Below are 461,373 nucleotides of genomic sequence, written 5' to 3'. Positions count from 1 at the left end.
ACAACTGGAAGATAATTTTTCAGATGATGTGCCTGCAACGTTAATCACATTACTAGATAGTGATTTATCAGATGACAATAGTTCATCAGAAATGACATCAGGTCTCTTACAATCTTCAAAAGATGCATTTATGCAGGCTGCTGCTTTCAATTGGGGGCAAGCCCGATTCAGGGTTAGAGGTTTAGACAGCGAAAACGGAGCGATGATGCTGAACGGTATGATCATGAACAAGATTTACGACGGACGACCACAATGGAGCAATTGGGGAGGTTTGAATGATGTGCTTAGAAATCAGGAATTTTCTGTTGGAGCAGCAGCTTCAAATTATACGTTTGGAGGAATATTGGGCACGCAACAAATTTCGACACGAGCTTCAACATACAGAAAAGGAGGGAGACTTTCGTTTTCGGGCAGTAACACCACTTACAATTGGCGCGCCATTGGTACCTATGCTTCCGGAATGAACTCCAAAGGCTGGGCGTATGTCGTTTCGGCAGGAAAACGTTTAGGTAATGAAGGTTATTTTGAAGGAACCAATTTTGATGCCGAGTCTTTTTTTATCAGTGTTGAAAAGAAATTAAGCAATAAACATTCGCTAAATTTTACCGGATTTTATACGCCAGGTTCCCGGGGGAAAAATTCAGCCAATACAGATGAAGTCATACAATTGACGAATGAAAAATACAATTCTTATTGGGGATATCAGAATGGAGAAAAGCGAAATGCAAGAGTAAAAAAAGTGGAAGAACCGTTATTGATGCTGAATCATTATTTTAAAATAAATGAAAAAGCAAACCTGAATTCGAGTGTAATGTATCAATTCGGGAAAGTGGGAAACAGTACCATTGATTATCAAAATGCAAACAGTCCGGATCCTGCTTATTATCGAAAATTGCCTAGTTACTACACTTCACTTTACGGAAAAGATATCGGAGAATTCTCGGGAGAATTTACACCTGATTATGCAAATGCAGCGCTAAATAAAAAGCTATTTCTGGAAAACCCACAAATCAATTGGGATCAAATGTATCAGGCGAATCAGAAACCAATATTAAATTCTGATGGAGTAATTACTGGCTATCAGCCGTCCCAAAGTCATTATGTTTTGTATGAAGACCGGACAGATGATAAAACATTTTCCGCCAATTCAAATTTAAATATTCAAATAACGGAGAACAGCACTTTTGATGGAGGAATCGTATTTCGGAATTTAAAATCACACCAATTTCAATATCTTCTAGATTTGCTGGGAGGTGAGTATTTTGAAGACATCGATGCCTTTTATAGCGGAGATCAGGCGCAATCAGATTTGCAAAATCCAAATCGTCAGGTAAGAAAAGGAGATACTTACGGTTACAATTATAATCTTTTGGCCACTACAATTGATGCTTTTACACAGTTTAAATTCAATTATAGAAAGATTGATTTTTATTTAGGACAATCGTATTCGGTTTCAAATTATCAACGGGAAGGTTTGTATCAAAACGGAATTTATCCAACATCTTCTCTTGGGAAAAGTCAAAAAGAGAATTTCGAAAATTTTGGTTTCAAAGGTGGATTTACCTATAAAATTTCAGGCAAACAGTGGTTATTTTTTAACGGAATGCATCTTGCAAGAGCACCTTCACTTCGTAATACTTTTGCAAATTCACGCTTGAATAATTCAGTTGTAGACGGAATCGAAAATGAAAATATCAGTAGTGCTGAAGGGAATTATGTTTTCCGTTCACCTAAGGTTAAAATCAGGACAACGGCTTATTGTACTTTGATCAAAAACACCACAAAAACTTCTTTTTTTTATGCTGAAGGAATTTTTGACAGAGGTGCAAGCTATAATAATACGGATGCTTTTGTCAGCCAGACTTTAACACATCTGGACAAGAAAAATATTGGGGCAGAGTTAAGTTTCGAATATCAGATTTCATCTACATTAAAAACGACTTTGTCTGCGGCGTATGGTAATTATACTTATAGTAGCAATCCAAATGTTTCGATTACAAATGATGCAAATGCTGCAAAAGGAGATACGCAAACTACTTTTGATTTTGGAAAATCCTACCTTAAAAACTACAAACAACCTGGTATGCCACAACAAGCCTATTCGGCTGGAGTAGAATATCGGGATCCTAAATATTGGTGGTTGGGAGCTACTATTAATTATATGACAGAAAGTTATATTGATGTTTCGCCTATTGCCAGAACAGCTCGCTTTTATAAGAATCCGATAAGCGGTTTAGTTTTTCCTGAAGCTTCGGAAGAGAGGGCGGCGACATTGCTGAAACAGGAAAAATTTGATCCAATTGCATTGCTCAATCTTTCGGGAGGTAAGTCCTGGCGATTGTCTGGTAAATATATAGGGCTTTTTGCCAGTGTAAATAATGTGTTGGGCGTGACGTATAAAACAGGTGGCTTTGAACAGGCACGAAATGCGAATTTTAGAGCACTTAACCAGGATGTTTCCAGCGGAACACCATCATTTGGTCCTAAATATTTTTACGGTTACGGAAGAACTTATTTTGTGAATCTAGCTATTGGCTTATAAATTTTTAAAAACATATTTGTAATGAAAAATAAATATTTAATTTCCCTTTTTGTATGGTCATTACTTCTTTTTTATAGTTGTAATAATGAAGTTGAGATTCCAAAGTTAGCGTGTACGCAACCTGATTTAACAGTAAATCAGACGGTTCAGAAAGTTAAAGATCTTTCAGGTTCAGTGCCAAAGCAATTTAATTATAATGATATCGTTGAAGCTTATGTTGTCTCAAGCGATGAAGGTGGTAATTTTTTCAAGACGATTTCTTTTCAAACCCTGGCAACAAATAAAACACCTGCGATAGGGTTTAGTATTCCTGTTGATGTTTCGAACACGTATATCGATTTTCGTTTGGGGAACAAAGTCTATATAAAACTTAAAAATCAGTTTATAGATTTATATTTTGGAGGTTTACGAATCGGGAGTTTGTATGTGAGTAATGCCGGTGATCCAACTATTGGGAGGGTTTCTCAAATTGATTATAAAGATGTACTGAATGCTTCGTGTACGGTTATTGATGAAAGCCAGTTGGTTACATCTGTCTCTATTGAAGAAGCATTAAATGACGAGAAGCTAAATACTTTGATAGAGTTGACCGATGTACAATTTACCGAAGAAGCAATTGGGCGTCACTATTTTGAAGAATCAAATAATGTAGGGGGTTCAACCAATTGGAATTTGCGAGATAAAACAGGTAATCAGATTATTTTTAGAACAAGCAGCTACGCTAGTTTTGCCGGTCATATTATACCTGAAGGAAGCGGAAAGGTGAGAGGGATATTGACAAAATTCGGATCCGATTATCAGATGATGATCAGGTCAGAAAAAGATCTTGTAATGAACGGAAAAAGAACAGTTCCGTTTTTTGCAGAAGATTTTCAGTCTGTGAAGAACAATGTAAATTTTACGCTTGCGGGCTGGAGCAATATTGTAGAAAAGGCTTCAAAAATATGGAAAAGTATGTTGTATGCCGGAAATGGCTATGCAGAGTTTAATACAACAAGTACAACAGCTGCCGAAAATATTGCGTGGTTAATTACGCCTAAAATTAACATGAACGGTTATAAAAATGCGGTCTTATCTTTTAGAAGTGCGCAACATGATCTTAAAGTCGATTCGCCCTTAAATTCTTTAGAAGTTTATATCTCTGCTAATTTTGACGGATCAAATGTTACGAAGGCAAAATGGACAAAACTAACGGCAAATTTACCCTCTTTGTCAACGCCCACCCGTCAGTTTATAAGCTCCGGCGGAATAGATTTGTCAGCTTATTCAGGAAACATTCATATTGCATTTAAATATATAGGATCCGGTAAAGACAAAACCCTAAATGGTGCTTTTATGGTTGATGATGTTAAAATTTTCGGTGAAAAGTAAAGGTTTAAATTTTTAAAAACGGAATTAAAGTGTTGATTTTTAGATGATAGTTTAATAGTGTGTTGTTTTTAAGATTTAAACTGTTAAATTTTAATTGAATTTTGTATTTTGGTCATCCCAAATCAATACAAATACCACATGAAAACCTACTTTATCGCCATCATGATGATGGTTTTTCCATGCTTATTGCACAGTCAGGATCAAAATGCTCCTGTGAGATTAAAGCAAATCAACATTGTAAAAACAAATTACCAGAACTCTAAAGATGGTGAAATCGTAAATAAAACGGTTGTTTTTAAAGACGGAAAAATACAAACCATTACCACTTCAGATGTTGTTCAGCATTTCTTTTACAACACAAAAGGATTACTAGATATGACTGTTAAAGATAAGGTCGGAAGTGACTGGAAGGAGGTCGTAAATTATACTTATGATGCTGATAATAATATTACAAAATTCGTTAAAAAATATCAGGAAGGTAATGACTATATTACCAAAGTTGTGACTTTTTTCTATGAAGGAGCGAGAGTTAAAGTAATTACAAAAAAGAGTACCAATCACCAGAATGTGGTTGATGATATTGAATATATTGTAGAAAATGGCATTATTGTCAGACGTACTACAAGAGATAGAAACAAAGCAATTATTGGTAAAATTGAATATGTTTATGTCAATGATAATGTTATAAAACATAAAGGTCTGGTTGGAGATAAAATATCTAAAACCTATACTTTTGATGATAAAAAATCAGTAGATGCTTTAATTGTTCAGAGTTTGTTTGGTGATAATTATAAAGTAATTGTACCTATGATTTCTTATCATGAGGATGAGTTTAGCTTTGAAGCCATATCCTATAATAACGAAATGAATTTTAGTCCATCATCGACAATATTAGTGGGTGTGAGCAGAAAATACAAATACAACAAACTGAACTTTCCAATCTCTTGTTCTCAGATTGAAGAAAACGGAATTGTAAAAACAGAAAAGACTTTTATTTACGAATAATACAATCTTTCTAAAAGCACCTGAAACCATTTAAAAATTAAGTTTTGTTAAGATTAAATTCTTAGTATTCGTAGTTTTTAAATGGTTTGATTGTTTATACAGGTATTAATTTTCCAAATGGAACTTAAAAACGAAATTCTATAAGTGTTAGTACCTTACAAATCATTAAATTTGCATCTTATTCAAAGCTATGTTAGAAAAAGAAATTATAAATTTTGAGCGAACAGTCATTGTTGGTATTGTAACTCAAAATCAAAGTGAGGAAAAACTTAACGAATATCTGGATGAATTGGAGTTTTTGACTTTTACCGCAGGAGGTGAAGTGATAAAGCGCTTTTCGCAAAAAATGGAACGCCCAAATCCTAAGACTTTTGTTGGAACAGGGAAAATTGAAGAAATCAATCTTTTTGTAAAAGAAAACGACATATCTACTTTGGTGTTTGACGATGAATTATCTCCATCTCAACAGAAAAATATATCTAAAATTATAGACTGTAAAATCTTAGACAGAACGCACCTTATTCTGGATATTTTTGCTCAGAGAGCAGAGACATCTTATGCAAGAACGCAAGTAGAGTTAGCGCAATGTCAGTATTTATTGCCTAGACTTTCTGGTATGTGGACGCACCTGGAGCGCCAAAAAGGAGGTATTGGAATGCGCGGACCCGGAGAAACTGAAATTGAAACAGACAGACGTATCGTTCGTGACAGAATTGCACTCTTAAAAGAGAAAATAAAAACGATTGACAAACAAATGGGGGTGCAACGCAGTAATCGTGGCGCAATGGTTCGTGTAGCCCTGGTAGGATATACGAACGTTGGGAAATCAACCTTGATGAATGCAGTAGGTAAAAGTGATGTTTTTGTTGAGAATAAATTATTTGCAACTCTTGATACAACTGTTAGAAAGGTGGTGATTAAAAATTTACCTTTCTTATTATCAGATACGGTAGGTTTTATTAGAAAATTACCAACTCAATTGGTAGATTCTTTTAAGAGTACCTTAGATGAGGTTCGTGAAGCCGATTTGCTATTGCATGTCGTAGATATTTCGCATCCTGATTTTGAAGATCATATTGAATCTGTAAATCAAACGTTGTTAGAAATCAAAAGTAATGATAAACCAACGATTATGGTTTTTAATAAAATTGATGCCTACAAGCATTTGACTATTGATGAAGATGATCTGATTACCGAAAAAACAAGAAGACATTACACGCTTGAGGAATGGAAACAAACCTGGATGAGTAATGTTGGGCAGAACAAAGCATTATTTATTTCGGCTACCCAAAAAGAAAATTTTGAGGAATTTAGAGAAATAGTCTACGAAGCTGTTCGTCAGATTCATATCACAAGATTCCCTTATAATAAGTTTTTATATCCGGATTATAAGGATGCAATCGAAAAAGATGAAGAACAAGATGAGGAATAAATAAAATTTAACCGCAAAGAGCGCAAAGATTTTTATATTAAGTATTCTCAGAAAAACACAAAGTTCGCAAAGCTGTATTATGATATGGCTTTGCGAACTTTGTGTTTTTAAACCTTCACGTATAAAAATTCTGGCGTTCTTTACGGTTAAATATAATTCTTTTCCAGTTGCAGAATTAGAATCCGAAATTAACTCCTAAACCAAAAACTTCTCTGGTTTGAAGTCCCTTATAGGCGTTATCGTCATAAATAGCCTGGAAGGATAAATTAGCAGATAAAAATTTGTTTACTTTCATGATAATATTCAAAGAGTAATTGATGTCAATATTTTGAGGATCTTCTAAATAATTAGAATATAAGTTCAAAGTGTTTTCAGCCGTTACGTTAGTCATGATCGCCAATTTGTAGTAAATTGAAGCATAGAAACCCAGTTCGTAACGCATGGTTTTGTTAGCGTCTACACCAAAATAATCCCCATCTACATACGGTAAACCGGTTTTCTGATCGATTCCTGAGGTATACGCACCATCTACAAAAGTAAATTTAGAGGTTAAAGGTGCAAAGTTTATTTTTAGATTGTCATCTTTTGTCCAGTAAATACCGGGACCGGTAGTAAGATAACCCGGAGACATAAATTTAGTACTTTCGGTTCTAATTTCTTTTCCGTTTGCGTCCTGGCCATAAATATAACCTGTTGTAAATTGAGTTCTGAAATTCAGAAAGTAAGAGTAATACCATTGGCCAAAAGCTTTTTTACCTACTATAGAATTAAATTCCAGACGGTCATCTGTCTTTTTTCCAAAATCAGAATTTTTGGTTTGCAAAAGTCCATAAGAAGCTAAAACTTTATTGTCCCAGGTAAGATCGTTTTTTTTGTAATTAAAATCGTAGTTGATTCCCAGAGTTCCTGAAAAGCTATCTTCACCTCCGGCAATCCAGTTGTTAAAACTTGATTGATTTAGTAAAAGAGAAACTGTTCCTTTTGCTTTCCAGCCTTCTCCCTCGATTGTATCATTTATCTTTTTTACCGCTTTTTCAGTATTCTGAATTAATTCTTTTTCTGAATTTTGGGCTTGAACAAAAGTTAAGTTCGTTAAAATAAAAAGTAATAACGTTAGCTTTCTCATGGTATGTAGTTTAAATGTGTAATAACAAATATACTAAAAACCGTTAAAAGGTTTGGGAATTATTGCCCCTAAAAGAAAGTTATTTCTTAGATTCTTTGTACAGTGGTACTGCTGAACAAGCCTCTCCGTACATAATACTTCTTGCAAAAGGCTGCAAATAAGTGGCAGATAAAATATAAGCACGCGTTGGAACAGGTTTTTTGGAACAGCCCTTTATAATAACCGGTTTGTTTTTATAGGCAGAATAATCGAGCTTGCTTAAGATCTCTTCGTATAAACTGGCATCTAAATCTTCAATAGTTCCATTGACTACTTTTTTGGCGTAAGGCGCCAGTTGAATCGCCACCAAAATAGACGACCATGCAGGAACTATAGCATCTGTGCTACAATTTACAGCTACATACTGATCTTGATATTGGGACCAGTCGTGATTTTTTAAGTGTTCTCTAAAGTCTTTTTCTTTTAATAAAAACCCCTCTAAAAGCCATTGTGAAATGTCAATTTGCACACGTGCTCCTTTTGGATAATAATCCTCAAGATCAAAAACTTCTAAGGCACTATTGGCAACTTTATTGATAATTTCTTCCATATGTAAAGTCCTAAAGTCGAATGTCGAAAGTCATAAAGTTTGTTTCATTAAGACTTTATGACTTTCGGCTTTATGACTAATTTATAGCATTCCTAATTCTAATTTTGCTTCTTCGCTCATTAAATCTTTACTCCATGGCGGATCAAAAGTAATTTCAACATCAACATCTTTTATGTTTTCGATTGTTTTTACTTTTTCTTCTACTTCTCTTGGTAAACTTTCCGCAACCGGACAGTTTGGAGATGTTAATGTCATCAGGATTTTTACTTCATAATCCGTATTTACCATTACGTCATAAATCAATCCTAATTCGTAAATATCTACAGGAATCTCCGGATCGTAAATACTTTTTAAAACTTTTACAATTGATTCTCCTAATTCGTTTGTGTCTATTTCTTGTTCCATTTTTTTGTTTTTGTTTTTTTATTTTTTTGCCACGAATTTCACAAATTAGCACCAATTTTTTATGCTAAATAAAGATTCTTAATTCGTGTTGATTTGTGAAATTCGTGGCAGAAAAATTAATTCTTATTTTTTGAATCAAAAGCCAAAGCATACATTTTGATGTTTTTGATCATCGAAACCAACCCGTTTGCACGAGTAGCAGATAAATGTTCTTTTAGACCTATTTCATCAATAAATTGCGTATCAGCATTTATAATGTCTTCTGCTTTTTGATTGGAGAAAGCACGAATTAAAATGGCAATAATTCCTTTGGTTAAGATTGCATCACTATCAGCGGTAAATACAATTTTATCGTCTTTTTGCTCGCCCTGCAACCAAACTTTTGATTGGCAGCCTTTGATTAAATTTTCGTCTGTTTTATATTCTTCTTTGATTAACGGAAGACTTTTCCCTAATTCGATGATGTACTCATAACGTTGCATCCAATCATCAAACATCGAAAATTCTTCTATTATTTCGTTTTGTATTTCTTTTATTGTCATAATTATTCTTTCGTAAAATCAACCAGTAAATTTACCAATTTTTCTATTTCCTTAGGAGGATAACCATTGTCGAAACCCGGAGTTTCATATGTTTTCTGGTTATGAATTATCTTTAAATTCCCAATTGCAGCACCATCATGGAAGCGTTTTTCTGTTGGCCCTTTTAAAGTTGGAATATGCTCTAAATTAATTTTTGTAAACTCTGCTACAATCTGCTTCCATTTTGCATCACTTATTTTGCTTTCTACCGGCGGGGTATTTCTGCCATTGGTAACTGAAACTGTTTTATTTTGAACTAATATCACTTTATAAAGGCCTCTTGAAACTGCAGAATATTCCATTTGGGTTGTTGTCATATCGTTTGCTTTTTGGCTTGAACAACTCGTGGCAATGAAAATTGTTAAGAATAATAAGGATAATGTTCTCATAAAAAGTTTTTTAGCTTAACATGGTTTTCGCTTTCTTCACCGCTTCTACCATGACATCAATTTCTTCTATGGTATTGTAAAAAGAAAATGAAGCACGAATAGTTCCGGGAATGCAGAAAAAGTTCATGATAGGTTGTGCACAATGATGTCCTGTTCGAACTGCAATCCCTAATTTATCGATAATTGAACCAATATCATAAGGATGAATTCCGTCAATATTAAACGAAACTACAGAAGCTTTATTTTTTCCGGTTCCGTAAATTTTCAAACCTTCTATTTCTAACAGGCGTTTTGTAGCGTGTTCTAATAGTTTTTGTTCTTGTTTTTGAATGTTATGAAAACCAATGTTGTTTAAATAATCAACAGCAGTACCCAAAACAATTCCGCCCGCAATATTTGGAGTTCCGGCTTCAAATTTATGCGGAAGATCAGCATAAGTTGTTTTCTCGAAAGTAACTTCTTTGATCATTTCTCCACCACCCTGATAAGGAGGAAGCCTGTTTAACCACTCTTCTTTTCCATATAAAATTCCGGTTCCGGTCGGGCCACACATTTTATGACCGGAGAAAGCATAAAAATCACAATCTAAGTCCTGGACATCTGGCTTTAGATGCGGAACAGCCTGTGCGCCATCGATTAAAACAGCAGCCCCAACAGCGTGTGCTTTTTCGATTATAGATTTGATAGGATTAATAATCCCTAATGCATTCGAAATATGATTTACCGTTACAACTTTGGTTTTTTCTGAAAGTAAAGCATCAAAAGACTCCATAATCAGTTCGCCTTCTTCGTTCATCGGAATAACTTTTAAAGTTGCTCCCGTTTTTTCGCATAACATTTGCCAGGGCACAATATTACTATGATGTTCTAACGAGGAAACTACAACTTCGTCACCAGGTTTTAGAATTGAAGCAAAACCATTAGTTACCAGATTGATTCCATGCGTAGTTCCTGAAGTAAAAAGTACTTCATGAGAAAACTTCGCATTAATATGGTGTTGGATTTTTACCCTTGATATTTCGTATGCGTCTGTTGCCAATTGGCTTAGCGTATGTACACCACGATGAATGTTGGCATTTATTTCCTGATAGTATTTTGCCTCAGCATCGATCACAATTTGTGGTTTTTGTGACGTTGCTCCGTTGTCGAAATATACCAATGGTTTTCCGTTTACTTTTTCCGAAAGTATCGGAAAATCAGCTCTTATTTTTTGGATGTCTAACATGTCTTATTTAGAAAAATTCTATCTACAAAAGTACTAAAACTAAATTGGTTTATCCATCAAAACTATAATTTCCTTTTATAGCAGTATCAATCGAAGGTTAGATTATTAATTCTATAACATTAATTTAAGATTTGTAAATGATCTGAAATTTAAAATTTGAATTCGGTACTAATAACATGATTGTAAATTATTTATATTGCAGTAAAAATAATTGTCAAATATCATGAGGAAAATCATCAAATTACTTGCGCTTGTTTTACTAATTGTAGTTTTTTATTTGGGATTTACCACCTATCCAAAGCTAGAATTGATCTCTGGCTTTTCAGCCAAAAGTATTGCTTCAGGACATTTTTTAGATCATCGATCGAAAGAATTAATTGAGAAAGGTGATAATGATATTCCGTTAATGAATTTAGCAACTAATACGATTGATGAAGCCGGGAAATTTGTAACCTCTTCGGTTTATGGTTTAAAAGAGAGAAAAGCAATTTATCGGGACGGTTTAGGCGCCACTTTAATTGATGATAATTATGATATCTCGAAACCGTATCTACTTCCAAAACGAACTAAACGAATAAATAACCTTCCTTTTCCTTATGGAAATAACGAGCCAACGGATACATTGTTTTCGAATGTTGAATATTCGAAATTAAAGAAAGCTGTTGACAATTCGTTTGATAAAAACGGCGGGAAAGCAAAACGTACACGAGCGGTTGTCGTTTTGTATAAAGATAAATTGATTGCTGAAAAATACGATACGGGATTTAATAAAGAGAGTAAAATTTTGGGATGGTCCATGACTAAAAGCATCCTAAATTCAGCTTTTGGAGTTTTGGCCAAACAAGGTAAAATTGATATTTACAAACCGGCACCAATTGCGGAATGGAAAAATGATGATCGTCAAATTATTACTATCAATGATTTGCTGCACATGAATTCCGGATTAGAATGGGAAGAGAATTACAGTAAAATTTGTGATGCGACAATAATGCTTTTTCAATCCGGAGACATGGCAAAAGTACAACGTGAAAAACCGGCTCAGTTTAAACCCAACACACATTGGAATTATTCATCTGGAACAACTAATTTATTATCCGGAATTTTAAAAAGTCAGTTTAAAACCCAACAGGAATATCTTGATTTTTGGTACAGCGCCGTAATCGATAAAATCGGAATGAATTCGATGATTGTCGAACAGGATATGGCGGGAACTTTTGTGGGTTCGTCTTATGCCTGGGCAACGGCTCGCGACTGGTCTAAATTTGGATTATTGTATCTCCATAAAGGAAACTGGAACGGAGAACAAATTCTGGATGAAAGCTGGGTAAAATATTCTGCAACGCCAACCAATACTTCTAAAGGAGCTTATGGAGCACAATTTTGGCTAAACGCCGGAGGGAAATTCCCGGATGTTCCTCGTGATATGTTTTATTGCAGCGGATATCAAGGTCAAATGGTAGCGATTATTCCGTCTCTGGATATGGTAATCGTAAGAATGGGATTAAAAGAAGAAGATCAGGGATTTGATTTTAATGGTTTTTTGAAGGGGATAATTGCTTCAATCAAAAAATAAATTTAACCGCAAAGAACGCAAGGTATAAAAGCGCAAAGTTCGCAAAGTTTAATAATAAACCTTTGCGAACTTTGCGAAACCTTTGTGTCTTTGCGGTAAAACTAAACTACAAATCAAATCCTAAATTCACGCCTAATTTTGTAGCAATGATTTTAGTAATACGTTGTTTCAATTCCGGTATTTTAATGCTTTCGATAACAGCATTCGAGAATGCGTACATCAATAAAGCTTTAGCTTCTTTTTTCGGGATTCCACGAGATTGCATGTAGAACATTGCAGTTTCGTCGAGTTGTCCTACGGTACAACCGTGAGAACATTTTACGTCATCAGCAAAAATTTCTAATTGAGGTTTAGCATTGATTGTCGCTTTGTCACTCAATAAAATATTGTTGCTTTTTTGGAAAGCATTTGTTTTTTGAGCTTCTTTTTCTACCAACACTTTTCCGTTGAAAACTCCTGTTGAGCGATCAGAGAAAATTCCTTTATAATCCTGGAAACTTTCGCAATTTGGCGTTGCATGGTTTACCAAAGTATAATGATCAACGTGTTGTTTTTCGCCAATAATAGTGATTCCGTTTAGCGTACTGGTTAATCTTTCACCAAAGTGGTAAAAGTTCAAATTGTTACGCGTTAGATTTCCTCCAAACGAAAAAGTATGCACGTAAACGTGACTTTCCTGTTGTTGAGAAACGTAAGTATTGTCGATTAAATTTGCCTCGATATTATCGTTTTGAATTTTGTAATGATCTACAATAGCGCGTTTTTGAGCAAAAATCTCTGTAACCGAATTGGTTAAAACTGGATTTTCATTCAAACTCTGGTGACGTTCGATGATCTGAACATGAGAATTCTCTCCAACAATAATCAAATTTCTAGGCTGAACCAATAAAGCAGCTTCGTTTCCTGTAGAGAAATACATGATTTCAATTGGTTTATCAGCGACTTTCTTTTGCGGAATATTGATAAAAGCTCCTTCACTTGCAAAAGCAGTATTCAACGAAGTCAAACTTTCGTCTTTGCTGGCAATCTGGTTGAAGTATTTATCGATAACCATTTTATATTTTGGTTTGGTCAATGCCGATGACATCAGGCAAACGTCGATTCCGTCATGTGTAGTAGAAGACAAATGTGAACTAAAAACACCATCGATAAACACTAATTTATAAGTGTCGATTTCGTGTAAAAAGTATTTTTTTACCTGATTAAATTCGATTGCATTTTCCTGCTTAGGAAAAACCGTAAAGTCATTTTTTAAGATGGCATTTAGCGATGTGTATTTCCAAGCTTCTTCTTTTTTGGTTGGGAAACCTTTATTTTCAAAGTTCTTTAAAGCATTTGTGCGTATGTCATGTAAATCTGAATGTACATCGACACGCTCTTCAAAAGCCATAAAAGACGATACTAATTTTTCTTTTAAATCCATTGTTCTTTTTAGTCTTAAAGTCGAAAGTCGAAAGTCGAAAGACTCAGGATTGTCGACTGTTTTGCCAAAGGTCAAAATTTAAAGCATAAAGTTTGCAACTTTATGACTTTCGACTTTATAACTTTGGGCTCAAATATTTAATAAAACCACTTAATAATTTCGATATTTCTGTTATCGATTCTAAAAGTGTTTCGAATTCTTCTTTAATAATGTATTCTAGATCAAATGCTAAATATAATTGAGAACGAACTTCTCCTGCTGATGCTTTTGCTACATATAAAAAGTAAATAAACTCTTTGTCTGTATTTCTCTCAAAGTCTTCTGCTATATTTGATGATATAGAAATTGATGCCCGTCTAATTTGTCTAACGAAATCGAAGTCTTTTTTAAAATTGGAATTTTCAGTAGCGAGATATATTTTCTTGTTGAAAATTCTAGATTTTTGCCAGGAATTTATTTCTTCAAAAGATTTAAATTTACTCATGCTCTACTTTTGACTTTATGACTTTAGACTTTCAGACTGTATTAATTCTCCGCTTTAATCCAGTCGTATCCTTTTTCTTCTAATTCGTAAGCCAATTCTTTTCCGCCTGATTTTACAATTCTTCCGTTGTAAAGAACGTGAACGAAATCCGGAACGATGTAATCTAACAAACGTTGGTAGTGCGTGATCACGATAATTGCGTTTTTCTCGCTTTTCAATTTGTTAACTCCATTAGCCACAATTCTTAAAGCGTCGATGTCAAGACCGGAATCGGTTTCGTCAAGGATGGCTAATTTTGGTTCTAACATTGCCATTTGGAAAATCTCATTTCTTTTTTTCTCTCCACCAGAAAAACCTTCGTTTAAAGAACGTGATAAAAATTTACGGTCGATTTCTAATAATTCAGATTTCTCACGAATTACTTTTAGCATTTCGTTCGCTGGCATTTCGGCCTGACCGTTTGCTTTACGAGTTTCGTTGATGGCCGTTTTCATGAAGTTTGTAACACTTACTCCAGGAATTTCTACAGGATATTGAAAAGAAAGGAAAACTCCTTTGTGTGCTCTTTCTTCAGGAGCAAGATCAGCAAGATCTTCTCCATCAAGGAAAACGGCTCCATCAGTAACTTCGTAGTTTTCGTTTCCGGCAATTACAGCCGAAAGTGTACTTTTTCCGGAACCATTAGGTCCCATGATAGCGTGTACTTCGCCAGCTTTAACTTCTATATTAATTCCTTTTAGGATTTCTTTATCACCAATTGAGGCGTGAAGGTTTTTTATTGATAACATTGTTTTTTTTATTTTATATAAATGTCAATTCTATTTTTGTTGTTTGGTTTAGGATGTTAGCATTAAAATGCGCGTGTCCTAAATATTCCATGCCTAAATAATCGGCTGATTTTTTGAACGGGATATAAAAACTTTCTTCAATTTCATTGTCGTGTGAATTTGATATCACGCCAATTTTCTTTCCTCTAAGTTTTCTTCCGGTTTCTTTTTCAATTCGGATTAAATCCGAAAAACGATCAAAGAAAACTTTCATGATTCCACTCATATTGTACCAATATATGGGCGTTGCAAAAATTAAAGTGTCGTACTTTTCGAGTATTCCTTTTATCAGGGGCAAAAAATCGTCTTCTCTGTTTTTGCTTTCGTAATCATAATGAGAAATATTATAATCACTTAAATTAATTATGTCTATTCCGGTTTCTTTAGAAATTTCATCTACAATTCTGGTTGTGTTTCCGTTTTTTCTGGCTGAACCTAAAATGATTACTTTCTTACCTTCCATTTCGCAATTAACCTACAGATCCTTCTAAAGAAATCTCTAATAATTTTTGAGCTTCAACAGCAAATTCCATTGGCAATTTGTTCAATACATCTTTGCTGAAACCATTTACAATTAAGGCAATCGCTTTTTCAGTTGGGATACCTCTTTGGTTGCAATAAAAAACCTGATCTTCTCCAATTTTACTTGTAGTGGCTTCGTGTTCTATTTTTGCTGATGGATTTTTACTTTCGATATAAGGGAAAGTATGCGCCCCGCAGTTATTACCCATTAAAAGAGAATCGCATTGCGAAAAGTTTCTTGCATTTTCAGCTCTAGGGCTAATTTGTACTAATCCACGGTAGCTGTTTTGTGATTTACCAGCCGAGATACCTTTAGAAATAATAGTCGATTTAGTGTTTTTACCTAAATGGATCATTTTCGTTCCTGTATCAGCTTGTTGGTAATTATTGGTAACGGCGATTGAATAAAATTCTCCTACCGAATTGTCTCCTTTAAGTACACAAGAAGGATATTTCCAGGTTACAGCAGAACCAGTTTCAACTTGTGTCCATGAAATTTTAGCGTTTGTTTCGCATAAACCTCTTTTGGTAACGAAGTTATAAACGCCACCTTTTCCTTCTTTGTTTCCAGGAAACCAGTTTTGAACTGTAGAATATTTAATTTCGGCATCATCCAAAGCAATTAGTTCAACTACAGCAGCGTGCAATTGATTTTCGTCACGACTTGGAGCGGTACAACCTTCAAGGTAGGATACGTAGCTTCCTTCATCAGCAATAACAAGAGTTCTTTCAAACTGTCCTGTTCCTGCCTGATTGATTCTGAAATAAGTTGAAAGTTCCATTGGGCAACGAACGCCTTTTGGAATATAACAGAAACTTCCGTCAGAGAAAACCGCTGAGTTTAATGCTGCATAGAAGTTGTCTTTTTGAGGTACAACGCTTCCTAAATATTTACGCACTAATTCAGGATGTTCTTTTATAGCTTCTGAAATCGGGCAGAAAATAATTCCTTTTTCTCCTAAAGTTTTTTTGAAAGTAGTAGCTACAGAAACAGAATCGACCACAATATCCATAGCGACATTGTTCATCATTTTTTGTTCATCAACAGAGATACCTAACTTTTTGTACATTTCAAGAAGTTCCGGATCTACATCATCCAAAGTTTTATTTGGATCTACTTGTTTTGGAGCTGAATAATAAGAAATTGCCTGAAAATCCGGCTTTACATAATGAACATTTGCCCATTCCGGTTCGATCATTTCTTTCCATGCGCGAAAAGCTTCGATACGCCAGTCGGTCATCCATTGAGGTTCTTCTTTTTTAAGAGAAATAGCTCTCACGATATCTTCGTTTAAGCCAATAGGGAATGTCTCCGATTCTATATCAGTATAAAATCCGTATTCGTATTCTTTGGTTTCGAGTTCGATTTTTAAATCGTCTTCAGTGTATTTTGACATTTTTTAGTTTTTTAAAACGCTTAAAAGTTAAGTTTTTAAGCGTTTAAATTTTTGCTTTTTAGACTTTACTTTATAGCGAAAAAGATTCCCCGCAACCACAAGTTCTGCTTGCATTTGGATTGTTGAACACAAAACCTTTTCCGTTTAATCCACCTGAGAACTCAAGAATTGTTCCGGCTAAATATAGAAATGATTTTTTTTCAACTGCAATCGTTATGTCGTTGTCTACAAATATTTTATCGTCGTCGCCTTTGGCTTTGTCAAATTTTAAATCATAAGACAAACCAGAGCATCCGCCACTTTTCACGCCTACTCTTACGTAGTCATGTGCAGCATCAAAACCATCATCTTTCATCAAGTCGATGATTTTCTTTTTGGCTGTATCAGAAACTTTTATCATTGTTTATGGTATTTGTTTTTGCATTCATTTGAATTTGCATTCAAAACAGTAATTAAATGATTATATTTTAAAGTGCTGTCTTTCAATGTTGAAATGAAATTATCTGCAAAGATACGACTTAAAAACCTTTTTCCATAACGCTTCACATTATTATAACAAATGTTAAAATAGATATTAGTTATATCAATAAAATATAAGACAACAATGTTCAACTTTTATATAAATAATAGGGGAGTTCAAAGTAATTTGATAATAGTTAAAGAAAAATTTATTTAATAATTTGATTTTTGATTTTGAGAACAATAAATAACATAATAATAGTGGGACGGTAGCTTTTAAAGTGAAATTTTTAGCATAAAGAAATTGTATTTCCTAGCTTTGTTACCATATTACAAATTTACTCTCATGAAATTATACCCAATAGAATCCGGAAATTTTAAGTTAGATGGCGGTGCTATGTTTGGTGTTGTGCCCAAAACAATCTGGAATAAAACGAATCCGGCCGATGCCAATAACTTAATCGATATTGCTGCACGTTGTTTGCTTATTGAAGATGGAAACCGACTGATTTTGATTGATACCGGAATGGGAAATAAACAATCTGAAAAATTCTTTGGTTATTACTCGCTTTGGGGATCACATTCTATTGATAAATCATTGGCGGAATATGGTTTTAGCCGGGATGATATTACAGATGTTTTTATGACACACTTGCATTTTGATCATTGTGGTGGAAGTGTACAATGGAATTCAGACAAAACTTTTTATGAGCCGGCTTTTAAAAATGCTAGGTTTTGGACAAACGAGAATCATTGGGAATGGGCTATAAAACCGAATGCTCGTGAGAAAGCGTCTTTTTTGTCTGAAAATATTTTACCAATGCAGGAAAGCGGACAATTGAATTTTATAAACCGTCCTGATGCTGATTTTGGTTTTTCTGAAGAAATGAATTTCGGAATTTATTATGTTGATGGCCATACCGAAAAGCAAATGATTCCGCATATTCAATATCAGGATAAAACCATTGTTTTTTGTGCCGATTTGTTAGCTACAGCTGGACATATTCCGTTACCGTATGTTATGGGTTATGATACAAGACCTTTATTGACAATGCCGGAGAAATCAAAATTTTTGAATGCAGCGGCAGATAATAACTATTATTTGTTTTTAGAGCACGATGCGCACAATCAGATTATAACGGTAGAACATACAGAAAAAGGTGTTCGATTGAAAGACGTTTTTACTTGCGAAGATATTCTTTAGAAGATGATTTAAAACATAAAAAAATCCCGTTTTCAAATATTTGTGAAAACGGGATTTTAGTTTAACTATATATGACTTATTCTACAATCACTTTTCTAGCCGAAGCAGCATCTTGATTGATTAAGTATACATAATAAATTCCTTTTGGAAGACCAGATAAATTAATTGTACTATCGGTATTACTTGAATTTAATCTAACTGATTTTACAAGTTGTCCTAATGCATTATAAACGTCTGCTTTTTCTAAGCTAACATTTTTAATGTTTAAAACACCTTTAGTCGGATTAGGGTAAACTACCGCTTTATCAAAAACAGAATCTTCAATTCCTAAAGTAGAACAATTTGAAGAAAAAACGGTTGTTGCGTCTTTTCTTTGTGTCCAATTTGTATTTGAATAATTTTCATCATCAACCTGTATGCATTTTAATAAAGAGTTTCCTTTAAAATCAAGAGTTATTGATCTATCGTTAATTGATTTATTGTTTCCGTTTTTTAAATTTAAAGTTACAAGATTGTTATTGTTACCATTGAAACCTACCAAAAGTATATTTTTAGAGAGATCTAAGTTTGCTAATTGGTTAGAAGACGAGTTTAAACTAGTTAAAGCCACATTTTTAGAAACATCTAAAGAGGTTAATTTATTTGCAGAACAGTTTAAATAAGCTAATGACAAGTTTTTAGATACATCAATGTTTTTTAATTGATTTGAAGAACAATCTAAGTCTGTCAAAGCTTTAAAATCCTGAATTCCTGTTAAATCGGTAATAAAGCTGGATCTTATGTATAAATATGGAACATTTATAATACTTGCAGTTGCTACTTTTCCATTTTTTCCATCTTTATCAATTTCCATAGAAATTAGTTTGTCCTCAAATTTAGAATCGGGAATTAAGGTATAAGGTGTACAGTCATTATTATAACTAGCAGTATTGTCTTTGTAAGTTGCCCATTTAGTTTTGGAATATTCCTGATCATCTACTTGTATACAAGTTAATGCAAGGTTAGAAGTGAAATCTCCTGTTACCAAAAGTGTGTTCTTACCATTTTTCAAATTCAGTTTTTCCAAATTATTGTTCTTACAATTAATGTTAGTCAAATTTAGATTTTTAGAAAAATCTAAATTTACTAATTGGTTTGAAGAACAGTTTAAGGTTTTCAAAGCTGTAAAATCTTGAATTCCTGTTAAATCGGCAATAGAACTAGAAGACACATCAAGAGAGGTAATAACTGAAATACTAGATGTTGCAACTATTCCATTTTTTCCGTCTTTATCAATTTTTAATACGATTAATTTGTCTTCAAAATTGCTATCAGGTATTGTAGTGTAAGTCGGGCAATCAGAAGTATATGAAAATCTCACCCCAGCATCAGCGTAAAAAGAGCTTTCATTATTTGAAGTATTTTTGTCTAACTGAACACAGGTTAGATTTGGATTTCTTCGCATATTCGCATAAGCAAATAATCCATAGATATTACCATTTTTTAGGTTAACACTTAAAAGTTGATTGTCATTGCAGTATAACGTTCTCATATCTGTATTTTTAGAAACATCCAAAACAGCTATTTGGTTATAATCACAATAAAAATAGCTGAGTTCTTTATTTTTGGAAACATCTAAAGCAGTCAATTTATTATTATTACAAAGAAACTCACCTAAATCTATGTTTTTAGAAACATCTAAAGAAGTCAAAGAATTATGCTCACAGATAAATTTTCTAAGCAAAGTATTCTTGGTTACATTTAAATTTGTCAATTGGTTGTAGGAACAATTAAGGTATGTTAAAGATATGAACTCTTCAATCCCAGTCAGGTCTTTAATTTTAAGGCCAGTAACATCTAAACTTGTCAAAGAACTAATTTTTGGAGTTACAATTATAGCTCCGTTTACTTCATCGTCGAGAGCAAGATTGACTAATTTTTGTTCAAAATTTGCATCAGGAATTAAAGTGTATTTTACTCCACAAAAAGGGACATAATTTGCGGTATCGTCTTTTTTTGTAGGCCAATTGGCATTAGAATAATACCAAACATCAACTACAATGCAATCTAAGTTAGGATTTATTGTGAAATCAATATAAGTTAACAAAGTATTATTTTTGTTATGCAAATTTAAATAAGATAAATTGTTATTATTACAGCTAAATTCCGTTAGTTTCGGGCATTTAGAAACATCTAAAGTCGTTATTTGATTATACGCGCAAGACAGAATTGTTAGTTTTGGACTGTTTAAATCTAAACTTGTTAATTGATTTCTCTCGCATTCTAATCGGGTTAGATTAACATTTTTAGAAACATTTAAAAGGGTTAATTTATTATATGCACAATTAACTATCGTTAAAGCAATATTTTTAGAAAGGTCTAAGCTGTTAATTTCGTTTTGTTTGCAAGATAAATTAGTAAGTGATGTACTTCTCGAAACATCTAGACTCTTTATTTGGTTTTCTTCACAAGATACAGAAGTTAAGGCTGTGTTTTTATCAAGATTTAAGGCTTTTAGTTGATTTCTTTTACAATCTAAAATAGTTAAAACGGTATTTTTAGAAAGATTTAAGTTGACTAATTGATTTGAGGAACAATTTAAAGTAATCAATCTTACAAAATCTTCAATTCCAGTTAAGTCTTTAATAGAGCTTGATGAAACATCCAGAGAAGTAAGTGAAGCAATTCTTGAAGTGAGAATCTGCCCGTCAGCCATTCCAGAATCTATTCCTAAACGAATTAATTTGTTTTCAAAATTAATATCAGGAATAGAAGTGTACTGCTGTGCATAAAGAGAAAAATTTGCCAATAATAGCAAGAAGAGTAGTTTTGTTTTCATAGACAATTGATTATGTGGTACAAGTATACGATTTGTGATCGACATTTTTTTACGGAAAGACGTAATGTGTTTAATTGACTTTTGAAATTAAAATAAGAAACATAAAAAAAATCCCTTTTTCAGTATATCGAAAATGGGATTTTTTGGTAACAAATTGTAATTATTAAAATTTTAGTTGGTTTTGAATTTCCAAACCTGACCAACAGTTTCTCCTCCTTTATTGTCTTTTACAACAACTTTCCAGAAATATTCTGTTGCTGGATCAAGTGTAACATCAAAAGAAATTGCACTTGTATTCTCACTTACTTTTGCTGTAGGCAGATTTGTTTTTCCAAAATAAACATCATAAGTCAAAATATCTGTCGCGTCAACATCTGTCGCTTTCCACTTTAAAGTTGCCGTTGTTGTATTCAATACAGAATTAATAGCAGGTTGTACTAATTCAGGAGAAAACGGCAAGTGATTTACCACAGTTTCGCCAGTTGTATAAAGCTTGTATGTAGGAGAATAAGCGCTCGAAAGACCTTTACTATCTGTAGCTTTTACTCTCCAGTAGTAGGCTGTATTCTTATCTAAACTTATTGAAGAATTATCAGCTGTAACCTCGTTTGTTTTTACAATCTGAGTAAAAGTATTGTCTTTTGCTACCTGAATTTGATAGGTAATAACGTCTTTATTGGCATCAGTAGAAAGTTTCCATTGAAACGAAACAGTATTGTCAACACATAGTTTGTTGTCTACGGGGGATACTAATGCAGGTGAGGTAGGAGCAATATTTGCCTCTGGAGCTGCAGAATCATCTCCACCGCCGCCACAAGCTGTAAATAGAAAACCAATGATGGATATGTATATAAAATTCTTCATCTTTATTTTTTTATAATTTTAATGTATTCCGGAGTGTTTAAATAAACTTTGGCAGCATAAATTCCTGAAGGTTGATTTTCAAGATTCAATTGTGCTTTTCCACTTTCGACAGGATAAGTTTTAGCCGAAACTAATTGACCGGAGAAATTGTATAATTCTATTGTAACCTCATTTTTAACGCCTGGAATTTCAATTTCAAAACTTGCTGAAGTAGGATTAGGATAAGCAGCTAAAAGTTGTGATTCAAAATCTGAAACAGAAACCTTTTTGGCAAAAATACCTTCGCAGGCTTTTGCTGTTGCAACTTCTACTAAAGCAGTTTTATTAACATCTACAGAAAATGCAATATCATTGGTTTGAAACTGTTCTGCTCCATCAACAAAAACAGTAAATGGTGCAGTTCCTGCTGTAATTTCTACGTCAACTGTTTTTGATGTTATGCTTGATTTTCCTGATACTGTTGTTGCTTTGGCAATTGACAAATTAAAAGTTTGTTCGTAAACTTCTCCCGGAATTGTTACAATAATTGTATAGGTTCCTGGCGCCAGATTAGCAGCTTTTAAATTATTGTTTGTAAATGTGGCAGATTTTCCGTTTATGCTTGCAACATAAGGAAATTGTGCAGTTGCTGTAATGGTGATTTCGCCGTTATTTTCGCCAACACAAGATTCGCCTTTTGATGCTACAGTAAAGTTTTTAGAAGATAAGCTAAAACTACATTCTGTATTATAACTTGCAGTTGCATCTTTGTATTTGGCCCATTTTTTATTAGCATAATCAACATCGTCAACAAGTATGCAAAGTAAATTTGGATTGTTTGAAAAAATGCTCTGATAAGTAGGGTCAAAATTTGTATTGCCACCATTTTTCAAATTTAATTTTGTCAAGTTGGTATTACTGCCGCAAAGAAGTTGTTTTAGTTTTGGGTTAGTAGATAGATCCAAAGTTGTTAATTTATTATTGCCGCAATAAAGAAATTCTAATGCTATATTTTTTGATACATCTAAATTTGTTAGCTGATTGTAATCACACATAAGTATTTTAAGTGCGGGTTTTTGAGATACATCCAGAACTGTTAATTGGTTATAAGAGCAATCTATTGATTCTAAAACTGGATATTTAGAAAGATCTATAGATGTTAATTGATTGTTTGGGCAAGAAATATTCTTTAAAAGTTTATTGGCAGAAAAATCAATAGTTTTTAATTTATTATAACCAACATTAATAGAGGTTAAATTCGTGTTTTTAGAAACATCTAAGCCAACAAGTTTTTCATTCAAACTGCAATCTAAAAATTCTAATGCTAAATTTTTAGAAAGATCTAAGCTTGTTAATAAGCCTTGTTGTATACTGTAAACGCCTTCTATATTAGATGCAGAACAAGAAAGATTAATAAGATTTACGTTTTTGCTAACATTTAAAGTTGGTAATCTATTATAAGAACAATCCAGTTTTGTTAACGCAAGATTTTGAGAGAGATCTAAAGCTGTTAATTTATTACCGTAGCAATTTAGCTCCGTAAGTGCCGTGTTTTTAGAAACATTTAAGCTTGTTATGCCAGATTGTCTGCAATCTAATTTCTTCAAAGATTGGTTTTGAGAAAAATCTAATGTTGGTATTGTAGCATTGTAGTTATTAGGGAATTGTAATTCTTCTAGTGCTGCAAAATCTTGAATTCCAGTTAAATCAGTAATCTTATAAGTATTATTTGTTTTACTTAAATCCAGAGTTTTGATGTTAGCAATTCTAGTAGTAGATACTTTACCATCTTCAACGCCATCAATTTTTAGATCTATTAAAGTTTTTTCAAAACCTGCATCAGGAATAAGAGTGTATTGCGGTGTAGAGCATACTGTGGCATTGAAATTTGCGTAAGGATCTTTTTTTGCCGACCAATTTGTGTTTGAGTAAGCTACATCATCTACCACGATACAATTTAAACTACCATTGTCAGTAAGGTATAAGTCGTTAATATTTATCTTAGTATTATTGCCATTTTTTAAGTTTATTTCTTCTAACAAACTATTATAATAACACCAAAAATAAGTTAACTTGGTGTTTTTAGAAGCGTCTAAGCTCTTTATTAGATTTTCAGAACAAACAAAATGGTCTAAATTTACATTATTAGAAATATCTAGAGATGTTAGTAGATTTTTCCTTATTTCTAGACTTTTTAGAGAAGTATTTGTAGAAATATCCAGAGTCGTTAATTTGTTATTTCCTATGCTTAAGTTAGTTAGGGTATTTCCGGTAGGGATTGTTAAGCTCGTTAATAAATTAAAGAAACAATTTATAGTTGATAATTTTGTGTTTTTAGAAAGATCTAATGTGGTTATTTCATTGCTACTACAGTCCAGAGAAGTTAAATTAATATTTTTAGAAACATCTAAACTTGTTAATTTATTTGCGTAACAGTTTAATTTTGTTAGAGCTAAATTGTTGGAAAGATTTAATGTCGCTATACTATTCCATCGACAATCTAGTTCTTTTAAAGCAGTATTTTTAGAGACGTCTACACTTGTTAGTTTATTCAAATATATGGTCAGCGAAGTCAAAGCCACAAAGTCCTGAATCCCGGTTAAGTCAGAAATATTGCTATTATTAATATTTAGAGTAGTTAATTTATTTACCTTATCAGTAGGCACTTTACCATCAATTGTACCAGAATCTATTCCTAAAGTAATTAATAGTTTCTCAAAATTTGCATCAGGAATCAAAGTATATTGTACCGGCACATCTGCAACATCTACAACAGACACGTTATCGATCAAAATTTCAGAATTAAGCGATCCGTTTGTCCAGATATCGACTTCGATATTTTCCGCAACTTTCGATGTATATTCAAACTCAATTTTTCTCCATTCTGTGGTAGAAAAAGTAACATCAGATTTTTTGATTATTTCTTCTTTAAAAGTGCCCGGTTTATGATATAAACTTAAATCTATAGAAGAAAAAGTTCCTTTTACCGCTCTGTGATACAAGGTTACACGATAAGTTTTGTTTGCTTGTACAGCAAAATATTCACTATTAATATAATTAAAAGTTCCCGTGGCAACCATCATATTTGTACTCGATTTGCCATTTTGGGCAGTTGTACTCTGCGACACATAACCGCTAAGAAAGCGATACCAATTGTCAGGCTGAGAAGAGGAAGACCAGGTTTCGAAATTACCATTAGGTACCAGATTGGTCTGGGCGGTAATGGTTAAAGAAAGTAATAGTAAAAATAAGAGTAGTTTTGTTTTCATAGACTCGATTTATGATTGTATCGCGCAAGAGTACAAATTACAATTGGGATTTCTTTACGGGAACACGTAAATGGGGACTTCTTTTTTAACATATTTTGAATGAAAATAATTCAGGTAAGAATTTTACTTTTAAATGGGCTGAGATTTTTGTTTTTGAAGTTTTTTGTAAAGTTGAAGGCTCCTTTAGACGAGACTGTAAAAATCATAACACAGTGTTAATCGTTAGTTTTATGTAACAAAAAATCATAATTTAGGCCCATAATTTAACTTATATTAAAAATAGCTACATGAGTTCTATAAAAATAAATACATTATCTGCATTTGCATTGCTTGTATTAGCAGGTTGTAGTGCTACTTTACAAGCACAGGTTGCTACTTCAAGAGAATTGATTACTGCTCCTTTAGCTGTTGTTAAAAAAGCACCACTTAGCGAAAATGAATTAAAAAGATGGAGTCATCTTGATTTAATAAAAGATTCGATTCCGGGAATGAGTGTTGACAGGGCTTATGCCGAATTGCTACAAGGAAAAAAAGGGGTAAAAGTAATTGTAGGTATTGTAGATTCCGGTGTAGATATTGAGCATCCGGATTTGCAGGGAATGATCTGGACAAATCCTAAAGAAATTCCGGGTAACGGAATCGATGACGATAAAAACGGTTTCATCGATGACGTACACGGGTGGAATTTTCTTGGAGATGCCGTTCATGAAAATCTTGAATTAACACGTGTTGTTAAAAAAGGAGATGATGGCTCTGCTGAATATAAAAACGCTTTAGCACAATATGAAGAAAAATCTAAAAAAGTTGTAGAAGACAAACAACAAGTAGACTTTTTGATAGATGTGCATAATACTATAAAAAAAGAGTTAAATAAAACGACTTATAAATTAGAAGACTTAAGCACCATTACATCAACGGATCCAAAAGTAGCGAGAGCTAAAATGGTGATGATCCAAATTTTGACTAATGCAGGACCAACTTTTGATCCCGAAACAGAATTGGAAGATTACAGAGAATCTGTTTACGATCAATTCAATTATAATCTGAATAAAGAATATAACGGAAGAAAAATAGTCGGAGATAATCCGGATGATATCAAAGATGCTCATTACGGAAATAATGTAGTTTTTGGACCAGATAAAGAAAAAGCACTTCACGGAACTCACGTAGCCGGAATTATTGCGCAAATTCGTGGTAATAATTTAGGAGGAGACGGAGTTACAAACAATGTCGAAATATTAACTGTTAGAGCAGTTCCTGATGGCGATGAGTATGATAAAGATATTGCTTTGGCCATTCGTTATGCGGTTGATAATGGTGCAAAAGTGATTAACGGAAGTTTTGGAAAAAGTTTCTCTCCACATAAAAAATGGGTTTACGAAGCGATAAAATACGCAGCCAAAAAAGATGTTTTAATTGTACATGCAGCCGGAAATGACGGATATGATATCGATAAAACAGAAAATATTAATTACCCAAATGATTCTGAAGATAACATCAAAGAATTTGTGGATAATGTGATTACAATTGGTGCAATAAACAAACAATATGGAGAAAATGTTGTAGCTCCATTTTCTAACTTTGGAAAAATAAATGTTGACGTTTTTGCTCCAGGGGAAGAAATTTATGCAACTGTTCCAAACAATAAATACAAATATTTGCAGGGAACTTCAATGGCATCTCCAAATACCGCAGGAGTTGCAGCATTGATTCGTTCTTATTATCCAAAACTAAAAGCATCACAAGTAAAGCATATCTTAATGGATTCCGGAGTGGCACTTCCTGCAACAGTAGTTTTAGGAGAAGATCATGTGCCAACACCAGCTTCTGAAACTTCTAGAACGGGAAAAATGGTCAATGCTTACAATGCTTTATTGATGGCAGAAAAGATGTCTAAGAAATAAAACAATATACAGTACTAATCCAATGGAAGAGTGGCAACTCTTCCATTTTTATTAAAACGATGATGCGAAAAATTTTACTACTTTCCTTTTTGAGTCTGGGTTTAAACTCAGCATTTGCACAAAACGCTCCATATTGGCAACAACACGTTGATTACAAAATGGAAGTTTCCATGGATGTAAAAAACTACCAATACAAAGGAAAACAAGAATTGGTGTATACTAACAATTCTCCCGATACTTTAAAAAAAGTATTTTATCATTTATTTCCAAATGCTTTTCAGCCGGGAAGTGAAATGGATGCGCGTTTGCATTCTATAAAAGATCCTGACGGAAGAATGGTAACCAAAATAAAAGGTGCCGATGGAAAAGAGGTAAAACAAAGCCGAATTGAAACGTTAAAGCCTAACGAAATAGGATTTTTAAAAATCAATAATCTAAAACAAGACGGTGTAACGGCTCAAACAAGAGTTTCAGGAACGATCCTGGAAGTAACTTTGGCAAAACCAATTTTACCAAATTCCAAAACTACTTTTACTTTAGATTTCGACGGACAAGTTCCGGTTCAGATTCGTCGTTCAGGACGCAATAATTCTGAAGGAGTAGAATTATCAATGTCACAATGGTATCCTAAATTAGCTGAATTTGATTTTGAAGGCTGGCACGCAGATCCTTATATCGCAAGAGAATTTCACGGCGTTTGGGGTAATTTTGATGTAAAAATCACAATCGATAAAGATTACACCATTGGTGGCTCAGGATATTTACAAGACAAAAACGAAATTGGTCACGGGTATGAAGATGCCGGCGTAACAGTGACTTATCCAAAGAAAGCAAAAACATTGACATGGCACTTTATCGCGCCAAATGTTCACGATTTTACCTGGGCTGCTGACAAAGAATATACGCACGATATTGTAAAAGGACCCAATGATGTTGATTTGCATTTCTTCTATAAAAACAATCCAAAGACCACTGAAAATTGGAAACAATTAGAGCCGTTAATGGTCAAAGTAATGGATTATTACAACAATAGAGTAGGAGCTTATCCATACAAGCAGTACTCCTTTATTCAGGGTGGAGACGGCGGAATGGAGTATGCAATGTGTACACTAATGTTAGGAAACGGAACCCTTCAGGGAATTCTTGGAACGGCAACGCATGAATTAGGACATTCGTGGTTTCAGCATATTTTAGCTTCAAATGAATCAAAACATCCCTGGATGGATGAAGGTTTCACAACCTATATCGAAGACAGCGCATTGAATGAATTAAAAGGAGATAAAAAAGAAGTAAATCCGTTTAAAGGAAATTATGCAGCTTATTATCAATTAGTCAATTCAGGAAAAGAGCAACCGCAAGGAACTCATGGTGACCGTTACGACGAAAACAGACCTTACAGTATTTCAGCTTATGTAAAAGGAAGTATCTTTTTGTCGCAGTTAGAATATGTAATTGGAAAAGAAAATGTAGATGCTACTCTAAAAAGATATTTTAACGATTTCAAATTCAAACATCCAACGCCAAACGATATCAAAAGAACAGCTGAAAGAGTTTCAGGAGCGGAGTTAGACTGGTATTTAATCGATTGGACAGAAACTACCAATACAATTGATTACGGCATTAAAGACGTAGCTGATAATGCAGGAAAAACTACTGTTAGTTTAGAAAGAATCGGCAGAATGCCAATGCCAATTGATTTAACGGTTGAATATACAGACGGGACTTCAGAGAGTTTCTATATTCCGTTAAGAATGATGAATTTCATAAAACCAAATCCAAACCCGAACGTAAAAAGAACAGTTCTGGAGGATTGGGCCTGGGCACAATCCAACTACAGTTTTACGATAGACAAAAATAAATCAGCGATCAAAAAAATTACCATAGATCCAAGCGGATTAATGGCAGATGTAAAAGCTGCAAATAATGTTTATGAAGTGAAATAATCTTCGCTTAAAAAAGCATAAAAAAAGCCTCGTTTATATTTAAACGAGGCTTTTTTTATTTCTTTATTTGATATTTAACTCAAATGCTCAATCATATCTTTTGTCATCGATTCAAGATCAAAAGTATGTTTCCAGTCCCAATCTTCTCTTGCCTGAGTATCATCAATACTGGCAGGCCAGCTGTCCGCAATTTTCTGACGGAAATCAGGTTCATAAGTAATGGTGAATTCAGGAATATGTTTTTTGATTTCATTGGCAATTTCAGTTGGCGTAAAGCTCATCGCTGCTAGATTGTATGAAGAATGTATTTTGATTTTTTCAGCCGGAGCTTTCATAATGTTGATGGTGGCATCAATTGCATCATCCATGTACATCATTGGCATTTTTGTTTCAGACGATAAAAAGCACTCATATTTTTTATCCGCAATAGCCTTATAGAAAATATCAACAGCATAGTCCGTAGTTCCGCCACCAGGAGGAGTAGACCAGCTTATTAAACCAGGATAACGGATGCTTCTAACATCAACACCATAAATATTGTGGTAGTATTCGCACCATCTTTCTCCGGCTTGTTTACTAATTCCGTAAACAGTCGAAGGTTCCATAACGGTATATTGTGGTGTATTTTCTTTTGGAGTTGTTGGTCCAAAAACAGCAATACTGGATGGCCAGAATATCTTTTTGATCTTTTTGGCTTTTGCTAAATTCAAAACGTGAAATAAAGAATTCATATTCAGATCCCAGGCAAATGCAGGGTTTTTTTCGGCTGTAGCCGATAAAAGTGCCGCCATTAAATAAATATCAGTAATTTGATGTACTTCAACAAGATGTTCAATTTGATTAAAATCTAAAGCATTGACCACTTCAAACGGACCTGAATTAACAACGTCAGTATTTAATTTTCGGATATCAGAAGCAATTACATTGTCTGTTCCGTATAGTTTACGCAGTTTTTGAGTCAGTTCTGTCCCAATCTGCCCGCAAGCGCCAATGATCAATATTTTTGGATTCATTTTTGATGTTTTTTAGAGATACAAATATAACGTTTTCGCAAATATTTTTACTTTTCATAATAACAAATTATAAATTTAACAATGATAAAGTTTGTTTTTTGGATTATTCTCTGTTGGGGCGTTTAATTATTTTAACCGCAAAGAGCACTAAGGTTTTTTTATTGGGCTGAAATAATTTCGCAAGGGCGTAAAGATTTTATCTTGCATTAAATTTAGAAAACATAAAGTTTGCAAAGCTGGTTCAACACAAAGCTTTGCAAACTTTGTGTTTTTATAAAACTTCTTAATTTAAAAATCTTAGTGCTCTTTGTGATTAAATTTTCCAGCCAAAAAAACAACCATGATTTATAGAATCTTTAGCAGAAAACAGCATTCGTAATTGTAAATTTACTTTGTAACTTTGTAGCTTAATGTTTTACCAAATGAAATATAAAATATCTCTTTTTCTGCTTTTTGTTTTTGTGTTGAATTCATGTCAAAATGAAGATGAAAAACGCCGTGCTGAAAATGAAAAAGAAGCTAAAAAGAAGGAAGTTATTTTTAATACGATCAATAAAGGCTGGGTATTTATCGACGAACCCATTAATGAAATTTCAGAACAAAAGATAAGCTCATGGAATGAATGGCGCGAATTCTTAAAAGAAATCTCAGATAAACCCAGGAAATCAATAGGAGCATTCCAAAAAAAGTCAACTGCAATTTCGAAAAAAGCAATGGCTTTAAACGACAATATTCCTGTAGAGTTTAACATCCCTGCAATAAAAAGCCGGATTTCTGTTTTGATCACTAAAGTCAAAATGATGGATTTGTTTATTCATTTAAATCAGATTCCAGCTGAAAAAGTAACATTTTTAGTGGGAGATATTAACAAAGAGTTAGTTTCTCTGGAAAGGCAAATGGATAATATTATTGTAAAAAGTAAGATTCCGAAAGAGCAGGGAGAAGAGGATTTCCTAAAAATGTTAGATACAACACGTGCAATTCCGAATTCAGGTTCAGTTCCAATTCAGGCACAAAATATAGATCAAAAAATACCAAAAGTTGAGTAAGAACGCCTTATATACTATGTATGATAATCTGCCAAAAAATCAGCAGATTGCCGGACAATTACTAGAGCAGAATCAAATAAAAATGCATCTTAACGGGTTGTTAGGATCTGCAGTTTCATTTGTTGTACGCGCTGTTTTCAAAAAAACCGAGTTACCTTTTCTGGTTGTTTTAGACAATAAAGAAGAAGCTGCGTATTATTTAAACGATCTCGAACAAATGATCGGGGAGCTGGATGTTTTGTTTTATCCGGCATCATTTCGACGTCCTTATCAGGTTGATGAAACCGATAATGCGAATGTTTTGCTTCGTGCTGAGGTGTTAAACCGAATCAATTCCAGAAAAAAACCGGCTATAATTGTTACGTATCCGGAAGCGCTTTTTGAGAAAGTGGTTACGCGACAACAATTAGACAAGAATACTTTAAAAGTTGCCCTGAACGATAAAATTTCGATCGATTTTATCAATGAAGTTTTGTTCGAGTACGAGTTCAAAAGAGTTGATTTTATTACAGAACCGGGAGAATTTTCGGTTCGTGGAGGAATTGTCGATGTGTTCTCTTTTTCAAACGATCATCCTTATAGAATCGAGTTTTTTGGTAACGAAGTAGACAGCATCAGAAGTTTTGATGTCGAGACACAATTATCTGTCGAAACACATAAAAAAATCACCATTATCCCAAATGTCGAAAATAAGATATTTCAGGAAAACCGCGAAAGTTTCTTAGATTATATTTCCGAGAAAACAGTCCTTTTTATTCAAAATACAGATGGACTTTTTAGTCAGTTAGACAAACAATTTGGCAGAGCCGAAGAAGCATTCGAAAAGCTTTCAAAAGAAATCAAACACGCAGAACCGGAACAATTATTTTTAAATCAGGCTTCGTTTATCAAACGCGCCTTAGATTTTTCGGTAGTCGAATTGGCGTCAAAGCCCATTTTTAAAACTACAAAAAATTTCGATTTTCATATTCAGCCACAACCTTCTTTCAACAAACAATTCGATTTGTTATTGAATAATCTGAGTGAGAATCATTTCAATGGCTATAAGAATTATTTGTTCTGCTCAAATGAAACGCAGGCCAAACGTTTTCATGATATTTTCGAAAGTTTAGATGAAGCCAATTCAGAAAATATCAGGAAACAATATCATACTATTGTATTGCCTTTGTACCAGGGATTTATTGACGAAGAAAATCAGATTACGGCCTATACAGATCACCAGATTTTTGAACGTTACCATAAATTCAACATTAAAAATGGCTATTCAAAAAAGCAGAATATTACGCTTAAAGAATTAACCGCACTTTCGGTTGGTGATTATGTAACGCACATCGATCACGGAATCGGGAAGTTTGGCGGATTGCAGAAAATTCAGGTCGAAGGCAAAACGCAGGAAGCCATAAAACTGGTTTATGCCGATAATGATATTGTATATGTAAGCATTCACTCGCTTCATAAAATCTCCAAATACAACGGAAAAGACGGAACACCGCCGAAAATCTATAAATTAGGATCGAACGCCTGGAAAATTTTAAAACAAAAAACCAAAGCGCGCGTCAAACATATTGCGTTCAACCTAATTCAGTTGTATGCAAAACGACGATTGGAAAAAGGATTTCAGTTTGCACCGGACAGTTATTTGCAAAACGAATTAGAAAGTTCATTTATATACGAAGACACTCCGGATCAAACCAAATCGACACAAGAAGTAAAAGCCGACATGGAAAGCGATCGCCCGATGGATCGTTTGGTTTGTGGAGACGTAGGTTTCGGAAAAACAGAAGTTGCCATTCGTGCTGCTTTCAAAGCCGTTGACAATAGCAAACAAGTCGCGATTTTGGTTCCAACAACTATTCTGGCGTACCAACATTACAGAACTTTTACAGAAAGATTAAAAGATATGCCGGTTTCTATTGGCTATTTAAACAGATTCAGAACTGCGAAACAAAAAGCGCAAACTTTAAAAGATTTAGCCGAAGGAAAACTTGATATTGTCATTGGAACGCATCAATTGGTTAACAAAAATGTAGTTTTTAAAGATTTGGGTTTATTGATTGTCGATGAGGAACAAAAGTTTGGAGTAAACGTAAAAGACAAACTAAAAACGATTGCTGCAAATGTCGATACGCTGACATTAACGGCAACGCCAATTCCGAGAACGCTTCAGTTTTCGTTAATGGCGGCGCGAGATTTATCGGTAATTACAACGCCTCCGCCAAACCGATATCCTATAGAAACAAATGTAGTTGGGTTTAATGAAGAGGTAATTCGTGATGCGATTTCGTATGAAATTCAGCGAAACGGACAAGTTTTCTTCATCAATAATAGAATCGAAAACATAAAAGAAGTGGCCGGAATGATTCAGCGTTTGGTTCCAAATGCCAGAGTCGGAATTGGTCACGGACAAATGGAAGGTGCCAAACTAGAAGAATTGATGTTAGGTTTTATGAACGGAGATTTTGATGTTTTGGTTGCTACAACGATCATCGAAAGCGGTTTGGATGTACCAAATGCCAATACGATTTTCATCAACAATGCCAATAATTTTGGATTATCAGATTTGCATCAAATGCGTGGGCGAGTTGGTCGAAGCAATAAAAAAGCATTCTGTTATTTTATTTGTCCGCCGTATTCTTCCATGACCGAAGACGCCAGAAAACGTATTCAGGCGTTGGAACAATTTAGCGAATTAGGAAGCGGTTTTAACATCGCGATGAAAGATCTTGAAATTCGTGGTGCAGGTGATTTATTGGGTGGAGAACAAAGCGGTTTCATCAACGAGATTGGTTTTGATACCTACCAAAAAATCATGAACGAAGCCATCGAGGAATTAAAAGAAAACGAATTCAAAGATTTATATCCGGCAGAAAACGATATTGAAACCAAAGAATACGTAAAAGATTTACAAATCGATACCGATTTTGAATTGCTGTTTTCTGATGAATATATCAATAATGTTACGGAACGTTTGAGTTTATATAATGAGTTGGGTGGCGTGAAAAATGAAGAAGAACTGGTTATTTTTCAAAACAAATTAATTGACCGTTTTGGGCCAATGCCTCCGCGTGCCAATGCGTTGATGAACAGTATTCGCATTAAATGGATTGCGACCAATATAGGTATTGAGAAACTGGTAATGAAAAAAGGCAAAATGATTGGTTATTTCGTTTCAGATCAACAATCAGATTATTATCAATCTTCTAAGTTTAGAAAAGTGTTGCAATTTGTGCAAAAATACAGCAATCTTTGTACAATGAAAGAAAAACAAACGCCAAACGGATTACGACTTTTACTGACTTTTGAGAATGTAAAATCGACCAAACGCGCTTTGGAATTGATGGAAATGTTAGGGGAATAAAAAACTTTGCCACGAATTTGCTTCGCCTGTTCGCTATCGCTCAGGTCACGAATTTTCACAAATTTTAATTCGTGCTCATTCGTGTAATTCATGGCGAAAAACATTAAGATAAAAGGTTTTATTTCCCTTTATATAATTTCTCTAAATATTCGGTTTTATCTTTTTCTGCCTGAACCAAACGTTCGTAAAGTTCTACTACTTTGTCAAGAGGATTGAAAGTACAATGATAATTTCCATCATGATTTCCTATAGTTCCCTGACTATTGTCATTAAAAGTATTAAAATAATTAAAAACACTTTCTTCTGAAAAATTCTTAATTGCTTCCACACTTATGCCAAGTGCTTTTGCAACTTGTTTCAGTTTTTCTTCATCTATAGTTTCACTATTTTCCATGGAAGATATTGCCTGTTGATTAGTTTCTAAAGCTTGAGCGAGTGCTTCCTGCTTCATGTCTTTCAGTTCACGAATACGACTGATATTTCTCCCTATATGATTTGGTTTTGTTGTTGTGCTCATAAGCCAAAGGTATTAAAATTGTCAAAATAAAAATTGATTTCAGTAAAAAACAGCTTGTTTTTTGTAAGATACATTGTACAATGTAGAAATGTTTTTAATTCCTTCCAAAAATTTATTGAACAAAAATACACTTTTCAAACGACTACTATTTAAATAAGGGAATTAGTTAAATATAATTCATGCTCATTTCTGACCCGAGCGATAGCGAACAGGCGAAACAAATTCGTGGCAAAAAATGAATCTAAATCTTAAGTTTTATTTATCTTTTAGTTAAGAAAATCCTTAGAACTAAAAAGTTTTCTTTGAAAGAAATTTTAAAGCAAACTTCCCTATGCAATATCAATTTATTCTTCTGTTTTTATTTTTTGGATTAACCTCAACGTTTGCGCAGGAAAAGAAGCAAATCGTTTTGAACGATACTTTGAAATCAGAAGAAATCGACCCTTTACGACCTGCAAAAGCAGCTTTTTATTCGGCTATTTTTCCTGGTTTAGGACAGATTTATAATAAAAAATATTGGAAACTTCCTTTGGTGTATGGTGCAATCGGAACAAGTACTTATTTTTATATCGACAGTCAGAAAAACTACAATATTTATAGAAACGAATATAAAAGCAGACTGGCAGGAAGCGCTAGTGGTTCTGATTATTTGGCGAACTTAAGCGAAAGTCAGTTAATTTCTGCGCAAAAACAGTTTCAAAGAAACAGAGATTTATCCGCTTTGTTTATTGTTGGTTTTTATGTTCTAAATATTATTGATGCTAATATTGATGCAGCTTTGTCACAATTTAACGTTAGTGAGAAATTAGCTTTTAAACCGTCTGTTAATTTCAGCAATGAAAATATGCAATCCGGTTTTGGATTTGCTTGTACATACTCTTTTTAACGTGTTTACTTTTGTAACTTTAGAACCAGTTTTAGCATTATTTCTAAAACAAAGCTACAATGAAGGAAATCAAAAAAATTGGTATAGTCGATATTACTGAAAAATTCGGTCTGGACTTAGAGTTTAAAGATTTCGTTTTTAAGCCCCAGGAAATTACGCCCCATCGTCATTTTGAACCCCATCGTTCTGAAATGTACAGCCTTGGACTTGTCTTAAAAGGAGAAGCTGAATTTATGGTTGGACTGGAGACGTATCAGCTCAAAGCTCCTTCTGTTGTTATGGTGGCGCCTGATGAAGTCCGAAATTGGATTCTTAATAATGGTGCAATTGAAACAAAGAGCCTTTTTTTTACAGAAGATTTTGTGGTTTCGGGATTGATTGACACTTTATTTTTAAAGAAATTTTCTTTCTACAAAAGAAACGGACAACACGCTATTGCTTTAAATACGGAAGATCTGACGATTATTCAAGCCTTATTATATCAAATAGAACAAAAGAAAAATTCTGATTTACCCAATAAATTAGAAAGCATTCAGGCTTTATTGAGAGCTTTACTTTTAGAAATTGAAGGATTATACGATATAAAGACCAAAAAAGATAATAATACCTATTCAAGGTCTTATTATCTTACAGAAAAATTTAAAGAGTTATTAGCTGAAAACTTTACCCAACATCGTGAAGTTCATTTCTATGCAGAAAAACTTTTTATTACTCCCAAACATCTTTCTCAAGTTGTAAAAGAAGAAACGGGAAAAACTGTAAGTGAGTTTATTAATGATATTGTTTGCCTTGAAGCTAAGGTTTTGCTTCAGACTAAATCTTTAAACATTTCAGAAATTTTACTATATTTAAACTTTGCCACAGCCTCATTTTTCGGTAAATTTTTTAAGCGCAATACCGGAATAAGTCCTTTGGAATATAGAAAGGGATTGTCTTAATAAAAAAACGACATTTAGAGCATTTTACCCGCTATTCAGACCTTCTTTCGCTGCTTTGTGAGCAATACCTTTGTTTTATTAAATTAATTTAAATCGAAGAATTATGAAAATGAGAAAATTAGGCAATTCAGGAATTGATATTTCACCTATTGCAATTGGTACAAGAGAAGTGGGCGAAAAAAGCAAACAACAAACTATAGAAACGCTTCAATATGCTATAGATTCTGGAATTAATTTCATCAATACGGCTGATTTTTACGGAATGGGAATGAACGAATTAATCATCGGAGAAGCCATCAAAAATCGTCGCGAAAAAGCTTTTATCAGTGTTAAAACCGGAGCATTGAGAAATCACCAAGGGCATTTCCTGGGATTTGACGGAAGACCAAATGCTATTAAAAATTTTTGTGCTTATTCCCTAACCCGACTTGGAGTTAACGAAATTGATCTTTATCAAATTGCAAGAGTCGATCCTAATGTTCCCATTGAAGAATCTGTTGGTGCTATAAAAGATTTAATTCAGGAAGGAAAAGTACGTTGTTTAGGCCTTTCAGAAGTCAATGCAGATCAGATTAGAAGAGCGAATGCCATTCATCCTGTCACTGCCGTAGAAATTGAATATTCATTGGCAACCCGTTTTATCGAAAAAGAAATATTGCCAGAAGTTCGCAAAATAGGAGCAAGTCTTATTCCGTATTCTGTTTTAAGTTATGGATTATTGACCGGTAATTTATCGGGTCCGCTTCCAAAAGAAGATTATAAAAATATGTTTCCCAGATTTCAGGGCGAAAACCTTGAATACAATCTTAAGTTAGTAGAAAAACTAAAAGATATAGCTTCTCAAAAAGGAGTTACAGCCGGAGAATTAGCACTTGCATGGGCATTACATCAAGGGGATGATATTATTCCGATTGTTGGAATGAGCAGCGCAAAACGGGTAGACGAAAATATAAATCTTGTAGAATCTATCCAGTTAACTTCTGAAGAAAACAAAATTTTAAATGACACTTTTAATAGTGGTGCTTTTAAAGGCGAACGTTATCCTGATGCTTTATTAAAAGTAGTTGCTTCATAATTTTTCACCACAAATGTAAACAACTAGAAAACTCCAAAAATAGATAAGGGTTTATTCCATAACAAGTGAAGTAAGAAAATGTATAAATATAGAATATGCCATGATAACTTTAATGTTGATCATCGCAACGCTAAAAAATTTCTAAATTTATAGTTCCAAAACAGCACAATATAACAACTAACAAACATCTTATGAATACAGCAAAAACAATAACTATAGGTTCAAATAGCAAAAATCCTCTTTTAGTAAACCGTTTAGGTTATGGCACTATGCGTTTAACCGGCGAAGGAATTTATGGCGAACCTAAAAACAGACCCGAAGCATTAGAAATTCTTAAACATGCAGTCGCATCAGGCGTTAATTTCTTTGATACTGCAGATTATTATGGTGAAGATGTTACGAACAGATTAATCTCTGAGGCATTATATCCATATCCGGATGATTTAGTGATTTGCACAAAAGTGGGTTGTACCCGTAAGCCAGACAAAAGCTGGATACCTTATAATACGCCGGAAAATTTACGTACCAGTATAGAAAATAACTTGCGTACCCTAAAAATTGAACAAGTAACTCTTGTACATTTCAGAGCAATGCATGGCCATATGAATTTTGAAGAAAGTATGGAAGCCATGTTTAAAATGCAGGAAGAAGGAAAAATATTGCACGTAGGTGTAAGTAATGTGAGTGTTGAAAATCTTGAAACTGCATTAAAAATGGGAAATATTGCCACAGTTGAAAACATGTACGGACATGCTCAGCGAACTTCTATGAAAAATGCCTTTGGAGATACTTATGGCGGCGGAGAAGTTTTAGAACTTTGTGAACAAAATAAGATTCCGTTAATTCCGTACTTTTCATTAGTGCATGCTATTGGTAAAAAAGACAATCGTATTGCCGAAATTGCCCAAAAATATAATGTCTCTGAAACCGAAGTGAACATTGCCTGGTTGTTGCACAAATCATCTTGGATTTTACCCATACCGGGAACTTCCTCTTTGGCACATTTTTCAGAAAATATAAAAGCAAAAAATCTTTCTCTGACTAAAGAAGATATGGAATTTCTGGAGTAATTATCATTCAAAAAAGGCTTTCAATTTTATAAAATGGGAAGCCTTTTTTTTAGCAATAAAGCATAGATTTTTCTTACTTTAGTGTTTTTATGAGAATAAATTTTACATTATATTTATAGGTCAGTTGATGGTTTCAATTACCAGCATTTTTAGTTGAATGCGTACATACAGATGATTTTTATGACAGATATATTTAAAGATTTTATTACGAAACTGGCAGAAGTTAACAAGCAGGATATGAATAGAATAATGTCATGCATTACTACTCATAAAGTAAAACGAAATACAATTATTTTATCTCAGGGAGAAGTTTGTACTCAGTTTTATTTTTTAGAAAAGGGTTGCATGCGGACTTATTACATCACAAAAGAAGGTCAGGAAAAAACAAGATTAATTTCTTTTGATAATTCTCCCGTAACAGCACTCACCAGCTTTATTACTCAAAAACCATCTGTTGAATATATTGATGCCTTAGAAGATTCTGAATTATTGTCTATCTCTCATGCAGATTTTGTTATTCTTTTGGATGAAATTCCGAGTTGGGCATTATTCTACAGAAAAATGTTAGAATTAGCATTTGCTTTTCAAAACAACAGAATCGAAGATTTAGTCACTTTATCAGCCAAAGAACGTTACGAAAAACTTTTAAAAGAACAGCCTCACTATATTCAACGCCTTTCTAATAGAGTAGTAGCTACTTATCTGGGAATTTCACAAGAAACATTGAGCAGACTTAAATCCAAATAACCCTTTTTGACTTTTGTCAATGCACAGGTTTTTCTATCAGCCTAATTTTGTTCTATAAATCATCAGAAATAAACTGATGCTATTAATTATAAAATTAAAAAGGTTTGATCATGAAAACACTATTAAGAAAACCATCCGGAAATACTTTAGAAAATGTAACTGATAAATTCAATATCAAAGAATTAATAGAATTTGAACGTTTTTGCAGGGACAATGCACAATGGGAGGAAATGAAGAAATGTTTTGCCGAAAACTCAACCGTAACAATTTCATGGTTTAAAGGATCAGGACACGGTTTTGTAGACGCTTCAAGCAAAATGGAAACCTATGCACCTCATAAATTATTTGATACTTTAATCTGGCTGAATAATGATAAAGCCGTTGCGATTACCATGGCAACGATCCAGATGAGAATGGAAATTCAGGGACATTTATTAGAATTAAGCTCTGATGTAAAGCTTTTATACAAAACTCAGAAAATAAAAGGTCTTTGGTCAATAATTTCTATGGAAGGAATTTATGAAAAAGATGCTTTAATACCTGTTTCTCCAGCTGATGGTATTGTAATTCCGAAAGAAGAAATTGCGAAATTCAGACCAAGTTATGCTAATATGTCTTATGCTTTAAGCAAAAGTGGTTATGCTATAGATGTCAATTTACCAGGAATTGATAAACCGGAAACCGTTTCAAAATTGTATCAGGAATCTGAAAATTGGTTGAATTCTTAAAAATTAGAAAAAATGAAAATTATAACAATAGAAGAACATTTTAGCTCACCAAAAATAAGTGAGAAAATGAAACAATTTCAGCCAAAAAGTAGTGACGCTGAAAAAAACAAGGATATGCAGGAATTGATAAAACATTTTTTGCCTACAAATGAAGATATTGAAGATGTTGGTGCTCGCAGAATTAAATTTATGGATGAAAGCGGTATCGATATGCAGGTCATTTCATACGGTGGCGGAAGCCCTCAGGGAGTTGCAGATCCTAAAATTGCAATTGAACTTTGTGCCGAAGCCAATGATGAATTAGCCCATTTGATAAAACAAAACCCAACCCGTTTTGCCGGTTTTGCTGCTTTGCCAGTTGCAGATCCTGTTGCTGCAACGGCTGAATTAGAACGTGCAGTAAAAAAACTGGGATTTAGAGGCGCTTTGTTGGCAGGAACTTTTCAGGGCAAATTCTTTGATGATCCTGAGTTTTTTCCAATTTTCGAAAAAGCGGCTGAACTAGATGTACCCGTTTATTTGCATCCGGGAATTATTGAAAAAGGAGTAGCAGATCATTATTTTAGAAATGAAAACTGGTCAAAATTAGTTAACGGAGTTTTTCCGGCTGCAGGTTTTGGCTGGCATATGGACAGCGGAATTCATGTTATAAGAATGATTCTTTCGGGGATTTTTGACAAGTTGCCTAATCTAAAACTAATTTCAGGACACTGGGGAGAATTTGTGCCTGCTTTTCTCGAAAGATTAGATGAAACACTGTACAAAGAAATAACGCATTTGAAACGAAATATCTCAGAATATTATAAAGAGCACGTTTATATCACGCCAAGCGGAATTTTCTCAGAAGTACAACTTCAATTTGCGATTGCACAAATGGGCGCAGACCACATTATTTACTCCGGAGATTATCCTTATTTGATAAAAAAAGAAACAGGGGATTTCCTTAAAAATGCTCCAATTTCTGAAGAAGATAAAGCCAAAATTGGCCATTTGAACGTAGAGAAATTATTGAAATTATAATCATTAAATATAAAAGAAATGGAAAACAGCAAACAACCCATTGAAGGTGTAACAACAGGTATACTTAATGTACAAGGAGCTGAATTATATTATGAAACTAAAGGAAATGGGCCGGTTTTGTTAATGATTCCCGGAGCAAACGGAGATCATTTTATCTTTACGCCTATTCGTGAAATATTGTCAAAAACCTTCACCGTAGTTACCTATGACCGTAGAGGATTCTCAGGATCTAAATTAGTAGGCGAACAAGATTATACACATCGTATCAATACCGATGCAAATGATGCGGCGAGTTTGATAAAACATCTTACAAGCGAACCAGCTTTTGTATTTGCAAGCAGTTCTGGAGCTTTGGTTTCGCTTCAATTGATGGTGCTTCATTCAGACATTATCAAGGCACTTGTTCCTCATGAACCAACGGCTTTAAAATATCTTCCGGACTTTGACAAATGGAAAACGCAAAATCAGGCAGTTTATGATCTTTATAAAAAAGAAGGCGAAGGTCCAGCCAAAGAAAAATTTGTAAATGAAATAATTCCCGGAACACAAGACGGAGAATTCATGAAAGCTGGAAAAGGACCGGAAACACCAAACACAACCTATTGGTTTGAAAACGAATTAAGACAATATCCTTCGACTGATTTTGATACCAATAAACTAGAAGAAAACAAAGATAAAATCCTTTTTTGCGTAGGAAGAGATTCTGTAAATACGATGCCGGCGTGGCCAGTTACAAATCTGGCAAAACAATTTGGAACCGAAGTTTTATATGTTCCCGGAGGACATTTAGGATATGCACTTCATGCGGCTGAGTTTGCAAAAGATTTACTTGAAGGTTTGCAAAAAAGAGGTAAGCTTTAAGTTTTTGCCACAGATTAAAAGGATTGAAATGATTTTATAATCTGTGGCTAACTTTTTAAAAACAAAAAGGCCGGATGAAATTTTTCATCCGGCCTTACTTTTAAGCAATATTAATTCGTGCTAATTCGTGCAATTTTTGGCGAAAAAACTATTTAACGATCAGTTTTTTATTCACATTCAAACCTTTAGAACTAATATTTACGATATAAATTCCTGATGCCAAATGATGATTAATTTGTCCTGAAGTTGAAATTTTTTGGGTTAAAGCAGTTTTTCCGTTTATATCTGAAACTGTAATTGAAGCCACATCTCCGGGTTCTAATTCAGGCAACGATACCTGAAATTGATTTTCTGTTGAAGGGTTTGGGTAAATAGTCACTACTTTTTCTTCGGTTAAAACTTCTTCGACATTCACAGCAGATTTAGCCGTTAAGCCTGAAACTGTTGTAGCTTCCAATTGCCATTGTGCACTAAACCAGCCATCCTGAGAATTTCCATATTGTGCAGAACCTGTTTGATTTTCAACATGAATAATATTTCCAGTTTGCCATCTGTTTCTTAATCTCACCCAGATTCCATCGATATAATCGGCAGACCATTGTGCGCTCCAAAAAGTGGTATCGGTTATATTAGCCTGAACATTTCCGGTTTGACTTTCGATATTCATTAGTTCACCAGTTGCTACATTTTTAAGAACAAAATAAGTAGCATCTATTGCAATTTTTTGCCATTTGTAATTATTGTTAGCAATGGTTGCTCCGTAGCCCACATTGGCTCCGGCATCTGATAAATAAGCGCCCGTCCATCTGTTTTTGATGGTATAATACGTTCCTCCTGATGAAGCTGTGGAAACCGTTACGGCACATGTACTTGTTTTGCTTCCGTCAACTGTTGTTACGGTAATAGTGGCTGTTCCGTTTGCTACAGCAGTAATCAAACCTGTGTTGTTTACGGTTGCTACAGCAGTATTACTGGAACTGTAATTAACAGATTTATTACTTGCATTAGCAGGAAGAACGGTTGGAGTAAGTTGTTGTGTACCACCTACATTTAATGCTGCAGAGGTTGGACTAAGACTTACACTTGTTACTGTAATTGATGTACCCGGATTTGTATCATACCAGGTATCGTTCATATACCAGCCTGTTTTGTTTCTGCTTAAGTTAGCTGTTTGACTTGTGCCATCATTAAAAATTAAATTTGTCGATGTTACATTCGTAAAAGTGTATGAGTACCAGCCATTTCCAGAGTTTGTCATGTTTACACCCGGCCATGTTGCATCAGCTAACACTCCCGCTGGTAAAGCACTCCAATAATAAATTTTTATTCCGGTTCCCCAGGCTGTAGGTTTGTAAAAGTTAACCGTGAAAGTTGTATTTGCTTTTACAGTAATTACTGCTACTGCAGTTTTAGTTCCGTCTTGTGTGGTTACGGTAATATTAGCTGTTCCTACAGAAACTGCTGTAACCAATCCAGATGAATTTACAGTGGCAACTCCTGTATTGCTAGAACTCCACGTTACTGTTTTGTTTGTTGCATTTGCCGGAGCAACTGTAGCAGAAAGCTGTTGTGTATTTCCGGAAAACAAACTTGCTGTAGTTGGCGAAACACTTACTGATGCAACCGGAATTGCTGCAACTGTTATGGCTGAAGTTGCTGTTTTGTTTCCGTCAACTGTTTTAACAGTAATCGTTGTTGTTCCTGCTGAAACCCCTGAAACTAATCCTGAAGCATTTACGGTTGCTACTGCTGTATTGCTTGAAGTCCAGGTTACGTTTTGATTGGTTGCATTTGCAGGAGCTAAAGTTGCACTTAATTGCTGAGTAGATCCTAAACCAACAGTAGCTGTTGCAGGGCTAACCGAAACTCCTGTAACGGCAACGGTTGCTACATTTGTATTGGTTAAAACAATATATTGAAAGGCATTAAAAGATTGTGTGGCGCCCGAAACCAATGTTACGTTAGCACCAGTATAAGCATCTTTGTAGGTTCCTGCTAATGCTGCCGGAATTACAAATGTTTTGCTGGCATTTCTAAGATTGGTCATTACAATAACTTTCTCTGTTCCTAATGTTTTTGTAAAGGCACAGATATCATCACTTGCATAAGGTGTCATTGTACCACGTCTGATGGCGGCACTACTATTTCTAAAATTAAGGATCTTGGCAAATTCTGGTGTAGCAGCGGTATTGCTCCAGTTGATTTTTACACTCGTATAAGGCCATGGAATTATCTGATTGAAAGCTACCTCTTGTCCGCTGGTTAAAAAAGGAACTCCTTTCATATAACCCGAAACTAAGAAATTTGCCACTACTCCGGCATTACTTTTAAATACGGTAAAAGGAGCGGTATCGCTGTTGTTTTCTGAGTCATGATTGGCAGTCCATCTCACTTCTTGCTGACTTCCGGTTGCATACGTATATTCCATGTCATTTGTGGTTTGGAATCTTGTAGAAACCGGACCTCCGCCTGCAACATTTTTCAAGGCGTCGTAAAACCATTTATCACCAAAATTCATATCAAATCCGGCTTGGAAATTTTGTAAACGATCTCCTTCGGCAAGCATTAATAAGTTATGAGAAGTGATTCCTCTTAAATTACTGATAATTTCTGTCCAGAAATCAATAGGAGGATTATTGGCAAAATCACAACGATACCCATCGATATTTGCTGCAAAAATCCAATAACGCATCGCATCTTTCATTGCAGCGCGAAGTGCCGTGTTGTTAAGATCCAATGCTGCAATATCAGAGAAGTTTGCCAATTGATTGATTGTGGTTCCCGTTCTTTGATAATATTCCGGATGAGATATGGTCCAGGGGTGATCCCATGAAGTACCGTTTACAGCAATATCCAGCATTACCGCCATGCCTTTGGCATGAGCTGCAGCTACCAGATTACGCATGTCTGTAAGCGTTCCGTATTCAGAACCTACAGATTTGTAATCTTTGATGCAATAAGGTGAGTTTGTACTTCTTGAATCAGTTCCGTAAGGATAAATAGGCATTAAATAAAGCACATTGATACCCAGTGATTTAATTCGGTCCAGATCAGAAGTAACTGCGGCTAAAGTTCCGGAAGCACTATGCGGCCGAATGTGAACCTGATAAATATTGGCGTCTCTTGGGTCCGGTACTCCTGTATATGGCGTGCCATACTGAGCCGGATCCTGCGCATAAACTGAACTTGCAAATAATAACAGAAAACAGACTATTGTTTTCGTGAAATGAAATACTCTAGTGGTAATTTTGTTTTTCATAATTTTTGTTTTTTGCATGCTTGTCAGCATCTCTAACTAAAATTCATTCTCACTCGCATTATTTTTAAATTTGACAAACATTTTTGTGGTTAATAGTTTTGTAGTAAAATTTTTAATTTTTGTCCATAAAAGGACATAGGTATTGCCACGAATTTTACGAATTAGTACAAATTTTAATCTGCAGCTTTAATTCGTGGAATTCGTAAAATTTGTGGCAAAACCCTGGTAATCTATAACTTTTTCAATCCCTTTAATTCTGTAACATTTCCTTCTTTGATGCTAATCGCAACGCCACCACCCGGAGCTAAATACTGTTTTAAATTTGTTTTTGAGGTTACAACAACTTTAGTCACGGTATATTTTTGCGGGTTTTTGTTCCAGTTGGCTTCTTTTGCATCAGCATAAATCGTAGCGATGAAGTTTTTTCCGGCAGGTAAGTAATCAAATGTAATGTTGGCAGTTCTTGCGTTTTCGTCGGTAATTCCTCCAATAAACCATTCGTTTTTTCCTTTTGCTTTACGGGCAATCGTGATATAATCTCCTGGTTCAGCTTCAAGTATATAACTGTTATCCCAATCTACAGCAACATCTTTGATGAACTGAAATGCATCCGGAAAACGCTCATAATTCCCCGGAATATCAGCAGCCATTTGCAACGGACTGTACATCGTAACATAATAAGCCAATTGTTTTACCAATGTTGTATTCACACGTTGTGTACTTCCTGTTCCGTAATACGAAAGGTCAGTTTGGAAAATTCCCGGAGTATAATCCATTGGGCCTCCCATTAAACGTGTAAAAGGTAAAATCGTGGTGTGATCCGGAGCTAATCCTCCCATAGATTCAAACTCAGTTCCGCGAGCAGATTCTTGTGCAATCCAGTTTGGGAACGTTCTGTTTAAACCTGTTGGTCGAACCGCTTCGTGACTATCAATCATGATTTTATAATCGGCAGCACGTTTGGCTACGTTGATGTAATGATTGACCATCCATTGTCCGTCATGGTGTTCGCCACGTGGAATAATTTTACCTACATAACCTGTTTTTACAGCATCATAACCGTTGTCATTCATAAACTGAAAGGCACGATCTAAACGACGCTCATAATTGGTTGCTGATCCTGAAGTTTCGTGGTGCATGATAATTTTCACTCCTTTTGAAGCCGCATATGCATGAACTGCTTTTACATCAAAATCCGGATACGCGGTTGTGTAATCAAAAACTTCCTCTTTCCAGTTGTTGATCCAGTCTTCCCAACCAATGTTCCAACCTTCGATCAGGATCGCATCGAAACCATTTTTTGAAGCAAAATCGATATATTCTTTTGCGCGTTCAGTTGTGGCTCCGTGTTTTCCGTTTGGCGTCAGTTTGGTAAAATCGTCTGTCAGTTTTACGTTGTTTTCTTTTCCGAAAGCCCAGGTACTTCTTCCTGCCACAAAATATTCCCACCAAATCCCGATGAATTTTACCGGTTTGATCCACGAAACATCTTTATAACTTGTTGGTTCGTTGAGGTTCAGGATTAATTTTGAGGCCAAAATATCTGTTGCTTTGTCGCTTACCACAATGGTTCTCCAGGGTGATTGTGCATCGGTCTGAATATATCCTTTTGCACCCACGGCATCAGGGGCTAAATGACTGCGCATTTTATAATTTACGGCATCAACCTCAAGATACATGGCCGGATAATTGATTAAACCTGCTTCGTGAATGTTGATGTATAAACCGTCATCAGATTTCATCATGGAGGGTGTTTGTACCGATAATTCTTTGATTGGCCATTGCGAATTGATTTCGATAGTGGCTTTTTTCATCAACGAAGGAACTTCAGAAATTTTCGAAGTCGTGTAGGCATATTCATTGGTATCATAATCTCCCGGAATCCAGAAAATTTTATGATTTCCAGCCAGATTAAATTCAGAACGTTCTTCTTTTATTACAAAATAATTCAAATCATTTTGCTTTGGAAATTCATATCTAAAACCTAATCCGTCATTGAATAAACGGAAACGAATGCGAATGTATCTGTTGTTGTTTTTCGCTTGCGCCAAAGTGACAACCAATTCGTTGTAATGGTTGCGAATTGTTTTTTCTTCACCTAAAACCGGATTCCAATTTTCATCAACTGAGGATTGTGCTGTATTTGTAACGGTAAAACCATCCAAAAACGAAGGCAAATTTTGAAGTTCTAAACCCAAAGAACTTGGTTTTATAACTACTTTTTGTTTATATGATAATTGGTAAGACGGAATTCCGCCTTCTTTTAGTTCAAATTTTAAAGAAAGATTTTTATCAGGTGAAGTTATTTCCTGTGCCTGAATCCATAAGGAATTGACACAAATAAAAAGAAACAACGCTACTTTTTTGCTACAAATATGAAGCAGTGATTTTTGGGATTGAAAATTCATGTTATTTAGTTTTTTGCAAATCTAATTTGATTTTAAAGTTGCGTAGGTATTAGTTTTTCAATATTAAATACTGAAAAGGAAGTAAGGTAATTTCGCTGCCAAGGATTACGGAAGTTCCGGTAAAAGCATCTTTCCATGTCGTTTTTAAAGCTGGCACCACAAGATATTTTACGGTACTATTCGTTAAATTAGAAAGCACGAGAACTTTTTCGGTATCTTTTACCATAGTAAAGGCACTTACAGCATCACTGCTATATCCGGTATAAGTTCCTCTTTTTACAGCATTGCTCGTATTTCTAAAAGCAATTATTTTTTTGTATTCGGCTAACATAGCATCATCAGCAACAGACCAGTCGATTGGGGTTTTTGCGAAATAATTGATTCTTTTATCGTACCCAACTTCTTGTCCGTTATAGATCATTGGAACCGATTTTAAATAAGCCGCTACAACAAAAGTAGCAACAGATCCTTTTTTACCGCCAAAAAGTTCTAATGGTGTTCCGTCTGAAAGGTTTACGTCGTGATTGCTGGTATATCTTACAATTCTGTTTTCTTCGTTATAATTGTTTGCATATTCGGTAGCATTAGAATCCTGAAGGGTAGTGGCAGGCTTACTTTCTTTAAAAACTTTTTCTAATGTGCTGAAAAAATTGAATCCAAAAGTATAGTCAAAACCAGCAGCGAAATGATTCACTCGAGATCCTTCGGCTAACATTAAAATAGTTTGATTTTTTTTGATACTTCTTAATTTCGTAATGGCTTCTGACCAAAAATTTTGGGGTACAAAATCGGCATAATCACATCTAAAACCATCAATGTTCGCATTATAAACCCAATATGACATGGCATCGATCATAGCCGCCTTCATTTCGGTATTATTGAAATCTAATTGCGCTACATCATTATAATTGGTTCCCGGGGGGATAATAATAGCTCCGGTTGCATCTTTTTGATACCAGTTTGAATGTTGTGTAATCCAGGTATTGTCCCAGGCAGTATGATTGGCAACCCAGTCCAGCACTACAGCCATGTTTTTTTTGTGTGCTTCTTCAACCAAAACCTGAAGATCTTGTAAAGTCCCGAAATCCGGATTTACAGCTTTGTAATCCTGTACAGCATAAGGAGACCCTAATTCTCCGGAAGCTTTTACTTTTCCAACAGGATAAATGGGCATTAAATAAATAACATTGGCACCCAGTTCCTGAATTTGGGTCAACCTGTCCTGAACACCTTTTAAGGTTCCTGCGGCACTAAAAGCACGAATATTGACCTGATAAATTATAGCGTCTTCTTTTTTAGGCATTTTTTCGAATGCGGTTCCGTATTGTGTATAAGGAGAGGCCGGAGTAGAATCGCTATCTGATGAACTACACGAAATAAATGCTACTGCAAGTATTAAAGTATAGACGATATTTATATTTGATTTCATAGTTTTTTGAATTTAATAGTGCCAAAGGCTTTTATTGAGTGTTATAGATAACCTGCCTTTCGCTCAAAAAAGGCAGGTATCACTCCAACTAATCTAAACTGTATTGTAGTTTTAGATTATTTTTTAACGATAGTACAAGTCGCAGTTGCAGGGTAACCTGAAGTTGCCGGATCTATTTCGTTTATAGTAAAGGTTATTTCGTAAGTTCCTGGTTCTCCAATGTCATAAGCACCACCATTATCTTTATTAATAGTGTTTGTTGAAGGATCTGCAGGACCGTAATTTACATCCCATTTATCATTTAATCTGAATTTTAAAGCTCCTGCTAATAAGTTGGCAGTAACTTTCCATGTTTTCGTTTCATGGTTGTATGACATCGGAATAGAGTGATTCCATCCGTAATCTTTATCTTCAGGTGTTGGTGCATGAGTTGATGAACCTACAATTCCCCAGGCATAAGGAGTAGCACTCCATTTTAAAGTGTTTAAATTTACTTTGATCTGATAAGAACCTTCTCCCGGCAGATGAAAATTAGGCTCACTCATATCTTTTAAATCATTGTTTGTTGCTCCGGCTCCGTAGTATTGATCCCAGTTTCTGGCTGTGTTTAATTTAAAATCAGTGCCATTGCCAGGAGTAAGGGTAACATAACCCTGATAAATACCTTTTGAAATAGCGGTTAAAGCTGCGGCAGTCCCAACATTAAATTCTCCCTGATAGAATCCCGGCATATAAATTTCGCCAAATACAACGCTTTTTTCATAAGGTGTAACCGTTAAAGTAATAGGCGCAGAATAGATTTTTCGATCCATAGCAGCCTCTACACGAACTACTAATTTTCCGGCAACACCAGGAAGAAGTCCTAAGTCTGTTGCAATTTTATTTAAATCGAGACCAATAAATGCTTTGCTTAAAACATCTTCGCCAACTACAATTCTTGTGGCTTTTTGCCAGGCATTAGCTCCGCTGGTGTCACCAATTAAATCAAATTGTACGGCATACGTAACCGGCGCATCAATAGGAAATGTTACTTCTGGCCAGGAAACAAGTAAAACATTGTCATCAGCAGAATCTTCGGTTAGTACCAATGTACTGGAAGAAACTTCAATTGCAGAAGGGAAATTTACGGTTTTTAAAGTCGTTAATTCGGCTTCACTGTCACAGGAAGCACTTAAAAAAAGCACGCTCCCTAAGAGGAATAATTTATGGATATATTTTGTCATGATAGTTTTGTTTTAATAACCCGGATTTTGTTTTAGTCCTTTGTTAGCATCTAAAGCAGAGGTTGGAATTGGGAACAACTTTCGGTAAGCAGGAGATACAGGTCTGAATTCGTTTGCCAATAAAAATTTATCAAAACGAATCATATCTTGTCTTCTGTGACCTTCCCAGTTGAGTTCGAATCCTCTTTCGTTATAAATATCATCAAGAGTTGGGTTAGCAGCCAATGCGTCTAAACCGGCACGTTGTCTGATTTGGTCTATGAAAGGTTTTGCAGCACCTGGATTTCCTAAACGGGCATTACACTCTGCTATCATTAAAATCACGTCAGCATATCTGAAAATTGGAAAGTCATTTGAAGCTCCTCCGCCACTTTTTGCTCCCGCCGGATAAAATTTAACATTACGAACTCCTGCTTGAGGAGCTGCTCCCGGATTGTCTAAAGAAGCAACATCCAGTGTATAATTAAAACCTCCTGATTGTTCGCCAAATAAAAACTGTTTTCTGCGAATATCATTTGTATCATATTTCAGGAAGAAATCTTTAGGCACAATTGTACCATTCCAACCCGCCATTCCAAATAAAGCGGTACCATGCGGACCGTATACGCTACGAACGGCATAAATATTACGGGAAACGATATCAAGAGTGGCATAAATAGGTAAAATGGTTTCATCATCAGGAAGTACATCTCCAAATAATTCATAATATTTATTTCCTAACGGACTGGAAGCATTTGCTGCTCCGGAATGTAGTGCAAAACCACCTTCGCTCACTTTGTTACAAGCTGCTAAACATTCGTTCCATTTCGCTTCTCCGGTATATACCTGAGCATTCAGATACACTTTTGCTAATAAGGTATAACCAGCCCACTTATTGAATCTTCCGTAATAATTTCCTCCTCTTGTTCCGGAAAGTAATTCTACGTTTTCAGTTAATTCTTTTACAATAAAACTGTATACTTCTTTACGGCTTGATTGCGGAATTTTATCTACTGTAATATTGTTATCAGTAAAAAATGGAACATCACCAAAATCATCAATCAATAAATAATAAAAGAAAGCACGTAATACTTTGGCTTCAGCAATTTTTGAAGCTTCGGCATTTGATTTTTCTAATAACTGAACAGCTAAATTCGCATTGAAAACGGATTTGTATAACCAGTTCCATGTATTATTAATGATAAAATCAGTTGGCAACCATTCGTGTTTGTGTAAACGGGCAAAATCTTGTTGCCAGTCTCCGGTATTTCTATGCGGAATCACTTGTTCGTCAGATGACATACAGTTCATGTCGTACCAACCATTATCAGCTCCGGCATAACCAACACCCGGTATATTGTTACGTTGAAAGTCACCAGGAATTTCGGCATAAACGCTTGCAAGGGCAATATTAGCTCCTTCAGGTGTACCATAAAATTCGTCGGCCGGATATTTGTCGTACACATTTTCGCTGATATCTGTACATCCAAAAAGGGCTAGGAAACAAACGCTTCCTGCTATTATTATATTTTTAATTTTCATCTCTTTTACTATTTAAATTTTACAGTCAGACCAAATGCAACACTTCTGGTACGGGGATAAATTCCTCTGTCACCACCAAAGTTGTCTTCAGTTTTACCACTTCCGCTAATATTCAATTCAGGATCAAGACCAGTGTAATCAGTAATCAGCAATAAATTGTTTCCTGTAAGAGAAAGTCGGATAGAGTCTACATATTTATCTGTAAAACGGAATGTATATCCTGCAGTAACATTTTCTAAACGAATAAATGAACCGTCTTCTAGCCAGAGATCAGATCCATAGGGAGAAGAGTGAATTCCTTTATCAACAGCACTTTCTAAAATGTTTGATTTACCAGTGTTTTCCAGCATACTTAAGTTTTGATTCAATGCGTTGTAGATTTTATTGCCTCCTGAACCTCTTACTAACATCGAAGCATCAAAATTTTTGTATCTGTAAGACGGATTGAAGGCAAAGGTGTAAGTAGGTAAAGCAGAACCTGCATAATAACGATCCGGACTTTTTACGCCCTGATCAATAATACCGTTTCCGTCACGATCTTTTACCGTTTCAACGCCATTGTCATTTACACCTGTATGTTCTAAAATGTAAAAGGCACCAACTGGTTTTCCTTGTACTAGATAGGAGTTTGCTGCTCCCCAACCAACATAATCAGTGTTTAATGGGATACCATTAATACTGCCGCTTAAATTAAGTACTTCATTTTTCATAAAAGACACATTTCCGGCTAGTGTAAGTGTGCTGTTATCCGTTTTAATAACATCATAGGCAAGAGCAATCTCTAAACCTTTGTTTGAAATACTTCCTACGTTGGCTTTTATTTGATTATAAGGATAAGGGGGTTGAGGTACTGTGTAATCAAATAATAAATTTTCGGTTTTAGAATCATAAACATCTACACTACCTCTTACTCTGTTGTCTAGAAGAGCAAAATCAAGACCAATATTGGTTTGTTTTTTGGTTTCCCATTTCAAATCAGCATTTGCATTTTGGGTAATGTTGAAATTGGTGATAGGCATTCCTCCAAAATAAGTAGTTCCTGCACTACCCACCAATGATAATGAGGTTTGTGGATAAAGACCTTGTTGATTACCGGTTTCTCCATATCCAACACGTAATTTTAGTTCATTAAACAAAGTCTGTGTGGCCATGAATGATTCTTTGTTAATTTGCCATGCAACAGAAGCTGACGGGAAATTTCCCCATTTGTTGTTGGCTCCAAATACAGATGAACCATCTCGTCTGATACTTGCTGTAAGTAAATAACGGTCTAACAAAGAGTAGTTTAATCTTCCTAAATACGAAACTAAAGTTCTGTCATTTTTATAAGAAGAAATATCGTTAGACTGTACCTTAGAGAAATCACCAAACTGAAGTGCATTATAAGTAGTATTATCGTTTATAAAACCTCTGGTCTGAGCATAATTACCCTGATAAGTCTGGCTCTGCCATTCGTACAATGCTAATGCATTAAAACTATGTATACCAAAGGTTTTTTTATAAGTAAGACTTATGTTAGTTAATTTCTCGTTTTGTCTTTCATTTTTGATATTAGCATAACCTTTCTGATCTACTGCAAGAGCATCTGTTGATGCTGCAGGCATAAAATAGCCAATAGTTTTATTGGTTTTTCTCCAGCTTCCAAACCAGTTTGCAGAAAAACCTTTACCCAGGTCTAAATCTGCTTTTAAACTTCCAAATAAATTATCATTTTGAGTTTCATTCGTTGCAGTCTCAGCTACCGCATAAGGATTTAAATATTGAAATACAGTTGGATCCGTATAATATTTTCCGTCGGTATTAAAAACAGGATCTGTTGGTCTTGCCAATAATGAATTGGTGATAAGGTTTGATTTATAAGAAACCGTTCCTACTTCTCCAATGCTGCTGGTTACATTATTTACTCCGGTATTTAAATTAAAAGTCAATTTTAATTTGTCATCAAGAGCCAATTGCGTGGCCTGAATGCGACCGATATATTTTTGATTGCTGGAATTAATTACAACTCCATCTTGCAAAATAGCGGTTATAGAAGCTCTGTAATTGAATTTATCAGTTCCTCCACCAAATGACAAGGTATGCGTTTGTGTGATTCCGGTTTGCGTCAAAAGACCATACCAATCTGTGTTTGAACCGTGATTTGCAGAAGCAGGAACACCAACACTTTGAGCGGTTGCCCACCATTGGTTAGCATCTAACATATCCAGTTTTTTTGGAATAAAATCGATAGAAGTAGACCCTATATATTCCATAGTAGATTTTCCGGCTTTGTTCTTTTTAGTCGTTACAATGATTACACCAGGCGCTCCTCTTGAACCATAAACAGCCGTAGCCGAAGCATCTTTAAGAACATCAATACTTTCAATTTCACTTGGCGGAACCTGATTTAATAAATCCATGTTTCCCTGAATTCCATCTACGACTACCAAAGGGTCATTTCCTCCAATTAAAGAAGAAATACCACGAATACGAACGCTTGGTCCTGAACCCGGTTCGCTACCAATTTGAGTAATGTTTACACCCGCAGCTTTTCCTGAAATCAATTGTAATGGGTTTACAATAGCGCCCTGGTTCATGTCTTTTGCAGCGATTGAAGAAACCGCTCCGGTAACATCTTTTCTGACAGTAGAACCATATCCTACAACCACTATTTCCTGTAAGTCTGTGGCATCAGGAACGAGCTGAATATTGATAACGCTTTGGCTGGCAACAACTTTTTTCTCTTTATATCCAACAAAGGATACAATAATTACAGAAGTACTACTTTCTACAGTAAGTTTGTATTTTCCGTCAAAATCAGTTACCATTCCGTTTCTTGTTCCTTCTTCAGTAACAGAAGCTCCCGGTAAAGGCAAGCCATTTTCATCAGTAATGATTCCGGATACGGTTTGTTTTTGATATTGAACATTTTGTGTTTTTAGTTCCGGCTTTTTTAGGATGATCTGGGTGTCCCGAATTTTAAATTCAGTTAAAGTTCCTTTAAAAAGCTTATCTAAAACAATATTAATGGCTTGGTCTTTTACCGAAATAGAAATTGTTCGATCTAAGTCGATGTCATTTAATTTATAAATAAACCTGAAATCCGTTTTTTGTTCTATGGTCTCAATAACCTTTTCGATTGTTGAATTGTTTAATTCAAGGGTTACTTTTGTTTTTTGAGCATAAGTATTCCCTCTAATATTAAACATGGCGACCAAAATAAGTAGTGTAGTTAATTTCAATTTTAGGTCATTTTGGAACACTCGGTATAAAAACCCAGTATTCTTTGATTTTTTTTTCATAATTTTGTTAATTGATTGTAGTTAATTCGTTATATTCAATCACTTAGTAAATCGGAAATTGTTCGCAGCTCTTTCCGATTTTTTTATTCCTGTAATTTTAGTTCTTCATAATGGGTCATGTTTTTAGTGGTTATTTAATTAGTATTTGATTGTTTTTTATGGTGTAATTAATGCCATGAATGTCATTAAAATAGCTCATCACATTTTCTATAGATTCTTCTTTAAAACTTGCATTGAATTTTTCGTTTGCCAGTTTTTCGTTTTTGTTTATAATAGTAACGTTATAGCGTCTTTCCAGTTTTGTAATAATATTTCTGAAAGTCATATTTCTAAAAGTCAATCCGCCATTGATCCACGAAGTGTAGATATCAGTAATAACAGGTTTAGTAGAAATCATCGCACTTTCTCTGTCAAAGCTTCCTTTGTAACCAGGTTTCAGAATTGTATTTTTATTGGCATCAAATTCTTCGTTTGAGCGATACATTCCAACAGATCCTTCGACTAAAACAACATCGGTTACAGCATCTTCAGGATAATTAGAAACATTAAAATGAGTCCCCAGAACACGTACATTCAAGGCATCAGCATTTACAATAAAAGGATGCTTTGCGTCTTTTGCAACATCAAAAAAAGCTTCACCATCCAGAAAAACCTGTCTGTTTTCTCCAGCTATAAATTTTACAGGATATTTTAAAGTCGTTCCTGAATTTAAGTGAACCAATGTTCCGTCTGATAATTCTAATCTGAATTTTTTGCCGTAAGGAATTTTGAGAGTATTATAAGTTACTTTCTCCAAATCAGAATTGTTGTCGTAAACGATTTTATCTCCGTCTTGATTCCCAACGATATTTCCATCAGCATCTCTTACTTCAACTTTATTATTCTCAGATATGATCTGAACTTTTCCATCTTCTAATTGCAAGACAATATCAGAGCTTTTAAAGTCAAATTTAGGTTCCGTTTTAGTTGAGAAGGCTCCTTTTTGATAAGCAAGACCAATTCCTAATAAAACAACAACAGAAGCAGCAATTGAAATGTATTTTCTGAAATTTGATTTTTGGGGTACAATTTCTATTACAGTTTCATTTTCTTGTGAAGTTGCCAAAATAGACGCAAAAATAGAGTTTGCGGTTTGCTGATCCATTTTTGGCATTTCGGTCAGAAGATTTTCAATGTCTTCTACCGAAGGGAAATCATCCGTAAGGTTATTTTTTTTATAATAGGCAATTACCTCGTTTGTTTCCTCGGGTGTACATTGGTTCAAAACAAACTTTTGTAAAAGACGTTGCATTTCAGAATTTGAATTCATCACGAATTGATTTAGGGCTGGGTTTTATATAATACAGTTGAAAACAAGTTGAGTACTACTCAAACGTTGTAAATTTTTTAATTTTAACATTTTGATAGAAAGAAAAAACTTGTGAAGTATTGATTTTGTTGAGGTGATTTAATTAAAAATATTTTTAATTTTTTAGAGAAATCAAACATAGAGAGTCACAAACTGTGTGATTTAACCGCAAGGTTCGCAAAGTTTTCAAAATTTGAAAGTTTTAAATGAGTATATTACTTTGCGAGCCTTGCGTAAATCCTGGCGATCTTTGTGGTTAAGCCAAAAAAAAATCACCCGGGAAGAGTGATTTTAATGGTTAATGTGGTTTTTTGGTTTAGATAATCTCGTCATGAACCTGAAAAAAGACCCGCATCGATTCTAATGCTTTGCTCATTTGATTCCGGACTGTATTGATAGAGATGCCGAGTTCCTGGCTGATTTCTTCATAACTCATACCCTTCTTTCGGGACATCTTAAAAATCTGTTTTCGTTTGGGGGGCAATTGGCTCATAGCCTCCTTTCGAAGTTTTTTGCAATCGGCTTCCCGAATCGAATAATCGCCATATTCATGAGATTTCTGACTTTCGTAAAAAATTTCCTCTTTCAGCAACGCATCATTGGCAGCCTTATTCAAAAAGTTAAATGCCTGATTTCGGGCAATGGTAAAAATATAAGCTTTAAAAGATTGTTCGAGATTTAAGTTTTCACGATGTTGCCAAACTTTCATAAAAACATCCTGAACATTTTCTTCTGCGGCTTCTTTTGATTTTAATAAACTGATGCTATAACCGTAGATGTTCTGGTAATATAAATCAAAAAGTGTACGAAATGCTTTTTCGTTGCCGTTTTTGAGTTCACTCACCAATAATTTTTCGCTATGGTTGTTTGCTTCTAACATTAATTTAATTAGTCTGTATTTAAATCTAATTATATTATGATACTATCAAAATTGGTACTCTGATTTCCTGACTGATTAGCAAATATATAAAAATATTATTCGCAACAAATATTATTAAAAAAAACTTAATTCTATGTTTTTTAATAAAATTTATGCAGGATAATACCATAGGCCTTGGTAAGTGGCTCTTTGTCAAGTCGGTGTTTTTTTAACTTATATTTTATAAATAAATCATTATGCTGTTGTTTTTTTGAGAATATTCTTATTTTGAATTGTGGCGAAGGATAATTTTATAATTGAAAATATAAAAAAACATCCTTTTACCTTTCTTTGCAGAAATGATAAAAGGATGTTATAATGAAGAATCGATAATTGATTCTTTGTAAGTTAAAATGAATTAGTTTTTCAAGTCTTTAATTACTTTAAAAGCAACATCAACCTGATCTTCTCCAACTAAAATAGTAAACTCATTTGAAGTAGAAATTACTTCATTTATGATAATTCCTTCCCAGGCCAAACGTTGAAAAATGAAGTAATAAATACCAGGAACTACTATGTTTTCTTTTGGCAATTTTACCGTAATTGAAGCCAGATTATCTAATTTCTGAATTAGTTTTTCACGCATAAAATGCTTTTCAACTAAATGATTTACACTGCTGCTAACCACGATGTTAGTTTCATTTACACCACGAGATGAGGTATAAAAAATATCAGATAAAGCATTAATATCAGAGATTAAGTCAGCTTGTTTGTTTAAAACAGTTTCTGAAGCTGCAAAAGTGTAATCTGTCAATTCAGATCGAACTGTGATTTCACCAATATTCTTGATTACTTTATTAATTTTGTGGTTCAGTTTAAAATCTAATTCTTCCGTGAGTCGCTTCAACGACATTACAACAGCGCCTTGTTTTACTTCTTTCCCAAATTCACTTTCCAGTTCGGTCATAATGTTCCGGGAGAGCGACGTCAGGTTGATGATGCCAAGCGATAACGCATTTAATAAAAAGGGTTTTGTTTTGATGTAATTTTCGACGATTGAAGAAACGGTTTTCATAGCTTTTTTTCTTTTTTTTGTAACTTGATTGTGTTGGTTTAGTTAATAGGGGATGTTATAAATTTTGGCAAATATAAATAAAAAAACAATTTGTTACAAATATAACAATGTAAAATTATGTTAAAAATGATAAAAAGCATCCGTAAGGTGTTCAATTGCAAATGATTCGCTATTTTTATGAATGGCAATGATGTCAAATCTTACATCAAAATCTATTTCCCTATCGTTTATGTAGGCATTTACTGCTTTTACAAGAAGCTGAATTTTTTTAGGTTTAACAAAATCTTGGGGAGAGCCAAAATCTAAACTCGATCTGGTCTTTACTTCAATGATGGCCAAAATAGATTCTTTTTGCGCAATAATATCAATTTCAGCCTTCTGAAAAGTCCAATTTCGTTCTAAAATGGTGTAACCGTCTTTCTGAAGAAATTCCACAGCAAGTTCTTCGCCTCTTTTTCCTAAATCATTATGTTCCGCCATTTTAAGTTATGAGTTATTAGTTATGATTTTTTTGTGCATGCAAAGACGCAAAGTCGTAAAGCCTGATTGAAATTGCTTTGCGACTTTGCGTCTTTGCGAGATTTTTTGTGGTATTTGAAATTCTCCCTATGCTTTAGGGCATTGTAATGTTATTTTTGAAAAGAAACCGTGCTTCCTGATGAATTGACATCAATAGAAATGGTATTTCCCATTATCAAAGCCCTGTTGTCCTGAATATGTCCTGCCGGAAAATTAAAGATTACCGGAATATTATATTTTTTAGTAACATCGTCTACGATCTCAACTGCGTTTTTCCCCCAGGGCACTTCGTTGTCTTTCATTTTGGTCATTCCGCCAACAATAATTCCTTTAAGGTTTTCAATACATCCATTACGTCTCAAATTCATCATCATTCGATCGATATGATATAAATATTCATCCAGATCTTCGATAAATAAAATTTTATCCTTGCAATCAATGGCCGATGGTGAACCTAGCAAACTGTATAGAATAGATAAATTTCCTCCAACCAATTCACCGGTCGCTTTACCAAAACGATTCATTTTGTCCGGAGCTACAGAATAGGATAACGGCTCACCAAACAAACTCGATTTCATTGAGCTGATTGCAGCCGGAGTAGCGCGCGGAATTGTTACCGGCATTACACCATGAATCGATTTATAGCCCATTGTGTTTAAATGATTGTGCAAAACGGTAACATCACTAAAGCCAATAACCCATTTTGGGTGTTGTTTGAATTTTGTAAAGTCTAATAGATCAATCATTCTTACCGTTCCGTATCCGCCACGAACACACCAGATTGCTTTAATATTTGGATTGTCTAATTGGTGCTGAAAATCTGCAGCGCGTTGCTCATCGGTTCCGGCAAGTTGGTTATAATCAAGTCCAATTGTGGTTCCAACAACAGCTTCCAGACCCCAGCTGTGCAATAAATCTATGGTAGGTTTAAGGTTATCGTCGATGTTTTTTCTGGCAGTTGCTACAATTGCGACCGTATCTCCTTTTTGTAAATAAGGTGGTGTTATCATATTTTGTTGTGATTGACAAGTGAATGAATGCAAAGCAAAAATAAGAAATATGAATTTACAACACGCAAAGTGTTTCTTTAAGTATTGGACCTGGCTCATGATCATGGTTTCTTTTTGCTTAAAATTATAAATTATTTTTAACTTGGGTTTTGGTTAAACGATTAACCGCCATATTTCTTTTCTAATTCTTCTAAAATTAAAATTAATCCTTTGTCAGCTTCTTCAGATTGTACATTGGCAAAAAGAATAAAAGCTTTATTGATGGATTTACAAAGATACACTTTGGTTAAAAAAGTTCCCGGATTTCCGTTATGAAATGAATATTTTAATTGATTACTTTCTTTGATTTCTGAATTCCATCCAAAAGAAAATTCAGGCAGTCCGTAATGCATTTTGTCAAAATCCTGAGCACTTAATATTTTCGATTTGCCTAATAAACCCTGCAATTGCATTTGTGTAAATTTACAATAATCAGGCAAACTCACATTTATATTTCCTGCAGACGAAAGCCAGTTTAGTTTGTAGTTTGATGCCGGGGCTTCCGGTTTTAAATTTTCATCATGTCCCCATGGCTGATTGACATCTTTGAAATTGGGTTGCCCAAAATCAAAATCAATTTTTAATTTAGCCCCTAATTCCTTTACTAAAGTTTCATAGCTTTTGCCTGTTGCTTTTTCGAGCATAAGTCCTGCTGCGACATAGGCGGGATTTGACCAATAAATTTCCTCTTTCTCTAAAACAGGCTTTTGTTGCAAAAACCAGGCAATAAACTCATAGCGTTGCTGTTGATTATTTCCTTTAATTTCTTCCTGAGTTGGGGTGTCATTTCCGTATGACCAGGTATTGATATTAGCACGAAAAGTCAAAAAATCCTGTAAAGTAAAATTGTAAGTAGCAGGATCACTTTTTGATTTTAGTTCAGGGAATAAATCAAAAAACTTAGTATCCCATTTTATTTTTCCTTCTTTAACTAAAACCGTAGCAATATAACTTGTTATCGTTTTGGTAATAGAACCTAAACGAAATCTGTCTGAAAGATTTGCCTTAAAATTAGTATTGATTCTTTGATTTCCCAAAGCCCGAATCTCAAGTATAGCATCAGATGAAACCACAGCGTAGGCAAGCTCGGGAATATGATGTTTTACCCTGACACTATCTACAAAAGCAGCGTTTTTTTGAGCATAAGAAGAACTGAAAATTGTAAATAAAATAAAGAATAAAAGATTTTTTTTCATTTTTTGAATAGGGAGATTAAGTCGGCAAGTTACAAGACAATTTGAAATAAAAAAAGGTAAAACCAAACAATATAATTGTAAAATTCTTACAAATAAAATTATTTGCTTAAATTGAACTTTTTAAAATATTCAGGTCGTGCGAGCTATTAAATTTCAGGTTTGTTTTATTGCTGTTTTTTCTCTTTCGATTGTGCAGGCACAGTCAAAGAAATATACAATTCATACCGTTACATTTTATAATTTCGAAAATCTTTTCGATACCATAAACGATCCCACAACACATGATGATGAGTGGACTCCGGATGGAGTGCAGCATTGGACAAAAGAAAAATACGAGCAGAAATTAAAAAATCTTTCCAGGGTTTTGTCTGAAATAGGAACTCCCGAAAATCCGAATGCACCAACTTTAATTGGAGGTTCTGAAATTGAAAACCGTGGCGTTTTGGAAGATTTAATCAAACAACCTAAACTTCTCAATCTTGATTATGGAATTATTCATTTTGATTCTCCTGACAAACGCGGAATCGATGTCGCGTTACTGTATCAAAAGAAATATTTTAGACCAACTTCTTACTCTAATATCCCTTTATACATTTATAAAAATAATGCAATTGCAAAAGAGGAAAAGAAGGAAGAAGTAGATGATGACGTCGAAATAAAAACAGAAAATAACAATCGTATTTTTACAAGAGATCAGCTTTTGATTACAGGTTTTCTCGAAGATGAAGAGATACACATTATTGTTAATCACTGGCCATCAAGATCTGGAGGAGAAAAAAAGAGTAGCCCATTTCGGGAATTGGCGGGAAATTTAAACAGAAGAATTATCGATTCATTGCAGCAAATCAATCCGAATGCAAAAGTAATTACGATGGGAGATTTAAACGATGGTCCGTTTAACCGAAGTGTAAAAGTAGCATTGGGAGCAAAGGCAAAAAAAAGTGAAGTTCCGGAATTCGGAGTTTTTAATCCATTTGAAGAAATGGCACATAAAGGCATGGGAACAATTGCGTTTCGTGATTCCTGGGATATTTTCGACCAGATTATAATAACGGAATCTCTTATAAAACCTGATTTCTCTACCTTTAAATTCTGGAAAGCCGGGATCTTCAACAGACCTTTTCTAATTACAACTTCGGGGCCATATAAAGGATATCCGTTACGGCACAGTTTAACCGAAGTTGGTTTTAGCGATCATTTTCCGGTTTATATTTATTTAATAAAAGAAAAGCAATTGTAGAGGCGAACATGTAGAGACGCACAGCAATGCGTCTGACCAGAGTTCATAAAAAGCAACTAAGACGCACTGCTGGCGCCTCTACAAGAAAACTTTTTACTAACTTAGCTTCATAGAAACCCAGTATCACAAACCATGTCAATAGCAAAACCTTTCAATCTTACTAAATGGATCGACGAAAACCGTCATTTACTAAAACCGCCAGTTGGAAATAAAAACCTTTATGTAGATTCCGGCGATTATATCGTCATGATTGTAGCGGGGCCAAACGCCCGAAAAGACTATCATTACAACGAAACAGAAGAGCTTTTCTATCAACTCGAAGGAAGTATAAAAGTGGTCATTCAAGAAGATGGTGAACGTAAAGAAATGGAACTTAATGCAGGTGATATGTATCTTCATCCGGCTAAAATTCCGCATTCTCCAGTTCGTTCAGAGGGTTCTATAGGTTTAGTAATCGAGCGCAAACGTGCAGGAAAAGGATATACTGACGGATTACTCTGGCACTGTGATAATTGTAATCACAAACTTTATGAAGTATTTTTTGAACTGCACAATATTGAGAAAGATTTCTTGCCACATTTCGAGCATTTCTATAATTCAGAAGAACTAAGGACCTGCGATAATTGTGGTACGGTAATGGAGTCTGATCCTAGATTTGTAGCGAAGAAGTAATAAATTGAATCAGCGTATCCTAATAGGTTTTTAAAACCTGTTAGGGATCCTATATTAGTAGTAGAAATAAAAATCTTTAAATTAGAGCTTTCTTGGGATTTAGTTTTTTAGGAGCTATTTCCCGCTATCCGTTTCAATCTTTTCCTGGCTAAAGAAGCCAGAAAAAGATTTTCGCTACTCCCGATAGCTATGGGTACGGGGGTAGAAGATTAGTTTTATAAGAAGTTTTATTGTGTAATTTAAGTCATCTTGTTATTTCGAGGAACGAGAAATCAAACTAGTTTACCGACAAAGATTGTCGACATTTTTTGTGGAGTTTCGAGTGGGATTTCTCCTGCGTAGAAATGACAAAAAAGGAGAAAAAATCCGTTTAAGCTGTAAATCCCGATAGCTTTCGGGAGTGGCTAGTTAACCAAACTTACAATTCAAATCTCTTCCCTTGTTCCGGATAGATAATCTTCAATCCAAGATCATTTTGCTTTTCCAATTGTTCTTTAAGTTTGACAATATTTTTAGTTGGCGGCTTCAAATGCGTGACGATAATATTAAAACCTTTCAAAGTTCCTTTTCCTGATAAGTCTTCTAAAGTGTGAAGTTCTTTTATTAAATAATTCGGAGTCAAATGCCCGAACAAAAATTGGTCCGGTTGCTCATTTGGGAAAGAAACTTCAATAAAAATCCCTTTCAGTTGTTTGTTTTTTACAAGAGGGGCAATTACTGTCCAGAGCGATTTTAGTTTATCGCTTTTTTCTACAGCATCAGGGCCTGTATCTCCCAAATAAAGCAAATAAGATTCTCCGTTTTTAATTAGGAAAGCAGTACTTTCAAACGGATTTACATGACTTAACGGATAGGCTTTTACCGTCATTGTAGTATTGGTAATTGGAGTTTCTTCACCAATATTTAAAGTCTGAAAATGGTATTTTTTTAATGGAGTTCCAGGGCCTTTATCACCAAAATTCGCCCAGGTTTCATCATTAAAATAATGATTTTCCATCATTTCCATACATTTTTCAGTGGCATAAACCGTTTTTGAAGAATCCGCAGGAGAATTGATAATCAAACCTGAAACATGATCCAGGTGTGCATGCGAAATAAAATAACCTTTAATATACTTACGTAAAACTTCACTGGTCGAAACTTTAAAAACTTTGTTTTCAATTGCCTTTTCGATTCCTGCATTTATTGTTCCCGCATCCAAAGAAATAAAATCGTTTGTATTTGTTGGAGCTACCAAATAAGCCGAAAGATTTTTTTCGTCAATTCCGCCCTTTATTCCCAACGGAACAACCTGAAAAGAAGTTTTTTGCTCTTTTTGAGAAAATGCATGAAATGAAATGAAAAGAAAACAAATCAAAAAGCGATTGAGTACAGACATATGTAAATAATTTTATTGCTGCAAAGTTCCTGAATTAAGGCGAATAAATTACGGGACATTGCTTTAATTCATTTTAATTAATCCTAAATTTACCTGATTTTAACAACTCGCTTCGATTGAAATTCAACTCGAAATGATATCTTTACATATAAATATAACAATTTTAACTAAAAAAGTTACAATGACAACAATAGCATCGCAATTTGGAATGAATGAGGCTCTGGAAAAATTGGGCATTAAATCAATCAATGAAGGTACATCAACCGGAATTCAGAATTTTTCTTCCGGAGAAATTCTGGATAGTTTTTCACCAGTTGACGGAAAACTAATTGCTTCGGTAAAAATGTCAACGCCTCAGGATTACGAACAAGTAATGCAATCAGCAACAGAAGCTTTTAAAATTTTTCGTTTGATTCCTGCGCCACAAAGGGGAGAAATTGTTCGTCAGTTTGGGCAAAAGTTACGTGAAAATAAAGAAGCTCTTGGTAAATTGGTTTCTTACGAAATGGGAAAATCGTTGCAGGAAGGATATGGCGAAGTACAGGAGATGATCGACATCTGTGATTTTGCAGTAGGTTTATCCCGCCAGCTTCACGGATTAACAATGCATTCTGAAAGACCCGGACACCGTATGTATGAGCAATATCATTCTTTGGGAGTTGTTGGAATTATTTCGGCATTCAACTTTCCGGTGGCAGTTTGGTCCTGGAATACTGCTTTAGCATGGATTTCAGGTGATGTTTGTGTTTGGAAACCTTCTGAAAAAACACCTCTTTGCGGAGTTGCCTGCCAAAATATCATCGCACAAGTTATTAAAGAAAACAATTTACCTGAAGGAATTTCATGTTTGATTAATGGGGATTATAAGATAGGAGAATTAATGACAGCTGATACTCGTATTCCGTTAGTTTCTGCTACAGGTTCAACCCGAATGGGAAAAATTGTAGCGCAAACAGTGGCGGGACGTTTAGGGAAATCATTATTAGAGCTTGGAGGAAATAATGCTATTATCGTTACTCCTGATGCTGATATTAAAATGACCGTAATTGGTGCTGTTTTTGGCGCAGTAGGAACAGCGGGACAACGTTGTACTTCTACACGACGTTTGATTATTCACGAGAGTATTTATGATAAAGTTAAAGATGCATTAGTAGCGGCTTACAAACAATTGCGAATAGGGAATCCGCTTGACGAAAACAATCACGTTGGACCGCTAATTGATACGCATGCCGTTGAGATGTATGCTGTTGCTTTGAACAAAGTTGTTGCTGAGGGCGGAAAAATTTTAGTGGAAGGCGGAGTGCTTTCGGGAGAAGGTTACGAAAGTGGATGTTATGTAAAGCCGGCAATTGCGGAAGCTCAAAATTCATACGCCATTGTTCAACATGAAACATTTGCTCCGGTTTTATACCTAATCAAATATTCCGGAGATGTCGATAATGCAATTGAAATTCAGAATGGAGTAGGGCAAGGATTGTCATCAGCAATTATGACCAATAATTTACGTGAGGCCGAAAGATTTTTATCTGTTGTAGGTTCAGATTGTGGAATTGCGAACGTTAACATCGGAACTTCAGGAGCTGAAATTGGCGGGGCTTTTGGTGGAGAAAAAGAAACAGGTGGCGGACGTGAATCAGGATCTGATGCCTGGAAAATCTACATGCGTCGTCAAACGAATACGATCAATTATACTACTAGTTTGCCTTTGGCACAAGGAATTAAATTTGATTTGTAACATTATTTTAGAATTTGATAATAAAAAAGGCTTCCAATTTTGGAAGCCTTTTGCTTTAGAATTAGGTTTATTTTTTTAAAATGGTTTGATTAAATGAACCATCCGTAGTGTAAACTTTTACTAAATAAGTTCCTGGAATCAGTTGGGCTAGATCGATACTTGCTGTATTTTTTCCTGCACTTTTAACTAATATCCCGGACATATTATAAACTAAAACCTTTTCTACTTTTTGATTTGAATTCGATAAGTATAAAGTATTGGTTACAGGATTTGGATAAAGAATTACTTTTTGAATTTCAGTCGTTTCTTCGCTTGAAGCTATTTGCTCAGGTTGAGCCATTCTTGCTGTACCGCCGCTGTATTTTGTACTTATATAAAATAAATTAGCAACAGATCCTTTGGTGATCGTGTGAGAACCAGAAGCAATTGAAGCCGTAACTATTCCGGCAGAAGCAGTGTAGGAGACATTGTCTACCTTAATTGTTCCTGTAAAATTAGAATCAAAAACTAAAGTCAAAGTTGATGTGTTTGTAGTTGTATAAGTGATTGATGTACTGGACTCAATTTTTAAACGTTCTGTCAAAGTTAATCCTGCATAAGTTACGGATCCAGGCGAAGAATTCATGTTTCCGGTAATAGTGTAAAATGAACTCGTTTTTCCTGAAGTTGTAAAATTATGAATTTGGTCCGTACCTGAGTTGCCTGTTGTCACTGTAATCGTTCCTGATCCTGTAGCAACCGTTCCGGTCCCGGTTGTTGTAATAGAATAAGAAACTGTAGCAGTTGGAGTTCCAGTTATTGTAATGGTTTTTGCTGTTGTATTTTTTACAAAACTAATTCCGGAAGCAGGTAATCCCGTTACTGTTGCATCTGTTGCACTACCTCCCCATGTAAAAACAATAGAGCCAATTGCTGTTCCGCTGGCTACTGTTTGGTTGTTGTTAGAAGGAGAAGTAAGTGTTTGAGCACCTGCACTTGTAACAGTAATTGTTCCAGATCCTGTTGCTACTGTTCCAGTTCCTGTAGTGGCGATAGAATAGGATAAAGTAGCTGTTGGAATTCCTGTAATAGTAATCGTTTTTGCTGTTGTGTTTTTTACAAAACTAATTCCCGATGCTGGTATTCCGGTTACAGTAGCATCTGTTGCGCTGCCTCCCCAAGTAAAAACTATTGAAGCAATTGCCGTTCCGCTGGCTACGGTTTGGTTGTTATTAGAAGTAGAAGTAAGTGTTTGAGAACTGGCAGGAGGATTTCCTTCACCCTGAACAGCTACTAATGTTCCGGTATAGTTGGTAAGTGCAGATTTTAAAGCTGTAATGACAAGTGATGATGTGTCGTCTACTGCATTGTTAAAAGTCCATTTTAAATCTCCTCCGGAAACGCGTCCTGCATATTGTGTTACTTTGGTTTTAGCTGCTGCAGGTTGATCAATTACTAAATTTTTTACATATAATGCGGCATTCGTGTCGAAGTTGTTATAGGTATTTGCCCCTGATTTAGATTTAACAGTGCTGCTTACAGTTTCCCCTCTTGTTGTCGCAACATAAGCATCAAAGTCGGTTGTAGAGCTAATTTTTCCTGAAATGTTGTATAAGGGATTTGGGTCATTATAGGCCACAAAACGCATATTGTTTGTTCCGTTTGAAGCATCAAAAGTATTGTTGAATGCCTTGATAGTTCCTCCTGCTTCACCAGAAAAAGTACCCATTGTTCCGGCATTGTTTACCTGATTGGCTTCATCCCAAATGTCAGTTCCTTGTAGAGAAGTCATCATCGGGTGCTTGCTGTTACGGAAATAATTTCCTTCTACAAAAAGTGAGGAACCCATAGTTGATCCGGCACCGTATTTTGCAACTCCATCATAATAATTGTTGTAAACATGTGCTGAATAATAGCGTACGCGAGGATGACGTGAATCTGAGTGGTCAAACCAGTTATGATGATAGGTAATGTATAGGCCGGTTGTTGTTCCTTCACTTAATCCTAAAAGACTTGCTTTCCCATTATCCCAAAAGTGATTGTAAGACAGCGTGATGTAAGTTGAGGATTTATTGTCCAGTGCACCGTCTCCTTTTATCTGGTCAGCATCACTACCTGCATTTCCGTAAAACAAATCACAGTTATGAACCCAGATATGGTCGTTGTCCTGCTGCATTCCAACATTGTCTCCGGCAGTACTGTTGCAATTCATAAATCCAAGGTTGCTTACCTCAATGTTAGAAGCAGATTTAAGACGTACACCCCAGCCATTGGCAACAGCATCATTTCCTACGCCTTCTATGGTCAAATAGCCGGAGGCATTATTGGCATTTTCTATCGTTACATCTCCACCTTCCATAACAGTCATGTCAGTAATATTTCCGATTAAGCGAATGATAAACGGACGTGTATCTTTTCCTTTTTTGATGGCGTATAGAATATTTTGTAAACCAACACATGGGTTCGCACTTGCGCCTGTAATGTCTATCGAGATCGTATTTTTGGTGTTTTGAGTAATGTAAAGAATTACCGCACCGGTTTTTGGTGTTCCATCAGCATTGTAACCGCCTGGAACGCGGCCTCCATCAAAAGCAAATCCATTACGATCTTGCGCTGCGACGGTTAAATTTCCTGTAACAGATCCTGATCCCTCGGTTCCCGAGATAACCGGTTTCACTTTGATCGTATAAGTTCCGGCTTTAAGACCGGGAACATCAGCCCTGTAGTATGAACCATAGCTTCTGATGAGTTGATCGTCAATTTTTTTGTCAACTAAACCATTTCCGGTATAATAAACATTATAGGATTGTGCATTGCTAACAGGCTGCCATTTTACAAAGGCAGATTCTAACCAGCCAGAAGCTTCGTTAATTGTCACTTGTTGTGCCCAAATTTGCGAGCAGACAAGTAAAAAAGTCCAAATAAGTAGGTTTTTTTTCATAATTGTGGTTTTTCTAGTTAATAAAGTTTTTTGTGGTTTTTTGTGTATCTAAATTACATGGTCAATTGTAATCGATTGCACAAAAATATATATTATTTTATAATTGTGTAATTTTTTACTAATAAAAATAAAATAACAATAAAAAATTAAGCTTTAAAATGAGTATTATGTAATAAATTACACTAAATGCAATTTATTACATAATGTAAGAAAACTGCATCAGGTCTGCTTTTGTTCTGTTTTTATGTTTGTATAAAGGCAACAATTTTGCAAAATTGACTTCAAAATGAGTCGGTTATAATTTTTTTCACAGCACCTTAATAAAGTAGGAAAAAATTTATTATTTGTACTGAAATGAGAAGCTGTTTTAAGTGAATTAGTCATCTAAATGAATTTTACAGTCCATTTATAAATCATAGAAGATGGTTTTATGATGTCTAAGATTTTATTTTTAAATGTATTCTGATGAAATAAAAATCTTATTTAATGAAATAATTTCAATAGTAGAAATAAAAAAGGCTTCCTGTCTGGAAGCCTTTAATGTGTTTTTTAGTAAATTATTTTTTTATAATTTTTTTAGTAATTGTACCCGAATCTGTAGTTATTTTAACAATGTAATTACCAGGAGTTAAGTGGCTTAAATCTATCGATTCGGTGTCTTTTGTTGCTGTTTTTACTAATGTGCCTAAAATGTTATACAGGTCTATTTTTTGGATATTATCAGCTGAAATAAACATTTGATTCGTAACTGGATTTGGATATAAGGTTAATTTGTTCGATTCAAAATTTTGATCTAAACCTAAAGTTCCACTATAGACTGTTTTAATATAAAATAAGTTTGCAGTATCTTTTTTTGCTATTGTATGATCTCCCGCTGGAATTGCTAACGAAAGAATTCCTCCTGTCGCTGTGTAGTTTTTGCCATCAATTTTCGCAGTTCCTGCTGCCTCAACAAAAACAAGTGTTAATGTACTTGGTTGAGTTGTTGTATAGGTTATTGAAGTTGCAGTTTCCAATTTTAAGCATTGAGTCAAAGTTAGACCATCATAAACTACAGTTCCTTTCGTTGTTGACAGACTTCCTTTAATGGTGTAAAATGTATTCACCAAGTCTGAAGCTGTAAAATTATGTATCTCGTCTCCATCCAATACAACTGGTGTTGATATTGCTATGGTTCCCGATTTTGTTGCCGGCGCGCCGGCGCTACCACTGGTAGTTACTGCATAGGATACATTGGCTGTAGGTGTGCCGGATATCGTAATCGTTTTATTTGTAGTATTTTTGACAAAACTAATTCCTGATGCTGGCAATTGCGGAATATCAGCATCAGTTGCATCGCCACCCCAGGTAAGAATGATAGGGTTAATGGCACTTCCCATGATTACAGTCTGATCTGTATTTGATGTCGCAATAAGAGTTTGACTGCTTATTACAACAGGTGCTTCGCCTTGTACCGTTATTAGGGTACTTGTATAATTAGAAAGTGCTGACTTTAATGCTGTAATTACAAGTGAAGATTTATCATCTACAGCGTTGTCAAATGTCCATTTTAAATCACCACCTGTAATACGTCCGGCATATTGTATTACTTTAGTTTTTGCAACTGAAGGCGCATCAATAAGTAAATCTTTTATGTATAAAGATGCATCAGTATCAAAGTTGTTGTACGTGTTAGCTCCTGCAAAGGATTTTACAGTCGCAGGAACCTGATCTCCACGATTGGTGACTACATAGGCATCAAAGTCCGTTGTTGAATTTATTTTTCCTGCAATATTGTATAAAGGGTTTGTGTCTCCGTAAGCTACAAATCGCATGCTGTTTGTCGCGATATCGGCATCGAAAATATTATTAAAGGCTTTAATTGTTCCTCCGGCTTCACCTGAAAAAGTACCTACGGTTGTTGCGTTGTTTTTCTGAGCAGCTGCATCCCATGCATCTGTACCTTGCATCGAAGTCATCATAGGGTTTTTGCTGTTGCGGAAATAATTTCCTTCCACAAATAAAGAAGACCCTAAAGTTGATCCGGCTCCGTATTTTGCGTTTCCATCATAATAATTGTTGTATATATGAGCTGAATAGTAACGAACACGAGGATGACGAGAATCCGAATGATCAAACCAGTTGTGATGATAAGTGATGTATAAACCCGTAGTTGTTTTTTCACTTAAACCCAGAAGGCTTGCCTTTCCATTGTCCCAAAAGTGATTATAAGCTAATGTAATGTAAGTAGAGTTTTTATTGTCTATAGCACCATCTCCTTTTATTTGGTCTGCATCACTTCCGGCATCTCCATAGAACAAGTCATTATTATGAACCCAGATATGATCATTATCCTGTTGCATCCCAATGTTGTCGCCTGCAGTACTATTGCAATTCATAAAGCCGAGATTACTTACTTCTATATTAGAAGCCGATTTAAGTCGGATACCCATTCCGTTTACAACGGCGTCATTACCAACTCCTTCTATTGTTAGGTAGCTATTGGCATTGTTGGCATTTTCTATCGTGATATCTCCACCTTCCATGACAACCATGTCGGTTATATTTCCAATTAAACGAATAATAAAAGGTCGGGTATCTTTTCCTTTTTTAATGCCATAGAGGATATTCTGTAAACCAACACAAGGATTTGTGGTGGCACCAGTGATATTCGCAGAAATGGTATTTTTTGTGTTCTGAGTAATATATAAAATTACAGCATTGTCTTTTGGTGTACCATCGCTTTTGTAACCTCCCGGAACACGGCCTCCCTGAAAAGCAAAACCTGCACGGTCTTGTGCGATTACAGTCAGGCCAGGTGTTGTGCTTCCGGATCCTTCTACAGTTGCAATAACGGGCTTGATTGTAATAGTATAGCTTCCGGCTGAAAGTCCTGGAATATCTGCACGAAAATAAGTTCCATAACTGCGAATAAGCTCGTTGTCAATTTTTTTGTTACTCTGGCCGCCACCTGTGTAGTAGACATTATAAGTATCTGCTCCGGGAAGGGGTGTCCATTTTACAAAAGCTGATTCCAGCCAGCCTGATGATTCGTTAATGGTTATTTGTTGTGACCATATTTGGCAGGAGGTCATCAAAAGCAATAGATAAATTAGTTTTTTTTTCATGGTTGGTGGTTTAAGTTAGTTAAAGCGTGGTTTTTTGTGGTTTGTTTTCGATAACCATTATAATTTAATTGTAATCGATTACACAAAAATAGCTAATATTTCTATATTATGATTATTTTTAATATTAAAAATATATAATGAAAAAAAATAATCGTTTTATTGTTTAATATGTAATAAATTGCACGGAATGTAATTTATTACATATCTTCCCTAAAGCGGCTTAAGAGCGTTTTTGAAAGTATTTTTTTATTTTTCTCAGGAAAACATTTTAGTTTAAATTCTTTTATGAAAATTTTTAAATTATAAGAAAAACAATATGTAATTTATCTATAGCTAAAAATTCAATTGAATTTTTAGCTATAGGAAGTGCTAGTTTTGAGGTAGTTTCATTCTGTTTGAATTGATATATAATTCATTTTAGAACATTTGATCTTAAGTTCGGAGAGAAGATTGAGAAAAGAATATAGAGTTATTGAAAAACCTTCTACAATAGGAGTAAAATCTTGGGAATGGGCATAAAAAAAGCCTCTTTGATTTTCAAAGAGGCTTTGTATATATTTTTAAAAAAGTAATTAGTTTTTACTTGATAATTTAGATAGTAAACGTAAAAATTCGATATACAACCAAACTAATGTAATCATTAGTCCCATTGCTCCGTACCATTCCATAAATTTTGGCATTTTTTGCTGTACTCCTTTTTCAATTTGATCAAAATCTAAAAACAGATTTAAAGCAGCGATGATAATTACAAAAACGCTGATTCCAATACTCATCATTCCATTTCCATAATGAACAGGGGTAAAGTTAAAAATCAGAGAAGCGACCCATGAAATTAAGTAATAAGTTGCAATTGCTAAAGTGGCAGCAATAACTACCGATTTGAATTGCTCAGTAACTTTTACGATTTTAAATTTGTATAAACCCAGACATACCAAAAACGTTACTAATGTTGCACTAACAGCATTAATTACAATTCCGGGATATCTCGCTTCGAAGATTGCAGAAATTCCACCAATAAATAAGCCTTCAAATAAGGCATAACCAGGGGCTAAATAAGGAGAGAGTTGTGGTTTAAATGCTGAGATTATGACTAAAACAAGTCCAACAATAGCACCTCCAATTGTTGGTAGCATTGCATTCATTCCGTTAAATGCCATCCACCATGTAACCATTGCAGATCCGCATAATATTAAAAACAAAATAGCTGTTTTATTAATAGTACCTGACAAAGTCATTTCCTGATTGTAATCAATAATTTGGGCCTGATGTACTTCTTCAGCTTTTGAAACAGCATTTGATGAAAAACGCTTGTTGCTTAAAAATGGATTTTTAGAATTCATAATGTAATTGGTTTTAAAAATCAAATATAATTGATATTTTTTGATGTGCCCTTAATAGTATGGAATTTTTAACAATTCAATGCTGTTTTCATTCTGATTGTTAGGTCAATTTCTAAAATTTAGATTTCACTTTCTTTTTGAGACTTAAGTTGAACGATATTAGTATAAAATCTAAATCTTGCAGATTTTCAATTTTAATATAATTATTAATAGTTTTCGCAGGAAGCTGAAAAGGACATAGAAAAAGACTCTGATTGATGTTTTTAATTTCTCCGAATGGTAATCATTCTTTTATATTATTTTCTGTAAGCATAAATAATAAATTTGATATAATGATTATAAATATAATCATTTATATAATACTATTCTTTCTTAAAAATTGCTTGTTATTTAAAATAAAAAAGCCGTCAATTATATTGACGGCTTTTTTATCAAATATAAAATTATTTTAATTCAATAAATCTAAAACTAAAGAAGGAAATAGACCTAAAGCAATATTTAAAACCATTGAAATTATTGCAACTGCATAAATAAGGAAAGGTTTTCCTGTACGTTCCTGATTCGGTTCTTTAGAATACATTGCTAAGATTAATTTGAAATAATACCCAACACTAATAATTGAGTTTATTACAGCAACGATTACGACAGCAATATATCCCGCCTGTATAGTCTGATTGAATAAGAATAGCTTCGCAAAGAATCCTGAAAAGATTGGAATACCCGCCATAGATAACAACGAACCTGTGAGAATAGCTGCTAACAACGGATTTGTTTTTCCTAAACCATGAAAATTAGTAATATCTTCGTTGTCCTGATTTTTGCAAACATATAATATAACACTAAAAGCTGCAATTCCTGCTAATGCATAAGCAGCAGTATAATATAATAATACACCCGCTGAAGTTGCAACAGTTAACAAAGTCATCAACATAAAACCTGCATGCGAAATTCCTGAGAATGCAAGCATACGTTTTACGTTTACCTGGCGCAAAGCCATTATATTTCCAACGGTCATAGAAGCGATTGAAATAATTACTACGATGTTTTCAAAAGTTCCTAAAAGGTCCTGATTGTCTAAAGAAGGAACGAAATTTAATGCTGATATCAGTTTATAAAGTGTCGCAATCGCTACTACTTTAGCCAAAGTACTCATTAATGCAGTAGTCAATGCAGGAGATCCTTCGTAAACATCCGGTGCCCAGAAATGAAATGGTACTGCTGCTACTTTAAATAACATTCCGATGATCATTAAAATCATTCCAATTGGAAACCAGATTGGCAATTCGGCAGATAAAGAGCTTTCGTGAATTTCTGCAACATCAAAACTTCCCATAGCTCCGTAAATCAAACAAACGCCAAATAAAATAATTCCAGATGCAAAAGATCCCATCAAAAAGTATTTCATACCAGCTTCGTTGCTTTTCAAATTTAGACGATCACTCGCCGCCAACACATAAAGTGCAATAGATAGTATTTCAATTCCTAGGAAAAACATAGCTAAGTTTCCAAAAGAAACCATTGCAACCGCTCCAGCTAATAAAAAAACTTTTATAGCTACAAAATCTGAAATCTTTGTTGGGTGATTTTCGTAAAAATTATGACTTAATGCTACTAAGAAAATAGTTAGAACAATAAACAATGATGAAAACGCAGTAGAGAATTTACTCACTGTGATCATGTTGTTATAGTAACTTGCTGTTGATCCAAATTCATAATAGTTAAGTGCCAAAACACCCAATAAACCAATAATGGTAATGGGAACAATGGCCTTTCTTAAATTAAGAATTTCAAACAATAGGCAGAAAATACCCAATCCTGTTATAGCTATTAATGTATTCATTTTTGTTTTTTTGATTTAGGAAATCTAAAACTAATGACGCCCTAATTTATTTTTATTTAAAATATTAATTTTTATTGATAACGTTCAGAATTGTTTCTAAACTTGGTGTGATCAAATCTGTAATTGGTTTTGGATAAAATCCGAAGAATATTAAAACTGCAATAATTGCTACCAATGAAATTCCTTCATTAACAGAAACATCTGCAAAAGTTTTAGAATTCGTTTCTCCTAACATTACATTTTGAAACATTTTAAGCATATAATAAGCTCCCAAAATAATAGTTGTTCCGCCTAAAACAGCAAACCAAACGTTTATTTGAGATAGACTATACAAAACAGTAAACTCTCCAACGAAATTAAAAGTACTTGGTAAAGCTACTGAAGCCAATACCAAAATTAAAAACATAGAGGTAAATTTTGGAGATTGGATACGGATTCCGCCCATTTCACCAATTTCTCTGGTTTCAAATCTTCTGAATATAATTTCAGCAGCAAAGAACAATCCAACCACAACAAAACCGTGAGCAATCATTTGTAGAACAGCTCCACGGAAACCATCAATAGTTAGTGTATAAGTTCCTGCAGCAATTAATCCAACGTGTGCTAACGAAGAATAAGCCAATAATTTCTTTAAATCTTTTTGTCTTAAAGCTACAATTGATCCGTAGATAACTCCTGCAATTCCTAGAGCAATGAATATATTCATGTATTCTTTTGCAGCCAATGGTGCAATTGGCAATTGCCAGCGAATAACACTGTATAATCCCATTTTTAGCATGATACCAGATAAAAGCATTGTTCCAACGGTTGGTGCTTTTTGGTACACATTTGCCTGCCATGTATGGAAAGGAATAATTGGAATTTTAATAGCATAAGCCAGGAAGAAAGCTAAGAATATCCAAAGTTGCTCAGCAGCTGACAGGTGTAGTTTGTATAAATCTTCAATTAAAAAGCTACCTGCTCTTTGATATAAATAGATAAAAGCTACTAACATAAATAAAGAACCTGCAAGTGTATAAATAAAGAATTTCACCACTGCTTTTCTGCGTTCTTCAGCATCACCGTTACCCCAAATAAGAGCGATAAAGTAAATAGGAATAAGAGCCAATTCCCAAAAGATATAATATAAAAGACCATCTGCTGCAAGGAAAGTTCCTGTCATAGCAAACGCCATAAATAAAATTAAAGCATAAAAACCTTTAGCATTTTTATATTCATTTCCAAAAGAAGAGAATATAATAATTGGCGTTAAGGCTACAGTTAGTAAAAGCATTGCAATTCCTAATCCATCGGCATTTAAAGCAAATGAAATTTTTGGCTGCGTAATCCAGGCACTGATGAAACTGATGTTTTCACCTGCGTAAAAATGATTTAGTAATACAATTGAACAACCTAAAGCCGCCAAACTAAAGAACAAAGCTACTTTTGATGCCAGTTTATCACCAGCAAAATAAGTGACAAATGCACCAATTAGAAGAATAATTAATATAAGAGAAACGTTCATAGTTGTAAAATTATTTAGCTAAAAATATGTAGGAAACAATGGCGCAAAGACCTAAAACAAAAGCAAAAAGGTATAATCCGATACTTCCGTTTTGTAATTTTTTACCCTGAAAAGCGATTTCATTGGTTACTTTTCCTAATCCAAAAACAAGAGCTGATAAACCAGTCTCAATATAGTCTCTGAAAAATCTTGATAATCCGTTAATAGAACGAACAAATAGAGCATCGTAAGCTTCGTCTACATAATATTTGTTATACAAAACTTTGGTTAGACCTGTAATGTTTTCATCTGTTTCCGGAACATTATCTTGTTTGAAATATTTAATATAAGCAATTAAAATACCTAATAATCCACCTAAAACAGCAACTCCCATCAAAGTATATTCTGTTGTTCCTAAATGATGTTCTTCGCCTGCCACTTTCGTGAAAAGTGGAGCTAAATATTCATTTAACCAACTATTTCCAGGTAAGCTAATGATTCCGCCAAAAGTAGCCAGAATTGCTAAAACGATCAAAGGGAAAGTAATCAATCCGTCACTTTCGTGTAAATGATGTTTTTGTTCTTCTGTACCTCTAAAATCTTTAAAGAAAGTAAGGAACATTAACCTGAACATATAAAATGCTGTCATGATAGATGCCACAGATCCAACAACATATAGAGGGATACTGTGCTCAAAAGCCGTTAATAAAATTTCATCTTTAGAGAAGAAACCTGAGAAAAACGGAACACCTGAAATAGCCAATGATGAAATCAGCATCGTCCAGAAAGTGATTGGCATTGCTTTACGCAAACCACCCATTTTACGCATATCCTGTTCACCGTGCAAACCGTGAATAACAGATCCTGATCCTAAGAACAAACAAGCTTTGAAGAAAGCGTGAGTGATTACGTGAAATACTGCTACTTCATAAGCACCAAATCCTAAAGCCAGGAACATTAATCCTAATTGTGAAACAGTAGAGTAGGCCAATACTTTTTTAATATCAGTCTGAACCAAACCAATTGTTGCAGCAACTAATGAAGTGATAGCTCCAATAACAGCAATAACAGTTTGAACATCCGGAGCTAAATCAAATACAAAGTTTAGTCTTGTTACCATAAAGATACCAGCTGTAACCATTGTTGCAGCGTGAATCAATGCAGAAACCGGAGTTGGTCCAGCCATCGCATCAGGTAACCAGGTGTATAATGGAATTTGTGCAGATTTACCACAAGCTCCGATAAATAAACATAAAGCAGCTAATGAAAGCAACGGTATATTTAAGTTGGTTGCTCCGGCAATTGCAGTTTTTAATGTTGCATAATCTAAAGTAGAGAACATTGAACCAATAATGAACATTCCGATTAATAAACCTAAATCTCCAATTCTGTTCATAATGAAAGCTTTTTTCGCAGCATCATTATAATCCTGGTTTTTGTACCAGAACCCGATTAATAAGTACGAACAAAGACCAACGCCTTCCCAGCCAATAAATAAAACTAATAAGTTACTTCCTATTACAAGCGTAATCATGAAGAAAATGAACAGATTCAAATACGCAAAAAACTTGTGCATATTTTCATCATCGTGCATATAGCTAATAGAGTATAAGTGAATCAATGATCCGATACCGGTTACAAAAAGTAACCAAAGTAAAGACAATTGATCTAATAAAAATCCAAGGTTAATATGTAAGTTACTGATTTGAATCCAGTCAAATAAGGTAATTTGAATGGCTTGTCTTGTCTGGCTGATTTGATTAAAAAAGAAAAGCGTAACAGCAAAAGAAACTACTACAGCAGCCGTCCCGATAATTCCGGAAACTGTTTTTCCTAAGCTTTTCCCAAAGAAAACATTGATTAAAAATCCTAAAAAAGGAGCTAATACTAAAACTAAAGCTAAATTGGTATCCATTTCCATTTATCCTTTTAAATTTTTTAAATTATCGATACTAATCGAACCTAAATTTCTAAAGATCGAAACTAAAATAGCTAATCCTACTGCAACTTCTGCAGCTGCAACTGCCATAGAGAAGAATACAAATACTTGTCCCTGAGCATCTTGATGATAAGTTGAAAAAGCAACAAATAAAAGGTTAACAGCATTCAACATGATTTCGATAGACATGAAAACGATAATAGCATTTCGTCTGTACAATACACCAAAAATACCAATACAGAAAAGCACAACACTTAAAAAGATGTAGTTTTCAATACCTATTTGATTTAATATATTACCCATTATTTATTTAATTTTTCTTTTTTAGACAATAGTACAGTTCCAATCATCGCTACCAAAAGCAAGATCGAAGCGAATTCAAAGGGAACCATATATTCGTTCAATAATATTTTACCCAATACCTGAATCGACTGAAAATCTTCGCCAGTTGAATCGTATTCACCCACAATTGGTTTAGAGTTGATAAAAATGGCAATCAATACAATACAAATTAAACAGAAAGAAACTATTGCTCCTAAACGTGTAATTCTAGGTCGGTGTACTTCTCGTTGTTCATTCAAATTCATTAACATGATCGTAAACAGGAACAAAATCATAATCGCTCCTGAGTAGACTATAATATGTACTACAGCCAGGAATTGAGCGTTTAATAATAAATAGTGGCCAGCAATCGAGAAAAAACAAATGACTAAGTAAATAGCACTGTGAATTGGGTTTCTGCTAAAGATGGTGAGGAAAGCGGTAATTACCGTAATAAACGCTAAGAAACAAAATATAATTTGTACAGTTGTTGCGTGTGCAAAATCAGGAATATGTATCATTTAGTTAGCATTATTAAGTTGAGCATTTTTGATCGCCACGTCAAGAGGCATCACTAATCTGTCTTTTCCAAAAATGAAATCTTCTCTTTCATAGCTAGAAGGAACCAAAACTTTCGAAGTCGTCAAATAAATGGCGTCTTTCGGACAGGCTTCTTCGCATAAACCACAAAAAATACAACGTAACATATTGATTTCGTATATCGAAGCATATTTTTCTTCTCTGTACAAATGTTTCTCATCCGCTTTACGTTCAGCAGCTTTCATTGTGATAGCTTCAGCAGGACATGATAAAGCACATAATCCACAAGCGGTACAGTTTTCACGACCTTGCTCATCACGTTTCAACTGGTGTTGTCCACGATAAACAGGACTCATCTCACGCACTTGCTCAGGATAGTGAATCGTCACCTTTTTTCTGAATAAGTGTTTAAGTGTGATTAGCAATCCTTTCACAATCGCCACAAGATACAATCGCTCCCAAAAAGTCATCTCTTTATTAGAGACCATCTTTTTTCTACCCGATAATGATATAGTTTCTATTGACATTTTTTAATGTATAATTTACGATTCACTATTTGTATTTAAACAAATCAAATCTGTTTTATTTTTATTTGAAGCTTTCCGATAGCTATCCGGACTGCTTATTTTTTACATTTTAATTTTTTTAAAGAAAAAAATTAAAGGATGTATCTTTTGTCAGGGCTAGGCTTTGCGGTTCTTAGAATCCTAAAGATGCTGCAATATCGTGTCTTAAAATAACAGCTCCGGTAATCATAATATTAATGATCGAAAGTGGAATTAAAATTCTCCATCCTAAATTCATTAATTGGTCATATCTAAATCTCGGAATGGTCCAACGTACCCACATATAGAAAAATATGAAGAAACATATTTTAACAAACAATACTGCGATTCCTAATAGATTAGCTGCATTTACACCTGCATGTTCTAGCATCCAGCTCATTCCGGGATAGTTATATCCTCCAAAAAATAATACAGAAATAATTGTAGCAGAGATAAACATACTTGCGTACTCAGCAAATAAATAGAATCCCATTTTCATGGAGGAATACTCTGTATGATAACCTCCAATTAATTCGCTTTCACATTCTGCTAAGTCAAAAGGAGTTCTGTTTGTTTCCGCAAATGAACAAATTAAGAAAATCAAGAAAGATAAAGGCTGATAAAAAACATTCCAGTTCATTCCGGCTTGTTGCTCAGAAATTTCTCTTAAGCTTAAAGTTCCGGTCATCATCAATAAAGCGATCATGGATAATCCCATGGCAATTTCGTATGAAACCATTTGTGAGGCAGCACGAATAGCTCCCATTAATGAAAACTTATTGTTAGAGGCCCATCCACCAATCATGATGCCGTAAACTCCTACTGAAAGTACTCCAAAAATGTATAGTATTCCAATGTTAATATCGGTTGCTTGTAAAAGAACGTCACGGCCAAAAACATGTAATCTGTCTCCCCAGGGAATTACTGCACTTGTCATTAAGGCTGTACTCATGGCGATTGCCGGTCCTACAACGAATAAAAATTTGTTAGGTGTATTTGGGAAAAATTCTTCTTTCGAGAATAATTTCATACCATCAGCAAGAGGTTGTAATAATCCACCCCATCCGGCACGGTTAGGTCCTACACGATCCTGAAGATAAGCTGCAACTTTACGTTCAGCCCAGGTAGAATACATTGCCATAATCATTGTTATGGCAAAAACCACTACAATTACAACACTTTTTTCTATAATAAATGTTCCATCTACCATGGCTAAGAATTTTGGTTGTTAGGGTTTAATGGAATTTCAGCCATACTAATTTTTTTACGGTCAATATCTCTCCCTAAAAGGATGTTTTTCTCTGTGTCGATTTCTACTTTCTCTAATTTTTGAGTGTAGTTATTTTGATTGATAACAGAATCTTTTTCAAATTCTCTAGGTCCTTCAATAACCCAGTCACTGACATTTTTGTGGTCAAAACGACAACTGTTGCAGATGAATTCTTCTACTTCATGATACTCATCTTTACGACCGGTAACACGTTGAATTTCTCCTCCAAACATCCAGACAGTTGTTTTTCCGCAACATCCAGGAGTAGTACATTCTCTGTGCGCATTGTAAGGTTTGTTGAACCAAACTCTCGATTTAAAACGGAAAGTTTTGTCTGTCAATGCTCCAACAGGACAAACGTCTATCATATTTCCCGAGAACTCATTGTCAATTGCTTTTGAGATACCTGTTGAAATATTAGCGTGATCACCACGATCTAATACTCCATGAACTCTGTTGTCTGTCAGTTGATCTGCAACTTGTACACATCTTTGACATAAAATACAACGGTTCATATGTAGTTGAATATGTGGACCAATATCTTCTGGTTCAAATGTTCTTTTTTCTTCAATAAAACGGGATTTAGGATTTCCGTGTTCAAAACTTAAGTTTTGTAAATCGCACTCACCAGCCTGATCACAAATTGGGCAGTCTAATGGGTGGTTGATTAATAGAAACTCAGTTACAGATTTACGGGCTTCGGTTACACGAGCCGACGATTTACTGTTCACTTCCATTCCGTCCATACATCCTGTTACACAAGATGCCATCAATTTTGGCATTGGTCTTGGGTCAGCTTCACTTCCTTTTGCAACTTCAACTAAGCAACAACGGCATTTTCCACCGCTACCTTTTAATTTTGAGTAATAGCACATGGCTGGCGGTACCAAATCTCCACCAATCATACGTGCAGCCTGCAGGATTGTTGTTCCTGGCTCTACGTCTATACTTTGACCGTCTATGGTTACTTTCATCTCTTTGTTTTGTTTTTTTAGTTTCAGGTTTAAAGTTTCAGGTTGTTGGACTTGAAACTAAAAAAACTTGAAACTTGAAACTATTTAAACTTTTGACTATACTATTACTTTACCGCCTACTAAGTGTTTCACTTGTGAAAAAGGCTCGGCAACAAAATGGTCTCTATTTTTTATTTTTTCCGGGAAACGAACATGATATTCAAACTCATCTCTAAAATGACGAATTGCTGCTGCTACTGGCCAGGCTGCTGCGTCACCAAGCGGGCAAATAGTATTACCCTCGATTTTACTTTGAATGCTCCATAATAACTCGATATCCTCTTCACGGCCTAAACCGTTTTCTATTCTATGCAATATTTTTTCTAACCAACCTGTTCCTTCACGACATGGTGTACATTGTCCGCAAGATTCGTGGTGATAGAAACGAGAAAAATTCCAGGTGTTTCTAACGATACAAGATGTATCATTGTAAACAATAAATCCTCCTGAACCTAACATCGATCCGGTGGCAAAACCACCATCACTTAAAGATTCATAAGACATTAATCTGTCTTCACCATTTGCTGTTTTAAAAATCAATTCAGCTGGTAAAATTGGTACTGAAGATCCTCCCGGAACAAATGCTTTCAAAGGTCTGCTGGAAGACATTCCTCCTAAGTATTCGTCTGAATTCATAAATTCATCAACGCTTAAACCTAATTCAATTTCGTAAACGCCAGGGTTTTTTATGTGTCCCGAAGCAGAAATTAATTTAGTTCCTGTTGAACGACCAATACCAATTTTAGCATAATCATCACCGGAGTTGTTGATGATCCATGGCACAGTGGCGATAGTTTCAACATTGTTTACTACGGTAGGATTTGCCCAAAGTCCAGAAACAGCCGGGAACGGTGGTTTGATACGAGGATTTCCTCTTTTGCCCTCTAATGACTCAATAAGGGCAGTTTCTTCTCCACAGATATAAGCTCCGGCTCCACAGTGAACATGTAACTCTAAATCGTAACCTGTACCTAATATATTTTTTCCTAACCAACCGGCAGCTTTAGCTTCGGCGATTGCTCTTTCTAATATTTTGAAAACCCACATATATTCTCCACGAATGTAGATATATGACAGATTAGCGCCTAAGGCAAAACTTGATGTAATCATTCCTTCGATCAATAAGTGAGGAATAAATTCCATCAAATAACGATCTTTGAAAGTTCCGGGTTCAGACTCATCGGCGTTGCAAACTAAGTGTCTTGGTTTTCCTGATTTTTTATCAATAAAACTCCATTTCATTCCTGCCGGGAAACCAGCACCACCACGACCACGAAGCCCCGATTTTTTTACTTCTTCAACAACTTCATCCGGTGTAAGTGTTTTTAAAGCTTTTTCTACCGATGCATAACCACCATTTTGGCGATATACTTCATAGGTTTTGATACCAGGAACATTGATTTTATCTAATAATATTTTCTGTGACATCTTATTTATCGTGTAATATTATTTTATCATCTCTACAATCAGCGATTAACTGATCGATTTTGTCTTCTGTTAATTTTTCTTTGTAGAAATCTCCCAACTGCATCATCGGAGCATATCCGCAAGCACCAAGACATTCTACACCGGCAATGGTAAACATTCCGTCCGGAGTTGTTTCTCCCATTTTAATACCTAATTTTTCAGAAGTATAATCCATTAAATTTTCGGCACCATTCAAACAACAACAAGAAGTCTGGCAGAATTCGAACATGTATTTTCCAATTGGTTTTTGGTTGTACATGGTATAAAAAGTAACCACTTCGTAAACCTCAATTGGTTTTATATGTAGGATTTCAGCAACTTTATCCTGCAGCTCGATACTTAACCAGTTATCATGAGCATCCTGCACTTCGTGCAAAACAGGCAGTAAAGCTGATTTTCTTTTGTCTTCAGGATAATGACTAATCAATTCATTGATGCGGTTCATCAATGCCTCAGTCATGTTTATTTCTTGTTTGTAATGTTTACGTTCCATTTTTATTTTGGATTTTAATCCCGATAGCTATCGGGATAGATTTTAGATTTTTCAATCTGCAACCTATAATCTACATTCTGCAATCTTTTTTTACTTTAGATTTCTGATTTTAGATCTTATATTTTTCAATCTAAACTCTAAAAGCTATACAATCTTTATGCGTCTAATTCTCCTGCAATAACATTTAAACTTGATAGAATTACAATTGCATCAGATAATAAAGAGCCTTTGATCATTTCAGGATATGCCTGGTAATAAATAAAACAAGGTCTTCTAAAATGCAATCTATATGGAGTTCTGCTTCCGTCAGTAACTAAATAAAATCCTAATTCTCCGTTTCCGCCTTCAACAGCATGATAAATTTCTGCAACCGGTACGGGAACTTCTCCCATGACAATCTTAAAATGATAAATTAAAGATTCCATTGATGTGTAAACATCTTCTTTTGGAGGAAGGTAATAATCAGGAACTTCTGCATGATATTCGTTTCCTGCAGGCATTTTTTCTAATGCTTGACGAATAATGCTTAAACTTTCCCAAACTTCAGCATTACGAACACAAAAACGATCGTAAGTATCACCTGATTTTCCAACAGGAACAATAAAATCAAAATCTTCGTAAGAAGAATAAGGGTGTGCAACACGAACATCGTAATCAACTCCTGCAGCACGCAGGTTGGGACCTGTAAATCCGTAAGCCATTGCTTGCTCTGCTGAGATCGCACCTACATCTACGGTTCTGTCAAGGAAAATTCTGTTTCTTTCGAATAGGTTTACAAATTCTTGCCAGGCAACAGGGAAATCTGTTAAAAACACATCAAGTTTGCGGAAAGCTTCTGGTGACCAATCTCTTTCGAAACCACCAATTCTTCCCATATTTGTTGTTAAACGAGCACCACAAATTTCTTCGTAAATCTCGTAAACTTTTTCTCTGAATTGAAACACATATAAGAAACCTGTATAGGCACCAGTATCAACACCTAAAATAGAGTTACAAATTAAGTGATCTGTAATACGAGCCAATTCCATTACGATAACTCTTAAATACTGGGCACGTTTAGGTACTTCAATATTTAATAATTTCTCTAAGGTCATCCACCATCCCATATTGTTGATAGGAGATGAGCAGTAGTTCATACGGTCTGTCAGTGGTGTAATTTGATAGAAAGGACGATTTTCGGCAATTTTCTCAAAAGCTCTATGGATGTAACCAATGGTTGGTTCAGCCTCAAGAATTCTTTCACCGTCCATTAACAGGATATTTTGAAAAATACCGTGAGTAGCGGGGTGTGTTGGACCTAAATTCAGTACTGAAAGCTCGCTTCCGTCTTCGTTTAGTTTATCCTTAACGATTTTAGCATAACGATGCTCTGGTGGTAATAATAGTTCTGACATTTTATAATGTTGAATTATTTATTTTTTAGCAATTTGTTGGTGTTCTTCCGAAGAATCTGTCATCTTTGTCAGTTCTTCCGCTGTCTTCCATTGGGAATTCTTTTCGCATCGGGAAGGATATCATTTCATCCATGTTCAAAATACGTTTCAACTGCGGGTGTCCAATGAAGTTAACTCCGAAGAAATCGTATGTTTCTCTTTCCATCCAGTTTGAACTTAAGAAAATATTCGAAATGGTTTTTATTTCCGGTTTTTCACCATTAAGAAAAACTTTTATTCTGATGCGTTTGTTTTCGTACCAGTTGTGCAAATGATACACTATCGCATATTGACGATCTATCTCGTTATCTGGATAGTGAACTCCGCATAAGTCTGTTAAGAAATGAAAACGTAAATCAGAATCGTTTTTCAAAAAAAGAATTAAAGCTGTGATTTTATCAGCAGTAGTTTCTATCGAAAAAACATCTCTTTCTTCTTGGAAGTTAAAAACACTTGTATTAAATGTTTCTGTAAGTTTATCTTGGATCAGGGTATTTTCTAAAGCCATCTTATGAAATGTTATATGAAGCTAGTAATTCTTGGTATTCTGGAGAACTTCTGCGTCTAACAGATTCGCTTCTTACCAATTCCTGAAGTTTCATTACTCCATCTACTATTTGTTCGGGTCTTGGTGGGCATCCTGGTACATAAACGTCAACAGGTATTACTTTGTCAATTCCTTGTAAAACGGAATAGGTATCGAAAATTCCACCTGATGAAGCACAAGCTCCAACGGCAATCACCCAGCGAGGTTCTGCCATTTGTTCGTAAACTTGTCTTAAAATAGGTGCCATTTTTTTAGAAATAGTTCCCATTACTAATAACATATCTGCCTGACGAGGAGAAAAACTCACACGTTCAGATCCAAAACGTGCTAAATCGTAGTGTGAAGCCATTGTTGCCATAAACTCGATTCCGCAACAAGAAGTTGCAAACGGTAATGGCCAAAGAGAATTCGCACGTGCCATACCTACAACATCATTTAGTTTTGTGGCGAAAAAACCTTCACCAACAACACCTTCAGGAGGGGCAACCATATTTACTTTTGAATCGCTCATTTTTATTTTAGATTTCTGATTTCTGATTTTAGATTTTTGCAAATCGTGAAAACCGAAATCAATTTAAAAAAATCAATATTATATTTTGAGAAATTTATTTTTCAAATCCAAAATTCTAAATCAATTCAATCTAAAATCTAAAAATTTGAAATCTAAAATTTCTTTATTCCCACTCTAATGCTTTTTTCTTGATGATGTAGAAAAAGCCAACTAAAAGAAGTAACATGAATACAATCATCTTTAGCATTCCTTCTATTCCCAATTCTTTGAAGTTTGCTGCCCAAGGATAAAGGAAAATTACCTCTACGTCAAACAATACAAACAAAATAGCAACTAAGAAATATTTTACTGAAAAAGGAACACGGGCATTACCAACAGATTCGATACCACACTCAAAGTTTTTATCTTTAACATCAGAGGTTCTTTTTGGCCCTAATTTTCCAGAAATAATAATTGTTCCTACTACAAAACCAATTGCTAAAATTGCTTGCATTAAAATAGGAATGTAACTGTATTGATCAGATTGCATAAACTTAGGTTTTTTACTTAAAGAATAAGTCACAAAGATAACTTTCAACTCTGTAAATCACAAACTAAAAAATGATTTAAGTATGGTGTTCAAGGGGGTTTACTGGTAATTTTTATCGATTATAAATAACAATGTCGTTTTTTAAGTTTTTTTTAAGATTTGAGCAAAAAAAAACGTCTCGAAATTAATCGAAACGTTTTTAAACCATTCAGAGGCAAAAAAAATAAATTGCTATATTTTTCTTAGATTACTGCTACTTTAGCAGCAACTTTCCCTTTTCTTCCTTCTTCTTCTTCGTAGCTTACACGGTCACCTTCGCGTAATTCTTCCGCGTTAATTCCTGAAGCGTGAACGAAGATATCTTTTCCTGTTTCTTCGTCTGTAATGAATCCATAACCTTTAGATTCATTGAAAAATTTTACTGTACCTGTACGCATTGTAATTGTAATAATAATTTATAATGAAGCAAATGTAATATATAAATTCATACAAAAGACAATAAGCTGTTAATTTTTTGTAAAAATTATTGATTCACAGTGTTTTCGCTATTTATATTGCATCAATTTTGATATGGAAGTATTTTATTTAAGAATCATTAATTGTAAAAATAAATGTTAAAAAAGTAGCTTATGGTTTACAAAAAAATTGTAAATTTAGCGAAACCGGTTTAAATAACATTCGGTTATGTGAGAGAATACTTGTATTTATTGGGCTGGCCTTTTTTATGGATATCATTTTTAGTTTAAAAAATAGTAAAATGTAAAAAAAAACTGCAACTAAATTTTAGTTGCAGTTTCTTATTTCAAAAAAATCAAAATTTAGATTGAATCAATTTTGATGTGCAATTCTTTCAGTTGAGCATCATCAATTGTAGCTGGTGCATCGATCATCACATCGCGTCCTGAATTGTTTTTTGGGAATGCGATAAAATCTCTGATGGTTTCCTGACCTCCTAAAATAGCTACTAATCTGTCAAGACCAAATGCTAATCCTCCGTGAGGTGGTGCTCCAAACTGAAAAGCATCCATTAAGAATCCAAATTGAGCTTTTGCTTCTTCTTCGGTAAAGCCTAAATACTTAAACATTAATTGTTGCGTTGCTTTATCGTGAATACGAATCGATCCTCCGCCAATTTCATTTCCGTTCAAAACCATATCATAAGCATTGGCACGAACTTTTCCAGGTTCAGTTTCCAATAAAGCCATGTCTTCCGGTTTTGGAGATGTAAACGGGTGGTGCATTGCATGATAACGACCACTTTCTTCATCTAGTTCTAATAATGGGAAATCAATTACCCATAACGGAGCAAATACGTCAGGATTACGCAGCCCTAAACGCGTTGCTAATTCCATACGAAGTGCTGAAAGTTGTGCACGTGTTTTGTTAGCCGGTCCGGAAAGCACAAAAATCATATCGCCAGGTTTTGCTCCTGTAATTTTTGCCCATTGTCCTAAATCGTCCTGATCGTAAAATTTATCTACAGATGATTTATAAGTTCCGTCGTCATTGCATTTTGCATACACCATTCCTGATGCTCCAACTTGCGGACGTTTTACCCAGTCAATCAATCCGTCAATTTCTTTACGGGTATAATTTCCTGCTCCCGGTACTGCAATTCCTACTACTAATTCGGCAGTATTGAATACAGGGAAATCTTTATGTTGTGCAAATTCGTTTAATTCGCCAAATTCCATTCCAAAACGAATGTCCGGTTTGTCATTTCCGTATGTTTTCATGGCATAGTCGTAGGTAATTCTAGGGAATTTCTCTACTTCGATACCTTTAATTTCTTTTAGTAAATGTCTGGTCAATCCTTCAAAAACATTCAAAATGTCTTCTTGTTCCACAAATGCCATTTCGCAATCGATTTGTGTAAACTCAGGCTGACGGTCTGCACGTAAATCCTCATCACGGAAACATTTTACGATCTGGAAATATTTATCCATTCCACCCACCATCAATAATTGTTTGAAAGTTTGTGGCGATTGTGGCAATGCATAAAACTGTCCTTCGTTCATACGGCTTGGTACAACGAAATCTCTCGCTCCTTCGGGAGTCGATTTGATTAAGTAAGGCGTTTCAACTTCACAAAAATCTAAATCTGATAAGTATTTACGAACTTCCATTGCTACTTTATGACGGAATAATAAGTTTTCCTTAACTGGATTTCTACGGATATCCAAGTAACGATACTTCATTCGTACATCTTCACCACCATCGGTTTTATCTTCAATAATGAATGGAGGCGTTAAGGATTCGTTAAGTATAGTTAGTTTTGTAACAAATATTTCGATGTCACCAGTTGGAATATTTGGGTTTTTAGACTCTCTTTCTATTACTTTTCCTTCAACCTGTATTACAAATTCACGTCCTAAGGTTTTAGCTTTTTCAAAAATTAACGTATCTGTTTTATCGTTGAAAAGCAGTTGTGTAATTCCGTAACGGTCGCGTAAATCAACCCAATTCATAAATCCTTTATCGCGTGATTTTTGAACCCAACCCGCTAGTGTAACTTCCGTATTAATATTTGAGGCGTTTAATTCACCACAATTATGACTTCTATACATGATCAAAATTTTAGACTGCAAAAGTAAACACAAAATTCAAATTAATGTAGTAAAGTGATCACTAGATGCTCATTAATTTGAAATAATTTGTTAATTCTTGAATTTAACAACTCGAATTTCTTTAGATTTGAATCACTAAAAATAAATTTTAATTTATATGAATAAACTTTTTGTAACTGGTCTGTTGGTTTTTAGCGCTTTGAATGTCATAGGTCAAGCCAAAAATCAAATAAAATTTACGGCAAAAATAGCGAACAGAAATAGCGATACTTTGGTGATTAAAGGAAGGGATAATTTTAAGCAAGTGATTCCCATTAATAAAAAGGAGCTTTTTGTAGCCAATTTTGATGCTCCAAAAGGATTTTATATGTTTTCTGATGGTACGGAATCTTCTAATTTATACCTAAAACCAAATTCGGATATAAATTTAACGATGAATGCCAAAGAATTTGATGAGACTATTGTCTATAAGGGTAAGGAAGTAAATGAAAGTAATTTTCTGGCTCAACAAGCTTTAAAAGATGAAAAGTTTCAGGAAGAGGCTTTTGTTAAAGAGGCTTTGGAGTTCGCTTCATTATTAGAAGCAAAGAAAAATGCGGATATAGCGAATTTAGAGAAAGGCGATTTTGATCCGGAGTTTAAAACAGCGATGAAAAATAGCTTTGAAAGCTTTAATCAATATGCGGTACAGCAATATGAGAGGGCGTCAAAAGCAAATAGATTGAAAGGAAAACCTTCTCCGGGGTTTGATTATGAAAATCATAAAGGTGGAAAAACAAAGCTTTCTGATCTAAAAGGAAAGTATGTTTATATTGATCTTTGGGCAACCTGGTGTGCACCATGCAGAGCTGAAATTCCGTATTTGCAAAAAATCGAGGAAAAGTATCATGGAAAAAATATTGAGTTCGTTAGTATTTCAATTGATAAAGTGAAGGATAATGAAAAATGGAAAAAGTTTGTCACAGATAAAAACTTAGGTGGTGTACAATTGTTTGCTGATAAAGATTGGGAATCTGAATTTGTAACCAATTACGGCGTAACGGGAATTCCAAGATTTATTATAGTAGATCCAAATGGAAATGTTTTGAGTTCAGATGCAGACAGACCTTCGTCTCCGGAACTTCAGAAGCAATTGGATGCATTATTGAAGTAATTTATTTATAAAACTCAAAACGACATAGTACTTTTTGCTTTTTAGAGAATACCAGTAAAACCAAGGCGTAAGCGTTGGTTTTTTTATATCCGGCTGATTTCCAATGTTAAGTTTTTATTCAATGTTATCAAATTGTTAAGTTAAAGTTTTTTTAATGTAAACAAATAAGTATATTTGATATAAGATTTGATAACATTAATACCTAAAGATATGAAAAAGTGTGTGATTTTAGTTGCAATATTGTTCTCTGGAATTCTGGTTGCACAAGAAGTAAATCCGGAATTAGAAGCTGTTGGAAACAAAGTAAAAGCTACTTATTATTATGAAAATGGTAATGTGCAACAACAAGGCTTTTTTAAAGACGGAAAATTAGATGGTGTTTGGGTATCCTATGATGAGAGAGGAAATAAAGTTGCCGCAGGCGAATACGCAGACGGATTGAAAACAGGTAAATGGGTTTTCTTTAATGAAAAAAATCTTTGTGAGGTTGCTTATGAAAACAGCAAAATTACTTCAGTTAAAAATTTACAGAAAAATGCATTAGCCAATAGAAATTAAGACATTTCAAATAAAACCTAAGAACCGCTTTAATTGGCGGTTTTTTTGTGTCAAGATATGGGTGTTGTGGAGAAATATAAATATTTTGTATTAGCTAATCATTTTAACCTCAAAGAAGGCAAGTTTTTTTAGTTATAAATTTATATAAACGCAAAGTTCGCAAAGCTATAATCGATAAAGCTTTGCGAACTTTGCGTTTGTGATCATAATAAGATAAAAACTTGCGTTCTTTGCGGTTAAAATTTTTTATGCCTTGATTTTTTAGAGGATTTATTTCTTCTTCCATACCAAATAACAAAACCGGTTACGGGTAAAGCAGCGGCAATCAGACTCACAATAAATGCAATAATTTTCCCCGGCAGATCTAAAATTTGTCCAGTATGTATTCCGTAATTCATTTCGACAACCTGTAGGCCTAAACTCTTTTTATCAAAAGTCTGACTTTGAATTAATTCTCCGTGGTAGGGGTGAAAATAATAATTGCTTTGATGATCGTATCTTAAAGTATGCGGATAGGCTCCTGTATTTATTACATCGCCCTTCTTTTGTGGTATCATTACATAAAACATTTCAGCTTCGGGATTTTTTTTCATGGTGTGATAAAGTGCCCGGTCTATCGCTGCAGAAGTGTTGTATTTAAACTTGGTTGTGTCTATTATGGGTACTTTAGTTTCTAGGGTTTTATCGCCACCAAAATTGAATGTTTTATAAATTCCGTTTCCCACCCATTCGTAGGTAAAGGTTAATCCGGTAATGGCAATAATAGCAACAAGGATTGAAATGTAAAATCCAGAGGTATTGTGCCAGTCGTAGTTTACACGTCTCCATTTTGCAGACCATTTTACGGAGAGGCTTCTCTTGAGATCTTTGTTTTTCTTTGGCCACCATTGAATAATTCCTGAAATCAGTAATAAAATAAAAATGATGGTTGCGCCTCCAATAATGTGTTTGCCTATATCATCCGGTAAAAGCAAATAAAGATGTATGTATTCTACAATGATGAAGAAATCTGTTTTCGGATTTTCGGTTTTTAGATATTTTCCTGTGTACGGATTAAAGTAGAGATAGCGGTTTTCTGTGCCGGAATAAGTATAAACAATTGCAGATCTGTTTTTTCCATAAAAAGAAACCATCGATTGTTTGTAATCCGGGAGAATTTTTTTTGCCTTTTCCTGTAAAACTGATGGGAACATGAAAGGCTTGTTTTGAGGTTCTACCAATCGCCATTCTTTTCGGGTGATGTCTTTTATTTCGTCATGAAAACAAAAGATGCAACCGGTGATACTTATAATAAAAACAATAAGCCCGGAAATTAATCCGAGCCATTTATGTAGAAAACGTACTTGTTTTTTTAACCCCATGTTTTGAATAAAGCGTAAAAGTAGATGCTTAATCCATAGAGGGCAAATTATTTAAGCTAATTTTTAGGAAACTGCTTTTTTTGATTTCAAGGTAAATGAAATATACAGTGTTATTGATGCCAAAATAATCCAGAAAACATCTATAAAGAAAACCTGAATGTGATTTTGTATAAACGAAGTCCAAAACCAATTTCCGGATACGATTCCGTTTGTAACTGGAATCAGAAATCCTAAAATACTTCCTGAAATCAGGCAGAACCTGTTGGTAAAAGCATCGTTCTTTTTAAGAATAAAGAAAACAGTAAGAATTAACCATGCTCCAAAATATATCAGGTAAAGATTATTCTGAGCCAAAGGATAAAATATTTTAGTGATTATAAATGCAAGTGCTGTAGTAGGATACATACTCAGGCAGATGGATAAATAAATTCGAACAACTGCAGCATTAAAACGTCTTTTCTTTTCCGGTAAATTATTTTTTTGTCTTGCCACTAACCAGATCATTACGCCTGAAATGATCACAAAACAAGTAATGATTCCTAAAACGAAACTCACAATTTTTAGGGCATAACCTCCATAATCGCCAAAATGTATTCGGTATAAAACATTCTTTACAACATCCAGGTAATTGTTTTGTGTCACAGGGTTTTTCTTTGCGATTTCTTTTCCATCAGCAACTCGGTAAACTACTTTTCCTATTCCTGTGAATTTTTTGTGAGCTAACATTTCTCCTTCGACCAAAACATGCATGTTTGTATCGCCATAATTTTGAATAAAAACACGGGTAATTTCAAAATCTTTCCAATTGCTTTTTGTTTTTGCAACTAACTGATCGATATTAAATGGAGTGGATAATTTTTTATTATCAAATTTATAATCAGGATCATTGTATTCTAATTCTTTGTATAATTTGCTCTGGTCACCTTTGTATAATGCCATTACAGCAGGTGCAACAATCAAAAGTTTGATCATAAAAAAGGCACCGGTTACCGCATATACAAACTGAAATGGAAGACCAATAAGTCCTAAAGCTGTATGAGCATCTGTCCACAACGTTTTTAATTTTTCTTTTGGGCGGAAAATATAAAAGTTAGAAACAATTTTTTTCCAATGTAGCAGGACTCCTGTTACAATAGCAAAGAGAAAGAATAATGCAGTAAATCCGGAAAGATAATATCCTACTGGATAAGGAATTTGTGCAAAGAAATGTAAGCGGTATAAAAATTCGCCTAATGAATATGATTGTTCGTAAGTAAAAGTCTTGAAGGTTTGAGTATCCAGATAAAAAAACGATCCTTCTTTTTGTTTGGCAGGAGCCAAAGTGTCTCTTGTGCCTTCCATGTAAACGGCAACTCTTCTTTCGTTACTGGGTTTAGAAATGGTAATATTCCTTCCATGCAGCACATATTCCTTGTCTAGCTTTTTTAAAGCTTTATTATAGTCTAGCTGAATTTCTTTAGTAATGGCAGTAGATTCATTTCTTTCCCAGTTGTTAATGTCGTCTCTGAAAAAAGAAAAAGAACCTGCGAAAAAAATCACAAAAAGTACTACGCTGATCACAATTCCGCTAACGGTATGGGTATGAAAGTAGATATTATAATTACGGTTATTCATAAGTTATTTTGCTATCGGATTGCAGGTCTGGCCCAAATAAATAAAAAGAGAAAAAACTAAAGTAAGGAGTATGTAGATGCCCCAAATCTTCCATCCGTTTTTTGCTAAAAAAGCAACTATCATTAGTGCTACCCAAAGGATGAATCCGCTAAATGCCATTGTCATGAGAACATTCGCACGGTTAAACCAGGATGCCAAAGCCAAATGAAAGCTGACTGAAACAAAATAGCCGCCAAGTATAGCAGCTGTGATTTTGGCAAATCGTTGCCATTTAGATTGTGTTAGGTATTTAGGATTTGCCGGCATATTTTGGTTAGAAATAGGTTAGTTGTAATAAAGTTCTAATAAAGAGACAATTACAAAAAGTGCAATAATAGCGATGGGACTAATTTTTTTTAATGGGGCTAAAATGACAATTAAGCTCCCAATGGTCATTAACTGAATAAAAAACATTAGTGTTCCGCAACATACAGATTGTGTAACAAGCCACAGAGAATAGGCTAGAAGAAGAAGACCTAAACCAATATACTTAGTTGGTTTGGGATTGACTTTCATCCATTTTTCAAAACCTAAATCATAAGATAAAGTGGCTCTTTTTGAGGTATAATAAAGGGTGTAAAAAGCTAAAAAAACGATAAGAGTTGCTATTGTTATCATAATTTATAGAATTTAAAAAACACCTTTCTGATTGAATAGAAAGGTGTTCTTATTATTTTTTATTAGAATCTGTAAGTGAAACTTGCCGCAAAACTTCTTGGGTCTTTAGGGTGAACCGTAGACCATCCGTCGTAAATCTCTTCGTTTGTAATGTTGTTCAATTTAAGATTGATTGAAAACTTTTCTACGCTATAAAATAAGGATGAATTCAACGCTACATATTCAGGAATAGTAAATGTTCCGGCAACAGCCCTGTTCATGATTCTGTTATCGCCAACATAATTTCCTCCAAAACCTACACCAAAACCTCTTAATGTACCTTGAGTAAATTTATAACTAGCCCAAAGGTTTGCCAGGTTTCGAGGTCCTGAACTTTCTGGTCTGCGGTTTACAAAATCAGGATCTCCTGCAGTTAATACTGCATCATTGTAGCTGTACCCAAGCGTAATATTTAAACCAGCAACCGGATTAGCAACAATTTCGGCTTCAAAACCTTTGTTGTGTTGTCCTCCATTTTGGTAAGATGTCTGATTGTTTGGTTGCGGAACCGTTGGGTTGGCAGGATCTACATAAGGAGTTTCGATAACATAAACCTGATCCGAAACTTTGATGTCGTAATAGCTAAAAGTAGCATAAACTTTGTCTTTGTATACATTTAATTTTGTACCCACTTCAAACTGATTAGCGTGCTCAGGATCAAAAGATTGAGGCGTAACAACATTAGCGTTACGGTTTTGACCCGGTGCAATGTTTGCGAAACCGTTCATGTAGTTGGCAAAAATAGAAACTTTATCTATAATAGGTTGGTAAACTAATCCAAATTTTGGAGAGAAAGCCGTTTGATTGTAATTATCGGCATCCGTAGAAGTGTCGCCGTCGTTGATGAAACGATCTGCACGCAAACTCACCATTGCAGATAAAGCAGGTGTAAAGTTGATCACATTCGAGAAATAAGCACTAAAAACTTGTTGTTTTGTTTCGTTGTTATTTCTAGGACTGTCACCTACAATAGCATCAGACGCTGCTTTTGTCAGCACTCCTGTATCGCCATTTGACGGGCCATAAATTGCATTAAAAGCGGCTAAATCATCACCAATGTATACGGCTCCATTTCCGAAGTAGTTTGAGCTATGATCTGTTGTTGTTCTGTTGAAATAATCAAAACCAACAACCAGTCTGTTTCTTAAGCTTCCTATTTTAAAATCTCCGGTAAAGTTTTGCTGAACATCAATTGTTGTATTTTTATTATCCTGATAATTAAAGAATCTATTCAGTACTATTCCTTCTTTAATTTCTGTGTATGCTGTTCCTTCATATAAATAAGCATAGTTACCTGTTGATCTTGCTGAACTTGAAGAGAAAACGGTTTGCGATTTCCACTGATCAGAAAGTTTATAGATCATTTGTGCCTGTAAATTGTAAGAAGGGGTTTTTATCGTAAGTTCGTTACTGGTGTAAGAGCGATTGTTGTCATACTTTAATTCATTAATATTATGAACTCTTAAAGGGCTACTTCTGTCTAAAAACAACATTGTAGGATTTGTTGTTTCGTTGCTCATGAATTCAGTATTTACCAGGAATGATAGTCTGTCGTTTACTTCATAAGATAAAGACGGAGCAATAAAAAAGGATTCTCTAAAACCAGCATCCTGAAAACTATCTTGTTTGTTATACGCTGAATTAACTCTGAAGTTTAGCGTTTTTTTGTCATTTAGCGAAGTGTTGATATCTGCTGTTACGCGATTTAAACCATAACTTCCACCCGTATAATTCACTTCGGCACCAAATCCTTTATATGGTCTTTTTGTAGTAGTGTTGATTAATCCTCCATAAGAGATTAAACTGCTTCCAAATAAAGTTCCTGATGGGCCTTTTATGATTTCAATTCGGTCAACATTTGCAGGATCTAAACTTCCGTTTGTTAAACCTGGCAAACCATTCACCATGGTTGGCTGAACAGCAAATCCTCTAAGAGAATAATATCCTGCACCATCTCCACCACGACCTGTAGCAGCCCAAAGTTGTGTAATTCCAGAGGCATTTTTTAAAGCGTCATCAAAATTAGTTACTACTTGCTCTTTTAATACTTCTCCTGTGATAGTAGTATAAACCTGTGGGTTTTCAAGATTTTTGAGAGGTAATCTAGATACTTGTTGATTTTCTTTGCGGGCAAAGTGATTTTTTCTTCCGTTTACAACAATTTCTGTTAATTCTTCTGAGTTTGAATTAAGGTTTAAATTTATAGTTAATTCTTCCCCTTCTTTAATCGTAATCTTCTTTTCTGTAGCAGAATATCCAACAGCAGAAATTTTTAGAGTATAACTTCCGGGCTTTACATTTTTTAATTTGTAATTACCTTCTTCATCTGTACTTGTTCCGAATCTTGTTCCTTTTAATGCAATAGAAATTCCTTCTGGAGATTCGTGATCGCTTAATGATATCTTACCTTTAATGGTTGCTTTTTCTTGTGCTGAAACACTTGTTAAGGCAAGTAGAAAAAAACAAAAACTCAAAAAAGAGATTATAAATTTATTGTTCATTTTATTTAGAATTGATTTTAATAGCGCAAATTTAAGGGTTGAGTATCAACTATACAAGCTATTCTTATTTATTCTAAATAAAATATTTTTTAAAAGGTAAAATTCACATTTCTTTAAAAAATTAACATCTTAAGCAAATCTTAAGTAAATTATATATAAAAAAGCCTGTTCAAATTAATGAACAGGCTTTTTAGTATTGTTGAAAATTATTACAATTACAATTCTAAAGCACGTTTAGCATCGCCATTCATTAATAATTCTACCGGATTTTCTAAAGCTTCCTTTACAGCAACTAAGAACCCAACAGACTCACGTCCGTCGATAATTCTGTGGTCATAAGAAAGTGCTACGTACATCATTGGGTGAATCTCCACTTTACCATTTACAGCAATTGGGCGCTCAATAATATTGTGCATTCCTAAAATTCCTGATTGAGGAGGGTTAATGATTGGAGTACTCAACATACTTCCAAAAACACCACCATTAGTAATTGTGAAAGTTCCTCCAGTCATATCATCAACGGTGATTTGACCGTCACGAGCTCTAAGTGCTAATCTTTTGATTTCAGCTTCAATTCCGCGGAAAGTTAATAATTCAGCATTACGAACAACAGGAACCATTAGACCTTTTGGTCCGGAAACCGCGATTGAGATATCAGCAAAATCGTAAGCAATTTTATAATCACCATCCATCATTGAGTTAACATCTGGATATAATTGTAAAGCTCTTGTAACTGCTTTTGTAAAGAATGACATGAAACCTAATCCTAAACCACCATGTTTTGCTTTGAAAGCATCTTTGTATTCGTTACGAATTTGGTTAATAGGAGTCATGTTAACTTCGTTGAAAGTAGTTAACATTGCAGTTTCGTTTTTAGCAGCAACTAATCTCTCTGCTACTTTACGACGTAACATTGATAATTTTGTGCGCTCAGATCCACGGCTTCCACCAGTTGGAGTTCCCATAGAAGGTACTGCATTTACAGCATCATCTTTAGTGATTCTTCCGCCTTTACCAGTTCCTGAAACAGTTGCTGGTGCTATGTTTTTTTCGTCTAATATTTTTCTTGCTGCCGGAGATGGAGTTCCTGCTGCATAACTTGTAGCTGCCGGAGCTTGTACTGGTGCAGCTTTTGGAGCTTCAGCTTTTACTTCAGCCTTTGGAGCTTCTGCTTTAGGTGCTTCAGCCGCTGGTGCAGCCGGAGCATCACCTGATGGTTTTACACCATCTGTATCAATTAAACAAACTACAGCTCCTACAGCAACTGCATCACCTTCTTCAGCTTTTAGCGTAATAATTCCGCTCATTTCAGCAGGTAATTCAAGAGTTGCTTTGTCTGAATCAACTTCAGCAATAGCTTGATCTTTTTCTACATAATCTCCGTCTTTTACTAACCAAGTTGCAATTTCAACTTCTTTTATTGATTCCCCTGGTGATGGGACTTTCATTTCTAAAATCATCTTATTTTTTGTTTAAGGTTTTTATGGTTTAAAGTTTCTTGTTTGAATTTGAAACTTTAAACTTGAAACATTTTCTTTTTATCTGAATAAATTTTTATCGAAAACCATTCTAATTGCATCTGCATGACGACGTTTTGCACGTGTGTAACTTCCTGATGCTGGTGCAGCATAAGCTTTTAATGAGGCTAATCTCCATTTTACAAGATCAAAGTTCATTAACATAAAGCTATAAGCTCCCATGTTTTTAGGTTCTTCTTGTGCCCAAACATAATCATCTGCATTAGGGTATTGTGCGATAATTGCTTTTAATTGCTCAACTGGTAAAGGGAATAATTGCTCGATACGAACAACTGCAACGTCATTTCTTCCGTTATTTTCTCTTTCAGCAACGATATCATAGTAGAATTTACCCGTAACAAAAACCAATGTTTTTACTGCTTTTTTATCTACTGCATTATCATCAATTGTTTCCTGGAAACTTCCTGTTGCTAATTCTTCTACTGTAGATACGCATCTTGGATCACGTAATAAACTTTTTGGAGAAAATACGACTAAAGGTTTACGGAAATTGGTTTTCATTTGTCTTCTCAACAAGTGGAAGAAGTTTGCTGGAGTTGTACAATCTGCAACGTACATGTTTTGTCTTGCGCAAAGTTGTAAATAACGCTCCATTCTTGCAGAAGAGTGTTCTGCACCTTGTCCTTCATATCCGTGAGGCAATAATAAAACGATACCATTCTGGTTGTTCCATTTGTCTTCACCACATGAAATATATTGGTCAATCATGATTTGTGCTCCATTAGAGAAATCTCCAAATTGTGCTTCCCAAATCGTCAATGCGTTTGGATTTGCTAATGCATATCCGTAATCAAAACCAAGAACTCCGTACTCAGATAAAAGAGAGTTGAATACTCCAAATTTCCCTTTTTTGTTCTCGATACTATTCAATAAGATTACTTCTTCTTCAGAATCTTCAACTTTTACAACAGCGTGACGGTGAGAGAAGGTACCACGTTCTACGTCCTGACCAGAAATACGAACATCAAATCCTTCTGTTAAAAGTGAACCGTAAGCTAATGCTTCTGCAGTTCCCCAGTCGATAGTGTTGTTGTCGTATCCGGTTTTTCTGTCTGTAACAATTTTAGTTATTTTGTTGATGAATTTCTTCTCTGCCGGTAACGTTGAAATTGTACTGATAATAGAATCCAATCCTTTTTTGTCAAAAGAAGTGTTTACTTTTTCAAGCATTTGCGTATCAGTTACCTGAACAAATCCGTCCCATTCGTTTTTCATGAATGGAGTTATAATAGTTAAATCTTTTTTACGGGAAGCTTCTAAATTCTCCTCCATTAAAGATTTATATTCTTTTTCTAAAGCATTTACATAAGAAGCATCGATTACGCCATCAGATAATAATTTTTCTGCATAAATATCTCTTGGATTTTTATGTTTTGCAATGATTTTATATAAAACCGGTTGAGTAAAACGAGGTTCATCACCTTCGTTATGACCGTATTTTCTATATCCTAAAAGATCGATAAATACGTCACGTCCAAATTGCATTCTGTAATCTAATGCAAAAGATACTGCGTGTACAACAGCTTCAGCATCATCAGCATTTACGTGCAATACTGGAGATAAAGTTACTTTAGCAACGTCTGTACAATAAGTAGACGAACGAGCATCTAAATAGTTAGTAGTAAAACCAACCTGGTTGTTGATTACAATATGGATTGTTCCTCCAGTTTTGTAACCGTCAAGTTGTGCCATTTGAATGATTTCGTACAAGATTCCCTGACCTGCGATTGCAGCATCTCCGTGAACGGCGATAGGTAATACTTTAGAAAAATCATCAGCATAATATTTATCTTGCTTTGCTCTTGTGATTCCTTCAATTACAGCTCCTACCGTTTCTAAGTGAGAAGGGTTTGGTGCTAAATTGATATTGATATTTTTTCCGGTTCTTGTTTTTTTGTCAGCAGTAAGACCTAAGTGGTATTTTACATCACCATCAAAGTATTCCTGATCGTAATCTTTACCGTCGAACTCACCAAAGATATCCTGAGTCGATTTTCCGAAGATGTTAGCCAAAACGTTTAGACGACCACGGTGAGCCATTCCCATTACGAATTGTTCAACTCCTTTTTCAGCAGCTTGTTCGATCAAAGCATCCAAAGCAGGAATAATAGATTCCCCACCTTCTAATGAAAATCTTTTTTGACCAACATATTTAGTGTGCAGGAAGTTCTCGAAAGAAACTGCCTGATTTAATTTATTTAAGATGGTTTTCTTTTCTTCAGAAGAAAAATTAGGCTGATTTACATTTACAGCTAATTTATCCTGAATCCATTTTACAACGCCAGGATTTCTGATATACATATATTCAATACCAATATGCTGGCAGTAAATAGATTTAAGACGTGTTACAATGTCTTGCAATGTAGATGGCCCTACACCAATAGTTTGAGCAGCATCAAAAACGGTAGAAAGATCAGCAGTTGTTAATCCGAAATTTTCGATATCTAAAGTAGGAGAAGACGTTCTACGGTCACGAACAGGGTTTGTTTTTGTAAACAAATGTCCACGAGTACGGTAGGCATCGATTAACTTTAGTACATTGAATTCTTTTTGTAGTTTGTCAGAAACAAGACTGTAATCTGTGCTTGGGCTAGTCACATACTCAACAATTTGTTGAACTGGATTTTCGTCATTATAAGTCGTTTGTCCAAAGTCGAAACCTTGAAAAAAACTTCTCCAGCTTGGCTCAACGCTATCTGGATTAACTAAATACTGATCATATAATTGTGCGAAAAACTCTGTATGCGCTGCATTTAAAAATGAAAACCTATCCATAATATGAGTGAATATACTTTTTGTTAAATAGAATGGCAAAAGTACAACAATGCATTTATTTAAATCTTTTTTTTTGTTTACTTTTACGTAAAAATTTGTTAAAAAGAGACTCAACTATGAATTATAATCAAGTTTCAAACGTTTTCAAACCGCTTTTTGTGATTTTGGCAGTCTTGTTTTCAAGTTTTGCTATTTCGCAACAAAAGTATGTTATAGACAACAGTAATCATTTTTGGGATAAAGTGCAATTTGGTGGCGGACTTGGTGTAGGAATTGGTTCCGGTTACACCGATATTTCTGTAATGCCAAGTGCGATTTATAATGTAAACGAAATTGTGGCAGTTGGTGTTGGTCTGCAATTTGGTTATTTGTCCTCTAAAAGTTATTACAATTCTTTTGTTTATGGAGGAAGTCTGGTGGGACTTGTAAACCCGATTCCGGAAATCCAATTGTCTGCAGAGTTAGAACAGGTACGCGTCAATACAGATTATAACTCGACTCCTTACAGACCTTCATATTCAGATAATTATTGGAATACCGCCTTGTATCTAGGAGCGGGTTACAGAACCGGAAATGTCACTATTGGAGCAAAATATGATGTCTTGTATAATGCACAAACAAGTCTTTACGGATCTGGGTTTATGCCTTTTGTGAGAGTTTATTTTTAAAAGGTTCAAAGTTACAGAGTGACAAAGGTTCAAGGGTTTTGAAATTAAGCTTGACTGCAAAAAATAGAAGCCTCTGTTGTTTTGCTTCGAACTTCTAAATTCTTCTTGTAATAATTACGAGGCTGAACCGTTGTTTCGAACGCATTGTGTTTCGATTTATCAGCAAAATTTCACATAGTAAAAAGCACTACAAAAAATAAAACTTAAAGAATGGGAGAATATCCAAAAGAGATAGATTTATTTCAAAAAACAATAGGAAGTTTAAAAGGAATAGAAAATGTTAGCAGTGGTATTGATAATTTAGAAGGGATAAAAGGTTCTGATTTGGGTGATGTATCACTTTCCCATCTGCCGCTTGCCACTTTATTAAGAACAGATGGAGGGTTAAAAGATGAAGTAATGTTGCAATTCGAATTTACAATAGATAAGTCTTCTGAAAGTTTAATTTCATTAGAATTTCTGTCCTGGTTTATTCGTGATCAGGCAAGAGGTGGTGAAATGCTTCAATTAAGATCGTTTGCACTTCCGCCAAAAGTACTTGATCATTTTCAGATAGGTGAAACATTAAAATTTCATATTGACTATTTTATTGAAAATGCCCCCGAATCTTTGCAGCCAATTTTAGATAAAATTTTAAACTTAAATAAGTCTTTGGAACTGTTTGTTAAGCTATATGAAATACCAACAAAGAATTTAAAATAAAACTTAGAACCTTAGCAACTCAGTATCTCAGCACCTTTTACTTAGAATAATGCTTCCTAAACCAAACTTTCTGCCATTCTCTTTTTAAAATTAAAAAAGAAACCTGTTCAGCAAGAACCACTAAATCAGAACCGTCTAGTTTTTTGATTTCACTTTCAGACACATCAATAATGTAAAGCAGATTGAGATATTCAGCAAATTTGTACTGAATCATTCTGTAGATTTTTTCGTGAAGCTGAATTTTTAATTCTTCGGGAGAAACACTTAACGGAAAATCAATTCCTTCATTGGCTAGATTAAAGTCTTTATTGATTTGCTCAATCAAACTTAAATATAGATTTCCACTTTCGGCATCAGCCAATAAAATATCGGTATTTTCAGGAATCGGAAACATTGATGCTTTTTAAGATTGGGACAAAGTTAAAACTAAAAAATCATTTAACTGTCGATTCACGCTCAATGATTCTGGTAGGAAGTTCAATAATTTGATGCGTTACCGGTCGGTGTTCTTTTATGTCGACAATTTCGTCAATTAAAAGCGAAACGGCCTGATGTCCCATTTCGAATCCGGGCTGATCTATTGTGGTTAATTTTGGAGAAATTACCGTACTCATAAACCAATTGCTAAAACCAAAAACGGCCACTTGTTCAGGGGTTTTTATTCCGGCTTCATTAAAGTATTTGATAATCCCTATGGCGACTAAATCTGTAATCGCAAAAATGGCATCGATATCCGGATTTTCGGTCATGATTTTTTGGGCGTTTTCGTAACCGTCTTCAAAATCAGTATTGTTATCGCAAACGTAAACCAATTTCGAATCGTACTCAATTCCGTGTGCTTCAAGCGCTCTTTTATATCCTAAAAAGCGATCGATAGAATTTTGCGGAACATAGGAACCTCTAAAATGTGCAATTCTTTTGTATCCTTTATTTATAAGGTACGAAACCGCATCAAAAGCCGCTTTTGCATCATTAATAACAACTTTGGAGCAGTCGACCCTTTTGGCAATTTTGTCAAATAAAACGACAGGAGTATTTTTTCGGATGGCTTCATTAATATGAGTAAAATCGTCTGTCTCGTTTGAGAGTGACATTAAAACGCCATCCACTCGCTTTTGAATTAATAAAGCAAGTTGCTTTTTCTCGAGTTCGTACTTTTCGTTAGATTGTAATATAATGACCAGATAACCTCTTTTTTCAGCTTCTTCGAGAATACCATTGAGTACACTCGAAAAAAAATGATGCACAGTAGCCGGAATAATAACGCCAATGGTTTTGGTTTCATTGGTTCGAAGATTTACCGCTACAGAATTGGGCATGTAATTCATTGTTTCGGCCATTTCGATAACTCTGGCGCGCGTAGACTTACTAATATCCGTATATCCTTTTAACGCTTTTGAAACCGTTGTAACTGAAATTCCTAATGCCGAGGCTATATCTATTAATTTTGTGTCATTCATGAAATAAAAGTACTAAAAATAAACTGTATTGATAAAATTTAAAGTTCCGAAAACGTTTTAGGTCTTTTCGAAAACGTTTTCGATTTTTAATTCGTAAATTCCTTTATGATTTGTAGTTAAGTTTGACAGTGATAACCACAATTACTAACTAACCAAACAAAAAAATGAAAAAGCTACACCAGTATTTAGGTACATTATTGTTAATGTTTTGCCTATTTTTTTTACCAAATAAAGGGTTTGCCCAAAATACCAATACAGTTTCCGGAAAAGTGCTTGACGATAGCGGAGTAACCGTTCCCGGAGCAAATGTATCAATTAAAGAAACGGGTAAAAGTACCGTTACCAATGAAAATGGAGAATATTCGTTCTCGAATATCGAAGCCGGAACATATACCGTTATTGCAACAAATGTGGGATATAAAACTTTCGAAAAAAAAATTGCCATAAAAGAAGGAGAATCTTTAGAGGTAAATTTACTTCTTGAAGGAGAATCACAAAGCTTAAAAGAAGTTGTGGTGACAGGATCGTCAACGCCAAGATCTAAACTAGAATCCAGTGTTGCCATTACGACAATGGGAGCAAAAGCGATTGAAGACAGAGCACCGTCAAGTACAGCAGCATTGCTTCAAACCATTCCCGGATTTGTAGTTGAAGCATCGGGAGGGGAAATTGGAAACAACCTGTTCGCAAGAGGAATCCCGTCTGCGGGAGCTTATGAATATGTACAAATTCAGGAAGACGGATTACCGGTTTTTGAAGATGGAGCTTTGCAATTTGCCAATGCCGATACTTTTTACAGACTTGACGAAACGGTAAGTAAAATGGAAGCTGTTCGTGGAGGTTCTGCCTCTATTTTTGCCAACAATGCACCGGGTGGAATCATCAATTTTATTTCGAAAACAGGTCAGAATGAATTTATGGGAAGAGCAAAATTCACGACTTCAGATTACGGAATGTTCAGAACAGATCTTAATTTATCAGGCGCTCTGATTAAAGATAAATTATTTTTTAATGTTGGAGGTTTTTACAGAGCTGATAATGGAGTTAGAAATACAGGTTTTACAGCCAATAAAGGAGGACAAATAAAAGGAAATATCACGTATAAATTTGATGATGACGATTATTTGAGGGTAAACTTCAAACACCTTGACGACCGAAATGCATTCTATTTGCCAATTCCGCTAAAAAGCAATAACGGAAAAGTAGAAGGAATCCCTGGATTTAACCCAAATTACGGAACATTAACGTCGGTAAACTTAAGTCACTTAAACGTACCTCAATATGGTGGCGGAACTTTTAGTGCTGATTTAGAAGATGGTTCCCATCCAATTATCAACTCAATTGGAGCTGAATTCAAAAAGAAAATTTCTGAAAAAGTAACATTCAAAAATGCTTTTAAAAACACAAATATCAATTTGAATTACAATGCCATTTTTCCAAATGGCGGTCCGTGGACACAAGATGCTTACGCGACAAGCGTTCAAAATACAACAGCAAGTAATCTAACCTATTCTTATGTAGATAACGGACAAAAATTAGATCCAAATGCATTAATCATGAGAGCAGATCTTTGGCATATCGAGAAAAAGATGAACAATTTTGCGAATAATTTCTCTTTCAATTTTGATTTAGATCCGGTAAAATTAACGGCTGGTTACTATTATTCGAACTGGAAATCGAATCAATACTGGAACTGGAATTCTTATTTAGTAGGTGTTTCAGACAACCCGAGATTATTAAATGTAAAAGACAATACAACCGGAGTTGATCATACCTGGAATGGTGTAGAAAGAATTACCTGGCTAGAAAGAGATGCTCAAACCAAAGGAGTTTTGAATGATATTTATGCTGATGCCGAAATTAAAGCGACAGATAATTTGACTTTTAACGCAGGTTTACGATACAACAAAGACAAATATTCCGGTTACAGAGACAACGCAAGATTTTTTGCTGAGAATTTAGGAATTTTAGACAACAATACCGCTGATGATGCTGTAACCACAGTAAAAGGAAATCCATATACCTATTGGAGATATGATGTAAGCGAATGGTCGTATACTGCGGCGGCAAATTATAAGTTTAATGATAAAATGGCATCTTATGCCCGCTACAGCCACGGTTTTAGATCTCCAATCGAAGAATCTTTTTATGACAATGCTGCTGATTTAAGCAAGCTTCAAAATACCGAAGTAAACCAGATTGAATTAGGGTATAAATATGCAAGTTCATTTTTCTCTGTAAATGCGAATTTATTTCACATGGGATTAAAAAATGTTGCCTTTACCGATATTTTATCTGACGGAAGTTCTGAAAACAAATTTGCTGACGTAAATAATATTGGTCTTGAAGTAGAAACTAATGCAAGATATAGTATTGTAAAACTGAATTTTACATTTACCGTTCAAAAACCGGAGTACGATAATTTTACAGGAACAAATGCTGATGGCTCGACTTTTAATTTTAACGGAAATACGGCAAGGAGAATTCCTAAATTTTTCTGTAACCTAAGACCGGAAGTAGATATTACAAAAGATCTTACGGCGTATGTTCAGTTTTCTTATTATGATAAAAAATTCACGAATCAGGATAACAAACAAGTTTTACCGGCTTATAAAGAAGTAGGAGCAGGTTTGAATTACAGGTATAATAATCTTCGTTTTGCAGTGGATGCTTCGAACTTATTCAACGAAATAGGTTTGACCGAAGGAGATCCAAGACAAACAACATCTGCGGCAAGTGATGTGTTTATGGCAAGACCTATTTTAGGGCGTGCGTTCAGATTTTCGGTAGCGATTAATTTCTAAATTTATACATACGGTATTGTAGAGGCGCACAGCAGTGCGTCTCCGCACCGTAAACGCAAACAAATCACAATCAAAAAAAATGAAAAACATAGGAATCAAAATCTCTCTTTACCTCAATTATTTTGTCTTTGCTATTTTATTAAATAGTGTGGGCATTGTGATTTTAAAATCGCAAAAAAATTACGGAGTAGATGAAGTTCAGGCCAGTATTCTTGAAGCTTTCAAAGACATGCCAATTGCTATTGTATCCTTTTTTATAGCCTCTTTTTTACCAAGAATAGGCTATAGAAAATCGATGTTAATAGGTTTGGCTTTAGTTACTCTGGCTTGCATTTCTATGTATTTTGGAAACTCGTTCGACAATGCTAAAATTCTTTTTGCAACCGTGGGTGTTTCATTTGCCCTGATAAAAGTTTCTGTTTATTCCTTGATTGGAACTGTGACCGAAACCAAAAAAGAGCACAACGCTTTAATGAGCAGTATTGAAGGTTTTTTTATGGTGGGGATAGCGTTGGCTTATTTTCTATTTCCCGCTTTTAATCACGAAGAAGATCCTGATTCATGGTTGAATGTATATTGGTTTTTGGCTGCATTATCGTTCCTGTCCTTTTTGTTTTTATTTTTTGTAAAATTCAAAGAACCGGAAGTTTCAGCAGGAGCAAATCTTAAAGATGACTTTTTGCAAATGTTCAAATTAATGGCAAAATTGCTTACTGTTATTTTTGTTATAAGTGTTTTTTTGTTTGTCATGATCGAACAGGGGATCCTTTCGTGGCTGCCTACATTCAATACAAAAGTGCTTCATTTGCCGGAGAATATTAGCATAATGATGGCGAGTATTTTAGCGATTTCATTAGCAATTGGTCGAATGATTGCGGGTATTGTAACCAAAAAAGTTAACTGGATTTGGGTTTTAACGGTGTGCATTTTTTCGGCGATGCTGATCGTGATTTTCGTACTTCCTAAAACAGTTGGTTTAGAAGTTAAAAGCATTAATACACTTTCAGATATACCCTTAATTGGTTTCGCATTTCCTTTAATAGGATTATTTATTGCGCCCATTTATCCCTTACTAAATTCTATTGTGCTAAGTGCTTTACCAAAGAATTTGCAAAGCTCAATGACTGGATTAATTGTAATATTTTCTGCTCTTGGCGGAACATTAGGTTCCAGAATAACAGGTTGGTTGTTTAAAAATGAAGGACCGGAAAAAGCCTTTTACTTTACTTTAATTCCAATGTCTTTATTATTAATATCCTTTTTTATTCTCAAAAAAATAACTGCAAAAGATGAAATTTAAAATCCATATAATTCAAACCATCGAAAAATTATTGGCTCAGGAAGATACTGACGGCGATAAAAAAATAACCATTGATGATAATGGTCCAAAAAAGTTTTTGTTAAATGACGAAAAGGGAAATTCTGCTTTGATCGAAGGAACTTATCAGCTTTCGAATTTATTGCAGGAATTGGCTTTGGCCAAAAAAAACAATACTGAATTTGCCGAAATCAATCTGGATGAAATCACCGAAGATCCAGTAAAAAGAATCTCGGGAAAAATAAAAAACCTGTATTGGAAGGGTCTTACCCGAACAATTGATGCTGATGGCGTAAAGAAAATCCTGGAAGATAATAAGATCGAAAATGAGCTGGCTTATTTGTATGTGCCTTTTGGCGACGAAATTGTTTTTGATTATTTTAAAAAACTAGAAGCAGTAACACCAAAATTAAAAGTGGTGCAAATGCCAAAAAACATTACGCCGGAATATGTTTTGTCTCTCAATAAAAAGCCGGGAATCTTAGCTTTGGCACTTCAAATAAAAAACAATGAAATCTCAGGAGTTCCGTTTGTAGTTCCGGGCGGAAGATTCAATGAAATGTACGGTTGGGACAGTTATTTTATTGCCAAAGGACTTTTGATCGATGATAAAATTGAGCTTGCTTTAGGCATTGCAGAGAATTTTAAATATCAGATTGATCATTACGGAAAAATTTTAAATGCCAACCGCAGTTATTATTTAACCCGTACACAGCCGCCACTTTATACCTCATTGATTAGAGATGTTTTAGAAAAGTCGAATCCTGATATTTTCTGGATCGAAAGACACCTGAAAACCGCCATAAAAGAATATAAAACCGTTTGGATGGAAGAAGGAAAGCGACTTACAGCAAATGGACTGAATCGTTATAAAGCTGAGGGAATCGGGCTTCCGTTTGAAGTAGAAGAAGGTCATTTTGATGATATTCTGGAACAATATGCACCAAAGTATAATTTGTCTACACGTGAATTTGAGAAAAAGTATCTTGAGAGAGCAGTTGTGGATGAAGAACTTGATAAGTACTTTATTCATGATCGCAGCATGCGTGAAAGTGGCCATGATACCACGAATAGATTAGTGGGTATTTGCGCCAATTTAAATACTGTTGCCATTAATAGTTTACTTTATAAATACGAAACTGATATTGCTTTTTTGATTAAAAAGTATTTTAAAAACGAATTTCAATATTTTGAGGATAAATCTTTTTCCAGTGAATATTGGCTGTCGATAGCGAGTTCACGAGAGGAAAAAATAAATGAATTATTGTGGAATCCTGAAAAAGGAATTTATTTCGACTATGATTTTGTAAATGAAGAGCAACATTTCTTTGAAGCAGCTCCAACATTTTATCCGCTTTGGGCAAAAATAAGTACGCCAGAACAAGCAGAAATTTTGGTAAAAAAGACATTGCCGAGGTTTAAAATGAAAGGAGGAATTGCAGGAAGCACCAAAGAATCGATTGCCGGTGTAGGCGAAAATGCACCAATACGTCAATGGGATTATCCGTTTGGCTGGGCACCGCATCAAATGCTTTTGTGGGAAGGTCTGCTTAATTATAATTTTAACGAAGAAGCACAGGAAATGGTGTATCGCTGGCTTTGGCTGATTACCAGAAATGCGGTTGATTATAACGGAACCATTCCGGAGAAGTTTGATTTATCGATAAGTTCACACAAAATCCTGGCAGAATACGGGAACGTAGGAACCGAATTTGATTATATAACGGAAGAAGGTTTTGGATGGATGAATGCTTCTTATCAATACGGATTGACAATTTTAGAAGATGATTTGAAGCAAAAATTATCAGATTTGGTCGATCCTGAGGAGCTTTTTAGTTAAGTAAGCCTTCGACTCCGCTCACGGTCACACTTAGTTTCATGATTATTATTGTCAGGCGGAGTCGAAGTCTTATTTAGTTTTCAAAAATGACAAACCCGACAGGTTTTTAAACCTGTCGGGCTTAATATGCACAAAAAAAAGCCACAGATTAAAGGATTTCAAGGATTAAATCAGTGGAAATCTTTTAATCTGTGGCTTAAATTTTATTTGTATTTAAGTTCTGTGCCAAACCTAACAGGTTTTTAAAACCTGTTAGGTTTCTTATCAGGCACTATACTTTTCTTCCCATTAAGTTCTCCCCAAACGTTCTAAGAATATTTTTCTTTTCAGCATTAATATCCATTTTTTCTAAGGTTTCAAAAGCTTTAAAAGTATACATTTCGATTGCGTCTTGCGTTGCTTTTGACGCGCCTGATTCATTAAAAATGGTTTTGGCGATTTCTATTTTTTCAGTATTATCATCTAATTGTAAACTGAACAATTTTTCTAATGCTGAGGCTTTTTCAGTTGATGAAAATTCGCGTGCCTTTAGGTATAAATAGGTTTTTTTATTGACCATAATATCACCGCCAACTTGTTTTCCAAAGGTTTCCGGATCTCCAAAAGCATCCAGGTAATCATCCTGAAGCTGGAAAGCCAATCCTAAATTCAAACCGAAATCATAAATTAAATTAGCTTCTTTTTCGGATGTTTTCGCTACAATTGCTCCCATTTTCATGGCTGCAGCAACTAAAACGGCTGTTTTATATTCGATCATTTTTAGATATTCGGGAATGGTAACATCGTTTCTTTTTTCGAAATCAACATCCCATTGTTGTCCTTCGCAAACTTCAAGAGCTGTTTTGCTAAACAACTTTGCTAAATCTCTGAAAACGGCTGGATCGTATTGTTCAAAATACTGATATGCCAAAATAAGCATGGTGTCTCCGGAAAGTATTCCGGTATTCAGATCCCATTTTTCATGTACGGTTGCTTGTCCTCTTCGCAAAGGTGCAGCATCCATAATATCATCGTGAACAAGGGAGAAATTATGAAAGACTTCGACAGCCATTGCTGCAGGAAGTGCTATTTTATAAGGGGTTTCAAAAACTTCTGAAGCCATTAAAGTAAGTACCGGACGCATACGCTTTCCGCCAAGACCTAAGATATATTCAATAGGTTCATAAAGGTTTTTCGGCTCTTTGCTAATGGCTTGGGTTTCTAAATAATTGATAAAAAAATCCTGGTATTGGCTGATATCGTGCATAAAATATAATCTGAATTGCGAGCCTCAAAGATACGATTCATTATGAATTATTTCTTTCTTAAAATTTTAAATGATAGTTTCCATCAAAAAAGCACACTGAATCGGTTAATTATTAAGATGTTAAAATTATTTCTAAAAAAACTTGGAAACTTATTTGGTGTTTAGAGTTTCCTGTTTATATTTGCACCGTTAATTGGAAACTTTGGAAACTAAAAAAGTTTCCGTTAAAGGTTTAAGTAATCAATAACCTTAATAAAATCAAATATTTATGAAAACAACATGGACCTTAGACTCTAGCCAATCAGATGTTTTAATTAAAATGAGACATTCGATAATTGCCTATATGGGAGGAACTACGAATAAATTTGATGGTTATGTAAACATCGAAGACAATGAGATTGAAGATGCTTCGGTTGAGTTTTCATTAGATATCAATAACAAAAAAGACAGTTTTCAACAAATAGATACGTATTTGCAACTTCAGGATTTTTTTGATGTAGACGAACATCCTATCATTAGTTTTAAATCGACTTCATTTCAAAAAGTAAACAATAATATCAATTTTTTTAAAGGAGATTTAACGATAAAAGATGTGACCAGAGTAGTAGAACTTGATGCTGAGTTTATTGGTGTTAACAACTACAATGGCGAGAAAAAAGTTGCTTTTGAAATCAAAGGAGATATCAAACGCCAGGATTTTGGTTTAGATTATAATTCATTCAATCATAACGGAGGATTAGCTTTAGGGAAAGATATTAAACTGATTGCTAATTTAGAATTCAGTATATAATCTTATACAATGAATAAATTAATGTAAAATTATTACAAATATCATGGAAACTATTTTTCTGATTTTAGTTTCCTAAGTATATTTGCAATGTAATTTGAAAATTAAAATGAAAGAGAAAATTATATCAAAAGCAAGTGAGCTATTTTTAAAACTAGGTTTTAAAAGTGTTACGATGGATGATATCGCAGGTGAAATGTGTATCTCGAAAAAAACGATTTACAAATATTTCTGTAATAAAGAAGTGCTGATCGAAGAGAGTACTTCAACTGTTCATAAGCAGGTACATGAAGTTATTGATTCTGTTGTGGCGAAGAATTTTAATGCCATTCACGAGAATTTTGAAATTAGAGAAATGTTTCGCGACATGTTTAAAAATGCGACAGACACTTCTCCTCTTTATCAGCTAAAAAAGCACTATCCTGAAATCTACCAAAATATAATGACGCATGAAATAGATCAATGTAATCATTATTTTAGGGATAATATTTTAAAAGGAATCCGTGAGAATCTATACAGACCGGAGTTGAATATAGATTTATATGTAAAATTTTATTATACGCTGATTTTTCATATTAATGCAACTACTGTATCAGAAAGAGAAGCACAAAAAATAGAATTAGAAGCGCTGGAATACCACACAAGAGCTATGGCAACTGAAAAAGGAATACTGGAATTAGAAAAACAACTTAAAAAAATTACCATTTAATCATCAATCTATGAAACGAATAATTCTTATATTTTTGTGTTCAATTGGCTTGTCTGCCAACGCACAAGTCAAAACACTAACTCTGAAAGATGCTCTTGTATACGCACTTGAAAACAAGTCCGATGCAAAAAAAGCAAGATTACAGGTTGAAAACAGTGAGTACAAAATTCAGGAAGTACGTTCCAGAGCTTTACCTCAAATTTCTGCAACGGGAAATTTAACGCACAATCCAATCATTCAGACAACAGTTATTGATGGAGCAGCATTTGGTGAACCGGGATCTACTATTCAGGCGGCATTTGGTCAAAAATGGACTTCAGGAGCGGGGATTTCATTGACTCAGACTATATTTGATCAATCTGTTTTTACCGGATTAAGAGCGGCAAGATCTACTCGTGAATTTTATCAAATAAACGATCAATTGACAGAAGAACAAGTGATTGAGAGAGTGGCTAATAACTATTATTCTGTTTATGTGCAACGCGAAAGATTGGTTTTATTAGATAGTAATTATGTGAATACGACTAAGGTTCGTGACATTGTAAAAGGACAGTTTGATAATGGTCTGGCTAAGAAAATTGATTTAGACCGTATTATTGTAAAAATGTCAAATATTGATACAGAACGTCAACAAGTTAAAAATCAAATTACTTTACAGGAAAATGCTCTGAAATTTTATATGGGAATGCCTATTGAAACTGTAATTGAGATTCCTAAAGAAGAATTTGAAGTAGTACCTGCTGCATTGACAGAAGTACCGAATACAGAAAACAGAACAGAATACCTGCTTTTGAAAAAACAAGAAGAACTTTTAGTATTCAATAAAAAAGCTGTTGAAGCAGGATACTATCCAACGCTTTCGTTAACCGCAGGTTATAATTACCTTGGACAAGGACCTAAAATGCCTTGGTTTGCAAAACCTTCAGATGGAGTATATTGGTCAGATTACTCTGCAATTGGATTAAATTTACACGTACCGATTTTTACAGGATTCGGGACCCGTGCTAAAGTAAGACAAGCTGATGTAGAAATCAGATCACTTCAGGAAGACATGAAAGACACCAAACTTTCTCTTGATTTAGATTACAGAAATGCCATGGCTGATATCGATAATAATCTTATAACGATTAAGAATCAAAAAGAAAACATGCAACTGGCAACTGAAATCTTAAGCAATACAAAAAACAATTATCTTCAGGGATTGGCATCATTAACAGATTTGTTAGATGCTGAAAATGCACAACTTGAAGCTCAAAATAACTTTACCAGAGCAGTATTGAATTACAAAATTGCCGAAGTAGCACTAATCAAATCAAAAGGCGAACTTAAAACTCTTATTAAATAACTAAAAAAAATGAAGAAAACTATTATAACAATCGTAATCATAATTGCAGCGCTGGGTGTGATTGGATATGTCTTAAATAATAATAAGAAAGAGAATAAAGAAAAAACAGATATCGTAGCAGAGAAAAATGCTGCAGTATCAGTAAAAGTAGCTCCGGTAAAAACAGAAGAAATTTCATTGGATTTTGTGGCTAACGGAAACTTTCAGCCTATTCAACAATTAACTTTCTCTGCTGAAAAATCAGGAAAAGTAATTAGTGTTTTGGCAAAAGAAGGTGATTACGTAAAAGTAGGTCAGACTTTATTGACAGTTAGAGGAGATGTAATTAATGTAAACGCTCAACAAGCACAGGCCGTTTATCAAAATGCAAAATCTGATTATGCGAGATACGAAAATGCTTTTAAAACTGGTGGCGTTACAAAACAACAATTAGATCAGGCAAAATTAGCGTTAACAAATGCTCAGTCTAGTTTAACACAAGCTAACATCAATGTTGGAGATACGAGAGTAAAAGCTCCAATTAGTGGATTTATCAATAAAAAATACATTGAGCCGGGATCTATCTTAACAGGAATGCCTGCAACTGCATTGTTTGATATCGTAAATGTTTCTAAATTAAAATTAGTAGTTACAGTAAACGAAAATCAGGTTGCGAGTTTAAAAGTAGGGGATCATGTAAATGTAACTGCAAGTGTTTATCCTGATAAAAATTTCTCAGGAAAAATTACTTTTATTGCTGCAAAAGCAGATGAGTCTTTGAATTTTCCGGTTGAAATTGAAATTACAAATAACATCAACAACGACCTTAAAGCGGGTATGTACGGAACTGCCAACTTTGGTTCTAAACAACAAAAACAAAACATGATGGTAGTGCCACGTAATGCTTTCGTAGGAAGTGTGAGCAGCAATGAAATTTTTGTAGTAGAAAAAGGTATTGCTAAATTAAGAAAAGTAACTGCTGGAAGAATTTTGGGAGATAAAGTAGAAATTATCAATGGATTATCTGACGGAGAAACTGTAGTTACTACAGGTCAAATTAACTTACAAGACGGTAATACAGTAGAAATTATTAAATAATTTAAAGCATTAAGCGATACGCCATAAGCATTACGCTTATTGCCTAAAGCCTAGAGCCTAAAGCAAAATATATGAAATTAGCCGAAATATCCATAAAACGTCCGTCGTTAGTAATTGTATTGTTTACAATTCTGACACTTGGTGGATTGTTTAGCTACAGCCAACTGGGCTATGAGCTGATCCCAAAATTTGAACAAAACGTTATTACCATTTCTACAGTTTATCCCGGAGCATCTCCAAGTGAGGTAGAAAATACCGTAACCAAGAAAATAGAGGATGCGATTGCATCCTTAGAGAATGTCAAGAAGATTGACTCAAAGTCGTATGAAAGTTTGTCTATCGTTTCAATCACACTAACATCAAATGCAAAAGTCGATTTCTCTTTGAATGATGCACAGCGTAAAATAAATGCTATTATTAGTGATTTGCCGGATGATGTTAAAACGCCTGCACTGACCAAGTTCTCGCTGAGTGATTTACCAATTATGACGCTTGGTGCTAACGGAAAAATGGATGAAGCAGCTTTTTATGACTTAATTGACAAAAAAATTGCGCCTATTTTATCCCGTGTACAAGGTGTGGCCCAGGTAAACATCATTGGTGGTTCAGAGCGTGAAATCCAGGTAAATCTTGATGCATTAAAAATGCAGGGTTACAATTTATCTGTTCCGCAGGTGCAACAAACTATTTTGACTTCGAATTTAGATTTCCCAACAGGAAACATTCAGACTCGTGATCAAAAAATATTAATTCGTTTAGCGGGTAAATATAAAAGTGTTGATGAATTAAGAAACTTAGTGGTTTCTTCTCAAAACGGAATTCAAATTCGTTTAAGTGATATTGCTGACGTTCAGGATACTCAAAAAATTGCTGAAAAAATATCACGTGTAGATCAAAAAAGTGCTATTGTTTTGCAAATCGTAAAACAATCTGATGCAAATGCAGTAGCGGTAAGTGAGCAATTATTAAAAACAATTGCAGTTCTTGAAAAAGATTATAAAGAAAATCAGTTAAAATTAGAAGTTGCAAAAGACAGTACTGTCTTTACACTTGAAGCAGCTGATTCTGTTGTACACGATTTATTAATTGCAGTTGTTCTGGTAGCTTTTGTAATGTTGTTTTTCTTGCACAGTATTAGAAACTCATTGATCGTAATGGTGTCTATTCCGGCATCGTTGATTGCTACCTTTATTGGTATTTATTTAATGGGATATACCCTGAACTTAATGAGTTTATTAGGATTATCTCTTGTTGTAGGTATTCTGGTCGATGATGCGATTGTGGTACTGGAGAATATTTACAGGCACATGGAAATGGGTAAAAGCCGAATTCGTGCTTCGTATGACGGAACTGCAGAAATTGGTGGAACGGTAACTTCGATTACATTAGTAATTGTGGTGGTATTCTTGCCTATCGCGATGAGTTCTGGATTGGTTTCTAATATTATTACACAATTTTGTGTTACGGTAATTATATCCACTTTATTGTCACTTTTAGCTTCATTTACAATTATCCCTTGGTTATCATCTCGTTATGGTAAGTTAGAGCATATTGAAGGAAAGAATTTATTTGGAAGAATCATTCTTGGTTTCGAAAGCTATTTAACACGTTTCACTAACTGGATTTCTGAATTGTTGACCTGGTGCCTGGATCATTACGTTAAAACTTTCTTAGTGGTAATTGTTTTGTTCCTTGCTTCAACAGTAGGGTTAATGGCCGGAGGTTTTATTGGAGGGGAGTTTTTTGCATCATCTGATAGTGGAGAGTTCTTAGTTCAAATCGAAATGCCAAAAGATGCTTCGTTAGAACAAACGAACTTTATGACTCAAAAAGCAGAAGCATTTTTGAAGAATGAAGAATATGTTCACAGTCAAATTACAACGGTCGGACAAACCAGTGAAGGTTTTGGAGCATCGCAAGCTACAGCTTACAAAGCAGAGATTGACGTAAAAATGATCGAGCAAAAAGATCGTAAAGATGATGCTTCTGTTTATGCGGCAAAAATCAAACGTAAACTGGAGAAAGTATTGGTTGGCGCAAAAGTAAAAACGGTTCCTGTAGGTATCTTAGGAACAGCAGAAGACGCTACATTAGGATTGATCGTAACAGGTCCGTCAACAGAAAGTGCTATGGCATTTGCTAAATTAGCTGAAGCTGAATTACGTACGATTCCCGGAACAACAGAGATCAAATTAACGGTTGAAGACGGAAACCCTGAAATCAACGTAAAAGTAGATCGTGATAAAATGGCTGCCTTAGGATTAACACTTCAAACAGTTGGTTCAACGATGCAAACCGCTTTTAGCGGAAATACAGATGGTAAATACAGAGCTGGTGAATACGAGTATGATATCAACATTAGATACAATGCTTTCGACAGAAAAAGTATTACTGATGTTAGTAATTTGATTTTCATTAATGCAGCAGGTCAACAAATAAAATTGTCTCAATTTGCAGATGTCACAGAAGGTTCAGGACCTAGCCAGTTAGAGCGTAGAGATAAATCAGCGTCTGTAACTGTAAAAGGACAAAACGTTGGTGTTCCATCCGGAACGATTGTTACGCAATGGCAGGCAAAATTAGATAAACTGAAAAAACCAGCCGGTGTAAACTACATCTGGGGAGGTGATCAGGAAAACCAAAGTGAAGGTTTTGGTACATTGGGTATCGCTTTATTAGCAGCTATTGTATTAGTTTATCTTGTTATGGTTGGACTTTATGACAGTTTTGCTCACCCGTTTGTAGTATTGTTTGCTGTACCGCTTTCGTTTATTGGTGCGATGTTGGCATTGGCTTTGACCAATAACTCATTGAATATCTTTACAATTTTGGGGATCATCATGTTGATTGGTCTGGTGTGTAAGAATGCGATCATGCTTGTCGATTATACGAACCAAAGAAGAGCTGCGGGAGAATCAATCAGAACGGCATTAATTCAGGCGAATCACGCTCGTTTACGTCCGATTTTGATGACTACAATTGCAATGGTATTTGGTATGTTCCCAATTGCATTAGCATCCGGAGCAGGAGCTGAATGGAAAAATGGACTGGCATGGGTAATTATCGGAGGATTAATTTCTTCGTTATTCTTAACCTTGATTGTAGTTCCGGTTATATATAATATTATGGAGAAATTAATTCATAAATTCTCTAAAGGAGAAAAAATCGATTACGAAGCTGAAATGGTTGCAGACTATACGCCGGCAGAAGTTAGTGAAGACGGTTTTAATCCTAAACATACCCATTAATTGATTTAATTTTAGACTGAAAAATCCCAAATTCCTTAACTGGAGTTTGGGATTTTTTATTGATTATAATATTAGAATTTGGAATTTAATTTTTGGAATCTATAAGTATTATCTCAAGTACAAATAATGATTATAATAATCGATAATAGCTTTGCCTTCTAATAAAACATCTGCTCCAATAATACCGTGAACAGGTTTTGCCTTATAGGCTTCTAAAGCTTCATTGACATGCGAAAGATCAAAAATAACCAGATTAAAATCAATGTTTTTCCAGCTACCAAGTTGTAGGTTATTGTTAGACGAAATTTGCGTCTTCATGCCAGTTCCTCCGGCTCCGGAAGCTTTGGTTTTTGATTTTTTGGCATTCAGTTCAAAACGTTCGATGCTTTCAAAACCCACACAAGAATTCGATGCTCCGGTATCTAAAATGAAATTTCCTGAAACACCATTAATTTTAGCTTTTATTAAAAGATGTTGTGTCTTGATGACTTTGAATTTTATTTTTTTGTAATTCTCTTTTTTGAGAACTGCGTGAAGATTTTCCATTTTCGATAAGGATTGAAAATCAAAAATAAACCAATTACAGTCAATAAACTAATGATGTAATAGATATAATTTGTTGAATTTTCTTCTGTAGAAATAGAACCGTAGTACACAAAAGAACTCCAGTAATAAGGCGATTTTTTAGCATTTGGGATTGATTTATCATTCAGAAAAGCAAGTTTTGCATTGGTACTGGCTTCAAAATAGGGAACATCATTTTTGATGTTTTTATAAAAATCAGCCATAAAAACCGATGTCGTATAATCGTTTACCTTCCATAAAGAGAATAGCAGATTTTGTGCTCCGGCAAACTGGAAACCTCTTGCCACACTCATCGCACCTTCGGCTTTGTAGAGTTTGCCAATTCCAGTTTCGCAGGCACTTAAAACCACTAAATCCGGATTAATATTTAAATTATACAATTCTGAATATAAGATTTCCTGATCATAAAACTTAATACTTGCCGGAGTTTCAATATCACCCGAAGAAGCGTGCGTACTTAAATGTAAAATAGAATATTGGTTGGCATTATTTTTAAAATTAGAAAAACTCGCCTCAGAATTTTCTAAATATTTCCCTTTAAAATTACTTTTGATAGATTCTAATTCTTTCTTTGAATAATTCAATTCAAATGCTGTTTTTTCGAAAACCGGAAAAACGCCTAAAACTGTTTTTTGAGAGTTGGAAACGGGTTTAGTATTCAGATAGATATTGGCTGAAGTATTATATCCAATCCTGAAATCATTTAGTAAATAATGCATTTTAGCAAAATTTGTCGTTGATGATTCTTTGATAATTAAAGCCTCAAAAGGCAGAAAATTTAAAATACCATCAGGAACAATAATGAGGTTTTTATATGTCGTGTTTCGGGGTATATTCAACATATCATAAACAGCTTTTCCGTGAGTATTATATCCGGAAATGTTATTTGTGATTGCACTAGCATTGCTAAAATAATCTATAAATTGTACAATTTTTGGAATTGCAGTGTCGGTAATAGTAATAAGGTTCAGACTGATTCTATTATTTTGTAATGTAAAATAAAACAGATTTTCAGAACCCATAAAATAATACACCATTAGAGCTTTGTCTTTTTCTAATTTTGAAAATAAGACTTTTAAGTCACAATTTTCAGGAATATAATTGGAGTTTTTATTTTGAATTTTCTTTAAAGAAAGCATCAATTCATTTTGATTTTTTATTGCTGAATTAATGCTGGAAATATTAGCAGAATTTCCTTTTTGCTGTTCTTTTAAAATGGAATTATTTAAATTTTGAAGTTCTTGCAAAAGCTGTTTTTCTTCTGTTGAAGCATTCTTTATATTCGAACGATAGCCTTTTAAAATTCCTGATTTTGTTCTTTCAGCTAATTGAAAAGCTTGCTCTAAATATTCAATTTTATTTTCCTTTTGATACAATCTATTATAAATCGAAAGGCATTTTTCAGTACGATTTCTTGCCCTGATTTGGGTTATGATTTTAGAGTTTTCATAAACTAAAACATTCATTACTAAGTCTTCAATATGAAAAGAAAGTGCGAATGCTTCAAGCGCTTTTTTTGGGTGTCTGAATTTTAAAATTTCTGCCTGTAAATCCAGAACATCAATTAAGACCGTTTCTGCATACAATTGATTTTGATTAGGAAGAATGTTTTTTGAATTATAATCCGGAATCAGGATTTTAAAAATATTTTGGATCTGCTTTGTGCTTTCATCATATTTATCTTCATCAAAAAGCAATAAAGCTTTTTCATAATATAGTTTTGCAAGTTTTCGTGATTGCTGATTCGGCAATTCCAAAAATAGCTTTTCTGCTTTTTCCATAAAAGAAGTAGAAACTTCAAATCTTTGCCATTGTCTGTTTAAAGAAGCCAGATTTCGGTATGAATTGGATAAAGTTTCAATTTGATATTTCTCATTTTTCAGATAATTGATTGCAGCTTTAAAAGCTTTTTCAGCATTGTCAGGAGAGTTTTTAAATGAAACTAATTCTTTTGAACTCAACAAATAACTATTCCCCAAATTGTTTAGTAAAATACCTTTTTGAACATTTGATAGTTTTTCTGATTTTAAAGTACTTTCTAATAATTCAATAGCCAAAGAAGTTTTACCGGAACTCTGATATACATTCGATAAATTTAGGATCGCAGCAAACTTTTGTTTTGGAGCGTCAGGATAATTTTTAGAGGTATTTACAATAAAAAAGTATTGTTTTATCGTGTTTTCGGCGCTGTCATAATCACCCAGAACGGTATATAGATTTCCCAGAGGTTTTAAGCAATATTCGATAATATCATAATTGCTGAGTTTGTTTTTCTGATAAATTTGCCAGGCTTTTTCGTAACTCGCAATTGCATTTTGAGTTTGCCCAAATTGATTTTCATAATAAGCTTTATTGCAATTTAAAACGACAATGGCGAGAAGTTCGTCCTTGGTTTTTGGTTTAGGATTTTTCCAAAAAGTGATTTCGAGATTGTTTAAATTTTGTATCGCTTTTGCCGAAGGATTCGCAACAAAAACATCAACCGCATTATATATTTTATCTTCCTGATTCTGCCCGAATAGCATCAGTGTAGAGAAGAATAAGATATAGCAATAGAATTTTGTCATATAAAGGATTAAAGTTTTTTCGTCACGAATTATCACAAATTTTTAGCGCAATCAAATTAAATAATTCGTGATGATTCGTGAAATTCGTGGCAACCTTTTCTTTTTCGTATCTCTGCGAAAAATCTTCAAGTAATAACTATTAAAACTTCCAGATCCCGTAAAACTGAAAATAGTTAAAATTCTGTTCGAAGTTCATGACATAACGTGCACCCAAACTCGGTCCGATTCTCGCGAAACCCAATGTTAAATCAAATAAAACACCTGTTTTTAAATTAGCAAATGAGTTTTTAACAGAGTTTGATTCTGTTCTCGTATCCATTAAAAACTGATCTGTTCCGCCTTCAAAAGTTTCAATTTTTTTGGTCTGATTTTGTTCGGATGAAACATCAAAATTAGCTTGTACGCCTGCACCAACGCCAATATAATTATTAATGTTGTATCGGATCAAAACGGGAACTTCCCAGTTTACATTCTTGTTTTCTGTGGTGGTTGTGGTGCGCTGGAATTGTTTTGTACCATTTGCGCCTACAACAGTCTGATCGACTATCGTTGTACCGCTTTCGTATTTGTTTAAGGCATTGAGCCATTCGGCCTGCCAGTAAAAGCGATACGATTTAAATGGCGAAATTGTCGCACCCACAAAATAACTGGTCGATTTCTCCAGATCAGGATATAGATTATAACCCGCTTTTGCACCAATCGAAATTCCGGGCAGGAACCGGGTAGTGGCATAATTGGTAATTATAGGTTCGTTTTTATCGAAAATAATAGCGGTTCTGCTTTTGGTTTTTACTTTATGAAAGTCTTCTGCAAACTTCATGGAGTATTTTACAAAACCTTTTGTACTGTCTTTTTCGTGTACATTTTTTTGTTCGCTTCCGGGTAAATAAATGTTTTTGAAGGTAAAAAAGATTTGATTCTTTTTGATAATCGTATCGAGACAACTTGTAGTTGGAACTTCGCCTTTTGGGCAAATGGGGCATTTAGGATACATGTCTTCGACCTGAAATGTTTTTTTGTCGAACATATCCGGAATATCAGTTTCCAAACGAATCATTCTTGCCGGGCCTTCGCCATTATTCTGGAAACGGGTTTTAAAATTTACTCGTTTAAAACGTACCAGTCTGTAATTCATAAAACTTCCGTTAGATCCCATTTTGTTTGGGTCGTGAGAGGTCACGATTTCCATTTCCAGATTTTTTACTTTATGGTTTTTATAACTTCGGTTAGGTACAAATATCCCACGCATAGTAACAGTTGCACTGGTGTCTTTGATCATTTCCGGAGTAGTTTTAAACGTATAAAAAACATTGTGGGTTTCTCCCGGATTGGCATCATCAAATTCTAAAACCGAAACACTATGATAGGTTTTATTAGCGTCTAATAGGGAGGCATCAAGATCTTCTTCGGTAGTTGTATTTCTATATTTTTTGATTTTGAAAGTGTTTTCGGCGGAAGCCAGATAAGTATTCGAATCATTGAGATCGTTTACAGAGGCGATAGCTTTTTCTTTTATTTCACGTTCGTTTGCATAGGTTCTAAAAGCGACCAATTCGAAATTATTGCTTTTAAATTGTTTCTCATTATAGAATAAATATAATTTTCCGCTGGAAACATAATTTTCCATATTTTGATAACCTACTACGACTACCATTTCCTGATCCGGAACAGGATCGCAGTTCTTGATAATCGCAAATCCGTTTTGGTCGGCGATTGAAGCAATATCTTTATAATTAGAATCAGTGATATCATTTACAGCCACTTTTTTAGGTCGGGTTGCCGGAGGTTTTCCGTTGTCGTAATTGTTGGTTACGGCAAGTCTTGCAGTATAGGTTCCTTTGTTTTTATAAACGTGTTTGGGTTCAGCTTCTTTACTATAATTTCCATCACCCAATTCCCATAAGTAGGAATAACTTGGTTTTGGTGCGCCCGCAATTGGTATCAAAGGCGGCGTTTCGGGTTTATAAGTAACGGCGTTTCCGTTTTGAATAAAAACGATATTGGCTCTTCGGGTTATGGTGTCTTTTACTTTGGTTTGTGAGAAAGAGAATATAGAAAAAAGAATAATGAGAATAGATGATAGTGGTTTCATAACTAGTGGTTTTTAGCCCTGATGGAAGCGACATCCTTTTTTGCCGGGGTTCGGCAGAAAAGATATAGCGGACAGCAGGATTAGCTTCTGAAAATCATCAGAATTAAATTTGAAAACTGGATTAAATATAAAAAAAAGTGATGAGCAAATCACCACTTTTTCTTAAAAGTATTTTGTAAGTTACTGAATAGCATTGATTGCCGCTACCAGTTGAGCTTCAGTGCCGACTGTTGTTTCGGCTAAAGTAAAGGTGTAAACATCGTTTGCTGCAACGGTTACGGCTTTGATTGCATAACGCCATTGACCATTAGATTCTGTTACAAAAATCACGTGACATTTTAAACCAATCGGGATTTGCCCGTAATGTTCGCTAAATAATCCTGCTGCTGTATAGGTGTCTAACTTGGCAAGTGCATTTGTTCCTTCTCCATCGTATGATAAGTAAACGGCGCTATTGTTGTTGTCATAACCATCAGGAGCATCAGCAAGAAGGGTTGTTTTAGGTCTTGGATCGCTGTAAAAACGGTCTACGTTTGCCCATCCAAAGTTGCCAAAAGTTACATAATAATTACTTCCTTCGCCTTGAACTCCGCCTTTTCCGCCGCCAGTTCCGTCAGCATTGGGTTTGTTTTCTCTCCAGGCCAATTCTCCGTTGTCATCAATTGTACCATTCCATAAAGTCATTGCATTGTCCAGTCCATCTGTTAAAGCGGTGGGTACAATTAAATTCATAGAACAGGAAGTTTTAAGTTCAACACCGCCCTGAGTAGCTTTGATAAAGAATTCTCCCCCTGAAATAAGCAGGTTTTTCTTTCCGTCAGCTGTGATGCCCATTGTTGGTTTGTTGGTCACCAACATGGTTCCTTTATCAAAAAGTTCGATGTATTCGATATCAACTGCTCCTGTTACCGCAACTCCGTTTTTAGTCAGACAATCTCCGTTGATGCTTAATTTTACTCCTTTGGCAGATGTTATGGTTTTTACACCATCTCCGGCCATGATGGTAAATCTTTGTTTAGTTGATGATACGCCTTTTTCTCTGATGCTTTTAAAAGCCGCTCCCGTTGGAGGAATAATTGTGTTGTTGTCATCTCCATCGCTATTGTCGCAACTGATGAAAGTGATAACTGATAAAAATAAAAGTCCGAATTTTTTAAAGTTTGTCTTCATGATTTCTAGTTTTTATAAAATCTGTCTTGAGGATTTCAAGTGGTTTTCAGATTCCGGTTAATTATAGTTTTATGTTTTTATATCAATTTGGGTTTGATATTGTTACCCTTGTTTATAAAGTTTCTTTTTTTTAACATGTTTTATAATGCTATATCAAATTGTTTTATAAATTGTTACACTTGTTTTTAATTTTATTTTAAAAGGCATTTATCTTCAAATAGATTTCCGTCTTCGTCTAAGGCAACCAAAATGTTTCTTTTCTTTGAAAGTATGATGCTTAAATAAAACCAGACAATTGACCAAAGCCCGAATGTGATGCAAGTAAGAAACAGGTGTAAAGGATGATTGATTTCTTTTTTAGTTTTGCACAAAACAGCATAAGGCAATTTTTCGTTATGCTCCACGATCACAAAACCATTTCTTGTTTTGGCTGAAAGCATCTTATTAAATCGATCCAGATTTTTCTCGTCTATAAATTGATAAGTTTCCATTTCTTTTAATTTTTATAATTTGTTTTAGAAAAGGTTTTTGCCACGAATGAGCACGAATTTTAAATTTAATGATCTGTTTAATCCCTCTAATCGGTGTGCTATATCCTATTGCATTTTATTAATGCTAAAAGGCTTTTGTTACGTTATATCAACTTGATTTGTTAATTGTTACCCTATAATGTGAAATTTATTTCCAATTGTTTTCTAAATTAGCTACAAAAAGTTTTTTTATGGGCAAAACGAGAATTCATCCTGATCAAATGTATATTGAAGGACTTGCTGCAAATGACTCAGCAATCATTCAGACGATTTACAAAAAGTTCGTTCCCAAAGTGGTAATGTTCATTATGAATAATTCAGGAGATAAGGAACATGCGCAGGATGTTGTTCAGGAGATTATGATTTTACTTTTTAATCAGGCCAAAGCCAATACACTACATTTGACTTGTCCTTTTGATGCTTACTTTTTTTTACTATGCAAAAGAAAATGGCTGAACGAACTCAAAAAAACATCTAATAAAGGGGTAACAATCAATGAAGATGTTTTATCTATGAATGAATCTGCGCTTAAATTGATTACCAACACAGAAGAGTTTGATGAAAAACAGCAGCTTTTTGATGCGATGTTTCTAAAATTAGGAGACAAATGTCAGGAGTTATTAAAACTGAGTTTCACCACTAAAACGATGGAAGAAGTGGCTGAGAAGCTTAACGTTACTTACGGCTACGTTCGCAAAAAGAAATCGTTATGTGTGGGACAATTGACGCAGTGGATTCAGGAAGCCAAAAATTTTAAATCGCTAAAAAATAATTAGTCATGAATGAAGAACGCTATATAGTATTCGATCAATATCTTCACGGAGAAATGACGGCTGAGGAAAAAGATAGTTTTGAAAAACAATTGTCTGAAGACCATGAATTGTCCTCGGAGTTTGAAACCTTCAAAGAAGTACAGTTACGCCTTACAACTAAATTTGAATTTGAAGCAGAAAGAGAAGCGTTTAAAACAAATCTAACGGCAATATCAGACAAGCATTTCAATACCAGTAAGCCAAAAGTCGTTTTAATGCGTCCGTGGTATTATGCAGCAGCAGCGTCTGTTATTATCTTATTCGGATTGTTCTTTTTTGATTATAATAATCCAACTTTTGCTGATTATGATAACCCTGAAACGGCTGCATTTGTAGAAAGAGGTGATACCAATGCAAATTTGAAAGAAGCGCAAGCAGCATTTAACGATGGGAGATACGCAGCAGCAATTCCGCTTTTTGAGGCAATTCTAAAAGAAAACAAAACACCCGAAATTCAATATTTTTATGGGGTTTCTTTGCTGGAAGAAAGCAAATATCCGAAAGCTGAAGCTGTTTTTAACGAATTGATATCAGGAACATCTGTTTATAAAGAAAAAGCAAAATGGAGTCTGGCTTTGTCTAAATTAAAACAGAAAAAATATACCGAATGTAAGGAAGTCTTGCAGACCATTTCGCAGGATTATGAAAACTATGACGATGTTGAGCATCTTCTGGATGAACTGGATTAAAAATAACATGTCACAAAAGACACAAAGATTCGCAAAGAGGTAAAATACTTTGCGGTTTTTTTTTGTCAATTTTTGTGGCAAACTTACATTTTAATTTGCTTATTTTTGTGGACTTGGACTTCGCTCGGCCTGATAAAACAAGAAAAAAATCCGTGCTAATCCGCGTTTTCACGAAGTGAATCCATGTCGTCCGTGTGCCATCACTTCGACTCCGCTCAGTCTGACAAATATGGCACATATAAAAAAATCCGTTTTGATCCGCGTTTTAACGGAGTGAATTGGTGTCATCCGTGTACCATTTACCGCCATTCCATTCAAATTGGAAAGTGTTTAATATTATCGTAATTTTGAACCTTTTAAAAATAATACGATTCAATTTTGACACCAATAATTACTGATACCCATACGCATTTATATTCTGAAGAGTTTGATCAGGATCGCGACGAGATGATGCAAAGAGCCATAAATGCCGGAGTAACACGCTTTTTTATTCCTGCTATCGATGCTGCCGCGACACAATCGATGTACGATTTAGAGCAAAATTATCCGGATTACGTATTCCTGATGATGGGTTTGCATCCCACTTACGTGAAAGATAATTACGAAGAAGAGCTGAAACATGTCGAAACCGAACTGGCAAAAAGAAAGTTTTATGCCGTTGGCGAAATCGGAATCGATTTGTATTGGGATAAAACGCATCTTAAAGAACAGCAAATTGCTTTTAAGAGACAAATTCAGTTAGCAAAACACTATAAATTACCAATCGTAATTCATTGTCGTGAAGCCTTTGACGAAATTTTTGAAATTCTCGAAGAAGAGAAGTCAGATGATTTGTTCGGAATTTTTCATTGTTTTTCCGGAACACATGAACAAGCACTTCAGGCGATTTCTTACAATATGAAGTTGGGAATTGGTGGGGTTGTGACTTTTAAAAACGGAAAAATAGATCAGTTTTTAAATCAGATAGCTCTAAAACATATCGTTTTAGAGACAGATTCGCCTTATTTAGCGCCAATTCCGTATCGTGGAAAACGTAATGAAAGCAGCTATTTGGTAAATGTTATTAGCAAATTGGCCGATATATATGACGTTTCTGAAGAAGAAATAGCGAATCGAACTACTCAGAATTCTAAAGACGTTTTTGGGATTTAATATATACCTTACAATAGTTTAATTTTTTTTTTGTTCTTTTGCCCACTTAAAACCAATATAGATAATGCAGAGATTTGATGCCATTCGACCGTTTTATGATTCTGAAATAAATGAAGCACTTCATGATGTTGCCAATCATCCGATGATGAAAACCATGATGAACTTTACTTTTCCGGAAGTAGAAGATGAGGTTTGGAAAGAGCAACTTAAAAAAACACATTCAATTCGTGATTTTCAATGCAACTTTATTTATAATACAATACAAAGAGTTCTGGAGAAAAGTTCTGAAGGACTTACCACTTCAGGATTTGAGAAGCTGGAAAAAAATACGTCTTACTTATTTATTTCTAATCATAGAGATATCCTGTTAGACACCACCTTATTAAATGTTTGTTTGTTCGAGCATGGTTTGGTCATGACAGCATCTGCTATTGGAGATAATCTGGTAAAAAAAGCATTTTTAAGCACGTTGGCAAAACTGAATAGAAACTTTTTGGTTTTAAGAGGTCTGACGCCAAGAGAAATGTTGCAGAGCTCAAAATTGTTAGCAGAATACATCGGGCAATTACTGCTTCGCGAAAACCGTTCGGTTTGGATCGCACAAAGGGAAGGACGTACCAAAGACGGAAATGATGAAACCAATCCCGGAGTTCTAAAAATGATCGGAATGGGGTCTGATGAACCTAATTTAATGGATTATTTTAAGAAATTAAAGGTTGTTCCGGTTTCTATTTCCTACGAATACGACCCTACTGATGTGTTGAAAATGCCACAATTAATGGCAGAAGCAAATAATGAGGTGTATGTTAAAGAAAAAAATGAAGATTTCATGACCATTTTAAGTGGTATCATGGGAACTAAGAAAAGAATACACATTTCTGTTGGAGATGTTCTGGATACTGAAATTGATCAGATTGTTGCTGAAAACGACAATGCCAACAAACAAATTCAGGCTTTGGCACAAGTTATTGACGATTCGATTTTAAAGAATTATCATTTATGGCCAACAAATTTTATTGCTTACGATATTTTAAACGGAACGGATAGATTTTCTCATTTGTATAAAGAGAGTGAGAAATCTTTGTTTGAGCGTCGTTTAGAAATGCGTATCGGGAATACGGATAATCCAGTAGCAAGACAAGGATTTTTGGCCATGTATGCGAATCCTGTAGTCAATAAATTAAAATACCAGGATGTCATCTAAAGCTAAAATATTGCTAATCTATACTGGTGGAACCATTGGTATGAGCAAAGATTTTGAGACAGGCGCACTCAAAGCCTTCAACTTTGGTAAATTATTGCAAAAAATACCTGAAATCAAACAATTAGATTGTGAGATTGAAACCGTTTCATTCGAAAACCCAATAGATTCATCGAACATGAATCCGGCAGAATGGACAAAAATTGCTGAAATCATCGAGGAAAATTACAATGCTTTTGATGGTTTTGTAGTTCTTCATGGTTCAGATACGATGTCTTATTCGGCTTCGGCATTGAGTTTTATGTTAGAGAATTTAGCAAAACCAGTTGTGTTTACAGGTTCTCAATTGCCAATTGGAGATCTTCGTACCGATGCTAAAGAAAACCTGATTACAGCGATTCAGATTGCGTCTTTGCAAGAAAACGGAAAACCGGTAATTACCGAAGTTTGTTTGTATTTTGAATATAAATTGTACCGAGGAAACCGAACTTCTAAAGTAAATGCCGAACACTTTAAAGCTTTTACAGCACCAAATTACCCTGAATTGGTAGAATCTGGTGTTCACTTAAAATTAAACCGACATTTATTTCTTCCTATAAAAGAAAATGCCAATCTAATTGTCCACAAGAATTTAGACAATCACGTTGCAATTATAAAAATGTTCCCGGGAATGAGCGAAGTTGTTTTGTCTTCGATCCTCGCTATTAAAGATCTAAAAGGAATTGTTCTCGAAACATACGGTTCCGGAAATGCCCCAACCGAAGATTGGTTTTTGAATTTGATTCAGAAAGCGATTCAGTCTGGTTTGCACATCGTAAATGTTACGCAATGTTCTGCCGGAAGTGTAAACATGGGACAATACGAAACCAGTACCGCCTTAAAATCTCTTGGCGTGATCTCCGGAAAAGACATTACTACAGAGGCCGCCATCACAAAACTAATGTATTTGTTGGGACATAATATTCCTCAAGCCGAATTTAAAACGATATTTGAAACAGCTTTACGCGGGGAAATTTCCTTGTAAATAGAAAAATCCTAATATTTTAAATTCCAAATTCAAAACTGATAACTCAAGATTGGAATTTTTTAATTTTTATAAGGAACCTCACAAGTTCCGAACTCTTCCTGAGAACTGCGGTTTTTGTAATACACATAAACAATTACAGAGAGAATACATATAATTCCCTGAATCGCAACCGTATTTCTTGTTCCAATGATGTGAGAAACATATCCAATAATCAAACTTCCCACAGGAATCATTCCCTGATAGGCCATTAAATAATAACTAATACTTCTGGATCTCATATTAACCGTACTTTGTGTCTGAATGTAAATGTTGATTGATGAGGTCTGTGCCATCATACCCACGCCGCTGAGAGCCATACAAATAAGCGCGACAGTTAAACTATTTGAATACGCCAGTATAATAATGCTAAAACCTAATAATAAGCTGGCAGCGATCATTATTTTACCCATATTATCTGCTTTTTTAAGATTGGCCAGATAAATTGCAGAAACAATAGACCCAATTCCGGCGGCACTTTCGAACCAACTAAAAGTCTGGGCATTTCCGTTGAAAATATCTTTGGCAAAAACAGGCATTAAGGTGTTGAAAGAAATTACGAACAAACTGCTGCACATTAACATTAGAAGCATTTTGGCCATCTCGGTTTCTTTTTTAACGTAATCCAAACCTTCAATAAAATCATCCAGCATTTTCATTTTATCGGTGGCTTTGATATGCGGTGTGATTTTCATCATCAATAAAGAAATCAAAACAGGAATATAGCTCAGGAAGTTCCCAATAAAACAGATGTCTTCACCATAATTGTGCAAAATGATTCCGGCCAGAGCAGGTCCGGCAATTCGGGCAAAATTATTTAAAGTGGAGTTTAAGGCAACAGCATTGGGTAAATCTTCTTTATTGTCTACGATCTCAATCATCATCGTTTGTCGACAAGTCATATCGAAGGAATTGATGATGCCCTGAATTAAACTCAGTGCCAATATAAAGTTGATGTTGTATATTTTTAAGTAAATCATTAAAGCCAAAGCACCAGCCTGAAGCATGGCTAAAGATTGCAATACAATCATGGCTTTATGTCTGTCGTAACGACCAATAATGCTTCCGGCCAAAGGTGCCAGAAACAGCGATGGAATCATGCTTAAAAAAGTAGCCAATCCTAATAAGAAAACAGAACCGGTAACGCTGTAAACCATCCAACTTACGGCTGTTTTTTGAAGCCAGGTTCCGATTACTGAAACAAATTGTCCGTAAAAGAATAACTTGAAGTTTTTTGATTTTAACGCTTTAAACATGATGCCTGATATTTTTTTACAAAGTTCGGAATTAGTATTTCATTAGAAAAATTAATAATTTTACTGATAATAAGTATTAAAACTTATCGATATGGAAATCTACCAATTACAATATTTTATTAAAACAGCTGAAGTACTGCATTTTACGAAAGCTGCCGAGTTGTGTTTCGTCACACAATCCGGCTTGTCGCAACAGATAAAAAAATTAGAAGAGGAACTCGGAATGCCTTTGTTTGTAAGGATTGGTAAAAAAGTTCAGCTTACCGAAGCGGGATCAGTTTTTCTGATTCACGCCAAACAAGTTATCGAAAATGTGCAAAGCGGTAAGCAGGCTATCGATGATTTGAACGAAATGATTGGCGGCGAATTACGAATTGGCGTAACCTATATTTTTGGACTTTTGGTTTTGCCAATCGTCAACTTGTTTGCCAAAACATATCCTAATTTAAAAATTGTGGTTGAATATGGCTCAACTGAACCTCTGGAAACTAAGTTACTGAATAACGAGTTAGATTTGGTTTTGGTCATTTCATCCAAAGAAATAAAAGAAACCATTCAGAAAATCCCATTATTTACTTCAAATCTGGTAATGGCAGTTGCAAAAACACATCCGCTGGCATCTTTGGATAAAATCTCCTTTAGAAAAATAGGCGAATACCCCCTTGTTTTGCCCGTAAGAGGATTCAGTTCAAGAGAATTTCTGGATGAATTGTTTTTAAAGAATAATATGAAACCCAAAGTTTCGATAGAATTAAATGCGGTTCATGCCCTTTTGCAATTGGTAGAAGAAAGTGACTGGGTAACAATTGTAACTGAAAAAGCCCTAAAAGGCTGGGATAATTTAAAAGCAATAGCCATTACAGGAGTACCTACTCAAAGAGATTCGTTTATGTTAACGATCGAAGGCGCATATCAAAAAAAGGCCGTAAAACTCTTTATGGAAGAATTTAGAAAAAGTATGTAAAATAATGTAAATTCACACCACAAAAAAAAGTTTGCCACGAATTTCACGAATTACCCGAATGCTAAACTGTCTATTAGTTTTGGACTTATAAAAATTAGTGCAAATTCGTGAAATTCGTGGCGAAAAATAAAATTAAAAGTTCTTATAAAACTAATCTTGATTTTGTTTTTCTAAGTCAGATTTTTTTATGTTATTTGCAGACCAATTTAGAGAGGTGTCCGAGTGGTTGAAGGAGCTAGCCTGGAAAGCTAGTATATGGGTAACTGTATCGTGGGTTCGAATCCCATCCTCTCTGCAATTTTTTTTTAAGTTAAATAATACCAAACCCCGAAATCTGTATTTCGGGGTTTTTTTATTAACTTTCTCCAATTAGCAGATCTATTGTTTCTGTTGTAATGATCCCAATGAAAAACTTCTTTTTAAGATGGAAAAACAAGAATTTATTTTTTACAATACTGTTGATGGAAAGTCTAATGTAGTTCTTCTCGCTAGAGATGGAGATGTATGGATGAACCAAAATCAACTGGCAGAACTTTTTGACACCTCTAAGCAAAATATAAGTCTATATATTATAAATGTCTTTAAAGAGAAGGAGTTAGATGAAGATTCAGTTGTAAAGGATTACTTGACAACTGCTTCTGATGTATTACTAAAAATTAAAACTAATTCTCTGCATTAAAAAAAAATGTAAATATCTTAGTTTTTAGATTGTTACGGATTTTGAATTTTTAAATATGTATTATGGAATTATCAAAATCTTTGTTTTAAATTTTTTATTTAATATCTATTTATTGCTGTTAACTTACCGTCTTCAAAGTGATAATATGAATTCCCATAAATATAAGTCCAATAAACAGTATATTGTGTTTCAGAAGATATAGTATCATCTGCGTTGCCTAAAATACTGACGAGGTCAGAAATACTCATTCCTATTTTAATTGTTTTTTTAGGTAGTTTTACATAGAATTTAGATTCCACTTTATAAATATTACAATCGATTTCTACTTCTGCGTAATCATCATATTTTTTAATAAGATCTAAAGAAGCTCCGTGTCCGTAAAACTTAAAAAGTTTACCATTATTATCGTAAATTTCTGTATCATTATTAACAGTTAATTTTTCCTGTGCATTTAGTAAAAATGAAATAAAAAATAACCAACTAAATATAAATATTTTCATCATTTTCAAATTTTTATTTTCCAAATCTAACACATTAAAATAAAATTTTATTACGGTTTTCCTTAATTAATCTTAAGTATATTGTAAAAGTCTTATTTTTTACTATTGTAATACTTCTTTAATGTTATGTTTTATTTACACCACCGGAATATAAATATCAAATTTAGCCCCGTGATGGCGTTTACCGGTTGCGGTAATAACTCCGCTATGATTTTCTACAATTTTTTTAGCAATAGCAAGACCAATTCCGGTTCCTTTATAATCACTTTTGTTATTTAGTTGCTGGAACATCTCGAAAACCCGGTTTTCAAACTGAGGATCAAAGCCAATACCGTTATCCGTTATAATGATATGGCAATAATCTGCCGATGATTTATTTTTTTTTGTTTTGGGTTTTGTATAAAGAGTTTCAATCGTAATATGAGGTGATTTTTCTTTTGTTGAGAATTTTAGAGAATTACTTACCAAATTGCATATTAATTGATCAAATTGTGTTGGAATTATAAAAGCACTACAATTTCCGGATATTTCGATAATTGCTTTTTTGGCCGTTATTTCTTTCTTTAAATCTTCAAGAACTTTATTTATAATATCATTAAGATTGACGTTTTCGAATTTTTTTTCCGTTACACTTGTTCGTGAGTACGTTAGCAAATCGTTTATAAGTGCTTGCATATGAAAAGCAGAAACTTCGATACGGTCAAAATAAAACTTTCCTTTCTCGGTTAAATTTTGATGTTCATCAGTCGTAATTCTGTTCGCAAAAACCTGTATTTTTCGCAAAGGTTCCTGCAGGTGATGACTTGATATATAGGTAAATGCCTGAAGTTCGTTATTGGCAAGAATTAATTCTGAAGCACGTTTTTCTTTTTCATTGTTCTGAAAAGTAAGTTCTTCATTGGCGATAAGAAGTTCGGCAGCGCGATTTTCTTTTTCCTGATTCTGATAGGCGAGTTCAGCATTGGCAATCACAAGTTCGGCAGCACGTTTTTCTTTTTCTTTATTCTGAAAGGTCAGCTCTTTGTTGGCAATCACCAATTCAGAGGCACGATCTTCTTTTTCCTTATTTTGATACGCGAGTTCTGTATTGGCTATAACAAGTTCCGCCGCACGTTTTTCTTTTTCATTATTTTGAAAAGTAAGTTCGGCATTGGCAATAAGAAGTTCTGCTGCACGTTTCCCTTTTTCCTTGTTTTGGTATGCAAGTTCTATATTCGCTAAAACAAGTTCAGCAGCCCGTTTTTCTTTTTCATTATTCTGGAATGTGAGCTCTTTATTCGCAATAACAAGTTCTGCGGCACGATCTTCTTTTTCTTGGTTTTGATACGCCAGTTCTGCATTCGCAATAATCAATTCTGCGGCACGTTTTTCTTTTTCTTTATTTTGAAAAAGAAGCTCAGAGTTGGCAATACTCAATTCATCTGCCCGTTTTTGTTTCTCTTTATTCTGATAAGCGAGTTCTGTATTGGCAATAACAAGTTCCGCAGCACGATCTTCTTTTTCCTGATTTTGATATGCTAATTCAGCATTTGCTATAACCAATTCAGCAGCGCGTTTTTCTTTTTCCTTATTTTGAAAGGCAAGTTCAGTATTGGCAATAATTAACTCTGCTGCACGTTTTTTTCGTTCTTCTATTTGTTGGGCTAGCCTGTTATTAACAAGCAATAATTCATCGTTATGATTTGTTTTATTCTTGTCAGGAAACGTAGTGGTATCAGGCGGAATAATCTTTTTTTCAGTCATGTTTTCGCGCGCATTTGTTCAAATATAACCTAACTGAATTGAATGTCTTTGGTTTAAATACAATAAGTGAATTTATAATGGGAAAATAGCGATACCACTCAAAACATATAATTTATTATTGTAGGTTTTTTCTTTTTTTTAATTAATTCGGTTAAGATTTGAGTTTTTTTTCAGGAATAGAAAATCCTTTTTAAATGCGGTTTTTACTGGATGTGTATGGTTTTTGGGTGATTTAAATCGAAAAATAATTTCAAAGACATGAAACATTTTAATAGTGCGCTCGTCTTGATTGAAAACCCTGGAAATTTCTGATTTACAAAAGGACCCAATCAGTAAAATGAAATGACAGGTAATCATCAATCAAATTAATCAAATCAATCAATCATGAAATTTTTTTCCCCGAAATCGCTAGTAATTTTATTTGTACTTAGTTTAGTAAGTATTTCTGCCCATTCGCAAAACCAAATGGCAACAGATAGTATCGATCTTTTTCTAAAAGATAAAATGGAACAACTTCATATTCCAGGTCTTCAAATTGCCGTTGTTCAACATGGGAAAATAGTAAAACAAACCCATTATGGAGTTGCCAATATCGAAAATTCGGTTACCGTAACAGATCAAAGTATGTTCTCTATTAATTCTTGTACAAAAGCATTTGTGGGAGTTGCCATTATGCAGCTTCAGGAGGAGGGAAAACTAAATATTAATGATCCTATTTCGAAATATATAGATGATTTGCCTGTTGCCTGGAAAGCAGTAACCATCAAACAATTGTTTGCTAATATATCCGGACTTGCAAATATTATCGATGAAAGAGAGAACTTATTGGCGGATACTGAAAATGGTTCCTGGGAAAAGGTTAAAACATTACCAATGGAATTTAATACAGGAGATCATTTTAGTTATAATCAAACTGGATATGTTATCATTGGCAAGATTATTAATAAAGTAAGTGGTATGCATTTTACCAAGTTTATTGAAGATCGTCAGTTTAAAGTAGCAGGAATGAAACAAACCCGTTTTGGCGATTCGAATGATATTATTCCGCATTCAGCTGGTGCTTACACCACTCAGGATGTCGTAAACGGACGATGGATTACGACTGATGAAATAAGAAGTAGTTATGCTAAATTCCCGGAGTTCTTTAGAACCTGTACCGGAATAATTTCTACGTCGGGCGAAATTGCACAGTGGATTATAGCGTTACAAAATGGTGTTTTATTAAAACAAAAAACCAGTTTAGATGTGCTTTGGCAACCTGCAATTTTAAATAACGGTCGTGTAGGCGGATTTAATAAGTTAGTAAATGGATATGCATTAGGCTGGCCAACAGTTACCAGAGAAGAACATCCAGCTTTTGGGCCTATTGGCGGTATGCGATCTGCATTTTTTGTTTATCCAAAAGACGATCTTTCTATTGTTGTCCTGACGAATCTTCAGGGCGCAAATCCGGAATGGTTTATAGATGAAATTGCAGGTTATTATATTCCGGCTATAAAAGAATCAAACGGATTTGGATTATCTCCTTCATTAAAAAAACTAAGAAAGGAATTAATGAAACAGCACTATAACAACGCATTAAAAATTGCAGAAAGTTTAAAAAAGTCTGATTCTGGATTTGTTCTTGGAGAAAATGAGCTGAATGATTTTGGATATAAATTATTAGGAGAAAAGAAGCAAATAGAAGCTTTAAAAATTTTCAAGCTAAATGTGGATCTGTATCCAAAAAGCGGAAATACTTATGATAGTTATGCTGAGACGCTGGCTGGTTTAGGCAATAAAAAAGAAGCCATAAAAAATTATAAAACAGCTTTTCAACTGAATCCGAAGAATACAAATGCCCAGCAACAAATAAAGAAATTGGAAAGTATGTAGAATAATATTTTTCGATTTAAATTAAAACCCCTTGCAAATAATTTACAAGGGGTTTTAATTTAGATTAAAAAAAAAGAATTTATTTTCCTTTTAATAATTTCTCCAAATATTCGTTTTTGTCTTTTTCAGACTGAAGCAAACGCTCATAAAGCTTTTCTTTTTCTTCGTAAACCTCAATTAACTTATCTAAAGGATTAAAAGTACAATCATTATAATGTTTGTTAAAAGCTCCATGATCGTAAATGTTATTAAAATAATTGATTACGGCTTCTTCCGAAAAATTTTTAATTGCTTCAACAGTCATTCCAAGTGCTTTTGCCACTTCTTTAAGTTTCTCTTCGTCTATATTTTCGCTATTTTCCATAGCCGAAATTGCTTGCTGATTTGTTCCCAAAGCCTGTGCAAGTGCTTCTTGTTTCATGTCTTTAAGTTCACGAATACGGCTTATTTTTCGCCCTATATGATATGGTTTTGTTGTTGCGCTCATAAATCAAAGGTATTTAAAATTTTTAATAAAAATATATTTTAGTAAAAAACAGGCTTATTTTTGTAAGATACCGCCTTCATTTTAAAATCTAAAACCTATAGCTTAATCTCAAACAAACTAAAAGAACCTTCTTTATAATGTTCCGGTAATTCGCTTGTCCATTCGATAGTGCTGATTCCTTTGTAATCGAAACCACAGCTGGTGTAGTATTTGTTTATTCTTTCGCTTCCGCTATGCGTGTCAAGCCTTATGTATTCTTTACCGTTTTCTTTGGCGTATGTTTTTACCCATTTTATAATTTTTTTGACATACGATTGTCCTCTGAATTTTGGGTTTGTTGCAATACGATGAAGATAAACAGCAGGATCTTGTGCCGCTTCTTTCCAGATGATTAAATCATTAAAAGTAAGCACAAATGTACAGGCAACTTCGTTTTCTTCTTTGATGATAAAATGACGATTTTCTGCAATTTCTTTTTCGATTAGAGACCTTTCAAAACCTCTCCAGCTTTTATTGTTAACTGTTTTTTGATAAGATGTAGCGGCATTATAAATATCGAAAACGGCATCGATATCAGCGTTTGTAGTTTTAAAAAATTCCATTATTAGGCTTTATTCTGTAGATTAATCAATTCCTCAAAGGTAAAATTTCATTGTCTTAAAGTCTGTAAAATTTTTCGTTTTAACTTTTTTTACCAGAATCCAGCCAAACAACATTTTGTTCAGATTCATGATCCTGACCGATAATATCGCGATACAATTCTGGTCTTCTTGCTTTTATATAACGGTTTCCTCCCGCCTGAATATTTTTTTCAGGAGTAATTATAGCTGTTGCAAAAGAGTCATCAAAAGAGCGACATTCGGCTAAAATATCTCCAAAAGGGTCAACAATCATCGAGCAGCCATTTTTTAATTGGTCATCGTCCATACCAATTGGGTTCGAAAATACCGCATAAATCGCATTATCATATGCTCTTGCAGGAAGCCATTTCATAAGCCAGTCGCGACCTTTCATTCCGTCAAACTCTAATCGTAAAGAAGTAGGATCGGCTTCCCGGTTTTGCCAAAGCTCAGGGGCAACAAAACCAGCACCAGGTCGGGTCGAAGGTGTACACATCGTAACGTGAGGCATGAAAATAATTTCAGCACCCAGAAGTTTTGTAGCTCTTACATTTTCAATAATATTATTATCGTAGCAAATTAGGATTCCGCATTTCCAGCCTTTAATTTCAAAAATGCAATAACGATCACCGGGAGTTAGATGGGGATTTATAAAGGGATGCAGTTTTCTGTATTTGGCAACCAGACCATTTTTATCGACACAAACATAAGCTTTGAAAAGATTGTCGTTTTCGTCTTTTTCAAAAAGTCCGGCCAGAATTACAATATCATTATTCTTGGCAATTTCGGTCAATTTTAAAATGCTTTCTCCAGTTGGGATAATTTCTGCCAAATCCAGCATTTGTTCTTTTGATAAATGTCTTGCAAATGTATATCCGGTTATCGAACATTCATGAAACGAAATGACGTCGCAACCTTCCTTAGCTGCTTTTTCAGAGAGTTCTTTTATTACAGATAAGTTATAGTTTTTATCACCGCTTTTATTCTCGAACTGCGCTGTGGCTATTTTTAGATTTTTCATATAGTACGCTTTTAATTGAAGCCAAAATTAGCGTTCAGAAAAATCTATAAATTGTATAAAACCGACATTTTAAAATGTAGCAGGAAGTGTTTTGATAAGATTGTTGGTTAATTTTCCAGGAGTAAGCAAATATTCTCTTGGGGATATTCCGGTATGTTTTTTAAAGTCTTTGATCAGATGAGACTGATCTGAGAATCCCGCATCATAACAAATTGTAGTCAGATTGGTGTCATCAGATTTGTTTTTTAGTAATTTCAGGAAATGATGTAGTCTTATAACGTTACCAAATTTCTTCGGGTTTAATCCAATACATTCTTTAAATTTTCTTTCCAAATGTCTTTCTGTATAACCCGTATAGTTCACCAGTTGCTTTACAGAAAACAGACCTTTGTTGGCAATGATAAAATCTAAAGAACTGTTTATTATCAGTGGACTGGAGAGTGATTTTTTATTTGCCAGTTTTCTGAAAAACTGATTTAAAAGTTCAATCTTTCCCTGATTATTATCTTCTGATAATTTTTCCTGAAGATCGAGGCCTTTTTGTCCCAATATAACATCAGTACCAATAATAGAATCCCGGAATTCATGGGCAGGAATTCCTAACATTTGATGTATTCCGTTGGGTTGAAAGACAACAATTATTAAAGTGATTTCAGGATCAGAATAAATGTCCTTAAAGCCATTGAGTTGCCCGTACAGAAATGATGTCGGGAGGTATTTTTTTATTTTAAGATCACTAATCTCAGAGATCAGTTTACTTTTTAAAGAGAAAACAATTCCGGTATTACCATCAGAAAAAAGTCTAAGTTTTTGAATAGCAGTTTCTTGATTGTCTAAAAAAAGATAATGTTTGATGTAAGGCGATAATTCTTTTGGTGGTGAAACTTGCATCAACGTATTGTTTAATCATTTCTGGAATACAGGTGCAAATTTAAAAAATAATATCTCAGGAATGTCTTAATTGTTTTTTAATAAATTGAGATAGCAGAATCTTTTATGCTGTTAAAATTATCCAAAAATTATTATATATTTGAAGCGTATATAAATTTTTTAATGGATTTACCCCCTTATTCGCCAGGCTTGCATAAACTGGTTACTTTACATGTCGATCAAACTCAAAAACTAACGGATAGTAAGGGTTTTGTTGCGGTTACTCATTTGATTTTAGAGAAATATGATCTTGAAAAGGTAGGTGTTATTGTTCATGATTTTGATAATAACAGCTTTACCATTTCGTTTTGCCTGAAAGAATCACATATTTGTATACATACCTGGCCAGAATACAATCAGCTTACTTTAGATGTTTATTTGTGCAATTATCAGCAGGATAATTCGCAAAAAGTACGCGATGTTATGGCAAATTATATTGCTTATTTTGAAGGAACAATTATAAAAGATTTTGAAATTAACCGTTAGTTTATGAAAGTTCCTTGTTACAATTGTGATACCGTTACTGAATTAGAAGTTGGTTTTAAAGTCGTAAATTTTGTTTGCCCCAATTGTCATAGTTTATATGAAGCTGATAGTGAAGGGCAACTCCGTTTAAGATCTAAGTTTAATTCTCAGATAAACAATTTTGCCCTTAAAATTGGGGATAAAGGAAGCTTAAAAGGAAAAGAATATATTCTTACAGGTGCTTTGGTCAAAAAAGTAACTCAAAATTATCTTTGGACAGAATATGTTTTAAAAAATGAAAAAGGAGAATTTGTTTATCTTTCTGAGTCAGATGGGAATTGGATCTTTTTAACCGAAATTGAGGAAAAATTCAATATAAAAAAACAACATCCTAAAAAAGTAGTTTACGACGGAAATCCCTATGAACTTTATGAATATTGTGATGCTGCAATAGAAAATGCCCAAGGCTATTTTGATTTTTCGCTGCCGACTAAAAAAGTTCATATGACAGAGTACATTCAGCCGCCTTTTATGATTTCTGTTGAAAGAATAGACGATGTCGAAACTGTTTTTCTTGGAGAATACATCTCGAACAGCCAAATTAGAAAAGGCTTTCCTGGAGTTCATCTGCCTTACCAAACAGGTGTAAATATTACGAAACCGTATTATTTCGATGTAAACAATACAGCTATTATATTTTGCATTTTTCTTTTAATGATCATTTCTGCAAATTGGTATATTTATAAAGATCAGATCCAACAAGTTGTATTTGAGAAAACGGTAACCTTTACTGATTTTAATGACAAAGAAATTACAAGTGATTCGTTTGTTTTAAGTGGAGGCTCGGCTCCAATGACCATTAAGGTATCGACAGATGTAGACAATTCCTGGGCAAACGTAGATGTTGCGTTGGTTGACGAAAAAACAAATGATGAAATTCATGCCAATAAAGACATTGAATATTATTCCGGCTATACTGATGGTGAAAGCTGGACAGAGGGAAGCCCGTCAGAAAAGTTTAATATTTGTGGTGTCAAGGCAGGAAAATACCATCTTTTGATTACACCCATCAAAGCACCGGAAGACTTAAGAAACAATGTGATAACCATCAGGGCAATCTGGAACGAACCTTCTAATCGAAATGTATGGCTGATTGTTATGTTTATGATCGTTGTTTATATCTTGATACGATATCTTAAAATAAATTTTGAAAAAAAGAGATGGGAATTTAGCGATTATTCACCTTACAGCGAATAACAATTATGAAAAGTATTTTGAATTTTTTTAAAAATAATATAGCCGCACTAGCAATAGGATTATTTTGCTTTGTAGCCTATTTGTATTTTGCTTATTCCGGAAACCGAATCTGCGATTGCGAAACCACACAAAAATACAGTACGTCACGAAGTCGTAGTTCAGTTAACCATTTTTATCATAAATAAATTTCTAAAGTATGGATTTAGTACATTATCAGCCCATTGTCAATTCGATCATTTATTCAGTTTTAGGATTCGTTATCTTAATAGCAGCTTATTTTATTATTGAAAAAATGACTCCCGAAAACACCTGGAAAGAGGTTGTGGAGAAAAATAATATTGCTGTTGCTATTGTGTTGGCAGCATTCATCATTGGAATTTCAATGATTATTAGTGCCGCAATTCATGGGTAAAAAGTTTATTAGATTTGAATTTTTATTGCTGTTTGCTGTATTTATTATTGCAACCTGCGGTCTTATTTACGAGCTTGTTGCGGGTACTTTGGCCAGCTATTTATTAGGTGATTCAGTAAAACAATTTTCGTTTATTATTGGGGTTTACCTGTTTTCAATGGGTATTGGCTCATTTTTTTCTAAGTTTTTTCATAAAAATTTACTGAATACTTTTGTCGAAATCGAAATCTTAGTTGGTTTAATTGGCGGCCTGAGTTCAGTAGTTTTATTTTTATTGTTCGAAAGTGTCGAGTACTTTCAGTTCATTTTGTATTTACTGGTTTTTATAACCGGTTTTTTAGTGGGTTTAGAAATTCCGCTTTTAATGAATATCCTGAAAGATAAAGTCGAGTTCAGGGATTTGGTTTCTAATGTATTTACGTTCGATTATATTGGGGCTTTATTGGCTTCGATATTGTTTCCGTTGATTCTGGTTCCCAAATTAGGAATTATGGGAACTTCACTATTCTTCGGGATGATCAATGTAAGTATTGCCATAGCTTTGTGCTTCCTTTTAAAAAGAGAACTAAAGAATAGTTATTTTTTAAAAGCAAAAGCCATTTTTTCGTTTGTGATTTTATTAGGCGTTTTTATTTTCTCAGATTCAATCCTGTCTTATTCAGAAGGAAAGCTTTACGGGGAAAATATCATTTATACGAACTCAACTCCTTATCAGAGAATCGTTTTAACACACAATAAGAGCGATTACAGGCTTTATTTAAACAACAACCTGCAATTTAGTTCTGCTGATGAATATCGTTATCACGAAGCCCTGGTTCATCCCGTAATGTCAATTGCCAAAAATGTAAAGCATGTTTTGGTTTTGGGAGGCGGAGATGGTTTGGCAGTTCGTGAAATTTTAAAATACAAGGACGTCGAAAAAGTCACTTTAGTCGATCTCGATCAGGGAATGACGAAATTGTTTAAAACCAATAAAGTCTTAACAAATTTCAATAAAGGTTCGCTTAACAACCCCAAAGTTACCGTTATCAATACCGATGCTTATATTTGGGCAAAAAGCTGCAAAGAAAAATTTGATGTTGCGATTATCGATTTCCCGGATCCATCCAATTATAGTTTAGGAAAGTTGTATTCGCTGAATTTTTATCAAACCATAAAAACGATTCTGCAACCCGATGCAGCAGTTGTTATTCAGACGACCTCGCCTTATTTTGCGCCAAAATCATTCTGGTGTATCAATAAAACCGTTATGCAGGTTTTTCCTCAGGTCGATGCCTATCATGCTTATGTTCCTTCGTTTGGAGAATGGGGTTATACCATCGCCATTAATGGTTTTGGAACCACTTTTAATACCGTAAACAGAAAAGCTTCCGGATTAAAATTCTACAATTATCAATTCGACAGGTTTAATTATTTTACCAATGATATGATCTCAAATGAAATTGAAATCAATCGATTAGACAACCAAATTTTAGTACGTTATTTTGATGAAGAATGGGGAAAATTACAGTAAGTCAAGGCGCAGTTTTGTAAAAGGAATTGGAGCTTCTTTACTGTTGATTCCTTTCTTGCAATTTTGTTCTGATAAAATTATTCATTTGTTGCTTCGTTTGTCCGGAACCAATCATCTTTTGGGACATCGGCTTTGGATAAAAGATTTTCCGAAGCCCACATCTCAAATTCATATTCCGTACCTGATTGTTGGTGGCGGAATTTCCGGTTTAAGCGCAGCTCGACAATTTCATAAAAAAGGAATTTCGGATTTTCTAATGGTTGAATTAGAAGGACATTTGGGAGGGAATTCATCAAATGGTGAAAACCAATATTCGAAGTTTCCACTTGGCGCACATTATTTGCCGTTGCCTAATTTTAAGGATAAAGAATTATTACAGTTTTTGGAAGAAGAAAAAATCATATTGAGTTACGATTCAAAAGGACTTCCTGTTTTTGATGAATTACAATTATCATTTGCTCCAGATGAACGCTTGTTTTATAAAAATAACTGGCAGGAAGGAGTGGTTCCAAAAGAAGGAAATACTAAAGAACAGGATTTAGAATTTCAGCGCTTTTTTAAATTAATGGATGCTTTTCGTGAAGGAAAAGGAAACGACGGAAAGTATTTATTCGATATTCCGCTTCGTCTTTCTTCAAAAGATAATACAACTAGAAATTTAGATAAAATCACCATGAAAGAATGGTTTGAAACTAATAATTTCAAAACCGAACCATTGTTCAATTATATCGATTATTGTTGCAAAGACGATTTTGGACTAGGAATAGACTATGTTTCGGCCTGGGCTGGAATTCATTATTTTGCAGGAAGAAAACAAGACACAACTTCTGATAAAAAAGAAAGTGTTTTAACCTGGCCGGAAGGAAACGCCAGATTAGCTTCTCATCTAAAAAAATATACCGACCAGAAAACAATGAAAAACCATCTGGTTTATGAGGTAAAAGTCGAAAATAATAAAGTCATTGTCAAAGCCTTTGATGATGTCAAAAAAGTTTCGGTAGAAATTGTTGCTGATAAAGTAATCATGGCAACGCCGCAGTTTGTGAATCAGTATTTGATAAAAGACCGAAAAGAATTTACGAAAGATTTTCATTATACACCCTGGCTTTTGGCAAGCTTAACAGTGAGTGATTTAGCAGATAATTTTAGTTTTCCGCTTTCCTGGGATAATGTTATTTATGATGCAAAAGGTTTGGGATATGTCTATGATCAGCATCAGTCGTTAAATCAAATTCAGACTAAAAAAGTGATTACGTATTATTATAGTTTCTCTTCTGATGATTTAAAAAAATCCCGAAAAGAACTCTATAAAAAAAGCAAACAATATTGGAAACAATTTGTTTTTGATGACCTGAAAATTGCACATCCGGATATTGAGGAATGTACCGAAGAAATGGAAGTTTTTCTATTGGGCCACGGAATGGTTAGTCCTGCACCCGGATTTATTTTTGGAGAAGCAAAAAAAGATGCTTCTAAAAGTATTCAGAATCGGATTTATTTTGCTCATACAGATTTATCCGGAATCTCTATTTTTGAAGAAGCTTTTCATCACGGTATTAATGTCGTAAACCAAATTTTAGATGAAACAGCCCTGGATTCATAAAGCCAAAACTGATTTTACTTTTATCATTGGTCCATCATTTTTTGTGTTGGGTATTATATTTTTGTTTCAGGATTATATAACTGAAATTGAAAATAAGTATTCGTTTTATACCTGGCTTTTTTTGATTGTTTTTATTGATGTGGCACATGTTTACGCGACTTTATTCAAAACCTATTTTGTCGCTGATGAATTTAAAAAAGATAAAAAGAGATTATTGCTTTTGCCAACAATTTGTTTCGCGATCGGGATTATTTTGTTTTCTTTTGGGAGTTTGGTTTTTTGGTCTTTTCTGGCTTATGTTGCTGTTTTTCATTTTATAAGGCAACAATATGGCTTTATGCGATTATATGCAAGAAATGAAGAAAAAGCTAAATGTTCTGTTGCCATAGACAATTTAGCTATTTATGCTTCAACAGGTTATCCAATGCTGTATTGGTTTTTTTCTTCTGAAAGAAAATTTAATTGGTTTGTAGAGAATGAGTTTATTCGTTTTCAGAACACATTCTTGTTAGAAACGTTGTTTTGGCTTTACATTTTAATTTTATTGATTTATATAGGCTACACAATTTATAAAAGCTTAAAAGACAAGTTCTTCAACATCCCAAAAAATGCTATTGTTTTAGGAACGGCACTTTCCTGGTATTTCGGAATTGTGTATTTTAATGATGATCTTATTTTTACTTTATTGAATGTAGTCTCGCACGGAATTCCGTATATGGCATTGGTTTATTTCAGAGAAATTGAAAATAAACCAAATATAAATTCAGGAGTTTTCAGGATGTTAAAAAGTTATAATACAATTTTTATTTATATCCTGATTTTGTTGGTAATTGCTTTTACAGAGGAATTTTTATGGGAAGTTTTAGTTTGGAATGAAAATTTTTCAATAGCAACATTTGATTTCTCTTCGTGGCAAATTCTAATAGTTCCTTTATTAAGCGTGCCGCAATTTACCCATTACTTACTTGATGGATTTATCTGGAAGTCGCACAAAAGCCCAATTAAAAGTTCTTGAAAAGAACAGAATACCTGGTTTAGCCCCGATAGAAACGATATCCTTTTATGGCGGGGTTTGCCATAAAAGATATAGTGTATAGCGGGACAATTGGTCTTTTGAAAACTGATTTTATGCTTCTGAAAATTAATCCTGCAAAGTCATTTTTACTTTTGGCAAAATGCGATCAACAAACAGTTTATAGGCACTTTGGGACGGATGTAAACCATCAGAGGCAACCAGGTTAGTATTGTTAAGGCCTTGGCGTGTAATATCTGTAATCGAAATAAAAGAGACTCCGCTACTGATGCAGATACCCTCAGCAAAAGTATTGTATGTATCTATCTCTTTTGAAGTTTTCATTTTGTAAGTGTCACCGTAATTTGACGCAAATGGGGTATAAGCATAATCCGGAATCGAAAGTACAAGTACTTTTTTTGGATTGCCTTTAGCTAATGCTATGGCTTTATTCAGTAATATTGGAAATTCTTTTTGATAAACCGAGAAATCCATATGCTGATATTGGTTGTTTACACCAATTAAAAGAGTAACCAAATCATAATTAGAATCAGGGTTTTCACTATTTATGGCGGAGATTAAATTAGCGGTAGTCCACCCCGTTCTGGCAATTACTTTTAATGAAAAATCAGTTTGCGGATATAGCATTTTTAAACTTGCTTTTAATTGTTCCGGATAGCGGCAAGTTTCGCAAACACTTTGGCCAATAGTATAGCTATCACCTAAAGCCAAATACTTTACAGTATTAGAAATTGAGGTAGTAGGAATTTGTGTTACAGGAGGAATAACAGGGTTTGGAGTAACAGCACTTTGTGGTTTTGTTTCTTCGGAATTACAACTCAAAAGAAATATAGAAAGAATAACGATAACTACTTGTTTAAACTGTGGTTTCATAATTTGTTAAGATTAGATAATGATCATTCTAAACAAATAGTTACGTTAAATAAGATGTTTCGGTTTTTATACCATTTCGGTTTTCATCAGAATTTCTTCTTCAATAGCATTCCAAAGTCCGATTCTTTTTTCTAATGCCAAAATCGAAATTTCTTCCACTTCTTTCCATTTTTGAGCATCATCTTCACACAAATCAGCAATCATTTGCATTGCCATTGGTCCGTGTTCATCAGCATCTAGCTCGATATGTCTTTCAAAGTAGTAAAGCAGTTTACTTAAATCAGTATCAGGAAGGTTTTTTTGAAAGTTTTTCAGGATCGCAGTAAACATACTCGGAATCAGATCTTCTCTTCCGAAGGTAAACGCAGCAGCAATTTGATGTGGTTTTCCTTCTTCGATCACTCTAAAGGTAAAATCTAAAAATGCTTTTACGTTAGGGTGTAATGAACTTTGTTTTATGGCAACAAAGATATTATGAAGCGAATTTACTTCAGACAAAAAGGTATTGATCCCGTTTGTGTTGGCGCCACAATCTTCCATGGCTTCAAGATACATTTCGTAGTGACTTTGTCTTCTTCCGTCGATACTTAAATCTGTTTCTTCGGCCAAAACAATTTCGTTGATTAAATATCTTGTTTCAGGATTTTTTGTAGCGAACCAAGGTGTTGTTGTGCAAGTAAGTTTAGCCTGTAAAGCTTTTAATAATGACATAAAATCCCAAACAGCAAAGACATGGTTCTCTAAGAAACTATGTAAGTCATCAATGTTTTGAATCTTATTGTATAAAGAATGTTGTAAAAGTTGGTCTTTTTGAGGTTGAATGCTATTGTTGATAGTTTCAATATTCATTTTAGTAAATTTTTTGCAAATATAAAAAGCTTCTTCGTTAGAAGAAGCTTTTTATATTGTTTTTGTATATATTTTAATAGTTGTTTACTATTTAAAAGCTGGAATTCCAGTTACATCCATTCCTGTTATCAATAAATGAATGTCATGAGTTCCTTCATAAGTTATAACACTTTCGAGGTTCATCATGTGACGCATAATCGAATATTCACCTGTGATCCCCATTCCGCCTAACATCTGTCTGGCCTCGCGTGCGATATGAATTGCCATATCAACATTGTTGCGTTTTGCCATAGAAATTTGAGCCGTTGTCGCTTTTCCTTCATTTCTCAAAACACCCAAACGCCAGGTTAATAATTGTGCTTTTGTGATTTCGGTAATCATTTCGGCTAATTTTTTTTGTTGTAGCTGAGTTCCTGCAATTGGTTTTCCAAACTGGATTCTTTCTTTAGCATAACGCAAAGCGGTATCGTAACAATCCATCGCAGCACCAATTGCTCCCCATGCGATTCCGTATCGGGCTGAATCTAAACAACCAAGCGGTGCTCCTAAACCGGATTTGTTAGGTAAAAGATTTTCTTTAGGCACTTTTACATTATCAAATATCAATTCACCGGTTGATGATGCGCGAAGCGACCACTTATTATGTGTTTCAGGAGTTGTAAAACCTTTCATGCCGCGTTCTACAATTAATCCGTGAATTCTTCCGGTTTCATCTTTTGCCCAAACTATAGCGATATCCGCAAAAGGTGCATTCGAGATCCACATTTTGGCACCATTTAAAAGATAATGATCACCCATATCTTTAAAATTGGTAATCATGCTTCCGGGATCAGAACCATGATCAGGTTCTGTTAGGCCAAAACAGCCCATGAATTCCCCTGTTGCGAGTTTTGGTAGATATTTCATACGTTGCTCTTCGTTTCCGTATTTCCAAATAGGATACATTACTAACGAAGACTGAACAGACGAAGTAGATCTAACGCCCGAATCGCCACGTTCTATTTCCTGCATAATCAAACCATATGAGATCTGGTCTAATCCCGCACCACCATATTCAACTGGAATGTAGGGGCCGAAACCTCCAATTTCTCCAAGTCCTTTTATTATTTGTTTAGGAAATTCTGCTTTTTGAGCATATTCTTCTATAATAGGAGAAACTTCTCTTTTTACCCATGCACGTGCTGATTCGCGAACTAATTTATGTTCGTCTGTCAACAAGTCGTCTAGGTTGTAATAATCTGGGGCTTGAAATAAGTCTGGTTTCATTTTTTTGATAGTTTTACAAAAACAAATTTACGTAATAAAAATATAACAAAACAATGTTAAAATGTTATAATTTTTTAAACACAAAAGAAGAAAAATAATATAAACCCTAATTAATTTTAGTTTATTGAAAATATATGCGCTATTTTTGAGATTCAAAAAACAAATTGAATGAGGCTGATCATCTCTTTTTTATTCTTTTTTGTTCTGAATAACGCAATTTCGCAACAGAAAGAGGCTTTAACAGAACAGGAGTATGTAGTATTGCAAGATAAAATTCGACTAAATATTAATGTAAATGTCGATAGTGCTGTTGTATATGCTAATAGAATGGCAAAATCCAACAATAATAAGCACTTGGCTTTTGCAAATGGAGCATTGTCTTATTTGATTCAGCTAGAAGGAAATACGAACAAGTCGAAAGAAAAATATAAGTTAGCGTTACAATATTTAGATAAAATGCCTGAGTCGCGAGATAAAGTGCAAGTCAAAACATATTTGTATAATTATGCTGGACTAGCCGAGTGGAAAAGAGGCAATTTTAGTAAGGCCCTTGAAAATTATCAAGAGGGAATAAAGCTTTCTACACAAATTCGTGACATTGCGCAAATCGTAAAGTTTAAGAATAATATTGCTTCCATTAATGATGCAGTAGGTAATTACCGCTTAGCGATTAAAGATCTAAGACAACTTAATGATTTTGTTGACAAGAATGAAAGCGTTTATAATAGAGAACAATTTTTAAATAATAAAAGTAATATCAATCTGACCCTGGCAGGCTCATATGAAAATTATTATATGAAAAATGTAAAGCAAACGGTTTTGCTTGATTCAGCTAAATATTTTTATAAAAAGACAATTAGTTATTCTCAAAATTTTCCAGATAATAAAATTGTAGCAAAATTAAGTTTAGGTAATATTTATAGTTGGGAGAAAGATTATGCAAATGCTGAGAAAACATATTATGATATTATTTTTTTAGCGGATCAAAATAATATGCCTGATATGTTGTGTTCTGCTAATTATAATTTAGGCGATCTGTATTACACGACAAAGAAATATGATAAGGCATTGGTTTTCTTTAAAAAGACAGACTCTATTGCAGCTCAGACAAAAAGTAATGAAATAGATTATTTAAAATCTAATTACTATCAGGCAAAAATTTACAATATATTTAAGGAACCAGAACTGGCTTATAAGCATTCGAAAATTTATTTGGATAATTACGAAAAATCAGAATCAAAATTAAATGAAGAGGTTTTAGAAGTAAATTATAAACTAGGTGTAGGAGATCTGACCAATGAGATGGTTACGATTCAGGAAAAATACAAATATGATGTTTTTTTGAATAAAGCTTTAAAAGTTTTTTATGTCGTTTTGTTCGTTGCTATTGTATTTTTGTTGATTAAAAACATTAGGGATAAAAACAAAGCGCACAAAAAGATGAATGCTTTAATTGAAGAATTCAAGGCCAATCTTGAGAAGAAAAATCTGCCTGAAAATGAAGAACCAACTGTTTTTGAGCCTGAAGAGGTTCACCTTAAGAAAGAAAATGTCAATTTAAGTATAGATGAAGCAAAAGAAAATAAGATAGTCGAAAAATTGCTGGCACTTGAAAGCAAACACGAATATTTAAATGCTGATTTTACTTTGCCTTATGTAGCTAAAAAAATAAAAACCAATACAACTTATTTATCCTATGTGGTAAATAAAAGGTTTGGTAAATCTTTTGGAGAATATTCAAATGAACTTAAGATTAATTATGTTATTAATGAAATGATTACGAATCATATGTATCGCAAATATTCTACTCAGGCTATTGCCGAAAGTGTCGGATTTAAAAATGCAGTGTCGTTTGCAAAATCATTTCGCAAAAGAACTGGAGTATCTCCAGCTCAATTTGCGAATAATATTTAAACTTAGTTCTTTGAAACGATCTGTTAGTTCTTGATCGTTTTAGTTTTTTTTCTATGTACTTACTTTCAATTATTTTATTAGTTTTTTGAAAATTCGTGCATAATTGTTTCGAGTGCTTTAACCGCTGTATTTTTAGAAAATGTTAATACTTTTCCATTTTCTCTTCCCGGATATACAGATTCTCCGCCTCCGTGAATTATTTTTTGTTGGTTTTTAGATGATTTTTCAATTATAAATCTCGAATGTTATTTTTAGTTGTCATAATTTATTGTTTTAGTATTGACCATTTCCTTTTCCGGTTCCCTTACTTGGATCGATTTCTTCGTTATCATCACCACCTTGAACTGTTTTTTGATGGCTTTTAGATAATTTTTCAATTTGAAAATCATCGAGTGTTATTTTCTTAGTTGTCATAATTTATTGTTTTGAATATTAACCGTTACCTTTTCCTGTTCCCTTACTTGGATCTATTGAATCATTATTATCACCACCTTGAACTGTTTTTTGATGGCTTTTAGATAATTTTTCAATTTGAAAATCTTCGAATGTTATTTTTTTAGTTGTCATAATTTATTGTTTTGAATATTAACCGTTACCTTTTCCAGTTCCTTTACTTGGATCTATTGGTTCGTTATCGCCACCTCCGTGAACTGTTTTTTGTTGATTTTTAGATAATTTTTCGATTTCAAAATCTTCGAATGTTACTTTAGTATTTCTCATAAATGGATGTTTTAGGGTAGTAGATTTTTAATTTGTGTGTTTTTCTACTATGTATTTTTAAATGTTTTAAAATTTTAATTTCGAGTTAAAACTGTTTCGGATTTTGGTATTAACCGTTTCCTTTTCCAGTTCCTTTACTTGGATCGATCGGTTCGTTTTCTCCTCCACCATGTATAGTTTTTTGTTCATTTTTTGACAATTTTTTTGCTTCAAATTCTTCGAATGTTACTTTACGATTTTTCATAATTGTATGTTTTAGTATTATTGATTTAGGTATTAAATATTTATTCAATTGCATTTCCTTTTCCGGTACCTTTTACCGGATCTGTATCACCTCCGTGAACTGTTTTTTGTTGATTTTTAGATAGTTTTTCGTTCTCAAAATCTTCGAATTTTAATACTCGATTTATCATGTTTTTGTTTATTAGGGTTATTGATTTATCAAAACTAGACAAAAAGCAAAACGCTTAGTCGAGAATAGGGTTTTGAGGGTTTTTGTTCAAATTAAATCGGTGTAAATACTTGTTTTTAAATGCTTTGTGTATTTTATTCAGACTGATATAATTTATAAATTGTATGTAGTATAATTGATAAAATGTGTGCTGTTGGCGTTTTTTTCTCAGTAAAAACAACAATATTTGCAGTGTAATTATGATTTTAAAGATTCGAAAAGATGTTAAAACTTGTCCAAAAATTTCTACAAATAAATAGATACTCGGAAATTAAAAATGAGTTTAAAGATCTGTTTCTTTCTCATCCAAATTATCCTAGTTTATTTGCAATAACAGACTCTTTGGATTTGTTGTCTGTAGAGAATGCGGCAGTAAGAGTTTCGAAAGAACAAATAGTGGATTTGCCATCGAATTTTTTAGCTTATTTTAAAGAGGAACTTATATTAGTCGAAAAGGCAAAAAACTTTGTACGTATTAATACGATTAAAAAAGGAGCTCTAAAAATGTCATATGAAAAATTCCTTTTAGATTGGAATGGAGTTGTAGTTGCAATAGAACCAAATAATGTTATCGAAAGAGAAAACTTAAAAATTGAGTTCAGTTGGTTAAAGTATACTTTGCCTCTTTTACTTTTAGTTGGATTGTCTTTTTTTTATAACACCTATAATTTGTTTAGCCTTGTTTTTTTGACAACAACAATTTTAGGATTTATTGTTAGTGTTTTTATTGTTCAGGAAAAATTGGGTTTTAAAAATAGTATTATTTCAAAATTTTGTAATCTAAGTTCTAATTCATCTTGTAATTCAGTGATCAATGCTAAAGACGGATATGAAAATAAATGGATGAATTTTTCAGATTTACCACTTATTTTCTTTGGTTCAAGTTTGATAGCTATTTTAGTGCAGCCTTTACAATCTGCAATTTTCATTGGTTTTTTAAGCTTATTGGCTATTCCGGTAATTGTATCTTCAATTTGGATTCAGAAGTTTGAAATTCAAAAATGGTGTGTAATGTGTTTAGTCGTTTCGGCTTTAATATTTATACAAAGTGCTATATGGTTTGCATCAGATTTGTTTACGTTGAGTTTTAGCTTTGAGAATATTTTTCCTTTTTTATTCTCAGTTGTTCTTCTCATTCCTATTTGGTTTGTTTTAAAAACAATAATAAAAAACATACTTGATAGCGAAAGTGCTCTTAAAGAGATGAAAAAGTTTAAAAGAAATTATTCGTTATTGAATTTTTTATCAAAAAAAGTTCCTTACACAAATGGATTTGAAGATTTAAGAGGTTTGAATTTTGGGAATAGAAACGCAGCAGTTAAGCTTTCTATCATAATAAGTCCGAGTTGTGAACATTGTCACAAAACGTTTCAGGAAGCATTTGATCTGGTTTTAAGATTTCCGGAGAAAATTTTTCTAAATGTTTTATTCAATATCAATCCTGAAAATGCGGAAAACCCTTATAAGGCAATTGTAGAACGATTGTTGACAATAAATAGAGTGACTCCGGGGAAAACTGTTGAAGCGATTTCGGATTGGCATATTAAAAAAATGGGAATTAAAAAATGGTTGAAAAAATGGCATGTTGATTCAGTTAGCATCATGATCAATCAGGAAATACAAAAACAATACGAATGGTGTTCTAAAAATAATTTTAATTACACTCCTGTTAAGATTGTAAACGAAAGAGTATTTCCTGTCGAATATGAGCTTAACGAGTTAAAATATTTTTTAAACGATTTTGTTGAAGAAATTGAAGTTCTTGAAAAGAAAATAGCTTAATAGAATCTATTTAAATGTTTGTCCAGGTATAAGCAAACGATAATATAGATTCGATTAAAAAAAGAAGAAGCAAAGAAGAGTATGAAAATTTGCCTCTACTGAATGATTAAAAAGTTAAAGAAGTAATTACTTGTTTTCATTTTGAATAAAATTAAGAATTCTAAAATAACTTAAAATAAGATATCATGCTAAAAAACATATTAAACTTACAAGGAGTTGAAGAATTAAGTGTAGGTGAGCAAAAGAATATTAAGGGAGGAAATATTCCGCCAGATGGAGGATGTGGAGAGTACGTTGTGTTCAATGCTACAGAAGCAAGATGTTTAGCGTATCCCGCTAATTTAAGGCCAGTATATATAGGATCAAATCAATGCTCAATATTAATGGCTCCGTGTTAATTCATAGAATCGTTACAATAAAAGTACAATTTGACTCTGAATAATAATTTTATGATGTTAAAGAAAATTTTGAATTTAGAAAATGCACAACATATAAGCAAGAATGAGCAAAAAACAATAAAAGGAGGAATTCCTGAATGTTGGGTTGATGCCATCGAAGCAGGTTGTGTTTTAATACCCGTAGGCGGAACTTGTCCTGTAAATACATTATCAGGCATTTGTGATTCAAGTCGCCTTTGTTGCTAATTTTTAACCGTTTTAAGAGAAATACAATACAGCCTTTTTTAGAATTTAGTCATGTTTTTTTTAATTTGTAGGTGCTCGATCGTGGAACATTGAGCAATTTCCCCACATTGATGATTGGTGTTGGGATTCTTAGGAAATTGGTCACTGAGTTGATTTTAATTGGTTAGGGTTAACCAGTGCCATGTCCTACAGAAATTGTATTTCTAATAAATATGTTTTTAAATACCTGACAGAGAAGATGTTAATCTTCTCTGTTTTTTTATGCAAACTTATTTCTCATTGATAGTTTTAAAAACTTGAGGATAGCGATCATTGGGATGATGTTTTTAAGAATATACAAAATTGACTGCTAAAAAAATGAACGAAAAATAATTTTAAAATCTTTACTGTTTTAAAAAAATGGTAAGTGTGTAGAATTAGATAATTTTAGTTGATATTTGAATGATTTTTGTAAATTTAATTTTGATAGATATTCAATTGATAAAAATGAAAATAACTAATTTCGGATTTCAACTGGCTAAATGTTATATTTTTGTATAAACAGAAGTTAGTAAGGCCACCTGCTTAATGATTTAATTTTAAATTTACTTGAAAAAATTCACCCATTACAGACAAGCTGATTATAAAGATTGCGGTCCCACATGTTTAAAAATAATTGCCAAACATTACGGAAAAACAATCAACATTCAGGAGTTGAGAGACATTAGCGAAACAACTCGTGAAGGAAGTAATTTGCTTTTTTTAAGCGATGCCGCAGAAAAAATAGGTTTTAGGACTTTAGGTGTAAAATTAAATCTTGAAAGATTAGAGGAGGCGCCATTGCCTTGTATACTACATTGGAATAAAAACCATTATGTAGTGCTTTATAAAATCAAAAGAGGAACCTATTATGTGTCAGATCCGGCTTTTGGTTTAATCGAATACAATAAACAGGATTTCATTAAATTCTGGATAGGAAACAATGCGGATGAATCAACTCAGGAGGGAATTGCCTTATTGATAGAAGCTTCGCCAAAATTTTTTCAGTCTGAGTTTGATAAAGAAGAAAATAGCGGACTGGGGTTTAAATTGTTGTCGCAATATGTATTGCGATACAAATCATTTTTAACTCAACTCAGCATAGGTTTATTGGCGAGTAGCTTAATACAGCTGATTTTTCCGTTTTTAACTCAAAGTATTGTCGATGTTGGTATTCAAAACCAGAATATCCATTTTATTTATCTCATTCTTTTCGCGCAATTATTTCTTTTTGCCGGAAGAACAGGTTTAGAGCTTATCAGGAGCTGGATATTGCTTCATCTTTCGACCCGAATCAATATTTCGCTTATTTCTGATTTCTTTATTAAATTAATGAACTTACCCATTTCCTTTTTTGATGTAAGGATGACCGGGGATATTATGCAACGGATCAATGATCATCGCAGGATCGAAAAAATCCTAACCACATCTTCCTTAAATGTTTTGTTTTCTGTAATCAATATGTTTGTGATGGGAGGCGTTCTGGCTTATTTTAATCTGCAGATCTTCTTTGTGTTCTTTGCCGGAAGTATACTTTATTTTGGATGGATCACCTTATTCTTAAAGCGAAGAGAAGTTCTGGACTACAAACGTTTTGCCGAAGTTTCAAATGAACAAAACAAAGTCATGGAACTTATTAACGGAATGCAGGAAATTAAACTTCACAATGCCGAAAAACAAAAGCGCTGGGGTTGGGAGTATATTCAGGCGCGACTTTTCAGGGTTTCTATAAAGGGATTGGTTTTAGAGCAAACCCAAACCATAGGCTCCTCTGTTATTAATGAGCTCAAAAATATTTTCATCATCTTTCTTTCTGCAAAATTGGTAATTGATGGTTCTATAACGTTGGGGATGATGTTGGCGATAAGTTCAATAGTAGGAAGTTTAAACGGGCCAATCACGCAGCTGATAGAGTTTGTCAGAGAACTTCAGGATGCCAAAATTTCATTGGCCAGATTGTCCGAAATTCATGAAAAAGAAGACGAAACCCAGCAGGAGGTCCATCAGACAAGCGATGTTCCGTTTGATTGTGATATTGAGATAAAGAATCTTTCGTATCGTTATCTGGGATCTGACATTCCTGTCTTAGATGATTTAACGCTAAAAATTCCGGCCAATAAAGTAACTGCGATAGTAGGGGTGAGCGGAAGCGGAAAAACGACTTTAATGAAATTGCTTCTTAAGTTTTATGAGCCTGAAAAAGGAGAGGTTACTATTGGAAATGCCCAACTGAAAAATATTTCTCAAAAAGCCTGGCGATCCAATATTGGAGCGGTCATGCAGGAAGGTTTTATTTTTAGCGATACCATTGCCAATAATATTGCCATTGGGGTTGATAAAGTGGATAAAGAAAGATTGGTATATGCTGCAGATGTTGCCAATATAAAAGAATATATTAGTGGTTTGCCGCTTGGCTATAATACTAAAATCGGAGCCGAAGGAACAGGAATGAGTACAGGACAAAAACAACGTTTATTAATTGCAAGGGCGGTGTATAAAAATCCGGAAATATTGTTTTTTGATGAAGCAACGTCCGCTTTAGATGCTAATAACGAAAAAGAAATTATGCAAAAACTCGATATCTTCTTTAAAGAGAAAACAGTTGTAGTTATTGCACACCGATTAAGTACCGTTATGAATGCCGATCAGATTGTGGTTTTAGATAAAGGAAAAATTATTGAGATTGGAAATCATTCGGCTCTGGTGCAGCAAAAAGGAAATTATTTCGAACTGGTTAAGAATCAATTACAATTAGGGAATTAAATCATGGCTGAAGATACTACATTCGAATTAAGAAGTGAAGAAGTTCAGGATATTCTAACCAAAGTACCCCATTGGATGATCCGTTGGGGAACAGTTTTGATTTTTGTTATTATTTTTATGCTATTTTTTGTATCCTGGTTTATTAAATATCCGGATGTTGTAAATACTGAAATTATAATTACGACCAATATTCCGCCAGAGAAAATTGTTTCGAAATCTTCAGGTCGTATTGAAGCTATTTTGGTTAAAGACAAGTCAATAGTTTCAAAAAACAGTACACTGGCCATTATCGAAAATACAGCCAATTACAAAGATGTTTTTTTATTAAAGAAGATAGTTGAACAATATAATATCAACAATCCCCAAAAAGCTTTTCCTTTTGCTTTGCTGAAAAATGCACAATTAGGCGAAATAGAAAGTGCCTTTGCTGTTTTTCAAAAAGATTACCAGGCCGAGCAACTCAATAATGACTTACGTCCTTTTGAAGTTGAAAACAGGGCACAGGTTTCTGAAAAGGTTCAGATTAAGGAAAGACTGGAAATTTTGCAACAGCAAAAAGTCATCAATGAAAGTGAATTGCAGCTTCAGAAAAATGAAATTGCCCGTTTTGAAACCCTGTACAATAAAGGAATTATTTCAGCTCAGGAAATGGAAGCTAAAAAGTTAAGTTATCTTCAGGCCCAAAAGAATTACAGAAGCCTTCTCTCGTCTATTTCTCAGTTAAGGTCCTCTTTGATTGATAATTCTAAATTAAGCCAGAATTCGCAAATAAGTGGGACTAAAGAAGAAGTTAATCTGGGGAGAAACATGGCGCAATCCTTTTATCAACTCAAAAAGGTGATAAAAGATTGGGAATTGGCTTATACGCTGAAATCCTCGGTGAGCGGAGTGGTTACATTTTTGCAGGTTTGGACAGAGAATCAAACCATCAATATTGGCGATAATGTGTTTTCTATAATTCCGGACACTAAAAACGGTTTTGTCGGAAAAGTAAAAGCACCGGCTTTAAATTCGGGAAAAATAAAAGTAGGTCAGACTGTAAATATCAGGCTGGCCAATTTTCCTGATAGGGAATTTGGTGTGCTAAAAGGTAAGATTAGGAATATTTCTTTGATTCCGGATAAAGACGGGAATTTGCTTTTAGATGTAGCACTCCCAAATGGACTGGAAACTTCATATAAAAAACAAATTGTTTTTCAACAGGAAATGAAAGGAAGTGCTGAAATTGTAACGGAAGATTTGCGACTTATCGAGAGGATATTATATCAGTTCAAGAGTATTTTTGAACAGGTTTAAAATTTTAAATAAAAATCTTTCGTTAGTTCAATATATTCAGAAGTATAAACGTGCCTGTCAATTTCGATAGTCAATTCGTCTATTTCTATTTCCGGATTTTCATTTCGGCTAAAGGCTAATAAACTTCGTTTTATTGCTGAAGTAGAATTTCCTTTTACGTGTGTAATTTTTTTGGGATATAATTCTGATTCTTTTGCTAAAGCGATAAAATTTTCTTCTTCTTTGAAAGGAAGGATTACGGCAAATATTCCATTTTCAGAAAGTAATAAATCAGCGGCTTCTATTAGTTCCTCAAAAGGCATTGCATCTTGAAATCGGGCTAAATCACGTTGTTCATTTTCTGTTTTGTAATCTTCAGAATAAAAAGGAGGGTTTGAAACAATCAAATCGTATTCATCTTCCGGTTCTTCAATAAATTCATCTAAACCTGCATGGAAACAAAATAAACGATCTCCCCAAGGAGAGTTTTCGAAATTGTCAACTGCTTGTTCATAAGCGTCTTCGTCAATTTCAAGTGCATCAATTTGTTCTGCATGAGTTCGTTGAGCAAGCATCAAAGCAATAATTCCGGTTCCTGCACCAATATCCAATACACTAAACGGATTATGGTTTACCGGAGCCCAGGAGCCCAATAAAACGCCATCTGTGCCGACTTTCATGGCGGTTTTGTCTTGTTTTACAGAAAATTGTTTAAATGTAAACATATAGAGAAATTCCAATTTTTTTAAATTCCAAATTCCAAACTGAAAAAAGAAATTCCAATAAAGAAATCCCAAATTCCAATTGTAAAAAGGAATAAAATATTTTGTTTGAATTGCAAAAATAAGATTAATATCTCAATTAATTATTTTGATGTTTTGAGGATTATTGCCGATAGAATTTTTCTTAATTCTTCTATTTCGAATAATAAAGAATCTGACATGGTTCTCTGGTCAGGATTTAATTCGTGTAGTAATCTCAACCAATATTTAGATTCTTTGGCTTCTTTACGGGAGATTTTAAGTCTAAATATTAAATCCTTTTCACCCAATTTTTCATTTGCCTCAATATAATTTGCACCAACAGAACCAGATGATCGAATTAGTTGTTTTCCATCTTCAATATTTGATGTTATTTTTGAAAGCATTCTAATCTAATTTCGACACTCTTTTGCAAACAAAAATGTTCGTTCTTCTAAATCGTATGGTTTAGCCATATTTAAATTCCAATTTTTTTAAAAATTCCAAATGTCAATTGGTAGAATTAAAAGTAATAAAATAATTCAAATATAAGTTTTTTCTTTCAAAAATAAATAAATATACACAAGTAAGAACGATATATTCTTGAGATTTGGAGTTTTAAAAAAAATAGAATTTAACCTTTTCAGGTTGGAATTTGGAATTTAAAAAAATTGGAATTTCTAAATTTAAAGATACATCTCTACCAATCCTTCCGGAAGGTTCATGATGACTTTTTTATTTTCGCGATCAATTTTTACAAGAAAATGATCGATCATTGGGATCAGCATTTCAACTTCACCATTGAGGACTTCAAAAAGTGGTTGTGCGGTAGAATCGTTTACCGCAGCAATTTTTCCAAAAACGCCTAAACGTTGGTCTTCGATTTCAAAACCGATAACCTCATGAAAGTAAAATTTGTTACCACTAAGTTTAGGTAACATGTTTAAAGGGAGATAAATGGCATTGCCCATAATGGCGTCTGCATCTTCTTCGGTGTTCATGTCTTCAAAACGAATTCTTAGAAAATCGTTTTTGTGCAAGGAACTTTTTTCAATAAAAAAAGGAACCAGGTGTTTGTTGCATTCAACAAACACTGATTCCAGATTTTCGTATAACTCAGGTTCGTCTGTGTCTAAATAAGCCAGGACTTCGCCTTTGAAACTAAATTTTTTAGCGATTTTACCTAAATAAAAACAATCTTCTTTACGCATTCTCGCTAAATATAATTATGCTTCAGTTGTTTCGTTATTTTCTTCAGCAGCAGGAGCTTCTTCAGCTTCAGCAACTTCTTCTTCAGCTGCAGGAGTTGCAGCAGCGATAGCATCAGCTTCAGCTTTAGCTGCAGCAGCTAAACGTTTAGCGTTAACTTCTTGTTCTGCTTTAAAAGCTTTAGATTTTGCATCAGCTTGCGCTTTTGTTAAACCGTCTTTTTTAGCATCAACTTTTCCAGCTTTAGCATCTAACCAAGCAGATAATTTAGCATCAGCTTGTTCTTGAGTTAAAGCACCTTTACGAATACCTCCATCAAGGTGGTGTTTCAATAAAGCACCTTTGTAAGAAAGAATTGCTCTGGCTGTATCAGTAGGTTGTGCACCATTGTGCAACCATTTTACAGCACTATCAATGTTTAATTCGATAGTTGCAGGGTTTGTGTTTGGATTGTAAGTACCGATTTTCTCTAAGTATTTACCATCTCTTTTTGAGCGTGCATCTGCAGCTACAACCCAGTAAAAAGGTTTTTGTTTTTTACCGTGTCTTTGTAATCTAATTTTTACTGACATAATCGTATGATTAAATTTTGAGGTACTCGACCTCTGTTAATTAAGGGCGCAAAGATATAATTTTTTTGTGAATTATGTGTTGCAAACTTTATTAAATATATTTGAGGCTGATTTTTGTTGTTTTTAAGCTGTTTTAAAGTTTAAATTTTCGTTGTTGAGTTCAAATAGGTATTTTTGCCTCAAATTCATTACTTTATGAAAAAGTATTACCATTTATTAATCGCTGTCTTTTTACTTGTATCCTGTACAGAAGATTTAAGATTCAATACACCGGCCTTTCAGGGGTTAAAAGACAATGTTTTTTGGAGGGCTCAAAGTTATAAAGCTCGTATGGAAACAAGTGGAATCTTTGTTGTTGAAGGTTCATTAGGATACGAAAAAGTAACTTTTAGACTGCCTTCGTCAGCTGAAAAAACATATGTTTTAGGTGTTAACAATACAACAACTGCATCTTATTCTAATACGCTTCCGGGACAACTGTTAGAATTTACAACTGGAACAAGTAAGGGAGATGGGCAGGTTGTAATTACAGAATATAATATTGAAAACCAGACTATTTCGGGGACATTTAAGTTCAAGGCATTCAACATCGATGAAAAAAATCTTGAAAAACCTGAAATAAATTTTACAGAAGGAGTTTTTTATAAAATTCCGGTTTCTCCTAATTTAGAGTACTAATTATTTAAGTTTTTCATTTGCAATTGTTTGGTTTTATTGATTTTTATTTTTTTAAATCAAAATAAAAACATAAATAAACTAATATATAGTAGATTACAGAAAAATAAGACTACATTTGCTACATTATTATAAATAAGTACATATGAACATTTTTGTTGGAAGCCTTCCATTCAGTATTGAGGAAGCAGATTTAAGAGAGTCTTTCGAGGCTTACGGAGCAGTAGATTCAGTTAAAATCATTACTGATAAATTTACAGGAAGAAGCAAAGGTTTTGGTTTCGTAGAGATGCCAAACGATGCTGAAGCTCAAAAAGCAATTGATGAATTGAACGGAGCTACTGTTCAAGGTCGTGCAATTGTGGTTAATAAATCTGAACCGAAACCAGAAGGCGAAAGAAGAAGCTTTAACAATAACAGTCGTGGTGGAGATTCACGCGGTGGTTATGGTGGAGGAAACAGCCGTGGTGGAAATGACCGTGGTGGTAACAGAGGAGGATATTAATATTTTTTTCTAAATATATAAAAGGGATCAACTTACGTTGATCCCTTTTTTTTATGGCTTTTTGTTTCAGGTTTCAAGTTTATTTTGTTTCACGTTCCAACAACTTGAAACCTGAAACAAAATAAACCTGAAACAAAAAAACTATAGATTCGCTACAAGCCAGTCTCCAATTTCGCTTGTTTTGTATGTTTTTGATCCTTTTGCAGCTAAATCCTCGGTAACAACTCCTTGTTCTAGTGATTTGTTTACAACTGCTCTAATCGCTTCGGCTTCGTCTTTTAATCCAAAAGCATCTTCAAACATCATTGCTGCAGATAAAATAGTCGCTAACGGATTAGCAATATTCAATCCGGTTGCCTGTGGGTATGATCCGTGGATTGGTTCGTATAATGAAGTATGTTCTCCAACAGAAGCAGAAGGCATTAATCCCATTGAGCCTGAAATTACAGAAGCTTCATCAGTTAAGATATCTCCAAATAAATTTTCTGTGATTAATACATCATAAGAGTTTGGCCATTGAACCAAACGCATCGCTACAGCATCAACAAATTCGTATGAAACAGTAACTTCCGGATAATCTTTTTCCATTGCCTGAACCGTTTCTCTCCATAAACGTGAAGTTTCCAAAACGTTTGCTTTATCAACGCAACATAATTTTTTACTACGCGTCATCGCTAATTCGAAACCTTTTTTAGCCAAACGCTGCACTTCTGCTCTTGTGTAAACACAATTGTCAAATGCGGTTTCCCCGTCGTCTCTTCTGCCTTTTTCTCCAAAATAAATTCCTCCGGTTAATTCTCTTAAGAAAACCAAGTCAGTTCCTTCGATTCTTTCTCTTTTTAAAGGAGAATTATCAATTAAAGATGGAAATGTAAAAGTTGGACGTACGTTGGCAAACAACCCTAATTTTTTACGCATTAATAATAATCCCTGCTCCGGACGAACTGGCGCACTTGGATCGTTATCGTATTTTGGATGACCAATTGCGCCGAACAAAACAGCATCGGCTTTCATACAAACTTCATGCGTTTCATCAGGATAAGGAACTCCAACGGCATCAATTGCACAAGCTCCTGTAAGAGCAGGTGTCCATGTTATTTCGTGATTGAATTTTTTTGCAATGGCATCAGATACTTTTACGGCTTCATTAATTACCTCAGGACCAATTCCGTCTCCTGCTAAAAGGGCTATGTTAAATTTCATTTTTTTTAAGTTTCTAAGTTTCTAAGTTACTAAGATGCTAAGTTTTTTTTCTTAGTAAGTCAGAATTTTAATTTATAATTTTTTAAAGGTTCTAAGGTTCTGAGTTTCTAAGATTCTAAGTTTTTTCTTAGTAGGCTTAGTAACTTGATGTTTTTTTAAAGATTCTGAGTTTTAAAGATTATAAGTTCAAAGAAAAAATCTTAGTAGCTTAGAATCTAAGCAACTTAGCATCTTAGGTAACTACATTCAGCATTTTTTGAGTAGCGATAATTGCAGCAACTGTTTGATCGGAATCTAATCCTCTTGTTTTAAATTCTTTTCCACTATCATTGATCCAGGTGATAATAGTTTCGCATAAAGCATCTGAACTACTTCCTGGAGGAATTCGAACAGCATAATCTATTAGCTTTGGCAAAGTCTTTTTCTTGCTTTTGTAGATCTTTGTTAGTGCATTCATGAAAGCGTCAAATTGTCCATCGCCTTGAGCATGTTCTTCTATGATTTCTCCGTCAAGGTTTAAACTCAATGTTGTTGATGGGCGTGTTCCTTTAGAATGAATTAATATATAAGATTCGATTGTAATTTTGTCTTGATAGGTATGACTGTCCAAAACATCCGAAATAATGTAAGGAAGATCTTCTTTAGTAACAGTTTCTTTTTTATCGCCTAGTTCGATGATTCTTTGGGTAACCAATTTCAAATCTTCCTGATTTAATTTCAGACCTAATTCCTGAAGGTTTTTTTCGATATTGGCTTTTCCGGAAGTTTTTCCTAAGGCATATTTTCGTTTTCTCCCAAAACGTTCCGGAAGCAAATCATTAAAATATAAATTGTTTTTATTGTCTCCGTCAGCATGAATTCCGGCAGTTTGAGTAAAAACATTATCACCAACAATAGGTTTGTTTGCCGGGATTCTGTATCCGGTAAAAGTTTCAACTAATTTACTTACCGTGTATAAAGAAGTTTCTTTGATGTTGATGCTAACTTCTGGCAGATAATCGTTTATTACGGCAACAGTACTTTCAAGCGGAGCATTTCCTGCGCGTTCTCCCATTCCGTTTACGGTTACGTGAAGTCCGTTTATGCCTGCTTTTATGGCTTCCATAACATTGGCAACGCTTAAATCATAGTCATTATGCGCATGAAAATCAAAATGAATCTGTGGATATTTAGCTCTGATTTTTGAAAGGAATTCGAAAGTCAATGACGGAATTAAAACCCCTAAAGTATCCGGTAATAAAATTCTTTTAACTGGCTGAGTGGCTAAAAAATCCAGAAATTGAAACACATATTCTTGTGAATTTCTCATTCCGTTGCTCCAATCTTCTAAGTAAACATTGGTTTCAATATTGTTTTCTTTCGCTAAAGCGATGATTTCTGCAATTTCAGAAAAGTGTTGTTCCGGTGTTTTTTTTAATTGATGTGTCAGGTGATTCATGGAACCTTTGGTCAACAAATTTTGCACTTTTGCACCCGCTTTTTTCATCCATTCTATAGAGACGCCTCCGTCTACAAACGAAAGGACTTCAATTCGGTTAATATATCCTCGTTCTTCAGCCCAGGATGTAATGCCTTTTACAGCCTGAAATTCTCCTTCGCTTACACGAGCTGAGGCAATTTCGATTCTATCAATATTTAATTCCTCCAATAACAATTGCGCAATGGTTAGTTTTTCTGCAGCAGAAAATGATACTCCGGAGGTTTGTTCACCATCACGAAGTGTCGTATCCATTATTTCAATTTTTCTTTTTTCCATATTGATATTCTAATTTCTAATGGGGTGGATTGGATATAATTGGCTCATATTTAATTTTTGACGCTGATTTTACGGATTCGCTATCGCGAAGACGCTGATAAAAACGGATTTTTAGTATTCAGTAAAATGAGAATCCGCGTTAATTCGTGCTTTTGCGATAGCAAATCTGTTTTATACCCGTTCTATGGTTTCTAATTTAATTTAGAAAAACCCGACAAGTTTCAAAAACCTGTCGGGTCTAATAGATTGAACAAGATTTTTCTTAGTAGGGAAGTTTATCGGCGAAAGCCACAATATCTTCTTTAATATTTTGTAAATAATCAATGTCATCAAAGCCATTAATCATATTGTTCTTTTTGTATCCGTTAATAGCAAAAGATTCTTGTTGACCTGTGGCCAATAACGTAATCGTTTGGTTTGGTAAGTTGATTTCTAGTTCCGTTTTAGGATCAGCTTCGATTGCCTTGAAGATGGTATCAGCAAATTCAGGGCTAACCTGAACCGGTAAAACGCCAATATTCAAACAGTTTCCTTTGAAGATATCTGCAAAGAAACTTGAAACTACAGCTCTAAAACCATAATCGTAAACTGCCCATGCAGCATGTTCTCTTGAAGATCCTGAACCGAAGTTTTTTCCTCCAACAAGTATTTTTCCGCTGTAAGTTGAATCGTTTAAAACGAAATCAGCTTTTGGAGTATCGTCTCCGTTATATCTCCAGTCTCTAAAAAGATTGTCTCCAAAACCTTCACGTTTTGTAGCTTTAAGGAAACGAGCGGGAATGATTTGATCTGTATCTACGTTCTCAATTGGTAGTGGTACAGCACTACTGGTAAGTATGTTAAATTTATCGTATGCCATTTTGATTTTTGATTTTTGATTAACGATTTCCGATTTTAGATTTATTCGAAAGAAAATAGTAATCGTTAATATTTTTTGTAAAATGTAAATTGAATTTTAAAAGAATTTTTTAATTGGATTAACGAAATCTGAAATCAAAAATCGTTACTCTGCATTCATAAATCTTTTAAAAAAGCTCTCTCGGATCTGTTAGTTTTCCGGTAACAGCAGCAGCAGCAGCCATAATCGGGCTTGCTAATAATGTTCTTGAACCAGGACCCTGACGGCCTTCAAAGTTTCTGTTTGATGTACTAACAGCATATTTTCCGGCTGGAACTTTATCATCATTCATCGCTAAACATGCTGAGCAACCAGGCTGACGTAATACAAAACCAGCTTCAGTTAGGATATCTAATAAGCCTTCTTCTTTAATCTGAGCTTCAACAACGTGAGAACCCGGAACTAACCAAGCGGTAACATTATCTGCTTTTTTTCTTCCTTTTACGATTTCTGTAAAAGCTCTGAAATCTTCAATACGTCCGTTTGTACAACTTCCTAAGAAAACATAATCAATAGGTTTTCCAATCATGACATCGTCTTCCTCAAATCCCATATAGGCAAGAGATTTTTTATACGTTTCCTCGCCGCCTTCAACCTGATTGGCACTCGGAATATGTTTTGAGATACCAATTCCCATTCCAGGGTTAGTACCATAAGTAATCATTGGTTCGATATCTGACGCTTTGATGTTTAATTCTGCATCAAAAACGGCATCAGCATCAGTTTTTAAAGTTTTCCAGTATTCAACTGCTTTTTCCCAGGCTTCGCCTTTTGGAGCAAATAATCTGCCTTCAAGGAAATCAAACGTTTTTTGGTCGGGAGCAATCATTCCGCCACGGGCGCCCATTTCGATACTTAGGTTACAAACGGTCATACGACCTTCCATAGTCATATTTTCGAAAACATCTCCGGCGTATTCAACAAAATAACCCGTTCCTCCCGAAGTAGTCAATTGAGCAATAATATAAAGCGCAACGTCTTTTGGTCCAACACCTTTGCTTAGTTCACCATTGACGTTAATACGCATTTTCTTTGGCTTTGGTTGCATAATACATTGCGTAGAAAGCACCATTTCAACCTCAGAAGTTCCAATGCCAAAAGCAATAGCTCCAAATGCACCGTGAGTAGACGTGTGAGAATCTCCACAAACAATAGTAGCACCTGGCAAAGTAATTCCGTTTTCAGGACCCACTACGTGTACAATTCCATTTTTAATGTGACCTAATCCCCAGTGCGAAATTCCGTATTCGGCAGCATTATCTTCAAGCGCTTTAAGCTGATTGGCAGATAAGGCATCTTCAACTAGTAAATGTTGGTTTATGGTTGGTGTATTGTGATCTGCAGTTGCAAAAGTACGTTCCGGGTATAAAACCTTTACGCCTCTGGCTTTTAATCCTAAAAAAGCAACAGGACTTGTAACCTCATGAATGAAATGACGGTCAATAAAAAACACATCTGGTCCATCTTCAATTTTACGCACTACATGTGAATCCCATACTTTGTCAAATAATGTCTTACTCATTTTTTATTTTTTTTAATTGTAATTTCTAACCACAGCAATTTCCTGCTCATTATAATAGAAAAACAAAATTAGAAAAAGATATAAGGTCGTCAATTTCAATATTTCATTATATACGATACCCAAACCAAAATACAAATTGCGATTGGCTTTTTTGTAATCAGATTTGGTTGTAGAATGGATATAAATTGATTTTACTTTTCTTTTTTAGCTCAATTTTGATTGGATTGCTTTAATTTTGATAGTTGGCAAATTTATTTCAAAATAACTGCTAAATATAGGTTTTTATTAAAAAAAATGTAACAAAATTAGTAAAAATAGTAATAATTGTTGATTTGGGTTTGTTTTTGAATTGATGTTTTTTCGGGTTTTAATCAGCTGTTAAATACCAATTTTTGAAGATGTTGAATGTTTTAAAATTTACTAAAATACTACGACATCCAAGAAGTGTAATTTTATAATATTTTATACTTTTTAAAATAAAACTGATTTGTTGCTAACGATAATTTGAAGAACTAATTCAGAGAATTCTTAAATTCTAGTGGAGTCAGGCTGGTTTTCTTTTTGAATAATTTACTAAACGACTGAGGATATTCAAAACCTAATTGATACGCTATTTCTGCTACCGAAAGATTGGTGCTGATCAGGAAGTCTTTTGATTTTTCAATTAACTTGGAGTGAATGTGCTGTTGCGCATTTTGTCCGGTTAAATTTCTAAGCATATCACTCAGGTAATGGGTAGAAACGTTAATTTGAGAGGCAAGAAAATCTACTGTAGGTAATCCTCTTTTTAGGGTTTCGGCGTTATTCAGATAATCATCCAGCGTTTCTTCTACTTTTAGTAACAGATCGTGGCTGATTGTTTTTCGGGTAATAAATTGACGTTTATAAAAACGATTGCTGTAATTAAGCAAAACGTCAATATAAGAAACGATTACATCCTGACTCATTTCGTCTATTGCAGTATGAAGTTCCTTATCAATGCTTGTTAATAATCCTGTAATCGTTGTTTTTTCGCTATCAGAAAGGTGCAGCGCTTCATTAGTATCATAGGAGAAGAAACCGTATTTTTTGATGTTTTTCCCTAAAGGATAATTTCTGATAAAGTCCGGATGAAAAAGCAGCGTATAACCAAAATATTCAATTCCTTCCTGATTATCGGTAAAAATTAGTTGATTAGGGGAAGCAAACATCAGTCCGCCTTCATTAAAATCATAATACCCCTGGCCATAGCCCATTTTTCCGTTGGTAGAAAATTTATAAGATATTTTATAGAAATCGAGCAAAAAAGAAGTATTTGTTAAATCAGCATTTATAACAAGCTGCGTGTTATCAACTAAACTGATCATAGGATGAAGAGGTTTTGGTAACTTTAATAAACTATGAAATTGTGATATAGAGGAAATTTTTGCAGGATTGTTGTTTTTCTTTTCCATGATATAAATGTATAAAAAAATTAAAACCCATACCGCACAGATTATCAAAACCTGATCGGTATGAGTTTGAAATAAATTATTCTCCAAAAAATTGTTTTCCAAATGAAGCACGAAAAACTTCGTCTCCTTGTTCCAGTCTTTGTTTGTAAAGTGCTTTTGCATCTTCTCCTGCAACATATCTCAGTTGGGTTTTTCCGTCTGTAGCGGCTTCATGAACTACATTGGCAATTTGTTCCGGAGTTGAAGCCATTTCAAACATGGTGTCAACACTTGCAAACAAGCTCTTTGTCATGTCTTCATATTCAGGTTTAGTTCCTGAATCAAGAGAGCCGTGCAGGAATTCTGTTTTGATACCGCCCGGAGAAACGGTTTTAATGTGTACTCCAAACGGATTTAACTCATAAGCCATGCTTTCGCTCCAGCCTTCCAGTCCCCATTTCGTAGCGTGATATACAGATCCTAAAGGAAAAGCGATCAATCCCCCAATAGAAGTAGTAGAGATGAACAATCCGCTCTTTCTTTCTCTGAAATACGGAATAAAAGCATTAGTAACACGAATTACACCCAACAAATTAGTATTAAGCTGTTTGGTAATCTGGTCATCATTAAAACTTTCCAAAGGACCTATCAAACCATAACCGGCATTGTTAAAAACAATATCAATATCGGTTAATTCCAGCGCTTTTTGAACTGTGCTTTGTATTTGGTCATAATTGGTGACGTCTAATGGTAAAAGGGTTACATTATTTAAGTTAGAAAGTTCTGTTTCCTTTTCAGGATTCCTCATGGTTGCGATTACATTCCATCCTTTTTCCTGAAATAATTTTGCTGTAGCTTTTCCTAGTCCAGAAGAAGCACCTGTAATAAAAATAGTTTTCATAGTAATTGTTTTAAATTGATACCGCAAAGTTCAGGATAGCGTACAGTTTAAAAGTGCCCATTTCGGTGCAATGAGTATCCAAAATGAATAATCAAAGTTTTCAGGATCAAATAATCGAAATTTTATCATTTTTATTGCTTTTTAACAGTTTTTAATAATGATTTTGATTAATGCTTTTTGTTGATAATTCGCCTTTCATTAGCTTAAAAAAAAGCGTAAATTTGAACTTCTTCCATTTTATATTTTAAGTTTTTTTACAGCTCATTAAATCAGGTATTTATGAGGCGTAAGGCTTTGGAATTTGGAATTTTTTAATTTGTCTTTTTACAAAACTTATGTATTTAATATTCGATACCGAAACAACCGGATTACCAAAACGTTGGGATGCTCCGATAACCGATTCTGATAACTGGCCTCGCTGTATTCAGATTGCATGGCAGCTGCATGACGAAATGGGAACGCTGATCGAGCATCAGGATTACTTGGTTAAACCTGATGGATTCAACATTCCGTATGATGCCGAACGTATTCACGGAATTTCGACTGAGTTGGCTGAAGCCGATGGAATTACTTTGGCCGAAGTTTTAGAGAAATTCAATATTGCTTTAAGCAAAACCAAGTTTATTGTTGGTCAGAATTTAGGTTTCGACGTTAATATTATGGGAGCAGAATTCCATAGAATGGGCGTAGATTCTCCAATGAGCACGATGCCGGTTTTGGATACTTGTACCGAGGTTACCGCTTCATTATTAAAACTTCCGGGAGGTCGTGGAGGAAAGTTTAAACTTCCAACCTTAACAGAATTACACGAATATCTTTTTAATAAACCTTTCGCGGAAGCGCACAACGCAACTGCCGACGTTGAGGCAACTACGCGTTGTTTCCTTGAGTTAATCAGAAGAGAAGTTTTTACCAAAGAAGAACTGGATGTCCCAAAGGATTATTTTAAGGAATTTCAGGATAGAAATCCACAGGAGTTTCCGTTAATTGGTCTAAAACACATCAATTTAAAAGCGGCTTCTGATAAAATCAGAGAGCAGCTAAAAGCTTTAGAATCGGTTGGTAAAGAACCTGCAGTTTCACATTCAGACAGAGAAGATTTTAAATCCGCAAAATACGCGCATTTACACAATCATACACAGTTCTCGGTTTTACAATCGACTATAGGAATTGGTAATATTGTTGCGGCCACAGCCAAAAATGGTATGCCGGCTGTTGCGATGACAGATACCGGAAACATGATGGGGGCTTTTCACTTTGTGAGCGCTGTCATGAATCACAACAAAGCGGCATCTGCAAAAAATAAAGCTTTGGTTGAAGCTGGTGAGGAACCAACAGAAACCGAAATGAAACCCATTGTGGGTTGCGAATTTAATGTTTGCGACAACCATTTGGATAAAAGCAAAAAAGACAACGGAAATCAGATTGTATTATTAGCCAAAAACAAAAATGGGTATCACAATCTGGCAAAGATGTCTTCAATCGCTTTTACGAACGGATTTTATTATGTTCCCAGAATTGACCGTGCTATTGTTGAAAAGTACAAGGAAGATATCATGGTTTTGTCCGGGAATCTATACGGAGAGATCCAGAGTAAAATTCTGAATGTTGGTGAAAATCAGGCCGAAGAAGCTTTGATTTGGTGGAAAGAACAATTTGGAGATGACTTTTATCTTGAAGTCATGCGCCACAATCAGGAAGATGAAAATCGTGTCAACAAAACCCTGATTGAATTTGCTCAAAAACACAGCATTAAATTAATTGCAACAAACAATACCTATTATTTAAATAAAGAAGATGCCAATGCACACGATATTTTGTTGTGTGTAAAAGATGGTGAAAAACAAGCGACGCCAATTGGTCGTGGTCGCGGTTATCGTTACGGATTACCCAATCAGGAGTACTATTATAAGTCACAAGAAGAGATGAAAAAACTCTTTGCTGATTTACCGGAAGCGATTATCAACATTCAGGAAATTGTCGATAAGGTGGAGATCTATTCGCTTTATCGTGATGTATTGCTTCCTAAGTTTGATATTCCTGCAGAATTTGTAGTTGTCGAAGACGAAGCTGATGGCGGAGTTCGTGGTGAGAATAAATATTTGCGACACCTTACGATGGTAGGGGCGAAAAAGAGGTATGGAGAAATTACAGAATCGATTCAGGAACGTTTAGACTTTGAATTATTAACGATTTCGAATTCCGGATATCCGGGATATTTCCTGATTGTTCAGGATTTCATCGCCGAAGCCCGAAAAATGGATGTATCTGTAGGGCCCGGTCGTGGATCTGCAGCGGGATCTGCAGTTGCTTATTGTCTGGGGATTACCAATATTGACCCTATTAAGTACGATTTGCTTTTTGAGCGTTTCCTGAATCCGGATCGTGTATCTATGCCCGATATTGATATCGATTTTGATGATGAGGGGCGTGGTCGTGTTATGGATTATGTAATCAATAAATACGGTCAGAATCAGGTGGCACAAATTATTACCTATGGTAAAATGGCGACCAAATCTGCGATTCGTGATACAGCGCGTGTATTGGATTTACCATTATTTGAAGCGGATAGAATCGCAAAACTGATTCCGGCAATGATGCCGTCTAAATGGAATTTGGCGCGTTTTATTTCTGAAAGTGAAGATGAGGTTAAAAAAGCCCTTCGTTCTGACGAATTCGATAATGTAAAAGAATTGATCGCCATTGCCAATGAAGATGATTTGGCCGGAGAAACCATTCAACAGGCAAAAATTCTTGAAGGATCGATGCGAAATACCGGAATTCATGCCTGTGGGGTAATTATTACGCCATCTGATATTACGAATTTCGTTCCGGTTACCACAGCAAAAGATTCTGATTTATATGTAACACAGTTTGATAACTCGGTTGCAGAAAGTGCCGGATTGCTGAAAATGGACTTCCTGGGTCTGAAGACCCTTACATTGATAAAAGATACCGTTAAACTGGTGAAATATAGAAACGGAATTGATCTGGATCCGGATACATTCCCAATTGATGATGTTGAGACTTATGCACTTTTCCAAAGAGGAGAAACAGTTGGAATCTTCCAATATGAGTCACCCGGAATGCAGAAATACATGAAGGATCTGAAGCCAACGGTTTTTGGAGATTTAATTGCGATGAATGCTTTGTATCGTCCGGGACCTTTAGAGTATATTCCGTCTTTCGTTCGAAGAAAAAATGGAGAAGAGGAAATCAAATACGATTTAGATGCTTGTGAAGAATATTTAGGAGAAACCTACGGAATTACCGTTTATCAGGAGCAGGTAATGCTTTTGTCGCAATCGCTGGCTGACTTTACAAAAGGTGAGGCCGACGTTTTGCGTAAAGCGATGGGTAAGAAACAAAAGGACGTACTGGATAAAATGAAGCCTAAATTTGTGGAGCAAGCTGCAAAAAAAGGACATGATGCAAAAGTTTTAGAGAAGATCTGGAAAGACTGGGAGGCTTTTGCGAGTTATGCCTTCAACAAATCTCACTCGACTTGTTATGCCTGGATTGCGTATCAAACGGCATATTTAAAGGCCCACTATCCGGCAGAATATATGGCGGCGGTTCTTTCGAATAACATGAATGATATCAAGCAGGTTTCGTTTTTTATGGAAGAATGCAAACGAATGGGATTACAGGTTCTAGGACCGGATGTAAATGAATCGTTTTATAAGTTCACTGTAAATGATGAATATGCAGTACGTTTTGGGATGGGAGCGATTAAAGGAGTCGGTTCCGGAGCTGTGGCAACCATTGTAGAAAGTAGAAAAGATGGCAGGTACAAATCGATTTTTGATTTGGCAAAACGTATTGATTTACGTGCAGCTAATAAAAAAGCAATCGAAAACCTGGCATTGGCCGGTGGTTTTGATTCGTTTGAAGGAACTACAAGAGCACAATATTTTCATGATGATGGAGATGGAATTACTTTTTATGAAAAAGCGATTCGTTACGGATCTAAGTTTCAGGAAAATGAAAATTCATCTCAGGTAAGTTTATTTGGAGAAACAAGTGAAGTGCAAATTGACGAACCGGTTGTGCCTCCTTGTGAAGACTGGAGCACAATGGAAAAATTAGCAAAAGAAAAAGAAGTTGTCGGAATTTATATTTCCGGACATCCTCTTGATGATTTTAGATTTGAGATGAAATACTTCTGTAATTCCCGATTAGAATCCCTGAAAAGTATGAATGAATATGTGGGTAAAAATCTAAACTTTGCCGGAATCATTAATAATGTGCAGCACCGTGTGGCTAAAAACGGAAAAGGCTGGGCGGTATTTAATTTAGAAGGATATGATGAAAGTTATGAATTCAAGATTTTTGGTGAAGAGTACCTGAAATTCCGCCATTTCCTGATTCAGAATAATTTTGCTTTTCTGAAAATTCTAATAAAAGATGGCTGGGTAAATCATGATACGGGTAAAAAATCAGATCCGAGAATGCAGTTTGTGGAGATAAGGCAATTGCAGGATATTCTGGAAGCTTTTGCTAAAAAATTGATTTTGTTATTGAATATAAAAGATCTTCAAACAGAGTTTATACATCAATTGAGCCATTTATTCAATGAGAATAAAGGAGATAATGCTGTGACTTTTGAGATTATGGAGTTAGAAAAGATAAAGCGTTTGGTTGAGGTGGAAACAACTGCTGATTTTGAAGAAACAGATGATGCTGTTTTTGCAGATGAGAATGAAGATGCTACTATTGAAGAAACTAAGATTCAGGAAGTAAATGAGGTGGAGGAAATAAAAGTAGTAACCAAATTGACGATGCCAAGTCGCAGGTTAAAAGTGAAGATTTCAACAGAGTTATTGATAGAATTAGAGAAAATGCAGGTAAATTTTAAGTTAAACTAAATTTTAACAGTTAAAATTTGATGTTATGCATTTTTTTTTAGTTAAAAATATGCATGCATAGTAGTTTTTTAGTAATTTAGATTAAAATTACAACGTTTTCGTTACATGTCTAATTATGCAAACTGTAAGAATATGTTAAAATAATCTAAGTTTGTATTAAAACAATTAAAAAACAGAATTATGAAAAAGAACCTATTTTTACTCGGATTATTAGTTTGCTCTATGGCGACAATGGCGCAAACAGAAAAAGCAGATAAGCCAGAAACATGGTATTTTAAATTGGGTGGATCTTATTTTATTCAAACTGCAGCTACTGAATTTCCAACTGTAGGAGGAAATCTTCCTTTGGACAGAACTTATGTAGGAGGAAAATTAGTTTCTGAAGAAAGTGTTACAGGTTCTTTTGGTGAAGGTTTCAGAACTGGATTAACAGCTGGATATAGATTTAATGCTCGTTTAGGGTTTGAGTTGGGAGTTAATTATTATACTAGTAAAGATAAGACAATGGCACAAACCAGATCAGATGTGCCTATTACGCCAGCTGGTGTATATGCTTTTAAATCAGTAGGTGAAATTACTGCTTTTGATCTTGCTCCGGCATTGGTTTTATTTTTAGGAGAGCACAAAGGTTTTGAGCCGTATACTAAAGTTGGTATTTTAGTCCCTGTTCATGGAGATCTAGAAATCACTTCTGATGCCTATGCTCCAATTGCTTTTAACCCAACAACAGGAGCTCCGGTTGCTTTTGGAAATGTTCATAGTGTTGATAAAGTAAAACCAAATCCAACTGTTGGATTTGTTGCTGCTTTAGGAACATCATATAAGTTAGGGAAAAACATTTCAGTTTTTGGTGAATTGGAATATCGTAACTTTACTGTACACGGAAAAACTAAAGAAACTACAGAATTCACGGTTAATGGAAATGATGCTTTAGCGACAAGAACTACAGCACAAATTCATACAAATTATAGAGATAGATTAGACGTTAATTCTAATAATTCTTTAACAAATCCAAATGGAGTTAATAAGGACAGACCAACGGATGAGTTAAGTTCTTATGTTGGAATTTCTGGTCTGGGTTTGACATTAGGTCTTAAATACAGCTTATAATTCTTAGAAAATTATACTTACTAAAAAAGAGGATATTCATTTAGAATATCCTCTTTTTTTTGCGCAATCTTGTCATTTCGAGCAATGAGACATCACATCAGAAACTCAACAAAAAATAGCACCAATCTTTGTCGATCGACTAATGTGATTTACTACGTCTATTCGCTATCGCTCGAGTCTCATTCTTCGAAATGACAAATTATGTGATATTCTGTACATCGAAATGAAGAACATTATTTCGAATTCCTAAACTCCTTCAAAACTTCATCAATAACCCAGGTTGTTCTGGCTGCCGATGCCCCTCTTGATGGATTGATTCCTTCATTACCCAGAATTTCTGCAACGACAGTTTCAATAAGAGGTTGTTGGATATGAATTGGATTTTCGATTGTAATACTCTCTTTTTCGCCATTTGCATATTGAATGTGTATGGGGTCATTGCCAAAAGTAGAAAAAGATATTTTTCCTTTATCACCTACAATATCGGTATTGTCGTAACGTTCAAAGCTGGCGAAATTCCATAAGCCGGTGCCGTGAATTCCGTTTTCGAATAAAAAGGACATCGAAACAGAATCTTCAGCCGGATAGGCCTTAAGCTGCGAACTGGCATGTCCGCGAACAGATTTTATGGGGCCAAAAACAAAATCAAGAAAATCTAAAGTGTGACAAGCTAAATCAACAAATATTCCACCACCTGAAATGTGGGGTAAAACCGTCCATGGTAAATTAATTTCGTCGTCGTATCGGTCTTCAAACGGATGGTATAAAACGCAATTTACATGTCTTACAGTACCAATTTTATTTTGATCAATTAGTTCTTTTATTTTTAAAAATCTTGGTAAACTTCTTCTATAATATGCCACAAATAAGGGTACATTATGTTCTTTGCAAACGCTGATCATTTCGTTGCATTCTTCAAAAGTTAGTGCCATAGGTTTTTCAACATAAACCGGTTTTCCGGCTTTGGCGCACAAAATAGTATATTCTTTATGAGAGGATGGGGGTGTAGCAATGTAAACAGCGTCAACTTCCGGATCGTTGATTAAATCAACTGCGTTAGAATACCATTTAGGAACATTATGGCGTTTGGCATAGTCTTCAGCAAGTGCAGCATCTCTGCGCATTACAGCTACTAAAGCTGAGTTAGGTGCTTTCTGAAATGCCGGACCGCTTTTTACTTCGGTTACATTTCCACAGCCAATAATTCCCCATTTTACAATTTTCATTTTTTTGGTTTTTTAGTTCATTCAAATTTAAAAAAGGTTTGCCACGAATTGCATTAATTTTTGCGAATTATTTTTCACGGAGATTTTATTTTACCGCAAAGCACGCAAAGTTTTTGTATCAGTGTGGTTTTGTAAAAACACAAAGTTCGCAAAGCTGGTTCAATACAAAGCTTTGCGAACTTTGCATCTTCTAAAGATACTTTTGTATAAAAACTTTGCGGTAAAATCAAATTAGTCCTTGGCAAAATAAACGCACAGATTATAAAATCATTTTAATGATTTAAATCTGTGGCAAAAAAATGCTACAAAAAATTAGCCACGAACTCACAAAAATAATTCGTGAATGCGTGGCTAATAAAGATTAAAAGACTAAAGTTTATTTTTTAGGCAAAGCTTTAAATCCCATATTATAAAGGGTGAACGCCTGAATGTCTACGTTTTCCTGAATGCTGGCTGCAACAGATTTTCCTGCTCCGTGACCTGCTTTTACATCAATACGAATTAAAACCGGATTGTTGCCAGTTTGTTTTTCCTGCAATTCGGCAGCAAATTTAAAACTATGTGCGGGAACAACACGGTCATCGTGATCTCCTGTTGTTACCATAGTAGCTGGATACTGAACCCCTTTTTTTACGTTTTGTACAGGAGAATATCCTTTAAGGTATTCGAACATTTCTTTGTTATCCTGAGATGTACCGTAGTCGTAAGCCCAACCTGCACCTGCAGTAAAAGTATGATAACGTAGCATATCCATTACACCAACAGCCGGCAGCGCCACTTTCATTAAATCTGGACGTTGTGTCATAGTTGCCCCAACTAATAAACCTCCGTTAGAACCTCCGCGAATGGCTAAGAAATCCGATGAGGTATATTTTTGAGCGATTAAATACTCGCCTGCAGCAATAAAATCATCAAATACGTTTTGCTTTTGCAATTTAGTTCCGGCGTCATGCCATTTTTTACCGTATTCACCACCACCTCTTAAATTGGCAACAGCATAAACGCCTCCGTTTTCTAACCAAACTGCATTGGCAATACTGAAACTTGGTGTTAAACTAATGTTGAATCCGCCATAACCATAAAGAATTGTTGGATTTTTACCGTCTAATTTTGTTCCTTTTTTATAGGTGATAATCATTGGGATTTTTGTTCCGTCTTTTGAAGTATAGAATACTTGTTTTGATTCGTAATCTTCACTTTTAAAATCAACTTTAGGTTTTTGGTATACTTCAGACTTACCTGATTTTGGCTCCAATGAATAAATTGTTCCCGGAGTCGTGTAATTGGTAAAGCTATAATATAATATTTTTTCGTGTTTTTTTCCTCCAAATCCACCTGCAGTTCCTATAGCAGGAAGCTTGATTTCTCGCACTAATTTTCCGTTATAATCATATTGCTGTACAAAAGAAACGGCATCTTTAGTATAATTAGCAAAAAAGTATCCGCCTCCAGTTGAAGGAGATAAAATGTTTTGAGTTTCTTTGATAAAGTCTTTCCAGTTTTCCGGTTTCGGATTGCTCATATCAACGCTAACGACGCGTGTATTTGGTGCGTTTAAATCCGTTTCGATAAACAATTTAGTGCCTTCATTCTCAATAATCTGATTGTTGCTGTTAAAATTGTCTACAATCGTAACAATCGGACTATTCGCTTTCGTTAGATCTTTAATGTATAATTCATTTCCGTAAGTAGAATTGGCTGCTGAGATTACCAGATATTTGTCATCTTCAGTAACATAACCACCAATATACCTGCGTTTTTGATCTGCACCAAAAATAACTTTATCTTCTTTTTGAGAAGTTCCTAATTTATGGAAATACAACTTGTGCTGATCTGTTTTTGCGGATAATTCGCTTCCTTTTGGTTTTTCATAACTCGAGTAATAAAAGCCTTCGTTTCCATGCCATGCAATACCGCTAAATTTTACATCCACTAAAGTGTCTTCCAGTACTTTTTTAGACAAAGCATCAATAATAACCACTTTTCTCCAGTCACTTCCACCTTCAGAAATAGCGTAAGCTGCTTTGCTTCCGTCTTTAGAAAAATCTAAACCACCAAGCGAAGATGTTCCGTCTTTAGAGAAAGTATTAGGATCCAGGAAAACTTCCTCTTTACCATCTTGCCCTTTTCTATAATATACAGATTGATTCTGAAGTCCGTTGTTCTTGGAATAATAAGTAAATTTTCCTTCTGTAAACGGAGCACTGATTTTCTCGTAGTTCCATAATTTTTCCATGCGTTTTTTAAGTTCATCACGGAACGGGATTTTATCTAAATAAGCGTAAGTAACTTCGTTTTGAGCCTTTACCCAGGCACCAGTTTCGGCAGATTTGTCGTCTTCAAGCCAACGATAAGGATCACTTACTTTAGTATCAAAATAGACGTCAACTGTTTTGCCTTTTTTGGTTTGGGGATATTGAATTTTATTCTGCCCAAATGAAATTCCTGCAGTTGTAATGGCCATTATTAGAAATGTTTTTTTCATGATTTATGTTTAACAGTTGTAACAAAAATAGTTTTTTTTGTTGTGAAATAATAACGATAAAAAGTAAAACCATATAAGACATATAAGCTCATTTTAGTTTTAACTAATATTTTCTATATGTCGTATATGGTTTTAAAATGTTACAAATTAAAATTAACTCCCAGAACAATATTTCTTCCGATATTCGGGATTCCGTCAGTTTTTAATCTTGAAAGGTGGGCAATGTATTTTTTATCAAATAAATTGTTTCCGTTCAGGTTCACATCAAAAGCATGTTTACCCAGTTTTACTGTCCCTCCAAAGCCAAGATTTACTAAAGTATATCCGTTTGAAGCCGTTTCAAAACCACTTACATTATTTTGATTGAAAGTAGATGAAACATTTAAAGATGCATATCCTTCCTCAAACCAATTTTTGATTTTAAATTCGGTTCTTAATGTATTATTCCAGTTGTTTGCCGGAATTAAAGGCAAATAATCCCCGTTTTGTTTTTTACCGGTTACCGTTTCAAAACTGGTTTCAAAATGCAACCAATCCAAGGGATGCGGATGAAAGTGTAAGCCAATTTCGCCTCCATATAATTTGGCATTATTCTGCACATATTCAAAAACATCATTATCATCACGAATTTCTCCAGTTGGTGATGTATAGATATAATTGTTGATGTGATTGTAAAATCCGTTTATAAAAAACTCAAAATGAGTGTTTTTATATTCCAGATTTAGATCCGTCTGAACGTTTTGTTCTGTTTTTAAATCAGCATTTCCAATCTCATATCGGTTGGTTCCTTCGTGAACCCCGTTTGAGGTTAGTTCTGCTAAATTTGGCGCTCTAAACCCGGAAGCTACATTTAATCGAAGTGTTAGTGGTTCTGCTAATTGCGTTTTATAACCTAAAGAAGCATTAAAACTATCAAACGATCGGTCTAAAGCCTGAAAGTAACCTTCTTCGCCTTCAATTCCGTGTGCTTCTGAGGTAATGTTTCTGTTGTCAAAACGTAATCCTGCTTGTACAACATTATTTTTCCATTCATAATTGGCTGTTCCAAATACACCAATATCATTTGTGGTGGCATCCGGAATCAAATATTCTTCTCCAAAATTAGCATTTGTCTGATGCATTCCCTGTACACCCAAAATAGTTTCAATTTTTCCTAATTTCGGGAAGTGATATTTGGCGTTGTAATTAAAAGTGTTCAGTTTCATATGAAGAGATGCGTCGTTACTGTCTTCAAACTCACTTCTGTCATTGGCGATATACCCTAAATCAACATCTAATTTTGAATTCTCAAAAAAGATAACATTGTTCAGGCTCAATAAATGATTGAAAATGCCCTGACGTGGAAACATGGTGTTTTTGCTGGAAGATTGCGCTGCAATTCCGTCATCCGGCATTCCGAGATCCAATTTGTTGTAGTTGTATCTCAAAACACTTGAAAAACTAGAATTGCTATATCCGATTCCGGTTTTAAAATCAGTTTCGTTATAACGGGTATTGGTCACACGGTCACCATCTGGAATTTTATAATCAGAATGAGTATTGAAACTTCCTCTAACCAAAAATTTCCAATTATCAGTAGATGTTTTTAATCCAATAGATGAATTGCTTCCTTGTGTATTCGTAAAGTATTTTTGACTGAAGTTAGCTTTAAAGGTATTTGCATCAGCAAATTTTTCAGGATTAAAATATAAAACCCCACCAAGGGCATCAGAACCATATAATAAAGAAGCCGGACCTTTTATTACCTCGACACTTTCGATTCCGGCATCATTTAAACCTAAACCATGTTCGTCTCCAAATTGTTGATTTTCGATACGAACCCCTTGAGAATATACTAAAACACGATTCCCGCTCAATCCGCGAATTACGGGTTTCCCGATAGAAGTTCCGGTAGAAATCTGAGAAACTCCCGGAATAGTGGCAAGACCTTCAATTAAGGTTGAAGTTCCTTTCTGTTGTAATGTTTTGATGCTTTCGTGTTCCACCTTCATTACGTTTTGCGATTGTAATTTGTTGAAAGGTGTTGAAACTACGACTTCATCCATTTCGAAAACAGATTCGGTAAGCGTTATGTCTATTGTGTTTTGTTTTAATAGCTTAGAGATGGTTTTACTTTGAGTAGTAAATCCAACAAAAGCAAAAGTAAGTCGGAAGCTTCCGTTTGGAAGATTTTTGAATTCATATTTCCCGTTTTCATCCGTTGTCGTTCCTTTATGCAATTCAGCGGCATAAACAGAAACGCCGGACAATGGTTTGTTTTCAAGATTAATTACGGTTCCTGAAACAGAATTTTGAGCTGAAAGAAAGCTCGTAAACCCTACAATTAGGGTTAGTATTAGTTTTTTCATTTGAAAATGATGCTATAGTTAATTGTTTTTTGGTTCTTTAAAATAAAAACTAAAAAGAATAGTAAAATTTGCCAGTCCTGAGAGTTTCAGGATGGGGAAATCGACTAATTTTTTTGAATTAGATTAAAGAAATTCTAAATGTATTTCGGTTATGCGAAATTTAAGTAACTATAGTTTTAGGAGGACCCCGTAGTAAATAAGCGCTTTCTGAAAAGGAAAATATTTTTTCTGAAAGTGTAAAGAAATAAGGAATTTCGTTGCTGAAAATATGAAATTGAAAAGCAAATTGTTCCGGTATAATATAACTTCCAAAAGCAAAATGACAAACAAAACATACATCATAGTCATGGTGCTGATGCGTTATTTCGCCGTTAGGATCATTATAATCATGATGACATTGTTTTTCTGAAAGTTGCTTTACAATATGCTCATAACTGTGTATCGACTGAAACAATATTGAGAACAATACTGTTAGAGCCAAAGAAACACTTAATATGAGTTGTTTTCTTTTCATTCCCGACAAAGGTATAAAAGATCAAACTAAAATGGATTCATTTTTTAGATTCTATTGCTTATTTGTTGAAAAAAGTGCAACAAATGATTTTATTCGTCATCAAAAAGAGAATAATTACGTTCTAATGGCATCCTGAACTAGCATTATATTATATTTGTAGGTAAAATAAATCTACCCTAAAAAACGTTTACTTGAAAAACTCTTTAAAACCAAAATACGATATGCGATTCATTTTTAGTTGTTTGTTTTTAGTATCGTTTTTCAATTCATTTGCGCAAGACGTTAAGCCGGAGATAAAACCTATTGTTAAAATCGATTCTTTGTATCGTGAGGATCAGTTTTATTTTTCGGTTACCTATAATCTTTTAGTTCAGGGCCCGTCAGGTCTAAAACAAAATAAATTCTCTACAGGGCTTTCAGGAGGTTTTTTGCGTGATATGCCAATTAATAAAACAAGGACTGTGGCTATTGCAGCCGGTTTAGGATTGAGTTATCAAAATTTTTATCAAAACCTGACGATTTCAGAAGATCAGAATGGCGAACATGTTTATAGTGTAAATAATAGTAGCGAATTTGCTTCAAACAGATACAAACAGTATTCAGTTGATGTTCCAATTGAGTTTAGATGGAGAAATTCTACTTACGAAAGTTATAAGTTTTGGAGGATTTACAGTGGTGTAAAACTAAGTTATATTTTCTCTGATAAATCAATTTTAAAAAAAGGAGATACAACCTATAAAATCTCCAACAATAAGGATATTAATCAATTTCAATACGGAGTTTATATTTCAGCAGGTTATAATACCTGGAACGTTTACTGTTATTATGGACTGAATGGTTTGTTTGATAAATCGGTTAAAACAGTTTCAGGTGATAGTATCGGAGTGAATGCGATGAATATTGGTTTGATTTTTTACATTTTATAACCAAAGATACAAAAACAGCAATTGCGGAAATATTCCGATAAATGTCCCAATTAACAATTCATTTGGCGAATGTGCTTCCATTTCCAGTCGTGATGAAGCTACAACGCCAGTCATTAGAATCAAAAAAGCGGCCCAATAAGGATTTTGCATTTGAAGATGCATATTTAATCCGATGGCAAAAATCGTAAATCCACTGATTGCCATCATGTGCAAACTTGCTTTTATTTTAAATAAAGAACAAACTAAAGCTAAAATCGTACTGAATAAAGCACCCAGAAAAAAGAAATGCAACTCTGGATAGCGAGTGATAACAATGCTTCTTTTGACTAATAAAATGTATAAAAAGCACTGTAAAATAAGCGGAATTTTACGCTGAGAAGTTTCATGAACCATTACTGATTTTACATGGCCCGTTGAACGGAGCAATAAGAAAAATAATACCGGAACTAAGATCGTAATGATCAGAATCTGAAATAAAACATAATATTTTTCCTGATTCGTAAAAGCTTCATTTTTGCAAAAAAGATAAAATAAAGTGGCATACATCGAGATAAAAATCGGATGTAATATATAGGAGAATAGAGGAAGGATTCTTTTCAAAACGGTGTATTTAGTGGCGTTTAACAAATATAAAGAAATAATGTTTTTTGCAATGAATTTCACAAATTTTTAAGGTTTTTAATTTGCCGTAATTTTTTGCCACAGATTAAAAAGATTTCTAATCAAGGTGTATTTTTTCTCTAAAAATTCTACGGATTTAATTAACGAAAATTAGTAAAATTCAGGGCAATTTTTTTCTAATCTGTGATAATCTTTTAATCTGTTGCAAAAAGAATAATTAGTGAAAATTTGTGAAATTGGTGGCAAACCTTTTTTTAAATTTGACAAAAAGAATTTTTAAATGAGCATAAACTTAAAAAGCCTAATCCCGGTTCTTAATGCCGAATGGACGGGCTCAGACACTGATATTTTTATTGATCATATCTTGATCGATAGCCGTTCTTTACAAAACGGACCTGAAACTTTGTTTATTGCCTTGTCAGGTGTTAATAATGATGCTCATTTGTATATTGCAGAGTTGATCGGGAAAGGTGTTCAAAATTTTGTAGTGCAGCATATTCCTGAAAATGCTGTAGGGAAGGCCAATTTTTTGGTAGTCAAAAATTCGCTCAATGCATTGCAGGAACTCGCAGCATATTATCGTAATCTATTCCATTTCCCTATTATCGGATTAACGGGAAGCAATGGCAAAACGATAGTAAAAGAATGGCTTAATTTCTTACTGAGTCCGGATTATAATATTATCCGTAGTCCAAAAAGTTATAACTCTCAGGTTGGAGTTCCATTATCTGTCATTGCCATAAATGAGAAACATAATCTGGGTATTTTTGAAGCCGGAATTTCAACAGTAAATGAAATGATTAAGCTCGAAAAAATCATTAAACCCAGCATTGGTGTTTTAACCAACATTGGTTCAGCGCATGATGAGGGTTTTAAAAATCTGGAAGAAAAAATTAATGAGAAGTTGTTATTGTTTAAAGAAGCAACTGTAATAATTTATCAAAAGAATCTGTTGGTAGATCAAAGCCTGAATTTGTTTTGTGCTGAATATCCATTACAAGAAAGAAAACTTTTTTCGTGGAGTTTTAGTGATACTTCTGCGGATGTTTTTATGCTGAAAAAAGAAAACAAGAGTGATTCAACAAGTATTAAATATCAATATAAAGAAGAAGTTTTTAATTTAGAAATTCCGTTTAGCGATTCAGCTTCTGTAGAAAATGTGATTTCTTGTTTGCTGGTTTTACTTTATTTTAAATACGATTCAGAAACCATTCAAAATAGGGTTCAAAATTTGTATCCGGTACAAATGCGTCTGGAAGTCAAAAACGGAATCAACAATTGCAGTATTATTGATGACAGTTACAGTTCTGATTTTGAATCGCTGAAAATTGCTTTGGATTTTTTAGAAAGCCAAAAGAAAAAGAATGCATCAAAAACAATTATTTTATCTGATATTGTTCAAAGCGGATATTCTAATGAAGATTTGTATTCTAAAGTTGCGCAATTAATTAAGGATAATAAAATAAACCGTATAATAGCAATTGGAGCTACGATTTCTTCTTTTGCAGATCAATTTTCTAATTGTATTACTTTTCAAAATACTCCTGAATTTATTGCTCAAATAGAAAGTTTAGATTTCGAAAATGAAACGATATTAATAAAAGGAGCAAGGTCATTTCAGTTCGAAGAAATTGTTTCTTTACTAGAGGAGAAAACGCATGAAACGATTCTTGAGATCAATCTGAATTCAATTAGTCATAATCTGAATTATTATAAATCAAAATTAGCGAATAACGTGAAATTGATGGTTATGGTAAAGGCATTTGGATATGGAAACGGAGGTCTGGAAATCGCCAAATTGCTCGAGCATCATAAAGTAGACTATTTGGGTGTGGCTTTCGCCGATGAAGGAATTTCCTTGAAAAATGGCGGAATAAAATTGCCCATTATGGTTTTGAATCCGGAATCGACCAGTTTTCCTTCGATCATTCAATACAACTTAGAACCTGAAATTTATAGTGTAAAAGGTTTGAAAGCTTTTCTGAAAATTGCACGAGAAAAGAATTTAAAAGACTTTCCGATCCATATTAAATTAGATACAGGAATGCATCGTCTGGGGTTTGAAGAAAATACACTCGATGAATTGATTCAAACCCTAAAAGGAAACTCTACAGTAAAAGTAAAAAGTGTTTTATCGCATTTGGCAACAAGTGATGAATTACAGCATTATGATTTTGTCATTTCGCAAATTAATTTATTCGAAAAACTTTCATCTCAATTAATTTCAGAATTAAATATTAACCCCATTCGACATATTCTCAATACATCCGGAATTAGCAATTTTCCGGATGCCCAATATAATATGGTGCGTTTAGGAATTGGTTTATATGGCGTTTCAAATGATCCGGCAGAACAAAAATACCTTGAAAATGTGGGGACTTTAAAATCAATCATTTCTCAGGTTCGTACCATTCCCGGGGGTGATAGTGTTGGTTATGGCCGTCGTTTTATGGCATGTAAAGAAACTAAAATTGCAACAATCCCAATTGGCTACGCTGACGGAATTTCACGATTATGGGGCAATGAGGTGGGTTATGTACTGATTAAAAATCAAAAAGCCCCAATTGTGGGTAATGTCTGTATGGATATGCTAATGGTTAATGTAAGTCATATTGATTGCAAAGAGGGCGATTCGGTAATTATTTTTGGAGAAAATCCAACTGTTATGGAGATGGCAGCAGCCTTAAAAACAATTCCGTATGAGATAATGACCAGCATTTCGCAACGGGTAAAAAGGGTGTTTTTTAGATAGAATGATGAAATTATGCAGAAAATTACGTATTTTCGATATCAATTAATTATAAACTAAAAATAAACAATCATGGGGATGTTTTCAGAATTTAAGGAATTTGCAATGAAAGGCAACGTAGTCGATTTGGCTGTCGGTGTAATCATTGGAGCTGCTTTTGGTAAAATTGTAAGCTCATTAATTGAAAATGTAATTACACCATTAATATTGAAACCGGCATTAGACGCTGCACATCTATCGACTATCGAAGAGCTGACGGCTTTTGGAGGTGTTAAATACGGTTTGTTTCTTTCGGCAGTAATTAACTTTCTAATTGTTGCTTTTGTTTTATTCTTAATTATTAAGGGAATAAATCATGCGAAAAAGAAAGAAGTTGCTCCACCACCACCAGCCGGACCAACTCAGGAAGAATTACTTATTCAGATTAGAGATCTGTTAAAAAACAAATAATATACCGCTACACTATGTCTAACTTAACCGTTCCTTAATTGGGACGGTTTTTTTGTTTTGTTTAATTTGTAACATTTTGTTATTTTTTGTGAAGCACCTTGTTTTGATTTTTATTATGTATACTTTTGTGCTGTAAAATTAGATTAATTCATACTAAAAATATAAAAATGAGAATAGCCGTTGTAGGTGCCACTGGTATGGTTGGCGAAATAATGCTTAAGGTTTTAGCAGAAAGAAATTTCCCTGTTACTGAGTTAATTCCTGTTGCTTCTGAAAAATCAGTAGGAAAAGAAATTGAATATAAAGGTCAAAAATATAAAGTTGTAGGATTGCAAACGGCTGTTGATTTAAAAGCAGATATTGCTCTATTTTCTGCAGGAGGAGATACTTCATTAGAATGGGCTCCAAAATTTGCTGCTGCCGGAACAACTGTTATTGATAATTCTTCGGCATGGAGAATGGATCCTACTAAAAAATTAATCGTTCCTGAAATCAATGCAGATACTTTAACAAAAGAAGATAAAATTATTGCAAACCCAAACTGTTCAACAATCCAGATGGTGTTGACTTTGGCACCATTGCACAGAAAATACAACATCAAGAGAATCATTGTTTCTACATACCAATCAATCACCGGAACGGGTGTAAAAGCGGTTAGACAGTTAGAAAATGAATACGCAGGAGTTCAGGGTGAAATGGCTTATAAATATCCTATTCACAGAAATGCGATTCCTCATTGCGATAGTTTCGAAGAAAACGGATACACCAAAGAAGAAATGAAATTAGTTCGTGAAACTCAAAAAATTCTTGGTGATAACACCATTAGAGTTACGGCTACTGCAGTTCGTGTGCCTGTTGTTGGCGGACATAGCGAAGCTGTAAATGTTGAGTTTACAAACGATTTTGATGTAAACGAAGTTCGTGAAATTTTACACCATACTGATGGAGTAGTGGTTCAGGATAATCTGGATACTTTTACCTACCCGATGCCATTATATGCAGAAGGTAAAAATGATGTTTTTGTTGGAAGAATCCGTCGTGATGAAAGCCAGGAAAATACTCTAAACATGTGGATTGTTGCTGATAACTTAAGAAAAGGAGCTGCGACAAATACGATTCAAATTGCTGAATATTTAATTGCAGCAGGTTTGGTATAAATCAGAGATTAAAGAAAATTGTTATAAAGGAAAAGCCGTAATTGCAGTAATGTGATTGCGGTTTTTTTGATTTGAGAAGTTTCAATGACCTTAATTAAAAATGGATACTTTCATTTTAATTATAAATTTGCTAAATGATAAAAACAGAGATTAGCCATTTTTGGTTTGGAGAATTTAAATCAGAAGAAGACTATTTTGATTTTTTAGGTGAAAATGAAACGTATTACGAAGACGATGATGTAGAAGAAAAATACATATCTGAGTTTGCAAAATCCCAGAAAGAGAATTTTCTGGATCATGATTTTCTGGAAAGCGGATTTGAAAATCAGGATGTTTCGTTTGAAGAAAAATTTGTAAATTATTCTTATTATGATCAATGGATTGTTGATGTGAAAAACAAATTGTATGACCTGAATCAAAATCTGGACAAGATTAATACAGTTGTATTTATTTCGAAAGATCAAATTGAAAAGCCTGTTTCTGTAACCAATTCAAAATTTGATTTGTTTTATATTGGGGAAATTGAATATGAAATTTGATATCAAGGCTTAAAAAGAATAACGGAAACCGTATCTTAGCGATTATAAAAAGAAATAAAATGAATTTCGAGAACTATAAAATAATCCCAAATTACAAAACCAATACAACAGATTTATTCCTTGCTGAAAATGAAGAAATCCTGGCCTGCGAAAAAACCTTAAATATTGTTTTTGATGAAGATTATAAAGAATATGTTTCAACTTACGGCAGTGGTATTCTTGGCGGAACATACGTGCGTATATTTCTTCCTGAAACTATAATATTAACGTTAGAAGATTGGAAAAACCGAATAACGGAATATTGGTTTTGGGATGAAGGAAAAGAGGTATTGACAAAAGAAGAAGCTTTAAATTCTGTTAGAATTGGAGATACTTTTGATGGTGATGAAATTATTCTTTACAAAGGAGAATATTTTATTTTGCCAAGACATAGCGAAACAATTTATAAAGCAGGAAATACGCTTGAGGAAACTATAACCTGGTTGTGCTCGTCAGGAATTTTAACCGAAGCATTTTCGGAAAGAGAATTTGAGCCTTTTGATCCCAGTCAGTGATTTAGAAAACAATTAAAAAAAAATCCAAATTCCAATAAGCAATTGCTATTATTGGAATTTGGAATTTTAAAATATTGTAATTTATTATTTAATATTCAGGTGCTAATTCTAATTCTAATCCTTCTAACTCAGTAGTGATAGGAATCTGACAGCCTAAACGACTATTTGATTTAACATAAAATGCTTCCGACAGCATGGCTTCTTCTTCATCTCCCATTTCTGGTAATGCAACATCATTAAGAACATAGCATTGGCAAGAAGCGCACATGGCCATTCCGCCACAGGTTCCTTCAACAGGTAATTCGTATGCTTTGCACAACTCCATTATGTTCATTGCCATATCAGTTGGAGCCTGTAACTCGTGTATAACTCCTTCTCGATCTTTAATCTTTATTAATACATCCATTTTAATTTTTGGAATTTTACTGGTGAGGACTTTATAACGTGAAAAAATCCTTACTTATGTTAACTATTTTTAATACTAAATGCGTATTCTTTTTTATTGCCTTCTTTAAGGTGCATTTTTAAGCCAAGAGTATTTCCATTCTTCTCTAATATGGTTACAAAAGCAATTACAGAATAATAATCTTTATCAGATTGAAAGATTAGAGTTCCTTCGTAAGTAGAGTTCATTACGCCTTGTTTGTCTGTTGTTACAGATACTTTTCTAGGATGGGTAAACTGGGCAGTACTATACGTTGCTTTATTAGCAAATTTAGCTTTTCCATCGCAGAAATCGTACAAGAAATCATAATTACCAATTCTTAAACTACCTTCTTCTTCATTTGAATTGGTTGAAAATACAATTTGACCTGCATATTGAAAAGTAGACCATTCTTCCGCTTCGTTTAACCAGGCTTTATCAACAACGAGAGTTTGAGTTGTTTGTTGGGCATAGTTTACAGAAACACAAAAAAACAGTAAAAATAGAGCGTAATAATTCTTCATAAACTTAAAGATTTAGTGGTTATGCAACAAATTTAAGTAAATATGTAACAATTTCTTAACTAAAACTCTTAAATCTTTACGTTGTTTTTTGCTAAATCCGCAATAAGCAACTTTATTTCTATTGTTTTATTAAACATTTAGAAATTAAACTACCAAAGAACTATTATTCTTGTTAATTGGCTAAATTTAATAAGTAGAAAAAATACCGTTTTTTTTGTTACATGATATTGACTACAGTTTCAATCTGTGGAGCATATTTTTTTATCGTAGTTTCAACTCCTGCTTTTAGGGTCATTTGATTTACACTGCAGCTAATGCATGCTCCTTCAAGACGAACTTTAACATGTTTGTCATCGTCTATAGAAATTAGCGTAATGTCTCCTCCGTCAGAATTTAAAAAAGGTCTGATTTCGTCTAGAGCCAATAATACGTTGTTTGTTAATTCTTCTGTTGTCATAATTTTATCAATTAGAAAATTAGTCAATTAGAAAATTAGAAAATTCACTTTGAAGTAAAATTATCTAATTTTCTAATTTTCCAATTATCTCATTAGTTTTATCTCAATTCTGTACTTATTTCTTTACTGCTGAACAACCTGCCATAGTTGTAATTTTAATGGCTTCTGTAGCAGGCAAAGTATCGTTTCTGTTTACTACTTCTTGTACAACATTTCTGGTAATTTCTTCAAAAACAGTTTCGATTACAGATGCTGTCTGCATTGCTGCCGGGCGACCATAGTCTCCGGCTTCACGAATAGATTGTACGATTGGCACTTCTCCTAAAAACGGAACATCTAAATCTGCAGCAAGGTTTTTTGCTCCTTCCTGACCAAAGATATAATATTTATTATCAGGTAATTCTTCCGGCGTAAAGTAGGCCATATTTTCGATAATTCCCAAAACAGGAACATTGATGTTGTCTTGCATAAACATAGCAACTCCTTTTTTAGCATCGGCAAGAGCCACAGCCTGAGGGGTACTTACTACAACAGCTCCGGTAATTGGTAATGATTGCATGATCGAAAGATGAATGTCTCCGGTTCCCGGAGGTAAATCAATTAACATAAAATCCAGTTCTCCCCAATCAGCATCAAAAATCATTTGGTTTAAAGCTTTTGCGGCCATTGGACCTCTCCAGATTACAGCCTGACTTGGAGCTGTAAAAAATCCGATAGAAAGTATTTTGATATCATAACTTTCAACAGGTTTCATTTTTGATTTTCCGTCAACAGTAATCGAAATTGGTTTTTCGTTTTCAACATCAAACATAATTGGCATCGAAGGACCATAAATATCAGCATCAAGAATTCCAACGTTAAAACCCATTTTAGCAAGTGTCACAGCAAGATTTGCAGTAACAGTTGATTTTCCAACTCCACCTTTGCCGGAAGCAACGGCGATAATATTTTTGATGCCAGGAATAGCCTTTCCTTTTATTTCGTTTGGATTTTCCTTGGCCTCAACTTTAATATTTACCTTGATTTTTGCTTCAGGAGATATCAATTCAAGAATTGTTTTTTTGATATCGTCTTCAGCTCTTTTTTTAATGTGCATTGCAGGTGTATGCAAAAGTAAATCTACCACAACTTCATCACCAAAAGTGATAACATTGGTAACAGCTCCACTTTCAACCATATTTTTTCCTTCTCCAGCTATAGTGATTGTCTCTAGAGCTTTAAGAATTTCTTTTCTATCTAATTTCATTTTAATCTACTGTTTTCTATTGAAAGAAATCATTTTGTGTATTGTGTTTATTTAAACTGATTTCAGACTACAAAGATAACAGATTATGTTCGGATTCAAACCCTTTTAAATTGTATTTGTTGATATTGAGATCACTCAAAATGATTTTGATTGTTTGTAATCTCTTTCTTATTGAATAAATACAGGCAATATTTTACCCTGCATTACGTTATCCGGATACTTTTGGACTTAAAACAGAGGAATTTTACGATAAATTTTCAGAACGGGATGCGTAAAATACCAATAATCTTCGCTATATTTGAGTACCCAAATTGATGATTTCTATTGTTTTGAAGAGTATATGAAAGCTTGTTTTGAGTAAATTATGGGTTTTCGGTATTTTTTGAATAAAATTTATTTTCTAAAATTTAAAACTAAAAAGTATGCGAAATTTTACTTCTTTACCTGTAATTATTGCCGTCAGTTTTTTAATGTTTTCTTTTAAATCATCTCCTAAAGAGATCAATCTGAAAGATAAAACGACGAAGTTGGAAAGTACTTTTATAACTGAAAAATATTTTTCTAAAGTTATTATTGATGTTGAATCTATTAATCAGTTTTATAAAAAATATCCCAAATTAAAAAAATACCAAAACGATGTCTTAGATCTTTATAAAAAGAAAGATTACAAGCCGATTTGGCATGATGATAAAAGTGTTAGCGAATTTGGATCCTTATTGTATCATAAAGTGCGTTTGCTAAGTGAACAGGGTGTTAAGGCTAATATGCCGTATATGGATTTAGTAGATGATGTTTTTAACGAAAATGTATCTGATAAACTCCCTCAGATTGACACGGAACTTTTATTATCTAATATGTATGTTTTTTATGCAAGCAATGTTTATTCAGGTGTTGATGCTGCAACCTTAAAGAAGATTGGTTGGTTTTTGCCTGCAAAAAACATTTCGTATGCTAAAATATTAGACTCTCTTATGGTGGATCCAGGTAGGTTGAATAAAGACGAAACACTTTTATTTGCGCAATATTATAAGCTTCAGGACGCCCTAAAAAAATACCGAACTATAGAAAAAAATAATCTGTGGAAAAAAATAGATATTGATAGTGCAACTTATAAAGACCTGAAACCTTTCGATAGTGGCGTTGCTGTAAAACAAATCAGAGAACGTTTGTTTGTTGTTGGAGATTTGGCACAAGATTCTAAAAGGGATGTGTACGACGAAGAAATGATGGCGGGAGTTTTAAAATATAAAAAAAGATACGGACTAAAATTAAATTATACACTTACCCGAGAACATATCGACCAGATGAATGAACCCATTGGCAATCGTATCAAAACGATAATGCTAAATATGGAGAGATGCAGATGGATACCAACAAAACTAGCACAGGCAAGTGAATATGTAATGGTTAATATACCTTCATTTGTATTGGTTTATGTAAAAAATGGTAAATATGAGTTAATCTCGGATGTTTTTGTAGGGACCAGAATGACAGAAACTGTTATTTTTAGTGGTAATATAGACAGAATCGTATTTAGTCCGTATTGGTACGTTCCGCAGAGCATCATCAAAAATGAATTAAAACTGAAAATGGCAGAAGATAAAAACTATCTGGCAGATCATAACATGGAGTGGAATGGTGGGAATGTTCGACAAAAGCCCGGGCCTAAGAATTCTCTGGGATTGGTTAAATTTATGTTTCCAAATCCAAATGATATTTATTTGCACGATACGCCGGCGAAAAGCTTGTTTGATTTTGAGAAACGTATCTTTAGTCACGGATGCATTAATGTAAAAGAAGCGAAACAATTGGCCCTGGACATTTTAGAAGATAATCCGGATTGGCCAGTAGATAAAATAAATCAGGCAATGAGCGGTGAAAAAGAAACCACTTGTATGTTGAAAAATAAAATTCCAATCTACATTGGCTATTTTACGGCCTGGGTGAATGATGCCGGAGAAATTGGTTTTTATCCGGATGTGTATGACAGAGATCAACGTTTAGATAAATTACTTTACTCCGATTCTGTTGTTATGCAATAAGAGAGAATATACATAATGTTGTTTGCAAAAAACAAAAAAGAAACCCGCCAGATTAATAGAATCTGGCGGGTTTCTTAAAAAAAAATGGTCTACAAGCTTATTCGTATTTTAAATATTTGAGAATGTCTATTTTAGTTACCTGATAGGCTTTTGCTAAAACGATTATTAAAGTCAGAGCCAATAAAGAAACTAATGCAATGCTAAACGGTACTACAGAGACATTGATTCTAAAGGCAAAATCTTCCAGCCATTTTTGCAATAAAATGTAAGCAGGTACAATGCCAATTACAAACCCAATCATGCAAAAAACAACATATTGTTTTGAAAGTTCTTTTAACAGAGTATCAGTTTCAGCACCTAATGTTTTTCTGATCGCGATTTCTTTCAATCGTCGTTCCATCGAAAAAGAAGCCAAAGCAAATAAGCCAAAAACGGCAATAATAATCACTACAAGATTCAGGATAAAAAATAAATCTTTCTGTTTTACCTGTTCCTGATAAGTTTTGGCAAATCCTTTGTTTACAAATTCATATTCAAAAGGATAATCCTGATTGATGTTTTTCTCCCAGTAGGTTTTTAATTTTGCTAAAGTTTCGGTTAAGTTGTTTGGAGAAATTTTTACATATATATTATCAAAATTATTCCATTTTAAAGTTTTAATACTGATAAAAACCATTGGTGGAACTTTATTTTGAAATCCTGTAATATGAAAGTCTTTAACAACTCCTACAACTTTAAATTTTAAGTTTCCTTTTTCATTTCCCCAGCCTGAACTTATTACGGTGTTTATAGGGTTTTTAAGTCCTAGTGTTTTGGCAAGAGTTTCATTTATCAGCCAATTGCTAATAGTGTCTGAAGCGTATTTTGGAGATAAATCGCGTCCTTTAACAATCTTAATTTTCATCATTTCGAGAAAACCAAAATCCATATCAACATTTCGGGGCTGCACAAAAACGCCATTGTATTTAAATCCGGAACTTGAATTGGTGCTGCTGCCAAAAGAACCTGCAAAGGTAGATACTTCCTGAACACCTGAAAGTTTGACGAGCTCTTGCTTTATAGTCAGATAATTTTCTATTTTTTTATTGCGATCCACAGATTTTAACGGAATTTTGATTACCTGATTACCATTAAAGCCAAGATCTTTATTCATCATATAACTTACTTGTGAATTTACAATCAAAGCGCCAATAATAAAAAAAGCAGCAATTCCAAATTGAAAAATCAACATCGAGTTTCGAATCCAGATGCCGCTTTTGCTTCTGGAGAAGTTTCCTTTTAAAACTTTTAAAGTTTCAAAATTTGAAATATAAATAGCAGGGAATATACCCGCAAGAACGATTACTAATCCAAAGATAAAAATAAGTTGCAGGTAAAATTCACTGCCATTCATTGTTAAAGATTTCTTGAGGAAGTTGTTGTAGTATGGTAAAGAAAGTTCTACTATTGCCAGGGCAAAAAGAATAGCTAAAATTACCATAATAGCTGTTTCAAATATAAATTGAGTGATGATTTGCATTTTGCTTGCACCTACAATTTTACGCACACCAACTTCTTTAGCGCGTTTAATAGCAGAAGCAGTTGCCAAATTAATATAATTTACAAGTGATAAGATCAAAATCAATATAGATAAGCCTACCATGATATAAAGTAGTTGTAAATTTCCTTTACCTTCAGGAAAATTAACCGTGGCAGCAGATCTTGTACCATGCAATCGCGCCTTGTCTAATTGGTCGAGGATAACCTTAACTTCTCCATTTTCTTTGATATATTGTTCAGGTGTCTGACCATTTGCTTTAGCATCTTTCAAGGTTCGATTAACAAAATTTACATTTTGCATCTTCTTTAAAAGTGCTTCTTTGTTAGTCCCTTTTTTGGTTTTAATCATTAAAGTATAATTAAAATTCCCCCAGCCGTTAAAGTCGCCATCCTCTAATAAGCCTCCAAAGACATAATTGGGTTCAACAGAGGAGGGGCTCATAATTTTATAAACTGATTTTATGACATAAGGCTTGTTGTCGTTGATAAGAATTTTGCCAATAGGATCTTCATTTTTAAAGATTTTTTTTGCTTCATCTTCGGAAATGGCAACACTGTTTTTTTCTTTAAGAATATCCTTTTTGGCTCCTTTAACAATTGGAAACGGAAAAGCGTCAAAAAAGTCATAATCAGCAACTATTATTTTTTTGCCTATCCATTTTTGATTTTGATATTTGATTGCTTCCTCATAATACCAGCCATCAAAAAAACAAATAGATTCGATTTCGGGAATTGTTGCTTTGCAGGTCACCCCAAATGGAATTGTACTTGATGCCCAGACGTCCCCAGTTGCCCCAATTTTATTCAGAACTTGATAAACGTTTTCTTTTTCAGGGTTCCATTGATCGTATGCGTTTTCATTGTTCCAATATAAAATGGAGAAAATGACTCCAGCTATCCCAATGCTTAATCCCAGAATATTCAAAAACGAAAACAATTTGTTTTGTTTTAAATGATAGATGAATATTTTAAACCAGTTAAAAACCATGCTTTTATTTTTTTATAATTGTTATAGTTGCTTTTTCAAACCTGTTAGGCTTTATATCATTGCCAATACTTTGCAAACAAATCCAATTAGGATTAAAATTGCGGTTACAATAAATTTTATCATTTTAAAATTATTTAGCGTCCATAAAAACATCAACATTTCTCTGATTTAGTTTTTCAGAAAATATAACACCATCTTTCATATGAATTGTTCTTTGTGAAAATGAAGCATCATAATCAGAATGTGTAACCATCAAAATAGTGGCTCCTTTAGCGTGTAGATCCGTTAAAAGTTCCATTACTTCATTCCCGTTTTTACTATCTAAATTACCGGTTGGCTCATCGGCCAGAATAATTTTGGGATCGTTTACTAAAGCTCTTGCAACAGCAACCCTTTGTTGTTGCCCTCCTGAAAGTTGTTGCGGAAAATGTTTTAATCGGTGTGAGATATTCAGTTTCTCAGCAATTGCTTCGATTTTTTGTTTTCTGTCGGATGCTTTTACATTATTATAAAGCAAAGGCAATTCGATATTATCATAAACTGAAAGCTCATCGATTAAGTTGAAATTCTGGAATATGAAACCAATATTTTCTTTACGAACAACAGCTCTTCCTTTTTCTTTCAAACCCACCATTTCCTGATCTAATAGTTTATAACTTCCTCCATTGGCACTATCCAAAAGTCCTATGATATTTAGTAAAGTAGATTTTCCGCAACCCGATGGTCCCATAATAGTCAGGAAATCTCCTTTTTTAATTTCTAAAGTAATGCCGCTTAAAGCAGCCGTTTCTACTTCTTCTGTTCTAAAAACTTTGGTTAAATTTTGAATTGTTATCATAGTTTTAAAATGTTTAGGTGTTATTGATTGTTTTTTGATTGATGATTGAAACTTTGCTAATTGTAAAATGTAAAATGTGAATTGTAAAATGTGAATTTTGAACTGTGAGTGCGACTGAAAACTAATTACTGCGAATTATTTATTAATAACTCCTCGATATCTTTATAGTCAGAATAAGATGAGGTAATCACAGATTCGCCTTCTTTTAAGCCTTGCAACACTTCATAATACGAAGGGTTTTCTCTTCCTAATTTTATATTTCTTTTTTCGGCTTTATTTCCTTTTACAACAAAGATCCATTTTCCTGCAGTTTCCTGGTTAAAACTTCCTTTTTGAACCACAAGAGTTTTATTTTTTTCTGATAAAATTAGTTTTACACCAAAACTAAGTCCGTCTTGCAAAACGATATTTTCTTTAGACGTAAAAGCCAATTCTACTATAAAATGTCCGCCTTTTACTTCCGGGATTACTTTAGTTACTAAAACTTCAAGGTTTTTACCTTTAAATTCTACCTGACCTTTCAAACCTTCGCGTATTTTTTCAAGATAAAATTCATCGACATCAGCGGTAAGTTTATACCCTTGTTTAGAATCTATTTTTCCGATGCTTTCGCCAGCCTGAAATGTTTTTCCTAATACGGGTTGAAACGAAGTTAGTCGACCGGATTCAGGAGCGATAATCAGGAAATTCTTTTTATTGTTTCTTAAAATATCCAAACTTTTCTCCATCGTCTGAATAGAGTTGTTTATTTGCGAAATCTGAATTTGATTCGTTTGTTTTTCTTTTTGAATACTTTGCTGAATCGTTCTTTTTCGTTCTTCCTGAAAACGAAGACTTTCCTTAAAAGTATTCCAGTCATTTTTAGAAATCACCTCTTTTTCATATAATCGGGCATTCATGTCGTATAATCTTTTGGCATCATTATAATCATGTTCAATTAAAACCAAATCCTTGTTCAAATTTAATTCCTGATTTCTAATGTTTAGTTTTCCGGTATTTAAATTATTGATTTGTTCAATAATGGCCGTTTCCTGAGTCAGGTAATTCAGTTCAGTATTTGGGTTGTACAAACGGGCCAGCGATTGACCTTTGGTAACCATGGCGCCATTCTCAACAAAAATCTCTTTTACAGATCCTCCTTCGGTAACATTGACAAGCATGACATTCAAAGGTTCTACTTTGGCCTGAAAAACAACAAAATCTTCAAAAAAGGCTTTTTCGACTTTCTGAATAGTGAGTTCTTCTGCTTTTACATTTAAACTTCTTTTCGTGTTAAACGAAAAAAACACGATTGCTGCCAAAACTAAAAAAACTCCAATTGCTATTGTGAGATATCTAAATTTTCTATTTTTACGAGGAATTACTTTGTCCATTTCTTTAATAATTTACTGATAGTCAATAGGTAAATATTGTGCCATAAAATTTATTATTTGTAAAGTGTTGATTTTAAAGAAGCTTTAAAAACTATTCAAAAAAGAAGTGTTCGATAATGAACAGTTGACCGTTCGTTATCGAACAAAAAAAGACATCATGCGAAGAAAACAAGCCCAAATATTAATCGTCGACGACCAGGAAGAAATTCTTTTTTCGGCAAAAATGATTCTCAAAAAACATTTTGAAACCATTTTTACAGAAAATAGTCCAAAAAAAATCATCTCTATTTTAAGTGAAAATGAAATAAATGTGGTTTTGTTAGATATGAATTATAGAATTGGTTTCGAAGATGGGCGAGAAGGTATTCACTGGCTCAAAGAAATAAAAACACTTTCGCCACAAACCGTTGTGATTTTAATGACGGCTTTTGGTAAAATCGATACAGCAGTTGAGGGAATAAAGATTGGTGCTTTTGATTATGTTTTGAAGCCCTGGAATAACGAAAAATTACTTGAAATAATTGATAAGGCTGTTGCCGAAAGCAGAAGAAACAGCAAAAAAGTGGTAGAAGAAAAACCAGCAAAAAACTATTTTGTTGGAAATTCGCTTAAAATAAAACAAGCCTATTCTATTGCCGAAAGAGTAGCCAGAACAGATGTTAATGTTTTGATTCTGGGCGAAAACGGAACCGGTAAATATGTTTTTGCCGAATTTATTCATCTAAATTCTGAACGAAAAGAACAGCCATTTGTACATGTTGATTTGGGTTCTTTGAGTGATAATTTATTCGAAAGTGAGCTTTTTGGTTATGCAAAAGGTGCTTTTACAGATGCCAAAACAGATACAGCCGGAAGATTTGAAACGGCGCAAAACGGCACGATTTTTCTGGATGAAATAGGCAATATTCCGTTGCATTTACAATCGAAACTATTACACGTTTTGCAAACCAAAACCGTTACCCGTTTAGGAGAAAGTAAGTCAAGGCCTTTAAATGTTCGCGTAATTGCGGCCACCAATAGTGATATAAAAGCTGAGGTTAAAAACAAAACGTTCCGCGAAGATTTGCTGTATCGCATCAATACAATGGAAATTCATTTGCCTTCGTTACGCGAACGAAAAGATGATATTGTACCAATGGCACATTTTATCCTGGATAAGATTGCCGAAAAATACAATCATGGTCCCGAAGCTTCGGGATGGCATTTTGAAGAGAATGTGGCACCCTATTTAGAAAAATATCCGTGGAAAGGAAACATTCGTGAACTGGAAAATAAAATAGAACGCGCTTTGATTTTGGCTGATAATAATACCATTTCTGTAACGAATCTCGATATTTTAGATTTCGAAGAAATTCAGGAAAACGATGAAAATCCGTTATCTGAAATGGAGAAAAGTGCGATCGAAAAAACGCTCTTCAAATACAACGGAAACATCAGTAAAACGGCTGAAGAATTGGGTTTGTCAAGAGCAGCATTGTACAGAAGAATTGAGAAATATGACTTGAAAAATTAATTTTACCGCAAAGCACGCAAGGTATTTTTTAGGTTTATTTGTAATTGGTTTTATTAAGTTCGCAAAGCTGTTTCTAGCTAACTTTGCGTACACCTTTGCGAACCTTGCGGTTAAATCTTCAGCTACATATACCAATAAAAAATTAAAATAATGAAAAACTGGAAGTTCTATAATGCTTTGTTTATAAGGGTTCTCTTTATTATGATTCCCTTTTTCTTTTGCGTTTTTTTGATTTATAAAACGCTTTATTACAATGCGCTTTTAGTTGGGTTTTTTATTTTTCTATTATTGTTTGAGATGTACTTTTATATTAAAAATCATTCACTGTTTTATGATAAAATATTGCTTTCGATCTTGCAAAATGATTTTTCAACCAATTTCCCGGAAGACTATAAAGAGAAGAAATTTAACAACTTATATCTTTTATATAATACGTTAAAATACCAGCAACAAGATCAAACCTCAAAAGAATTAATTTATAAATCGATATTAAATAATATAGATACCGCGACTTTAATTCTCGAGAAAGAAGGTGAAGACTGGAATATTTTTTTGATGAACGATTGCTTTTCCAGTTTATTTAAAGTGCCAAAAGTGAGCCACTGGACATACCTGAAAAATTATTTGCCATCACTTTGCGATGAAATTGAAAAGATGGAATTTAGGGAATTAAAATCGGCAATTTCGATCAAAATAGAAGAAGAAGATTTGCAGACTTTTGTTTTACAAACATCCATTACCAAAACGTATAACAAAGAATATTTTATTATTTTATTAGATAGTATTCAGCGTGTAATTGAGAAAAAAGAAAAAGAAGCCTGGATTAATTTAATGAAAATCATCTCGCATGAATTGATGAATTCCTTAACGCCAATTCGGGCACTTTCGCAGAATTTACTTCAGATTGTCGATCAGGAAAAACTCGAAGAAGATGATTTCGACGATATCAAAAGCAGTATTTCGACGATTATCAATCGAAGTGATCACCTGCAGGTATTTGTAGAAAATTACCGAAAACTAGCCATGCTTCCGACTCCAACAAAACAAATGACGCCAATAAATTTACTTTTAGCCGATTGTATGCGCATCATGAGCCCGATTCTAAAAGCGGAGAATATCGAATTGGTAAACGAAATTAATAGTTCGCGTTCTATTTTGATTGATAAAAGCCAGATAGAACAAGTGATTATAAATCTAATTACCAATAGCGTTTATGCTCTAAAAGAAAAGGCAGAAAAGAAAATGTTCTTGTCCAGTTATACTGAGAATAATCGCTTTTTTATCACCATTTCAGACAACGGAAAAGGAATCGATCAGGAGATCCGTGAAAAAGTATTTCTGCCATTCTTCACCACTAGAAAAGATGGCGCCGGCATAGGCTTAACGCTTTCTAAAAACATCATCGAAGCGCACGGCGGTTACCTAAGCTACCAAACCGATGAAAATAAAACGAGTTTTGTGATTTGTTTGATTTAATTTTTTTTTTGAATCCTATAAGTTGTATAAGTTCATATTAAATATTGCGTATAATCTCTCGCAAAGTTCTCGAGGCTATTTTTATTAATTGTGTAAAGTCGCAGAGCCGCAAAGAAAAACTTAAAAAATAAAACTTAGCGGCTTTGCGACTTTGCGCGATTAAATGACAAAGTAAATCAAGACAATACTTTTAAATGAACTTATATCACTTATATGTTAGAAATCTCAGGCGTCCAAAAGTGCTTTTCGAAATCTATAATTTGATTATTTACGACTTCAATGCCTTCGCTTTCCAGCAATTGCTGCATTAAATTGGTTCCGTCAAAATGGTGTTTTCCGGTCAAAAGGCCTTTTCTGTTTACAACTCTGTGTGCCGGGACATCTTCCATATTATGACAGGCATTCATTGCCCAGCCTACCATTCGGGCAGAACGGGCTGTTCCTAGAGCTCTCGCAATAGCGCCATAAGAAGTTACTTTCCCGTACGGAATTTGTCTGGCGATCGCATAAACCCTCTCAAAAAAATTATCTTCAGCCATACGTTTAAGTTATTTTTACCATAAAGATATTAAGGTTCATGAAGTCAAAGCTTAACTTTTATTGAAAAATGATTAAGAAAGTGAAGTTTTACAAGTAGTGCTTAATTTTTCTTAATTACTTAATGGTTCGATTTTATAAAACCTAAATTTTTAATTTTAATCTTTGAAAATACTTTTACCCGAAATAGTAACTTAAAATATTAAAAAGCGTTGCAATAGCAATTAATCCCGTGATACTACCAATAATAGTATTCATATTTCGCATCAGGTAATCGGTTTTCTTTTCGATTCTTCCAAAGAAACCAATGTAGCTGTACAAAGCAGCAAATGAACCCAAAACAGATCCGAATACAAAAGTAAAAATAATGTTGTGTTCGAATGCAAAAAGATGATATGAAGCCAAAGTAACGCTCACCACCACATAATATGGAATTGGAAAGAAGTTCAAACCAGATAAAAGCATTCCTAAAAAGAAACGGCTTTTTTTGCTGCTCTTTTTAATCTTCGATTTTTTTGCTTTTGGTTCTTTAGCGATAAACAAAAAGTAAATCGTTAGTATCGAAAAAATTGCAAATCCAACCTCACGTAAAAGCGTTACCACATCAGGGCGATTATCAATTACCTGTGCAAATAAAACGGCCAAAGAAACCTGAAAAAAGATGACTAAAATCGCACCGGCAACAAACCAAAGAGCGTTCTTTTTTCCCTCTTTCATGTTCACCTTAGCTGCTGTCATATTGATTAGACCGGGCGGAATAATCCCAATGAAAGCGGCAATAAAACCTGAAAGTAATGGGGTAAGTAATGCCATTCAGTTATTTTGATGGGGTTGAAAGTTCGTTTTTAAAATTAAATTAGTCTTTAATTTTAAAGCGAATATACGTAATTGCCTTATTAATTTCTAAATATTGTTTCTCGTAAAAAGTCTGAAAAGCAGTAACTTCCTCAGGACTTCCTTCGTTTGTATATACGTTATGATTCGCATATAAAACCTCATGTCCTTCACCGTGAAGCAATCCAAGAGTATAACCGTGCATGAATTCGCTGTCGGTTTTAAGGTTTACAACACCGTCTTTCTTAAGGATTTTTTTATACAATTTCAAAAACTCAGAGTTTGTCATTCTGTGTTTGGTTCTTTTGTATTTGATTTGCGGATCCGGAAAAGTAATCCAGATTTCATCCACTTCATTTTCATTAAAAATATGGTCGATCAATTCGATTTGAGTACGAATAAAAGCAACGTTATGAAGTCCGGTTTCTACAGCGGTTTTAGCACCTCTCCAGAAACGAGCACCTTTAATATCTATTCCGATAAAATTTTTGTCAGGGTATCTTTCTGCTAATCCAACAGAATATTCACCTTTTCCACATCCTAATTCTAAAACTAATGGATTATCATTTTTAAAGAAATCAGAGTTCCATTTCCCTTTTAGAGGCATTAAATCGCCTACAACTTCTTCTCTGGTTGGTTGAAAAACGTTTTGAAACGTTTCGTTTTCTCTGAATCTTTTTAGTTTATTTTTACTTCCCACTTTTACAAAAATTTTCAGCAAAATTAAGGAATATAAACGAATGAAAATAGCGCAACGGTGTTTAAAGTTTTTTGCTGCGAATTTTGATTAGGAATATTGTTTTTTGGCCACGAATTACACAAATTGGCACTAATTTTTTGGCCACAGATTATAGAGATTAAAAAGATTTTTAAAATAATTAATTTTTGATCGGGTAGGTATTGTCCCTACGGGACAAAGTTTTGCGTTTAGCAATCTTTTACCGATATATAATCTCTACGAGATATACTCCGTTAGGAGTTAAATATCGGTAGAAAATTAGATTAGTGCTTTCAATAAAAATGTCCTGTAAGGACTACACCGGTTAAGTTTTCCGCCACGACCCGAGCGATAGCGAACAGGCGAAGCAATTTCACCAATTTTCACCAATTAAGTTAAACCTTATAATCGAAAAAAAAATTAGTAAAAATTAGTGTAATTCGTGGCAAACTATTTTTTACCTCCGGTAAGAAAAATCATTTTAATCTTTATAATCTGTGGCAAAAAAATTACCCGTAATGCGCCTCAGTAATAGGTTTTAATTTAGGATCAAGCGTTTCATCGTGTTGCGATAAATCAAGACCAATATGTTCGTTTTCTTCAGAAACACGTAATGGAATTATAAAGTTGGTTACTTTGAATAAGAAATAAGCGCCGAAGAACGTAAAGATAGAAACCAGCACCAAAGCCATCATATGATGACCAAAAACGTTCCATCCGCCGTGTAATAAACTCGCATCTTCGCCATGAGCAAAAATCGCGGTTAAAATCATTCCCATAATTCCACCCACACCGTGACAGGCAAAAACGTCAAGTGTATCATCAAATCTTTTCGAGAAACGACAGTTTACCACTGAATTCGAAACCAAAGCCGTAAGAAACCCAAAAAACATACTTTCAGGAACCGATACAAATCCTGCAGCCGGTGTTATGGCAACTAAGCCCACAACAGCTCCAATACAAGCTCCTAAAGCCGAAACTTTTCTTCCGTTCATTCTGTCAAAGAAAACCCAGGTTAACATCGCAGCGGCAGATGAAGTTGTGGTTGTAGCGAAAGCCATTGCAGCAGTTCCGTTGGCAGCAAGAGCTGAACCCGCGTTGAATCCGAACCATCCAAACCATAACATTCCTGTTCCTAATAATACAAACGGAATATTGGTAGGTATATGATCGCTATTTTTTCTTTTTCCTAAAACCAGAACCCCTGCCAAAGCAGCAAATCCTGAACTCATATGTACTACAGTTCCTCCGGCGAAATCTTTTACACCAAAATAACTTCCTAAAACACCCGTAGGATACCAAACTGAATGGCACAAAGGCGCATAAATAAAAATGGTAAACAAACTGATGAAAAGTAAATATGATATAAAACGCACACGTTCTGCGAACGAACCCGTAATAATTGCCGGAGCAATAATCGCAAATTTCATTTGAAACAACGCAAACAACATAAACGGAATCGTGCTTGCTAATTTTTTATGCGGCAAAACACCCACATAATCCATAAAGGCAAAAGTAGTTGGATTACCAAAGAAACTATAAAAATGTTCTCCTGAACCAAAACCTACAGGATCGCCAAAAGCCAGGCTAAAACCCACTACAACCCATAAAAGTGTTACAACGCCCAAACAAATAAAACTTTGCAACATGGTCGAAATCACATTTTTTCGGCCTACCATTCCTCCGTAGAAAAAAGATAATCCCGGCGTCATGATCAAAACCAGGCAACAAGAGGTTAACATCCAGGCAACATCGGCAGTAACAATATGGTCGGTTGTGCCAAATTCAGATAATACATAACTATTTGTGGTAACAGTTGGCCAAAATGCACCGGTAATACAAACAATACTTATAATAATAAAGGAAATGATCCAGCGTCTTTCTATTTTCATTTTTCAAATACTTTATTGAACCCTATTTTTTTTGGGGTCAAAGTTAAAAAAAAATAAAGATTTTGATTTTTAGGGCTAATAAAATAGAGGTTGTGCTTTTATTTTAGTCAATTTTGTAAAATTCGATCCGTTTTTTTGAGACAATCTTATTTTGAACTTATAATTTATGGGTAAAATTGCCAATTGTATTATAATTAATTTGATATACGGCGCTGTAAAGCACTAGAAAAGTTAGGATTATAAAAACAAAGCTCAAAAATGTTTATTTTTTCTGAAGCTTCGCGATTAGGACGTCTTCGATAGGTGCTTTTATTTTGGTCACCGCATCCACTTCGTCATTAGGGATGGTCATCGATAACACATAATGTTGAATCTTCCATTCTTTCCCCACTTTAACCAAAACACCGGAACCGCGACAAATTTTCATCTGTGTATTGAGCAATTCATCAAACCACGCAATTTTTCGAGTTTTATCAAAAAAGATATGACGTTCAAGAGCGGTAAAATTCCAGGTTTTTCCTTTGTCAAAAAAAGGTTTTGCCCAAACTTTAAAGTCTTTTTTGCTCCAGTTTTCGGTAGCGTCAGTTCCTATGAAAATTCCGTCTTCGGCAATTAAATCAAAGTACGCGTCGAATTTTACATCGGCAGCTGCTTTGTGCCAGGTATCAAGAGTTTGATTGACTTTGTCTTTTTCAGAAGTTTGTGCAGTTGCAAAAGTGGCAACAAATAATAAAAGTAGAATTGATTTTTTCATGAGAGGTTTTATTTTGGATTTAAAGTTAGTAAAAAATTTTTCAGAGGAACAAAGGTGCAGAGGTTCAAAGGTGCAGAGTTTTTTTGTTGGGCTAATTTAATCGCGCAAAGACGCAGAGTCGCAAAGTTCTTTTACTTGTAAATTTTAAAACTTGGCGCCTTTGCGTCTTTGCGCGAAATTCTCAACACGATATTATATAACTTATATGATGAAATCTTAGTATATTTGAGTGCTTTAAAATCGATACATCATGAATCCAAAAATACTTATCACCTCAATATTTGTTACTTCTCTGGTTTTTACCTCTTGCAAGAAAGAACTGGAACCACAGGAAAACACCCCAACATCTGAATTGGTGAAACTAGGATTAGCAAAAGACACCACAAAAACACAGCAATCGGTAGTTCAAAATCCGACGACGAATCCTAACACCGTAATGGGGGCAACGCAAGGAATAAATCCCGCACACGGACAACCCGGGCATCGTTGCGATATTGCCGTTGGCGCACCTTTAAATTCGGCTCCAACGCAAGGACAAACGACTACAACTCAAACTGCACAGCCTGTACAAGTAAATGCAGGTCAGCAAAACGTAGTAACAACAACCGTAGCACCAGCAAAAGTAGCCAAAGGAATGAATCCGTCGCACGGACAGCCCGGCCACAGATGTGATATTCCGGTTGGAGCGCCTTTAAATTCTCCGGTAGCGAAACAACCAGTTGCAGCTACTACAGCACAAAGCGGAACTACTTCACAAAGCTTTACAGTAACCCCACCCGCAACTAATGCAGTTCCGGCTTTATTAAGTACAGAAGAAGCAGTAGCAGACGGAATGAATCCAGCGCACGGAAAACCCGGCCACAGATGCGATATCGCCGTTGGAGCTCCATTGCCAAAATCATAATATTAGTCAATAATAATCTGGGCGTGCCACCAATAAAAAAAGGGGCCAACTATGCAAATCGCTTAGTTGGCCCCTTTTTTTATTGCTGTCGGGCTTTCGCTGCTACTGCGGTAGCGTAGCTCTATCCCTCACGCAAAAACTAGATTGTGTTATAAAATGTGTGTAATCCCTATGGGCAATGTCACTAATTTAAGCTTTTAGAAAATAAAATTATTGCAAATCAAATCCGTTTTTATCCGCGTTTTTACGAAGTAAATCTGTTTTGTCCGCGTCAAAATTAGACGCTGATTTTACTGATTCGCTAAAGCGAAAACGCTGATAAAAACAGATTTTTATAATTACTTTCTTGATTAAACGGTTAAGTAATTTTATAGATTTTCCCTTAACTTAATGATATTGCCCGCAGGGACAACACAAAAACGTTTCCTGTTTATTCACATTTATAAACCGATAAACATTTATTCAATTTCAAAAATCGCCTGAATTTCTACAGCCGAATTGATCGGTAACGAAGCCGCTCCAATCGTTGCTCTCGCGTGTTTTCCTTTTTCACCAAAAACCAAAGCCGTCAAATTCGAAGCCGAATTCATAAGTCCGGCATGTTGCGTATATTCCGGAGTCGTATTAAAATATCCCGTTAGCTGTACACATTGTTTTACTTTGTTCAAATCGCCTCCGCAAGCCTCTTTCAAAACCGCAATGACATTCAGCATCGTTTGGTACGTTGCTTCTTTTGCCTGATCTTCAGTAACCGTTGCGCCAACTTTACCCGGATTTAAAATCTTTCCGTCTTTCAAAGCTACCTGATTAATGTATACTTTATGATCTGAGATCGTAAACGGAACATAATTTCCAACCGGTTTAGGCGCTTCAGGAAGCACAATATTATTGTCTTTTAAAGTTTTGTTGATGTCGCTTTTAGTTTCAGCCGAAGTGGTTTTTACAGACTTTATATTCTCCGTATTTTTCAATCCCGAAGCCACTCTTGCCAAAGCTTTTCCTTGTTCCTTAGCCAAATTCAATTCGCTTTGTGAAGGGCGAGTTCCAGTAGATCCTGTCAATGCCGTTGCGCCAAACGGAGTATTTCCTTGCGGAACAGTTTTATCTAAAGTTGCCGTTCCCATAATTCCTGTTGGTACAATGACCATTCCGTGCGAGGCAAGGATATTCCAGAAAGACAAAATCGCAGCTTCTTTTCCTGCCCCGGATCCAGCCGACATGAATACAGTTGCCGGTTTTCCTTCTAAAGTTCTCGAAGTCCAAAGCGGAATACTCTGACTAAAAAAGTAATTCATATCAGCACTAATATTCGCAAAATGAACCGGACTTCCAAAAGCGATTCCGTCATAATTGGCCAATTCTTCGATCGTAGCAACAGGTAATTTCTCTACTTCAGCATTTAGTTTTTCTTTTGTGTTTATAGAAGGAACACGTTTTAAAGTCGCTTTTGTATTTGGATATTCCTGAATTCCTTCGGCAATTGCTTTTGCCATTTTGTACGTTCCGCCGTTTTGAGAATAAATTAAAACCAGCACATTGGTTTCAGATGATTTTGTTTGTGCATTGGCACCAAAACCTATAAATAGGGCTATTAATAATACAAGTAATTGCTTTTTCATGAGGGTAATTTTAAATAATTTGTAATGGATAATCTCAAAAAAGAAGTCTGTTTTATTTCAAAAATCAGTTCCTTTTTTGGGACTGCAAAATTACTTCTTACAATACCAAAAAGCGTTATTATTATGTTAATCGTGTTTTTCTTTGCATTGTTTATTGTTGATTTGTTAGAAGATTATGAGTGTTTGAAACTTTTAAAATGGGCTGAAAGCCCTAAAAGCAGCGTAGTGCAACGCACTACAAATTAAATCAAAGCGAAAAATTGCCAATGAACAAAATAGACTTAAATACAAATCAAGATTTGGAACATAGCTATGTTTGTTTAAACAAATGAAGTGCCTTTTTTTAAAGTTTACAAATCTATGTTCCTATGTGTTTAAAAAACTCAATATAAAAAGTTAACCATTAATTTTCTAACTTCGAGGAAACAAATCGCCTTATGATGAAAAAAGCAATTGTATACGGAGCAAGCGGATTAGTAGGATCTTATATTCTCGAAACGTTGTTGAATAATGTTAATTACGAACAAGTAATAATCGTAGTCAGGAAAGATCAAAACATTCAGCATCCAAAACTAAAAACGATAATAGGAGATTTCAATTCCTTACCCGAAGTGGTAAAAGACATTGAAGCCGATGAGGTTTTTGTAGCCCTTGGAACCACGCAAAAGAAAACACCCGATAAAAAACTATACTATCAAATCGATCATGATTATCCGGTATTAGCTGCAAAATTGGCGAAAGAAAACGGAGCAAAAGCCGTATTTCTGGTTTCGGCCATTGGAGCAAATGCAAAGTCGTCGATATTTTATACGAAGATGAAAGGCGAAACCGAACAGGATATCATCAATCTGAATTTAGATCACACCTATATCTTTCGTCCTTCGATGATTTTAGGAGATAGAAAAGAAAGCCGACCGTTGGAAAAAGTATTCATCGGGATATTCAAATTGATCAATCCTTTGTTTATGGGAGGAATGAATAAGTATAAAGGAATAGAAGCAGCCGATATCGCCAAAGCAATGGTCAATAGTGCGGGACAACTTAATGAGAAAGTCAAAATATTGCAGTGGGAAGAAATGACCAGTTTGCTGAAATAAAAAATGGCATTATCCTGATTAGAGATAATGCCATTTGCATTTGATATATATAAATTAAAACGATTTCTGTTTTTCGAAAGTCGTAGTAAGTGATTTTTTTGCTTTGGCAAGAGCACCGCTAAACGCTTTTTCAAGTGTATCGGAGTGATCTGTTACGGTTAAGGGTTGTAAATTGGCTACACGAACTTCAATCACGCATTTTTTATCGTTTAAGCTGAATTTTTCTCCGTTTTCATCTCCAAAATGTACTTCAATGCGGGTTATTTTTTCTTCAAAACGGGCTAAACCTTTTTCTAATTCTTCAGAAAAATAAGTTGCTAATCTTTCGTGTCCTTCGATGTTTTTGTCGGTATTGATTTGAATTTTCATATCGGTTTATATTTAATGATTATTCTCAAAGCTATCTTTTTTAGAATGAAAAGCCAAGTGAGTTAATAAAACATTATGAAAAAATGTTGAAAAAATTACGGGCTTTTTTTGTCAGACCTGGCGATTTCTGAAATGTTATTATCGAACGCGGATTTAACGGATTCACTTCGTGAAAACGCGGATAAAAACAGATTTTTTATTGTGTTTTGTCAGACTGAGCGTCCCGATCCCGAAACTTCGGGACGGGAGAAGCGCCTCCGCACCAACAACCCAACTAAATTCAAAAATCTTTTAGACCAATAAAGAAAAACCATACGAATCTCAAACGTTTTTTGGTATCTTCGCAGTCCTAAAACTTTCAGATTATGAACTTGACTAAACTTTTGCCCGTGCGGTATGCTGGCGGTATTGGAAACAACTGCAACGCTCTGAAAGGCGTAGGACAGCTAACCCGTGCGGGTTTTATATTCCTTAAACTTTCAGATTATGAGTGTAAACACCCTTTCAAAAGAAACAGAATTGCGGTTAACCAATTTCTTCAGCAATTCGATTGATCCTGAACTAATGGCAAAAACCATCAGGAAACTAAATTATATCCTCGCCTTAAGCATAATGCGGGATTGCGAAACCCTCGAAACCGAAAAAACAAACCTCGAACAAGGTTTTTATTGGTTGAATGAATTAGCAGAAATTCTAAATCCTTATCTGGATGTTGAATAAGTAAGAATGAGAAAAGCCACTTTAAGTGGCTTTTTTTATTTTATGAGATTATCTGTTTGTTGAAAACTGTGTCTAAATGATATTCGAGAAATTCTTTTCTAGGTAGATATTTTTGAGGAGCAATTATTTTTTGATTCTCAAGTGAATAAAAGTATTTATTATAAAATTCAGCTTCTTTTTTCCTCTTGATTGAATCAGAAAATATTATTTCATGGTTTGTATTAATTCCAATTAATCCCTTGTCAAAAGCTTTATCATAAAGTGCAGAAAAGCAAATTCCGTTTTCAGGATTTAATCGATGTTCTTCATTTTTAGACCAAGGTATTATATGACTGGCTAATAAAAGTTCAGGGATATCAATTCCTGTAATTGCACATTTATTATTATAATTTGATAAAACCATTTGTCTAAAAACGGATTGATTTACTCTTGTCTTTACTGCTCTTCTAACATCTTCTCCTTTTAAGTCTTTTGTGTCAAAAAGGATATCTTCAAATTTCTTTTCAATCGAAATATGTTCTTTTTGTGCAAGGATTTCTTCGCTTAAGAAAATTAATTCTTCTTGATTTTCGTAAAATTCATTCCAAATAGGTTGAACAATCTTTTTACCTCCATCCATTCCTTTTATTCCTCTTGCTTTTAATACAGGATCAACGCTTGCAAAGTTTGCTAGGCGTAATGCAATTGACCCAGGAGTTCTATCAATTAAATTTGCTAAGTGAATAATATCTTTATTAGTACTGTGTGTTTTTCCAAAGGGAATTTTCAAGTATAAATTAAAGGCAAGAATTAATTCTTCTTTTGTCCAAAGTCTTAGTGGTGGCATTTATTCGTTTTTGGTATCTTCAAATATAAATATTTAGAAAATAGTAAGAGGAAAGAATTAAATGAATTTAAAAATGCTCTTATGAAACCAAAATCCCTAGCCCTGATGGGAACGGCATCCTTTTGTGCCGGTGTTCGGCACAAAAGATAAAGTGGACAGCAGGAAATAGCTCCTTAAAAATTAAATTACAATATTTTTAAATTACAAATTCTAGGTGGCAAAAGCTCTTTGACTTCGCTCAGAGTGACAAATTTTTGGCGAGTTTCTTTTGTGATTGCTTTCGCCGCGGCGAACAGGTCTTTCCTCGCAATGACTATTTATCCTTCTTCCCCCACTTAATTTTCATTTTTCCTTCATCGTCCAGCGCAATTAAATGCAGGACAATTCCGCGGTCGCGGACGGCGTCGCGTTCGGCTTTGGTGGCGAGTTTGATGTCGTTTTTGGAGTTTCGGAGTGGGATGGTGAGGGCGAGATTGGTGCCTCGGCCAAAGGAATAAATACCTTCGGCATCGAGGTTTAAGACGCTGGAACTAATTGTGAAATTATTGACATCGATTTGCTCTCCGCGCAATTTAAGTTTGCCGGATAAATCGCTAAACGTGATATTCTCGACATCACGAAACGGAAAGGCAAACTTGCCAATTTTTACGATAGGCTCAAAGTTGAGCAAAGCGCCCTGATTGACATTGAAAGTCAGATTACCGTGCATAGAATTGGTGATCAGCTCGCCATTGCTGTTGATAAATCCGGTAACATTGGCCTGACTGCTGAGTTTTCCTTTGATATTATTAGGACTAAAAGAGGTAACGCCAAAGTTGTTGAACGACTTTAAGAAACTCGCAATATCAACCTTGTTTACCTGCGCGTTGGAGCTAAAGGCAAAGTTTTTTCCGCTTGGTTTTAGTTCGCTGTTAAACGTGATGCTTCCGCCGGAAGTTTGCAGCGATCCGTTTTTAATAACCAATCTGGAATCGATCATCTGGACGGTTGCGGTGGTATTGGTTGCCGTTAATTTGTTGTAATTGATTTTGTCGGCTTTGATGTCGATTACTACAGAGCATTTGTCGATTACGGTTCTTAAATGATTTGAAATCGTGGGTCTTTTGGTGGTTTTGGCAACGGCTTTTGTTTTCTGGGAAGTCGCCAAAACGCCCAGGAATTGTTTGATGTCAATATTGGGGCAATAGATTTTCCAGTTTACGATCATTTTTTCGGGTGCATCGTAATAAAGGTTCAGGAAATTGTCAATTTTTCCTTCGATGAAAATCGTATTCTTATTATGTTTATAGGTAATTTGTTTGATTAATAAGGCTTTCTCGGTAAAATCAAGATGTATGTTGGTTTTTACGGCGTGCACATTCTTTGGGATATAATGAAACGAGGCATCATCGACATCGACTTTACCAATAAAACGAGGTTTGGTGATGTACAAATCGACAATATCAAACTGAAATTTCAGATTGGCTTTTGCGTGTCCGGCTGAAAACTGAATCCATTTGTCGTTGCTGATTTGGTTGAGTCTTTCGACATCAAAATCTGAACTTACGTTTCCGGTTGCAACTGGTTTTTCGAGATTATTAATGGCCAATTGCGGAATGGTAAGCGGAATATTCTCGTATTCGCCCGCAAATCTCGTCAGGATAATAGCCGAGTTGGCGTCGTTGTAACCGTCTTTTGGTTTGAAATTGTTGGTAAATATTCCTTTGAAATTACATTTTTTGATTAATCCGTCAGGAATACTCAATTCGTTGTCTTTTATAATGGCCTGAACGACAATTTTGGGATCTCCTTCGGCATTAAAATCTCCTTTGATATCGCAATTGACATCGATGGATTTACTTAGATTAAAGCGATTAAGTTTCGAACTAATATTTCCGGACAATAAATTCGAAGCATTTTGCCATAAAATTGTAGTCCCAATATTGATTCCGAAAAGGGCATTTCCTTTGGCCAGATTAAAAAAAGCGATAATATCAAAAGAGTCTGTTCCTATTTTTAGATTTCGGGTTACGACATCAATTTTTTCCTTTTTAGCAGAATACGAAACATTAAAAGTTCCTTTGAGTTCTTTTTCTTTGGCGAAACTGCCATGTACGGTATTAAAAGCTAAACTCTTTATTTGCGTATCCAGAAAAACATCGGTTTGCCAGTCGCTGCCGTCGTAATCTACTTTGGTTTTTAAACTCGAAACATCAAAATCAAATAATTTATGCCCAAGGCGATTGTCCAGAATAAAATGAACATTGTTGAGGTCGATTTGGTCAACGGTAGTTTCCCGATCTGATTTATTTTCGGGCGATTTTTTCTTTTTGGGTTTAAAGATATCGGCGTTCGAATAGCCGTCTTCGGCTTTATACACATAAATATTGGCGTCGTTGATGAGAATTTTATGAATGTTGATTTCGTTTTGCAGTAAACTCCACACATTCAAACGTGCTTCGACTTCAGTAGCTTTTAGTAAAGTATGTTTGTGTGTCGCCCATTGATTGTCTTTGAGCTCGACATCTTTTAAAGCTAAAGTAAAATTGGGAAAACCGGTTAGAAACTTATAATGAAAATCGCCAATGTGAAACTGTCCGTTAATATTTTCGTTAATTTTGGTATTGATCCTGGCAATGATTTCGGTTTTATTTTGATTAAAATAAATCGACAATCCGCCAGACGCAATCAATAGTAATGCAATGAGTCCTAATACGAAAAAGCCAAAACGTTTGGCATATTTTTTAAATCGAACCGATTGAAGGAAGTTTTTTATATGAAGTAAAATTGCTGACATCTCGAAGAATTTTCTGGATTATTAAAGATAAGCTAAAAAACTGAGGTTATTTTAAAAAGATGGCTTTCAATATATGTAAGTTATAACTTATTTTTCAAAAGCATGGGAATCATATAATAAATGACAATGCATTTATAATTAAAACTAATTTAAGAATGGTGTTTCATTAGTATTTAATTTTTAAATTTGTACTCTAGTTTGAAACGAAACAATTCAGACAATAATTTTAAAAGAAAAGAAATTATGGCATTAGCAATAACAGATGCTACTTTTGATGAAGTAGTTTTGAAATCAGATAAACCAGTAATGGTAGATTTTTGGGCAGCATGGTGCGGTCCTTGTAGAATGGTTGGTCCAATCATTGACCAAATCAGCGAAGAATACGCAGGTAAAGTAGTTGTTGGTAAAGTCGATGTAGATGCAAACCAGGAATTCGCTGCAAAATATGGTGTGCGTAACATACCTACCGTTTTGGTTTTTCATAACGGTGAAGTAGTAGGAAAACAAGTAGGAGTTGCTCCGAAACAAACCTACGCAGATAGTTTAGACGCTTTGTTGTAATCGTAAGATTATGATTTATATAAAAAAGGTTTGGCGAAAGTCAAGCCTTTTTTATTGGCTTGATTTTAAAGGTTTTTTGTCACAAATTTCACGAATTAGCACTAATTACTTTGAGCTTAAGATGCAATTTCACAAATTAAAAATGTGGTTTGTTTTTACCACAAATTTCCGCAAATTATTTATTTTGATATTGCTCAAAAAAGTTGGCCACAGATTAAAAGATTTTTACAGATTATAAAAATCACTTTAATATCTATGGCCAAAAAATAGAGTAAATTTTAATTCGTGCTAATTCGTGAAATTAGTGGCAAACTTTTATCGTAAAGGTAGTGCCTGAATCTTGCTGAGAATTGACTTCGATTTTGCAATTTATAGCTGTGGCGAGATCTCTTATTAGATGCAATCCTAAACCGGATTTGATGCCTATAACTTCTGAATCATCGTATAACGCTTTGAATTGTTCCTGAGTTCCGCCGGGGCCGTTATCTGAAATGGAGATATATTGAACTTCGTTTTCCTGCCAGGCTTTCCAGATTATTTTTCCGTTTGGGGTTTTATCGAGTGCTTTTATGGCGTTTCCGGTAAGGTTTCGGATGATGGTTTTGAGGTAATTTTCATCGGTGTTTAAGATGATATTTTCAGGATCTTCAAATAAAATTTGGATATTCTCGATACCTGAAAAATGCTTTTGGGTTTCTTCGAATAAAACCGTTATCGGAATTTCTTTAAAATGAGGTTTGAAGTTTTCCATTTGGCCTTTGCTCCATAATAGAATGTCTTCCATTGAGGATAATAGATTCTCGGCTCCGGTAATGACTTTGCTTTGCATTCGTGCGGCCATTTCTTCATCAATCAATTCCGGGTTTTCTTTTTGAAGATGTAGAAAGTGAATTAAATTCGAAACCGGACTTCTTAAATCATGATTCAAAATACTAAAGAAGCGTGCTTTTATTTTATTGGCTTCGTCTAATTGCTGATTTAAAAGTTGTAATTTTTCATTGGTTTTTTTACGGTTTTGGTTTTGTCTGAACAATAATAACCCAATGATGCCCACGAGAATTAATCCTGAAATTAAAAAGATACGTTGTTTTTTAGCTTCCTGAATCTGAATGTTTTTGATGGTATTTTGAGTCGAAAGGTTTTTGATTTCCTGTCCTTTGGTTTTGTTTTGATAACGTGCTTCGGCATTGGCGATATTTTGTTTCGCCGATTCCTGCATCATTTCGTCATTGTATTTGCTGTAGATTTCGTTGTAATAAAATGCTTCTTTCCAAAGCCCTAATGCCGCATAACTTTGGGATAGTTTTTTATTGATGCTTACAAAGGATTCTTTGTCGTAGGTTAGAGCATTTTTTGATGCTTTTTTTAAGGTTTCAATAGCTTTTTTGTATTCTCCTTTTTCATACAAAACTCTTCCTAATACAGTATTAGCTTCCATCAAAATTTCTTCATCGTTTGATTTTTGTCCAAACAAAACCGCTTTTTTAGCATAATTGTAGGCCGTATTTGTTTTTCTTTCGTTTATATAATGGTCAGACATACTGCGGTTAGCAAAACTCAAATTGAGAAACAATGAATCTTTAGCGGTTGGATAAGTGTATATTAAGTTGTAGTATTTTTGAATACTATCTGGTTTTTTTAATGCGACAAAGCTCTGTAGGTAATAATTGCATAAAAAAGCATTTACATAAGGGGAATTTTTAACATAAGGTTTTGCTTCGTTTAAATATTCAATTGCCTTGCTGTATTGTTTCATTCTTGTATATGAACTCCCAATTTGTAAATAGGAAATTCCAATATTCTCTAAATTTATTTTGTCTTTTTTAAGGAGTTTTTTATATGTTATGGCCTTTAATTGATATCCAATAAAAGCCTCATACTTAGAATTATTTTGGTAATATTCAGCTAAACTTCCATTTAACACAGCTTTTGAATAATTACTTTTGGTTGTGTCAAGAATTTGCTTAATGTAATTAATTAAGGCTTTTCCCTTCACAGTATCCTGAATAGAATAATAAATGTAATTAAGGCGCATTAAAGCCGATGTTTCATTTTTTAAATGATGGGATTTTTGAGCATATTTCAATGATTTCTCATAATTAATCAATGCTTTTTCATATTGATTATTACTGAATTCATAAGCTGTTCCAGTGTAAAGATAAAACCGGCTAAGATAAGCAGGATTGTTTTTAGAAAGTGAAACTCCCTTTTGAGCAGCAGATATAAGTTTCAAATAATCTTCTTTTTCTAAAAGAGTGTCAGTATATTTTAACCAGACTTTTAGTTTTTCATCCGGGCTTTGATATCGTGCCAAATTAGGTTCTTGCTGTGCCAAAACAGTTAAGCTGATGAAAAACAAAAACAAGAACCCTATTTTTTTCATGAGAATAGGTTTAGGTTTTCTTTGTAACTTCTTCCAACCGGAATGGTAATGTTATTGTTTAAAATAATTTCGGTTGAATTGATCTTTTGAATAAACTGTTTCTGAACCGCAAAACTTCTATGAATCCTGATGAAAGACCGAAAATGATCTTCTTTTAAAAGATTACCGATACTCGATAAAACACAATGTCTTTTTTTATCGGTTATAATTAAGGTGTAATCTTTTAAGGCTTCGAGGTATAAAATCTCATGCAATTTGACTTTTGTCTGATCGTGGCCTTCTTTGATATAAATAGTATCGCCGCCAATACTGGCTTCAAAAAGAGATGCTTTGAGTTTGATCTCCATAAATTCTTCGATTCGACTTACGGTTTGTGCAAAGCGATCCAATTTTAATGGCTTTACGATAAAATCTAATGTTTCGATTTCAAAACTTTCTACGGCATGTTCAGGATGTGCGGTTATAAAAATACAAACCGGAATTTCCAAGGCTTTTTTTCTAAACTCGATTCCGTTTAAACCCGGCATATCGATATCGAGGAATAAGATGTCGACTTTTTCTTTTTCGATAAACGGAAGCGTCTCTTCTGCCGATTCAAATACACCCAAAATATCCAGAACAGGAAATTTTTTGGCAAACGATAACACCGTAAGTCTGTCTATTTCGTCATCGTCGATGATAATACACGTGTATTTTTTGGTCATTTGATTCGGTTTTATGTCGTCTGTCTATTTAAAATGTCGTCTGTCTATTAGTGGTTTTTCGCCCCGTTTTAATCCTGCAAATTTGTCTCGTAATTAAGTCTCAGATAAAAAGAAACGTTCTTTTACTATCAGTTGACCTTTGCAAAAATAATGTTATTGAATTAAATAAGAATCATTTAGCCCAATTTAAAACCAAAATTATTATGAAAACTTTAAAAATCATTTTTACCATTTTATTAGTTGCTATTTCTACCATTTCCTGCAGCAGTGACGATGGAAAAGACGGAATCGATGGAATCAACGGTACTAACGGTACTAACGGAACAAACGGAACAAACGGAACAAACGGAGCAACAGGAACAGCAAATGTTATTTACAGCGCCTGGATAACTGCTCCAACAGCAGTTGCAGAAACAATAGACGGAACTTCAGGAATGTCTACTTCTATTAATGCACCTGAACTATCAGAAGATATTTTAGCAAAAGGAACCATATTAGTTTATGTGTCTTTTGGATCAGGTACTTATACATTGCCTTATACATCAACAGCAGGTGGGTTTGTGAATACTATTACAGCTATTTCTACCGCGAAAAAAATCAAGCTATTCAGGTTTAGACATGATGCAGGAGGAACAGTAAATCTGCCAACAACACTTAGCTGGCGCTATATTTTGATTCCGGGAGGAGTTGCCGCTGCAACATCAAAAACAGCAAAACTGGATTACTCTAAAATGAGCTATGAAGAAGTTTGTGCGCGTTTTAACATTCAGCCATAATTCTTAAAAGGAAACTAAATAAAAGGAATTCAATCTATTAAACGAAAGAAGAACCAAATAATTAAATTATCATGAAAACTTTAAAAACCATTTTTACGATTTTATCAGTTGCATTATTAACTATTTCATGCAGCAGCGACGACGACAAAGATTCTGTTAAATATAGTGAAGAAAATCCTCTGGATGCTTATTTGGTAGGTTCAGGATTTAGCCAAAAGGCAGTCGATGTAAAAAACTCAGGAATTTACGAATATGGCTTTAGCTTTAAACCAACGGTAACCGGAAAAATAAATTCTTTAATTGTAAAGATTCCGGATGTAAATAGTGCTTTAAGAATCACTTTATGGGATGCAGCGACTAAAACAGTTATAAAATCTGAAACTATAAATGTTGCAACAGCAAATGTTACGGTCGAAAAAGCGATAACACCAATTGCACTTACAAAAGACAAAGAATACTTTTTTACCGTAAACAGTGATGACTGGATTAACAGAACAAAAACTGACGGATCAGCAGCAACTTATCCAATTGTAGCCGGAAACATTACTATTACAGGTTATGCGTATATCTCAAGCACAGCTACAGAAACAATTTTTCCAACAAATGCGCGTAACACCTATTATGCGGGAGATATGACGTTTAAATTTCAGCAAACACAATAATTTTATTTTTGGATAGTTAGAATTAGTATGTTTGAAAAGGTCTGGCGCTAGTCAGGCCTTTTTTATGTCTTTTTTTTGCCACGAATTTGCACGAATTATTTATTTTAATGTTGTTTAAAAAGTTTGCCACTTTCGATAGCTATCGGGAGTGGCTAAAAGAATTTTAATTCACGCTAATTCGTGAAATTCGTGGCTAACTTTTTTTTATTTTTACAAACCTAACATTCCCTTAAAAATGAAAATTTTCTACAGCCTTCTTTGTGTTTTTGCAATTGCTATATCTGGTTTTTCTCAATCGAAACAAAAAGAAGTACTTGTTTTAGAAAACGGTGTTTCAGAACAACTGGCTATTTTTCGTAAACATCAAATCTCAAATGTAACTTACGGGCTTTCGTTTGAAATTCCGCAGCAAAAACAGCAGGAAATCAATTCGAATCTGACTTTAAACCTGACAATATCAGATCTGAGTCAGCCTTTGTATTTAGATTTTAAAGAGAAAACTCAAAATATAAAATCTATCGAAGTAAACGGAAAAAGTACTGGTATTGTTCACGAAAAAGGACATATTGTTATTGTTCCTGAAAGTTTAGTTTTAGGAAAAAATACAGTTACTATTTTGTTTATAGCAGGAAATCTATCTTTAAACCGCAACGATGATTTCCTGTATACTTTATTAGTTCCGGATCGTGCGAGTACTTTATTTCCTTGTTTTGATCAGCCGGATATTAAAGCGACTTATAAGTTGAGTTTAACGGTTCCTAAAGATTGGACGGTTCTGGCTGGAGCCGATGTAAAAGAGAAAGCAGAGAAAGGCGATTTTACAGCTTATACTTTTGGGGAATCGGATAAAATGAGCACGTATTTGTTTTCATTTGTTGCCGGAAAATTCAAAAGTGTAACGCAGCGACCAGGAAACCGTGAAATGACGATGTTGTATCGTGAAAACAATGCTGAAAAAATACGAGTAAGTGTCGATACGATTTTTAGTTTACACCAGCAATCAGTAGACTTTTTAGAAAAATATACCAATTATAAGTTTCCATTTCAAAAGCTGGATTTTGCTTCAATTCCGGTTTTTCAATATGGTGGAATGGAACATGTTGGCGCGATTCAGTATAGAGAATCGACTTTGTTTTTGGATAACAGTTCAACCGACAGCGAAAAATTAGATCGTGCCAAACTGATTGCGCATGAAACCTCGCACATGTGGTTTGGGGATTTGGTTACCATGAAATGGTTTGATGATGTCTGGATGAAAGAGGTATTTGCCAATTTTATGGCAGACAAAATCATGAACCCGATTTTTCCGAAAGTCAATCATAATCTACAGTTTTTAACAGCGCATTATCCTAACGCTTACGCGGAAGATCGTTCGTTAGGCACGCATCCAATAAAACAGCATTTAGCGAATCTAAAAGATGCAGGTTCGCTTTACGGAGCCATTATTTACAACAAAGCACCAATAATGATGCGCCAGTTAGAAGCTTCGATGGGAAAGGAAGCTTTCCAGAATGGAATCGAAAAATACATTAAAAAATACGCCAACGACAATGCCGACTGGAATAATCTGGTCGAAATTCTGGATGCCGAAACGCCGCTCGACATGCAAAAATGGAGCGAAGTTTGGGTAAATAAATCCGGAAGAGCCATTTTTACCAATAAAATAGAATATAACGCCAAAAAACGAATTACAGCCTTTGAAATAAGCCAGCAATCCGAGGATAAATCAGAAAATGTATGGCCTCAGATTTTTGATGTTGGTTTAGTATATCCGGATCAGGTAAAAGTGATTAATGTTACTATAAAAGATAAAAATCTGTTGTTGAAGGAAGCAATCGGACTTGAAAAACCGCTTAGCATCATTTATAATTATAATGGTTTTGGTTATGGTATTTTTCCGCTTGACGGGAATATAACATCTGTTTTGAGTTTGAAAGATGAGGTAGCGAGAGCTTCAACTTATATTAATATCTATGAAAATACCTTAACGGGAAATGTTGCGCCAAATAAAGCTTTTGATTGTTTTATAAAAGGAATCCAGCAAGAAGAAAATGAATTGGTTTTAAAGATAATTACCAATCAAACAAGTACTATTTTTTGGAAATTTTTAACCCAAAAGCAACAAACCAAAGCACAAAAACAATTGGAGGATGTTTTGTACAAACGTTTACAAGCCAATTTGTCAAGCAATATCAAGAAGACTTTGTTTAATTTATTCAGTTCAATTGCCTATTCAGATTCGGCGAAAGCCAAATTGTATTCGTTATGGAATAAAGAAAAGGTGATTCAAAGCTTGAAATTAAACGAAGACGATTATACCAATATGGCCATGAATCTGGCTATATTTAAACATGCTAAAGCCGATGAAATCCTGAATAAAACCAGAACAACAATCACAAATCCGGACAAACAAAAGCGATTTGAGTTTTTGCTTCCTTCTTTGTCGAAAGATGAATCGGTTCGTGATGCTTTCGTAAAATCATTAAAAGACGATGAAAACAGGGAGAAAGAATCCTGGGTTGGGGTAGGTTTGGCAAATATCAATCATCCGTTGCGTCAGGAAAGTGCACAAAAGTATATTAGGTTTACATTAGATTTGGTCGAGGAAATCCAGCGCACGGGAGATATTTTCTTTCCAAAAGACTGGCTGAATAATACGATTGGAAAATATTCATCGAAATATGCTTTTGATGAAGTACAGCGATTCTTAAAAGAAAACCCTAATTTTAGTCCGATATTAAAACGAAAATTGTTGCAGGCGACAGACGGTTTGTACCGCGCACAAAATATTAAAAAAGAAACGGAATGAAAATCGAATCGGAAATAGAGAAAGTATCCAGTTTTCAGCACCTCGAAATGCTGGCGAATCAGGTTGTAGAAGGTTTTATATCCGGAATGCACAAGAGTCCGTTTCATGGATTTTCGGCTGAATTTGCGGAACATAAAGTCTATAATGCCGGAGAAAGCACCAAACATATCGACTGGAAATTGTTTGCCAAAACAGATCGTTTGTACACCAAACGTTATGAAGAGGAAACCAATTTGCGTTGCCATCTTATTGTCGATAATTCCTCGTCTATGCATTATCCGGAACTAAAATCAGGTCAGCCCTTTTATGAAAAGAAGATTGGTTTTGCGGTTTTGGCATCAGCAGTTTTAATGAATATCTTAAAGAAACAGCGAGATGCAGTTGGTTTAAGCGTTTTCTCAGACAGTTATGAATATTATGCCCCGGAAAAAGGAAGTGATCGCCATCATAGAATGCTTTTGAATAAACTCGAAGAATTATTACAACAGCCAAAAGTCAAAAAAACTACCGATACGATTACCTACTTGCATCAGATTGCAGAGAAAATGCACCGTCGTTCGATGATTATTATATTTACGGATATGTTTCAGTCAGAAGATGATGAGAAGCTGTTTAATGCCTTGCAGCATCTTAAGCACAACAAACATAAAGTGGTTTTGTTTCATGTCGTAGATAATGAAACAGAGCTGCAATTCGACTTTGATAACACACCACGAAAGTTTATTGACTTAGAATCTGGTGAAGAAGTGTCGATTTTTGCCGATAACGTAAAAGCAGAGTATGAAAAAAGGGCAGGGGAGTATTTTAAAAAATTGGCTTTGACGTGTGCAAAGAACCAAATTAAGTACGTTCCGGTGAATGTGGGAGATAATTTTGAAAAAATTCTGACTACATATTTAGTTGAAAAACAAAACTTTGGCTAAGGATTTAAAAATATATTTATTTTTTTTTATCAAAACGCTTGCAGAAATGAAATTCTGTACTATCTTTGCAACCGCAATAACGCAGAGGTTTGGTAGTTCAGTTGGTTAGAATACATGCCTGTCACGCATGGGGTCGCGGGTTCGAGTCCCGTCCAGACCGCAATATTGGGAAAAGCCTTTCTTAACAGAAAGGCTTTTTTGCCCAAATACGGTATCTAAGATTAGTTGTGTTGTTTTGCTACGACTTTGTAACTCGTAGCTGGTTTAGTAGTTAGACCAATGAAAAGCTTTCCACTTTTGTGGATGGCTTTTTTGATTTACGACACTTTTGATTTAACCGCAAAGAGCGCTATCGGAATACGCAAAGTCCGCAAAGTTTAATTTTAAGCTTTGCGGATTTTTTGATTTTACTGATGTTTTTTAACCGCAAAGTGCGCAAAGATTTTACTTTATACTACGTTGAGAAAACACAAGTTCGCAAACTTGATTCAAGACAAAGCTTTGCAAACTTTGCGTTTTTATAGATCAATTATGATAAAAGCTTTGCGCACTTTGCGGTTAAATTCGACTTTTTAGCTTTTTAGACATGGAATTTTAAATTTTAAATGTTTGGAATTTATTTAAAATCAGTTCATTAAAAATATTTTAATTTTTATTCCTAAAAACCCTTGTATAATCCAAGTTCTATTGTATTTTTGCACTCACAATAACGCAGTTGGTTTGGTAGTTCAGTTGGTTAGAATACATGCCTGTCACGCATGGGGTCGCGGGTTCGAGTCCCGTCCAGACCGCAAATATTGGGAGAAGCCTTTCTTAACGGAAAGGCTTTTTTAATTTTAGAAGCTTTCTAAAATAAATTCCAATCTTTTAAAATTCCAAATTCCAATTGAATACCGATATCAATTGGAATTTGGAATTTTTTATTTGGAATTTTATTTTCCCTACATTTATATATCGAAAGATATTCAATTACTTCAATGGAACATTCCGGCCAGAAACTAGATAAATACTATATCAAAAAAGTAGATGCCGATAAAAAAAGCATTTACTGCCACCATGATTTGATGGGCGAATTGTTTGTGCCCACCCATAAACACGAGAAAGCGCAATTGTTATATGCCGAAGGCGATGTAGTTTTTGTAACCACAGAAACCAAAACCTACTTTTTACCGGCAAGACATTTTATCTGGATTCCGAGTGGGGTTGCGCACAGTATTGAACCCAAATCTGAAAGTGTGACAATGCGTAACTTGTATTTTCCGGTTGAAAAAGACGAAGATGTATTTTATAAAAGTGAAGGCATTTATCCGGTGAATAATTTACTGCTTCAAATGATGCTTTTTACAAATAGATGGAATGGTGATCTTGAAAAAGGAAGTCCGAATTTTACGATTGCCAAAGCCATTAAAGCAATACTGCCTCAAATTTGCCTGACCAATTTACCTTTAGAATTGCCACAGCCCAAAGATCCGCGTTTGAGTAAGATTCTGAGATATATCGAGAATAATTTAGGAGAAACGATTCTGTTTGCTGAGGTTGCACATCAATTTGGGTACAGCGAACGCTCTTTGTATCGCTTGTTTCAAAAAGACCTTAATATGTCATTCATTCAATATTATACTATTAGAAGAATCTTGAAAGCTATAGAATTGCTGCTTGACAGAAAACTTTCAGTCAAAGAAGTTGCCCTGGAAGTAGGGTATAGCAGTGTACCGACATTCAGTAATACTTTCTTTAAATTCCTTGGACAAAGACCTTCTGATTACCTGAATGGGGAAGATATCCTGAGGATAAAATAAAACATATTTGCCCACGGATTTTACTGATATGCACAGATTTATTTTTAATACTATCTGTAAAATCAGCTTTAATTTTTTAAATCTGCGTAAAACCATAATTCACATTAATTTTTATAACATATTGTTTTTCAATATTTTAATATAACGTTTTCGGAAAATAAAATTTTAACATTTGTCCGAAATGAATATGTTATTGACTTTTTAGAATTATCAGTCACCAAAAAAATGCAGGAACTTTGCAGTATTAAAATATTTATATATTCATGTTCCTTAAAACAACAAATTCTACAGAAGATTGTTTTCTCAAAAACCTGTTGATATTCTTAATTGTATTGACATTTAATAGTTTGCAAGCTCAGGAAATTCACTCGGTTTCGTTAAGCGAAGCGGTGAAACTGGCCAAAGAAAACAATAAAAAAATCCTTAGATCTCAATTAGAGACGACGCTCTCAGAGCAAAACATCAAAGAAAGAAAAGAACTCCGTTTGCCGGATATCGAATTAAACGGTGAATATTCCAGAATTACCAATATTACGGAATTCAAAGGCAGTGGTTTCTTAAACGGTAAAGAGGTAACGAAGGCGATTCCTGAAATTTATCAGGTGAATTCCACTTTCAAAATGCCAATTTATGCCGGTAACAAGATTAATAATGCCATCAAAATTGCGAATCAGGAAAACGAAATTGCCAAAATAAAAACTGAAAAGACCGAAAATGATATAGAGCTCGAAGTGGTGGCCAATTATCTGGCGATTTATAAAATGATGGAGCTTCAGAAGATTTTTGAAGAAAACATCAAAGAAGAAAAAAGCCGATTGAAAGAAGTGCAGTCCCTGCAAAAACACGGAACCGTTACAAAAAACGAAGTTCTGAGAGCTGAATTGCAGCTTTCTGATCGTGAACTGAACTCCTTGACGAATTCTAAGAATATAAAAATCGCACTGCACGATTTAAAAACTTTGATTCAGCTTCCGGAAAATGAAGAAATGGCGATCGATACTACGGCCAATATGGATAAAATGAATGGTTTGGATCCGTATGATTTTTATTTGGAAAAAGCTTTTCAGAATGAAGAAATGCGAATCGCCAGCCAGGAATTAAGTATCAAAAAAACGGAATTGAAGTTGGCGAAAGCAAATTATCTGCCAACGGTAAACTTCTTTGGGAATTATGGTTTTTATTATCCAAACTATAAATTTTTCCCGCCAAATCCGTATTTGTACACTTTAGGGCAAATTGGTATCGAAGCACATTTTGATATTTCGGCTTTGTATAAAAACAAAACCAAAGTACAGCAAGCTACAACACAAATCGAGTGGCAGAAAATGCAGTCTGAAATTATAAAAGATGAGATTCAGGATAAGCTGTTTAAAGAGCATACGCAATATCAGGAAATCCTCGAGAAGTTTGTGGTAGTAGACAAAGCGTTGGATTTGGCCAATGAAAATTACCGAATCGTAAAACTAAAATACCTCAATCAGTTGGTTTTAATAACCGAAATGGTAGATGCTGATAATGCTTTACTACAGGCCAAATACAACAAGATTTCTACCAGACTTGATGCCGTTCTAAAACATTACGAATTGCTTCACACTGCCGGAATACTTCCGCAGAGTTAGAAGTGAAGTGTGAAATGTTAGAAGTTAAGAGGTAAGAAAATAGAATATAGATAATAGAAAAGATATAGAGTTTATGGTTAAGATAAAAAATGAAACTAAGAGAAACAGAACGTTTCATATATTAATAACAATTATAGCTTGCGTTTTGGTGGCAAGCGGAATCATTTTAGGAATTTGGTTTTATGTATTCAACAGAAACCACGAAGAAACCAATGACGCTCAGGTCGAGCAATACGTAACGCCAATTATGTCGAGAATTACAGGTTATGTTCAAGAAGTTCGTTTTGATGAAAATCAGTTTGTGCATAAAGGTGATACTCTGGTTATTATTGATAACAGAGAATATAAATCGAAATTGAATGTCGCGCTGGCTGATGTTCAAAGTGCGAAACAAAGCAGCGTTGTAGCCGAGAAAAATGTGGCTACAACAGCAAGTTCAACCGCAATTGGAGAATCGCAATTGGCTGCAGCCAAAACGAATCTTTGGAAAACAAAATTAGAATACGAACGTTACCAGGCTTTGGTAAAAGACGAAGCGGCAACTTCGCAACAATTAGAAAAAGTAAAAGCAGATTACGAATCGGCGCAAGCTCATTTTCAGGAAATGCGAGACAGAATTCAGTCTTCTAATTTAAGTACATCTCAGGCGCAGGCCAATGTTCCTACGATGCAGACCAATATTGCGTCTAAACAAGCTATGGCAGATAATGCAGCATTGTTTCTTTCGTACACTATAATTACCGCGCCTTATGATGGCTGGGTAGGTAAAAGAACGTTACAACCGGGACAAATGGTTAAGGAAGGACAATCGTTACTTTCTATAGTAAGTAAAGAAAAATGGATTACAGCCAATTTTAAAGAAACGCAATTGCAATATTTAAACGTGGGTCAGGAAGTTCGAATTCAGGCTGATGCTTTAAGCGACAAAGAATTTACAGGAATCATCACTTCATTATCTCCTGCAAGTGGCGCAAGATTCTCGCTATTGCCTCCGGACAATGCAACAGGAAACTTCGTAAAAATTGAACAAAGAATTCCGGTTCGTATTCAGTTGAAAGAAACCGATAAACACGCCGAATTTTTAAGAGCCGGAATGAACATCACTGTTATCGCCGAACACCAATAAAATGGAAGATAAAAGTATATTTAAATCCTGGGTTCCCAAATGGGCAATCATTATTATTTTGTTTGTCTGTTTGCTGCATTCTATGATTTTATTGGGAGTTTATACTTCAAACGTAACCTACGCGGCAAGTTTTCTGGACATTGAGCCCGAAGATTTGCAGTTTGCGATGTGTGTTACCTACGGAACTTTGCTGGCCACGATTTTGATCGAAAGTAGGTTTTCGAGTTTTTTCCCGGCAAAAAATTATCTGATGGCGGTGTATTCCTTAATCGGGATTACGATTATTTCATCGGCCTATATTACTAATTTTTATTTGTTTTTATTGCTGAGAGTAGCCGAGGGAATCTTAATGGCGCTTCCGGTAATCACGATCAGACAATTATTGATCGAGCAGTTTCATTCTAAAAATGCCATTATAATAGGTTTCTCCTTTTATTACGGTTCGTTGTTATTGTCAACGCCTTTTATTATGAATATTGCCGTTTGGTTTCTGGATCATTACGATTGGAAATACATGCTGTACGTTTCAGGGGGACTTCAGGTTTTGAATGTCTTTTTGATCTTGGTTACTTTTCGCGGTCACAGAATCACCAAGAAAATCCCGTTGTATCAAATCGACTGGATCAGTTATATTTTGGTTCTAACGGCGATTCTCTGTGGTGCTTACTTTTTTGTTTATGCCGAAAAAAAATACTGGTTTGAGTCTTCGCATATGGTTCTAATGCTTATGATCGCCTTGATTACAGGAGGATTATTCATATTTAAAGAGCTTTTGGTAAAAAGACCCACTTTTGATTTCGAAGTTTTTAAATATGCCAATCTGCGAATTGGGTTTTTATTGTTCTTCCTGTTTTACATCAGCAGAGCAACTTTGAGTCTTTGTCATTCGGCGATGTTTTCGATCTGGAACTGGGATCCGTCCCGAGTTGCCGGAGTACAATACATAAACGGACTAGGAAATGTAATTGGACTGGTTTTAGCCGCTTTTTTCCTGATGAAATCCGTATCGACCAAGCTTATTTTTATAATAGGATTTTCGCTTATTGCGTTGTTTCATTTTTGGTTTACGTTTCTTTTTGTGCCCGATGTGGCGTTATCAGATATTATCATTCCGTATATTCTACAAGGTATCGGGGTTGGGTTTTTATTTGTACCCTTAATATTATTTACCACATCATCTGTTCCGGCAAAAATGGCGGTTTCTTCGGGAATTGTTGGAGTTTCAGGACGTTTTTGGGGAAGCACAATTGGGTTTTGTGTCATGCAAAATGCAATGGTATTTCTAAACAAAAAACACTTTCTTAAACTAAGCCAATTTGTAACCGGAGACAATCCGCAAGCTCAGGAAACCATAACCAAAACAGCCCAGAGTTTCGCCGCAAAAGGATATTCGCTTGACGAGTCGAATGCGCTCGCCTTGAAAAAAGTCTTCGGAACCATCACCAAACAATCGACTTTATTGGCCGATATGGAAATTTATACCATTGTAGGTTATGGTCTTGTGGTTTTGATTATTCTTATTGCGAGTAATCAGCATTTAAGACAAACAATGACTTTGGTGAAGAGTAAGGTTTGGATTGGGTAGTTTTTTTGTTTCAGGTTTCAAGTTTCAGGTTAAAGGTTAATCGCGCAAAGGCGCAGTCCCGAAGCTTCGGGAGCAAAGTTTTTTAAGTGATTATTAAATGTACAGTTTGTCAATCCTGACGCAGGAAGGATCACACAAGAAACTCCACAAAGTAAATCGCTAATCTTTGTCGAGTTTCTTGTGTGATTTCTCCTCCATCGAAATGACATAAAATGAGAAAAAAACTTTGCTCCCGAAGCTTCGGGACTGCGACTTTGCGCGATTAAAAAAAATGAATCTCTGCGAGAAACCTCTGTGAATCTCTGTGAAATAACCCTTTATTACCTTATCTTGCAATCGTTAAAACAAAACATACAATGAAGCAGCAATGTGTAATTTTTGATATGGATGGCGTGATTTCTCACACCAATCCGCATCATGCAAAGGCTTTCGAAGCGTTTTTCGATAAATATCAGGTTCCTTATACCAACGAAGAATTTGAAGAACATATGTACGGAAAACACAATAGTTATATCATGTCGCATTTCTTCAAACGTCCGATTACCGGAGAAGAACTTATAAAGCTCGAAGACGAAAAAGAAGGAATGTTTCGGGAGATTTATAAAGACAAAGTCGATACAATCCCGCATTATTTGGAGTTTTTAAGCGAGTTGAAATCCCGAGGTTTTTAAAACTGCTGTTGCAACATCGGCGCCACGCGCCAATCTGGATTTGATTATAAATGCATTAAAAATCGCTGATAAAATGGATTCTATGATGTCAAGCGAAGATGTAACGTTTCATAAACCAAATCCCGAAGTTTATCTGGAATCTGCAAAACGCGTTGGCGTTGCTCCGTCTGATTGTATTGTTTTTGAAGATTCATTCTCGGGCGTTACAGCGGGGATAAATGCAGGAATGAAAGTCGTTGGTGTTTTGAGTGCACATACAAAAGAACAACTTCCGCCATGTAGTTTTTATATCAATGATTATAGTGAAGTGAATGTGGATAAGATTCTAGAGATTTTGGATGAAAAGTAATTTGTAAAAAGTGAATTGTGAAGATTTAAACTATATAAGGGATAGGTATAAGTTCATTTAAATAAAATGAGCATAATTTGAATAGCCTTCAGTTTTAACTGGAGGTTTTTTTATGTTTGAAAGGAAAGGCTTTAGCCGAAATTTACGCAATCAAAAACATTGCAGCCAGATATAAAAAGACGGATAAGCTTAATAAAAACCATAAAAGCTTTGGAATTGGTTTTATTTTTAAATCCCGAAGAATTAAAATAGAGTTGGTTAAGGAAAAAACGACAAGAAAACAACTTAAAAATAAAGTTATAGTACTGCCATATGCATATAACCAATGAAAATCATCAGAAATTCTAAATCTTTCAACAAGTTTATGTATTGCGCCACTTAACAGAAATAAAACAGGAATTGCAATTGCAAACTTTTGGTTTTCATCAAGATTCTTGTATTTCAATATAATGTTTTGCATTATTTTATAGAGAAATCAAGCAATTCTTTAGGTTCAATATCTAAAGCATTTGCAATTTTCACAAGAGTTCTTATACCGGTATTTATTTCTGCCCTTTCTATTCTTGCTACTTGGGACTTGGGAATCTCGGAGTCATTAGCTAAGTCTTGTTGAGACATATTTTTCTTTTCACGTAATTGTCTTATGTGAATCCCAAGATTTGCAATAAAAGTTTCTTCTGAAATATCCATATTTCAAAAGTCACAAGATTTATTTTTCATTCGGGCTCAAATATGAGCTCAAAAGTATTATATTTGACGCATCTAAAAAATAAGATAATGACTACAAGAAGCCTTTCAGAAGAATTTGAAGCCAGACTAACGGATTTTTTTATTACTGTTGTTGATCCTAAAGATCTGGCAAAGACAATACGGGAAATAAATTATGTTCTTTCTTTATGTGTAATGAGAGGATGCGAAACAGTAGAATCTGAAGTAAATAATATTGAAGATAATTTTTATTGGCTCAATAAATTGGCAGAAGTTCTTGATCCTTATTTGGATGTTGAGTGAAGTGAGGTTTTTTGCGTGTAGTTTGTCATTTCGACCGAAGGAGAAATCACATAAAGTATTCGACAAAGATTGTCGAAATTCTGTACGGAGTTTCTGTTGCGATTGTTCGTTTCTATTGAAGCTTTGTTTTTTAATTAAGAAATGTTTTACTATAATATAAAATATTTCTTAATTAAAAAACCTATTTTTGTAGGTAATTACTTTAAAATATATAATTATGAATCAAAACATTTTTACACCAAAAACAGATTTAAATCCTTCAGAATATAAGAATTTATTTGGAGATCCTTTTTGGAATGAACAAGGGAGTTCAAAAGCAAGAAGTTTCTATCTTCAACTGAACGATAGAGAAAAAGCTTTGATGTTAAAAAAGAATTATCTTGCAATGATTGAAAAATCAAGGCAAAGAAATTTTAATATGGCGGCAGATTGTTTACAATGGTGGTTAGATGGTACGGGATTTACAAAAAATATTGATTTTAATTGGCTTAGAGGCAATAATGAAGTTATTGTTGCTGAAAATGTAAATATTGAACGTTTTGAAGAAGACCCTGATTTTATAATTTTTCTTAAAAAGTTAGCAGATGGGAATAGTGATACTTATGTCACCCATTTTGATCGTCAATTTACAGGAGGTATTTTTCGGGAACTCTATTATGTGTGTGGCACCAGTACAATAACTTCAACATGCTATTTTACAGTCACCAAGAAAAAAGAAAACTTCGTTTTATCGGGTAAAATTATTCATAAATGGTGGGATAGATATGATTGGCACAAAGGAGCAGATGCTTATATTAATGGTTTTGGTAATGTTAAAGACTCAGATGCTTTGTTGGTAGAGAAATATTGCGGAGCAAAACCGTATGAGATGAGAGGTCAATGGCAGCAAAATTTTAATAAAACCTTTCAATTCGAATTTTTTGGAGGTATAAATCTTAAATTAAAATAAAAAGATGAAAAAAAAGATTTACATATTTTCGTTGATACTAATTATTTTATGCTCAGTTTATTATTATTGGCAAAATAGATATGTTAAACTTCTTCCTGTACTTGTAAATGAGGATTTACGTGGACCGGTATTGTTTTCGGAAACGTTTCATAATCAATTGTTTAAGTTTGCGAAACCAAATGAAATTTCTCCAAATTATTACAAAAATATAAAGTATGTCTTAGATCGTTCTCGTCAAGAATATATTATAAAAAACGGGGAAATTTATATTAAATACAAATATATGCACGATATGGAACTTATTTGGAATTACACTACCAGAACAACCAATCCTACTTGGTTTAAATTAAAACGAGAAATGGATAGTATGAATGGAGATAATAAAGAAAAAGAAAAACTAGACAGCATTATTAAGGAGCTTCAACCGTAATTGTTTTTTATTAATAATATTGACTCAATAAATTAGCTGAAGTTCTTGATCTTTATTTGCATGTTTGATAAACTTTTCGTTTAAATGGATTTTACTCTATCTTCTGCAATTATAATCGACCTTTTTTGTCATTCTGAGGAACGAAGAATCTCCGCAAGAAACTCGACAACTGTGCGTGCTCAGCGAGTGGAGATTCTTCGTTCCTCGGAATGACAAATATTGGGGTTATTTTGGGTTTCAAGGGATTGATCCCGACGCTTCGGGACCTTGTTACAAAATAAATCATTCCTCCGAAATTTTATAAAGAGTTCCAGAGGAACGAAACATATTGTAGGGATGTTCCGAAGCGTCGAGAGTAATCCGTCCATCGCAAGAAATTCGACAAAGATTGGCGACATTATTTACTAAACTCAAAACCATTTGTAAAACAAAAAAGCTTCTGATTTCTCAGAAGCTTTTTTTCAGTGCGGATAATAGGACTCGAACCTACACGCCTTGCGGCACCAGATCCTAAGTCTGGCATGTCTACCAATTTCACCATATCCGCTCAATTGTGGGTGCAAAGATAAACATAACTTCTAGATTTCAAAACATTTTTTCAAAAAAAATATTAATTCTCTTTTTCGTATTTTTGAAATTCTATAAAAATTATTTCAATGGAAAATATTAAGTCCTACGTTCAACAACATAAAGATCGCTTTATCAATGAGTTGATCGAATTATTAAAAATTCCGTCGGTAAGTGCCGACACTGCATATTCGCAAGATGTTATCGATACTGCCGAGGCGGTAAAGGAAAGTTTATCAAAAGCAGGCTGCGATTTAGTCGAAATTTGCGATACTCCGGGCTATCCAATCATTTATGGAGAGAAAATAATCGACCCAAATTTACCAACAGTTCTTGTTTACGGACATTATGATGTTCAACCACCAGATCCAATCGAATTATGGACATCGCCACCATTCGAGCCCGTGATTAAAAAAACCGAAATTCATCCCGAAGGCGCAATCTTCGCTCGTGGCGCCTGCGACGATAAGGGACAAATGTACATGCACGTAAAAGCCCTTGAGCTTATGGTGCAAACCAATACTTTGCCATGTAACGTAAAATTCATGATCGAAGGCGAAGAAGAAGTAGGTTCAGCTAGTTTGGCCTGGTTCGTAGAACGCAATCAGGAGAAACTGAAAAACGACGTAATTCTTATTTCAGATACCGGAATGATCTCAAACCAACAACCGTCGATCACGACAGGTTTACGTGGTTTAAGTTATGTAGAGGTAGAAGTTACAGGCCCAAATCGCGATTTACATTCAGGTTTATACGGTGGGGCAGTAGCCAACCCAATCAATGTTTTGGCCAAAATGATCGCTTCTTTGCATGACGAAGACAATCATATTACCATTCCTGGTTTCTACGATAAAGTTCAGGAATTATCTCTTGAAGAAAGAGCCGAAATGGCAAAAGCGCCTTTTAGCTTAGAAAAATATAAAAAAGCCTTAGATTTAAACGATGTTTACGGCGAAAAAGGATATGTAACCAACGAACGCAACTCAATCCGTCCAACATTAGACGTAAACGGAATCTGGGGCGGATACCAAGGCGAAGGAGCAAAAACCGTTATTGCGAGCAAAGCTTTCGCTAAAATCTCGATGCGTTTGGTTCCAAATCAGGATTGGCATGAAATCACAGAATTGTTTACCAAACATTTCCTAAGCATTGCACCGGCTGGAGTTACCGTAAAAGTGTCGCCACATCATGGTGGACAAGGTTATGTAACACCAATTGATAGTATTGGATATAAGGCAGCAAACAAAGCCTATACCGAAACGTTTGGAGTTCCTGCAATTCCGGTTCGTTCCGGAGGAAGTATCCCAATTGTGGCATTGTTTGAAAAAGAACTAAAAAGCAAAACCATCCTTATGGGCTTCGGTTTAGACAGCGATGCGATTCACTCACCAAACGAGCACTTCGGGATCTTCAATTTCTTAAAAGGAATCGAGACTATTCCGTTGTTTTACAAATATTTTGTAGAGCTTTCTAAGTAAATTCTATTATTCTAGCAGGTTTTCAAAACCTGTTAGGTATAAAAATACAATCCGTTTATTCTTTTTAGAGTAAGCGGATTTTTTTTGGAATTTGGAGTTTAATTATTAGAATATTAAAACTTTGGAATTTAATATGTTTTTGGGCGTTCCCTTCGGTCGGGCTTTCGGCTATATCTTTTATTCCGTTTCACTTCATAAAAGGATACCGCCTCTATCCCTAACGCTTAAAAAAGGTGCAAAGGTTTCTTGTAGACGCAAATAGTGCGTTTAAAGGTTCAAAGTGACAAAGGTTTTTCGCATCAGAATTGAATAGCCTCCAGCTTCAGCTGGAGTTTTTTATGAAGATGGTAATTGGCTTTAGCCGAATTCTTTAATTTTTTATAAATGTATTTATTTGGCTAAAGCCATTTCCTAAACATTTATTCTAAACCCCAGATAAAGCTGGGGCCTATTCAAAAAAAACAATGTCATTTTGCTAAGCCTCTGTTCCTTTGAGCCTTTGTTGCTTTGAACCTTAAAAACAAAACTTTTTTTTAAATTCTTTTGGTCATTTAAAATTAATCTCTACATTTGTAGAGTAGCATCTATAATTGTAGAGTTAATTTGGGAAATATGAAAAACCTTCTATTACTATTTTTTTGCGGAATCATGCTTTTAAGTTGTAAAAGCAAACTCATCAATCAAAAGATTGATAAAAAGAAAGAAGGTCTTTGGATTGATAATTACCAACAAGATAGCATTACATATAAATCGTTAGAATATTACAAAAGCGATCAACCCGTAAAAAAGTGGAAATCCTATATTAACGGAAAAATCTACAAAACTGAAAAATACAAAAACGGAATCTGCATCGTAAAATATTATTATGAAAACGGAAAACTACAATCAAAAGGAAAAACAAAAATCGAAGTCGATACTGTAGAAACGCATTGGTTTTATTTCGGAGTCTGGAAATTTTACTCTGATAAAGGAAAACTAACCGAAGTCAAAAATTATAATAATGGCAATTTAATTTCAGAGCAAGAAATAAAATAGCCCACGGGTTTAGCGGATTAAACGGATTGTCGCGGATTTTTTTTTAAAGAATATAGAATATAGAATATAGAATATAGAATATAGAATATAGAATATAGATTGTTCTTAATCATCAAAAAACTCAGCAACTTAGAATCTCAGAACCTTAGCACCTTAAAAATAAAAAAATGCAACTATCAAACTCAGAAGAACAATTAATGGAACATTTATGGAAGCTTGAAAAAGCCTTCATGAAAGATTTACTCGAAGCGTATCCGGAGCCAAAGCCCGCCACAACAACCGTTGCAACGCTTTTGAAACGAATGATCGACAAGAAATTTGTCGCGTATAATGAATTTGGAAATTCACGAGAATATTATCCTTTGGTCGAAAAGACCGTTTACTTCTCGAAACACGTCAACGGATTAATCAGCAGTTTTTTTAATAATTCTGCATCACAATTTGCTTCCTTTTTTACGACCGAAACTAATTTAACGACTTCGGAACTGGAAGAACTTAGAAAAATAATCGATTCAGAAATTCAAAAAAAGAAAAAATGATAGCCTTTTTTATAAAATCAGCGATTGCATTAAGTGTTTTTCTTGTTTTTTATTATTTGATATTAGAACGAGAAAAAATGCATCAGTTCAATAGATTCTATTTGCTTTTTTCGATTGTAATTTCTTTTGTAATACCGTTTGTTTCATTCGAAATTATCAAAGAAATTCCAGTGAATTTTTCAAATCAAATCAGCATTGGTCAAGCAGGAATCATGCATCAGGTTGCAGAAAAAACCGATTATAAATTGATCTTTTTATGGAGTTTATATGGTTTCGTAACGCTAATATTAGCAATACGATTTGGAAGAAACGTTTGGAGCATAATTTCAAAATCGAAGATTAATCCAATCGTAAATTTCAAAAAATCAAAATTGGTTTTGGTTGATGAAAAGATTCTGCCACATACATTCTTGAATTATATTTTCATTAATGCAGATGATTACAAAAACCGAAATATTGAAGAAGAATTATACACGCATGAATTAGTTCATGTAACTCAAAAACACACTTTTGATATTTTGTTTGTGGAGTTTTTAAAAACCATTTTTTGGTTCAATCCCATCTTTTTATGGTATAAAAAAGCAATTCAGCTCAATCATGAATTTCTTGCTGATCAGGAAATAGTGCAGACCTATAATAATGTTCCGTTTTACCAAAATTTACTTTTAAGAACAGGAAGCGGACATCAAACGATTTACTTGGCCAGTAATTTAAATTATTTAGTAACAAAAAAAAGATTAATTATGATGACAAAGAGAACATCAAAAAACATAGCGTTTCTAAAGAAAATTGCTATCGTACCTGTTGTATTGGTTTTAACCGCTTTTTTATGTGTTAAAACTATTGCCCAGAGCAGTAAGGTTGAAATGAAAACCGATACTATTAAAAAACTTTCTTCTAAAACGGATGTCGTTTTTAAAGACGAAAAAAAGAATATTATTCTGAAAAAAGATTACGCTGAATTAACGGACGAACAAAAAAGAAGAATTCCTCCACCACCACCTCCGCCGTCTGCTTTAAAAAGTACTTCTGCTTTAACTGAACAGGAAGGTCTTAAAGTTAGTTATGATACAACTGGTGTCAAAGAACCGCAATTTCCGGGTGGAATTACAGAATTCTATAAATTCATTGGTAAGAACTACAAAATGCCTGCAGAAGTTTCAAAAAATAAAATAGAAGGCAAGGTATTTATGGAATTTATGGTTGAAAAAGATGGAAGTTTGTCTGAACTTAAAATTGTAAAAGATTTAGGATACGGATTAGGCGATGAAGCCATTCGTGTTTTAAAACTTTCTCCAAAATGGATTCCGGCTTCTAAAGATGGAGAACCAGTTCGTGTATCCTATAGTTTACCAATATCAATTAAAAGCGATAAATAGGTTTTTTGAGGAAGATTCAAAGTTGCAAAGGTTTGACTTTAGTATGTATAGATGAAACTATCTAATTAAAAAACCTTTGTCCCTTAAAAGAAAAAAAATCCGCTTCTTGTAAAAGAAGCGGATAAATAAAAAACTAAAAAAAAAATTCTAAAAAACTAACAAATCCAGCTTAAAACAAGTCTGGATTATATCCAAAATAGGGCATATTTTGTTCATTAAAAATAACCCCGTATTCTTCTAACTCTTTTAAAATAGGCAAATACACTTCTTTTTTTATCGGAAGCTGTACGCCTGATGTGGTAATTTTTCCGTTCAAAATTAATAATGTCGCCATAGCAACCGGTAATCCCACCGTTTTTGCCATTGCAGTATAAGTTTGATCGTCGCCAATGCAAACCATTTTTGAATCGATTTGCTGTTTTTTGCCATTGAGTTCGTATCCAAATTTGTGATACATGACAATCATATCTTTATCGTTGGGTTCCAGAGTCCAGCTGTCTGAAAGTATTTTTTCTAATATTTGGGCAGGAGTAGCGTTGGGTAAATTTACCTTCTTGTCGGGATTAAATAAATCCAGTTCCAGGAGTTTATCCCACATGATATCGTCCTGATCGATTTTTAAAATCAATCTGGTTTTAATCTCTACAGAATCTGTCGGGTGATACGGTAAAAATGAATTTACGAATTCGCGGTAACTCATGTTTTCTGAACCTTCCATGATGTAACTATCATCGGTCATGCCCAATTGCACAAACATATTCCATGCTTTCGAATAACCAACCCTTCTAATGGTTCCGCGATATAAGGTCAAAATATCATCTAAGCCATAAATCGATCTGTATTTAAGAGAATCACGGTTAGAATACGCTTCAAATTTTCCGTAACCTTCCACTTCCAGAAATTCGGTTCTGCGAAAAACCGTTCCGTACGGGATGTATTTATAAGTACCTTCCTGAATAAATTTTGCGGCACCGCCTTGTCCGGCCAGAACTACATTTCTGGGTGCCCATGTAAATTTGTAATTCCATAAATTGTTATCACATTCCGGAGCTACTAATCCGCCGCAGAATGATTCAAAAAGCAGCATATTACCTCCTTTTGCCCTGATTTCATCAATAACCTTCATGGCGCTCATATGGTCGATTCCCGGATCAAGGCCAATCTCGTTCATGAAAATCAGATTGTTTTTTTTAGCTTCTTCATCCAGTGCCTGCATTGCATCACTTATATAAGATGCTGTAACGAGGTGTTTTTTGAATTCAATACAATCTTTGGCAATTTCGATATGCAAATGAGCAGGCAGCATCGAGATTACAATTGTTGCTTTTTCTATTGCTGCTTTTCTTTCTTCGGTTTCAAAAATATTCAAAGCAATTGGAGTGGCATTAGGGTGATTTTGTGTCTTTTTTTCGGCCAAAGCCAAAGACAAGTCCGCTACAACAAGATGTAGGTTTTCGCTTTCTGATTTTGATAATAAATAACGAATCAGCGACGATGCAGATCTACCGGCTCCAAAGATTAAAATGCTTCTCATGTTTTAAATATATAACACAAATATATTAAATTGTTAAATATGTAACAATTTTAATTTTCCAAAAATGCATTATTTTTTATTTTGAAGCCAAATCATAGTAGATTTCTTTTTCCTGAAAAGATTTTTGAAAACTAAAATGCTTTTTAAAATGTATTGAAGTATTTTTACCTGAGAATAAAAAGACTAGAAAATATGAAAAGAAGAATTGTTTTAGCAGCAGCTTTTATGGGAATGTTATCCATTATTTTAGGGGCATTTGGTGCGCATTTACTGAAAAAATATTTATCTGTAGAAGAACTAAATACTTTTGAGGTTGGTGTTCGTTACCAAATGTATCATGCTTTATTTTTACTTTTTCTTTCGACCAGAAAAGATATCGCTGAAAAAACCTTAAAAACAATTTATAATTTAGTTGTTGCAGGAGTGCTTCTTTTTAGCGGTTCTATCTATTTATTAGCGACAAAAAGTCTTACAGTCTTCGATTTTAAAATTATCGTATTCGCAACACCTTTGGGAGGTTTTCTATTAATTATTGCCTGGGCGGTATTATTTGTTACGATTTTGAGGAGAAAATCATAAAATCCCGAATAAAAAATTCTATCTAAAAATTAATCTTTAATTTTGTCTCATAAATAACATATAATCTTATTTATGTGAATTTTTATTGTTTTTTACTTTAATACGTAAATAATATAACAAATTCATTTTGTGGATTATAAGAAAACAAATTAGAGGCAGTTATTTTTTTATTTTATTGATTTTTAAGATCAAATTTTACCTTATTGATATAAATAAAAGTAAAATTTAAATATTTTTAAAGGATTAATAATAAATCTATAATTTTGCTTTTTATTAAATATCACACACAACTAAAAATTTATGGACAGTCACACCGTTTTCTCGCAATCGATTTCGCTAAAAGAGTTAGGAATTGAAAATGCAAAAGTTCGCTACCAATTATCTGCTGATGAATTGCATGCGATCACTTTGCAGTCAGGCCAAGGTGTTGAGAACTCTACAGGCGCATTGGCAATTAATACAGGTGAATTTACAGGACGTTCTCCTCAGGATCGTTTTATTGTAAAAGATAGTATAACTGAAGATAAAGTTTGGTGGGGAAATGTAAATATTCCTTTTGAACCAGCTGCTTTTGAGAAACTATATAATAAGGTAACTCAGTTTTTATCAGACAAAGAAGTTTTTGTTCGCGATTCTTATGTTTGTTCTGATCCTAATTACAGACTAAATGTTCGCGTTGTTACAGAAACTGCGTGGTCTAATTTGTTTTGCTACAATATGTTCTTAAGACCGGAAGATTCTGAGTTAGCCAACTTTACTCCGGAATGGACTGTTATTTGTGCGCCAAGTTTTATGGCAGATCCTGCTATAGACGGAACGCGTCAGTCTAATTTTGCTATTCTGGATTTTACTAAAAAAATAGCTCTTATTGGCGGAACAGGTTATACAGGAGAAATGAAAAAAGGGATTTTCTCTGCTTTAAACTTCATCTTGCCGGTTTTCAAAAATACATTACCAATGCACTGTAGTGCCAATGTTGGTGAAGCCGGAGATACAGCAATTTTCTTTGGATTATCAGGAACCGGAAAAACAACTTTATCAGCAGATCCTGCACGTAAATTAATTGGAGACGATGAACATGGGTGGACTGCAGAAAATACGGTTTTTAACTTCGAAGGAGGTTGTTACGCAAAAGTAATTAATCTGACAGAAGAACACGAACCGGACATTTTTAGAGCGATCAAAAAAGGAGCGTTGTTAGAAAATGTAGTTTTCAAACCTGGAACAAACGAAGTTGATTATGATGATGTTTCAATCACTCAAAACACACGTGTAAGTTACCCAATAACACATATTGATAATATTCAACCGGGATCTATAGGACATAATCCTAAAAATATATTTTTCTTAACGGCAGATTCTTTCGGAATCTTGCCTCCAATTTCAAAACTAACTCCAGGTCAGGCTGCTTACCATTTTATCTCGGGATATACAGCAAAAGTTGCAGGAACAGAAGCAGGAGTTACAGAACCACAACCTAATTTCTCTGCTTGTTTTGGAGCGCCATTTATGCCATTACACCCAACACGTTATGCTGAAATGCTAACTAAAAAAATGAAAGACGCAGACGTAAAAGTTTGGTTGATCAACACAGGTTGGACTGGTGGAGCTTACGGAACTGGAACGCGTATGAAACTAAAATATACCCGCGCCATGATTACCGCTGCATTAAACGGAGAATTGGATAATGTAGAATATAAAAATCATGCAGTATTCGGGATTGCAAAACCACAATCTTGCCCAAATGTTCCAACTGAAATTTTAAATCCTAGAAATACCTGGGAAGATCCTGAGTTATACGATAAAAAAGCAGTGGAATTAGCACAGAAATTCAAAGCTAATTTTGCCAAATTTGAAGAGTTTGCCAACGCTGAAATTTTAGCCGGCGCACCGATTACAGAATAAGGAAGATTACTAATTCAAACTAAAAAAAGCTGTTCGTTATGAACAGCTTTTTTGTTTTTGTTTCACGCTTAAGGTTTTAAGTTTCACGTTTCACGTTTCACGTTTTGGTTTGAACCTGAAACTTTAAACTTAAAACAAAAAAAGAACTATTTCTTACTTTCGTCGATACGTTTCTGGATCAAATCCCAGGCATAATAATGAAACGTCATTCCGTTGCTCATGGCTACGAAAAGGCCATTTTTGAAATTCCCGCCTAAATTTATATTCGTAGCATCGGCACCGTCACATTCAATAGTCGATGTTGGAATTTCTGCTAACAAAGGATAATTGTTCGGGTTTCCTTTTGCACCTTCCCTTGGATACACCATAAAAGTATTGGCCTGCTGATTGGATATTAAAATATATCCCGTAGAATCGGTTTTTTTGTAGATCGCGATTCCTTCATTATCGGCTTTGAAACCTGTTTTTCCAAAAAGTGCTATCTCTTTATTGTCATTCAAAGCAGGATCGGCTTTGTATTTTCTGATTCCGAATTGTTCGTCGCAATACAAAACAGTTCCTAATTCGTTATCCACTGCAATGGCTTCAATTTCTTTCTTTCCGCTGTAAGCACCAAATTTGCGAATCACTTTTGCTGTAGCGAATTTTCCTTTTCCTGAAAGTTCATATTGCCATAAATAACTTCCTGATGGTCCTGATTTTCTGCCTACAATAGCAAATATTTTCCCATCGCTTTTTCGGGTATACAAGGCAATTCCCATTGGATCACGCAATGCTGAACCTTCAAAAACAGGGATTCCGCCGTTGTCAACTGCTTTTAAATCAGGTAAACTAAAAACCCTTATTTTGTTCGATTCGCGTTCCGTGGTTACGGCAATGTCAACTTTTTTTCCGTCGATTACTAAACCGTAAGCGATATCAACATTGTTAGGGCGTTTTAATACTTCAGATTTTGCAATTATTTTTCCTTTTAAATCAAAGGCATACAAAGCTCCATCGGTATCTTTATCTGTTCCTACAATAATACTTTTTGAGGCATCAGTTGGGTGAATCCAGATTGATGGATCATCTGTATCGTGAGGTAAAGCTTGTGTAACAACAGTTGGTTTTACAGCATTTGCAGCAACGGGTGCTAATTTATCATCTTTACAAGCTATAAATAAAGTACTTAAAAGTAAAAAAGCTATTATAGATTTATTTCTCATTATGAATTTCATTTGAATAAATTAGACAGAACGGTTAAGTCCTGCCCAATTTAAGAATTTTATAAATTGATTATTACAAGTCAAGTTTCAACCCAAAATTATATCGGGCCTGATAGTACTCTGCTTGTTTGGTATGCGCCTCAACTCCCTGGTAGTAACGTAAAGGCTGGTTAGTTAAGTTGTTGGCTTCGGCAAAAAGACGAAGTTTTGGAGTAATCTTGAAAGAAGCATTTGCGTCTAAGAAAAACTGTTTGTCGTAATAACTGTCTTTGTAGGATTCTGAACCCAATTCATCTAAATAATCTGAAGTAAAGTTGGTCGAAACTCTGGCAGAAAAACGTTTGTTTTCCCAAGATAATGATCCGTTGAACATATGTGGCGTTGTTCCCGGAAGACTAATGTTATTTCTTTCGTTTCCGTCTTCGTCAGCGATTCCTTTTGCTTTCGATTTGGTGTAGGTATAGTTCAAATAAATACCAAATCCTTTGAGGAATTTACCCGGAAGAAAATCTAACTGACGTTGAAAAGCGACTTCAAAACCATAAACATCGACAGTATCTCCGTTTCTTGATTGTAAAAACGACCAGTTTTCACCAGCAGGGATTGGGTTTGTCTGATTTGGGAAATCAGCAGCAAATTTTGCGGCAGTATATTGATTGTCGCTATAGTTGTAAATGAAATTATCTAATCTCTTATAGAAAACACCTCCCGAAATTAATCCAACAGATTTAAAATAATTCTCTGCCATGAAATCATAATTGTATGAATATGTCGCGTCAAGATCTGGATTTCCGGCTGAAATTTCTTTATCAGCCGCAATATTGTTTACATAAGGAGCCAATGCATAATAGTTTGGTCTTGCTAAAGCCGTTGTAACTGCAGCTCTTAAAACTAAATCTTTGGTAGCATTATACTGCAAAGAGATACTTGGTAATAAATTAGTATACGAATTTGTAGTATTGATTTTACTTTCTAATTCTTCTTCGTCCAAAACACGATTTCCGGTATAATCAATATGGGTATTCTCTACGCGGAAACCTAAAACCATAGAAAGCTTGTCATTAAAATCCTGATCCCATCTTACATAAGCCGCATAAATGCTTTCTTTAGCATTATAGTTTACCGCTAAAAATTCTGCCGGATCTGCTGATTTATCAAATAATGTTGAATTATTCAAATCAAGGCTTCCTAAGAAATTTGCTGACGCAAAACTTCCCGGAACATATTTGCTTCCCGGATTAAAGTTTGTACCGTCATAATAAGTGTTTTGAACTTGTGATAACAAAGCCATATCATTATTGATTGGTTCGTAAGCGTAGAAATTATTATTTCTTTCTTTTTCTTTTAATCGAAGTCTAAGTCCGGTTCTCAATCTTCCTTTTTCAGAAGGAATAATAGTAAAAGGGAAACGGATATTTATTTTTGCTCCAAATTCACTTTCGCTCGTTTCATCTGTATTTTCAGTAACCGTTTGAAATTTAAATTTATCCAGCGCTTCTCCGGTTGTTGTGATGAGAGGAAATCTAATATCTGATAAATCCTGTGTCATATCCAATCCTTTCTGACGGTATTCGATATAACGTTCTCCCGGACGGTATTCCCTTGCTTTTGCATAGTTGGCAGACCAGTCTAAATCTAGTTTTGAGTTGATTAGATGTTCTCCGCGAATCGAATAATTCTGAACTCTTTGATCCTCTAATCGTCTGTTTTTATCACGATCATTATCAATTCCACCTTTTGTCTGGCGTTTGACGCGACCTTCAAAACCTGTAATTTGTTCGCCATTATAAATAGGTTCGATGTCATCATAAGTCGTTCTGAAACGATTTTCCCTGTCATCTCTCCAGTTATAAATGGCATTGGCAAAAATGGTATTGTTCTCATCAAATTTATAGTCTAATGCCACAGATCCGCTGCGGCGAATACGCTGTACATCATATTTTCTGATTTCTGATGCCTGAAGATATTCATTCCCGAATTCATCTTTTACCCATTCGTTTTCGATATTATCAGATCCGTAATTTACATTATTATAAGATCCGCTAAAAACAGCTCCTAATTTATTATCTAAAAAACGATTTCCGTATACTAATCCTGCTGTATAAGTGGCGTGTTCGCGAATTGGCATATAACCACCTGCAAGAGTTGCCGAGATTCTTTCGCCGTTTGGAGTTGCTCTCGTTACTAAATTTACAGAACCTCCAATTGCATCAGCATCCATGTCTGAAGTCAGTGTTTTATTTACTTCGATCGTCGAAATCATATCCGATGGAATCAAATCCATTTGTACGTTTCTATTGTCTCCTTCTGCAGACGGAATTCGGTCACCATTTAAAGTTACCGAGTTCAATGATGGAGCCAGACCTCTGATAATAATGTTACGCGCTTCACCCTGATCGTTTTGCATCGTGATACCCGGAACACGTTTTAATGCATCTCCAACATTGGCATCCGGAAAACGCCCCATTTGATCAGATGAAATGATGTTTCCGATGTTTTTACTATTTTTTTGTTGATTTAAAGCTTTCGCCTGACCTTTTAAAATGTCTCCAACTACTACTTCATTCAACTCTGTTCCCGAAGTTTTAAGCGCAAAATCGATAACATTATTTTTACCTTGTTCTACAGTGATTTCCTGAGTTATGGCGGTATATCCTATATATTTTACTTCTACTTTGTAAGTTCCAACATTGATGTTTAGTAATTCAAAACGACCATTGTAATCTGAAACCGTATATTTGTTTTCTCCTACAATTTGAATCATCGCTCCCGGTAACGGAAGTTTGTCGTCAATGTCTAATACTTTTCCTGAGATTATGGCTTTTTGAGCATAACCGGAAAAGGCGAATAGCATGAATGTTACTATTAAATAAATTTTTTTCATTGTGTTTTAGTTTGTTTTGTTGCGAAACTAGAACCTTAATGTTATTAAAGACGTTGAAAAAAATTAACATAGTGTTACGATTCCTTTCTAACATTAGAAATAGATTAATGTTAAAGTAACATTTAATAAAAAAGGAATTTTTATAGGCGCAACTTAAAACAAATCAAGTATTTACATCAGAATTAAAATTTTGGCGTTAAATTTGCCGTATCAATCACAATCAAAAATCATCAATCATGTTAAAACAATTTTTTATCCTTTGTTCTGGAGCCGACAGAGATCTTCTCGAAGGCTGTTCAGAAGGCGAACAAACCAAATATGTTGGTATTGGCGCTACCGTTTTTTTTACCGCAGTTATGGCTTTCCTTGCCAGTGCTTATGCGCTTTTTACTATTTTTGATTCCATTTACCCGGCTTTAATTTTTGGTTTTGTTTGGAGTTTACTGATCTTCAATTTAGATCGATTTATTGTTTCGACTATTAAAAAAAGAGATCGTTTTATGGATGAATTCCTGCAAGCGACCCCGCGAATTATGCTGGCGATTATTATTGCGATCGTAATTTCTAAACCTTTGGAAATTAAAATTTTCGAAAAAGAAATCAATACCGTTTTATTGAAAGAAAAGAATGAAATGGAATTAGCCAATAAAAAACAAGTTGGCAATTATTTCAAATCAGATTTAGACAAAAATAAAGCAGAGATTGCAGCTTTAAAAGCAGATATTCTGAAGAAAGAAAAAGAAGTAAACGCTTTATACTCCACTTATATTACAGAAGCCGAAGGAACTGCCGGAACAAAAAAACTCGGAAAAGGTCCGGTTTATAAAGAGAAACGTGAAAAACACGACGCATCTTTAAAAGAATTTGCAACGCTAAAAGCAGCAAACGAAGCTAAAATTGCCGAAAAAGAAAAAGCAGGAACACAACTACAGGCTGATTTAGATAAAAAAGTATCCCAAACGCAACCCATTATCGAAGGTTTTGACGGTTTAATGGCGAGAATTAACGCTTTGAATAAACTGCCGTGGCTACCTTCATTTTTTATAATGCTGTTGTTCCTGGCAATTGAAACTTCACCAATTATAGCAAAATTATTAGCTCCAAAAGGCGAATTCGATTTTAAACAGGAAGAGGCCGAAACCGCAATGAAAGCGACTTTGGCACAAAATAAATACCAACGCGATTTATTAGTAAAAACCAGTGCTGAAATGCACGACAGAGTTTATGCAGATATTGCTGAAGATAAAAATCTTTACGATCTGCAACGCAAAAAAGCAACCGAATTATTAGAATTACAAGCGCATAATTTTGTAGAAAAACAGAAAGCGACGCTTTAATTATTTAATTTAATATTAAAATGGAAATTTATCTTAAATTAAACTTTTTATATATTTCAAAATATTAAATTTGATTTTTAAATTAAATTTGAGATGGAAAAAATAAAATTTATTGATCTTTTTTGTGGTATAGGTGGTTTCAGAACGGCAATGGATCAAGCATGTTTGGAAAATGGAATAATACCTGAATGTGTATTTTCATCAGATATTGATTCTTTTTGTCAAGATAGCTATGAAGCAAATTTTGGAGATAGACCATTTGGGGATATTACTAAAATACATGAAAATGATATTCCAGATCATGATATCTTATTTGCCGGATTTCCTTGTCAATCTTTTAGTATAATAGGCAAAATGCAAGGGTTTAATGACGTTAGAGGTACATTGTTTTTCGATATAGCAAGAATTCTCAAGCATAAAAAACCAAAATCATTTATTTTAGAAAATGTTAAACAGCTTGTAGGTCACGATGGAGGAAATACACTAAAAACTATAATTAATGTTCTTGAAAAAGATTTAGGTTATAGTGTTAGATTTGCTGTTTTAAATGCTCTTGATTTTGGACTTCCACAAAAAAGAGAAAGAATTATTATTGTTGGACATAAAGATCCAATATTATTTAATTTCCCCTCTCCAATTAGACCATTTAAACCGCTATCGGAAATTATTGAGAAGAAAGTTGATCCAAAACATTATGCCTCAGATTATATAGTAGAAAAAAGAAAAAGCAAACATAAATCAGCATATAATCTTTCTATATGGCATGAAAATAAATCTGGTAATATTTGCTCTTATCCATATTCTTGTGCTTTACGCTCTGGAGCTTCTTATAATTACTTACTTGTAAATGGAGAAAGAAGATTGACACCAAGAGAAATGTTTCGTTTACAAGGTTTTCCTGATAAATATAAGATTGTTGTTTCTGATGGTCAAGCAAAAAGACAAGCAGGAAATGCTGTACCAGTTAATTTAGTAAAGGCAGTTATTTTAAAACTCTTGCCATATGTAGCTGAATCTATGGATCCAACGCTAATTCTAAAAGATTATGAAATTTAATTATGGATAACAATAGATCCCCTAGATTAAGAACTGTTAATAAATCAATTTCAGCTTTTCCTCTAAATGAATTTCCCAAACAATTTCCATTTTTGTTGGGTAGAGAGATAATTTATTTACTTGCATCTAAAGGTAAGCCAGAATTAGAAGGTTCTGACTGGGAATGTATATTTGCTAATTGTATTGGTGCAGATTGGAAACCATCAAATGTTGGACTAGATGATGTTGTAATGGGGAATACAGCTTGGGGAGCTAAGACAGTAAAAGCAAAATCACCTTCTAGGCAAAAGAAAGTTAGATTAATTTCTGGTAGGAATTCACCTAATTACTCATTTGGAGAAAGAAGTGATCAAAAGGCAGATCCTAAATTAATTGGAGAACTAGTTTTAGAAATCTGGAATGAAAGGGTATCTTCAATAAGAGAAAAATATAAACACTTGAGAACTGTTGTGCTTTTAAAGTCAGATGATTTGTCTGAAGTTGTTGTATTTGAATTTGACACAATAAGATATGATCATCAATTATATACTTGGGAGTGGAATAAAAATAATAATTTAACAGGTAAAAATATAAAAACAGGAGAACACTGTTTTACTTGGCAACCACATGGTTCTCAATTTACAATTATTGAAGACGTTCCTGAAAAATGTACAATAATCAAAATTAAACAACCAGAAAAGTTAGATAAAAACTTGATTTTAGAAGCCTTAGGTTTTGATAATTCATGGGTAACTGTTTCTCAGAGAGAATAAATAACTTCATAAACAAAAGCCAGAATAGAATTTTTTCTATTTCTGGCTTTTTTTGCTTTAAAAACTTTATGACTTTAGACTTTCAGAGTAAATTACATGTAACTTAAGATCTCTTTTTTGAACGCATCATATTCACCTTGCATGATTAAACCGTTATCAAGCAGTTTTTTATAATTCTGTAGTTTATCGAAAAGTTCTTCTTTAGATAAATCACTTAATTTGCGTTCTCCTGTTGAAGGTTGGGTTGGCTGAATTGGCTCATAAGTTTCGTAAGGAGTTGTTGCAGGTAAAATTTCCGCATAATTCGTTACTTCTTCCGTTTCAACTTCTTCTACTTCGTCAAGATCATCTTCTTCTTCTTCGATAACTTGCGCCGTTTCTACGATTGGAGTTTCGGCAACAATTGGGTTTTTTATTAAATCTAATTGTTCTTTTGCATAGGTATATATTTTTCTTGCCTGGATTTTAGGAATGTAATCAATCGAAATTGATAAATCAGTATTGGTATTAAATGAAAATTCTGAACCTAAAATATTTTCTTTTACAAAAGCACCCGCAACATTGTCCCAGGTATAATCTGTAAAATCCATTGAAAGGCCTAAATTTTTAGGTTGACAAATAATGATTCGTTTGTTTGTTAATACAATACTATCAGGAAAAACAGTAATTGCCGGTTTTTTTTGAACGGCAATATATCCAACTTCTTCACCTTTCATCAATAAATCATGGAGTTTCGAAGTGATTTTTTCAATTGCTTTTGGATCTTGTTCTTCGTTCAGAAATTTTTTAAATTGTTCTTTCATAGTTGTATAAAGTTGCTGAGTTACTAAGTAACTGAGTTGCTAAGTTTTTTGACTGACATTGCAAATGTAATGCCTAATTTTCTAATTCAATAATTTCATTCTGAATTTTCTTTGTCAAACTTTTGAAAACCAATTCATACGAATGATCGATTAATTCTTTTACAAAAGCAGTTGATAAATTTCCGTTTAAGGAAATTGTATTCCAGTGCACTTTGCTCATATGGAAGCCCGGTTTTATCTCATCATACTCCGCTCTTAGTTCCTGAGCACGTTCCGGGTCGCACTTTAAATTGACCGATGGTTCGTTTTTCTCCCATTGTAATAAGGAGGATAAGGCAAACATTTTTCCGCCGACTTTAAAAACCAAAGTATCTTCATCAAAAGGGAAATGCTCGCTAACGCCTTTTTTCGAAAGACAATATTCGTAATACGTTTCCAGATTCATAATTATTTCTTATTTACCAATTTCACCTAAATGAGTGTATTTAAAACCCTTTTCATATTTTAACCCGTAACCAAAAATCCGATCCATTGCGGAATGTGAAAATAAAATAATTCCGGCTAATTGAATAATTTCAATACTTAAATAACATCCTAAAGCATAAATTAAAAGCGAGATTCCTTTATGATGAAATATGTTGTAAAAAAAGGCTCCGCTTTTGTTTCCAAAAAGATAGCCCAACATAGACAAATCCGGCGCTAAAATTAAAACCAAAAACCACCACCAATCAAAATTTAGGCGATTAAATAAAAAGATTCCGAGTATAAATAAAGCCGCTTCTTCGAGTTTGATAATTGTTTTCATAATTTCTTTTCCATCATTTTTTCCGGATATTCCAGAGCAGTAAAACCAAATTTTTTATATAAAGAATGAGCATCAGTTGTAGCCAATCTCCATATTTTAATGTCTTTAAGAATCGGTTCATTTATCATAGTTTCAATTAAGACAGATGAATATCCTTTGCCTCGATGTTCTTCGGTAATAAAAACATCCATTACATATCCAAAAACGACATAATCAGTAATTACTCTGGCAAAGCCAATTTGTTTGTCATTCAGGTAAATTCCAAAACAAACCGAAGCATCAATTGTAGTCTGAACTTCTTCGATGGTTCTTCCCGCAGCCCAATATATGTCTTTTAAAAAGTTTTGAATGAACGGAACGTCTAGTTTTGTTTTATCTGTAGATACTGTAATCATGTATGTTAGTTTTTTTTGCCACGAATTGCACGAATTTACACGAATTTTTTATATGCTTGCAGAAAAAAATGATTCATGAAAATTAGTGAAATTGCTTCACCTGTTCGCTATCGCTCGGGTCGTAGCAGACTTTAAATCTTATATAAAATAGGTTTTGACGGGCTCGCGTCATTTTCAAACGATGCGATTTGAAGATTTAGTATATAATTTCCATCTTCGATTTCGTTAGAAACATAAATCATTTCTGTAATTGTTGCATTCAATCGTGCATCAGGATTCAATTGTAAAGTGTTTTGTACATTCCAGAATGCTTTGTGTGCTAATAATTTGCCTTCGTCATGTTCTTTGTCAACGCTTGGTAAGTCGATTAGTAAATGCTGAACTTCGCTTTCGCGGATGAAAATCGCTGCTTCTTCAGACAAATAAGGCGGATTTGTATTGGAGTATTTTCTTGATTTTTTTTCTTTTTGATTTGGAATTGTTCGAATAATAATTGCTTCCAGTTTTGTCACACTGAGCGAAGTCGAAGTGCTTATTGCTTTTTCAACTTGGCCCTTCGTAATCACCCAATCATCCCCAACTTTTTCAGGCTCAACCGTAATCAGTTTCGCAAAAAAGAAAAACTGTTTCAAAGATTGATTGATACTATAAAAAGCATTGGTAATATGTCCCAAACATTCCGTGTGCGTTCCATGCCCATGCGGATTGAAGAAAATATTATTGAAATTCGTCGATGATTTTCCTTCAGAAACTTTACCAATCCAATCGCCAAAAACTACTGGTTCAATAGTTGGTTTTTCGATATACCAGGCAATCGGGTTTTCGTCTGTATTCGTTAACGGAATCGAAATATCAATGGGTTTTGATAAATCGATTTCGAAGTTGTTGATTTTTGCTAACATATTATTTAACCGCAAGGTTCGCTAAGGTTTACGCAAAGGGCGCAAAGTTTTTTAAAGATTGTTTACAATTCTTCTAATGCCGTTTTTTATTAAAGCTACATTGAAATTTATTAATAAGCCTAATTTACAATTTGTTAATTTTAAATAAGTCAATAATTGAGCAAAATGGACTTCATTTAAAACATCAACAGATTTTATTTCCAAAATTAATTTATTTTCAACTATAATGTCTAGTCGATAACCAATATCTAGTTTTACTTCTTCGTAAATTAAAGGTAAAGGTTTTTGTTTTTCAATTTCTAAACCTAACTTTTTTAATTCATAAAAAAGACATTCTTCATAAGCACTTTCTAAAAGTCCAGGCCCTAAAGTTTGATGAACTTTTAAAGCACAATTAAATACAATTCGTGATAATTCATTTTCTGACATGAGTATTAATTATAAAATATTAAAACTCAAATGTAGTATTTAAAAATATTTCATATAAATTTATTCTTACAAAATAAAAATTGCGTTCATTGCGTAAACCTTAGCGAACCTTGCGGTTAAGCCCTCATTCCAAATTTAGATAAAATAAATCTGAAGCAATTCCATCCGTTAAAAATTTTCCTTTTGCGGTTGGTTTTAGAATATTATTTTCAATTGAAAGCAATTCGTCGTCCAGGAATTTCTGACTTTGTTTTTTGAGATAATTAAGATATTCTACGCCAAATTCAGTTTCAATTCTTTCTAATGAAACACCCCAAATAGTTCTTAATCCTGTCATAATATATTCATTATAACGATCAGAAATGGTTAGGGTTTCAGTTTCAATTGGAAGCTCATCGTTCTGAATCGATTTTAGGTAAAGCGAATTATTGGCAATATTCCAGCCTCTTTTTTCGCCATCATAACTATGCGCCGAAGGACCAATTCCGATATATTTTTTACCTAACCAATACGCCGAATTATTTTTAGAGAAATAACCTTCTTTCCCGAAATTCGATAATTCGTAATGAATAAAACCATTTTTCTGAAGCATTTCAACCAAAATAATAAAATGGTTTGAAGCGACTTCGTCTTGTGGTTCGGCGATTTTTCCAGTATCAATCAGTTTTCTTAAAGCTGTTTTAGGTTCAACCGTCAAAGCATAACTCGATATATGTGGAATGCCAAATGACAATGCCGTTTCGATATTTTTTCTCCACATTTCATCAGTCAATCCCGGGATTCCGTAAATTAAATCGAGTGAAATATTATCAAAATATTTTGTCGCTTCTGTCAAACAATTTATGGCTTCCGCCGAATTATGAGCACGATTCATCATTTTCAGATCTTCTTCATAAAAAGACTGAATTCCAATGCTTAAACGGTTGATTGGGCTTTTTGATAACTCCAGAATACGTTCTGTAGATAAATCATCCGGATTGGCTTCGAGTGTAATTTCGGGATTTTCGACAACACTATAATTTTTATAAACTTCTGAAATTAAAAAGTTTATTTCGTCATTTGTCAAAACAGAAGGCGTTCCTCCACCAAAGTATATTGTTTCTACAACATCATCTTTAAACTCATTTTTGCGCATGGTAATTTCTTTGGCTAAAGCCAAAACCATCTCATCTTTCTTTTTCATCGAAGTCGAAAAATGAAAGTCGCAATAGTGGCAAGCCTGCTTGCAAAAAGGAATATGAATGTAGATACCGCTCATTTTTTAGTATTCAGATTTTATAGTATTCAGTGTTCAGTTTTTTAGTAATCAGATTTTTATAGTGTTCAGCTTTTACTATTCAGATCATACTGACCACTAAAAAACTGATTACTGATCACTTTTCTTAACTCCAAACTTTTTTGGATTTAAAAGCATATAGTTTAATAATTTACCTATTTCAATACTTTCGGATAAAAGTTCATTATAGGATTCGTTTGAAATATATTTACAAGCAAGAGCGAATTCGAGCCAAGCTTGTGTTTCAGAATTTTCACCATCAGAATCAGTTAATTTACTGTAAAAATGTTTTGGATAAACACGTTTTCTGTAGGCTTCAGCAATTGTAACTGTAACACTTCTGGATGAACGTTTTATCTGATCTGTTAATGAATAAGTTTCTTCTTTTGGAAACTGTTTTGTAATATTAAATATCTTCATTGCTAAACAAAAAGACTTTTTATAAGCTATTAAATCTTGAAATCTCATTTTGTTTTTTTACTTATAACGAAAATTTAGTAAGAAAATTTCTCAAAAAAATAATTTATTTACATAATAACTGAATACTAAAAAATGGGATAACTGAGTAGGTCAATAATTAACTGATCACTAAAAATCTGATCACTGACCACTATTTTCTAACTTTATCTTCGTTTTGTTTTACAAATGCGTCCCAACCTGTATAGCTTTTTCCGGCAACTATTTTGCCTGAGTTAAAGAAATGACAAACTGCTGCCGCTAAACCGTCTGTTGAATCCAGGTTTTTAGGTAATTCTTTTAAGCCTAAAAGTTGTTGCAGCATTTTGGCCACTTGTTCCTTACTGGCATTTCCGTTTCCGGTAATCGCCATTTTTATCTTTTTAGGTTCATATTCAGTAATTGGGATATCTCTCGAAAGTCCCGCTGCCATTGCAACACCTTGTGCACGACCCAACTTTAACATCGATTGTACGTTTTTGCCAAAGAAAGGCGCTTCAATCGCAATCTCATCAGGATTGTGCGTTTCGATTAGTTCAATGGTACGTTCAAAAATGATCTTTAGTTTTTGGTAATGATTGTCGTATTTGGAAAGCTGCAATTCGTTTAATTGCAAAAACTCCATTTTTTTATTGATGACTTTTATCAATCCAAAACCCATGATGGTGGTTCCGGGGTCAATACCTAATATGATGCGTTCTTTTGTCATTTTTTATTTTGGTTACACAAAGTTTCGCCAAGTAGTCACAGAGATTCACAAAGTTTTTTTAAATTTTCTTTGTGTGTCTTTGCGAATGCTTTGTGAATCTTTGTGAAATAGCTTTTTCGCAATAGTTTTCTTTACTTTGCGGCATGATTTCAATTCCTCACAAAGCTAAACAATTCCTAGTTCTTCTGGCCAAACTTTTGATTGTAGGTGGTGCATTTTATTTTATTTATAATCAGTTAGCGCACAACGACAAACTCGATTGGCAAAAGTTTATTACGTTGTTTCGCAAAAATCAATCGGTTTTAGGAATTGGGTTTATATTGCTTTTAAGTGTTTTAAACCGCTATTTTGAGATTTTGAAATGGCAGAATTTGGCCAAAGTAATTCATGAGATTTCATTAGGAGAAGCGACAAAACAAGTTTTAGCGGCACTTACAGCCGGAATCTTCACACCAAACGGAGTAGGAGAGTATGCCGGAAAAGCGTTGTTTTATCCGAAATCTGAAGCTAAACAAGTGGTTTTTCTGAACTTGATTTGTAACGGAATCCAAATGATCTTAACGGTGATTTTTGGTCTTTTTGGTTTGTTGTATTTTAATGCTAAATACGAGGTAATTACGACTCAAACGGTTGCTATTTTGTTTGGAGGCTTTGTATTGCTTTTTATTGTTTTGTTTTCTTTGAAAAAAATAAAAATAAAGGGATATTCGATTGAAAAATTGGTGCATAAAATTAATGAAATTCCAAAACCAATTCATCGCAAAAATATCCTTTTGGGTGTTTTGCGTTATCTGGTTTTCTCGCATCAATACTATGTTTTGTTTTTGGCTTTTGATGTCGATTTGCCCTATTTTATACTAATTGCTACAATTGCTGTGGTTTACTTTTTAGCATCGTCATTGCCCACTTTTCAGTTTTTAGATTTTGCGGTAAAAGGAAGCGTTGCTATTTATTTCTTCGGAATTTTGGGTGTAAACGAATGGATTGTGGTTTTTATCAGCACTTTGATGTGGTTTCTAAATGTAGTTTTACCCGTGATTATTGGAGCTTATTATGTACTGAATTTTAAAACTTCGCCTAAGATTTAAGTATTAGTTTTTAATGATTAAGTAATATTGTATAGTTTCTGTGGGACAAGATATTCTGGGCGGAGCAATTTTGTTAGCAATATATAATCTCTACGAGATATACTCCGTTAGGAGTTAAATGTTGGTAGAAATAATAGAAACAACATCGGCAAAATGTCCCGTAGGGACTACATTTATTCATGAAAAATGATTTAAAACCAAAGTTATGATTGCCATTATTCTTAGTGTAATTTTAGTTACTTATTTTTTGAGCATTGGCTTACTTATTTATGGTTTTACCAAAGTAAAAAAGTATCACAATACTAATCTAAAACCTCAAACGAGTTTTACCATTATAGTTCCGTTTAGGAATGAGGAAGAGAATTTGCCAAACCTTTTACTGAGTTTTTCAAACTTAAATTATCCAAATGATCTATTCGAAGTAATTTTAGTTGATGATAATTCTCTTGAAAAGTTTCAAGTTTCAGGTTTCAAGTTTCAGGTTTCCGTGATCGACAACATTCGGGTTTCCAATTCTCCTAAAAAAGACGCTATTGCTGCAGCGATGCAACACGTAAAAACCAATTGGGTAATTACCACAGATGCTGATTGTTTGGTTCCTGAAAACTGGCTTTTAACGTTCGATAATTATATCCAGCAAAATAATGTTTCGATGTTGGCGGGCGCTGTAACTTATGAATGTGAAAATTCATTTCTGGATCATTTTCAGCAATTAGATTTAACGAGTTTACAAGGTGCAACGATAGGAAGTTTTGGACTTAAAAAAGCTTTTATGTGTAACGGAGCGAATTTTGCCTACACAAAATCCTTATTCGAAAAACTAAACGGATTTGATGGAAATGATAAGATTGCCAGTGGAGATGATGTTTTTTTATTGCAAAAAGCAGTCGGTTTATTCCCTGATGGGGTTCATTATTTAAAAGCTACAGAAGCCATTGTTGTTACAAAACCAACTGAGAACTGGAAATCTTTGTTTTATCAGAGAGTACGTTGGGCGGCAAAAACTAGTTCGTATCAAAGTCGTTTCGGAAAGATTTTAGGATTGATTGTTTTCTTCGGAAATCTGAGTTTTGTGCTTTTGTTTTTCTTTTCTGTTTTGGGTATTTTGCCTTATCCATTTTTTGTTTTGTTTGCCTTTTTTAAGTTTGTAATCGACTTTGTATTGCTTTACATTACAAATCAGTTTTTATCAAAAACGAGAATAAAGAGTTTGGTTTTAAGTTGTCTATTGTATCCTTTTTTTAGTACAACTGTGGCTTTGTATAGTTTGTTTGGAACGTATGAGTGGAAGGGAAGAAGATTTAAAAATTAAATTCTAATTTATAAATTTCAATGCAGGACACATCTTTGGTCATGTTGTATTGATAAAAATGGTACACGGATGAAACGGATTCGCTTTGCGAAAACGCGGATTTGAGCGGATTTTTTTATCGGGTCATTTTATTTTTAATATTCTAACTCCAATCTTTTTCGAGTTACGCTTGCAATCCTTCGTTTGTACCAATGACGTTTTTAATTTTTCACAATTCCTTAGCGATCTCAAAGCAAAGTGGAATAAACACAAATCTTTGCGAACTTAGCGTAAACCTTCGCACACTTTGCGGTAAATTTCATATATATTGTTTTTTTAGAATAAAAATTATACATCAGTATGACAAAAAAGCAAAAAGAAATCTGTGCAAATCTGTTTAAACCCGTAAAATCTGTGGGCCATAAATTCCAATTGAAAAAAAATTATTCTTTAGCTTTAAGAATAACAGGTAAAATAAATTGGGTTTTTACCGGAAGTCCACGTTTTAGTGCAGGATTTATTTTTGGAAAATCGACCAGGCGTGCATGTAGGATACTATCAATTTTGATGGTGTCATATGCAACTGAGTCTTTAGGAAATTGTGGTTCAAATTTCATAGTTGAGTTTGGGAAAACTGTTACTTTCACCTGAATCGTGTCGAGTTCGGGATACAGTATAGAAAGTGTGTCAATATCTAGCTTTTCCTGAATAAGTTGCGCCATGAACTGAAAAAAGCATTGCTGACGTTGTTTTTTATCAGCTATTTTTTCACAATTTGCTACAGATGGATATTCGTCGACTTCTTTCCAGTTGATTGATTTTAATTCTTTTTGAAGCAACTCTTTTTCAGACGGAATCTGCTTCTCAAAATATTGACAAGAATGGAAAGATAAGAGAATTAAAAAAAGGAAAAACTGCTTCAAGATTTAGATGTTGAATTGATTGACTAATTAGGGTATAAAAATACGATTATTTTTTTTGAGAAGCTTTGTATTGAAGATAATCTTCATAGTTTTCTGAAAGCCATTGTTTCTTATTTTGCGCTGCAACTTCTTTTTGATCAGGATATAAGGAAGATAGTCGATCTGAGAAAGTTGCTATCTGAACGGTGTAATTGTAAAATTCTTTTCTTGTTAAAACAACATTTGAATCATTTTTACGATTGAAGTATTCAAAGAAAAGTGTATCGAAATCTTTCATAGAAAAATTTAAAACTTTTTTCTTATTACTTTTATAGATACTATCCTGAATCAATTGATCGTTATTTGACAGCTTTTTTGATTGCGCATAAGTAAAATTATTGATCAGACTAATCAAAAAAGTAAATAATACTATTTGCGAAAATCTGCGCATTGACTGGATTTACTGAGGGTGGTTGAAGTACAAAATTATAAAAAAATATATGGATTTACTATTGTTATTACTTGGTTTTATATGCATGATTGTGGGGGTTTTGGGGAGCGTTTTACCAGTTCTTCCAGGTTTGTCAAGTTGTTGGGTAGGGTTGTTATTATTGTATATGACGAAAGCGGTCGAGAATAATTACTGGGTTCTGGGGGGAACACTTTTGATAACGATAATTATTACAGTTCTTGATTATGTAATTCCGGCAAAAGGAACCAAGAAATTTGGAGGAAGTTCGTACGGAATTTGGGGTACCAATATTGGACTAATTGTTGGAATTCTGGCTCCAATACCTTTTGGTGTGATTATTGGTCCTTTCTTGGGGGCTTTTGTAGGGGAATTAATTTATGATTCTAAAAATCATAAGAGAGCTCTAAAAGCGGCAACCGGATCATTACTTGGATTTCTGGCGTCAAGTTTTATCAACTTTATGTTTTGTATTATTTTTCTAGGCATATTTTTACGGCTGACATGGGAATATCGAACATTATTATTTTAATTATGTAACGTACATTAAGCTTTTTTCTTATTTTTTGAAGTTTTAAGAAAAAAAGTTTCTACTTTGTTTTGATTACGAAAGGGTTATGTTTACTGGTTCTAATCGATTTTTTTGTTAAACAGATGTTAATCGATTAAGTGAATTTGTAACTTATTTTTTGGAAATGTTAAAATATTTTATATTTTTATCCTGATAAACGATAAAAAGCCTCACTTTATCGGTTATTTTTAATGGATTTAAATAATTTTTAAACACTTTAAGTATGACTCCAAACCTACAAATTGAACTTAGACGTTTTATTTCTTCTAATGTTGTTTCAAAGTTGAACAAGTTTTATTTTGAAAATGATGCACTTTTAATCAAGGGAATTGATGTTTCGATAGGTACAGTTTTAATGGGTTTGTATAATAGGACTGAAGAATCTGATTTTTGTAAAGGAATAGTTTCACAAATACAGGAAGATTCGACCTTTTATCAGGAAGTCGATTTTACATCCGGCCGAATATTATCAGTAGATGATTGTTACCGTTTAGAAGGAAACGCTTTACTGAAAGAAATTTTCACTAATAAAAAAGGTAGAATTTCTGAAATGATCTCCAACGAAGTCGGAATCAAAAGTGAAACGGCAAGAGAGATCCTTAACTTTTCAGCCTTACTAGTTGCTTCTTATCTAAAAAATAATATCCAGTTATTAGAGAGTTTAAAATTACTTCTGGAGGATCAAAAAAGAGATATCTTAAACAGTATTCCACCCGGAATCAAAATTATCCTCGGATTTTCATGTTACGAATCAGTCGAAGAAAAAAACCAATCCATCGGAAGATCCATTTTTACACTTTTCGGTCATAACTTTTTCAGTTTTTAGTAATAAAAAAATCCCATCTTACTAAGTAAAACAGGATTTATATTTAAAATCAATTTTAAAGCGTTTTTAAACGTTTTTCAAATTGATAACTTCTTGATCAGTCAAAAAACGCCAGTTACCTCTAGGTAAATTCTTTTTGGTTAAGCCAGCAAACGATACGCGGTCAATACGTAAAACATCATAATCAAAGTGTTCAAAAATTGCACGAACTACTTTTACATTTGATGAACGTAATTTAATACCTACTTCGCTTTTTGCTTCTTTTTCAATATAGCTTACTTCTTCAACAAACACACGGTGTCCGTCAAGAACAAGACCTTTGCTTATTTTTTCTAAATCCTCAAATTTCAAGTTTTTGTCTAATGAAACCTGATAGATCTTAGACGATTTCTGACTTGGTAAAGTAAATTTACGAATCATGTCCGTATCGTTGGTAAACAACAATAAACCAGTTGTGTTCTTGTCCATTCTTCCAATGGGAGCAATTTTAGCCGTTGTAGAACCACGAACAAGTTCCAGAACGTTACGAAATTCCTGACCTTCGTCAAGCGCTGTCGTAAAGTTTTTAGGTTTGTTCAACAAGATGTATTCTTTCTTTTCAGGAGTTAAAACAACACCGTCAAAATTAATAACATCATTCAATTTTACTAAATAACCCATTTCAGTAACGGGTACACCATTTACTTTGACGTTTCCGGACTGAATGTATATATCAGCATCACGACGCGAACAAACACCAGAATTAGAGATGTATTTGTTCAAACGAATTTCGTCTGCAGCTTTTTGTCTTTTTGGAGCCTGATTCTGTTTTTTAAGTTTTTGCGCCGCTTCTTCTTCCGCAGCCTTAACAGCAGGTTTCACTTTTTTCGGCCCTTGAGCACGCTTTTGCATGGCAGGTTTTGGCTTGTTAGAGTTTGGTCTAGAGCTATTTGGTCTAGAACCGCCGCCTTTATTGTTGCCTTCCTTATTGTTCATAAATTCTGTAATTTGTGCAAAGATAGTTTATTCTTGCTAAATAATCCTAAGTTCATTGTTCTTAGATTGATAGCTATTATTTTTTGGAGTTGCAGGAGCAGTACAATTGGCTTTTTTTCAGGCATATTGTCCCGCTTTTCGCTTCAATCTTTTATTTTTTTAAAGGAAAAAAATAAAAGGATTTCCACTGCAATCGGGGCTAGTTTCAGGCAATTGGCTTTTTTTAGACATTTAGAGAAAGTTTTTATGGAGATTCACTGAGTTTTTTTAAGCTTTGCGAAACCTTTGTATAACTCCGTGGTATAATTCTTTTATAAAAAATACAAGTTGGCTGTGGACTATCGCTCTAAGGATTTAAAAGCAGGTTTTTCCCGTGCCACAAAACACTTGGGTTAATCAAAACAATGCAGCAAACCCCTGAAACAATCAAAAATTTAAGTACGTTATGAAGTAATAAATATTGTTCTTTAGAATTCGACTTCCATAAATAAAACAGGAAAAAAAGTAAGACGGCAAAACACACATAGAAATAAATATCCATATAGCCCACGTCGTAAATGTTGATTAAGACATAAACCGGAACCACTGTCAATATCGTCAAAGCTGTAATGATTTGCTTTGAAACTCTTTCGTTATAAATTATTGGTATTGTTCTGTAATTATTAGCCAAATCACCTTTAAGGTTTTCAAGATCTTTAATCATTTCCCGAATCAGTAGCAACAAAAATAAGAAAACAGCATGCGCTGATATTACCATAAAATGACTCATGTGATCCTCGATCTCTTCAAAAGAAATCTTATTGTAGAAATACAACAGAATTGCGAAAAAAGGTAAAACAGCCAAAAAAGCAGCTGTTAGATTCCCGACTATAGGATATTTTTTTATTTTGTGCGAGTAAAACCAAATGAGAAAAATATAAGCCGAAAAGAATAAAAAAGCACGCCAGGAAACAATCAGGGCCATTAGAGCGGCAATAAAATTCAGCGTAAAATACACTGAAAGTTTTGTTTTTTGACTCACCAATCTGTCCAGCATTGATTTGTTGGGTCTGTTGATTAAATCTTTCTGACTGTCGTAAAAATTATTAATAATATATCCGGAAGCAATAGTAATCGCAGAAGCAAAAACAATCAAGAATAAGTTGAGATCGAGTAAAATGTCAAGCGCTCTTTTTTCCGGGGCCAATATGAAAATAGCAGATAAATATTGTGCCAAAACAATAATCGGAATGTTGTAGCCTCTCACTACTGAGAACAAACTGACAATTTTCATTACTAAAAGTTTGTGTTGTCTGCTTAACATTTTTTTGAAGTTAGTTTGGGGTTTTAATTAAAAGCGAATGGTTTAAGAAGTAAATTTATGCGTCTGTTAAAGTTTGTCTTTCAGCAATGCTTTAGCACCAAAACCTAATTTCCGAATGCAAGCTAAGGCTTCTTTTTGAGAAATTCCAATTTCTGTAAGGTCTTTTTTTTCTACAAAACAAACAGAGCCGCTCCATGGGTTTGGTGCAGCAGGAACAAATACTGCAAAGTTGTTTTCATTGATTTGCTCTATCAGGAAGGCAAATTGCAGACCTGCATCGGTAGGAACTAAAACGACTTTTAAATCTTCATTAGATTCCAGGCCCATGATGTTTTCATTCGTTTTCTTCATGAATGAATAACCGGGAACAAAGCTTAAAATTCCGTTTTCCAGCCTTTGAATCAGTCGTTTTGCATAAGGTGTTCTTGCCACTAGGCCAGCGGTTATGCAGATAATAAAGATGATTATTATGGCTACAATTTCCTCAATTGCAAATCCTAAGATTTTTACTTTAGGAAAATGGCTTATAATTGGAAGTGTGACTTTTTGGATAATATGATATCCTTTTTCAAGAATCACCAATAATAAAACCAAGGGTGCTAAAAACAGAATTCCGCCTAAAAAAGTTGCTTTGATGATCTTTAAAATACTCTTCATTTAAATAACTTTTAGGATGATGATTTCTAAGAAAGCATATTCAATAGGCTTGGTTTTTTAAAGAAGTTTAAATTTAGAACTGATAAACTACTTCTAACTTGTAATCTTTTAAAGATACTTTAGCACGTTCTAAATCCTCGGTAAATCCAAGAATGTAACCACCTCCGCCAGAGCCACAAAGTTTTAAATAATAATCATTTGTGTCAATTCCGTTTTGCCAGATTCCGTGAAACTGCTCCGGAATCATGGGTTTAAAGTTGTTTAAAACGACTTTTGATAGCTTTTTAGTATTTGTAAATAACGATTTCATGTCACCATGTAAAAAGTTTTCTACGCAAGCATCCGTATATTTTACAAATTGGTTCTTAAGCATTGCACGGAAACCTTTGTCTTTAAGGTTTTCCATAAAAATGTTCACCATTGGTGCCGTTTCGCCTACAATCCCTGAATCTAATAAAAATACAGCACCTTTTCCGTCAAAACTTTGTGTAGGAATACCGGTTGCTTCAATATTATCTTTAGAATTAATTAAAATGGGAATGCTTAAGTAACTGTTTAAAGGGTCTAAACCAGAACTTTTTCCGTGGAAAAAACTCTCCATTTGAGCAAATATATTTTTTAGTTGTAACAGTTTTTCACGAGTTAAATTCTCCAAAACTGTAATTTTATGTGTAGCATATTTGTCGTAAATAGCCGCTACAAGAGCACCACTACTACCAACTCCGTACCCTTGCGGAATACTTGAATCAAAATACATTCCGGTTTCGACATCATTTTTTAAAGTCAACAAATCGAAGTTAACCAAGTCAGGTTGTTCATTTTGTAAAGCTTCTAAATAAGTAGTGTAACGTCTTAAACTTGCGTTTGATGCGATTGCTTCTGCCGAAGGATCTTCGGATTTTTTCAATGCACCATTGTAAAAATTATAAGGAATAGAAAGTCCTTTAGAGTCGCGGATGATTCCGTATTCTCCAAAGAGTAATATTTTTGAGTAAAATAATGGTCCTTTCATGTTTATTTAATGTCTTTCTTTATTTTATTTGGGTCTTGTCTGGTGTCGAAAATGGTATGAATTCTAACTTCATTTGAACCAAAACTATACAAGAGACTTGATTGTTTTGTTATAACACATTTTCGATATTTTTTATTTATTGATGATTTAGGAAAAATTTCCGGATTCATACTTATAATTGAAATTGCTTTTTCAAATTTTACCAAATATATTTTTTTCGATTTTTTCGACCATCTGGCTTCAATAAAACTTAAAACAGTATCTAAATCTTTTTCAGCTGTTTTTGAAAAATTTACTTTTAGATTCACTATCTGTACTTTTTCATGACATCTTCAAAGCTTGTAAATTCTCCTCTTTCAAATTCTAATTCACTTTGAGCAACATTTTCTTTTTGCTCATCAGTTAAATCATCCCACCAATCTTTTTTCTTTTTGGTCAACAATTTTATGACAGCTTCAATGATTGAAGGATCGTTTGTTTCTTCAATCATATTTATTGCTTCGCGTTTTCCTAATTGAATGTCCATAATCAAAATTTTAATTAAAGATACGGAAAATTATAATGCAATTGCACCGTCTCCAATTTGGTCGCAAATGTACTGACGATTCTGACAAAATACAACTAATTCGTCCTGAATAAATTGAAGTACTTTGTCGCTAACGTTTTCGGGATATAAAACATGAACATTTGCTCCGGCATCAAGGGTAAAACAAACCGGAATTTGTGTTTCATTTCTGAATTTCCAAATCGCATTTATAATTTGTAAAGTGTTTGGTTTCATTAAAATAAAATACGGCATTGATGTCATCATCATGGCGTGCAATGTCAAAGCTTCGCTTTCGACCACTTTAATAAATTCATCCAGGTTTCCGTTTTCAAAAATTGCAATTAGCAGATCGAGATTTTCATGCGCCTGGGCAAAACGTCTTTCGGCGTAAGGATGATTGTGCATTAAATCATGTCCAACAGTACTTGAAACTTGTTTTTCGCCTTTATCAACCAATAAAATGGTATCTTGATAGTTCTTGAAATTCTCATGAATAGTGTATGGAAATTCAACTCCGTATAAGTCAGAGCTTCCTTCAATATTTGCCTGATTTCCCCATGCTACAATATTTCCTTTTACGCTTCTACAAGCGCTTCCAGAACCTAAACGAGCCAAAAAAGATGCTTTTTGGTAGAAATATTCATCTGTCATTTCTGAATTTAATACTTTTTCTAAACTCATAAAATTCATCGCTAAAGCAGCCATTCCTGAAGCCGAAGAGGCAATTCCGGAACTGTGTGGAAACGTATTTTGTGTGTCAATTGTAAAATGATAGTCTTTCAGAAAAGGCAAAAAAACTTCAATTCGTTCTAAAAACTTTTGGATTTTGGGTTTAAAATCTTCTTTTGGCTGTCCTTCAAAAAGTAAATCAAAAGAAAAAACATCTTTTGTCTCACTCAGAGGAGCCGAAGTGTAACGCTTCGAAAAACCTAACTTTGTAATCGTTTTACAATTATTAAGTGTAAAACTAACCGATGGATTTGCCGGGATTTGATTGTCTTTTTTTCCCCAATATTTCACTAGGGCAATATTGCTTGGAGCACTCCATTCAAAATTTCCATTTTCGATGGTCGAAGTATATTTTTTAGGAATAAAATCAGTTGCTGTAAACATGAATTATAAAATTTTGGCAAAGATAGTTTTTAAATGGAAAATGTAAACGAAACGTTTACAAAACATAAATGAACTTATATTACTTATATGGTTTAAACTTTCTTTTTGACTATTTTTGGATAAAAATTGAATAGAATGAACAAGATCACCAAAATCGTAATAGCGCTAATAGTTTGTTTAATGGTAGGGTATTCTGCGAGTACAGTAACAAGACCGAGTGTTGAAACCTGGTATCCAACGATTATAAAACCAGGTTTTAATCCGCCCAATTGGATTTTTATGCCGGTTTGGACAATGCTTTATATTTTAATGGCGGTAGCAGCCGGATTGGTTTGGGATAAAATAAAGGAACAAAACCAGGAAGTAAAAGTTGCATTAGGATTCTTTTTGATTCAATTGACATTAAATGCGATCTGGTCGTATCTGTTTTTCGGATTGAAAAACCCAATGTTGGCTTTAATCGAAATTGTACTTTTAGGATTGATGATTTATGAGACCTATTTAAAGTTTGTGAAAATCAATAAAACTGCAGGTTATTTATTGATTCCGTATTTGGCCTGGGTTGCTTTTGCCGGAATTTTGAATGCCAGTATTTGGTGGCTGAATCGATAGCATTTAGTTTGCTTTGCCAATTCAGCTAAAGCAGCGTGTCAGTTTTTAATTTTTAGATTCAACTTTCATTTTTTTAAACATTTCGTTTTTAGCATACAAAAAATCCATTGTGGTTAATACATTATTGTTTTCTAAAAGGTTTTTAGACCGTGGATCAGCATCACAAAAATCCAGAAACAGTCCGACTTCTTCGGGAGCTAATTTTAAATCTTTGGTAAAAAAAGTGGAAGGAATGGATGCTGCTACGAGTTTTCTGAAGACAGTTTCTTCAGTTTTCTTTTTAAGTTCTTCTTTCTTGTCATTTTTAAATAGATTAAAAACTCCTTTTCCCATTCGGCCGAAGTCCATACCATTTGGAATAGTTCCGTCATAAACACCGGTATATTTTTGCAAAGAACGTGTATCTTTTGTGAGTTTTATGTCATCTATATCTTGTTGGGAAATTTTTAAAGGGATCAAGTTTCATCGTTGTTATCACTACTTCGTTTAATTCTTCGGCTCTGATGGCCATATTAACAGTAATATTGTTTTTGTCAATATTTTCCCTGGATATTTTTAATCTTGTAAAAAAGTAATCTTTAGCAAAAAACAGCAAACTATCTTTTTCTTTGACCATAATAGAAAACTCTCCCAGATAATCTGTTGTTGTGCTGGTTTTCGCTGTTTTATTGATAACCTCTACTTTTTTAAGCGGATAGTTGTTAGACAAGACTTTTCCGTGAATTAGCTTTTCTGTTTGGGAAATCGAAAGTTGATACGTTAAAAAAGAAATTGTTGTAAGGAGTTTTACTTTCATCTAGTAGTATTTTGTTAAGAGTAAAATTATTAGAATTGTCTTAACTAAAACTTAGTGAATCTGTAAATTCTTGTTAATTCGATTTTGTGCTTTTCATTCTCGATCACATTTTTTAAGGGATCAAATTGTGACTGATATTTTTTATACTATTTCAATTAATTCCGAAGCTTTGTTTACAACCAATTTTGCACCACTTGTTTTTAGTTCCTCTTCGGTTCTGTACCCCCATGAAACCCCAACTGGAAACATATTAGCATTTTTAGCAGTTTGCATATCGATATCAGAATCTCCTACAAAGAGTATCTCTTCGGTCTTTAAGTTCCAGCTTTTACTGATTTCTAAAGCTTCAAACGGATTAGGTTTTTTAAGGTCTTCGGTACTCAGACCAATTGCAGCGTCAAAATAATCAGGGAATATTTCTGCCGCTATTTTTTTGGTAAGCTCATCGGCTTTGTTGGAGAAGACGGCTAATTTGATGTTTCGCGAAACCAAATTATCTAATAATTCGATAATGCCTTCGTACGGTTTTGTTTTTAAAGTACAAATTTCACGATATTCTGTAATCATGCAATCAAAACAGGTTTCAATTTGTTCCTCAGTATTGTTTGATGCAGGTAAAGCTTTGCTGACCAAATTTCGCAAACCACTCCCAATAAAGTACTGATAAGTATCGTAAGTATGAGTAGGGTGGTTTAGACTTGTAAGTACGGTATTCATCGCGTCTGAAATGTCTTCTAATGAGTTTACCAGCGTTCCGTCTAAATCAAAAATAATTCCTTTAAATTTCATTGTATTATATAGTATTGGCTAAAATAAACCCGCTTGTCCAGGCATTCTGAAAGTTAAAACCTCCGGTAATGGCATCGATATTAACGATTTCTCCAGCAAAATAAAGATTTTGATGCAGTTTGCTTTCCATGGTTTTAAAGTTGATTTCTTTTAAATCGATTCCACCGGCGGTTACAAATTCTTCTTTAAAAGTACTTTTTCCGTTTACTTTAAATTCGGCTTTGGTAAGTTGAGAAGCTAAGTTTTGTAATTGTGTTTTAGACAAATCAGCCCATTTCGTTTCGGCTTCAATTCCTGACGCTAAAACCAGACTTTCCCACAAACGATTCGGGAAATCGAAAGGGGATTTTTTAGAAACGGCTTTTTTAGCGTGTTCCTGTTTTAACGCTTTCAGAATTTTCTCGGCATCTTCTGTATCGACATCATTTAACCAATTGACATAAATCGTAAACTGATAGTTTTTATCGAATAAAGTACGGGCACCCCAAGCTGAAAGTTTTAAAATAGCCGGACCGCTCATTCCCCAATGTGTGATCAACAAAGGTCCCGTCGATTCGAGTTTGGTGTCTTTTACGTTTACGGTAACTTGTGCCGCAACTCCGGGTAATTCTTTGATGCGGGAATCTTTGATGTTGAATGTAAATAGGGAAGGAACAGGACTTACAATAGCATGACCTTGTGTTTGCAGCATTTCCCAGATTTTAGGATTACTTCCGGTTGCGAGAACTAATTTTTCTGTAGCGTAATTTTCATCCTGCGTATCAATTTTCCAATGATTTTCTGCTTTGAAAATAGATTGTACACTTTGTCCCGTTAGCACTTTAATGCCTAATTTTCCTGTTGCTTCTAAGAAACAATCGATTATGGTTTGAGAGGAATTCGAAACCGGAAACATTCTCCCGTCGTCTTCGATTTTAAGTTCTACACCATGTTTTTCGAACCATTCTATTGTATCTCCGGAACAAAACTGATGAAAAGGCCCGCGAAGTTCTTTCTCGCCACGCGGATAAAATTTTACTAATTCGTTGGGTTCAAAACAAGCGTGGGTTACATTGCATCTTCCGCCACCGGAAACGCGAACTTTAGAAAGCACTTCTTTCCCTCTTTCTAAAATGGCAATTTTTAGTTTCGGATTTTTCTCTGCAATATTAATCGCGGTAAAAAAACCTGCAGCGCCTCCGCCAACAATGATTATGTCGAAATTTTTGATCATATTTTATTTTTTGCCACTAATTGCACGAATTGGCACTAATTTTTTTATTTGCCACAGATTAAATGATTCACATAGATTTTAAAAATCTTTTTAGTCCTTTTAATCTGTGGCTACTTTTACTTTATAGTCTATCCGGAAAATCACTGATAATTCCGTCTACTTGGTAGCTTTTTATTTTTTGAATGTCTTCTGGATTATTTACTGTCCAGGGTAAAACCAGAAATCCTTTTTTCTGCATTTTCTGAACATTCTCCAGATTCAATAATTGATAATCAGGATGAATGGCTTCAGCTTCTATTAATTCGGCGAAAGCCAAAGCTTTGTTCAGCTCTTCTTCTGTTAAAACTCCAATTGCAATATTTGAATTTAGATTTGACGTTTCTTGCAGTAAATCCCAATTAAAACTAGAAACGATAAAATGCCCGTAATTCCAGTTTTTATCAACGATATATTCTTCGATCAAAGCGGCAACTTTACCTGCAGTTCCTAAACCTTTTAGTTCGATATTGATCAGGCATTTTTTGTTTACCAAATCAAACACCTCTTTTAAAGTTGGAATCTCGTATTGATCATCAATCAAAAACGTTTTTAATTCAGCTAAAGTAAAAGTATTTACAAAGCCTTTTCCGTTGGTGGTTCTGTCGATTGTCTCGTCATGAATTACGATTAAATGCCCGTCAGAAGTAAGATGAACATCTAGTTCAATTCCGTCAGCATTTAAGTCTAATGCTTTCTGAAAGGACTTTAGCGTATTCTCAGGTTCGTATCCTCTGGCGCCGCGATGAGCTATTTTTAGCATGTATGGAGAGTTTAACCGTTTAACCGCAAAGGTCGCAAAGTTTTACGCAAAGGTCGCAAGGATTAGAAAAAAAGTTAGCCACAGATTAAAAAAATTAGTACAGATTTAAAAATCCTTTTAATCTGTGGGAAAAAAACTTTACGGTTAAATTCTATATTTTTTCCAATAAAACAAGTCCGAATTCAGAATGCACAAATGCTTTTCCGTCTTCAACTTCTGTTTCTTCACCGGAAAAAGCATCTTTTAGTTTTGTACCATCCTGAAAAATAGATGCTACGGGAAGTTCTTTTAAACCAACGCCAAGATCTAAACCAATGATGACTTTGTCTGTATAATTTTCATTCGTATAACTTCTGGAAAAAATATACGGTTTTTGCGAGATCATATTGTGTATTCCTGCTCCAATTGCCGGATGATTTCTACGGAATTGTCCTAGTTTTTGCCAATGCCAGAGTATTTTTTGTGTTTCGGGATTGTTTTGAATATCATCCCAATTCATGAAAGACCGTAAAGTAGCATCGCCTTGTGTGCCTTCAATGACCAGAGAACGACCGGATTCATCCCCATAATACACCTGAGAGATTCCAGGTGAAAGCAATAATTTGGTTCCGGATTCGAAAGTCCTGTTTCTATGTGCATCAAAAGGATCAGGATCATCGTGCGAGGATACATAATTAAGAATGCTGTACCCTTTTAATTCATTTTGAAGTTTGGCAGAATATTTCGAAAATATAACTTCATAATCGTTTTGAGCATCCAGTTTAAACTCAAAATTGATCATGCAGTTAAAACCATTTTCGAAATAATTTACTTTTCGATCTCCAAAATCATAATAAAGTCCACCATTTATGCCATAACCGTAAACTTCGGCAATGGTATAAAATGGGTTTTCATCTAGTATTTCTGCCGGATGGTTTTTCTTCCAGGTTTCGAAAGCATAATCGCATTCTTTTTTGAAATCTCCCCAAACGTTTTCCTCAGTATGTTTTACGGTATCAGCCCTGTAACCGTCAATTCCGAATTCTAGGATATAATCCGTTAACCATTTTATGATGTAGTATTTTGGAGTTCGAGGATAATTTGTTCTTTTGAAGAATTCGTCTAATGAAGTGATTTCTTTATCATAACGTCCTTCATTTTTCCACTTTTCTATTAAAAAAGAGGGTAATTTTACTTCCTTATTGCTTTCGGTTCTTATGTCCGGAAGATTATCTACTAAAGTACACATCGTAGTATTTTCGAATGATTTGTAATCACAGACAACTCCGGTTCTTACCCAGTCTTCCGGCCACATAGGATCTTCGGTAGTTACGGGACCAGTATGATTGATAACACCGTCGAGTAAAATTCGAATGCCTTTTGCGTGAGCTTTCTTAACCAAATTGGCTAAATCTTCTTTAGTACCGAAATTTGGATCCAACGCCGTCCAGTCTCTTGCCCAATACCCGTGAAATCCGTAGCTAAGTCCGGTTCCTTCGTCAACACCATCGTGAATTTGTTCTACAATCGGCGTAAGCCAAATAGCATTTATACCCAATTGATCAAAATAACCTTCGTCGATTTTTTTGATAATTCCGATGATATCTCCACCTTCAAAACCACGCAGTTTTCCGGGAGTTTTGGTTCGGTTGAAGTTTAAATCATTAGAAGTATCTCCGTTGTAAAAGCGATCGGTAAGTAAAAAGTAAACATTTGCTCCTTCCCAAACGAAAGGTGTTTTCGAAGTATTGTCGTTATCCATTGAAATGATTATGAATCTTAAAGATAAAGAAAGAAAATCGTATAAAAAAAAAACGCCACGAATTCACGAATTTTTATTCTCAAAGATTGTCAAAAATAATTCGTGAATTCGTGGCGGAAAAAAATTAAACGGATTTTGTTTTTATTCTAATTCTAAAACAATTGCTGATTTTGGCTCTAGAGTAATTTCAGTAGCTAAATCGAATGTTTTTCCGGTTAGAACATCTTTTCCTGATTTAAAGTTTTTGATATTTTCTTTGAAACGATTTGTTTTGATTGTTTGTGCTGTAGCATTGTTATTGAAAACCACCATTACTGTTTTAGCATCTGTATATCTGAAATAAACATACGTATTGTTTTCCGGAATGTAATGTGTCATTTTTCCGAAGTGAACCGCTTCATTTGATTTTCTCCAAGTGAATAATTTCGACGTAAAATCAAAATATTTGGCTTGTTCGGCAGTTCTTCCTGCTGCGGTAAGAGCATTGTTTTTATCACCAGCCCATCCACCAGGGAAATCCTGACGAATATCTGCGTCACCTTTGCTTTTGTCGCCGCCCATTCCAATTTCTGAACCATAATACAATTGTGGAATTCCGCGAACTGTGGCTAATAAAGTCATGGCCAGTTTGTATTTTGGAAAATCGTATTTGAACTTATCATTCATACGATCTGTGTCATGATTTTCTGCAAAAACTAAAATGTTATTCGTGTTTGGATATAAATAATCCATTGCAAAATTATTGTAGAATTTAATCAATCCGTTGTCCCAGCTTGGTTCATTTTCATTAAAAGCAGAAGTAACCTGACTTTGAAGCGTAAAATCCATTACACTCGGTAAATTCGAATTGTAATTTTCTATAGCTCCAATTTTACTGTCTTTTTGCCAATAAGCTAAATTTGCCTGATTGTGCATCCAGATTTCTCCAACGATATTAAAATTCGGATATTCGTTTGTAATTGATTTTGCCCAATTTGCCATAGCCGTTGGATCAGAATAATTATAAGTATCTACTCTAAATCCGTCAAGGTCTGCATATTCAATCCACCAGATGGCATTTTGAGTTAAGTATTTAGCCACCAAAGGATTTCTAAGGTTTAAGTCTGGCATAGAAGGAACAAACCATCCATCGATACAAACTTCCTGATCTAATTTTGAGGCATGAATATCTGTAATTACTTCACGACGGTGATGTGTTTGTGTAAAAGTTTCGAATTGATTAAACCAGGTTTTAGTTGGCATGTCGTTAATCATCCAGTGTGTAATTCCCCAGTGATTGGTCACGTAATCCATTACCAGTTTCATGTTCTTTTTGTGCATTTCTGCAGCAAGGCGAACATAATCTTCATTGGTTCCGTAACGAGGATCTATTTTGTAAACATCGGATTGCCCGTAAGTGTGATACGAATGTTGTTTGTCATTGTCTTCTAATAAAGGCGTATTCCAGATTGTGGTTGCACCAAGAGAGGAGATATAATCTAAGTTTTTGATAATTCCTTCGATATCACCACCATGACGACCACTTGGATCTTGTCGGTTTCCTTTTTCTGTTAAAGCTGTGTTACTATCGTTTTTAGGATTCCCGTTAGCAAAACGATCCGGCATAATTAAGTACATCATATCCGATGCATCATAACTTTTTCTGTTTGCCGAATTTGCTCTTCTTTCTTTAAGAGAATATTTTTGGGTAAAAACTACTTTGTTTTTGGTTTTGAAAGAGAAAACCAATTCTGAAGCTTTTAGGTTTTGTGTATCAATTGTAACAAAAAGGTAATTTGGATTTTCTGTTTTTTCTACATTTTTAATCACCACATTGTTTGAAACCGAAGCTTCATATTGTGCAATGTTTTTTCCGTAGAACATAATCTGTAGTTCCGGATTTTTCATTCCTGCGTACCAAAATGGCGGTTCTACTTTCTGGATTTGCGCTTTCGCAGAAGCAGAAAATAATAAAACAAATAGTATTATTTTATAGAGAGTATGGGTTGTTTGGATTCTTGTTTTTTGGATGTTCATAATCTAATGTGTATTAAATACCTAACAGGTTTGAAAAACCTGTTAGGATATTGTGAGGTTTCCTAGCAGGTCTCCAAGACCTGTTAGGTATTATTTTAAATCTTAAAAAAAAGACAAGTAATCTTGGGGAAAATCACTTGTCTTTAAAAAATTATTTAGTTTCGATAATGCTTATGGCATAACCTCCACCTGGAACGGATAATTGTGATAATTTTGATTTGTTTGTTACAGCAATTTTCTTGATAGTGTAAGCTTGCGGATTTGTTTTGTAATGCGCATCTTTTGCATCAGCATAAATGGTTGCCGTGTATTTTTTACCTTTTTCAAGGAAACTGAAATCAATATTTGATGTACGGCCAGTTTCTCCGTTTACATTTCCAACAAACCAGTTGTTTGATCCTTTTGCTTTACGGGCAACCGTGATAAAATCTCCTGGCTCAGCCTCGATATATTTACTTTCTGACCAGTCTACAGCCACATCTTTAATAAATTGGAATGCATCTGGGAAACGGTTGTAGTTCTCTGGAGTATCAGCAGCCATTTGTAGCGGGCTGTACATGGTAACATATAATGCCAATTGATTTGCAATGGTACTGTTTACATGAGATTTGTTGTCAGGATTCATTTTGCTAATATCCATTTCGAAGATTCCAGGAGTATAATCCATTGGTCCACCAATTAAACGTGTAAATGGTAAAACGGTAACGTGATTAGGTTTTGAACCTCCAAAAGCTTGATATTCTGTTCCTCTTGCAGACTCGTTTCCAATTAAGTTAGGATATGTTCTCGCAATTCCTGTTGGACGAACTGCTTCGTGAGCATTTACCATAATTTTATAATCAGCTGCTTTTTCGATTGCATATTGATAATGGTTTACAATCCATTGGTCGTAATGGTTTTCACCGCGAGGTAAAATATCTCCAACATAACCGCTTTTTACAGCATCATATCCGTTGTCTTTCATGAATTGGTACGCTTTATCCATATGGCGCTCGTAGTTACGAACAGAACCAGACGTTTCATGGTGCATGATAATTTTTACACCTTTAGATTTTGCATAGGCATGTAAACCTTTTACATCAAAATCCGGATAAGGCGTTACGAAATCAAAAACATAATCTTTTGAGTGACCAAACCAGTCTTCCCAACCTTCGTTCCAACCTTCGACTAAAACAGCGTCGAAACCATTTGCAGCAGCAAAATCAATGTATTTTTTTACGTTAGCATTGTTGGCTCCGTGAGTTCCGTTTGGTTTTGCTTTTGCGTAATCAGAAACACCCAATTGTACTGTTGGGAAATCGTTAGTGTATGACCAGGAACTTTTTCCTGTAATCATTTCCCACCAAACACCAATGTATTTTACGGGTTTAATCCAGGAAGTATTATCAATTTTTGATGGATCATTTAAGTTGTAAGTCATTTTTGAAGCCAAGATTTCTCTCGCGTCATCGCTTACCATAATCGTTCTCCAAGGCGAGTGACTTGGTGCTTGCATATAACCTTTATCTCCTTTTGCATCGGGAGTCAACCAGGATTCGAAAATCATGTTTTTGTCATCAAGGTTCAGGTGCATACAAGAATAGTTGATCAAAGCTGCTTCGTGTAAGTTGATGTATAAACCATCATTTGTTTTCATCATAAGAGCCGTTTGAACTCCTGTTGGAGAAAAGTTTTTTTGCGAAACATTTGCGGTATATGCTTTTTCAGATAAACCTCTGATTTCTGATAATTTAGATTTTGTATAATCGTATTCCTGAGTATCGTAATCTCCCGGAATCCAAAAAGCCGTGTGGTCGCCCGCCATTGCAAATTGAGATCTCTCTTCTTTGATTACGAAATAGGTAAGATTTTTTTGAGTTGGAAATTCATATCTAAATCCAAGTCCGTCATCAAATAAACGGAAACGAATTACGATTTGTCTTTCAGTTCCTTTTTGATTTAAAGTAACTGCCAATTCATTATAATGATTTCTGATTTTATCTACTTCGCCCCAAACTGGTTTCCAGGTTTCATCAAAAGTCGAAGTTTTAGAATCAACAACTGTAAAGTCATTCAATAAAGATTTTTTATCATCTTTAAGTTCAAGACCTAATTTACTGGTTTTAATAACCTCTTTGTTTTTGTATTTCAGATTGTAAGTTGGAGTTCCGTCGTTTTGAAGAGAAAATTCCATTACGAACTTGCCTTCGGGTGATTTTAATTGTTGTGCTTCAGCAATTGAGCTAAAAGCAAACAAGATTAAACTTGCGAAAAATAAGTTTTTCATGTTTTTTAGTTTTTAGAGTATTGTAATTTAATTAATTTGTACAAACTTACTTGCGATAATAGGATTTGCGTTCACTATAATTGTTAAATCCTGATCACCATCTACTGTAAAATTGGTTTCATGATGATTGACATCAACTTTTAGTATTTGATTTCTAAAGTTGATTTTAAAAGAATAACCTTTCCATTCTTTTGGAATTTTTGGAGCAAAATGCAATTGATCATTTTTTACTCTCATTCCGCCAAAACCTTCTACAATACTCATCCATGTTCCGGCCATTGACGTAATATGACAACCTTCTTCAACTTCTTTGTTATAATCATCAAGATCTAAACGAGAAGTTCTTAAATAGAAAGTATATGCCATATCCATTTTGTCTAAATGGGCAGCCTGAATCGAGTGTACACAAGGTGAAAGTGAACTTTCATGAACGGTAAAGGATTCGTAGAATTCGAAATTGCGTTTTAATTCTTCTTTAGAAAAATGATCTTCAAAGAAGTAGAAACACTGTAAAACGTCGGCTTGTTTGATGTAAGGTGAACGTAAAACACGATCCCAGGACCATTTCTGGTTGATTGGTCGTTGTGAACGATCTAAATCTTTTACCGGAACTAAATCTTTGTCTAAGAAACCATCTTGTTGTAAATAAACCCCTAATTCCTCAGATTTTGGGAAGTACATATTATTAGCCACCTTTTTCCATGCCTGAATTTCAGCTGCTGCAAGATTTACTTTTTCTAAGATACGTTTGTGATCTGCAGGATATTCTGCAGCTACTTTTTTAATTTGTTCTTCAGTATAATCAATACACCATTTTGCAATATAATTGGTGTAGAAATTATTGTTGATGTTGTTTTCGTATTCGTTTGGACCTGTAACGCCCAGAATAACGTATTGATTTTTAGCTGCAGAGAAAGAAGCTCTCTGGTGCCAGAAACGCGCAATACCAATTAAAACTTCTAATCCTTTTTCCGGAATATAAGAGTAATCTCCGGTGAAACGGTTATAGTTGAAAATCGCAAAAGCAATTGCGCCATTTCTATGGATTTCTTCATGCGTGATTTCCCATTCGTTATGACATTCTTCCCCATTCATAGTCACCATTGGGTACAATGCTGCTCCGTTTTTGAAACCTAAATTGTCTTTGGCATTTTCGATCGCTTTATCCAATTGATTGAAACGATAGGTCAATAAATTACGGGCAACTTGTTGATCTTTGGTCGCCATGTAAAACGGAATACAATATGCCTCAGTATCCCAATAAGTAGACCCGCCGTATTTTTCTCCGGTGAAACCTTTTGGGCCAATATTTAATCTACTGTCTTTTCCTAAATAAGTTTGATTTAATTGAAAGATATTGAAACGGATTCCTTGTTGTGCTTTTACATCGCCATCAATGGTAATATCTGACATTTCCCAAATTTTAGCCCAGGCATCAATTTGATTTTGAAGTAAAGTATCATATCCTAAATTAAGGGCATTTTTAATTACTTTTTCGGCTGCAGCCAAAGTATTATCATGGTTTAAAGAAACGGTATAACCACCAATTTTCTGGATAGATGAGGTTTGTCCTTTTGCGATAATAGTGCCGTAAGTAAACTGAACTTTATCAGCAGTTGAATCGATCGTAGAAGGCGAAATATTTACGTTTTCACCGTTAGCCAAAATCGTATTGTGCATGAAAGTCGTTACTTTAAAATGCGTTTTAAAAGTCTGTGCCGTTACAAAAGCTTCGTTTGTTCCTTTTTTTACTTCAAGAGGCTCCCAGAATTTTTCTTCCCAGTTGGCATCTTCATTGGTTACGCCCGCATCAATATAAGGTTTGTAAACAATTTTTGCGTCTTTGTTTAATGGCGTAATATCGTATTTAATGATTCCCGCTTCATCCAAATCCAAAGAAAGAAAACGACGAACGTTTACGGCAATTTCAGTTCCGTTTTTCAGCGTTGCTTCAAAAGAACGATTGTACCAGCCTTCTTTCATATTCAATTCTCTGCGGAAATTTCTAACCTCGGTACATGTATTTAAATCAAGATTTTCTTCGTTGATTTCAATATCAATTCCAATCCAGTTTGGAGCGTTAAGTACTTTTGCAAAATATTTTGGGTATCCGTTTTTCCACCATCCCACTTTGGTTTTGTCCGGATAATAAATTCCTGCAATATAACTTCCCTGAAAAGTTTCACCGGAATAGGTTTCTTCAAAATTGGCGCGTTGTCCCATAGCACCGTTTCCGATACTAAAAAGACTTTCAGACGACTTTACTCTTTCCACATCAAATCCTTCTTCAATGATGGACCAGTTGTCTGGTTTTATATAATCTTGATTCATTTTTTTTAAAATTAGAGAATTGGGCAATTAAAGCATTAGGTAATTAGAAAATGTGTCAATTAGATAATTATTTTTTTGACTTTTCTAATTTGATTTTATCTTTAATTGCTGATTGTTTACTGTTTTGTTGATTAGATGATTTTTTAATTTGATAATTATTCATTTTCCAATGATCAAATTGACACATTTTAAATTAGAGCGATAAGTAATTAGTCAATTAGATAATTCAAGTTTAGGAAATTATCACATTTTCTAATTAATTAACTTATCGATAAAGCTTTCGTCTATCAAAGTAAAATCTTTAAAAATATAATCGGCTTCATGTAGAATTGTGTCCTCACCAATTCCTACACTTACCATTCCGCCAATGTTTGCTGCTTGTATTCCGGCAACAGAATCTTCGAATACAATTGAATTTTTTGGATCAATATGTAGTAATTCAGCCGCTTTTAAGAAAACTTCCGGATCTGGTTTGGCATTGGTAACATCGTTTCCGTCAACAATAACATCGAAATACGAAATGATTCCTGTTTTCTCCAGAATTGGTCTGGCATTTTTACTCGCAGATCCCAAAGCAATTCCCTGATTTTTGTCTTTTAATAGTTGTAGTGTTTTAAAAACTCCCGGAAGAATCTCACTTTCGTCCATGTCAACTAAATAAGATAAGTAATCTTCATTTTTTTGAATCAGCCATTTGTCTTTGTCTTCCTGAGAAGCCTGAACATTGCCTAATTCAAGAATGATGTCTAACGAACGTACACGACTTACACCTTTAAGTAATTCGTTATTTTCGTGTGTGAAATTTATATTTAGTGCCTGAGCGATTTTTTGCCAGGCTAAAAAATGATATTTGGCAGTATCAACGATTACGCCATCAAGGTCGAATATGAATGCTTTTTTGTTCATTATATTAGAAATTGTTCTTTATGATTTTTGAATGGTGTCGTCTACATCTTTTACTTTGTAGACTAAAAGAGCAGCGATTAAAAAACTGACTCCACTTGTAATTAAGGCGTAAATAGCATCGCCATTATAAAGGTATTTTACAATTGGTCCTCCAATAAGGGCATTTACAATTTGCGGAATAACAACAAAAAAGTTGAAGATCCCCATGTAGACTCCCATTTTTTTAGGTGCAATTGATCCTGCAAGAATGGCATAAGGCATCGCCAGGATACTTGCCCACGCAACTCCAATTAAAATCATGGGTAATACAACCCAGTTTTCATTTGGCATAAAATAAATCGATATTAATCCGATTCCTCCAATGATTAATGAAACTGCATGAGTTGATTTTCGTCCGATTTTCTTAGCGATGTAAGGTAGGAAAAATAGCGCAATAATAGCGGAAACTAAATTGTAAACTCCAAATAGAATTCCAACCCAATCCCCTGCATCCTGATATTGCTGGCTTGAAGTATCACTTAAGGGTAATCCGTAAATGTGATGTGCAATGGCGGGAGTTGTAAAAACCCACATACCAAATAATCCGAACCAGGAGAAAAACTGTACCCAACTCAATTGACGCATTGTTGTAGGCATTTTTGCAAAGTCGGTAAAAATGTCTGAAAGTTTTGATTTTTCTTCAGAAGGAACATCGACTTCACTTTGAGGATCTTCAAAATTGGACAGTTCTTGTGGTGAATATTCTTTGGTTGTAAAAAGCGTTACCAGAATAGAACCGATTAAAACGGCAGCTCCAATGATGAAAGAAAGGGTCAAATTCAAAGGCACACTTCCTGGAACTGTGCTGTTTGAAACATGAAAATACTTGGTTAAAACATAGGGTAATGCTGAACCAATTACGGCTCCAAAACCAATTAATGAAGTTTGAATACTGAAACCTGCGGTACGCTGATCTGTTCTTAAATTGTCGCCCACCAAAGCGCGAAATGGCTCCATGGCAATATTGAAAGAAGCATCCATAATCATTAACATTCCGGCTCCAACCCATAAGGCCGGTAAAACGGATATGAAAATATTAGCTTGTGGCATTAAAATTAATCCTACCGAAGCTAAAATGGCACCTACAAGAAAAAACGGTTTTCGTCTTCCGAATCTTCCCCAGGTTTTATCACTATAATGACCAATAACGGGTTGCACTATTAATCCCATTAGGGGAGCAATAATCCAGAACCATGAAAGTTCGTGTACGTCGGCACCAAAAATTTGAAGAATTCTGCTGGCATTTGCATTCTGAAGTGCAAACCCCATTTGTATTCCCAGGAATCCGAAACTCATGTTCCAAATTTCCCAGAAACTTAATTTACGCTTTTCCATTATCGTAATTAAAAAATTAATTAGACGATAAGCGCTTTGCTTATCAAAACTTACTTATGGTTCGAAGTAAAAGTAAAAGCTTTGAGCAGGCGTAAAAGTATTAATTATTTTTTTAATTCAAATCATAAAAAAACCATAAATAACATTTATGGCTTTAGAATAGGTTGATTTTAAGAAAATTAGTCCGTAGATTCTCTTTCTATCAAATGTGTTTCTATTACTTCTGTCGTATAATTTTCGTTTTCCTCTTCGTCATCATGATTTTCTGCTTCAAGCCTTTCGATTAGCATTTTAGCGGCTTTATTCCCCATCTTTTCACCACTCTGACTTACAGTTGTAATGGTTGGCGTGGAGTACTTAGAGATAATTCCGTCAGTAAAAGCAATAACAGCAAGATCTTGCGGAACTTTAAGTCCCATTTTGTTGGCTGTTTTGATAATCGTTACTGCAAAAAGCTCGTTTACTGCAAAAACTGCATCAAAAGCTCTGTCGTGTAAAAGCTGACTGATGGTTATTTCGCAAGTATCGACATCTTCAATTTTTATGATTAAATCTTCGTTGAATGGTAATCCGTTATCCAGAAGTGCTTTTTCGTAACCGTCAGTTCTTAATTTTCCAACACTTACGTAATCAACAGTAGTTACAAGAGCGATTTTTTTTCGGCCATTATCAATTAAACTCTGAACTGCTTCATAAGCAGCTGCTTTGTCATCAATAATTACTTTATCACATAAAATATCATTGGTAACGCGGTCGAACATAACAACTGGCATTCCCTGATTGATAACTTCTGTAATATGGTGAAAATCACCCTTGTATTGGGTTTCCTTAGAAAGTGACATGATAAAACCATCGATGCTTCCGTTGGCTAACATTTCCATATTTAAGACTTCTTTGTCGAAAGAATCATCAGATAAACAAATGACAACACTGTACCCATTTTCGTTTGCCACTTGTTCAATTCCGTTGATTACAGTAGAGAAAAAATAATGTACAATTTCCGGAATAATAATACCAATACTTTTGGTTTTTCGGTTTTTTAAACTAAGGGCAATGTTGTTGGGTTTGTAGTTATAAAACTTTGCAAAAGCCTGCACTTTTATACGGGTTTCTTCTCCTATTTCCAGGCTGTTTCTAAGTGATTTTGAGACAGTTGAAATAGAAACATCAAGTTCCTTTGCAATCTGTTTTAAGGTTATTTTGCGTTTCATAGTAAATGTTGAAAAAAATCTAATTATTAATAAAGGTATCTTTTATTTTTTGATTTGATATTTTTTGACTGAAAAGATTACAAAATATAGAAAGTTTTCAACACTATCACGTTTTCGTAATGTAATATAAATTGTCGCTGGTTGGTCGTGTTAATAAATTCCTAATTTTGAAATTCGAAGTAAAATTAAAAACTTAACTAACAATCAAAAACTCAAACTAATTTAAACAAAAAGTATGAAAGCAATTTATAAAAAGTTGTTATTTTTATTCCTGTTGTTGCCGTTTAGTGTACTCGCTCAAAGTACTTTAACCGGAACAGTTTCCGATCAGGGAACGGGACAACCAATCCCGGGGGTAAATGTAAATGTACAGGGTGCTCCAGGCGGATCATCAACAGATTTTGACGGTAAATTTCAGTTATCTAATGTGAAAAATGGAGACAAAATTTTGGTTTCATTTATTGGATATAAAACGTCAACGATAGTCTTTAATGGCCAAAAAACTTTATCTGTTTCTTTAGAAGAAGATACGAACCAACTTAAAGAAGTTGTGGTGCAGGTAGGTTATGGTACTGTTAAGAAAAAAGACGCAACAGGATCTGTTTCTCAAATTTCGGCTAAAGAATTTAATAAAGGAATCAACGTAACTCCGGAAAGTTTAATTAGCGGTCGTATCGCTGGTGTTAACGTAACTGGCGGAGGAGCTCCTGGTGCTAAAGCTGATATTAGAATTCGTGGAGGATCTTCATTAAAAGCTTCAAACGAGCCTTTAATAATTTTAGATGGACTTCCATTAAGTAATGCGGTTCCTAGTGGAGCGACTAGTATTTTATCTACTATTGATCCTAATGATATTGAGTCTTTTACAGTTCTTAAAGATGCCTCTGCAGCAGCAATCTACGGGTCCAGAGCGGCAAATGGTGTAATTGTAATTACGACTAAAAAAGGAACTAAAGGTGCTGTGAAAGTTAATTTTAGCTCTCAAGTTGGTATTAATACAGTAGCAAATACAGTTGATGTGTTAAGTGCAGATGAGTTCCGCAATTTAGTAAATACAAAAGGTACTCCTGCTCAACAAGCGTTAATGGGTAAAGCAAATACAAACTGGCAGGATGAAATTTTTCATACAGCCTTGACTACCAATAATAATATCTCTGTTAGTGGTTCATTATTTAATAAATTACCGGTACGTTTATCTGTTGGGAATGTTAATAATCCTGGAATCCTAAGAAACACTTCTTTTGAAAGAACTACGACATCGATATCGTTAAATCCGGTTTTGTTTGATAATCACTTAAAAATTGATATTAGCGGAAATTTAGCATTTGGTAAAAATCAATTTCAGGACGAAGCTGCTATTATTGGTGGAGCTATTGGGTTTGATCCTACACAATCTGTGTACCAATCTGGATCTCGTTACGGAGGATATTTTGAATGGTTAGAGCCAAACGGAAATTTACCATTATTGCCTTCAAGAAATCCAGTTGCAAGATTGAATCTTGAGGATAAAAGAGCAACTTCTACCAGAAAATGGGGTAATATTAGAGTAGATTATAAATTTCATTTCTTCGAAGATTTAAGAATTATCGCTGAAGCAGGTATCGATAGATTTGATAGTAATGGATATAACAGACAAAGTACAGAAAGTGCTTTAGGATATCAGCCAAATGCTTTTAGTTCTGGAAATTGGGTAAATTTAGGAAACTACAATAGTTACACTAATAATCTTCAAAACAAAAACTTAAATACCTATTTTAATTATACAAAAGATTTAGGTAAACTTAAACTTGATGCAACTGCGGGTTATAACTATCAATTGTTTCAAAAACAGAAATACGAATCAGGAGAAACTACGCAGCCAACTCGTAATGAATTGACTACTATTGATCCGGATGTTAACTTACAGTCTTTCTTTGGTCGTTTGACATTAAACTACGATAGTCGTTATTTATTAACGCTGAATTACAGAAGAGATGGTACTTCACGTTTTTCTAAAGAAAACAGATGGGGTAATTTTGGAGGAGCAGCGTTTGCGTGGAATGTTGCTGAAGAATCTTTCTTAAAAGGTAACACCACACTTTCTAGCTTGAAATTAAGAGTTGGTTACGGTACAACAGGACAACAGGATATTGATGCTCAATATGATTATTTAAGAAGGGTTACACTTGGTACAATTAATTCTCAGTATATTTTTGGGAATACTGTTTATAAAACTGCAAGACCAGAAGGATACAATGAAAATATCAAATGGGAAGAATTAGCAGAGATGAACCTTGGAGTTGATTTTGGATTCCTGAATGACAGAATTACGGGTACGATAAATTATTTTGATAAAAAATCAAGTGATTTATTAGCAGATGTTGTTGTTCCTGATGGAGCAAATATTAGAAACACGGGAACTTATAATGTGGGTAGTTTAAGAACAAAAGGGGTTGAATTTAGTATTCAGTCAGATATCATTAAAGGTGATAATTTGAATTGGAATGTTGCTTTTAATACAACTTATATTGACCGAAAAATTACAGATTTGGGAGTTACTGTTCCGGGTTTTTCCGGATACTTAACCGGAGATAATATCGCTGGTGGTGGTGGAAATAAAATTGAAGTGAATTCTGTAGGATATGCACCAGAAGCATTTTTGGTATATGAGCAATTATACGATGCGAATAAAAAACCAATCGCTGGAGCTTATGTAGACAGAAACGGAGATGGTAAAATTGATGACGGAGATCGTTATAGATTTCATAAACCAGCAGCAGATTATAGCTTTGGATTATTCTCTACGTTAAACTACAAGAAGTTTGATTTTACGATGAACTGGAGAGCTAGTTTAGGAAATTACATTTTTGATAATGTGAGTTCTAATCTTGGATATTCTGATGCAGGTTTAAGAAGACAAACTGATTTATCTAATGTAAGTTCAGATTATCTTAATACAGGATTTAGATATGAAGATAATGGTACTTCTCGTTATTTGTCTGATTACTACATAAAAGATGCTTCTTTTATTAAGTTAGATAACGTTACTCTAGGGTATACGTTTGATAAAACGTTATTGAAATCAGCTAGTTTAAGATTTACTGCTGGTGTTCAGAATGTTTTTGTACTTACAAAATACGGTGGTTTAGATCCTGAAAAATTCAACGGAATCGATAATAATGTTTACCCAAGAGCCAGAACATTCTTGTTTGGGGTAAATGCAAGTTTCTAATCGAGCACTGAAAATCAATTTAAAAAGAAATAAAATGAAAAAATCATTTAAATATATATCTTATTTTATCCTATTTATTTTAGGGTTAAATATGACACTTACTTCGTGTACTGGCGACTTAGATGTGACGCCACGTGATAAAAACGAATTTTTATCTGAGACCTTTTTTCAGGATCCGTCTTCATACAAACAAGTATTAGCAAAATTATATGCAGGTTTGTATGTAGGAGGTAATGACGGAGATGGTAAACCGGATATCGCTGGGCTTGGTGGAGACTTTAGTAGTTATTTAAGATTGCTTTTTGTGGTACAGGAACTTCCTACTGACGAAGCAATTATTGGATGGGCTGATGGAACTTTACCAACTTTAAACACACAAAATTGGGCACCTGCGAATGAGTTTTTGGCTGGAACATATTCAAGAGCATTCTATGAAATTAGTGTTGCAAATGAATTTTTAAGACAAACTACAGACGAAAAGCTTAACGCAAGAGGTGTAGATGCTAACTTAAAAGCAGATATTGCAACTTTTAGAGCAGAAGCTCGTTTTTTAAGAGCATTTTCATACTATAATCTAATGGATTTGTTTGGAGGTGTGCCTATTACAACTGAAGCTGATCCTGTTGGATTATTTTATCCGGTACAAAGAACAAGAGCAGAAGTGTATACTTTTATTGAAGCTGAATTAAAAGACATGGATAACGGTTTGGCGGCTTCAAAAACAAACGAATATGGTAGAGTTGATAAAACTGCAGCTAAATTTTTATTGGCACAACTTTATTTAAATTCTAAAGTATATATAGGAGTAGAAAAAAATAATGAGGCAGCAACATTGTGCAACGAAATCATTACTTCTTCAGGATATACGTTTGCAAATGTTCCTTACCGATATTTATTCTCTGCAGATAATAATAGAAATGGAGCTCAAAGCGAATTTATTTTCCCAATCATTAGTGATGGTAATGCTATTAGAGCTGTAGGTGGCGGAATGAGTTTTATAATTCACGCTTCTATTGGTGGTAGTATGGACTCTGCTGATCAAGGTATGGATGGTGGATGGCAAGGTACCAGAACTCGTAAAGAGTTTGTGGCTCTTTTTCCTGACGCAACTGGTACAGGAGATAAAAGAGGAACGTTTTATACAGCTGGTCAATCATTAGATATTAATAATGTAGGAACTTTTACAGATGGTTATGCGGTAACGAAATTCATCAACGTTAACTCTGATGGATCAAAAGCACAAAGACCTGATGTTCCGGATACTGATTTCCCGATGTTTAGATTATCTGATGCTTATTTAATGTATGCTGAAGCTACAGTAAGAGGAGCTAGTACAGGAAATGTAGGTACGGCTGTAGGATATATTAATCAAATTAGAAATAGAGCAAAAACTACGCCTATCACTAATGGAGATTTAACTCTTGATTTCATTTTAGCAGAAAGAGGACGTGAATTATTTTGGGAATGTCACAGAAGAACAGATTTAATTCGTTTCGGGAAATTTACCGGAGGATCTAAAATTTGGCAATGGAAAGGTGGCGTTATGGCGGGTACATCGACTGAATCATTTAGAGATTTAATGCCAATTCCTGCAAGAAATATTCAGGCAAATCCAACATTGAAGCAAAATCCAGGATACTAACACCTTTATAAAACAGTAAAATGAAAAATATATATAAAATTTTAATCGCATTTATTGGTGTATTGGCGGTATCATGTAATGCTGATGCTGTAGATAACAGACCAATTGTTGATGGTGTTACAGCACCTGAAATAACTGCACCTGCAACAGGAAAAGAGTTTGTTTTGGATGTAGATCATGCTGCAGATGTAGCTGCTAAGTTTACTTGGTCAAAGGCAGTATATTCTGCTCCTGTCGTAGTAAACTATAAGTTGTTAATTGATAAAAAAGGAGGTGATTTTACAAAAGCAATCACTCTTGAAACAACTAACAATATTGCTGAAGTGTCAGTATTGGTTAAAGATTTAAATCAGGCAGCAATTGATCTTGGAGGACCAACAGACGTTGCGTCTCAGTTTGATGTAAAAGTTTCTTCTGATATTTCTGGAGGAGTTCCTCAAATATCTAAAGCTATTACAATAAGCGTAACTCCTTATGCAGGAAAATTGGCTTACAATTTTACAGATTGGTATTTAATTGGAGCTGCTGTAGATGGTGGTTGGGATAACAACGCTGACACGAAACATCAACCGATGTACAGAGACGGGAAAAATGCAGATTTGTATAAATTTACAGGTTTCTTTAAAGCCGGTAACTTTAAGTTGATTTCTGAAAAGGGAAGTTGGGCCTCTCAATTAGGTAAGGCGTCAAGTGATGCTATTGAAATAAACAGTAATGCAGGCGAATTTACAATTGCGGCTGATGGATATTATACTTTTCAATTTAACACAAAAGCATTGACTTATACATTAGTTACTTATGATGCTACTGCTGCAAAAACGAATGGAACAGTTGGAATTATCGGTGACAGTACCCCAAAAGGTTGGGATGCTTCTACACCTATGATAAAATCTACTTTTGATAAACATGCATGGAGCTTAGGAATCACTCCATTAAACGATGGAGGTCTTAAATTTAGAGCAAATGATAGTTGGGATGTTTCTTGGGGAGGAACCACTGCTTTTTCAGGGGGCGGTACCGGAGATAATGTTCCAGTAGAAAAATCTAAATATGTTATTTATTTCAATGATATAGACGGAAGCTATTTATTGATTCCAAATCAAGGATAGTTTTTTCTTGAAAATTAAAAGGGGCTATCTGTTAGGTAGCCCTTTTTTATACCAACTAACCAATCAACCAACCACATTATGAAAAAAACTTTACTATTATTTCTATTGCTGCTTTCTATTACAGTAAACGCACAACAAATAACAGTTTCGCCTGCTGTATTTCAGGTCGATGAACCTATTACAATTACCGCTTCGTTTGCATCAGCAACTTGTAATGAAATGGGAGCTAATCCTGCAAAAGTATATATGCACTCAGGAATCGGGTCAGAAGCAAATCCTTGGGCAACTGCAAAAGGAAATTGGGGCAACGATGACGGGATTGGATTAATGACGAATAACGGAAATGGTACCTGGAGTATTACGATTACGCCAAGTATTTATTTTGGACTTACTACTACACAACAAGCAGAAGCAACCAAAATGGGACTTGTGTTTAGAAACGCAAATGGTTCTCAGACATTAAAACAAGCACCATCTTGTTCCGATTTTTTTATAAAAGTGGGTTCCTTTCAGGTTAGCTTAACAGCGCCAATTGAAAACAGCGCCACAATTCTGGCTTCGGGTTCAAGTTTTACTATTACTGCAACAAATACAAACGGGGCAGCGAATTATTCTTTAAAATCAAACGGAAATATAATTAATGCGAATGCAGGAATTACAAGTTATTCGTTTTCTCATACTAATATTACAACCAATCAAACGTATGAATTAACGGTAACTCAGGGAGGAACAACAATTGTAAAAAAGTTTTCGGTTGTAGTAAATCCAAATACGGTTTCAGAAGCGATGCCAGAAGGTCTTGTTGACGGAATTAATTATAATCCAGCCGATTTTACAAAAGCAACTTTGGTTCTGGATGCTCCTTTAAAAGATTTTGTTTACGTTGCGGGAAGCTTTAATAATTGGCAGCCAACATCGGCGTATGCCATGAAAAAAGATCCTGTTTCCGGAAAATTTTGGTTAGAACTAAATGAATTAGTTTCGGGTGAGAATAATACCTATCAGTATTGGGTAGTTAAAAATAATCCAATTGCAAATTCACCTTCATTAGTAAAAACGGCAGATCCGTATTCGACATTGGTATTGTCTCCTTATGATGATCCTTCTATTCCATCGGCTTCTTATTCTAATATGCCCGTTTATCCGGTAGGACAAAATTTTGAAGTTACCGTTCTTAAAACCGGACAAGCGCCATACAATTGGCAAGTAACTAATTTTGCAAAACCAGAAAAAGAAAAGTTGGTTGTTTATGAAGTTTTGGTTCGCGATTTTGATGCGGCTAGAAACTTTCAAAGTTTAATCGATAAGATTGAATATTTTAAATCTCTAAAAATTAATGCAATCGAATTGATGCCGGTAATGGAGTTTGAAGGCAATGAAAGCTGGGGGTACAATACTTCATTTCACATGGCTTTGGATAAGTTTTACGGAACCTCTGATAAGTTAAAAGAACTTATTGATCTGTGCCACCAAAATGGAATTGCAGTTATTCTGGATGTAGCTTTAAATCACGCTTTCGGACGTAATCCGATGGTTAGAATGTGGATGAATGATCCTGATGGCGATGGTTTTGGTTCACCAACAGCTGAAAATCCGTATTTCAATACCGTTGCAAAACACAGTTATAGTGTTGGTGAAGATTTTAATCATCAATCATTAAAAACTCAATATTATGTAGATCGCGTTATCAAACAATGGATTGAAGAATATCATATTGATGGTTTCCGTTGGGATTTAACCAAAGGGTTTACACAGGCTTGTACTGCATCAGATGAAGCTTGTACGAATAAATACCAACAAGACAGGGTAGATATCTTAAAGAAATATGCTGATTATTCCTGGAGTCTTGATCCTGCTCATTATGCAATTTTTGAGCATTTAGGAAGTGATGCTGAAGAGAAAGAATGGGCAAATTACAGAGTTGCTGAAACGCCAAGTAAAGGAATTATGATGTGGGGTAAAATGACAGATCAATACAATCAATTGTCAATGGGATATGCTACAGATAGTGATATTTCAAGAATGGCGAGTTCTAGTCGTGGTTTTACAGCAAATCGTTTAATGGGTTATGCAGAAAGTCATGATGAAGAGCGTTTGATGTATAAAAATGTACAATACGGAGCTTCAAGTGGAACTTATAATGTAAAAACATTAAATACAGCTTTGTCAAGAATGTCTGCCATTGGAGCGGTTTCGCTATTGATTCCTGGACCAAAAATGATTTGGCATTTTGGAGAATTAGGATGGGAAAGTTCTATTTATACCTGTAGGGATGGTTCTGTAAATACAGATGGTGACGCTACTTCCGGAGATTGCAAATTAGATACAAAACCACAACCTCAATGGGTAAATAGTTGGTTAGGAGATTCAAATCGAAATAAAATTTATAGTGATTGGTCAAAAATGATTACACTAAAAATAAAAGAGCCTGTATTTTTAGGAACTTCTACTATTGCTAGTGCAAATTCATTGTCTGTAAACATAAAAATAAGTAATGATAATCTGGTATCGACACAATTAAAAGATGTCTTGATACTGGCCAATTTTGATGTTACCGCACAAAATGTAGCGACAGGTTTTAAGTATGCTGGGACTTGGTATAACTTAATGGATAATACCACTATAAATGTGACAGATGTAACTGCTGCTATAAATATTCCGGCTGGCGAATATAGAATCTATGGTAATAAACAAGCGAATTTGGCTATTGCAGATTTCGAGAAAGGAAATGCAGTTAACTTATACCCTAATCCGGTTTCGGATTATTTTACTCTAAATATAGCAACTGCTAAAGTTCAGGTTTATGCTATTTCCGGTCAGTTAGTAAAAAGTTTTAATGGCAATAAAAATTCAGATTTTCAATTTGGCGTAAGTGATTTAAAAACGGGGTTATATATAATTAAAACCACTGATGAAAATGGTAAAATTCAAGTAATGAAGTTTGTCAAAAAATAATTTAAAAAAATATACCTGATAAGGTAAAGATTTGGTTTTTGTTAGTAGTGCGAAAGGGTTGTCTGGAAACAGGCAGCCCTTTCCTTTTATAAAATAGTGCTACTTCTTTTTATTATATTCCCCGATCACAGCAAAATATCCAAAAGTTCCCAATCCTAAAACGATTAGAGGTGTAAGGATAAAAAGGATGATGATTCCAAATACCAGATCATCCTGTTTGTCTGATAAGAGTTTAGGTAAGCCAAATTCAAATACGCAAAAATAAGCCGCTGCAACCGCAAGTATAATCCATAAAACACCTAAAATTTGTTTGATCGCATTCATAAGTTAATAATATTAAAGGTGATTCGTTTTGTTTTTATTATCGATATAAATCATTCCAATTACAAAGCAGACTGAAGCAATGATAATAGGATACCAAAGTCCGTCGAGATAATAATCAGGTTTTCCGGCTTCTTTTGCATGTGTTACAAAGTAAGTAGAAATAGCAGGAAGTAAACCTCCAAAAATACCATTCCCGACATGATACGGTAATGACATCGAAGTATATCTGATTTTAGTTGGAAACATTTCTACTAAAAAAGCTGCGATTGGACCATAAACCGTTGTAACAAATAAAACCTGAATAAAAACTAAAAATATTAATGTCCATTCGTCGGCTGAATTGATATGGATCGAAATGCTGCTTTGAGATTCTTTTTTATTTGCAAAATCTGTCTTCTTTTCGATATACGAAGTTCCGTCAGTATAGGTTTTTGAAATTGAAGTTATTAGGTCATTGTTTTTATTTGTTACAACAGACTGATTTGTTTTTTCTACAATTTCAGTTTTGTAACTTACATCTGTAGTCGTATACATCATTTTATAGATTGGTCTGTAAAACAAAATAGCCAGTAACATTCCGCTCATCATAATATACTTTCTTCCGATTTTATCACTTAGCCATCCAAAAACAATAAAAAATGGAGTTCCTATTAATAATGCAATTCCCAATAATCCATCGACTTGCGAAGAATCAACATTCATTACGGTTTTCATAAAGCTCATGGCATAAAACTGCCCGGTGTACCAAACAACGCCTTGTCCCATTGTAGCACCAAATAAGGCCAGTAACACAAATTTCAGGTTATACCGGTTCCCAAAGCTTTCTTTTAACGGATTTTTGCTTGTAGTGCCTTCTTTTTTCGCTTTAGCAAATACAGGAGATTCATCCATGTTTTTACGAATTAGATATGAAACACCTACCATTACAATAGAAACCCAAAACGGGACGCGCCATCCCCAGGAATCAAAGTCTTCAGGAGAAAGTACGTTTTTTGTTGCTAAGATCACCATCAAAGAAATAAATAAACCAACCGTTGCCGTGGTTTGAATCCACGATGTCCAATATCCTTTTTGTCCTACAGGAGCATGTTCAGCCACATACGTAGCTGCTCCGCCATATTCTCCGCCCAGAGCAAGTCCTTGTAGTAAACGCAAAATTAAAACTAACAAAGGAGCTATGAAGCCAATAGTTTCGTAACTCGGAATACAGCCTATCAAAAAAGTTGATCCTCCCATTAATAATAAAGTAGCCATAAAAGTATATTTACGACCAATGATATCACCAAGCCTTCCGAAGAATAATGCACCAAAAGGACGTACTACAAATCCGGCTGCAAAAGTGGCTAAAGTTGATAAAAATGCCGCGGTTGGATTATCGCTAGGAAAGAATTTTGTTGAAATTACGACGGCTAAACTCCCGAAAATATAGAAATCATACCATTCAATCATGGTACCCATTGAGGAGGCTGAAATTACTTTCCAGATGCCTTTTGTAGAAGTTTTGCTCATAAAATAACTTTGTGTACTTGGGGGTAAAATAAAAGTATTAAATATTTTTTTACGAATATAAAAGATAATTTTTTATTTATTTGATACTTTTTTAACAAAATATATTTATTTGTTGATGTTGCAGGATTTAACTTAAAAGGAAGGAATGATAGGACAGGAAAAGTTTAGCCGCAGTTGTAAAGTAATAAACACACAAGTTCGCAAAATTTTGTTGACCTAGCTTTGCAAACTTGTATTTTCTAAATGGTCTATGAGGTGGAAATCTTAGCGAACTTTGCGGTTAAATTTTTTTAAAGTTAAAATTTTCAGAAAAATATTAAAAACAAAAAACCCGAATATTTCTATTCGGGTTTTAACGGTGGTGCCTCCAGGGATCGAACCAGGGACACATGGATTTTCAGTCCATTGCTCTACCATCTGAGCTAAGGCACCGTGCTGATTGCGGGTGCAAATATAGAATCATTTTTCGTTTATCCAAAACATTTTTTAAAAAAAATCAATTCGTATCTTTGCATTTATAAAAATGTAAAGATGATTCTAACTGTCGATGTTGGTAATACCCGAATTAAAGCTGCTGTCTTTGAGGGTACTACTGCTCTTGAAAATTTTGTTTTTGAGAAAAATGAGCTTGAAAAAGAAATTGCAAAAATTTTAAAAAAATTTCAAAATTGCTCTGATTTGGTTGTCGCTTCGGTTGGAAATATCGAAAAGCAATCTTTTTTGGCTTTCGAAAAGGAGTTAAATATTCATTTTTTAACTCATGAAGATGCTTTTCCTTTTGTAAATAAGTATGCAACTCCAAAAACTTTAGGAATAGACAGGATGGTTTTGGCTTCCGGGGCTACTTTACAATTTCCGAAACAGAATAGATTGGTGATCGATGCAGGAACTTGCATTACCTACGATTTCATCGACGAAAATGACAATTATTTGGGTGGAGCAATTTCTCCGGGCCTAAGATTACGTTATGAATCTTTGCATAACTATACGGCTAAGTTGCCTTTACTGACTTTCGAATTGCCGGAACTATATATAGGAAACTCAACAATGCAGGCCATTCATTCCGGAGTTGTAAACGGGTTCGTCTATGAGATTGATGGTTTTATCGATGAATATCGGGCAAACTTTTCAAATTTTATAATAATTTTAACGGGAGGAGATGCAGTTTTTTTGGCTAAACGATTAAAAAATACCATATTTGCCAATTCAAATTTCCTTTTAGAAAGTTTGAACCAAACATTTCAATATAAAATCGACAATGATTAAAAAAATTATAGTAAGCGCTTGTTTGCTTATCTCGTTCGTTTCATTTGCTCAACAGGGTACTGCTTCACCTTATTCTTTTTTCGGAATTGGTGATGTGAGATTTAAAGGAACTCTTGAAAATAGGTCTATGGCAGGAGTTTCGGTAGAGCAGGACAGTATCCATTTGAATATTGAAAATCCATCAAGTTATGCTAGTTTAAGACAAACTACTTTTACAGTTGGAGGAACTTTTGGAAGTTCAACACTAAAAACGACTGAAGAATCTGCAAAAGCACAAAGAGCTACTTATGATTATTTAGCAGTAGGAATTCCGATGGGGAAATTTGGAGCTGCATTTGGTTTGGTTCCGGTAACATCAGTTGGTTATAAAATACAAAACGATAATACAGGAACAGATGGTGCGACAAGTACGCAACTTCAGGGAACCGGTGGTGTTAATAAAGTGTTTTTAGGTGCAGGATATAAAATTACGCCTAAGTGGAATATTGGAGCTGATGCGCAGTATAACTTTGGTAAAATTACCACTACAAGTATAGAGCTTGTTACAGGAGTTCAAAATGCAACTAAAGAGACGAATGCTTCTGAATTATCCGGTGTTAGTTTTAATATCGGTACCATGTATCAAACGAAGATTAATAAAAAACTAAGTTTATTTACGAGTTTGAATTATACTTTCGCAAGTACACTGAATTCAAATAGTACAAGAGTTATTGCAGTAGATGGTGACCCCAATCCTTACGAAGTTCCTGCGCATGAAGATGATTTAAAATTGCCTAATAAAATTACATTTGGTGCAGGTATTGGTCAGCCAAGGAAATGGCTTGTAGGTAGTACAGTTGCTTTTCAGGGTAACGGACAACTTGCCAATTATTATAATGCAGCAGATAATGTTCGTTATGAAAAATATCAAAAATATGCAGTAGGTGGATATTATATTCCTAATTATGCTTCTTTTACCAGCTATTTAAGCAGGATCACATACAGAGCCGGATTGAAATATGAGAAACTTGGTCTGATTGTGAATAATGAATCAATCAACGACCTTGGAATGACTTTAGGTGCCGGAATTCCTTTAGGTAGTGGAACTTTTTCAAATGTAAACGTTGGTTTGGAGTTTGGAAAAAGAGGTACCACGTCTGCGAATTTAGTTCAGGAGAATTATTTCAACTTTAGTTTGAGTTTCTCTTTTAATGACAGATGGTTCGTGAAAAGTAAATTCAACTAAGCGCAAGCTTTTATGTTTTTCTAAGCTCATTACAATTTACTACATTTGGCAAATGAATTTACCAAAGAGATATATTATAGCCGTTGTCACAGTTTTTACTGTGACACTGTTTTTTGGATGCGAAAGTAATTTTAAAGAAGTTCAAAAAATTAACTTCTCAGAGTTTGTTCCGGGAAGTGATGCGGATACTGTTAATATCAAATACACCGATTCCGGAATGATTACTGCGGTTTTAAAAAGTCCTAAAATGTTAGATTATTCTAATTTGGATTTTCCTTTTACCGAATTCCCAAAGGGAATTGATGTTACGTTATACGATAAAAAACAAAAACGTACTTTTATAGTATCAAATTATGCGGTTTCATATAAACCAACCAGCATAATAGATTTGCAGGGAAAAGTTAAAATTACATCAGAAACGGGACAGATGCTTGAAACCGAACAGTTGTTTTTTGATCAGAAAAACGAATGGTTTTATACTGAAAGGAAGTTTAAGCTTACAGATGCAAAAGGAGTTTCCTATGGTCAGGGAATAGATTTTAGTAAAGATTTTAAAGTGATTAATTCACAGCGTGTAAGCGGTGAAATAGAATCAGACGAAAAAATATAATTATGGGCATTTTAAAATATACACAATATCTTTATTTATTAATTGCAGCTGCTTTCATTTTTGATGGATTTACCAAGCTAAATTCATCTGAAAATCCGTGGTTAAGCTTTATAATTGCAGGCGTAAGTGTTTTTATGTTTTTCTTCAGAAGAAAATACGCCAAGAAATTTGATGACCATTACAAAAAAAAGTAAAAAATGGAAATGAGTATTATAATACTATGTTTAGTACTATCAGCCTTTTTTTCAGGAATGGAGATAGCTTTTGTTTCCTCTAATAAAATTTATCTGGAGATCGAAAAGAAACAAGATAATTTTTTATCACAAATCCTTACCAAACTTACTGAGAATCCTTCGAAATTTATTGCTGCAATGCTTATTGGTAACAATGTAGCATTAGTTGTATATGGTTTTTTTATGGGGGATTTAATTCTAAAATGTATTGTCAATTTAGGATTCCATTTTTCTGACTTAACCAGTTTATTGGTGCAGACTGTAATTTCAACCTTTTTAGTTTTAATAACGGCAGAGTTTTTTCCCAAGGTTTTCTTTCAGATTTACGCCAATTCATTGATTAAGTTTTTTGCCATTCCGGCCTATTTGTTTTACAGATTGTTTTATTATATCTCTACCTTTTTTATCTGGATTTCTGATTTTATACTGCGAAAGTTTTTAAAAACAGAAGGAGATCAGGTGCAGTTGTATTTTAGTAAAATAGAGTTGGGGAATTACATTACAGAACAAATGAACTCTGTTGAAGACGATGAAGAAGTAGATTCGGAGATTCAGATTTTTCAGAATGCATTAGAATTTTCAGGCGTAAAAGCGCGTGATATTATGACACCTCGTACGGAAATAGTGGATATTGATTTGTTTGATAGTATTACAGATCTTAAAGAGTTGTTTATTGAGACAGGCTATTCGAAAATAATGGTAAGTCAAAACTCTGTCGATGACATTGTGGGTTATGTGCATTCATTTGATTTGTTTAAAAAACCAAAAACCATAAAATCAGTTTTAATGACTGTGGAGTTTGTTCCGCAAACCATTTTGATCAAAGATGCGTTGAATTTACTGATCAAGAAAAGAAAAAATGTAGCGGTTGTTTTAGATGAATACGGAGGGACTTCCGGAATAATTACAATAGAAGATATAGTAGAGGAGCTTTTTGGAGAGATCGAAGATGAGCATGATTCAGACGAAGAGTTAATTGAGCAGGAGTTAGGTGAAGGGAAATATTTGTTTTCTACCAGATTAGATGTCGAGTATTTAAATGAAACTTATAAGTTGGCAATTCCTGAAGAGGATTCTTACGGAACTTTAGGTGGTTTTATTGTGAATTCTACCAAAGAAATCCCTCAAAAAGGGGATGAAATAGTGATTGACAACTATTATTTCGTGATTGAAGCGGCTACAAATAAGAAGATCGAATTGGTTAAATTGACAATAAAAGAGTGATTTTTTAAATTAATAAAAAAAATTGTGTAAAATAAAACGCTAGTTGTATTGTTATTAACTAGATAATTGTATTTTCGCAAACTGAATATAAAATTAACGATAATAAAAATGGCAGTTTTAGCAAAAATTAGACAGCGTTCCGCTTTATTGATAGGAGTTATTGCACTTGCATTATTTGCATTTATAATACAAGACCTTTTCACTAGAGGAAGTTTCGGTCAAAGTTCGAAAGATGTAGGAAGCATCGACGGAAAAGATATTTCATTTGAAGACTTTAGAGTTAAAGTTAGTAATGTTGAAAAAAGTGGACAAGGAATTACTTCCACTGAAGCTGCAAACAGAGTTTGGGACCAAGAGGTTTCAATCGCATTATTATCAGCTCAATTTGATAAATTAGGATTAAGAGTTGGTGAAAAACACTTACTTGAAGTTTTAAAATCAGATCCGAATATTGGTAAAAATCCAATGTTTTTAAACGCAGCTGGTGGTTTTGATGTTGTAAAATTTAAAGAGTACTTTAAAGCAAATCCTGAAGCAGCACAATATATTGCTGAAAAAGAAAAAGATGCTGAATTAAATGCAAAATTTCAAATCTACAGTACATTAGTTAAAGCAGGTCTTTATACTACAGCTAGTGAAGGAAAATTGAAATATGAAATGGAAGCGAACAAAGTAAACTTTGCTTATGTTGCTGCACTATATTCTTCTATTAAAGATAGCGAAGTAAAAATTTCTGATTCAGAAATTGTAGATTATATGAAGAAAAACGAGAAGAAATTCAAAGCGGATGCAACTCGTGAAATTCAATATGTTTTAGTAGAAGACAAAGCTTCAAAAGAAGATGAAGCTGAAATCAAAGCTAAAATCACGGCTTTACTAAACGGTAGAGTAGAATATAACGCAAAAACAGGTAAAAATGATACTTTGCCAGGTTTTAGAAATGCAACTAACATTGCTGAATTTGTAAATGCAAATTCTGATGTTCCTTACGATTCTACTTATGTAGCTAAGAATGCTTTACCAGCTGTTGATGCTGATAAATTATTCAGTTTAGCACCGGGTCAAATTTATGGACCATATGTTTTTGGAAGATATTATGCTATTTCTAAATCTTTAGGATTTAAAGCAGGTGTTAATGCAAAAGCAAGTCATATTTTAATTGGTTATGAAGGATCTCAAACTCCAAACCAAAAAGAAAAAAGAACAAAAGAAGAGGCTAAAGCTAAAGCAGAAGAAATTCTTGCTCAGGTTCAGGCAAACCCGGATAGTTTCATGATGTTGGCATTTACAAGTTCTGATGATTCATCTGCACAACAAGGTGGTGATTTAGGGTATTTTGGTCCAAACCAAATGGTAAAACCATTCAATGATTTTGTATTCAGTAACGGAATTGGAAAAGTTGGTTTAGTTGAAACTCCTTTTGGATTTCACATTATCAAAATTACAGATAAACAAGACGGAATTCGTTTAGCTACAATTGCTCAGAAAATCGAGCCTTCTGAAGCTACTTCTGATAAAGTGTTTACATTGGCAACTAAATTTGAAATGGATGCTGCAGGTAAAGATTTTAATGCTACAGCAAAAGAGCTAGGTTTAAAAGTGGCTCCTCCTGTAACTGCAAAAGCAATGGATGAAGCGTTTGGTCCTCTAGGAAATCAACGTAACATCATCAGATGGGCTTATGATAAAGAAACGAGCGTTGGAGATGTAAAACGTTTTGAAATCGCTAATATTGGTCACGTAATTGCTCAGTACAAAAGCGAAAACAAATCAGGTTTAGTATCTGTAACAGTAGCAAGACCATATGTAGAGTCTATCTTGAAAAACAAGAAAAAAGCTGAAATCCTTAAAGCAAAAATGACAGGTTCTACTATCGAAGCTGTTGCTAAAAGTGCTGGTGTAGCAGTTCAGCAAGCAGCTGATGTTACTATGGATAACCCGGTTTTACCTGGTGGAGTTGGGCAAGAGCCAAAAGTTGTTGGTAATGCATTTGCATTAACTGCAAATAAAATTTCTGCTCCAATTGAAGGAAATACAGGAGTATATGTTGTAAAAAACATTAGTACTGTAAAAGCACCTGCAATTGCTAATCACGCTGAGTATGTTGCTAAAATAAAAGCACAAAGTGCATCTGATGCAAGTAGAATTTTGCCAGCTTTGAAAAGCAATGCTAAAATTGAAGATAACAGATTACAATTTAACTACTAGTTTTTAGTAGATAAAGGTTTAAATATAAAACCCGAAACGTTCTAATAGAATGTTTCGGGTTTTTTTATGGATTATTTTTGTGAGTTGATTTTCTCTTCAGGGTTTTGAAAATTTGAAAGACCTGCCTAAGTTAGTATCATTTCATTGTAAGGAAGAATGGTTTCGTATCCCTTTGAAGTGAAATAGCTTGTTGGGTTTTCTTTTGAAATTACCATTACAAAATCTCCTCCCCAGGCGCCAAGACTTTTAATTGTTCCATTAAAATCCTGGAAAGCAGTTTCTTTAATAGTTTTTGTTTTTAGGACATTGCTCAAGTGTATTTCATGCTTTTCCAGAGCACTGGTAAATTCTTTTAACGTTCTTGCATTTATAACTGCTTCGGTAATTTTATTATTGTCAATAATAGTATCCGCTAAATTTTGATTTTTGTTGTTGTAATAAGCGTTTATTGCCGCTTTGCTATTTTGCTTTTTATTAAGGTAAACGAAATAAATGTTTTGGATAAAATCCGGATTAAAGCTTATCGTTTCTACTACAGGTAAGTTCTCTTCTAAACGATATATAATAGGAGTGTTGTTTTGTGCACAGGCTATGTCGTATCCACTTCCTCCAAAGCTGTTTTTAAGAAGTGTAAAAGCATCAATTTTAGTCCATTGAGCGATATTGTTTAATAAAGTAGAGGAGGTACCCAGTCCCCAGTTTTTCGGGAATGTAAGTTGTGTACTGATTGTGTATCCTTCTGATTTATTAATAAAATCAGGGTTTAAAAGGTAAGCTTCGTGTAAAATCTGTACCAAAGTTGCTTTCACAGTTTCGGTTTTTGTAACTGTATTATGGATGATTTCGGTAAAAGAAAGTGTGTCTTCGTACCAAAGATGTGCATCAAAATCATAGCTCTTCCATTGAATTTCATGGTTGGAACCGTTTTCTACAATTAAGTTTTGTCCAAATTTTGTGGGTAATGCAAAAGCTCTGGCGCCATCTAAAACTAAATATTCGCCTGTAATTAGGAGCTTTCCGTTACTGTAAAAGGTTGTTTTCATGCTTCAATTTTAAAATAAATTCCAATATTTTAAATTCTAAATTCCAATTATCGTTGGGATTTGGGACTTTATTCTAAAACTAGAACGTTTGGAATTTATAAGTCAGGTTATTTTCTTAAATTCTCAATAAATTCAACTACAGCAGCGTGTGAAACAGCATTTTTCTTAAAGTAGGACTTAATTAAATGACGCTCATCTTCTGTGGCTTCAAATTGGTTAATAATATTGTTTAGATGCATTTTCATGTGTCCTTCCTGAATTCCGGTTGTGGTTAACGAACGCAATGCAGCAAAGTTTTGTGCTAAACCTGCAACTGCCACAATCTGCATGAGTTCTTGCGCACAAGGTTTTTCGAGTATTTCGAAACAAAGTCTGACTAATGGGTGCAAAGAGGTTAATCCTCCAACGGTTCCCAGGGCTAATGGAATTTCGAGCCAGAAAGTAAAAATCCCGTTCTCGATTTTAGCATGAGACAAACTTGAATATTGACCATTTTTTGCAGCATAGGCATGAACTCCGGCTTCGACTGCCCTAAAATCATTTCCGGTTGCCAGAATAACAGCGTCAACCCCATTCATAATTCCTTTATTGTGGGTTACGGCTCTAAAAGGTTCTACCTCGGCAATTTGAACAGCTTGTACAAAACGTTCCGCGAATTCTTGTGGATTTGGAATGTGTTTTTCGCTTAAATCTTCAATAGGGCAAGAAACTTCGGCTCTAACGATGCAGTTTGGTACATAGTTAGAAAGAATGCTCATGATGACTTTTAAAGTTTCATTCTCTGAAAATAAATCAGAATTTTGAAATTCATCTTTTAAAGTAGTAGCAAACTGTTCCAGACATGAATTAATAAAGTTGGCTCCCATGCTGTCTTTGGTTTCGAAAGTAGCATGAAGTTGAAAATAATTTTCAAGTAAACTTCTTTTGTCTTTTAGTTTTATGTCTAAAATTCCACCACCACGTTGTTGCATGTTTTTGGTAATACTTTGTGTGTCAGAGAAAAATTTAGGTTTTATCTGGTCAAAGAAAGATTGTAGTTTTTCTGTGTCTCCATTGTAGGTAAAGTGTACCTGGCCAATTTTTTGTGTATCGATTACGGTTGCTTTAAAACCTCCTCTTGTTGACCAGTATTTTGCTGATTTTGAGGCGGCTGCCACTACTGAACTCTCCTCAATTGCCATTGGAATGGTTTTATGCTGCCCGTTGATTAAAAAATTAGGGGCAACTCCAAGAGGGATATATAAATTTGTAATTGTATTTTCTATGAATTCGTCATGCAATTGTTGCAGCTTTTTGTCTGAATTCCAGTAATTTCTTATAATATTTAGCGCTTCTTCAGGCTTTGAAAAATAGGTATTGGCGATCCAGTTTATTTTTTCTTTTTTGGATAATTTAGAAAATCCGGCAACAGCGTTGTTCATTCTCAGTATTTTAAATAATATAGTTGAGGCAAAGATACCATTTTAAGAGTTTTGTTTACTATGTATTTGAAATTTGGAAAATACGCAAACGTTATTTTTTTTAACATTTAACACTTAAAATGTGTATTATGTTCATTTTTTTTACTAAAATTGGGCTCTTTTTTATATTTAAAATAATTCTAATGAATACAAGTAAAATTACTGTAATACTTTTATTTTTAGTTGCTACTGTTTTTGGTCAACAAAAGATTACTGTCGAGAATATTTATAGCGGAGCGTTTCGTGCAAAAGGTATGGATGAGTTGCAATCGCTTAAAAATACAGATCAATATACGGTTTTAAATGTAGATCAGGCGAGTAGAAGTATGCAGATTGATTTGTATGATTTTGCTACCTTAAAAAAAGTATCGAATCTAATTGATACTAAAAATCATGAAGCACTTGCTGATGGTATTGACAGTTATACTTTTGATGCTTCTGAAAAAAAGATTCTAATTGCTTGTAATTCAAATAAGATCTTCCGTCACTCTTTTACAGCAGATTATTTTCTGTATGATATAACGACTAAATCATTATCGAAACTTTTTAATTTTCAGATTCAGGAGCCTACGTTTTCTCCTGATGGAACTAAAATTGCGTATGCGAAAGAAAACAATTTGTATGTTTATGATTTAGCTTCTAAAAAAACAACTACTGTTACAACTGATGGAAAGAAAAATGCAATCATTAATGGTATTACAGATTGGGTTTATGAAGAAGAATTTGCTTTTGTCCGGGCTTTTGACTGGAGTAAGGACAGTAAAAAACTAGCTTATATTCGTTTTGATGAAAGTCAGGTTCCTGAGTTTTCAATGTCGATGTTTCATAAAGATCTGTATCCAACAATTGAAACGTTTAAGTATCCTAAAGCGGGAGAGAAAAACTCGGAAGTTTCATTGCATATATTTGATGTAACAAGTAATACTGCTAAAAAAGTTGATTTAGGAAATTATAAGGATTTTTATATTGCAAGATTACAATGGACAAATGATAACAATGTATTATCGGCTCAGGTTTTAAACCGCCACCAGGATAATCTTGATTTATTATTTGTTGACGGAACTACAGCTACTGCAAAAGTAGTTTTGAATGAAAAAGACAAAGCATATGTCGATGTTACAGACAATTTGACTTTCTTAAAAGATAATAGTTTTATCTGGACAAGCGAAAAAGACGGTTTTAACCATATTTATGTATATGATAAAACGGGAAAGCTCAAAAATCAGGTTACAAAAGGAAACTGGGAAGTAACTTTATACTACGGTTTCGACGAAAAAACAAAAACTGTTTTCTATCAATCTACAGAAAATGGTTCAATCAACAGAGATATCTATCGAATTGCTTTAGACGGAAAAAATAAAGTACGTTTAACTTCTAAAGTTGGGACTAGTGCGGCAACTTTTAGCCCTAATTTCCAATTCTTTATCAATACTTTTTCTAGTAATTTACAGCCTACGACTTATACTTTGAATGAGGCAAAAAACGGAAAAGAGATTAAGGTTATCGAAAATAATCAGGATCTTGCTAATAAATTAGCAGGCTACAATTTACCGGCAAAAGAATTTTTTGTTTTAAAAACAGCGAAAGGAAACGAATTGAATGCGTGGATTTTAAAACCAAAAGATTTTGATTCTTCTAAAAAATATCCCGTTTTCATGTACCAGTATTCCGGTCCGGGATCTCAACAGGTAAATAACGATTGGAACAATAGTGATGATTACTGGTTTTTGTCGCTTACACAACAAGGTTATATTGTAGCTTGTGTAGACGGTAGAGGAACAGGTTTTAAAGGTGCTGATTTCAAAAAAGTAACTCAAAAGGAATTAGGAAAATACGAAGTAGAAGATCAAATCGATGCTGCTAAAGTAATTGGTAATTATCCTTATGTTGATGCTTCGAGAATTGGAATTTTCGGGTGGAGTTTTGGTGGATTTATGGCTTCGAACTGTATTTTTCAGGGCAATGATGTTTTCAAAATGGCAATTGCGGTTGCTCCGGTAACCAACTGGCGTTTTTATGATAGCGTTTATACAGAAAGATACATGCAGACCCCTCAGGAAAATGCGAGCGGTTATGATCAGAACTCTCCAATCAATCATGTTGGTAAGCTGAAAGGTAAGTTTTTATTGATTCACGGTTCGGGCGATGACAATGTTCATGTGCAGAACTCTATGCAAATGATGGAAGCATTAATTCAGGCGAATAAACAATTTGATTCTCAGATATATCCCGATAAAAACCACGGTATTTATGGTGGTGCAACAAGAATTCAGCTTTATAATAAAATGACTAACTTTATCAAAGAAAATTTATAATCTAAAACTTTAAACCTTAAACAAATAATGAATAATATGGGAGAAACTCAAGTAAAAACTGCGCATCCAAAAGGACTTTGGGTATTGTTTGGAACCGAGATGTGGGAGCGATTCAATTTCTATGGAATGCGAGCTTTATTAACTTTATTTCTTGTGAATTCATTATTGATGAAGGAAGAAGAAGCGTCTTTGATTTATGGAGGTTTCCTTGGACTTTGTTACCTGACACCAATGTTGGGAGGTTTTGTAGCCGATCGTTTTTTAGGTAACAGAAATTGTATTCTTTTAGGAGGTTTATTAATGGCAATTGGACAATTGTTATTGTTTACCAGTGGAAGTGTTTTTGAGTCTAACTTAGGTTTGGCAAAAATCATCATGTATTCTGCATTAGGAGTTATTGTTTTTGGTAACGGATTCTTCAAGCCAAACATTTCGAGTATGGTAGGAAGTTTGTATCCTAAACAGGAAAAAACAAAATTAGATAGTGCTTTTACTATTTTCTATATGGGAATTAACATCGGAGCATTTTTAGGTCAATCTATTTGTCCTTTGTTAGGAGATGTTAAAGATGCTGGTGGAATTAGAGATATCCATGCTTTTAGATGGGGATTCATGGCGGCTTCAGCTGCGATGTTTTTAGGAACAATCCTTTTTTACTTTTTGAAAAATAAATATGTGGTTTCTCCTGAAGGAAAACCATTAGGAGGTTTGCCTTCTAAAAACGACGCTTCTGATTTTGAAGAAGGTGAAGCACAAAAAGCTAATTTTTCTGGTAAAGCTTTGACAATTGCAGGAATTGCATTTATCGCTTTAGGATTCTTTTTTCATTATGCCGTAGGTCAGAACTTGATTTATACATTGATTTACTCAAGTGGTTTGTCATTGGCCGGATTGATTATTTCAGATACTTCTTTGACTAAGATCGAAAGAGACAGGATTATAGTTATTTATATCGTTTCATTCTTTATTATTTTCTTTTGGGCAGCTTTTGAACAAGCCGGTTCCTCGTTAACTTTTATTGCAGACAATCAAACCGATAGGAATTTCTTTGGCTGGTTAATGCCTCCATCAATGGTTCAGATTTTTAACGGACTGTTTGTAGTGATATTAGCGGTACCTTTCAGTATACTTTGGGATACTTTAAGAGCTAAAGATAAAGAGCCTATTTCTCCGGTAAAATTAGCTGTTGGCTTAGTGGTAATTTCTCTTAGTTTCTTTATGATTGCTACTCAGGTTTCATATATCGGAACTTCAGGTTTACTGTTGGTAAAATGGCTTATCTTATTGTATTTCTTAAATACATGTGCAGAGTTGTGTTTATCGCCAATTGGTTTGTCATTGGTAGGTAAATTATCTCCAAAACGTTTTTCTTCTTTATTATATGGGGTATTCTTTTTGTCGAATGCATCAGGATATGCTTTAGGAGGAACTTTAGGTTCTATTCTGCCTGCAACTGGTGATAAATTTGCAAAGGCAAAAGAATTAGGAATTGATCTTCAGGCAGTTTTAGATAATAAAATTGTACCAACAGCTGAGCAGATAGCTTTATTAGATCAGCATCAGATTAGTGCTCATAATCACTTTTTTGCCGGATTTGAAATCCATAATTTATATGAATTCTTTATGGTATTTGTTGTTTTAACAGGTATTGCGGCATTGGTCTTATTTGCTTTGACTCCATTCTTGAAGAAAATGATGCATGGTGTTCGATAAATAATGATAAAGAGATATAAAAATTACCTACAGGTTTAGACTTGTAGGTAATTTTAATTTTAAAGAGTTTATAACTATGTGGAAAAAACACCCAAAAGCACTGCCTTATTTGTTTTTATCTGAAATGTGGGAGCGTTTTGGTTACTATTTGATGATCGGAATTTTTACTTTATATCTAAAAGATGTAAAGGAGGGTTTTGCTATGACTGAGAAAGAAGCTTCTGATCTTTACGGAACTTTTATTGCATTGGTCTTTTTAACTCCCTTTATTGGCGGTCTTATTGCTGATAGGTATTTGGGGTATAGAAAGTCTATCGTTTTTGGTGGGATTTTAATGGGAATTGGCTACTTCCTAATGGGGGTGCACAACATAACAATGCTTTATATTGCCATGACTTTGGTGATTATAGGCAATGGTTTTTTTAAACCCAATATTTCTACATTATTGGGAAGTTTTTATTCTAAAGAAGAATATAAAGATAAAAAGGATGAAGGTTACAATATTTTCTATATGGGAATTAATGTTGGGGCTTTTATTTGTAATTTCTTTGGCGCTGCATTACAGATCCTTTTAGGATGGCATTGGGCTTTTATGGCTGCAGGAGTCGGGATGTTCATAGGTGTTGTTGTGTTTTTATTAGGTACAAAACATTATGTGGGATACGATCAGAAAAAAGGGGTACAGGAAGGGGACATGCCTTTTTATAAAATTATCCTGTTCATTTTATTGCCGTCATTGATTTTTGGAGTCATTGGCTGGTTGATAAAAGGTGTTGCTTCAGAGACTAATTTAGATAGTTATATCTTTGGTTCAGATAGTACGGATGCTTTTATTTTTGCTTGTATTCCGATCGTTTTCTTTTATGGATCACTTTATTTTAAAGCTAAAGCAGAAGATAAACGACCAATTGGAGCTCTATTGGCTATTTTTGGTGTAGTTATTTTATTTTGGGCCGTGTTTAAACTTAATGGTTCAGCACTTACTACCTGGGCTGATCGTTATACAGACAGAGAAGTGACCGGAACAGCGGGCCAATTTGTTGGCAAACTAAAACTGGCAAAAGAAGTAGAATATAAAAAAGGCCCTACTGAACTTTATGATCAGCAGTTTCGTTTGCAAAAGGTAAACGGAGTTGTAGAGACAGAAGTGAATTATCCTTTGTATTTTAGAAATGTTGCTCCGGAAAAATTACCTGAAGAAGGGGCTAAAGTACATCTATGGGCTACCAATTTAAGTCAGTCTATTAATCCGGCCTGGGTGATTATAATAACGCCTCTGATTGTGGCATTTTTCTCTTTTTTGCGATCTAGAAAAAAAGAACCTTCAACACCCACGAAAATTGCTTTTGGTTTGCTAATTTCGGCGCTGTCTGTTTTGGTTATGATCGCTGCTGTACAAATTGGTAATGATGGAGCGGAGAAAGTTAGTGCCTGGTGGTTGGTAGCAAATTATGGTATTATAACAATTGGTGAATTGTTTTTAAGTCCTATGGGATTATCTGTCGTATCTAAGTTGAGTCCGGTTAATATTACTTCCTTAATGATGGGAGGCTGGTTTTTGGCCACTTCGATAGGGAATAAGTTAAGCGGAGTTTTGGCTAGTATGTGGGATACTTATGACAATAAAGCCAATTTTTTTTGGGTGAATTTTGCATTGTTAATGTTTGCAACTTTACTGATGTTTGGTTTAGTGAAGCAACTTAACAAAGTAATGAAAGAAAAAGGAATCAATTAATTATTTATAAATAAATGGAACAGAAGGTCACTTTAGAGGAAATTCAAAATTTTAAAGGTAATTACCCAAAACAATTGTGGTATTTGTTTTTTGTTGAAATGTGGGAGCGTTTTTGTTTTTACGGAATGCGTGGTGTTCTTGTTATTTTTATGGTAGATCAGCTTTTTTTAAAAGAAGATCATGCCAGTGAGCAATACGGTGCAATACAAGCTTTCGTATATGCTTTTACTTTTATTGGAGGTATTTTTGCCGATAAAGTTTTAGGATTTAAAAAATCACTGTTTTTTGGTGGAATCGTAATGATTTTGGGTAATCTTTTGATTGCTGTTGCGCCTCATGATTTGTTTTATTACGGAATTGCTTTCTCTATCATTGGGACAGGTTTTTTTAAGCCTAATGTTTCCTCAATGGTTGGGGAATTGTATCATGAAGATGATCCCAGAAGAGATGCGGGTTACGGAATGTTTTATGCCGGGATAAATGTTGGAGGACTTTTTGGTGGTGCTTTATGTGTTTATTTGGGAAAATATTATTCCTGGCAATTGTGCTTTTTGTCAGCAGCAATAGTAATGTTTTTGGGATTAGTTACATTTTTATTTACCAAAAAATATTTAGGTCCAATTGGAGATTCTCCATTATTGGATTTGGCGCCGGCTAAAAGAAGAATCCGTGAAATTGCAGTATATACAATATCAATATTGAGTTTGCCATTTATTTTTATAATGGTAAAAAATACACATTACACAGATTATTTTATGTATACAATTGGAATAGTGGCTGTCTTGTATTTTACTTACGAACTGATTAAGCTCGGAGATGTAAAATTACAGAAAAAGCTGTTTGCTGCTTTTTTGTTTGTATTCTTTTATTTGTTGTTTAATGCTATTTACGAGCAAAGCGGGGGCTCATTATCACTCTTTGCAAAAGACAATCTAAATGATAAGTTGTTGTTCTTTACTATTGATCCAAATGTGGTAAACAATAGTTCAAACACATTTTTTGTGGTAGTTTTAAGTCCGATTATCGGATTGTTGTGGATTTGGTTGGGAAAAAGGAGAATAGAGCCTAATACATTAATTAAATTCGGAATTGGATTTTTGTTTCTGGGAGCTTCATTTTATGTTTTTTACTTAACAAAGTTTTTTGCCAATTCTAAAGGAATTACGTCTTTAAATGTATTTACGTTTGCGTATTTAATTACTACTATTGGAGAATTATGCTTAGGGCCAATCGGAATGTCAATCATCACTAAGTTGTCTCCAAAAAGATTGTTTGGGATGATGATGGGGTTGTGGTTTCTGGCAAGTGCATTTGGACAATTGTTTGCAGGGAAATTAGGTGCTGAAATTTCCAGGTCAAATACGGGGGATACTTTGCTTTCTAAACTGCAATCCTATACAGAAGGTTACTATCAATTGGCTATTTATTCGCTTGTTGCCGGAGTTATTTTGATTGCAATTTCGCCATTAATCAGGAAATTAATGCAAGAAGTAAAATAGAGGACATTTTTGGATTCTTTTTTTGTTTAAATTTGTCAAAAATTCAAAAGACCATGAAAAAAATATTTTTAATAACCTTGTTTTTAGTTGGAGCGTTTGTGACACAAGCGCAAGAATTGAAATGGTATACTGATGTAAGAGAAGCAATCACGGTAAGTAATAAAGTACAAAAGCCAATGTTGATGTTCTTTACCGGAAGTGATTGGTGTGGATGGTGTATTCGCTTGCAAAATGAAGTGCTGAAAACACCCGAATTTAAAAAATGGGCTACTGATAATGTTATTTTAGTTGAACTGGATTATCCAAGAAGAACGCCTCAGACTCCTGAAATTAAAAATCAGAATAACGAATTGCAACAAGCTTTCGGGATTCAGGGATTTCCAACTGTTTACTTTACAAGTGCTGAATCAAAAGACGGGAAAGTAAATTTTAAAGGACTCGGGCAAACGGGCTATGTTGCCGGAGGTCCATCTGCCTGGCTAACAGTAGCGGAAGGAATTGTTCATCCTAAGAAATCTTAAAAAGAATAGATACCATACAATCATTTTATAGAAACTCCTTACTTATCGTAAGGAGTTTTTTTTGTTTAGTAAGAAAAGTTATTCACTGTTTTGTTTGATTTATCATTTTGATATTTTATTATGTTCAAAAAAACATATAATGTATTTTTTGTATTAATAAAAATTGTAAAATTAAAATAATATGTTAATTTCGTTAAACCTATACTAACCAAAAACCAATATTATTATGACCAAAAAATTACTTATCCTACTATTCTTTTTAGGTTCATTTTTTCTGCATTCGCAAAATTTAGTTTGGAGGACTAATATGACAGATGCAATTGCAATAAGTAATGAATTAAAAAAACCAATGTTAATTTTATTCACTGGTGAAGGTGCACCTGATAATCTTCAGAATGAAATCTTTAAAACCCCTGACTTCGCCGTTTGGTCGCGTGACAATGTAGTTCTTGTAAAGCTTGATTTGTCTGATGTTTCTGCGGATCAGAGTGATAAAGAACAAAATGTAAAGCTAAAGAATGCATTTGGCGTTCAGGATTTACCTGAAGTTTGCTTTGCTAGTGCCTCAGTGAGAAAGAATAAAACAACATTTAGTGCTTTAGGAAAGCTTGCTTATAAGCCAGGTGGTGCAAAAGCATGGATAGCCGAATCAAATGCAATTTTGCATCCTAGCGAATAATTAATTTAAATTAAGTTTCTTAGTTTAATTTGTAGATTCCCTTTTTGCTTCCGGGCAAAAAGGGATACTTTTTTTATGAACATCATTGATTGCTAATCAAAGCTTTTGTTATTTTTGACAGGTTATTTTGTTTAATATATTAAAATAGTGATGTTTTATTATTAAATTATTGTTTTTGTTGTTTTTCCTTTATTTTTTATTCCTATATCGCTTGTTTGATAAGGATATTATGTTAATTTAGGCCCATAAACCTACTTAAAACCAATTTAATATGACCCGAAAACTACTTATTTTATTCTTCTTTTTAGGCTCATTTTTTCTACATTCACAAAATTTAATTTGGAAGACTGATATGAATGATGCTATTGTGGCAAGTGATACACAAAAACGCCCTTTATTGATTTTTTTTACAGCAACTGGTACTCCACAGAAAATTCAGGGTGATATTTTTGCAACCCCCGATTTTGCAGTCTGGTCACGCGATAATGTTATTTTAGTAAAACTTGATTTGTCTGATACTTCTGTCTCTGATGTTGTAAAAGAACAAAATGTAAAACTAAAAAATGCTCTGGGTATTGATGAATTACCACAGGTATGTCTTTTAATGGCCTCTGTGAGAAAAGGTAAAACTACTTTTAACAATCTGGGTTTAGTTCCTTACAGACAAGCAGGCGCAAAAGCATGGATAGCAGATGCAAATTTAATTTTGAATCCTTAACGATCAGATTAATCTTTTTTTGATATAAAACCCTTTTTAACTTAGTGTGAAAAGGGTTTTGTTGGTTTAGGTTTCTATTGTTAATCAGTAGCTTATTGTTTTAAGTTTGTTTTTTTTCTTATTTAATGATAAAATTAATCTTTTATTGGTTAATTCGTATTTTTGTTAATATTTAAATTATTAAACGCTTATTTTGATTTGTTTTTTATTTAATTTGTGTTAAATTAATGAAATAAATATAACTTAAATTGAAGCTGATATGACAAAAAAACTACTTCTCCTGCTATTTTTTTTGAGTTCATTTTTTCTCCATGCGCAAAGTTTATTTTGGAAAACGAATATGAACGATGCAATCAAAGTGTGTGACGAACAAAGGAAGCCGTTATTGATTTTTTTTACTGCAACTGGCATTTCACAGGCAATTCAGAACGATGTTTTTGCAACTCCTGATTTTGCGGACTGGTCTGATAATAATATTGTTTTATTAAAACTTGATTTGTCAGATTCAGCACTCTCTGATGAGGATAAAGAGCAAAATAGAAAACTAAAAGAAGCTTTAGGTATTGATGAATTGCCTCAGGTTTGCCTTGCTACAGCCTCTATCAGAAGAAATAAACCTACGATTAATAAACTGGGCCTGCTGGACTATAAATTTGGAGGAGCAAAAAAATGGATATCAGATGCTAAGGCAATATTGAGTGGGGAATAATCTAGTTTTACTCTAATTTATAATATCCTTTTTCGCTCGTTGCGTGAAAAGGGGTGTTTTTTTTAAGACATGTTATTTTCCAGTTCTTTTGAATTGAATAAGAATTGGAAGCATCGGCAATTATTATTATTGGATGTAAATCTTGTAAAATACGGTCTAAATTTATTTTTGGAGACTGAGTTAAGATCAGTATATCTGGCTGAATTCTGTTTTCATAAATTCCTGAACTATCTATGATAAAGATTTTTTTTCCGTTAAAAAACAAAGTGTTTTTAATTGTATTCGTTGATTTTAGTTTTCCAAAATTCCCTACTATATATGAATTCAAAATGTTATTTTTCGAAAGTGTGTCATTTGTAAAAAGTGAAATGTTTTTGCCTTTTCTTACTGAAATTAGAGTGTTTCGCTTCGCATTGTAAACAATCAGTTCTTGTTTGTTTTCGATCTCTTTTTTGGTGTAGATGAAAGAAATTTGGACTAAGATTATTGTAATTAATAAAAATGATATTTTACTGAAACCAGGTTTTTTGCTCCAGATAATGAAAGCAATAATAAGTAAGTAGAAAGTGATTAAGAAATAAAAATTAAAGCTGATATCTCTTATAACAAACGATTCAAATGAAGCTATAAAATGGATGGTTTGATTTAAAAGATAAATGCTTTTTTCAAAAACTTCAATTAACAGTATTGGCGGAGAAATAAAAAGGGCGACAATCATTACTATAATACCGGCAATCATTATAAAAGACAATAGCGGAATAATGATAATGTTGGTAACAAAAAACAATCCGGGAAACTGATGAAAATAATACAGGCAAAGAGGTAAGGTGCCAATTTGTGCTGCAAACGAAACAGTTAATGCATTCCAGACAGTCGTTTGAATTTTATTTTTTGGTTTCCAGATATTTTTTAAGACAGGTTGCAGCCAAACTATAAAAAAAAGTGCCAGATAGCTCAACTGAAAACCAACATCAAATAGAAAATAAGGTTCGAACAGTAATATTAAAAGAATAGAAACTAATAGAGTATGATAAATGCTTCCATTTCTGCGTAAATGATTACCAATCGCTAAAAAAGAAAACATTACTACAGAACGTAAAACAGATGGGGACAATCCTGAAATGATAGCGAATGTAGCCAGGGATAGCAAAATCGAAAGGAGTTTTATAAGAGAGCCCTTTTTTGTATTCGGAATTGGTTTTAGAATAAAATTGATGAAAAGCATGATAAAACCCACATGCAGTCCTGAAACGGATAATATATGTGTAGCTCCTGAATATTGATAATCCTGAATAATATCAGAAGAAATTTCCTGTTGTTGGCCTAAAATGAGCGCCAGAGCGACATTCATTTCTTCATTGTTAAAATTAGCTTTTTCAAGATTACGAACGATTCGGGAATGTAACCTGCCACAATAATACCATATATCCTTTTTAAGTTTTTTGTTAAGGCTGATTTCACTTTTGTTGATATACACTTGTGCATAAATTTGCTTGTCAGCCAAATATTTACCGTAATCAAATTGGTTCGGATTTTTGTTTGAATTGCTGCGTTGTAAAGTAGTTGTAACTTTTATAACATTTCCTATAATTAGATTTTCAGTGCTGTCTTTGTGGATATTGACGATTATTTTTCCCGAATATGTTTTGTTGTCAATCGTGTTTATAATGGCAGTAAATCTGTCATTATAAGTATTGCTTTTGAGTTTTTCCCGTAAAGTAAATGTTATGGCTTTTGGATTTTCAAAAGCACTGTGGCTATGAATGTAATTTGATTTTTGAAGTGAACTGGTATGAAATAATAAAGTTAAAGCACCAATGAAAAAAGAAATAAAATAAGTGCTTAACCCAAAAAAGAGATAGCGTTTTTTATTTTTTTGAGTTAGAAAATAAGAGACTAAAAAAAGCACAATCCCAACAATGAAGAGCGCTCCGGCAACATCAAGTGAAGGTTCGCGATAATAGCAAAACAAAATGCCGATAATAAACAAAATGGTTATTTTGGCTAAAGGGAAATCTAATACTTTCATGTTTTAAAAGTATTAAATATTTTGTAAGAAAAAGAATATATTTTGCTTAAGCCGATTTATTCGATAACTCTATTAATTTGTACATAAGAATTTTGATAATAAGCTTCTTTTGTAGAAGAAATGATCACTCCTTTAGAAGTTGATGAGTGCACAAATTTTATTTCGTTCGAATTTACTTCAACAATTAATCCAACATGATTAATTTGTTTGCTTCTGTTGGTTTTAAAGAATATTAAATCGCCTTTTTGAGCATCGTTAAATTGTATTATTCTTCCAACCTTTGCTTGTTCGTAAGATGGTCTTGGCAATTTGATGTTTTCTGACTCAAATGAAGTGTAAACTAAACCAGAGCAATCATAGCCATTTCTTGTTGTGCCGCCGGCTTTATAGCGAACACCAATGTTGTCAGTTGCTTTTTCGATTACATGATTGACAATATATTTATTTTCCCGTTTCGATTCCTTTTTGCTCACAGCAGTTGAAGCCGATTTACAAGACGCAAAAAGGATTGATAAAAGGAGGAAAAGGTATATTTTTTTCAAACTATAAAATCTTTAAAATTGTTTTAAATCGGCAACAATAAGTTTTGCAGTTTTTTTACTGGCGCCAACTCCGCCTAATTTTTGCTCCAGAATATCATAATTCTTCAACAGCTTTTCGCGATAGTTTGGCTCTAATAATTTTTGTAATTCCTCTTTAATACGTTTTGTATTGCAATCACTCTGAATCAATTCTGTCACAACTTCCTGATCCATAATCAAATTGACAAGCGAAATGTATTTTAAAGTTATAATACGTTTTGCAATTTGATATGAAATAGCACTTCCTTTATAGCAAACCACTTCCGGAACCTTAAAAAGTGCCGTTTCTAGAGTAGCAGTTCCTGAAGTGACCAAAGCTGCGGTAGAAGAACGCAATAAGTCGTATGTCTTGTTCGAAATAAATTTAATGTTTTTATTGCTGATAAATTGTTGGTAAAACTCAAAATCCTGGCTTGGAGCACCTGCAATTACAAATTCATACTCTTGAAAATCATCTGCAACACTTAGCATAACACTTAGCATTTTGGTGATCTCCTGTTGGCGGCTTCCGGGTAAAACAGCAATAATAGGTTTGTCACCTAATTGATTTTCTTTCCTAAAGATAACTTCATCAAAAGGAGGCTGATTCTGAATGGCATCAATTAACGGATGTCCAACAAAATCTACCGGGAAATGATGTTTGTCTTCATAAAAGCTTTTTTCGAAAGGCAAGATCACAAACATTTTATCAATGTCATGTTTGATTGCTTTAATTCGGTTTTCTTTCCATGCCCAAATTTGAGGTGAAATATAATAGTGCGTTTTATAATGTAAAGCTTTAGCCCATTTTGCAATACGCATATTAAAGCCCGGGTAATCAATAAAAATCAAAACATCAGGCTGGAATTCTGTAATGTCTTTTTTGCAGATTTTGATATTGTTTAAAATAGTTTTCAGATTAAAAACCACTTCAATAAAACCCATAAAAGCCAATTCACGATAATGCTTTACTAATGTTCCTCCGGCTTTTTGCATTAAATCGCCTCCCCAAAATCTAATATCGGCTTGAGGATCTTCCTCATATAATGCTTTCATTAAATTTGAACCGTGTAGATCTCCGGAGGCTTCACCTGCTATTATGTAATATTTCATATGAATTTTCTTGAAAGTGTGTTTCAATTTTCAAACACAACATTTTTTTTGTAAAGCAAAGATAAGATTTAAATAAATAAAGTAGAAATAGCAAGAACAATCACTGCCAAGACAACGCCTCTGGCCATAAGTTCTTCGTCTCTTTTTAGCAGGATTCCAAAAACAGCAAGATCTAAAACCGTTCCTATAGTAATTACTTTTCCTAAATATCCATGCTGTTTTATAGTTTGAATTCCTGTTGAAAAATCAAATTTTGTAAAAAAAGTAACGAACAAATAACTCCCTAATAAAGCAGTAAAAATTCCAATCATAAAACCAATCAGTATATCCTTTTTATTCATTTAATTTCCAGGTATTAAGTTGTTGCATAGAATGATGTGCCGTTAAATCAAACTGAACGGGAACTATTGAAATATAGCCGTTTTCTAAAGCCCATTCGTCAGTATCTTCACCCTGGTCTTCGTTGGTAAATTTACCGGTTAGCCAGTAATAATCTTTCCCGTGTGGGGTTTGTCGTTTGTCAAACTTTTGTGCGTAGTAGGCTTTTGCCTGACGACAGATTTTGATTCCTTTAATTTCTTTTTCTTTTAGTTTCGGGAAATTAACGTTCAAAACAACACCCGGAGGCAGTTTGTTTTGAAGTGTTTCCAGGGTGATTTTTTTAACGAATGATTTTATTTGTTCAAAATCAGCGTTCCAGTCAAAATCTAATAATGAGAAGCCAATGGCCTGAATGCCTTCTATTCCCGCCTCAACAGCAGCGCTCATTGTTCCGGAATAAATTACATTTATAGAGGAATTTGTTCCGTGGTTAATTCCTGAAACACACAAATCCGGTTTTCTTTTTAAAATCTCATTTACGGCCAATTTCACGCAATCAACCGGAGTGCCTGAACAACTGTATTCGGTTATTGGATCTCCTTCTTTTGAAATTTTATCAAGAAATAAAGTATTATTTATGGTAATTGCATGCCCCATGGCACTTTGTGGTTTATCCGGAGCGACCACGATTACTTCGCCAATTGTTTCCATTACGCTTATTAAAGCCCTGATTCCCGGAGCCAAAATACCATCGTCATTGGTTACTAATATTAGTGGTTTTTCATTTTTCATGCTGCGATTTTTATTCTAATTTATCAAAATTAAAGCTTATAAAAACAAATGTAGTAACAGATTTTGGTAGAATACTAACAAATAAGTAAAAATTGTAAACTAAATTCAAGAAGACTTTTGGACATCAAACATTTTTATATCTTTAACAAAAAATTATAGTGAGCTTGGCTTTGTTGGCATAGTTTTTACCGTAACTTAGATTAAAAAATTGATGAATGCTATTATTAAATTTATGAAAAGAAATTATAAAATACTTATAGCCGTATTATGCTTGTCATTAACCTTGTTTGCTTTTAAGATAAATGCAGACAAGTCAGTAGATCCGGACCCAAATAGAGATAAAACACTTTTAGAATTACTCGCATTCGTTATCGAAAAAGGACATTACAGTCCTGCTGAAATAAATGATGAATTTTCTAAAGGAATTTTTAAAGATTATATTGAGGCATTAGATCCTTCAAAAAGATTCTTTTTGCAATCTGATATTGATGAATTCAAACAATATGAGTTGCAGTTAGACGATCAGTTTTTGAATAAGGATTTAACGTTTTTCAATCTTACCTATACAAGATTGATGAAACGTATGGAAGAAAGCAAAAAACGTTATAAGACTATTTTAGCGCAACCTTTCAACTATGATGTTGATGAAACTTTTAATGCTGATTATGATAAGTTGCCTTATGCAAAAAATGCAACAGAGATTAATGAAAGATGGAGAAAACAAATTAAATTGTCTACTCTTTCATCAATTGTAACGAAGCAAAAATTAGAAGAAGATAAAAAGAAAGCAGATCCTAATTATAAAGTGAAATCTTTTGAAACTTTAGAAAAAGAGACACGTGATAGTTCGTTAAAATCACTAGATGATAATTTTAGTCTTATTAAGGATCTGAATAAAGAAGATTGGTTTTCTGTTTATGTAAATTCAATAATGACCCGTTTTGATCCGCATACAAGTTATTTTGCTCCGGAAGAAAAAGATCGTTTTGACGTAAATATCAGTGGAAAATTAGAAGGTATTGGCGCAAGACTGACCAAGAAAAATGATTTTACCCAAATCGATGAGTTGATTTCAGGTGGTCCGGCATGGAAAGGAAAACAACTTGAAGCAGGAGATTTAATCCTGAAAGTTGCACAAGGAAACGACGAGCCTGTAGATGTTGTAGGAATGCGTTTAGACGATGTGGTGAAAAAAATTAAAGGACATAAAGGAACGGAAGTAAAACTTACGGTTAAAAAAGTAGATGGAACTATTAAGGTAATTTCGATTATCAGAGATGTCGTTGAAATTGAAGAAACTTATGCTAAATCTAGTATCGTAGAAAGAAACGGATTAAAATACGGAGTAATTTATCTGCCTAAATTTTATATCGATTTTGAAAATAAAGATGGCCGTGATGCCGGAAAAGATATTGCTCTTGAAGTGGAAAGACTGAAAAAAGAAGATATCAATGGTATTGTGCTTGATGTTCGTGATGATGGAGGAGGATCTTTATCTACAGTTGTTGATATTGCAGGTCTTTTTATTGAAGACGGACCAATTGTTCAGGTAAAATCAGCAGGTAAAAAGAAAGAAGTTTTATACGATAAGGATAAAAAAATCGAATGGGACGGGCCGTTAGTAATTATGGTAAATAGTTTCTCAGCTTCGGCATCAGAGATTTTGGCTGCCGCAATTCAGGATTACAAACGTGGTGTTATCATTGGTAGTAAACAAACTTATGGAAAAGGAACTGTGCAAAATGTTCTTGATTTAAATCAATTTGTTCGTAATGCAAACTATGGTGATTTAGGAGCTTTGAAAATAACAGGACAAAAGTTTTACAGAATCAACGGTGGCTCTACACAATTAGAAGGTGTTCATAGTGATGTTGTAATGCCAGATCGCTATGCTTATCTAAAAATGGGAGAACGCGATATTGACAACGCTATGCCATGGGATAAAATAGATCCTGCTGATTATAGTACATGGAAATCGAACGAAAATTTTACGAAGGCGATAGAAAACAGTAAAGCGAGAATTGCACAAAATGCTCAGTTCAAATTGATTGAAGACAATGCAAAATGGATTGACGTAAAAAATAAAGAGAACACCTATAGCCTAAATATTAAGAACTTTAAAGCTACTCAGGAACAAGTTGAAAATGAAGGTAAAAAATACAAACCAATTTCAGATTATAAAAACAATCTGGTTTTTAAATCTTTACCATACGAAGAACTGGAAATGAATAGTGACGCAACCTTAAAAGAAAAAAGAGAAGCGTGGCATCAGGCATTATCTAAAGATGTTTATGTTGAAGAGGCGTTGAATGTTTTAGATGATTTGCAAACTAAAGGTAGCATGGTAAAAGGATCCGTTTCTCCTAAAATGAAAAAAGATAAATTGGTAAAGTCTTAATTTTATAAAGAATTAATTTGTTATTAAAACGCTCCAAAAACGTAAACTTTTTGGAGCGTTTTTTTTGTAAGTTTATAAAATATGCCTGTAGTCAATATTTGTATTTGTTGTGTTGTTGAATATTGGAAGAAAAAATAGAGAGATGAAGAATTATATTGTTTTAAGTTTGATTGGTTTTACTTTGTTATCATGTAAAAATGAAATAAAAGAACAAAATCAAGTGATGCAACATCAGGAATCTACTTTTCTTGCCAATCAGAATAGTACGGATTCTACTTATACAGTCGCTTATTTGCCTACATCGACGACTAAACAAATCGTAAAACATAGGTACTATACGCTTTCTTATAATGAAAAGTTTGAACAAGCGGAATGGGTTGCTTATGAATTAAAGAAGGAGTATTTGAAAAATGCAAATTATAAGCGACCTTATTTTATTGATGACCCTAAAGTAACAACTGGTTCTGCAGACTGGAGAAATTATAAAAAGTCAGGATATGATAAGGGGCATCTTTGCCCTGCCGGAGATATGGAATTTGACCAGAATGCTTATAATGATACATTTTACACCTCTAATATTTCGCCTCAGGATCATGATTTTAATAGTGGAATCTGGAACAGGCTAGAACAAAAAACACGTTATTGGTCCAGTAAATACAATGATATTTATGTTGTAACTGGTGGGATTTTGAAAGACTCGGATAAAAAAATAGGGACAGAAAAAGTGGCTGTCCCTAAATATTTTTATAAAATTATTTTAGCTAAAACCGGTAAAGAACATAAGGCAATCGCTTTTTTGGTCCCAAATGAGAATAGCAATAAGTCGCTTTATGATTTTGTAGTTCCAATTGAAACCTTAGAACAAATGACCGGTATTGATTTCTTTCCGAATTTGAAGAACTTAAAAGCTACTAAGGATTTTTAAATAAAGTTGATAAAGGACCTTGTGTTTTTCTAGGGTTAAATAGTATGAAACTCATAAGAGCTAAAATCCAGACGCCAAAACCTCCGTAAAATAATATCATCTCAAAACCGTGGGCAAGAGCAGCATGTACAATTGATTCAGAGGAATCTAATGTAGCTAGTGCCGGAAAATCCTGATGGAGAGAGGTGAAGTCTCCTGCTGCTATTTTCTCTGAGACAGCATGAAGTTTTGCGTTACTCATAGATCCTGAAAAGGCAGTATTTAAATAAGAGAAAATTCCCTCTACCAAAATAAACCCCATTAGCGCAATATTAATAGATAAAGTAATTAATCGTGCACTCATATCTATTCCTGAAGCCATGCCGGAACGGTTTGAAGAAACCGAGCCTGTAGTGGTGTTCGTTACCGGAGTATTGGTTAATCCTAAGCCAATTCCTGCCAGTAAAGATCCCGGAAGCATGGTTAGCCAGCTGGCATTCTCTGCAATGCTGCCGTATCTCATGACAATAAAACCAAGTCCTATCACAAACAATCCTAGCGGAATAACAATTCCTGAACGATATCGAACGGAGAGATATTCGGCAAAAGGAGGGATGATTAATGTAGGCAGTGTATAGGCGAGTAAAGAAAGGCCAACTGCTACTACATCATAGCCCAAATAACTCTGGAAATAAATTGGTAAATAAATTATGAAGGGCCAAAAACTAAAATTCATACCAACAGAACCCAAAATAGCACCTGAAAAATTGCGGATTTTAAAAACAGAAAAATCAAACATAGGGTACTGATTTGTTTTTTCGATCCATATAAATAGAATGAAACTGACTATCGTCAAGAGTATAACAACCAAAGCAGTAAAACTGGTAAAACCAAGTTCCGGTCCTTGTATAATAAAAAACGTTAAGCCGAAGATTGAGGCAGATAAAGTAATCATACCCCAAATGTCCATTTTTTTTGCATTAGAATCTTTAGACTCGTCTACATAACCATACACAAGAATCACGGCAAGAACTGCAATTGGAACATGTATGAGAAAAACCCATTGCCACGACAGTATGGCTATGATAGACCCTCCTATTATGGGGCCAAATCCTAAACCAACGCCAAGAATAATCCCCCAAATACTAAAAGCCCTGCTGCGTTCTTTTCCTTCCTGAAATTGATGGGATAAAGTAGCTACCTGACAAATTAACATTGCACCACCACTTATTCCCTGAAAGAAACGACTTATTACCAGTAAAGTTACATTTTGTGCCAGACCGCAAATTAAAGAAGAGATTCCAAATAAAATTAAAGTAATTAAGAGAATGCGTTTTCTTCCATATCGATCAGCCAGAGTACCGGCTGCCATTAAAACAGTTGTACACCCAATAGTATAAATATTCATAATCCATTGCATATCCCTGAGGTTGGCGTGTAGAACTTTTTCGAGGGTGGGCAGTATAACCGGTACACTTGAAATCTCCAGAGAGAACATTAATGTGGCGAGACAGATAGCAATTAAAACGATCGTGTTTTTGCCGGAGTAATTTTTTTGCTTCATTGTATTTTACATATTTTTAGCAAAAATAAACTGAATAGTAATCTTTTTTCAGTACAATTAAAGGATAAAGAAGTACTTTTGCAAGATGAGAAAAGAAAATATGCATCAATCTGTAGAAGTAATGTATAAAAAAGTAGATGAATGTCCAATTGTAAATTCGCAGTTCAGCTTTTTTCAGATGGTTTATGTTATTTCAGGTAATGGATTTCTTAAGATCAATGGCAATTGTATCTCTTATCAAACCGGAAATCTAATGTTGCTGACGCCAAATGATTATCACAATTTTGATATTGTAAACACAACGGAGTTTTTGCTGGTCAGGCTTAATAGTGAGTATGTCAAAGATTATCGTTCAAAAAGTATTGATCATATCGAATGTTTATTGCATTATGCTTCACATTTATCGGGCTGTATCCTGAAACGGAAAGAAGATGAATTCCTGGTGAAATCAATAGCAGAATCACTAATGCATGCTATCGATAATGCCGATATTTATGATGAGGATTTAATTACACATTATGTAAATGCCCTAATTGTAATTGCTGCGAGAAACATTGCAAAAATAAAACCGGAAGGGATCAAAGTAAGTGCAGATAAAAGAATTTTGGAAATCATTAATTACATTCAGTCTAATATTTTTTTTCCTGACAAGTTAAAAGCTTCTTCGATTGCAGAGAAATTTGACCTGTCTGGCACTTATCTGGGAAGTTATTTTAAGCATCATTGTGGTGAAACGGTTCAGTCTTTTACTTCAAATTATAAAATACGATTAATAGAGCATCGATTGAGCTTTAGTGATAGGAGAATTAATGAAATTGTTGCTGAATTTGGTTTTTCTGACGAAAGTCATCTCAATAAATTTTTTAAGAAACATAAGAATATTAGTCTGACCGGATATAGAAAAGCTAAAATTTCATTGAACTAATTGCTTTTCAAAACTATAATTATACTTTTAGAATTAATATAAAAAAAGCCGAAGATTTGATCTTCGGCTTATAATTTTGATTTTTTTAAACTTAAAAAGTAGTCAAAGTTTTTAACCCTGCAATAGTTTGAGTTGGATTTTCTGCTTTAAAAACAAAACTTCCCGCAACCAGAACATCCGCTCCGGCTTCTACTAATTGTTTGGCGTTTTTACTGGTTACACCACCATCAATTTCAATAATTGTTGAAGCATTTTTACGAGTGATTAGAGCTTTTAGTTTTTTTACTTTATCATACGTGTTTTCAATAAAGGATTGTCCTCCAAAACCAGGATTCACACTCATAACACAAACTAAGTCGATGTCGTTTATAACGTCTTCCAGCAAGTCAATATTGGTATGAGGGTTAATAGCAACTCCAGCTTTCATTCCTTCGGCTTTAATAGCCTGTAGTGTTCTGTGTAAATGTGTACAAGTTTCATAATGTACCGTTAGGCCATTTGCGCCTAAATCAGCAAAAGTTTTAATGTATCGATCTGGATCAATGATCATTAAATGTACATCAATATATTTTTTAGCGTGTTTTGAAATTGCTTCTAAAACGGGCATCCCAAAAGAAATATTCGGAACAAAAACGCCGTCCATAATATCAATATGAAACCAGTCAGCCTGACTGTTATTGATCATTTCGATATCACGTTGTAAATTGGCAAAATCAGCTGCAAGAACAGAAGGAGCAATAAGTGTATTCTTCATTGTGTAGTTGTGTGTGTGTTGTTTTTTTGCAAAGATAGATTTTTTATGATTTACATTGAAATTTAACCGCAAAGTCCGCAAAGATTTACGCGGAGTTCGCAAAGGGTTTGCAAATGATTTTCAGTAAAATTAAAAGTTCGCAAAGCTTTGCGAACTACATCCTCAACGAAAAAAAAACTTTGTGGACTTTGCGAGAAAAAAGCATTAATTCAAGCCAATAAAAAACTCCGGTAATCAGCCGGAGTTTCAATCATCAATCAAAAAACGAACAGTCAATCAAACTGTTGTTTGCTTTAATAACCAATATACGTAATTTCACAATAAATTCCAAATCCCAATATTTGGAATTTGGAATTTTATATTGGTTTTTGGGGTGATTACCCAAGATAAGTTTTAAGAATTTTACTTCTTGAAGTATGTTTTAATCTACGGATTGCTTTTTCTTTAATCTGACGAACACGTTCACGGGTTAAGTCGAAAGTTTCTCCAATTTCTTCTAAAGTCATTGGATGTTGATCGCCAAGACCAAAATACAAACGAACAACATCAGCCTCTCTAGGAGTTAATGTTTCTAATGAACGCTCAATTTCAGTACGCAATGATTCGTGAATTAGTTCTCTGTCAGGATTTGGAGATTCTCCTGAACGTAAAACGTCGTAAAGATTAGAATCTTCTCCTTCAACAAGAGGGGCATCCATAGATAAGTGACGACCAGAGTTTTTCATAGACTCTTTTACATCATTTACAGTCATATCAAGTTCTTTTGCAATTTCTTCAGCAGAAGGCGGACGCTCGTTAGATTGCTCTAATAAAGCATACATCTTGTTGATTTTATTGATAGAACCAATTTTGTTTAATGGTAAACGAACAATACGGGATTGTTCAGCCAAAGCCTGAAGGATCGATTGACGAATCCACCATACAGCGTAAGAGATGAATTTGAAACCACGAGTTTCATCAAAACGTTGAGCCGCTTTAATTAAACCTAAGTTTCCTTCATTAATTAAATCCGGAAGAGTTAATCCTTGATTTTGATATTGTTTAGCAACCGATACAACGAAACGTAGGTTGGCTTTTGTTAATTTTTCTAAAGCTCTTTGATCACCAGCCTTTATTCTTTGTGCTAATTCTACCTCTTCATCAGCGGTAATTAGGTCAACTTTTCCAATTTCTTGTAGGTATTTGTCTAACGATGCAGTTTCACGATTGGTTACCTGCTTGGTGATTTTAAGTTGTCTCATGTTTTTGTCTCCTCAATTTTTAAGTGTACAAGTAGTTATACGTAAGAAGATAGGAAAAGGTTACATTTTATTAAAAAAAAATATTTTAATGTAAAATTAATTCTTTTATCGGAGCATTATAAAAGTTCTAATTCAGCCCTGAGTCTTGTATATCTATAATTTCCTTGATAAAAACGGGTTTTCCGCCAGCTGAAAATCCTTCTAATATTATTTCGAATTTACCAGATACATCGGATGTGTAAAATTTTATTTTTGAATCATAATTGCTTAAATCAACTTTGGGAAGCCATAATAGTTGATGTCTGTAATCAGGAATTCTGGCACTTTTAGTATTGGCATAATCCGGTTGAAAATATTCTTTCTTAGACTGAGGTCTTAATAGTTCTGGTCTTATGATAAAACTACCTTTCAGTTTCGTTTCGTAATCTCCGTTTTTGGTAGTAAATACAACCACACCGTTAAAAGATTTTGCTCCATAATAGTAAATGCCTTTTACGACGTTAATTTTATAGATGTTTTTAGAATTATAGGCAAAGAGCTCATTCAGGTCTTCTATGATTAATCCGTCAACAACAATTAGTGCAGGCAGTTCGGATTCATAGTTGGGATCGTAGTCGTAAACATGAATAGCATAATTATTTTTGTTTTTTGTAAAATAGGTGCCATATACAACCTCAGTAATGGTTTCTTCCACAGTTGGAAATCTGGTATAAGCATCCAGTTTATATTCTTTTGATAAGTTACCGTAAAAAGGAATGGTATCGTTAGAAGCTAATACGCTGTCTTTTTTGATATTATAATAGGCGTTTTCTATTTGACTGGCAATAACTCTTTCAGAAATGTTTTGCCTGAATGCTGAATTGAACTGAAGAGCAGGAAATGTCAGGGTTGAAAAATCGATTTCTTTTGGCTTGTCGATTTCAATCGTATAATCTTTCTTATTGTCCTCGATAATCTGAACTATTATATTGGAACCTGAATTGGATTTCTCGAGATTAAAAATGAATTTGCCCTCAGAATCGGTCTTAGCTAACTTTAAAATATAATTTTTGCCTACTATAGAGAGTGCAATCTTTTTGTTTTTAGTTTCTGCATTAGTCGAGGATATTTTTCCTGAAATTATTTCACCGCGTAATTCCGGTAGTATAAAATCGGTTTGATGTATTTCGGAATCAGAATTTTTATTGAGATTGTTTATTTGCAGTTCTTTGAAGCTTGTTTTGTTTTGAGATAAAAAACCATCTTCTTTTTTTACCGAAAGGCTGTAATTACCTTTAATAAAATCATCAGAATAGGTATTGATTTTGAATTCTATTAAATCTCTGTTTGCATATGTTTTGTTTTTTAAATCGAAAGCTATATTTTCATTTGTTATATTTTTTGAAAGATTTAATTCTTTCTGAGGAATTGTGTTTATTTTATTTTCTTTATATGGATTTACGATATAGAGGTCAACAGTGCAAAATTCTGCAACTTTTTTATTGAGCATCCAATTGGTATAGCCGATTAATTTGTAGTTTCCTGTTTCGACCGTTGTAGGAATAAAAAAATCACTATTAGCGGTGCCATCTTCAAGAAATAATTTATGGGTAAAAATGGTTTTTTTATTGCTGTCAATCAGTTGTAAATAGGCAACTTTGCTGTGTTTTGAAACTTTATTTGTCGATTTGTCAATACAAAAAACCTTGTAGAATAAAGTTTCCCCCGTTAAGTATGAATTGGCATTTGTACTGATATAAAGCGACTCGTTTAACGTTTTGTCTATTTCATTCAGTTCAATAACAGAATTGGTTTTCTGGGCAAACGAAATTTGCTGAAAACCAATTGCCAGCGCTATAAATAATATATGTTTTAATCTATCCAAAATGATGGTTTTATGTTTGATGAAAATGAAGTGCAATCTCCGCATTCTATAGGGTATAATATGTAATCTCCGCTCTCGTCCGGGAAATATACTTTTTTTCCTGTGCCGAGTAAATCCAGAATGAGATCTCCTTGACAAACAGGGGATGAGCCAAAACAATATTTAAACAAATAATTGCTGATTTCTGTTTCAGGAATTGGTGCTGGACAATCATACTGATAATCCGGAGCAAACTGTCCGGGTAAAACATCAGAGAAATTAAAAAACAATCTTTTTTCTGAATAAGAAGATACTTCAAAAAATCCGATCACTTTTTCTCCCGGATTGTCAACAGGTTTAATATTTCCGTAAAAGAAACCAGGCTGAGTTTGGGATAAAATACTTCCGTTATTGGATATTTCTTTTAATGTTTCGAAGAAAGTATGGGCTGCAAGAGTCTGGACATATTGTTTTACTAATATACTATACCTGTTTCTGATAATGGGATCTTTACTGCTGATAAATCTAACAGGAAAATCAGTCACTTTGTCTTCGCTCAGTTGGTTAGTATTTGTTAAGATTAATTCATTAGATGTCTGATTTAAATAACAAATTCTGGCTTCTGATGTTCTGTTTTCTAAAACGACTCTTCCTTTTGGATTTGAACCAGGAGCAAAAAGCACAGGAACTGCTTTTTGAGGATACCATTTTGGTGCAATAACTTTATAGGTTTCTTCGTATTCGTATCTGTAATATCTGGAATTATTGGTAGGATCTGCGCTGTTTACGGTAATTTCTACACCAAGTTGACCATTTTTTGTTACTGCTTTAGACTCTAAATTGTTAATCTGAGTTTGCTGCGGTAATTTTTCTGTGCTTGAAATATATGATCTTCCATTTTTGGTAAGTATATGCAATTGATAGCTATGATCCGGGCTAGCTTGAAATGGATTTAAAGAAGTATATAGTTCTCCGTTCTCCTGAAAATCATACTTATTGCCCATGTCATCTGTTATATACACTACAGCTTTACTCTCAAAGGTTGGCGTTTTTTCATCAAGTTTGTATGTTCTTGATAATTTTACTTCTTGATTTTTAAATTGGTTCGTAAGCGTTGCCTCAATTACAACAGCATCTTCAAACCCATTAGTTTGATATTGGTATGGAGTAGTGCACCCCAATACCGATGAGAGCATTAATGTTACCAGTAATCTATATAGAAAGACTTTTTTCATCACCTTTTAAAATTTGAAATTATAAGTAATAGTTGGTATTGGAACAGAAAATATAGAAGTTTGATAGGCTTTTACCTGTCCTTCTTTTGTTACAAAAAAGATAGAATAGGGATTATTGCGTCCTAACACATTATAAACAGAGATATTCCAGAAACTATGTGCCAGTTTTTTTATTTTATGGTTTCCTTCGATATTTATCCCAATGTCTAATCGGTAATAGTCTGGTATCCTGTATTTGTTTCTGTCACTATACATCGTGTATTCCGCTCCGTTATAAGTATATTTCCCGATGGGATATGTAATTGGTCGTCCTGTTTGATACACAAAATTCGAAGAGAAACTATAGCGATGCGTAAATTTATAGTTCATTACGATACTCAAATCATGAGGTTTATCAAAATTAGTTGGAAAAAATGCGCCATTATTTACTTTTTCATCATTAAACTGACTGTCCAGTTTTATAAATGTTCTTGAGTACGTATATCCAATCCATCCATTAAGCCTTCCAACTGATTTTTTTAGCAAAAATTCAACACCATACGCTTTGCCTTCACCTTGCAGTAATTCAGTCTCTAGATTTTGATTTAAAAGTAAGTTTGCACCCACCTTGTAATCTAATATGTTTTTAGATGTCTTATAATATCCTTCAAGACTTAATTCGATATCCTGATAATCCAGTTTTTTGAAAACACCCAGAGAATATTGTAACCCGCTTTCAGGTTTTACATTCAAATCAGATAATTTCCAAGTATCAGTAGGTGATTGCGTAGTGTTATTGGTTAATAAGTGAATGTATTGATAGTTTTTATCAAAACCGGCTTTAACGAATAGACTTTCATCAAAAATATAACGTAATCCTATTCTCGGTTCAAAACCTCCGGAAGAATTTATAACATCATTATTAGCGTATACTTTTTTTTCTGTTACAGTAGACGGCGTTTTTGGTACACCATCCTCATAAATATTTTGGGTAGAGGGACCAAGGGCTACATAATAAGAATATCGGGCTCCAATGTCTAATAATAATTTTTCGGTAATTTTAAATTTATCAGAAAAAAACAAGGCTGATTCCAATCCTTTTTCATCGTCAATTTTTATGGGGTTCACTAAAGAAGATGTTCCGTTTGGATTTATTTCTCCCGGATTAACTTTATATAATTTACTGGCTACTCCGTAAGTAAATTTGTGTGTGCTGTTCAATTCACTATTGAATTTCAAACTTGCCTGAGTTTCATTTATTTTATATTTAAAAATAAAAGATTCAGGATTAACAGATTCATAATCAATACTGAATTTATATTCACTGTTTGTCACATTCAGTTCACTGTTGTTTTTCTCATTAAAAGAATGCTTCCATTTCAATGAAATAAGACGATTGCTGTATTGGTACAAAGAATCGGGTGTTATGCTGTATTTATCTTTGCTGTAGTAGCCTGTACCTTCAACTGAATTGTTTTTGTTTATTTTATGACTGTACTTTGCAAATAAATCATAAAAAGAAGCCTGACTGTTTTTTAGGTTTTCATCATCTAACGATTTTAAAATCCAGTCAGAGTAAGTTGCTCTTCCGCCTACTAATAAACTCGCTTTTCCTTTTACTACGGGAATAGAAGCAGTAAGATTACTCGTTACGGGACCAATACCGCCCTCTCCTGAAAATTTTTCGGTGTTGCCGTTTTTAGAAGTTATATCAAAAACAGAGGATAATCGGCCTCCAAATTCTGATGGTATCCCACCTTTATAAATGTCGACTTTGTTTATCGTGTAAGGATTAAGAGAAGAGAAAAATCCAAACAGGTGCGCAGGATTGTAAATTGTTCCATTATCGAGTAACATTAAATTTTGATCTTCTTTTCCGCCTCTTACATTAAACCCCGAAGAACCTTCTCCGGCCGTTTTTATTCCCGGAATAGTTAAGGCAATTTTTAGCACATCTCTTTCTCCCAGAATTAACGGAACCGTTTTTAAGCCTTCAGCTTCTATTGTTGTAACACCTGTTATGGCGGTTCTGATGTTTTGGCTGTTTTTTCCTTTTACGACAACTTCTTTTAATTGATTTATTTTTTCGATGATAGAAAAGTCCAACGTACCGTTACTATAAATCATTATTTTTCGGGAAGTATTGTTGTAGAGTATCGACTCAATTTCGATTGTGGCTAAACCTACGGGAAGTTTTAAGCTGTAAAGACCTTCGCTATTGGTTAACGTTGAAATTGTCGTATTTTTTACCTTAACCTTTACATCCGCTAAAGGTTTGTTATCTTTTAGATCCGTTATGTGACCGGAAAGCGTATAGAAATCAATCTCAGAATCTATCGTTTCTTTACCGATTAATGCGATTGGAGCCGTTTTTTCGGTCTTGTTTTTTGTAACAGAATCGTATTGCTGAAAAAAGACCGGGACATTGCGATCCTTTGTCTTGTTGTTTTGAGGCTTATCGTAAATGATGCTGTTTTGGGTTAGGATGATCTTGTTTTTATCTATAAAGAAGTTAAGATCAGTGTCTTCAAAAACTTTAATCAAGACATCCTGTATGGTTTTGTTCGAAAAGTTTCCGGATACTAATATAGTAGTGTCGAACCAATTCTCCTGAAAATAAAACCTATAGTCAGTAGACGCTTCTATTTTTTTTAAAACTTCTATCCTGTTGATATTGCTATAACTAAGATTAAGATTATTTTTTTGATCTTGTGAATAGAGTAATGGATTAAAACCGAAAAATAATATAAAGATGATAAATATTCTCATTGGATAATTTCTACTGATTTTAATTATTGATGTATTTTAATAGATTCTTCATGAATAGCGGAGTGTTCTCCTTTTTTAAGTTTCTATACAGAAGGTAGAAATCATTTATTTTTCTTTTGCTATTTGGAAATACGGCGAGGATTTCTTTTTTATCATTAATCGGTTGAAATTTGTTTTCTTTTAATAGTATAAATTCATGTTTAGGTATGAATTCTATCAAATCAACTTCTTCTTTATTGTTTTTTTTCTTCTCTTTATAGTACTTTATATAGAGAATCATGTTGTTTCCTACCAAAACTTCTTCATAATACCCTTTTCTAAAAGGGCTTGAATTTAGGGTTTTAAGGTTAACAAAATTTTCAGTTCCTATTTTAAAAGAGCTGACATTGTTTTTAATAAGATTGATTTTTGTGGTGTTGGATTCGCCATAAGGTTTTACAACCAGTTCATCATTATAAGTATCATAGTTTAAGAGTAGATCAAAGTAATCCTGATCGTTATAACGAATGCTCCCTCTTTTAAAATCCTCAGAAATATAATAACGATTGTGATTGCTGATGGTTCTGTCAAAATTTAAATGAGCTGGTCCATTTTCAAAATCCAGTGCTTCTACACCCAGATTTTTATCAAACCAATTGTAGGCAGCGATTTCATTGCTGGTTTGGCAATAAGTAGTATAAGTATTCAATAATATTCCAAATAGAATAAGATAAAGGGACTTTTTTTGAATTTTTTTCAAAGGATTGGTTATTTTGAATGTTTTTGGTTATAGCTTTTCAAAAATATCAAAAAAATGTTAATAATTGCTTTATTGTTGTTAAAATTTGTTATTTTTTAGTTGAATGTGAATTTTTAATTAAATATGGTTTGATTTAAAAATGAAAAAACACCCAGACTTAAAAATAAGTTGAAGTGTTTTTATTGAAAAAAGGGCAAGTTTTTTTATTCAGATAAATCATCGTAGACATCCAGCATATTATCGAATATTTTTTTTAGCGATTTGATATAAAGGGGAAATGCAATCACTAATAAGATATATTCCTTTCTTGGAACAGTGACATCATCGAGAATTTCATATAAACTCGGAATAATTAACGTTAGAGAAACAGCAATACCAACCCAGGGATTATTTTTTATTTTTTTTAGAAGAGATAAAACTTTCATGTCTGGTGGTGTATTTAATACGATTCTCATTTATGGTTTTACATTTGGGGTTTCTGGGTATAAAAGTAAATTTGATTTTTTCGTTTGAAATAAAAAATGTCATGAAAGCCCTTTTTCATGTCATGAAATTTTCAAAAGCCCTGATGGCGGGCAATATTTCGTTGAAACAAAAAAATCCTCCCGGAATGGAGAGGATTTGTATGGGGATTATTTTTTGATTTTTAGTTTAAGACAAAATGTTCATTTTTTTGATAAAGTCTTTATAAGTATCACTTAGATTTATTTTATGATCGCCTTTTAGAATAATAAGGTTGTCTGCCAGAATAATTTCTTCAATTTTATCCGTATTTACGATTGTATTTCGATGTGTTTTTACGAACTTATTTTTATCTAATAAATCACTTATTTTGGTCAGTGAGATTTGAATTACGAATTTTTCCTGCTGAGTGATGATGTTGCAATAGCGTTCTTCGACTTCAATATAAAGAATGTCGTTGATGGCTACTTTTTTTAAGGAGTTTTTCTTCTTTATAAATAAATAATCATGGCTAATGACAGTGTCTTGTCCTTCGCTCATAAAGACATTGGCTTGAGCGTAGAATTTCTCGACGGCCATTTCGATGGCGTAAAGAATCTCCAGTTCATTAAAAGGTTTCATTAAAAAACTAAATGGCTTGGTGAGTTTTGCCCTTTCAAAAATTTGGCGATCCTGCGAACTGGTCAAAAACACAAAAGGTTTTGAGGCGTTTGGGATTATGTTGATAGATTCAGCAAAAGTAATTCCGTCTGGTTTTCCGTCCAGAAAAACATCGATAATAATTACATCTGTAGTCTTTTCGTAAAAAAGCTTTAAGGCATCTGTAAAGTTCTTAGCAACGCCTACAATATTGTAATTGTTGTCAAGTAAAACCTTGGCAAGCGCATCACTTTGTTCAAGAGTATCTTCTATGATTAAAACATTAATATTATCCATTTTTTCTTGTTTTTGGGGAGCAAGTATGTATGTGGTATTTTTTAATGAAGTAAAGTAAAGAATTATTATAGAAATAAGAATTGTTAAAAAAGTATTTTTTAAGAGTATTTATTTAAAATAAAGATGTAACTGTTAATTTTTTGATGAAAATCTAGAGGGGTTTATTTGTTTTATATAATATAGGAGAGGAAAATCCTAATCTTTTTTTTGTATAAAAGATTAGGATCTTGTAAGATTAAATTATCTTCTAGATTTAGAGGGAATAAAAATTAGTGAAGTGCTTGTTGATTAAGTTCCAACACTTGTTTTTGTACCTCTAGATGTTTTTGGATCTTCTCCTCCTGCAATAGTTTGTAATTGTTTTCTGGAAAGAGGAGTGAAGTTTTTTAGCGCTGAAGTGTTTGCTGTTTGTATTGCTTTGTTTTTCATGGTATTTTATTTTTTAGTTATAGAAATAAAAATAAAAATAAACAAAAAAAGAATACAAGTATAAAAATAATGTAGGATAATTTAGACTGAAATGAATCTATTGGTTTTATTAATAGCGTGTTGTATAAAAGAGGGGGATTTTTTTACTAAAAATTAATACAGATTTAATTTTATGAGAATACAGAGCTGTCACAACTTTTAAGACTGCCCCGTTCTTATAATTATTTAATGAAAACTGAACTTTTTACTTTTTATACCGGTTTGTCATTCCGTAGGAATGTTTCATCGGTAGAAAAACAGTAGTCAATCACGTTTACGTTCCGTAGGAACGTTTGATATGTTAGATTGTTTTAAAAAAAAATGATGTTGTAAAAGCAAACGTTCCTACGGAACGTAAAATAACGATAACAATGTAGTGTTCTGCCAATGAAATGTTCCTGTGGAACAAAAGAAAAAACAGAAGAGATTGTCTTTTTAAGCAACCTCTGTAATGGTGCTTAATTTAAAAAAAAAAGTTTTAAATCATTGCATGGATTTTTAAACAATCGTTTTCGGGAAACTTAAGATCATTTTAGTTCCTTTATTGATCTCACTTTCTATAGTTAATGTTCCGCTATTTTTTTTGATCATTTGTTTGCACAGTTGCAAACCTAAACCGGTTCCTATAATTTCAGAACCACTTTTTTTAGCTAAAAGTTCACCTTCTTGCAAGAGTTCTTTAATCGTGCTTTCGTTCATTCCTATTCCGTTATCCTCAATTATAAGATCACAGAAATCAGGGGTAGTTTCTTGCGTATAAAAACTTATTTTACCCTTTTCGTTAGAAAATTTAATAGCATTGTCTAATAAATTGCGAAGTACAATTTTTAGTGAATCGAGATCTGCATAAATAAAAATATTCTTCGAAACCGAATTCTCAAAAGTAATTGCTTTGTCCAGAAGTAAAGGTTTGTAATTGTATTCGATTTGTTGTACGATAGAATATAAATGAATAGATTCCTTATGAAAATACAGTTGTTTGGTTTGTAGCATTGCCCAATGCAGTAAATTGTCTAATAAGCTATACGCTCCGTTGGCAATCGTACTGTTCTGGATGATAAGTTGATGTAGCTCATCATAATTTTTGGTTTCGAGCGTTGCTGATAATTTAGCATTGCTTGTTTTTAAGGCATTTACAGAAGATCTTAAATCATGACTTACTATTGAGAATAGCTGATCTTTAGTAGCATTAAGTTCGTCAAGTTTATTTTTCTGTAGTAAAATAGTTTTCGCATTTTTTACTTTCTGACCGTAGAGATAAACTCCCCCGGTTAAAATTAATAATAATCCTATTGCGATAAAAAAGAAGCCATTGCGTTGAGTGTTTTTAAGCTCGTTCTCAACTTGAAGAACTTTAATTTGTTTTTGTTTTTGTGTAACCGCAAATTTTTTCTCAAAATCAGCGACAGCCCAAATTTTGTTTTGGTTGTTAAGAGAATCTGTCCATTGAGCGGATTCCTTTCTATAGACTAGAGCTTTTTTATAATTACCTCTATTCTCTTCTATCACTGCCATATTGAATGCTGTGTTTTCTTTAACCTTAAAATCTTTTATGTTTTTAGATAACGTGTACGCCTTTTTAAAATAGTATATAGCTTGTGTGTCTTTGTATTGTAAATAATAAAGATTTGCAATATTTATGTAAGATCGGATGACACTTTTTGTGACTTGCTTGGGGTTAGTAAGTTCATCTTTTTTAAAATAAGACTCTGCCTTAGTATATTGTTTTAAATATAAAAAGCAGATTCCAATGGATGTGTATATATCAGCTATTTCACTTTCATCATTATGATCTAATATTTGCTCCTCAGCCTTCAGAAAAAAAACAATTGCTTTTTCGAATTTTTTTTCAAAATAAAACAATATTCCAATATTATTATCTACTAGATAATAATATTGGAAAGATTTGTTTATTAGGCCAAATTCAATACGTGCTTGTTTGTAGAGTCCTTTCATCATTAATGAATAGCCTCTAAAATAATGACAATATTGTCTTGTTTCTATATCAGCATTAGAATTTAGTTGCTTCATAGAATACACTAATGTAGAGTCCCACTCTTTTTTAAAAAAAAATTCTTGAGCTTTATTAAAATTAATTTCGCTTTTTGATGAAGTTGCTTTTTTTTGAATTGCAATCTCAAAATAATTCATTTTTTTTTCTTTTTGTGAAAAAACCATTAGGGGTAAAAACAGAAACAGTAAGAGAAGATTTTGTATTTTTTGAATCATTATGATATTTTATAAAATCACTAAAAATGTGGTTGTATAAATGATTTATGATTGTTGATTTTAAAATGATTAAATATTTTCTATAAAATGATAATCATTTATTTAAAAAATCAGATATAAAATAATAGGAGTACTTAGGTACTTATTTTCTATTAAACCCCTATACTTGTCTTTGTGCCTCTTGATGTTGTAGGATCATCTCCATCTCCCCCGCCAACAACAGTTGTTGAAGGTGTATATTTTAAGTAAGTGATAACTTCTGTGATATCTCCAACAGTGTCTGAGGTATAGTCTGTTTCGATGTAATAGACGTTATAAGTCTCTGGAGAGATCTCGTCCCATTCGTAGTCGTAATAAATTGTTAGAATACCATCTTCCTCTGTTGTTCTTTGTACTGTAGGTTTTTCTGTTCCTTTAGAATTGATATATATCGTAGCACAGGTTTTTAAGATTTGTACTCCATTTTTGTAATAAAAGTTTGCCGAAGCCAGCGGAGGAATTGGAAAAGTTATATTTTGTTTGTCTTTAAATATAAAATCTTCGGAGTTGATTTTAGTAATCTGGATAACTTGATCGTCCATAATAGGGTTTTTAGGGTTAATATTTTTATTTTTGGTAGGCTAAAGGTATTTTTTTTCTTTGAATAAACGGTAAAAGTAATGTTGTTTTTTTTAACTTATTTTGATTATTTTTTGTTAAAGCAAGCAATTTGTTCGTTCTTTTTGTTAAAAGGATTGTATTGTTTGAAAAAAAAACGAAAAACCCCAATTCAACTAAATGAATTGGGGTTTTCTATGAATAAACCTTTAGTAAACTAAGATCTGATTACTCTTTTTTCTCCTCACGTGGAGGTCTTGGTAAAAGTGCTTTTCTTGACACCTTTTCTTTTCTTGTTTTAGGATCCAATCCTAAGTATTTCACCTTAAATACGTCGCCCATGTTAACTACGTCTGTAACGTTTTCAGTACGTTCCCAGGCTAACTCAGATACGTGCAATAAAACTTCGTTTCCAGGTGCAGCAGTATATTCTACTACAGCTCCAAAATCAAGCATTTTAATTACTTTAACTTCATAAGCTTCGCCCATTTGAGGTTTGAAAGTAATAGATTGGATTTTTGCCAATACTGCTTCAATTCCTGCAGGATCTGTACCTAAGATTTCGATAACACCTTCTTCGTTTACTTCGTTGATCACGATAGTGGTTCCGGTAGCTTTTTGTAATTCCTGAATTACTTTTCCACCAGGTCCAATCAATGCTCCAATAAAGTTTCCAGGAATAGTTCTGGTGATGATTTTTGGAGAATGCGCTTTAACGTCTGCATTTGGTTTCGCAAGAGTTTCAAGTAATTTTCCTAAAATATGCAAACGTCCATCACGAGCCTGAGCCAAAGCCTGCTCCATGATTTCGTATTTCAATCCGTCAATTTTGATGTCCATTTGACAAGCTGTAATACCTTCTGAAGTTCCGGTTACTTTAAAGTCCATATCTCCTAAGTGATCTTCATCACCTAAAATATCAGATAAAACTGCAAAACGATCACCATCAGTAATCAATCCCATAGCGATTCCAGAAACTGGACGAATCATTTGAATACCAGCATCCATCAAAGCTAATGTTCCGGCACATACTGTAGCCATAGAAGATGAACCATTTGATTCTAATACTTCAGAAACAACTCTGATCGTATAAGGATTTTCAGCAGGAATCATGTTTTTCAATGCTCTTTGTGCAAGATTTCCGTGACCAACTTCTCTTCTTGAAGTTCCTCTTAACGGACGAGCTTCTCCTGTAGAGAAAGGAGGGAAGTTATAATGCAAATAAAATTTTTCTTCTCCTTGTTCAGATGGTGAATCAATTTGGTTTGCTTCTCTTGATGTTCCTAAAGTTGCAGTTGTCAAAGCTTGAGTTTCTCCACGTGTAAACAATGCAGAACCGTGTACAGATGGTAAATAATCTACTTCACACCAGATAGGTCTGATTTCTGTAGTTTTTCTTCCGTCAAGACGAGTTCCTAAATCTAAAGTTACATTACGAACAGCTTCTTTATTGGTTTTGTAGAAGTATTTAGCAACTAAATCTCCATTTTCTGCCAATTCTTCTTCTGTAAATAAGGCTTTTACTTCTTCTTTTACAGCATCAAATGCAGCAGAACGTTCGTGTTTAGCTGAACCAACTTTTGCAATGTTGTAAATTTTATCATAAGCTGCTGCTTTTACTTTTGCGTAAATAGCATCGTCTGTTTTTTCAGTTTCGTAAGTACGTACTTCTTTTTTACCAAAAGCAATTGCTAATCTTTCCTGAGCAGCAATTTGTACTTTAATATGTTCGTGAGCAAATTTAATTGCTTCTAACATTTCAGCTTCTGAGATTTCTTTCATTTCTCCTTCTACCATTGCGATAGAATCAGTCGAAGCTCCAATCATCATATCAATATCTGATAATTCTAATTGTGCACGAGATGGATTGATGATAAATTTACCGTCAATTCTTCCAACTCTTGCTTCAGAAATTAAAGTTTCAAAAGGAATGTCAGACAAAGCAAGTGCTGCCGAAGCGGCTAATCCTGCTAATGCATCCGGCATCACTTCTTCGTCATGAGACATTAACTGAATCATAACCTGAACTTCTGCGTGATAATCACTTGGGAAAAGCGGACGTAAAACACGGTCTACTAATCTCATTGTTAATACTTCGCTATCGCTGGGGCGAGCTTCTCTTTTGAAGAAACCACCTGGAAAACGACCTGCTGCTGCAAATTTTTCGCGGTAATCTACCGTTAACGGTAAAAAGTCAATACCCGGACTTGCTTTTCTTGATGATACAACTGTTCCTAAAATAACAGTTTTACCAATTCTTACTACTACAGAACCATCAGCTTGTTTGGCCAAACGTCCTGTCTCGATTGTGATGCTTCTGCCATCACCTAAATCGATACTTTCTACAAATAATTGTGGAATCATAATTCTTTCTTATTGGTTATACAATGGGTTTTAGTTGTGTTGTAGTTGTTGTGTGTAGTTGTTGTTTATTCTAAAACCCAATGAAAAACCAAACTTTTTTTCTTTTTAAAAATGCTTGTAATATATATAATCTGTAAAAACAAAAAGAGGCACTTTCGCACCTCTTTTCTATATTGATTATTTTCTGATATTCAATACTTTGATAATCTCACGATATCTGTTGATCTCTTTCTTTTTCAAGTAATCAAGCAACGATCTCCTTTTACCTACTAATAGTACTAGAGAACGCTCAGTATTATAATCATGACGATTTTTTTTCAAGTGCTCTGTTAAGTGACTAATTCTGTAAGTAAACAATGCGATTTGAGCTTCTGCTTTTCCAGTGTTTGTTGCTTCACCGTGTTGTGCAAAAATCTCTTCTTTTTTCTCTTTAGTTAAATACATTCCAATATTATTTAATGATTTTTATGTATGTCGTACATCTTTTGTAAGACGGTGCAAAATTAGTACTTTTTTTTTGAAAAAATAAATTTATAGAATGAAAAAATTAAAGATTTAGCAATTTAGGCTAAAAAGATTCTTTATAGAGAGCTTTGAAGCTTTAATTTTTTAGAATAATTTGGCAACTTCCTGATTTACAAATTCTAAAAACCTTTCGTCTTCTTCTGTAAAAGGATCGATAACGTGACTGTCAATATCAATTTGACCAATATTTACGCCATTTACAAATAAAGGAACTACGATTTCAGACTTTACTGTAAAACTACAAGCGATATAGTTGTCCTGAGCGGCAACATCCGGCACCACAAAATTAGCATTACTTTCAGCTACCTGTCCGCAAATTCCTTTTCCAAACGGAATTACGGTATGATCCGTTTCAGCACCAACATACGGGCCTAAGTGTAAAGTTTTAGCCTCATGATTGGCGAAATAGAAACCCACCCAGTTGTAATAGTCAATTTCGGCATTTAAAAGTTGGCAAATCGATAATAATTTTTCGTCTCTAAGAGTATTAGTGTCAGCTACAATAGCGCTTATTTTTGGTTGTAATTCCTGAAATGTCATGATGTAAAAATTTTATACAAAAGTATTTAAAGCTAATCTCAAAAAATACATAAATTTGAAAAAAATTTCACTTGAAAAAATACCTCGCACAATTTAAACCTTTCCTTATTTTTATAAGCACTTTTTTTGCTGCATATATCCTGCTTACATTAGTGTATAAAATTTATTTAAACACTTTTGAAGCAAATGATGTTGATGGAATAACCAATGTCGTGGGTAAAAATGTAGCGCAATTAATGAATTTGTTTCATTGTGATATCAAAATTCATAAAAGTGTTACCGATTCCTGGTTAGAGGTTTGGTACAATAAAAAATACAGTGTCCGAATTGTTGAAGGATGTAATGCGGTAAGTGTTATTATTTTGTTTATTTCTTTTGTGCTCGCTTTTTCCGGAAAACTGAAAACAACACTCCTGTATATTTTATTTGGTATCTTGTTCGTTTATGTTCTCAATGTGGTTCGGATTGCCTTATTGATTGTTCTCTTGTTTTATTTCCCGGAGTACAATCATTTTTTACATGGTACTTTCTTTCCGTTGATTATTTACGGAGCCGTTTTTATTTTATGGATTATATGGGTTAATAAATTTTCGAAATATGCTAAATAAATTACTCGAACATAAATTTAAAGTTCTGATTGCAGTTCTTGTTGTATTTTGTTTTGGGGTTATACGATCTTTTGAGAGTAAAATATTTTATGATCCTTTTTTGATTTATTTTGATTCTGATTTTAAAGATTCACCTTTTCCTCCGGTAGATTCTTTTAAGCTTTTTTGCGGATTATTGCTGCGTTATTTGTTGAATGCCGTATTGTCGTTACTCCTTATTTATACCTTGTTTCAAAATATTGAAATATTGAAATTCAGTGTGTTTTTATACGGATTTTTTTTAATCCTGCTTTTGTCGATGTTTGCGATAATTATTAAGTATTTCCAGGATTGGGGATGGCTTCTTTTTTATGTGAGAAGATTTATTATTCAGCCCATATTTGTGTTGCTGTTTATTCCTGCATTTTATTACCAGCAGCAAAATCTTAAAAAATAATAGTCCATTAGATTTTTTAAAGTCTTTTTAGTTAATTTTGCACTATGAATTTAAAAAAGTGCACCGGACTATTTTTAGCGTTCCTATTGTTGGTTTCCAACATTGGGTTTGCTTTTTATGTGCATTATTGCGGAGGTGAAATTGCTTCTGTTTCATTAAATACTTCTGTTTCTGTATCACCGGAAAAAAAATGTTGTGGAGCATCTGAAAAGAAATCTTCTTGTTGTAAGGACAAATTAGTTCATTTTGAGAAAAAATCTGATGATGCAACGCTTAAGTTTTTCTTTTTTCAATTTGCTTTTCCGGCCGTAATTCAGGAATTCAGACCAATTGCTTTTTTGTCTGTTCCAAATTTCAAAAGCAATCAGATCATTTCGTATTATTCTGATGCGAATGCACCACCTTTATTTAAATTATACAGCCAGTATATTTTTTATTCCTGATTTTAATGTTTAGAGTCAAGCCATCTTTTGGTTTGTACCGTGTTGCTTCTTTTATTTCTTGTTTTAAGAAATTTTGATACAAGCAGCCTTTCTATTTAACATTAAAATCTTTTTTATGAAAAATAATATCATGCTTTTGGGTATGGTTTTGCTTTCTGTGTCTGCTTTTTCGCAAGAGAATTTAGAGGAAGTAAAAATCGCCAAAAAGCAAAAAGGAATTAAAAAATCCTATACGCTTACCGCCAATACAACTGTTATTACAAGCAAGGAATTGCTAAAAGCTGCTTGTTGCAATCTGGCTGAAAGTTTTGAAACCAATCCTTCTATCGATGTGAACTTTTCGGATGCTTTAACAGGAACAAAGCAAATAAAAATGCTCGGTTTAACAAGTCCTTATTTAATGATTACCGAAGAAAATATTCCTTCAGTCCGTGGAGCTTCTCAGGCTTATGGTTTGTCGTTTACACCCGGAACATGGATTGAGAGTGTTCAAATCACTAAAGGTGCAGGAAGTGTTGTCAATGGTTACGAAAGCATTTCAGGACAAATCAATACGGAACTTTTAAAACCATTAAGCGACATTCCGTTCTTTCTGAATGTTTATGGTTCTACCGATGCACGTTTTGAGGTAAATACGCACTTCAATAAAAAACTGTCCGATAAATGGGCAACCAGTTTGTTTGTTCACGGAAATGCCCGTGTTGCAAAAAATGATATGAATGACGACGGCTTTTTAGATAATCCGTTAGGAAAGCAGATCAATGTCCTGAACCGTTATCAGTATTACAACCCTGAAAGTGGTCTGGTGAGTTTTATCAATTTTAGGTACATGAATGATAAAAAACAAACCGGAGAAGTCGATTTTGACAAAGACAGAGATCGCGGAACAACAAATCATTGGGGATCAGAAATCCATACAGAGCGTTTTGATGTCTCTACAAAAATTGGCTACGTTTTTAAAGATATGCCTTATCAGAGTATTGGATTTCAGAATGCGTTTAATAGTCACAATCAAAACTCTTATTTTGGTTTGAATTTATATGATATTAAGCAGAATAGTTTTTATTCTAATTTAATATTCAATTCGATTATCAATAACACGAAACATAAATTTTCAACAGGTTTAAATTTTACATACGATCAATATCAGGAATTCGTGAATGTAAATGACTATAGTAGAATTGATAACTCTGTTGGGGCATTTTTTGAATATACGTATGATAATAATGATAACTTCAGTTTAATTTTAGGAGGGAGAGTTGACAATCATAATCGTTTGGGCTTTTTCGTAACGCCTCGTTTGCATATGAGGTATAATCCCTGGAAAGATGGAGTGCTTCGTTTTTCTGCCGGAAGAGGAAAGCGTTCAGCGAATATTTTTGCTGAGAATCAGCAGCTTTTTGCTAGTTCAAGAACGTTTGAGATCTTAGATACCAACGGAAAAATTTATGGACTGAATCCGGAAATTGCCTGGAATTATGGGGTGAGTTTTTCTCAGAAATTTAAACTTTTCAATAAAAATGCCGAAGTTGCATTTGATTTCTATCGTACCGATTTTCAGAATCAGGCTGTCGTAGATTTGATGCAGAGTCCGCAGGAAGTTTCGTTCTATAATTTAAGAGGAAGTTCTTTTGCGAATAGTTTTCAGTTTGAATTTAATTATGAGCTGATTCATAATTTCAATTTAAGAACAGCATACAAGTATTATAATATCCAAACGGATTATTTAACGGGTACTTTTCAACGTCCGTTGCAGGCCAAACATCGTTTTTTGGGAAATCTGGAATATGAAACCAGCCTGAATGATGGCAAACAATGGAAATTTGATTATACTTTTAACTGGTCCGGAAAACAACAATTGCCTTACACGGCATCGAATCCTGTCGACGATCAGTTTTCTGATTTTTCACCTTCTTATGCTGTAATGAATGTTCAGGTTACCAGAGTGATTTCACCGGTTTTAGAAGTATATGCTGGAGGAGAAAACATTGGGAATTACAAACAACAAAAAGCAATTTTAGGAGCTAATGACCCTTTTGGTCCTAACTTTGATGCTTCTATTGCGTATGCTCCAATTTTTGGACAAATGTATTATGCGGGTTTACGATTTAAAATAAAATAAAAAATTCAATATTAATTTCAATAACAATAAATAATAAAAAAATGAACAAGATAGTTTTAATCGCATTAGTAACTTTTTTAGGATTTTCAGCTCAGGCGCAAACTAAGAAAAATAAGAATTTAAAATACACCACTGAGGTAAATGGCAATTGTGAGCAATGCAAAAAGCGAATCGAAAAAGCAGCTTTTTCTGTTCCTGGAGTAAAATCGGCTTCCTGGGATATTAGCACACATCAGTTAGTGGTGATTTTAAACGAAGAGAAATCATCGACAGTAGATTTAAATAATGCTGTAGCTAAAGTAGGGCATGATACTAAGGATGTTAAAGCAACAGAAGCAGATTATGATAATTTACATTCTTGTTGTAAGTATGTAAGAGAATAATGATCTTGAGAGCCCAAGTTTATACTTGGGCTTTTTAATAGTTAATTTATCTTTAAAATCTAGCAATTTATTGGTGTTGAAGCAAATTATTGTTAATTTCACGAACTTATAAATATAACCAAACGCATTTATGAATAATTTTGATTGGACTCAATTAATCAACCCTGAATTTTATATCACATTAAGTCTTGGAGGGGTTCAAATTGGTTTATTTATTGTTTTGTTTATAGTTTTTGCTGAAACAGGACTTTTTGCAGGTTTCTTCCTTCCGGGAGACAGTTTGCTTTTTTTGGCAGGTATTTATAGCCGTGATTTAATGCTGAATGTGGTTGATATCCCGGCTGATTTTATAAATGTATTTGTACTTTCAACGCTGGTTGCAATAATGGGAGTTTTAGGTAATATGACCGGATATTGGTTTGGTGCCAAAAGCGGTTATTATTTATTTAAAAAAGAAGATTCTTTTTGGTTCAAGAAAAAATACTTGTTACAATCTAAAGATTTCTTCGAAAAATACGGAGGTAAAGCCATTATCTATGCTCGTTTTCTTCCAATTTTCAGAACATTTGCCCCAATCATTGCAGGTATAGTTTCTATGGATAAAAAGAAATTTATGTTCTATAATGTTGTGAGTTCTTTTTTATGGTCATTTATCCTGATTTTTGCAGGACATTATCTATATGGAGTATTCTTAAAACATGGAATTGATCTCAAGCACCATATTGAATATATCATCATTATAATTGTTATTATCTCTACATTCCCGGTTTTGGTAAAGCTTTTGAAAAAGAGACCAAGCGAAAAGATATAATTAAATATACAAATACAAAAAAGTCCGAAGTTTGAGCTTCGGACTTTTTTTATACTTGAAATTCTGTACGATTTTTAAATATTGAGAGCATTAAACATTCGACATGATTATTTTGTTAGGATCTGGTAACCCAAGGTTGAAACCTTCTGCTATGATTATATCTTGCTGGAATTGTCTTTTGAAATTTATTATTTAAGCGAAGTTGTTGTGCTTTTTAAGTGCAATAAAAGTATTAAACAGATAGAAACGATCATACTTCAAAATGCCTGAGATTTTGGTTTTAAAATCTCTCATTTAAGTTTGGAATTTGGAATTTTTAACCTTGGAATTTATTCCAAAAGATTACCATTCATTTACTTTATTAGCATCCATTTTTAAGAAGATAAACAATAAAATAGTGAATCCCCAAAGTCCGGAACCTCCATAAGAAAAGAACGGAAGCGGAACTCCGATAGTTGGAAAGATCCCAATAACCATTGCGATGTTTACGAAAAAATGCGTGAATAAAATTCCGGCAACACAATACCCGTAAACCCTGCTGAATTTTGTCTTTTGTCTTTCTGCCAAATAGATAACCCTTAAAAACAGGCCTACAAAAAGTGCAATAACAACTAAAGAACCTACAAATCCCCATTCTTCACCAACAGTTGTAAAAATATAATCTGTATGTTGTTCAGGGACAAATCCCCCTTTGGTTTGGGTTCCTTCTAAGAAGCCTTTTCCAATCCAGCCTCCGGATCCAATGGCGATCTCTGATTGGTTCGTGTTGTATCCGATACCTTTCATGTCGACAGTTTTGCCTAGTAATATATTAAAACGGTCGCGGTGGTGTTGTTTAAAGATATGATCAAAAACATAATCTACAGATAAGACAAAAGCTGAAATTACAGCTAGTAAAATACCGCTTAAAATAATATTTCGATCAACAGCCCTGCCTTTAAAATGTATAATGATTAATACTCCCAGGGCAATTAAAATAACTGCATAAGGCTCTAAAACAAGTGTTAAAACGAATAGTAATATAGTAATGAAACCAGTCCATACATACCAGGAAGGCAGTCCTTCTCTGTACAATACAATAATAAAAATACTGTAAATTAAGGCACTTCCGGGATCAGGTTGTGGTAAAATCAATAATACAGGCAGAAATACAATTGCTAAAGCCTGAACTTGCCTGTTTACATCTTTCAGGTTAATCTGTGTGTCGCTTAAATATTTTGCTAATGCTAATGAGGTAGCGGCTTTTGCAAATTCAGAAGGTTGTATGGTAAAGCTCCCTATGGCATACCAACATCTTTGTCCGGCAATGGTTTTTCCAAAAAGAAACAAACCGGCTAATGATAATAATGAAACCCCAAAAATAATGCTGGCATATTTTTCATAAAATTTCCCATCAACAAAAAGTACGATAAAGATCAAAGGGATCGTGCAACCAATGAAAATTAATTGCTTTTGATAGGTTCCGTCCGTAGATAATAATGATGAGGAATAGATGTTTAGCCACCCCAGTATCACCAACGCACTGTAGATAAAAACGCTTATCCAGTCAATGTTATTTTTTATACTTTGGTTTTTCATTTGAAATAATCTTGTTAGTTTTCTTGGGTGGTATCTAAGGGGACTTTTTTAACTTCTACTTGTGGCTGTTTTACAATTTTAGCTCTCATGAGGGAGTCTTTTGGAGTAGATTCGATAGCACTGGCTTCACTCATTCCTCCTAATTTGGCATATTCACTTGCAAGACTTTTATTTAAAACCCGAATTTCTAAATCGTTTCGGGTAATCTTTCTTTTTAAATATTTTTCAATCATCAAACTTGCAATTGGTCCGGCAACAGTCGCTCCAAATCCTCCGTTTTCGATCATAATAGCTATGGCAATTTTAGGATTGTCTTTTGGTGCAAAGGCTACAAATATAGAGTGATCCTTAAGCTGTGTTCTTTTCCCGTTTATTTTAGCAAAATTCTCTGCTGTACCCGTTTTTCCACAAATATCAATACCTTCGACTCTTAGTCCACGGGCAGTACCAAGGTTATAAACATCAAACAAGCCACTAATAACAGGTGGAAAGTATTTTTGATCAACCGTGGTAACATGTTTGGTAGTAAATTTAGCATCAATTTTTTTGCCTTCAATCTTTTTGATGATATGAGGCGTGTAATAATAGCCTTGATTGGCTACTGTCGCCATCATGTTGGCAAGTTGAATAGGGGTCATTAAAACCTCTCCCTGACCAATAGCGTTAGACACAATTGTTGTGCTTCTCCAGCCTCCATTAGGGTATATTTTTTTATACGTTTTAGAGGTTGGTATATTTCCCTTTTTACCGGTTGGCAAATCGTATCCCATAAATTGACCTAAACCAAAACTTTTTACGTGATCACTCCAGACATCTACGGCTTTACCGGGATTTGCATATTTGTTTATGGTTAGCATGTAAGCTTGTGCAAAGTAGGTGTTGCAGGAATTGTATATTCCATTGTGCAATTGGTGTGGACCAAAACCGTGACATTTCATAAAACGACCTCGCCCATAACTAAATCCATGGTGACACATAAAGGTAGTTTGCTCGTTGATAACGCCTTCTTGTAAAGCAACTAGGCCAGTTAAGATTTTAAATGGCGAACCAGGAGGGTATTCTGCCAGAAGTCCCCTGTCGTATAAAGGTTTTGCTATAGAATCGTGATATAAAAGCGTATAGTTTTTAGATCTCTGCCTTCCAACTAAGATACCGGGATCGTAAGAAGGTGCAGTAACTAATGCTAATATTTCTCCTGATTTAGGTTCGATAGCAACAATTCCACCTCTTTTATTAATCATTAATTCTTCTCCATACTTTTGAAGTTCAGAATCAATAGTCAGATTAATGTCTTCTCCAGCAACAGCGATAGTGTCGTATTTACCATCTTTATAAGAGCCAATTTCTCTGTTGTATTTGTCTTTCTGAATGTATTTTACACCTTTTATACCGCGTAAAATATCCTCATAGCTTTCTTCGACACCTTGACGCCCAATTAAATCCCCACTATTGTAATAAGGGTTTTTCGCTATTAATCGTTCGTTTACCTGAGTAATAAATCCAAAGATATTGGCCCCATAATCTACCTCGTAATCACGAAGGGAACGTTTTTGAAAGTAGAAGCCTTCATACTTTCTGATTTTTTCCTGAAAAGCGGCAAATTCATTTTTGTTTAATTGCGACAAAAATACAGAAGGTAATCTTGGACTGTATATTTTTGCTTTTGCAATTCTTTTTTCGTAATCTTCTTTTGTAATGTTTAATAAAGCACAGAATTCAGGAATATTCAGGTCTTCCTTAATTTCGCGGGGAATAACCATGATATCATAAGAAGCCTGATTAGCTACTAATAATTTGCCATTTCTATCATAAATATAACCCCTTTCAGGATAGTCATACTGTTTCTTTATTGCATTATTTTCTGATTTTAATTTGAAAGAATCATCTACAATTTGCAAATAGAATACCCTCATCACCAGCAAAGATGCTGCGATAATAATTAAAGAGGGCAGCAGGACTTTTCTCATCGTTTATTGGGCTTAATAAGGTAAATTATTATAATTGATATAATTATTGTAAATATAGAACTGAACAAGGTGCGGAGTAAAATGTCTCCAATAAATCTAAATTCAAAAGCTTCCAGTATAAATAACACAATATGATGCAATAAGACTGAAACTAAGATAAAAGAAAATCGTTCAGGGGTTAAGGAATCATTCAATTTTATGGTTTGATATTCATAACTCAGTCCAAATGAGAATTTAAAAATATAAGGTCTGTAGTATGCCAGAATAACGCACGCTGTAGCATGGATTCCTCCTGAATTACAAAACATGTCCATTGTTAATCCAAGTAAAAAACTAGAAGCTATCAGACTAGCTCTATTGCTGTTTACCGGATACAAAATAATGTACAGAATGTATGGAAAGGGACTTATGTACCCTAAAAAATTCATATTATTGAAAATAACAATCTGAATTGTTAGTAACATAATAAATCGAAAAATATTGACTAACAAAGCGCTATTCATCTTTTCCCTTTTTTTCTAAATTAATAAGCTCGTCTCTGTCCTTACTTTTGATAATATAAACGTGTCCTAAATTTGTCATATCGTTAAATAACTTAACGTCTATAACATAATAACTGGTGCCTGTTTTGATGTATATTTTGTCGACGGTACCAATATTGATTCCTTCAGGGAAAATTACAGATTGACCACCGGTAACAATTGTGTCGCCTTTTCTAATAGAAGCTAGTCTAGGGACATCTTCAAGCTGAACAATTCCTGTGCTTTTTCCGTTCCAGGTTAACGAACCAAAATGATTTGATTTTTTTAGTTTCGCATTAATATGTGATTTCATATTCAAGATACTGACTACTGTCGAGTATCTCGGCGAAGTGTTGTCAATTACCCCAATAATTCCTAAACTATTGATGACTCCCATATCTTGCTTGATTCCGTCGTTTGATCCGGAATTTAGCGTAATAAAGTTCTCATGTGTGTTATATGAGTTGTGAATTACTTTTGAAACAATAATATCTGCGGGTTTTATACCTTTTATGCTGTCCGGCGGAGGAAGCTTTGTGGTGTCTTCTTTATTGAATAAAAGACTTTTTAATCTTGCGTTTTCAAGTACAAGTTCGTCATTTTCGGTTCTTAAATTCAGATATTCGTTTACGCGATTTATTTTTTCATAAACACCTCCGCTTAAAAAATTGGCCGAACTGATTACTTTACTTCTATGGTAAGAATGCGATTGAATTGTGAGAGCCAACGAAATACCTAAAAGCAGCAAAAACAGCAATCGATTACTGTTTCTTATAATGAAATTAAAAATTTGCTGCATTTCTTGTTTGGTTATTTTGTTTCAGGATATGCTTTTGAGCTTCAAATTTCATAAGAGTCAAATTCATTTAATTTGACTCTTATGAGAATATATTTATGATTATAAATCTTATTTGATTAAGATACTTTTAAATTTGGCAATGTTTTTAAGTGCCATTCCGGTTCCACGAACTACAGCTCTTAACGGATCTTCAGCAATATAAACCGGTAGATCTGTTTTTAGCGAAATACGTTTGTCAAGACCTCTTAACATAGATCCACCACCAGCTAAATAAATACCTGTATTGTAGATATCCGCAGCTAATTCAGGAGGAGTTTGAGATAACGTTTCCATTACGGCATCTTCAATACGTTGAATCGATTTGTCTAATGCTTTTGCAATTTCACGGTAAGAAACGTCAACTTGTTTTGGTTTACCGGTAAGTAAATCTCTACCCTGAACTGACATATCTTCAGGAGGACCATCTAAATCTTCGATAGCAGCCCCAATTTGAATTTTAATTTTTTCAGCTGTACTTTCTCCCACAAAAAGGTTGTGTTGTGTACGCATGTAATAAACAATATCATTTGTGAAAACGTCACCTGCAATTTTTACAGATTTGTCACATACAATACCACCCAAAGCAATAACCGCAATTTCTGTAGTACCACCACCAATATCAACAATCATGTTTCCTTTAGGTTGCATAATATCGATACCAATACCAATTGCTGCTGCCATTGGTTCATGAATCAGGTAAACTTCTTTTCCGTTTACTCTTTCACATGATTCTTTTACAGCTCTCATCTCCACTTCGGTAATACCGGAAGGAATGCATACTACCATTCTTAAGGCTGGAGTAAACATTCTTTTTTTCAACGCCGGAATACTTTTGATGAACATGTTGATCATCTTTTCCGAAGCATCAAAATCGGCAATAACACCGTCCTTCAAAGGCCTTATGGTTTTGATATTTTCATGCGTTTTACCTTGCATCATATTGGCTTCTTTACCAACAGCAATGATTTTGCCTGATATTCTATCACGTGCAACGATTGACGGACTATCAATAACAACTTTATCATTATGTATGATTAAAGTGTTTGCGGTACCAAGGTCTATCGCAATATCCTCGGTCATGAAATCAAAAAATCCCATAAGTTTTTTAGGGGTTTAAAATGTTATAAATTATTTTGAACAAAGTTAAACAAATTAATGTTTAAAATGACGCGTTCCTGTAAATACCATTGCAAGATTATTTTCGTTGCAATAATTTATGCTTAATTCGTCTTTTATTGAGCCTCCCGGCTGAATTACAGCTGTTATTCCTGCTTTTTTAGCCAATTCTACACAATCCGGAAAAGGGAAAAATGCATCGCTTGCCATAGAAGCACCGGTTAAATCAAATCCGAAAGCTTTTGCCTTATCAACAGCTTGTATTAAAGCATCAACTCTTGAAGTCTGACCGGTTCCTGACGAAATTAATGTTCCGTTTTTAGCGAATACAATTGTATTAGATTTTGTGTTTTTACAAATTTTAGAAGCAAAAATTAAATCTTCTACTTCTTGTGCCGAAGGCTCTTTAGTAGTAACGGTTCTTAAATGCTCTTTAGTATCTGTAATGTTGTTTCTGTCCTGAATTAACAAACCATTAAGACATGTTCTCACTTGTCTTGAAGGCAATTCAACCTCATGCTGAACTAATATAATTCTGTTTTTCTTTTCTTGTAAAACGGCAATTGCGTCGTCATCATAACTTGGAGCGATTACGACTTCACAAAACAATTTGTTGATCTCCTGTGCAGTAGCTAAGTCAATTTTAGTATTTGCAATCAAAACTCCGCCAAAAGCAGATGTAGGGTCACAAGCCAAAGCTGCTAAATAAGCTTCGCTAATTGTTTTTCTTGAAGCTAAACCACAAGCATTGTTGTGTTTTAAAATGGCAAAAGTTGGTCCGTCAGTTTTAAACTCGTTAATTAAGTTTACTGCTGCATCAACGTCTAATAAATTATTATAGGACAATTCTTTTCCGTGAACTTTTTTGAACATCGCATCAAAATCTCCAAAAAAGAAACCTTTTTGATGCGGATTTTCTCCGTATCTTAAAACCTGACCGCCGTCGATACTTTCTTTATAGATTGTTTCGTCAGTATTGAAATAATTAAAAATAGCACCATCATAATGAGATGAAACGTGGAATGCTTTTGTAGCCAGCAATCTTCTGTTTTCAAGAGTTGTTGCTCCGTTTTGCTCTGTAATCAAATCCAACAGCAAACTATATTCATTTACAGAGGCTACAATTACAGTGTCTTTGAAATTTTTTGCACCGGCACGAATCAATGAAATTCCACCAATATCAATTTTTTCAATAATATCTTGTTCACTTGCACCGGAAGCAACCGTTTTTTCAAAAGGATACAAATCAACAATAACCAAATCAATCTGAGGAATATCAAATTCCTTCATTTGTTGCACATCACTTTCGTTATCCTGACGGTTTAAGATTCCTCCAAAAATTTTCGGGTGTAAAGTTTTTACCCTTCCACCAAGAATTTCAGGAAAAGAAGTTATATCCTCAACAGGAACTACCGGAATACCAAGGTTTTTTATAAAATCTTCTGTTCCTCCAGTCGAATAAAGTGTTACATTTTGTTCGTGTAATTTTCTAACGATTGGCTCCAGGCCATCTTTCGAAAAAACAGATATTAATGCTGATTGTATTGTTTTTGTTGTGCTCATTGTGTAGTTATGTTTTTCAGACTGCAAAAGTAGTTTTTTTAAATATTATTTTAAAGAAAATTAATGTAACATTATGCTAAATAAATCTACTGATGAGTAGGTTAACTTTTATTAGGTTTTTGATTTTAATTTATTGAATTTTACTTTAATGAAAAATACACATATATGCTTGTTTATCTAAGGTTATTAAAAGAAAGTTTTCGCTTTGCCATAAACGCTTTGCGAAATAATAAATTACGCACCTTATTGTCACTGTTGGGGGTTACGATTGGTATTTTTTCGATCATTGCTGTATTGGCTGCAGTAGATTCTTTAGATCGAAAAATTTCAAAAGACCTGAGTAGCTTAGATAAAAATACGATTTATTTGATGAAGTACTGTTTTGGGCCTTCTGAAATTCCACAATGGAAAAGAGAGCAGTTTCCGAATGTGAAATACGACGAATATATAAATTTAAAAAATTCTCTTAACAATACAGAGCAAGTCGCGTATCAGCTTTTTGTAAATCATGAAACTTTAAAATACGATTCAAAAACGGTTAGCGATGTCAATGTAGTTCCTTCTTCAAGCGAAATGGTGGATATCGAAGGGTTGAGTTTCGATAAAGGACGATTTTATAATGAATCTGAATCAAATTCCGGAAGCCCTGTTATCGTTTTGGGATATGATATTGCCGAAGGGCTTTTTGGGAGAAGTGATCCTATCGGAAAAAATATTCGTTTGTATGGGCAACGTTTCACGGTAATTGGAGTAATTGCCAAGCAAGGTGCCGGTTTTTTTGGAAATAGTAACGATACATCGGTTTATTTGCCAACTAATTTTTTACGCCGAATGTATGGCGATAGCGATTCGATGACTCCTGTAATTGTTTTAAAACCTGTAAAAGGAGTAGATATGGAGGCTTATAAAGCTGAAGTTGCTCAGAAACTGAGAGCAATTCGCGGAATGAAAGCCGGAGAAGCAGATAATTTCTTTATCAATGTGCTTTCAGGCTTTACTGATTTTATTGATGGTATTCTGGGAAGTTTAAGATTTGGAGGGATTTTTATCAGTTTCTTCTCTTTTTTGGTTGGAGGTTTTGGAGTCGCTAATATTATGTTTGTTTCAGTAAAAGAACGTACGAATTTAATTGGTATTCAGAAATCATTGGGAGCGAAAAACAGATTTATATTATTTCAGTTTTTATTTGAAGCGGTTATACTTTGCTTGATTGGCGGAATAATTGGGTTATTGATTGTTTGGCTAATGTCTGTTCTATTGACCAATTTATTAGATTTTGAATTTGTATTAAGTTTCTGGAATGTCATTATTGGTGCTGGATTATCCATTTTGGTTGGAGTTATTTCAGGAATCCTGCCTGCAATTTCGGCATCAAAATTAGATCCGGTTGAGGCTATTAGAACCGGAATGTAAGAACTAATTCAGAAAGTTTCATCTTTTTACAACCTCATATTTTGCATTATTGTTGAATTTTATTGTAATTTTAATAGCTTAAATTAAAAATACAATAATATGATACCAGTAAAAGCTTATGCAGCCTATGATGCTGAAAATCCGCTAAAACCTTATACGTTTGAAAGAAAAGAAGTTGGAGCTCATCAGGTTCAGATAGAAATTTTATATAGTGGTGTATGTCATTCTGATATTCACACTGCCAAAGGCGATTGGGGACCTGTGAATTATCCTTTAGTTCCGGGACATGAAATCGTGGGCCGAATCGTGGCTGTTGGTAGCGAAGTTTCTAAATTTAAAGTGGGAGAATTAGCCGGAGTAGGTTGTTTTGTTGATTCGTGCAGAGTTTGTCCGAGTTGTCAGTCAGGCGAGGAGCAGTTTTGCGACGAAGGAATGACAGGCACTTACAACAGTGTAGAAAGAGGAACTGATATTCCAACACGCGGAGGATATTCAACCAGTATTATTGTTGATGAAAGTTACACACTTCATGTTTCTGAGAAATTAGACATAAAAGGAGTAGCACCATTATTATGTGCAGGAATCACCACTTATTCTCCGTTACGTTACCTGAAAGTGGGTAAAGGTCATAAAGTGGGCGTTTTAGGACTTGGAGGTTTAGGCCACATGGCAGTAAAATTTGCGGTTTCTTTTGGTGCCGAAGTGACCATGTTAAGTCATTCGCCTTCTAAAGAAGCTGATGCTAAAAAATTAGGAGCTCATAAATTTGCTCTTACTTCAGATCCTGCTACAATGGAGTCTTTAGCTAATAGTTTCGATTTTATTCTAAATACGGTTTCTGCAAAGCATGATCATAATGCTTATTTGAATTTATTAACTACAAACGGAACGATGATTGTCGTTGGTGCTCCGCCGGCACCTGCAGAAATTCCTGTTTTTACTTTGATCATGAAAAGAAGAAGTATTATAGGAAGTTTGATTGGCGGAATCAAAGAAACTCAGGAAATGTTAGATTACTGCGCGGAACACAATATTACATCAGATGTTGAAATCATCGATATGTCGTATATAAATGAAGCGTACGATCGTATGAATAGAAGTGATGTGAAGTATCGTTTTGTAATTGATATGGCTTCTTTGAAGTAGGTTTTCTAAAGGTTCAAAGAGACAGGGTTGCAAAGGATCAAAGGTTTTTTATCTTGAGTTTAAAATTTTGCGTCTTAACGAGTTTTTTGCCCACAGATTAAACGGATTGAAACTGATTTCCGCAGAGTTAGTCTTTGCGAGGAACGAAGCAATCTCATTTGCTAAATCAATTTCCGTTGATGAAAAAAACTTTGCGTCTTCGCGATTTTGCGAGATTATAATTTCAGAATAAGACTAAACAAAAAATCCCAAGGAAAAATATTTCTTGGGATTTTTTTATTGGAATTAATATGTCTTTTTAGAATCTTATTTATCTTTTAATAATTTCTCCAAATATTCAACTTTGTCTTTTTCTGACTGAATCATACGCTCATAAAGTTCAATCACTTTATCTAATGGATTAAAGCTGCAATAATTCGCATGAAACATTCCATTTGCTCCATTACAGCTGTTGTCGTAAAAATTATTGAAATAACTAATCGTATTTTCTTCAGTAAAGTTTTTTATAGCTTCTGCACTTACTCCAAGAGCTTTTGCCACTTCTGCAAGTTTTGCATCGTCAATAGTTTCGCTGTTTTCCATTGCAGAAATAGCCTGCTGATTTGTGCCTAAAGCTTGCGCTAAAGCTTCTTGCTTCATGTCTTTAAGTTCACGAATACGGCTAATTTTTCGTCCTATATGGTTTGGTTTTGTGCTGTGCTCATAATTCAAAGATATTAATTACTGAATCAATATATGTTTTTAAAAACGTTATTTTTCTTTTAGTAATTTTTCTAAATATTCATTCTTTTCTTTTTCTACCTGAACCAAACGCTCAAAAAGTTCAACGACTTTATCAATTGGGTTGAATGAACAATGACTAGGACTAAATATTCCATTAACGCCATTGCTAACACTATTGTCATAAAAATTATTGAAATAACTTATCATATTTTCTTCAGTAAAGTTTTTTATAGCTTCAACACTTACTCCAAGTGCTTTCGCTACTTCTAAAAGTTTTTTATCATCAATAGTTTCGCTGTTCTCTATTGCAGATACAGTTTGTTGAGATAATCCTAATGCTTCAGCTAATGCTTCTTGCTTCATGTCTTTCAGTTCACGAATACGACTTATTTTTCGCCCTATATGATTTGGTTTTGTTGCTGTGCTCATAATTCAAAGATATTTATATTCCTTTAAAAAAAATAGGTTCTGGTAAAAAACAGTCCCATTTATGTGTGATACATTTTTTACTAGTTTGCTCGGGTACAAAACTATTATTTAGTGATATATAAAAAACAAAAATACAATTTTTCAGACAAGTATTAATTAGTTGAGATTAAAATCACACATCAAAAAAATTCCGTAGGAATGTAATATTGGTAGCAACGAAATTTATTCCGTTGAGATCGAAACCATGCACGTTCAAAAGTTCCGTAGGAACGACATATTTATAGAATAAAAAAATCCCATTTGCCGTAGCGAATGGGATTTTATATTTAAGAAGTTCGAAAACTATCTAATTGTATTGTTCTGAATCAAATCGATGTATAAGTTGATCTTATCTTTCAATTCTTTTCTTGGCGTGATAAAGTCAAGGAAACCATGCTCTAAAAGAAACTCAGCAGTCTGAAAACCTTCCGGTAAATCTTTTCCTGTTGTGTCACGAACAACACGAGGACCAGCAAAACCAATCAAAGCTCCAGGCTCAGAAATATTGATATCTCCTAACATGGCATATGATGCAGTTGTTCCTCCGGTTGTAGGGTCTGTACATAAAGAGATGTACGGTAATCCTGCTTCTGCAAGTTGTGCAAGTTTTACAGAGGTTTTAGCTAATTGCATCAATGAATAAGCTGCTTCCATCATACGGGCACCACCTGATTTAGAAATCATTAAAAATGGCAGTTTGTTTTTGATCGCGTGATCAATACCTCTGGCAATTTTTTCTCCAACAACAGCTCCCATAGAACCACCAATAAAGGCAAAATCCATACAACAGATGACAAGTTCTTTTCCTTTAGATTTTCCCACTCCGGTACGCACAGCGTCTTTAAGGTGAGTTTTCTCCATTACATCTTTCAATCTTTCTGCATATTTTTTTGTGTCTACAAAATGCAAAGGATCTTTTGATGTCATGTTTTTATCTAATTCAACAAACTCGTTATTGTCGAATAAAATTTCAAAATAGGTTGCGCTTCCAATTCGAACGTGAAAATCATCTTCCGGACTAACAAATAAGTTTCTGGCCAATTCGTCAGCGTCAATAATTTTTCCGGTAGGAGATTTATACCACAATCCTTTCGGAACGTCCATCTTATCTTCAGTCGCAGTTGTAATCCCTTTTTCCTGTCTTTTAAACCAAGCCATATTTATTGTTTTTTTTGTTTCAGGTTTAAAGTTTAAAGTTGTGAAACCTGAAACCTGAAACTTTAAACTTTTAGATTATAGTGTATTCACGTTATTCAAGTCAGCAAAAGCTTGTTCAAGTCTTGTGTTGAATGTTACTTCGCTTTCACGTACCCATCTTCTTGGGTCATAATATTTTTTGTTAGGAACATCAGCACCTTCAGGGTTACCAATTTGAGATTTCAAATAGTCAATGTTTTTAACCATATAATCACGGATTCCTTCAGTATATGCAAATTGTAAATCGGTATCAATATTCATTTTGATAACTCCGTAGCTAATTCCTTCTCTGATTTCTTCAAGTGTAGAACCTGAACCTCCGTGGAAAACGAAATCTACCGGGTTAGGACCAGTTTTGAATTTGTTTTGAACGAAATCCTGAGAGTTTTTTAAGATTTTTGGAGTCAATTTTACGTTTCCTGGTTTGTAAACACCGTGAACGTTTCCAAAAGCAGCTGCAATTGTAAATTTAGGGCTTATTTTAGATAATTCTTCGTAAGCATAAGCTACTTCTTCTGGTTGAGTGTATAATTTAGAGCTATCAACGTCAGAGTTGTCAACACCATCTTCTTCACCACCTGTAATACCAAGTTCGATTTCTAGTGTCATTCCCATTTTGCTCATTCTGGCAAGGTACTCTTTACAGATCTCGATGTTTTCTTCGATTGGCTCCTCAGACAAATCGATCATATGCGAACTGAATAATGGTTTTCCTGTTTCTGCAAAATGTTTTTCAGAAGCATCTAATAAGCCATCAATCCAAGGTAATAATTTTTTTGCACAGTGGTCAGTATGTAAAATTACGGTAGCACCGTAAGCTTCTGCCAAAGTATGAATGTGTTTTGCTCCGGCGATTCCACCAGCGATAGCTGATTTCTCGTTAGCGTTAGATAATCCTTTTCCAGCGTTAAATTGTGCTCCTCCGTTAGAAAATTGAATAATAACTGGCGCATTTAGTTTTGCTGCAGTCTCAAGAACTCCATTGATTGTGCTTGACCCGGTAACATTTACTGCTGGTAAAGCAAAACCTTTTTCTTTTGCATAATTAAAAATTTCCTGTACCTGATCTCCTGTAGCAACTCCGGGTTTAATATTGTGTGCCATTGTAATTTTTTTAGTTGTTTTTAGTTTTTAGGTTGCAAAAATAAGAATTAATTAGCATTAGAAAGGATAATTTATCCCAAAATTTAAAACCGAGTGTCCAAAATTGTATTCTTTGAACCAACGATCTCCCTTGTCATGCGCTGGATTATAGGTCTTAAAGCCTAAATCTAAGCGAATAACAAAAAAGCTTAAATCGTAACGCAAACCGAATCCTGTCCCTAAAGCAATTTCAGCTAAATCGTTTAAGTTGTTAAATCTTGCTTTGTCATCAATCACATTATCGAGCACATTCCAGATATTTCCGGCATCTGCAAATATTGCTCCTTTGACATCCCCAAAAACTTTAAATCGAAATTCTGCACTCATGGCAATTTTCATGTTTGCCTCATTAAAATCGTTTACCGCATTCGTGCTTCCCGGACCCAATGCATAAGGTTGCCATGCACGGTTGTCATTTGAACCTCCGGAATAATAACTTCGTGAAAACGGAATATAATTTGAATTTCCAAACGGGATTGCGATACCAAAAAAGCTTCGTACTGCTAATACTTGTTCTTTTCCAAAATCCCAGTGCTTGATATAATCAAATTCGGTTTTTATATATTCTGAATATTCTAAGTTGAAAATTTCATAGTTGCCATTTGCGTTTTTAGGCAATCCTGCAATACCTGAGATAGCGGTTAATAAACTTCCTGCAGATTCTATTTTGGTTTTAAACTGATAAAAAGTATTATCAGCAAGATCTTTTTTAGTGGTTTTGGTAAAGGTGTAGCTTGTGGCTAAAATAAAGTCGTTTTCAGTCAAACGAACTCTTCGTTCTTCTATACTTTGTACATCTTTATATTCCGGATCTCCGGGAACTAAAGCAGTTTGATTGGTTAATACTTCATTTGTAAAATTAGTTGTTCCTTTCGGTATGAGTAAGTTTTTATTTACATCAAGATTTTCGGAGTCTTCATTATAAGTATTAGCAATGCCGTTTAATTCGTTATAAGAAGAAGTGTAAACTTTGAAATAATTATCAGGATTTAAATTGCGTACAAATTGTGCGTTAAGCAATTCAAGTTTTGCTGTGTTATTTCGTTTAGGCGACCAGTTATAAGCGATTCCACCCGTGAAATTTTCTTTATCTAAACCGATATTCCGTTGTTTAGAGAAACCTGCAGCGATGCTGGTAGAAGGAATCATCCTCTTCGGGATAATTTTTTCAGTTCCAAAAGGCAATAAAATCCTTGGGAAATTCAGTTTTAAATCGATTCCGTATTCTGATACGTTAAAGAAATTATCATTGGGGTTGGCCATGTCTTTCGAAGAACCAAGATTCAAACGAGTAGAAATTTCAAGTGTTTCCGCTCTGTTGAAAACGTTTCTGATGGTTTCGGAAATACTCGCTCCAATACCAAAATCCTGAATATTAGAGTGCGTTACGTCAAAAGAAGCTCCAAAGCTATACTTCTTTCTGGGTGTCAGATAAACATTGGCAATCAGGGATTGTGCAGTTGAGTCGCGTTTATCGACCTGATATTGAATCGAAGGATAATTGAAAATTTTCAAATTATTTAAATACCTCGAAGAAAGAGTTGTTCTGGTGTCAGAAAAAGTGCTCCCTTTGGTAATGAAAACAGCATCCGTAATCGCGCGCGGTTTGTATTTTAGCTTTTTATAACTGTATAAATTAAAGTTCTTGTAGCTCGTACTGTCTGTGATTTTGTTTTTTGCATTTGCAGGAGAGTAGTCCGTATAAATGTTAACATCACTTATTTTATAAAGTTTAAAAGGTTCAGTTCTGCTTGAATCTCTTTCCTGAATATTGTTGTTGTTCACAATTAAAGTGACATCAGCTTTACTTTTTTTGCCAATCGTATCAATATCAAAAGTAACATAGGTGGGTTGAAAAAAGTAGGCGCCGTGATTTCTAAAGTAAGTAGTAAGGCGGTTTTTCTCTTCCTCAAAATCGGCAGTTTTGTATTGCTTGCCTGATTTTAAAAATGAAGGTTCATTATTATTTTTGTATAATGAATCCAGAGCCGGAGTCATAATATTGGTTTTAATAGTATCTAAAGTATATGCCGGACCAGTTGTAATGAGGTAATTAATTTTGGCTTTTTTTCTGGCCACACTATCAATACTGTAATCTGTTGCAACATTAAAATATCCATTATTAAAATAATAGAATTTTAAACGTAAAAGGGATTTTTTTGTTTTTGCAGTATCAATAACTACAGGCGGTTCTCCTGTGCTTTTCAGGAAATCATTTAGGCCTTTGTTTATAAATGACTGACCAAGACGGTCTACTTGTTTGGCAGATAATAATTTTGCCTGACGCTCATATAAACCTGGATGTTTTTTAAATTTTGCCTGATAAGTAGAGTCTGGATTTAAGTTGGCTAAATTGTATAAGTTTAGACGTAAACGATATCCTAATAATGTTCCGTTTGGTTTTTGGTACATTTGATTAGAAGCTATTTCATCATTCGTAGCCTTTCCGTTTACAAGAATAGTGTTTTTGACAAGAAGGTTTTTTCCATCGGGAACTCTTTTTACAGCATTACAACCGCAAATAAATATTGCTATTAGAATAAATGCTGTTATTTTTGTGGAATTCTTTTTCAAGTGTTCTTAAATATTTAATTCAAAAGTACATTATTTTATGGTTAGTAAAAACCAAATAAAACTTATCTCAGGTTTACATCAAAAAAAGCAACGTTTTGCAAATCAATTGTTTTTTGCAGAAGGAGTAAAAGTAATTCAAGAATTGTTGCTATCCAATTTTGAATTAGAGCATTTATACACCACTCTAAATGATTTTGAAGAGGTTCATTCTTCAAGATGCACGCTTATTAATGAGCAAGAACTAAAAAAAATTAGTGCTTTATCAACTCCAAATTCATGTTTGGCGGTTTTTAAAATTCCATTCGAAAATAAAATAACCAACTCTGGTTTGATTTTAGCTTTAGACGATATTCGCGATCCCGGAAACCTGGGCACGATTTTACGTCTTTGTGACTGGTTTGGTATCAAACAAATTATTTGTTCTAAAGAAACCGTCGATATTTATAATCCAAAAGTAGTTCAGGCAACAATGGGTTCTATTGCAAGAGTAAATGTGAATTATGTTGATTTGAAAGCTTTTATTGCAGAGACAACTCTCCCTGTTTTTGGAACTTTTATGGATGGCGAAAATATTTATCAATCTAATTTACCTCAAAGCGGAATCATTATTATGGGTAATGAAGCCAATGGTATTTCAGCAGAGATTGAAAAAATGGTTACAAGCCGACTCACAATTCCAAGGTTTGGAGTGCTGCAAAAAACCGAAAGTTTAAATGTAGCTACTGCAACAGCAATTATTCTTAGTGAATTTAAACGAAATAGTTAGGTTTTTGTTTTAATGAAAAGTGAAATTAATTAAAATGGCTCTTGATTTCATTGAATCTATATTGTCTGTCCATGGGCTTGGTCCGTTTGCCGGATTGTCACGAATTAATTCATCAGTAATTCCAAACATACCTCTGATAGAAGGGGAGAAAATAAAATATTCTGAAAAAATATCTATTCCAAAACCAAGTTCATAGGCTGAAGTCCATTGTTTTACCCTGAATTTGCCTTCAAAGTTGTCGTCTTTTGATTTTGCGTTACTGGATAAATTTAATGTCGTAGACATCCCTCCAACTAAATACGGACGGATGTTTCCTGTACGCAAAGCGGAGAATTTTAATAATAATGGGAAGTGAATATAGGTACTGTTTACTTCTCTTAAGTAATCTTTTTCTAAGGGTAAATTTGGATAAAACAAATCGCGTTTTGTGTAATACAAACCTGGTTCAAAACGCAAATTAATATATTCCTGCAGCCTTAAATCAGCTACAACACCAACATTAAAACCGGTAGTCTTCTTTACCTGAATGTCCGGACCTGGAGTTTTATAGTCAAATTTAAAATCGAAACTATTAAAACCTAAGTAATATCCAAAATACAGACGTTGTTTTTGCCAGTTTTCAAGATTTATGATAGGATCCTTGCTAAACATGCTTTTAGCAAATTGAGAGTATCCTTGTGTCGTTAAGACTAATAAAAGTAAGACTACAGTTTTTTTCATACTATTTTTTAGATGCAGAATAAATGGTTGCAACGCCAAATGTTTGAGGCATAGCTACAACATCTATAAACCCAATTTTTCTCAAAATATTGTTCAGAGCTTCTCCATAAGGAAAAACAGCAGCAGATTCAGACAAATAGCCATAAGCTGAATTGTCTTTAGAAAACAACTTTCCGATGATTGGAAGGATGTTTTTACTGTAAAATTTATATCCTTGTTTGTAAGGCGTTTTATCGGGTACTGAAGTTTCTAAAATTACAAATACACCGTTTGGTTTTAAAACTCTCAAAATTTCAGTAAATCCTTTTTCTAAATTCTCGAAATTACGAACACCAAAACCAACTGTAATAGCATCAAAGTAATTGTCTTCAAAAGGTATTTTTTCTGAATCTCCTAAAACTAAATCAATAATAGTAGATAATTTTTTTTCCTCAATTTTCTTTTTTCCCACTTCAAGCATTCCTGCAGAAATATCTAAACCAATTATTTTTTCAGCATTGGTTTGTGTCATCAGGATTGCTAAGTCGCCAGTTCCGGTTGCGATATCAAGAATGATTTTTGGTTTTTTATCCGATACTATTTTTAATACTTTTTTTCGCCACTTAATATCGATTCCAAATGAAATTACGCGGTTCAAATTATCGTAGTTTCCGGAAATGTTATCAAACATTTGGGCAACTTGCTCTTTTTTACCTAAAGAAGAGTCTTTATATGGGGTTATTTTTTCAGACATTTTTTTTATTTACGCAAATATAATACAATCTGTCTTAACTGTAATTGAGTTTTTTAATTTGTAAATTAAATGTTTTGGGTATTGGTATTTAATTCTTAATTGAGATGTAATTCTGGCTTATCACCGAAAGACGGTATTTTGAAAAAATCACTAAAAGTGGGTATTGCAGGATGTGGTTTTTATGGGCAACTTTGCTACAGTTAAAAGATAAAATTTTAATGATTGATAGAATATAATGACTTGAATCAAATGAATATTTTTTTGCACTGGTAGTTTCATTTGTTCTTGTAAGTAGTTTTGAAAGTATTGTTCTTGGGGCCAATACTCTTTATAAGTGCGAAATACGTTCTTAGGATTAAATTTGTTTTTGGAAATTTTAATTTTCTTGCCTTTAATATCTTAGTGGTATTTGTTATTAAAGGCTCTATTGAGATTCGTTCTCAGTTTTAACATTAAATGTTATTCAGTTATTCAAATGTTTATTTTGACATTTGTGATTTTTTTTTACCAAAACTATTTCTGGAATAAGTCAGATCAAAAAATCAATCGTTTTTAAAAAACATCCTTCACAAGAGGATGTTTTTTTATTTTCGGATGTATGTTTCGTACGTATAATCATAAAGATGTTTTTCATCTTTAAAGTTTTCTTCAGATTCTACCAGTTCCCATTTCTCTTTGTTTATTTTAGGAAAAAAAGCATCAGCCTCAAAAGTATGGTGTACTTTGGTTATTTCTATAATGTCTGTATAAGGTAGTGCTAAATTGTAAATTTCGCCTCCTCCAATAACATAAGAATCTTCATTTTCAGGGCATGCAGCAATTGCTTTTTCGATACTGTCAACTACAATACAGCCTTCCGGATGATAATCTTTTTGACGTGTTATTACCACATGTACTCTGTTTGGGAGTGGTTTAGGGAAGCTTTCAAAAGTTTTTCTTCCCATAATGATGTGATGATTCGTTGTAAGCGTTTTGAATCTTTTAAAATCATTTGGTAAATGCCAAACTAATTCATTGTTTTTTCCAAGTGCGTTATTTTCGGCAACAGCCGCTATCATTATAATCATGGTAATATAAAACTAAATTTTATTTTCAGTATCCTCATTTATTCGGGACTCTAACTGACTGATTCTTTTTTGCTGTAAAGCAACAAGGCGGTCAATTTGTTCTCTTTCCCATTTTTTATTCATGAACCGATCTGTGATGTACACTTTTATAAAATGTAAGATAAAGATAAAGAACCAGATTGTAATACCCCAAAGACACCAATTTTGTTCTGTGTTAGCGCCAAAACCAAAAAATCTATTGGCAATAAATAGAAACAAACTCCCTAGTAGAAAAAGTACAAAATGAAAGTAGAGAATCTTTTTTTGTCTAAGTCTTCTTCTGGCGTATTCGTATTGTTCGTGCACTTCTTTTTCCATAAGATATAAATGAGGTTATAAAGTTAAAATTTATTTTGTAATCACCCTATTTAGATTCTATAATATTTCGTCTAAAATGAGCTAAGAGTTTGAAATCCAAAATTTAAAAGCGATTTAATTATTGATATAGCTAAAAAAATATTCTGTTTTTGATATTATCACAAATCGCTTGTGAAGGTATCGAATGTTCATGTGAATTTATGTAATTTAGTGTATGAATCTAAAAACTAAATAGTTATGTCTTTGAAGAAACAATTTATTAAAACGAAGCCGGTTTGTAAAGTTACATTTTCTGTAGATGCTAAAGATGCAAGTTCGGCAGCGGTTGTGGGAGATTTTAACAACTGGAATATTGAAGAAGGAACTTTAAGTAAGTTAAAAAATGGCACTTTTAAAGCCACTTATGACTTGGTTAAAGATGCAATTTACGAGTTTAAGTATGTAATTGACGGAAGTTATGTTAATGATCCTGAGGCAGATTCTTATAAATGGAATGATTTTGCCGGAAGTGAAAATAGTGTTTTGGTGGTTTGAAAAATGAGTATAAAAAAATCCGCTTAAATTTTTAAGCGGATTTTTTTATATTTTATACGGCAACACTACCTTTTATGCCGGCATACGGTTCGTAGTCTAAAAGTGTAAAGTCATTATAATCAAAATCAAAAATGTTCTTAATCTCAGGATTCAGGATCATTTTTGGCAATGGTTTTGGCTCGCGTGTTAATTGTAGTTCTAATTGCTCAAAATGATTGTTGTAGATGTGTGCATCTCCAAAAGTGTGAATAAATTCTCCAGCTTCAAGATCACAAACCTGAGCAATCATCATGGTTAATAATGCATAAGAAGCAATGTTAAACGGAACTCCTAAAAAGATATCTGCGCTTCGTTGGTACAACTGGCAGGATAATTTTCCTTTTGTCTCGCCTTTTTCAGGATCAGGACTTGTTACGTAAAACTGAAAAAAAGCATGACAAGGAGGTAAAGCAGCTTTGTTGTTGGCTACATTTTCTTCAAATGATTTTTTAGTATCCGGCAAAACAGATGGGTTCCAGGCTGAAACCAGCATTCTGCGGCTGTTTGGGTTAGTTTTAAGTTCTGTAATTAATTCAGAGATCTGATCGATTTCTTCGCTGTTCCAATTGCGCCATTGGTGCCCGTAAACGGGACCTAGATCCCCATTCGAATCTGCCCAGGCATCCCAGATTTTTACACCGTTTTCCTGAAGGTATTTTATATTGGTATCGCCTTTTAAAAACCAAAGCAATTCGTAAATAATAGATTTTAAGTGTACTTTTTTGGTTGTAACCATTGGAAAACCTTCACTTAAATCAAAACGCATCTGGTAGCCAAAAACACTTTTGGTTCCTGTTCCTGTTCGGTCTCCTTTTTGGTTCCCGTTTTCTAAAACATGTTTTACTAAATCTAAGTATTGCTTCATAATTGGTTTATTCGGTTATTCGCTGATTTGTTTAATCGGTTAACCGAATAAACAAATCAGCGATTAAACATTGAATTTTATCTTTTCGAGATTTCGTCTCTGATTTTAGCTGCTTTTTCGTAATCTTCCTGAGAAACGGCCTGATCTAGAAGCTCGTTTAGTTCCTGTAAACTATGTTTGGCATAAACATCACCGGATTGATTGCTTTCTTCTTCTTGTCCAAAAGTTTCAGGATTAGAAAGTACATCATCAATTTCCTGAGATCCCTGATCTGTTTCCGCAGTATTTGATTTTAAATAAATTCCTGCTTTGTCTAAAATGTTTTTATAGGTAAAAATAGGAGCATTGAAACGCAAAGCCAATGCAATAGCGTCAGAAGTTCTGGCATCAATGATTTCTTCAATTTTGTCTCTTTCACAAATTAAACTGGAATAAAAAACACCATCTACAAGCTTATGGATAATCACTTGTTTTACAACGATATCAAATCTTTCTGCGAAGTTTTTAAACAAATCGTGTGTTAATGGGCGGGGAGGTTTAATCTCTTTTTCTAATGCAATAGCAATCGACTGGGCTTCAAAAGCGCCAATGACTATTGGTAATTTTCTTTCGCCATCAACTTCATTCAAAATTAAGGCATAAGCGCCATTTTGAGTTTGACTGTATGAAATTCCTTTTATGGATAATTTTACTAGACTCATATATGTGGGTAAAAAAGGGCAATTAATGCCTCATTTTAATACTTTTTTTGATTGAAAAATAAAGGTGCAATTTTAATCAAAAAATATGGAACAAAAAAGCCACCTAAAACAAAGATACGATTATCTTGTTTTTAGGCAGCTATATTTTTATAGAGAATTTTTAAATTAAGAATGTTGTGCTTTAAAAGCTTTCAATTTCTCAATTAATTCCGGAACAATTGTAAAGGCATCTCCAACTACACCATAATCGGCAACTTTAAAGAAAGGAGCTTCAGGATCGTTGTTGATTACCAATTTTACTTTTGATGAATTGATACCCGCAATATGCTGGATTGCGCCAGAAATTCCTATTGCAATATATAAGTTGGTTGCAACCGGTTTTCCTGTTTGACCAACGTGTTCGCTGTGAGGTCTCCAGCCTAAATCAGAAACGGGTTTAGAACATGCAGTTGCAGCACCTAATACGGCAGCTAAATCTTCGATTAACCCCCAGTTTTCCGGGCCTTTTAATCCACGTCCGCCAGAAACTACGATATCAGCATCAGCGATAGATACTTTTCCGCTTACTTTTTCTACAGATTCTACTTTTACACCAAAGTCATTGTCTCCAATAGATGGGTTAAAATCTTCTTCAGTTGCAGATCCTGCACTTTCGAAAATTCCGTAAGAGTTTTTAGCCAAGCCAAGAACTTTGACATCTGTATTGATTTCTGTGATATTGAAAGCTTTGTTTGAGAAAGCATTTCTTTTTACCTGAAAAGGAGAAGTGCTAACCGGTAATCCAACAACATTTGAGGCGAAACCAGCATTTAGAGCCACGGCAACTAATGATGAAAGATAAATACTGTCTGTAGTCGAAGAAAGTAAAACTACTTTTGTCCCTTCTTTTTCAGCAGCTTGTTTGATAACATCTGCGTAAGCCTTAGCTGTAAAACCTGCTAATTTATCATTGGTTACTTTTAATACTTTGTCAACTCCGTATTTAGCCAGTTCGCTAACATTACTGTTATTTACAGTTAAAGCTGTAACGGTTGTTCCAAGTGATTCTGCTACTTTTTTAGCGTAAGAAGCTAATTCAAAAGCAACTTTTTTAAATTTTCCTTCTGCAGATTCTGCATATATTAATATAGACATGATTTTTTGTTTAAAGGTTATTAGTTTCAGGTTTCGCGTTTCAGGTTCTAAACTGAAGTCTGAAAACTGAGACTGAAAACTGTTTACTAGATTACTTTTGCTTCGTTGTGTAATAAATTGATTAACTCATCTAAATTATCAGGAGAAACTAATTTTACTGCTGATTTTGGTGCTGGTTTTTCAAATTTTACTGCTTTTGTATTTACAGGAGCGTCAACCGGTTCAAGGATTGTAAGTGCTTTTGTTCTTGCAGTCATAATACCTCTCATGTTAGGAATACGGAGATCTTTTTCTTCAACCAGACCTTTTTGTCCACCAATGATCAATGGTAAAGTTGTACTTACGGTTTCTTTTCCGCCATCGATATCACGAACTGCTTTTACATTGCTGCCGTCAACAGTAATAGCTGTACAAGAGTTTAAGAAGTTAGAGCCTAAAATTCCTGCAATCATTCCGGGAACCATTCCGCCATTATAATCAAGAGATTCTTTTCCTGCAATTACTAAGTCGTAACCTCCGTTTTTGATTACTTCAGCCAATTGCTTTGCAACAAAAAAACCATCAGTTGGGTTTGCATTTACACGAATTGCTTCATTTGCACCAATTGCAAGTGCTTTACGTAAAGTTGGTTCAGTATCAGGTCCTCCAACGTTTACTACAGTTACAGTAGCGCCTTGCTGTTCCTGAAACCAAATAGCACGTGTCAAACCAAACTCGTCATTAGGATTAATTACATATTGTACACCATTGGTATCGAATTCTGAGTCACCATTGGAGAAGTTGATTTTTGAAGTAGTATCAGGCACGTGGCTGATGCAAACTAATATTTTCATAAGTATATATTTTATATTTATAATATGCTTCTACAAATTTAGAATTTAATTTGGAATAATTATACTATGCATGCATAATATTTTTGAAAACTATTACGATTTCGAAGAATGTAAGGTTTAAGAGCTGTTTTTGTATAGTCGAAAAGAAATCATATATTCATTTAGGCTGATTATTAAGGGTGTACAAAGGGGTGGATTTTTACATATGTTAAATTTTAGCTGATTTATACTACTTTTTGAATTGTTACGTTTTACAGAAACAATTCTGTAAATTTTAGAATTAAACAAAAAGAGTTGAATTTGTATGATAAGAGTTTTTATGTATGAAATAGATGTTATTATATCGATTTCGTAAATGTCACAATAATTTTTAAAAAGTTAAAAGCGTAAGTCCGAAGGAAGATCGTGTGATTTTAAATCTAATTTATGCTTTTAAGTTATTTAAAATATTTATTTTTGCTTTTCAGAAAATTCAACATACAATATAAATATGAGAACAATACAATTTAGAGAGGCCATTTGCGAAGCGATGAGCGAAGAAATGCGTCACGATGAATCCATATATTTAATGGGCGAAGAAGTTGCAGAATACAACGGAGCATACAAGGCTTCAAAAGGAATGCTTGCTGAGTTTGGCGAAAAAAGAGTAATCGATACTCCAATTGCTGAGCTTGGTTTTACAGGAATTGCAGTAGGATCAGCTATGAACGGTTGTCGTCCTATTGTCGAGTACATGACTTTCAACTTCTGTTTAGTAGGTATTGATCAAATTATAAATAACGCTGCTAAAATGCGTCAAATGACAGGTGGACAATTTAATGTGCCTATCGTTTTTCGTGGACCAACTGCTTCTGCAGGTCAATTAGGAGCTACTCACTCTCAAGCTTTAGAAAACTGGTTTGCAAACACTCCGGGTCTTAAAGTTGTTGTGCCTTCAACTCCTTATGATGCAAAAGGATTATTAAAATCAGCGATTCGTGATAACGATCCTGTAATTTTTATGGAATCTGAGCAAATGTACGGTGATAAAGGAGAAGTACCGGACGGAGAATATACAATTCCACTAGGAGTTGCTGATATCAAACGTGAAGGAACAGATGTTACTATCGTTTCTTTCGGAAAAATTATCAAAGAAGCTTTTATTGCTGCTGATGAATTAGCTAAAGAAGGTATTTCTTGTGAGATTATCGATCTAAGAACCGTTCGTCCAATGGACAAAGACGCAATCTTAAAATCGGTTAAAAAAACAAACCGTTTAGTAATTTTAGAAGAAGCATGGCCGTTTGCAAGTATTTCATCTGAGATCACTTATATCGTTCAGGAGCAGGCTTTCGATTTTCTTGATGCTCCAATTCAGCGTATTACAACAGCAGATACACCAGCACCTTACTCTCCTGTTTTACTAAAAGACTGGTTGCCAAATGCAGCTGATGTAGTAAAAGCAGTAAAGAAAGTAATGTACAAATAGTAAATTAAACAATACTTATAAAACTTCATCAGTCATATTAATTGATGAAGTTTTTTTTTGCCAGATTATGAAAAAGATAATTTTACTCAGCCTGTTTTTTGTATTTGCATTTGCAAGTATTGCTATTGCACAAACTAAAGTGAGTGGAATTGTTTTGGACAAATCGAATCAGCCTGTTCCGTTTGCCAATGTGGTTTTTAAAGGATCAAATACAGGAATAGTTTCTAATGAAGACGGTCGTTTCTATCTGGAATCGCCAATTACTTATACCGCATTATTGGTAAGTTCTGCAGGATTCTCGGATCGTGAGGTTCCTTTAGAAAAGGCTGTAAATTATGATTTTAAAATTGTTTTAAGCGAAGCTGAAGTATTAAACGAAGTGGTAATTTATACCGGAAAAACTTCTAAGAAAAATAATCCGGCCTTGGATATATTGAGAAAAATTTGGGAACGAAAGCGTAAAAACGGTCTCTACCAATTCAATCAATATCAAATGCAAAAGTACGAGAAAGTTGAGTTTGACATGAACACAATCGACAGTGCTTTTATGAAGAATAAACTCTTTAAAGGAATGGAGTTTATTTTTCAACATGTTGATACATCTGAGGTTACTGGTAAAACTTATTTGCCGATTTTTATAAACGAATCATTATATGATGTTTATGGGGATAATAAATTAAAGAAAACAAAAGAAAATATCACAGGAAGTAAAACATCCGGATTTAATGGGAATCAGCAAATCCTGGCTTTTGTAAAAGATTTGTATTCAGATTATAATATCTACGACAATCACCTTAAGTTTTTTGATAAAAGTTTTACGAGTCCGCTTTCAAGAACAGGAATTGATGTTTATAATTATGTCCTGAAAGACAGTGCTTATATTGATAAAAAATGGTGTTATAACATTGTTTTTTATCCAAGACGTAAAAACGAATTGACTTTTAAAGGAGATTTTTGGGTAAATGATACCACATTTGCGATCAAGAAAATCAATATGGGTGTTACTAAAAGCGCCAATATCAACTGGGTAAAAGATATTTATATCGAGCAGGAATTCGAAGTAGAGAATGACTCTGTTTTTCTATTGACGCGTGATTATATGATGTCTGATTTTGCTCTGAATAAAAAAGAAAAATCAAAAGGAGTTTACGGAAAAAGAACCACTTTGTTTAGAGGTCATAAATTCAATATTCAGAAACCGGAAAGTTTTTATAAGCAGGAAGTCAATTATATAGACAATGCTGTTTATGAACGGCCTGATGAATTTTGGGAAGAGAATCGTTTCGAAAAACTAAATAAAGACGAACAGGGTATCTATAAAATGCTGGATACTTTGCAAACAGTCAAAAGATTTAAACAGCTTTATAGTCTGGTTTCTATTTTAGGAAGTGGTTATGTCGAGTTCAAAAACTTTGATTTCGGGCCAATATTTTCAACATTCGGTTATAATGAAGTCGAAGGTTTGCGAATCCGTGCAGGAGGAAGAACGTATTTTGGACCAAATGATCCATGGCGTATTCAGGCTTATACCGCTTACGGTTTCGATGATAATAAATTCAAATACGGTGTTTCCGGAAAATGGATGGTTGATAAGAAAAATCGAGTGATCATCTCCGGAGGAAACAGGCGTGACATAGAACAAATTGGGGCTAGTTTAACCACCACAAATGATATTTTGGGACGAAGTTTTGCTTCTTCGGCCCTATTTACCACAGGAAGTAACGGAAAACTGACCAATATTAATCTAAGTAATGTTTCTGTAGAAATGGAACCCATAAAGAACTTCGTTGTTCAGGCTGGTATTTCCTATAGAACGTTAGAATCTGCTTCAACAACTTTTAGTTTAGATTATTACACTACTATGCCGACTGCAGCAAATCCTGCCGGTGTTGTTGCAAGTGCAGTAAAACAATCAGAAGCGAATATTCAGTTCGAATATATGCCCAATCGTAAAACAATTGGTTTTGGGGTAGAACGAGATCTCGTTGACAGTCCGTTTAGTCACTTCTTTGTAAATTTTAGTTATGGATTAAAAGGAGTTTTGGATAGTGATTTTGCTTACGAAAAAATACAATTATTCTACAAACAACCTATTATTATTGGACCATTAGGAAGATCAAATATTATACTTGAAACCGGAAAAACTTTTGGTACAATTCCGTTAGGATTAATGAGTGTAATTCCGGGTAACCAGACTTACTTTACTATTGAAAATACATTTAGTAACCTGAATTTTTACGAATTTATTACAGATCAGTATACCACTTTGCAATGGAATCATGATTTTGGAGGAAGATTATTTGCCAGAATTCCATTCATGAGAAAACTAAACTGGAGAGAATTTGTTGGGGTAAAAGGTGTTTACGGAACAATATCAAATGCGAATAGGGCTATCAACGCATCAGATCAACCCTACAACGCACCGGAAAATGTATATTGGGAATACAATGCCGGAATTGGGAATATCTTCAAAGTATTCCGTATCGATTTCTCCTGGAGAGGAAGTTACCTGAATACACCGGATGCCAATAAATTTGCAGTAAAAGGATCGTTTGGATTTTATTTCTAAAAATATTGAGGTTAAAAAAATAATCTCGCAAAGACGCCAAGTCGCTAAGTTTAAATTTGCTGCTTGGCGTTTACGTGATATAAAGTCCTAATATTGTCATTGCCTGTTCGCAAAACCTGTCGGGTTTACTATGCGTTAAGGCTGGGATGTGATTTTTCCTTTGTAATTACAAATTGAAGCGTTTCTATTTTTTTTATCATAAGAAAGATCAAAAAAAATCTGTTTAATCTGTAAAATCTGTGTGAGAAAAAAACTTTGCACCTTCGTGATATTTTTATTTAATTTTAGAAGCTATTCCCGCTATCCGTTCCAATCTTTTATTTTTTAAAGAAAAAAATAAAAGGATTTCCACTGCTTTCGGGGCTAAAAATCACGTCATGCAGGAAGCAATCGATTTTCTAACTAATAAAAATCCAATTTTTCAGGAAATAATTGATAAGTACGGATTGCCGCCTATCCCGAAACGTCCTCAGGGTTTTGAAACTTTGGTGCTGCTGATTCTGGAACAACAAGTTTCTATCGATTCGGCGAAAGCCACATTCTTAAAAATTAAAGCATTCACCAACTGCAGTCCCGAAAAAATGTATGTTTTATCTGATGAAGAGTTTCGTGCTTTGGGCGTAAGCCGTCAAAAAACAAAGTATATTAAAATTTTAGCCGGAGCTATTTTAGCTAAAGAACTGGATGTTGCAAGTTTAGCGACAAAGTCTGCGCAACAAGTCCGGGAAGAACTTATTCAATTAAAAGGAATTGGAAACTGGACCATAGATATCTACCTCATGTTTTGCCTTGAGGAACCGGATTTGATTCCGTTAGGAGATATTGCGGTCGTTAATACAATCAAAGAATTACTTGATATTCACGATAAATTAGAAATGGAAATCCATACCCGGCAGTGGAGTCCGTATCGATCTTATGCAACATATTTACTGTGGCATTATTATTTAAATAAACGAAATCGAAAGATTACATATTAACTGTCTGTTTTTTAAAAGAAAAGTAGGTAGATTAATGCAGTTTTTTATTGTAAAAAAGGATTCTTTAGTTACTTTTGCAATCGAAATTATAGAAATAATAAAAAACAAAAATGACCGCAGACAAACTAACAACTTTCGATGTATTAATCGAAATACCACGTGGAAGTAGAAATAAATACGAGTACGATTTTGAAATTAAAAGAATGCGTTTCGACAGAATGTTATTCTCTTCAATGATGTACCCTGCTGATTACGGATTTATTCCTGAAACTTTAGCGCTTGACGGAGATCCTCTTGATGTATTGGTTTTAGTAAACGAACCAACTTTTCCCGGATGTGTAATGGAAGTAAAACCAATTGGTGTTTTCCATATGGCTGATGATAAAGGACCAGACGAAAAAATTATCTGTGTACCGGTTTCTGATCCAATCTGGAATTCTTTAACGGATCTTTCGGATATGAACCCACACTTAGTAAAAGAAATCGAGCATTTCTTCCAGGTGTACAAAGATCTTGAAAACAAAAAAGTAGATGTAGAAGGTTGGGGAGACGTAAACGAAGCATTTGCAATTATTGCAGAGTGTACGAAACGTTTTAATGATATCGAAAACAAACCAGAGGGATTATTTAGTATTAAATAATTTTAACCCTATTCTATTATAAAAAAAGCAATATTCCCGTCAGGAGTATTGCTTTTTTGTTTAAATTCGTTTTAGTTACTTTATTGAATATTAACCAATAACCATTAAAATATTATGAACGAATTTATGATTTACTTGCCAATTGTCATGGCAATTATAGGATTACTTTTCATGGGAATAAAAAGGACCTGGGTTTTAAAACAGGATGCTGGCGATGGAAAGATGAAGGAGATCTCTGATCACATCTATGAAGGCGCATTAGCATTTTTAAAAGCCGAATACCGATTACTAACTTTTTTTGTAATTGGTGCAAGTTTAGTCTTAGCCGGAATTTCTTTTGTTGTTCCTACTACACATATATTAATAGTGGTGGCGTTTATTTTTGGAGCATTTTTCTCGGCTTTGGCTGGAAATATGGGAATGAAAATAGCGACTAAAACAAATGTCAGAACAACTCAGGCTGCCCGTACAAGTTTGCCGCAGGCCTTAAAGGTTTCTTTTGGCGGAGGAACTGTAATGGGACTTGGAGTTGCAGGTTTGGCAGTTTTAGGACTAACCGGATTTTTTATTGTTTTCTTTCAAATATTCATGCACGGTGTTTGGACTTCATCTGAAGATATGACTAAGGTTTTAGAAACGTTAGCCGGATTTTCATTAGGAGCTGAATCAATTGCCTTATTTGCCAGAGTGGGTGGCGGAATCTACACAAAAGCGGCCGATGTTGGTGCCGATTTAGTAGGGAAAGTTGAAGCCGGAATTCCGGAAGATGATCCACGTAATCCGGCTACAATTGCAGATAACGTAGGGGATAATGTTGGAGACGTTGCGGGCATGGGAGCCGATTTATTTGGTTCGTATGTAGCAACTGTTCTGGCAGCAATGGTTTTAGGAAATTACGTGATCAAAGATATGGGTGGAAACATTCAGGATATTTTTGGCGGTATTGGCCCAATTTTATTGCCAATGGCAATTGCCGGTTTTGGAATCTTATTCTCGATTATCGGAACTACTTTAGTAAAAATAACTGATGATAATGCCAAAGAAGCGCAAGTACAAAAAGCATTAAATATAGGAAATTGGGTTTCAATTGTTCTAACAGCAATTGCCTGTTTCTTTTTAGTACGCTATATGTTGCCGGAAACCATGCAAATGAGCTTTTTTGGAGAAGGTTCTAAAGATATTTCCTCAATGCGTGTTTTCTATGCTACATTGGTCGGATTAATAGTTGGTGGTGCTATTTCATCCGTTACAGAATATTATACAGGATTAGGAACAAAACCAGTAATGGCAATTGTACAAAAATCATCAACGGGAGCAGGAACAAATGTTATTGCCGGTTTGGCTACCGGAATGATTTCTACTTTTCCAACAGTATTATTGTTTGCTGCGGCAATCTGGATTTCATATGCTTTAGCGGGGTTTTACGGAGTGGCTTTAGCAGCTTCAGCCATGATGGCTACTACGGCAATGCAATTGGCCATTGATGCTTTTGGGCCAATATCTGATAATGCAGGTGGAATCGCTGAAATGAGCGAATTACCAAAAGAAGTTCGTACCAGAACAGATATTTTAGATTCAGTAGGGAATACAACTGCAGCAACCGGAAAAGGATTTGCAATTGCTTCAGCAGCGTTAACTTCTTTAGCTTTATTTGCTGCGTATGTAACTTTTACAGGAATTGACGGAATTAATATTTTTAAAGCGCCAGTTCTGGCCATGTTATTTGTGGGTGGAATGATTCCGGTAGTTTTCTCGGCTTTGGCGATGAATTCTGTTGGAAAAGCTGCCATGGATATGGTGTATGAAGTACGTCGTCAGTTTAAGGAGATTCCCGGAATTATGGAAGGAACCGGAAAACCGGAATACGGAAAATGCGTTGAAATTTCTACAAAAGCCGCTTTACGCGAAATGATGTTGCCTGGAATCTTAACGATTGGTTTCCCGATTGCAATTGTACTATTAGGAAAATTAGTTTACGCTGATAACAATCAGTTAATTGCTGAAATGTTAGGCGGATATATGGCTGGAGTTACGGTTTCTGGTGTACTTTGGGCAGTTTTCCAAAACAATGCCGGAGGCGCCTGGGACAATGCTAAAAAATCTTTTGAAGCAGGAGTTCTAATCAACGGAGAGATGACCTATAAAGGTTCTGATGCGCATAAAGCTGCCGTAACCGGAGATACAGTTGGAGATCCGTTTAAGGATACTTCAGGACCATCAATGAACATCTTAATTAAATTGACTTGTTTGATTGGTTTGGTCATTGCGCCTATTTTAGGTGAAGGGCATTCGACTTCTGCTATGGCTGGAATAGGTTCCTGTTGTGCCAAAACCGAAATGCATGCGGGTGGTATTTCTAAATGTGGAGACATGTCAGGAATGACTAAAGAGGAATGCATTAAAATGTGCAAAGAGAAAGGATGTACAGCAGAGGAAACTGCAAAATGTTTAGCACATTATGATGCAAACGGTAAATATGTTCACCAAAGAACAGATTGTTTTGATACTACTAAATACAGTAAAAACAGGCTTGAGGTAAATTTGGCTACTGTTAACGGTGTTACAACCGGAACTGTAACGAAAACAGTAAACGGTAAAACAACTACAGAAGTTTATGAAGGTACTGAAGCTGAAGTAAAAGCGAAAATTGAAGCAGCGAAATAATTAGCTATCCTAACAGGTTTTGAAAACCTGTTAGGATAATAAAAAATGCCCCTAAATATTTAGAGGCATTTTTTTATTCGTGTAAATTCGTGCAATCGGTGTTTCTAAAATAACCCATTCAATTCTGCATCAATTCTGTTAATGATGTTTCCTAAATCTTCCGGATTATCTACGAAATTGATATTGTCGACATCAATAATCAATAATTTTCCTTTCGTATAAGTCTGAACCCAGGCTTCGTATCTTTCGTTCAAACGACTTAAATAATCGATCGAAATAGAGTTTTCGTAATCACGTCCGCGTTTGTGAATCTGTCCCACTAAATTAGGAATAGAACTTCTTAAATAAATCAATAAATCAGGCGCTTTTACTAATGATTCCATTAATTCAAAAAGAGAAGTGTAATTTTCAAAATCACGACTTGTCATTAATCCCATCGAATACAGGTTGGGAGCAAAGATAAAGGCATCTTCATAAATTGTTCGATCCTGAATAATTTTCTTTCCGCTTTCGCGAATTTGTAATACCTGACGGAAACGGCTGTTCAGGAAATAAATTTGCAAATTAAATGACCAACGCTCCATTTGATGGTAAAAATCATCTAAATACGGATTATCAACTACATCTTCGTAATGGGGTTCCCATTTAAAATGTTTAGCTAATAATTTAGTTAAGGTTGTTTTTCCGGCTCCTATATTTCCTGCTATTGCTATGTGCATTACGGTGTTACGATTTTATAATTTGTTATTTCCTGATCTGTAAAAATAGATAAAATTTGGTCTTTGTAGCAGAATTTGTCAAACGATTTTTCTAAAATTTCAATTTCAGAAAAAGCACTTGAATTTGTACTGGTGATGTCTTTAAAATACAACAAATTAGCTTTGCTATAAAGATATTGATGATTGTTAATGATCTCGATGCAATCGAAATCAGCTATTTTTCCTAAAGAAGTTATTTTTCCAAAAATATCACAAGAAAACCAGTTGTTTTTTTTATCAATCCAATAGAAAGTATTAAAATCAGTTTGGTAGTATTTTATGGTTTCTATTAGAGGCGTAGAAACCGTTTTATATTCATTTTTCAGATAATCAAAAAGTCCAATTTGTTGGTTTAAGGCATTATAAATCCAAAGTTGGTTTTGTGTCGACATTCCGGTTAACGAAACCACGATAGGTATATTATTTAAGGAAAAATTAATTTCTGTGATTTTATTCAATTGATTGTCTAATAAAACTACGGTATTAAAATCTTCATAGAATAAAACGATTTTAAGCGGGTTTTGCAAATCGACCCTGGTAATTTTTCCCAATGAGACATTTTTGTACTCAAAGATCTCTTTGTCTCTGATCTTACGGAAAACATTGTTGTTGATTTGATACCGATATCCAAAAGAATCATATCCTAAAAAATTATCAACATCAATTGTAAAATGAGAAACTGAAGCAGCTTTTATTTTTTGATTTTGTGAAAAAACAACTGAAAAAGAGCAGGCAATAAAGAGAAGATATAAAAAAAAAGGTGCCGTTTTGCTCATGATACTAAGGTTTCGAGAAGCCAAATTACAAAAAACTACACTAGGAATTGTAAAATCACATCGATTTACTTTTTTATCCTTTTTAAATTGTAATGGTCTAACTAATAGGCGATTTTGTCTATATCTTGGAGGTGTTGATATATTTAACTTTCGGTATTTTAAAATAAATAATACATTTGAGTGTAAGTTTTATTGGATTTACTCAATTTTAAAGAAAGCACAATGAAAAAAATAATCTATTATATGTCCGTGATGCTTGTATTTACTCAGATGCAGGCTCAAAAAGATTTTCAGGGAATGGCAGTTTATGAATCCAAAACACAGGCCCCCAAATTTGAAGGAATGCGGGGCAATCGTGATATTACGCCTGAAATGCAAAAGACCATGGAGGACCGAATGAAAAAAATGCTGGAGAAAACCTTTATTCTGAATTTTGACAAATCGGCTTCTATTTATAAAGAAGAAGAAAAGTTAGAAGCTCCGGGACAACAAGGTGGCGGAATGCGTGTCATGATGAATTCGTTTATGGGCGGTGGAGGAACTTTCTATAAAGACGTAAAAACGAAATCCTATACAGTTGATAAGGAATTTATGGGAAAAGAATTTCTGGTGGTAGATTCTTTGCCAAAGCTAAACTGGAAAATGGAATCTGAAACCAAGCAAATTGGAGGCTATACCTGTTACAAAGCAACGGCAGTAAAAGAAGCCAGCAAAACCGATTTTAGAAACTTCAGGCCTAAAAATAATGAAGATAAAAAGCCTGAAGATAAAAAAGAAGAAACAAAGAAAACTTCGGGAGAAACGAAAACCAATTTCGAAGATAATTTTGAAATGCCAAAAGAAGTTACCGTAACCGCCTGGTACTCGCCAGAGATTCCGGTAAACCAAGGACCTGAAAATTATTGGGGATTACCGGGTTTGATTTTGGAGGTAAATGATGGAAGAACCACTATTTTATGTTCAAAGATTGTTTTGAATGCAAAAGACAAAGTAGAAATAAAGCCTTCTAAAAAAGGCAAAGTGATTTCTCAGAAAGAGTATGATGAAACCGTAATTAAAAAAATGGAAGAATTTAGAGAAATGAATCGTGGTCGTGCAGGAGGGCCACCTCCAATGATGGGAAGATAAAACTTCACCTCTAAATTTTTATATATTCTAATCATTTTTTTAATGAACAAGACTCTTTTTATCCTCGCCTTACTATTTACTTCTATATGCTTTTCTCAAAGTGTTCGTTTTGATGGCTTTATTCAGGATGAGCAAAAAAATCCGTTAGAAATGGCCAATATTATGGCGGTAAACATTACTACAAAAGCCATGGATTCGTACGGAATTACGAATGACAAAGGAAGGTTTCAACTGACATTGAAGCCCAATACTTCGTACTCGATTAAAGTAAGTTACCTCGGAATGAAATCGAAAGAAATTACTGTTTCGACACAAAGTGCAAACATCGTTCAGAACATTGTTATGGATGACACTGGAATCGAGCTCGAAGGAGTTGAAATTGTGCGTGAAATGCCCGTTTCCATAAAAGGGGATACGATTGTGTATAATGCAGATTCTTTTAAATCCGGAACAGAAAAAAAACTGGAAGATATTTTGAAGAAACTGCCGGGTGTTGAGGTAAATGCGGATGGCGAAATTGAAGTGGAAGGAAAAAAAGTAAGCAAATTAATGGTAGAAGGAAAGGATTTTTTTGACGGAGATACTAAACTTGGTGTTAAAAATATTCCGGCTGATGCCATTGATAAAATTCAGGTTCTAAGAAATTACAATGAAGTAAAGGCTTTAAAAGGATTAGAAAATGATCAGGATAATGTCGCAATGAATATTAAGCTGAAAGAAGGTAAAAAGAACTTTTGGTTTGGCGATGTGACGGCCGGAACCGGAGTAGGAGAACTTGATAGTCGTTATATTATTAATCCGAAATTGTTTTATTACAGTCCAAAATACAGCATTAACTTAATTACCAATTTTAATAATATTGGAGAATTGCCGCTAACGGCCCAGGATTATTTTAAGTTCACAGGCGGATTTAAAAACCTGATGAAGAAAGGGGGCAGTAATTTTAATGTTTCTTCAAACGACTTGGGGATTTCGATTTTAAGAAATAATCGCGCTAAGGAAATTGAAACAAAATTTGGAGCGACCAATTTTGCTTATTCCGTTACCAAAAAATGGAATATTAGTGGTTTCGGAATATTATCGACATCAAAAACAGATCTCGAAACCAAATCGCAAACGACCATTTTAGATTCCGGAGATGAGCAAAAGAGAGATGAAGAAACACATCAAAAAAATAATCTGGGTCTTTTTAAGTTGAGTTCCACTTATAAGCCAAATGATAAATTTCAGTTTGATTATGATATCTTAACAAAGATATCCAAACAAAATGAAGATACAGATCTGTTGCGCGAATCAGTAGTCAGTAATGTATCTGCTTTAGAAACTATTTTGACCAGTAAAAAGCAAGATCCCACCTCGATCAATCAAAATTTGAGTTTGTATTACACTCAAAGTGATAAAAATATTTTTGCTTTTGAAATGCAGCATTTGTATCAGGATGAAAATCCTTTTTACAATGCCAATCTAAAAACACAGCCTTTTGTTTTGTCCGGTTATACGCCGGATCAATCCAGAAACGATTTGAATCAGGATCGATTTGTGCAAACCAATAAAGTAGATGCCAAGTTAGATTATTACTACATGGTAACGCCAAAAAGCAATATCAATATTACGTTAGGAAATACCTATTCGTATCAGGATTTTAATTCTCATATTTTCCAAATGCTGGATAATGGAGACCGAAATGACTTAAATGACCCTGAAAACAATAATAAGGTCAAATATAATTTTAACGATGTGTTTCTGGGATTTCACTATAAAATTTTAGCAGGAAAATTTACATTGACGCCCGGTATCAGCGTACATTCGTACACGATGAAAAACACACAATTAGGAACTGATTATTCCCAAAACTTCATGAAAGTACTGCCTGATTTTTTTGCTTTGTATCAAATCAAAAAATCAGAAACACTGACTTATAATTTTTCTTTGTCTAATGATTTTACAGATATTAACCAATTGGCTGCAGGTTATGTTTTATCAGATTACAGCAGTTTGTTTCGAGGAAATCGTTTCTTGGAGAATGCGACTTCACAAGTACATTCGTTACGTTATTTCAAATATAATATGTTCAATTTTGAGAATATTTTTGCCAATGCGACCTATACCAAAAAAGTCGATGCCATTAAAACCAGTGCAGATTTTACCGGAATCAATCAGTCATCATCACCCTATAACTCTAATTTGGCCGATGAAACTTTTACCGGAATGGGAAATTACGGGCGTTCTTTTTTAAAGAATTATAAAGCATCTGTGAACGCAACATTCAATTGGTCAAAATTCAACAATATTCAGAATGCTGAATTGGCAACTACAGAAAGTTTTAGTCAAAGTTATACTGTAAAAGCTTCAACAAATTATAAAAACATGCCCAACCTTGAGATCGGTTATAATGCTTTGATTAATAAATATAGCGGTTCGACATATTATACAGACAAGCCTTTTGCGAGATTAGACTATTATTTCCTGAATAGTTTTTCGTTTGTTTCAGAGTATGAGTTTTACCATTATTACAATGGCAATAAAACAGTAGATAACGAGTATGATTTTTTAAGCGCCAGTTTAATTTATCAAAAAAAGGAGAGTAAATGGGAGTATAAAATCGCAGCAACCAACTTATTAAATACTAAATACCTCAATGATGACAGCTTCTCACAGTTTTCTACAAGAGTTTCGCAATACACAGTACAACCCCGTTATATTATCTTTTCAATGAAATATAATTTATAGTATTTTGGTTACATAAATTTATATTTTTGATTCTTATTTTTAATAAGAAAGAAATACCTTTGCTTAAATAGTATCAACTAAAATTTTAAGCATGCGTAATTTTATATGGAGTTCATTAGCGTTCTTTTGTTTAATATCTGTTTCTTTTTCTCAAACAACAAATATTGAAAAAGGATCGTACTTATCTACAAATCAGGGACGAAAAATAAAGCTAAACTTATTAGATGACAATAAATACGAATTGGTTTTCTATTCCGGTAATTATGAGATTAAAGGTGATTCATTACTATTCAGCCCAAGTGTAAAAGCAGACAGTGGCTTTGATCTTGCTTTTAAAAATGATAAAAAAGCAAAAAAAGTTAAGATAAAGTTCTTAAATGCAGCTTACTATTATTCTTTCTACATAGGGACACAAAATGGTTCCGGAGATGTTCAATATCAGAGATTGTCAGACATTAGAGAGAAAGTGAACCCTGCTGATGATAAACTAGATATAGATTTTGAAATTGATCGAACTGAGTACTTGTATTTGGTATATGAAGAATATGGAGGAGACAGTAAGGTTTCGAAATTTGCTCTGCCAAAAGAGGTGTCGGAAGTTACCATTAAATATCAGGCTGATGCTTTAGCTGATCTGAATATTTCCGGTTTTTTTAATAGAAAAACAAATGAGTTAATGATTTCTGAAAATTCAGGAAAAAACCCGTTAGTTTTTCGTAATACAAAAGATACTCAGCCGGAAAAAGTTTCAAAAGTAGTCCCGTTAGAAAATAAAACAATCCCAAATTGGACTTATCCGGGAAAAGAACCTTTAGTAAGTGATGATTTCGGGACAGCAACTGATTCTACTGTTGTAGCAGTAGACACAACTACTCCTGTAGCAACATTTGATTTTAAGTTTAAAATAGAAAACAATCTAAAAAGTGCACTTGCTTCAACTGCAACTGCTAAAACTAAATTTTTGGTAGTAGCAGTTGATAACAAAAATACTGCTGCAAAAGCTGATTTTGATACTTTTATTAAAGATCAGGAAACTCAGGTAGGATATAATATGTACGATTCATACCATCCTGAATACGATTTGTTTAATTATTATTTGGCTACAGCCGATGATAAAAAATGGTTAAAAACAAATAAAGTAACAGAGACGCCAAGTGTGGTTGTTTTGAATAATATTGGAGATATTCTAGCCACTGCTAAATCTAATTTAACCGAAAAACAGTATCAGTTTAATTATTACGATGGTTTATATAAAAAATTGCAAAGAGCTGATGGTTTGTTGGTGTTTAATAAAACAGTAAAAAATAAAAAAGCAACGGATGCTGATTTGATTTTAGCTTTTAATAAAGTCGCTGCTCTGGAAATCCCGTATGATTATGATGCGGATTATACTACTACAGCGGATCAAAATCCAACCGAGTTTAAGTTTGTAACTACTAATGTAGATAAAAAAGAGGTTGCTCAAATCTGGAAAAAACTGATTGAGACCCATCAAAAAGATACAAAACCAAATATGTATCTGGTAGAAACTATCCTGAAAGAAATAAAAAATCAGGGATTTTCGAAACAGTTTTTTAAAACAGATAAAGTTTTAACGGATATTGATTTTCTTGCGATAGAGTATCTGATCAAACATTACGATGCCATCGATGCAGAACGTGCTGCTTTTACAGCTAAAGAAGGCGAAACGCATGTAATAGGAAATTTAAATAACGAGATTGCAGCAGCATTACGGCAAAATAAATATGTTACCGAAAATGATATCGCAGTCGAAAAAAATGCAGAAAAAACAATTTCAGTTTATAAAAAGCTAATCGCAGCAGGAAAAGGAAACTTTGAAAGTTATCAAAATTATTTTGCTTATTTAGCAGAAGCACAAGATAGAGACGGTTCTAATACTACTTATTTAAAAGAGTTTACTACTTATTTTAATGCTAATTTGGCAACGGATAAAGGAAATGCTATTGAAAGATTAGACGAAATGTTTACTTCATTGGATCCTAATTCTGATTATTCTTATAACGGATGGAATGCATTCAAAGAATATCATTCTAACTTATGTAATTCTGCTGCATGGACAGTAGTTTCAAAACCGGGAAATTTAAGTTTTGTAAAATCAGCCATTGCCTGGTCTGAATATAGTTTGGTTGTCACTAAAAACAATCCTTATTATTTAGATACTTTGGCACAGTTGTATTATAAAGACGGACAAAAGGAAAAAGCGATTCAAACACAAACTTTAGCAGTTAAATATTTGAACGATGATGTAGAAGAAGAAACAGCTACAGAAATAAAAGAGACGTTAAGCAAGATGCAGAACGGAACGTATTAAAATTAGAAAGCCTTTGAATTATTTTCAAAGGCTTTTTTTTCAGTTCTTGATTTTTACGAGCACTTTTAGACTGTAATTGCTGAGTACTTTTTTGCTGTCTTTAATTTTACCATTAACGGTAAGATATGTGATCAGAATTTTATACTTTGGAGTTTCTATCTCCTGAATTATTTTTTTGTCTTCATTGTAGCTTTGATTAAAACCTGAAGTCTTATTTACAAAGTCACTAATCTGCAACGGAATTTGATCCTGATTAATTTGTAGATGAATGCCGTAATCTTCAGTCGTAGCTTTAATAGAATAGTTTTTATTATCGATCATTATGCAATTCTTGCATTCGAAGTTTTTATTGTAAGAAGAAAGATTAAATGCCATATCATACCCACTGATATTTTCTATGGTATTTCGGTCGTTTTCATAATAATAGTAATAAAATTCGTTTTTGTATTTATCTTTCTTATCATAGCTGGATCGATATTCATAGCCTAAGGCTTCCATTATTTTGTAATCACCGGGAGACTGCTCTTTTTTAAGAAGTGCTTCAAGTTTTCCTTTGGCATACGGAATCATAACTTCTATACCATAAGTGCTTTCCAGGAAAGAGACAATACTGCTTAAGTCCTGTTCTTGTTCGAAAGTGAGTTTTTTATGATCTAGGTTTTGCATGTAAACTGCAAAACGGGATAACTGACTGATTTTTGAAATAGAATTGGCACTTTGCGGGCCAGCAATAGAAAACAATCCCGCCAAGCACAGACTTATAGGGATGAACTTTATTTTAGGTTGTTTTTGAATTAGAAAATAAGCTACAACGATAGACAGCCAAATTGATAATAACAGCACATAATAACGTTCGTGTGTAAATCCGTAAAGATTGATTCGGTACAAAATGGCCCAAAAAAGCAGTCCCAATAACGGAATTAATAAAAAATAAAACCAACGATTGAATGTTCGCATCCAGAGATTAGTAGTTTCAGTTGCAATTGGATGAACTAATAAAAAAGAAAGAATTCCGAAAATGGCAAATACCAGAACGAGATACGAAACCCATCCAACAGGTAAGGATAATGTTACCAGTATTTTAGCTTCATAGCAGATTAAAATGACAAGATAAAGACTTATTAATGGTAGTAAAACATATTGGGTGAAGTTTTTGAGCCCTTTTGGATAATTTAGAACCAAAGGAACTTTACTGTTATTGGTTTCCGGAACGCCACTTAAGAAGAAGATCGTATTGAATATTCCTGCAATAACAAAAAAGGTATGAAAGTAAATATGATCATAGAATTCAACCTTAAATAGTTTGTCGATAGCCAATACTGCTAATGCTAGACCGGAATAAAGTACAATGCTGTATAATCCTGCAGTTAAAATTCTGAGGAAAAGTTGCTTATTGAATTCCCAAAACTCATCCTGATGGTAAGATCTTGGTAAGAAACCGGCAAATGAAACTAATAAATGCAAAGCAATATTAAGTACGATAAATTGCTGTATTTCTACATCTGTAATGTATTCGTGAAAATTAAAAACAAAGAGTACAATTAAACTCCCTAATAGGATACTGGTTACGAAACGCAGAATAATATTTTTTTTTGAGGCTAAAAAAAACAAGCTAATAGAAAGGAATAAAACCAAACATAATGAACAACTCATTAATGCTTTTTGATAAAGCTCTTTGTTTGGATCATTGTAGCTTTTTTCATTAAAAAGTATAGCGATAATAGTTCCTGCAATTGCTGTTATGGTTTCTAAAGGAAATCTGAGAACTGTTTTTATTGTTGCGTTTAGAACGTTTTGTAATGAAGGAAGTCGGCTCATTTTTTAATCAGTTATTTTGTATAAAGTAAGTTAAATTGTAAGGGATAACCAAATAAAAATGATAATGACAAAAAAATGTCTCTTCGATTTTATGGATTTAATATTTTAGTAATGTTTCAGAGGTAAATAAGCGCTTTTTTCTCTATAAATTACTAAGTTTGGAATACTAAAATTAAAACGTATGAAAAATAAAATGATCCTCGTTTTGATTGCTTATGGAGGAGTAGTTTTTTCTCAGGCAATTAAAAAACCGCTAGTTTCAGCAATTACAGATAAAGACCTTAGAACCGATATGTATCAGATGGCTGGCGATCATTTTAATGGTCGTGAAGCAGGAACTTTAGATGAGTTAAAGGTATCGATGTGGCTGGCCAATAAGGCTAAAGAAGCAGGAATGGCTCCGGCAGGTGATGACGGAACTTATTTCCAGTTTTTTGATTTGTACAGGCATCAGGTAACTCCAAATACAAAATTTAAAATTGGACAAAAACAATATAAATTATGGAAAGATGTTCTGGTAGCAGAAACCACCAATATTAAAGTAGATGCGCCCATAATTTATTTAGGAGCTGCAACAAAAGAAGAGATTGAAAAGGCAGATATCAAAGGAAAAGCAGTTGTTATATTAGCTTCTAAAGAGGGAATTGCAGATGATATTTCGCTGTTTGACAGACGTTATCCTGGCCTTGTGAGAAATAAATATTATGATCTTGTTGCTAAAAAAGGTGCTTCGGCGATGATTATGGTAGCGGACAAGTTAGGCGAGGAAAGTTGGTCACAAGTAGAGCCGCAAATGACAAGAGGTATATATGGAATTGAAGGTTTCCGTGATAAAATTGGAGCAACGATGCCTGTTTTTTGGGTTCATAACGATCAATTAGAGTATTTAAAAACGACTAAAGATCTTTTATCTACAGAAGTTATTTCTGAAACCTACAAATACCCTTCCGTAAATGTGGTGGGTAAAATTGAAGGAACAGATACAAAATTAAAAAATGAATATGTTCTTTTTAGCGGACATCAGGATCATGATGGGGTAAGACAAAAATACGGTCAGGATTCCATTTATAACGGAGCAGATGATAATGCCAGTACTTGTGTTGCCATGTTAGCGATTGCAAGAGCCTATAAAAAACAACCCGGAAAAAGAACTTCTCTATTTGTATTTCACGGTTCAGAAGAGCGTGGTTTGTTAGGCTCAAGATGGTATGCAGCACACCCTACTGTTCCTGAAAAGGACATTATTGCAGTATTAAACGGAGATATGATTGGTAGAAATAATGTAAATCAGGCAGCTCTTTTAGGTTCCAGTTCACCTCATGAAAACTCTTCAGATTTAGTTGCCATTGCGAAAAAAGCAAACGACGAGGGTCCGAAATTTGACCTGGATAAACTTTGGGACAGACCAGAACATCCGGAATATTTTTACTTCCGTTCAGATCACTTGCCTTATGCAAAAAGAGGAATTCCGTCTGTTTTCTACACCAGTGTTTTGCACAGTCAATACCACACACCAATGGACGAATCTGAAAATATTGATTTCGTAAAATTGCACAAAATGACCGAATGGATCTATCGTACAGGCTGGATTTTATCGAATGATGCCAATCGTCCTAAAACATTACCAAACGTACAATTAGAGCGATAATACTAAAGGTTTAAAAGAAAAATCCGTTTTATCTGCGTTATAATTCGATGCTGATTTAACGGATTTACTTCGTAAAGACGCGGATAAAAACAGATTTTATATTTGAAAACTTATTTAACCTGCTGAAAATAAAAAAAAGCTTAATTATTTTATATTCTGTGTTCAACGCAAAAAGAAAAAAATCCGTTTTTATCAGCGTTTTCGCGATAGCGAATCTGTGTCATCTGCGTTGAATTATACATAGATTTAAAATTATTAACTAAAAATAAAAGAGGCTGTCTAAAATAAAATAGACAGCCTCTTTTTATGTGTAAGAGCAACTAGTTGTCAAAAAATCTAACAATCTAAGTTAGTCTAATAATCTAAATTTACAATCCAAATTCAGCTTTTACTTTGTCTACGAAATCAAGTTTTTCCCAGGTAAACAATTCTACAGTAACCGTTTTTACATTTCCTCCCGGAGCCGAAAAAGTTTTAGTTACCACTTCTGGTTTACGTCCCATGTGTCCGTAAGCAGCAGTTTCGCTATAGATAGGATTTCTTAATTTCAAACGTTGCTCAATAAAGTAAGGACGCATATCAAAGATAGCCTCTACTTTTTTAGCGATTTCACCGTTAGTTAAGTTGACTTTAGAAGTTCCGTAAGTATCAATAAAAATACCCATTGGTTCAGCAACTCCAATTGCATAAGAAACCTGTACTAAAATTTCGTCAGCAACACCGGCAGCCACTAAGTTTTTAGCGATATGTCGTGTAGCATACGCAGCACTTCTGTCTACTTTACTTGGGTCTTTTCCGGAGAATGCACCACCACCGTGAGCACCTTTACCACCGTAAGTATCCACAATGATTTTTCTTCCTGTTAAACCAGTATCTCCGTGAGGTCCTCCAATAACGAATTTTCCTGTTGGGTTAATATGGTAGTTGATTTTATCATTGAATAAATGCGCGTGACTTGGATTTTTAGCAATGATTCGTGGAATCAGGATTTCGATAATATCTTTTTTGATTTTAGCCAGCATTGTAGCTTCTTCATCAAAATCATCGTGTTGGGTAGAGATTACAATCGCATCAATACGAGTTGGTTTATTATCATCGCTATATTCTAACGTTACCTGAGATTTTGCATCCGGACGTAAATAAGTGATTTCACTGTTCTCACGTCTTAAGATTGCTAATTCCTGTAATAAGCTATGAGATAAATCAAGTGCCAATGGCATGTAATTTTCAGTTTCGTTAGTTGCGTAACCAAACATCATACCCTGGTCTCCCGCACCTTGCTCTTCTGGCTTAGCTCTGTCAACTCCTTGATTAATATCTGCAGATTGCTCATGAATTGCTGAAAGAATTCCACAAGAATTGGCTTCAAACATATATTCGCTTTTTGTATATCCAATTTTACGGATTACATCGCGGGCAATTTGCTGCACATCAAGATAGGTATTCGATTTTACTTCACCTGCTAAAATTACCTGACCAGTTGTAACAAGAGTTTCACAAGCTACTTTTGAGTCAGCATCAAATGCCAGAAAGTTATCAATTAAAGCATCCGAAATTTGATCTGCAACTTTGTCTGGATGCCCTTCACTAACAGATTCTGACGTAAATAAATAAGCCATAATAATTTATTAAATTAACATTAAGCGAGGAAAAGTAATTGCTGAAAGTGCTAAAGGAGGTATCCTGCTTTAGCATTTTTTACTACTGAAAATTTAATCTTCAGTATTCATAACGAACCATTTCATTATGAAGAGGTTGCAATCAGTTCAAATTTTTCCTCTTGTATTCGCGTGCAAAGGTATAAAACCATTTTGATTTGCAAATTAAAGTTTTGATTTTTTTGATTTTATAAGCAGAAATTTAACATAACATACTATTTTGATAGGGTAATAGAAATTATTTCTGTTTTTATTTGGCCGATTAGAAAATAGTTTGCAAATTTGCCCCATCAAAAGAACAGAAAAGATGAAATTAACAGTTTGCAATATGTCTTGTAAGATGCCGGAGCCTTCCGCAGAGACGCTGTTGTAGTTTTTTTTCATAAATACATATAGAGCCTCTGCCAACCGCAGAGGCTTTTTTTATTTCAAAAAGAACCAAATTGTAGATAAATTCTTAACTTTAAATAGTAATCAATCAAAAAAAAGCAAATGAAAAAAAATGTACTATTAGCATTAGGTCTTTTAACATTTTCAGGAATCTATGCTCAGGATAATAAAAAAGAGCAGGATACTTTAAAGAATAACGAACTATCAGAAGTAACGATAGTAGGATCCAGAAGTAAAAACAGAGTAAAAACGGATGTTCCTGTTCCGGTAGATGTTTTTAATATCTCAGAGATTACAAAGGGATCTCCGCAGACCAGTGTTACTCAGATCTTAAATTACGTTGCGCCTTCTTTTACCAGTAATGCAACTTCTACAGCAGATGCTACAGATCACGTTGATCCGGCACAATTAAGAGGCTTGGGGCCTGATCAGGTTTTAATATTGGTAAATGGGAAACGAAGACACTCAAGTGCATTAGTAAACATTAACGGATCGCCGGGAAGAGGATCTGTTGGAACAGATTTAAATGCAATACCATCATTCGCTATTGAAAGAATCGAAGTCCTGCGTGATGGAGCAGCCGCCCAATATGGTTCGGATGCAATTGCTGGGGTTATAAATATTGTATTAAAAAAGAATGCTAATTTTATTTCAGGAGGCATACAATACGGTACCAACTTATCTTCAGGATCTAATAATTTTAAAGGAGGAGCGGATGGTCAGAATTTACAGGTAGATTTAAATTACGGAACCTCTTTAGGCAAAGCCGGGAGTTTTCTGAATATTACAGGTAGTGCCGTGACCAGGCAGGCAACAAGCAGGGCCGGCATTAGAAACAATGCTCTTTTTAATGCGTATAATGCTGTCGAAAACAGAGCGGCTCAAAATGGTGTTGCGATTAACTCCTTGTTTAGTAATATCAATACGACTCCAAATTCAGCACAGATTTTGACTTCACTAAAGCAATACGCGCCACAAGTGAGCTATTTTACACCTGCACAACAAACGGCAATTTCATCGGCTACGACACTTACTCAGATGCAAACGGCTTTGAATTTTGATGTAACTAATAATGAAATCGCGTACAGAGGCCAGGAAAGAAGCGATTATAATATGAGTGTTGGTCAGTCAGAATTGGCTTCAGGACAACTCTATTATAATACCAAATATCCTTTGACAGAAACTACAGCTTTGTATTCTTTTGGCGGAGTTTCGTATAGAAATGGTAAATCGTATGCTTTTAACAGGCTGCCAAATGGTTCCGGTACTTTTACGCAAGTGTATGAAAACGGATTCTTGCCAGAAATCCAATCTGATATTTTAGATGCTTCATCTGCGGTTGGTGTTACAACAGAATTATTTGGTTTTGACACTGATCTAAGTACAAATCTGGGTACGAATTCTTTTAAATATGATGTAAACAATACTATCAATGCTACTTTGGGAACCAATTCAGCTACCAGTTTTGATGCCGGTAAAGTTTCCTTTTTGCAAAGTACAACCAATTTAGATTTTAGTAGAAAGCTTGATATTTTAGAAGGATTAAATGTTGCTTTTGGTGGAGAATTCAGATATGAAAATTATCAAATTAAAGCAGGAGAAGAAGCTTCTTATGGGTTATATGATACAAACGGATCTTTGGTTTCCGGAATTCTGCCTAGTAATTCACCTTTAATAGTAACGGACTTTTTTGGTAACAAACGCGGAGCAGGAGCACAAGGATTCTCTGGGTTTCAACCTTCAGACGCAAAAATAAAAGACAGAAAAAGTGGGGCAGCTTATGTCGATTTAGAATTGAATGCAACGAAAGAGTGGCTTATAAATGGAGCTGTTCGTTATGAGAATTATTCTGATTTTGGAAGTACTGTTATTTTTAAGCTGGCCTCTCTTTTAAAAATAAACGATAATATCAATTGGAGAATTTCAGGGCAAACCGGTTTCAGGGCACCATCATTACAACAAAAATATTTTGAGGCAAGTTCTACTCAGTTTATAAATGGTTCTCCTTATCAGGTAGGCTATTTTACAAATGATTCTCAGGCGGCTAAAAGTATTGGAGTTGAAAGTCTGAAACCTGAAAAATCTAAAAGTATCAGTACAGGATTTACGTTTAAAATTCCTGAAGCAAATATTACGATTGCAACAGATGCGTACTTTACGAGAATTAATGACAGAGTAGTGCTAACAGGACAATATGCCAGACCAACAGATGCGCAAATAAGTGCAGCAACATCGCCGCAACAACAAGAAGCATTGACTTTATTTCAACAGGCATTTGATCTAAAAGGAGTAGAAAGAGCTTCGTTCTGGACGAACGGAATTGACTCTGAAACTAAAGGAATTGATGTGGTGATTTCTCAGAAATACGATGTGATCCAGGATTTTACTATCAGAAATGATTTTGCATTAAGCTACAATACTACTAAAAGAGTAGGGAAGTTAAACGTTCCTCAATCTATTATTGACGCAGGTGGAGATCCTTACATATATTCGTTTTTCCCGGAATCAAGCCGAATTTACTTAGAAGAAGCAATTCCTAAATTAAAAGCAAATTTGATGACTACCTTCAATATCAAAAAACTGGATATTTATTTAAGAAACAGTTATTTCGGAAAAGTGACTGATCCGGGAGCGACAGATGTAAACTTAGACGGATCCTCTTCCGTTTATGAGCATCCGGAATACAGTTCAAAAATTGTCACCGATTTATCTTTTGGATATCAAATCAACGAAAAATTCAGATTGACACTTGGATTTAATAATATAGGAGATGTTTATCCGGACAGAAATAATCCGTCAACTCCTGCATTTACCAATACAACACCAACTTTGTCTCCTGCACCAAGCACTGATTTAACAAATGCAAATCAGTTTGCTTATTCAAGAGCGGTATCCCAATTTGGATTAAACGGAAGATTTGGTTTTGCCCGATTGAGTTTTAAATTCTAAATATAAGATTGGACACAGGTTAAACGGATTTGAACAGATTTACACCTTTTTTTTAAAATCATTTTAATCATTTATCCCGATAACTACCAGGAGTGGTTAAATTTTTAAGTGATAGGATTAAAATAATCTCTGCAAACCTGTTCAAATACGTATAATCTGTGAGCTAATTTTTTAAACAAGAGTACCAGTATTTACAGGGCTTTAAAAAAAAATAATGTTAATTATCAATTTTTAATTTGGTAGATCTAAAAATAATTTCTATATTTACTCTATCGAATTAGTCGAGTTTAAAAATAGAGAATTAATTTAAATAAAATGAAAATGAAAACAATAGCGAATAATATGATGATATGTTGTGAGATGATGCAAATGTGCATCCCAAATCGCTGTTGCCAAAAGTGAAAGAGTAAATCTTTGTTATAGTTAGAGCTATAAGCCCTTTTGGTAGCCATCCGAAAGGGCTTTTTTTTATTTCAACATTTTTAAATTATACATTATGAAAACATTAAACTCAATCGCAATAGAATATTTACTGAGAAACGATTCTCAAAAAAGCAATAACAGATCCGAAGAGATAACAAGAGAAGTTATAAGAATAAATGCAGAGCAGCATTTAAAAGCTCAAAAATCATTACTGTTTCACATGTATGATCTTGAAGAAGAAGGAAATTTCAATTTTAATTTCAAAAATCAACTACAATAGTAATTAAAATAACAATTACAATTACAAAATATAAAGTATTAACAATATCTAAAAACTAAAAAATCATGAGCACACAAAAATTCGCAACAAACGCACTACACGCAGGACACGATGTTACTAAAAATGCAGGAACCAGAGCAGTGCCAATTTACCAGACATCATCATATGTATTTAATGATTCAGATCACGCTGCCAATTTATTTGGTCTTGCCGAAGCCGGATTTATTTACACCCGATTAAATAACCCTACAAACGATATTTTAGAACAGCGACTGGCGGCACTTGAAGGCGGAATTGGAGCTGTAGTTACAGCATCTGGAGCATCAGCAATTTCTACAACATTATTAACTTTGTTAAAAGCGGGCGATCATATTGTGGCTTCAAATAGTTTGTACGGAGGGACTTATAATTTGCTAAATGTAACTTTACCTCGTTTAGGAATTACAACCACATTTGTAGACCCTTCTAAACCGGAAAACTTTACGAAAGCGGCTAAAGAAAATACAAGAGCCTTTTTTGTAGAATCTTTAGGAAATCCAAAATTAGATGTATTAGACCTGAAAGCAATTTCGGCGGAAGCCAAAAACTTCAAAGTACCTTTTATTGTAGACAATACAGTTGCTACTCCTTATTTATTGAACCCAATTGAATATGGAGCTGATATTGTAATTCACTCATTGACTAAATATATTTCAGGAAACGGAACTTCATTAGGAGGTGTTATCATAGATGCAGGAAAATTTGACTGGTCTAACGGAAAATTCCCTGAATTTACAGAACCTTCTGCAGGATATCACGGATTAGTGTATCATGAGGCTTTAGGAAATGCTGCTTTTATTGCAAAAGCAAGAATCGAAGGTTTACGTGATTTTGGTGCAGCACTGAGTCCGTTTAATGCATTTCAAATTATCCAGGGATTAGAAACATTACCAATCCGAATTCAGAAACATAGCGAAAATGCTTTGGCTTTGGCCTCTTGGTTAGAAAAACAAGATGAGGTAGTTTGGGTAAATTATCCAGGTCTTAAAAACAATAAATATTATGATTTAGCACAGCAATATTTACCAAAAGGACAAAGTGGTGTAATCACTTTTGGACTAAAAGGTGGTTTTGATGCCGCTAAAAAAGTAGTAGATCAAACGAAATTGTTCTCGCTTCTGGCCAATATTGGTGATACAAAATCATTAATCATTCATCCGGCAAGTACTACGCACCAACAATTGTCTGATGCTGACCAACTAGAAACGGGAGTTTCAAAAGATTTAGTACGTCTTTCTGTTGGAATTGAAGATATCGAAGATTTAATAGCTGATTTGCAAGCTGCTTTCGCAAGCGTTACCCAATCGCAATACAGCATTAATAAAAATTAGGTTTTTTTGTTTTTTGTTTGAAAAATTGCCTTTAGTAGCGTGAGTTCTGCTAGAGGTGATTTTTTATAAAAACACAACATATATTTTCACCATATAAGTGATATAAGTTCATTTTTGCAGAGGCGAACAGCTTAGTAAAGACCCACAACAGTGCGTCTAAATATATAGAAACAGTAGTACTTCTAAATCCATGCGTTGATAATTAAATGAACTTATATCACTTACATGGTTTAATCAAACCCAATAAATTAAAAAATTATGTCAAAGCTTAAAATAAATATCATCCTTTTTGGAATTGGAAATATCGGAAGTACTTTGATCAATCAAATTATAGAAAGTCAGGAGTTTTTTCTCGAAAGTAAAAATGTCGATTTTCATTTTCCAATTATAACGAATTCAACTGTTGCTTTTTTTGAGAAAGAAGGCGTAGGATATGCCTGGGAAACCAATTTCTTAGAATTGGCAGTTCCTTTTAAAGTGCAAGATATTATTGAATTTGCCAAAGAAAATGAATTTGAGAACCTGATTGCTGTTGATGCCACTGCTAGTGATGAATTGATAAGTCATTATAATACGCTGATCGAAAGCGGATTTAATATTGTAGCGGTAAATAAAAAAGCCAATACATTACCAATTGAACTTTATAAAGAGATCAGGGCAAATCTTAAGAAATACGACAAAGAGTTTTTATATGAAACATCAGTTGATACGGGATTTCCGGTTTTACAAACTTTAAGAGATTTGTATTACTCAGGCGAAAAAATTACGAAGATACGAGGTGTTTTTTCAGATAACCTGAGTTACGTCTTTAACAGGTTTGCAACTGAAGAAGCTTCTTTTTCTTCTCTTTTAAAAGATGCAAGTTTACTCGGATTGATGCGCTCTACTTTTAAGGAAGATTTATCCGGAAATGATACGGCAAGAAAATTACTGATTTTAACTAGGGAAATCGGGAAGGATTTCGATCTTTCTGATATAAAAATCAATTCACTAATAACAGAAGAACATTTAGAGAAAAATGGCATCCTGAATAAGGAAGCAATTGATCGCTACTTTAAAATTGCAAAAATTACCCAGGCTGACAATCATGTCTTACGCTATGTAGGAGAATTTGATGTTGAGAAAAATACATTAGAAGTCAAATTAATTTCAGAACCTGTTACTTCAGCTATTGGTCAATTAAAAGGATCAGATACCATTTTTGAGATTTATACACAATCGTATGCAGATGTTCCAATAGCAATTCAAAGTGCTTCGGCATGCAAACAGGCCATTTCAAGAGGGATAATAACGGATATTTTGAAAGTGGCCGAAAAAATTAAAAATAAAGAAGCAGTTTGGTTGTAAGTGGTCTCTAATAGTAGTGAGTTGTTCTTTGATATATTGAAACAGGAAAGTTCGTTATACTGATTTTTTGTAAGTTTTAACTTTCTTAATTTTGAAAAGCCAATTTTGTAAGATGTTTTTTAACGTTAAAAACATCTTTTTTAACGTTTTTTAAGATTAATTTGCTGATCCTCACTTGCATAATTGAAAAAATATTCGCACATTTGTAATACCTCAAAGCTACAGAAAATAAATTTAGCTATTTAACAAATAGTTATGTCGATCGGGACAAAAGTTGAATGAACTTTATTTCTTATTGATTTTTTGAAAAAAGGATAAGTTAAAAATATTTCAACAGTTTCGGGAAGCTTATAAAAATAAACAAATGCAAGAATTTTTTAAAATAGCAAGTAAATCAAAGATGAATAAATCCCTACAGATGAACAAGATGTTTAACGTCGCACGTATTTGTGTACGCGTCTGTTGATACTAAAAGTATATATAAGTTGTAAAAAAACTTAAACCCTTTTGGTATTCAAACCCAAAAGGGTTTTTTTATTCCATTTGGTGGCCATAACAAAAAATTAAACAAACAATAAAGATTATAAAACGCAAACTAACATAAACTTAAATATCATGAGCACATTAAACTACTTAACAAAAACTTTTTCTACATTGAAAAACTTGAGAGCTAAAAGAAACAATCCGCCACCACCAACAAATGAATTGGTACATCCTAGATTCGGGATAACAGAGGCAGATAAAATGGCAGAGAAAAAAGAGCCAAACTCATTATTGTTTTTGATGTATTCAAAAGAAAATGAAACACTTTTTATCTAAATCAAAAAGTATCATAAAATAGGGTCATACCTGCTTAATTTTACTGGGCAAATTGTTCGGTAATTTTTTGCGTATATTAGTTTTTAGTTGAATTATATTTAACAAATTACGGAATCAGTTTCGATAAAATTTGTTTGTTTAAGAAATTAGTAGTTAATTTGCACCTTTAAGTTCAAAAACGTATTGAAATGTTATAAAGAAAGGACGAGGGATTAGACCCGATGAATCCTTAGCAACCCTTCGTTAAATCGAAGAAGGTGCTGCATTCTACCACGCCCAAACGTGGAAAGATAACAACAAGAATTTTCTAGTTTCACTCTAGTACTTTCTTTCTAATATTTCCACATACAAATCAAAAATAAAAAGATTTGAAATTGGAAAATATACCAAGTCCCATAATAATTCAGGAATTCATCACAGAAAGTGGTGCATCCTACCATTCATTACCATTAAGTTTTTCCCTTTCTGGTTTGCCATTGCACAGCGCACCTATTGTTTTGGTCAATCATGCTTTGACCGGAAATGCTCAGGTTACGGGTGAGAATGGCTGGTGGAATGATTTAATTGGCGACGAAAAAACAATAGATACCCAAAGATATACCATACTGGCATTCGATGTTCCCGGAAACGGAAACAATTCGTTTATAATCGAAAATTATCAAGACTTCACAACCAGAGATATTGCCCGAATTTTTATAAGAGGTTTAGAGGCTTTAAATATTCAACAGGTTTACGCCATTATTGGCGGGTCTGTTGGTGGAGGAATCGCCTGGGAAATTCTTGCACTAGAACCTCAAATTACCCAAAACTTAATCCCGATTGCAACCGATTGGAAATCGACCGACTGGATGATTGCTAATTGTTATTTACAAGAGCAAATCCTGAACAATTCTTCAAAACCTATAGAAGATGCCAGAATTCATGCTATGTTGTGTTACCGCTCTCCTGAATCATTCAAAGAAAAATTTCAACGCACGATCAATAACAACCTTTCTGTTTTTAATATAGAAAGCTGGTTGGCGCATCATGGTAAGAAATTACAAAAGAGATACCAATTGTCATCGTATAAATTGATGAACCAATTGCTCAAGACCATAGACATAACCAGAAATAGTGACGATTTCGAAACTTTATTGTCCAGAACAAATGCAGCGATTCATATTATCGGAATCAACTCAGATTTGTTCTTTACACCAAAAGAAAATCGCGACACTTTTCAGGAATTAAAGAAGTTCAAAGACAATGTTTTTTACAGCGAAATAGATTCGGTTCACGGACATGACGCTTTTTTAATCGAGTACAAACAATTAGATCATTTACTTGCCGATATTTTTAAGGCAGAAACAATAGAAAAATAAAATGAAAATATTAAAATTTGGAGGCAAATCGTTATCAAACGGAGAAGGACTTAATAAAGTAGTTTCAATCATTTCTGATAAAGTAAAACAAGGAGAACAAATTGCTGTTGTCGTTTCGGCCCGTGGAAAGGCTACAGATGAATTAGATTATATTTTGAAACTTGCCGCCAAAAATGGTAATTACAAACCATTATTTGAGAATTTTAAAACCTATCAAATTTCAGATTATCCTCAGGTAGATTTTTCTGAAGAATTTACTATTTTAGAAAAGCTTTTTGAAGGCGTTAGCTTAATTGGAGATTACAGCAATAAAATAAAAGATCAGATTTTATCTAAAGGCGAATTGCTTTCGGCTAAATTATTGACCGCCATTTTAAAAGAAAAAGGAATTCCGGCAAATTTTGTAGATTCAAGATTATTATTAAAAACCGACTCGAAATTTGGTGATGCACAGCCTTTAGAGCAGCTTTCTAAGAAAAATGTTGTCAATTATTTCAAAGAACACAATGGTTCAACGGTAAATATTGTAACGGGTTTTATTGGATCAAACAACAATAACGATACGACAACTTTAGGTAGAAACGGCAGTAATTATACGGCATCGTTAATTGCGAATTACTTAAATGCCGAAGAACTTCAAAACTTCACCCATGTTGACGGAATTTACACAGCAAACCCTGATCTGGTTGCGGATGCTAAAAAAATCGAATTTTTATCATTTAATGAAGCGAACGAATTGGCCAATTTTGGAGCAACAATTTTACATGCCAAAACGATAATTCCTTTATTAGAAAAAAATATTCCGCTTCGTATTTTAAATACATTCAATCACGAAAATCGCGGGACTTTAATTACTTCAGATTCGGCTAAAGAAGGAATCAAAACCCTTTCGGTTTTAGAGAATTTATCATTGGTAAATCTGGAAGGACGCGGATTATTAGGAAAAGCTGGCGTTGATGCCCGAATTTTCAAGGTAATGGGTGATCACAATATCAGTGTAAGTATCATTTCGCAAGGTTCTTCGGAGAGAGGAATTGGATTGGTTGTCGCTACAGATAAAGCTACTACAGCCATGATCGAATTAGAAAAAGAGTTCGAAAATGACTTTTATTCTAAAGATGTCAATCAAATTACGGTAACAGATAATGTTTCGGTTATTTCGATTATTGGTCAGGATTTGAGTACTTTCCATAAACCGTACACCGCTTTAATCAAAAATAAAATTGTTCCAATCTTGTTTAATAACACTGTTACGGGTAAAAACGTGAGTTTGGTGGTTAAAAAATCAGAACTGAATAAAGCATTAAACGTAATTCATGGAGAGATTTTTGGAGTTTCCAAGAAAATCAATATTGCTATTTTCGGTCACGGATTAGTGGGAGGAACATTGATCAATCAGATTTTAGAATCGGCTGCAGCAATCGAAAAACGTAAAGACATTAAACTGAATGTTTTTGCTATTGCAAATTCTAAAAAGTTACTTTTAAACAAAAACGGCGTAACTTCAAGCTGGAAAAATGACATTCAGAAAGATGGTTTAGAATATACCATTAATGACGTGATTGCGTATGCAAACCAACATCATCTGGAAAATTTAATTGCGATTGATAATACAGCAAGCGCCACTTTTGTAGAAAATTATATTTCTTTGATTGAGAGTAGTTTTGACTTGATTTCTTCTAATAAAGTGGCCAATACGTTAAGTTATGGCTTTTATAAAGAACTGAGAAAATCTTTAGCAGATAATCAGAAGAATTATTTATACGAAACCAATGTTGGTGCAGGCTTACCATTAATTGATACAATTAAATTATTGCATCTTTCAGGTGAAAACATCACCAAAATAAAAGGGGTTTTCTCCGGAACATTGAGTTATTTATTTAATAATTTCTCTGCAAAAGATGCTCCGTTTAGTGAGATTCTGCAAGAAGCAATCGATAACGGATATACAGAACCGGACCCGCGTGAGGATTTATGCGGAAATGATGTAGGAAGAAAATTATTGATCCTGGCAAGAGAGTTAGATCTGCAAAATGAGTTTGAAGAAATCTCGATTCAGAATTTAATTCCGGAACATTTACGTGAAGGAAATGTTGCCGATTTCCTGACAAAACTAAAAGAATTCGACCCAATTTACGAGAAAATAAAAGCCGATCAAAAACCAAATCATGTATTAAGATACATAGGTGAATTGTCGGGTGATTTACAGAATGATAAAGGAATTCTGGAAGTAAAATTAGTTTCAGTGCCTTCTGATACCGCTTTAGGAGGATTAAAAGGGTCAGATTCTTTCTTCGAAATATATACTGAATCTTACGGAGATCGTCCAATCGTTATTCAGGGAGCCGGTGCAGGTTCTGCGGTAACGGCGAGAGGAGTTTTTGGAGATATTTTGAGATTATCAGATAAAGGGTAATTTGATTTTAGATTTTAGAGTTTAGATTTCTGATTTGAACTCAAACAAAAAAAATAACAACACAATGAAAGTAACCTTAAACAGAGTAAACGACGCGTTTCATTTTAAACTAAAAAATGAAAGAGGTCATGTAGTTGACGTTGATAGCAGAGCCGAATTTGGCGGAAGCGATTTAGGTGCAAGTCCGATGGAATTAGTTTTGATGGGAGTTGCGGGATGCAGTGCCATTGATATGATTTCGATATTAAAGAAACAACGTCAGGAAATAAAGGCATTTAATGCTGAGGTAGAAGGAGAGCGTGTGAAAGTTGGAGAAGCAACACCTTTTAAAGTAATCAATGTGGTTTTTTATTTAGAAGGAGATATTAATCCCGAAAAGGCAAAAAAAGCAGCACAACTTTCTTTTGAAAAATACTGTTCAGTTTCTAAAACAATTGAACCAACAGCTACAATAAATTACAAAGTTGTATTGAACAACGAAGCATTATAAAATTAAAAAATAAATCAATTTGAGAATTAGAGAATTTTTAGATTGGCTATAAAGATTCACTTGTTTAAGTTTAAGATGAAGATTTTGCTAATCGCGTAACCTGAAACTTTAAACCTGAAACAAAAAAACAAAAAAAATGAACGAACAAGAATTTGGCTTTGAAACTCTAGCCATACGTACACATTTAGAAAAAACACAATTTCAGGAACATTCAACTCCTTTGTATTTATCGTCAAGTTTTGTATTTGATGATGCAGAAGATATGAGAGCCTCTTTCACTGAAGAAAAAGTACGCAATATTTATTCACGATTTAGCAATCCAAACACAACCGAATTTGTAGATAAGGTTTGTGCGATGGAAGGTGCCGAAGCGGGTTATGCTTTTGCAACCGGAATGGCTGCAATATATTCAACTTTTGCAGCATTGCTGGAATCAGGTGATCACATTGTTTCTGCAGGAAGTGTTTTTGGGTCGACTCACGCGTTGTTTATGACTTATTTTCCAAAATGGAATATTGAAACCACTTATTTTGATATTAATAAACCAGAAACGATAGAGAGTTTTATTAAACCCAATACCAAAATTCTATATGCTGAAACACCTACAAATCCAGGCGTAGATGTAGTTGATTTAGAATTGTTAGGTTCAATTGCCAAAGAACACAATTTGATTTTAATAATCGACAACTGTTTTGCAACACCTTACATTCAGCAACCTATTAAATTTGGTGCACATTTAGTAATTCACTCCGCAACAAAATTGATAGACGGACAAGGGCGTGTTCTAGGAGGAGTTGCAGTTGGAGAAGCTGAATTGATACGTAAAATATATCTATTTTCAAGAAATACAGGACCGGCAATGTCGCCGTTTAATGCGTGGGTTTTGTCAAAAAGTTTAGAGACTTTGGCCGTTCGTGTTGATAAACATTGCGAAAATGCCTTAAAAGTAGCGGAGTTTTTAGAAAATCATCCTAATGTTGAGAGTATTAAATATCCGTTCCTAAAATCGCATCCAAAGTATGAAATTGCCAAAAAACAAATGCTTTTGGGAGGTAATATAATTGCCATTGAAATTAAAGGCGGAATCGAAGCAGGAAGAAAATTTCTGGATAAGATTAAATTATGTTCGCTTTCGGCAAATATTGGAGATGTAAAAACTATTGTAACACATCCGGCATCAACAACACATAGCAAATTATCTGTTGAAGAAAAGTTAGCTGTTGGAATTACAGAAGGTTTAGTACGAGTTTCTGTGGGTCTCGAAACCGTAAAAGATATTATTGCCGATTTAGATCAGGCGCTTTCTTAGATAATTTTAGATTTCTGATTTTAGATATTAGATTTTGAAAGTCTAATATCTAAAATCTAATCTTTTTTGTATATGGTCAAACCAAGATTACTCATTTTATCGGATTTATTTGGAGGAAAAAATCCGGAATGGGTAAAAATCTACATGAATTTATTGCAATCTAAATTTGAGATTCAATATTATGATGTGCTTGAGCTGGCAAATATTGATTCTGATAATTTTATCGAAAGTGAGATTCATAATCAATTTCTTAACGGCGGAATTGATAAAGCAGTCCAGAGTCTACTTCAATTAGAAACAGGAAAAATAGTTGTTTTAGGGTTTAGCATTGGAGGTACAATTGCCTGGAAAACATCTTTAAAAGGACTGAATATTACACATTTATTTGCGGTTTCATCAACAAGATTGCGTTACGAAACTGAAGTCCCCGATGGTATTATTAAATTATATTTTGGAGAAAAAGATCCTCATAAACCTAATCCAAAATGGTTTTTGGATTTGAATGTAGATAATAAAATTCTCGAAGATAATAATCATCAACTCTATTTGACAGAAAATAATATACCCTTAATTTGTAATGATATTTTAAAATCTGTACAGCAATAACGATTTTTGATTGTAAATTATATACAGTCTAAAAACGTTTTTTATTTAAACTATACTAATTTAGTAGAACTTAGTTTTTGATTGTGTTATTTTTCTCATTCAAAAAGCTTATTTTTGTTGCAGAAAAATATGAAGTTTGTAATTTTAGAAATAAATTTAAAATCTGCATTCTACAATCTAAATTTATATAAGTGCTTTCAAAGAAAACAAAATACGGAATTAAGGCTTTAACTTATTTGGCTAGACGTGAAAATAATGAACCTGTACAGATTGCCGAAATTGCCAAAAGCGAACATATTTCGATAAAATTCTTAGAAAGTATATTATTACTGCTTAGAAATTCCGGTTTTCTTGGAGCAAAGAAAGGAAAAGGCGGAGGTTATTACCTGATAAAAGATCCAAAAGATATCAGTATGGCAAAAGTATACCGTATTCTAGAAGGTCCAATTGCGTTATTGCCTTGTGCAAGTCATAATTTTTATGAAAGATGTGATGACTGCGATGATGAAACCACTTGTGCAGCAAGACGTTTGATGATGGAGGTTCGTGATAATACATTAAAAATATTAGAAAGTAATTCATTGGCAGATATTGCATTTTAATTAATTCTGTTGAAATAAACATAAAAAGAAAGACCATTTCAGATTACTGAAATGGTCTTTCTTTTTATATTAGAACTTTATGGATTTAAAAAATCAATTTATATCCGGCTAAAAATAACATTACTGCAATAGCATTTCTAAGGAAAGCATCAGGTACTTTTCCACTTAACATACTTCCTATAAAAATTCCTGGAAGTGATCCCATTAGTAGTTGACCTAATAAAAGTAAATCTAAATTTCCCATTGAAGCATGTCCAATTCCGGCAACAAGAGTCAAAGGAACGGCATGAGCGATCTCGGTTCCTACCAAACGAGGTGTTGGTAAAAGTGGATACAAGAAGAATAAAGTAACGGTTCCTAAAGCTCCCGCTCCAATGGATGTTAGTGTTACGGTTGCTCCAAGTAAAACACCGATCGCTATTGTTAACATGTTTTGAGTATGGCTTTCGCTATGAAATTTATCTCCGGCATGTTTTTGAGAGTATATAAGTAATTTCTTTTTAAATAAAATCGCAATAGAGGTAAAAAGTAATGCCCATCCTAAACTGTATTTTATCACTGCATTTATGGTGGAGATATCGGTTTTAATACTATTTAATATCCATAAAGTCACCAAAGCTGCAGGAACACTTCCTAAAGTAAGCCATCCTGTAATTTTCCAATTAATGTTCCCTTTTTTATGATGTACAAATACACCACCCATTTTGGTAAACGCTGCATAAAGTAAATCGGTGCCAACTGCTGTTGTCGGGGGGATTCCAAAATACAATAAAATAGGCGTCATTAAAGAACCACCTCCAACACCTGTTAAACCAACCACAAAACCAACTACTAAACCTGCAATTACAAGACCTATTTGAAAATCCATGGATAAAAATTTGCAGTAAAAATAAGAACAATTTTATAATAATCCGATGGATTTGGTAGACTTTAAAATGCTATATTTGCAAATGAATATCTTTAATGTTTTATCTCATTGAAATACAGGTCAATACGTTTTTTAACTTAAGCAGCCAATTTGTTATATTTTTTTAAGTTGATGCTTACGTAATCAAAAGAGGATTAGAGTTGTAAAAAAATTAAATAATGTTTTGATATTTAGAAATAAGTACTAATTTTGCATAGTAATCTATTAACCCGATAGGGTAATAGATTTAAAAGCACAAAACCAAGCCATTAATATGGAAAAAGAATTGAAAATAAATAGTGATGGTATTAAGGCCTATAGTGCAATAAATGAGAAATTATGGGTTGTAATACCTGTTGTTTTATTGGCAGGTTTATTAATTACATTGATGTACAATCATCATGCTGAGTTTTCCTGGAATGCATTTGTTGAAGGTTTTAATCAGGAATTTTTAGTCTTTTTTGCTATTGGTCTTTTTGCCCAATTAGTTGATGGTACTTTAGGAATGGGGTATGGAGCAACTTCGACCTCGTTTTTATTAGCGTATGGGATTCCTCCTGTTATAAGCAGTACAGGAGTTCACGTTGCAGAAATGTTTACAACCGGAGCATCGGCTATTTCGCACCATCGATTTGGAAATATCAATAAAAAGCTTGTAAAGCATTTATTAATACCAGGTGTTTTAGGTTCAGTAACAGGCGCTTATTTATTGTCAGATGTTATTAACGGAGATGTTATAAAGCCCTTTATTGCCGTTTATATGATTGTTTTGGCAGTTATCATTATTAAAAAAGCATTGGCCAAAACGATTGTTAAAAAGAAAACAAAAAAATTAGGGATTCTGGCGACTTTTGGCGGTTTTATGGATGCTGTTGGCGGTGGTGGATGGGGTCCAATTGTAACTTCAACATTATTAGGAAGAGGCAGAAACCCGAGATATACTATTGGTTCTGTAAATGCAGCAGAGTTCGCCATTTCATTTGCAAGCGGAATTACTTTTATGCTTTTTGGAGGAATTCACGGCTGGCAGGTTATTATAGGTTTAATTGTAGGAGGAGTAATCGCGGCACCAATTGGAGCTTATTTAGTGAATAAAATCAAAAGAAAACCAATGATGGTGGCAGTTGGAATTTTAATTATATTATTGAGTTTAAAAACATTATCTAAATTTATTGTAAATATTTTTTAGAGAAGGAAAGAAAGAGATTATGAGTGCGACGATTATACAATCATTATTAGATAAAACAAAAGATTTTTCGCTGGATGAAACATTGGTTTTTTTAGCAAATGAATATCCGGGAAAAGTAATTTTTTCCACTTCTTTTGGTCAGGAAGATCAGGTGATTACAGATTTTATTGCAAAAAACAATACTGATATTACCATTTTTACCTTAGATACCGGAAGATTATTTCAGGAAACTTATGATGTTTTTCATAAGACATTAAAAAAATACAAAAAACAAATTGAGGTTTATTTTCCGGAGGCAGCATCAGTAGAAAATCTATTGAAACAAAAAGGTCCCAACAGCTTTTATGATTCGGTAGAAAACAGAAAAGAATGTTGTTTTATTCGTAAAGTGGTTCCATTAAGAAAAGCTTTGGCAGGGAATTCAGTTTGGATTACGGGTTTAAGAGCTGAACAATCTGAAAACAGACATGATCTGAATTTATTTGAATACGATGGAGGTTTCGAAATCATAAAGTTCAATCCGTTATTAAAGTGGACTTTAGAAGAAGTTGAAACGTATTTGTCAGAAAACAATGTTCCTCAAAATGCCTTGCACAAAAAAGGTTTCGTAAGTATAGGTTGTGCACCATGTACAAGAGCCATTTTTCCTGGTGAAGATATCAGAGCCGGAAGATGGTGGTGGGAATCAAGCCATAAAGAGTGTGGTTTGCATAGCGCTAAAAAAGAGTAAAGAAGCTAGAGGCAGGAAAATAGAGCCAGGAGAATAGAATAAAGAATATAGATTTAAGTTTCAGAGGAACGATTTATATTGTAGCGTCGGGTTTTAATCCGTTGAAAAAAAATAAAAAGAACAGAATAAATAGTGGAAAGTCTTATGGTAACTCACAAACTTAAAACCTGAAACTTGAAACTAAAAATATCAAACAAAAAACAATGAGTTCAGTATTAAAAACAAACGCTTTAGAGAGTGAAGCGATATACATTTTCAGAGAAGTAATTTCACAATTTGACAAACCTGTTTTACTTTTTTCTGGAGGAAAAGATTCTATCACTTTAGTGCGTTTGGCACAAAAAGCATTTTTTCCGGCAAAAATTCCGTTTCCTCTTTTGCATGTTGATACGGGACACAATTTCCCTGAAACAATTGCTTTTAGAGATAAACTGGTAGAAGAATTAGGTCTTGAATTAATTGTTCGTAATGTTCAGGACGCTATTGATGAAGGAAAAGTAGTAGAGGAAACTGGTAAATATTCTAGTAGAAACAGTTTGCAAACGATCACACTTTTAGATGCAATTGAAGAATTTAAGTTTGATGCTTGTATTGGTGGTGCGCGTCGTGATGAAGAAAAAGCAAGAGCTAAGGAACGTATTTTTTCAGTTCGTGACGACTTCGGTCAATGGGATGAAAAAAACCAACGCCCTGAATTATTTGATATTTTGAACGGAAAGATAGAAAATGGTCAAAACGTTCGTGTGTTCCCAATTTCAAACTGGACAGAATTAGATGTTTGGAGTTATATCGAAAAAGAACACATCGAGATTCCATCGATCTATTTTTCACATAAAAGAAAAGTTTTTTTGAGAGACGGTTTAATCTGGTCACATTCTCCTTTTGTGTATCAGGAAGAAGACGAACAAATCGAAGAAAGAATTGTTCGCTTCAGAACCGTTGGAGATATGACTTGTACAGCTGCTGTTGATTCTTATGCTGCAACAATCAAAGAAGTTGTGGGAGAAATCAGAGAATCAACTATTTCTGAAAGAGGAGCCAGAATTGATGACAAACGTTCTGAAGCCGCAATGGAAAAGAGAAAACAACAAGGGTACTTTTAATTCAATTAAAAATTTAGAATTAAAAATTAAAATCAAAAAAACATACAGATTTAACTTTAGTTCAAAGGCAATCAACTTTAAACTTGAAACCTGAAACTAAAATTTTAAACCTGAAACAATATATAAGAATGGAAGTTTTAAAAATAGCAACAGCAGGAAGTGTAGATGATGGAAAAAGTACTTTGATCGGAAGATTATTGTACGACACAAAATCATTGACGACTGACAAAATAGAAGCAATCGAAAAAAGCAGTAAACAAAAAGGGTATGATTATCTTGATTTTTCGTTGGCAACTGACGGTTTAGTGGCCGAAAGAGAACAAGGAATCACGATTGATGTAGCGCATATTTATTTTTCGACTGCAAAGAAAAGTTACATTATTGCCGATACTCCGGGTCACGTAGAATATACCCGAAACATGGTTACAGGAGCTTCGACTTCTCAGGTTTCTATTATTTTAATTGATGCCAGAAAAGGAGTTATTGAGCAAACCTACCGTCACTTTTTTATCAACAATTTATTGAGAGTAAAAGAGGTAATTGTGGCGATTAACAAAATGGATTTAGTTGATTATTCGGAAGAAGTTTTCAATAAAATCAAAGCCGATTTTCAGGCATTAAACGCAAAAAGTACATTCAAGGAACAAAACGTAAGTTATATTCCGTTAAGTGCAATCAATGGCGGAAATGTTGTTGATCAGTCAAAAGATATGCCTTGGTACGCTGGTCAAACCGTTTTAGAGCATTTAGAAGGATTGCATTCTTCAGATGTTTTTGAAACAGGAAAAGCACGTTTTCCGGTTCAGACCGTTATTCGCCCAAAAACAGAAGAGTATCATGACTTTAGAGGTTACGCGGGAAAATTATACGGAAACTCAATTAAAGTAGGAGATGCCGTAACAGTTCTTCCTTCTTTAACCGAATCAAAAGTATCTAAAATTCACTTTTTCGATAAACAATTTGATGAAGCCGTTGCTGGTTCTTCGATTACAATCGAATTAGAAAATGATATCAATGTAACAAGAGGCGATATGATTGTAAAGTCATCAGAACTTCCAAAAATTGAAAAAGAAATAACTACAACAGTTTGCTGGATGGACAGTAAAAAACTGGTTGCAGGAACAAAATATATTGTACAGCACAACACCAATTCGGTTTTGGCAAAAGTAGAAAGTATCAAAAATACAATCTCAACAGACTATTCCGGAACAAAAGAAGCTTCACAATTAGCTATAAACGAAATAGGAGAAGTAAGCATCAAATTAAGCAAGCCTTTATATTTTGACGCTTATAACGACAATAAATCAAACGGAGCTTTTATCTTAATCGATACAGCAACCAATACCACCGCCGGAGTTGGATTTATTAGATAAAATGCAATAGACTTAAGCCTTGAGCACAAAATAAGAAAGTTAAAGTTAGCTATTAGCTAAGAGCCAAAAGCAAAATAAAATGGAAAGTTTTAGAACAGAAATAGAAAATCCGATCGTTCAGAAAGAGATCATCGATTTAGAAAAAAAGATTCATTTATTCCGTGGAGGAAAAATTGATGATGAGCGTTTTCGTAGTCTTCGTTTAGCACGAGGAATTTACGGACAACGCCAGGAAGGTGTTCAAATGATTCGTATTAAATTGCCGTATGGTAAAGTAACCAGCGAACAATTGGTGCGTATTACGAAAGTTTCTGATGAGTATTCTACAGGACGTTTGCACATTACAACCCGTCAGGACATTCAGATTCACTACGTAAGTTTAGACAGAACTCCGGAACTTTGGGCAAATTTGGCAAAAGACGATGTTACCTTGCGTGAAGCTTGTGGTAACACCGTAAGAAATATTACAGGAAGCGAATTAGCAGGTGTAGATGTAAACGAACCATTTGATGTTTCGCCTTACGCACATGCTTTATTTCAATACTTATTAAGAAACCCAATCTGTCAGGAAATGGGGCGTAAATTCAAGATTTCGTTCTCATCATCTGATGAAGATACCGCTTTGAGTTATTTACACGATTTAGGATTTATTCCAAAAATCGTAGATGGCGTTCGTGGTTTCAAAATCATGTTTGGAGGAGGTTTAGGATCTCAGCCTGCACATGCAGAATTACTTTCAGAATTTGTACCGGCGAATGAAATTATTCCAACAGCAGAAGGAATCATCCGTATTTTTGACCGATACGGAGAACGTGCCAAAAGAATGAAAGCGCGTATGAAATTCTTAATCAAAGAAATGGGAAGAGATGTTTTCCTTGATCTGGTTGAAAAAGAGAAAAAAGCAATCGCTTTTGAAACATACGAAATAGATACAACCGCTTTTGATGCACCAATTCCGGAACCATTATTAGAAACTCCTGCCGTTACTATTGAAGATACCGCAGCTTATGAAGCGTGGAAAAAATCAAACGTAATTACGCAGAAACAAGAAGGTTATTCGGCTATTGGAATCAAAGTTTTATTGGGTGATTTTTATACTGATAAAGCAAGATTATTAGCTGCTTTAATTAAAAATTATGCAGCCAATGAATTGCGTTTTTCATTGCGTCAGAATATTGTAATTCGTCACGTAAAAAACGAGAATTTACCATTCTTCTATCAGGAATTAGCAAAATTAGGATTTGTAGATTTAGGATATAATTCTACCGCAGATATTACAGCATGTCCGGGTACTGATACTTGTAATTTGGGGATTGCAAGTAGTACCGGTATTGCAGAAGAATTAGAGAAAGTACTGAATGCAGAATATCCGCAATACTTAAACAACCGCGAAATCGAAATCAAAATTTCCGGATGTATGAATGCTTGCGGGCAGCACAATATGTCAGCAATTGGTTTTCAGGGAATGTCTATCAATTCAGGAAAATTAGTAGCTCCGGCTTTACAAGTTTTACTTGGCGGAGGAAGATTAGGAAACGGATCAGGACGTTTTGCAGATAAAGTAATTAAAATTCCAAGTCGTAGAGGGCCAGATGCGTTGCGTACGATCTTAAATGATTTTGACAAAAATGCAAACGGAGAAAAATTCCTGAATTATTACGATCTGAAGGGAGAGAAATATTTCTATGAAATTTTGAAACCTTTTGCAGACGTAACCAATTTAACCGAAGCTGATTTCGTAGATTGGGGTAACGCAGATAACTACGTAAAAGCAGTTGGAGTTGGAGAATGTGCCGGTGTTGTGATCGATTTAGTAGCAACTTTATTATTAGAAGCCAAAGACAAATTGACTTTTGCTCAGGAATCCTTCGACGAAGGAAAATGGTCAGATGCAATTTACCATGCTTATGCAGGATTTGTAAATGGTGCAAAAGCATTATTGCTTTCAGAAAACGAAAAAACAAATAACCATGCAGGAATTGTAGACTTATTTGATACTGTTTTCATAGCAACATCAAAAATAGAATTGCCAACTACATTTAGAGAATTGGTATATCAAATCAACCAAAATGAACCTACGGAAGTATTTGCGAAAGCATACATTCAACAAGGAATTTCATTTTTTGACACAATAGAAAAATACAGAGCTCAAGAATTAGCAAATGCATAATACGATAAAACCCAAAGTAACTTTAGTTGGCGCTGGTCCCGGAGATCCGGATTTGCTTACGCTAAAAGCCGTAAAAGCCCTTGCTGAAGCGAATGTGGTTCTGTACGATGCCTTGGCCAATGAGGAAATACTAGCACATGCTCCTCAAAATGCCGTCAAAATTTTTGTTGGAAAAAAAATAGGAAATCACGCTTATACGCAAGATCAAATCAATCAGTTGATTGTTGATAATGCTTTAACGTACGGAAACGTAGTACGTTTAAAAGGAGGTGATCCATTCATTTTTGGCCGCGGAAGCGAAGAAATAGAATTTGTAGAAAGTTTCGGAATCCCAACAGTTGTGGTTCCAGGAATATCCTCGGTAGTCGCAGTTCCGGCAAGTCAGGGAATCTCGATAACTAAAAGAGGCGTTTCAGAGAGCTTTTGGGCGATTACGGGAACAACTTCTGATAGAAAATTATCTTCAGATGTAGCTTTGGCAGCACAATCCTCAGCAACAGTGGTTATTTTGATGGGAATGCATAAGTTGCCTCAAATTATCGATTTATTTCAAAAAGAAAACAAAGGAAATCTACCCGTTGCAATCATTCAAAACGGAACAACTTCTGATGAAAAAGTAGGAGTTGGAACCGTAGATTCGATTTTAGAAGTTGTAAAACAGCAAAAATTAAGTTCGCCAGCAATTATCGTTCTCGGAAATGTGGTTCGCGAAAGCAACAAACTAAAAGGATTTTACGAAGAATTTCTATCAAAAGAAATGGCAAGATGATAAAAGTTCCGGAGGAACGATTGATAATGTAGCGTCGGGTTTTAACCCGATGTTGCCAAAGAGATTGTTCCGTAGGAACTATATATTGGTAATGAAAAATCATCTAATTTTGATTGGATGAAAATAAAATAAAATGGAACAGAATGAATTATATCCAATATTCTTAAAACTTCACAATCTGAATGTTTTAATTGTTGGAGGAGGAAATGTTGGGCTAGAAAAGCTCTCTTTTTTACTAAAGTCGAGTCCCAACGCAAATGTTGAGGTTGTAGCACCAAATTTTCATTTAGAAATAAAGGTTTTAGCCGAGAAACACCCTTCGATTACATTAACAAAATCGAAGTTCAAAAAGAAAATGCTCAAAAAGCGCCACCTGGTTATTGCTTGTACCGATGATTTAAAAGTCAATAAAAAAGTATACGATTTATCCCGAAAGCGTTATTTGATATGCAATATTGCCGATACGCCGGATTTATGTGATTATTATTTAGGCGGAATTGTAACGAAAGGAAATGTGAAAATTGCCATTTCGACCAACGGAAAATCACCAACAACCGCCAAAAGGCTGCGGGAGTTTTTTGAGGAAGTAATTCCGGAAGATATCAATCAAATGGTCGAAAACCTTAATGAATACAGGAAAACATTGAAAGGCAATTTTGAAGACAAGGTTAAGAAAATGAACGAGATTACTGCTTCATTAAAAAATAAAGAGTAAAAAATTTCACAAAGAAATCAATGATAAAAATCATTGGCAGTCGAATAAATTATTCGTTTCTTTGTTCTTATTAAGAATGATTATAAACAAATACCATAATGATTAAAACAGATATACTTATAATTGGAGCAGGACCTACAGGTTTATTTGCCGTTTTCGAGGCAGGATTATTAAAATTAAAATGTCATATTTTAGATGCTTTGCCACAAGCAGGAGGACAACTTTCAGAATTGTACCCTAAAAAACCTATTTATGATATTCCTGGTTTCCCGGAAGTTTTAGCAGGAGATTTAATTGATAACTTACAAGAACAAATTAAGCAATTTGAACCAGGTTATACATTAGGAGAACGCGCTGAAACAATCGAAAAACAAGAAGACGGAAGTTTTATTGTAACATCAAATAAAGGAACTAAATTTCATGCACCGGTAATTGCTATCGCCGGAGGTTTAGGAAGTTTTGAGCCACGCAAACCACTTATAGAAGATATCGACTTTTATGAAGATAAAGGAGTAAAATACTTCATCAAAAATCCGGAGAAATTTAGAGACAAAAGAGTTGTAATTGCCGGAGGAGGAGATTCAGCATTAGACTGGAGTATTTTCTTGGCAAATGTAGCTTCAGAAGTAACTTTAATTCACCGTAGAAACGAATTTAGAGGAGCTCTTGATTCAGTAGAAAAAGTACAGGAATTAAAAACAGCCGGAAAAATTAAACTAATTACTCCTGCAGAAGTAATTGGAATCAACGGTGCTGAGCATGTGGAATCTTTAGATATCGAGGAAAACGGAGCACACCGTAAAATCGAAACAGATTATTTTATTCCACTTTTCGGATTAACACCAAAATTAGGTCCAATCGCAGATTGGGGATTAGATATCGAGAAAAATGCTATTAAAGTAAACAACGCATTAGATTATCAAACCAATATTCCGGGAATCTTCGCCATCGGAGACGTTAATACATACCCAGGAAAATTAAAATTAATCCTTTGCGGATTCCACGAAGCAACCTTGATGTGCCAGGCAGCTTACCAAATCATCAATCCGGGTAAAAAATACGTCCTTAAATATACCACAGTTTCTGGTGTAGACGGTTTCGACGGAACTCGTAAAGAAGCTCCAAAAGCGGTTGTGAAAGCGATAGTTTAATTCTTAAAGTTGCTAAGAAGCTAAGTTTCTAAGGCACTAAGATTTTTATATAGTAAGCCCAAACCATTTACGGTTTGGGCTTTTTTAGTAAAGCATGTAAATCCCAGAGAGATGTTATATTTATAGAATTACCGATATTTGTTGGACGGAAACCCCATCGGGGTGACATATTAATTACAATAATTACATATCGCTCCGCTGGAGCTTTGGTTGAAAAATAATTATTGGCTATAAATATTACGCTCCGCTGGAGCTCTTTTATTTCTATCTTTATTTTATAAACAAAAAAAATGGCATTCGACGAAGACAACGCACAAAGAATCCGAACCTTTCTCCAACATAAAGAAGCTGATTTTTTTGAAAAGAAAATGTTTGGCGGTCTTGTATTTATGGTCGATAACAAATTATGTTGCGGAACTCGGCTAGACAAACAAATTGGCGAAAATCTTCTTCTCTGCAGAATCGATGATAAAGCTTATGAGACTGCAATAGAAAGAGATGATATACTACCAATGCCAAATGCAGAAAGACCAATGAAAAACTACATCTTTGTCACAGAAAGCGGCTGGCAAAAAAGTAAGGATCTGGCATTTTGGTTAGAGCTTTGCTTAACATTTAATCCCATTGCAAAAGCAAGTAAGAAGAAATAATTAAAAAGAATAATTATTCATAATATTTGTAATCCCAGCGGGATGAAATATTTATAGCATTCAGAACATCTAGTTGCAAGAACCCCATCGGGGTGACATATTGATATTGTGGCAATAATATATCGCTCCTCCGGAGCTTTTAATATAAGAGAATCAGTAAATAGTTTTAGACTTAGAGCCTTAGCAGCTTAGAATCTCAGAAACTTAAAAAAACACTTGCAATTGTTCAGGTTATGTCTTTACTTTGCACTGTTCTTAAAATTACTGAAAGTTATCACGAAAGGCGGAGGGAAAGACCCAATGAAACCTTAGCAACCCTTTATCATAAAGAAGGTGCTACATTCTACTTTATACTATTCTTAGTATCAAAGATAGATAACACAAATACATAAAAGTATTTCTCAAAACTCTTCCTGACAACTTACAATATAATTTTACCGAATTCATTTTGGTATCATGAGCGAATCATTGGCGCATTTTTGCTGTCAATCGTTCCCGCTTTTCGTTGCAATCTTTTGCTTTTTAAAGAACAAAGCAAAAGGATTTCCACTTCAATCGGGGCTAATGAGCCATGAATAGTGAATTTTTGGAATTAATGTGAATCAAAATTTCGTGATAAACCTGACGGGTTTTTTTTAAACCCGTCAGGTTTAATAAACGTTAGAAATTATAATTAAAAAAACTTAGCATCTTAACGCCTTAGCGTCTTAGTGGCTAAAAGACAAATAAGTCATGGCAATAACAATTCAGGAAGCAATCAAAAAAAATATCCTAATCCTTGACGGGGCAATGGGAACGATGTTGCAGTGCTATAATTTCTCCGAAGAAGATTTTCGTGGAGAGCGTTTCAAAGATTTTCCGCATCCCTTAAAAGGAAACAACGATTTACTATCCATAACACAACCACAAGCCATTCGCGATGTCCACGCCGCTTATTTTGAAGCGGGTGCAGACATCGTAGAAACCAACACTTTTTCAGGAACCACAATTGGTATGGCTGATTATTTCCTGGAAGATTTGGTTTACGAATTAAATTACGAATCGGCAAAGCTTGCAAGAGAAGTAGCTGATGAATTTACAGCCAAAAATCCAGATAAACCGCGTTTCGTAGCCGGTTCAATTGGTCCAACAAACCGAACGGCAAGTATGTCACCAGATGTAAACGATCCGGGTTACAGAGCCGTAACATTTGATGATTTGCGAATTGCTTACAAACAACAAGTTGAGGCGTTAATGGATGGCGGTTGCGATTTACTTTTGGTAGAAACCATCTTTGATACTTTAAATGCAAAAGCAGCACTTTTTGCTATTGAAGAAGTAAAAGACGAACGTAACATCGATATCCCAATTATGGTTTCAGGAACAATTACCGATGCTTCAGGAAGAACACTTTCCGGACAAACGGTTGAAGCATTTTTGATTTCAGTTTCGCATATTCCGTTATTGAGCGTAGGATTCAATTGCGCTCTTGGAGCCGATTTGTTGAAACCATATTTAAAAACATTAGCACAACATACGAGTTTTAATGTTTCGGCACATCCAAATGCAGGATTACCAAACGCATTCGGACAATATGATGAAACACCGGAACAAACCCAAGCATTCATCAAAGAATATTTAGATGATAATTTAATTAATATAATAGGTGGTTGTTGCGGAACAACTCCGGATCACATCAGATTAATTGCTGAAGTTGCGAAAGATTATAAGCCACGTGTGGCGCCGGTATTTGAATAAAAAGTCTTGAAAGCAAAAATGATAAAAAGACGTAAAGTAAAACGAATTGGCAGACGATTTTCTTCTTTGCGGTAATTGGCTTAATAATATATCAAATATATACTAGTAATCAACGAGATGATTATAGAAAATTGTTCAAAGGAGAAACAATTGCATTAGTAACTATAAACGAAGGTTCAGGAAAATACAAAGTTTTAAGATATTATTTTTATACAGATAGAAAAATATTAGGAAGGATTGGGAATAGATCTCGTAATAGTAATCTATATAAAGAAATAAATAAGTTTTACAAAGTAAAATATGATTTAAACAAACCTGAAGAAAATGAAGTTTTTTTAGAAAAGGAGTTAAAACCTGATTCTACAGCATTAGTTAAAGCTGGTTTTACAAAAACTAAATATTATGAATATGATGATGGTGTAACGGGTAAATATTTAGAAAAATTAAAGTGGAAATAAAAGTTCCAGAGGAACGGAACATATTGTAGCAGCGGAATTTATTCCGTTGAAAATTGAAAAAAGAAATGGCAGAAAATAGAAGAGACCTTGTATTAGCAGGATTAGAACCGTTGATTATTACGCCAACCAGTGTTTTTGTAAACATCGGGGAACGTACGAATGTAACAGGCTCAAGAAAATTCCTTCGCCTGATCAAGGAAGAGAAGTATGACGAGGCACTTGATATTGCAAGACAACAAGTAGAAGGAGGAGCACAGATCATCGATATTAATATGGATGAGGGAATGCTTGATGGTGTTCAGGCAATGACTAAATTTTTGAATTTAATTGCATCTGAACCGGATATTTCGAGAGTGCCGATTATGATCGACAGTTCGAAATGGGAAATCATTGAAGCAGGTCTAAAAGTAGTACAAGGAAAAAGCGTTGTAAACTCAATCTCTTTGAAAGAAGGAGAAGAAGCCTTTATTCACCACGCCAAATTAATCAAACGATACGGAGCTGCGGCTATTATCATGGCTTTTGACGAAGTAGGTCAGGCCGATAATTTTGACCGAAGAGTGGAGATTTGTCAGCGTTCGTATGATATTTTGGTTAACAAAGTTGGTTTTCCACCACAGGATATTATTTTCGATTTGAATATTTTCCCCGTTGCAACCGGAATGGAAGAACATCGCCTGAATGCTTTGGACTTTTTTAGAGGCACAAAATGGGTTCGGGAAAACTTGCCACACGCACATATTAGTGGTGGTGTAAGTAACGTTTCGTTCTCTTTTAGAGGGAATGATCACGTTCGTGAAGCGATGCACTCGGTGTTTTTATACCACGCGATCAAGAACGGAATGACAATGGGAATCGTAAATCCGGAAATGCTTTCGATTTATGATGATATCCCAAAAGATTTATTAGAACATGTTGAAGATGTAATTCTTGACCGACGTGATGATGCAACGGAAAGACTTTTGGATTTTGCTGAAAACGTAAAAGGCGAAGTAAAAAGTGATGAAAAAGCGATTCAGGAATGGCGTTTAGGTACGGTTCAGGAACGTATAACGCATTCATTAGTAAAAGGAGTTGATGCTTTTATTGAAGAAGATGTAGAGGAGGCTCGTTTGGCAGCAACAAAACCTATTGAAGTTATCGAAATTAATTTGATGACAGGAATGAACGTTGTAGGAGATTTATTTGGAACCGGAAAAATGTTCTTGCCTCAGGTAGTAAAATCGGCACGTGTAATGAAAAAAGCAGTTGCGTATCTGTTGCCCTACATTGAAGCCAGCAAACAGGCCGGCGACAAGCAGGGAAACGGAAAAATATTGATGGCTACCGTAAAAGGAGACGTTCATGATATTGGTAAAAATATTGTTTCGGTAGTTTTGGCTTGTAATAACTATGAGATTGTAGATCTTGGTGTAATGGTGCCTCCGGAAAAAATTATTGCCGCAGCCATAGAACATAATGTTGACATTATTGGTCTAAGCGGACTGATCACGCCTTCGCTTGACGAAATGGTGTATTTGGCAAAAGAATTAGACAAACAAGGAATTAAAATACCGATTATGATTGGTGGAGCAACCACTTCGCGAGCACATACTGCCGTGAAAATCGCTCCGCAATATAGAGAAACTGTAATTCACGTAAACGATGCTTCAAGAGCCGTGACCGTGGCAGGAAATTTATTAGATCATAACCGTAAAATATATGCAAGCGATATTCGTGCTGAATATGATGCGTTTAGAGAAACGTTTTTGAATCGTTCGAGAGATAAAAACTTCCTGACGATTGAGCAAGCGCGTAAAAATAAATTACAATTGGATTGGGACGAATATACGCCGACTAAACCAAAGGTAATTGGCAAACAAATCATCGAAGTAGATCTTGATGTTTTGGTTCCGTATATCGACTGGACACCATTTTTCAGGACTTGGGAATTGTTCGGAAAATATCCGGCGATTTTAACGGATGAGGTTGTGGGAGAACAGGCAACTTCAGTTTTTGCAGATGCTCAGGAAATGCTGACAGTGATTTTAGCAGAGAAAAAACTAACGGCAAAAGGAATCTACGGAATCTTCCCTGCCAACCAAATCGATGATGATGATATCGAATTGCGTGATGAAAACGGAAAAGTGTTGGAGAAATTCTTAACGCTTCGTCAGCAATCACAAAAAACAAAAGGAGCGCCAAACATCGCTTTATCTGATTTTATTTTACCAAAAGATTCAGGTATTACAGATTATATGGGAGCTTTTTGTGTCACAACAGGTTTTGGTGTAGATGAATGGGCAGCCGAATTTGAAAAAGACCTTGACGATTATAATTCTATTATGGTAAAAGCATTAGCCGATCGTTTTGCTGAGGCTTTCGCCGAATATTTGCACGAAAAAGTACGTCAGGAATTCTGGGGTTATGATCCTCAGGAATCACTTTCGACAGAGGATCTGATCGAAGAAAATTACAAAGGAATTCGTCCTGCTCCGGGATATCCGGCTTGTCCGGATCACTTAGAGAAACCAACAATTTGGAAACTCTTGAATGTAGCCGATGAAATTGGAGTAACCTTAACGGAAAGTATGGCGATGTGGCCGGCCTCTTCGGTGTCAGGATATTACTTCGGAAATCCAAAAAGTAAATACTTCGGACTCGGAAAAATAAAAGAAGATCAGGTGGTTGATTACGCCAAACGACGCAATGTCTCTACCGAATATGCATCGAAATGGTTAAACCCTAATATAGCAGACTAAAATATAGTCATAAAGTCAAAAGTCATAAAGTCTCAAAGGACATGACTTTCGACTTTCGACATTCAAACTTTAAGACTTAAAATGAAAGTAACAGAACATATAGAAAACGCCAAAGGAAAAACATTATTCTCATTTGAAATTATTCCGCCTCAAAAGGGGAAAAGCATTCAGGAATTATACGATAATATTGATCCGTTGATGGAGTTTAAACCACCGTTTATTGATGTAACGACTTCTCGCGAGGAGTACATTTATATTGATAAAGGCAACGGACTTTTAGACAAAAAACTAACTCGTATGCGTCCGGGAACGCTTGGAATTTGCGCTTCTATAAAACATAAATACAATGTAGATACGGTTCCTCACGTACTTTGCGGAGGATTTACCAAAGAAGAAACAGAATATTTATTAGTAGATTGTAATTACCTTGGAATCGACAATGTGATGGCTTTACGTGGTGATGCCATGAAAGACGAACAATATTTCATGCCAAAAGCAGGAGGAAATGATTATGCAATTGATTTGGTGAAACAAATTAGTTTACTAAATCAGGGAAAATACCTTCATGAGGTAATGGATGCTGATAACAGAGCCAATTTTTGTATTGGTGTCGCTGGTTATCCGGAGAAACATTTAGAATCGCCATCGTTGCAATCAGACTTAAAAAGACTGAAAGAAAAAGTAGATGCCGGAGCTGATTATGTGGTAACACAGATGTTTTTCGACAACTCAAAATATTTTGCGTTTGTAGAAAAAGCCAGAGAAATGGGCATCACAATTCCGATTATTCCGGGAATTAAACCTATTGCGGTACAGAGACATTTACAGGTTTTACCTCAAATTTTCCGTATCGATTTACCCGAAGATTTAATTCATGCCGTAGACCAATGCAAGAATAATGCTGAAATCAGACAAGTAGGTATCGAGTGGGCCATTCAGCAATCATTAGAATTAAAAGCGGCCGGAGTTCCTGTCTTACACTATTATTCAATGGGAAAATCAGAGAATATTCGCCAGATTGCGAGCCATCTTTTTTAATATAAAGTACTTTTTGTAATCTTTGTCAAAGTTTTAAACTTTGACAAAGATATCGCTAGTTTGGAATTTGGATTTTTAAATTTGGATTTTAATTGTAACCATTATGAAACAAGAAGAATTACAAGCAATAGCTTCTCAGTTGAAACATCCAACGGGAGAAAAAGGAATCGAAATGGGAAACATGATGAATGCAACCAACATCAACATGACGCGCCATTCGGTTCAAAATCTACATATAGCATCAGGAGATATAATTCTCGAATTAGGTCACGGAAATGCGGGACATGTAGCATTTATCTTCGAACAAGCAGAAAATATTAAATATTACGGACTCGAAATGTCTGAATTAATGTTTCAGGAAGCGCGACAGATCAATAGAAATTACGTTTCTCAAAAACAAGCTTTCTTTTCACTTTATGACGGAAACATAATTCCGTTTGAGGATCATTTATTCAATAAAGTATTTACGGTAAATACCATTTATTTCTGGCAGGAACCTGAAAAATTGCTTTCGGAAATTTACAGGGTTTTACAGCCAAAAGGAATTTTGTGCATCACTTTTGCTGAAGAAAGTTTTATGAAACAGCTTCCTTTTACTCAATTCGAATTCGAACTTTATAGTACAGAAAAAGCTGAGAAGCTAATTGAAAAGTCACCGTTCAAAATCATCAACAAAGAAACATTGACAGAAAAAGTAAAAAGCAAAACCGGTGAATTGGTGGACAGGGCTTTTACAACTTTGGTTTTAGAAAAATCTTGATTATATAAAACAAGAGATTAAAGTGTTTATTTTGTTCCTAACGGTACAAAATTTTGATAGAAAATCATGAATTAAAATAAATTTAGCGTGCCGTAGGTACGCAATATTTACCGTTTTGTTGCGTACCTAAGGCACGCCAACCCATATCGAATTTAATTGCTAGCAACATTTAGTGCCTAATGGCACATTTGATTCGCATACATTAAAAAATCATTTGAGATCCTTTTAATCAGTGGCATAAAAAAAAATAATTTCAGCACTCTTTTTTTGAGTACTTTAATTGATTTTTATTTTACGTTTCTATTCCCAAATTGTAATACGACTAAATTATGGAGGTTAAAAAAATCAATTTTCTAAAAAGTTACAGCAGTGTTTTATTACTTCTGGGAGGAATTATAATTGGAAGCATTTTCGGTTTGGTTTTTAAGGAAAAAGTAGCGGTTATAAAACCAGTTGGTGATATATTTCTGAATTTACTTTTTACAGCGATTATTCCGTTGGTCTTTTTTACTATTACCTCTTCAATTGCTAATCTGGAAAAAACAGAAAAGTTAGGAAGACTATTTATCATTATGATAGCAGTTTTCTTAGGGACGCTTTTAATTTCGGCAATTGTAATGATTATAGCTGTTTATCTTTTTCCCATTCACGAAAACATTATAATTACTAAACTTCCACTGGAGCACATTCAATCCGGAAGTGTTGGTGATCAAATTGCGCAATTACTGACGACGAATGATTTTTATGAATTGTTATCCCGAAAAAGTATGTTGGCGCTTATTATATTTTCATTTTTAATAGGATTTGCGACTTTGCAATCAGGAGAAAAAGGAAATGCTTTTAAAAGTTTTCTGGACTCAGGAAACGAAGTCATGAAACAGTTGTTGACTATGATTATGAAATTGGCGCCAATAGGTTTAGGTGCTTATTTTGCCTATCAGGTTAGTTATTACGGACCGCAATTATTTGGAGTTTATGCCAAGCCCTTAGGTGTGTATTATGTAGCCTGTATCTTTTACTTTTTTGTATTTTTTAGTTTGTATGCTTTATTGGCCGGAGGAAAAAGAGCTTTTGTAGTTTTCTGGAGTAACAATATAACACCTTCATTAACAGCGATAGGAACCTGCAGCAGTATTGCAACTATTCCGGCAAACCTTGACGCAGCAGAAAAAATGGGTATTCCCAAACACGTCCGCAATTTGGTTATTCCGTTGGGAGCACCTTTGCACAAAGACGGTTCGAGTATGTCATCCATCTTAAAAATAACATTTCTTTTTGCCATGTTTGGTAAGGATTTTACGGCACCATCAACCATACTCTTAGCATTGGGAATTACGATAATTGTTTCGATTGTCGAAGGCGGAATCCCAAACGGAGGTTATATAGGAGAAGTTTTGGCCATTACCGTTTACGGCTTACCCATGGAACAAGCCTTACCGGTAGCGATGATTCTGGGAACTCTCGTTGACCCAATCGCGACTTTGCTAAATGCCAACGGAGATGTGATTTCCTCTATGATGGTCTCGCGGTTTTCTGAAAAAACCAAATGGTAAAACAGTTTTAGAAAAGCATATTCAATTAACTTTAAATTAAAATCAGTGTTCAATCCGCTTAATTTGTAAGATCTGTGGGCTATTTTCACGATCGCATTGATTAGGCATATAAAATTTTAAAATGAATTCAGTACTTCAACACGATCTGAGTGATCTCGAAAACATACTTAATCAGGCCAAACAACAAGGAATTGATTTTTTGAATAATCTCGACAATGTTCCAACTTCAACTAAAAATACAATTGATCCAACGCGAGATTTAAATGAAGAGGGATTAGGATCATTAGCCGCTTTAAAAGAATTTAACGAACGATTGGCACCATTGATGGTGGCTTCGCCCGGACCACGATATTTGGGTTTTGTAACTGGTGGCTCAACTCCGGCTTCAATTGTAGGAGATTGGTTAGCATCAGTTTATGATCAAAATACACAAGCGATAAAAGCACAGGGAGGAGTTTCGGCTTTAATAGAATTTGAAACCATCAATTTGTTATTACAATTATTAGATTTGCCAAAATCATTTTTAGGTGGCTTCGTAACAGGTGCAACAATGTCAAATTTTACGTGTTTAGGAGTGGCAAGACAATGGTTTGGAGCTCAATCAGGAAAAGATTTTGCGAAGAACGGAATATCTGAAACCATAAATATCCTGACCGCTACACCACATTCTTCTTCGATAAAGACATTATCAATGTTGGGAATTGGAAGTAATAATTACACCACGCTTAAAACCATTGAAGGCAATCGTGAAGCAATTGATATAGATGATCTGGAAAAGAATATTCAAAATTTAAACGGAAAGCCTTTTATTTTAATTTCGAGTGCCGGAACAGTTAATACAGCTGATTTTGATGATTTTATAGCTATTTCAAAACTAAAAGAGAAATACAATTTCTGGTGGCATATTGATGCTGCTTTTGGCGGTTTTGCTGCTGTTTCTGAAAAGTTTAAACATCTTGTTGAAGGTTGGGAAAATGCTGATAGTATCACAATTGATTGTCATAAATGGCTCAATGTGCCTTATGAAAGTGCTTTTTATCTGATGAAAGAAAAACACGTAAATCTTCAAACAGAAACTTTTCAGAATTCGAATGCACCCTATTTAGGAAATCCGTTAGAGAATTTTAATTACTTAAATGTATTACCGGAAAATTCACGTCGTTTACGTGCTTTACCGGTTTGGTTCTCTTTAGTAGCTTACGGGAAAGAAGGTTTTCAGGATATTGTAGAGAACAGTACTTCTTTAGCATTACATTTTGCCAATGCATTAATTGAAGATGATAATTTTGAACTTTTGGCGCCCATTCGCCTTAATAATGTTTGTTTTACCTTAAAAGGAAATCATAATCAGGAAAATGTAAGCCAGTTTTTGACCCGTTTAAATGATAAAGAAAAAGTATTTATGACACCAACTGTATATCAAAACCGTAAAGGAATCAGGGCTTCATTTGTAAACTGGCGCACAACAGAAAATGACATCAGAATAATAATCGAAGAACTTAAAGAGACTATTTTGGATTTGGAAATATAGTCTTTTTAGAAACGCATAAAAAAGCCCGCTTATATTGTAAGCGGGCTTTTTTATGCGTTTCTATTTTTCTTTTTGAAAGAATGATGCTTTTAATTTTAACTTTTTCGATGGTGACTTTTAAGTAAATATTAAGTTAAACTTAATTATTTATTAAGGATAAGGTTTTTTGTTATTGATTTCTCTGTTAAAAAGTTAATTACTATTCTTATTTAGAATAATTAAAAATAGTTTGGAAAAACTCTTCACAGAGCTTAATTTTGTTGCAAATTTAATTTTCAAATCAAAAATTTAAATGATGCAAACAAGTAGATTACTACTCTTGATCACGATTCTCTTTACTACACTTCAAGGGTACTCACAAAAAAACAAAGTAAGCTTAACGGGAATTGTTGTAACAAATCTGGGTAAACCTGCTGAAGGCGTTTCGGTCGCATTAAAAGGAACTACATATGCTACACTAACAAATAGCAAAGGAGAATATAAAATTAGTGCAGAGACAGGAAACTATACTTTATTGGTTTCCCATGTGGGCTTTAGAACAACTGAAACAGCTGTTTTTTTGAAACAAGGCGGAAAACCTACTCAGAATATTACAATGGAAGAAGATATGGCAGCGTTAAATGAAGTTGCTATTACAGGAAAATCTAAAGTTCAAAGAGTACGCGAACAAGCATATAATATTACTTCGGTAGATCTTAAAAAAATCTACAATACCTCAGCCGATTTAAACCAGGTTCTAAATAAAACGACAGGAGTTCGTATTCGTGAATATGGAGGATTAGGATCTGCTTTCAATTTTTCATTGAATGGATTCTCCGGTAATCAGGTTAAATTTTTTCTGGACGGAGTACCAATGGATAGTTACGGATCAGCACTTACACTAAATAATATTCCGGTAAACATGGCCGAAAGAATCGATGTTTACAAAGGGGTTGTTCCTATAGAATTAGGAGCAGATGCCTTAGGGGGTGCAGTGAATATTGTAACGAATAAAAATGTGAATCGCTACATTGATGCTTCTTATAGTTACGGCTCTTTTAATACACATAGGGCAGCGATTAATACAAGATTTTCTGGGCGTGACGGATTTATTGCCAACATTAATGCATTTGCCAATTACTCAGACAATGATTATAAAGTAGATGTAAGTATTGTAGATAAAAACACATCGAAGTTTTTACCGGAACAAAAATACAAACACTTTCACGATGCTTATAAGTCAGGAACTATAATGGCAGAAGCAGGATTTAAAAACAGAAGTTTTGCGGATTATTTACTTGTTGGTTTTGCTGTCGCGGGTAACAAAAAAGAAATTCAGCAAGGAAGAACAATGCAAAAAGTCGTTGGACAGGCTTTTACAGATAGTGACAGTTTTATTACTTCTTTAAAATATAAAAAAGACAACCTTTTTACGAAAGGATTATCCGTAAATATTAATTCGACTTATGCTTTAGTAAACAGTCGTTCTATAGATACTTCTTCAAGAGTTTATGACTGGACAGGAAATTATGTCTACAGACAATTTGCAGGAGCGAATGACAAAGGTGAATTGGGAAATAAAACAATGTACATCTATGATGAAGAAAATGCACAAGTCAATACAAATTTAAAATACCAGTTAAGTGATCAGCATTCCGTGGCAGTAAATTATTCTTATTTGGGGTATAAGCGTAAAGCAACGAATGAATATTTAACTATAGTTGACCTTGGAGAGCCAACCATTAATAAAAATATTTTAGGATTAAGTTACAATTTTAGTGGTTTAGACAATCGGTTAGCGATTACGGCTTTTGGAAAAATGTTTGATTTAGCTACTGAAATGATTGCTAATAATGTAACGCAATCTACTTCATCGACAAATTATGGTTATGGATCTACTGCGGCTTACCATTTATCAGATAAATTTCAGATTAAAGGTTCTTATGAGCATGCTTATCGTCTGCCTTCGGCTATAGAAATGCTGGGAGATGGATTAACCGTAAACAGTAATATAGGACTAAAACCGGAAAGTAGTGACAATGCTAATTTAGGTTTGGCTTTTCTGAATCAAAAAAACAAGAATCAGTTTAGTGCCGAAACGAGTCTAATTTATAGAGAAGCAAAAGATTTTATCAGAGAAAGACAAGACGGAGACAGAACGGTTTACGAAAATCTTCAAAACGTACAAATTACAGGTATCGATGGAGTTTTAAGATATGGATACAAAGATTTAATAACTTTTGAAGTAAATGGTACGTATCAAAAGAGTCTGAACAAAAATAAATATAAAATAGGGACGAATAGTCCTGATGCGCTTTATGACGCACAGTTACCAAACGTTCCAATCTTCTACGGAAATGCAGATTTGACTTTTAATTTTAAAAACATCAAATACAAAGACGACAGGCTTTCTCTGAATTTGAGTGCCAATTACATAGATGCCTTTTACCTCACCTGGCCGGTATTAGGTTCGTTAGAAACCAAGCGAGCAATTCCGGAACAATTTACTGAAAATGCGATGGTTTCCTATTCTTTCCTAAACGGGAAATACAATCTGGCTTTCGAATGCAGAAATATTACCGATGTAAAAGTCTACGATTACTTTAAAGTTCAAAAACCGGGACGTGCCTTCTCTGTTAAGTTCAGATATTTTCTTCAGTAATTTAATTTTAATAATAACCCTTAATACATATAATCATGTTTACTAACAAATTTCAAAAATGCTTTGCATTGACAATACTGTCGCTATCTACTTTCTCATGCAGTAGTGACGATGCTGCAACAAAAGAGGAGCCAACTACAACGAATTCTAAATATGTTGCTTCTTATTGGTTAGACGATTACACTCAGTATATCTTAGATTTTAATTCTATTGATAAGTTAATGACTGGAGAAATTAGTGCAAAAGGAGTAGGAATTGAGCAGGGTGGAAGTTGTTTTCCTGCAAATAATACTTTTTTTGCCTTAAGTACGGAAGATGAAGGATCGGTTTCATTTCATCTTAATAATGCAGGAAAATTGGTGCAGGGAGGTAAACTTGCTTTTGAATCCTCTTATGCTGTTGGTTATACAGATGATAAAAAAATGATCAATATTGGAGCAACCTGGGATGGTAGTTCGTCTGATTATGAATTGATGATTTACAATCCAAATACAATCTCTATTGATGCTCGTAAGTTTAATGATTTTGTAGTATCTCCGGATAATAAAAAAGTATTATACTGGCCAACAGGAGCTGCAGTTTCAGGAGATAAACTTTTTGTTCCGGTATATATCAAAGATGTTAGTGATGGTACAAATAAAATATTATCATCTGATGCTATTGTAAGAGTATACAAATATCCTTCTTTAGAATATGTAACTACCATAAAAGATGCCAGAACAAATGCAATTGGACTTTACTATACCAATACAGGAATTGTTCAGACGGAGTCAGGAGACATCTATACGTTCTCCTCTAATGCGAATGCAGGAGGTTATCCGCCAACTTCTGTTTCTTCGGGAGTTTTGCGTATCAAAAAAGGAGACGCTAAGTTTGATCCGGGTTACTTTTTTGATATTGAATCAAGTAGCCTGAAAGGAAAAGTTTTAGCAGCATATCCGTTAGGAGGAGAAAAAGTTTTTATCTCTTATATTCCTAATTCTGTTGATTCTAAAGATACTTATTACAATTTCCTAAGTGCAAAAACAATCTTTAAATCGGCAATTCTTGACTTAGCTGCGAAGACTATTATACCAGTTACTGATTTACCTGATCATGGTGGGGATGAATTTTTTGGGTTAGGAAGTATGTATGTAGAAAACGGAAAAGCATACAAAAGTTTTGTAACGGGTAAAGAAGCCCGTGTTTATCAAATAGATATCGCAACCGGTGCAGCAAAAGCTGGAGCACTGATCAAAGAAGGTCTTTATTTGCCGGCAATTGGTAAACTGACTTTCTAATTAAATACATTTTTAAATGGCTTGAGGTATTATTTTGGTAATGCTCAGGCCATTTTTTTTAATTTTTGTTGCTGTATAAAAGCCTTACTTTTAAAATTACAATTACAATGAATATTTTTAAAAACCGTACCAATAAACCACCTAACAAAGGAAAATATCGTTTTAGTAAAATTAATGCCTGGTTGCATTTATGGCTAGGGTTAGCTTCGGGAATAATCGTGGTCATTATGGGAATTACCGGCTGTATTTTGGTTTTCGAACAAGAGATCAAAGTCCTGACATCGCCCTATTTAAGTGTTGAAGCCCAAAGCCCGGATCAATTATTGCCGCCTTCAAAAATCTACGCTGCTGTTCACAAGGCATTACCTAATAAAGAAATTCATGGCGTCTGGTATAATGGTTTAGATAAATCAATTAAGGTCGATATCGAATCGGATTCGTTGATTTATGTAAATCCGTATAATGGTAAAATTACCGGTATAGTGCATCATGAGGATTTCTTTCATTTTATGGATGAAGGGCATCGCAATCTTTGGCTCGAGAGGAGTATAGGATCACAAATAACAGCCTGGGCAACAGTTGTCTTCTTCTTTTTATTGATTAGCGGACTGGTACTTTGGTTTCCGAAAAAATGGAATAAAACTACCAGAAATAGTAGCTTTAAAATAAAATGGAATGCAAAGTTCAAACGCCTGAATTATGATTTGCATAATGTAATGGGCTTTTATGTTATGATCCTGGCGATTCTTATTGCATTTACAGGATTGCTAATGAGTTTTCATTGGTTAAGAGAAAGTACGTATTGGATTAGTGGAGGATGGGCAGATGAAAAGAATACAAAAGAACAAGCTGTTTTAGCTCAAAAAGACACGTTATCCCAACAACAATTAGAAAAATTGGCCGCTGCCGATTTTATTTGGAAAAAAGTGCGAAAAGAAATTGCTAAGGAAAATAAAGAAGCTGTTATTATTCATTTTCCGGATGATCCTAAAGAAGATATTTATGCGTGTACCGATATGAATAAAGGGGTTTGGAGAGATTTATATTTTGATCCCAAAACATTGGAATTACTTTCAAAATCTCAAAAATATATCAGTAACGAACGTTTTTCAGATTGGTTAATGCGATCTAATTATAGCCTTCATATTGGCGCGATAGGAGGATGGCCTACCAAGATTATTTACTTCACGGCTAGTTTAATTTGCGCCAGTTTGCCCATTACCGGATTTTATATCTGGTGGGGAAGAAAGAAAAAACAGAAGCCTAAAGCTTAATTTGGGCTCTGTTTTACTTGTTTATTGTTCGTTAGTTTAAAAGTCTTTTGTGAGAAGTAACATTCTTCAAAAGACTTTTTTGTTTAAGAAATAGAGGCAAGTATCGATCTAAAACGAATTGTTCATTTGAATGATTTCTGTTATCAGGCTGAGGCGAAGTCGAAGTCCCGCAAAGTGATTCAGCATACGGGACTTCGACTTCGTCTCAGTCTGACATTATTGACAGTAGAATAAAATAAAAACCAGCGTAAACCCATTTAAATCCGTGTCATCCTCGGCTTATCTTCATTAATATCCGTGTGCCCATGCATTAAAAACAGAAAGAGCCTGCTAACTACAACAGGCTCTATTCCATCAAAAAAAAAACAAAAACAAGGGAAACTAAAGATTCAAAATATTAGATTCTATAGGTAAAGGCTATTGTCGCAATGCGATTATCAAGATCATATCTTTTATTGATACTCGTTTGTGCGATAGCCGAATTGATGTGGAAATTATTGGTATTAAAAATGTCCGTAACGTTAAGTTTGATATTTCCTTTTTTAGCCAATACTTGTTTCGAAATTCCGATGCTAAAATCAAAGAAAGCATCTCTTTGATAAATACCAAGATTCGATTTTGATTGATATTGTGCATTAGCTTCAGCCTTCCAGCTTTCTGTAATAGTAAAAGAGTTTTGTACGCTTAGGTTCAGGGTGATGATAGGATCGATTTTATCTGTATTCACAACATTGCCCATAAACTTATTTTCGAAGATATTGAAAAGTGTATTTACAGACCACCATTTATAAATTTCGGCTGTATTGGTAATATTTGCTCCGTAATTATATGATTTGTCGACATTAATTTGCGACGTAACAGTGGTATTATTATCTGGATTGTAAACATAAACTTCAGTAAAAACATCTTTGGTTTTACTAAAGTATAAGGATGCCATAAAATTACTTTTCCAGGCATAACCAATTTCTGTAGAATGCGTGATTTCAGGAACTAAATTTGGATTTCCCTGTGAGTAGTTAAACGAATCATCATAAAAGCGAAACGGGTTCAGATCGAACTGGCTTGGTCTGTTGATTCTTTTACTGTAAGAAGCATGCAGCGAATGATTGCTGCTCAATTCATATTTCATAGAAACACTCGGAAACCATTTTAGATAATCGTCTTTATGCTCTTCATTCAGGGTTTTTTGTAAAATATTTATCGCCGTATATTCAGAACGTAAACCAGCCTGAATATTGAACTTTTCCATTTGGTATTTATAGTTGGCATAAGCCGCATAAATTTGTTCATTATATTCAAAATGATTGGTCGAATTAAGGTCAACGTTCCAGTGGTTGTTGTCATAGTATTCATAAACCGATGGATTATCATTGTTTTTTACGCTGGATTTAAATCCCCATTCGATAGATTGCTTTTCTTTAAGCGGATTGGTAAAATCAACCTTTCCGGTAAAAACTTTCAATTGAGACGGAATAAAACCTCTTCGGTCATTTATGTTAGATGAGCTTAGAAGATCTATATTCTTTGTACTCTGAAACTGATGCGATCTGAATTTTGAAGTTTCATACTCAAAATCAAAAGACATATTTTTTCCTTCGGTATTAAATTTATGAACGCCTGAAAATGCATAAGTATAATCATCCCATCGCTCTTTACTGTCATTATAAGTCGAAGCATCAAATTGTACCTGATCTAATGCATTAAGCAAGGTGTTTCTACCATTCGCCATGTTTTCGTAACGTCCTAATTTTGCATCAACATAAACTTCTAGATTAGTTTTAGGAGAAACTTCATAAGTTGTCCCTATTTTAAAATTGTTAGAAGTCAGAGGCTCGTCCGTAGTTGAGGTCTGATGATTTTTTGTTAAGATTGTTTGACTGTTTGCATCAGTATATTGATTTTGGTCGAATTCTTTGCGTTCTTCCTCGCCTCTAAAAGTGTAGCTGTAGTTTCCGTAAACACCAAATTTATCCTTATTGTAACTTAGGTTTACACCAGAGTTGGTTCTGTTTTTTCGGCCTCGTCCATAATTTGTGAATACAGTTCCTTTAAGTCCGCCGGCATTGGGTTTTTTTAATATGATATTGATTATTCCGGCTTTTCCCGTTGCGTCATATTTAGAAGAAGGATTCGTAATTACTTCGATTTGTTTGATATTCGATGAGGTTGTCGATTTTAAATAATTCGCCAGTTCTTTTTGCGAAAGCTGGGTTAATTTACCGTTTATCATTACGCCAACACCTTGTTGTCCACGAATCGATAATTCGCCATCCTGAGACACTACAACACCAGGCGCACGGGATAAAACATCTAATGCAGTTCCGCCTTCAGATACAATACTATTTTCTACGTTAAAAACCAATCTGTCTGACTTTTGAGTATATAAAACTTTCTTTTTTGTAATTACAATCTCGTCTAATGCATTGATAGAAGTTTCGACAATACTATCGGTTTCTTTTTCAGTCTGCGAGTATCCGTAGACTGAAAATGCGAGCATAAGAGATGTTATAATATTCTTCATGATATTCTGGATTTTATTTTTGGAGTAAGGAGTAATGTGATTTTTTAATTTGAAAGAAGCAATATGATCTTAATGGTTTTTAACAGAATTGCTACTTTAAAACCATTTGTTCCAGTTTGTCAGAAAGTGTTTTTCGAAGATGCAAAAGGCCGGTAAATAGCTTAGAAAAGTTGATTTTGATAAGACTGAGTGCAGAGAACATGTAAGTGGTATTTGAAGTTTCAGTCTTCAAATATAACACTATTTATATCAAGTCTAAATAAAAATAGTTAAAATTTGCATTCAAAAAGATAACAATCTGATAGTTAGATATTCACAATTTTGAGAAAAAGATGAGATTTTGAAATAAAAGGAGATTTTTGAAAAAAGTCCAGTAAAAATAAGGCTTTACTGTTTGTCAATAAGAAAGAAAAGAAGGTATATTATAGCAATAAAAAGCCAATTCTTCAAAAGATAAAGAATTGGCTTTTTATGTAAACTGAGACTGAAAACCTACTTGGTAATTTCTCTGAAAACAGCTTCGAGATTTTTATTTTTTTGATTGAGTTGTAATGTTTTTAAGCCATTTGCATTGGCGAAATCAAAAATAGAAGGACGCATATCTTTTTCAGCAACAAAAGTTAGCTCCCAGGTCATGTCATGGATATTTCTATAGGAAGTAATATTTTCGAGTCTTGCCAAAAGTTGCTCTTCGATCTGATAATCAAATTCTACTTCGATTACCTGTTCTTTATTTTCGGATACTAAGTGATCTAATTTTTTATCGGCTACAATTTGTCCTTTGTCAATAATAATGACACGATCGCAAATCGCTTCAACTTCCTGCATAATATGAGTAGATAAAAAAACCGTTTTATCTTTGCCTACATTTTTAATTACATTACGAATTTCCATCAACTGATTCGGGTCCAGTCCAGTAGTAGGTTCATCCAGGATTAAGACATCCGGATTATGCAATAAAGCATTCGCAAGTCCCACACGCTGGCGGTATCCTTTAGACAATTGTCCAATCTTTTTATGACTTTCCGGTGTCAGTCCTGTCAGTTGAATTACTTCTTCAATTCTTGATTTTGGCACTTTATAGACATCGGCATTAAAAGCCAAATACTCACGAACATACAAGTCCAGATACAACGGATTATGCTCCGGTAAATAGCCAATAGAACTTTGAACTGCCTTTGTATCCGTCATGACATCATGACCATTTACAAGGGCCGAGCCGCCATCTGCAAGTAAATAAGTAGTCAAAATTTTCATCAAGGTAGATTTTCCTGCTCCGTTTGGACCAAGAAATCCAACAATTTCTCCTTTTTGAATCGAGAACGAAATTGAATTTAATGCTTTCTGAGTTCCGTAACTTTTTGATATGTTGTTTACTTCTATCGACATGACTTTTTATTTGGTACAAAAGTAAACAGAAATAGTCTTCATTGCTAAATTTTTATCTTTTAAAGAAATCATAAAAAAAACTTAAAAGCCAGCAGTCACGGCACCGTTATTGTTAAAAGGAAAGTAATTAAAAAAAATAATTTATAATGAAAAAAATTTTACTTATTCTGGCTTTAGCTATGTTTAGCTTTGCAAATGCACAAAAAGGAACAATCTTAGTTGGTGGAAACATTGGTTTCTCTTCTGAAAAATCAGAATATCAATTTGGTGAGGCAAAAACAAATACTTTCAGTTTTTCTCCTAAAGTGGGTTACCAGTTTAATGACAACTGGACTGTTGGGGGTGAATTTACAGTAGCTTCATCTAATGATGACAACGGAACCAGAGAAATAAAGGACAATAACTTCAAAATAGGAGCATTTGTTCGTTATTCAGTGCCATTGAGCCAAACCTTTTCTATTTTTGCTGATATGGGTGCAGGATTTCAAAATGCAAAATCTAAAGTATACGGTCCTGGAAATGCTTACTCAAAATCTAAAGCAGATGGTATGTATGTAGGTGTAACTCCAGCTCTTTTCATCAACATGAAAAAAGGTTTTGGTTTAAACTTTAGTATTGGTGGTTTAGGATACGAAACACTTAGTTATGATAATAACGGTGCTGATTACAGTAAATTCTACTTCAATTTTGGACAAACATTTAACATTGGAGTTTCTAAAAACTTCTAATCTTAAATTATATATTCAATTTCGAAAAAGCATTCGCCGCGGCGAGTGCTTTTTTTGTTTTTATTCTTGAACTAGCTCTAGTAAAAACTGTTTTATTTGATTCTTGCTTAATTCACTTTTACTTCAAAAAAAATCATATCATTAATAACTGTTTTTTCTTTATCATTAAATTCATATTTAACAACAGCTCTTATTCTATTAATTCCTTTATTTATTAATATTTCTTCTACATCAATACGTGTTTGAGACGTTTTTTTTAATGTTCCTTTAGCTTTTGCATCATCTGCATCTATATTTTCTATGTGAACGCTACGTTTAGCATTTGGGATATACGCTATTAAATATTGCTGTTTTAACGTATCTCCTACTTTTAGATATTGATTTGTTTTGGTTTTAAATTTTTCTTTGTTTGCGATTTTAGATTGATAAATTTCTAATAGTGGATAACCTTCGTGATTTTTTACATTTCCTTTTTCATCAAAACGAATTATAAAAGCCGACATACCTAAATCATCATACAATGTATAACTCATTATTTTTCCTGATGGAAAATTGTCTATATTTTCCTCAGGAATTTTATTGCGTTTATAATAGTATATTGATTTTATAATACCAGTTTCAAAGTAATAAATATTTTCACCACTAATTTCTCCATTAGTAAAATTACCTTCAGTTATTTTTTTACCTACTTTATTATAACGTGTAAATTCACCATGTAAAATAGTATCTCCATCTTCGATTATATATTCAAATATTGTAGTCTCTTTTGTTTCTGCATTATATTTTTTTAAAACATGTACTTTTCCATACATAAAAGAAAAAAATATGAATACCCAACTAATTACCATAATACTTAATAATAATATTATTTTATATTTTCTATTCATTGTTATAAATCACTTAGTTTATCTTAGCCTTTAGATTAATGAACCTCGACCTTAAAAGAAACAGTGTCATTAATAACCGTTTTTTTGTTATCATTAAATTCATATTTAACAACAGCTCTTATTGTATTAATTCCTTTTTTTGTTAATATTTCTTCTACATCAATATCTCTTCGAGAAGTTTTCTTGAATGTGCGTTTAGCTTTTGCATCATCTACACCTATATTTTCTATCTTAAAATTGCGTTTGGCATTTGGGATATCGGCTATTAAATATTGATGCTGTAATGTATCTCCTGTTTTTGGATTTTTATTGATTTTTATTTTAAATCGCTCTTTGGTTTTTGTTTTATCTTGATAAACTTCCATTATAGGATAACCTTTGTAGTTTTCTACATTTCCTTTTTCATCAAAACGAATGATGAAAGCCGACATACCTAAATCATCATACAATGTATAACGCATTATTTTTCCTGATGGAAAATTGTCGATATTTTGCTCTATAATTTCACTATTTTTGTAATAATATATAGATTCAATAATACCACTGTCAAAATAATAGATACATTTCCCTTGCAGATGTCCATTTACAAAATTACCCTCAGATGTTTTATGTCCTTTTTCATTATAGCAAATAAACTTACCGTGAAAAATAGTATCACCGTCTTTTAGGATATACTGTAAGGTTGTTGTCTCTTTTGTCTTGGAATCATATTTTTTTATAAAACTAGATTGTTCATTTCTAAACAAAAAAAACAATCCAATTAAACTAATGCTAAAAATAGCAACTACTGCCAAAATTGTTTTATAATTTTTATTCATTTTCTTTTAGCTTTAATTTCTGTTCTAATTTCTGTTCCATCGATTGCATAGAATGTTGTCCTTATTGAATCTGGAACTTTTTTTATACCTTCTTTAAGTTTTTTACTCTTTTCTAACTCTTTCATCGCCTTTATTGCATTTGCCCCATTATCAACTGCATTAATTCCATCATCAGCTTTATTCTCCATTGTTGGTTTTCCTCCATTAGTTCCTTTTTCTTTTGAAGTACTGCCTTTTAATTCAAAACCCAATATAATAATAAGAGCTTCAAATGCACCTCCAAAATCAATCCATGTAACATCCCTTGAGCCTCTGTGTAATGCGCTTGGGTCTTGAAAATTTCCTCCGTCAGAGAATGCAGTTCCTCCACTAAAAAATGATGATTTCTTTTTGCTAAAATTATGGATAACTTCTCCGTTATAAGTTATTAGTTTGGTGTCTCCGTCTAATAATAATCTGCTACCATTCGCAAATGTTTTGCCCCAGGTATGTCCTAAATTAGAGTAATGATCAATTTTAGCATGTCCGTCAAGCCAGATTATTTCTCCCGTTTTTTTATTCCTGTACCAATCAAATGGAGTTCGTCCGTAGAAATCAACTAAACGTAATAAATCGCTGTTATAAGCTGAATAGGAAGAATATTGCCCGAGATCTTCATCTTTCTTAAAAGTATCAAATGTGTCAAAGTTTCTAAACATGGCCGACTGTTTTGTAAGTTATTACTTGTTTTTGACAATAATAGATGCAAAACAATTTACCCGCAATACCGTGTTTTAGTGATTAACATAATTTTGTATAAAATAAAAAGAGACCCGTGGATCTCTTTTTTGATGCTTTTAGAAAGGCTATTTTTTGTTTAGTGAATTTTCTAAATATTCAATTTCGTCTTTGCCCGTCTGCAACAAGCTTTTGTAAAGTGTTTATATTATAAAGTCATTACTTCTCTTAAGCATATACATATTAGCTATGTAATATGCAATACCGTGTTTTAGTGATTAACACAATTTCCATAAAATAAAAAAAGAGACTCGAGTCTCTTTTTTTACCTAATGTATATCTTATAAAAGTTATTTCGCTTTTAGTAAATTTTCTAAATATTCAATCTTATCTTTTTCAGCTTGCAACAAACGTTCGTACAACTTTTTGTTTTCGTCGTAAGATTCAACTAATTTATCAAGAGGATTGAATGTACATGCATTATTGTTTCCAAAATTGGCACCTTGACTATTACTGAAATCATTTTCGGTGAAAGTATTAAAGTAGTTAATCATATTTTCTTCTGAAAAGTTTTTAATTGCCTCTACACTTACACCAAGAGCTTTTGCAACCTCTACAAGTTTTTCTTCGTCTATAGTTTCGCTATTTTCCATAGTAGATATAGCTTGTTGGTTTGTACCTAAAGCTTGTGCTAAGGCTTCTTGTTTCATGTCTTTCAGTTCACGAATACGGCTAATTTTTCGCCCTATATGATTTGGTTTTGTTAAAGTACTCATAGTTCAAAGATAATAATTATCGCCATAAAATTTTAGTGAAATGTATAAAACACATTACAAGCGTAAGATACATATAAAAATAATTCACTGTATTGTTACTTTCGGCTCGTTAAACAAAAATACGATTTTACTTATGATAAAAAAATATTACAATTATGGAAATCAATGAAATCAAACAATTAGAGTATCTTAAAAAATTAATCACTTCGCATTTTTAATACTTTAAAACCGGTTAATGACAAATCAGAAGTATAGGTGGTTCAAATAAAAAAACTCGATTATTATGAGATTGGTAGTTACTAATCTTTTAAAAATGTGTGTTTTGACTGGATCAGGATGCGCATAAAATAGAGACAAATAAAAGTCAGGCTATTAATGTAACTCTTATTTTAGAAATGGTGATAGAAATGTTTCCGATAGATGAATTTGAACTTTTAGGTGAAATCAGGCAAATATTTATTACAGATTTTTAATATTCTGTTCTGTTAACGTGATTTGGTTAGATGGGAATCTGCTTTTTTTAAGTCTTTTGAAAACTAAAACTTCTCGCTTAGCCCCGATAGAAGCGGTATCCTGTTGTGGCGGGGTTCGCCATAACAGATAGAGCGGATAGCGGGACAAAAGGTGTCTTGAAAACTGAATTTTTCTGCTTCAAAAAAAACGAAACGCAAAAATGCCAACAAAAGTGAAGTCGGAAAAATTCATAACTACAAGAATTCCGACTCCACCAGCTGGCACTAAAAAACAAAAATATTTATAATAAAAATGATTAAGTCACAGGGTTTTCTACAGCAGCTCTCATTTCCTGAGCAGCGGCAACCATCTCGATCAAAGCTTTTTTGGTCTCATCCCAATGACGTGTTTTTAAACCGCAATCAGGATTAACCCATAATTGATCAACAGGAATTACGGCTGAAGCTTTTTCTAACAATCTCACCATTTCAGCACTTGAAGGCACACGTGGCGAGTGAATGTCATAAACCCCAGGGCCAATTTCGTTTGGATATTTGAAGTTGGCAAAAGCATCTAAAAGTTCCATTTGAGAACGTGAGCATTCGATGGTGATAACATCAGCATCCATATCAGCAATATTCTGAATGATATCATTGAATTCGCTGTAGCACATGTGTGTGTGAATTTGTGTATCATCGTTTACACCGCTTGCAGAAATTCTAAATGCTTTTACAGCCCAATCCAGATAGTTAGCCCATTCCTCTTTTCGTAATGGTAATCCTTCGCGAATGGCTGGTTCATCGATCTGAATGATTTTGATTCCCGCTTTCTCTAAGTCTACCACTTCATCACGAATCGCCAAAGCAATCTGCGTACAAGTCTCAGAACGCGGCTGATCGTTACGAACAAATGACCATTGCAAAATAGTAACCGGTCCGGTAAGCATTCCTTTTACCCATTTAGAGGTCAAAGATTGCGCATATTTAGACCATTTTACCGTCATTGGGTTGGGTCTCGAAACATCGCCGTAAATAACCGGAGGTTTCACGCAACGGCTACCATAACTTTGCACCCAGCCGTTTTTGGTAAACGTAAATCCTGCCAGTTGTTCCCCAAAATATTCGACCATATCGTTACGTTCGAATTCTCCGTGAACCAGAACATCGATTCCGGTTTCTTCCTGAAAACGAATTGTAGCTTCGGTTTCTTTCTCGATTAGTTCGTTGTATTGTTCAGTAGTTAGCTCTCCTTTTTTAAATTTCGCTCTCCAGCTTCTCACTTCAGCTGTTTGAGGAAAAGATCCAATTGTGGTGGTAGGGAACAATGGCAGGTTTAAAGCTTCGATCTGACTCTTTCTTCTCGTAGCAAAAGTATTTTTACGTTTATCATCTGTAGCTGTAATTCCGGCAACACGCGCTTTAACTTCACTATTATGAATTAATGTTGAGGTTTTACGATTTTCGTTTGCAATTTTGTTTCTTTCAAAAGCAACTGAGTTTTTCTCAATTGTTTCATTAGAAGCCAGTTGTTTTAATACCACAACTTCGTTGATTTTTTGTTTGGCAAAAGCCAGCCATTGTTTAATTTCCGGAGTAAGTGTTTCGTCATTTGTTTCTAAGTCTAAATCGCACGGACTGTGAATTAAAGAACAGGACGGAGCCACTAAAATTCGGTTTTCTCCTAAAGTATCAGTTGCTTTTTTAATGAGTGCCAAAGAATTTTTGAAATCATTTTTCCAGATATTTCTCCCGTCAACAACCCCCAAAGAAAGGTTTACGTTGGCTGCCAATTGTCCGGATTCTAAAATATCATCTAATTGAGAAGGACAACGTACTAAATCTAAATGGAAAGTATCAACCGGCAAAGCCAATGCTGTTTCAAGATTTTCTCCAAAACAATCAAAATAATTCGCCAGGACGATTTTGATATTCGGGAAACGCTCGTTGATTTGGTTGTACACTTTCGTGAAAGTATTACGCTCTTTGTCGGTTAAATTCAACGCTAAAAAAGGCTCGTCTAACTGAATATACTGTACTTTTTCAGCTTGTAGTTTTTCGAAAATTTCGAAATAAACAGGCAGTAATTTATCGATAAGATCAATTCGGTGAAAACCTTCTTCTTTTTCTTTTCCTAAAAGCAAATAAGATATTGGGCCGATTAAAACTGGTTTTGTAGCTATTTTTAAAGTATTTGCTTCTTTGAATTCATTGATTATTTTTTCTGAAAACAATTCGAATTTTTGGTTCTTCGTAAATTCAGGAACAATATAATGGTAGTTGGTATCGAACCATTTTGTCATTTCCATTGCTACAACATCCTGACCGTCTTTTTGAGCGCCTCTCGCCATTGCAAAATACAAATCTATAGCAGAGTTTGTTTTTGACAGTTCTTGGTATCGTGCCGGAATCGCTCCTACAGTCAAAGTCAGGTCAAGTACCTGGTCATAAAATGAAAAATCATTAGACGGAATTAAATCGACTCCGGCTTCAGCTTGTAAATGCCAGTTTCTGCGACGAATTTCTTTTCCCGTCTGAACTAATTCATCAACGGAAATTTTTCCTGCCCAATACAATTCACAGGCTTTTTTTAATTCTCTGTTGCTACCAATTCTTGGGTAACCTAAATTATTTGTTTTCATTTTTATTTTCAGTATTTTTTACTGAACAAATTTATTGTTTTAGGTTTTATAACTTATATTTGGTTATTATTTAAGTAAATAGTATTCAAAAATGTATTTTTTGAAGATTATATTACTGATAAAAGCTTTTAAAAAGAACTTTAGCCGTAAAAAACACTATGGAAAACCTCGATAAAACTGATTTATTGATATTAAAATATCTTCAGGAGAACTCTAATATTAATACAAAAGACCTTGCAAGTAAATTATTCCTCACCGTTACACCAGTTTATGAACGTATAAAAAGACTGGAAAGAGACGGATATATTACAAAATATGTGGCATTGCTGGACAAGAAAAAGATGAATCGGGGCATGATCGTTTTTTGTAATGTTCGCCTAAAAGAACACGCAAAAAATGTGGGTAGCAATTTTGTAAAAGATATTGTAGCACTTCCTGAAATTATAGAGTGTTATAACATTGCCGGAGATTATGACTTTATGCTTAAAATCCTCGTTCAGGACATGGCAAGTTATCAGGATTTTGTCATGAATAAATTATCAACTATAGAAAACATCGGAAATACAAACAGTATTTTTGTGATGGGGGAAATTAAACACAGTACCGCGTTAGAGTTTTAATAAAAGTAAAATAATATTTTACCACTTCCGATAGCTATTGGTATTCACTAATTATTGCGCTTAAATTAATTCATGAAAATTTGTGAAATTCTTGGCGAACAAAAGATTCAATCTTTTAAATCAAATTAATCCGTGGCATATTTTTATTCAATATTATCGTAAAATTAAACGTATTTTTGGCCTTCCTTAAATCTAAATCAACAATCTGAAATCTAAAATTAAATGAACTGGGAACAACTTTTATCTTTAAAACGCCAAGGCGATACTAGCAAAAGATTACGTGTAGAACAAGATGATACCCGATTGGGTTTTGAGGTAGATTATGACAGGATTATCTTTTCAGCAGCATTTCGATCTTTACAGGATAAGACACAGGTAATTCCGCTTTCTAAAACAGATTTTGTACATACCCGATTAACACATAGTTTAGAAGTATCAGTTGTAGGACGTTCTTTAGGACGTTTGGTTGGAAAAAAAATCATTGAGAAATATCCTCATCTAAAAGAAATTCACGGTTATCATATGAATGATTTTGGTGCTATTGTCGCTGCGGCATCTTTGGCTCACGACATTGGTAACCCACCTTTTGGACATTCCGGTGAAAAAGCGATTGGAGAGTATTTCTCGATTGGAAACGGATTAAAATATAAAGATAAGTTAACTCCAAAACAATGGCAGGATTTGATTGATTTTGAGGGTAATGCAAACGGTTTTTCAGTTCTTACGGCAAGTCGTCCGGGAATCGAAGGCGGACTGCGAATTTCATACGCTACTTTAGGTGCTTTTATGAAATATCCTAAAGAGAGTTTACCAAAAAGACCAACCAATGATATTGCGGACAAAAAATACGGTTTCTTTCAGACGGATAAAGCCTTTTTTGAAGAAGTAGCTAAAGATATGGGAATGATTGCCAATAAAGAGGGTAATGACATTGGTTTTGAAAGACATCCATTAGCGTATTTGGTAGAGGCGGCAGATGATATTTGCTACACCATTATCGATTTTGAAGACGGAATAAATTTAGGATTAGTATCAGAAGATTATGCTTTAGAATATTTAATAAAATTGGTAAAAGACAATATTGGAGTAGCAAAATATAAGACTTTAACGACTAAAGAAGACCGAATTAGTTATTTACGTGCTTTGGCCATAGGAACTTTAATCAACGATGCTGTAAATGTTTTTGTTGAAAATGAAGAAGCAATCCTGGCCGGAAAATTTCCCTTTGCTTTAACAGATAAAAGCAAGTACAAAGCACAGATGAAGGATATTATCAATCTAAGCGTTGAGAAAATTTACCAAAGTCGTGAAGTTATCGAGAAAGAGATTGTAGGGTATCAAATCATCCAGACTTTATTAGATAAATTTATAACTGCTTTTAATAATACATACGAAGGAACAGCTTCAAACTACGATAAATTGATTTTGAAAATGTTACCGGAAAAACATCATCTGGAGAAAGAGAACTTATACGAGCGATTATTGCACATTTGTCATTATGTTTCTTTGCTAACAGACGGAAATGCGTTAGAATTATTCGAAACGATAAACGGAAGAAAAAAGAATTAAATCACTCTTATTGAGCTGATCTAAATAAAACAGGCCCCATAGAAAACAATGTTTTCCATGGGGCCTGTTTTTATGCTATAGTATCACTTTCTTTATTGAAAAGCATATACGAGTCCTACACCCAGAACTTGTCTTAGCTGGGCTCTTGGTCCGTTGTTTACCTGAGAAGTAGATCCTGTAGTAGGGTCAACTACATCTATTTTGGTTTTGATATCATCATCATAAACGAGGTGAACACCAATATTTGCTTTTACGTACGCATTAACCACCAAATCTAAGCGGGTGTCATAATCAACATCGACATTTCCGAATTTGTTCAGGTAATCTGTATATAAACTGAGTCTGTTCTCGTAGAAAACGTTTTTGTAAATTTCATTTTTCATATATCCGGTCAATAAAATACCAAATTCAGCTTTTACTTTCTGACCGTTTTCTATTAAAATCTGATTGTTAGGATCCATAGGATCAGGAGCATAAATAGCTTTTTTAACACCAAAAGATCCTTGGTTCGCTAATGCCTGATCTAAAACTAAAGTTGTTTTTAACGTAATAGGTGAGAAGTAAAATGTTCTGTTTTTCTTTTTGTTTGAGTTTTCAGCTCCGGCTCCTAAAAACACATACGCTGGTGCGAAAGGTTTAGAAATCGCAATATCTCTGTTTGGATAGTTATATCCATCCGTAAATTGAGTATTGAAATTAAATTTAGCCGAATAATACCAATTTGAGATTGTGTCTTTTCTGAATCCATAAGTAGAATTCACCATAAGTGCGTCATCTGTCTTTCTTAGTTCAGTACCGTCTTGTTTATTTAAACCATATTTTACAATCAGTTCGTTTACCCATTTATGATTTCCTTTTACATACGTTCTGTTAAATTCGCCTTTAAACAAGCCAGAAATAGAACTTGTTCCCCCCGCACTCCAATTGACAAAAGCAATTTCGGAAATATCAAATCCCAATTGATTTTTTTTACTCCAGTTAGAAGGTGGCGGAGGTAATTCGTTTGGGGCTAAAGTGGTTTGTATGATTTGAGCAAAGTTATGTGAGGTACACAAAAGCAGTAGGAGCAAAAGGGTAGAACGCAATAATTTCATTATGATTTTAGTTTTTTTTTATAGTGCAAAATAATTATTTTGTATCGTTTGAAAAAAGATTTACCAAACTTTTAACGTCAATATTGCACAATTGTTGTAGCTGACTTACAGTTCCTTGTTCAATAAATGTGTCAGGAATACCTAAAATTCGCACTTTATTCTTAAAGTTATTTGCTGCCGCAAACTCTAAAACAGCACTTCCAAAACCGCCATTTATAGTGCCGTCTTCGATAGTTATGATGTTGTCGAAATGAGAGAATATGTGGTTTAGTAATTTGGTATCCAACGGCTTAATGAAAGGGAAGTCGTAGTGGGCAATTGCCTCTGGATTGTGGCATTCCCTGATTGCTAAAATGACATTATTTCCAATTGTTCCGGTAGATAAAACAGCTGTTTTTGTTCCGGATTTTAAGAGGCTAGCCTGTCCTGTAATAATTTTTTCATAATGTCCGAAATTTGCTACTTCCCAATTGGTTAAAACACCCCGACCTCTCGGATATCGAATTGCGATTGGATGATTTAGCCCTAGTTGAGCCGTATATAAAATATTTTGTAATGCAATTTCATTGATGGGGGCATAAATAATTATGTTTGGAATTGCCCGTAAATAAGCAATATCAAAAACGCCATGGTGTGTTGCGCCATCTTCGCCAACCAAGCCTGCGCGATCTATACAAAAAATAACGGGCAGGTTTTGTAAAGCCACATCATGAATAACCTGATCGTAGGCGCGTTGCAGGAAAGTCGAATATATGGTACAATAAACGATCATACCTTGTGTTACCATTCCTGCTGCAAGCGTTACAGCATGCTGTTCAGCAATCCCAACATCAAAAGCACGCTCCGGAATTTCATCCATCATAAATTTTAAAGAACTGCCGGATGGCATTGCCGGAGTAATTCCTATTATTTTATCGTTCTTTTTAGCTAAATCCAAAATAGTTAAACCAAAAACATCCTGATATTTTGGAGGTAAATTTTCTTCTGATTTTAAAATAATTTCCCCGGTCGAAGCATCAAATTTTCCAGGCGCATGGTATTTTACCTGATTTTCTTCGGCTTGTTGCAGGCCTTTGCCTTTTGTGGTTACAATATGAAGGAATTTTGGGCCTTTTATATTTTTTAAGCGGTTTAATTCTTTGATTAATGTTGGAAGATCATGACCATCAATTGGTCCCGAATAATCGAAGTTCAATGACTTAATCATGTTGTTCTTCTTCGGATTTTTTCCTTCTTTTACGGCAGTAAGATATTTTTTGAGAGCACCCACACTAGGGTCAATTCCGATAGCATTGTCATTTAGAATAACCAATAAGTTGGCATCCGTAACTCCGGCATGATTTAAACCTTCAAAAGCCATTCCGGAGGCAATTGAAGCATCACCAATTACGGCAATATGCTGTTTGTCGAAATCGCCTTTTAGCTGAGACGCAATTGCCATTCCAAGCGCTGCCGAAATAGAAGTAGAGGAATGCCCAACGCCAAAAGTATCGTAAATGCTTTCGCTTCTTTTAGGGAAACCGGAGATGCCATCGATTTGTCTGTTGGTATGAAAAATTGCTCTTCTTTCTGTTAGAATTTTATGTCCGTACGCCTGATGTCCGACATCCCAAACCAATAAATCATCCGGAGTATTAAAAACATAATGCAGTGCAATTGTCAGTTCAATAACACCAAGACTAGCGCCCAAATGTCCTTCTTTGACAGAAACAACATCAATAATAAAATCGCGTAATTCTTGTGCAACCTTAGGGAGTTGCGCTTCGGTTAATAAGCGTAAATCGGTAGGATTATCTATGCTGGAAAGTAAGTTGCTTTTCATTGTATGGTAAAAAGCAAATTTACGGTTTTAAATTTAAACTTATTGCTTTGAATTTTCAGTAGCGTCTTTTTCAAATGCTATTGGCATACTATATTTTGTTCTAGTTTTTTTGCCATTTTGTGTACCTGGTGTCCAATTAGGTAATTTTTTTAAAGCACGCATTATTTCGGTTTTTATTTTTGAGTCTGTATTTTCTGAAAAATCAAAAGTTGAAAGTGAGCCATCTTTTTCTATCACAAAGGAAACCATAATTCGATCTCTTAAATCTTTAGTTTCTTCCGGGCGTTTAAATTCTTTTATAAATAATTGATAAAAATTATCAATTCCATTTGGATAGCTGGGCTTTGTTTCTATTGCTGCTCCCATATAATAAACTTCATTTTCTACAATAGAATCTTTAGCTATTTTATTTTTATCGCTTCTTTTTGATAAAGATTTGTCAGGATTAATCTCTGTGCAATTTGTAGGAACAGGTGGGACGAATTTAATTTTTTTATTGTCCGCTATTTTCTTTTTTCTTTTTGATTTTGAAGTTCTTGAATGATCATTTATAATTGACTTCACAAATTTAACCTGATCTGTTTTTGGTGGAGGTGGAGGCGGTAAAAGAATGCCGTTTGAATTACTGATTTTTATATCACCAACAGAAATATGTTCTGTTGGAGTATGATCTTCAACAACTTCTACTTTATCAATTTTTTGTTTGTTACCGTCTTTATCAGCACAACTAAATAAAGTTGTTCCCATAGCAATAAACAATGCCAGTAAAAACATTTTGTGATAATGCCTTTGTGTATATAAAACCTGACTTGGAATTTGAATGGTTATCGTATCTAACTGAGATTTCTTAAATCTTCCGCAAATATTGGTATTTTGATTTTGAACAAAAAAATGCTGAACTTCATCCGGTAACATAGTTGTAAAATCGACAACGGTTTTAGAACAACTCAGACAAAAACGACCATTATCTTTAGGCGTCATTTTGTCCCAGTTTTCATGACAAGGTTCCGGAATCGTTATTTTGTGTTTTCTTTCCATTTATAAATATCAAAAAATAAATGTAATAAAAAATAAATAGTAAAACCTTATTTTTGCAATTATGATAAACCCTTTCACCGACGAATACTTCATGAAAAAAGCTTTGCAGGAAGCTGAAATAGCTTTTGAAAAAGGCGAAATTCCTGTTGGTGCCATTATTGTTGTGGCTGATAGAGTAATTGCAAGCAGCCATAATTTAACCGAATTACTGAATGATGTTACGGCTCATGCCGAAATGCAATCGATAACCGCTGCAGCAAACTTTCTGGGCGGAAAATATTTGAAAGATTGTACCCTTTACGTTACCCTCGAACCTTGCCAGATGTGTGCAGGAGCTTTGTATTGGAGTCAGATTTCGAAAATTGTTTTTGGCGCCCGCGACGAACAACGTGGTTTTATAACTATGGGAACAAAATTGCATCCTAAAACTACCGTAGTTTCTGGAGTTATGGCAAATGAAGCGGCTGATTTAATGAAGCGGTTTTTTGTGGAAAGAAGGAAGTAATGTATGAAAACGAATTCCCTGGCCCAGATAGAAGTGGTATCCTTTTTCTGGCTTCTTTAGCAAGGAAAAGATACAAGCGGATAGCTGGAAATAGCTTCTTATAAAACTAAATATCATACTAATTATTTAAGAAATCGCCCTCAATTTTAAATAATAGTACGTACTGAATTTTCCTCTTAAAATATTTAGAAAAATACTTTATATTTACTACAATATAATTGACAAACCCTTAGTTATGCATTTAACCCGAAGTGGTTAAAAACGTTCTGTCAATTTTAATTTGTAACCTTATAACTCTAAATAAAAGTGAAAGTAAAAGGATTAAGTCTCGTGTTTTTTGTGTTTTTTATTTTTCAATCCTGTGGTCGAAAATCAGCTGCAGATTTTAATTCAGATTTTTCATTATTTAAAGAGTATATAACCAGTTTTACGGGCGGAATCGTTTCTTCTGATTCTGATATTCGCGTAGTTTTGGCTTTCGATAAAAAAGAATGGAAAGCCAATCAGGTTTTAGACAGCGATTTACTGGATATCTCGCCAAGTATCGACGGAAAAGTGGTAGCGCTTTCCAGCAATACCGTTGCTTTTATTCCGGAGAAAAAATTAAAACCCGGAACAGAATATCAGGTTACTTTAAACCTGGATAAACTAATTACAATCCCGAAAGAGAAAGAGGCGACACTTTCGAAATTTAACTTCACGGTAAAAACAATCAAGCAGGATTTTACAATTAATACAGCAGATATTCAGTCGTATAGTAAACAATACCAATATTTAAATTGTGTGCTGAAAACCGCAGATAATATTGATATTGAAACGGCTCAAAAATTAGTTTCGGCAAATCAAAAAGGGGATAATCTTAAAATTAAATTCGAAAAAAAATCGGGCACAGGTAAAGAATTCAATTTTATCATTGATAGTATTCAGCGTTATGATGAAGCGACAAATCTTGAGATTAAGTATGACGGAAATGATTTTGATATCGACCAGAAAGGTCAATTAGATTATGCGATTACCAGCATTAATGAATTTAAAATCGTAAAAGTCGATGTTCCGGAAGGAAGCAATCAGTCGGTTTTGATTAATTTTTCGGAACCTTTAGAAAAAGGACAGGATTTTAAAGGATTGGTTTCAATTCAGAACACTAATAACTTAAAATTTTCGACTCAGGGAAATGTATTAAAAGTTTACTTTACAAACGAAGCTGAGGCTAAAAAAGAAACCCCTGCTCCGGTTGTGGTACAGGAACCGGCATATGTTACGGTTGACTCTGCGGCAGTTGCAGTAGATTCCGCCACTGTTGCGGTAGATTCTGCTTCAAGCGATGCAGTCGAGGTTGTTCCTGACGAAGAACCTGAACCTGTTATAACAGGAGAATTACTTTTGGAGGTTTTTGAAGGAATCGAAAGCCAGTACGGAAAAAAAATGGACTCGAATTATACCGGGAAAATTACTTTTGACCAAATAAAACCAAGTGTTCGTTTTATTAAAAACGGAACCATTCTGCCAAGTTCAAACAATCTGAAATTGAATTTCGAAGCTGTAAATTTAAGTGCGGTTGATGTAAAAGTGTATAAGATTTACAAAAATAATATTCTTCAGTTTCTTCAATACAATGAATTAAACGGAAGTCAGAATCTTAAAAAAGTAGCACAACCCATTGCTAAAACAACCCTGAAATTAAATGAAAGTAGCTTAATAAATCCTACCAGATGGAACACGTTTGCTTTAGATTTATCTAAAATAATTACACCGGAACCGGGTGCAATCTATAGAGTCGAATTTGTTTATAAAAAGAAATATTCTTTATACAAATGCGAGACATCTGAAGACGATCAAAATGATGAAGAGGAAGAAGATGTTGAGGAGAATGATGTAAACTACAGCGGAAACTCTTATGACGATTATTACTATGATGATTATGAGTGGAGGGAAAGCCAGGATCCGTGTTCAGGTTCGTACTATTATAATGCCAGAATTGCAACCAATATTTTAGCGACAGATTTAGGTGTTATTGCTAAAAGAGGCGAGAATAAATCGTATGTATTTGCCGTAAACAATATTGTTACGACAGAACCGGTTTCAAATGCGAGAGTAGATCTGTATACCTATCAACAGCAAAAAATAACAACAGGAGCTACAAGTAGTGAAGGAATTGCTTCTTTCCAGCTGGATAAATTCGCTTATTTTGCCATTGTTACTTTAGGAAATCAGTCGACTTACGTAAAACTGGATGATGGACTTTCGTTATCAGTAAGTAATTTTGATGTTGCCGGTGAGACTCTACAAAAAGGTCTAAAAGGATTTATTTACGGAGAACGTGGCGTTTGGCGTCCGGGAGATAATTTGTATTTGTCATTCATCTTAAATGATGCTGCGAATAAACTTCCTAAATCACATCCGATTAAATTCAGACTGAATGATCCGAACGGAAAAACGACTTATCAGACGATTCAGAAAACGAATGAACTAAATCATTATTCGTTTATAGTTCCTACAAGCGCAGATGCTCCAACAGGAAATTGGGAAGCCATGATAAGTGTTGGTGGTGCTAAATTTTATAAAAGCATTAAAATTGAAACCATCAAACCAAATCGTTTAAAAATAAAGAATAATTTCTCAAGAAAAACACTTTCATCCTCTTATCCAAACACCAGTAATCTTGAGGTTACATGGCTTCATGGCGCAATTGCAAAAAACCTGAATGTAGAAATGCAGGCTAAGTTTTCGCAACAAACCACAACTTTTAAAGGGTATGAGAAATTCGCTTTTGATGATCTGGTAAGAAAATTTAGTACAGAAGAAATCAATGTTTTCTCCGGAAAATTAAACGAAAACGGAAAAGCAACAGTAAATATTGAACCTAAATTACAAGGTCAGGCTCCGGGAATGCTTCGCGCTTCATTCATTACAAAAGTATACGAAGAAGGAGGAGATTTTAGTACAGATGTAATTTCGACAACTTATTCGCCTTATAACACATATGTGGGTATAAAATCTCCGGAACCTAATAAATACGGAATGCTTGAAACGAGAACAAACAACCGTTTTGATATCGTTACTGTAGATGAAAACGGAAGACCAAAATCTGTTAGAAATCTTGAGGTAAAAGTATTTAAAGTAGAATGGCGCTGGTGGTGGGATGCTTCGAGTGATAATTTATCGAATTATAATTCTTCGAATGCCACAACTTCATACAAAACATATGTAGTTAATACTGATGCGAGCGGAAAAGGATATATTCAGCTTTCTTTGACAGATGAAGAATGGGGACGTTACTTAATTCGTGTTTCTGACGGAACCGATGGGCATGCAACTGCCTTAACCGTAAATATTGACTGGCCAATCTGGTCGGGTAAAACACGTAACAGAGATGCTTCGACAGCCAATATGTTAGTGTTTTCTACAGATAAGAAGAACTATGCAGTGGGAGAAAAAGCTCAGATATCTTTCCCTTCAAGTGAAGGCAGACGTGCTTTAATTTCGATCGAAAACGGATCAAAAGTAGTACAGACCATTTGGGCAAAAACGCAAAAAGGAGAAACGAAAGTAGAAGTTCCGATAACGGCAGCCATGGCTCCAAATGTGTATTTTAATATTACATTGTTACAACCGCATGCATCGACTAAAAACGATTCGCCTATTCGTATGTACGGTATTGTACCTATCGAAGTTGTCGATAAAAATACGATTCTCGCACCTACACTTTCTATGCCTGATGTTTTAAAGCCAGAACAGATATTTACAGTAAAAGTAGGGGAGAAAACAGGTAAAGAAATGACCTATACTATTGCGGTTGTGGATGAAGGTTTACTGGATTTAACCCGTTTTAAAACACCAAATGCCTGGGATAGTTTTTATGTCCGTGAAGCTTTGGGCGTGAAAACCTGGGATATTTATGATGATGTAATTGGAGCGTATGGCGGAAAAATAAATCAGATTTTCAGTATTGGAGGAGATCAGGATTTAGGTGGCGGAAAAGCTAAAAAAGCCAATCGTTTTAAACCTGTTGTGTTGTATTACGGACCATTTAAATTAGAAAAAGGAGAAACAAAATCACATCAGTTAAAATTACCAAAATACATTGGTTCTGTCCGAACTATGGTGGTTGCGGGTGATGCGAATACAAGTGCCTACGGAAGTGTAGAAAAAGCAACTCCTGTTCGTAGTCCGTTGATGGTATTGGCTTCGTTGCCAAGAAAAATTTCACCTTCAGAGAAAGTGACGATTCCGGTAACGGTTTTTGCAACCGAAAGTAAGATTAAAAACGTGTCGATTCAGATCAAAACAAGTGCCGGGTTAAAAGTAATGGGAAGCGCAACTCAAAGATTGAATTTTGCACAGCCTGACGAAAAAATGGCTTATTTTAATTTAGTAGTAGGTTCTGCCACCGGAATTGCAAAGGTTCAGGTGATTGCTACTTCAGGAAGTGAAAAATCAGTCTATGATGTCGAGATTGATATGACGAACCCAAATCCGGTTACCAGTACTTTTACTGATGTTATATTACCTCCAAACAGTACCAAAACCATTTCGTGGAAGACTTTTGGAGTTGCGGGAACTAATAAAGCGAGATTAGAAGTTTCGTCAATGCCGACAATCAACCTGAATGGAAGATTGCAGTTTCTTATTCAATATCCGCATGGATGTGTCGAACAAACCACTTCGTCTGTCTTTCCGCAATTGTTCCTGAATGATGTGGTTGATTTGGATGCAACCAGAAAAGGGCTTATTCAGAAAAATATCACTGCCGGAATTACCAGATTAGGAAGTTTTCAATTGTCAAACGGAGGATTGTCATATTGGCAAGGAAACACCGTTGCAGATGATTGGGGAAGTTCGTACGCCGGACATTTCTTAATTGAAGCAGAGAAAAAAGGATATGTTTTACCCATTAACTTCAAATCAAAATGGATTTCGTATCAGCAAAAAGAAGCGAAACAATGGCGTTTTGAACCGAAATATGGTAATGATCTGGCTCAGGCTTACAGATTATATACATTGGCTTTAGCCGGGAATGCAGATTTATCTTCAATGAACAGATTACGCGAAACAAAAGGCATTTCGAACGAAAGCAAGCTTCGTCTGGCTGCTGCTTATGTTCTGGCAGGACAAAAATCAGCCGGACAAAACCTATTGTTACGAACTAGTATTGATAATGAATCAGATGGTTATAATTATTACTATTATGGTTCAAGCGAAAGAAACAGAGCCATGGCTTTAGAAACGATGTTGCTTTTAGGACAAAAACAAAAAGCATTTGCAATGGCCTCAAAATTAGCCAAAGAAATGTCTAATAACGAATGGATGAGTACGCAAACGACTGCTTATTGTTTGTATGCGATGTCGAAATTTGCCATTAATAATGGTCCAAAAGGAATCAATATTCAGTTTAATAAAAACGGAAAAGGTGAAACTATAAGTACTCAAAAAACAATGGCAGACAGAAGTCTGGTTGTTCAGACAGGTGCTAATAGCGTTACACTAAAAAATAACAAAAACAACACCATCTATGTTCGCGTTTTAAATACCGGAATATTACCTATTGGGCAAGAAAATGTCATTCAGAGTGATGTTTCGGCAGCTATTGTTTTCAAAAATAGAAAAGGCAGCGTTATCAACGTTTCGAAAATTAGTCAGGGAACCGAGTTTATTGCTGAGGTTACGATTAAAAACCAACGAAATGAAAGTGTTCAAAACGTAGCCTTATCGCAAATTCTGCCTTCGGGATTTGAAATTGTCAATACCCGTTTTACGGATTATGGCGATGCTACAAATAATATTGCAGATTATATTGATATCCGCGACGACAGAACAAATTTCTATTTTGGAATAAAAGCAAGAGAAACAAAAGTCTTCCGAATTTTGCTAAACGCCTCGTATCTTGGTAATTATTACTTACCTGGATTACAATGCGAAGCGATGTATGACAATACATTCCTGGCAAGAACTAAAGGATTCTGGGTTGAGGTGGTGAAATAAATTTACGTATCCTAACAGGTTTTCAAAACCTGTTAGGATATGAAAAAGCAATAAGATTACTTTGAAAAATAAACTTATAGCGTTCTCACAACGCATTATAAACTGGATTAAAAAAAATAAAATAAAATCAGCAATTGCATTCCTGCTCTTGCTGATTTATTATTTCTCTATACCCCGAACTTTGTTTCAGGAACCCTATTCTACAGTTATTGAGAGTAAAGAAGGAGAATTGTTGGGCGCTAAAATTGCCCGTGACGGACAATGGCGATTTCCAGCGCAGGATAGCGTTCCCGATAAATTCAAGAAATGTATTGTTTATTTTGAAGACGAGTATTTTTACAAACATCCCGGTTTTAATCCGGTTGCAATGGTAAATGCGATCAAACAAAACAGAAAAGCCGGAAAAGTAGTTCGAGGAGGAAGTACATTGACACAACAAGTGATCCGATTATCCCGAAAAGGGAAAGGAAGAACTTACTTCGAAAAGTTTATCGAAATTATCAAGGCAACGCGATTAGAATTAGGATATTCTAAAAATGAAATACTTGAATTATATGCAGCTCACGCACCTTTTGGAGGAAATGTCGTTGGACTTGAAATGGCATCCTGGCGTTATTTTGGCGTGCAATCGAATCAGTTGTCCTGGGCTGAGAACGCGACCTTGGCCGTTTTGCCGAATGCGCCAAGTTTAATTTATCCGGGTAAAAATCAGATTAAGTTACTGAATAAACGAAATCGGCTTTTGTTGAAACTTCACAATGAAGGAATAATTGATCAACAGACGTATGAACTTGCTATCGAAGAACCACTGCCTCAAAAGCCGTATGATTTGCCTCAAATTGCACCTCATTTATTGCAAAGAGTGGCTAAAGAAGATGAAGGAACACGTGTAAAAACGACTATTGATTATGCTTTGCAAAATAGGGTCAATCAAATTGCCAGATATTACTACAATCAATATAAGCAGAATGAAGTTAATAATTTAGCCATTTTAGTAATCGATGTTTCGGATCGTAATGTAATGAGTTATGTGGGAAATGCCCCAACAGATAAGGATCACCAGAAAGATGTTGATATCATTGATGCGCCAAGAAGTACCGGAAGCATTCTAAAACCTCTTTTGTATGCTGCAATGTTAGACGATGGCGAATTATTACCCAATACTTTAATAGCAGATATTCCAACACAGATTGCAGGATATACACCTCAGAACTTTAATCTTACGTTTGATGGGGCTGTTCCTGCGCATCGGGCTTTGTCAAGGTCTTTGAATATTCCTGCTGTTTTGATGTTGCAGGATTTTGGTGTGAATAAATTTTATGAAGAATTGCAAAAATTCAAGTTAAGGGATATTAATAAAACGCCGGATCATTACGGATTATCACTTATTTTGGGCGGTGCCGAAAGTAATTTATGGGATTTATGCCGAACTTATGCTAACTTATCTTCTACGGTAAATTATTATACTAAGAATAAAGAAAAGTATAGAACCAAAGAATTTACAGAACTCAATTATAGACATGATTTTGAGCCTGATTTTGGCTCAGAAACAGATCAGAAGAATATCTTAGGCGCCGGATCGATTTGGTTAACGTATAATGCGATGGAAGAAGTGAACCGACCAGAAGGCGATGAAGCCTGGAAGTTTTACGACAGCTCCTTAAAAATTGCCTGGAAAACCGGAACGAGTTTTGGAAACCGAGATGCCTGGGCAATTGGTACAAATTCGAAATATGTTGTGGGAATTTGGGTGGGGAATGCAACAGGTGAAGGTAGGCCAACTCTAACAGGAGTTACAAGTGCAGCACCTATTTTGTTTGATGTTTTTAATTTATTGCCTCGACAAAGATGGTTTCAAACACCTTATAAAGATCTTGATCAGGTTGAGGTTTGTCGTTTGAGCGGTTATTTAGCAAAAGACGGCTGTCCGAAAATCAAACAATGGGTTCCTAAAAAAGGAAAGTCTACAGCGGTTTGTCCGTACCATAAAACAGTTCATTTAGATAAAACGGAGCGATTTCAGGTAAATAGTAGTTGCGAAAGTATTGATAATATACTCACTAAAAATTGGTTTGTTTTGCCGCCCGTAATGGCGTGGTATTACAAAAGTCAGCATATTGAATATTTGCCCTTGCCACCTTTTAAGGAAGGTTGTGAAGGAACTCAAACGACAACGATGGATTTTATTTACCCAAAAACGAATAGTAAAATCTATTTAACGAAGAATTTTAATAGCGAATTACAACCGGTAATCCTAAAAGTTGCTTATTCAGAAAGAGATAAAGAATTGTTTTGGTATGTTGATGATGTTTATAAAGCAACGACAAAAACATTTCATGAATTGCCTATTACGCCAACTGCAGGAATACATTATATTACAGTTGTAGATGCTTATGGAAATGAGATTAGGAGGAAAATAGAGATTGTGAGGGAATAGTTGTAAAGCAAATACCCATTTTTTAAATTGCTTCGCCTGTTCGCTAACCCTCGGCTCCAAATTCCAAAACTTGATCGTATCTTGAAAATAGAAATTGTGAGGGAATAAGTAGTGAGGGTTTTATTACATGATTCTAATTTTGGTATATGCATTTTGATTGCGCGAAAATCTGAAAGTAGCTCCAAAAGTAAAACCTTTGATTACGGGTATTTTGTCCTTATTATAGGGTTGCGAATAGCCGAAACCTAAATCTATCATATTTAAAATCGTCACCCCTGCCAAGGCATATGCGTGTTTATCTGAAAGTCCACTCTTAACAAACAGGACTTCTCTGTTATAGGATAAATGCAAATCTGGCAGACCATAGTAAGTGCCGTTATACGAAGTAACTCCAAAGCCTAATCCTAAAAACAGCTTGTTTTTGTTTTCACAAGCTAAACAAAACTCCAATCCTCCAATAAATTGACTTTTAGTCGCAATTTTATAATCCAGGTATAAAATTGGCCATTCTGGAAATTCAAATTTATTTTTAGTGGTTTTGTAATTGAAATCTCTTGATTCTAAAAGAGTATTATTTTCATCATACCATTTTGCTTTTCCAATCAGGTATTGTCCATCTTTATCTTTAGAATAGCCTTCAAATTGAAGTTTATTATTTTTTATATAATGATCATTAATCACGTAAACTGAATCAACAGATTCTATTTTGTAGCCAATTGCATTTTTGGTTTTTATTTTTACGGGGTTAATCCTGTAATAAACGGCAGAATTTTTAATGGTGTTTTTCCAATTCTGATCAAAATAGATGGTATCGTTTTGGGCTGTTATCTTTGAAGAAAATAAAAGAAGAATTGCAAAAAGGCAATAGGTAACTTCTTTTTTAGATAAAGAGCAAAAAGATGTGGATACTTGCATATTTTGTTGAATTAGTTGAAATGAATTTTTACAAATGTAGTTAAGTGCATATGTTTTTATAACTACAATAAATCTTTATTATAGTGTTATAAGACAGATTATTTAAATATAAGACATAAAAAAACCGCCAGTCTTTAGAGAGGCGGTTTCTATTTTTATTCTGAAATAACATTTCCTTTTTTATCATAGAAATGGTATTCTAAGTACGTGTAAGCGTCACGAGGTATGATTTTCACCCATTTCTTATGTTCAAAAAACCATTTTGAACGTAATGATGGAAAACCTTGACTGAGGTATGCAGCCACAAACGGATGTACATTAAGCACAACATTTTTGTGGATTTTTAAAATTCTGTCCAGATCAGATTTGATTCTGTCAATGATTAAAATTGGCGCTTCAATTTCGCCATGTTCATTGTTAGGATCTTCTTCTCTGGTTTTAATATTAACTTCTGGTCTTACGCGTTGTCTGGTAATTTGAACTAAGCCAAATTTACTAGGCGGTAAGATTTTATGCTTTGCTTTATCGTCGCTCATTTCTTCTCGCAAGAAGTCGAACAGAACCTTCCTGTTTTCAGGATTAGACATATCGATAAAATCTACTACGATAATTCCGCCCATATCACGCAAACGAAGTTGTCTGGCAATTTCAGCGGCAGCAATCATATTTACTTCCATGGCAGTGTCTTCCTGGTTAGTCGCCTTATTCGAACGGTTTCCGCTGTTTACGTCTATAACGTGAAGAGCTTCAGTGTGTTCGATAATAAGATATGCGCCTTTACTCATGGAGACGGTACGTCCAAATGAAGTTTTGATTTGTCTCTCTATATTGTATTTCTCGAAAATTGGAGTGTCATTTGATTGATAAAACTTAACAATCGATTGTTTTGAAGGTGCAATTTCTTGCAGATATTCCTTCGTTTGATGGTACAACTCTTCGTCATCTATCTGAATACCACTAAAGGTATCGTTGAATACATCTCTTAATATCGAAGAAGCTCTGTTGAGCTCTCCTAATACTTTTGAAGGATGATGAGCAGTTGGTAATTTTTTACACATTGCAGTCCATCTGCCAAGCAGGTTCTGCAAATCTTTTTCTAATTCGGCTACGTTTTTGCCTTCGGCTACTGTGCGAACAATAACACCAAATCCTTTAGGTTTGATCGATAGAACAAGTTTTTTTAGACGATCCTTTTCTTTTTTGTCTTCTATTTTTTGAGAAATAGAAACGCGGTCAGAAAACGGAACGAGAACAATAAATCTTCCTGCCAATGAAAGCTCAGCGCTTATCCTTGGGCCTTTGGTAGATATAGGTTCTTTTACAACTTGAACTAAAACAGATTGATTGGCACTTAAAATATCAGTAATGATGCCATCTTTGTCAATCTCTTTTTCAAACTGAAAGGTTTTTAGGGAGAAATCTTTTATTTTACCTGCGCTTACAAGTTTTATGAATTTCAGTTGGGAAGCTAAGTTAGGTCCTAAATCGTGATAATGTAAAAAGGCATCTTTTTCGAAGCCTACGTTTACAAAAGCAGCATTAAGTCCGGCAACGGGTTTTCGTATTTTGGCAATAAAAATATCACCAACCTGAAAGTTGCTTTTCTCTTCTTCCTTGTGTAATTCAATTAGTTTTCCATCTTTTAATAAGGCAAAATCTACGGCTTCAGAACTAGATCTAATGATTAATTCTTTATTCACACTGTAAATTTTTATCCAGACTTTTAGTTTCAGGTTTTTAAGTTTCAAGTTTCAGGTTTTACAACTCATAACTCATAACTTATAACTCATAACTGAATTGTAAGGATGGATTAAACAATATTTTTAACAGGTATTGAACCCGGGGAGCTTAGATTTCTGGATTATTCGATGGTTGGATTTTTAGAAATCTAATAATCTAACTAGCTAGCGATCTTATAATCTAATCTCAATTTCAATGAACGTTTAAAAAGAAAAAAGTAGTTTAAAACTACTTTTTCTTTTTGTGACGGTTAGCTCTCGCTCTTTTTTTTCTTTTGTGCGTAGCTACCTTATGTCTCTTTCTTTTTTTACCACTTGGCATATCGTGTCGATTTTATGATTAATTAATAGTATTATTTTGCTTCGTTATTTGTTTTTACTCCTTCTACAAAAACTTTTGCAGGTTTAAACGCAGGAATGTTGTGTGCTGGAATTTTGATAGTGGTGTTTTTAGAAATGTTTCTACCAGTTTTTTCAGCTCTTGTTTTTACAATAAAGCTTCCAAAACCTCTTAGGTAAACATTGTCTCCAGTCTCTAGTGAAGTTTTCACTTCTTCCATAAAAGTTTCTACTGTTGCTTGAACATCTCCTTTTTCAAGACCTAGTTTCTCTGAAATTTTCGCTACGATATCTGCTTTCGTCATTTTCTTTCCTATTTTATTTTATAAATGGTGTACTATTTTTTTGAGTTTGCAAATATAGGAATTAAAAAAATAATTAATCAAGCTAATTCGTTAAATTTTAATTACATAAACATTTACTTTTGTATTCTAAGTATTTTACGATGAATTTTTCTAACATATTGATAAAATGGTATTTACAAAACAAACGTGATTTGCCATGGCGAAAAACAACCAATCCATACCATATTTGGCTCTCAGAAATTATGTTGCAACAGACTAGAGTTGCGCAAGGAACGCCTTATTTTTTTGCTTTTACGGAGGAATTTCCTACTGTATTTGATTTGGCAAATGCCTCAGAAGAGCAGGTTTTAAAACTTTGGCAGGGATTAGGG

The 461,373-nt window shown here is 34.2% G+C and carries 383 protein-coding genes, 5 tRNA genes and 2 riboswitches (2 of these 390 only partly in view); of the genes, 178 read left to right on the top strand and 210 right to left on the bottom strand.

What is annotated here, in order from left to right:
* The 4 genes from ACQY44_RS12035 to hflX all read left to right on the top strand — a co-directional run.
* A protein-coding gene (locus ACQY44_RS12035) for a carboxypeptidase-like regulatory domain-containing protein (protein WP_428230588.1) crosses the window boundary here: on the top strand, nt 1-2,542 show its 3' portion. It extends 296 nt beyond the left edge of the window; 2,542 of the gene's 2,838 nt are visible here — the last part of the coding sequence; its start codon lies beyond the left edge, outside the window; it ends in the stop codon at nt 2,540-2,542.
* A gap of 21 nt (nt 2,543-2,563) precedes the next feature.
* On the top strand, nt 2,564-3,913 hold the full coding sequence (locus ACQY44_RS12030) for a DUF5689 domain-containing protein (RefSeq protein WP_428230587.1): 1,350 nt from the start codon (nt 2,564-2,566) through the stop codon (nt 3,911-3,913).
* Nucleotides 3,914-4,051: 138 nt separating this feature from the next.
* Nucleotides 4,052-4,918 (top strand): hypothetical protein, encoded by an 867-nt coding sequence (locus ACQY44_RS12025; protein ID WP_428230586.1) that lies wholly within the window; start codon nt 4,052-4,054, stop codon nt 4,916-4,918.
* A gap of 190 nt (nt 4,919-5,108) precedes the next feature.
* Nucleotides 5,109-6,350, top strand: coding sequence for a GTPase HflX (gene hflX, locus ACQY44_RS12020; protein WP_428230585.1), 1,242 nt, complete (start codon nt 5,109-5,111; stop codon nt 6,348-6,350).
* Between the two features lie 175 nt (nt 6,351-6,525).
* On the opposite strand, the gene ACQY44_RS12015 is transcribed toward hflX, so the two are convergent.
* The 6 genes from ACQY44_RS12015 to ACQY44_RS11990 all read right to left on the bottom strand — a co-directional run bounded on the left by ACQY44_RS12015 (nt 6,526) and on the right by ACQY44_RS11990 (nt 10,665).
* Nucleotides 6,526-7,476, bottom strand: coding sequence for a DUF3078 domain-containing protein (locus tag ACQY44_RS12015; protein ID WP_428230584.1), 951 nt, complete (start codon nt 7,474-7,476; stop codon nt 6,526-6,528).
* Nucleotides 7,477-7,555: 79 nt separating this feature from the next.
* Entirely contained in the window at nt 7,556-8,065 is a 510-nt protein-coding gene (locus ACQY44_RS12010; RefSeq protein ID WP_428230583.1) for a DUF2480 family protein, read from the bottom strand.
* 81 nt (nt 8,066-8,146) lie between these two features.
* Complete coding sequence (locus tag ACQY44_RS12005; RefSeq protein WP_055097577.1) at nt 8,147-8,470, bottom strand: SUF system Fe-S cluster assembly protein; 324 nt, start codon at nt 8,468-8,470, stop codon at nt 8,147-8,149.
* 116 nt (nt 8,471-8,586) lie between these two features.
* Nucleotides 8,587-9,012 (bottom strand): SufE family protein, encoded by a 426-nt coding sequence (locus ACQY44_RS12000; protein WP_271337696.1) that lies wholly within the window; start codon nt 9,010-9,012, stop codon nt 8,587-8,589.
* 2 nt (nt 9,013-9,014) lie between these two features.
* On the bottom strand, nt 9,015-9,440 hold the full coding sequence (locus tag ACQY44_RS11995) for a hypothetical protein (protein WP_428230582.1): 426 nt from the start codon (nt 9,438-9,440) through the stop codon (nt 9,015-9,017).
* A 10-nt stretch (nt 9,441-9,450) separates the two neighbouring features.
* On the bottom strand, nt 9,451-10,665 hold the full coding sequence (locus ACQY44_RS11990; RefSeq protein ID WP_428230581.1) for an aminotransferase class V-fold PLP-dependent enzyme: 1,215 nt from the start codon (nt 10,663-10,665) through the stop codon (nt 9,451-9,453).
* A gap of 223 nt (nt 10,666-10,888) precedes the next feature.
* Here ACQY44_RS11990 and ACQY44_RS11985 point away from each other — a divergent pair, with 223 nt between their 5' ends.
* The gene (locus ACQY44_RS11985) at nt 10,889-12,238 is read left to right on the top strand and encodes a serine hydrolase domain-containing protein (protein WP_428230580.1); all 1,350 of its coding nucleotides are present in this window, start codon (nt 10,889-10,891) and stop codon (nt 12,236-12,238) included.
* 106 nt (nt 12,239-12,344) lie between these two features.
* Here ACQY44_RS11985 and sufD read toward each other — a convergent pair whose 3' ends face one another.
* The 6 genes from sufD to ACQY44_RS11955 all read right to left on the bottom strand — a co-directional run bounded on the left by sufD (nt 12,345) and on the right by ACQY44_RS11955 (nt 17,291).
* Nucleotides 12,345-13,661 carry a Fe-S cluster assembly protein SufD gene (gene sufD / locus ACQY44_RS11980; protein WP_428230579.1) on the bottom strand — a complete coding sequence of 439 codons (1,317 nt, stop codon included), beginning with the start codon at nt 13,659-13,661 and terminating at the stop codon, nt 12,345-12,347.
* Between the two features lie 115 nt (nt 13,662-13,776).
* Nucleotides 13,777-14,145: a four helix bundle protein gene (locus ACQY44_RS11975; RefSeq protein ID WP_428230578.1), complete on the bottom strand. Its 369-nt coding sequence runs from the start codon at nt 14,143-14,145 to the stop codon at nt 13,777-13,779.
* 41 nt (nt 14,146-14,186) lie between these two features.
* A complete protein-coding gene (sufC, locus tag ACQY44_RS11970) occupies nt 14,187-14,933 on the bottom strand; it encodes a Fe-S cluster assembly ATPase SufC (protein ID WP_132032515.1) in 747 nt (248 codons plus the stop codon).
* Between the two features lie 13 nt (nt 14,934-14,946).
* The gene (locus ACQY44_RS11965) at nt 14,947-15,435 is read right to left on the bottom strand and encodes a flavodoxin family protein (RefSeq protein WP_428230577.1); all 489 of its coding nucleotides are present in this window, start codon (nt 15,433-15,435) and stop codon (nt 14,947-14,949) included.
* A 7-nt stretch (nt 15,436-15,442) separates the two neighbouring features.
* Nucleotides 15,443-16,891 (bottom strand): Fe-S cluster assembly protein SufB, encoded by a 1,449-nt coding sequence (gene sufB, locus ACQY44_RS11960; RefSeq protein ID WP_395353244.1) that lies wholly within the window; start codon nt 16,889-16,891, stop codon nt 15,443-15,445.
* Nucleotides 16,892-16,961: 70 nt separating this feature from the next.
* Entirely contained in the window at nt 16,962-17,291 is a 330-nt protein-coding gene (locus ACQY44_RS11955) for a HesB/IscA family protein (protein WP_065451634.1), read from the bottom strand.
* Nucleotides 17,292-17,696: 405 nt separating this feature from the next.
* On the opposite strand from ACQY44_RS11955, the gene ACQY44_RS11950 reads away from it, so the two are divergent.
* Nucleotides 17,697-18,554: an MBL fold metallo-hydrolase gene (locus tag ACQY44_RS11950; RefSeq protein WP_428230576.1), complete on the top strand. Its 858-nt coding sequence runs from the start codon at nt 17,697-17,699 to the stop codon at nt 18,552-18,554.
* Between the two features lie 76 nt (nt 18,555-18,630).
* Here the strand turns inward: ACQY44_RS11950 and ACQY44_RS11945 are convergent, their stop codons facing one another.
* The 3 genes from ACQY44_RS11945 to ACQY44_RS11935 all read right to left on the bottom strand — a co-directional run bounded on the left by ACQY44_RS11945 (nt 18,631) and on the right by ACQY44_RS11935 (nt 25,484).
* Complete coding sequence (locus ACQY44_RS11945; RefSeq protein WP_428230575.1) at nt 18,631-21,372, bottom strand: T9SS type A sorting domain-containing protein; 2,742 nt, start codon at nt 21,370-21,372, stop codon at nt 18,631-18,633.
* 171 nt (nt 21,373-21,543) lie between these two features.
* The gene (locus tag ACQY44_RS11940) at nt 21,544-22,236 is read right to left on the bottom strand and encodes a hypothetical protein (protein ID WP_428230574.1); all 693 of its coding nucleotides are present in this window, start codon (nt 22,234-22,236) and stop codon (nt 21,544-21,546) included.
* A 2-nt stretch (nt 22,237-22,238) separates the two neighbouring features.
* A complete protein-coding gene (locus tag ACQY44_RS11935; RefSeq protein ID WP_428230573.1) occupies nt 22,239-25,484 on the bottom strand; it encodes a T9SS type A sorting domain-containing protein in 3,246 nt (1,081 codons plus the stop codon).
* A gap of 287 nt (nt 25,485-25,771) precedes the next feature.
* On the opposite strand from ACQY44_RS11935, the gene ACQY44_RS11930 reads away from it, so the two are divergent.
* Entirely contained in the window at nt 25,772-27,388 is a 1,617-nt protein-coding gene (locus ACQY44_RS11930; protein ID WP_428230572.1) for a S8 family peptidase, read from the top strand.
* Between the two features lie 62 nt (nt 27,389-27,450).
* Nucleotides 27,451-29,331 carry a M1 family metallopeptidase gene (locus ACQY44_RS11925; RefSeq protein ID WP_428231192.1) on the top strand — a complete coding sequence of 627 codons (1,881 nt, stop codon included), beginning with the start codon at nt 27,451-27,453 and terminating at the stop codon, nt 29,329-29,331.
* Nucleotides 29,332-29,405: 74 nt separating this feature from the next.
* Here ACQY44_RS11925 and ACQY44_RS11920 read toward each other — a convergent pair whose 3' ends face one another.
* A complete protein-coding gene (locus ACQY44_RS11920) occupies nt 29,406-30,344 on the bottom strand; it encodes an L-threonine 3-dehydrogenase (RefSeq protein WP_428230571.1) in 939 nt (312 codons plus the stop codon).
* A gap of 422 nt (nt 30,345-30,766) precedes the next feature.
* On the opposite strand from ACQY44_RS11920, the gene ACQY44_RS11915 reads away from it, so the two are divergent.
* Complete coding sequence (locus ACQY44_RS11915; protein WP_428230570.1) at nt 30,767-31,393, top strand: hypothetical protein; 627 nt, start codon at nt 30,767-30,769, stop codon at nt 31,391-31,393.
* Nucleotides 31,386-34,751 carry a transcription-repair coupling factor gene (mfd, locus tag ACQY44_RS11910; RefSeq protein WP_428230569.1) on the top strand — a complete coding sequence of 1,122 codons (3,366 nt, stop codon included), beginning with the start codon at nt 31,386-31,388 and terminating at the stop codon, nt 34,749-34,751. Before ACQY44_RS11915 ends, mfd begins: the two co-directional genes overlap by 8 nt.
* A 118-nt stretch (nt 34,752-34,869) precedes the next feature.
* Here mfd and ACQY44_RS11905 read toward each other — a convergent pair whose 3' ends face one another.
* Entirely contained in the window at nt 34,870-35,268 is a 399-nt protein-coding gene (locus tag ACQY44_RS11905) for a helix-turn-helix domain-containing protein (protein WP_428230568.1), read from the bottom strand.
* A gap of 331 nt (nt 35,269-35,599) precedes the next feature.
* On the opposite strand from ACQY44_RS11905, the gene ACQY44_RS11900 reads away from it, so the two are divergent.
* From ACQY44_RS11900 to ACQY44_RS11865, 8 genes are all read left to right on the top strand, one after another.
* Nucleotides 35,600-36,154: a DUF5683 domain-containing protein gene (locus tag ACQY44_RS11900; protein WP_428230567.1), complete on the top strand. Its 555-nt coding sequence runs from the start codon at nt 35,600-35,602 to the stop codon at nt 36,152-36,154.
* A gap of 59 nt (nt 36,155-36,213) precedes the next feature.
* Nucleotides 36,214-37,092 (top strand): helix-turn-helix domain-containing protein, encoded by an 879-nt coding sequence (locus ACQY44_RS11895; RefSeq protein ID WP_428230566.1) that lies wholly within the window; start codon nt 36,214-36,216, stop codon nt 37,090-37,092.
* Nucleotides 37,093-37,195: 103 nt separating this feature from the next.
* A complete protein-coding gene (locus tag ACQY44_RS11890; RefSeq protein WP_428230565.1) occupies nt 37,196-38,167 on the top strand; it encodes an aldo/keto reductase in 972 nt (323 codons plus the stop codon).
* Nucleotides 38,168-38,358: 191 nt separating this feature from the next.
* The gene (locus ACQY44_RS11885; protein WP_428230564.1) at nt 38,359-39,237 is read left to right on the top strand and encodes an aldo/keto reductase; all 879 of its coding nucleotides are present in this window, start codon (nt 38,359-38,361) and stop codon (nt 39,235-39,237) included.
* Between the two features lie 180 nt (nt 39,238-39,417).
* Nucleotides 39,418-39,984 (top strand): Crp/Fnr family transcriptional regulator, encoded by a 567-nt coding sequence (locus ACQY44_RS11880; RefSeq protein ID WP_428230563.1) that lies wholly within the window; start codon nt 39,418-39,420, stop codon nt 39,982-39,984.
* Between the two features lie 110 nt (nt 39,985-40,094).
* Nucleotides 40,095-40,712 carry a hypothetical protein gene (locus ACQY44_RS11875; RefSeq protein WP_428230562.1) on the top strand — a complete coding sequence of 206 codons (618 nt, stop codon included), beginning with the start codon at nt 40,095-40,097 and terminating at the stop codon, nt 40,710-40,712.
* Nucleotides 40,713-40,724: 12 nt separating this feature from the next.
* Nucleotides 40,725-41,732 carry an amidohydrolase family protein gene (locus ACQY44_RS11870; RefSeq protein ID WP_428230561.1) on the top strand — a complete coding sequence of 336 codons (1,008 nt, stop codon included), beginning with the start codon at nt 40,725-40,727 and terminating at the stop codon, nt 41,730-41,732.
* An 18-nt stretch (nt 41,733-41,750) separates the two neighbouring features.
* Nucleotides 41,751-42,593, top strand: coding sequence for an alpha/beta fold hydrolase (locus ACQY44_RS11865; protein ID WP_428230560.1), 843 nt, complete (start codon nt 41,751-41,753; stop codon nt 42,591-42,593).
* 148 nt (nt 42,594-42,741) lie between these two features.
* On the opposite strand, the gene ACQY44_RS11860 is transcribed toward ACQY44_RS11865, so the two are convergent.
* From ACQY44_RS11860 to ACQY44_RS11805, 12 genes are all read right to left on the bottom strand, one after another.
* Entirely contained in the window at nt 42,742-45,852 is a 3,111-nt protein-coding gene (locus tag ACQY44_RS11860) for an Ig-like domain-containing protein (RefSeq protein WP_428230559.1), read from the bottom strand.
* 230 nt (nt 45,853-46,082) lie between these two features.
* Nucleotides 46,083-48,260 (bottom strand): glycoside hydrolase family 97 protein, encoded by a 2,178-nt coding sequence (locus tag ACQY44_RS11855; protein WP_428230558.1) that lies wholly within the window; start codon nt 48,258-48,260, stop codon nt 46,083-46,085.
* A gap of 49 nt (nt 48,261-48,309) precedes the next feature.
* Entirely contained in the window at nt 48,310-49,689 is a 1,380-nt protein-coding gene (locus ACQY44_RS11850) for an alpha-amylase family glycosyl hydrolase (protein WP_428230557.1), read from the bottom strand.
* A gap of 116 nt (nt 49,690-49,805) precedes the next feature.
* Nucleotides 49,806-50,912, bottom strand: coding sequence for a SusE domain-containing protein (locus ACQY44_RS11845; RefSeq protein ID WP_428230556.1), 1,107 nt, complete (start codon nt 50,910-50,912; stop codon nt 49,806-49,808).
* A gap of 12 nt (nt 50,913-50,924) precedes the next feature.
* On the bottom strand, nt 50,925-52,433 hold the full coding sequence (locus ACQY44_RS11840) for a RagB/SusD family nutrient uptake outer membrane protein (protein ID WP_428230555.1): 1,509 nt from the start codon (nt 52,431-52,433) through the stop codon (nt 50,925-50,927).
* Between the two features lie 8 nt (nt 52,434-52,441).
* On the bottom strand, nt 52,442-55,654 hold the full coding sequence (locus ACQY44_RS11835; protein ID WP_428230554.1) for a TonB-dependent receptor: 3,213 nt from the start codon (nt 55,652-55,654) through the stop codon (nt 52,442-52,444).
* 190 nt (nt 55,655-55,844) lie between these two features.
* Nucleotides 55,845-57,023 (bottom strand): FecR family protein, encoded by a 1,179-nt coding sequence (locus ACQY44_RS11830; RefSeq protein ID WP_428230553.1) that lies wholly within the window; start codon nt 57,021-57,023, stop codon nt 55,845-55,847.
* 355 nt (nt 57,024-57,378) lie between these two features.
* Entirely contained in the window at nt 57,379-57,942 is a 564-nt protein-coding gene (locus tag ACQY44_RS11825) for an RNA polymerase sigma factor (RefSeq protein WP_428230552.1), read from the bottom strand.
* A gap of 397 nt (nt 57,943-58,339) precedes the next feature.
* Nucleotides 58,340-58,996 carry a hypothetical protein gene (locus ACQY44_RS11820; RefSeq protein WP_008466087.1) on the bottom strand — a complete coding sequence of 219 codons (657 nt, stop codon included), beginning with the start codon at nt 58,994-58,996 and terminating at the stop codon, nt 58,340-58,342.
* A gap of 120 nt (nt 58,997-59,116) precedes the next feature.
* Nucleotides 59,117-59,476: a YraN family protein gene (locus ACQY44_RS11815; RefSeq protein ID WP_428230551.1), complete on the bottom strand. Its 360-nt coding sequence runs from the start codon at nt 59,474-59,476 to the stop codon at nt 59,117-59,119.
* A gap of 149 nt (nt 59,477-59,625) precedes the next feature.
* Entirely contained in the window at nt 59,626-60,525 is a 900-nt protein-coding gene (locus ACQY44_RS11810) for a S66 peptidase family protein (protein ID WP_428230550.1), read from the bottom strand.
* A 161-nt stretch (nt 60,526-60,686) separates the two neighbouring features.
* Nucleotides 60,687-61,760, bottom strand: a complete 1,074-nt coding sequence (locus ACQY44_RS11805; RefSeq protein ID WP_428230549.1) for a serine hydrolase domain-containing protein — start codon at nt 61,758-61,760, stop codon at nt 60,687-60,689.
* Between the two features lie 136 nt (nt 61,761-61,896).
* Between ACQY44_RS11805 and ACQY44_RS11800 the strand changes: the two genes are divergently transcribed.
* On the top strand, nt 61,897-63,000 hold the full coding sequence (locus ACQY44_RS11800; protein ID WP_428230548.1) for an endonuclease/exonuclease/phosphatase family protein: 1,104 nt from the start codon (nt 61,897-61,899) through the stop codon (nt 62,998-63,000).
* A 132-nt stretch (nt 63,001-63,132) separates the two neighbouring features.
* Complete coding sequence (locus tag ACQY44_RS11795; protein WP_428230547.1) at nt 63,133-63,672, top strand: 3-hydroxyanthranilate 3,4-dioxygenase; 540 nt, start codon at nt 63,133-63,135, stop codon at nt 63,670-63,672.
* Nucleotides 63,673-64,090: 418 nt separating this feature from the next.
* On the opposite strand, the gene ACQY44_RS11790 is transcribed toward ACQY44_RS11795, so the two are convergent.
* Nucleotides 64,091-65,050: an MBL fold metallo-hydrolase gene (locus tag ACQY44_RS11790; protein ID WP_428230546.1), complete on the bottom strand. Its 960-nt coding sequence runs from the start codon at nt 65,048-65,050 to the stop codon at nt 64,091-64,093.
* A gap of 181 nt (nt 65,051-65,231) precedes the next feature.
* Here ACQY44_RS11790 and amaB point away from each other — a divergent pair, with 181 nt between their 5' ends.
* On the top strand, nt 65,232-66,785 hold the full coding sequence (amaB, locus tag ACQY44_RS11785) for an L-piperidine-6-carboxylate dehydrogenase (RefSeq protein ID WP_428230545.1): 1,554 nt from the start codon (nt 65,232-65,234) through the stop codon (nt 66,783-66,785).
* A 67-nt stretch (nt 66,786-66,852) separates the two neighbouring features.
* Here the strand turns inward: amaB and ACQY44_RS11780 are convergent, their stop codons facing one another.
* The 19 genes from ACQY44_RS11780 to aspS form a co-directional block, all read right to left on the bottom strand.
* Nucleotides 66,853-69,705, bottom strand: a complete 2,853-nt coding sequence (locus tag ACQY44_RS11780; RefSeq protein WP_428230544.1) for a T9SS type A sorting domain-containing protein — start codon at nt 69,703-69,705, stop codon at nt 66,853-66,855.
* Between the two features lie 557 nt (nt 69,706-70,262).
* Nucleotides 70,263-72,812, bottom strand: a complete 2,550-nt coding sequence (locus ACQY44_RS11775; RefSeq protein WP_428230543.1) for a T9SS type A sorting domain-containing protein — start codon at nt 72,810-72,812, stop codon at nt 70,263-70,265.
* A gap of 572 nt (nt 72,813-73,384) precedes the next feature.
* Nucleotides 73,385-74,152 carry a Bax inhibitor-1/YccA family protein gene (locus ACQY44_RS11770; protein WP_428230542.1) on the bottom strand — a complete coding sequence of 256 codons (768 nt, stop codon included), beginning with the start codon at nt 74,150-74,152 and terminating at the stop codon, nt 73,385-73,387.
* Between the two features lie 448 nt (nt 74,153-74,600).
* Nucleotides 74,601-75,992 carry an NADH-quinone oxidoreductase subunit N gene (locus tag ACQY44_RS11765; RefSeq protein ID WP_428230541.1) on the bottom strand — a complete coding sequence of 464 codons (1,392 nt, stop codon included), beginning with the start codon at nt 75,990-75,992 and terminating at the stop codon, nt 74,601-74,603.
* A gap of 64 nt (nt 75,993-76,056) precedes the next feature.
* Entirely contained in the window at nt 76,057-77,496 is a 1,440-nt protein-coding gene (locus ACQY44_RS11760; protein WP_428230540.1) for a complex I subunit 4 family protein, read from the bottom strand.
* Between the two features lie 10 nt (nt 77,497-77,506).
* Nucleotides 77,507-79,390 (bottom strand): NADH-quinone oxidoreductase subunit L, encoded by a 1,884-nt coding sequence (gene nuoL / locus ACQY44_RS11755; RefSeq protein WP_428230539.1) that lies wholly within the window; start codon nt 79,388-79,390, stop codon nt 77,507-77,509.
* 6 nt (nt 79,391-79,396) lie between these two features.
* Nucleotides 79,397-79,717 (bottom strand): NADH-quinone oxidoreductase subunit NuoK, encoded by a 321-nt coding sequence (nuoK, locus tag ACQY44_RS11750; RefSeq protein ID WP_017494599.1) that lies wholly within the window; start codon nt 79,715-79,717, stop codon nt 79,397-79,399.
* On the bottom strand, nt 79,717-80,256 hold the full coding sequence (locus ACQY44_RS11745) for an NADH-quinone oxidoreductase subunit J family protein (RefSeq protein WP_428230538.1): 540 nt from the start codon (nt 80,254-80,256) through the stop codon (nt 79,717-79,719). Before ACQY44_RS11745 ends, nuoK begins: the two co-directional genes overlap by 1 nt.
* Nucleotides 80,257-80,802 carry a NuoI/complex I 23 kDa subunit family protein gene (locus ACQY44_RS11740; protein WP_375030770.1) on the bottom strand — a complete coding sequence of 182 codons (546 nt, stop codon included), beginning with the start codon at nt 80,800-80,802 and terminating at the stop codon, nt 80,257-80,259.
* 172 nt (nt 80,803-80,974) lie between these two features.
* A complete protein-coding gene (gene nuoH, locus ACQY44_RS11735; protein WP_428230537.1) occupies nt 80,975-82,030 on the bottom strand; it encodes an NADH-quinone oxidoreductase subunit NuoH in 1,056 nt (351 codons plus the stop codon).
* A gap of 2 nt (nt 82,031-82,032) precedes the next feature.
* Nucleotides 82,033-83,064: a 2Fe-2S iron-sulfur cluster-binding protein gene (locus tag ACQY44_RS11730; protein ID WP_428230536.1), complete on the bottom strand. Its 1,032-nt coding sequence runs from the start codon at nt 83,062-83,064 to the stop codon at nt 82,033-82,035.
* 96 nt (nt 83,065-83,160) lie between these two features.
* Complete coding sequence (gene nuoF, locus ACQY44_RS11725) at nt 83,161-84,531, bottom strand: NADH-quinone oxidoreductase subunit NuoF (RefSeq protein ID WP_428230535.1); 1,371 nt, start codon at nt 84,529-84,531, stop codon at nt 83,161-83,163.
* Between the two features lies 1 nt (nt 84,532).
* A complete protein-coding gene (locus ACQY44_RS11720; RefSeq protein WP_428230534.1) occupies nt 84,533-85,063 on the bottom strand; it encodes a complex I 24 kDa subunit family protein in 531 nt (176 codons plus the stop codon).
* Nucleotides 85,064-85,218: 155 nt separating this feature from the next.
* The gene (locus ACQY44_RS11715) at nt 85,219-86,457 is read right to left on the bottom strand and encodes an NADH-quinone oxidoreductase subunit D (protein WP_428230533.1); all 1,239 of its coding nucleotides are present in this window, start codon (nt 86,455-86,457) and stop codon (nt 85,219-85,221) included.
* Between the two features lie 25 nt (nt 86,458-86,482).
* Nucleotides 86,483-87,004 carry an NADH-quinone oxidoreductase subunit C gene (locus ACQY44_RS11710; protein WP_428230532.1) on the bottom strand — a complete coding sequence of 174 codons (522 nt, stop codon included), beginning with the start codon at nt 87,002-87,004 and terminating at the stop codon, nt 86,483-86,485.
* A gap of 1 nt (nt 87,005) precedes the next feature.
* Nucleotides 87,006-87,554 carry an NADH-quinone oxidoreductase subunit B gene (locus ACQY44_RS11705; RefSeq protein ID WP_072955467.1) on the bottom strand — a complete coding sequence of 183 codons (549 nt, stop codon included), beginning with the start codon at nt 87,552-87,554 and terminating at the stop codon, nt 87,006-87,008.
* Nucleotides 87,555-87,717: 163 nt separating this feature from the next.
* On the bottom strand, nt 87,718-88,083 hold the full coding sequence (locus ACQY44_RS11700; protein WP_428230531.1) for an NADH-quinone oxidoreductase subunit A: 366 nt from the start codon (nt 88,081-88,083) through the stop codon (nt 87,718-87,720).
* 242 nt (nt 88,084-88,325) lie between these two features.
* Nucleotides 88,326-88,520 carry a cold-shock protein gene (locus ACQY44_RS11695; protein ID WP_007137066.1) on the bottom strand — a complete coding sequence of 65 codons (195 nt, stop codon included), beginning with the start codon at nt 88,518-88,520 and terminating at the stop codon, nt 88,326-88,328.
* A 381-nt stretch (nt 88,521-88,901) separates the two neighbouring features.
* Nucleotides 88,902-90,650 carry an aspartate--tRNA ligase gene (gene aspS, locus ACQY44_RS11690; protein WP_428230530.1) on the bottom strand — a complete coding sequence of 583 codons (1,749 nt, stop codon included), beginning with the start codon at nt 90,648-90,650 and terminating at the stop codon, nt 88,902-88,904.
* Between the two features lie 157 nt (nt 90,651-90,807).
* Here aspS and ACQY44_RS11685 point away from each other — a divergent pair, with 157 nt between their 5' ends.
* Both ACQY44_RS11685 and ACQY44_RS11680 read left to right on the top strand, forming a co-directional pair.
* Nucleotides 90,808-91,803, top strand: coding sequence for a TlpA family protein disulfide reductase (locus ACQY44_RS11685; protein ID WP_428230529.1), 996 nt, complete (start codon nt 90,808-90,810; stop codon nt 91,801-91,803).
* A gap of 210 nt (nt 91,804-92,013) precedes the next feature.
* On the top strand, nt 92,014-92,361 hold the full coding sequence (locus ACQY44_RS11680; protein WP_428230528.1) for a toxin-antitoxin system YwqK family antitoxin: 348 nt from the start codon (nt 92,014-92,016) through the stop codon (nt 92,359-92,361).
* A 236-nt stretch (nt 92,362-92,597) separates the two neighbouring features.
* Here ACQY44_RS11680 and ACQY44_RS11675 read toward each other — a convergent pair whose 3' ends face one another.
* From ACQY44_RS11675 to ACQY44_RS11645, 7 genes are all read right to left on the bottom strand, one after another.
* Nucleotides 92,598-93,722 carry a PepSY-associated TM helix domain-containing protein gene (locus ACQY44_RS11675; protein ID WP_428230527.1) on the bottom strand — a complete coding sequence of 375 codons (1,125 nt, stop codon included), beginning with the start codon at nt 93,720-93,722 and terminating at the stop codon, nt 92,598-92,600.
* Between the two features lie 63 nt (nt 93,723-93,785).
* A complete protein-coding gene (locus tag ACQY44_RS11670; protein WP_428230526.1) occupies nt 93,786-95,336 on the bottom strand; it encodes a PepSY-associated TM helix domain-containing protein in 1,551 nt (516 codons plus the stop codon).
* Nucleotides 95,337-95,339: 3 nt separating this feature from the next.
* Nucleotides 95,340-95,642: a hypothetical protein gene (locus ACQY44_RS11665; RefSeq protein WP_428230525.1), complete on the bottom strand. Its 303-nt coding sequence runs from the start codon at nt 95,640-95,642 to the stop codon at nt 95,340-95,342.
* A gap of 18 nt (nt 95,643-95,660) precedes the next feature.
* Nucleotides 95,661-95,993, bottom strand: a complete 333-nt coding sequence (locus ACQY44_RS11660; protein WP_428230524.1) for a hypothetical protein — start codon at nt 95,991-95,993, stop codon at nt 95,661-95,663.
* A 62-nt stretch (nt 95,994-96,055) separates the two neighbouring features.
* The gene (locus ACQY44_RS11655; RefSeq protein ID WP_428230523.1) at nt 96,056-98,533 is read right to left on the bottom strand and encodes a TonB-dependent siderophore receptor; all 2,478 of its coding nucleotides are present in this window, start codon (nt 98,531-98,533) and stop codon (nt 96,056-96,058) included.
* A 215-nt stretch (nt 98,534-98,748) separates the two neighbouring features.
* A complete protein-coding gene (gene odhB, locus ACQY44_RS11650) occupies nt 98,749-99,993 on the bottom strand; it encodes a 2-oxoglutarate dehydrogenase complex dihydrolipoyllysine-residue succinyltransferase (protein WP_428230522.1) in 1,245 nt (414 codons plus the stop codon).
* A 78-nt stretch (nt 99,994-100,071) separates the two neighbouring features.
* Nucleotides 100,072-102,846, bottom strand: a complete 2,775-nt coding sequence (locus ACQY44_RS11645) for a 2-oxoglutarate dehydrogenase E1 component (RefSeq protein ID WP_428230521.1) — start codon at nt 102,844-102,846, stop codon at nt 100,072-100,074.
* A gap of 116 nt (nt 102,847-102,962) precedes the next feature.
* Here ACQY44_RS11645 and ACQY44_RS11640 point away from each other — a divergent pair, with 116 nt between their 5' ends.
* Nucleotides 102,963-103,514: a hypothetical protein gene (locus tag ACQY44_RS11640; protein WP_428230520.1), complete on the top strand. Its 552-nt coding sequence runs from the start codon at nt 102,963-102,965 to the stop codon at nt 103,512-103,514.
* Nucleotides 103,515-103,724: 210 nt separating this feature from the next.
* A complete protein-coding gene (locus tag ACQY44_RS11635; protein ID WP_428230519.1) occupies nt 103,725-104,216 on the top strand; it encodes a hypothetical protein in 492 nt (163 codons plus the stop codon).
* 37 nt (nt 104,217-104,253) lie between these two features.
* On the opposite strand, the gene ACQY44_RS11630 is transcribed toward ACQY44_RS11635, so the two are convergent.
* Together ACQY44_RS11630 and ACQY44_RS11625 are read right to left on the bottom strand one after the other, a co-directional pair.
* On the bottom strand, nt 104,254-104,610 hold the full coding sequence (locus ACQY44_RS11630) for a hypothetical protein (protein WP_428230518.1): 357 nt from the start codon (nt 104,608-104,610) through the stop codon (nt 104,254-104,256).
* A 40-nt stretch (nt 104,611-104,650) separates the two neighbouring features.
* The gene (locus tag ACQY44_RS11625; RefSeq protein ID WP_173969944.1) at nt 104,651-105,676 is read right to left on the bottom strand and encodes a LacI family DNA-binding transcriptional regulator; all 1,026 of its coding nucleotides are present in this window, start codon (nt 105,674-105,676) and stop codon (nt 104,651-104,653) included.
* Nucleotides 105,677-105,840: 164 nt separating this feature from the next.
* Here ACQY44_RS11625 and ACQY44_RS11620 point away from each other — a divergent pair, with 164 nt between their 5' ends.
* The 3 genes from ACQY44_RS11620 to ACQY44_RS11610 all read left to right on the top strand — a co-directional run bounded on the left by ACQY44_RS11620 (nt 105,841) and on the right by ACQY44_RS11610 (nt 111,638).
* Nucleotides 105,841-108,480 carry a TonB-dependent receptor gene (locus ACQY44_RS11620; RefSeq protein WP_428230517.1) on the top strand — a complete coding sequence of 880 codons (2,640 nt, stop codon included), beginning with the start codon at nt 105,841-105,843 and terminating at the stop codon, nt 108,478-108,480.
* 79 nt (nt 108,481-108,559) lie between these two features.
* Nucleotides 108,560-109,780 carry an MFS transporter gene (locus tag ACQY44_RS11615; protein WP_428230516.1) on the top strand — a complete coding sequence of 407 codons (1,221 nt, stop codon included), beginning with the start codon at nt 108,560-108,562 and terminating at the stop codon, nt 109,778-109,780.
* Nucleotides 109,770-111,638 carry a trehalase family glycosidase gene (locus ACQY44_RS11610; protein WP_428230515.1) on the top strand — a complete coding sequence of 623 codons (1,869 nt, stop codon included), beginning with the start codon at nt 109,770-109,772 and terminating at the stop codon, nt 111,636-111,638. The genes ACQY44_RS11615 and ACQY44_RS11610 overlap by 11 nt, the downstream gene beginning before the upstream one ends.
* Before the next feature lie 271 nt (nt 111,639-111,909).
* On the opposite strand, the gene ACQY44_RS11605 is transcribed toward ACQY44_RS11610, so the two are convergent.
* Nucleotides 111,910-112,884 carry a polyprenyl synthetase family protein gene (locus ACQY44_RS11605; protein WP_428230514.1) on the bottom strand — a complete coding sequence of 325 codons (975 nt, stop codon included), beginning with the start codon at nt 112,882-112,884 and terminating at the stop codon, nt 111,910-111,912.
* Nucleotides 112,885-113,152: 268 nt separating this feature from the next.
* Here ACQY44_RS11605 and ACQY44_RS11600 point away from each other — a divergent pair, with 268 nt between their 5' ends.
* The 5 genes from ACQY44_RS11600 (at nt 113,153) to ACQY44_RS11580 (ending at nt 120,050) form a co-directional block, all read left to right on the top strand.
* Nucleotides 113,153-113,674 (top strand): YceI family protein, encoded by a 522-nt coding sequence (locus ACQY44_RS11600; protein ID WP_428230513.1) that lies wholly within the window; start codon nt 113,153-113,155, stop codon nt 113,672-113,674.
* Nucleotides 113,675-113,780: 106 nt separating this feature from the next.
* Nucleotides 113,781-114,380 carry a TetR/AcrR family transcriptional regulator gene (locus tag ACQY44_RS11595; protein WP_428230512.1) on the top strand — a complete coding sequence of 200 codons (600 nt, stop codon included), beginning with the start codon at nt 113,781-113,783 and terminating at the stop codon, nt 114,378-114,380.
* A 10-nt stretch (nt 114,381-114,390) separates the two neighbouring features.
* Entirely contained in the window at nt 114,391-115,725 is a 1,335-nt protein-coding gene (locus tag ACQY44_RS11590) for a TolC family protein (protein ID WP_428230511.1), read from the top strand.
* Between the two features lie 9 nt (nt 115,726-115,734).
* Nucleotides 115,735-116,802 (top strand): efflux RND transporter periplasmic adaptor subunit, encoded by a 1,068-nt coding sequence (locus ACQY44_RS11585; protein WP_428230510.1) that lies wholly within the window; start codon nt 115,735-115,737, stop codon nt 116,800-116,802.
* Between the two features lie 71 nt (nt 116,803-116,873).
* Entirely contained in the window at nt 116,874-120,050 is a 3,177-nt protein-coding gene (locus ACQY44_RS11580) for an efflux RND transporter permease subunit (RefSeq protein WP_428230509.1), read from the top strand.
* Between the two features lie 108 nt (nt 120,051-120,158).
* Here ACQY44_RS11580 and ACQY44_RS11575 read toward each other — a convergent pair whose 3' ends face one another.
* The 5 genes from ACQY44_RS11575 to ACQY44_RS11555 form a co-directional block, all read right to left on the bottom strand.
* Entirely contained in the window at nt 120,159-120,596 is a 438-nt protein-coding gene (locus ACQY44_RS11575; RefSeq protein WP_428230508.1) for a retropepsin-like aspartic protease, read from the bottom strand.
* The gene (locus ACQY44_RS11570) at nt 120,548-123,202 is read right to left on the bottom strand and encodes a CHAT domain-containing protein (RefSeq protein WP_428230507.1); all 2,655 of its coding nucleotides are present in this window, start codon (nt 123,200-123,202) and stop codon (nt 120,548-120,550) included. Before ACQY44_RS11570 ends, ACQY44_RS11575 begins: the two co-directional genes overlap by 49 nt.
* Nucleotides 123,203-123,341: 139 nt before the next feature.
* Complete coding sequence (locus tag ACQY44_RS11565; RefSeq protein WP_428230506.1) at nt 123,342-125,294, bottom strand: PKD domain-containing protein; 1,953 nt, start codon at nt 125,292-125,294, stop codon at nt 123,342-123,344.
* A gap of 180 nt (nt 125,295-125,474) precedes the next feature.
* Nucleotides 125,475-126,464: a hypothetical protein gene (locus tag ACQY44_RS11560; RefSeq protein ID WP_428230505.1), complete on the bottom strand. Its 990-nt coding sequence runs from the start codon at nt 126,462-126,464 to the stop codon at nt 125,475-125,477.
* A 191-nt stretch (nt 126,465-126,655) separates the two neighbouring features.
* Nucleotides 126,656-126,955, bottom strand: a complete 300-nt coding sequence (locus ACQY44_RS11555; protein WP_428230504.1) for a hypothetical protein — start codon at nt 126,953-126,955, stop codon at nt 126,656-126,658.
* Between the two features lie 230 nt (nt 126,956-127,185).
* Between ACQY44_RS11555 and ACQY44_RS11550 the strand changes: the two genes are divergently transcribed.
* The 5 genes from ACQY44_RS11550 (at nt 127,186) to ACQY44_RS11530 (ending at nt 131,872) form a co-directional block, all read left to right on the top strand.
* Nucleotides 127,186-127,770, top strand: coding sequence for an RNA polymerase sigma factor (locus tag ACQY44_RS11550; protein ID WP_428230503.1), 585 nt, complete (start codon nt 127,186-127,188; stop codon nt 127,768-127,770).
* Nucleotides 127,771-127,772: 2 nt separating this feature from the next.
* Complete coding sequence (locus tag ACQY44_RS11545; RefSeq protein WP_428230502.1) at nt 127,773-128,495, top strand: tetratricopeptide repeat protein; 723 nt, start codon at nt 127,773-127,775, stop codon at nt 128,493-128,495.
* Between the two features lie 378 nt (nt 128,496-128,873).
* On the top strand, nt 128,874-129,647 hold the full coding sequence (locus ACQY44_RS11540; protein WP_428230501.1) for a TatD family hydrolase: 774 nt from the start codon (nt 128,874-128,876) through the stop codon (nt 129,645-129,647).
* Nucleotides 129,648-129,711: 64 nt separating this feature from the next.
* Nucleotides 129,712-130,851, top strand: a complete 1,140-nt coding sequence (locus ACQY44_RS11535) for a 1-acyl-sn-glycerol-3-phosphate acyltransferase (RefSeq protein WP_428230500.1) — start codon at nt 129,712-129,714, stop codon at nt 130,849-130,851.
* Nucleotides 130,841-131,872 carry an asparaginase gene (locus ACQY44_RS11530; RefSeq protein WP_428230499.1) on the top strand — a complete coding sequence of 344 codons (1,032 nt, stop codon included), beginning with the start codon at nt 130,841-130,843 and terminating at the stop codon, nt 131,870-131,872. The genes ACQY44_RS11535 and ACQY44_RS11530 overlap by 11 nt, the downstream gene beginning before the upstream one ends.
* A gap of 62 nt (nt 131,873-131,934) precedes the next feature.
* Here ACQY44_RS11530 and ACQY44_RS11525 read toward each other — a convergent pair whose 3' ends face one another.
* The gene (locus ACQY44_RS11525; protein ID WP_428230498.1) at nt 131,935-133,167 is read right to left on the bottom strand and encodes an MFS transporter; all 1,233 of its coding nucleotides are present in this window, start codon (nt 133,165-133,167) and stop codon (nt 131,935-131,937) included.
* A 91-nt stretch (nt 133,168-133,258) separates the two neighbouring features.
* Between ACQY44_RS11525 and ACQY44_RS11520 the strand changes: the two genes are divergently transcribed.
* The 3 genes from ACQY44_RS11520 to ACQY44_RS11510 all read left to right on the top strand — a co-directional run bounded on the left by ACQY44_RS11520 (nt 133,259) and on the right by ACQY44_RS11510 (nt 134,810).
* Nucleotides 133,259-134,131, top strand: a complete 873-nt coding sequence (locus ACQY44_RS11520; RefSeq protein WP_428230497.1) for a LysR substrate-binding domain-containing protein — start codon at nt 133,259-133,261, stop codon at nt 134,129-134,131.
* 208 nt (nt 134,132-134,339) lie between these two features.
* A tRNA-Ser gene (locus tag ACQY44_RS11515) sits at nt 134,340-134,426 on the top strand.
* A 129-nt stretch (nt 134,427-134,555) separates the two neighbouring features.
* Nucleotides 134,556-134,810: a DNA-binding protein gene (locus ACQY44_RS11510; protein ID WP_428230496.1), complete on the top strand. Its 255-nt coding sequence runs from the start codon at nt 134,556-134,558 to the stop codon at nt 134,808-134,810.
* Nucleotides 134,811-134,908: 98 nt separating this feature from the next.
* Here the strand turns inward: ACQY44_RS11510 and ACQY44_RS11505 are convergent, their stop codons facing one another.
* The gene (locus ACQY44_RS11505; RefSeq protein ID WP_428230495.1) at nt 134,909-135,313 is read right to left on the bottom strand and encodes a hypothetical protein; all 405 of its coding nucleotides are present in this window, start codon (nt 135,311-135,313) and stop codon (nt 134,909-134,911) included.
* A gap of 132 nt (nt 135,314-135,445) precedes the next feature.
* Entirely contained in the window at nt 135,446-137,053 is a 1,608-nt protein-coding gene (locus ACQY44_RS11500; protein WP_428230494.1) for a sensor histidine kinase, read from the bottom strand.
* A 384-nt stretch (nt 137,054-137,437) separates the two neighbouring features.
* On the opposite strand from ACQY44_RS11500, the gene ACQY44_RS11495 reads away from it, so the two are divergent.
* Complete coding sequence (locus ACQY44_RS11495; protein ID WP_428230493.1) at nt 137,438-138,928, top strand: serine hydrolase; 1,491 nt, start codon at nt 137,438-137,440, stop codon at nt 138,926-138,928.
* Nucleotides 138,929-139,007: 79 nt separating this feature from the next.
* On the opposite strand, the gene ACQY44_RS11490 is transcribed toward ACQY44_RS11495, so the two are convergent.
* The 4 genes from ACQY44_RS11490 to ACQY44_RS11475 form a co-directional block, all read right to left on the bottom strand.
* Nucleotides 139,008-139,415 carry a helix-turn-helix domain-containing protein gene (locus ACQY44_RS11490; RefSeq protein ID WP_428230492.1) on the bottom strand — a complete coding sequence of 136 codons (408 nt, stop codon included), beginning with the start codon at nt 139,413-139,415 and terminating at the stop codon, nt 139,008-139,010.
* A 95-nt stretch (nt 139,416-139,510) separates the two neighbouring features.
* Nucleotides 139,511-140,017, bottom strand: coding sequence for a GNAT family N-acetyltransferase (locus tag ACQY44_RS11485; protein ID WP_428230491.1), 507 nt, complete (start codon nt 140,015-140,017; stop codon nt 139,511-139,513).
* Nucleotides 140,018-140,096: 79 nt separating this feature from the next.
* Complete coding sequence (locus ACQY44_RS11480) at nt 140,097-141,056, bottom strand: nitrilase family protein (protein ID WP_428230490.1); 960 nt, start codon at nt 141,054-141,056, stop codon at nt 140,097-140,099.
* Between the two features lie 69 nt (nt 141,057-141,125).
* Entirely contained in the window at nt 141,126-141,947 is an 822-nt protein-coding gene (locus ACQY44_RS11475; RefSeq protein ID WP_428230489.1) for an AraC family transcriptional regulator, read from the bottom strand.
* A gap of 162 nt (nt 141,948-142,109) precedes the next feature.
* Between ACQY44_RS11475 and ACQY44_RS11470 the strand changes: the two genes are divergently transcribed.
* The 6 genes from ACQY44_RS11470 (at nt 142,110) to ACQY44_RS11445 (ending at nt 148,251) form a co-directional block, all read left to right on the top strand.
* Entirely contained in the window at nt 142,110-142,472 is a 363-nt protein-coding gene (locus ACQY44_RS11470; protein ID WP_428230488.1) for an S-adenosylmethionine decarboxylase family protein, read from the top strand.
* Between the two features lie 3 nt (nt 142,473-142,475).
* On the top strand, nt 142,476-143,708 hold the full coding sequence (locus tag ACQY44_RS11465) for a DUF4178 domain-containing protein (RefSeq protein WP_428230487.1): 1,233 nt from the start codon (nt 142,476-142,478) through the stop codon (nt 143,706-143,708).
* A 196-nt stretch (nt 143,709-143,904) separates the two neighbouring features.
* Nucleotides 143,905-144,120, top strand: coding sequence for a DUF350 domain-containing protein (locus ACQY44_RS11460; RefSeq protein WP_230034546.1), 216 nt, complete (start codon nt 143,905-143,907; stop codon nt 144,118-144,120).
* Nucleotides 144,113-145,633, top strand: coding sequence for a polyamine aminopropyltransferase (locus ACQY44_RS11455; RefSeq protein ID WP_428230486.1), 1,521 nt, complete (start codon nt 144,113-144,115; stop codon nt 145,631-145,633). Before ACQY44_RS11460 ends, ACQY44_RS11455 begins: the two co-directional genes overlap by 8 nt.
* The gene (locus tag ACQY44_RS11450) at nt 145,608-147,236 is read left to right on the top strand and encodes an NAD(P)-binding protein (protein WP_428230485.1); all 1,629 of its coding nucleotides are present in this window, start codon (nt 145,608-145,610) and stop codon (nt 147,234-147,236) included. Before ACQY44_RS11455 ends, ACQY44_RS11450 begins: the two co-directional genes overlap by 26 nt.
* Complete coding sequence (locus tag ACQY44_RS11445; protein ID WP_428230484.1) at nt 147,214-148,251, top strand: hypothetical protein; 1,038 nt, start codon at nt 147,214-147,216, stop codon at nt 148,249-148,251. Before ACQY44_RS11450 ends, ACQY44_RS11445 begins: the two co-directional genes overlap by 23 nt.
* 126 nt (nt 148,252-148,377) lie before the next feature.
* Here ACQY44_RS11445 and ACQY44_RS11440 read toward each other — a convergent pair whose 3' ends face one another.
* From ACQY44_RS11440 to ACQY44_RS11430, 3 genes are all read right to left on the bottom strand, one after another.
* Nucleotides 148,378-149,142, bottom strand: a complete 765-nt coding sequence (locus tag ACQY44_RS11440; RefSeq protein WP_428230483.1) for an SGNH/GDSL hydrolase family protein — start codon at nt 149,140-149,142, stop codon at nt 148,378-148,380.
* Between the two features lie 66 nt (nt 149,143-149,208).
* Nucleotides 149,209-149,991, bottom strand: coding sequence for a DUF3050 domain-containing protein (locus tag ACQY44_RS11435; RefSeq protein ID WP_428230482.1), 783 nt, complete (start codon nt 149,989-149,991; stop codon nt 149,209-149,211).
* Between the two features lie 87 nt (nt 149,992-150,078).
* On the bottom strand, nt 150,079-151,257 hold the full coding sequence (locus ACQY44_RS11430) for an acyl-CoA dehydrogenase family protein (protein WP_428230481.1): 1,179 nt from the start codon (nt 151,255-151,257) through the stop codon (nt 150,079-150,081).
* Between the two features lie 261 nt (nt 151,258-151,518).
* Here ACQY44_RS11430 and ACQY44_RS11425 point away from each other — a divergent pair, with 261 nt between their 5' ends.
* Nucleotides 151,519-153,171: a helix-turn-helix domain-containing protein gene (locus ACQY44_RS11425; protein WP_428230480.1), complete on the top strand. Its 1,653-nt coding sequence runs from the start codon at nt 151,519-151,521 to the stop codon at nt 153,169-153,171.
* 273 nt (nt 153,172-153,444) lie between these two features.
* On the opposite strand, the gene ACQY44_RS11420 is transcribed toward ACQY44_RS11425, so the two are convergent.
* From ACQY44_RS11420 to ACQY44_RS11400, 5 genes are all read right to left on the bottom strand, one after another.
* Nucleotides 153,445-153,585, bottom strand: a complete 141-nt coding sequence (locus ACQY44_RS11420; RefSeq protein ID WP_428230479.1) for an rSAM-modified peptide — start codon at nt 153,583-153,585, stop codon at nt 153,445-153,447.
* A gap of 18 nt (nt 153,586-153,603) precedes the next feature.
* Nucleotides 153,604-153,738 carry an rSAM-modified peptide gene (locus tag ACQY44_RS11415; protein WP_428230478.1) on the bottom strand — a complete coding sequence of 45 codons (135 nt, stop codon included), beginning with the start codon at nt 153,736-153,738 and terminating at the stop codon, nt 153,604-153,606.
* Between the two features lie 18 nt (nt 153,739-153,756).
* Nucleotides 153,757-153,891 carry an rSAM-modified peptide gene (locus tag ACQY44_RS11410; RefSeq protein WP_428230477.1) on the bottom strand — a complete coding sequence of 45 codons (135 nt, stop codon included), beginning with the start codon at nt 153,889-153,891 and terminating at the stop codon, nt 153,757-153,759.
* A gap of 109 nt (nt 153,892-154,000) precedes the next feature.
* Entirely contained in the window at nt 154,001-154,135 is a 135-nt protein-coding gene (locus tag ACQY44_RS11405; RefSeq protein ID WP_428230476.1) for an rSAM-modified peptide, read from the bottom strand.
* Between the two features lie 40 nt (nt 154,136-154,175).
* On the bottom strand, nt 154,176-154,304 hold the full coding sequence (locus ACQY44_RS11400) for an rSAM-modified peptide (protein WP_428230475.1): 129 nt from the start codon (nt 154,302-154,304) through the stop codon (nt 154,176-154,178).
* Nucleotides 154,305-154,564: 260 nt separating this feature from the next.
* Between ACQY44_RS11400 and ACQY44_RS11395 the strand changes: the two genes are divergently transcribed.
* From ACQY44_RS11395 to ACQY44_RS11375, 5 genes are all read left to right on the top strand, one after another.
* Nucleotides 154,565-156,124, top strand: coding sequence for a vitamin K epoxide reductase family protein (locus tag ACQY44_RS11395; protein ID WP_428230474.1), 1,560 nt, complete (start codon nt 154,565-154,567; stop codon nt 156,122-156,124).
* A 185-nt stretch (nt 156,125-156,309) separates the two neighbouring features.
* Nucleotides 156,310-156,522 (top strand): hypothetical protein, encoded by a 213-nt coding sequence (locus ACQY44_RS11390; protein WP_428230473.1) that lies wholly within the window; start codon nt 156,310-156,312, stop codon nt 156,520-156,522.
* A gap of 51 nt (nt 156,523-156,573) precedes the next feature.
* Nucleotides 156,574-156,768: a hypothetical protein gene (locus tag ACQY44_RS11385; protein WP_428230472.1), complete on the top strand. Its 195-nt coding sequence runs from the start codon at nt 156,574-156,576 to the stop codon at nt 156,766-156,768.
* 588 nt (nt 156,769-157,356) lie between these two features.
* Entirely contained in the window at nt 157,357-159,549 is a 2,193-nt protein-coding gene (locus tag ACQY44_RS11380; protein WP_428230471.1) for a peptidase domain-containing ABC transporter, read from the top strand.
* A gap of 3 nt (nt 159,550-159,552) precedes the next feature.
* Nucleotides 159,553-160,845: an HlyD family secretion protein gene (locus ACQY44_RS11375; protein WP_428230470.1), complete on the top strand. Its 1,293-nt coding sequence runs from the start codon at nt 159,553-159,555 to the stop codon at nt 160,843-160,845.
* Here ACQY44_RS11375 and ACQY44_RS11370 read toward each other — a convergent pair.
* The 4 genes from ACQY44_RS11370 to ACQY44_RS11355 all read right to left on the bottom strand — a co-directional run bounded on the left by ACQY44_RS11370 (nt 160,842) and on the right by ACQY44_RS11355 (nt 163,345).
* Nucleotides 160,842-161,549: a tRNA1(Val) (adenine(37)-N6)-methyltransferase gene (locus tag ACQY44_RS11370; protein WP_428230469.1), complete on the bottom strand. Its 708-nt coding sequence runs from the start codon at nt 161,547-161,549 to the stop codon at nt 160,842-160,844. The genes ACQY44_RS11375 and ACQY44_RS11370 overlap by 4 nt on opposite strands.
* A 140-nt stretch (nt 161,550-161,689) precedes the next feature.
* The gene (locus tag ACQY44_RS11365; RefSeq protein ID WP_428230468.1) at nt 161,690-161,971 is read right to left on the bottom strand and encodes a four helix bundle protein; all 282 of its coding nucleotides are present in this window, start codon (nt 161,969-161,971) and stop codon (nt 161,690-161,692) included.
* 279 nt (nt 161,972-162,250) lie between these two features.
* A complete protein-coding gene (gene rimM / locus ACQY44_RS11360) occupies nt 162,251-162,775 on the bottom strand; it encodes a ribosome maturation factor RimM (RefSeq protein WP_428230467.1) in 525 nt (174 codons plus the stop codon).
* Nucleotides 162,776-162,790: 15 nt separating this feature from the next.
* Entirely contained in the window at nt 162,791-163,345 is a 555-nt protein-coding gene (locus ACQY44_RS11355) for a 30S ribosomal protein S16 (RefSeq protein WP_428230466.1), read from the bottom strand.
* Between the two features lie 195 nt (nt 163,346-163,540).
* On the opposite strand from ACQY44_RS11355, the gene ACQY44_RS11350 reads away from it, so the two are divergent.
* Nucleotides 163,541-164,023 carry a DUF6252 family protein gene (locus ACQY44_RS11350; RefSeq protein WP_428230465.1) on the top strand — a complete coding sequence of 161 codons (483 nt, stop codon included), beginning with the start codon at nt 163,541-163,543 and terminating at the stop codon, nt 164,021-164,023.
* A gap of 142 nt (nt 164,024-164,165) precedes the next feature.
* Complete coding sequence (locus ACQY44_RS11345; protein WP_026982652.1) at nt 164,166-164,525, top strand: RNA recognition motif domain-containing protein; 360 nt, start codon at nt 164,166-164,168, stop codon at nt 164,523-164,525.
* A 141-nt stretch (nt 164,526-164,666) separates the two neighbouring features.
* On the opposite strand, the gene leuB is transcribed toward ACQY44_RS11345, so the two are convergent.
* The 6 genes from leuB to ACQY44_RS11315 all read right to left on the bottom strand — a co-directional run bounded on the left by leuB (nt 164,667) and on the right by ACQY44_RS11315 (nt 172,217).
* Nucleotides 164,667-165,728, bottom strand: coding sequence for a 3-isopropylmalate dehydrogenase (gene leuB / locus ACQY44_RS11340; protein WP_428230464.1), 1,062 nt, complete (start codon nt 165,726-165,728; stop codon nt 164,667-164,669).
* A gap of 232 nt (nt 165,729-165,960) precedes the next feature.
* Nucleotides 165,961-167,484: an alpha-isopropylmalate synthase regulatory domain-containing protein gene (locus ACQY44_RS11335; protein ID WP_428230463.1), complete on the bottom strand. Its 1,524-nt coding sequence runs from the start codon at nt 167,482-167,484 to the stop codon at nt 165,961-165,963.
* A gap of 262 nt (nt 167,485-167,746) precedes the next feature.
* Nucleotides 167,747-168,343 carry a 3-isopropylmalate dehydratase small subunit gene (gene leuD / locus ACQY44_RS11330; protein WP_035686517.1) on the bottom strand — a complete coding sequence of 199 codons (597 nt, stop codon included), beginning with the start codon at nt 168,341-168,343 and terminating at the stop codon, nt 167,747-167,749.
* A 166-nt stretch (nt 168,344-168,509) separates the two neighbouring features.
* Nucleotides 168,510-169,904 carry a 3-isopropylmalate dehydratase large subunit gene (gene leuC, locus ACQY44_RS11325; RefSeq protein WP_428230462.1) on the bottom strand — a complete coding sequence of 465 codons (1,395 nt, stop codon included), beginning with the start codon at nt 169,902-169,904 and terminating at the stop codon, nt 168,510-168,512.
* A 512-nt stretch (nt 169,905-170,416) separates the two neighbouring features.
* Nucleotides 170,417-171,337, bottom strand: a complete 921-nt coding sequence (locus ACQY44_RS11320) for a helix-turn-helix domain-containing protein (protein WP_428230461.1) — start codon at nt 171,335-171,337, stop codon at nt 170,417-170,419.
* A 76-nt stretch (nt 171,338-171,413) separates the two neighbouring features.
* Nucleotides 171,414-172,217, bottom strand: coding sequence for an SDR family oxidoreductase (locus tag ACQY44_RS11315; RefSeq protein ID WP_428230460.1), 804 nt, complete (start codon nt 172,215-172,217; stop codon nt 171,414-171,416).
* Nucleotides 172,218-172,552: 335 nt separating this feature from the next.
* Here ACQY44_RS11315 and dnaE point away from each other — a divergent pair, with 335 nt between their 5' ends.
* Both dnaE and ACQY44_RS11305 read left to right on the top strand, forming a co-directional pair.
* Nucleotides 172,553-177,085 carry a DNA polymerase III subunit alpha gene (gene dnaE / locus ACQY44_RS11310; protein ID WP_428230459.1) on the top strand — a complete coding sequence of 1,511 codons (4,533 nt, stop codon included), beginning with the start codon at nt 172,553-172,555 and terminating at the stop codon, nt 177,083-177,085.
* Between the two features lie 180 nt (nt 177,086-177,265).
* Nucleotides 177,266-178,195: an outer membrane beta-barrel protein gene (locus tag ACQY44_RS11305; RefSeq protein WP_428230458.1), complete on the top strand. Its 930-nt coding sequence runs from the start codon at nt 177,266-177,268 to the stop codon at nt 178,193-178,195.
* Nucleotides 178,196-178,428: 233 nt separating this feature from the next.
* Here the strand turns inward: ACQY44_RS11305 and ACQY44_RS11300 are convergent, their stop codons facing one another.
* The 4 genes from ACQY44_RS11300 to ACQY44_RS11285 form a co-directional block, all read right to left on the bottom strand.
* Nucleotides 178,429-179,421 carry a Gfo/Idh/MocA family protein gene (locus ACQY44_RS11300; protein WP_428230457.1) on the bottom strand — a complete coding sequence of 331 codons (993 nt, stop codon included), beginning with the start codon at nt 179,419-179,421 and terminating at the stop codon, nt 178,429-178,431.
* Between the two features lie 376 nt (nt 179,422-179,797).
* Nucleotides 179,798-181,906 (bottom strand): prolyl oligopeptidase family serine peptidase, encoded by a 2,109-nt coding sequence (locus ACQY44_RS11295; protein ID WP_428230456.1) that lies wholly within the window; start codon nt 181,904-181,906, stop codon nt 179,798-179,800.
* A 140-nt stretch (nt 181,907-182,046) separates the two neighbouring features.
* Nucleotides 182,047-184,254: a TonB-dependent receptor gene (locus ACQY44_RS11290; RefSeq protein WP_428230455.1), complete on the bottom strand. Its 2,208-nt coding sequence runs from the start codon at nt 184,252-184,254 to the stop codon at nt 182,047-182,049.
* Between the two features lie 160 nt (nt 184,255-184,414).
* Nucleotides 184,415-184,768 carry a hypothetical protein gene (locus tag ACQY44_RS11285; RefSeq protein WP_428230454.1) on the bottom strand — a complete coding sequence of 118 codons (354 nt, stop codon included), beginning with the start codon at nt 184,766-184,768 and terminating at the stop codon, nt 184,415-184,417.
* A gap of 191 nt (nt 184,769-184,959) precedes the next feature.
* On the opposite strand from ACQY44_RS11285, the gene ACQY44_RS11280 reads away from it, so the two are divergent.
* Nucleotides 184,960-185,694 carry a porin family protein gene (locus ACQY44_RS11280; protein WP_428230453.1) on the top strand — a complete coding sequence of 245 codons (735 nt, stop codon included), beginning with the start codon at nt 184,960-184,962 and terminating at the stop codon, nt 185,692-185,694.
* On the opposite strand, the gene ACQY44_RS11275 is transcribed toward ACQY44_RS11280, so the two are convergent.
* Entirely contained in the window at nt 185,689-186,294 is a 606-nt protein-coding gene (locus ACQY44_RS11275; RefSeq protein WP_428230452.1) for a hypothetical protein, read from the bottom strand. The two genes, ACQY44_RS11280 and ACQY44_RS11275, sit on opposite strands and share 6 nt — an antisense overlap.
* Before the next feature lie 301 nt (nt 186,295-186,595).
* Here ACQY44_RS11275 and ACQY44_RS11270 point away from each other — a divergent pair, with 301 nt between their 5' ends.
* The 5 genes from ACQY44_RS11270 (at nt 186,596) to ACQY44_RS11250 (ending at nt 191,764) form a co-directional block, all read left to right on the top strand.
* On the top strand, nt 186,596-189,067 hold the full coding sequence (locus tag ACQY44_RS11270) for a bifunctional UDP-N-acetylmuramoyl-tripeptide:D-alanyl-D-alanine ligase/alanine racemase (protein ID WP_428230451.1): 2,472 nt from the start codon (nt 186,596-186,598) through the stop codon (nt 189,065-189,067).
* A 69-nt stretch (nt 189,068-189,136) separates the two neighbouring features.
* On the top strand, nt 189,137-189,514 hold the full coding sequence (mscL, locus tag ACQY44_RS11265) for a large conductance mechanosensitive channel protein MscL (protein ID WP_428230450.1): 378 nt from the start codon (nt 189,137-189,139) through the stop codon (nt 189,512-189,514).
* Nucleotides 189,515-189,681: 167 nt separating this feature from the next.
* Nucleotides 189,682-190,671 (top strand): aspartate-semialdehyde dehydrogenase, encoded by a 990-nt coding sequence (locus ACQY44_RS11260; RefSeq protein ID WP_428230449.1) that lies wholly within the window; start codon nt 189,682-189,684, stop codon nt 190,669-190,671.
* A gap of 134 nt (nt 190,672-190,805) precedes the next feature.
* Entirely contained in the window at nt 190,806-191,210 is a 405-nt protein-coding gene (locus ACQY44_RS11255; RefSeq protein ID WP_428230448.1) for an immunity 22 family protein, read from the top strand.
* 59 nt (nt 191,211-191,269) lie between these two features.
* The gene (locus ACQY44_RS11250; protein WP_428230447.1) at nt 191,270-191,764 is read left to right on the top strand and encodes an SMI1/KNR4 family protein; all 495 of its coding nucleotides are present in this window, start codon (nt 191,270-191,272) and stop codon (nt 191,762-191,764) included.
* An 88-nt stretch (nt 191,765-191,852) separates the two neighbouring features.
* On the opposite strand, the gene ACQY44_RS11245 is transcribed toward ACQY44_RS11250, so the two are convergent.
* From ACQY44_RS11245 to ACQY44_RS11230, 4 genes are all read right to left on the bottom strand, one after another.
* Nucleotides 191,853-192,170 (bottom strand): 2Fe-2S iron-sulfur cluster-binding protein, encoded by a 318-nt coding sequence (locus ACQY44_RS11245; protein WP_026982672.1) that lies wholly within the window; start codon nt 192,168-192,170, stop codon nt 191,853-191,855.
* Between the two features lie 59 nt (nt 192,171-192,229).
* Nucleotides 192,230-192,712, bottom strand: a complete 483-nt coding sequence (locus ACQY44_RS11240) for a hypothetical protein (protein WP_428230446.1) — start codon at nt 192,710-192,712, stop codon at nt 192,230-192,232.
* 217 nt (nt 192,713-192,929) lie between these two features.
* The gene (locus ACQY44_RS11235; RefSeq protein WP_055097397.1) at nt 192,930-193,169 is read right to left on the bottom strand and encodes a NifU family protein; all 240 of its coding nucleotides are present in this window, start codon (nt 193,167-193,169) and stop codon (nt 192,930-192,932) included.
* A 115-nt stretch (nt 193,170-193,284) separates the two neighbouring features.
* A complete protein-coding gene (locus tag ACQY44_RS11230; protein ID WP_428230445.1) occupies nt 193,285-194,415 on the bottom strand; it encodes a P-loop NTPase in 1,131 nt (376 codons plus the stop codon).
* 422 nt (nt 194,416-194,837) lie between these two features.
* On the opposite strand from ACQY44_RS11230, the gene ACQY44_RS11225 reads away from it, so the two are divergent.
* Nucleotides 194,838-196,457, top strand: coding sequence for a L,D-transpeptidase family protein (locus ACQY44_RS11225; protein ID WP_428230444.1), 1,620 nt, complete (start codon nt 194,838-194,840; stop codon nt 196,455-196,457).
* A gap of 97 nt (nt 196,458-196,554) precedes the next feature.
* Here ACQY44_RS11225 and ACQY44_RS11220 read toward each other — a convergent pair whose 3' ends face one another.
* The 3 genes from ACQY44_RS11220 to ACQY44_RS11210 form a co-directional block, all read right to left on the bottom strand.
* Nucleotides 196,555-198,984 carry an ABC transporter permease gene (locus ACQY44_RS11220; protein WP_428230443.1) on the bottom strand — a complete coding sequence of 810 codons (2,430 nt, stop codon included), beginning with the start codon at nt 198,982-198,984 and terminating at the stop codon, nt 196,555-196,557.
* A 130-nt stretch (nt 198,985-199,114) separates the two neighbouring features.
* The gene (locus ACQY44_RS11215) at nt 199,115-199,822 is read right to left on the bottom strand and encodes an ABC transporter ATP-binding protein (protein WP_428230442.1); all 708 of its coding nucleotides are present in this window, start codon (nt 199,820-199,822) and stop codon (nt 199,115-199,117) included.
* Nucleotides 199,823-199,947: 125 nt separating this feature from the next.
* Nucleotides 199,948-201,195: an efflux RND transporter periplasmic adaptor subunit gene (locus ACQY44_RS11210; RefSeq protein WP_428230441.1), complete on the bottom strand. Its 1,248-nt coding sequence runs from the start codon at nt 201,193-201,195 to the stop codon at nt 199,948-199,950.
* Between the two features lie 157 nt (nt 201,196-201,352).
* Between ACQY44_RS11210 and ACQY44_RS11205 the strand changes: the two genes are divergently transcribed.
* Together ACQY44_RS11205 and ACQY44_RS11200 are read left to right on the top strand one after the other, a co-directional pair.
* The gene (locus tag ACQY44_RS11205) at nt 201,353-202,708 is read left to right on the top strand and encodes a sigma-54-dependent transcriptional regulator (RefSeq protein ID WP_428230440.1); all 1,356 of its coding nucleotides are present in this window, start codon (nt 201,353-201,355) and stop codon (nt 202,706-202,708) included.
* 150 nt (nt 202,709-202,858) lie between these two features.
* Nucleotides 202,859-204,184, top strand: coding sequence for a sensor histidine kinase (locus ACQY44_RS11200; protein WP_428230439.1), 1,326 nt, complete (start codon nt 202,859-202,861; stop codon nt 204,182-204,184).
* 209 nt (nt 204,185-204,393) lie between these two features.
* Here ACQY44_RS11200 and ACQY44_RS11195 read toward each other — a convergent pair whose 3' ends face one another.
* From ACQY44_RS11195 to ACQY44_RS11175, 5 genes are all read right to left on the bottom strand, one after another.
* Nucleotides 204,394-204,723, bottom strand: a complete 330-nt coding sequence (locus tag ACQY44_RS11195; protein ID WP_428230438.1) for an MGMT family protein — start codon at nt 204,721-204,723, stop codon at nt 204,394-204,396.
* Nucleotides 204,724-204,898: 175 nt separating this feature from the next.
* Entirely contained in the window at nt 204,899-205,534 is a 636-nt protein-coding gene (locus ACQY44_RS11190) for a LysE family transporter (RefSeq protein ID WP_428230437.1), read from the bottom strand.
* A gap of 43 nt (nt 205,535-205,577) precedes the next feature.
* Complete coding sequence (gene trmB, locus ACQY44_RS11185) at nt 205,578-206,255, bottom strand: tRNA (guanosine(46)-N7)-methyltransferase TrmB (RefSeq protein ID WP_026982683.1); 678 nt, start codon at nt 206,253-206,255, stop codon at nt 205,578-205,580.
* 527 nt (nt 206,256-206,782) lie between these two features.
* Entirely contained in the window at nt 206,783-208,165 is a 1,383-nt protein-coding gene (locus ACQY44_RS11180) for an ammonium transporter (RefSeq protein WP_428230436.1), read from the bottom strand.
* A gap of 262 nt (nt 208,166-208,427) precedes the next feature.
* Nucleotides 208,428-208,919 (bottom strand): nuclear transport factor 2 family protein, encoded by a 492-nt coding sequence (locus tag ACQY44_RS11175; RefSeq protein ID WP_428230435.1) that lies wholly within the window; start codon nt 208,917-208,919, stop codon nt 208,428-208,430.
* Nucleotides 208,920-209,169: 250 nt separating this feature from the next.
* Here ACQY44_RS11175 and ACQY44_RS11170 point away from each other — a divergent pair, with 250 nt between their 5' ends.
* Complete coding sequence (locus ACQY44_RS11170; protein WP_428230434.1) at nt 209,170-209,823, top strand: hypothetical protein; 654 nt, start codon at nt 209,170-209,172, stop codon at nt 209,821-209,823.
* 458 nt (nt 209,824-210,281) lie between these two features.
* On the opposite strand, the gene wrbA is transcribed toward ACQY44_RS11170, so the two are convergent.
* Nucleotides 210,282-211,442, bottom strand: a complete 1,161-nt coding sequence (gene wrbA, locus ACQY44_RS11165) for an NAD(P)H:quinone oxidoreductase (RefSeq protein ID WP_428230433.1) — start codon at nt 211,440-211,442, stop codon at nt 210,282-210,284.
* Nucleotides 211,443-211,466: 24 nt separating this feature from the next.
* Here wrbA and ACQY44_RS11160 point away from each other — a divergent pair, with 24 nt between their 5' ends.
* On the top strand, nt 211,467-211,688 hold the full coding sequence (locus tag ACQY44_RS11160; protein ID WP_428230432.1) for a hypothetical protein: 222 nt from the start codon (nt 211,467-211,469) through the stop codon (nt 211,686-211,688).
* A gap of 194 nt (nt 211,689-211,882) precedes the next feature.
* On the top strand, nt 211,883-212,539 hold the full coding sequence (locus ACQY44_RS11155) for an oxidoreductase (protein ID WP_428230431.1): 657 nt from the start codon (nt 211,883-211,885) through the stop codon (nt 212,537-212,539).
* Nucleotides 212,540-212,593: 54 nt separating this feature from the next.
* On the opposite strand, the gene ACQY44_RS11150 is transcribed toward ACQY44_RS11155, so the two are convergent.
* Complete coding sequence (locus tag ACQY44_RS11150) at nt 212,594-212,908, bottom strand: HPF/RaiA family ribosome-associated protein (protein ID WP_194615273.1); 315 nt, start codon at nt 212,906-212,908, stop codon at nt 212,594-212,596.
* Between the two features lie 486 nt (nt 212,909-213,394).
* Between ACQY44_RS11150 and ACQY44_RS11145 the strand changes: the two genes are divergently transcribed.
* The gene (locus tag ACQY44_RS11145) at nt 213,395-213,628 is read left to right on the top strand and encodes a hypothetical protein (RefSeq protein WP_428230430.1); all 234 of its coding nucleotides are present in this window, start codon (nt 213,395-213,397) and stop codon (nt 213,626-213,628) included.
* A 40-nt stretch (nt 213,629-213,668) separates the two neighbouring features.
* Here ACQY44_RS11145 and ACQY44_RS11140 read toward each other — a convergent pair whose 3' ends face one another.
* Both ACQY44_RS11140 and ACQY44_RS11135 read right to left on the bottom strand, forming a co-directional pair.
* Nucleotides 213,669-214,454 (bottom strand): HNH endonuclease, encoded by a 786-nt coding sequence (locus ACQY44_RS11140; protein ID WP_428230429.1) that lies wholly within the window; start codon nt 214,452-214,454, stop codon nt 213,669-213,671.
* Nucleotides 214,455-214,767: 313 nt separating this feature from the next.
* Entirely contained in the window at nt 214,768-217,230 is a 2,463-nt protein-coding gene (locus ACQY44_RS11135) for an AsmA family protein (protein ID WP_428230428.1), read from the bottom strand.
* A gap of 240 nt (nt 217,231-217,470) precedes the next feature.
* Here ACQY44_RS11135 and trxA point away from each other — a divergent pair, with 240 nt between their 5' ends.
* The gene (gene trxA / locus ACQY44_RS11130) at nt 217,471-217,791 is read left to right on the top strand and encodes a thioredoxin (RefSeq protein WP_262490194.1); all 321 of its coding nucleotides are present in this window, start codon (nt 217,471-217,473) and stop codon (nt 217,789-217,791) included.
* 301 nt (nt 217,792-218,092) lie between these two features.
* Here the strand turns inward: trxA and ACQY44_RS11125 are convergent, their stop codons facing one another.
* Nucleotides 218,093-220,174, bottom strand: coding sequence for an ATP-binding protein (locus ACQY44_RS11125; protein ID WP_428230427.1), 2,082 nt, complete (start codon nt 220,172-220,174; stop codon nt 218,093-218,095).
* Nucleotides 220,171-220,878, bottom strand: coding sequence for a LytR/AlgR family response regulator transcription factor (locus ACQY44_RS11120; RefSeq protein ID WP_428230426.1), 708 nt, complete (start codon nt 220,876-220,878; stop codon nt 220,171-220,173). The genes ACQY44_RS11125 and ACQY44_RS11120 overlap by 4 nt, the downstream gene beginning before the upstream one ends.
* 203 nt (nt 220,879-221,081) lie before the next feature.
* Here ACQY44_RS11120 and ACQY44_RS11115 point away from each other — a divergent pair, with 203 nt between their 5' ends.
* From ACQY44_RS11115 to ACQY44_RS11060, 12 genes are all read left to right on the top strand, one after another.
* Nucleotides 221,082-221,654 (top strand): hypothetical protein, encoded by a 573-nt coding sequence (locus ACQY44_RS11115; protein ID WP_428230425.1) that lies wholly within the window; start codon nt 221,082-221,084, stop codon nt 221,652-221,654.
* A 71-nt stretch (nt 221,655-221,725) separates the two neighbouring features.
* Complete coding sequence (locus ACQY44_RS11110; RefSeq protein ID WP_428230424.1) at nt 221,726-222,316, top strand: hypothetical protein; 591 nt, start codon at nt 221,726-221,728, stop codon at nt 222,314-222,316.
* A gap of 235 nt (nt 222,317-222,551) precedes the next feature.
* Nucleotides 222,552-225,125: a M1 family metallopeptidase gene (locus tag ACQY44_RS11105; protein ID WP_428230423.1), complete on the top strand. Its 2,574-nt coding sequence runs from the start codon at nt 222,552-222,554 to the stop codon at nt 225,123-225,125.
* Complete coding sequence (locus tag ACQY44_RS11100) at nt 225,122-226,048, top strand: DUF58 domain-containing protein (protein WP_428230422.1); 927 nt, start codon at nt 225,122-225,124, stop codon at nt 226,046-226,048. Before ACQY44_RS11105 ends, ACQY44_RS11100 begins: the two co-directional genes overlap by 4 nt.
* A gap of 86 nt (nt 226,049-226,134) precedes the next feature.
* Nucleotides 226,135-226,208: transfer RNA gene (locus ACQY44_RS11095), tRNA-Asp, on the top strand.
* A gap of 557 nt (nt 226,209-226,765) precedes the next feature.
* Nucleotides 226,766-226,839, top strand: a tRNA-Asp gene (locus ACQY44_RS11090).
* Between the two features lie 186 nt (nt 226,840-227,025).
* On the top strand, nt 227,026-227,847 hold the full coding sequence (locus tag ACQY44_RS11085) for a helix-turn-helix domain-containing protein (protein ID WP_428230421.1): 822 nt from the start codon (nt 227,026-227,028) through the stop codon (nt 227,845-227,847).
* A gap of 263 nt (nt 227,848-228,110) precedes the next feature.
* On the top strand, nt 228,111-229,466 hold the full coding sequence (locus ACQY44_RS11080; protein ID WP_428230420.1) for a TolC family protein: 1,356 nt from the start codon (nt 228,111-228,113) through the stop codon (nt 229,464-229,466).
* Nucleotides 229,467-229,539: 73 nt separating this feature from the next.
* Nucleotides 229,540-230,592 carry an HlyD family secretion protein gene (locus tag ACQY44_RS11075; RefSeq protein WP_428230419.1) on the top strand — a complete coding sequence of 351 codons (1,053 nt, stop codon included), beginning with the start codon at nt 229,540-229,542 and terminating at the stop codon, nt 230,590-230,592.
* A gap of 1 nt (nt 230,593) precedes the next feature.
* On the top strand, nt 230,594-232,177 hold the full coding sequence (locus tag ACQY44_RS11070) for an MFS transporter (protein WP_428230418.1): 1,584 nt from the start codon (nt 230,594-230,596) through the stop codon (nt 232,175-232,177).
* 356 nt (nt 232,178-232,533) lie between these two features.
* Complete coding sequence (locus tag ACQY44_RS11065) at nt 232,534-232,848, top strand: HAD family hydrolase (RefSeq protein ID WP_428230417.1); 315 nt, start codon at nt 232,534-232,536, stop codon at nt 232,846-232,848.
* 40 nt (nt 232,849-232,888) lie between these two features.
* Nucleotides 232,889-233,197 carry an HAD family hydrolase gene (locus tag ACQY44_RS11060; RefSeq protein ID WP_428230416.1) on the top strand — a complete coding sequence of 103 codons (309 nt, stop codon included), beginning with the start codon at nt 232,889-232,891 and terminating at the stop codon, nt 233,195-233,197.
* Between the two features lie 142 nt (nt 233,198-233,339).
* Here ACQY44_RS11060 and ACQY44_RS11055 read toward each other — a convergent pair whose 3' ends face one another.
* Nucleotides 233,340-233,642 (bottom strand): hypothetical protein, encoded by a 303-nt coding sequence (locus ACQY44_RS11055; protein ID WP_428230415.1) that lies wholly within the window; start codon nt 233,640-233,642, stop codon nt 233,340-233,342.
* A gap of 14 nt (nt 233,643-233,656) precedes the next feature.
* A complete protein-coding gene (locus tag ACQY44_RS11050; RefSeq protein WP_428230414.1) occupies nt 233,657-233,887 on the bottom strand; it encodes a helix-turn-helix domain-containing protein in 231 nt (76 codons plus the stop codon).
* Nucleotides 233,888-233,974: 87 nt separating this feature from the next.
* On the opposite strand from ACQY44_RS11050, the gene ACQY44_RS11045 reads away from it, so the two are divergent.
* From ACQY44_RS11045 to ACQY44_RS11035, 3 genes are all read left to right on the top strand, one after another.
* The gene (locus tag ACQY44_RS11045) at nt 233,975-234,208 is read left to right on the top strand and encodes a hypothetical protein (protein ID WP_428230413.1); all 234 of its coding nucleotides are present in this window, start codon (nt 233,975-233,977) and stop codon (nt 234,206-234,208) included.
* Between the two features lie 217 nt (nt 234,209-234,425).
* Nucleotides 234,426-235,157: a hypothetical protein gene (locus ACQY44_RS11040; protein ID WP_428230412.1), complete on the top strand. Its 732-nt coding sequence runs from the start codon at nt 234,426-234,428 to the stop codon at nt 235,155-235,157.
* Between the two features lie 4 nt (nt 235,158-235,161).
* Nucleotides 235,162-235,587, top strand: a complete 426-nt coding sequence (locus ACQY44_RS11035) for a hypothetical protein (RefSeq protein ID WP_428230411.1) — start codon at nt 235,162-235,164, stop codon at nt 235,585-235,587.
* A 465-nt stretch (nt 235,588-236,052) separates the two neighbouring features.
* Here the strand turns inward: ACQY44_RS11035 and ACQY44_RS11030 are convergent.
* Nucleotides 236,053-236,134 (bottom strand) — tRNA-Leu (locus tag ACQY44_RS11030).
* Nucleotides 236,135-236,243: 109 nt separating this feature from the next.
* Between ACQY44_RS11030 and ACQY44_RS11025 the strand changes: the two genes are divergently transcribed.
* The 4 genes from ACQY44_RS11025 to ACQY44_RS11010 all read left to right on the top strand — a co-directional run bounded on the left by ACQY44_RS11025 (nt 236,244) and on the right by ACQY44_RS11010 (nt 240,585).
* Complete coding sequence (locus tag ACQY44_RS11025; RefSeq protein ID WP_428230410.1) at nt 236,244-237,632, top strand: dipeptidase; 1,389 nt, start codon at nt 236,244-236,246, stop codon at nt 237,630-237,632.
* Between the two features lie 612 nt (nt 237,633-238,244).
* The gene (locus ACQY44_RS11020) at nt 238,245-238,667 is read left to right on the top strand and encodes a hypothetical protein (RefSeq protein WP_428230409.1); all 423 of its coding nucleotides are present in this window, start codon (nt 238,245-238,247) and stop codon (nt 238,665-238,667) included.
* Nucleotides 238,668-238,834: 167 nt separating this feature from the next.
* Complete coding sequence (locus ACQY44_RS11015) at nt 238,835-239,206, top strand: BlaI/MecI/CopY family transcriptional regulator (RefSeq protein ID WP_428230408.1); 372 nt, start codon at nt 238,835-238,837, stop codon at nt 239,204-239,206.
* Nucleotides 239,203-240,585: an energy transducer TonB gene (locus tag ACQY44_RS11010; protein ID WP_428230407.1), complete on the top strand. Its 1,383-nt coding sequence runs from the start codon at nt 239,203-239,205 to the stop codon at nt 240,583-240,585. The genes ACQY44_RS11015 and ACQY44_RS11010 overlap by 4 nt, the downstream gene beginning before the upstream one ends.
* Before the next feature lie 169 nt (nt 240,586-240,754).
* On the opposite strand, the gene ACQY44_RS11005 is transcribed toward ACQY44_RS11010, so the two are convergent.
* Nucleotides 240,755-242,119: a saccharopine dehydrogenase family protein gene (locus ACQY44_RS11005; protein ID WP_428230406.1), complete on the bottom strand. Its 1,365-nt coding sequence runs from the start codon at nt 242,117-242,119 to the stop codon at nt 240,755-240,757.
* A gap of 192 nt (nt 242,120-242,311) precedes the next feature.
* On the opposite strand from ACQY44_RS11005, the gene ACQY44_RS11000 reads away from it, so the two are divergent.
* Together ACQY44_RS11000 and pckA are read left to right on the top strand one after the other, a co-directional pair.
* The gene (locus tag ACQY44_RS11000) at nt 242,312-242,698 is read left to right on the top strand and encodes a DUF423 domain-containing protein (protein ID WP_428230405.1); all 387 of its coding nucleotides are present in this window, start codon (nt 242,312-242,314) and stop codon (nt 242,696-242,698) included.
* Nucleotides 242,699-242,998: 300 nt separating this feature from the next.
* Nucleotides 242,999-244,603 (top strand): phosphoenolpyruvate carboxykinase (ATP), encoded by a 1,605-nt coding sequence (gene pckA, locus ACQY44_RS10995; protein WP_428230404.1) that lies wholly within the window; start codon nt 242,999-243,001, stop codon nt 244,601-244,603.
* Between the two features lie 146 nt (nt 244,604-244,749).
* On the opposite strand, the gene ACQY44_RS10990 is transcribed toward pckA, so the two are convergent.
* Together ACQY44_RS10990 and ACQY44_RS10985 are read right to left on the bottom strand one after the other, a co-directional pair.
* Nucleotides 244,750-245,808, bottom strand: a complete 1,059-nt coding sequence (locus ACQY44_RS10990; protein ID WP_428230403.1) for a phytase — start codon at nt 245,806-245,808, stop codon at nt 244,750-244,752.
* A gap of 73 nt (nt 245,809-245,881) precedes the next feature.
* Nucleotides 245,882-248,692 carry a TonB-dependent receptor gene (locus ACQY44_RS10985; RefSeq protein ID WP_428230402.1) on the bottom strand — a complete coding sequence of 937 codons (2,811 nt, stop codon included), beginning with the start codon at nt 248,690-248,692 and terminating at the stop codon, nt 245,882-245,884.
* Nucleotides 248,693-248,928: 236 nt separating this feature from the next.
* On the opposite strand from ACQY44_RS10985, the gene ACQY44_RS10980 reads away from it, so the two are divergent.
* From ACQY44_RS10980 to ACQY44_RS10970, 3 genes are all read left to right on the top strand, one after another.
* Nucleotides 248,929-250,029 carry a DUF4407 domain-containing protein gene (locus ACQY44_RS10980; RefSeq protein ID WP_428230401.1) on the top strand — a complete coding sequence of 367 codons (1,101 nt, stop codon included), beginning with the start codon at nt 248,929-248,931 and terminating at the stop codon, nt 250,027-250,029.
* A 93-nt stretch (nt 250,030-250,122) separates the two neighbouring features.
* Entirely contained in the window at nt 250,123-251,085 is a 963-nt protein-coding gene (dcm, locus tag ACQY44_RS10975; protein ID WP_428230400.1) for a DNA (cytosine-5-)-methyltransferase, read from the top strand.
* Between the two features lie 2 nt (nt 251,086-251,087).
* Nucleotides 251,088-251,837 (top strand): hypothetical protein, encoded by a 750-nt coding sequence (locus ACQY44_RS10970; RefSeq protein WP_428230399.1) that lies wholly within the window; start codon nt 251,088-251,090, stop codon nt 251,835-251,837.
* Between the two features lie 92 nt (nt 251,838-251,929).
* Here the strand turns inward: ACQY44_RS10970 and ACQY44_RS10965 are convergent, their stop codons facing one another.
* From ACQY44_RS10965 to ruvC, 9 genes are all read right to left on the bottom strand, one after another.
* Nucleotides 251,930-252,640: a PH domain-containing protein gene (locus ACQY44_RS10965; RefSeq protein WP_428230398.1), complete on the bottom strand. Its 711-nt coding sequence runs from the start codon at nt 252,638-252,640 to the stop codon at nt 251,930-251,932.
* A 73-nt stretch (nt 252,641-252,713) separates the two neighbouring features.
* Nucleotides 252,714-253,085: an MmcQ/YjbR family DNA-binding protein gene (locus ACQY44_RS10960; protein WP_428230397.1), complete on the bottom strand. Its 372-nt coding sequence runs from the start codon at nt 253,083-253,085 to the stop codon at nt 252,714-252,716.
* A gap of 9 nt (nt 253,086-253,094) precedes the next feature.
* The gene (locus ACQY44_RS10955) at nt 253,095-253,445 is read right to left on the bottom strand and encodes a DUF4260 domain-containing protein (protein ID WP_428230396.1); all 351 of its coding nucleotides are present in this window, start codon (nt 253,443-253,445) and stop codon (nt 253,095-253,097) included.
* Nucleotides 253,442-253,840 (bottom strand): GNAT family N-acetyltransferase, encoded by a 399-nt coding sequence (locus ACQY44_RS10950; RefSeq protein ID WP_428230395.1) that lies wholly within the window; start codon nt 253,838-253,840, stop codon nt 253,442-253,444. The genes ACQY44_RS10955 and ACQY44_RS10950 overlap by 4 nt, the downstream gene beginning before the upstream one ends.
* A gap of 131 nt (nt 253,841-253,971) precedes the next feature.
* A complete protein-coding gene (locus tag ACQY44_RS10945) occupies nt 253,972-254,742 on the bottom strand; it encodes a cyclase family protein (protein ID WP_428230394.1) in 771 nt (256 codons plus the stop codon).
* Nucleotides 254,743-254,793: 51 nt separating this feature from the next.
* Nucleotides 254,794-255,171, bottom strand: coding sequence for a GxxExxY protein (locus tag ACQY44_RS10940; RefSeq protein ID WP_428230393.1), 378 nt, complete (start codon nt 255,169-255,171; stop codon nt 254,794-254,796).
* A 124-nt stretch (nt 255,172-255,295) separates the two neighbouring features.
* Nucleotides 255,296-256,429, bottom strand: coding sequence for a radical SAM family heme chaperone HemW (gene hemW / locus ACQY44_RS10935; protein ID WP_428230392.1), 1,134 nt, complete (start codon nt 256,427-256,429; stop codon nt 255,296-255,298).
* A 108-nt stretch (nt 256,430-256,537) separates the two neighbouring features.
* Complete coding sequence (locus ACQY44_RS10930) at nt 256,538-256,915, bottom strand: four helix bundle protein (RefSeq protein WP_428230391.1); 378 nt, start codon at nt 256,913-256,915, stop codon at nt 256,538-256,540.
* A 142-nt stretch (nt 256,916-257,057) separates the two neighbouring features.
* Nucleotides 257,058-257,612 (bottom strand): crossover junction endodeoxyribonuclease RuvC, encoded by a 555-nt coding sequence (ruvC, locus tag ACQY44_RS10925; RefSeq protein WP_428230390.1) that lies wholly within the window; start codon nt 257,610-257,612, stop codon nt 257,058-257,060.
* A 143-nt stretch (nt 257,613-257,755) separates the two neighbouring features.
* Between ruvC and ACQY44_RS10920 the strand changes: the two genes are divergently transcribed.
* Both ACQY44_RS10920 and ACQY44_RS10915 read left to right on the top strand, forming a co-directional pair.
* Nucleotides 257,756-258,700, top strand: a complete 945-nt coding sequence (locus ACQY44_RS10920) for a hypothetical protein (protein ID WP_428230389.1) — start codon at nt 257,756-257,758, stop codon at nt 258,698-258,700.
* Between the two features lie 205 nt (nt 258,701-258,905).
* Nucleotides 258,906-260,012, top strand: coding sequence for a glycosyltransferase family 2 protein (locus tag ACQY44_RS10915; protein WP_428230388.1), 1,107 nt, complete (start codon nt 258,906-258,908; stop codon nt 260,010-260,012).
* A 422-nt stretch (nt 260,013-260,434) separates the two neighbouring features.
* Here the strand turns inward: ACQY44_RS10915 and ACQY44_RS10910 are convergent, their stop codons facing one another.
* Nucleotides 260,435-260,914 (bottom strand): hypothetical protein, encoded by a 480-nt coding sequence (locus ACQY44_RS10910; RefSeq protein WP_428230387.1) that lies wholly within the window; start codon nt 260,912-260,914, stop codon nt 260,435-260,437.
* Between the two features lie 46 nt (nt 260,915-260,960).
* Nucleotides 260,961-261,191 (bottom strand): hypothetical protein, encoded by a 231-nt coding sequence (locus ACQY44_RS10905; RefSeq protein ID WP_428230386.1) that lies wholly within the window; start codon nt 261,189-261,191, stop codon nt 260,961-260,963.
* Nucleotides 261,192-261,393: 202 nt separating this feature from the next.
* Here ACQY44_RS10905 and ACQY44_RS10900 point away from each other — a divergent pair, with 202 nt between their 5' ends.
* Both ACQY44_RS10900 and ACQY44_RS10895 read left to right on the top strand, forming a co-directional pair.
* Nucleotides 261,394-261,894: a DUF456 domain-containing protein gene (locus ACQY44_RS10900; RefSeq protein WP_428230385.1), complete on the top strand. Its 501-nt coding sequence runs from the start codon at nt 261,394-261,396 to the stop codon at nt 261,892-261,894.
* 262 nt (nt 261,895-262,156) lie between these two features.
* Nucleotides 262,157-262,759 carry a DUF937 domain-containing protein gene (locus ACQY44_RS10895; RefSeq protein ID WP_428230384.1) on the top strand — a complete coding sequence of 201 codons (603 nt, stop codon included), beginning with the start codon at nt 262,157-262,159 and terminating at the stop codon, nt 262,757-262,759.
* A gap of 66 nt (nt 262,760-262,825) precedes the next feature.
* On the opposite strand, the gene ACQY44_RS10890 is transcribed toward ACQY44_RS10895, so the two are convergent.
* From ACQY44_RS10890 to ACQY44_RS10860, 7 genes are all read right to left on the bottom strand, one after another.
* Nucleotides 262,826-263,734, bottom strand: coding sequence for a pseudouridine synthase (locus tag ACQY44_RS10890; protein WP_428230383.1), 909 nt, complete (start codon nt 263,732-263,734; stop codon nt 262,826-262,828).
* 346 nt (nt 263,735-264,080) lie between these two features.
* A complete protein-coding gene (locus ACQY44_RS10885; protein WP_428230382.1) occupies nt 264,081-265,037 on the bottom strand; it encodes a geranylgeranylglycerol-phosphate geranylgeranyltransferase in 957 nt (318 codons plus the stop codon).
* 66 nt (nt 265,038-265,103) lie between these two features.
* Nucleotides 265,104-265,694, bottom strand: coding sequence for a DUF502 domain-containing protein (locus ACQY44_RS10880; RefSeq protein ID WP_428230381.1), 591 nt, complete (start codon nt 265,692-265,694; stop codon nt 265,104-265,106).
* Nucleotides 265,695-265,767: 73 nt separating this feature from the next.
* The gene (locus ACQY44_RS10875; RefSeq protein ID WP_428230380.1) at nt 265,768-266,706 is read right to left on the bottom strand and encodes a mevalonate kinase family protein; all 939 of its coding nucleotides are present in this window, start codon (nt 266,704-266,706) and stop codon (nt 265,768-265,770) included.
* Between the two features lie 2 nt (nt 266,707-266,708).
* Nucleotides 266,709-267,014 carry a type II toxin-antitoxin system RelE/ParE family toxin gene (locus ACQY44_RS10870; RefSeq protein ID WP_428230379.1) on the bottom strand — a complete coding sequence of 102 codons (306 nt, stop codon included), beginning with the start codon at nt 267,012-267,014 and terminating at the stop codon, nt 266,709-266,711.
* Entirely contained in the window at nt 267,014-267,232 is a 219-nt protein-coding gene (locus tag ACQY44_RS10865; protein ID WP_428230378.1) for a hypothetical protein, read from the bottom strand. Before ACQY44_RS10865 ends, ACQY44_RS10870 begins: the two co-directional genes overlap by 1 nt.
* A 30-nt stretch (nt 267,233-267,262) precedes the next feature.
* A complete protein-coding gene (locus ACQY44_RS10860) occupies nt 267,263-268,366 on the bottom strand; it encodes a diphosphomevalonate/mevalonate 3,5-bisphosphate decarboxylase family protein (protein WP_428230377.1) in 1,104 nt (367 codons plus the stop codon).
* Between the two features lie 135 nt (nt 268,367-268,501).
* Here ACQY44_RS10860 and ACQY44_RS10855 point away from each other — a divergent pair, with 135 nt between their 5' ends.
* Nucleotides 268,502-268,978: a TspO/MBR family protein gene (locus tag ACQY44_RS10855; protein ID WP_428230376.1), complete on the top strand. Its 477-nt coding sequence runs from the start codon at nt 268,502-268,504 to the stop codon at nt 268,976-268,978.
* Nucleotides 268,979-269,023: 45 nt separating this feature from the next.
* Here the strand turns inward: ACQY44_RS10855 and ACQY44_RS10850 are convergent, their stop codons facing one another.
* The 12 genes from ACQY44_RS10850 to ACQY44_RS10795 all read right to left on the bottom strand — a co-directional run bounded on the left by ACQY44_RS10850 (nt 269,024) and on the right by ACQY44_RS10795 (nt 284,420).
* On the bottom strand, nt 269,024-269,371 hold the full coding sequence (locus tag ACQY44_RS10850; protein ID WP_428230375.1) for a hypothetical protein: 348 nt from the start codon (nt 269,369-269,371) through the stop codon (nt 269,024-269,026).
* 28 nt (nt 269,372-269,399) lie between these two features.
* On the bottom strand, nt 269,400-269,774 hold the full coding sequence (locus ACQY44_RS10845) for a hypothetical protein (RefSeq protein ID WP_428230374.1): 375 nt from the start codon (nt 269,772-269,774) through the stop codon (nt 269,400-269,402).
* 141 nt (nt 269,775-269,915) lie between these two features.
* Complete coding sequence (locus ACQY44_RS10840; protein ID WP_428230373.1) at nt 269,916-270,563, bottom strand: HAD family hydrolase; 648 nt, start codon at nt 270,561-270,563, stop codon at nt 269,916-269,918.
* A 4-nt stretch (nt 270,564-270,567) separates the two neighbouring features.
* The gene (locus ACQY44_RS10835; protein WP_428230372.1) at nt 270,568-271,776 is read right to left on the bottom strand and encodes an NAD(P)/FAD-dependent oxidoreductase; all 1,209 of its coding nucleotides are present in this window, start codon (nt 271,774-271,776) and stop codon (nt 270,568-270,570) included.
* A 121-nt stretch (nt 271,777-271,897) separates the two neighbouring features.
* Nucleotides 271,898-272,575, bottom strand: a complete 678-nt coding sequence (locus ACQY44_RS10830) for a glycerophosphodiester phosphodiesterase (RefSeq protein WP_428230371.1) — start codon at nt 272,573-272,575, stop codon at nt 271,898-271,900.
* 151 nt (nt 272,576-272,726) lie between these two features.
* Entirely contained in the window at nt 272,727-274,316 is a 1,590-nt protein-coding gene (locus ACQY44_RS10825) for an alpha-amylase family glycosyl hydrolase (RefSeq protein ID WP_428230370.1), read from the bottom strand.
* A gap of 141 nt (nt 274,317-274,457) precedes the next feature.
* The gene (locus tag ACQY44_RS10820) at nt 274,458-276,332 is read right to left on the bottom strand and encodes a glycoside hydrolase family 13 protein (RefSeq protein WP_428230369.1); all 1,875 of its coding nucleotides are present in this window, start codon (nt 276,330-276,332) and stop codon (nt 274,458-274,460) included.
* Between the two features lie 151 nt (nt 276,333-276,483).
* A complete protein-coding gene (locus ACQY44_RS10815) occupies nt 276,484-278,598 on the bottom strand; it encodes a glycoside hydrolase family 97 protein (protein ID WP_428230368.1) in 2,115 nt (704 codons plus the stop codon).
* Nucleotides 278,599-278,625: 27 nt separating this feature from the next.
* Nucleotides 278,626-280,929, bottom strand: a complete 2,304-nt coding sequence (locus ACQY44_RS10810; protein ID WP_428230367.1) for a glycoside hydrolase family 65 protein — start codon at nt 280,927-280,929, stop codon at nt 278,626-278,628.
* A gap of 252 nt (nt 280,930-281,181) precedes the next feature.
* Nucleotides 281,182-281,835 carry a beta-phosphoglucomutase gene (gene pgmB / locus ACQY44_RS10805; protein ID WP_428230366.1) on the bottom strand — a complete coding sequence of 218 codons (654 nt, stop codon included), beginning with the start codon at nt 281,833-281,835 and terminating at the stop codon, nt 281,182-281,184.
* A gap of 18 nt (nt 281,836-281,853) precedes the next feature.
* Nucleotides 281,854-283,209 carry an MFS transporter gene (locus ACQY44_RS10800; RefSeq protein ID WP_428230365.1) on the bottom strand — a complete coding sequence of 452 codons (1,356 nt, stop codon included), beginning with the start codon at nt 283,207-283,209 and terminating at the stop codon, nt 281,854-281,856.
* A 179-nt stretch (nt 283,210-283,388) separates the two neighbouring features.
* On the bottom strand, nt 283,389-284,420 hold the full coding sequence (locus tag ACQY44_RS10795) for a LacI family DNA-binding transcriptional regulator (RefSeq protein WP_428230364.1): 1,032 nt from the start codon (nt 284,418-284,420) through the stop codon (nt 283,389-283,391).
* Nucleotides 284,421-284,655: 235 nt separating this feature from the next.
* Between ACQY44_RS10795 and ACQY44_RS10790 the strand changes: the two genes are divergently transcribed.
* The 4 genes from ACQY44_RS10790 to ACQY44_RS10775 all read left to right on the top strand — a co-directional run bounded on the left by ACQY44_RS10790 (nt 284,656) and on the right by ACQY44_RS10775 (nt 293,337).
* Nucleotides 284,656-287,631 (top strand): SusC/RagA family TonB-linked outer membrane protein, encoded by a 2,976-nt coding sequence (locus ACQY44_RS10790; protein ID WP_428230363.1) that lies wholly within the window; start codon nt 284,656-284,658, stop codon nt 287,629-287,631.
* 34 nt (nt 287,632-287,665) lie between these two features.
* Nucleotides 287,666-289,273 carry a RagB/SusD family nutrient uptake outer membrane protein gene (locus ACQY44_RS10785; RefSeq protein ID WP_428230362.1) on the top strand — a complete coding sequence of 536 codons (1,608 nt, stop codon included), beginning with the start codon at nt 287,666-287,668 and terminating at the stop codon, nt 289,271-289,273.
* A 20-nt stretch (nt 289,274-289,293) separates the two neighbouring features.
* Nucleotides 289,294-290,382, top strand: coding sequence for a SusE domain-containing protein (locus ACQY44_RS10780; protein ID WP_428230361.1), 1,089 nt, complete (start codon nt 289,294-289,296; stop codon nt 290,380-290,382).
* 78 nt (nt 290,383-290,460) lie between these two features.
* Nucleotides 290,461-293,337: an alpha-amylase family glycosyl hydrolase gene (locus ACQY44_RS10775; protein ID WP_428230360.1), complete on the top strand. Its 2,877-nt coding sequence runs from the start codon at nt 290,461-290,463 to the stop codon at nt 293,335-293,337.
* 99 nt (nt 293,338-293,436) lie between these two features.
* On the opposite strand, the gene ACQY44_RS10770 is transcribed toward ACQY44_RS10775, so the two are convergent.
* The 3 genes from ACQY44_RS10770 to ACQY44_RS10760 form a co-directional block, all read right to left on the bottom strand.
* Nucleotides 293,437-293,661, bottom strand: coding sequence for a DUF6814 family protein (locus tag ACQY44_RS10770; protein WP_428230359.1), 225 nt, complete (start codon nt 293,659-293,661; stop codon nt 293,437-293,439).
* Nucleotides 293,662-293,673: 12 nt separating this feature from the next.
* Nucleotides 293,674-295,170 carry an MFS transporter gene (locus ACQY44_RS10765; protein WP_428230358.1) on the bottom strand — a complete coding sequence of 499 codons (1,497 nt, stop codon included), beginning with the start codon at nt 295,168-295,170 and terminating at the stop codon, nt 293,674-293,676.
* A gap of 359 nt (nt 295,171-295,529) precedes the next feature.
* Nucleotides 295,530-295,602, bottom strand: a tRNA-Phe gene (locus ACQY44_RS10760).
* A gap of 99 nt (nt 295,603-295,701) precedes the next feature.
* On the opposite strand from ACQY44_RS10760, the gene ACQY44_RS10755 reads away from it, so the two are divergent.
* From ACQY44_RS10755 to ACQY44_RS10730, 6 genes are all read left to right on the top strand, one after another.
* A complete protein-coding gene (locus ACQY44_RS10755; RefSeq protein ID WP_428230357.1) occupies nt 295,702-296,436 on the top strand; it encodes a type III pantothenate kinase in 735 nt (244 codons plus the stop codon).
* Nucleotides 296,429-297,661, top strand: a complete 1,233-nt coding sequence (locus tag ACQY44_RS10750; RefSeq protein ID WP_428230356.1) for a hypothetical protein — start codon at nt 296,429-296,431, stop codon at nt 297,659-297,661. The genes ACQY44_RS10755 and ACQY44_RS10750 overlap by 8 nt, the downstream gene beginning before the upstream one ends.
* A 52-nt stretch (nt 297,662-297,713) precedes the next feature.
* Nucleotides 297,714-298,271: an LPS export ABC transporter periplasmic protein LptC gene (gene lptC / locus ACQY44_RS10745; protein ID WP_428230355.1), complete on the top strand. Its 558-nt coding sequence runs from the start codon at nt 297,714-297,716 to the stop codon at nt 298,269-298,271.
* Between the two features lie 2 nt (nt 298,272-298,273).
* Nucleotides 298,274-298,465 (top strand): hypothetical protein, encoded by a 192-nt coding sequence (locus tag ACQY44_RS10740; protein ID WP_428230354.1) that lies wholly within the window; start codon nt 298,274-298,276, stop codon nt 298,463-298,465.
* Between the two features lie 3 nt (nt 298,466-298,468).
* On the top strand, nt 298,469-299,728 hold the full coding sequence (locus tag ACQY44_RS10735; protein ID WP_428230353.1) for a hemolysin family protein: 1,260 nt from the start codon (nt 298,469-298,471) through the stop codon (nt 299,726-299,728).
* Nucleotides 299,729-299,836: 108 nt separating this feature from the next.
* A complete protein-coding gene (locus ACQY44_RS10730; protein WP_428230352.1) occupies nt 299,837-301,936 on the top strand; it encodes a peptidylprolyl isomerase in 2,100 nt (699 codons plus the stop codon).
* A gap of 125 nt (nt 301,937-302,061) precedes the next feature.
* Here ACQY44_RS10730 and ACQY44_RS10725 read toward each other — a convergent pair whose 3' ends face one another.
* Both ACQY44_RS10725 and ACQY44_RS10720 read right to left on the bottom strand, forming a co-directional pair.
* A complete protein-coding gene (locus ACQY44_RS10725; protein ID WP_428230351.1) occupies nt 302,062-302,979 on the bottom strand; it encodes a GYDIA family GHMP kinase in 918 nt (305 codons plus the stop codon).
* A 107-nt stretch (nt 302,980-303,086) separates the two neighbouring features.
* Nucleotides 303,087-304,400, bottom strand: a complete 1,314-nt coding sequence (locus ACQY44_RS10720) for a hydroxymethylglutaryl-CoA reductase, degradative (protein WP_428230350.1) — start codon at nt 304,398-304,400, stop codon at nt 303,087-303,089.
* A gap of 182 nt (nt 304,401-304,582) precedes the next feature.
* On the opposite strand from ACQY44_RS10720, the gene ACQY44_RS10715 reads away from it, so the two are divergent.
* From ACQY44_RS10715 to ACQY44_RS10680, 8 genes are all read left to right on the top strand, one after another.
* Complete coding sequence (locus ACQY44_RS10715) at nt 304,583-306,754, top strand: S9 family peptidase (RefSeq protein ID WP_428230349.1); 2,172 nt, start codon at nt 304,583-304,585, stop codon at nt 306,752-306,754.
* A gap of 36 nt (nt 306,755-306,790) precedes the next feature.
* Nucleotides 306,791-308,467: a peptide MFS transporter gene (locus ACQY44_RS10710; protein WP_428230348.1), complete on the top strand. Its 1,677-nt coding sequence runs from the start codon at nt 306,791-306,793 to the stop codon at nt 308,465-308,467.
* Nucleotides 308,468-308,543: 76 nt separating this feature from the next.
* The gene (locus ACQY44_RS10705) at nt 308,544-310,202 is read left to right on the top strand and encodes a peptide MFS transporter (protein WP_428230347.1); all 1,659 of its coding nucleotides are present in this window, start codon (nt 308,544-308,546) and stop codon (nt 310,200-310,202) included.
* 14 nt (nt 310,203-310,216) lie between these two features.
* Nucleotides 310,217-311,701 carry a peptide MFS transporter gene (locus ACQY44_RS10700; protein WP_428230346.1) on the top strand — a complete coding sequence of 495 codons (1,485 nt, stop codon included), beginning with the start codon at nt 310,217-310,219 and terminating at the stop codon, nt 311,699-311,701.
* A gap of 53 nt (nt 311,702-311,754) precedes the next feature.
* Entirely contained in the window at nt 311,755-312,222 is a 468-nt protein-coding gene (locus ACQY44_RS10695; protein ID WP_428230345.1) for a thioredoxin family protein, read from the top strand.
* A 226-nt stretch (nt 312,223-312,448) separates the two neighbouring features.
* On the top strand, nt 312,449-312,901 hold the full coding sequence (locus tag ACQY44_RS10690; protein ID WP_428230344.1) for a thioredoxin family protein: 453 nt from the start codon (nt 312,449-312,451) through the stop codon (nt 312,899-312,901).
* A 271-nt stretch (nt 312,902-313,172) separates the two neighbouring features.
* Nucleotides 313,173-313,619 carry a thioredoxin family protein gene (locus tag ACQY44_RS10685; RefSeq protein ID WP_428230343.1) on the top strand — a complete coding sequence of 149 codons (447 nt, stop codon included), beginning with the start codon at nt 313,173-313,175 and terminating at the stop codon, nt 313,617-313,619.
* Between the two features lie 259 nt (nt 313,620-313,878).
* On the top strand, nt 313,879-314,328 hold the full coding sequence (locus tag ACQY44_RS10680; protein WP_428230342.1) for a thioredoxin family protein: 450 nt from the start codon (nt 313,879-313,881) through the stop codon (nt 314,326-314,328).
* A gap of 7 nt (nt 314,329-314,335) precedes the next feature.
* Here the strand turns inward: ACQY44_RS10680 and ACQY44_RS10675 are convergent, their stop codons facing one another.
* The 5 genes from ACQY44_RS10675 to surE all read right to left on the bottom strand — a co-directional run bounded on the left by ACQY44_RS10675 (nt 314,336) and on the right by surE (nt 319,143).
* Complete coding sequence (locus ACQY44_RS10675; protein ID WP_428230341.1) at nt 314,336-316,357, bottom strand: ComEC/Rec2 family competence protein; 2,022 nt, start codon at nt 316,355-316,357, stop codon at nt 314,336-314,338.
* A 56-nt stretch (nt 316,358-316,413) separates the two neighbouring features.
* Complete coding sequence (locus ACQY44_RS10670) at nt 316,414-316,899, bottom strand: C40 family peptidase (RefSeq protein WP_428230340.1); 486 nt, start codon at nt 316,897-316,899, stop codon at nt 316,414-316,416.
* A gap of 12 nt (nt 316,900-316,911) precedes the next feature.
* Nucleotides 316,912-318,030 (bottom strand): lipid-A-disaccharide synthase, encoded by a 1,119-nt coding sequence (lpxB, locus tag ACQY44_RS10665; RefSeq protein ID WP_428230339.1) that lies wholly within the window; start codon nt 318,028-318,030, stop codon nt 316,912-316,914.
* 68 nt (nt 318,031-318,098) lie between these two features.
* Nucleotides 318,099-318,371 carry a hypothetical protein gene (locus ACQY44_RS10660; RefSeq protein WP_428230338.1) on the bottom strand — a complete coding sequence of 91 codons (273 nt, stop codon included), beginning with the start codon at nt 318,369-318,371 and terminating at the stop codon, nt 318,099-318,101.
* The gene (surE, locus tag ACQY44_RS10655; RefSeq protein ID WP_428230337.1) at nt 318,364-319,143 is read right to left on the bottom strand and encodes a 5'/3'-nucleotidase SurE; all 780 of its coding nucleotides are present in this window, start codon (nt 319,141-319,143) and stop codon (nt 318,364-318,366) included. Before surE ends, ACQY44_RS10660 begins: the two co-directional genes overlap by 8 nt.
* Before the next feature lie 211 nt (nt 319,144-319,354).
* On the opposite strand from surE, the gene ACQY44_RS10650 reads away from it, so the two are divergent.
* Both ACQY44_RS10650 and ACQY44_RS10645 read left to right on the top strand, forming a co-directional pair.
* Nucleotides 319,355-321,541, top strand: a complete 2,187-nt coding sequence (locus tag ACQY44_RS10650; RefSeq protein ID WP_428230336.1) for a carboxy terminal-processing peptidase — start codon at nt 319,355-319,357, stop codon at nt 321,539-321,541.
* 142 nt (nt 321,542-321,683) lie between these two features.
* Complete coding sequence (locus ACQY44_RS10645) at nt 321,684-322,466, top strand: DNA/RNA non-specific endonuclease (RefSeq protein ID WP_428230335.1); 783 nt, start codon at nt 321,684-321,686, stop codon at nt 322,464-322,466.
* On the opposite strand, the gene ACQY44_RS10640 is transcribed toward ACQY44_RS10645, so the two are convergent.
* Nucleotides 322,453-324,009, bottom strand: coding sequence for an MFS transporter (locus tag ACQY44_RS10640; RefSeq protein ID WP_428230334.1), 1,557 nt, complete (start codon nt 324,007-324,009; stop codon nt 322,453-322,455). The two genes, ACQY44_RS10645 and ACQY44_RS10640, sit on opposite strands and share 14 nt — an antisense overlap.
* 85 nt (nt 324,010-324,094) lie before the next feature.
* Between ACQY44_RS10640 and ACQY44_RS10635 the strand changes: the two genes are divergently transcribed.
* Nucleotides 324,095-324,934 carry a helix-turn-helix domain-containing protein gene (locus tag ACQY44_RS10635; protein ID WP_428230333.1) on the top strand — a complete coding sequence of 280 codons (840 nt, stop codon included), beginning with the start codon at nt 324,095-324,097 and terminating at the stop codon, nt 324,932-324,934.
* Nucleotides 324,935-325,025: 91 nt separating this feature from the next.
* On the opposite strand, the gene rpe is transcribed toward ACQY44_RS10635, so the two are convergent.
* The 14 genes from rpe to ACQY44_RS10565 form a co-directional block, all read right to left on the bottom strand.
* Entirely contained in the window at nt 325,026-325,688 is a 663-nt protein-coding gene (rpe, locus tag ACQY44_RS10630; RefSeq protein ID WP_428230332.1) for a ribulose-phosphate 3-epimerase, read from the bottom strand.
* Between the two features lie 377 nt (nt 325,689-326,065).
* Nucleotides 326,066-326,929, bottom strand: coding sequence for a sigma-70 family RNA polymerase sigma factor (locus ACQY44_RS10625; RefSeq protein ID WP_007804760.1), 864 nt, complete (start codon nt 326,927-326,929; stop codon nt 326,066-326,068).
* 127 nt (nt 326,930-327,056) lie between these two features.
* Nucleotides 327,057-328,793, bottom strand: a complete 1,737-nt coding sequence (locus ACQY44_RS10620; RefSeq protein WP_428230331.1) for a hypothetical protein — start codon at nt 328,791-328,793, stop codon at nt 327,057-327,059.
* Nucleotides 328,781-330,007, bottom strand: coding sequence for a DUF4249 domain-containing protein (locus ACQY44_RS10615; RefSeq protein ID WP_428230330.1), 1,227 nt, complete (start codon nt 330,005-330,007; stop codon nt 328,781-328,783). Before ACQY44_RS10615 ends, ACQY44_RS10620 begins: the two co-directional genes overlap by 13 nt.
* Nucleotides 330,008-330,013: 6 nt before the next feature.
* Nucleotides 330,014-332,755, bottom strand: a complete 2,742-nt coding sequence (locus tag ACQY44_RS10610) for a TonB-dependent receptor (protein WP_428230329.1) — start codon at nt 332,753-332,755, stop codon at nt 330,014-330,016.
* A 19-nt stretch (nt 332,756-332,774) separates the two neighbouring features.
* Complete coding sequence (locus ACQY44_RS10605) at nt 332,775-333,494, bottom strand: hypothetical protein (RefSeq protein WP_428230328.1); 720 nt, start codon at nt 333,492-333,494, stop codon at nt 332,775-332,777.
* A 203-nt stretch (nt 333,495-333,697) separates the two neighbouring features.
* Nucleotides 333,698-333,949 (bottom strand): hypothetical protein, encoded by a 252-nt coding sequence (locus tag ACQY44_RS10600; protein WP_428230327.1) that lies wholly within the window; start codon nt 333,947-333,949, stop codon nt 333,698-333,700.
* Between the two features lie 196 nt (nt 333,950-334,145).
* Nucleotides 334,146-334,892 (bottom strand): LytR/AlgR family response regulator transcription factor, encoded by a 747-nt coding sequence (locus ACQY44_RS10595; RefSeq protein ID WP_428230326.1) that lies wholly within the window; start codon nt 334,890-334,892, stop codon nt 334,146-334,148.
* A gap of 288 nt (nt 334,893-335,180) precedes the next feature.
* A complete protein-coding gene (locus ACQY44_RS10590; RefSeq protein ID WP_428230325.1) occupies nt 335,181-335,321 on the bottom strand; it encodes a hypothetical protein in 141 nt (46 codons plus the stop codon).
* A gap of 537 nt (nt 335,322-335,858) precedes the next feature.
* Nucleotides 335,859-337,511, bottom strand: a complete 1,653-nt coding sequence (locus ACQY44_RS10585) for a tetratricopeptide repeat-containing sensor histidine kinase (protein WP_428230324.1) — start codon at nt 337,509-337,511, stop codon at nt 335,859-335,861.
* Between the two features lie 230 nt (nt 337,512-337,741).
* On the bottom strand, nt 337,742-338,170 hold the full coding sequence (locus tag ACQY44_RS10580; protein ID WP_428230323.1) for a hypothetical protein: 429 nt from the start codon (nt 338,168-338,170) through the stop codon (nt 337,742-337,744).
* A gap of 244 nt (nt 338,171-338,414) precedes the next feature.
* Nucleotides 338,415-340,550, bottom strand: coding sequence for a polyribonucleotide nucleotidyltransferase (locus tag ACQY44_RS10575; protein ID WP_428230322.1), 2,136 nt, complete (start codon nt 340,548-340,550; stop codon nt 338,415-338,417).
* A 177-nt stretch (nt 340,551-340,727) separates the two neighbouring features.
* Entirely contained in the window at nt 340,728-340,994 is a 267-nt protein-coding gene (gene rpsO / locus ACQY44_RS10570; RefSeq protein WP_041516556.1) for a 30S ribosomal protein S15, read from the bottom strand.
* Nucleotides 340,995-341,159: 165 nt separating this feature from the next.
* Nucleotides 341,160-341,615, bottom strand: coding sequence for a GAF domain-containing protein (locus ACQY44_RS10565; RefSeq protein WP_428230321.1), 456 nt, complete (start codon nt 341,613-341,615; stop codon nt 341,160-341,162).
* A 71-nt stretch (nt 341,616-341,686) separates the two neighbouring features.
* On the opposite strand from ACQY44_RS10565, the gene xrtF reads away from it, so the two are divergent.
* From xrtF to ACQY44_RS10535, 6 genes are all read left to right on the top strand, one after another.
* Entirely contained in the window at nt 341,687-342,223 is a 537-nt protein-coding gene (gene xrtF, locus ACQY44_RS10560) for an exosortase family protein XrtF (protein ID WP_428230320.1), read from the top strand.
* Nucleotides 342,213-342,659 carry an exosortase F system-associated membrane protein gene (locus tag ACQY44_RS10555; protein WP_428230319.1) on the top strand — a complete coding sequence of 149 codons (447 nt, stop codon included), beginning with the start codon at nt 342,213-342,215 and terminating at the stop codon, nt 342,657-342,659. The genes xrtF and ACQY44_RS10555 overlap by 11 nt, the downstream gene beginning before the upstream one ends.
* A gap of 44 nt (nt 342,660-342,703) precedes the next feature.
* Entirely contained in the window at nt 342,704-343,102 is a 399-nt protein-coding gene (locus ACQY44_RS10550) for an HYC_CC_PP family protein (RefSeq protein WP_428230318.1), read from the top strand.
* Nucleotides 343,103-343,217: 115 nt separating this feature from the next.
* Nucleotides 343,218-345,224, top strand: coding sequence for a TonB-dependent receptor plug domain-containing protein (locus ACQY44_RS10545; RefSeq protein WP_428230317.1), 2,007 nt, complete (start codon nt 343,218-343,220; stop codon nt 345,222-345,224).
* Between the two features lie 41 nt (nt 345,225-345,265).
* Nucleotides 345,266-345,607 (top strand): heavy-metal-associated domain-containing protein, encoded by a 342-nt coding sequence (locus ACQY44_RS10540; RefSeq protein ID WP_428230316.1) that lies wholly within the window; start codon nt 345,266-345,268, stop codon nt 345,605-345,607.
* Nucleotides 345,608-345,737: 130 nt separating this feature from the next.
* Entirely contained in the window at nt 345,738-346,418 is a 681-nt protein-coding gene (locus ACQY44_RS10535; RefSeq protein ID WP_428230315.1) for a DedA family protein, read from the top strand.
* A gap of 342 nt (nt 346,419-346,760) precedes the next feature.
* Here the strand turns inward: ACQY44_RS10535 and rodA are convergent, their stop codons facing one another.
* The 6 genes from rodA to purH form a co-directional block, all read right to left on the bottom strand.
* Nucleotides 346,761-347,996, bottom strand: a complete 1,236-nt coding sequence (gene rodA / locus ACQY44_RS10530; RefSeq protein ID WP_428230314.1) for a rod shape-determining protein RodA — start codon at nt 347,994-347,996, stop codon at nt 346,761-346,763.
* Nucleotides 347,997-348,010: 14 nt separating this feature from the next.
* Nucleotides 348,011-349,963 carry a penicillin-binding protein 2 gene (mrdA, locus tag ACQY44_RS10525; RefSeq protein ID WP_428230313.1) on the bottom strand — a complete coding sequence of 651 codons (1,953 nt, stop codon included), beginning with the start codon at nt 349,961-349,963 and terminating at the stop codon, nt 348,011-348,013.
* Entirely contained in the window at nt 349,960-350,466 is a 507-nt protein-coding gene (locus tag ACQY44_RS10520) for a rod shape-determining protein MreD (protein WP_428230312.1), read from the bottom strand. Before ACQY44_RS10520 ends, mrdA begins: the two co-directional genes overlap by 4 nt.
* Complete coding sequence (mreC, locus tag ACQY44_RS10515; RefSeq protein ID WP_428230311.1) at nt 350,459-351,283, bottom strand: rod shape-determining protein MreC; 825 nt, start codon at nt 351,281-351,283, stop codon at nt 350,459-350,461. The genes ACQY44_RS10520 and mreC overlap by 8 nt, the downstream gene beginning before the upstream one ends.
* Nucleotides 351,284-351,391: 108 nt before the next feature.
* A complete protein-coding gene (locus ACQY44_RS10510; RefSeq protein WP_026983887.1) occupies nt 351,392-352,420 on the bottom strand; it encodes a rod shape-determining protein in 1,029 nt (342 codons plus the stop codon).
* Between the two features lie 54 nt (nt 352,421-352,474).
* Entirely contained in the window at nt 352,475-354,001 is a 1,527-nt protein-coding gene (purH, locus tag ACQY44_RS10505) for a bifunctional phosphoribosylaminoimidazolecarboxamide formyltransferase/IMP cyclohydrolase (RefSeq protein WP_428230310.1), read from the bottom strand.
* 165 nt (nt 354,002-354,166) lie between these two features.
* On the opposite strand from purH, the gene ACQY44_RS10500 reads away from it, so the two are divergent.
* Together ACQY44_RS10500 and ACQY44_RS10495 are read left to right on the top strand one after the other, a co-directional pair.
* Nucleotides 354,167-355,414 carry an ABC transporter permease gene (locus ACQY44_RS10500; RefSeq protein WP_428230309.1) on the top strand — a complete coding sequence of 416 codons (1,248 nt, stop codon included), beginning with the start codon at nt 354,167-354,169 and terminating at the stop codon, nt 355,412-355,414.
* Between the two features lie 99 nt (nt 355,415-355,513).
* Nucleotides 355,514-356,560 carry an NAD(P)-dependent alcohol dehydrogenase gene (locus tag ACQY44_RS10495; protein ID WP_428230308.1) on the top strand — a complete coding sequence of 349 codons (1,047 nt, stop codon included), beginning with the start codon at nt 355,514-355,516 and terminating at the stop codon, nt 356,558-356,560.
* Nucleotides 356,561-356,866: 306 nt separating this feature from the next.
* Here ACQY44_RS10495 and ACQY44_RS10490 read toward each other — a convergent pair whose 3' ends face one another.
* From ACQY44_RS10490 to ACQY44_RS10470, 5 genes are all read right to left on the bottom strand, one after another.
* Nucleotides 356,867-357,271, bottom strand: coding sequence for a helix-turn-helix domain-containing protein (locus tag ACQY44_RS10490; protein ID WP_428230307.1), 405 nt, complete (start codon nt 357,269-357,271; stop codon nt 356,867-356,869).
* A gap of 39 nt (nt 357,272-357,310) precedes the next feature.
* Complete coding sequence (locus tag ACQY44_RS10485) at nt 357,311-357,712, bottom strand: helix-turn-helix domain-containing protein (protein WP_428230306.1); 402 nt, start codon at nt 357,710-357,712, stop codon at nt 357,311-357,313.
* Nucleotides 357,713-358,054: 342 nt separating this feature from the next.
* On the bottom strand, nt 358,055-358,909 hold the full coding sequence (accD, locus tag ACQY44_RS10480) for an acetyl-CoA carboxylase, carboxyltransferase subunit beta (protein ID WP_428230305.1): 855 nt from the start codon (nt 358,907-358,909) through the stop codon (nt 358,055-358,057).
* 75 nt (nt 358,910-358,984) lie between these two features.
* On the bottom strand, nt 358,985-360,052 hold the full coding sequence (fbaA, locus tag ACQY44_RS10475) for a class II fructose-bisphosphate aldolase (RefSeq protein ID WP_428230304.1): 1,068 nt from the start codon (nt 360,050-360,052) through the stop codon (nt 358,985-358,987).
* Nucleotides 360,053-360,109: 57 nt separating this feature from the next.
* The gene (locus ACQY44_RS10470; RefSeq protein ID WP_428230303.1) at nt 360,110-362,665 is read right to left on the bottom strand and encodes a BamA/TamA family outer membrane protein; all 2,556 of its coding nucleotides are present in this window, start codon (nt 362,663-362,665) and stop codon (nt 360,110-360,112) included.
* A gap of 37 nt (nt 362,666-362,702) precedes the next feature.
* Between ACQY44_RS10470 and ACQY44_RS10465 the strand changes: the two genes are divergently transcribed.
* Entirely contained in the window at nt 362,703-363,431 is a 729-nt protein-coding gene (locus ACQY44_RS10465) for a TrmH family RNA methyltransferase (protein WP_428230302.1), read from the top strand.
* A gap of 9 nt (nt 363,432-363,440) precedes the next feature.
* Here the strand turns inward: ACQY44_RS10465 and ACQY44_RS10460 are convergent, their stop codons facing one another.
* From ACQY44_RS10460 to ACQY44_RS10445, 4 genes are all read right to left on the bottom strand, one after another.
* Entirely contained in the window at nt 363,441-364,151 is a 711-nt protein-coding gene (locus tag ACQY44_RS10460; protein WP_428230301.1) for a porin family protein, read from the bottom strand.
* A 1-nt stretch (nt 364,152) separates the two neighbouring features.
* Nucleotides 364,153-364,884, bottom strand: a complete 732-nt coding sequence (gene ubiE, locus ACQY44_RS10455) for a bifunctional demethylmenaquinone methyltransferase/2-methoxy-6-polyprenyl-1,4-benzoquinol methylase UbiE (RefSeq protein ID WP_428230300.1) — start codon at nt 364,882-364,884, stop codon at nt 364,153-364,155.
* A 584-nt stretch (nt 364,885-365,468) separates the two neighbouring features.
* The gene (locus tag ACQY44_RS10450) at nt 365,469-365,951 is read right to left on the bottom strand and encodes a dihydrofolate reductase (RefSeq protein WP_428230299.1); all 483 of its coding nucleotides are present in this window, start codon (nt 365,949-365,951) and stop codon (nt 365,469-365,471) included.
* A 12-nt stretch (nt 365,952-365,963) separates the two neighbouring features.
* Nucleotides 365,964-366,308 (bottom strand): 2TM domain-containing protein, encoded by a 345-nt coding sequence (locus ACQY44_RS10445; RefSeq protein WP_428230298.1) that lies wholly within the window; start codon nt 366,306-366,308, stop codon nt 365,964-365,966.
* A gap of 237 nt (nt 366,309-366,545) precedes the next feature.
* Between ACQY44_RS10445 and ACQY44_RS10440 the strand changes: the two genes are divergently transcribed.
* The gene (locus ACQY44_RS10440) at nt 366,546-366,842 is read left to right on the top strand and encodes an isoamylase early set domain-containing protein (RefSeq protein ID WP_428230297.1); all 297 of its coding nucleotides are present in this window, start codon (nt 366,546-366,548) and stop codon (nt 366,840-366,842) included.
* A 52-nt stretch (nt 366,843-366,894) separates the two neighbouring features.
* Here ACQY44_RS10440 and ACQY44_RS10435 read toward each other — a convergent pair whose 3' ends face one another.
* The 4 genes from ACQY44_RS10435 to ACQY44_RS10420 all read right to left on the bottom strand — a co-directional run bounded on the left by ACQY44_RS10435 (nt 366,895) and on the right by ACQY44_RS10420 (nt 370,414).
* Complete coding sequence (locus ACQY44_RS10435; protein ID WP_428230296.1) at nt 366,895-367,746, bottom strand: thymidylate synthase; 852 nt, start codon at nt 367,744-367,746, stop codon at nt 366,895-366,897.
* Nucleotides 367,747-367,823: 77 nt separating this feature from the next.
* Complete coding sequence (locus tag ACQY44_RS10430) at nt 367,824-368,447, bottom strand: bifunctional nuclease family protein (protein ID WP_089477841.1); 624 nt, start codon at nt 368,445-368,447, stop codon at nt 367,824-367,826.
* Nucleotides 368,448-368,612: 165 nt separating this feature from the next.
* The gene (locus ACQY44_RS10425) at nt 368,613-369,581 is read right to left on the bottom strand and encodes an electron transfer flavoprotein subunit alpha/FixB family protein (protein ID WP_428230295.1); all 969 of its coding nucleotides are present in this window, start codon (nt 369,579-369,581) and stop codon (nt 368,613-368,615) included.
* 86 nt (nt 369,582-369,667) lie between these two features.
* Entirely contained in the window at nt 369,668-370,414 is a 747-nt protein-coding gene (locus ACQY44_RS10420) for an electron transfer flavoprotein subunit beta/FixA family protein (RefSeq protein WP_428230294.1), read from the bottom strand.
* 490 nt (nt 370,415-370,904) lie between these two features.
* On the opposite strand from ACQY44_RS10420, the gene ACQY44_RS10415 reads away from it, so the two are divergent.
* The 5 genes from ACQY44_RS10415 (at nt 370,905) to ACQY44_RS10395 (ending at nt 378,733) form a co-directional block, all read left to right on the top strand.
* Nucleotides 370,905-371,882, top strand: a complete 978-nt coding sequence (locus tag ACQY44_RS10415) for a pyruvate dehydrogenase complex E1 component subunit beta (RefSeq protein WP_089354461.1) — start codon at nt 370,905-370,907, stop codon at nt 371,880-371,882.
* A gap of 67 nt (nt 371,883-371,949) precedes the next feature.
* Entirely contained in the window at nt 371,950-374,451 is a 2,502-nt protein-coding gene (locus tag ACQY44_RS10410; RefSeq protein ID WP_428230293.1) for a DUF5686 family protein, read from the top strand.
* 377 nt (nt 374,452-374,828) lie between these two features.
* Nucleotides 374,829-375,428: a DNA-3-methyladenine glycosylase family protein gene (locus ACQY44_RS10405; RefSeq protein ID WP_428230292.1), complete on the top strand. Its 600-nt coding sequence runs from the start codon at nt 374,829-374,831 to the stop codon at nt 375,426-375,428.
* Between the two features lie 110 nt (nt 375,429-375,538).
* Nucleotides 375,539-376,069, top strand: coding sequence for an inorganic diphosphatase (locus tag ACQY44_RS10400; RefSeq protein ID WP_055097158.1), 531 nt, complete (start codon nt 375,539-375,541; stop codon nt 376,067-376,069).
* Between the two features lie 114 nt (nt 376,070-376,183).
* Nucleotides 376,184-378,733 (top strand): sodium-translocating pyrophosphatase, encoded by a 2,550-nt coding sequence (locus tag ACQY44_RS10395; RefSeq protein ID WP_428230291.1) that lies wholly within the window; start codon nt 376,184-376,186, stop codon nt 378,731-378,733.
* A gap of 104 nt (nt 378,734-378,837) precedes the next feature.
* On the opposite strand, the gene ACQY44_RS10390 is transcribed toward ACQY44_RS10395, so the two are convergent.
* Nucleotides 378,838-379,452, bottom strand: a complete 615-nt coding sequence (locus ACQY44_RS10390; RefSeq protein WP_428230290.1) for a deoxynucleoside kinase — start codon at nt 379,450-379,452, stop codon at nt 378,838-378,840.
* The gene (locus ACQY44_RS10385; RefSeq protein ID WP_428230289.1) at nt 379,452-380,267 is read right to left on the bottom strand and encodes a hypothetical protein; all 816 of its coding nucleotides are present in this window, start codon (nt 380,265-380,267) and stop codon (nt 379,452-379,454) included. Before ACQY44_RS10385 ends, ACQY44_RS10390 begins: the two co-directional genes overlap by 1 nt.
* Nucleotides 380,268-380,489: 222 nt before the next feature.
* Between ACQY44_RS10385 and ACQY44_RS10380 the strand changes: the two genes are divergently transcribed.
* The 3 genes from ACQY44_RS10380 to ACQY44_RS10370 all read left to right on the top strand — a co-directional run bounded on the left by ACQY44_RS10380 (nt 380,490) and on the right by ACQY44_RS10370 (nt 386,457).
* Nucleotides 380,490-381,395: a GLPGLI family protein gene (locus ACQY44_RS10380; protein WP_428230288.1), complete on the top strand. Its 906-nt coding sequence runs from the start codon at nt 380,490-380,492 to the stop codon at nt 381,393-381,395.
* 42 nt (nt 381,396-381,437) lie between these two features.
* A complete protein-coding gene (locus ACQY44_RS10375; protein WP_428230287.1) occupies nt 381,438-384,125 on the top strand; it encodes a carboxypeptidase-like regulatory domain-containing protein in 2,688 nt (895 codons plus the stop codon).
* A 91-nt stretch (nt 384,126-384,216) separates the two neighbouring features.
* Nucleotides 384,217-386,457, top strand: a complete 2,241-nt coding sequence (locus ACQY44_RS10370) for a hypothetical protein (RefSeq protein ID WP_428230286.1) — start codon at nt 384,217-384,219, stop codon at nt 386,455-386,457.
* Between the two features lie 39 nt (nt 386,458-386,496).
* Here ACQY44_RS10370 and ACQY44_RS10365 read toward each other — a convergent pair whose 3' ends face one another.
* On the bottom strand, nt 386,497-388,275 hold the full coding sequence (locus tag ACQY44_RS10365; RefSeq protein ID WP_428230285.1) for a DUF4153 domain-containing protein: 1,779 nt from the start codon (nt 388,273-388,275) through the stop codon (nt 386,497-386,499).
* A gap of 181 nt (nt 388,276-388,456) precedes the next feature.
* Here ACQY44_RS10365 and ACQY44_RS10360 point away from each other — a divergent pair, with 181 nt between their 5' ends.
* Nucleotides 388,457-389,923 (top strand): M28 family metallopeptidase, encoded by a 1,467-nt coding sequence (locus ACQY44_RS10360; protein ID WP_428230284.1) that lies wholly within the window; start codon nt 388,457-388,459, stop codon nt 389,921-389,923.
* A 368-nt stretch (nt 389,924-390,291) separates the two neighbouring features.
* Here the strand turns inward: ACQY44_RS10360 and metK are convergent, their stop codons facing one another.
* The gene (gene metK, locus ACQY44_RS10355; RefSeq protein ID WP_428230283.1) at nt 390,292-391,542 is read right to left on the bottom strand and encodes a methionine adenosyltransferase; all 1,251 of its coding nucleotides are present in this window, start codon (nt 391,540-391,542) and stop codon (nt 390,292-390,294) included.
* Between the two features lie 531 nt (nt 391,543-392,073).
* Here metK and ACQY44_RS10350 point away from each other — a divergent pair.
* The 11 genes from ACQY44_RS10350 (at nt 392,074) to ACQY44_RS10300 (ending at nt 405,940) form a co-directional block, all read left to right on the top strand.
* Nucleotides 392,074-394,920: a TonB-dependent receptor plug domain-containing protein gene (locus ACQY44_RS10350; RefSeq protein WP_428230282.1), complete on the top strand. Its 2,847-nt coding sequence runs from the start codon at nt 392,074-392,076 to the stop codon at nt 394,918-394,920.
* Between the two features lie 496 nt (nt 394,921-395,416).
* Nucleotides 395,417-395,623, top strand: coding sequence for a hypothetical protein (locus ACQY44_RS10345; RefSeq protein WP_428230281.1), 207 nt, complete (start codon nt 395,417-395,419; stop codon nt 395,621-395,623).
* Between the two features lie 65 nt (nt 395,624-395,688).
* The gene (locus tag ACQY44_RS10340) at nt 395,689-396,993 is read left to right on the top strand and encodes an O-acetylhomoserine aminocarboxypropyltransferase/cysteine synthase family protein (RefSeq protein WP_428230280.1); all 1,305 of its coding nucleotides are present in this window, start codon (nt 395,689-395,691) and stop codon (nt 396,991-396,993) included.
* 258 nt (nt 396,994-397,251) lie between these two features.
* Entirely contained in the window at nt 397,252-398,340 is a 1,089-nt protein-coding gene (locus ACQY44_RS10335; RefSeq protein WP_428230279.1) for an aspartate kinase, read from the top strand.
* A 615-nt stretch (nt 398,341-398,955) separates the two neighbouring features.
* The gene (locus tag ACQY44_RS10330) at nt 398,956-399,159 is read left to right on the top strand and encodes a hypothetical protein (RefSeq protein ID WP_428230278.1); all 204 of its coding nucleotides are present in this window, start codon (nt 398,956-398,958) and stop codon (nt 399,157-399,159) included.
* 188 nt (nt 399,160-399,347) lie between these two features.
* Nucleotides 399,348-399,456: riboswitch (SAM riboswitch) on the top strand.
* Nucleotides 399,457-399,533: 77 nt separating this feature from the next.
* Nucleotides 399,534-400,517: an alpha/beta fold hydrolase gene (locus ACQY44_RS10325; RefSeq protein ID WP_428230277.1), complete on the top strand. Its 984-nt coding sequence runs from the start codon at nt 399,534-399,536 to the stop codon at nt 400,515-400,517.
* 1 nt (nt 400,518) lies between these two features.
* Nucleotides 400,519-402,933: a bifunctional aspartate kinase/homoserine dehydrogenase I gene (gene thrA / locus ACQY44_RS10320; RefSeq protein ID WP_428230276.1), complete on the top strand. Its 2,415-nt coding sequence runs from the start codon at nt 400,519-400,521 to the stop codon at nt 402,931-402,933.
* Nucleotides 402,934-402,997: 64 nt separating this feature from the next.
* Nucleotides 402,998-403,423, top strand: coding sequence for an OsmC family protein (locus tag ACQY44_RS10315; RefSeq protein WP_428230275.1), 426 nt, complete (start codon nt 402,998-403,000; stop codon nt 403,421-403,423).
* A 136-nt stretch (nt 403,424-403,559) separates the two neighbouring features.
* On the top strand, nt 403,560-404,732 hold the full coding sequence (locus ACQY44_RS10310) for a trans-sulfuration enzyme family protein (RefSeq protein ID WP_428230274.1): 1,173 nt from the start codon (nt 403,560-403,562) through the stop codon (nt 404,730-404,732).
* Nucleotides 404,733-404,804: 72 nt separating this feature from the next.
* Nucleotides 404,805-405,338, top strand: coding sequence for an alpha/beta hydrolase (locus ACQY44_RS10305; RefSeq protein ID WP_428230273.1), 534 nt, complete (start codon nt 404,805-404,807; stop codon nt 405,336-405,338).
* Nucleotides 405,339-405,529: 191 nt separating this feature from the next.
* Entirely contained in the window at nt 405,530-405,940 is a 411-nt protein-coding gene (locus tag ACQY44_RS10300) for an RrF2 family transcriptional regulator (RefSeq protein WP_055097114.1), read from the top strand.
* An 85-nt stretch (nt 405,941-406,025) separates the two neighbouring features.
* On the opposite strand, the gene ACQY44_RS10295 is transcribed toward ACQY44_RS10300, so the two are convergent.
* Entirely contained in the window at nt 406,026-406,808 is a 783-nt protein-coding gene (locus tag ACQY44_RS10295; RefSeq protein ID WP_428230272.1) for a sulfite exporter TauE/SafE family protein, read from the bottom strand.
* A 313-nt stretch (nt 406,809-407,121) separates the two neighbouring features.
* Here ACQY44_RS10295 and ACQY44_RS10290 point away from each other — a divergent pair, with 313 nt between their 5' ends.
* From ACQY44_RS10290 to ACQY44_RS10200, 19 genes are all read left to right on the top strand, one after another.
* A complete protein-coding gene (locus ACQY44_RS10290) occupies nt 407,122-408,036 on the top strand; it encodes a sulfite exporter TauE/SafE family protein (RefSeq protein WP_428230271.1) in 915 nt (304 codons plus the stop codon).
* A 19-nt stretch (nt 408,037-408,055) separates the two neighbouring features.
* Complete coding sequence (locus tag ACQY44_RS10285) at nt 408,056-408,766, top strand: phosphoadenylyl-sulfate reductase (RefSeq protein WP_428230270.1); 711 nt, start codon at nt 408,056-408,058, stop codon at nt 408,764-408,766.
* Between the two features lie 203 nt (nt 408,767-408,969).
* A complete protein-coding gene (gene cysD, locus ACQY44_RS10280; protein WP_428230269.1) occupies nt 408,970-409,869 on the top strand; it encodes a sulfate adenylyltransferase subunit CysD in 900 nt (299 codons plus the stop codon).
* A 128-nt stretch (nt 409,870-409,997) separates the two neighbouring features.
* Complete coding sequence (locus tag ACQY44_RS10275) at nt 409,998-411,242, top strand: sulfate adenylyltransferase subunit 1 (protein ID WP_428230268.1); 1,245 nt, start codon at nt 409,998-410,000, stop codon at nt 411,240-411,242.
* A 79-nt stretch (nt 411,243-411,321) separates the two neighbouring features.
* Nucleotides 411,322-413,412, top strand: coding sequence for a HEPN domain-containing protein (locus ACQY44_RS10270; RefSeq protein WP_428230267.1), 2,091 nt, complete (start codon nt 411,322-411,324; stop codon nt 413,410-413,412).
* On the top strand, nt 413,405-414,181 hold the full coding sequence (gene cobA, locus ACQY44_RS10265; RefSeq protein WP_428230266.1) for a uroporphyrinogen-III C-methyltransferase: 777 nt from the start codon (nt 413,405-413,407) through the stop codon (nt 414,179-414,181). The genes ACQY44_RS10270 and cobA overlap by 8 nt, the downstream gene beginning before the upstream one ends.
* Nucleotides 414,182-414,314: 133 nt before the next feature.
* Nucleotides 414,315-414,896 (top strand): precorrin-2 dehydrogenase/sirohydrochlorin ferrochelatase family protein, encoded by a 582-nt coding sequence (locus ACQY44_RS10260; RefSeq protein WP_428230265.1) that lies wholly within the window; start codon nt 414,315-414,317, stop codon nt 414,894-414,896.
* A 98-nt stretch (nt 414,897-414,994) separates the two neighbouring features.
* Nucleotides 414,995-416,047 carry an NAD(P)/FAD-dependent oxidoreductase gene (locus tag ACQY44_RS10255; RefSeq protein ID WP_428230264.1) on the top strand — a complete coding sequence of 351 codons (1,053 nt, stop codon included), beginning with the start codon at nt 414,995-414,997 and terminating at the stop codon, nt 416,045-416,047.
* A gap of 290 nt (nt 416,048-416,337) precedes the next feature.
* Nucleotides 416,338-416,697, top strand: a complete 360-nt coding sequence (locus ACQY44_RS10250; RefSeq protein ID WP_428230263.1) for a TfoX/Sxy family protein — start codon at nt 416,338-416,340, stop codon at nt 416,695-416,697.
* Between the two features lie 268 nt (nt 416,698-416,965).
* Nucleotides 416,966-417,079, top strand: a riboswitch (SAM riboswitch).
* Between the two features lie 350 nt (nt 417,080-417,429).
* Entirely contained in the window at nt 417,430-418,434 is a 1,005-nt protein-coding gene (locus ACQY44_RS10245) for a homocysteine S-methyltransferase family protein (RefSeq protein WP_428230262.1), read from the top strand.
* Between the two features lie 131 nt (nt 418,435-418,565).
* The gene (locus ACQY44_RS10240) at nt 418,566-418,892 is read left to right on the top strand and encodes a hypothetical protein (RefSeq protein WP_428230261.1); all 327 of its coding nucleotides are present in this window, start codon (nt 418,566-418,568) and stop codon (nt 418,890-418,892) included.
* Between the two features lie 65 nt (nt 418,893-418,957).
* The gene (metH, locus tag ACQY44_RS10235) at nt 418,958-421,633 is read left to right on the top strand and encodes a methionine synthase (protein ID WP_428230260.1); all 2,676 of its coding nucleotides are present in this window, start codon (nt 418,958-418,960) and stop codon (nt 421,631-421,633) included.
* A gap of 81 nt (nt 421,634-421,714) precedes the next feature.
* The gene (metF, locus tag ACQY44_RS10230; protein WP_428230259.1) at nt 421,715-422,671 is read left to right on the top strand and encodes a methylenetetrahydrofolate reductase [NAD(P)H]; all 957 of its coding nucleotides are present in this window, start codon (nt 421,715-421,717) and stop codon (nt 422,669-422,671) included.
* A 103-nt stretch (nt 422,672-422,774) separates the two neighbouring features.
* A complete protein-coding gene (locus ACQY44_RS10225) occupies nt 422,775-423,431 on the top strand; it encodes a class I SAM-dependent methyltransferase (RefSeq protein ID WP_428230258.1) in 657 nt (218 codons plus the stop codon).
* Between the two features lie 329 nt (nt 423,432-423,760).
* On the top strand, nt 423,761-424,984 hold the full coding sequence (locus ACQY44_RS10220) for a dicarboxylate/amino acid:cation symporter (protein ID WP_428230257.1): 1,224 nt from the start codon (nt 423,761-423,763) through the stop codon (nt 424,982-424,984).
* A gap of 121 nt (nt 424,985-425,105) precedes the next feature.
* On the top strand, nt 425,106-426,515 hold the full coding sequence (locus ACQY44_RS10215) for a pyridoxal phosphate-dependent decarboxylase family protein (protein ID WP_428230256.1): 1,410 nt from the start codon (nt 425,106-425,108) through the stop codon (nt 426,513-426,515).
* Nucleotides 426,516-426,810: 295 nt separating this feature from the next.
* Complete coding sequence (locus tag ACQY44_RS10210) at nt 426,811-429,156, top strand: TonB-dependent receptor (protein ID WP_428230255.1); 2,346 nt, start codon at nt 426,811-426,813, stop codon at nt 429,154-429,156.
* 35 nt (nt 429,157-429,191) lie between these two features.
* On the top strand, nt 429,192-430,436 hold the full coding sequence (locus ACQY44_RS10205; protein WP_428230254.1) for a DUF4374 domain-containing protein: 1,245 nt from the start codon (nt 429,192-429,194) through the stop codon (nt 430,434-430,436).
* A 107-nt stretch (nt 430,437-430,543) separates the two neighbouring features.
* Entirely contained in the window at nt 430,544-431,710 is a 1,167-nt protein-coding gene (locus ACQY44_RS10200) for a PepSY-associated TM helix domain-containing protein (protein WP_428230253.1), read from the top strand.
* Nucleotides 431,711-432,107: 397 nt separating this feature from the next.
* Here the strand turns inward: ACQY44_RS10200 and ACQY44_RS10195 are convergent, their stop codons facing one another.
* Nucleotides 432,108-434,231 carry a TonB-dependent receptor domain-containing protein gene (locus ACQY44_RS10195; RefSeq protein WP_428230252.1) on the bottom strand — a complete coding sequence of 708 codons (2,124 nt, stop codon included), beginning with the start codon at nt 434,229-434,231 and terminating at the stop codon, nt 432,108-432,110.
* Between the two features lie 492 nt (nt 434,232-434,723).
* Nucleotides 434,724-435,620, bottom strand: coding sequence for a gliding motility-associated ABC transporter ATP-binding subunit GldA (gene gldA / locus ACQY44_RS10190; RefSeq protein ID WP_428230251.1), 897 nt, complete (start codon nt 435,618-435,620; stop codon nt 434,724-434,726).
* Between the two features lie 146 nt (nt 435,621-435,766).
* Between gldA and ACQY44_RS10185 the strand changes: the two genes are divergently transcribed.
* The gene (locus tag ACQY44_RS10185; RefSeq protein ID WP_428230250.1) at nt 435,767-436,348 is read left to right on the top strand and encodes an outer membrane beta-barrel protein; all 582 of its coding nucleotides are present in this window, start codon (nt 435,767-435,769) and stop codon (nt 436,346-436,348) included.
* 107 nt (nt 436,349-436,455) lie between these two features.
* Here the strand turns inward: ACQY44_RS10185 and ACQY44_RS10180 are convergent, their stop codons facing one another.
* The 5 genes from ACQY44_RS10180 to metE form a co-directional block, all read right to left on the bottom strand.
* The gene (locus tag ACQY44_RS10180; RefSeq protein ID WP_428230249.1) at nt 436,456-437,235 is read right to left on the bottom strand and encodes a hypothetical protein; all 780 of its coding nucleotides are present in this window, start codon (nt 437,233-437,235) and stop codon (nt 436,456-436,458) included.
* 35 nt (nt 437,236-437,270) lie between these two features.
* Nucleotides 437,271-438,053: a hypothetical protein gene (locus ACQY44_RS10175; RefSeq protein ID WP_428230248.1), complete on the bottom strand. Its 783-nt coding sequence runs from the start codon at nt 438,051-438,053 to the stop codon at nt 437,271-437,273.
* Nucleotides 438,050-438,751, bottom strand: coding sequence for a hypothetical protein (locus tag ACQY44_RS10170; RefSeq protein WP_428230247.1), 702 nt, complete (start codon nt 438,749-438,751; stop codon nt 438,050-438,052). Before ACQY44_RS10170 ends, ACQY44_RS10175 begins: the two co-directional genes overlap by 4 nt.
* Before the next feature lie 369 nt (nt 438,752-439,120).
* Complete coding sequence (locus ACQY44_RS10165) at nt 439,121-439,546, bottom strand: helix-turn-helix domain-containing protein (RefSeq protein WP_428230246.1); 426 nt, start codon at nt 439,544-439,546, stop codon at nt 439,121-439,123.
* Nucleotides 439,547-440,315: 769 nt separating this feature from the next.
* On the bottom strand, nt 440,316-442,637 hold the full coding sequence (gene metE, locus ACQY44_RS10160) for a 5-methyltetrahydropteroyltriglutamate--homocysteine S-methyltransferase (RefSeq protein ID WP_428230245.1): 2,322 nt from the start codon (nt 442,635-442,637) through the stop codon (nt 440,316-440,318).
* Between the two features lie 158 nt (nt 442,638-442,795).
* Between metE and ACQY44_RS10155 the strand changes: the two genes are divergently transcribed.
* Nucleotides 442,796-443,257 (top strand): Lrp/AsnC family transcriptional regulator, encoded by a 462-nt coding sequence (locus ACQY44_RS10155; protein WP_089477889.1) that lies wholly within the window; start codon nt 442,796-442,798, stop codon nt 443,255-443,257.
* Between the two features lie 222 nt (nt 443,258-443,479).
* Nucleotides 443,480-444,826 carry a deoxyguanosinetriphosphate triphosphohydrolase gene (locus ACQY44_RS10150; protein ID WP_428230244.1) on the top strand — a complete coding sequence of 449 codons (1,347 nt, stop codon included), beginning with the start codon at nt 443,480-443,482 and terminating at the stop codon, nt 444,824-444,826.
* 92 nt (nt 444,827-444,918) lie between these two features.
* On the opposite strand, the gene ACQY44_RS10145 is transcribed toward ACQY44_RS10150, so the two are convergent.
* Genes ACQY44_RS10145 through ACQY44_RS10135 form a run of 3 tightly spaced genes read right to left on the bottom strand, consistent with a single transcriptional unit; the run spans nt 444,919 to nt 448,723 of the window.
* Complete coding sequence (locus ACQY44_RS10145; protein WP_428230243.1) at nt 444,919-445,920, bottom strand: DUF3078 domain-containing protein; 1,002 nt, start codon at nt 445,918-445,920, stop codon at nt 444,919-444,921.
* Between the two features lie 34 nt (nt 445,921-445,954).
* Nucleotides 445,955-447,742 (bottom strand): 1-deoxy-D-xylulose-5-phosphate synthase, encoded by a 1,788-nt coding sequence (locus ACQY44_RS10140; RefSeq protein ID WP_428230242.1) that lies wholly within the window; start codon nt 447,740-447,742, stop codon nt 445,955-445,957.
* A gap of 39 nt (nt 447,743-447,781) precedes the next feature.
* The gene (locus ACQY44_RS10135; RefSeq protein WP_428230241.1) at nt 447,782-448,723 is read right to left on the bottom strand and encodes an energy transducer TonB; all 942 of its coding nucleotides are present in this window, start codon (nt 448,721-448,723) and stop codon (nt 447,782-447,784) included.
* Between the two features lie 118 nt (nt 448,724-448,841).
* Here ACQY44_RS10135 and ACQY44_RS10130 point away from each other — a divergent pair, with 118 nt between their 5' ends.
* The 3 genes from ACQY44_RS10130 (at nt 448,842) to pbpC (ending at nt 457,704) form a co-directional block, all read left to right on the top strand.
* Entirely contained in the window at nt 448,842-449,285 is a 444-nt protein-coding gene (locus ACQY44_RS10130) for a nucleoside deaminase (protein WP_428230240.1), read from the top strand.
* 306 nt (nt 449,286-449,591) lie between these two features.
* Nucleotides 449,592-455,267, top strand: coding sequence for an alpha-2-macroglobulin family protein (locus tag ACQY44_RS10125; RefSeq protein ID WP_428230239.1), 5,676 nt, complete (start codon nt 449,592-449,594; stop codon nt 455,265-455,267).
* A 61-nt stretch (nt 455,268-455,328) separates the two neighbouring features.
* Nucleotides 455,329-457,704, top strand: coding sequence for a penicillin-binding protein 1C (gene pbpC, locus ACQY44_RS10120; RefSeq protein WP_428230238.1), 2,376 nt, complete (start codon nt 455,329-455,331; stop codon nt 457,702-457,704).
* A 123-nt stretch (nt 457,705-457,827) separates the two neighbouring features.
* Here the strand turns inward: pbpC and ACQY44_RS10115 are convergent, their stop codons facing one another.
* The 3 genes from ACQY44_RS10115 to ACQY44_RS10105 all read right to left on the bottom strand — a co-directional run bounded on the left by ACQY44_RS10115 (nt 457,828) and on the right by ACQY44_RS10105 (nt 461,002).
* Complete coding sequence (locus ACQY44_RS10115; protein ID WP_428230237.1) at nt 457,828-458,619, bottom strand: hypothetical protein; 792 nt, start codon at nt 458,617-458,619, stop codon at nt 457,828-457,830.
* 155 nt (nt 458,620-458,774) lie between these two features.
* Nucleotides 458,775-460,319, bottom strand: coding sequence for an Rne/Rng family ribonuclease (locus tag ACQY44_RS10110; RefSeq protein ID WP_428230236.1), 1,545 nt, complete (start codon nt 460,317-460,319; stop codon nt 458,775-458,777).
* Nucleotides 460,320-460,711: 392 nt separating this feature from the next.
* The gene (locus ACQY44_RS10105; protein WP_007805026.1) at nt 460,712-461,002 is read right to left on the bottom strand and encodes an HU family DNA-binding protein; all 291 of its coding nucleotides are present in this window, start codon (nt 461,000-461,002) and stop codon (nt 460,712-460,714) included.
* A 140-nt stretch (nt 461,003-461,142) separates the two neighbouring features.
* Between ACQY44_RS10105 and mutY the strand changes: the two genes are divergently transcribed.
* Nucleotides 461,143-461,373, top strand: partial view of an A/G-specific adenine glycosylase gene (gene mutY / locus ACQY44_RS10100; protein ID WP_428230235.1) — the beginning only. It continues 816 nt past the right edge of the window; the window shows 231 of its 1,047 coding nt (coding positions 1-231); it begins with the start codon at nt 461,143-461,145; its stop codon lies beyond the right edge, outside the window.

The sequence above is a fragment of the Flavobacterium sp. genome (assembly GCF_965277525.1).
Lineage (GTDB): Bacteria > Bacteroidota > Bacteroidia > Flavobacteriales > Flavobacteriaceae > Flavobacterium.
This window is presented reverse-complemented; position numbering and strand designations above follow the sequence as displayed.

Excerpts from the sequence above, each read along its gene's own strand:
- ACQY44_RS12030 (WP_428230587.1), top strand. The coding sequence starts at position 2,564 with ATGAAAAATAAATATTTAATTTCCCTTTTTGTATGGTCATTACTTCTT.
- ACQY44_RS12025 (WP_428230586.1), top strand. The coding sequence starts at position 4,052 with ATGAAAACCTACTTTATCGCCATCATGATGATGGTTTTTCCATGCTTA.
- hflX (WP_428230585.1), top strand. The coding sequence starts at position 5,109 with ATGTTAGAAAAAGAAATTATAAATTTTGAGCGAACAGTCATTGTTGGT.
- ACQY44_RS12015 (WP_428230584.1), bottom strand. The coding sequence starts at position 7,476 with ATGAGAAAGCTAACGTTATTACTTTTTATTTTAACGAACTTAACTTTT.
- ACQY44_RS12010 (WP_428230583.1), bottom strand. The coding sequence starts at position 8,065 with ATGGAAGAAATTATCAATAAAGTTGCCAATAGTGCCTTAGAAGTTTTT.
- ACQY44_RS12005 (WP_055097577.1), bottom strand. The coding sequence starts at position 8,470 with ATGGAACAAGAAATAGACACAAACGAATTAGGAGAATCAATTGTAAAA.
- ACQY44_RS12000 (WP_271337696.1), bottom strand. The coding sequence starts at position 9,012 with ATGACAATAAAAGAAATACAAAACGAAATAATAGAAGAATTTTCGATG.
- ACQY44_RS11995 (WP_428230582.1), bottom strand. The coding sequence starts at position 9,440 with ATGAGAACATTATCCTTATTATTCTTAACAATTTTCATTGCCACGAGT.
- ACQY44_RS11990 (WP_428230581.1), bottom strand. The coding sequence starts at position 10,665 with ATGTTAGACATCCAAAAAATAAGAGCTGATTTTCCGATACTTTCGGAA.
- ACQY44_RS11985 (WP_428230580.1), top strand. The coding sequence starts at position 10,889 with ATGAGGAAAATCATCAAATTACTTGCGCTTGTTTTACTAATTGTAGTT.
- sufD (WP_428230579.1), bottom strand. The coding sequence starts at position 13,661 with ATGGATTTAAAAGAAAAATTAGTATCGTCTTTTATGGCTTTTGAAGAG.
- ACQY44_RS11975 (WP_428230578.1), bottom strand. The coding sequence starts at position 14,145 with ATGAGTAAATTTAAATCTTTTGAAGAAATAAATTCCTGGCAAAAATCT.
- sufC (WP_132032515.1), bottom strand. The coding sequence starts at position 14,933 with ATGTTATCAATAAAAAACCTTCACGCCTCAATTGGTGATAAAGAAATC.
- ACQY44_RS11965 (WP_428230577.1), bottom strand. The coding sequence starts at position 15,435 with ATGGAAGGTAAGAAAGTAATCATTTTAGGTTCAGCCAGAAAAAACGGA.
- sufB (WP_395353244.1), bottom strand. The coding sequence starts at position 16,891 with ATGTCAAAATACACTGAAGACGATTTAAAAATCGAACTCGAAACCAAA.
- ACQY44_RS11955 (WP_065451634.1), bottom strand. The coding sequence starts at position 17,291 with ATGATAAAAGTTTCTGATACAGCCAAAAAGAAAATCATCGACTTGATG.
- ACQY44_RS11950 (WP_428230576.1), top strand. The coding sequence starts at position 17,697 with ATGAAATTATACCCAATAGAATCCGGAAATTTTAAGTTAGATGGCGGT.
- ACQY44_RS11945 (WP_428230575.1), bottom strand. The coding sequence starts at position 21,372 with ATGAAAACAAAACTACTCTTCTTGCTATTATTGGCAAATTTTTCTCTT.
- ACQY44_RS11940 (WP_428230574.1), bottom strand. The coding sequence starts at position 22,236 with ATGAAGAATTTTATATACATATCCATCATTGGTTTTCTATTTACAGCT.
- ACQY44_RS11935 (WP_428230573.1), bottom strand. The coding sequence starts at position 25,484 with ATGAAAACAAAACTACTCTTATTTTTACTATTACTTTCTTTAACCATT.
- ACQY44_RS11930 (WP_428230572.1), top strand. The coding sequence starts at position 25,772 with ATGAGTTCTATAAAAATAAATACATTATCTGCATTTGCATTGCTTGTA.
- ACQY44_RS11925 (WP_428231192.1), top strand. The coding sequence starts at position 27,451 with ATGCGAAAAATTTTACTACTTTCCTTTTTGAGTCTGGGTTTAAACTCA.
- ACQY44_RS11920 (WP_428230571.1), bottom strand. The coding sequence starts at position 30,344 with ATGAATCCAAAAATATTGATCATTGGCGCTTGCGGGCAGATTGGGACA.
- ACQY44_RS11915 (WP_428230570.1), top strand. The coding sequence starts at position 30,767 with ATGAAATATAAAATATCTCTTTTTCTGCTTTTTGTTTTTGTGTTGAAT.
- ACQY44_RS11905 (WP_428230568.1), bottom strand. The coding sequence starts at position 35,268 with ATGAGCACAACAACAAAACCAAATCATATAGGGAGAAATATCAGTCGT.
- ACQY44_RS11900 (WP_428230567.1), top strand. The coding sequence starts at position 35,600 with ATGCAATATCAATTTATTCTTCTGTTTTTATTTTTTGGATTAACCTCA.
- ACQY44_RS11895 (WP_428230566.1), top strand. The coding sequence starts at position 36,214 with ATGAAGGAAATCAAAAAAATTGGTATAGTCGATATTACTGAAAAATTC.
- ACQY44_RS11890 (WP_428230565.1), top strand. The coding sequence starts at position 37,196 with ATGAAAATGAGAAAATTAGGCAATTCAGGAATTGATATTTCACCTATT.
- ACQY44_RS11885 (WP_428230564.1), top strand. The coding sequence starts at position 38,359 with ATGAATACAGCAAAAACAATAACTATAGGTTCAAATAGCAAAAATCCT.
- ACQY44_RS11880 (WP_428230563.1), top strand. The coding sequence starts at position 39,418 with ATGACAGATATATTTAAAGATTTTATTACGAAACTGGCAGAAGTTAAC.
- ACQY44_RS11875 (WP_428230562.1), top strand. The coding sequence starts at position 40,095 with ATGAAAACACTATTAAGAAAACCATCCGGAAATACTTTAGAAAATGTA.
- ACQY44_RS11870 (WP_428230561.1), top strand. The coding sequence starts at position 40,725 with ATGAAAATTATAACAATAGAAGAACATTTTAGCTCACCAAAAATAAGT.
- ACQY44_RS11865 (WP_428230560.1), top strand. The coding sequence starts at position 41,751 with ATGGAAAACAGCAAACAACCCATTGAAGGTGTAACAACAGGTATACTT.
- ACQY44_RS11860 (WP_428230559.1), bottom strand. The coding sequence starts at position 45,852 with ATGAAAAACAAAATTACCACTAGAGTATTTCATTTCACGAAAACAATA.
- ACQY44_RS11855 (WP_428230558.1), bottom strand. The coding sequence starts at position 48,260 with ATGAATTTTCAATCCCAAAAATCACTGCTTCATATTTGTAGCAAAAAA.
- ACQY44_RS11850 (WP_428230557.1), bottom strand. The coding sequence starts at position 49,689 with ATGAAATCAAATATAAATATCGTCTATACTTTAATACTTGCAGTAGCA.
- ACQY44_RS11845 (WP_428230556.1), bottom strand. The coding sequence starts at position 50,912 with ATGACAAAATATATCCATAAATTATTCCTCTTAGGGAGCGTGCTTTTT.
- ACQY44_RS11840 (WP_428230555.1), bottom strand. The coding sequence starts at position 52,433 with ATGAAAATTAAAAATATAATAATAGCAGGAAGCGTTTGTTTCCTAGCC.
- ACQY44_RS11830 (WP_428230553.1), bottom strand. The coding sequence starts at position 57,023 with ATGAATTCAAATTCTGAAATGCAACGTCTTTTACAAAAGTTTGTTTTG.
- ACQY44_RS11825 (WP_428230552.1), bottom strand. The coding sequence starts at position 57,942 with ATGTTAGAAGCAAACAACCATAGCGAAAAATTATTGGTGAGTGAACTC.
- ACQY44_RS11820 (WP_008466087.1), bottom strand. The coding sequence starts at position 58,996 with ATGAAAACCGTTTCTTCAATCGTCGAAAATTACATCAAAACAAAACCC.
- ACQY44_RS11815 (WP_428230551.1), bottom strand. The coding sequence starts at position 59,476 with ATGGCGGAACATAATGATTTAGGAAAAAGAGGCGAAGAACTTGCTGTG.
- ACQY44_RS11810 (WP_428230550.1), bottom strand. The coding sequence starts at position 60,525 with ATGATAACACCACCTTATTTACAAAAAGGAGATACGGTCGCAATTGTA.
- ACQY44_RS11805 (WP_428230549.1), bottom strand. The coding sequence starts at position 61,760 with ATGAAAAAAAATCTTTTATTCTTTATTTTATTTACAATTTTCAGTTCT.
- ACQY44_RS11795 (WP_428230547.1), top strand. The coding sequence starts at position 63,133 with ATGTCAATAGCAAAACCTTTCAATCTTACTAAATGGATCGACGAAAAC.
- ACQY44_RS11790 (WP_428230546.1), bottom strand. The coding sequence starts at position 65,050 with ATGTCTGTACTCAATCGCTTTTTGATTTGTTTTCTTTTCATTTCATTT.
- amaB (WP_428230545.1), top strand. The coding sequence starts at position 65,232 with ATGACAACAATAGCATCGCAATTTGGAATGAATGAGGCTCTGGAAAAA.
- ACQY44_RS11780 (WP_428230544.1), bottom strand. The coding sequence starts at position 69,705 with ATGAAAAAAAACCTACTTATTTGGACTTTTTTACTTGTCTGCTCGCAA.
- ACQY44_RS11775 (WP_428230543.1), bottom strand. The coding sequence starts at position 72,812 with ATGAAAAAAAAACTAATTTATCTATTGCTTTTGATGACCTCCTGCCAA.
- ACQY44_RS11770 (WP_428230542.1), bottom strand. The coding sequence starts at position 74,152 with ATGAATTCTAAAAATCCATTTTTAAGCAACAAGCGTTTTTCATCAAAT.
- ACQY44_RS11765 (WP_428230541.1), bottom strand. The coding sequence starts at position 75,992 with ATGAATACATTAATAGCTATAACAGGATTGGGTATTTTCTGCCTATTG.
- ACQY44_RS11760 (WP_428230540.1), bottom strand. The coding sequence starts at position 77,496 with ATGAACGTTTCTCTTATATTAATTATTCTTCTAATTGGTGCATTTGTC.
- nuoL (WP_428230539.1), bottom strand. The coding sequence starts at position 79,390 with ATGGATACCAATTTAGCTTTAGTTTTAGTATTAGCTCCTTTTTTAGGA.
- nuoK (WP_017494599.1), bottom strand. The coding sequence starts at position 79,717 with ATGGGTAATATATTAAATCAAATAGGTATTGAAAACTACATCTTTTTA.
- ACQY44_RS11745 (WP_428230538.1), bottom strand. The coding sequence starts at position 80,256 with ATGATACATATTCCTGATTTTGCACACGCAACAACTGTACAAATTATA.
- ACQY44_RS11740 (WP_375030770.1), bottom strand. The coding sequence starts at position 80,802 with ATGTCAATAGAAACTATATCATTATCGGGTAGAAAAAAGATGGTCTCT.
- nuoH (WP_428230537.1), bottom strand. The coding sequence starts at position 82,030 with ATGGTAGATGGAACATTTATTATAGAAAAAAGTGTTGTAATTGTAGTG.
- ACQY44_RS11730 (WP_428230536.1), bottom strand. The coding sequence starts at position 83,064 with ATGAAAGTAACCATAGACGGTCAAAGTATAGACGTAGAGCCAGGAACA.
- nuoF (WP_428230535.1), bottom strand. The coding sequence starts at position 84,531 with ATGTCACAGAAAATATTATTAGATAAAATCAATGTTCCTGGTATCAAA.
- ACQY44_RS11720 (WP_428230534.1), bottom strand. The coding sequence starts at position 85,063 with ATGGAACGTAAACATTACAAACAAGAAATAAACATGACTGAGGCATTG.
- ACQY44_RS11715 (WP_428230533.1), bottom strand. The coding sequence starts at position 86,457 with ATGTCAGAACTATTATTACCACCAGAGCATCGTTATGCTAAAATCGTT.
- ACQY44_RS11710 (WP_428230532.1), bottom strand. The coding sequence starts at position 87,004 with ATGGCTTTAGAAAATACCCTGATCCAAGATAAACTTACAGAAACATTT.
- ACQY44_RS11705 (WP_072955467.1), bottom strand. The coding sequence starts at position 87,554 with ATGAGCGATTCAAAAGTAAATATGGTTGCCCCTCCTGAAGGTGTTGTT.
- ACQY44_RS11700 (WP_428230531.1), bottom strand. The coding sequence starts at position 88,083 with ATGCAATCTGATCAATACAGTTACATTCCTATTTTAATGCAAGCAATT.
- ACQY44_RS11695 (WP_007137066.1), bottom strand. The coding sequence starts at position 88,520 with ATGCGTACAGGTACAGTAAAATTTTTCAATGAATCTAAAGGTTATGGA.
- aspS (WP_428230530.1), bottom strand. The coding sequence starts at position 90,650 with ATGTATAGAAGTCATAATTGTGGTGAATTAAACGCCTCAAATATTAAT.
- ACQY44_RS11685 (WP_428230529.1), top strand. The coding sequence starts at position 90,808 with ATGAATAAACTTTTTGTAACTGGTCTGTTGGTTTTTAGCGCTTTGAAT.
- ACQY44_RS11680 (WP_428230528.1), top strand. The coding sequence starts at position 92,014 with ATGAAAAAGTGTGTGATTTTAGTTGCAATATTGTTCTCTGGAATTCTG.
- ACQY44_RS11675 (WP_428230527.1), bottom strand. The coding sequence starts at position 93,722 with ATGGGGTTAAAAAAACAAGTACGTTTTCTACATAAATGGCTCGGATTA.
- ACQY44_RS11670 (WP_428230526.1), bottom strand. The coding sequence starts at position 95,336 with ATGAATAACCGTAATTATAATATCTACTTTCATACCCATACCGTTAGC.
- ACQY44_RS11665 (WP_428230525.1), bottom strand. The coding sequence starts at position 95,642 with ATGCCGGCAAATCCTAAATACCTAACACAATCTAAATGGCAACGATTT.
- ACQY44_RS11660 (WP_428230524.1), bottom strand. The coding sequence starts at position 95,993 with ATGATAACAATAGCAACTCTTATCGTTTTTTTAGCTTTTTACACCCTT.
- ACQY44_RS11655 (WP_428230523.1), bottom strand. The coding sequence starts at position 98,533 with ATGAACAATAAATTTATAATCTCTTTTTTGAGTTTTTGTTTTTTTCTA.
- odhB (WP_428230522.1), bottom strand. The coding sequence starts at position 99,993 with ATGATTTTAGAAATGAAAGTCCCATCACCAGGGGAATCAATAAAAGAA.
- ACQY44_RS11645 (WP_428230521.1), bottom strand. The coding sequence starts at position 102,846 with ATGGATAGGTTTTCATTTTTAAATGCAGCGCATACAGAGTTTTTCGCA.
- ACQY44_RS11640 (WP_428230520.1), top strand. The coding sequence starts at position 102,963 with ATGAATTATAATCAAGTTTCAAACGTTTTCAAACCGCTTTTTGTGATT.
- ACQY44_RS11635 (WP_428230519.1), top strand. The coding sequence starts at position 103,725 with ATGGGAGAATATCCAAAAGAGATAGATTTATTTCAAAAAACAATAGGA.
- ACQY44_RS11630 (WP_428230518.1), bottom strand. The coding sequence starts at position 104,610 with ATGTTTCCGATTCCTGAAAATACCGATATTTTATTGGCTGATGCCGAA.
- ACQY44_RS11625 (WP_173969944.1), bottom strand. The coding sequence starts at position 105,676 with ATGAATGACACAAAATTAATAGATATAGCCTCGGCATTAGGAATTTCA.
- ACQY44_RS11620 (WP_428230517.1), top strand. The coding sequence starts at position 105,841 with ATGAAAAAGCTACACCAGTATTTAGGTACATTATTGTTAATGTTTTGC.
- ACQY44_RS11615 (WP_428230516.1), top strand. The coding sequence starts at position 108,560 with ATGAAAAACATAGGAATCAAAATCTCTCTTTACCTCAATTATTTTGTC.
- ACQY44_RS11610 (WP_428230515.1), top strand. The coding sequence starts at position 109,770 with ATGAAATTTAAAATCCATATAATTCAAACCATCGAAAAATTATTGGCT.
- ACQY44_RS11605 (WP_428230514.1), bottom strand. The coding sequence starts at position 112,884 with ATGCACGATATCAGCCAATACCAGGATTTTTTTATCAATTATTTAGAA.
- ACQY44_RS11600 (WP_428230513.1), top strand. The coding sequence starts at position 113,153 with ATGAAAACAACATGGACCTTAGACTCTAGCCAATCAGATGTTTTAATT.
- ACQY44_RS11595 (WP_428230512.1), top strand. The coding sequence starts at position 113,781 with ATGAAAGAGAAAATTATATCAAAAGCAAGTGAGCTATTTTTAAAACTA.
- ACQY44_RS11590 (WP_428230511.1), top strand. The coding sequence starts at position 114,391 with ATGAAACGAATAATTCTTATATTTTTGTGTTCAATTGGCTTGTCTGCC.
- ACQY44_RS11585 (WP_428230510.1), top strand. The coding sequence starts at position 115,735 with ATGAAGAAAACTATTATAACAATCGTAATCATAATTGCAGCGCTGGGT.
- ACQY44_RS11580 (WP_428230509.1), top strand. The coding sequence starts at position 116,874 with ATGAAATTAGCCGAAATATCCATAAAACGTCCGTCGTTAGTAATTGTA.
- ACQY44_RS11575 (WP_428230508.1), bottom strand. The coding sequence starts at position 120,596 with ATGGAAAATCTTCACGCAGTTCTCAAAAAAGAGAATTACAAAAAAATA.
- ACQY44_RS11570 (WP_428230507.1), bottom strand. The coding sequence starts at position 123,202 with ATGACAAAATTCTATTGCTATATCTTATTCTTCTCTACACTGATGCTA.
- ACQY44_RS11565 (WP_428230506.1), bottom strand. The coding sequence starts at position 125,294 with ATGAAACCACTATCATCTATTCTCATTATTCTTTTTTCTATATTCTCT.
- ACQY44_RS11560 (WP_428230505.1), bottom strand. The coding sequence starts at position 126,464 with ATGAAGACAAACTTTAAAAAATTCGGACTTTTATTTTTATCAGTTATC.
- ACQY44_RS11555 (WP_428230504.1), bottom strand. The coding sequence starts at position 126,955 with ATGGAAACTTATCAATTTATAGACGAGAAAAATCTGGATCGATTTAAT.
- ACQY44_RS11550 (WP_428230503.1), top strand. The coding sequence starts at position 127,186 with ATGGGCAAAACGAGAATTCATCCTGATCAAATGTATATTGAAGGACTT.
- ACQY44_RS11545 (WP_428230502.1), top strand. The coding sequence starts at position 127,773 with ATGAATGAAGAACGCTATATAGTATTCGATCAATATCTTCACGGAGAA.
- ACQY44_RS11535 (WP_428230500.1), top strand. The coding sequence starts at position 129,712 with ATGCAGAGATTTGATGCCATTCGACCGTTTTATGATTCTGAAATAAAT.
- ACQY44_RS11530 (WP_428230499.1), top strand. The coding sequence starts at position 130,841 with ATGTCATCTAAAGCTAAAATATTGCTAATCTATACTGGTGGAACCATT.
- ACQY44_RS11525 (WP_428230498.1), bottom strand. The coding sequence starts at position 133,167 with ATGTTTAAAGCGTTAAAATCAAAAAACTTCAAGTTATTCTTTTACGGA.
- ACQY44_RS11520 (WP_428230497.1), top strand. The coding sequence starts at position 133,259 with ATGGAAATCTACCAATTACAATATTTTATTAAAACAGCTGAAGTACTG.
- ACQY44_RS11510 (WP_428230496.1), top strand. The coding sequence starts at position 134,556 with ATGGAAAAACAAGAATTTATTTTTTACAATACTGTTGATGGAAAGTCT.
- ACQY44_RS11505 (WP_428230495.1), bottom strand. The coding sequence starts at position 135,313 with ATGATGAAAATATTTATATTTAGTTGGTTATTTTTTATTTCATTTTTA.
- ACQY44_RS11500 (WP_428230494.1), bottom strand. The coding sequence starts at position 137,053 with ATGACTGAAAAAAAGATTATTCCGCCTGATACCACTACGTTTCCTGAC.
- ACQY44_RS11495 (WP_428230493.1), top strand. The coding sequence starts at position 137,438 with ATGAAATTTTTTTCCCCGAAATCGCTAGTAATTTTATTTGTACTTAGT.
- ACQY44_RS11490 (WP_428230492.1), bottom strand. The coding sequence starts at position 139,415 with ATGAGCGCAACAACAAAACCATATCATATAGGGCGAAAAATAAGCCGT.
- ACQY44_RS11485 (WP_428230491.1), bottom strand. The coding sequence starts at position 140,017 with ATGGAATTTTTTAAAACTACAAACGCTGATATCGATGCCGTTTTCGAT.
- ACQY44_RS11480 (WP_428230490.1), bottom strand. The coding sequence starts at position 141,056 with ATGAAAAATCTAAAAATAGCCACAGCGCAGTTCGAGAATAAAAGCGGT.
- ACQY44_RS11475 (WP_428230489.1), bottom strand. The coding sequence starts at position 141,947 with ATGCAAGTTTCACCACCAAAAGAATTATCGCCTTACATCAAACATTAT.
- ACQY44_RS11470 (WP_428230488.1), top strand. The coding sequence starts at position 142,110 with ATGGATTTACCCCCTTATTCGCCAGGCTTGCATAAACTGGTTACTTTA.
- ACQY44_RS11465 (WP_428230487.1), top strand. The coding sequence starts at position 142,476 with ATGAAAGTTCCTTGTTACAATTGTGATACCGTTACTGAATTAGAAGTT.
- ACQY44_RS11460 (WP_230034546.1), top strand. The coding sequence starts at position 143,905 with ATGGATTTAGTACATTATCAGCCCATTGTCAATTCGATCATTTATTCA.
- ACQY44_RS11455 (WP_428230486.1), top strand. The coding sequence starts at position 144,113 with ATGGGTAAAAAGTTTATTAGATTTGAATTTTTATTGCTGTTTGCTGTA.
- ACQY44_RS11450 (WP_428230485.1), top strand. The coding sequence starts at position 145,608 with ATGAAGAATGGGGAAAATTACAGTAAGTCAAGGCGCAGTTTTGTAAAA.
- ACQY44_RS11445 (WP_428230484.1), top strand. The coding sequence starts at position 147,214 with ATGAAACAGCCCTGGATTCATAAAGCCAAAACTGATTTTACTTTTATC.
- ACQY44_RS11440 (WP_428230483.1), bottom strand. The coding sequence starts at position 149,142 with ATGAAACCACAGTTTAAACAAGTAGTTATCGTTATTCTTTCTATATTT.
- ACQY44_RS11435 (WP_428230482.1), bottom strand. The coding sequence starts at position 149,991 with ATGAATATTGAAACTATCAACAATAGCATTCAACCTCAAAAAGACCAA.
- ACQY44_RS11430 (WP_428230481.1), bottom strand. The coding sequence starts at position 151,257 with ATGAAACCAGACTTATTTCAAGCCCCAGATTATTACAACCTAGACGAC.
- ACQY44_RS11420 (WP_428230479.1), bottom strand. The coding sequence starts at position 153,585 with ATGACAACTAAGAAAATAACACTCGATGATTTTCAAATTGAAAAATTA.
- ACQY44_RS11415 (WP_428230478.1), bottom strand. The coding sequence starts at position 153,738 with ATGACAACTAAAAAAATAACATTCGAAGATTTTCAAATTGAAAAATTA.
- ACQY44_RS11410 (WP_428230477.1), bottom strand. The coding sequence starts at position 153,891 with ATGAGAAATACTAAAGTAACATTCGAAGATTTTGAAATCGAAAAATTA.
- ACQY44_RS11405 (WP_428230476.1), bottom strand. The coding sequence starts at position 154,135 with ATGAAAAATCGTAAAGTAACATTCGAAGAATTTGAAGCAAAAAAATTG.
- ACQY44_RS11400 (WP_428230475.1), bottom strand. The coding sequence starts at position 154,304 with ATGATAAATCGAGTATTAAAATTCGAAGATTTTGAGAACGAAAAACTA.
- ACQY44_RS11395 (WP_428230474.1), top strand. The coding sequence starts at position 154,565 with ATGTTAAAACTTGTCCAAAAATTTCTACAAATAAATAGATACTCGGAA.
- ACQY44_RS11390 (WP_428230473.1), top strand. The coding sequence starts at position 156,310 with ATGCTAAAAAACATATTAAACTTACAAGGAGTTGAAGAATTAAGTGTA.
- ACQY44_RS11385 (WP_428230472.1), top strand. The coding sequence starts at position 156,574 with ATGATGTTAAAGAAAATTTTGAATTTAGAAAATGCACAACATATAAGC.
- ACQY44_RS11375 (WP_428230470.1), top strand. The coding sequence starts at position 159,553 with ATGGCTGAAGATACTACATTCGAATTAAGAAGTGAAGAAGTTCAGGAT.
- ACQY44_RS11370 (WP_428230469.1), bottom strand. The coding sequence starts at position 161,549 with ATGTTTACATTTAAACAATTTTCTGTAAAACAAGACAAAACCGCCATG.
- ACQY44_RS11365 (WP_428230468.1), bottom strand. The coding sequence starts at position 161,971 with ATGCTTTCAAAAATAACATCAAATATTGAAGATGGAAAACAACTAATT.
- rimM (WP_428230467.1), bottom strand. The coding sequence starts at position 162,775 with ATGCGTAAAGAAGATTGTTTTTATTTAGGTAAAATCGCTAAAAAATTT.
- ACQY44_RS11355 (WP_428230466.1), bottom strand. The coding sequence starts at position 163,345 with ATGTCAGTAAAAATTAGATTACAAAGACACGGTAAAAAACAAAAACCT.
- ACQY44_RS11350 (WP_428230465.1), top strand. The coding sequence starts at position 163,541 with ATGAAAAAGTATTACCATTTATTAATCGCTGTCTTTTTACTTGTATCC.
- ACQY44_RS11345 (WP_026982652.1), top strand. The coding sequence starts at position 164,166 with ATGAACATTTTTGTTGGAAGCCTTCCATTCAGTATTGAGGAAGCAGAT.
- leuB (WP_428230464.1), bottom strand. The coding sequence starts at position 165,728 with ATGAAATTTAACATAGCCCTTTTAGCAGGAGACGGAATTGGTCCTGAG.
- ACQY44_RS11335 (WP_428230463.1), bottom strand. The coding sequence starts at position 167,484 with ATGGAAAAAAGAAAAATTGAAATAATGGATACGACACTTCGTGATGGT.
- leuD (WP_035686517.1), bottom strand. The coding sequence starts at position 168,343 with ATGGCATACGATAAATTTAACATACTTACCAGTAGTGCTGTACCACTA.
- leuC (WP_428230462.1), bottom strand. The coding sequence starts at position 169,904 with ATGAGTAAGACATTATTTGACAAAGTATGGGATTCACATGTAGTGCGT.
- ACQY44_RS11320 (WP_428230461.1), bottom strand. The coding sequence starts at position 171,337 with ATGGAAAAGAAAAACAACAATCCTGCAAAAATTTCCTCTATATCACAA.
- ACQY44_RS11315 (WP_428230460.1), bottom strand. The coding sequence starts at position 172,217 with ATGAAAACTATTTTTATTACAGGTGCTTCTTCTGGACTAGGAAAAGCT.
- dnaE (WP_428230459.1), top strand. The coding sequence starts at position 172,553 with ATGTATTTAATATTCGATACCGAAACAACCGGATTACCAAAACGTTGG.
- ACQY44_RS11305 (WP_428230458.1), top strand. The coding sequence starts at position 177,266 with ATGAAAAAGAACCTATTTTTACTCGGATTATTAGTTTGCTCTATGGCG.
- ACQY44_RS11300 (WP_428230457.1), bottom strand. The coding sequence starts at position 179,421 with ATGAAAATTGTAAAATGGGGAATTATTGGCTGTGGAAATGTAACCGAA.
- ACQY44_RS11295 (WP_428230456.1), bottom strand. The coding sequence starts at position 181,906 with ATGAAAAAAACATTTCTAATAATGGCCATTACAACTGCAGGAATTTCA.
- ACQY44_RS11290 (WP_428230455.1), bottom strand. The coding sequence starts at position 184,254 with ATGAAAAAACTAATACTAACCCTAATTGTAGGGTTTACGAGCTTTCTT.
- ACQY44_RS11285 (WP_428230454.1), bottom strand. The coding sequence starts at position 184,768 with ATGAAAAGAAAACAACTCATATTAAGTGTTTCTTTGGCTCTAACAGTA.
- ACQY44_RS11270 (WP_428230451.1), top strand. The coding sequence starts at position 186,596 with ATGAGCATAAACTTAAAAAGCCTAATCCCGGTTCTTAATGCCGAATGG.
- mscL (WP_428230450.1), top strand. The coding sequence starts at position 189,137 with ATGGGGATGTTTTCAGAATTTAAGGAATTTGCAATGAAAGGCAACGTA.
- ACQY44_RS11260 (WP_428230449.1), top strand. The coding sequence starts at position 189,682 with ATGAGAATAGCCGTTGTAGGTGCCACTGGTATGGTTGGCGAAATAATG.
- ACQY44_RS11255 (WP_428230448.1), top strand. The coding sequence starts at position 190,806 with ATGATAAAAACAGAGATTAGCCATTTTTGGTTTGGAGAATTTAAATCA.
- ACQY44_RS11250 (WP_428230447.1), top strand. The coding sequence starts at position 191,270 with ATGAATTTCGAGAACTATAAAATAATCCCAAATTACAAAACCAATACA.
- ACQY44_RS11245 (WP_026982672.1), bottom strand. The coding sequence starts at position 192,170 with ATGGATGTATTAATAAAGATTAAAGATCGAGAAGGAGTTATACACGAG.
- ACQY44_RS11240 (WP_428230446.1), bottom strand. The coding sequence starts at position 192,712 with ATGAAGAATTATTACGCTCTATTTTTACTGTTTTTTTGTGTTTCTGTA.
- ACQY44_RS11235 (WP_055097397.1), bottom strand. The coding sequence starts at position 193,169 with ATGACAACAGAAGAATTAACAAACAACGTATTATTGGCTCTAGACGAA.
- ACQY44_RS11230 (WP_428230445.1), bottom strand. The coding sequence starts at position 194,415 with ATGAAATTAGATAGAAAAGAAATTCTTAAAGCTCTAGAGACAATCACT.
- ACQY44_RS11225 (WP_428230444.1), top strand. The coding sequence starts at position 194,838 with ATGCGAAATTTTACTTCTTTACCTGTAATTATTGCCGTCAGTTTTTTA.
- ACQY44_RS11220 (WP_428230443.1), bottom strand. The coding sequence starts at position 198,984 with ATGGTTTTTAACTGGTTTAAAATATTCATCTATCATTTAAAACAAAAC.
- ACQY44_RS11215 (WP_428230442.1), bottom strand. The coding sequence starts at position 199,822 with ATGATAACAATTCAAAATTTAACCAAAGTTTTTAGAACAGAAGAAGTA.
- ACQY44_RS11210 (WP_428230441.1), bottom strand. The coding sequence starts at position 201,195 with ATGGACAAAGTAATTCCTCGTAAAAATAGAAAATTTAGATATCTCACA.
- ACQY44_RS11205 (WP_428230440.1), top strand. The coding sequence starts at position 201,353 with ATGCGAAGAAAACAAGCCCAAATATTAATCGTCGACGACCAGGAAGAA.
- ACQY44_RS11200 (WP_428230439.1), top strand. The coding sequence starts at position 202,859 with ATGAAAAACTGGAAGTTCTATAATGCTTTGTTTATAAGGGTTCTCTTT.
- ACQY44_RS11195 (WP_428230438.1), bottom strand. The coding sequence starts at position 204,723 with ATGGCTGAAGATAATTTTTTTGAGAGGGTTTATGCGATCGCCAGACAA.
- ACQY44_RS11190 (WP_428230437.1), bottom strand. The coding sequence starts at position 205,534 with ATGGCATTACTTACCCCATTACTTTCAGGTTTTATTGCCGCTTTCATT.
- ACQY44_RS11180 (WP_428230436.1), bottom strand. The coding sequence starts at position 208,165 with ATGAAAATAGAAAGACGCTGGATCATTTCCTTTATTATTATAAGTATT.
- ACQY44_RS11175 (WP_428230435.1), bottom strand. The coding sequence starts at position 208,919 with ATGAAAAAATCAATTCTACTTTTATTATTTGTTGCCACTTTTGCAACT.
- ACQY44_RS11170 (WP_428230434.1), top strand. The coding sequence starts at position 209,170 with ATGAATCCAAAAATACTTATCACCTCAATATTTGTTACTTCTCTGGTT.
- wrbA (WP_428230433.1), bottom strand. The coding sequence starts at position 211,442 with ATGAAAAAGCAATTACTTGTATTATTAATAGCCCTATTTATAGGTTTT.
- ACQY44_RS11160 (WP_428230432.1), top strand. The coding sequence starts at position 211,467 with ATGGATAATCTCAAAAAAGAAGTCTGTTTTATTTCAAAAATCAGTTCC.
- ACQY44_RS11155 (WP_428230431.1), top strand. The coding sequence starts at position 211,883 with ATGAAAAAAGCAATTGTATACGGAGCAAGCGGATTAGTAGGATCTTAT.
- ACQY44_RS11150 (WP_194615273.1), bottom strand. The coding sequence starts at position 212,908 with ATGAAAATTCAAATCAATACCGACAAAAACATCGAAGGACACGAAAGA.
- ACQY44_RS11145 (WP_428230430.1), top strand. The coding sequence starts at position 213,395 with ATGAGTGTAAACACCCTTTCAAAAGAAACAGAATTGCGGTTAACCAAT.
- ACQY44_RS11140 (WP_428230429.1), bottom strand. The coding sequence starts at position 214,454 with ATGCCACCACTAAGACTTTGGACAAAAGAAGAATTAATTCTTGCCTTT.
- ACQY44_RS11135 (WP_428230428.1), bottom strand. The coding sequence starts at position 217,230 with ATGTCAGCAATTTTACTTCATATAAAAAACTTCCTTCAATCGGTTCGA.
- ACQY44_RS11125 (WP_428230427.1), bottom strand. The coding sequence starts at position 220,174 with ATGAAAAAAATAGGGTTCTTGTTTTTGTTTTTCATCAGCTTAACTGTT.
- ACQY44_RS11120 (WP_428230426.1), bottom strand. The coding sequence starts at position 220,878 with ATGACCAAAAAATACACGTGTATTATCATCGACGATGACGAAATAGAC.
- ACQY44_RS11115 (WP_428230425.1), top strand. The coding sequence starts at position 221,082 with ATGAAAACTTTAAAAATCATTTTTACCATTTTATTAGTTGCTATTTCT.
- ACQY44_RS11110 (WP_428230424.1), top strand. The coding sequence starts at position 221,726 with ATGAAAACTTTAAAAACCATTTTTACGATTTTATCAGTTGCATTATTA.
- ACQY44_RS11105 (WP_428230423.1), top strand. The coding sequence starts at position 222,552 with ATGAAAATTTTCTACAGCCTTCTTTGTGTTTTTGCAATTGCTATATCT.
- ACQY44_RS11100 (WP_428230422.1), top strand. The coding sequence starts at position 225,122 with ATGAAAATCGAATCGGAAATAGAGAAAGTATCCAGTTTTCAGCACCTC.
- ACQY44_RS11085 (WP_428230421.1), top strand. The coding sequence starts at position 227,026 with ATGGAACATTCCGGCCAGAAACTAGATAAATACTATATCAAAAAAGTA.
- ACQY44_RS11080 (WP_428230420.1), top strand. The coding sequence starts at position 228,111 with ATGTTCCTTAAAACAACAAATTCTACAGAAGATTGTTTTCTCAAAAAC.
- ACQY44_RS11075 (WP_428230419.1), top strand. The coding sequence starts at position 229,540 with ATGGTTAAGATAAAAAATGAAACTAAGAGAAACAGAACGTTTCATATA.
- ACQY44_RS11070 (WP_428230418.1), top strand. The coding sequence starts at position 230,594 with ATGGAAGATAAAAGTATATTTAAATCCTGGGTTCCCAAATGGGCAATC.
- ACQY44_RS11065 (WP_428230417.1), top strand. The coding sequence starts at position 232,534 with ATGAAGCAGCAATGTGTAATTTTTGATATGGATGGCGTGATTTCTCAC.
- ACQY44_RS11050 (WP_428230414.1), bottom strand. The coding sequence starts at position 233,887 with ATGGATATTTCAGAAGAAACTTTTATTGCAAATCTTGGGATTCACATA.
- ACQY44_RS11045 (WP_428230413.1), top strand. The coding sequence starts at position 233,975 with ATGACTACAAGAAGCCTTTCAGAAGAATTTGAAGCCAGACTAACGGAT.
- ACQY44_RS11040 (WP_428230412.1), top strand. The coding sequence starts at position 234,426 with ATGAATCAAAACATTTTTACACCAAAAACAGATTTAAATCCTTCAGAA.
- ACQY44_RS11035 (WP_428230411.1), top strand. The coding sequence starts at position 235,162 with ATGAAAAAAAAGATTTACATATTTTCGTTGATACTAATTATTTTATGC.
- ACQY44_RS11025 (WP_428230410.1), top strand. The coding sequence starts at position 236,244 with ATGGAAAATATTAAGTCCTACGTTCAACAACATAAAGATCGCTTTATC.
- ACQY44_RS11020 (WP_428230409.1), top strand. The coding sequence starts at position 238,245 with ATGAAAAACCTTCTATTACTATTTTTTTGCGGAATCATGCTTTTAAGT.
- ACQY44_RS11015 (WP_428230408.1), top strand. The coding sequence starts at position 238,835 with ATGCAACTATCAAACTCAGAAGAACAATTAATGGAACATTTATGGAAG.
- ACQY44_RS11010 (WP_428230407.1), top strand. The coding sequence starts at position 239,203 with ATGATAGCCTTTTTTATAAAATCAGCGATTGCATTAAGTGTTTTTCTT.
- ACQY44_RS11005 (WP_428230406.1), bottom strand. The coding sequence starts at position 242,119 with ATGAGAAGCATTTTAATCTTTGGAGCCGGTAGATCTGCATCGTCGCTG.
- ACQY44_RS11000 (WP_428230405.1), top strand. The coding sequence starts at position 242,312 with ATGAAAAGAAGAATTGTTTTAGCAGCAGCTTTTATGGGAATGTTATCC.
- pckA (WP_428230404.1), top strand. The coding sequence starts at position 242,999 with ATGGACAGTCACACCGTTTTCTCGCAATCGATTTCGCTAAAAGAGTTA.
- ACQY44_RS10990 (WP_428230403.1), bottom strand. The coding sequence starts at position 245,808 with ATGAGAAATAAATCTATAATAGCTTTTTTACTTTTAAGTACTTTATTT.
- ACQY44_RS10985 (WP_428230402.1), bottom strand. The coding sequence starts at position 248,692 with ATGAAAAAAATTTATTTAATAGTAACATTCATGCTATTCGCCTTTTCC.
- ACQY44_RS10980 (WP_428230401.1), top strand. The coding sequence starts at position 248,929 with ATGTTAAAACAATTTTTTATCCTTTGTTCTGGAGCCGACAGAGATCTT.
- dcm (WP_428230400.1), top strand. The coding sequence starts at position 250,123 with ATGGAAAAAATAAAATTTATTGATCTTTTTTGTGGTATAGGTGGTTTC.
- ACQY44_RS10970 (WP_428230399.1), top strand. The coding sequence starts at position 251,088 with ATGGATAACAATAGATCCCCTAGATTAAGAACTGTTAATAAATCAATT.
- ACQY44_RS10965 (WP_428230398.1), bottom strand. The coding sequence starts at position 252,640 with ATGAAAGAACAATTTAAAAAATTTCTGAACGAAGAACAAGATCCAAAA.
- ACQY44_RS10960 (WP_428230397.1), bottom strand. The coding sequence starts at position 253,085 with ATGAATCTGGAAACGTATTACGAATATTGTCTTTCGAAAAAAGGCGTT.
- ACQY44_RS10955 (WP_428230396.1), bottom strand. The coding sequence starts at position 253,445 with ATGAAAACAATTATCAAACTCGAAGAAGCGGCTTTATTTATACTCGGA.
- ACQY44_RS10950 (WP_428230395.1), bottom strand. The coding sequence starts at position 253,840 with ATGATTACAGTATCTACAGATAAAACAAAACTAGACGTTCCGTTCATT.
- ACQY44_RS10945 (WP_428230394.1), bottom strand. The coding sequence starts at position 254,742 with ATGTTAGCAAAAATCAACAACTTCGAAATCGATTTATCAAAACCCATT.
- ACQY44_RS10940 (WP_428230393.1), bottom strand. The coding sequence starts at position 255,171 with ATGTCAGAAAATGAATTATCACGAATTGTATTTAATTGTGCTTTAAAA.
- hemW (WP_428230392.1), bottom strand. The coding sequence starts at position 256,429 with ATGAGCGGTATCTACATTCATATTCCTTTTTGCAAGCAGGCTTGCCAC.
- ACQY44_RS10930 (WP_428230391.1), bottom strand. The coding sequence starts at position 256,915 with ATGAGATTTCAAGATTTAATAGCTTATAAAAAGTCTTTTTGTTTAGCA.
- ruvC (WP_428230390.1), bottom strand. The coding sequence starts at position 257,612 with ATGACAAAAGAACGCATCATATTAGGTATTGACCCCGGAACCACCATC.
- ACQY44_RS10920 (WP_428230389.1), top strand. The coding sequence starts at position 257,756 with ATGATTTCAATTCCTCACAAAGCTAAACAATTCCTAGTTCTTCTGGCC.
- ACQY44_RS10915 (WP_428230388.1), top strand. The coding sequence starts at position 258,906 with ATGATTGCCATTATTCTTAGTGTAATTTTAGTTACTTATTTTTTGAGC.
- ACQY44_RS10905 (WP_428230386.1), bottom strand. The coding sequence starts at position 261,191 with ATGAAAGATTTCGATACACTTTTCTTTGAATACTTCAATCGTAAAAAT.
- ACQY44_RS10900 (WP_428230385.1), top strand. The coding sequence starts at position 261,394 with ATGGATTTACTATTGTTATTACTTGGTTTTATATGCATGATTGTGGGG.
- ACQY44_RS10895 (WP_428230384.1), top strand. The coding sequence starts at position 262,157 with ATGACTCCAAACCTACAAATTGAACTTAGACGTTTTATTTCTTCTAAT.
- ACQY44_RS10890 (WP_428230383.1), bottom strand. The coding sequence starts at position 263,734 with ATGAACAATAAGGAAGGCAACAATAAAGGCGGCGGTTCTAGACCAAAT.
- ACQY44_RS10885 (WP_428230382.1), bottom strand. The coding sequence starts at position 265,037 with ATGTTAAGCAGACAACACAAACTTTTAGTAATGAAAATTGTCAGTTTG.
- ACQY44_RS10880 (WP_428230381.1), bottom strand. The coding sequence starts at position 265,694 with ATGAAGAGTATTTTAAAGATCATCAAAGCAACTTTTTTAGGCGGAATT.
- ACQY44_RS10875 (WP_428230380.1), bottom strand. The coding sequence starts at position 266,706 with ATGAAAGGACCATTATTTTACTCAAAAATATTACTCTTTGGAGAATAC.
- ACQY44_RS10865 (WP_428230378.1), bottom strand. The coding sequence starts at position 267,232 with ATGGACATTCAATTAGGAAAACGCGAAGCAATAAATATGATTGAAGAA.
- ACQY44_RS10860 (WP_428230377.1), bottom strand. The coding sequence starts at position 268,366 with ATGTTTACAGCAACTGATTTTATTCCTAAAAAATATACTTCGACCATC.
- ACQY44_RS10855 (WP_428230376.1), top strand. The coding sequence starts at position 268,502 with ATGAACAAGATCACCAAAATCGTAATAGCGCTAATAGTTTGTTTAATG.
- ACQY44_RS10845 (WP_428230374.1), bottom strand. The coding sequence starts at position 269,774 with ATGAAAGTAAAACTCCTTACAACAATTTCTTTTTTAACGTATCAACTT.
- ACQY44_RS10840 (WP_428230373.1), bottom strand. The coding sequence starts at position 270,563 with ATGAAATTTAAAGGAATTATTTTTGATTTAGACGGAACGCTGGTAAAC.
- ACQY44_RS10835 (WP_428230372.1), bottom strand. The coding sequence starts at position 271,776 with ATGATCAAAAATTTCGACATAATCATTGTTGGCGGAGGCGCTGCAGGT.
- ACQY44_RS10830 (WP_428230371.1), bottom strand. The coding sequence starts at position 272,575 with ATGCTAAAAATAGCTCATCGCGGCGCCAGAGGATACGAACCTGAGAAT.
- ACQY44_RS10825 (WP_428230370.1), bottom strand. The coding sequence starts at position 274,316 with ATGGATAACGACAATACTTCGAAAACACCTTTCGTTTGGGAAGGAGCA.
- ACQY44_RS10820 (WP_428230369.1), bottom strand. The coding sequence starts at position 276,332 with ATGAACATCCAAAAAACAAGAATCCAAACAACCCATACTCTCTATAAA.
- ACQY44_RS10815 (WP_428230368.1), bottom strand. The coding sequence starts at position 278,598 with ATGAAAAACTTATTTTTCGCAAGTTTAATCTTGTTTGCTTTTAGCTCA.
- ACQY44_RS10810 (WP_428230367.1), bottom strand. The coding sequence starts at position 280,929 with ATGAATCAAGATTATATAAAACCAGACAACTGGTCCATCATTGAAGAA.
- pgmB (WP_428230366.1), bottom strand. The coding sequence starts at position 281,835 with ATGAACAAAAAAGCATTCATATTCGACCTTGATGGCGTAATCGTTGAT.
- ACQY44_RS10800 (WP_428230365.1), bottom strand. The coding sequence starts at position 283,209 with ATGGAAAAGCGTAAATTAAGTTTCTGGGAAATTTGGAACATGAGTTTC.
- ACQY44_RS10795 (WP_428230364.1), bottom strand. The coding sequence starts at position 284,420 with ATGAAACGCAAAATAACCTTAAAACAGATTGCAAAGGAACTTGATGTT.
- ACQY44_RS10790 (WP_428230363.1), top strand. The coding sequence starts at position 284,656 with ATGAAAGCAATTTATAAAAAGTTGTTATTTTTATTCCTGTTGTTGCCG.
- ACQY44_RS10785 (WP_428230362.1), top strand. The coding sequence starts at position 287,666 with ATGAAAAAATCATTTAAATATATATCTTATTTTATCCTATTTATTTTA.
- ACQY44_RS10780 (WP_428230361.1), top strand. The coding sequence starts at position 289,294 with ATGAAAAATATATATAAAATTTTAATCGCATTTATTGGTGTATTGGCG.
- ACQY44_RS10775 (WP_428230360.1), top strand. The coding sequence starts at position 290,461 with ATGAAAAAAACTTTACTATTATTTCTATTGCTGCTTTCTATTACAGTA.
- ACQY44_RS10770 (WP_428230359.1), bottom strand. The coding sequence starts at position 293,661 with ATGAATGCGATCAAACAAATTTTAGGTGTTTTATGGATTATACTTGCG.
- ACQY44_RS10765 (WP_428230358.1), bottom strand. The coding sequence starts at position 295,170 with ATGAGCAAAACTTCTACAAAAGGCATCTGGAAAGTAATTTCAGCCTCC.
- ACQY44_RS10755 (WP_428230357.1), top strand. The coding sequence starts at position 295,702 with ATGATTCTAACTGTCGATGTTGGTAATACCCGAATTAAAGCTGCTGTC.
- ACQY44_RS10750 (WP_428230356.1), top strand. The coding sequence starts at position 296,429 with ATGATTAAAAAAATTATAGTAAGCGCTTGTTTGCTTATCTCGTTCGTT.
- lptC (WP_428230355.1), top strand. The coding sequence starts at position 297,714 with ATGAATTTACCAAAGAGATATATTATAGCCGTTGTCACAGTTTTTACT.
- ACQY44_RS10740 (WP_428230354.1), top strand. The coding sequence starts at position 298,274 with ATGGGCATTTTAAAATATACACAATATCTTTATTTATTAATTGCAGCT.
- ACQY44_RS10735 (WP_428230353.1), top strand. The coding sequence starts at position 298,469 with ATGGAAATGAGTATTATAATACTATGTTTAGTACTATCAGCCTTTTTT.
- ACQY44_RS10730 (WP_428230352.1), top strand. The coding sequence starts at position 299,837 with ATGGCAGTTTTAGCAAAAATTAGACAGCGTTCCGCTTTATTGATAGGA.
- ACQY44_RS10725 (WP_428230351.1), bottom strand. The coding sequence starts at position 302,979 with ATGAAAACAACCTTTTACAGTAACGGAAAGCTCCTAATTACAGGCGAA.
- ACQY44_RS10720 (WP_428230350.1), bottom strand. The coding sequence starts at position 304,400 with ATGAACAACGCTGTTGCCGGATTTTCTAAATTATCCAAAAAAGAAAAA.
- ACQY44_RS10715 (WP_428230349.1), top strand. The coding sequence starts at position 304,583 with ATGAATACAAGTAAAATTACTGTAATACTTTTATTTTTAGTTGCTACT.
- ACQY44_RS10710 (WP_428230348.1), top strand. The coding sequence starts at position 306,791 with ATGGGAGAAACTCAAGTAAAAACTGCGCATCCAAAAGGACTTTGGGTA.
- ACQY44_RS10705 (WP_428230347.1), top strand. The coding sequence starts at position 308,544 with ATGTGGAAAAAACACCCAAAAGCACTGCCTTATTTGTTTTTATCTGAA.
- ACQY44_RS10700 (WP_428230346.1), top strand. The coding sequence starts at position 310,217 with ATGGAACAGAAGGTCACTTTAGAGGAAATTCAAAATTTTAAAGGTAAT.
- ACQY44_RS10695 (WP_428230345.1), top strand. The coding sequence starts at position 311,755 with ATGAAAAAAATATTTTTAATAACCTTGTTTTTAGTTGGAGCGTTTGTG.
- ACQY44_RS10690 (WP_428230344.1), top strand. The coding sequence starts at position 312,449 with ATGACCAAAAAATTACTTATCCTACTATTCTTTTTAGGTTCATTTTTT.
- ACQY44_RS10685 (WP_428230343.1), top strand. The coding sequence starts at position 313,173 with ATGACCCGAAAACTACTTATTTTATTCTTCTTTTTAGGCTCATTTTTT.
- ACQY44_RS10680 (WP_428230342.1), top strand. The coding sequence starts at position 313,879 with ATGACAAAAAAACTACTTCTCCTGCTATTTTTTTTGAGTTCATTTTTT.
- ACQY44_RS10675 (WP_428230341.1), bottom strand. The coding sequence starts at position 316,357 with ATGAAAGTATTAGATTTCCCTTTAGCCAAAATAACCATTTTGTTTATT.
- lpxB (WP_428230339.1), bottom strand. The coding sequence starts at position 318,030 with ATGAAATATTACATAATAGCAGGTGAAGCCTCCGGAGATCTACACGGT.
- ACQY44_RS10660 (WP_428230338.1), bottom strand. The coding sequence starts at position 318,371 with ATGAATAAAAAGGATATACTGATTGGTTTTATGATTGGAATTTTTACT.
- surE (WP_428230337.1), bottom strand. The coding sequence starts at position 319,143 with ATGAAAAATGAAAAACCACTAATATTAGTAACCAATGACGATGGTATT.
- ACQY44_RS10650 (WP_428230336.1), top strand. The coding sequence starts at position 319,355 with ATGAATGCTATTATTAAATTTATGAAAAGAAATTATAAAATACTTATA.
- ACQY44_RS10645 (WP_428230335.1), top strand. The coding sequence starts at position 321,684 with ATGAAGAATTATATTGTTTTAAGTTTGATTGGTTTTACTTTGTTATCA.
- ACQY44_RS10640 (WP_428230334.1), bottom strand. The coding sequence starts at position 324,009 with ATGAAGCAAAAAAATTACTCCGGCAAAAACACGATCGTTTTAATTGCT.
- ACQY44_RS10635 (WP_428230333.1), top strand. The coding sequence starts at position 324,095 with ATGAGAAAAGAAAATATGCATCAATCTGTAGAAGTAATGTATAAAAAA.
- rpe (WP_428230332.1), bottom strand. The coding sequence starts at position 325,688 with ATGAAGAATACACTTATTGCTCCTTCTGTTCTTGCAGCTGATTTTGCC.
- ACQY44_RS10625 (WP_007804760.1), bottom strand. The coding sequence starts at position 326,929 with ATGAGACAACTTAAAATCACCAAGCAGGTAACCAATCGTGAAACTGCA.
- ACQY44_RS10615 (WP_428230330.1), bottom strand. The coding sequence starts at position 330,007 with ATGAAAAAAGTCTTTCTATATAGATTACTGGTAACATTAATGCTCTCA.
- ACQY44_RS10610 (WP_428230329.1), bottom strand. The coding sequence starts at position 332,755 with ATGAGAATATTTATCATCTTTATATTATTTTTCGGTTTTAATCCATTA.
- ACQY44_RS10600 (WP_428230327.1), bottom strand. The coding sequence starts at position 333,949 with ATGAGAATCGTATTAAATACACCACCAGACATGAAAGTTTTATCTCTT.
- ACQY44_RS10595 (WP_428230326.1), bottom strand. The coding sequence starts at position 334,892 with ATGGATAATATTAATGTTTTAATCATAGAAGATACTCTTGAACAAAGT.
- ACQY44_RS10590 (WP_428230325.1), bottom strand. The coding sequence starts at position 335,321 with ATGAAAAACAAAGCAATACAAACAGCAAACACTTCAGCGCTAAAAAAC.
- ACQY44_RS10585 (WP_428230324.1), bottom strand. The coding sequence starts at position 337,511 with ATGAATTATTTTGAGATTGCAATTCAAAAAAAAGCAACTTCATCAAAA.
- ACQY44_RS10580 (WP_428230323.1), bottom strand. The coding sequence starts at position 338,170 with ATGGACGATCAAGTTATCCAGATTACTAAAATCAACTCCGAAGATTTT.
- ACQY44_RS10575 (WP_428230322.1), bottom strand. The coding sequence starts at position 340,550 with ATGATTCCACAATTATTTGTAGAAAGTATCGATTTAGGTGATGGCAGA.
- rpsO (WP_041516556.1), bottom strand. The coding sequence starts at position 340,994 with ATGTATTTAACTAAAGAGAAAAAAGAAGAGATTTTTGCACAACACGGT.
- ACQY44_RS10565 (WP_428230321.1), bottom strand. The coding sequence starts at position 341,615 with ATGACATTTCAGGAATTACAACCAAAAATAAGCGCTATTGTAGCTGAC.
- ACQY44_RS10555 (WP_428230319.1), top strand. The coding sequence starts at position 342,213 with ATGCTAAATAAATTACTCGAACATAAATTTAAAGTTCTGATTGCAGTT.
- ACQY44_RS10550 (WP_428230318.1), top strand. The coding sequence starts at position 342,704 with ATGAATTTAAAAAAGTGCACCGGACTATTTTTAGCGTTCCTATTGTTG.
- ACQY44_RS10545 (WP_428230317.1), top strand. The coding sequence starts at position 343,218 with ATGAAAAATAATATCATGCTTTTGGGTATGGTTTTGCTTTCTGTGTCT.
- ACQY44_RS10540 (WP_428230316.1), top strand. The coding sequence starts at position 345,266 with ATGAACAAGATAGTTTTAATCGCATTAGTAACTTTTTTAGGATTTTCA.
- ACQY44_RS10535 (WP_428230315.1), top strand. The coding sequence starts at position 345,738 with ATGAATAATTTTGATTGGACTCAATTAATCAACCCTGAATTTTATATC.
- rodA (WP_428230314.1), bottom strand. The coding sequence starts at position 347,996 with ATGAAAAACCAAAGTATAAAAAATAACATTGACTGGATAAGCGTTTTT.
- mrdA (WP_428230313.1), bottom strand. The coding sequence starts at position 349,963 with ATGAGAAAAGTCCTGCTGCCCTCTTTAATTATTATCGCAGCATCTTTG.
- ACQY44_RS10520 (WP_428230312.1), bottom strand. The coding sequence starts at position 350,466 with ATGAATAGCGCTTTGTTAGTCAATATTTTTCGATTTATTATGTTACTA.
- mreC (WP_428230311.1), bottom strand. The coding sequence starts at position 351,283 with ATGCAGCAAATTTTTAATTTCATTATAAGAAACAGTAATCGATTGCTG.
- ACQY44_RS10510 (WP_026983887.1), bottom strand. The coding sequence starts at position 352,420 with ATGGGATTTTTTGATTTCATGACCGAGGATATTGCGATAGACCTTGGT.
- purH (WP_428230310.1), bottom strand. The coding sequence starts at position 354,001 with ATGAGCACAACAAAAACAATACAATCAGCATTAATATCTGTTTTTTCG.
- ACQY44_RS10500 (WP_428230309.1), top strand. The coding sequence starts at position 354,167 with ATGCTTGTTTATCTAAGGTTATTAAAAGAAAGTTTTCGCTTTGCCATA.
- ACQY44_RS10495 (WP_428230308.1), top strand. The coding sequence starts at position 355,514 with ATGATACCAGTAAAAGCTTATGCAGCCTATGATGCTGAAAATCCGCTA.
- ACQY44_RS10485 (WP_428230306.1), bottom strand. The coding sequence starts at position 357,712 with ATGAGCACAGCAACAAAACCAAATCATATAGGGCGAAAAATAAGTCGT.
- accD (WP_428230305.1), bottom strand. The coding sequence starts at position 358,909 with ATGGCTTGGTTTAAAAGACAGGAAAAAGGGATTACAACTGCGACTGAA.
- fbaA (WP_428230304.1), bottom strand. The coding sequence starts at position 360,052 with ATGGCACACAATATTAAACCCGGAGTTGCTACAGGAGATCAGGTACAG.
- ACQY44_RS10465 (WP_428230302.1), top strand. The coding sequence starts at position 362,703 with ATGGTTAGTAAAAACCAAATAAAACTTATCTCAGGTTTACATCAAAAA.
- ACQY44_RS10460 (WP_428230301.1), bottom strand. The coding sequence starts at position 364,151 with ATGAAAAAAACTGTAGTCTTACTTTTATTAGTCTTAACGACACAAGGA.
- ubiE (WP_428230300.1), bottom strand. The coding sequence starts at position 364,884 with ATGTCTGAAAAAATAACCCCATATAAAGACTCTTCTTTAGGTAAAAAA.
- ACQY44_RS10450 (WP_428230299.1), bottom strand. The coding sequence starts at position 365,951 with ATGATTATAATGATAGCGGCTGTTGCCGAAAATAACGCACTTGGAAAA.
- ACQY44_RS10445 (WP_428230298.1), bottom strand. The coding sequence starts at position 366,308 with ATGGAAAAAGAAGTGCACGAACAATACGAATACGCCAGAAGAAGACTT.
- ACQY44_RS10440 (WP_428230297.1), top strand. The coding sequence starts at position 366,546 with ATGTCTTTGAAGAAACAATTTATTAAAACGAAGCCGGTTTGTAAAGTT.
- ACQY44_RS10435 (WP_428230296.1), bottom strand. The coding sequence starts at position 367,746 with ATGAAGCAATACTTAGATTTAGTAAAACATGTTTTAGAAAACGGGAAC.
- ACQY44_RS10430 (WP_089477841.1), bottom strand. The coding sequence starts at position 368,447 with ATGAGTCTAGTAAAATTATCCATAAAAGGAATTTCATACAGTCAAACT.
- ACQY44_RS10425 (WP_428230295.1), bottom strand. The coding sequence starts at position 369,581 with ATGTCTATATTAATATATGCAGAATCTGCAGAAGGAAAATTTAAAAAA.
- ACQY44_RS10420 (WP_428230294.1), bottom strand. The coding sequence starts at position 370,414 with ATGAAAATATTAGTTTGCATCAGCCACGTGCCTGATACTACTTCAAAA.
- ACQY44_RS10415 (WP_089354461.1), top strand. The coding sequence starts at position 370,905 with ATGAGAACAATACAATTTAGAGAGGCCATTTGCGAAGCGATGAGCGAA.
- ACQY44_RS10410 (WP_428230293.1), top strand. The coding sequence starts at position 371,950 with ATGAAAAAGATAATTTTACTCAGCCTGTTTTTTGTATTTGCATTTGCA.
- ACQY44_RS10405 (WP_428230292.1), top strand. The coding sequence starts at position 374,829 with ATGCAGGAAGCAATCGATTTTCTAACTAATAAAAATCCAATTTTTCAG.
- ACQY44_RS10400 (WP_055097158.1), top strand. The coding sequence starts at position 375,539 with ATGACCGCAGACAAACTAACAACTTTCGATGTATTAATCGAAATACCA.
- ACQY44_RS10395 (WP_428230291.1), top strand. The coding sequence starts at position 376,184 with ATGAACGAATTTATGATTTACTTGCCAATTGTCATGGCAATTATAGGA.
- ACQY44_RS10390 (WP_428230290.1), bottom strand. The coding sequence starts at position 379,452 with ATGCACATAGCAATAGCAGGAAATATAGGAGCCGGAAAAACAACCTTA.
- ACQY44_RS10385 (WP_428230289.1), bottom strand. The coding sequence starts at position 380,267 with ATGAGCAAAACGGCACCTTTTTTTTTATATCTTCTCTTTATTGCCTGC.
- ACQY44_RS10380 (WP_428230288.1), top strand. The coding sequence starts at position 380,490 with ATGAAAAAAATAATCTATTATATGTCCGTGATGCTTGTATTTACTCAG.
- ACQY44_RS10375 (WP_428230287.1), top strand. The coding sequence starts at position 381,438 with ATGAACAAGACTCTTTTTATCCTCGCCTTACTATTTACTTCTATATGC.
- ACQY44_RS10370 (WP_428230286.1), top strand. The coding sequence starts at position 384,217 with ATGCGTAATTTTATATGGAGTTCATTAGCGTTCTTTTGTTTAATATCT.
- ACQY44_RS10365 (WP_428230285.1), bottom strand. The coding sequence starts at position 388,275 with ATGAGCCGACTTCCTTCATTACAAAACGTTCTAAACGCAACAATAAAA.
- ACQY44_RS10360 (WP_428230284.1), top strand. The coding sequence starts at position 388,457 with ATGAAAAATAAAATGATCCTCGTTTTGATTGCTTATGGAGGAGTAGTT.
- metK (WP_428230283.1), bottom strand. The coding sequence starts at position 391,542 with ATGGCTTATTTATTTACGTCAGAATCTGTTAGTGAAGGGCATCCAGAC.
- ACQY44_RS10350 (WP_428230282.1), top strand. The coding sequence starts at position 392,074 with ATGAAAAAAAATGTACTATTAGCATTAGGTCTTTTAACATTTTCAGGA.
- ACQY44_RS10345 (WP_428230281.1), top strand. The coding sequence starts at position 395,417 with ATGAAAACATTAAACTCAATCGCAATAGAATATTTACTGAGAAACGAT.
- ACQY44_RS10340 (WP_428230280.1), top strand. The coding sequence starts at position 395,689 with ATGAGCACACAAAAATTCGCAACAAACGCACTACACGCAGGACACGAT.
- ACQY44_RS10335 (WP_428230279.1), top strand. The coding sequence starts at position 397,252 with ATGTCAAAGCTTAAAATAAATATCATCCTTTTTGGAATTGGAAATATC.
- ACQY44_RS10330 (WP_428230278.1), top strand. The coding sequence starts at position 398,956 with ATGAGCACATTAAACTACTTAACAAAAACTTTTTCTACATTGAAAAAC.
- thrA (WP_428230276.1), top strand. The coding sequence starts at position 400,519 with ATGAAAATATTAAAATTTGGAGGCAAATCGTTATCAAACGGAGAAGGA.
- ACQY44_RS10315 (WP_428230275.1), top strand. The coding sequence starts at position 402,998 with ATGAAAGTAACCTTAAACAGAGTAAACGACGCGTTTCATTTTAAACTA.
- ACQY44_RS10310 (WP_428230274.1), top strand. The coding sequence starts at position 403,560 with ATGAACGAACAAGAATTTGGCTTTGAAACTCTAGCCATACGTACACAT.
- ACQY44_RS10305 (WP_428230273.1), top strand. The coding sequence starts at position 404,805 with ATGGTCAAACCAAGATTACTCATTTTATCGGATTTATTTGGAGGAAAA.
- ACQY44_RS10295 (WP_428230272.1), bottom strand. The coding sequence starts at position 406,808 with ATGGATTTTCAAATAGGTCTTGTAATTGCAGGTTTAGTAGTTGGTTTT.
- ACQY44_RS10290 (WP_428230271.1), top strand. The coding sequence starts at position 407,122 with ATGGAAAAAGAATTGAAAATAAATAGTGATGGTATTAAGGCCTATAGT.
- ACQY44_RS10285 (WP_428230270.1), top strand. The coding sequence starts at position 408,056 with ATGAGTGCGACGATTATACAATCATTATTAGATAAAACAAAAGATTTT.
- cysD (WP_428230269.1), top strand. The coding sequence starts at position 408,970 with ATGAGTTCAGTATTAAAAACAAACGCTTTAGAGAGTGAAGCGATATAC.
- ACQY44_RS10275 (WP_428230268.1), top strand. The coding sequence starts at position 409,998 with ATGGAAGTTTTAAAAATAGCAACAGCAGGAAGTGTAGATGATGGAAAA.
- ACQY44_RS10270 (WP_428230267.1), top strand. The coding sequence starts at position 411,322 with ATGGAAAGTTTTAGAACAGAAATAGAAAATCCGATCGTTCAGAAAGAG.
- cobA (WP_428230266.1), top strand. The coding sequence starts at position 413,405 with ATGCATAATACGATAAAACCCAAAGTAACTTTAGTTGGCGCTGGTCCC.
- ACQY44_RS10260 (WP_428230265.1), top strand. The coding sequence starts at position 414,315 with ATGGAACAGAATGAATTATATCCAATATTCTTAAAACTTCACAATCTG.
- ACQY44_RS10255 (WP_428230264.1), top strand. The coding sequence starts at position 414,995 with ATGATTAAAACAGATATACTTATAATTGGAGCAGGACCTACAGGTTTA.
- ACQY44_RS10250 (WP_428230263.1), top strand. The coding sequence starts at position 416,338 with ATGGCATTCGACGAAGACAACGCACAAAGAATCCGAACCTTTCTCCAA.
- ACQY44_RS10245 (WP_428230262.1), top strand. The coding sequence starts at position 417,430 with ATGGCAATAACAATTCAGGAAGCAATCAAAAAAAATATCCTAATCCTT.
- metH (WP_428230260.1), top strand. The coding sequence starts at position 418,958 with ATGGCAGAAAATAGAAGAGACCTTGTATTAGCAGGATTAGAACCGTTG.
- metF (WP_428230259.1), top strand. The coding sequence starts at position 421,715 with ATGAAAGTAACAGAACATATAGAAAACGCCAAAGGAAAAACATTATTC.
- ACQY44_RS10225 (WP_428230258.1), top strand. The coding sequence starts at position 422,775 with ATGAAACAAGAAGAATTACAAGCAATAGCTTCTCAGTTGAAACATCCA.
- ACQY44_RS10220 (WP_428230257.1), top strand. The coding sequence starts at position 423,761 with ATGGAGGTTAAAAAAATCAATTTTCTAAAAAGTTACAGCAGTGTTTTA.
- ACQY44_RS10215 (WP_428230256.1), top strand. The coding sequence starts at position 425,106 with ATGAATTCAGTACTTCAACACGATCTGAGTGATCTCGAAAACATACTT.
- ACQY44_RS10210 (WP_428230255.1), top strand. The coding sequence starts at position 426,811 with ATGCAAACAAGTAGATTACTACTCTTGATCACGATTCTCTTTACTACA.
- ACQY44_RS10205 (WP_428230254.1), top strand. The coding sequence starts at position 429,192 with ATGTTTACTAACAAATTTCAAAAATGCTTTGCATTGACAATACTGTCG.
- ACQY44_RS10200 (WP_428230253.1), top strand. The coding sequence starts at position 430,544 with ATGAATATTTTTAAAAACCGTACCAATAAACCACCTAACAAAGGAAAA.
- ACQY44_RS10195 (WP_428230252.1), bottom strand. The coding sequence starts at position 434,231 with ATGAAGAATATTATAACATCTCTTATGCTCGCATTTTCAGTCTACGGA.
- gldA (WP_428230251.1), bottom strand. The coding sequence starts at position 435,620 with ATGTCGATAGAAGTAAACAACATATCAAAAAGTTACGGAACTCAGAAA.
- ACQY44_RS10185 (WP_428230250.1), top strand. The coding sequence starts at position 435,767 with ATGAAAAAAATTTTACTTATTCTGGCTTTAGCTATGTTTAGCTTTGCA.
- ACQY44_RS10180 (WP_428230249.1), bottom strand. The coding sequence starts at position 437,235 with ATGAATAGAAAATATAAAATAATATTATTATTAAGTATTATGGTAATT.
- ACQY44_RS10175 (WP_428230248.1), bottom strand. The coding sequence starts at position 438,053 with ATGAATAAAAATTATAAAACAATTTTGGCAGTAGTTGCTATTTTTAGC.
- ACQY44_RS10170 (WP_428230247.1), bottom strand. The coding sequence starts at position 438,751 with ATGTTTAGAAACTTTGACACATTTGATACTTTTAAGAAAGATGAAGAT.
- ACQY44_RS10165 (WP_428230246.1), bottom strand. The coding sequence starts at position 439,546 with ATGAGTACTTTAACAAAACCAAATCATATAGGGCGAAAAATTAGCCGT.
- metE (WP_428230245.1), bottom strand. The coding sequence starts at position 442,637 with ATGAAAACAAATAATTTAGGTTACCCAAGAATTGGTAGCAACAGAGAA.
- ACQY44_RS10155 (WP_089477889.1), top strand. The coding sequence starts at position 442,796 with ATGGAAAACCTCGATAAAACTGATTTATTGATATTAAAATATCTTCAG.
- ACQY44_RS10150 (WP_428230244.1), top strand. The coding sequence starts at position 443,480 with ATGAACTGGGAACAACTTTTATCTTTAAAACGCCAAGGCGATACTAGC.
- ACQY44_RS10145 (WP_428230243.1), bottom strand. The coding sequence starts at position 445,920 with ATGAAATTATTGCGTTCTACCCTTTTGCTCCTACTGCTTTTGTGTACC.
- ACQY44_RS10140 (WP_428230242.1), bottom strand. The coding sequence starts at position 447,742 with ATGAAAAGCAACTTACTTTCCAGCATAGATAATCCTACCGATTTACGC.
- ACQY44_RS10135 (WP_428230241.1), bottom strand. The coding sequence starts at position 448,723 with ATGACGCCTAAAGATAATGGTCGTTTTTGTCTGAGTTGTTCTAAAACC.
- ACQY44_RS10130 (WP_428230240.1), top strand. The coding sequence starts at position 448,842 with ATGATAAACCCTTTCACCGACGAATACTTCATGAAAAAAGCTTTGCAG.
- ACQY44_RS10115 (WP_428230237.1), bottom strand. The coding sequence starts at position 458,619 with ATGCAAGTATCCACATCTTTTTGCTCTTTATCTAAAAAAGAAGTTACC.
- ACQY44_RS10105 (WP_007805026.1), bottom strand. The coding sequence starts at position 461,002 with ATGACGAAAGCAGATATCGTAGCGAAAATTTCAGAGAAACTAGGTCTT.